Origin of the sequence: Agrobacterium tumefaciens (assembly GCF_005221385.1) — a bacterium.
Lineage (GTDB): Bacteria > Pseudomonadota > Alphaproteobacteria > Rhizobiales > Rhizobiaceae > Agrobacterium > Agrobacterium tomkonis.
The window spans coordinates 1,581,623-2,027,378 of the sequence record NZ_CP039903.1 but is presented as its reverse complement, the minus strand read 5'-3'; the positions used below and the strand labels follow the sequence as shown (position 1 = coordinate 2,027,378).

Here is a 445,756-nt window from a genome sequence, read left to right as displayed (position 1 = left end):
CCGGCAGGGCAGAGGGGGGTAACGCCCCGCACGCCTCAGAGCGTTTTCGCTTTTTTCGACTCGGGAAAACGCTCTGAGGCTGTCCGGGGCAATCGGCAGCAGTCATTTTGCCCCGGTGGGTTTATTCGAACTCCAGAACCCCGCTCTGGAAGGTCATCACGGTTTGGCCCGACTGGTTCACGCCCTCATTGAAGGTGGTGTTCAGCCAGATGCCTGCTCTTGATTCCAGCGGGCGGGCATCGAGCAGGGTGACGAAATAGGTCACATCATCACCGGCAAACACCGGCTTCTTCCATTTGAGCTCTTGAAACCCCGGAGAGGGGCCGAGCCGCGGTGGCTCGATGCCCTGCTGTTTCAGCCTTTTGACCTCTTTTGCCCAATGGGAGAGAAAACATTTCATCCAGCCCGCGCCGGTGTGCCAGCCGGAAGCGCAGAGCGCGCCGAAAACGCTGTCTCTGGCGGCTTCGGCATCGAGATGAAAGGGCTGTGGATCAAAATCGCGGGCGAAGCGAATGATGTCTTCGGCGGAAAAATGCAGCGTGTCGAGGGTGACGCGCTCGCCGATCGGGGATAATTCTGCCAGTCTCATGCTGCAAGGCCTCCGTTTGCCCGCATCAGGAACATTACGGTGTTTTCGCCCTGCGCGACCAGAATGCCGCGCTGATTGTAAAGCTCATGGCGGAATTTCACGAGGCCGATGCCAGCGCGCGACGCGGAAGGGCGCTGTTCCAGAACGATGGATTTTCCCGAAAGCGTGTCTCCGGCCAGAACCGGCTTTTTCCAGTCGACGTAATCGATGCCGGGGCTGCCCTGCGAGGTTGAATTGGCAATATAGCTGTCTGCCATCATCCGCATCAGCAGGCTGCAGGTGTGCCAGCCTGATGCCGCCAGCCCGCCGAGAATGCTCTGACGGCCGGCTTCTTCGGAAAGATGCATGGGTTGCGGATCGAATTCGCTGGCGAAAGCAATGATCTGCTCTGCGGAAATCGATTGCGGTCCGAGGGGGAATTCCCGCCCGACGGAAAAATCCTCATAGGTGTAAATCGCGACCGGCGTCATGGCGTCCTCCCTTCGCACAGTCAATGTCGGCGCATCTAAGATGATTTTTCCCTTTACGTAAAGGTCAAATCGAAGCCGGAAATGTGGGAATGGGAAGGTGATATGAAGAGAGTTAGCGCGTCTTGCTTCTTCTCCCCGCCGGGGAGAAGGTCGCGGCAGCGGGATGAGGGGGCGAGGGTCGAGAGGTACGGCAACGTTGCCCCCTCATCCGACCCTTCGGGCCATCTTCTCCCCGGCGGGGAGAAGAAACAAGCGGCAATGTCCGGGGTAATTCGGTTAGCGTTACATAACGAAACGGGCCGATCATCACCCCGCCCAAACCAGATCAGGTGTTGAAGCGGAAATGGATGACGTCGCCGTCCTGAACGACATATTCCTTGCCTTCGTCGCGTCCCTTGCCGGCTTCCTTGGCGCCAACTTCGCCCTTGTAGGCGATGTAGTCGTCAAAGCCGATGGTGAAGGCGCGGATGAAGCCGCGTTCGAAATCGGTGTGGATGACGCCGGCGGCGGCGGGGGCCTTGGTGCCACGCACGATCGTCCAGGCGCGCGTTTCCTTCGGGCCGACGGTGAAATAGGTGATGAGGTCGAGCAGGTGATAGCCGGCGCGGATCAGCCGATCGAGACCGGCCTCGTTAAGACCGAGGGCCGAGAGGAATTCCTCTGCTTCATCGGCCGGAAGCTGTGCAACTTCGGCTTCGATCGCCGCCGAGATGATCACGCATTCGGCGCCCTGCTGCTTTGCCATCGCTGCGACGGCCTCGGTGTGCTCGTTGCCGGACGATGCGTCGGCTTCCGAGACGTTGCAGACATAAAGCACCGGGTGCGACGTCAGAAGATTGAGGCTTTTGAGGATTTCGATCTCCTCGGCTGCCAGCGTCTTCAAAAGCAGGCGTGCCGGCTTTCCGTCGTTCAGCAGCGCGATGACGGCTTCCATGACGGGAAGCTGGGCGAGGGATTCCTTGTCCTTGCTGCTGGCGCGCTTGCGGGTCTGCTCGACGCGGCGTTCCAGGCTTTCGAGGTCGGCGAGCATCAGTTCGGTCTCGATTGTTTCGGCATCGCCGACCGGGTTGATGCGGCCTTCCACGTGGGTGATATCGTCGTCTTCAAAGCAGCGCAGTACGTGTACGACGGCATCGACTTCGCGAATATTGGCGAGGAACTTGTTGCCGAGACCTTCACCCTTCGATGCGCCACGCACCAGGCCGGCAATGTCCACGAAGGAGATGCGGGTCGGAATGATTTCCTTCGAACCGGCGATGGCCGCAAGCTGCTGCATACGCGGATCGGGCACCGCAACCTCGCCGGTGTTCGGCTCGATGGTGCAGAAAGGATAGTTGGCGGCCTGTGCGGCGGCCGTTTTCGTCAGCGCGTTGAAGAGGGTGGACTTGCCGACATTTGGCAATCCAACGATACCGCATTTGAAGCCCATGGCTTGAAACCTGTCCGTTTGAAAGAATTCGTTGAGGAGCCTTTTGCGGAAAGGGCAGGGCAAGGTCAAGCCCGCGGGCCGATTTGGGCTGGCAAAGCCCTGCGAAAGGTGACGATTTCCGGGCAGGCTTGCCGATAGCGCGGTTGCGGCGCAATATAAGCGGGTCCAAAGCGCGATCTTTCGCCATCCAGCGGGATTTTTCCCCTGAACCACGATGATGAACCACCATGACGAGCGACAATCATGAGTGACAGTCCTGTCGATCTCAAACCGAAACCGAAAGTCAAACCGAAGCTGGAGCGGCCGAAGCTCTACAAGGTCATGCTGCTGAATGACGACTATACGCCGCGCGAATTTGTCACCGTGGTGCTGAAGGCCGTCTTTCGCATGAGCGAGGAAACCGGCCACCGGGTGATGATGACGGCGCATCGCTTCGGCAGTGCGGTGGTTGTCGTCTGTGAGCGCGACATCGCCGAGACCAAGGCCAAGGAGGCGACCGATCTTGGCAAGGAGGCCGGTTTTCCGCTGATGTTCACCACCGAGCCGGAAGAGTAAACATTAGTCCTGCCGGATCTGAAAGCCGGTCTTGTTCTGCACAAAACTGCAACTTTCGTAAAAGGCATGAACTGCGGGGTCGTCGCGGCCCGTCAGCAGCATGACCTTGTAACAGTTTACGGCAAAGGCGGCCTCGATGGCATGGCGGACGACCATGCGGCCATATCCCCGGCCGCGAAGCGCTTCCAGCGTCACCACATTCTCGATGAGAGCATAGGGGCGGGCGGCGCGTGTCAGGTTTGGAACAATCAGAAGCGTGGCGGTCGCAACCGGCTGTCCGTCATGCATTGCCAAAAACACGGTCAGGCCGGGCTGGTTGAGCATGGCGGCGAAGGGCGCACCAGCCTCATGCATCGTCAATTCGGGGTCCGATGGATTGAGCGACTGGTAAAGCTCAAGCAGGCCAGGCAGATCGCCGGGACCGGCTTCGCGCAGGGCGATGGTCTCTGAAAGCATTCGAGCTAGTCCTTCTTACCGAACATTCGCTTCAGCATTTCAGCCATCGGTCCGGTTTCCGGCAGCTTTTTCGGCTGGGCGCTGTTGCGCGCCTGATGGATGTGGGACTGCCCGGCGGGTTTGGCCGCCTTTGCCGGCTTTTCTGCCTCCGGCTTGCTGCCCGTGGCAAGTGCCAGCTTGTTCATCAGCTGCGAATCCTCACCCTTCACCAGCATGGCGGCATTGTCGGCAATGGCGTCCAAAAGCGGATCGAGCCAGACCCGGTCGGCCTTGGCGAAATCGCCGAGCACGTGGCCGTGCACCCGCTCCTTGTCGCCGGGGTGGCCAATGCCGAGGCGCAGGCGACGGTATTCCTTGCCGCAATGGGCATCGAGCGATTTCAGGCCATTATGGCCGCCATGACCGCCGCCCGTCTTGATGCGCGTGCGGCCGGCGAGAAGATCGAGTTCGTCATGGATGGCGATGATGTCGCCCGGCGCCAGCTTGAAGAAGCGCATGGCCTCGCCGACGGACTCGCCGGAAAGGTTCATATAGGTGAGCGGCTTCATCAGCAGAACCTTCTCGCCGGCGATTTCACCTTCGGAAATCTCCGCCTTGAATTTCTTGGACCAGGGCGAAAAGGAGGGCAGGCGCTGCAGCGCGTCGACGGCCATGAAACCAATATTGTGGCGGTTTCCCGCATATTGTGCGCCGGGATTACCAAGTCCTGCGATGATCTTCATGGGGCATGTCCGCGTTTTACCTGATGCTGCTGTTGTCACCATCCCGAAATCCGCCGGCTGTCAATCTTTTTATGGATTTGCGGGATGTCGCTTCAGGGGCTGACGAGATTGTAGCGGTCGAATATCCGCTGCTGCGTTCCATCAGCGATCAGCCTGTCCAGCCGCGCCTGCAATTTTGCGATAAGCGCGTCGGGAACGCTTTTGTTGCAGGCTAGGCCCAGCTGTTGCCGTGTCAGGGTAATCACTTCCCTGAACGTGCCAACCGGCAGGCTTTTGAAGGTACTTTCCGACATGGGCATGAGGTCGATGCGCCCCGCTTTCAGCTTGTGAAGCGTGATCTGGAAATCGGCACCGACATCCACCTGCGGGAAGCCGAGCGTTTCCAGAAGGGTTTCGGTATAGTCGCCACGCTGGGTGCCGACGCGGTATTTCTTCGCGTCCTCAAGGCTGGAGACATTGATATCCGCTTTACGGCGCGCCACGAGAATGTTGCGATCGCTGTGAATAGGCGAGACCCATTTGAAGAGTTTTTCCCGCTCCGGCGTTCGCGCCGTGGCGAAGACGCAATACATGGTCTGTGTCGTGGCCAGGGCAATTGCCCGCGCCCAGGGCATGACAGCGACTTCATAACTGGTGCCGGTTTCCTCCAGCACGATCTTCAGCTGATCGAAATAAACGCCGTGCACGCTGCCGTCGGCGGCCTGCTGATTATACGGGGGATAGACTTCGGTTGTCAGGAAAAGCTTGGCCGCGCTGGCCGGCCATGGGGCGAACGGGAGTGCGAGAGCAAGAAAGATCAGACAAATGCGGATCAATCCCATGGCTCTTCCCACCGCCTCACGCTTGCCGTGCCGCGACGCGGCCAATATCGGATATTGTGTCCAATGTCTTGATCAGCCGTTCGACGGGCTGTGGCCTTGCGAAAAAATAACCCTGTCCGTAGTCAGCGCCTATTTCCGTCAGAAGTTCCTTCTGCTCTTCCGTCTCGACGCCCTCGGCGATGACGGTGCAGTTCATCTTGTGCGAGATGGCCGCTATGCCTTCGACCAGCATGCGGTTGCGCTGCCTGATTTCCACTGCGTCGTCGCAGATGGAGCGGGTGAAGGACTGGTCGATCTTGACGATATCGACCGGAAAACGGCTGAGATAGCTGAGCGAGGAATAACCCGTGCCGAAATCATCCAGCGCGATGCGGCAGCCCAGCTGGTGAATGGCGTTGAGGATCGCCCGGATTTGCGGGTCGTCCTTCATGATGACGGCCTCGGTTATCTCGATGACCAGTCGCCTGGGAAGAATGCCGTGCCGATGCAGAACGCCGGCGATCCGCGTCGGCAAGCCCGGTTCGAATTGCAGCGGTGAAAAATTCACTGCCACATAGGTCTGTTCCAGGCCCGGCAGACGCGACAGCCTGGCAAGATTGGCGATCGACTGATCGAGAATGACATTGCCGATGCGATGGATGGTGCCGTTTTCTTCCGCAAGGCTGATGATGGCGGCGGGGGAGAGCAGACCCTTTTCCGGGTGGTTGAGACGCAGCAAGGCCTCGAAGCCCGCCGTTCCGCCGGTTGCGAGGTCTTGAATTGGCTGGAAATGCGCCTCGAACCAGTCTTCGGAAAGCGCCTGTGCGATATCCCGCTCCAGTTCCGCATGTTCGCGCGCCCGGTCCATGATCGAACTGTCGAAGATCTGCGAGCCGTTCTTGCCCGTTCTTTTGCGGCTATACATGGCCATGTCGGCATTTTGCAGAAGCTCGGCGGCGCTGGTGGCGTGCAGAGGATAAACCGCCATGCCGATGCTGGCGCTGAGGCGGATGCTGTTGCTGCCGATCTCAAAAGGCGTATCCAGTATGGCGCAAATCCGCTCGCAGAACTGCAAGGCGCGCTCTTCTACCGTGTCGCCGGCAAGCAGGATGGCGAATTCATCGCCGCCCAGACGCGACGCGCTGTCCAGCGGTGTCAGCAGGGGTTCGAGTTTCAGCGTGAATTCACGCAGAACCGCGTCGCCCACCGCATGGCCGAGATTGTCGTTAATGGCCTTGAACCGGTCCAGATCGATGAACAGGCAGGCCAGCTCGCTAGCGTTCCTGTCCGCTTCACGGATTTGCAGGTCGAGGATCGACTCAAAACCCTGACGGTTGAAGAGGCCGGTCAAATGGTCGGAAATGGCCTGCTGGCGGTTGCGTTTTTCCGACTGGCGCAATTCGGTCACGTCAGTCATGACGCAGAGGCATGTGCTCTGCTGTGCCGCGTCGCCGGAATCGAGGGCTTTTTCGAGGATGAGCGCATCCATGACGCTGCCACCCATGCAATGAAAGCGGATGGTGATGCCGACATGCGAAGCCTCGGGCGACTGTTGCGTCGCCTTGCGTTCCTGGAACAGGGAACGGTCATCCGGGTGGATAAGATCGGCGAAGTTGAGGCCGAGTATCCTGGCGCGGTCATAACCCGTCGCCTGCACCCAATAATCGCTGACTGCGGCAATCCGATCGTGCCTGTCGAGCGAGAACAGCATGGCGGGCGTCCGGTTGTAGATTTCCGTCTTGCGCTCATGGGCGTTCTTGATCTCCAGCTCTTCCTTTTCAAGCTGGGTCTGCATTTCGTTGAAGCTTTTCGCCAGCCGGCCGATCTCATCCTTTGAGCGCCAGTCGACATGGTGGCGGGAGCCGAGACGCCGTGTCGCCTCTATCGCTGCCGCAAGCCGCATCAGCGGGCGGATGACCATGAAGCGGTTGCCGGCAATGGCCGCCAGAACGATGGTCAAGATGGCCAGAACGAAAATCGTGATGAACGCCATCTCGGTGCGGCTGAGAGAGGTGAGAAGGCTGACATTGTCGTAATAGACCGTCAGTTCACCGACAGTGACCGTGCCCTTCGTCGTCTTGTAGGTTACCTCGCGCGTCGTCGAGGCGGCATCCTGAATAATGTCGCTACCAGCCGTCTGCACGATATCGAGCTGGCCGGACGTATCCTTGACCTCGACCATCTTGATCATCGGGTCGGAAACAAGGGTTCCGGTAATCTGATTTATGGTGTCGTCGTCCATATCCCAAAGGGGACGGGCGAGCGCCTGCGAATTTGTCGACAGCAGAATCTCAAGGTGATTGCGCTGGCTACGGATGGCCTCGTTGTAGGAGAGCGTCAGCAAAAGCGTAAAGAGCGGAGCGACCACTGTAAGAAGTGCGCCGGAAACAATCGCGATAAAGCGGCTTTCGACGGAATGAGCCATGTTAGATTGCAGCTACCCTTTGCCCCAGAATTTTTGCGCGCCGTTTTCGTCCGTCCGGAGTTTCCACAACGGCGCAAGGGTATCGTTTCATGGAAGTGTTAATCGACGCTAAAACAGGGTGGGCATCCCGCATGGTCCGCAGGTTTTCTGTCTTTAAAGTTCATAAAAACTAAAAGGCCCGTTCCGAAAACGGAACGGGCCTCAATGCGCAAAGCTATTCGGCCTTGCGGCCACCGATTATTCTTCGGAAGCTTCTTCGGTCGTTTCTTCTGCAACGCCTGCGGCCGGAGCGACGATCGTTGCGATCGTGAAGTCACGGTCGGCGATCACAGGCGAGATGTTCTTCGGCAGCTTCACATTCGAAATGTGGACGCTGTCGCCGATCTTCAGACCAGACAGATCAACCGTGATGAATTCCGGTATGTCGTTGGCCGGGCAGTGGAATTCCACCGTGTGGCGAACGATGTTCAGAACGCCGCCGATCTTGATGTCCGACTTTTCTTCGTTTTCGAAGTGAACCGGAACTTCAACGTTGACGAGCGTGTTGCCCGAAACGCGCAGGAAGTCGACGTGCATGGTGAAGTCGCGGACCGGATCAAGCTGGTAATCCTTCGGGAGAACCTTGATCTTCTTGCCGTCGACGTCGATGATCGCAACCGTCGTCATGAAACCGCCGGCGTGGATACGCTTGGTGACTTCGTTTGTCGACAGGGCGATGGAAATGGGGGCCTGCTTGTCACCATAGATGACAGCGGGAATCAAACCGTTGCGGCGAAGTTCACGAGAGGACCCCTTACCAACTCGTTCGCGCGCCTCGGCCTTGAGCTCATACGATTCTTTGCTCATGGCAATTCCTTTCGAGGTTATATGGAGAGTTCACGCCGACAGTGCGGCCTGAACTGGAGAGGCCATAAAGCCATCCCGCCCGCGTTGCCTCCAAGGGTGTCTACACGGGTGCGGGCGCTATAATACAAAAGGGCCATAAAGACAAGAGCAGCCGGTTTTTCACGGGCATCTAGTCAGGATTTTATTAGTTACAACTAATTCACTCGTTTGTTGCAACTTTTAATATGTGCTTATCCATGCATATAAACTCGCTGAAAACCTGGCAAATGATAAAGCTGCACAAAATTCCAATTGTGTAGATAACAATGCTGACAGTTCTCCAGTGCCTCGCCATCGATCATGACTTCCGATACACCGCCGCAGCGGTCTTCGTCTGCATGCTGGGAAGCTTCGTGACGATACGTCTTTTTTCGAGGGCGCGTCTGGCGACCGGGCTCCAGAAGGTCAATTGGCTGTTTCTGGCGGGCGTGAATGGCGGTGCTGCAATATGGACCACCCATTTTGTGGCGATGCTGGGTTATTCTGCGGCAGGCGAGGTGGGTTACGATCCCTATCTGACGGGACTTTCGCTTCTTATCGCCATTACCACGACGACCGCCGGCTTCGGCATTTCCGCCTATGCCGGACGCAGCGTGCTGGTGGAAGCCGGTGGCGTCATCCTGGGTCTTGGTATTGCGGCGATGCACTACACCGGCATGGCTGCTTATAATGTACAGGGCATGATTTTCTGGAACCAGGCTTATGTCATCGCCTCGCTGGTGCTGGGGGCGGTGCTGGGGGCGATTGCGGTCAACAGAGTGGCGCGGCCGCTTAACCGGTTCTGCCAATATAGTGCGGTGACGTTTCTGATCCTGGCCATCGCCTCGATGCATTATACCGGCATGGCCTCGATGTCCTTCGCGTTTGATCCTCGCGTCGTCATTCCCGAGAATCTGCTGCCGCCGGCCATCATGGGCGGAGGAGCCATCGCGGTCACGCTTCTGCTGCTGGCGCTCGGTCTTTCCACTTATGTCATCGATGCCCAGTCCACCCAGCAGGCGGTTGCCCGCTATCGTCATCTTTCGCTGCACGATCCGCTGACGGGCATTCCCAATCGCGCGGCCTTCATCGAACATCTCAACCGCCGCACACGCCATCTCTCCCTGGGCGCGCATACCGCACTTCTGTCCATCGATCTCGATCGCTTCAAGGAAATCAACGACGTGCACGGTCACGCCGCGGGCGACGCGGTGCTGCGCGCCATTGCCGACCGGGCGAGTTCCGTGCTGAAGGCCGGGGAGTTTCTGGCGCGCATGGGTGGCGATGAATTCGTGGCGATGACCCATTCCTATTATACCCGCGCCGATGGTGCGGAATTCGCCCAGAGACTGATCGAGCAGATCAGCAAGCCGGTCGAGTGGAATGGGCAGACATTTTCCGTGGGCGCAAGTGTGGGTATATCCGTCCGCAACAGCGGCGCCATTGACGCCGATACGCTGATGGCGCAGGCCGATGTCGCCATGTATCGGGCAAAAAGCGGTAGTTCGGATACGATCTGCTTCTACGACAAATCCATGGACGAGGCCGCCCGCGAGCGCAACGCGCTTGCCATTGCCATGCGCAGTGGTCTCGCCAATAAGGAGTTCGAGCTTTACTACCAGCAGCAGAACGATACCAAAAGCGGCAGCATTGTCGGTTTCGAGGCGCTCTTACGCTGGAAACATCCCGAGCGGGGCATGATCTCTCCCGCCGAGTTCATTCCGATTGCCGAACAGACCGGCTTTATCGTCGAACTCGGCGAATGGGTCCTGCGGGAAGCCTGCGTGCAGGCGGCGCTGTGGAAGAAATCGCTTGCCATCGCCGTGAACGTCGCGCCGCAGCAGCTCGCGGACAATGATTTCCCTGAAAAGGTGGAGAGGATCATCCTGGAGACGGGACTTGCGCCGGAAAGGCTCGAGCTGGAAATCACCGAAGGCAGCATCATCGCCGACCATCGCCACGCGCTTGTCACGATCCGCAAACTCAAGGCGCTCGGCGTCAAGATCGCCATGGACGATTACGGCACGGGCTATTCTTCGCTATCGACCCTGCAGAGTTTCCCTTTCGACAAGATCAAGATCGACCGTGCTTTCATCGACGGCCTGGCGACCAATGTGCAGTCGGAGGCGATTGTCCGCTCGACGCTCATTCTGGCGCATAGTCTCAATATTCCGGTGCTGGCGGAAGGGGTGGAGACCAAGGCCCATATCGAATTCCTGCGCCGTGAAGGCTGCCTGCAGGTGCAGGGCTTCTTTTTCGGCAAGCCCGGTCCGCTGAACTCCATCGCCAATCTCGTCGATGACACGTTTCTTTCGGTTGAGGAGGAAACCGACGTGAGTGACGGCCGGCGTTACTTCAAGACGGCTCGATAGGCTGGCCGCAGCCCGCGGTTGCGCCCGGCCTTGCCGGTCGCAAAGTTTTTAGTTGAAACATGAACGCTTCCAGCGCACCATCGCCGAAAAGCTTTGGGAGGAGCGTATGCCGACCGACATCGCCCATGCAGAACGCGTGTATGAAACAGCGCGCCACCGTTCCGCAGCCGCAAGTTCTCCGATTGTCGCTTCATGGCGCCGCTGCATGGTCAAGCATCGTCTTGCGCCGGAGGAAAACCGCAAACCGATCTTTCTCAGCGAGTTCGAATTTCGCCGCGCCCGCGAAAGTGCTGCCGGCCTGATCGCCGAAAGCACCGACGAACTCGATCGCATCTTTCACAGCGTCGGCAAATCCGGCTGCTGCCTGCTTTTGACCGATGCGCAGGGCGTTGCGCTGGAACGGCGGGGTGCTGCCAGCGACGACCGGGATTTCCGCGCGCTCGGTCTCTGGTCCGGCGCCGTCTGGAGCGAAGCGAGCGTCGGTACGAACGGCATCGGCACGGCGCTTGTCGACGAGCGCTCGGTGGTGGTCTATCGCGACCAGCATTTCTTTACGTCGAACACCGAACTCTGCTGCACCACCGCGCCGATCCGCGATCACACCGGCCGGGTGACGGGTGCGCTCGATATTTCCACCTGCCGTGACGACATCAACGAAATGACCTTCTCCTTCGTCACCCAGGCGGTGAGGGATGCGGCGCAGCGCATCGAGGGCAATCTTTTCCGCCGTGCCTTTCCCGGCGCACGCATCGTCGTTGTGCCGACCGGTTTCGGTGCGGCGCTTTCGCTGCTGGCGGTGGATCAGGACGATCTCGTTCTCGGTGCGACACGTGCCGCCCGTCTTGCGCTGAAGCTCGACGACCATGCCATCGCGCAGGGTTTGCCCGCTGCCGATATTCTGCAGGAAGAGCGTCATGACAGCGGTTCCGACCTTGCGGAAGCGGAGCGTTCGGCACTGCGGCGGGTTCTGTCACGCACTAATGGCAATGTCACGCAGGCCGCATCCCTGCTCGGCATCAGCCGCGCCACACTGCATCGCAAGATGAAGAAGCTTGCCGTGCATTGAGGCTGTTTAAGCTGTCCTGCGGCGGGTCTGTCGCAGATGTGAGACAATGTGCGCTGCGGAACCGCGCTGCCCCTCTACCCGACCGTACTATCTAGGCCCACCTTCCTCTCATGCGGTCCGTCGCGGATCGTTTTCATCAGGGAGGATGAAATCATGAATATTCAGGTTCAGCAGAAAGCCGGCGAAGCGCCCTTCAAGCTGAAATACGGCAATTACATCGGCGGCAAATGGGTGGAGCCGAAATCCGGCCGCTACATGGACAATCTTTCCCCCGTCACTGGTCACAAGATCTGCGAAGTTCCGCGTTCAGATGCATCAGATATCGAATTTGCGCTGGATGCCGCCCACAAGGCCCGCGACAAATGGGGCAAGACGAGCATAACCGAGCGTTCCAATATCCTGCTCAAGATCGCCCAGCGCATCGAGGAAAATCTCGACCTCATCGCCCGGGCCGAAACCTGGGATAACGGCAAGCCGCTGCGCGAGACCACCAATGCGGATATTCCGCTGGCCATCGACCATTTCCGTTATTTTGCGGGCTGCATCCGTGCGCAGGAAGGCACGATCGGCCAAATCGACAACGACACCGTCGCCTATCATTTCCATGAGCCGCTTGGTGTTGTCGGCCAGATCATTCCGTGGAACTTCCCGATCCTCATGGCCGCCTGGAAGCTTGCACCCGCGCTTGCCGCCGGCAATTGCGTGGTGCTGAAACCGGCGGAACAGACACCTGCTTCCATTCTGGTGGTGATGGAACTGATCGAAGATCTGCTGCCGCCCGGCGTCCTCAACATCGTCAACGGCACGGGCCTCGAAGCCGGCAAGCCACTGGCGCAGAGCAACCGCATCGCCAAGATCGCCTTTACCGGTTCCACCTCGGTCGGCAAGGAAATCATGCGTTATGCGGCCGACAACGTCACCAACATCACGCTGGAACTGGGCGGCAAGTCGCCGAACATCTTCTTTGCCGATGTGATGAACGAGGACGATGCCTTCCTTGACAAGGCGCTCGAAGGTTTTGCCTTCTTCGCGCTCAACCAGGGGGAGGTCTGCACCTGCCCGTCGCGTGCGCTGGTGCATGAATCGATCTATGACCGCTTCATGGAAAAGGCCATCAAGCGCGTTCAGGCCATCAGCCAGGACGATCCGCTCAATCCGTCGACCATGCTGGGCGCACAGGCCTCGCAGGAACAGTTCGACAAGATCATGAGCTATCTTGAAATCGGCAAGAAGGAAGGCGCCAAGGTGCTGACCGGCGGCGACCGCAAGACGCTGACCGGCGACCTCAAGGACGGCTATTATATCCAGCCGACAGTCTTTGAGGGCAATAACAAGATGCGCGTCTTCCAGGAGGAAATCTTCGGCCCTGTCGTTTCCGTCACCACCTTCAAGACAGTGGAAGAGGCGCTCGAAATCGCCAATGACACGGTTTACGGACTGGGTGCCGGCGTCTGGAGCCGTGACACCAATATCGCCTATCGGGCTGGTCGCGGCATCGAGGCGGGTCGTGTGTGGACCAATTGCTACCACGTCTATCCGGCGGGTGCGGCATTCGGCGGCTACAAGCAGTCGGGCATCGGTCGCGAGACCCACAAGATGATGCTCGATCACTACCAGCAGACCAAGAACCTGCTCGTTTCCTATAGCCCGAACAAGGTCGGTTTCTTCTGAGCTCCTCCCCGGAAGCCGGCAAGGGTCATCGTGATCTCCCGTCGCCGGCGCGTTCCCAGGGGCTTTGGCCCCTGGGAGCCCGGTACAAATAAAAAGGCCGGAGGTTTTGCCTCCGGCCTTTTTCGTTGCGGCTTATGCCGCGTAACGCTGGTCCCGCTGTTGGCTATGGCCGACGGAGAATTGCCCTACCTGTTCGGTCAGGCCATCCGCCTCGTTTGCCAGCGAGAAGGCCGCTGCCGTGGTTTCCTCCACCATGGCCGCATTCTGCTGCGTCACATGATCGAGTTCATTGACCGAGGCATTGATCTCGCCAAGGCGGCCGGATTGTTCGCGCGATGCGGTGGCAATCGCGCCGATCTGGTCGTTGACCGACTGGATGCGTTTCTGGATCTGCTCGAGGCTTTCGCCGGTCTTCAGCACCAGCGCCACACCGCTTTCCACATCGCCTGCCGAGGTGGCGATCAGTGTGGTGATGTCGCGGGCGGCGGCTGCCGATTTCTGGGCGAGCTCGCGAACTTCCTGCGCCACGACGGCAAAGCCCTTTCCGGCTTCACCGGCACGCGCCGCTTCCACGCCGGCATTCAGCGCCAAAAGGTTGGTCTGGAAGGCGATCTGGTCGATGACATCGATGATCTGGCGGATCTTGGACGAAGAGGTCTCGATACGCTCCATGGCGACGATCGCTTCTTTCACGACAGCCGTGGATTTATGGGCGTCCTGCATGGTTTCCGCCGTCGTACCGACTGCGACATCGCAGCGTGAAAGCGAAACATTGACGGCCTGCGTCATGTCGCCGAGAGCCGCTGCGGCTTCTTCAAGGGCGGCCGCCTGACGTTCCGTGCGCCGCGACAGATCTTCCGATGCGCTTTTCAGCTCGCCGGAGCCGGAGCGGATGGCATTGGCGCTTTCGCCGATATTGGAGATTGTCGTTTCCAGCCCCGCCATCGAGTTGTTGAAGTCGATGCGCAGATGATCGAGCGAAGGTACGAAGGATTTTTCAATACGCAGATCGAGCCTGCCGGCTGCAAGATGGGCAAGGCCGGAGGCAAGCGCATCGACCGCCTCTTCCAGTTCCTTGGCGCTTCTCGCCTTTTCCATTTCCCGCTGGGCGCGTTCCTCGTCCAGTTCCTCGCTCTTGCGATGGGACTCGGCTTCCATGTTCTGCTTGTCCAGAATGCCCTGACGGAAGGATTCCAGCGCGCGCGCCATGGTGCCGATCTCGTCGCCACGGGAAACCGCCTTGATTTCGATGTTGTTTTCACCGCCATTCAGGCGTTCCATCAGCCCGGCAAGGCCGGTCAGCGGCTTGGTGAGGCTGGCGGACACGAAGATACCGACAAGTGTCATGACAGCGAGCACCGCCAGTGTCGCCAGCGTCGCCCAGAAGGCCAGATCATTGGCGGCGGCGAGAACCTTGCTTTCCTGCTGGCCGATTGCCAGAAGATGCTTCTGTCCGAAGACGGAGACCGGGCGATAGGCATAGAAGATGTTGCCCGCAGGCGTATGCGCCATTACCGTTCCCGCATCGCTGGTGCCGGAGAGGGCCGCGAGGCTTTCGGAAACGGCGGCGTCTGCGCCGCCCGAAAGCACGCCTGCCCGGCGTTTGCCATCTGCAGTCAAGAGAACGGCGTCATCGATGGACTTGCCGGTTTCCTCCGGCGTGACCACCGCACCGATGCGGTCGGCTGAAATGCGCATGATGACGGCGCCCTTGCGCTGCAACTGGCCCCAGTTGGAGACCGCGAGCGGCATGCCGACCATGGCCGAATCATTCGCTCCGCCGGTAAATCCGGTCGTGCTGACTATACCGTCCTTGCCGGCTTCCACGCGGTCGAACAATTCCTTAATCGCGCTGTTCTCCGGGTCCGTGACATTGGTCAGGAAGTTCTTGCCCTTGGTGACGGAATAGATAATCAGCCCGGTCTTGTCGATCACATAGATATCGCTGACCCGGGTGTTGCGCCAGACGCTGGCGATGGTCGCGTTGATTGTCGCGTGGCGAATGGCATAGAGCAACCGCAATCCTTCGCCGTTGAAGGAGGCGCGCTCCTCCTCGGAGACACCTTCGCGGCGGAAAGCCTGGATGATCGCATCCTTTTCCGTCGGCACGACATTGGTCATGGTTTCCAGCGCCTGGGCGATCGCGGCATTTTGCGACAGTTCGGAAATGCTCTGTTCAACCCGCAGGGTATAGGCATCAAGCTGCTTGGACTGGTTTCCTGCAACCGTCTCCAGCCTTATTTTGCTGGCGTCGATCAGGCCCGACTTGCCCATCTCATAGGACAGCAGCCCCACGGACAGGCAGGAAACCAGCGTTGCGCCCGTGACGAGCGCCGCAAATTTAGCCTTGATTGACAATGATTTAGCTCTGACAGCAGTCGGATTTGCACCCGGCATCTGTTTCCTCCCCCAAAAAAACGTTGCCGCAGCGTCGCAACAATTGTTTACGGCCACGTTAAAGGGCTGAAATTTGTATGATTATTTCCCGCATACCGCGAAAAAATCGCTGACCTGCAGCGGTGTCGGGCCCGTAATAAAACTGCAACAGAACGGGCGCATACCGTGCAAAGTTCAACGGTCGTTCATGTTCATGCAAGCTTTTCGCGCTCCATCTCCTGCCACTATCGATGATGTTTGCGGAACCCGCGCAGACGGATGTGACGGAGCCACCTTGCGATCGACGCCGGATTTCGCCGTTATCGTGCCCATGCACAATGAAGAAGCGAGTGTGGAAACGCTCGTGGCGGAGATCGTGGCTGCGTGCCAGCCGGTCGGCCAGTTCGAGATCGTCGTGGTGGATGACGCCTCCTCCGACCGCACGGCGGATGCCGTTCTTGCGCTCGGCGATCGTTATCCCATGCTGCGGCTGGTGCGGCACAACCGTCAGGGCGGGCAATCGGCGGCGATCCATAGTGGTGTACAGGCGGCGCGCGCGCCTGTTATCTGCATGCTTGACGGCGATGGCCAGAACCCGCCGGACAATCTGCCTGCACTTCTCGCGCCGCTTCTTTCCGCCAATGCCGCCGGCCGTCTCGGGCTCGTCGCCGGCCAACGCGTTGGCCGACGCGATACGCTTGGAAAACGGCTTTCTTCCCGCTTCGCCAATGGGCTTCGGGCACGGATATTGAAGGACGGAACGCGCGACACCGGCTGCGGCCTCAAGGCCTTCCGCCGCGACGCCTACCTCGCCTTGCCCTATTTCGATCACCATCACCGCTATTTCCCGGCGCTGTTTAACCGCGACGGCTGGCAGGTCGCCCATGTCGATGTGACGCACCGTGCGCGGCAGCATGGCAATTCCCACTACACCAATATCGGCCGCGCGCTTGTCGGCATTCACGATCTGATCGGCGTTGCCTGGCTGTTGCGCCGGCGCAAGCGGGCAAGCTGGGCCGAAACTTTCAAAACGGAGACATCGCCGTGAATACACCGGCCTTATGGTCCATGCTGCATGTGAACAGCTGGGAGGAATTTCTCTGGGTCATGACCGGCTTCATGGGCCAGATGCTGTTCACCATGCGTTTTCTGGTTCAGTGGATTTCGTCGGAACGGGCCAACCGTTCGGTCATCCCGGTGGCCTTCTGGTATTTTTCCGTTCTCGGCGGCCTTGTGCTGTTGTCCTATGCGGTTTGGCGTCGCGACCCGGTCTTCATCATCGGACAGGCGTCCGGCCTGTTCATCTATGCCCGAAATCTCTGGTTGATCCATGCAGAACGCCGCCAGCATGCATGACGGAGCAGCGGCTTTGCCCTATGCGCAGGCGAGCCAGCAGCGCCAATGGATGACGCTGGCGCTTACGGCCATCGTGCTTGTGACGGCGCTGCGCGTCCTCGGTCTTGCCTTCAATCGAACCGATCTGTTCGTTGATGAGGCGCAATATTGGCTGTGGGGCCGGGAGATGGCTCTCGGCGCTTATTCCAAACCGCCGCTGATCGGCTGGCTCATCCGCGCCTTCAGCATTCTGGGCGGCGGCGAGGGCACTTTTCAGGTGCGGCTGGCCGCACCCGTGGTGCATGGCATCGCTGCGGCGGCCATCCTTGTTCTCGGGCGGATGATCTACGATGTCAGGCTGGCTTCGCTCGCCGCCGTCGTCTATCTGACGCTGCCCGCCGTGACGCTCGGCAGCCTGCTGATCTCGACCGATACGCCGATGATGCTGTTTATCGTGCTGTCGATGATTTCGGTGCGCAAATTGGCGCAGGCCCGCGGTGAGGGCAGGGCGGCGGTGGGCTGGAGCGTTGCGTTCGGTCTCTGTTTCGGCCTCGGCCTGATGTCGAAATATGCGATGATCTATTTCCTGCCCTGCTTCATCGCGGCTGGCTGGCTTTGCATGGGCTGGCGCATCCGGCTGCGGGACGCAGGCGTTGCCGCCCTTGTTTGCGTCGCGGTCATCGCTCCCAATCTGTGGTGGAATGCGGCGCATGATTTCATGACCGCGCGCCATACGGCTGACAATGCCAACTGGCATGGCGTTCAGCTGAAAATCGGTCCGGCGCTTGAGTTTTTCTTCTCGCAGGCGGGTGTTGTCGGGCCGTTCGTCTTTGTCGCCATGATTGTAGCGACATTGCGCGCCAAGAATGCCGAAACCCGGGCGCTGGTCGCTCTTTCGGTGCCGATCGTGCTGTTGATCACGGCGCAGGGGTTGATGTCGCGGGCGCTGGCCAACTGGGCCGTCGGGGCTTATGCGGCGGGTGTGCTTCTGGCGGTGCCGGTACTGGCATCCCGACGCTGGCTGACGGTTTCCACCCTCGTGCTTGGTGGTATTGTCGCCGTCGTGCTGCCCGTCATGACAATTACCGGGACGGAACTGCGCCTGCCGAGCGGTGAACTGGCGATGAAGCGTTATCTCGGCCGGTCGGAATTGGTGTCTACCGGTTTTACGCGGGCGAAGGAAACGGGGGCGGATGCCATTGTCGCTTCCGATCGCTCCATATTGGCCGAGCTTTTTTATCAGTTGCGGGACGAAAAACAGGTGCTGACGCGCGCATTGCCGGAAACCGGCGTGCCTTCCAGCCACTACGCGCTTCTTTATCCGCTGAAAGCCGGTGAGGCGAAAAATCCCCTGTTCCTGGCAAGCATGGATGGTCTGCCGGCCTGCCTGGCCGGCGAAGCGCCGGTTGTGCGCTGGACCGCCGGGCCGGGCTTCCTCGAAGGCAGGGAAATCGGGCTATGGCGCCTGCCGCCACAATGCATTCCGGGAGGCGCCAATGGACAATGATCTTTCGCATATGCGGATCACGATCTGGGTAATGTTCGTCACCCTGGCGCTTGTCATCCTGTTTGCGACCTTTCCCTCTATCGATCTTGGGGTTTCTTCCCTGTTTTTTTCTCCCGAGGGGCGTTTGTGGTCTGGCCGCGAACCGCTTCCCGAGTGGTTTCGCGATACATTGCGCGAGCTGACGGAACTCGCCACCATTTTGGCCTTCATCGTCTTTATCGGCAACATCCGGCTTGGTTCCGTGCAGCGTACCGGTTGGCGCGTATGGGCGTTCCTCTGCGGGCCGGTTGTTTTGTGTGCCGGGCTTCTGGTCAACGGCGTGCTGAAAGCCAATGTTGGTCGTGCCCGGCCATTCAGCGTCAGCGATTTCGGCGGGCAGCAGCTTTTCACACCGCCCTTTCAGTTCAGCACGCAGTGTTTTTCGAACTGTTCGTTTTCGTCGGGGGAAACGGCACTGATCGCCAGCTTTTTCCTGCCGCTCTGCGCGCTTGTCTGGCCCCGCCTGAAATGGCGCGGTCGTGTTGTGATGGGCAGCTTCGCCGCCGGTGCAGTCATCTTCATGTCCGGTCTTCGTATCGCGGCCGGCGGGCATTTCCTCAGCGATGTGGTGATGTCAGTCCTGTTTTCAGCACTGACGACGCTGTTTCTCTACCGGGCGCTGGCAATCGGTCGCCATCGACATCTGTTTACGAGTGATGCCGTTACGGCCGATACCGTCAGCCTGTGGCGCAATGGCAGCCATGCCGTGCGTGTGCGGGCCAGGCGCTGGTGGCCGAAAATCAAGGCCGCCGCCACACGCCTGCAGCGTCCGCCGGATGCGGGCGCTGCATCGTCTTGAGGTATGCAGAATGATTCTTGCGATTGCGCTTTAACGCGTCAATGGTTTCCGTGAGGCGAAAGGCAGCGACCTTTGGTCGAGAACACGTGCTGCAGGGCGGCTTGTGTTCCCAACAATATAAATAGTGCGATTTTTTTGCTTGAAACGCGCATGCGTTCAGCGGACGCTCGGATGCGAGGTTTTCAAACCGTCGGTCATCCTCGGGCTTGACCCGAGGATCCATAACTCTTTGAAATCAAAGGATCCTCGGGTCAAGCCCGAGGATGACTGAGCGCGAGGAGATGACGGCAGCGTCAGTCGAACAGGCCGGACACCGACTGTTCCTGCGCGGTGCGGTTGATTGCTTCACCGAGCAGGCCCGCCGTGCTGATGACGCGGATATTATGCGCGGATTGCACACCGGTGGTCGGCTGGATGCTGTCGGTGATGACGAGTTCGCGCAGCTTCGAGGAGGCCACGCGGGCAACTGCGCCGCCGGAAAGTACGCCGTGGGTAATATAGGCGGTGACGCTGGTGGCGCCTTTCTTCAGCAGCGCTTCGGCTGCATTGCAAAGTGTGCCGCCGGAATCGATGATGTCATCGATCAGGATGCAGTCCTTGCCGGAAACATCACCGATAACGTTCATGACTTCGGATTCACCTGGACGGTCGCGGCGCTTGTCGACGATGGCCAGCAGACAGTCCAGACGCTTCGACAGGGCGCGGGCGCGCACCACGCCGCCGACGTCAGGTGAAACGACCATGACGTTGTTGGTGTCGTAATGTTCCTTGATGTCGCGGGCCAGAATGGGGGCTGCGAACAGATTGTCGGTCGGGATATCGAAAAAGCCCTGGATCTGGCCGGCGTGAAGATCGAGCGTCAAGACGCGGTCGGCGCCGGCTTCGGTGATCAGATTGGCGACGAGTTTGGCGGAAATCGGGGTGCGGGGGCCGGCTTTGCGATCCTGGCGGGCATAACCAAAATAGGGAAGCACCGCGGTGATGCGCTTTGCCGAAGAGCGGCGCATGGCATCGATCATGATGAGCAGTTCCATCAGATGATCATTTGCCGGAAACGATGTGGACTGAACGACGAAAACGTCCTCACCACGTACGTTTTCACTGATTTCTACGAATATTTCCTGATCAGCAAACCGCTTTACGGTGGCATTTCCGAGAGGAACGTTGAGATACTTGCAGATCGCTTCGGCAAGGTGCCGGTTCGAATTGCCTGCGAAAACCTTCATTGCGGCCGCCTGTTTCCATGCCATCGCCTTGCGCTACGGAAGTCTGTCTGCCGTAACCAAGCGTCGTTCAAGGGGAGGAACATCCGGCCGAAAAGCCTTTGCCGGACACGCCTTGTTGCCATGCGCGCCTTAATAGCGCTGTTGCTTCCGATTGCAAGAGGACTCAGCGCTTTCGCAATGATTTTCATGAAATCTCTGTGACTTCTCCCGCCGTTTCACCTCATCCCCTTTGAGACTGCTTCCATGATGAATAGTCGTTGAGCGTTTTTGCGGCGATATCCTGCATGACCCTGTCGGTCACGGCGGCCCATGGATCGCTGCCTTTGGCGGCCACTGTCTCTTGTCCCTGAAGACGGTGGAGCCGCACACCATTGGCATCCAGAACGTCCCAGACGTAAATGACATTGACCTTGCCGCCATCGGCGAAGGCGGAAAAATATCCCTTCAGGATGTTTTCGGCCGAATTGTCGTTGGAGGCGCGGATGGTCAGTCCCTTCGCCCGTGCTTCGGCACCCAGTTGCCGCGAGAGTGGCGTGACGGCCTGAACGGGCGCGCCGATGATCGGCAGGAAGCGGATGGTATTGCCGGAACCGGCAGGAGCAAGCGAGGCCGTTTGTTGCAGGGGCGGTTGCTGGCCACCCGCAGGGGATGGTGCGGATGAAGGGGCCTGGCCAAGCGGCTCACCATACTGGCTGCCGCTGGAAAGCGCCTGTGCCTGCGCCTGCAAGGAATTCTGCGGCGCATAGGCCGGCACGGAAGATGCGGTTGCTGAAGCGCCTGCCGGCGCGCGGTCGGCAGCGGCGGCCATCTGGTCGAGATCGCCCTGGGTTACCGGCGTCGATTGTGAGGTGTTGTGGCCAACATCCACCTGCGGGGTCAGCGCCTCCGTGGTGTTGCAGCCCGAAAGGGCCAGCACCAGTGCCGGAACGGCAAGAGCTGGAAAGACAAGGGCTGGGAAAGGGGAGACACACCCCGTCCGGCTCATGTGACGTTTTCTCTCATGTTCCGCTCCTTCTTGCCCAAGGTGGCGGCAATGTAAGGGCGGTTTTCCCGCTCTGTCAAACCCGGTAGTGATTTAAGCTGTGAGAAGATCGAGGCTATGGCGTGAGAGCGGCTCCGGAGCGCCGTCCGTGGTCAGATAGGTCTGGCCGAGCGTCATGGCGGTACCGGCATCGGAGTCCATCACGATCATGTGCACGAATAGCGTCATGTCGCTGGTAATCTCCTGCGGATTGCCGGCATGGAACATCTGATGCTCCATCCAGGAAGGGGAGAAACGCGCGCCCAGCGAATAACCGCAGGAGTTCAGCCGGTGACGGGTCAATCCGCGCTCGTCCATCACGCGGGCATGCACGTCGAAGACATCGCCGAAGGTCTTGCCCGGCCGCAATACGTCCTCAATGGCGGTGAGGTTTTGCAGGCACGCGCTGTAAAGCTCCTTCTGGCGGAAATCCTGTTCGCCGATTACCACCGTGCGCATCATCGCGGCGTGGTAATGGGCGCTGACGCCGGCCCATTCCAGCGTCAGCTGGTCCTTGGTATCGAGCCTGCGGCGGCCGGCCTTGTAACGGCATAGCAACGCGTCGGCACCGGAGCCGATGATGAATTCATTGGCGGGATAATCGCCGCCGCCCGCCAGCACCGCGCCCTGCATCGCTGCGAGAATTGCGGCTTCGTCCGCGCCGGGCTTGATGAGTGGCAGCGCCGCGTCGAGGGCGTCGTCAGCCAGCTGGCCGGCCTTGCGGGCATAAGCAATCTCGGCCGGGCTTTTGACGAGCCTGAGCGTGCTGACGAGGTAGGAGGCGTCAACCATCTGGCCGAAGCTGGCAAGCTGGTTGTCCAGCAGGCGGGCGACACGGCCGGTCATGCCGTGGGTATCGTATTCCACGCCGATCTTTGCGCCGAGCAGGTCGAGATCGCTCAGGAGATTTTTAAGATCGAGCGTCGGGTCGGCATTGGGCCGGTCGACCCAGATGAGGATATTTTCGATGATCGAGGTGTTGCGCGCCTGACGCAGATCGGCCGAGCGGGTCAGCAATGTCATGGAGCCGTCCGACTTGACCACCAGCGTCTGGAAGAAGCAGTAGCCGAAGGTGTCGTAACCCGTCAGCCAATACATGCTTTCTTGCGCGAAAAGCAGCAGGGCATCCAGCTTCTCTTCCGCCATTTTCGCCATCAGCCGCTCGCGGCGGGCATCGAATTCCGAAAGCTCGAAGTGCAGGGCCATGTCAGTCCTCCAGAATTGCGATTGCGGAAATCTGCCGGCCATAATCGGGTTCGGCGCGGTGGGTCGTGCGGCGGTAGGAATAGAAACGTTCTTCGTCAGGATAGGTGCAGAGGCCGAGATTTTCCGCCTTTACGCCGGCTTTGGTCAGGCGGTCGATGGTGAACCGCTTGAGATCGAAGAGGGCATGGCCCTGCTTATCCGCTTCGGTGAAATAAACCGCGTAAGCCGGATCGATATCGGTGAAGCGCGCCACATATTCCGGCCCGACCTCGTAATTGCTCTGGCTGATGGAGGGGCCGAGTGAGGCGGAGATGCGCTCGCGGCTGGCGCCCAGCTTTGTCATGGTCTCGATGGTGTTTTCGAGAACGCCGAACAATGCACCCTTCCAGCCGGCATGGGCAGCGCCCACGACACCGGCTTCGGCATCGGCAAACAGGATCGGGCCGCAATCGGCGCTCAGCACGCCAAGCACGAAACCCGGCGTCGCCGTCACCATTGCATCGGCCTGCGGGCGGTTGCCATCATAGTTTTCATCGACCACGAGGACATCAGGGGAATGGACCTGATGCACGGTGGCGAGGCGTTCCGCGGACAGGCCGAACCATTGCGCCACGCGCCGCCGGTTTTCCTGCACAAGTTCAGGCTCGTCATGCGAGCCGAGACCGACATTGAGACCCTGATAAAGCCCTGAGGAGACGCCGCCCTGCCGGGTGAAAAAACCGTGGCGAACACGGTTTTCACTAGAGGCGGCGAGCAGGGGGCTCTGGATGGGGAGCGGCAGCGTTGCGTTCTGCATGGTGCGGGAGTTCCTTGGAGAATATCGCTGTTGGCCAGTGGGGTGCGTTAAGCGAGATGTTTCCTGTTGCTGCGGCGTTGCGCGGCGTGTGTGATGCAGTGTGCCTGCTTCGTGTGTCGCGGCGATGTTGGCCCAGAGGTTATTGCGCTGTCAATCCACCGCGCGAAACGGCATGAGATGAAGCGCGGGACTTGAAACGGCGACGACCTTGAAAAGTTCCCCCATCTTGCCGGCCCCTTCGCCGGCGAGACGGTTGACCGCTTCGGCTATGTCCAGGGTCTGGTCAGGTGTTGCTTTTGCGGCAAGTGCGCTCGCCCTTTCCTTAAGGCCGAGGCCATAGAGAAAGTCACCCTGCCTCAGTGTGCCATTGATATGGACGCCGGTTGCCTGCGCTGTTTTTACGAGGCTTTCGAAATCGACGTGGCTCGTCAGGTCGGCCTCGCCCGGATGTGCCAATGGCGGGTCGAAGGCATGGTTTCGCATGGCCTGCAGGGTGTCGCCAAACCCGGCGACCAGATGGCCGTAATCGATGGCGAGCGCCGTACCGCCATGGGCCGACAGGCGCTGGCAGATGGCCGTCATCACGGCTTCGCGGGCGGGTGAAACTTCGAATATGGTGCCAAGCGGCTGTCGTTCAGGCTGCGGCGGCAAAAGGGCCGGGTCGATGCTGGCAAGGCCGGTCGAGAAGACAAGCTCGTCATTCGCATCGAGACTGACGACCCGTTCGCGAAAACCCTGCGGTGTTCTCACGAATTGCCGGATCGGAATGGCGTCGAAAAGTTCGTTCGCGACGAGGAGCAGGAAGCCTTCGGGCACCACGTCGAAACTTTCATGCCATGTCAGCCGGTCGGCATGGTCGGCAAGCGTTTCCTTCTGGATTGTGGAAAGGCGGGAACTGGTTTCCACCAGATGTACCCGCATCGTTTCGTAAAGCGGCGGGGCGATGCGGCGGATGACGCGCAGCATGTCCGACATCATGGTGCCGCGACCGGGGCCAATTTCCACCAGCTGCGTTTGAGCCGGTGCGCCGTGCCGCTGCCAGGCATGGACAACGAAAACCCCGAGCATTTCTCCGAAAAGCTGGCTGACCTCGGGTGCGGTGATGAAATCACCCGAGCGGCCGAAGGGTTCGCGGCTCTTGTAATATCCGTGTTCGGGATCAGCGAGGCAAAGCGAGAAATAATCGGTGACGCTGAGCGGACCGTTGAGCCGGATAAGGGATTTGATGCGTTGCGCAAGCGGTGTGGTCATGGCAGGCCATACCGCTCAGGCGCTTTTTGCCGCGCCGCGCGCGCGAAGGACCGCCCACAGCCCCAGAAGGAACATGGGTGTGGAGAGCACCATGCCCATGGTCAGCCAGTTGCCGGCCAGATAACCGATCTGGGCGTCCGGCTCGCGGAAGAATTCCACGAAGATGCGCGACAGCGCGTAACCGCAGACGAAGATGCCGGTGACGACGCCGGGCGTCTTCAGCGCCTTGAAGGCATAGATGGCAATGGCCAGAATGATGACGAGCACAAGGCCTTCGAGGCCAGCTTCATAAAGCTGGCTCGGGTGCCGCGCAAACGGACCGCCGGTTGGGAACACGACTGCCCATGGAACGTCGGCGATGCGCCCCCACAATTCGCCATTGATGAAATTGGCGATGCGGCCGAACAGCAGACCGATGGGTGCCACGGCCGCAATGACATCGAACATGCTCCAGACCGGGATGCCGTTCTTGCGGGCAAAGAGGATCATGGCAATGGTAGTGCCGATAAGCCCGCCATGGAACGACATGCCGCCGTTCCATATTTCCAGCGCCCGTATCGGGTTGGCGGCAACGGCGCCGAGATCGTAAAACAGGATGTAGCCGATGCGGCCGCCGAGCACGATGCCGCCCGCTGCCCACAGGATAAAATCGTCAAGATGCTGTGCCGAGATCGGCGACGTATCGTTTGGCCACAGGCGATCCGTGCGGGCGAGGCGACGGGCATAAAACCAGCCGAGCATGATGCCGGCGACGTAGGCAATGCCATACCAGTGGATCGCCAGAGGCCCGATGGAGAGCGCAACCGGATCGATATTGGGAAATGGCATGATGGCAAGTTGAGTGGGAGCGGCTAACAATCCGTATATTCCGTCATCGTTGCTGGGCGGACAACAGAATGATCCATTGCCTCAAGGGGCCGGGCGATGATGCTCACCGGTCTCCCTGACGCCAAGGAAAATGGCGATTGCCGAGGCGGCGGTCAAGGTGATTTTTCGTGAGCGGATTGCGATGTCGGGCGCTGCAGCGAAAGGCCGCATTTTTCGATTTCGCTTGCAAGGCGGCTGCCGAGCACCTACCTGAAAGGCATCAACAGCAGGGAATGGAACGCTCCCTGAACCGACGAAGGACCAGCGCCATGAGCACGACAGGCACCAACCGTATTCTGGATGAATTCGCCAAGCTGATGACCGATGCGGCCGGCGCGGCGCAGGGCGTGCGCAAGGAAGCGGAAGCCGCCCTTCATGCACAGGCCGATCGCTGGCTGAACAGTCTTGATGTCGTCAAGCGTGAGGAATTCGACGCGGTGCGTGAAATGGCCATCAAGGCGCGTGATGAAAACGACGCGCTGCGCGCCCGCATCGAGGCTCTGGAAGCAAAGCTTTCGGCCACTAACGACTGATTCTTTAGCGCTTTTTCCTGATGGGTCCCGGATCGCCTGCGATTCCGGGACTTTTTGTTTACGGGCCATGCAACCCGAACTAATCTCTGGTTGCCGTAACCAGCCTCCAGCGCGATTTTTTTGGGGCCTGTGGACACTTCCAAAAAACGCAATCGCCAGAGTCGCTTATGTATCTCGCCTGAGGTGATGGGGGAGAAGATATCCACTGTTCAAAAAGCAAAAATGGCGCCTGAGGGGTGGCAGCAGGACTCGGCCATTATACACTGATTTTAAATGATGATTCGAAACGACCTGGTAAGCTCCGGACAGGGTGAATGCGTAATTCTGTTGGTGTCGGGCAATCGTCTCAAATGTTGAATCCGGTTTGTGTGTGCGTTTTGTGCCCGGCGTTCAAAACAGAACATTCCATACCGGCTGAGAAGGTGCCGCATGAGCCTGATAGAATTTGAAATTGAGCGTCAGTCCAATCCCGTGGACATGATCGAGATTGTCGCCGCCTCGAACGACTGGTCTTTCGAGCGTTCCGGTGAAGACGAGATCGCCATGACGGTGGCGGGCCACTGGGCCGACTATCACGTTTCCTTTGCGTGGATGGAGGATTTCGAAGCGCTGCATCTGGCTTGCGCCTTCGACATCAAGGTACCTGACCAGCGTGTCAACGAAGTCATTCGCCTGCTCTCGCAGATCAATGGCCAGGTGCTGATGGGTCATTTCGATCTGTGGCGGCAGGAAGACGTGGTGATCTTCCGGCAGTCATTGCTTCTGGCTGGTGGTGCCGAACCGAACAACCAGCAGGTGGAAGTGCTGCTTTCCAGCGCGCTGGAAGCCTGCGAACAATATTATCAGGCATTCCAGTTCGTCGTCTGGTCGGGGCTGGATGCGAAAAGTGCAATCGAAGCGGTCATGTTCGAGACCGTCGGAGAAGCGTGACGATGGTGTACAAGGCTTCTGGTCCGCTCGTCCTCGTCGGCGCCGGCAATATGGGCGGCGCCATGCTTTCGGGCTGGCTGAAAAAGGGCGTGCCGGGATCTCAGGTCATCGTCGTCGATCCGGGCCCTTCCGATGCCATGCGCACGACGATTGCCGAAGCGGGCGCGGCGCATAGTCCAAGCGTTCCGCAGGGCGTCAAGGCAGGCATTCTTTTCGTGGCGGTGAAACCGCAGATGATGGAAGCCGTGCTGCCGTCTCTCAAGCCCTTGCTGGGGCCGGATACCGTCGTTGTATCGATTGCGGCCGGCACGACCATCGACACCTTCGTGTCGCAGTTCGGCGCGGTTGCCGCCGTGCGGGCAATGCCCAACACGCCGGCCATGGTGGGGCGCGGTGTGACGGGCGCCTATGCCAATGAACTGGTAACGCCGGAGCTTAAGGCTGTGGTGGACGGATTGCTGAAGGTCAGCGGTCCGGTCGAATGGGTGGAAACCGAAAGCGATATAGACGCGGTGACCGCTGTCTCGGGCAGCGGCCCGGCCTATGTCTTTTATCTGGTGGAATGCATGGCGGAAGCCGGCCGTAAGGCCGGTCTGCCGGCGGATGTGGCCATGCGCCTGGCGCGAGAAACCGTCGCCGGCGCAGGCGAGTTGCTGCACCAGTCCCCCGACGAGGCGGCGCGGCTGCGCCAGAATGTGACCTCACCGGGCGGCACGACGGCTGCGGCACTTTCCGTGCTGATGGCTGACGATGGTATGCAGCCGCTGTTCGACAAGGCGGTTGCGGCGGCAAAAAAACGCGCCGAAGAACTTGCTGGTTGAAGCATTGCAGGCAGGTGGGAGCAGGGCATGAGCGGTGAAATTTCCTACGCCGATTTCGAGAAGGTCGACATTCGTGTCGGTACGATCGTTGAGGCTGAACCCTTTCCCGAAGCCCGCAAGCCGGCAATCAAGGTAAAAATCGATTTCGGACCTGAGATCGGCATCAAGAAATCTTCAGCACAGATTACGGTGCATTATACGCCGGAAAGTCTGGTTGGCCGGCAGGTGCTGGCTGTGGTGAATTTTCCGCCGCGCCAGATCGGTCCGTTCCGCTCCGAGGTCCTGACGCTCGGCTTTGCCGACGGTAACGGTGATATCGTGCTTGCCGCCGTTGAACGGCCGGTGCCGAACGGCGAGAAAATGTGCTGAGATAACAGCACGGGCGCTCGATCTTTCAGGTTGAGCACGGGACTCCCGAACGCCTCATGACAGTTTTCTGTTCGGCGTCCTACGCCGGGATTTTGACGATCACCCGCAGTCCGCCCAAGGGGCTGTCATCCAGCGATACGTCGCCGCCATGGCTGCGGGCGATGTCGCGGACGATGGAGAGGCCAAGTCCCGTACCGGAGGCGTTGAGGTTGCGCGCTTCATCCAGCCGGAAGAACGGCTTGAAGACATCCTCTCTAGAAGCTTCCGGAATACCCGCGCCGTCATCATCGAAGGTCATGATGATGGAGCGCGGCGCCTTGCGGATATCGATGTGCAGATTGGTCGCATAACGCCGGGCATTCTCCGCCAGATTGGCGACGAGGCGGGAAAGAGCATTCGGGCGCGCGATGATGCGGTCGATATTATAAAGCTCGTAGCTGAATTTCTTGCCGTGAAGCTCGAAATCATGGCCGATCTTCTCCAGAAGTGCGGGAAGTTCGAGCGTGCCGACGTCCTCTTCGACATCGGTGCGGGCAAAGGTCAGATAGGCCTCCAGCATTGACTGCATGTCCTCGACATCCTTGTCCAACCCTTCAAGGTCCGGATTATCGCCTGCCAGAGCCAGTTGCAGCTTGAAACGGGTGAGGATGGTGCGCAGGTCGTGGCTGACGCCGTTCAGCATGGCCGTGCGCTGTTCCATCTGCCGCTCGATGCGTTCGCGCATCAGTATGAAGGCGAGACCCGCCCGCCGGACTTCATCTGCGCCGCGGGGAGAATAGGCGCTGATCTTCTGGCCGCGGCCGAAATTCTCTGCCGCTTTGGCAAGCGCTTCGATGGGCTTGATCTGCCCCCGCAGGAAGAGGATCGAGATAGCAATCAACACCAGCGATGCGCCGACCATCCAGACGAGGAAGATATGGGTATTTGAGGCATAGGCTGCGCTGCGGCTGGTGAAGACGCGCAGGGTCTTGTCGTCCAGCTGGACGCGGATTTCGACCAGCGAGCCGTTGCCATAGGTGTCGATCCAGAACGGCCTGCCGATCTGCTGCGTCAACTGATCGGCCAGAATTCTGTCGAGGATCGAAAACAGCGGCTCCGGCCTCGGCGCGGGCAGGTCTGCCTTGGGTTCGATATAGACGCTGAGATCCAGCTTCTCGCGGGCAATGCGGATGACGCGCTGGTAGTCATCTTCCTCGGGGTCGGTTTGCAGGAGCTCGATGATTGCGGCAATATCGCGCGTCACGGCGGCGGAAAGACGTTCCGTCACCAGCTGCCAGTGGCGTTCCATGAAGACGGCGGCGACCACGCCCTGAAGCAGGATCATCGGCAAAATGATGATCAGCAGCGAACGTGTATAAAGCCCGGTGGGCAGCCAATGGCGCAGCCCTCTGGCAAACGAGCGCCAAGCCTTTGCTATACCACTTTTTTTGACCGTACTGAGAAAATCGAGGCTTGCCATGGCCGTGCGCCCGCCTTTCGTTTGTCCTTGTCAGTCCACCCTCAGCCGGTAGCCGATGCCGCGTACCGTTTGCAGATAGACCGGATTGGCGGGGTCGTCCTCGATCTTGCGGCGAAGACGGTTGATCTGCACGTCGATGGTTCTTTCGCCCACTTCCGATTCCGCCTCGACCAGTTCGTGCCGTGGGATGGTGTCACCGGCGCGAAGTGCAAAAAGCAGCATGATCTCCTGCTCGCGGTCCGTCAGGCGGATGGTTTCGGGGCCGCGGCGCAATTCCTTCTTGGGAATGGAGAAGCTGTAGGGCCCGAACATGATCTGCTCGATCTTCGGTGTATCTGGCGAGGTGTTGCGCCGCAGGATGTTGTTGATGCGCAGCACGAGTTCGCGCGGATCGAAGGGTTTGGCGAGATAGTCATCCGCCCCGGCCTCCAGCCCCTCGATGCGGGAATCCGCTTCCGAGCGGGCGGTCAGCAGAATGACCGGCACGGACTTGTCCTCGTTCAGCGAGCGGGTGAGCGAAAGTCCGTTTTCTCCCGGCATCATCACGTCGAGGATGAGCAGGTCGAAACGGATGCCGATCATCTTGCGCCGGGCTTCGGCCGCATCTGCAGCGACGGAAATGCGGTATCCCTTCTCACCCAGAAAGCGCTGGAGAAGGTTGCGAATGCGGGCGTCGTCGTCAACGATGAGAAGGTGGGCGGCGTCATCATCAGCCGGCGGGCGCTTTGTCGTTGCTGTCGCCATCGTCAGTCGCCTTCCGCTGTTGTCGGGCTGCGCATCTGCGCCAGGAATTTTCGCACGCAGGCGCGAGCATCGGGACCAAGTCCCTCCAGCGCACGATCGATACGCCGCGATTGCGGTTCACTCAGCGCCAGCGCCAGTTCGCGTCCGGTCAGCGTCGGATAAAGCCGGCGCTGGCGGCGGTCTTCGGGACCGGCCATCTGGCGGATATAACCGTCGTCGATCAATTGCTTCAGCACGCGGGCAAGGCTCTGTTTGGTGATCTGAAGCGTGTCGAGCAGATCCGCCACCGTCATGCCGGGCTGCCGGCTGACGAAATAGACCACCCGGTGATGCGCACGGCCATATTCCAGCTTCGACAGGATGACATCGGGATCGGAGACGAAATCGCGATAGGCAAAAAACAACGCCTCGATCGTATCGAAGTCGATCTTGCCGTCGTCAACCTTCGGGAGTGCCGGTATTTGCCTCGCGGCGGCGGTTTTGAGCGATTGCGGTGGCACTGCGGTTCCTTCATATCCTGCGGCTGACATACGTCGATGCGCCAATATTCTGTAAACATAGCCGAAAATGCGTCCGCTCGGGAGAATGTCGCCGATCATTTTCTGTTGCGGTGGATAATATGCTGCGGGTGCGGGTGCAACTGGAATCCTGAGTGACCTTTACCGGAAATAGAAAAGAGCGCGGGAAGCCCGCGCTCTTCAGTTGTTTCATACCGTTCAGTAAGTGGGTCTACTGGTAGACATAGACGATGCGGTGGGTTGATGGCTCGACCAGAACCGGCACGTCGTTCACCCGTACATAACGATACTGATAGTCGGGAACTTCAACGAGACGGGTATCTGACGGCAGAGTTGTGCCGACGACCACGTCGCCATCGAAGGTGACGGTGTCCGCAGGATGTTCGTCCATATAGGTGATAACCGCTTCGGGCGGGGTGATGTCGACATCGCCAACGCGGCCGAGATTCGGATCACCGGGATTGGGTTCAGCCTGCACGCTTGAGGTCTTCTCATACGTCACGACAGGCACGCTGAGTTCGGTGCGACGGTCTTCGAGAATGACGGGAGAACCCTCATACATGACATTCAGATAGTCCGCATGCGCCCAACCGCGCAGGCCATTGACCTCGATGCGGCACCAGCTGCTGCCATCCATGCAGCCGTCCAGAACCGCACTGCTGCCACGGGTGGCCAGACCCAGTTCGGGATAGTCTTCGCCGGGGCCTGAGCGAACGGAAATATCCGATGCGGTGGTGGCGACCATGGCGGCGTTTGCATAACCGGCCATCAGGGCGAAAGCGCCGCCAGCCATGAGCATTTTAAGCGTTTTGTCCATGTGTCTCACTCCTTTTAAGACTGGAGCTACAACGTCGGAGCCACCCGGGCGTTCCACATTTTTCGGTAGAAATTTCCGTTTTGAGCAGGAATATGCCGGTTATCTTATTGAATTTTATTGTTATTTTTAAAGGCAATCCGGCAACGGAAAAGCCGTATCTTTTCTCCGCCATTGTACTGGGGCCGGTCGCGGTCTATAGGAAGCGGGATTTTTCGGACACGGAGACACGGGATATGGGAAAGTTGCAGGCGGGCATTATTCCGGTCACGCCGTTCGAGCAGAACTGCACCATCCTCTTCGATCAGGATACCAAGGAGGGTGTTGTCGTTGATCCCGGCGGCGATGTGGACGTCATCCTTCAGGTCGTCGCTGAAAACGGCATCACCCTCAAGGAAATCTGGCTGACCCATGGACATCTCGATCATGCTGGCGGTGCCGAGGAATTGCGCGCGAAACTTTCGCTGCCGGTGATCGGTCCGCATGAGGATGACCGGCCGTTGCTGGACAGGATCGAGGTGCAGGCCGAAAAATACGGTATCGCCGGTCTTCAGAATGTTGTGCCGGACAAATGGCTGAAGGACGGGGACAGGGTATCCTTCGGGGACCATGTCTTTGAGGTCTATCACTGCCCGGGCCACGCCCCCGGCCACGTCATCTATTATAATCGTGACCAGCAATTTGCCCATGTCGGTGACGTACTGTTTGCTGGGTCGGTGGGGCGGACCGATCTGCCCGGCGGGAACCACGAGCAATTGATGGCGTCCATTCGCGACAAGCTTTTGCCGCTCGGCGACGATGTCGGGTTCATCTGCGGGCATGGTCCTGGTGGTCGGCTGGGCGATGAACGCCGCAACAATCCCTATCTTCAGGGGATCTGAGCGCGTTACGCATGGCGTATGCGCAGGCATAAAAAAACCCGGCATTCCTGCCGGGCTTCAACTAGAAAAGAAAGCCGTTTTAGGGTCAGCCAGCAATCTGCAGATTGACTGCCTTCGGGCCCTTGCCGCGACGATCCGGTTCCGTGTCGAAGCTCACTTTCTGATTTTCTGAAAGTCCGGACAGGCCAGAAGCCTGTACAGCAGAGATGTGAACAAAGATATCAGCGCCACCATTGTCTGGCTTGATGAAGCCGAAGCCTTTGTCTGTATTGAAGAATTTTACGGTGCCAGTTTCGGCCATGCATCAGGTCCTTTTCGCTCTGCCCGCGTTCAGCTACAGGCAGCATTACAGTTTTGCCCCGCGAGGGCGTTGGCAGGCAGTTCTTGACTATTGAGAAAATGGACCTTCACAGCGGGAAGTAATGGCGTTCTCATCCAACGTTTTTCGTCCCACCGCCCGAGGTTTTTAGCGTCCCCAGTGCGCAAATTTTATAGGCCTTCCCATGCTCGCAAATTGCCCGAACCGCGGTAGAGTGATGCGTTTATGGAAAATTGGCAAGCAAAAGTTTTCACGGGCTTTTTGTCAGATAAAAAACCTGCGGTAGAATAACGGCGTGCAATCGCACATTTTTTTCGCATAGGCGATATTTGATGAAATAATTGCCGGTTGGGGTGGGTGTTCCCGGCAAAATTTTGGATGCCGAAACGCGTTTTTTACGCGGGCGAGAAAAAACGGTTCTTTTTGCGTCAGGCTGTGCCAGCCACGGTTTTTTGCCGTTTTCGCGTCAGTTCCGGCACCAGTTCCACGATCAATATGGCGATGAATATGATCAGGCATCCGACATAACCGGCGCGGGAAATGGTCTCATTCAGGAAAAGCGAGGCCATCAACGCGCCGAAAAGCGCCTCCGAGGACAGGAATATCGCCGCCTGCGGCGCCGTGGTGTAACGCTGGCCGATGACCTGCAAGACGAAGGCGAGGCCGGAAGATACGAGGCCGACATAGAGGATTTCTGCTAGCGAGGCTTCGATTGCGCCCATGCTGATGGGTTCGAAGGCGATGCCGATCATGCAACTAAGAAGGGAGCAAACCGCGAACTGAGTGCAGGAGAGGGCCAGCGGCCGCCCGCTCTCGGAGACGAAGCGGCCGGCAAGCGTGATCTGGATCGCCCAGAAGAAGGCGCAGATGATGCTGAGAATATCTCCCCTTGTCAGCGCCTCGAATGCGCCGCCGGAGAGGAGGAAGATGCCACCAAGCATCATCAGGGCGCAGGGCCAGACGATCCAATGGGGATGTCGCCGGTAAAGCACGACGGCGATCACGGGAACGAAGATGACGTAAAGCCCGGTCAGGAAGCTGGAATTGGTGACGGTCGTGGTCAAAAGCCCGACCTGCTGGGTGGTGGCGCCGCCGAACAGGGCAAGGCCCACGAGAATGAAGCTGCCGATCTCCTTGCGGCGCGGCGGCGACTTTTTCGACCGGGTTTCCATCATCGCAAAGGGCAGCACGGCGATTGCGGCAATGGCGAAACGCAGGCCGACGAACCAGAAAGGGCCGATGGAGGCCATGGCGGAGGATTGCGCGACAAAGCCGCCTCCCCAGATCGCTGCGGCGAGCAGAAGCAGCATATTGGCCTGAATACGCGTCATTGTTGGCACCAGCACACAAGGGGCCGGAAGATCATTCAATCGCGGCCCTGGCAATTCGGGGATTTTTTGAAATGTCGATCAGACGGTTTCCCGGGTGCTTTAGCAGCAACCTGCCGGTGCCGCAAGCCGGCGGAAGGAGGTCACCGCCAGACGGGGCGACTGCCATGGCTTTTGGGGCATCAGCTTATTTGTAGCGGCGGGCTTCATCCTTGAGACTGCGCCGGGTAAGCGTCAGGCCGCCGATGCCGAGGCCGATGAAGGCCGCAGCCGAAAGGATGATGAGCAGGAAGTGCGGACCCGCCTGCGAGGTGGCCGCTTGCGGGATCGAGGCAGTTTGCAATGTATCGACGGCTTGGGCCGCCGCATTGGCGGATGTCGCGATACCCGCGGCCATGGTGACGATGACAAGAAAAGCAGCCGCTGCCATCCAGAGGGAAAACAGCGTTCTCTGCGCCCTTAACCTTTCAACGGAAGTCCGGTCGTTGGTAAACATGGCGATTGCCTCTTGTCCCTGTCCATGAAGGATAAAAGAGGCTTCGAAATGGACGGCTTGGAGACCGAATTCTGGCGTTCCGCGGTATTTATTGCGGCAATATTGTGGCAAACGCGATTACAGGGAACTGCCTGCCGCAGATAGGCTCAGAGGCCGCGTTTTCCGAAGGTGCGGGTCTGGCGCTGTGGATGCGGCTCCGTCTGGCGCTCTTCGCGGAAAAATGGTGGCATCGTACGGTCCGTCCGCGGAGCAGTATTGAAATAGGCGCTGCCGAGTTCGGGAAAGCGTGCGTCGAAACTCGTGGGTGCGAGTTCCGGTTTGGCGAGAGCGTAACCCTGCATCAGCACGACGCCGAGTTCCTCACACAGATCGACCTGCCAGCCGCTCTCCAGCCCTTCGAATACCGGCTCTATTCCATCGTCGCGAAACTGGCTGACGATGACGCGCAGAAGGGCTGCCCCTGCAGAATTCTGCATGAAATCGCGCACCCAACCCGCTTCGAATTTGACATAATCGGGTTTGATGAGTTTTACCCGGTCGATGTCGGAATCGCCGGCACCGTAGTCGTCCAGAGCCACGCGAAAGCCGATGTCGTGCATGTGGTAGGCGAAGTCTGCGACCATCTGCGTGTCGGAGGCTTTTTTCTCGGAAATTTCGCAGACGATACGGTCTGCCGTCATTCCGGCCTCGTGGGCGGCAAGGCGCATGCGCTCCACTTCCTGCCGCATCTTTGCCGGCGTCTGGAACAGGCCCGGATGGAAGTTGACGAAGATGCGGGCGCGGGAACGGTTGAGCCTGCCGGTATTGAGAATGTGGATGGTGCGCAGGATACTGTCGATATTCTCGATATCGTCAGGCTCCACGAGGGAGAAGAACTCGCCTGGTGTCACCGGCTCGCCGTTGCGATGCGGCCGCACCAGACCTTCGAAGGAATCGATGTCGAGCGCGCCGCTCGTCGTTCGACGGAAAATGGGTTGCAGGGCAGATTTCAGGTTGAATGTTTGGTAGGCCGTGGACCATGTGCCATCGACCTCGCGGACAAGACTGGAAAAGATGCTTTTGGGCGCCATTTTTCAACCAGCTATAGAGACACGACCCCTAGGCTCGCGAATATAGCGTATCAAGCGTTACTTCCGGGTTAAGGAAGGTTTAAATTCCCTGCTACAGCACATAAGCCGGCTTTTGACCTTGAAAGAAGGTCTGTCTTTCGACATAGAAAGTGCCGCAGAAGACAAGTTTTTCAGCGTCTACCGATGTCAACCCCAATAGGACCGATTAAAAATGGCCTTCCTTGCCGACATTCTCTCCCGCGTAAAGCCATCCGCCACCATCGCCGTTACCCAGAAAGCCCGTGAGCTGAAAGCGAAGGGCCGCGATGTGATCAGCCTTGGCGCCGGCGAGCCGGATTTCGATACGCCCGATAATATCAAGGAAGCGGCCATCGACGCCATCAAGCGCGGCGAAACGAAATACACGCCCGTTTCCGGCATTCCGGAACTGCGCAAGGCCATTGCTGACAAGTTCAAGCGCGAAAACGGCCTCGACTACAAGCCGGAGCAGACGATTGTCGGCACCGGCGGCAAGCAGATACTTTTCAACGCCTTCATGGCCACCCTCAACCCGGGTGACGAAGTCGTCATTCCCGCGCCTTACTGGGTCAGCTACCCGGAAATGGTGGCGATCTGCGGCGGCACGCCTGTATTCGTCGACACCACGCTTGAAGACAATTTCAAGCTGACGCCGGAAGCGCTGGAAAAGGCGATCACACCGAAGACAAAGTGGTTCGTCTTCAACTCGCCTTCAAACCCCTCGGGTGCCGCCTATTCGCATGACGAACTGAAGGCGCTGACGGACGTGCTGGTCAAGCATCCGCAAGTCTGGGTGCTGACGGACGACATGTACGAGCACCTCACCTATGGCGATTTCAAATTCGTCACCCCGGTTGAGGTTGAGCCTGCGCTCTATGATCGCACGCTGACGATGAACGGCGTCTCCAAGGCCTATGCCATGACCGGCTGGCGTATCGGTTACGCGGCCGGCCCGCTGCCGCTGATCAAGGCCATGGACATGATCCAGGGCCAGCAGACCTCGGGCGCCAGCTCGATCGCGCAATGGGCGGCTGTTGAAGCGCTGAACGGCACGCAGGATTTCATTCCGACCAACAAGAAAATCTTCGAAGGTCGCCGTGATCTCGTCGTCTCCATGCTCAACCAGGCCAAGGGCATCAATTGCCCGTCACCGGAAGGCGCATTCTACGTCTACCCGTCCTGCGCCGGCCTGATTGGCAAGACCGCGCCATCTGGCAAGGTCATCGAGTCGGATGTGGACTTCGTCTCCGAGCTTCTGGAAGCCGAAGGCGTCGCCGTCGTGCAGGGATCGGCTTTCGGCCTCGGCCCGAACTTCCGCATTTCCTACGCCACGTCGGAAAGCCTGCTGGAAGAAGCCTGCAAGCGCATTCAGCGTTTCTGCGCCGATTGCCGTTGATCGGTTTTTGATATTGATTGAAGAAGCCCGGCAGCGATGCCGGGCTTTTTTGTTTTTGATAGATGCCCGCTCATTCGACGTCATCCTCGGGCTTGACCCGAGGATCCACAACCCGGAGCGATGGATCCTCGGGTCAAGCCCGAGGATGACGGCGGAGGGGTTTCGACGACGCCTTTCAGATACTGGAAATCTGGGTGGGCCCCTGGTTTTTTAAAGCCCCAGAAACAGCAGCATGATGAAGGTGGCGAAGAGGATGAAATGCGTCATCCCCTCGATCGCATTGGTTTCGCCGTCATTGAGATTGATGGCGGCGGCGATGAGGGTGATGAAGACCATCACGGTCTGAACCGGTGTCATCGCCATGATGAAGGGCTGGCCGGTATAAAGCGCGATCCCCTCCATGACCGGCACCGTGAGAATGACCGTCGACAGCGATGCACCCATGGCGATGTTGACCACGGCCTGCATGCGGTTTCGCAAGGCGGAGCGGAGTGCGGTGAGGATTTCCGGCGACGCCGAGATCGTCGCGACCACCACGGCCATCAGCGCCGGTGGCGCGCTGGTGCCTTCGAGGCTCTGGCTTAAGAAGGCCGCCATGAATTCCGCGAGTACACCGATCAACACCACGCCGGCGATGATGAGCCCGATGGAGAGGGACACGCTGCCTTCTTCCTCTTCTTCCGCGTGGCTGCCGGATTGTTGGCCGGCGGGATGCGCCTTGCGGGGATAGGCATAGCTGAAGAAATAGCTGTGTGGACCGACCTGCATTTTGAGGAACAGGGCATAAAGCGCGATCATGGCGACGATGGTAAAGGCGGAGTAAACGTGCCAGCTTTCGTCGGGAATGAACTCCGGCACGATCATCGAGATGCCCATGGCGGTAAGGATCATCACCCCGTAGGTCTTGCCGGAATCGTCATTATAGGGCTGCTCGCCGTGGCGCAGCCCGCCGAGCAGGGCGGCGAGGCCGAGAATGCCGTTGATGTCGATCATTACGGCGGAATAGATCGTGTCGCGCACCAGTGTCGGTGAGCTGGATTCGCTCATGATGATGGCGAGGATCAGCACTTCCACCGCAACTGCCGAGAGTGTCAGGATCATCGTGCCATAGGGATCGCCGACCTTGGCGGCGAGGATTTCGGCGTGATGGGCAACCCGCATCGAGACCAGAACGATGAGCCCGATCAGGGCGATCGCGGCAATAAGCGAGGCCGTCTTTCCGGCCTCGAATATCGCATGTTCGGCCATATAGGCGGCGATTGCCGCCGGTATCGCGAGCAGCAATATGCGCTCCTGCTTCAGAATAGAACCCACCATTGATTTCCCTTCCCCTGATAGCCGCAGGCTGTGACGTATCGTCTCTCAGATCAAGCAGGATTTGCGCTTGAGTGCTTTTGGTAGGATAGTGATGTCGCAGGACATGCTGCTCATGCCGCGGTGTCCCCGTTGGGTGCAATGCTTGAAACGCGGTTGTGGTTGCCATGTCGCCTACTGAAACAGGAGGAACATGCATGACCAAAGTAGTGTATGAAATCGTCGAACATGACGGAGGCTTCGCTTACCGCATGAACGGCGCTTATTCTGAAACTTTTCCTTCCTGTGCGGATGCCGTCGAGGCTGCGCGTATCGTTGCCGCTGAACAGCAGGTGGGCGGCGATGACGAGGAAATCAGCTATCAGGACGAACGCGGCCAATGGCATGAAGAATATAGCCAGGGCGGCGACCGGCCGGAAGCTGAGGTCGTGGACAAGACTTTACCGTCGGCCAGACTGTTTTGATGAAAGAGCCGGCATTTCCGGTCAAATCGGCATCACCTTACATGTTCCGCAAGTTGGTTTTACATCATCGCGGACCGAGGTGTGCTCGGCCTCCGTTGCCCGTCAGCCTTAACGCCGTTGTGGTGGTGCGCCCGGGTCGGTCTCCTTGAGATGCGCCTTCAGGCCTTCGACGAGGGCGCTGAACATGGCACGACATCGTGGCGAGGTCTTCAGATTTTCATGCATCGCGACCCAGGTGTGCAGCGGGATGTCGATATCGGGAAGAACCTGCACCAGCCGCGGGTCCTTGCGCGCAAGGCCGATCTGACAGACGCCGATGCCCGCGCTGGCGCGGATCATGGCAAGCTGGGCGAGATTGCTGTCGGCGCGGATTTCGAAGCAGATGTCTTCAATGTCGGGTATTTCCGGATCAAGGGCGCGCATCCGCTGAATGGCCGCCCTGATGAAAGGCGTCTTGCGGTCGAAACCGACCATCCGGTGCTCGTTTAATTCTTCCATGACCTTCGGAATGCCGGCTTTCGCCAGATAGTCGCGCGTCGCATGAAAGCCCAGACGGAAATTGCCGATGTAGCGCATGACGATCGCATCCTGCTGCGGTTCCGTCATGCGGATGGCGATATCGGCTTCGCGCCGCAAGAGGTCTTCCAGCGTATCCGATAGCGAAAGCTCAATCTCGAGCCGGGGGTGAATTTCCTGCATGGCTGCGACGATGGGCGGCAGCATTTCCACGCCGATGATGTCAGATGCGCTGATGCGCACCGTGCCTTCGATCTTGCCGACTTCGCCGGATGCCGCACGCATGAGCGCTGCCGCTGTCGCCGCGAGATTTTCCGCATAGGGCCGGAGCGCAAGGGCAGCTTCCGTTGGCATCAGCCCGTGCGGTGAGCGGATGAACAGCGGAAAGCCGACCGCCTCTTCCAGCGCGCCGATATGGCGCCCCGCAGTTGGTTGGGTGATGCCCAGTTCACGCGCGGCCGCAGACAGCGAGCCGTCACGCAGCACGCTGAGGAAGGTGCGGTAAAAATCCCAGCTGACATCCCGGCTCTTGACCATAAATTTTTGTATATCTGCTCCACTCATTTCGACAATTTCGTATATCGCGCAACGGAACGATACTCCAGCCCACAAGAAGGAGTGACGGCGATGATATATGAAAAACACGCAAATACAGCAGAGAATCAGCCTCTGGCGCTGATCGTCGGGGCGAATGGCGGTGTTGGCAGCCATGTGGCAAAGATGCTGTTGCAACGCGGCTGGCGGGTGAGGGCGCTGACGCGCCAGCAGGCACCATCCGGTGTGGTGGACGGTATGGAGTGCGTGACCGGCGACGCCATGAACCGGCAGGACGTGGTGGAGGCCGCGAAAGGGGCAACGCTCATCGTCCATGCGGTCAACCCTCCGGGATATCGCAACTGGGACAGGCAGGTGCTGCCGATGCTCGACAACACCATCGCGGCGGCCGAGGCCTGTGGAGCGAGGATCGTCTTTCCCGGCAGCGTCTATAATTTTGGTCCGGATGCTTTTCCGCTTCTGACGGAAGACAGCCCGCAAAAGCCTTTCACCCGCAAGGGTGCGTTGCGGGTGGAGATGGAGCGGCGGCTGAAGATGGCGTCGATGCGCGGCGTGCCGGTGCTGATTGTCCGCGCCGGGGATTTTTTCGGTCCGGATGCGAAAAACAACTGGTTTTCACAGATGCTGGTGCGGCCGGGCAAGCCGGTGCGCAGCGTCCAGAACCCTGCGGCACCCTATGCCGGACATCAATGGGCCTATCTGCCTGACGTGGCGGAAACGATCGGCCGGTTGCTTGATCGCTCGGGCGAGCTTCCAGCTTTTTCCGTTTATCACATGGAAGGTTTCTGGGATTTCGATGGGTTACAACTGGTCGGGGCAATCGAGCGGGCTGCTGGTCATCCGGTCAAGATGCGTCGGCTTTTCTGGCCGGGCATAAAGCTGGCCGCACCCTTCGTTCCGCTGTTCCGTGAAGTGCTGGAAATGCAATATCTCTGGCAGATGCCGATCCGCATGAGCAACCGCAAGCTTGCGGATTTTCTTGGAGCGGAACCACGGACGCCGATTGATGCAGCCGTGTCGGCGACATTGGCGAGCCTCGGCTGTCTCGAACAGGTGCAGCAACCGGCGAGCCTCCATCATCCGGCTGATGCCGGGGGCAGGGTGTGATGGCTACGTCGGCAAATGGGATGTCAGCGCGGCGTCACGTGTTCGCGGTTATTTCGGCAGGCGTGCCGGTGCTGATTTTAGCGCAGGTGCTCTTGGCGGGGTTGTCGATCTATTATGACGGATCGCTGATTTCGATGCATAAGGGGCTTGGCATGTTTATCGCCGTCCCCGTCGCGTCGCTGGTGGTCCTTGCGCTGCGTTACGATGATTTGCGGCCGAACCTCAATCGTGCGCTGGTTTTGCTTGCCCTCTATTGCCTGCAAGTGGCGCTGATGAGCATCGGCCGGGAAACGGGCAATGGCTTTCTGCAGGCGCTGCATGTGGCCAATGCCTTTGTCATGGGTGCGTTTTCCGATTTCGCCGCCCGGCAAGCGCGCATCGCATCCTGAAACGCCAAACGCCGCACTGCTGAGAAGCAGTGCGGCGTTTGGTTTTATCAATGATCAGCCGAGCGCCGGATAGTCGGTATAGCCTTCTGCGCCGCCACCATAGAAGGTTGGCTGGTTCGGCTCATTCAGCGGCGCATCGTTCTTGAAGCGGCGCACCAGGTCCGGATTGGCGATGAAGGCCTTGCCGAAGGCGACGGCATCGACCTTGCCGCTTTCCACGGCTTCGATGGCGCTTGCACGGTCGTAGCCATTATTGGCGATCCACAGGCCCTTGCCGCCGGCATTGCGATAGGCGCCCTTAAAGGCGGCGTAATCGAAGGGCTTGTCCCCCTGCTTGAAATCACGCGGGCCGCCGGTCGCACCCTCGACGACGTGGATGAAGGCGAGATTGCGCTTTCCGAGCTGTTCCGCCACGTAATTGTAAAGCGGCTGCGGATCGGCCTCGAAAATATCGTTGGCAGGCGTAACGGGGGAGAGACGGATGCCGGTGCGGCCCGCGCCGATTTCTTCCGTAACCGCATCCACCACTTCCAGAAGGAAGCGGGCGCGGTTTTCGATCGAGCCGCCATAATCGTCGGTGCGCTGGTTGGTGCTGGATTTCAGGAACTGCTCGATCAGATAACCATTGGCGGCATGGATTTCGACACCATCGAAACCGGCTTCCAGCGCGGCACGGGCGCCGCTGCGGTAATCTTCAAGGATGAGGCCGATATCGTCGATGGTGAGCGCGCGCGGCTCGGAGGTCTCCGCAAAGGCGCCTGTGCCGTCATCATTGATGATATAGGTCTTCGATTTGGCAGGGATGGCGGAAGGAGCGACGGGCTGGCCGCCGTGTGGCTGCAGCGACGTATGCGAAATGCGGCCCACATGCCAGATCTGCGCAACGATCTTGCCACCGGCCGAATGCACGCCGTCGGTGATCTTCTTCCAGCCTTCGACCGCTTCCTGCTTGTAGAGGCCCGGAACATCGGCGTAGCCCTGTCCCTGCTGGGAAATCGGGGTGCCTTCGGTGACGATCAGCCCGGCTGTGGCGCGCTGCTCGTAATATGTGGCGTTCAGATTGTTGGGAATTGCCCCCGGCGAACGGTTGCGGGTGAGGGGAGCCATGACGATACGATTGGCGAGTGCGATATCGCCGGCCTGTGCCGGTTCGAAAAGACTGGTCATGCGACTTCACTTTCTGGTCGGTTGGCGAAATTGCGCTTAGGGCGCGCTGTCTTTCGGTCTGGGTGCCGGAAGGAGAACCGCTTGCTGGTTTCCGGTCCGGCACCCCAGGGCTCAAAGCTTGGGAGGCTCAGAGATTCGCGTGCAGATAATTGCGGAACGCGTCGATGGTTTCCTCGTTGCGTTCGAAAAACACCCATTGCCCGACCTTCTTCGACCGGATCAGGCCGGCTGCCTGCAACACCGCCAGATGCGACGAGACGGTGGATTGTGACAGGCCGCTGATCTGAAACTGGTTGGCGCACACACCCATGCTGAGCGGATGATCCTGGCAGAAGTGATTTTCCGGGCACTTCAGCCATTCCAGAAATTTCAGCCTCGCAGGGTGGGAAAGGGCTTTGAGGACTTCCTCCGGGTTCATCGGTGTTTCTCTAATATCTGGCATGAGCGATGTTTATATCGATGATTTACGATATACAAATCACGTATCCGTGAGGGCCTGTGGGGTGACGGGAGCGCTTCCCAAAAAAGAAGGCCGCTGGATGTCTCCGCGGCCTGATAAGTTTGAAGGTTAAAACCTCCAGAGGGGAACAGCTGTCGCGTGCCTTATGGGAGCGTGACAGCCAACTAAAATATGGGAGCGCTAATAATGCAAAACAAGGTTGCATCATGCGATATTTCGCCAAATTGGGGAAAATTCTTGCGGGTAAAAAAAGAGGGCCGCCGGATAGATCCAGGGCCCTTTAAGTGTGAAGGTCAAAAACCTCCAGAGGGGAACAGCTGATGCGGTGGAACTGGGAGGAAAAGCCACCGTGTGCATCAGCTGAGAGCGATATGGTGCTTTTTTGTGCACGAAACAACTCTTTTTTGTGCAGGTCAGGCATGCGCGCGATGCAGGCCTCGATATTTCCGGTATATTTTATGTGCAATGCTGGTGAGGGCCGCCCATCGGCAGCCCTCACATTCACAATTTTAAGTATTTGAATTTAAACGGATATCTTGGGTTTCCGACTATTTTAACGTCAGAAGTTCCAGTTCCGCGCCTTGGCGACGATGAAATCTCGGAAAGCTTTCAGCTTTGCAGCGTTTTTCATTTCATCGGGATAGCAGAAGTAGGTATCGAATGACGGAATATCCGCGGCCAGCGACAGCTGGATGAGACCGGGATCGCGGCCGACGATGTAGTCGGGCAGACAGGCAATGCCTATTCCCAGCAGGCAGGCACGTTTGATCGAGGTCTGGCTGTTGATCTGCAGATGCGGGATGCGCGTATTATCCGAAGACCGTCCGGCATTCTCCAGCCAGTTGACGTCCAGAAGGTAGTTGGGCGCCGGTTCACCGAAGGAGATGATGCGGTGATTGTCCAAATCCTCGATCGACTGCGGTTCGCCGTGGCGATTGATGTAGGACGGCGCGGCATAGACATGCATGTGCACCGTAAACAGCTTGCGCTGAATAAGGTCCGATTGCTGCGGCTGGCGCAGGCGGATGGCGCAATCTGCGTGGCGCATGTTCACGTCCAGTTCCTCGTTGTCGAGGATGAGCTGGATCGACATTTCCGGATAGAGCTGCAGGAATTCCTGCACCTTGTCCGTCAGCCAGCCCTGGCCGAGACCAACCGTCGTCGTCACGCGCAACTTGCCGCTTGGCTTCTCCGTCGTTTCGGTCAGTTGCATCTTGACGGTTTCGAGCTTCAGCAACACGTCATGGGCGGTGCGATACAGCAGCTCGCCCTGTTCGGTGAGGATCAGGCCGCGAGCGTGACGATGGAACAGCTTGACGCCGACATCCTGCTCCAGTGCGCTGACCTGACGGCTGATGGCCGACTGGGACAAATGCAGCTTGTCGGCAGCATGGGTGAAAGACCCTGCTTCGGCTGCGGCATGAAAAATGCGCAGTTTATCCCAGTCCAATGGCATTGCCATGCCTATCCTGCCTTTCGGTTATTCCGCTGCAACCGCAAGCGGTTGTTGCGCCGTGAGATAGCGTTCTGCTTCGAGGGCGGCCATGCAGCCCATGCCGGCGGCGGTGATCGCCTGGCGGTAAATGTCATCGGTGACGTCACCGGCCGCGAAGATACCTTCGACGTCGGTTGCCGTGGAATCGGAGGCGGTCCACATGTAGCCGTTGTCTTTCAGCTTCACCTTGCCCTTGAACAGTTCAACCGCAGGCGCATGGCCGATGGCGACGAAGACACCGTCGATGGGCTTATCGCTGATGACGCCGGTTTTGGTGTCGCGCAGGCGCACGCCCGAGACGGAGGGTGGCATGGGTGGCTTGGCCGGAGCGCCGGTGATTTCGGCAATTTCCGTGTTCCACAGGATTTTGACGTTTTCCTTGGCGAACAGCCGTTCCTGCAGGATCTTTTCCGAACGGAAGCTGTCGCGGCGATGCACGACGGTGACCGATTTGGCGATATGGGCGAGATAGAGCGCTTCTTCCACGGCGGAATTGCCGCCGCCGACCACGATCACATCCTTGTTGCGATAGAAGAAACCATCGCAGGTGGCGCAGGCGGAAACACCGAAGCCCTGAAAATGCTGCTCGCTCTCGATGCCGAGCCATTTGGCCTTGGCGCCGGTGGCGATGATCAGGGTATCGGCGGTCCAGACCTGACCGGAATCGGTCTTGACCACAAATGGCCGGGTCGTGGTATCAACTTCGGTGACGAGGTCGCTGACGATTTCCGCACCCACATGGGTTGCCTGTTTCAGCATCTGGTCCATCAGCCATGGGCCCTGGATCGGATCGGCAAAGCCCGGATAGTTCTCCACATCGGTGGTGATCATCAATTGCCCGCCCTGTTCCATGCCGGCAATCAGCACAGGTTTCAGCATTGCGCGGGCCGCGTAGATCGCCGCGGTATAGCCGGCGGGACCGGAGCCGATGATCAATACCTTCGTGTGGCGGGCAGACATGGGAACATTCCTTCTCAATAGCAGGGTCTTCGCTCAAGGCCTTCCAGCCGCAGGACGGCGGACGGGCCGCAACCCCTTCGTTGGCAGGTATTTAAGGTTGTCTAGTGTCTTTATTCAAGGGCAGCCTTGCGTTACCAACAAGGCAGTTGTGGATGCACGCGCAATTTTGTGACCGGCCGGCGGCATATTGTTGCGAATCCCGTGCCGAATAGTACAAGGAACTTCTACGGCTTAACGAGGAACTTCTCCGTGACCAGCGTCGAACTCGATGCCATCGATCTGAAAATCCTGCGCGAATTGCAGCGCGACGGGCGCATGACCAATGTGGAGCTGGCCGAAAGGGTCGGTATTTCCGCACCGCCATGCCTCCGGCGCGTCCGCAAGCTTGAGGAAGCTGATGTGATCGAGGGTTATCACGCCATGTTGAACGCGCCGAAGCTCGGTTTCAATCTCGTTGCCTTCTGCATGGTCGGCCTCAAGCGGCAGTCGGACAGCAACCTGAAGGCCTTCGCGGCGGCGACGGGCGGATGGTCGCTGGTGCGGCAGGCATGGATGGTGTCAGGCGAAAGCGATTTCCTGCTGCATTGCGTCGCCAGAAACCTCACCGAGTTTCAGGATTTCGTCATCGAGGTTCTGACGGCGGACGAAAATGTCGATACGGTGCGCACCATGCTCACCATCCGCCAGGTCAAGCGCGTCGGTCTCGTGGAAATCTGAACGGCGGGCTTTGCAGCTGCTTTGCCGAGCGTTATCCGCGCCGTAGCGCGTCATAAACCGCACCGAGACTTGTCGCCTCTTTTTCCAGCGGGAATGTGGTGCGCACATGCGCAAGCCCGGCGAGCGCATGGCTCTTGGCCAGAGCAGGGTCCGCAAGATAGGGCTTTATCGCATCCCTGAGCGATGCATAGTCCCCGGCCTCGACGACCATGCCGGTCTCGCCCTTGACGGTCATTTCTTCATAGGCGCCGGCATTGCTGGTAACGACCGCCGTCTGCGAGGCCATGGCCTCCAGTGGCGTCAAGCCGAAACCCTCATTGCGTGACGGCGCGACATAGAGCGTCAGTCGCCGATACCAGGGCTTTATGTCATCGACTTCGCCCTGAAACACGATGCGGTCGGAAAGGCCGGCCGTGGCAACATCGGCCTTCAGCGTATCGCCAAAGGCCTTGTGTTCCGCCGTCACGCGGCCGGAAACCACGGCTGTCCATTCCGGATAGTGTGGCAGAAGCTCGATCATGGCGCGCACGAAGAGGTCGGTGCCCTTCTGGTGGCGCACCCGCCCGAAACAGCCGATCAGATATTGCCCCGGCAGGCCGGTTGACGCGATGGTATCCTCGGCGCCCGTCGCCGGGTGAAACAGCTCGGTATCGACGCCGTGCATGACGACCCTGTGGGGAACTTCCAGAAACGCGCCGGAACGGCCGTTTGTCGCAACGACCGCATCCATCTTCGAAATCAGAAAGCGGGTATAGGCGGAATGCCGCCTCTGTGCGGCCGAGGTGAAGAGCAGCTTTACCTTCATGCGCAGTACATCACGCATGAAAATGCCCGGCAGCATTTCAAGATTGCGGCGGGCGTGCCAGATGCGGGGGGCGCCGAATGGCCCGTTTTGCCAGAGACGCCACAGATCGTGGAAGCGCACATGCGGCAGATGCGGTGGCAGGCCGGGGCCGATGACGGCCACTTTCTGTCCCAGCCGGTTCTGCACCGGAATGAGCTGAACGATGGTGGAGGTGACGCCGGAGAGCCTGCGCTTGAAGTTCGGCGCAAGCACCTGCACATCTTTCAGACTGACGTGGGACAAGATGGGCTTCCGTCTCTGCGGCTGGTTTGGCGGTTTGATATGTCAGAAAGCAATGCGCCCGCGAGGGGCGCATTGCGGTGAGGCTCATCAGCCCCACTGTACCGCGAGGATTTCGTAACCCTTGGCGCCGCCCGGGGCGTTGACTTCGATGCTGTCGCCGACTTCCTTGCCGATCAAGGCACGGGCGATGGGCGAAGAGATGGAAATGCGGCCTGCCTTCACATCGGCTTCCTGGTCGCCGACGATCTGGTAGGTCTTTTCCTCGTCGCTGTCCTCATCGACCAGCTTGACGGTGGCGCCGAACTTGATCTTGGAACCGGACATCTTGGAAAGGTCGATGACCTCCGCGCGCGCGGTCAGGTCTTCCAGTTCGGTGATGCGGCCTTCATTATGGCTCTGGGCTTCCTTGGCAGCGTGGTATTCGGCATTTTCCGAAAGGTCGCCATGGGCGCGCGCTTCCGCAATTGCCTCGATGATACGGGGACGTTCCTCCTGCTGGCGAAAGCGCAGCTCCTCCTGCAGCTTGACGAATCCACCCTGAGTCATCGGCACTTTTTCTACCATTTTTTTATCCTTCGCAGTCCTGTCGCTTTTACTTGCAGACACAAAAAGAAACAGGTTCCGGAGAGGAACTCCGGAACCATGCCAAAATCATAACTAAGCCGACTATATCAGAAGACGACAGCGAAATGCCAGCAAATTTGAGGCGGTCAATTTTATACGTCCATTCATGGAGTTAAGCGGCATGATTGACATTTTTCAATAGAACATATAGTGAACACAATTATGAAGAAGTCAATCAGGCAACGTCTGGCCATTCTCTCCGATGCGGCGAAATATGACGCATCCTGCGCCTCCAGCGGCACGACGAAACGCAGCTCCGCTGCGTCTGGCGGGCTGGGTTCAACGGAGGGGTCGGGTATCTGCCATGCTTATGCGCCGGACGGGCGCTGCATTTCGCTCCTGAAAATCCTGCTCACCAATTTTTGCATCTATGACTGCGCCTATTGCATCAACCGCTCCTCCAGCAATGTGGAGCGCGCGCGATTTACTGCCGAGGAGGTGGTGTGGCTGACGCTGGAGTTCTATCGACGCAACTATATTGAGGGGCTGTTTCTGTCTTCCGGCATTATCCGCTCCTCGGATCATACGATGGAAGAGATGGTGCGCGTGGCGCGGGAGCTGCGCGTTACCCATGGATTTCGTGGTTATATCCATTTGAAATCGATCCCTGAAGCGTCGCCGAAGCTCATAGAGGAGGCGGGGCTTTATGCGGACCGCCTGTCGATCAATATCGAGTTGCCGACCGATAGCGGTATTGGTCGTTTCGCGCCGGAAAAGCAGCCCGCCAATATTCGCCGCTCCATGGCCGATATCCGTCTGAAGATCGAGGAGGCGGGCGAGCCAACGGCGCGGACGCGTCGGACCAAGCGCTTCGCGCCCGCCGGACAGAGCACACAGATGATCGTGGGTGCTGACGGTGCCGATGACAGCACCATCCTCTCCACCAGCGCCAGGCTTTATGGCAGTTATGGTCTGCGGCGCGTCTATTATTCGGCCTTCAGCCCCATTCCGGATTCTTCGAAAAACCTGCCGCTGATCAAGCCGCCTTTGATGCGTGAGCACAGGCTTTATCAGGCGGACTGGCTTTATCGGTTTTACGGTTTTGACATCGGCGAGATAACCGCGATTGGTGGCGATGGCATGCTGGATCTCGATATCGATCCGAAGCTGGCATGGGCGCTCAAAAATCGCGACCGTTTTCCGGTGGATGTGAATGTCGCGGATCGGGAAATGCTGCTGCGAGTGCCGGGTTTCGGCACCAAGACGGTCGCTTCCATTCTCTCGTCGCGACGGTTTCGGCGGGTACGGCTGGAGGATATTGCCCGCTTTGGGGTGTCTCTGAAAAAAGTGAAGGCCTTTATCGTTGCGGACGGCTGGACGCCGGGCAAACTGACTGAACGGCCGGATCTGCGGGCAATGTTTGCGCCGCAGCCCGAACAATTGTCGCTGTTGTGATGTACGGCCCGGTTCTGGAAGGGCGGGGCGATTTCGGCGAGTGGCGTGACGCGGCTCGGATGGCGCTTGCCGCCAATATACCACCGGAAGCGATTGACTGGCAGCTGCGGGATGACGAAGCGGGGCTGCTGGATTTTGCCGGTGAGCCGTTGCCGACACCCAGGGTTGGGGAAGCACAGGTTTCCGTTCCGTCCGCCTTCGTGGCGCTGGCGCAGGCGGTGATCTGTCACAGCGATAATGGCCGTTTTGCGTTACTATACCGGCTGTTGTGGCGGCTTAGGCAGGATCGCGCCCTGTTGCAGTTCAAGTCCGATCCGGATGTTTCACAAGCGCGACTGCTCGAAAAATCCGTCCGCCGTGACTGTCACAAGATGACGGCCTTCGTTCGTTTCAAGGAGTTACCATTACCGCAGGGGCAGGGTGGGCGACGGCGCTTCGTCGCCTGGTTTGAGCCGGATCATTTCATTGTCGAGCGCGAGGCGCCGTTTTTCCAGCGGCGGTTCACTGACATGGACTGGCTGATCGCGACGCCGAAAGGGTCTGCGCGATGGGATGGAAGCGTGTTGCAGACGTCGCGGGAGGCCGCCGCTCAACCCGACCTGAAAGATGAAACGGACGATCTCTGGCGGACCTATTATGCCAATATTTTCAATCCGGCCCGCTTGAAGATCAAGGCGATGACGGCGGAGATGCCAAAAAAATACTGGAAGAACCTGCCGGAAGCGGATCTCATTCCCGGCCTCATTCTGGGCGCGGAGGCGCGGGTGCTTGATATGGCGGCCAAGGCGGCAAGCCAGCCGCAGCCGTTTCATCACCGCCTGCAGGCCGTTGCCGCCGCGGCGCGGAAGGAGGCCCCGCAGGAACTGGAAGATTCGCTTGGGTCCCTGAGGCGGCAGGCAGGCGAATGCACCCGATGTCCGCTGCATTGCAAGGCGACACAAACTGTTTTTGGCGAGGGGCCGGAAAATGCGGATGTCATGATCGTCGGTGAACAGCCGGGCGATCACGAAGATCTTGCCGGAAAACCTTTCCTCGGTCCTGCTGGTCAGCTGTTTGATCGAACGCTGGGCGAGATTGGCGTGGACCGCAGGCGGCTTTACGTCACCAATGCCGTCAAGCATTTCAAATATGAAACACGCGGCAAGCGGCGTATTCACCAGCGGCCGAATGCGGGTGAGATCCAGCAATGCCGCTGGTGGCTGAACCAGGAAATTGCACTGGTGCAGCCGAAGCTCATCGTCGCCATGGGCGCTACGGCGCTTTATGCCCTGACCGGTGGCAAGGAGAAAGTCACCGAAGTTAGGAGCCGCCCTCTTCCCATGCAGGAAGGGCGGACGCTTTTTGTCACGGTGCATCCATCCTATCTGCTGCGTCTGCCGGATGTGCGGGCGAGAGAGGCGGAAACTCTGCTCTTCAAAAAGGACATGGAGTTTCTAAGATTATTCGAATAAATTGTTTTATTGATCTATTTATATATAAAAATGTATTTTAGGTTTTATGAATATAACTTACGATTTTTTGATTCGGTATTTTTATTAAAATTTTATACTTATCGATGATAATTGAATCGGTTTTATTTATTTATTGCGTGGACATATTATGTTGGGTGAACTCGACCTCACGACAGTCATATTGATGCAGAAGTGCTCTTATATTGTAGGATTGTTGAGTTTCATCTATCTAAAGTTGTCGAATCGAGGGTTGCGTGGCCCGGTGGCTCTTGCTGCCGGCTTTGCAGCCATGACAATTGGCTCCACACTCGCCGGTTACGGCGAATGGGGGATAATGTCACCGGCTTTATGGCGGCTCGGCAGTGTCGTTTTCGGCATTATCGGTTATGCGCTGATCTGGCTCGGTCTGAAAGTTCTGAGCGACGGACGCCCTGTGGGCCGCCGGACGGTGGTCGCCCTCTGTCTTGTCGCGCTGCTGGCGATTGTCGTCGCGCTGCAAGTGGCTGAAAACAATGCGTATCGCGCGGCTTTGTTCAATGGCTGCGCGGCTCTCGCCTATCTTGCGGGCGCGGTTGGGCTTTTCGCAAGGTGGCGCAAGGAGCGGCTTCTCTCCCGTCTGGCGCTTGGCGCAATCGCCGGGATTTCCGGTCTGATTTCGCTCTCTGTGGTGAAGAGCATATTTTTCCCGGACTATGCCACCATCAACCTGGTCAATGCGTTTTTCTTCATCATCATGTTGAATTTCGCCATCGCGCTGTTCGTGATGATGCTGGTGGCCGAGCGGTCCGAACGGAAATTGCTGGTTCTTGCCAATACCGACCCGCTGACCGGCGTCAAGAACCGCCGGTTCTTTTTCCAGGCGATGCCTGCGGCGCCCGATCCTGCCGATGCGGCCATGCTGCTGGATATCGATCACTTCAAATCGATCAACGACCGTTTTGGCCATGCCGTCGGTGACAGCGTCCTTCAGGAAGTGGCAAAACGCATCGGCGGCAGCATACGCGGCGGCGATGTATTGGCGCGGTACGGTGGTGAGGAATTCATCATCTTCCTGCCGGGTGCGGGTGGTCAGAAAGCCTCTGTTATCGGCGAGCGTATTCGCAATGCGGTTGCGGTCAACGACGTTGATTGCGGTGGGTTGCGCGTTGGTGTCACGATCAGCATCGGCGTTGCGACCGCGGGCGAGATGCGCTGCGACCTGCAGACGCTGGCGGAAATGGCGGATCGCGCCCTTTACCGGGCCAAGAGCGAAGGGCGTAACTGTGTGCGCGAGGCGCTGGCGGCCTAGCCCTGCGGCTCGCTCACTTCATCCGCCGCGGCGCGATGGTGCAGGGCTTCCTTGAGCAAGATCTCGATCTGGGCATTGATGCTGCGCAATTCGCCGCTGGCAGTGTTCCTGATCACGTTCAATATTGCGGGTTCGATCCGCAGCGGAAAAGCCACCCGTTCCGGTCCCGGCGGACGTCCTGCCATCGCTTCAGCCCCGCAAGGTTGCGGTGTCGATCACCGGGGTTGCGTCAACAGGCGCGGAAATGCCGGCGATCATGCGGGCAAGCATAAGCGGACTATTTCCGCCCGCGGTCGAGGGCGGTATGTCGGTCTTGGATAAGGGCATCATGAACCTCACGTGGGAATGATGCGTTTTTGATACCGGAAACGGATTGCAGGGGGATTACGCAATGCGAAACGCCGCGGATCTTGTGACCCGCGGCGTTTCGTTTTCATTCAGCACGTAACGGCGTGGATTTCCCGCAGGCCGCTTACTGGAAATAGCTCTGCAGCGGCTTCACTTCCAGATTGCCGGCCTTCAGCGCCTTGATGGCAAGGGCGGCGGCTTCCGCGCCGGCCATGGTTGTGTAGTAGGGTACCTTCTGCATCAGTGTTGCACGACGCAGCGACTTGCTATCGGAAATCGCCTTGTTGCTATCAGTGGTATTGATGACGAGCTGGACCTGGCGGTTTCGGATGGCATCTTCGATATGCGGACGGCCTTCCTGCACCTTGTTGATCTTTTCAGCGTTGACGCCCCGTTCTGCGAGGAAACGCTGGGTGCCGCCGGTCGCCACGACTTTGAAGCCGCTTTCCACCAGAATGCGGATGGCGGGGAGAACGCCTTCCTTATCGTCGTCACGCACCGAGACAAAGACGGTGCCGGAGCGCGGCAGGTCGACGCCGGCGCCGAGCTGGCTCTTGGCGAAGGCCAGCGCGAAATCCGTGTCGAGGCCGATGACTTCACCGGTCGAGCGCATTTCCGGTCCGAGCAGAATGTCGACGCCGGGGAAGCGGGCGAAGGGGAAGACGGCTTCCTTGACGGCGATGTGCTTCAGGTTGCGCGGATCAGGCTTTTCGCCGTAAGCCGCAATCGCCGCGCCGAGCTTTTCACCGGCCATGACGCGGGCGGCAATCTTGGCAATCGGCGCGCCGATGGTCTTCGCCACGAAAGGCACGGTGCGCGAGGCGCGCGGGTTGACTTCGAGAACGTAGATCGTGCCGTCCTTGATGGCGTATTGCACGTTCATCAGGCCGCCGACATTAAGCGCTTTTGCAAGTGCCGTCGTCTGGCGTTCCAGCTCGTCAAGGGTTTCCTTGCTCAGTGAACGGGACGGCAGCGAGCAGGCGCTATCGCCCGAGTGGATGCCGGCTTCTTCGATGTGTTCCATGATGCCGGAAACGAAGACGCTTTCGCCGTCGCAAAGCGCATCGACGTCCACTTCGACGGCGTTGGTCAGGTAGCTGTCGAACAGAAGCGGGTTCTTGCCGAGCAGGGTGTTGATCTGGCCGGTCTTGTCGTTCGGGTAACGCTGCTTGATGTCCTCAGGCACCAGGCCCGGAACCGTGTCGAGCAGATAGGTCTGGAGCTGGCCTTCCGAATGGATGATCTGCATGGCGCGGCCACCCAGAACGTAGGACGGGCGAACCACCAGCGGGAAGCCGATTTCAGACGCGACGAGGCGGGCCTGCTCGACCGAATAGGCGATGCCGTTGTTCGGCTGGGCGAGGTCCAGCTTCATCAGCAGTTTCTGGAAGCGGTCGCGGTCTTCGGCAAGGTCGATCATGTCAGGCGCTGTGCCGAGGATCGGGATACCGTTCTTTTCCAGCGCTTCGGCAAGCTTCAGCGGGGTCTGGCCGCCGAACTGCACGATGACGCCGACGAGTTCACCCTTTTCCTGTTCGGCACGCATGATCTCGATCACGTCTTCGGCCGTCAGCGGTTCGAAATAGAGGCGGTCGGAGGTGTCGTAGTCGGTGGAAACCGTTTCCGGGTTACAGTTGATCATGATCGCTTCGAAGCCGGCATCCTTCAGCGCGAAGGCGGCATGGCAGCAGCAATAATCGAACTCGATGCCCTGGCCGATGCGGTTCGGACCACCACCGAGGATGACGACTTTCTTGCGGTCGGAAACCTGCGCTTCCGAACGGGCGGCGCCGACGAAGGGGATTTCATAGGTCGAATACATGTAAGCGGTCGGCGAAGCGAATTCGGCCGCGCAGGTGTCGATGCGCTTGAAGACCGGGCGAACATTGAGGCTGTTGCGCAGCTCGGCCACTTCCTTCGGGCGCTTGGACGTCAGGCTGGCGAGGCGGGCGTCGGAAAAGCCCATGGCTTTGAGCATGCGCAGGTTTTCGGCATCCTGCGGCAGGCCGTGCTCGCGGATGCGGGCTTCCATGTCGACGATGGCCTTGAACTGGGCGATGAACCACGGATCGATCTTCGAGTTTTCGTGGACTTCCTCTTCGGTCATGCCCATGCGCAGCGCCTGGGCGACCATGCGCAGACGGTCCGGCGTCGGCGTGCCGATGGCGGCGCGGATGGCGTTCTTGGAGCCTTCGCCTTCCTCAAAGCCGGGGATTTCGATTTCATCGAGACCGGTGAGGCCGGTTTCCATGCCGCGCAGAGCCTTCTGCAGCGATTCGGCGAAGGTGCGGCCGATTGCCATGACTTCGCCGACCGACTTCATGGCGGTGGTGAGGATCGGCGAAGCGCCCGGGAATTTCTCGAAGGCGAAACGCGGGATCTTGGTGACGACGTAGTCGATCGAAGGCTCGAAGGATGCCGGCGTCGCACCGCCGGTAATGTCGTTTTCCAGCTCGTCCAGCGTGTAGCCGATGGCGAGCTTGGCGGCGATCTTGGCAATCGGGAAGCCGGTGGCCTTCGATGCCAGTGCGGACGAGCGCGAGACGCGCGGGTTCATTTCGATGACGACGAGGCGGCCATCTTTCGGATTGACGGCGAACTGCACGTTCGAGCCGCCGGTTTCCACGCCGATCTCGCGCAGCACCGCAATCGAGGCGTTGCGCATGATCTGGTATTCTTTGTCGGTCAGGGTCAGCGCCGGCGCAACCGTGATCGAGTCACCCGTGTGGACGCCCATCGGATCGATGTTTTCGATGGAGCAGATGATGATGCAATTGTCCGCCGTGTCGCGGACCACTTCCATCTCATATTCCTTCCAGCCGAGAACCGATTCTTCGACCAGCACTTCGGTGGTCGGCGAGGCATCGAGGCCGCCCGAGACGATGTCGAAGAATTCCGAGCGGTTATAGGCAATGCCGCCGCCGGTGCCGCCGAGCGTGAAGGACGGGCGGATGATGGCGGGCAGGCCGACATGGTCGATTGCCTGCGCGGCAATCGCAATCGCATGGGCCATGTAGCGCTGCTTGCGGTCAGTCTCGCCGAGGTTCCACTGGTTTTCGAGATCATCCAGCGCCTTGTCCAGTTCAGCGCCGGAAAGCTTTGCCTTCAGCTCAGCGCGCGCCGCCTCATGGGTCTTGCGGTCGGCATCCTTGATTTCGGTCGCGTTGGCCAGCATAGATTTCGGCGTTTCAAGGCCGATGCGCGCCATGGCTTCGCGGAAGAGAGCGCGGTCTTCGGCCATGTCGATGGCTTCCGGCTTTGCGCCGATCATTTCGACATTGTAACGGTCGAGAACGCCCATGCGCTTGAGAGAAAGCGCAGTGTTGAGCGCGGTCTGGCCGCCCATGGTCGGAAGCAGCGCGTCCGGGCGTTCCTTGGCGATGATCTTCGCCACGACTTCGGGCGTGATCGGCTCGACATAAGTGGCGTCGGCAAGGCCCGGATCGGTCATGATGGTCGCGGGGTTGGAGTTGACCAGAATGACCCGGTAACCCTCTTCCTTCAGCGCCTTGCAGGCCTGCGTGCCGGAATAGTCGAATTCACATGCCTGACCGATGACGATCGGTCCCGCGCCGATGATGAGGATGGACTTGATATCTTGGCGCTTCGGCATGGCTCTCTCGTTCCGCTTTTTGGTTGCGCAAAGCACCGGCTACGGTGGAAGATCACCGGCCGGGGAGCGCAATTCAAATGTTTTCAGGCTAGAAGCGGCTTATAGGCAAATGTTTTTGAGAACGGAACCCCATAAATTCCGGAATCGACAGAAACTCTTAACCGGCAGGGGCGTGCGCGGCGAAACGGGCCTGCACCGCCGCATTATGGGAGCGGCTGACGGGAATTTCCGTGCCGTCTCTGGTCATGAGGTGCAGGCGGCCCGCCTGTTTGCGCAGCGAGACGACGTCGGCATCGGCAATCCAGTGCGAGCGGTGTACCTGCAAGCCTTTCGTATCGCCAATTTCCTTCATCGCATCGGCAAAACGCAGCAGAACCAGCTGACATCCCCGCGTCGTCACCACCTCGGTATAGTGATCCTGCACGGAAAGACGCAGCAGCGGTCCGCGCCGCTCCGGCTCCAGGCGGTCAAGAATTGCGGGACGCTCCTTGACCGAAGGTGGTGGCGTGGTTTCCGCTCCTGTCTCTTCGGTTGGATCGGTTGTGTTTGCGGGGCCGGCTGTCAGGTAACCGAGGAAACAGAATATCAGGCAAAGCGGCAGAGCAGCCTGAGCATCCTCGCCAATCGAGGCGATATCGACGGGCTGCGCGAAAAACGCATGGTTAGCGAGGGTTATGGTCGCACCGATCGGCAGGGCGGCGGCGATCGCTCCGGCCATCATCCGGGCAAGCGGGCTTGTCAGCGTCCGTACCAGCGCGGCATTGGCGAAGGCCGAAAAACCGGTGGTGATGATCCAGCCCGAGCCTAAGAGCAGGGTCCAATAGGCAGCCCTTGGCCAAAAGGCCATTTTCTGGCCCGTACCATAGGGACCTGTCACGATGAAGAGAACGGCTATGGCGACGAAGGTGCTCCACAACGAGCGGGAACGACCCTTCGCTTGCAATTGGCGAAGCGTGGATTGCACGACATTGCCGTTCACGAAGTTCTCCCGCTGTTTGCGCTATTCCGGTTGAGCCAAGCCATGTTTCGCTGAAATTGCCGCCGAGTTCAACCGGGTGAGACAAATGTCCCTTCAACCTCTTCTCGACGCGCCTTTCGCCGTTCAGCTGCATGTGGCGACGGTCATTCCCGCCGCCATTCTCGGCGCGGTGGTTTTGTTTTCTCCCAAAGGCACGCCTCTTCACCGGCTGCTCGGCAAGATCTGGGTCGCGCTGATGGTTCTCACGTCCTTCTCGACATTCTTCATCCATGAACTGAATGTCTTTTATGGTTTCAGCCCGATCCACCTGATGTCGATTTTCACCATATATGGCTGTCTGCAATCGGTCTATTTCGCGCGCAGGGGTGAAATAAAGCGCCATATGCGGATCATGCAGGGCGTTTATCTCGGCGGCATCGTCATTGCGGGCGGTTTCACCTTCCTTCCCACGCGTATCATGAACGAGGTTGTTTTCGGCAATGGCGGGGAGGATTTTCTGACGCTGTCGGTCGGTGGCCTGTTGTTTGTTTTCCTGTTCGTTGCGGTCTTCAGGCAAAAGCGGCGTGCCGCCTGAGAGAGGCCAAGCTTTCTTCCGGAACAAGATGTATTATAGTGCCGTTATAAGGCAGCTTGTTGAGGCGATATTCGCCGGGAGAAGAGCATGGAATGGAGAGGGCGTCGCCAATCGGACAATATCGAGGACCGGCGCGGCATGTCAGCGGGTTCGGGGCCTTCGGGCAACGATCCTTTTTCCCGAGGGGGAATGCGTGTGCCGATTGGGCGCCGCGGCGGCGGCATCGGCATCGGCGGCATTCTGGTCATCCTGCTGATCAGCTGGGTGCTTGGCATCAATCCGCTGACGCTGCTTTCGGGCGGCGATATTTCACTGGATGGTGGTGGCACAACGCAGCAATCCGGAACCCAGCAGTCCGGCACGCGTCCGCAGGGGCAATCATCTGACGAGACGACGGCTTTCGTGCGCACCGTGCTGGCCGAGACCGAAGATACGTGGAGTGGCATTTTCCAGTCCGCTGGCGAGACCTATCAGAAACCGACGCTGGTTCTGTTCTCCGGCCAGGTGTCTTCCGCCTGCGGTTATGCTTCGGCTGCCAGCGGCCCGTTTTATTGCCCGGGTGACCGCAAGGTCTATCTCGACACCAGCTTCTTCAAGGAATTGGACCAGCGTTTCGGCGCGGCCGGCGATTTCGCGCAGGCTTACGTGATTGCGCATGAGATTGGCCACCACATCCAGAACCTGACCGGCGTCCTGCCGGAATTCAACCGCCGCCGCCAGTCGATGAGCCAGGTGGATGCCAACAAGATGTCGGTGCGCGTGGAGCTTCAGGCGGATTGTTATGCCGGCATCTGGGGCAAGTTCACCGAGCAGAAGGGCATTCTCGAAACCGGCGACCTTGAGGAAGCGTTGAACGCCGCCCATCAGATCGGTGACGACACGTTGCAGAAGCAGACCCAAGGTTATGTGGTGCCTGATAGTTTCAACCACGGCACCTCGGCACAGCGGGCGGAATGGTTCAAGCGCGGTTTCCAGAGCGGCCGTGTCGAGGATTGCGATACGTTCTCGGCCAATCTTTGAGAATGAAGAGATGAGGGGGCTTTTTAGCCCCCTTTTTTGTTTAGCGCATCAAAAGCGCCACGGCATACATGCCGAGTGCGAAGACCGTATGGGCAACGAGGTTGAGAACACGAACCTTGGTGGGATTGGGCGTTTTTGAGGCCGCCCAGCCGATGCCGAGACCCGGCTGCAACAGGAACCAGCCCGCGCCGACCGTGACGATGCCGACGATCCACGGCTGGATGAAGGACGGGTTTGCAAACCAGGCAGCCGGCACCACCAGCGCCAGAATGATGCCGTAGAGGATGCCGACGGCGTAGTGCGAAATCCAGCCGAGCGCCAGTTCATGTTCATAAGGCGCGGCCGTGGCGATGCTATCGTGAAATATCGTACCTTTCGGTACGTGCCAGAACCAGCGGCCGACCGGCGCCCAGTTCGGCGCTGACTGGCCAAAAAACCGATGCAGCACAATCGCCCATATATCCATAAACACCGTGCCGCCAATGCCCATGGCAATGCCGCGCCAAATCAGTTCCAGCATGAGTTCCTCCGCATATCATGATCGATCAAGCTCTAGCGGATCGGGCGGGTGGAGAGAACGGGGTATCTTTCGCACAGCAAATAAAAATGGCCGGATCGATCCGGCCATGAAAGAGGTTGAAACCTATCCTCCGTCATGCCGGACTTGATCCGGCATCCAGCTACGGCGCGTCTGCGCCGTGAGGAATGAGTCTTTCGCGATCAAGGACCTGATCGCGCTGGACCCCGGATCTAGTCCGGGGTGACGGCGTTTGTATGCGTTGCCTCCACTAAACGAGCAGGCGGTTCCCCTAAGCAGCCCGCCCATATTCCGCCTGCCGCCGCGTGGCCGTGGCAAGCTGGAATTGCGCCAGCAGATCGTTGAGCGCCGCCGCTTCCGAAGCAAGGCCATGGCTTGCGGCCGTCTGTTCCTCGACCATGGCGGCATTCTGCTGCGTGCCCTGATCGATGGTGTTGATGGCGGTGTTGATTTCCTGAAGCCCGGTCGACTGTTCGCGCGACGACGTCACGATGGCGTCGATGTGACGGTTGATCTCCTGCACTTCGCGGACGATGGTTTCCAGCGCCTTGCCGGCATTGCCGACGAGATCGACGCCGGACTGCACCTGCGATGTCGAGGCATTGATCAGCGTCTTGATTTCCTTGGCGGCATTGGCGGAGCGCTGGGCAAGTTCGCGCACTTCCTGTGCGACGACGGCAAAACCCTTGCCGGCTTCACCGGCACGCGCCGCTTCCACGCCGGCATTCAGCGCCAGAAGGTTTGTCTGGAAGGCGATTTCGTCGATCACGCCGATGATATTGCTGATCTCCGACGATGATTTTTCAATGCCTTCCATGGCGCGAACCGCATCTTCGACGATGATGCCGGATTGTTCGGCATTGCCGCGGGCGCGATCAACCAGACGTCCGACTTCCTCGGCGCGGCGGGCGGAGTCCTTCACGGTGGTGGTGATTTCCTCGAGCGCCGCGGCGGTTTCCTCCACCGAGGCTGCCTGCTGCTCCGTGCGCCGTGCCAGATCGTCGGCGGATTGGCGAATCTCACCAGCACCGGCGTCGATTGCGCGGGCATTCTGGCCAACGGTGCTGAGCGCCACATTCAGCTTGGCGACGGAATTGTTGAAATCGTCGCGCAGGCGGTCGATGCGGCTCACGAAAGGCGTGTCGATGCGGTAATTGAGATCGCCGTCCGAAAGATGCGCCAGACCTTTGGCGAGCGAATCGACCGCGAACTGGATGTCCGCCGCGTCTTTCGCCGAACTTCTCTCCCGCTCGTTGCGCTCCTGTTCGGAAAGCGTGCGGTTTTCTTCGGCGTCACCTTCGAGACGCAGGCGCTCCATGGCGTTCGACCTGAAAACGGCAACTGCCGCGGCCATCGAGCCGATCTGGTCGGTGCGCTCCTGGCCGGGAATGGCGACATCGAGATTGCCGGCCGCAAGGCCTTCCATGGCCGAGGTCATCTGTGTGACAGGGCGGACGATGAAACGGGAGAGCACAGTTGCAAGCAGCGCGATCATGATTGCAGCGGCAAGAACCGTGGCAATGGTCGCTGCCAGCCGGAACTGGCCGATTGCGCTGTAGGCTATATCGGAATCGACGACAAAGCCGAGATACCAGTCGACCGAGGGCAGGCCGGCAACCGGGATGAAGCTGGTGATCTTGCCCTTGCCGTCAATTTCGGTCTGGGAAATCGCCGAGGAAATTGCCGGTGTGTTGACCTTGAAAAGATCGCTCAGCGGCTTATCGACGAGTTTCGGATCGGGATGAATAAGGATCTTGCCGTCCTTACTGACAAGGAAGGCGTAACCGTCCGTGCCGGCATCTACGGACTTGATCATCTTTACCAACGAATCCAGCGAGAAGTCGCTTCCCGTCACGCCAGCCAACTTGCCATCAACGGAAACGGGCATCGCTGCAGTGATGACGAGGCCGCCGGTCGAGGCGTCGGTGTAAGGTTCGGTCAGCACCGGCTTGCCGGCCTTGACCGCATCCAGATACCAGGGGCGCTTGCGCGGGTCATAACCTTCCGGAAGCGGTGTTTTCGGGAACGTCGTGAAGACGCCGTTTTCGGCATTGCCGAAATAGGTGGACATGAACTGCGCTGTCAGCACGTCGTTCTGAAGGAACTGCAGCTTGGCATCGTCCTCCGGAAGCTTCGCAAGCGTTTTCGCCACCGTGTCGGTGAGCATGATGCGGCCGTTCAGCCAGTTTGCGATGCTCTGTGCGGCCTGCTTGCCGGACGAATCGATGTTTTCCGCCACCGCTTCCGTCGTGACCCGGTGCTGAAGGCTATCGATATAGAAAGAAAATCCCGCAAAGGCGGCGACAACAAGTGATGATGCCGCAAACAGAATGCGCGTCATGAGGTTGGATTTTTTTGGCAAGCTACACGTCCTTGAAACCAGATATGCCCGGTCGGGTCATCTTGGAGAATGGGGGGAAAGACATGCCTCTAGGGCGGGAATATTCTGCGTCATGCAGCTTATGATTTAAAAGAACTACGCGATGTTCTAATACGTAAAGTGAAATGGTAAAATTCGACTAAATTTGTTTTGGTTCATGCCGTTTCAGACTGTGCCGGCAGGTTTTGCCATTTTGCGTAAATTTTGATCATCGGGCTGCAAAGGTTGCGTGCAGGAAGGGAATATTTTATTCATCACCCTGCTGCCGTTGCGCAATTCGCGGGCAATGGCCAAAATTCAGGTGAATTACAATGTCTTCGTCGGTTGTTGCAGAAACCGTTCCCTCCGGATCGGGGTCGTGGCTTTCGCATTTCAAGGCTACGCTTGCGCTTGGAATTCCGCTTATCGGTGCGCAGCTCGCGCAGCTTGGCATCCATACCACTGACATGGTCATCGTCGGGCAGCTGGGGGCTGAAAAGCTGGCGGCCATGGTGCTGGCCGGGCAGTTCTTCTTCGTCGTCTTCATTTTTGGCTCGGGATTTTCCGTGGCCGTGGTGCCAATGGTGGCGCAGGCTTATGGGCAGGGCGATGCGACGGCGGCCCGCCGCTCGCTGCGCATGGGCATGTGGGTGGCTATCGCCTACTGGATCCTCGCTTTGCCGATCTTCTTCAATGCCGAGCGGATTCTGGTCTATCTCGGGCAGAATCCCAACGTGGCGGCGTTGACCGGCCATTATCTCGCCATCGCCAAATTCGGCCTGTTGCCAGCTTTGCTTTTCTACGTGCTGCGCGGACTTGTCAGCGCCATCGGCCGGGCGGGCATCATTCTTTATGTCACCATCATCATGTTGGTGATGAACGGTTTGATGGCTTATGCGCTCGTGTTCGGCCATTTCGGCTTGCCGGCAATGGGCATGAATGGTGCTGCCGTCGTTGCCGTCATCGTCAATGCCTTCAGCTTCGTCTTCATCGTTTTCTATGTACAGACGCGTGAAGAGACGAAGAAATACGAGCTGTTCGTGCGTTTCTGGCGGCCGGACTGGCATGCGCTTTTCGAAGTGCTGCGTCTCGGCCTGCCGATCAGCATCACCATCCTTGCCGAAGTGACGTTGTTTGCCGCCGCCTCGATCCTGATGGGGCAGATTGGCACCGTGCAGCTTGCGGCGCATGGCATTGCCCTGCAGCTTGCCTCGATCGCCTTCATGATCCCGCTTGGCCTGTCGCAGGCGGCAACCGTGCGCGTGGGCATTGCCCGCGGTCAGGGAGATTTCAAAAATCTCATTCGCGCCTCCATCATGATCTACGCCATTGCCTGTGGCATTGCACTTTGCGGCGGCATCCTGTTTGCGGTCGTTCCGGACTTTCTGGCGAAATGGTTCCTCGATCCAAAATTGCCGGAAGCCGCGGAAGTGCTCGCCTATGCCAGCAGCCTCGTGGTGATCGCCGGCGTCTTCCAGCTGGTGGATGGCATTCAGGCCGTGACGGCGGGGCTGCTGCGCGGGCTGAAGGATGCCCGCATTCCAGCGATGCTGGCGCTGATCTCCTATTGGCCGATCGGCCTGGCGCTTGCCTGGACCATGGCCTTTCCGCTCGGTTTTGGCGGGCGTGGCGTCTGGTTCGGTTTCGTGATCGGTCTTTCGACGGCAGCTGTTTTGCTCACCGTCCGCTTCGTCATTCTGGTGAAGCGCGAAATGCAAACGGCCCGCTGATAGCGGGCCGTGCGAATGTTGGAAAGCTTTCCATACCCGCCGAAGTCAATGGATCCTCGCCTCAAGGGCGAGGATGACGGAGGAGAGGTTTCGAAGGCCTGTCTCAGCGCTCGGCGAGCGCTGCCTCGCCTTGTCTCTCGCGCAGCAGGTTGACGAAGCGGCGGAAGAGATAATGGCTGTCCTGCGGGCCGGGTGAAGCTTCCGGGTGATGCTGGACGGAGAAGACCGGCTTGCCGACGATGCGCAGGCCGCAATTGGTGCCATCGAACAGCGACGTGTGGGTTTCTTCGACGCCATCAGGCAGCGATTTGGCATCAACCGCAAAACCGTGGTTCATCGAGACGATTTCAACCTTGCCTGTCGTGAAGTCCTTGACCGGATGGTTGGCGCCGTGGTGACCCTGATGCATCTTTTCGGTCTTTGCGCCGACGGCGAGGCCGAGCATCTGGTGGCCGAGGCAGATGCCGAAGATCGGCAGCTCGCTCTTGATGAGGTTCTGGATGACCGGCACGGCATATTCGCCTGTAGCCGCCGGGTCTCCCGGGCCGTTGGACAGGAACACGCCGTCCGGCTTCAGCGCCAGAATGTCTTCGGCCGAAGTCTGGGCGGGAACTACGGTCACCTTGCAATCGAGACCGGCGAAAAGGCGCAGAATGTTACGCTTGACGCCGAAATCCACGCAGACGACGTGATATTTGGCATCGGCTTCGCCGAGCGTGCCATAACCCTTGTTCCAGACCCACGGCGTTTCAGCCCAGCTGGAGGATTGGCCGGAGGTCGCTTCGATGGCGAGGTCGAGGCCGACAAGGCCGCTCCAGGCCTTTGCTTCGGCCTTTAGCGCCTCGATGTCGAAGACGCCGTTCGGATCATGGGCGATGACCGCGTTCGGTGCGCCGTTTTCGCGGATCCATGCGGTCAGCGCGCGCGTATCGATGCCGCAAAGGCCGATGACGCCGCGGGCCTTCAGCCAGGCATCCAGATGCTTGACGGCGCGGAAGTTCGAGGGATCGGTGATGTCGGCCTTGAAGATGACGCCAACGGCGCCGCGGCGGGCGGCGGGAGTCAGGTCTTCAATGTCTTCCTCGTTGGTGCCGACATTGCCGATATGCGGGAAGGTGAAGGTGACGATCTGGCCGAGATAGGAAGGGTCAGTGAGGATTTCCTCGTAGCCCGTCAGCGCCGTGTTGAAGCAGACTTCGGCCTGAACCTTGCCGGTTGCGCCGATACCTGTGCCCTCGATCACCGTGCCATCGGCAAGAACAAGCATTGCGGTCGGTTTGCGGGTAGTCCAGGGCGCTGTCTCGGTCATCTCGTTCCGTTTCTGCCGCTTCGCACCCCGCCTCTTGAAAGGCAGGGGGTAAGGGGCCATTTTTGTCGCAGGCTTCGTGACATAAAGGGGCGCGCGATAAAGCTCGCGTTCCGACCCTTCGTTAAAATCTCGTGCAGGTGCCGGAAAATAACGAAAGCAGCCCAAGCGGTCAACCATAGGCTCAAGATTTACGCGGATTTAAGATGCCGTGGATTCAAGGGCTTATGCAATTGATTTGCTTGAGCGTAGTTGCTCGTTTATGTCGTTGCGAAAAATAAGGTGGAAAGTTTGCCTATCGCGAAGCTGCGGAATGGGCTTTCCCAAGGAGAAGAAAAATGATGCGCGACACGTTCGCAAATACTTTGAAAGATGCGCTGAAGGCTCGTGACGCCCGACGTACATCGACCGTGCGTCTCATTCAGGCGGCCATCAAGGATCGCGATATCGCCAATCGTGGCGTGGGCAAGGATCCCGTCAGCGACGAAGATATCATGCAGATCCTGACCAAGATGGTAAAGCAGCGCGAAGAGTCCGCCACCATCTATGACGGTGCCGGCCGACCCGAGCTCGCCGCGCAGGAGCGCGAGGAAATCGTCATCATCAAGGAATTCATGCCGGAAGAAATCCCGGCCGAGAAGGTGCGCGAACTGTGCCAGGCGGTCATCAGCGAAACCGGTGCCTCCGGTCTGCGTGACATGGGCAAGTGCATGAACGCGCTGAAGGAACGTTATCCCGGTCAGATCGACTTTGCGAAGGCCTCCGGCGTTGTCAAGGACTTGCTGAAGTAGGCTTTCAGCGTGTTGGAAAAAGTAAAGGCAGGGTAGCCGAGGCTACCCTGCCTTTTTTCTGTCGACGAAAGCGCATTCCGGCGGATCAAAATGCGGTCCTCACAGGCTTTTTTAGGGGGACGTGCCTGTGGGCGTCGGCAGATTTATGGAAATGTTCACGCACTGCCTTTGACTGTGTTTTGTTTTTACACCGTCGCGACGGGGTGCTCAAATTACAAAAACATAATTTTTGGTGATGTTGCACTGCCATAAATTCGCCGGAAGCAGGCGCAATGGCGGCTTTGCATTGTCAACCCGGCCGTTTTTTCTGCTCATGCACATAGTGGCGCAGAACCGCATTCATCCGGGTTTGATAGCCTTTGCCGGTGGATTTGAAAAAATCGACGACATCCTGGTCCACGCGAATGGAAATCGATTGCTTGGGGGTGGGGAAAACCACTTCGGCCTTCGCCCAGTCGATGTCTTCAAAGCCGGCCCAGTCCGGATCGTCGCGCATGGCGCGGTCGATATCCTCGTCGGTCATGGCGTCGACACGCGCCCAATCGGTGCGATCTTCACCCCTGGCGATCTTTTCCCGGATCTCATCCAGAGAATATCTGACGATACGTTCTTCGCTCATTTTTCCTTGTCGCCCTTGCCGATATGATCCGGCAGACCTCGCCCCGCATCGTATAAACGATTGCGATGAGATCGTCTGTTTCCGGGCATATCGCCAGAATACGACACTCCCCATTTTGATCGGAGCGACTTTCCAGATGGGGTTGTGAAAGCGCTCGTGCCGCCCTTGGAAAGTCGATGCCGTGCTTCTCGATATTGCTCAGCCGCTTGTTTTCATCCCAATCAAAGGAAATGAAATCTTTCATCACGATATCCATGAGTTGCCTACCGCTGCTTTCAGCTCATAGGCACTCATGCACTGAGTATGTATATACACTCGTATATTCTTCTGTATATACACTGATGTCAATGCCGCCTGTGAATAGTGGGTATTATTCACCTACCCATTTTGTATTGCGGCCTTTATGCGCTTATATGAAAGACTGGCCTCGAACAGGTAACCCATGCGCTTTTCCAATTCTTTTCTCGATGAGATACGCGACCGCGTGAACATCTCCGATGTGATCGGCCGACGTGTGTCCTGGGACAAGAAGAAGACCAATACGCCGCGGGGCGATTATTGGGCCTGCTGCCCGTTCCACGGTGAAAAAAGCCCCAGTTTCCATTGTGAGGACCGCAAGGGGCGGTATCATTGTTTCGGCTGCGGTGTTTCCGGCGATCATTTCCGGTTCTTGACCGACCTTGAGGGCTTGAGTTTTCCCGAGGCCGTGCAGCAGATTGCCGATATGGCCGGCATTTCCATGCCGCAGCCCGATCCGCAGGCGGAAAAGCGCGAGCGTGAGCGCACCTCGCTGCAGGACGTTATGGAAATGGCGACGCTGTTCTTTCAGGATCAGTTACAGACGGCGCTTGGCGCGCGGGCGCGGGCTTATTTGCGCGATCGCGGGCTGACCGGGCGCACCATCGAGACCTTCAGGCTTGGTTTTGCGCCGGATAGCCGCAATGCTCTCAAAGAGCATCTGGCGAGCAAGGGTGTGGCGCGCGAGCAGATGGAGGCCTGCGGGCTGGTGGTGCATGAAAACGTACCGGTTTCTTATGACCGGTTCCGGGATCGCATCATGTTCCCGATCCTGTCGTCGCGGGAAAAGGTGATCGCTTTCGGCGGCCGCGCCATGGCGGCGGATGCGGTGGCGAAATATCTGAACTCCAACGAGACCGAGCTTTTTCACAAGGGCAATGTTCTTTACAATTTTGCCCGCGCCCGTCGCGCCTCGCAGGCTGCCGGCGGCACGGTCATCGCCGTTGAAGGCTATATGGATGTCATCGCGCTTTATCAGGCCGGTGTCGAAAACGCCGTCGCGCCGCTTGGTACGGCGCTGACGGAAAGCCAGCTCGATCTCCTGTGGAAAATGTCGCCGCAGCCGATCCTCTGCTTCGATGGCGATGGCGCCGGTATTCGCGCCGCCAACCGTGCGGCAGATCTGGCCCTGCCGCATATCAAGCCGGACCGCTCCGTCAGCTTTGCGTTGTTGCCTGACGGAAAGGACCCTGATGATCTCGTGCGGCTGGAGGGGCGCGCGCCGTTCGACCGGGTGCTTTCGGAAGCAAAGCCGCTTGCGGCGATGGTCTGGAGCCGTGAGACATCCGCCGTTACCTTCGATACGCCCGAAAAGCGAGCCCAGCTTGAAAGCCGCCTGCGACAGATCGTTTCCGTGATCGGCGACGAGACGGTGCGCCGTTTTTATCAGCAGGATATGCGCGACAGGCTGAATGGCTTCTTCCAGCCGCGCTTTCAGCAAGGCGGGCAACAGGGCGGTAACTTCCGTCGCGATGGCGGGCAGGGAGCCGGGCGTGGCTTCCAGCGCAATGCGCCGGGGCGGGGCGGGGCGATGTCGACGCCTGCCAGCAGTATTTCGGACCGGTTGGCGCAATCGGGCCTGGTGAGGGGGTATCAGACCAAGCCCTCGCTCCGGGAAAGCGTTCTTGCCATCACCATCGTCAACCATCCCGAATTGCTGCTCGAGGAATATGACGAGATCGCTGCCATAGACTATGAGAACCGTGATCTGCAACGTCTGTGGTCGACGGTGCTGACCTATGCGGCGGAAAGTGCGGCGGAGATATCGCGGGCCGGGCTGATCGAGCGCCTGTCGCAGCAGGATTTCGAGGCGCTTTTGAAGACGATGGACCAGCAGGTGCGTAATGCCCGCCTGTGGACGGCGACTGAACAGGCGGCGATGGAAGATGCGCGTGAAGGTTATGTGCAGGCGCTGTCATTGCACAAGCGAACCAAATCCCTGCTCTGGCAGAAGCGGGAGCTGGAACGGGAAATTGCCGAGGCGACGGATGACGAGCGCGGCACGCTTCTGGTGCGGGCATTGGCCGAGGTGCAGCTTGAAATCGGCCGAATGGAAAATCAGGAGGCGATCATCGATGGTTTCGGGGTTATGTCCGGGCGGGTGAAGGGGCCGGCCTTCGGTCATGGCTGAGAGGGCTGGCCAAGAATTGAAAGACGTGTGGGGTTGCCTTTTGCGGCAAGCGTCCTAAATAGGGGATAGTCTGGTGATAACCGCGAAATGCGGCCTTTTTTGAGAATTTCCGTGGCTGTCTCGCCCTCAAAGGCTTGACGGGGCGGGAAATAGCGGGAATCACCATTTCAGGAAAAGTAAGGTGGAATGAGCCTTGGCGGATAGAAATTGCATGAGCAAGCATTTCCGGGTGCACTGTCTTTGCATTCTGCCTGAGGCTGCCGTGGTTAATCGGCAATTAAAGATCACTCCGTTAGGTGTCTGACAGTGATTCGCGGCAAACCGCTGGATGCTCATGGGGCGGACGGCGATGCGGCGGAACAGGTGTTAGCGTCAGGGAAAGCGACGAGATAGATGGCAACCAAAGTCAAAGAAAACGAAGAAGCAGAAAACGAACGCGACGGTGCGACGGACGGTCCGCTTCTCGATCTTTCGGATGACGCGGTCAAGAAAATGATCAAGGCCGCCAAGAAGCGCGGCTATGTGACGATGGACGAGCTGAATTCCGTCCTGCCGTCCGAAGAGGTGACGTCCGAGCAGATCGAAGACACGATGGCTATGCTGTCCGATATGGGCATCAACGTCATCGAGGACGAGGATGCGGAAGAAGCGTCTGGCGAGGCTGAAAGCGACGATTCGGAATCGGAAGATTCCGAAGGCGGCGAACTGGCGCCCTCCGGCGGCACAGCACTTGCGACCGCCAAGAAGAAAGAACCGACCGACCGTACCGATGACCCGGTGCGCATGTATCTGCGCGAAATGGGTTCCGTCGAGCTTCTGTCGCGCGAAGGCGAAATCGCCATTGCCAAGCGCATCGAGGCCGGCCGCGAAACGATGATTTCGGGCCTGTGCGAAAGCCCGCTGACGTTCCAGGCGCTGATCATCTGGCGCGACGAGCTGAATGAAGGCACGACGCTGCTGCGCGAGATCATCGATCTCGAGACCACCTATTCGGGTCCGGAAGCCAAGGCTGCGCCGCAGTTCCAGAGCCCGGAAAAGATCGAAGCGGACCGCAAGGCTGCCGAAGAAAAGGAAAAGACCCGCAAGCTGCGTGCGCCGACCGGCGACGATGACGTGACCGATGTGGGTGGCGATGGCCTTCCGCCGGAAGAGGAAGAAGAGGACGACGACGAGTCCAATCTTTCTCTTGCCGCCATGGAAGCCGAACTGCGCCCGCAGGTCATGGAAACGCTCGACACCATCGCTGATACCTACAAGAAGCTGCGCAAGCTTCAGGACCAGCAGGTTGAGGCGCGTCTGGCCTGCACGGGCACGCTTTCTTCCGGCCAGGAGCGTCGTTACAAGGAACTGAAGGATCAGCTGATCACGGCCGTCAAGTCGCTGTCGCTGAACCAGAACCGTATCGACAGCCTCGTCGAGCAGCTCTACGACATTTCCAAGCGTCTGATGCAGAATGAAGGCCGGCTGCTGCGCCTTGCCGAATCCTACGGCGTCAAGCGCGACAGCTTCCTCGAGCAGTATCACGGTGCGGAACTCGATCCGAACTGGATGAAGTCGATCGCCAATCTGGCCGCCCGCGGCTGGAAGGAATTCGCCCGCGAGGAAAGCAACACGATCCGCGAAATCCGTCAGGAAATCCAGAACCTCTCCACGGAAACCGGCATTTCCATCGCCGAATTCCGCCGCATCGTTTCCATGGTGCAGAAGGGCGAGCGCGAAGCGCGCATCGCCAAGAAGGAGATGGTCGAGGCCAACCTGCGTCTGGTTATCTCGATTGCGAAGAAATACACCAACCGTGGTCTGCAGTTCCTCGATCTCATTCAGGAAGGCAATATCGGCCTGATGAAGGCGGTCGACAAGTTCGAATATCGCCGTGGTTACAAGTTCTCGACCTATGCGACCTGGTGGATCAGGCAGGCGATCACCCGCTCGATCGCCGATCAGGCGCGCACGATCCGTATTCCGGTTCACATGATCGAGACGATCAACAAGATCGTTCGCACCTCGCGCCAGATGCTGCACGAGATCGGCCGCGAGCCGACCCCGGAAGAGCTGGCCGAGAAGCTGGCCATGCCGCTTGAAAAGGTGCGCAAGGTTCTGAAGATCGCCAAGGAGCCGATCTCGCTCGAAACCCCCGTGGGTGACGAAGAAGATTCGCATCTCGGTGACTTCATCGAGGACAAGAATGCGCTCTTGCCGATCGACGCCGCCATTCAGGCGAACCTGCGCGAGACGACAACTCGCGTTCTGGCTTCGCTGACGCCGCGCGAGGAACGTGTTCTGCGCATGCGCTTTGGCATCGGCATGAACACCGACCATACGCTGGAAGAAGTCGGCCAGCAGTTTTCGGTCACGCGCGAACGTATTCGTCAGATTGAGGCGAAGGCGCTGCGCAAGCTGAAGCATCCGAGCCGCTCGAGAAAGCTGCGCAGCTTCCTCGACAGCTAAGCGTTGCGCTTCCTTTAAAATTGAACCCGGTCAGTCACCTCTGGCCGGGTTTTTTGTTTCCCGCACTGGCGAACTCTGCGACAAGCCTTATGTGTGAGGACGAAGCATTCCGCTTCTGGTGGATATGCGCAGGTTCGATTTGGTTCGATGAGATGCAACAGGTTTCGGCAAGCAGATGGCGTCGGGGAGGATGGGCTGTGCCCGTCTCCGTGCTGCTGCATATTGCCGTTGTTGCTCTCTTCTTTTTTCAACTGCCGGAGCGGATAGCCGAGCCGCAGGAGCCGGAGAGCATCAGCGTCGATCTGGTGCCGCCACCCGAAGAAAAAAAGGCGGAAGAGGCTCCGCCACCGGGCGAAGAGAAGGCGAAAGAGGAAAAGCCGCAACCTCCACCGCCGCCGCCCACTCCTCCGGCAGAAGAGGCGAAACCTTTGCCGCAGCCGCAGGCGACGTTGCCGGCCATCGCCATGAGGCCTGAGGAAATGCAAGCGGACCGCGAAGACAAGCCGGGAAAGACTGAGGAAGCGGAAAAGACCGAGCCTTCCAAGGAGCCCGCAAGCCAGCCTGAAAAGACGGCCGAGGAAAAGCCCGCACCTGTCGCCGCCAACAGCGATCTTCAGGCTTCCGCCGAGCAGGGGGAAATCGCGGTCTCACCCATCAAGCAAGAGGTTGAGCCGGATCAAGCACCCGTGCCGCAAGCGAAGCCCACGGAGGAAAAGCCCGCTGACGTGGCGGAGGAAAAGCCCGCAAAACTTCCTGCTGCCAAAAGCCTGCTTTCCTCGTCGCTGCTTTCCCCCGCCCAGAGACGTCAGATGTTCGGTGACCTGCCGCCTCGCCGCCGTATTGTTAATCTTTGCAGCACGGAAGCTCTGGCCCAAATTCAAAGTGCGGGTTTTGCTGCCAGAGGTATGATACCGACATCGGATACCGGTCGTAAGATTTCCGGAAGTTCGATCGACGCGACTGGCGGTGCATTCAACGTGGGTGGAACCTGGTATGATGTATCGTTCCAGTGTGACGTCGATCTGGAAAACTACGCGGTCACGGAATTCCGGTTTAAAATCGGGAACGCCATCAGCCCGGAAGATGCGAAAAAGCGGGGCTTCACGCGTTTCCAGTAAGGGTGGTAGATTCTAAGTTCGCCGGTGAAACTCCCAACATCTCTTTCGTCATCCTCAGGCTTGTCCCACTACTGTCCGGTAAATTTCCGGACAAAGCGTAGACTCTCATTCGAATAGGCTTTTAGGATTCCCGCCTTAACCGGACACCAAAGAAGAGCGGCGGCGTCAGATGGGAAGAAGAGTCGAGCCAATCGCGCCGACGTCATCCTCGGGCCTGTCCCGAGGATCTGCCAACGTATTGATTTCATTCGACGTGATTAGATCCTCGGCACAGGGCCGAGGATGACGTTGAGAGAATGCGCACCCTTCACGATTCACGGCAAGGGGACTGCAGCCTGCACGGAAATTCAAACCGGACAGTAGTGGGACAAGCCCGAGGATATCTTAGAGTACGGCGTCAACGTTCTCGAATAAACGGCGTTACACCCGCTCCGCATCCCCCACCAGAAGCCCGATGCCAGCCATCAGTGCATCCTCATCATAAGGCTTCCTGATCACCGGCACGTTGCCGAATTCGTCCGGCACCATGCTGCCATCCGCATAACCGGTGGCGAACAGGAAGGGGACGCCGCGGCGGTGGAGTTCACGGGCGACGGGGATCGAAGTGTCGGAACCGAGATTGATGTCGAGGATGGCGACGTCAGGCATGTAGCTCTTCAGCTTTTCGATCGCCATCGCCGATGAGGTTGCCGTTTCGATCGTCTTGATGCCGTTGTCTTCCAGCATGTTTTCGACATCCATGGCGATCAGCATCTGGTCTTCGACGAGCAATATCTTCAACGGTTCCTCCCGATTGTAACGTCTGGCCTGCGGCGCGATTTCTTCCTCGGTTTTTGCGGTGGAAGCCGCCGTGGCCGATGAAACGTGGCGGGAGGGCAGGACAATGTCCGCCTCCAGCCCGTCCGGCAAATATCGCATCGTGCTGCGTCCGCCGAGATCGTAAGGAATGCTGCGACTGATGAGCGCCGTGCCGAAACCGGCGCGCGACGGCGTCGGCAGCTTGGTCGGCAGGGTTTCACGCCATTGAATTTCGCAATCGCGGTTCTCGTTGACATCCCAGTGTACGTGCAATTGCCCGCCGGTCTGTGAAAGCGCACCGTATTTAGCGGCATTCGTCGCCAGTTCATGCAGAACCAGGGCCATGACGGAGAAAGCGCGCGAATCGAGCGTGATCTGCGGGCCTGCAAGTTTAACCGCCGTTTCCGGCGAACGATGCGGCGACAGTTCAGCTTCCAGCAGATCGCGCAACGCGCCACCGCCTTCACCGCGAATGATCTGGTCATGGGCGAATGACAGCGCCTGAATGCGACCCTTCAAGGCGGTGACATATTCCTGCAGCGTCTTACCCTCCTGCGAGGGATTGCCGACCAGCGATTTGATGATGGCCAGAACATTCTTGACGCGGTGATTAAGCTCCTCGTTCAGCATGCGCTGGCGCACTTCCGCGCGCTCCCTTTCGCCGGCCATCAGCTCGCTGTGATGGAAGGCGACCTCAACAAGCGCAATCCTGGCCGCTTCGGCAATTTCCCGGTCTGCCTCCGACCAGGGCTGCGCCTGCAGGCGAACGGTTTCTTTCCAGATTGCAAAGCTCTTGCGGGGGGTGAGACGGTCACCTAACGGCCCGGTCTCATAGGATTTTTCGGGATTGCCTGCCCAGTTCAGATTTTGCACGATCTCCTTGCGGAAAAACAGCAGGTAGTCGTTCTTGACCTGCGACAACGGAATGGCGAGCATCCCGGCGGCGGTGCCGGCATAGATTTCCGCTTCCGGTATGGCTTGCGACATGGCATGGGTGGCCCAGACCTTACCTTCCGAAGCCGAGGCGACAAAGCGCGCCAGCCGTGGAATGGCATCCTGTGGCGGCGTTGCGCCATGGCCGTGCCAGTTGTTGCCGACCCAGAGCCCGACGCCATCGCAGGGCATCAGATCGGCAAAATCCTGGAAACTGTCGATCAGCAATTCTTCGATGTTGGTGTGATGAGCGGCAAGCCGCAGGAAGCGGTCAAGTGCTGCATGGGCGTGGTTGACGGTATCGAGCCGGCGTTTCTGCTTCAGAACCTGCAAATGCATGGAGAAAAACTCTCCGAACATTTCGGCGGCGATCCTGACCGGCATTGTCAGCACGCGCGGAGAATAATGGTGACAGGCGATGAGGCCCCAGAGAGCACCATCGACAATCACCGAAATCGACATGGAAGCGCCGACACCCATGTTGCGAAGATATTCGCAATGGATGGGCGAGACGCTGCGCAGATGCGCGAAGGACAGATCGAGCGGTTCGCCGGAGGCATCGAAAGCAGGCAGGATGGCAACGCGCGCGCCGCTGGCATTGGAAATGATGCGCAGCGTGTTCTTGAGATAAAGCGCCCGGGCTTGCTGCGGTATGTCGCTGGCCGGAAAATATTGTCCGAGAAAGCTTTCCAGTTCCGGCTGCTTTGCCTCTGACACCACCTTGCCGGCCCCGTCATCCTCGAAACGGTAGATCATCACCCGGTCATAACCCAACGTCGCCTTTATCAGCCGGGTCGTTCTTGAAATCAGGCTTTCGACGCTGTCAGCCTCACGGATGCGATCCACCATCTTGCGCGCCGTGCCAAGCGGCTGCGTTTCGCTTTGCGATGGTTCGAACTCGATGATGGTGGTGGATTTGTAGCGGTGCAGAGCAATATCGAAGCTGCGGCCATCGCTCATCTGCATGTTGGGCAGCATGGCGGGGCGCGTGGTTCTGCCGGTTACAGTCAGCGCGTTGCGAAGATCGTGGACGAGGTCTTTCCCGAGCACCTCTTCGGCAGTCCTGCCGTTCAGATCGCCCTCAATGCCCAGAATGTCGCGGCAGTTTTCCGAATGACGCAGAACCATGCGCAGGGAATTGTCGCAGGCGATCAGACAGCCATGCGGTTGAATATAACCTGGAATGTGGATGGGTTCACGATCGCAATTGGTCAGGTCGACTTGATAGTCAGTGGATGCCATGAATACGTCTTTCGCACCCTGTGCCTGGCTTGGTACTTGTCTTGCGCTGAAAATATTCTGTTCGTCGAGGGACGGGGAAGCCTGAATAGTTCATTCTGATATTGCCAACCCTTCCCCGTTTTCTTGCAACCGTGACGCCGCTTTTCCGTTAGTTGTTACGGCCCGCCGTCACGTTATTGTTTTATCTCTACCCCCATCGGGTAGAATTTGACATGGCGTAACGTTTGCAACGCCGATTTTGTTCCAGCCTGTTTGAAAGAAAAAATGTGCCGCAGAAGACAATAACCATCGCCACCCATGGGCAGGGGCTCTACGAGTTTACATCCGAGGCCAAGGGTTTCGTGAGAGAGAGCGGCGTGGACGAAGGCTTGCTGACCGTCTTTGTGCGGCATACATCGTGCTCGCTGCTTATCCAGGAAAATGCCGATCCGGATGTCCGGCGCGATCTCTCGGTGTTCTTCTCCCGCCTCGTGCCGCCTTCGGACGATGCCTCGATGCGCTGGGTCACCCACACGCTGGAAGGCCCTGATGATATGCCTGCCCATATCAAATCGGCCCTGACCGCGGTTTCGATCGGCGTGCCGATCGGGCAGGGCAGGCTTGCGCTTGGCACCTGGCAGGGGATTTATCTTTTCGAGCACCGCGACCGGCCGCACCGCCGCGAAATCGTGCTGCATATTTCCGCCTGATCTTCCGTTAGGGAATGTGTGTTTTCCCGTTAATAACCATGAACCCCTGCTGAACATGCGGTTCTGTTAATATTCAGACGGGTGGGGCTAGGGTCTCGTCAATCGCTGAGGGACGTTCCCTGCCGGCGAAGAACAAATGGAGTGAGTTCATGTTCAACACCTTCGCAAAAGCCGGCCTTGCCGCTCTCATTGCCTTCGGCGGCATCTCCGCCACCGCTCCTGCGGCTTCGGCTGGCTCGGATGTTCAGTTCAGAGTTCAGGTTCAGGATGGCTATGGCCATGACAGAGGCCGCGGCTGGGGTCGTCCCGATCGCCCGCGCTTTGGTTGCTCGCCGCGCTTTGCGGAAGAAAAGGCAAGCCGCATGGGTCTTCGCCGTGCCCGCGTTGTTGATGTGTCGCCGCGCCGCGTTGTGGTTGCAGGCTTCGACCGTCGGGGCCGTGACCGCATCGTCTTCGCCAATGAGCGTGGCTGCCCGGTAATCCGCCGCTAAAGCGGACAATATCGATCCGGTGACATCCCCGTCCGCCGGATGGATAAAAAATGCCCCTCGCTTGTCCGGAAAGGCAGGCGAGGGGCATTTCTTTTTTTAAACCGGCCGATGACCGGATTAAAATGGGGGAGGCGACACGCAGGTGCCGCCCCTCCATTGTTCTTACTGGTCGAGGGCGAAGGTGACGTTGACCACAACGCTGTAATTGTTCTCACCCGAAGCGATCGGCACGCTGTCGGCTTCCTTCATCATCGAAGCGCGCATCGCGCCGGCTGGCATCGGCATCGGGCGCTGCGAGTTTTCGCTGATCTGGATGACGCGGCCGAGCTTCACGCCTGCCGCTTCCGTCAGCGTTTTTGCCTTGGCGATAGCATCGGCCACGGCCTGCTTGCGGGCCTCGGTAACAGTGGCTTCGGGCTTGTCATTGGTGAAGGTGATATCGCCGCCCTGATTGATACCAAGCTTGACGGAGGTATCGAGGATCGCGCCGAGCTTCTTCAGGTCGCGCACCCGCACGGTCAGGCCGTTGGAAACCTGATAACCGGTGATCTCAGGCGCAACATAAACGCCGTCCTTCGGCTCATAATGCTTGTAGAGCGGCTGTACCGAGAAATTGCTGGTCTGCAGATCCCGGTCTTCGATGGCGGCTTCTTTCAGCGCTTTCAGAACATCGGCGAGCGCCTTGGAATTCTCCGTGAGCGCGGCAGCTGCCGTCTCCGCCTGCTTGACGACGCTGAAGGAAAGGATCGCCATATCAGGGGCAATGGCCGCCTGGCCTTCGCCGGAAACACTGATGGTGGCTTCGCGCGGGTTGGCGTCCTGCGCAAGCACCTGGCTGGCCAGCGGCACCATTGCTGCTGCGGTCAAAGCGGTGAGTGCGAAGAGGCGGGCCTTTTTTGTCGTCATGGTGTTTCCTCGTTGATTGTGTCCCTTTGCAGGGTATTGCCTTAGATTGTGTAGCTAATACGGCGGCGCTGCCTTGCGGAAGCATCAATGGCTTGTCGGGCTATAAAAATTACGTTAGAGCGTGACCCACCGGATTCGAACCATTGCGAAACCGGTATTTCGGATCACCTTGTTCCGATAAGGGCCTGTAGCTCAATGGTTAGAGCCGGCGGCTCATAACCGCTTGGTTGGGAGTTCGAGTCTCTCCAGGCCCACCATTTTCTTTCATATTTCCAATGAACTGGCGATATTCCGCAGGGGCGAATCGATATTTCGTTGATCATCGCCATCTTCGGCACTTTTGGCTCCTTACAACAAAAAATCCGACCAGCCATTCAGACTGATCGGATCATCCGTTGTGAATTTTTGGCCATGCGGTCAGTTACAGACCCGCATGCTTTCGGTGTGCCAGCCGCCGTCATAGGAATTGGGAACGCGGCGGTCTTCGAACCAGCAGCGCGGGCGGGGCGGCGGCGGGGGTTCGTAGTAGCGGGGGGCGTTGTTGTTGCCGTTGGCGATGGCGCCACCGATCAGGCCGCCGATGACGCCTGCGGCAAGGCCACCGGCGATTGCTGCGCCGTCATTGTGGCGGCGATGTTCGCGGTAGGGCGGCGGGGGTGGGCCGCCACGGTCATAACCACGGTCGTAGCGCGGACGATAGGGATAATCCTGCGCGGCAGCGGTGCCGTAGGATGCGAAGACGCTGCCGGTGGCGACCAGCGCGGCAAGGGTGGAAAGAATGATCTTTTTCATCGGGGGCTACTCCATAAGCCTGCCTTGGGAGATAGAGGCTCATTATGCCCGCATGATGGCACGGGTCTGCTGAACGGTTTGTGAATGTTTCGTTGTTGAGGGGTTCATGTTTTTGGCATCGCTAAAGTCGGCAGGTTGAGGCGGACATTGTTCTTTTGGCCAAGAAAAAGCCCGGCGAAGGGCCGGGCTTATTCATGCTGAAGCTGGTTGGGCAGGATCAGAATTTCACGCCGAGACCCACCTTGACGGTGTGCTGGTCGAAATCGGTATTGACGCCGAAAATGTCCTTGTCGCCATAATCGTTGTAGCGATATTCCAGCCGGCCGAACACATTGTCGGTGAAGGCGTAGTCGAGACCCGCGCCAATGGTGTAGCCGTTGAACGTGGTGCTGTCCTTGCCGGCGCCGGGGGTTTCGATGAAACCACGTGTGGCTGTCCAGCCGGCAGTGCCGTAGAGCAGGGCGCGGTCGAAGGCATAACCGACGCGGCCGCGGACGGAGCCCTGCCAGTCGGTGCCGATCTGCACGCCGGCATAGTCATTGTCATTCCAGTTATAATCGACATCACCTTCGATGCCGACGACGAAATTATTATCGAACTGGTAATTGTAACCGGCAAAGGCACCCAGAATGCCGCCATCGAAATTATCCGAAGCGACGGGACCGCCAGCCGAAAAATCGCCATTTGCCCAGCCCGCGCCGCCTTGAATACCAAGATAGGGGCCAGACCAGGTGAAGACCGGCAGGGTTTCCTGCGCGACCGGAGGTGCCGGCGTTTCGTAGACGGCATCCGCGGCCATTGCGGTGCTGGCCGAAAGGGCCAGAAGTGACGTTACGATCAACGTTTTCATCGTTATTCTCCCTGAGCTACTGTCGTCTATAGCATATATTAGTCGCATTTAATATGGTCTCGGGCCTGGCAGTTCCAAGAGGCGCTGTGTCCTCCGGTGTTCTTGACTGTCGTGCCCGGATCGCGGCGTTTTTTCTCGCCCCGCCATGCTGTTGTGATGCGGCGAACGTCTTCAGCGGTGTTTGGTTCCCTTTGTCTTTCCGTCAGCGGGCCGGCGAACTGGCTGTCCGGTGTCACGCTTGGTTGTCTTGACAGCGGGGGGCACGACCATAGAGTTGTGCCTGTCCGTGGCAGGACCGCCGCTTCGGCGCTCCAGCCGCTTCACATCGGAAAGGATGTGGTGAGCGGTTGAACCGTTGTTGTCACGCCGGGTCGCCATGGACGGAAATGGGTAAGGGAGGGCAGGATCGCATGCGGGTTTGTTTTTATGAGGGAGGGGCGACGTGATCGTCGGAGCCGTTCTCAGTGCCGTTCTTCTTCTGACCCTCATCGCATTTCCGCGGCATCTCAAACCCGTCGTCATCTGCCTGCTGCTGATCTGGGGGGCGACCGCTGCCTTTGTCATTTATGACTGGTGGCGCGGCAGCCAGCGGCTCGGCCATGTCATTGCGACAGCCAGTTTCGATGCCGCCTGCCCGGATCCGGCTTTGCCCATTCGCGTCAGTTTCCGCAACGACAACAATGTCGCGGTACAGCGCCTGACCTATACGCTCGAAGGGTTCGAGCCCGCCTTTCGCGCTTCCGTCGCCTTTGATCCCTATCAGGTCAGCGAAAGGCGCATCGAGGCGGGGGAGACTTTCGCCGCATGCCGCGCTTTCCGGTTGCGCAACAACGAAAGAGTGGAACCCCAACGGCTGGAATGGCGCGTTACCGTTATTTCGGCTGAGTTTGATTGAACCGCCGGTCGCGGGTGCGGCCATCACGGCATTTTGAAAACTCCACCTCTGCCGCGCAGCGGCGTGAAAACCCTTGCGGTGCAGCGGATCTGTGCGGGCCATCAGCCGATTGCCTGCCAAGCGGCTGCCTGTTTGGCCGGTGGCGGACTTGTTTTTGCCGGTTTGCAATGCCATCTCGCCACCGTCCGATGAATGTCGCGGGTTGATGTTTTGCGTATTATTTTGAAGTTTCTGAAAATCACGGCCATCGGCCTTGTCGGCCTGCCGGTTCTGGCGGGCGCACATATGGGTATCGGCCAGCTGACCGGAAATTTTCACGAGGTCATCCCCGGCGAACTTTATCGTTCAGCCCAGCCGAGCGGGAAGGATATCGCAACCTATGCAAAGGCTTACGGCATAAAGACCATCATCAACCTGCGCGATGAAAAGCGCGAGGGCTGGTATGACGCCGAAAGCCAGGCGGCGAAGAAAAACGGTATCCGGCTGGTCGATTTTCCGATGAGTTCAAGCGAAAAGCTTTCGCCGCAAGATGCGGAAACGCTGGTGGCCGTGCTGCAGAATGCGGAAAAACCCATCCTCATCCATTGCGAACATGGCGCCAACCGCACGGGGCTTGCCTCGGCAATCTATGTGGGAGCCGTGGCCGGCAAGGGCGAGGCGGCGGCCGAATTCCAGCTCTCGCCCTATTACGGGCATGTGCCGATCCCGGGGATCGGCCGATATGAGATGTATCAGTCCTGGGATGATTTCGAGGAAACCATCGGGTTTTGAGGGTTGCTTTATACGCGACGTCATCCTCGGCCCTGTGCCGAGGATCTAACCACGTTGCGTCCGGCAGATAGGTTGCAGATGCTCGGGACAAGCCCGAGCATGACGGCAGAAGGGCTATTGGCCGCAACGCGCCTCAATAATCACCGCCGGTTTCCGCAATCACCTTCGTCAGGCTTCCCGTGGCCGGGAAAAGCGGGATGAGGCAGGCCTGAAGCGCGTGGTAGATATCGCCCTTGCCGGGGAACAATGTATGCGCCGGAACCAGATTTTCCGTCAGTTCCTCGTGCCAGCCGCCATTGTCATGGTCGATGAAGTTGTTGGAGATGGTGCTCCAGATGCGGCGATAGCTGTCTTCGTAAAAGGGGTCCGCCGGCAGGTTTTCGTTCAGGAAGTGGGCAGCACCCGCCGCCTCGCACATCGGCCACCAGAGCTTTGCCGTCTTGTCCGGATTGTCGTCCCAGTCGAGCGTGTAAAAGAAGCCGCCCTTTTCCCGGTCCCAGCCGAGCGCCATGGATTGCACGAATAGCGATTTTGCGGCCACCGGCATCCAGTCGTGGCGGCGCTCGCCCAGCACCCATAATTGCAGGATGAGACGTGCCCATTCCAGCCAGTGGCCGGGGGTGGAGCCGGAGGGGCGGAACATTTCGTTGCCGCGATACTCCTTGTCCAGCGTCCAGCTCTCGTCGAAATGCTCCGGCACGCGGAAGTCCAGTTCGCCGGCGCGGCGGCGGATGACGAGATCGGCGATGCGTTCGGCCTTGCTGAGATAGTTGCTGTCGCCTGTCGCCTCATAAGCGGCCATCAGCGCTTCGGTCAGGTGCATGTTGGAATTCTGGCCGCGATAATTATCGATGGGCGACCAGTCGCGGTTGAATTCCTCGGCGATGGCGCCGTGTTTTTCTTCCCAGAAGCGGGTTTCCAGCACCTCGGTAATATCGGCCAGCATCCGGTCGGCCAGCGGATGCCCGACGGTCTTGGCGGAAGAGGCGGCCAGAAGCACGAAGGCATGGCCGTAACCCTGCTTGGTGGCGTCCACCGGGCCGGCATCGTTCACCTGCCAGAAATAACCGCCATGCTCACTGTCACGGTGTTTGTTCCAGAGATAGGTCATGCCGTGGTCGACGATATCGCCGCAGCCCGGCCGGCCGAGCAGATGGCCGATGGAGAAGCAATGCACCATGCGGGCCGAGGCGTGGATGCCGCGCACGGGGTCATTTTTCTGCAGCGGCGCGCCCTTGGGATCGAGGTCGAAAAAGCCGCCGGCGGAATTCACGGCGCGATACTGGAAGAAATCGAAAAGTCCTTCGGCCTGTTTCACCAGCCATTGGCGGTGCCAGGGAAGGGTGTTCCAGTTGCGGCTGTTGTGATCTTCCTCGGGCATTTCGTCCTCCATGCGGTTTGCTGCCTTGGCTTATATCCTTGCCGTATAAACCTGTCATCTGTCAGTGAAATTTCGTAGTCTGCCGCAACGACGCAAAGCTATGCCTGTCCCTTGAAGATATATTGACATAAACATATCTTTATGTGACTTGACGGCTTGCGATCTTGCAAATCGAAATGAGGAGTGTGCCCGTGTTTGACGACCTGTTTGGCCCTGAAGGGGCAAAGCGCGACGGCGCGGAAATTTTCAAGGCGCTGCGCGAGGCCGCAAGCGAACGCATCCTCATTCTCGATGGCGCCATGGGCACGCAGATCCAGGGGCTGGGTTTTGACGAAGACCATTTCCGTGGCGACCGTTTTATCGGCTGTGCCTGTCACCAGAAGGGCAATAACGACCTTCTGATCCTGACCCAGCCGGATGCCATCGAGGAAATCCATTACCGTTACGCCATGGCGGGTGCGGATATTCTCGAAACCAACACGTTTTCGTCGACGCGCATTGCGCAGGCCGATTACGAGATGGAAAATGCCGTCTACGACCTCAACCGCGAGGGTGCAGCGATTGTCCGCCGTGCCGCCCAGCGCGCCGAGCGCGAAGATGGCCGCCGTCGTTTCGTGGCGGGCGCCATCGGCCCCACCAACCGCACGGCCTCCATTTCGCCTGACGTCAACAATCCCGGTTATCGTGCCGTCAGTTTCGACGACCTGCGTATCGCTTATGGCGAGCAGATCGACGGTCTGATCGACGGCGGGGCCGATATCATCCTGATCGAGACGATCTTCGATACGCTGAACGCCAAGGCGGCGATCTTTGCCTGCGAGGAGCGTTTCGAGGCCAAGGGCATCCGCCTGCCGGTCATGATCTCGGGCACGATCACCGACCTTTCCGGCCGCACGCTTTCCGGCCAGACGCCGTCCGCGTTCTGGAACTCGGTGCGCCACTCAAACCCCTTCACCATCGGCCTGAACTGCGCACTGGGTGCGGATGCCATGCGTCCGCATCTGCAGGAACTGTCCGACGTGGCCGATACCTTCGTCTGCGCCTATCCCAATGCCGGCCTGCCGAATGAATTCGGCCAGTACGACGAAACGCCTGAGATGATGGCGCGTCAGGTGGAAGGCTTTGTCCGCGATGGTCTCGTCAACATCGTCGGCGGCTGCTGCGGTTCCACGCCGGAGCATATCCGAGCGATTGCGGAGGCTGTCAAAGGTTACAAGCCGCGCGAAATTCCCGAGCACAAGCCCTTCATGTCGCTTTCGGGCCTCGAGCCTTTCGTGCTGACCAAGGATATTCCCTTCGTCAATGTCGGCGAGCGCACCAACGTTACCGGCTCGGCCCGCTTCCGCAAGCTCATCACCGCCGGTGATTATACGGCGGCGCTGGCTGTTGCCCGCGATCAGGTTGAAAACGGCGCGCAGATCATCGACATCAACATGGATGAGGGCCTGATCGATTCTGAAAAGGCGATGGTGGAATTCCTGAACCTCATCGCCGCCGAGCCTGATATCGCCCGTGTGCCTGTGATGATCGACAGCTCCAAGTTCGAGATCATCGAGGCTGGCCTGAAATGCGTGCAGGGCAAATCGATCGTCAATTCCATTTCGCTGAAGGAAGGCGAGGAGAAGTTTCTCCAGCAGGCGCGGCTCGTCCATAATTACGGTGCGGCGGTCGTGGTCATGGCCTTTGACGAGGTCGGGCAGGCGGATACCTATCAGCGCAAGGTGGAAATCTGCTCACGCGCCTACAAGCTGCTGACCGAAAAGGCCGGCCTGTCACCGGAAGACATCATTTTCGACCCGAATGTGTTCGCCGTGGCGACGGGTATCGAAGAGCATAATAATTACGGCGTGGACTTCATCGAGGCCACCAAGACCATCCGCGAAACCATGCCGCTGACGCATATTTCCGGCGGTGTTTCCAACCTGTCCTTCTCCTTCCGCGGCAACGAGCCGGTGCGTGAGGCGATGCATGCCGTGTTCCTCTACCATGCTATTCAGGTCGGCATGGATATGGGCATCGTCAATGCCGGGCAGCTTGCTGTCTATGACAATATCGATGCCGAACTGCGCGAGGCCTGTGAGGATGTGGTGCTGAACCGCCGCGATGATGCGACGGAGCGCCTGCTTGAAGTGGCGGAGCGTTTCCGTGGCACGGGCGCCAAGGACACCAAGGTACAGGATCTTTCCTGGCGCGAGCTTGCCGTCGAGAAGCGGCTGGAACATGCGCTGGTCAACGGCATCACCGAATACATCGAGGCCGATACGGAAGAGGCACGCCAGAAGGCTGCCCGTCCGCTGCACGTCATTGAAGGGCCGCTGATGGCCGGCATGAACGTGGTCGGCGACCTGTTCGGCTCGGGCAAGATGTTCCTGCCGCAGGTGGTGAAATCCGCCCGCGTGATGAAGCAGGCGGTTGCCGTTCTACTTCCCTACATGGAAGAGGAAAAGCGCCTGAATGGCGGCTCCGAGCGCAGTGCCGCCGGCAAGGTGCTGATGGCGACCGTGAAGGGCGACGTACACGATATCGGCAAGAACATCGTCGGTGTCGTGCTGGCCTGCAACAATTACGAGATCATCGATCTCGGCGTCATGGTGCCGACGACGAAAATTCTTGAAACGGCGATTGCCGAAAAGGTGGATGTGATTGGCCTTTCCGGTCTTATCACGCCCTCTTTGGACGAAATGGTGCATGTGGCCGCCGAAATGGAGCGGCAGGGTTTTGACATTCCGCTCTTGATCGGCGGCGCGACGACCAGCCGGGTGCATACGGCGGTGAAAATCCATCCGCGTTACGAGGCGGGGCAGGCGATCTATGTGACCGACGCCTCGCGTGCGGTGGGTGTTGTCTCGGCGCTTCTCTCCGCCGAGCAGAAGCCTGCTTATATCGATGGTATTCGCAGCGAATATGCCAAGGTGGCGGAAGCCCATGCCCGCAACGAGCGCGAAAAGCAGCGTCTGCCGCTTTCCCGCGCCCGTGAGAATGCGCACAAGATCGACTGGTCGAGCTACAGCGCCGTCAAGCCGCAATTCTTCGGCACCAAGGTGTTTGAGACCTATGATCTGGAGGAGCTTTCCCGTTACATCGACTGGACGCCGTTCTTCCAGACCTGGGAATTGAAGGGCCGTTTCCCGGCGATCCTTGAAGACGAAAAGCAGGGCGAAGCGGCGCGGCAGCTTTATGCCGATGCACAGGCGATGCTTGCGAAGATCATTGAGGAAAAGTGGTTCCGGCCGCGGGCGGTGATCGGCTTCTGGCCAGCCAATACGGTGGGCGACGATATCCGGCTGTTCACGGATGAAAGCCGCGGCGAAGAACTCGCCACATTCTTCACGCTGCGCCAACAGCTTTCCAAGCGCGATGGACGCCCGAATGTGGCGCTGTCGGATTTCGTGGCACCTGTCGATAGCGGCGTTGCCGATTATGTCGGTGGCTTCGTGGTGACGGCAGGTATCGAGGAAGTGGCGATTGCCGAGCGCTTCGAGCGGGCGAATGACGATTATTCGTCAATCCTCGTCAAGGCGCTGGCCGACCGTTTCGCCGAAGCCTTTGCCGAGCGCATGCATGAGCGGGTGCGCAAGGAATTCTGGGGTTATGCACCGGAAGAGGCTTTTGCCGGCGATGAACTGATTGGTGAAGCCTATGCCGGTATCCGCCCTGCACCCGGCTATCCGGCGCAGCCTGACCATACCGAAAAGAAGACGCTGTTTGCCCTGCTCGACGCCACCAATGCGGCGGGTGTGGAACTGACGGAAAGCTATGCCATGTGGCCGGGGTCCTCCGTCTCCGGCATCTATATCGGCCATCCCGAGAGCTATTATTTCGGTGTCGCCAAGGTGGAGCGGGATCAGGTTCTCGACTATTCGCGCCGCAAGGATATGCCGGTCACAGAGGTGGAGCGCTGGCTCGGGCCGGTACTCAACTACGTGCCGACAAATGGCGCGGAGGAAATAGACAGCGCGGCGTGATGTTTCGGGCGTTGCTGCAATAAAAAAGCGCGGGTTCTGCCCGCGCTTTTTTTGTTGGCCGTTAAGCTTACGACCTCAACGCCGCCAGTTCTTCTATGCCGACATGGCTCTCGACCTCGCTGCCGCGCAGATAAAGGTAAAGGCCGATGCAGAAGGCGAGGACGGCTATGAACACCAGATACCAGGCATGCGCCATGGGATTGACGGCAAGTGCCGTGGTCACGCCAATCGGTGTCAATCCACCGAAGACGGCATAGGAGACGTTATAGGCGAAGGAGAGGCCGGAGAAGCGGACCGATGCCGGGAAGGCACGCACCATGACATAGGGCACGGCTCCCGCCATGCCGACCGAAAGGCCCATGACGCCGTAGAGAATGAACATGGTTTCAAGCGACGCGCCAGCGTAGCTGTAGAAGGTGAAGGTGGCGATGCCGAAGAAGATGCTTGCCGCCATGAAGAAGATGCCGGAGCCGACGCGGTCGATGAGCGCGCCGGCAATGATGACGCCGAAGATCAGGAACAGCGTGCCGAAGCTGGTGCCCGCGAGCGCCTGCGTCGGGGTGTAGCCATAAAGCTTTTGCAGGAATGTGGCTGTCATCAGCGTCGTCACGACGATGGCGGCCGACAGAACCCAGGTCAGCAGGGCGGAAATGATGACACCACGCATATGATGTTTCAGCACCAGCCCAAGCGGCAGCTTGTCCGTCAGTGATTTCGATTTTTTCATCTCGTTGAAGATCGGCGTCTCTTCCAGCCAGCGGCGCAAATAGACGGCGATCAGGCCGAAGATGCCGCCGAGCAGGAAGGGAATGCGCCAGGCATAAGCCGCCACATCTTCTGCCGAGAACAGGGAATTGATGGCAAAGGCGATCAACGAGCCCAGCATGATGCCAAAGGAAAGACCCGATGTGAGGAAACCGCAGGCAAGCCCGACGCGGCGGAAGGGCACGTGTTCGGCAACGAAGGTCCAGGCGCCCGGCACTTCACCGCCGATGGCCGCGCCCTGCAGCATGCGCAGGATGATGAGCAGGATGGGAGCGGCGACGCCGATGGTGGCATAGGTCGGCATCAGCGCCATGCCGAGGGTGGAGAGCGCCATCAGGAGGATGGAGAAGGCAAAGACGCGCTTGCGGCCATAACGGTCGCCATAATGCGCCAGAACGATGCCGCCGAGCGGTCGCACCAGATAACCGGCGGCAAAGATGCCGAAGGTCTGGATCATCACCAGCCAGTCCGGCATTTCCGGCGGGAAGAACAGATGGCCAATGACGGTGGCGAAAAACACGAAAATGATGAAATCGTAAAATTCGAGCGCGCCGCCGAGGGCCGAAAGGCCAAGAGTTCTGTAATCCTGGCTGTTCAGGGGCCGGGCAGCTGCCGGTGTGTTGGTGGGAGACATAGGCCTGCTTCTTTTTCTAATTCACATGTTGCTAATGGGCATGCTGCAAGAGAAGTGGGATTTCAAGCTTTATCGGCTCTCAATCGCTTATGAATTTTGATGGACGATCGAGAAAGCGCCGCAGGAAAGTGATGTTCTCCAGCTCGTCATAGAGGCGTTCGGTGATGCCGTTCTCATCGAAATAATAGATCGTCGCTTCGGGAATGGCCAAAAGCACGGGTGAATGGGTGGCGATGATCAGCTGCCCGCCACTGTCGGCGGCGTGGCGGATGATGGCCGCAAGATCCAGCTGTTTTTGCGGTGAAAGCGGGCTTTCCGGTTCGTCGAGGAAATAGAGGCCGGCGCCATGCACCCGCTGTTGCATGATATCGAGAAATCCTTCGCCATGCGACCGCCGGTCGATGGTGTTGTTCCTCACGATCCTGCGAAAGGTCTCCGGGGTTTCTTCCGGAAAGTCCTCGCCTTTTTTCAGGGCTTTTTCCCGCTCCCAGCGAAAATCGTCCAGCGTCTCTTCATTCAGCCGGCGGATATAGCCAAGCACATCTTCGGCGCGCATGAACATGCGGATTTTCGGATATTTCTTGCGGGCGAAATAAAAGGCCTTAGAGACTGTCTCGGCATGCTGAAGGTACAGATCGCCCGAAACCTGGCCGTGGTTGCCGATGGCATAGGCCGTCATTCCGGCCGCCAATCCTTCCAGAAGCGTTGATTTACCGGAGCCGTTATTGCCGGCAAAAAAAGTGATCGGCGTCTTGAATTCCAGGCGTTCCAGCTGGCGTAGCGCCGGAACCGAGAAAGGATAGTCGTCCCGTCCGCCCGGCGTTTCTTTCATGGTTACGCTATCGAGAAACAGCATGTCACGGTCCTTGCATCTAATCCGTCATGTTTGCCGACGTTGCGCTCTGTCGCATCATCGCGGCCCTGGTCTCAAAGCAATTGCGTGTGATTGCGGCTTAACGTGGGGCCCTATGTGCGCAATGGTTTGCAGTGTTGGCGGAATACGCCATGCCGCCTCTTTAGAAAACAATACTATTATAACTTAGATAATATATATAAAGTAATAATTTTGTATAATTTAGGAACTTATAATAAATGTCTTAACCTTAGGATGTTACTTTAAGTATAAATCTTAAATTAATTCAGTAATGCCAGTTATCGTCATTCTCGTTGTTATTGGAGAGAGTGAATGAAGCATGTTGCGCTTTTTTCGGTTGCGGTTCTATTTTCTGCGTTATTCGTGAGCGAAGCTGAGGCGCGAAGGTCTCGGTTTTTTGTCATCCCCGGATTTGGCGGCGGCGAGACGGTCGATCTCGTTTACGATCTGCCGGACAACGAGCCTTTTCTTCGCGACGGGGAAGCATTCGACGTTGGCTATCTCAACAGCGGGGATAGGAGCGGTTATGTGCTGTATCGTGGAGAGCGGTACAGCAAGCTCAGCGATGCGGACATCGCCAGGCTGAAGGCGACGCTTGGTTTTGATCCGACGACAAAAGACCGCATGGAGCGGGCGGCGAGGGGCAGCGACGCGCCCTGGAACCTCGTGATTATCATAGCGGTCGGAATTGTTGGTATCTTTGTGCTTGTTCACAAGGGCATGCAGGTCGTGCGGTGGATTTCGCGATTGGCGACGACCTCCGCAGTTGCGGGAAGTAAGCAACAGCAGGAGGAGGATGCCCCCGACCCGCTGGAGGTCCGCAAGAAACAGCTGATAAACCGTCAATGGACCGATAGCCAGACCGATCACGCGGCGCATATCCCGGCAGCATCGCCGGCCCATGCGTCTGCCCCGGGAGCGGCTCCGGTCCGGGCATTCGGGCGCAGGGGTGCCTGAACCGGACGCAATTTGCGAATCTCAGGTGGTTGCGGGAGCCTGCACTATTCGAACCGGTCGATGATGCTGATGCCGCTTTCTTGGAAACTGTCCATGGCGGGCAGGGCCGTGATGGCGTCGGAGAGGGTGATGTGGCGGCCGATCAGTTTTTCCGGTGCAAGCTTGCCGCTTTCGATCATGGCCAGCATGTCTTCATAACGCCATGCCTGCATGCCGTGGCTGCCGTAAATCTCCAGCTCGTGGGCGATGACCCGAGCCATGGGAATGGCGGGCATGGCGTGATCGGCCAACATGAGGCCAACCTGAACATGGCGTCCGCGCCGGCGCAGATTGCTGATGGAATTGCAGCAGGTCTGCGGATGACCGAGGGCGTCGATTGACACATGCGCGCCGCCGCCCGTCACCTCGCGCACCGCTTCCGAAACATCGGCGACCGATCGGCTGTTGATGGTGGCCGTCGCGCCGAGCTGGCGGGCGAGTTCGAGCTTGTCTTCGGCAATGTCGATGGCGACAACCTGCGCGCCAAGGCCCGCGCCGATCATGATGGCGGAGAGGCCGACGCCACCACAACCATGCACCGCCAGCCATTCGCCACCCTTCAGGCGCCCCTGATCGGTCACGGCGCGGAAGGAGGTGGCGAAACGGCAGCCGAGGCCGGCAGCGGTGGCGTAGCTCATCGTATCAGGCAGATGCACGAGGTTCTGGTCGGCATAATCGATGGCGACATATTCGGCAAACGAACCCCAATGGGTGAAGCCCGGCTGGAACTGCGCCTCGCAGACCTGCTGGTTGCCGGAGCGGCATTCATGGCAGTGGCCGCAGCCGGAAACGAAAGGCACCGTAACACGGTCGCCTGTCTTGAAACGGGTGACGTTCTTGCCGACCGCGGCGATGACACCGGCGAATTCGTGGCCTGGAACATGCGGCAGGCGAATATCCGTGTCATGCCCCATCCAGCCATGCCAGTCGCTGCGGCAGAGGCCTGTCGCTTTTACCTCGATGACCACGCCACCATCGGTTGGCTCCGGATCGGGCAGGGATGCGACGACAGGGGTTTCGCCAAATCGTTCGTAAAAAAGCGCGCGCATCATGGCCTCATATCGCTGGCATGCAGGTTCGTATTCAATACCTGCTCTATATCTTTATTTCTTCGCATTTTCCGGACGCAAAACCGCTACGCACTTTTACTGGAAATGCTCTAGCCTCTTCTACCGATGGAGAAAAGCGGTTTAGTCCCTGATCACCATCAGATCGCCGGCTGCGAATTTGAGCGTCACCTGTTCGCCAATGGCGGGCGGCGCGGTGCCGGGATCATTGAACATGTCGAAAGACAGGGTCGAGCCGCCGAGATCGAGACGGGTGCGGATGACGGAGCCGAGGAACTGGCTGGAGGTGACGACGCCGGAAATGGCGACATCGCCTTTCGCGTCGCTGCCGAGCGAGCCCGCTTCCGGGCGGAGCGCGAGGGTGATTTTTTCGCCGTTTGCGGCTTCGACCGGCTTGTGGAGCGTGATCTGCTGCTCTCCGACGCGGATGATGTTGGACGCGGAATCGACGATGGTGGCGTCGATGAGGTTCAGCGTGCCGACGAAGGAGGCGACGAAGCGGGTGGCGGGCTTGTTGTAGATATCGAAGGGCGTGCCGATCTGGTCGGCACGGCCGCCATTCATCACCACGATGCGGTCGGAGATCGACAGCGCCTCTTCCTGATCATGGGTCACGAAAATGGTGGTGATGCCGAGCTTTTGCTGGATCTGGCGGATTTCCTCACGCAGCGACACGCGGATTTTGGCGTCGAGCGCGGAGAGCGGTTCATCCAGCAGAAGCACTTCCGGCTTCGGCGCGAGCGCGCGGGCAAGCGCCACGCGCTGCTGCTGCCCGCCCGACATCTGGTAGGGATAGCGGTCTGCCAGATGTTCCAGATGGATGAGCTGGAGCATTTCCTTCACGCGCGCATCGATCTCGGCTTTCGGCTTGCCGGCGACTTTCAGGCCAAAGGCGACGTTCTCATAGACATTCATGTTCGGGAACAGCGCATAGGCCTGGAACACCATGCCGATATTGCGCTGGTTGGGGCGCAGCGTCGTCTGGTCCTTGCCGTTGATGACGATGGAGCCGCCTGTCGGGATTTCGAAGCCGGCTATCATGCGCAGCACGGTGGTCTTGCCGCAGCCCGATGGCCCGAGGAAGGAGACGAATTCGCCCTTTTCGATGGCCATGTTGAAATCATGCACGACCTGTACGGAGCCGAAGGATTTCTTGATGTTGCTAAGTGTCAAAAAGCTCATGAAAATCTTGTCCTCAGGCCTTGGGAGGCGCGCCCTTCTGGTAGCGTGAAACGAGTTGGATCAGACCAAGGCAACCCCAGGTGATGCCGAAGGAAATCACGGCAAGTGCTGCCGGCTCATAGGCGCGGTTGGCGCCAAGCAGCTGCATGTAGGGGCCGAAGGCCGGGCGGTTCAAAAGGGCCGCCATGGTGAATTCACCGATGACGATGGCGAAAGTCAAAAACGCACCGGACAGCACGGCGACCAGAACATTGGGCAGGATGATGCGCGACAGGATGGTCGTCCAGCCTGCGCCGAGGCTTTGGGCGGCTTCCGTCAGCGTCGAAACATCGATGGTCCTGAGGCCCGTATCGACGGCGCGGTACATATAGGGCAAGGCCAGTGTGGCATAACCGAACATCAGAAGCAGGTTGGTGCCGAAGGTCGTGCCGGTCAGCGGCAGCCAGCTTGAGGTGTTGTAAAGCCTGATATAACCGAAAACGATGACGATGGCCGGGATGACCAGCGGCAGGAGTGTGATGAATTCAATATAGGGACGCAGGTGCGGCAGTTTCAGGCGCACCCAATAGGCCGTCGGCACCACCAGCAGAACCCCGAAAACGATGGTGAACAGCGCCATTACCACCGAATAGCTGAAGGTTTCCTGGAAACGTGGGTCGGTGAGCACCTTGCCATAGGCGTCGAAGGAATATTCGCCGCGCCGCATCTTCAGCGAGAAGTTGGTCATGCCGATCAGCGGCAGGGCGAAATAAAGCAGGCCGAAGATCAGCGCGCCCCAGGCGAAGAACCGCTTCATTTCAGCCACCTTTCGCTGCGGGCGCGCAGCCAGATATATAGTGCATTGGCAATGCCGGTGACGACAATCATGCCGAAGGCGAGTGCGTAACCAAGATGCGGATTGCCGAGGACATCGCCGCGGATCTGCGCGAAAAGCAGGATCGGCACGATGTTGAGCGAGGAACCGGTGAGCGCGATTGCTGTGGCCACCGCGCCGAAGGCATTGGCAAACAGCAGCGACATGGTGCCGAGCAGCGACGGCAAAAGGATGGGGAAGGCCACCATGCGCCAATATTGCAGGCCGGTCGCGCCGAGGATTTCCGCAGCCTCGCGCCATTCGCGCTTCAGCCCGTCCAGCGCCGGCGTGATGATGAGGATCATCAGCGGTATCTGGAAGAACAGATAGGTGACCGTGAGGCCCCAGAAGGACAGGATGTTGAAGCCGAGGAGCCGAAGATCAATGCCGATCTGCGTCTTCAGGAAGACGGTCAGCAGGCCAACCGGACCAAGCGTGGCGATGAAGGCGAAGGCAAGCGGAACGCCGGCAAATTGCGAGGCGACGCCCGAAAAGGTGAGAAGCGGCCCGCGGATGCGCTGCGGCAGGCCGCCGAGCACCACGGCGGCGGCGACGCCAAAACCGATCAGGCAGCCGAGAGCCGCCGAGGCGAGGCTGATCTTGATCGAAATCCAGTAGGCCGAAAGAATGGACGGGGTGAAAAGCCCGGCGATGTTTTCCAGCGTCAAGCTGCCATCGGCATGCTGAAACGCGCCAATGACGATCTTCATCGTCGGCATGATCAGAAACAGCAGAACAAAAACGGCAAAAGGTACGACGCCTATCCAGTGCAGCGGCAACTTTCTGCCCGCGTCGGATGGTCCGCCGGTGTTGGTTGATGGCATGCCTTGTCCCCAAACGCCGTTTTCGAACGGTCTGTCTATTAAGGTCTTCATTATAAGAAGAAACACCCCGGCTTTTTGATCAGCCGGGGTGCTTTTTCAACAGTTTACTTCACGTTTGCGCCGACGACGCTGTCCCAGCCGGCCGTAACGGCGGCCTTGTTGGCGTCAACTTCCTCGAGCGTCGGGAAGATCGCCTTTTCATAGGCGGCTGCCGGCGGCAGGCTATCGATCAGTTCCTGCGGAACCTTGCCAGCCTTGACCATGGCGTTGAAGCGGATCGGGTGGCAATAGCCCTTCAGCCAGCCGAGCTGACCGTCGTCGGAATAAAGATGTTCCATCCACAGCTTGGCGGCATTCGGATGCGGCGCGTAAGCGGAGATACCCTGAACGTAAACGCCAGCCAGAACGCCCTTCTCAGGGACGACGACTTCCGTCGGCGGGTTGTCGTTCAGCGTCTTCTTCCAGGAAAGGGCGTTATAGTCCCAGGCGATGATGATTGGGGTCGCGCCCTGCGCCAGCGTGCCGGCCTTGCCGATAACCGGCAGGAAGTTTCCGGCCTTGTTGAGGTCGGCGAAGTACTTCAGGCCAGCTTCACCGGCTTCCTTGCCGGATTTCGCACCGGAGGCAAGACCAGCGGCGAGAACGCCGAGGATCGCCTGGTTGGAAGCGCGCGGATCACCTGCGAGTGCTACCTGACCGGAATATTCCGGCTTCAGCAGGTCGGCCCAGTCCTTCGGCGTGTTCTTGACGAGGTCCTTGTTCACGAACATCGACATCACGCCGTAATAGTCGCCGTACCATTAACCGTCGGCATCCTTGACGTTGTCGGGAATTTCGTCCCAGGTGGAGACCTTGTAGGGCTGCAGCAGGCCTTCAGCCTTCATCTGCGGGCCGAAAGCGAGGCCGACGTCGACGACGTCAGGCGCCTGCGGGCCCTTGTTGTCCTTGTTTGCCTTGACTGCTTCCACTTCGTCGGCGGAGCCGGCGTCGGGGTTCAGCTCGTTGACGGTGATTTCCGGGTACTTCGCCTTGAAGGCGGCGATGACGTCGCCGTAACCGCACCAGTCGTGCGGCAGCGCAACGGTGGTCAGCATGCCTTCTTTCTTGGCGGCAGCGATCAGTTCGGCGCTCGGTTCAGCAGCGGCGATCGCGGTGGAGGCGATGACCAGTGCAGTGGTCGTAGCAAGCAGTCGGCGGCAGTGAGAGATCACTTTTTTCTCCTCTTCGTGTTCTCATATTGCGGACGCTGATACGGATTCTAGATGAAGCTAATGTGACGGCTGGATTGCAATTTATTTATCCGGATTCCGTCACTTTACGCCCATTTTCCGCCATCGTCAGGCTTTTATGCCTGCAATTGCGGGATAATCCCCTCATCATCCTATTGGCCAGATCTGTTCCCCAGCTTGGTTATGTACCCTGTTTTTCGTGCTGGTAGCGATCACAGGTATCCAATCAGCGTGCGGCATCCGCGTCAAGCAAGTTGCCGGCTATATAATTTCTCATGTTCTGTCCGGCCGGCGGAACAACCGCGTCTGCTCGAACAGGCCCTCCAGCGCGTTCATGCGCTGCTTCGTTTCATCCCAGGTGCCGCTTTGCACCGCCTCGATCAACGCTTCGACCACGAATAATGTGACGACTGAGGAATCCCAGGCCGAGGGTGCCTCAATCTTCACGCGGAAAGTGTGCAGCGCGTGGCGCGCCACCGGTGATGTCCATTGGTCGGTGAAGAGAATAATCTGCACGCCGTTTGCTTTCGCGACTTCGGCGAGTGTCGTCATATCGTGTTCGTAGCGACGGATATCGAAGATTACCAGCACGTCGCCGGCGCTCATATTCAGCATATATTGCGGCCAGGCGCTGGAATTTGATGACATCAGCGTCGTTTTCGGCCGGATCACCTGCATATGGGTGAAGAAATATTCGGCGATCGCGCCGGTGATGCGTCCGCCGACGAAATAGATGCTGCGTTTGCGGTCGGAAAGCAGTGCTGCCGCATTGTCGAAGACGGCGGTATCGAGGTCGCTCAACGTGTCGCGCAGATTGCCGGTGATGGCGTCGGCAAAGCGGTTGAGAATATGCAGCCCCGGCGCATTGGTGGCCCAGCGGTCGTGTTTGGCGACCGGCCCGGAGATTGTCGCTTCAAGCTCCTGGTGCAGATGCGCCTGAAATTCCGGGTAGCCCTTATAGCCGAGCTTCTGCACCATGCGCGCCACGGTCGGTGTTGAAACGCCTGCATTTTCGGCAATGGTGGTGATGCTGCCGAGGCCCGAGACGGGGTAGTTGCCGAGCAGGCTCTCCGCCAGCCGTTTTTCCGAACGGGTCAGCGCATCATAATGGGCATGGATGACATCCGACACGGTCGCCGTCGTGCTGCGCAAATCTTTCCCCTTCCGGTCTTTCTGCCGGTGCTTCCACTAAAATAAACATCTGTGTCGGCGATCGAGTCAATGGGAAAAATGAAGAGAAAATTTCAAAATTCCATTTGACACTGGCAATAATGTGAAGAATTCTTTTCGTCGTTGACGGAACGGCGGGTTTCCGGATGGGGTTCGTGCATGACGGTGCGTTCACGGTTTTTCAAGCAGGTGGAAGGACAGGCGGTTGGCGTCGAGAACGCTGCGGGAAAGGGCGATGTCCTTCTCGTCTGCGAACATGCTTCCGCCACCATCCCTGAAAAATTCGGTACGCTCGGTCTGTCGCCGGAGGTGCTCTCGAGCCATGCGGCCTGGGATCCAGGTGCCCTTGCCGTGGCGCGACTGCTTTCGCAAAGCCTTGACGCCACGCTCGTCCATCAACGGTTTTCGCGTCTGGTCTATGATTGCAACCGCCCGCCCGAATCGCCTTCCGCCATGCCGGTGAAAAGCGAGATTTACGATATTCCCGGCAATTTCGATCTTTCCGAAGCGGAGCGGTTCGCCCGCACTTCTGCGCTCTATGTTCCGTTTCACGACCGCGTCAGCGAGATCATCGCCGAGCGGCAGGTCTCCGGGCGCAAGGTGGTCGTGGTGACGATCCACAGTTTCACACCGGTCTATCACGGCCAGTTTCGCGCCGTTCAGATCGGCATTTTGCATGATAGCGACAGCCGTCTGGCCGATGCGATGCTGGCTGGCGCCGAAGGGTCGGCGCTCACGGTCAAACGCAACGATCCCTATGGTCCGGAAGATGGCGTGACGCATACGCTGAGGCTACATGCGCTGCCGGACGGGCTTTTGAACGTCATGATCGAGATTCGCAACGATCTCATCACCAATGAAGGGGAGCAGGCCGCAATTGCCGGGTTCCTCCACGAGCTTATGGGGAAGGCGCTCTCATCAATCGATGAGTGAGGGAGCAAGGGCTGGCCGATGGTGAAAACACCGGGGCCGGCCACCAGACGAGACTGCCGACATTCAAGGAAAGCCGGAAAGGCATGAAGCGGCAAGGGAACAGCAAATGCGTGCGGCACAGCGCGGAAACCTTCCGCAAGTGCTGAAAACTGGGGCACAATCGGCCAATAACGGCTGACTGGCTTGTTTTTTTCTTATTCAGGAGAGAAGGGCATGGACAGTTCATCGTCAGGCGTCAGCTACAAGAAGGCTGATGCATCCTATTTCGAAAAACGCGGACTATCCCGTTATGCGGGCGTCTGGTCGCTCTGGGCGCTCGGCGTCGGGGCGGTCATATCAGGGCATTTTTCCGGATGGAATTTCGGCTTTTCCACCGGCGGCTGGGGCGGCATGCTGGTGGCGGGCATCATCATCGCCATCATGTATCTGGGACTGACATTTTCGATCGCGGAAATGAGCCCGGCCTTGCCGCATACGGGGGCGGCCTATTCCTTCGCCCGTACCGCGATGGGTCCCTGGGGCGGCTTCGTCACCGGACTTTGCGAGAATGTCGAATATGTGCTGACGCCGGCGGTCATCGTCACCTTCATCACGGCCTATATGAATTCCATTCTGGGGCTCGATCCGGCCTATTCACCCTTTGTGTGGATAGGTTTCTATCTGATCTTCCTTGCCCTCAACGTCTTCGGGCTGGAGCTTTCCTTCAAGGTGACGCTGGTCATCACGCTGATTTCGCTCGGTGTTCTGGTGTTTTTCTGGATCAGCGCCATTCCGAACATGGATTTCTCGCGTTTCGCGCTGAATATCGGCGTTGGTCCTGACGGCAAGGCTGTGGAGCTGCCAGAGGGCGGCGGTTCGTTCTTCCCCTTCGGTTTTTCGGGCGTTCTCGCCACGCTGCCTTTTGCGGTCTGGCTGTTCCTCGCCATTGAACAGCTGCCGCTGGCGGCGGAAGAATCGGTCGATCCGAAACGTGATATGCCGAAGGGCATCATTCTCGGCGTCATCACACTGATGGTTTCGGCCTTCATGATCGTGCTGCTCAACCCGTCGCTGCCGGGTGTCGGCGCCTTCCATCTCGGTTCTTCGCTGGAACCGCTGCTTGATGGTTTCAAGGCGATTTACGGCGATGGTGGCGTGGTGCTGCTTGGTCTCGTGGCGCTCACCGGCCTGATCGCCAGCTTCCATACGATCCTGTATGCGCAGGGCCGGCAGATCTATTCGCTGTCACGTGCGGGCTATTTCCCGACCGTGCTGTCGATCACCCACTCGAAATATCGCACACCCTTCGTCGCCAACATTGCCGGCGCAATTGTTGGTCTTGCGGTCATGCTGGTCATCTGGTTCTCGCTGGGTGCGGAACAGGGCGGCAGCATCATCGGCAGCGTGCTTTTGAACATGGCCGTGTTCGGCGCGATGTTCTCCTACATCCTGCAGGCGATTTCCTTCATTCTGCTCCGAAAGAACCTGCCGCATATCGAGCGGCCGTTCCGTTCGCCCTTCGGTATTCCGGGTGCGGTGCTGACGATCATCATCGCCATCGTCACGCTGCTTTACCAGATCCAGGATCCGAACTTCAGCAAAGGCGTGCTGTGGGTAGCGGTCTGGTTTGCCGTGGCGATCGCTTATTTCGCCTTTGTCGGACGCCATCGCCTCATCCTGTCGCCGGAAGAGGAATTTGCGCTGGAGCACAAGCAGGCTGCCATGGCAGCGGCGGCTGCAAAGGCCTGATGCTCAAACAAACGGGCGGCCGTATGCGGCCGCCCGGCCAAGACAATAAAGGGAACGGACAAAATGACGAGCTATACATTCGACGCGCTTAAGATGGATGTCGCCGAGGGGCGCATCGACACGGTTCTGGCCTGCCTTGTCGACATGCAGGGGCGTCTGATGGGCAAGAGATTTCAGGCCGAATTTTTCGTTGAAAGCGCCTATGAGGAAACCCATAGCTGCAATTACGTGCTTGCCACCGATATGGAGATGGAAACCGTTCCCGGCTATAAATCCTCCAGCTGGGAAAAGGGTTATGGCGACTATGTGCTGAAACCCGATCTTTCGACGCTGCGGCGTGTGCCGTGGCTGGAAGGCACGGCGCTGGTTCTGTGCGATGTGCTCGATCATCACACCCATGAAGAAGTGCCGCATTCGCCGCGTGCGCTCCTGAAAAAGCAGGTGGCGCGGCTGGAGGCCATGGGTCTGAAGGCCTATATGGCGACCGAGCTGGAATTCTTCCTGTTCGACCAGACCTTCGATGCGGCGCGCGCCAGCGGCTACAAGGGCCTGAACCTCGCCAGCGGTTATAATGAGGATTACCATATCTTCCAGACGACCAAGGAAGAGGATGTCATGCGGGCGCTGCGCAAGGGTCTGCAGGGGGCGGGAATTCCGGTCGAGAACTCCAAGGGCGAGGCGTCTCCCGGCCAGGCCGAAATCAATGTGCGTTATGCCGAGGCGCTGACCATGGCCGACCGGCACGCCATCATCAAGAACGCCACCAAGGAGATCGCCTGGTCGAAGGGCAAGGCGGTAACTTTCCTTGCCAAATGGAATTACAACGCCGCCGGCAGTTCCTCGCATATTCATCAGTCGCTTTGGAGCGCTGACGGCAAGACACCTGCTTTCCTCGACAAGGACGCCAAGCACGGTATGTCTGAGTTGATGCGGCACTATGTTGCCGGGCTTCTCGCCCATGCCAGCGAGATCACCTATTTTCTGGCGCCCTACATCAATTCCTACAAGCGGTTCATGGCTGGCACGTTTGCGCCCACCAAGGCGATCTGGAGCCTCGACAACCGCACGGCGGGATATCGCCTGTGCGGCGAAGGCACCAAGGGCATCCGCATCGAATGCCGCGTCGGCGGCTCCGATCTCAATCCCTATCTCGCCATGGCGGCTTTGCTTGCGGCGGGCATTGACGGCATCGAAAATAAACTCGAACTTGAACCCGCTTTTGTCGGCGATGCCTATGGCGGCAAGGATGTGCGCGAGATACCCAAGACACTGCGTGACGCCACCGCCTTTCTGGATGGATCGAAAATGCTGCGCAACGCCTTCGGTGACGATGTGATCGATCATTACGTCCATGCCGGACGGTGGGAACAGGAAGAATACGACCGCCGCGTGACCGACTGGGAAGTGGCGCGCGGTTTCGAACGAGCCTAATCATTACGGGAAAACATCATGACCATGATCCAGAATATCTCGCCCATCGACGGCTCGGTTTATGCCGAGCGGGAGGCGATGTCGCTGGAGGCGGCGCGCGCCGCCGTTTCGAAGGCACGCAAGGCGCAAAAGGACTGGGCTCGCCGCCCGCTTGAGGACCGCGTTCAGCTGGTTCTGAAGGGTGTCGCGCGCCTCAACGAAATGGTGGCGGAGGTGGTGCCGGAACTGGCGCATATGATGGGCCGTCCGGTGCGTTATGGCGGCGAGTTCAAGGGCTTCAACGAGCGCTCCAACTATGTCGCTTCCATTGCGGCCGATGCGCTGGCGCCGCTCGTCATCGAGGAAAGCGGCAATTTCGAGCGTCGCATCGAGCGCGAGGCGCATGGCGTGGTCTTCGTCATCGCGCCGTGGAACTATCCCTATATGACGGCGATCAACACCGTCGCACCCGCCTTGATGGCCGGTAATACGGTCGTCATCAAACATGCGGCGCAGACGCTGCTGGTCGGCGAACGCATGGTGCGGGCTTTCGTCGAGGCCGGTGTGCCTGACGATGTCTTCATCAATGTTTTCCTCGACCATGGCACGACTTCGGCGCTGATTTCCGAGGGCCTGTTCAATTTCGTCAATTTCACCGGTTCGGTGGAAGGCGGTCGTGCCATCGAGCGCGCCGCTGCCGGCACCTTCACCGGCCTTGGGCTTGAACTCGGCGGCAAGGACCCCGGCTATGTGATGGAGGATGCCGATCTCGACGCTGCCGTCGATACGCTGATGGATGGCGGCACCTATAATTCCGGGCAATGCTGCTGTGGTATCGAGCGCATCTACGTCAACGAAAACCTTTACGACGAATTCGTCGAGAAGTCCGTCGCCTGGGTGTCCAACTACAAGCTCGGTAATCCGCTGGAACAGGAAACCACGCTCGGGCCGATGGCCAACAAGCGTTTCGCCAAGGTGGTGCGGGCGCAGATCACGGACGCCGTTGCCAAGGGCGCCAAGGCGCTGGTCGATTCGAAACTGTTCCCGGCCGATGACGGCGAGAGCGCTTATGTTGCACCGCAAATCCTCGTCAATGTCGATCATTCCATGGAATTCATGACCGAAGAGACTTTCGGTCCCGCCATCGGCATCATGAAGGTCAAAAACGACGATGAAGCCATCGCGCTGATGAATGACAGCAAATACGGCCTCACCGCTTCGCTGTGGACGCAGGATGCGGCGCGTGCCGGGCGCATTGGTCGCGAAATCGAAACCGGCACCGTGTTCATGAACCGCGCCGATTATCTCGACCCCGCCCTTTGCTGGACCGGCGTGAAGGAAACCGGCCGTGGCGGGTCGCTCTCCGTCCTCGGTTTCCAGAACCTGACCCGTCCGAAATCCTACCATCTGAAGAAAGTCACGAAATGAATATCGTCGCCAACTGGAGCTACCCCACCGCCGTCAAGCTTGGCCGTGGCCGGATCAAGGAACTGGCGGAAGCCTGCAAGACGCTCGGCATCAAGAAGCCGCTTCTCGTCACGGATCGCGGCCTTGCCAATATGGCGATCACCGCGCACGCGCTCGACGTGCTGGAAGAGGCGGGACTTGGCCGGGCGATCTTCGCCGAAGTCGATCCAAACCCCAACGAGATCAACATGGAAGCCGGCGTGAAGGCTTACCGCGATGGCGGCCATGACGGTGTCGTCGCCTTCGGCGGCGGCTCTGGCCTCGATCTCGGCAAGACCATCGCCTTCATGGCCGGGCAGACGCGCCCGGTCTGGGATTTCGAGGATATCGGCGACTGGTGGACACGGGCGGATGCCGCCAAGATCGCCCCTATCGTCGCGGTTCCGACGACGGCAGGCACCGGTTCGGAAGTCGGCCGCGCCAGCGTCATCACCAATTCGCAGACCCATGTGAAGAAGATCATCTTCCATCCGAAGCTGTTGCCCGGCGTCGTCATCTGCGATCCGGAACTGACGGTCGGCATGCCGAAGGTCATCACGGCGGGCACGGGCATGGATGCCTTTGCCCATTGCCTCGAGGCCTATTCCTCGCCCTTCTATCATCCGATGAGCGCCGGTGTGGCGCTGGAGGGCCTGCGGCTCGTCAAGGAATTCCTGCCGCGCGCTTATAAGGACGGAACTGACATCGAGGCGCGCACCAATATGATGGCGGCGGCGGCGATGGGGGCGGTGGCCTTCCAGAAAGGTCTCGGCGCCATTCATTCGCTCTCGCATCCGATCGGCGCGGTCTACAACACACATCATGGCATGACCAATGCCGTCGTCATGCCGGCGGTGCTGCGTTTCAACCGGTCGGCCATCGAGGACAAGATTGCCCGCGCTGCCGCCTATCTCGGTATCTCCGGCGGCTTCGACGGCTTTTATGACTACGTGCTGGAACTTCGCAGGGAACTCGGCGTGCCTGAAAACCTGACCGCCATGGGCATCAAGCCGGACCGTATCGACGAACTGGCGGCGGAGGCGATCAAGGATCCGAGCTGCGGCGGCAATCCGGTGCCGATGACGCTGGAAAATACCAGGAAATTGTTCGAGGACTGCTTTTAAGGAGCTACCTTTATTTGTCAGGTTTGTGAGAGGTTGAGAGGGTGCCGCATGTTTCTTCTCCCCGTGGGGGAGAAGGTCGCGGCAGCGGGATGAGGGGGGCAAGCTCTCCGAAATCCGGCAACGTTGCCCCCTCATCCGACCCTTCGGGCCACCTTCTCCCCGGCGGGGAGAAGAAAATAGCGGCAACGTCGTGCCCTGCATCAGAACCGAGCTACGTACGATTTCTAATCCATGAAGCCCGCGATGACCCGATCGTGGGCTTTTCGCTGTGCGGCATAAGCGTCTTAGCCTTTTATTAACCCTGTTCGTTAAGATTACGGAAAGCACCATGAATTGCTTCGGTGCGTGAATGAGCATGAAACGGCTCTGACCAACAGGGGGTGTCATGTCAGTCATCACTTTCGCCAATACCAAGGGCGGCGCCGGAAAAACGACCGCCGTGCTGCTTCTGGCGACCGAACTGGCCCGCAGCGGCCACCGCGTGACGGTTCTGGACGCCGACCCGCAATTGTGGATTTCCCGCTGGTACGAATTATCAGGCGAGATCGAAAATCTCTCGGTGATTTCGCATGTGACGATGGCCTCGCTCGAGGGCCATATTCGCGAAAACAAAACCAATACCGACTGTTTCATCATCGATCTGCCAGGTGCGAAAAGCCCGCTTCTAACCATGGCGCTCGGCATTTCCGATCATGTGCTGATCCCGGTTCAGGGCTGCGCCATGGATGCGCGCGGCGCTGCCGAGGTTCTGGACCATATCGAATTCCTGAAGCGCAAGATGGGCAAGGCGATTGCCCATTCCATCGTGCTGACGCGGGTGAACGCCATGGTGGCGACGCGCTCGCTGCTGCTCGTCAAGATGTTGCTGGCGGAAAAGAATGTTTCGGTTCTCAATACGCCGATTGTCGAGAGAGCGGCCTATCGCGATATTTTCGATCTTGGCGGCACGCTTCTCTGTCTCGATAAGAACAAGGTGAGCAATATCGACAAGGCGGTCGAGAATGCCAGAGCATTCACCGGCGAAGTGCTTGGCCTGCTGCCAAAACGCCTGTTGCGGCTCGGCACGCCACCCGCGCGCCTCTTCACCCGCAAAGCCGCCTGAGACACTGTTTTCAACGTTCGCCCCGTCTGCGGTGTTCATCGCCGCAGAGGCGGGATGATGTTTCAGATGCTCGACTGCCGTTTGGCTCGCCCGAGTGCGGTCACGGCCTTTTCCTGTCAGCTTCATTATTTGCTTGATTTGGAAATGATCGTTTCCTATATTCCGACCATGAGCAATATCAGCCACAACCAGTCCGAGGAACAGCGCCATCGCGGCAGGCCGCGCGAGTTCGATATCGACCGAGCGCTCGATGGTGCGATCCGGATTTTTTCCAGGCGCGGTTATCACGCCACCTCCGTCGGTGACCTTACCGATGCGATGGAGCTGGCACAGGGCAGTCTCTACAAGGCCTTCAAGGACAAAAAGGCCGTCTTTATTGCCACGATGGAACGCTACAGGATTGTGCAGACCGAGCGTTTCGAGGCGGCGGTGGCCGGTTACAATACCGGTAACGAGCGCCTGAGGGCAGGGCTGATGTTCTATGCGGAGCGGTCGCATGGCGGTGCCGGCTCTGATGGATGCCTTGTTGTCGGTGCTGCTGCCGATCTGGCGGCGCTGGATGATGATATTGCCGTCGTGGTCGAGCGGGCCGTGAAGGCGAGGGAGCGGATTGTCGCCCGTCTCGTTGCCGAAGGGCAGAAGGATGGTTCGGTGCATTCGAGGGCCGATCCCGATGATCTCGCCCGGGCGATGCTGTGCATGATGTACGGCATGCGTGTGGTGGGAAAGACAGGGCGCAGCCTCAAAGACATGGTGGCCGTGGTGGATATCGCCATGAAACTTGCCGAGTGATTTTGTGACTATTTAGGAAACGATTGTTTCCATATTGGAGAAGATGATGACGACGCGTGTAATTGAAGGGGAGGATGTTGAGGCAACATCCATGTCCCCGGCTCTGACCTTTCTGTTGGCGACAGCCTGCGGATTGATTGCCGCCAATCTTTATTATGCCCAGCCGCTTGCCGGCATCATCGGGGCGGAGCTTGGTCTTTCCGCCGGCGCCACCGGGCTGATCGTGACCCTGACGCAGATCGGTTACGGTGTCGGCCTGCTGTTCGTCGTACCGCTCGGCGATCTCATCGAAAATCGCAGGCTGGTGGTGAGTTCTGTCGCGATGGCGGTGCTTTCCCTTGTGGCTGCGGCATTCGCGCCGCATGCGGCTCCGTTTCTCATCGCGGCCTTCCTGGTGGGTGTCAGTTCAGTGGCGGTGCAGGTTATCGTCCCCTATGCCGCCCATATGGCGCCGCACGCCATTCGCGGGCGGGTGGTCGGCAATGTCATGAGCGGGCTGATGGCCGGCATCATGCTGGCGCGGCCGGTATCCAGCCTGCTGTCGGAAGTGGTTTCGTGGCGCGGAGTGTTTCTCACGTCGGCGGCAGTCATGGCGCTTCTTGCAGTGGTGCTTTTCCGGCTTCTGCCCGCCCGCATGCCGGAGGCACGGCTGGGTTATGGCTCGCTGATGGCCTCGATGGGAAGGCTTGCCCTCCACACGCCGATCCTGCGGCGGCGGGCGATCTACCATGCCTTCCTGTTTGCAGCGTTCAGCCTGTTCTGGACCACGACGCCGCTTTATCTGAGCGGACCGCATTTCAACCTGAGCCAGGGTGAGATTGCGCTCTTTGCGCTTGCCGGTGCTGCGGGCACCGTGGCTGCGCCAATTGCAGGGCGGATGGCTGATCGCGGCTGGACCCGTGCGGCAACTTTCCTTGCATTGGTGGCGGTGGCGCTTTCTTTCGCCGTCACGCATCTTGCGCCCGAAGGGTCGCATCTGGCGCTCGCCATTCTGGTGGTTGCGGCAATCGTTCTGGATTTCGGCGTCACCACCAATCTGGTGCTTGGCCAGCGCGCCATCTTCACGCTCGGTGCGGAATTCCGCAGCCGCCTGAACGGCATCTATATGGCGACGTTTTTCATGGGCGGCGCCATCGGTTCCGCCGTGGGTGGCTGGGCTTATGCGGTCGGAGAATGGGGCGCTGCCTCGTGGATCGGCTTCGCCTTGCCGGTCGCGGCCCTTCTATATTTCCTCACGGAAAAACGCGACTGAAACGCGATTAAATGAAAAAAAGCCCGGCGGACCACAATCCGCCGGGCTTTTCTTTTCTTCCGGTCGATTATTCCGCGAATTCGACCACCACGCCGGCGCGGACCATTTTCGCCAGTTCGGTCGCGTCCCAGTTGGTCAGGCGGATACAGCCGTGACTGTTCGTCTTGCCGATCTTCGAGGGTTCCGGTGTGCCGTGAATGCCGTAGGTCGGCTTTGACAGCGCAATCCAGACCGTGCCGACCGGGCCGTTCGGACCCGGCGGGATCTGCAGGATCTTGTCGTTCTGGCCCTGCTTGAAGTTGATCTTCGGATTATAGGTGTAGCCCGGATTGAGCGCGATGCGCTCGACCGTATGCGTGCCGCTCGGGGAAGGCGTGTCCGTGGAGCCGATGGTGGCCGGGTAGGCGGCGATCAGATTGCCGTCCTCGCCATAGGCGAAGACCTGCTTGATGCCCTTATGCGCGACGATGCGGGCTACCTGTCCCTTTTTCGCGTCACCCGGATTGACGACCTTGATGATCGTGCCGGGCACGGAGAAATCGATGCCGGGGTTCAGTTCCTTCAGATAGTTCTCATCCATGTGGAAACGTTCGGCGAGCGCTTCCGAAGTCTTTGTGAAGGACAAGGCGGGCAGCTGCGATTTTTCGGCATAGTCATCCGGAATCGAAGCCACATAGGGACCGGCCGCATCGGCGGCGGTGATGGTGTAATCGACGATGGGCATGCCGCCGGAGGACCGCAGGCGCTCCAGAATGTCGTCGGAATTGTTCGGGTCGAGCTTTTCGCCCGTCATGTCCTGCCAGGCGGCAATCGCCTTGTTGACGTTGTCACCCATCTTGCCGTCGATAACGCCGGGCGAGATGCCTTCGCGGTCGAGGAAGGTCTGGAGCGCGACGATCTCCTGCCGCGAACGGTTGACCGGTGTAGTCACCGGGGTGTGGCGTTCGATCAGGTGATCGGGTTGTGGGACGGCGGCCGTGGTGCTTTCGCCGGGCATGGGCTGGCCGAGCGGGCCGCTTTCCACCGCGCCGGGGCCGGGAACTGAGCCGGTATAGACATTGTCACCGGAGCCATCACCGCGATATTCGCGATAATCACGCACGCTGCCATTGTCCTGATAACCGTAATCGCGCGGTGGCTCACGGTACTGGCCGCCGGGGGCGGGCGGATAATAGGTGGTGTCGCGCTGCTGGCGCGCCTGCTGCCGTTGTTGATAGCCGGAAGGCATTTCAGTGGCCAGCAGATTGCCGTACTGGTCGTAAAACACCGTGCGACCCATCGCATCGCGGCTGATGACGATATCGCCGCGCTCTGGCATGAAGTCGAGCACGCGACCGTCAGGTGTTACCAGCATCGTCTGCTGGTCGCCATAACGCTGCTGCGCGCCAGCCTGTAGCGGGGCGAAAGCCGCCACTACCGCGACTGTCAGACCCAGAGCTGCGTTAAGAAACTGTTTCACGATTCTGCTATCCTTGCTTCGTTCGCCCATAAACACACCGCAATCTTGACCCTATTGTGAAAAAGGTGAATTCGCGGTTAATGCAATCTTAATTTCCGTCACGGCTAGTAGCGTTTCCGTGATTCATGCGTTTTTACTGCCACAGGAGAGGTTGTCTTGCGTTCGTTTCAGGCTGGCAGATCGCCCCATATTTTCCTCGATGAAACCTCTGTTTTCGATATTGGTTCCTGTATCGTCGATGGCACTGACATCGCGCCCGGCCGCGCCATTCCCGATGATGGCGATGCACGCATCGACCATTCGCTGGAGGGCTTTCTCTTCACCTGCGGTCCGGATCATATCCGTCATCCCGAACTGATCGACGGTGACGGCGAGGGGCGTCGATATCCGTTGCATGGGTCCTTTTCCTCGCATCCCGCGACGATCATCGCTTTCGACGTTCATGAGTCCAATGCGCTGGCGCGTGTGGAGGTTCCCGTGAAGCTTGCCGATGGCGGCACCGCAGTTCTTGAACGGACATGGCGCATCGATGGTGAAAGCGGCGAAGTCAGCCTTGACGACCGGATCGTCAATACGAGTTCGCGGCCGATCCCGGTCTTTCTGATGTATCACATGAATGTCGGCGCGCGCCTGTTTGACGATGCCGTGCGGCTTGAAGGCGCCATGCTTGAAGGCGGCGGCCATGGCTGGCGTTTCGGCGAGGAGCCGGGAACTGTTTTCTGCGTCTCTGCCGGCAAGGACGAATGGGCGGAATTGAAGCTTGGCCCGATTGCGGCCATCGGCGGGAAGACGCTGACCGTGCGTTTTCGCACGGAGACGCTGCCCTATCTCCAGATGTGGCGCAACCAGCAGGACCCCGCCAATGTGCTCGGCATCGAGCCGGTTTCGCATCGCTGGGTTGGGCGGAGCGAGCTTGAGACCGCCGGCGAGTTCAATATTCTCCAGCCGGGTGAAAGCCGCAGGTTCGGTCTGCGCTTTTCAATCCTCTGAATGCCGTAGCGAATGCCATGCCGAATGACGGTGCGCCGTCATTGACGCAGGGGTTTTGACCGCTTACATCGGATGCGGATTTTGAAGGGCGACAGCCAGCGGCGCGGACGCCGGTTTCAGCGGAGGCAGACATGGATATCAGGCGCATAGACGACGAATATTCGGTAACGGGACAGATCAGCGTCGCCGATCTGGATGAGGTCAAGGCACTCGGCTTCAAGTCGATCGTCTGCCACCGCCCTGACGGCGAAGAAGACGGCCAGCCGCTTTTCGCCGATATTGCCGAGCGCGCAGAGCAACTTGGCCTCACCATCATGCATGTACCGGTTGGTCGCTATGGCGTCGACGCCGATGCCGTTGCCGGCATGGTGGATGCGCTCGATGAATTGCAGCGCCCGATGCTCGGCTATTGCCGTTCCGGCGCGCGCTCCACGGCGATCTACGAAAAGACCCATCACCTGCGCGGCTGATTTTCCGCGCATCGTTCTATTTTAATGCCAATCAACAGGAGTTTTCCATGACCATCAAGCGTATCGAGCCGGGCAAGCGCATGAGCGGCGCCGTCGTACACGGCAACACCGTCTATCTGGCCGGCCAGGTCGGCGAGGGTACGAGCGTGACGGAACAGAGCAAGTCGGCGCTGGCGGAAGTCGATCGCCTGCTGGCCGCTGCCGGTTCCGACAAGTCGAAGGTCCTGCAGACGATCATCTATCTCTCCGACATGTCCACCTTCGGCGAAATGAATGCCGTCTGGGAAGGCTGGATCGACCCGGTAAACCCGCCGGCCCGGGCCACCAGCGAAGCAGCGCTTGCTACCCCGGACTACAAGGTTGAGTTCATCGTGACTGCTGCTCTCTGAGCATCCGTCTGAGTTTTCTGAGAAAGGCCGGGTCGCGGAATGCAGCCCGGCCTTTTTTTATGGGAAATTCGAAACGCTCGTTTCGTCATGCTCGGGCTTGTCCCGAGGATCCACTCACGTATCACAACTTGATAGGTGGCAGATGCTCGGGACAGGCCCGAGCATGACGGAAGAGAGACGATTGTCCCAGGTTTGTGAGTCGTTTGCGCCCTTCATTTCACAAGCAAAGCAAGCGCCTTCTCAAACTGCTTCAACGTCGTCACCCGCTCCGCAAACCACAGCCGGGCGAGATCGCTGGCCGAAGCGAGATCGATGCCATCAGGGTCAATGGAGGTGATCGTCCAGCGACCGGCCTTCGCGCCGGCCAGAACGGCGAGCCGGGCCGCTTCGCCTTTGATGGCATTGAGGCGGGTCGCTTCGCTTTGCGCCACCGCCATCAGTTCCGCCGCGCCGGAAAGCTCCGTGCGCAGATCGGCGGAGGTGATGTTGCTGGCATTGCGGGCCGGGCCGCCGTTGATCTGTACGCCTTCCGTTCGCAGCCGGTAGAGCCTCGTGTCGGGAAGGGAGAGGTAAAGTTTCGCCTTGGGATAGCGGGCGATGTAGCGCTGTCTCGCAAGCGGCACCTCAGCCGGGTCGATCAGTTCCGCTTTCCCCACCAGCGTCAGCCGCGGCAGCGTAAGCGCATCGCCCTTGCCGAAGGGGGCGAGCGTCAGCGAGATGCGCGGGTCTGCCTCCATGTTGCGGGCGTGCAGCGTCAGGCCCGCCGCGAAGAAGAACGGCGTACCATCAGGCTCGATGCCGATATTGGTTGCGGTCGTATAAGGATAACCGCTGACCGGATCGAGGGTAGCGAGCGCTGCCGTGCGGGATGTGTGCAGCACATCGCGGGCCACGCGCACCGCCTCGAAAGGTGCGCCGGCCGAGGGCTCGATCTTCGCGCCGCGTGGGGTGATGACGGGAGGGGCTGCATCCGGCATGTCGTTTCCTGATCCGAAGGGCTGCTGAAAGAAGTGTTAAACCTCTCTTTCGTCATGCTCGGGCCTGTCCCGAGCATCTGCAACCGATGAATTTTACGATACGTGATTGGATCCTCGGGACAGGCCCGAGGATGACGTCGTGCGAGTGTCAGGATTTACACCATGCCGGAGCCGTGTCCATCACCAATATCGAAGGGCGATATCAGGCCCGGGTTTTGATCTGCGTCAGCGTGCGCGTTGGCGTGATGGCCTCGGCGTCCAGCTTCACCTCGATGATGGCCGGCTTGCCGCTTGCCCGCGCGCGTTCGAAGGCGGCGGCGAAGTCCTCGGTTTTTTCCACCGTTTCGCCGTGGCCGCCATAGGCCTTCGCAAAAGCGTTGAAATCCGGATTGACGAGATCGGTGCCGCTGACACGGCCTGGATATTCCCGTTCCTGATGCATGCGGATGGTGCCGTAGGTGCCATTATTGACCAGGACGGTGATGATCGGCAGTCCATAACGGACGGCGGTGATGAATTCCTGCCCATGCATCATGAAACAACCGTCACCGGCAAAGCAGATCACCTCACGCTCCGGGAACAGATGCTTGGCGGCGACTGCCGCCGGCAGGCCATAACCCATCGAGCCTGATGTTGGCGCCGATTGCGTGTTGAAGCGGCGGAAACGGTGGAAACGGTGCACCCAGGTGGCGTAGTTGCCCGCGCCATTGGTGAAGATCGCATCCTCGGGCACATTGGCTTCGATCCAGTCCATGATCGGACCCATCTGCACCGGGCCGGGGCCGCTCTGCGGCGGCGTGGACCAGTTGAGGTAAGCCGCATGTATGGCGGCCGTGCGTTCGGCCCATGCGGCGTTTGCCGGAAGCGAGATGGAGGAGAGGGCGGCGACGAAATCATCCGGCGCGGCGCAGATTGCGAGATCGGGACGGTAAACGCGGCCAAGCTCTTCGGCTTCCGGATAGATGTGGATGAGTTTCTGCGACGGGTAGGGGATGTCTAGCAGCGTATAACCGGAAGACGGCATTTCGGAGAGGCGGCCGCCGACCAGAACCACGAGATCGGACTCCTTGATCTCCTTTGCCAGCGCCGGGTTGATGCCGATGCCGACATCGCCGGCATAGGAAGGGCTCAGATGATCGAACAGCATCTGGCGGCGGAAGGAACAGCCGATGGGCAGCTTGTGATTTTCGGCAAATGCCCTGAAGGTCGCCACGCTTTCCTCGGACCAGCGGGTGCCACCGATGATGAAGATCGGACGTTTTGCCTCGCCCAGCATTTTTGCGAAGGCGGCCATCTGTGACGGGCCGGGATGTGCCTCGACGGGTGTATAGGGCTTTGCCTCGGGCGCTTCGACCTCTTCCACCAGCATGTCTTCAGGCAGCGTCAGCACCACCGGGCCGGGGCGACCGGAGGTGGCAACAGTGAAGGCGCGGGTGACGAATTCCGGGATACGGCGCGCATCGTCGATCTCGCCCACCCATTTGGCGAATTCGGTGAAGGCGCGGCGGTATTCCACTTCCTGAAAAGCCTCGCGCTCGCGGGCGTCGCGCTGCACCTGGCCGATGAACAGGATCATCGGAATGGAATCCTGCCTTGCGATGTGCAGGCCGGCCGAGGCGTTGGTGGCACCCGGGCCGCGGGTCACCATGCAGATGCCGGGTTCGCCCGTCAGCCGGCCCCAGGTATCGGCCATCATGGCGGCGCCACCTTCCTGGCGGCAGACCACGGTTTCGATGCCGCTTTCATAAAGCGCGTCCAGCACGGCCAGATAGCTTTCGCCCGGAACGCAGGACACGCGGGAGACGCCGTTGGCCTTCAGCGCTTCGACGATCAATTGCCCACCTGTTCTGGTATTGCCTGTTGTTTTCATGGCGTGGTGGTCCTTTCGATGTTTTCCAGTTCGGCCAGTACCTGTGCCTGATGCTCACCGAGCTTCGGGCTGGGGCGTTCATAGCGCAAGGGGGTTTGCGAGAGCACAATGGGGGTGCGCACGCCGGGAATGACGGTGCCGTCTTCCGTTTCGAGATCGACACGCAAGCCCCGCGCCTTGATCTGCGGATCGGCGAACATTTCCTCGATGGAGTTGATAGGCCCGGCCGGCACGGCATTCTGCTCGCAAGCGGTCAGAAGATCGCGCTTCTGCCATTTCAGCGTTTCGGTGGAAACGATCTGCCGCACGTCCACCTTGTGCGCCACGCGGGCCTTGTTGGTTGCAAAGCGCTCGTCATCGGCGATCGCGCCAATGCCGAGGATGTTGCAGAGGCGGCGGAACTGACCGTCATTGCCGACCGCGAGGATCAGGAAACCATCGGCCGTCGGCACCACCTCATAGGGGGAAATATTCGGGTGGGCGTTGCCGAGCCGGACGGGTGGCTTGCCGGAAATCAGGTAGTTCATGTTCTGGTTGGCGAGCACGGCCGACTGCACATCCAGAAGCGCCATGTCGATATGCTGGCCTTCGCCTGATCGAATGGCGTGGATCAGCGCCGCCTGAATGGCTGTCACGGAATAGATGCCGGTGAAGATATCGGCGACGGCGACGCCCGCCTTCATCGGCTGGCCGTCCGGTTCGCCAGTGATCGACATGAAACCCGACATGCCCTGCACGATATAATCATAACCGGCGAAATCGGCATAGGGCCCGGTCTGGCCGAAGCCGGTGATGGAGCAATAGATCAGCTTCGGATTGAGCACCTTCAGGCTCTCGTAATCGAGGCCGTATTTGGCAAGCCCGCCGCGCTTGAAGTTCTCGATGACGACATCGGCGGTGCGCACCAGCCTGCGCACCAGCTCGCAGCCATCCGGCGTTTTCAGATCGGCGACGATGGAGCGCTTGCCGCGGTTGGTGGCGTGATAATAGGCGGCGGAGAGGTTTTCTCCATCCGCGCCTTCAACGAAGGGCGGCCCCCATGTGCGGGTATCGTCGCCGCCCTCGGGGTTTTCCACCTTGATGACGTCAGCGCCCATGTCGGCCAGCATCTGCCCCGCCCAGGGACCGGCCAGAACACGCGCTAGCTCGATGACGCGAATGCCGGATAGCGGCTGTTTCCTGTTCGGCATGTCGGTCATCTGTCCCCCGGTATTGTCGGCCTGCCGGTTTATAGACCGCTGCTTGCCCTGCCGCATGTGATTTTATCTCATGGACTTATTCCGTTTCGGCAAAGGCTCCTCAGTCGCCGACGACGCGGCCGCACCAGGCGGCGAAATCCGCCGCGACGGCCTGCCAACCGATTTCGTTCAGGGTCTCGTGCCGCATGCCCCGGTAGATCGTATGCTCGACATGGCTGAAGCCCGCCTGGCGAAACCGCTCCGCAAGCCAGACGATTTCCTTGCCGTTGTTGGTGGCGGCATCCTGATCACCGCTGATCAGGAGAAGCGGCAGGGTTTTCGGCAGGCGCTCCATGAGTTTCGGGCCGCGATAGGAGAGTTCGAAAACATCCTGCCAGAGGGAGACGCTGGCCTCGAACTGGCACAGCGGATCCTCCGCATAGGCGTCCACCGCCGCCTTGTCGTGGCTCAGCCAGTCCGCATGGGTGCGTTTTTCCGGCATTCTGGCGTTCCAGACGCGGAAAGTCGCTTTCGGCAGAATGGCGCTTGGCACGTCCGAGCCTTTCAGCATCTTTTCCAGCCGCAGCAGAACCTGCGCGACGCGGCCCATGAGGCCGGGATTGAGGTTGGAATTCCAGATGGAGAGGCCATCAAAGGCATCCGGGTGGCTGACGGCGGTGTTGAGCGCCACCAGACCGCCCATGGAATGGCCGAACAGGACCACCGGCAGGCCGGGGTGCCTTTCGCCGACCATCCGACGTATCGCCATGACATCGGCGACGACCTTGCCTGCTCCGTCCTTCCAAGCGAAGCGACCGAGAGGCGCGTCCGCAGCCTTCGTGCGGCCATGGCCGCGATGGTCGTGGGCGTAGACCTCGAAGCCCTGCTTCGACATCACATCCGCAAGCCGACGATAACGGCCCGCATGGTCCACCAGCCCGTGGCAAACCATCAATACGCCGCGCGCCGGAGAAAGAGCGGAGGGCTGGTGGCGAAAGGCAATGGATGCGCCGGAGGGGGCGTCCAGCCTTTCAATCCGGCTGAAGGCGGAGTCGTCCGTCGTCTCATTCATCATCGTACCCATCGTATCATCACGCAGCTTGTCATAATCATGGGGTCATAATCGTGCCAGAGGTTGCCCCACGGTCCTATTTACCCTACATAGCGGCAAATTTCCCGATACGTACTCTTAAAATTCCGATGTGGAGCATTCGCTACAATGGCACGTCAATTCATCTATCACATGGCTGGGCTGAACAAGTCCTATGGCGCGAAGAAGGTTCTGGAGAACGTCCATCTCTCCTTCTACCCCGATGCCAAGATCGGTATCCTCGGCCCGAACGGCGCCGGTAAGTCAACCGTTTTGAAGATCATGGCCGGTCTCGACAAGGAATATACCGGTGAAGCCTGGCTCGCCGAAGGTGCGACGCTCGGTTATCTCGAGCAGGAGCCGAAGCTCGACGAAAACAAGACCGTGATGGAAAACGTCATGGAAGGCGTTGCGAGCAAGACGGCAATCGTTGACCGCTACAACGAACTGATGATGAACTATTCCGACGAAACGGCGGATGAGGGCGCGAAACTTCAGGACATGATCGACAGCCAGAACCTGTGGGATCTGGAAAATCAGGTCGAAATGGCCATGGACGCCCTGCGTTGCCCGCCCGGCGATTCACCCGTGACCGGCCTTTCGGGTGGTGAGCGCCGCCGCGTTGCGCTTTGCAAGCTGCTGCTTTCGCAGCCCGACCTGCTGCTGCTCGACGAACCGACCAACCATCTTGACGCCGAAACCATCGCGTGGCTGGAAAAGCACCTGCGCGACTATCCCGGCGCCGTGATGATGATCACCCACGATCGCTACTTCCTCGACAACGTGACCGGCTGGATTCTCGAGCTGGACCGTGGCCGCGGCATTCCTTACGAAGGCAACTATTCCGCTTACCTGCAGGCGAAAGCCAAGCGCATGCAGCAGGAAGCCCGCGAAGACGCCTCGCGTCAGAAGGCTATCAGCCGCGAACAGGAGTGGATCGCTTCCAGCCCCAAGGCTCGCCAGACGAAGTCCAAGGCGCGTATCCGCGCTTATGACGAGTTGGTGGAAGCCGCTGAAAACCGTCGTCCCGGCGACGCGCAGATCGTCATTCCGGTCGCCGAGCGTCTGGGCCGTGTCGTTATCGAAGCGGAGAACCTCACCAAGTCCTATGGTGACCGGGTGCTGATCGAAAACCTCACCTTCAAGCTGCCTCCGGGCGGTATTGTCGGCGTCATCGGTCCGAACGGTGCGGGCAAGACCACCCTGTTTCGCATGATCACCGGTCAGGAACAGCCCGATAGCGGTTCGGTAACTGTCGGTGAAACGGTGCAGCTGGGCTATGTCGACCAGAGCCGCGATACGCTGGCGGGTGACAAGACCGTCTGGGAGGAAATCTCCGGCGGCAACGACATCATCAAGCTCGGCAAGTTCGAAGTGAATTCTCGCGCCTATTGCGGCGCCTTCAACTTCAAGGGCGGCGATCAGCAGCAGAAGGTCGGCAATCTCTCGGGTGGTCAGCGCAACCGCGTTCACCTTGCCAAGATGCTGAAGGCCGGCGGCAACGTGCTGTTGCTCGACGAACCGACCAACGACCTTGATACGGAAACGCTGGCAGCGCTTGAAGAAGCGTTGGAAGCCTTTGCCGGTTGCGCCGTTATCATCAGCCACGACCGCATGTTCCTCGACCGCCTGGCCACCCACATCCTCGCTTTCGAGGGTGACAGCCATGTGGAATGGTTCGAAGGCAACTTCGAAGACTACGAAAAGGACAAGGTCCGCCGTCTCGGCCCGGAAAGCATCAAGCCCGGCCGGGTGAGCTACAAGCGCCTGACGCGCTGATCCCTTTCCATATCTCTTCAAAAAGGCCCGCCGCAAAGCGGGCCTTTTCTCGTGTAATAAGTGGACTTGATGGAGGTGCAGCACAGTTTGCGCTTGCATCGATTGCCACATCGACATAAAGATATCTTTATATGTTGATTAGCTTGCGAGGTGCAGCAGACGTGGCGTTCGGTTTGGACAAATTGGTGGATCTCCTGAAGGCGGCGGGTGAACCGACGCGCTTTCGGCTGCTGGCGCTTCTGGCTGCCGGCGATCTGACGGTTACCGATCTTACCGAAATTCTCGGCCAGTCGCAGCCGCGCATCTCCCGTCATCTCAAGCTTTTGACGGAAGAGGGGTTGATCGAGCGTTATCAGGAAGGCGCCTGGGCCTATTTTCGTCTGCGGCAGGATGGTGAGCCCGCCGTTGTCATCAGGCAGCTGCTTGGCGCTGCATCGCCCTCCGACGCCGTTCTCCAGCGTGACAGCGAGCGGCTTGCCACCGTCAAGCGGGTGCGGGCGGAACGTGCACAGGATTATTTCAGCCGCAATGCTTCCGCCTGGGACGAGCTGCGCCGCCTGCATGTGAGCGACGAGGCCGTGGAAGGCGCGCTGCTGACGCTGGTTGGCACCACGCCCGTCGATTCGCTGCTTGATCTCGGCACGGGCACTGGCCGCATCCTCCAGCTTCTGAGCGGCGTCTATCGCCGTGCGATAGGGGTGGATGCCAGCCGCGACATGCTTTCGGTGGCGCGCGCCAATCTCGACAAGGCGGGTGTGGTCAATGCGTCCGTCCGCCATGGCGATATTCTCAACCTGCCGCTGGAAGGACAGGATTTCGATCTGATCGTCATCCATCAGGTTCTGCATTTTCTCGACCAGCCGGAAATCGCGCTTTCCGAGGCAGCACGCATGCTGCGACCGGGTGGGCGACTGATCGTCATCGATCTGGCGCCGCATTCCTTCGAATATCTGCGCGACGAGCACGCGCATGTGCGGCTCGGTTTTTCGCATCCGCTTATGGAAGAATGGCTGAAAAAGGCCGGGCTTGAGCCCGACCGCGCCGTTGATCTTCATTCTGAAAAAGCGTCCGACGAAGCTCTGGACGTGACGATATGGGTTGCCCGCGACCAACGGCTGCTGATGGCAGACGATGTGGTGCAAGAGGCGGTTTTACTTGGCTCCCGGAGGGCATGATATGTTGAGGTCGGAAACCGCGCGCCACGATGGCGATATCCGGTTATCTTTCGAGTTTTTCCCGCCCAAGAATGCCGAGATGGAGACCCATCTCTGGGAAACGGTTGCCGAGCTGAAAAAATGGAACCCGGATTTCGTGTCCGTCACCTATGGCGCGGGCGGATCCACCAAGGCGCCGACGCTGGATGCTGTGCGCCGTATGATCGGCGACAGCCATCTGCCGACCGCCGCGCATCTGACCTGCGTGGATGCCAGCCGTGACGATGTGCATCAGGTTGTCGAAGAGTTTCGCAATGCCGGCGTTCGCCACTTCGTGGCGCTGCGCGGCGATCCCTCGACCGGCATCGGCACGGCCTACAGGCCGCATCCGGAAGGTTACGAAAACGCCGCCGCCCTGGTGAAGGGCCTTCGCGAGATCGGCGATTTCGAGGTTTCCGTTTCGGCCTATCCGGAAAAACATCCGGAAAGCGCAAGCGAGGCGGTCGACATCGACATGCTGAAGCGCAAGGCGGACAATGGCGCCACCCGTGCGCTGACGCAGTTCTTCTTCGATAATGATGTGTTCGAGCGTTATATGGAGCGGGTGACGGCGGCGGGCATCACCATTCCGGTGGTGCCGGGCATCATGCCGATCCAGAACCTGACCCAGCTGAAGCGTTTCGCCGGCCGCTGCGGCACCAGCGTTCCCGGTTTTCTGGATGAGCGTTTCGAAGGTTATGATGATGACCTCGAAGGGCGCGCCCGCGTGGCCGCCGAGGTTGCCGCAGAGCAGATCGCCGATCTGCAGCGGCGCGGCGTGAACGAGTTCCACCTCTACACCATGAACCGCGCGCCGCTAGTCAATGCGGTGCTTGAAAATCTCGGGCTGGAACGCCTGCGCCGCAGCGCGGCCTGATTTAAAAACTCTATTTTCGACATGAAAAAAGCGCAGACCCGAAAGGATCTGCGCTTTTTAAATTCGTGTCATCTACGGTTCTTATCTGCGTTTGGTCTTCACGTCTCGTCAGATGAAAAGCATCATCGCTACGAACAAAAACGCCAAACCGACTGCCAAGGCATTGAGAGATTTTGTAAGTCCCATGGGTGCCTCCTGTTGTTGACAGGTTCGATAATATGACCGTTTTGTGGCAGTTGAAAAGCGGTTTCTGTGATGCAGTGCAGCACGCTTTGAGGCGGCATAAAAAAGAAGATTCTGTAATTATCTGAAAATAAAAGATTATTTCTCTTTCACGCAGTGCTTCATATGTTTAAAAAAAGTAAATGACCGGGGTGTTATCCCCAGTCATCTGGTCGAGATTAACGATTTCGCCTTGATTCCGGCGGACAGATTAAAGGCCTGATGGCGCCGTTAAGATTGCTTAAAGCGCCTGCAGAAGAGCCGCCGACGGCCAGCCATCCGCGGGCATGCCGAGGCGCTGCTGTTCCTTCTGGATGGCGACACGGGTGCCGGAACCCAGGATGCCATCGACCTTGCCGACATTGTGTCCGCGCGCCTCAAGCTTGGTCTGAAGTTGCTTCATCGTCGCGTCATCAAAGCCCGGCTCGGGATTGCCCTTATTGTAGACGGGCGAACCCATCAGGCGGGTGGCGAAATAGGCGGCCGAAGTCGTGTAGATGAACGACTGGTTCCATTCCAGATAGATGTTGAAATTCGGATAGGTGATGAAGGTCGGACCCTTGCGGCCCTGCGGCATGATGAGGGCTGCGGGCAGGGAAGCGAAGTTTTTGTTGCCGTCACGCGGCGTCACGCCAAGCGCGAACCATTCACCGGCGGTGAGCGGACCGCCGAGGCCGGATTTTTCCCATGGCAGGTTTTCCGGCAGGGAGACTTCCTGAATCCACGGCTCGCCCTTCTTGAAGCCGAGATGCTGGATGAATTTTGCAGCGGTCAGGATGGCATCCGGGGCGCTATCCTTGACGTTGATGTGGCCGTTGCCGTCACCATCAACACCGAAAGCGATGATGTCCTTGGGCAGCATCTGCACCTGGCCGATTTCACCGGCCCATGCGCCGGTATTGGCGGCGGGGTCGAGATCGCCATGCTGGACCATTTCAATGAGCGCCAGCAGCTGCGGACGGAAAAGCTCCGGGCGGCGGCAATCATGCGAGAGGGTCACCAGTGCATTGCGGGTGTTGAAATCACCCTGAACGGCACCGAAGTCGGTTTCCATGGCCCAGAACGCGGCGATGACGCCAGCCGGTACGCCGTATTCACTTTCGGCGCGAGCGAAGGTGGAGGAGAGTTCCTGCAGCTTCCTGCGGCCGATATCGAGACGGGCCTGGCTGACGGTGCGCTGGGAGAATTCCAGGAAGGTCTGGCGGAAGACGCCCTGTGCACGGTCACGCGAAAGCACTTTCGGGTCGATCTGCGCGCCGGCAAGCGCCTTCTGGATCGCGTCGGCCGGAATGCCCTTGGCCAGCGCATCGGCTTTCACGCCCTCGAGAAATGCGCCGAGATCACCGCCGCAGGCGACCTGTTTGGGATCGTCAGGCGAGGCAACGGGCGGCGTGGCAAGGGCGGAGCCAGTGGAAAGAAGCGACAAAGCGGCGGCAAAAATGATGCTGCGCGACCGGAAGGTAGACATGGGAATTTCCTCAATGGGTTGTAGGCCCGCTTTACCCATATGTTTGCGACAAAAAAACGGGTCTCGCAGCCAGACGACAGGTGAGAACGCGGTTTTTTCGAATGTGTTGCTTCTTGGCCGTGTTTATTTGGCGGAGGCGACCCATTTCCGCCAGTTTTTCTCACTGCCGGCAAAAACATTGATATCGGTCGGGCCGTTTACGCCGGGCACAACGCCGGTTGCCGTATATTGCCAGAAGGCCCATTGGCGTTCTTCGTAGATTTTGGCCGGATGGGCTGCGACGGAGCGCACCCAGAAATGGTAATTCTTGAACTGGCCAACGAGATTGTCGCGGTGGAAATCAACAGAGGTGTAGATGATCGGGCGCTTGCCGTAATGGGCTTCGAGGCGATCCATGAAACGCTGCATCTCGGCGCGGACGATGCCGGGGGCGGGCCTTGTCTTGCAGGTGGGGGAGGCGGGGTTCCATTCGACGTCGAGAACGGGCGGCAGGGTGACGGCTTCCTTCGGCACGTTGCGAATGAACCAGTCGGCCTGAGCATCGGCCGTCGAGCAGAAATAATAGAAGTGATAGGGCGCGTGGAGGATATCCGCCGCTGCGGCGCTGCGCCAATGGTCGCCGAATTTCGGATCGATGCGGTCCGATCCTTCCGTCGCCTTGATGAAGACGAAGGACACACCTGACTTGCGCACGGTCTGCCAGTCGACATCACCATTCCATTTGGACACGTCGATACCGTGCACCTCGTGGCGATGCGGGTTGTTCATGCCGAAATCCTGTGGGTCGGTATCGGCGAATTTCGGCTTGGAAACGGATGCGGTTTCAAGCAGGTCGTAACTCGTGGACGTGCAGCCGCCGATCAAGAGCAAAGCCGACAATAGTGCCGAAAAACGCAGCCGCATTGGAACCCTGATGAAAGTGTTGTTGCCCATCCCGCAGCCGCAACATGGCGCGGCGCATCTCCCGATTTACCCATAACATGGTAAACAAATTGATATGGCAAGGGACAATGGCCCTTTTCGACATCGCAAGTCGCTGGATTTGAAGCGATTTGTGGCGTGGCGGCGGGAATAACGGCAAGGATTCGCAAGTGGTACGCCGCGCGTTGGCAGCGCACCCCTGTTCCTGCGGAGGCGCCGGAATATTTTTCGAGAATCAGGCGTCCGCCAGCATCCGGCTGATTTTTGGCTGCACTTCGGCGACCGGTAGCGTGATGACGGCCCGCCACGCGTAACCGCGGGCGATCTCTTCGAATTCTAGATTACCGTCAAAGCGGCCAGCCATATTGGCCAGAACATAACGAAGATTGGCGCGCGGCGTCACGTGGAAACGGGTAAGCCACGCCTGCAGAAGGGTGCGGAACCACTTCGGTAATTGTTCCTGCTGGCCAAAATCGACAATATGCAGGGAGCCGCCCGGTTTGAGCGCCGTGAGCGCCTGTTCGATCGCCTTTTCCCATTCCGGTATCATCGACAGCGCGTAGGGGATCATGACGCGGTCGAAACCGTCGGGTTGGCCGAATTCAGCGGCGCGAAAGGCAGTGGCATCGGCCACGCGCAGAATGGGGCGCTCCGCCTTACCGGCGAAATTTTCCGACGCGGTCAGCAGCATTTCAGATGAGATATCGAGGCCGAAGAGTTTTGCCTGCGGAAACTTCCGGCTGGCCAAAAGCAGGTTACGGCCCGTGCCACAGCCAACTTCCAGCAGCGTGCCGCCATCGGGCACATCGAGGCCGGAAATGGTCCTGTCGCGGCCCAGAAGGTAATATTTGCGGGTGATATCGTAGATATGCCGCTGGTGGCGATACATGCGGTCCATCAGGCCCGCATGCGCGCTGTCTGCAAGACCCACATTCTCGCCAATGGTTTTCATGCCATAGCCCTCTGGTAGATATGGAAACCGCCATAAATGGCCGATCGATCCATGGCGTTCAGCTCTTGCGAACGCTCTTCGAGATAGACCCACTGGTTGCGAATGTCGGTGGAGAGCCTGCCTTCGATAACGCTTTTTTCGGCGGCGGTGCGGAAGATGACGCGTGCGCCGGGAGCGGCTGTGCGACTGATCTGCGACCACAATTCGTTGAGTTGCCCGTCCGTCATCCAATCCTGCGCGTCGAGGAGAATGTAGCGATCAACGCCGCTTGCCGGCTTTTTGGAAAGAAGCTCGGTATAGGTGGCGTGGTGCACGGCGACGCGGGCCGTATTATTACGGATCGTCTCGTAATATTCCGGCTTCAAATAGGCGGGCAGGGCGCCTTCATGTGGCTCGGGATAACGGCGCGCAAAGGCCTGCCAGGCGAAATAATTGTCGCTGAGCGGGAAGTTGCAGGCAAGCTTTTCCAGCCGTTCCTTGAGCACGGCGGCAACCGTGCCGTTAGAGGAAAGGCTCGCCAGCTCGTCATATTGACGGGGCGGAATACCGAGGCCGAACAGAGAGCTTTTGCGCTTCGTCAGCCAGCGCACCACCGGCTTGTCGAACAGGGGGGCGACCTTGCTGTCGAAAAACTGGCGTTGTTCGTCCAGCGTGCGGGTCTTGGCCATTTCGGTGAGTTTCACGCCGTGCAGGCGCGCCATCAAATGGCCGGCGCCGATGAAACGGCCAAGCAGGCCGGTGCGATAGATGTTCCGGTCGAACACCGAAATGCGGCGGCGGCCGGAGAGGGTACGCTTCGACCAGTAGGCCTTGGTCGTATCGTCGAGATGGTCGGCGATGAAACGGTCATAACCATGACTGTTGCTGCGCGTATTGGCGCGGCCGAAGTGACGCACGACGTCCTGATGGGCGGGCAGGTGGCGGAAGGCGGCGAGCTTCAGCTTGTTGAGGGCAATGTGATGCGGGTTCAAATCCACCACATCGATGCTGGCAGGGTTGCGGGAGAGATAGGCCAGCATGTTGCAGCCGCCCGAACCGATGGTGACGACCCGGTGGCCTTCGCCAAGCTCCATCGCTTCCATGTCGATTTCCGGGTCTTCCCAGATTTGCGGATAAACGAGACCGGAAAAAAGAACTCCGAAGAACCTTTCTGAAAGGCCGCTTTTCGAGAGTGCCTTGTGCTGTAGCAATGCGGACTTCAGTTTCGTGTTTTTGCTGAAGCCGGTCTTGGGTGCCGCACTCGTCATATGTTCACCTCTCAGTCGATTGAGAGGCGTCTACAGCCGTGACGCTACAGTTTGATGACAGGGGCTGTGGGTGAAAGCAACGAATCAGAAAGACGGTGGGAAACCTGCCTACGCCTGAGATTATCGATAAGGCAGTCATCACGGGCGGCGTCATCCTCGGGCTTGTCCCGAGGATCCAATCACCATGACAAAATCAGACGGTTGCAGATGCTCGGGACAGGCCCGAGCATGACGGAGGATAGGTTTGCGTCATATCTTCAGAGAAGCCGTAGGGTTACACGGCGTTTCCAACCGAGCCGGAGGCTATTACTTCCGCAGAACGTGCAGCATGCCCTTGCGCTTGGCATCGTAATAATAACCGCGGGCATAAAGACGGACCGCGTTGTCGCGGTTGTTGTCGGCCACCACCCATGCGCCGCTCAGATATTTGACGGCGTATTTGAGGTTGGTTTCGGCATCGAACAGACCGGAGGCAGGGCCATCGAAGCCCATGGAGCGGGCCGTGGCGTGCCTGATCTGCATCAGGCCGAAGTTGCCGCTGTTATAGGCGCCGGGATTGTACATGCTTTCACGCTGCACAACGCGGTGAACCAGATCTTCCGGCACATTATACATGACGGCATATTTGGAAATCAGTCCGCTCAGCTTCTCGCGTCCGGCTGGCGCTGCCTTGAGCGGCGTCGTCATCGCTTCGTTCTGTCGGATGGCGGCAAGGGCGGCGTTGGTGGGGCCAGAGGCGTAGGCAAGAACCGTGCTGTCCGGCTTCGGCAACGGAATGACCTTTCGTTCCGCCGTTAGTTCAGTGCCAATGGAAGGCGAACCGGGCGGCGGCGGTGCGGGCGGGAAGCTGCCCTTTACGGCAACGACCTGCGGCAGATCGGCTGCGGCGTTGTGAATGGCCGGCTGTGCCGCTGAGCCAGCGGTAGCAATCGCGGCTGCTGCCGGAGTGACGCCTGTCGGAGCGAGGGCCGCGACCGTGGTCGGCGCTGATGTCATCACCGTCGCCTGAGCGACTTCATTCTGCTGCGGTTGCATCTGCGCGCTAATGGCGGCTGCCGCTGCGATTTCAGAGGCCGGCGGCAGGGCCACGCGTCCGCCCTTGACGGCGACTGCGGTGGGAAGTGCTGCAGGCTGGGAAGAGGTTGCCGCATCAGCAGTCTGGGTCGCCGGTGCGGCGGAAGTTATGCCGGGTACCGTTTCGGCTGCTGCCGTCTGTGTCGATGCTTGGGCGGCGGGTGCCGTTGCGGGGTTGACTGTTGCGATTTTCGGGCCGTTCGGACCTTCCTTCGCGGTATATTCGACGCTGGTACAGCCGCTTAATGCCAATGCCAGACCCACGGTGGAAGACAGAAGAAGTGCACTTCTTCCGCGGAATTTGCCCGAATTTCGCATGTTGCCGCCTTCGTTATGCCTGTCTCTCGATACCCCCGCGTCAAGCGAAGCAGGCAGTGTCCCGTCGAGCCTTCATTAACCTATTGTAAGGATAGCGGCAAGCCGGGACGTGGCATCCCGGTTTTTCAGGCTGCGATGCGCCTGTAACCGGCGCTGACGGCGCGGCCGGAAATGAAGTGGGTGCGGTATTTTGGCCGGATTTTCTTCTCGCCCGACATGCGGCGCACCAGCGCCAGCGTTGAGCCGGCAAACAGCGCCTGTGCGGTGAGAACGGCAAGCGCTAAAAGCAGGATTGCGGCCTGCGCCGCCGCCAGCGTTTCCACGGCGTTGCCGGAGGTGGAAATGAATTGCGGCAACAGCGCCAGAAAGAATGTGAAGTAACGCGGGCGCAACGCGGCAATGGCGTAAGAATCGCGGAAAATGCCGCTCCACGATTTGCCCGGCAGATTGTCGTTATCGGCATTGGCCGCCTGGGCGGCGGGTGTCGCAAAAGTCCACAACAGGAACAGCATCAGCCAGCCGATGCCGGCCCATTGCACTATACCCAGAAAGGATTGCGGCAGATAGGCCAGACCGGCCACCGGAATGGCCGAAATCGTCATGGCCGTGACGACGCCGAGCGCCCCGCCGCTGACGGAGGCGAAGATGGTCTTTTTGCCGCGGATGGCGGCATAGGAGGCGACAGAGAATACAAGGGGAGAGGGAAGTGCGAACACAACGGCACATGCTGCACAAAAAATCAGCCAGGCCTGTCCAGACATTCTTTTCCTCCTTGCCCTCCCTGTCACCGCATTAATTAGCCTATCGTAAAATTAGGCCGCTGTGAACGGTTGACCGACGTGTTCCATCACTTCGGTAAACCATTTTGCAGAAAGGTCGAAATGCTTTCCGCCCTTGATACGCGGAAACTCGATCGTCCGCAATTTGCCGTTCTGATCTTCATCATGGCCGGTGACGCCGGAGACCTTGTTGAGCGCGCTTTCGACGGCGAGATCGACCATGCCCTGGATGAGCCGCAGATCATCGCCATTGGCGGGCGCGGACCGGGCGAAATAGCCCGACTTCTGCACCATGGAGCGTTCGGCGCCGATGAGGCCGGCGAATTGCTTCTGGAACCAGCCACCGACATTGATGGTGTCGATCTTCACGTGGCCGAAGGCGTCGCGCTTGACGGCTTCGCCAGACGATTCCCGTTCGGCAACGATGGAATCAAGGCCGGCACCTTCGGAAACGAACAGTGTGACGTAGCCGTGTCTGTCCATGATCGCCTTCAGGCGTTCGGCTTCCGCCTCGATGTCGAAGGCCATTTCCGGCAGGTAGATGCCGTCGATATTCTTCATCTGCGTGTTCATCATCAGGCCTTCGACATATTCATTGCCGCTGGTCTTCTGGATATAGGCGCGCGCGGTTGCCGCCGTCAGCCAGCCGCAATGGCGGCCCATCACTTCATGGATCACGAAGGTCTTCGGCGCAGCGCTCTGTTCGTTGCTGACATTGTCGAAGAAGGACGCGCCAACTTCAGCGGCTGTCCATGCGCCGAGAGACTGCTTGATCGGCACCACGTCATTGTCCACAGTCTTCGGCAGGCCAACGACGGTGAGGTTATAGCCGTTGGCGCCGAGATAGGCGGCGAGGTCGGCGGCCGTCGTATTGGTATCGTCGCCGCCGATGGTGTGGAGAATGGTGATGCCGTCAGCGGCCAGCCGTTCGGCGGCGACGCGAAGCGGATTGTCGCCCTCTTTCACCAGTCCGCGCTTGGCGCAGTCGGCGGCGTTGGTGAGCTTGACGCGGCTGTTGCCGATCGGCGAGCCGCCGTATCGGTGCAGCAACGGGGCCTTTTCACGCATGTCGCTGGTGATCTCGATGCGATCGCCCAGAAGAACGCCCTGATAACCGGAGCGATAGGCCACGATGTCGATCTCAGGCGCAATGTCGCTATAGCGCTCGATCAGGCCGCCGACGGCGGAAGAGAGACAGGGCGCAAGGCCACCCGCGGTCAGCATTGCGACTTTCTGTTTGGCCATCATGGCTCTCCTTTTTGCATAAACTCAAAGACATGTCTGGCAAATGGATGCGACAGCCGCGTGTAGGTGTAAAGTGAATTTATCAAGAAAAACGCCGATTTCTCGCGGCTTTTCAGCGGCTTGAGGAAACTGACGGAATATAATCGTTTCAATCCGCGTCGAGGCCACCAACTGCCTGTGTCCGCTTGCGTCACCTGTGGAAAACCCCGGCCGTGCCGTTTGCCCCCTTCTTGTTCCTGAAGCAAAACTGTCGCAAAGATGAATAAAAGTTAATGCCGCAGCACTGCCGGACATATTGCATTCACGGCAATATCCCGTCATGCTTGACGGCATGATGTTCGATTTTGCCTGTCTGCAAATTTCATCCCTGTGGGAGCGGCTGCTCGGCGCAATCGGCGACGCGGCAGGCGGTGCGCTTGGACGCGTGGTTGAAGCCATCCGCACCCTCTTTGAAGGAGACCCGGAGACGCGGCGCAAGGTTTCCTTTTCCGTCGCGATTATCGCACTCTCCGCCAAGATGGCGAAGGCTGACGGCGTCGTCAACGACGCCGAGGTGCGCGCCTTCCGTCAAATCTTCGATTTTCCCGAAGAAGAAGCGCGAAACGTTGCCCGTCTTTACAATCTCGCGCGTCAGGACGTTGCCGGATACGAGGCCTATGCCGAGCGCCTTGCCGGTCTCTGCGGTTCCGGGCACGATAATTGCGAGATGCTGGAAAGCGTCATCGACGGACTGTTTCACATCGCCAAGGCCGATGGGCTGATCCACGAGCGGGAACTGGCCTTCCTTGGCCGTATCGCTGAGATATTCCATATCACCGAAGACCACTTCGAAACGATCATGGCGCGGCATGTCCATATGGACGGGCGCGATCCTTATCGTGTGCTTGGCGTTTCGCCCTCGGACGACTTTCTGGATATTCGCAAGCGTTACCGTTCGCTGGTTGCCGAACACCATCCCGACAAGCTCATTGCACGCGGCGTGCCTATGGAATTGCATGCTGCCGCCAATGAGCGTATGGCGGCTCTCAATGCCGCCTATGCGGCCATCGAGAAAGAACGCCGCGTCGCATGAGTGAATGTCTGCCGGATTTTACCCCGGATTTTCCGGGCGCAGCCGTTGCGCCGTCGCCTAATCATGGCGAAAGACTTGATGTGGTCGGCCCCGATATCATTCTTCTGCATTATACCGGCATGACGACGGCGGACGGCGCGCTGTCGTGGCTCTGCAATCCCGAAAGCCAGGTCTCCAGCCATTATTTCGTTTTCGAGGACGGCCGCGTCATCCAGATGGTGCCGGAAACCCGCCGCGCCTGGCATGCGGGCAAAAGCACCTGGGCAGGGGATCAGGACATCAATTCCCGCTCCATCGGCATCGAAATCGCCAATCAGGGCCACCCCGGCGGTTTGCCGGAATTCCCGAAGAAACAGGTCGACGCCGTCATCGAATTGTGTCGCGATTGCGGCCAGCGCTGGAATATCGCGCCTGAACGGGTGCTTGCCCACTCGGACGTAGCGCCTATCCGCAAGGTCGATCCGGGCGAAAAATTCCCGTGGGACATCCTGTCGCAGAACGGTGTCGGTCACTGGGTGGAGCCTGCGCCGATCCGCGGCGGGCGCTTTTTCCAGCGCGGCGACCATGGGCAGCCGGTGGAAGCACTTCAGTCGATGCTGTCCATTTATGGATATGGCGTTGAAATAACAGGCGCTTATTGCGAAAAGACCGAAGGCGCCGTTGCTGCCTTCCAGCGGCATTTCCGTCCGGCTCTGGTGGATGGCATCGCGGATTTTTCCACCATCGACACGCTTCACCGGTTGATTGCCAGCCTGCCGAAATTTTCGGCCGCTTAAACGCGAATTCTGGAAAATAGTTCCCTGTTTTCCGGGCGTTCAAGTCGCTTTTTTTGATGTGCCACAGTTAATCCGCATTGAGGAAGTTTAAGAACAGCACTGCATGCGGTGTCGTTCTTCAGGGGAACCAACCGTCAATATCAATCAAGGAGACTGGACTGCGGAAGGTCGCGATCGACTTTCCGGGCGCTGAATATTTGTGTCGCTTCATTGGTTCAGTCATCCGATCTGGAGACTTTTTCTACATATGAACAGGGTTGTTGTTGCTGTTGCGGCGGGTGTTGTTATGCTCGCTTCACAGGCGGGGATTGCTTTTGCCAAAGACGAGGACGTCAAGACCAAAACGGTGACGCTGGAGACCTTCTTCCGCAAGCCCGGTTATCCCATTCCGGAAAAGAGTCTGCCTGCGTCGCTGAAGAACGACTATTCCGATCTGATCGTCAAATATGCCAAGCGTTATGGCGTTCCCACCAATCTGGCGCATGCCGTGGTTTCGGTGGAAAGCAGGTTCAACCCCAAGGCTCGCGGCAGCGCAGGCGAGGTCGGGCTGATGCAGATCAAGCCGGCCACGGCGCGCATGATGGGTTTTCGCGGCACGACAAAGGCGCTCTACGATCCCGAGACCAATATTCGCTGGGGCATGCAATATCTGGCGACCGCCCACCAGCTTGGCGGCGGGCAGGTTTGCAGCACGATCCTGCGTTATAATGCCGGCCATGGCGCCACACGGATGAACCCGGTGTCCAAGCGTTATTGCGGCAAGGTGCAGGCGCTGCTGGCCAGCTGAGGTTTTGCGTATCTTTTCAGGAAGCATTTCCTGGAAAAGCGGAACCGGTTTTTCCGCCCGGAAATCCGACAACGCCCCAAGCTTTTGCGAAAAGCGATTCCGGTTCGCGCGGGCATGCTGTAGTCAGGGATAAATCTGATACGGAGCATGTCATGCCGGATTTCAAATATATCGTGGTCGGGGCCGGGATGATGGGTGCGGCCGCGGCGCGGCACCTTTCGGCGCAAACGGATGGTGTGGCATTGATCGGGCCGGCCGAGCCCGCCGATCGCAAGACCCACAAAGGCGTATTTTCGAGCCACTACGACGAAGCGCGCATTACCCGTGGGTTTGACGGCGATCCGGTCTGGGCGGAACTGGCGCAACGTTCCATCCGCCGTTATGCGGAGATTGAAGCCAAAAGCGGCATCCGTTTCTTCACCGAAGCGGGCTGCCTGTTTACCGGAAACGGCAAGGGGCTTGCCGGAGATTATATGTCGCGGGCGCTTTCCTCTGCCGACCGTCTCGGTCTTGGCGTGGAAACGCTCGGCGCTGACGCGCTGGCTGGCCGGTTTCCAATGTTCTCGCTCCCTGCCGATCACGGTGGTTGCTTCGAGGCCGGTAATGCCGGCCACATCAATCCGCGCGCCTTGGTGAAGGCGCAATGCGCAATTGCCGAGGCACAGGGCGCGCATTTGGTGCGTGAGACCGCGGCGCATATTCGCGATACCTCGCATGGCGTCGAGGTGGTAACGCGGGAAGGTGCTGTTCACACCGCTGAAAAGGTCATCGTGGCCGCGGGTGGTTTTACCAATATGGCTGAGCTGTTGCCTTCGCCGGTCGATATGGCGGCCACCGGTCGCACCATCGTATTTTTCGAGCTCGATGAGACAAGGCAAGCGCTGTTCGGCGCCATGCCGTCAACCATCGTGCTGGCGGAGACGGAGGACGACATCGTCTACATCCTGCCGCCGGTACGCTATCCCGATGGCAAGGTCTATCTGAAGATCGGCGGCGAAAGCGAGAAGGGCAGGCTCGAGACACTGGCCGAGGCGGTGGACTGGTTCCATTCCGACGGCACGCCGGGCGAGGTGGAATTCCTGACGAGGAAAGCCCTGTCGCTGATGCCCGAACTTGCCGGCTGCCCCGTGACCTCCGGCTCCTGTGTCGCATCGATTACCCGCAGTGGTTATCCCTATATCGGCTATACGCAATCCTCCAATATCGCAGTTCTGACCGGCGGCAATTTCGTCTCCGCCAAGTCTTCGGACGAGATCGGACGGCTGGGCGCTGTGTTGCTTTTGAACGGTCAACTGACCGAGGATGAGTTCGCGGCTGAAATGTCGCCGGTTTTCGTCTGACATGCCTCTGCGAAGCGGCTACAAGGTTGCTATCGAACTGGGTGAATGAAGAGGGCGGCATGTCGGGACATTTCAATTATATCGTCGTGGGTCGCGGCATGATGGGTGCCGCCGCTGCCCGACATCTGGCCGAAACGGTGGATGGCGTGGCGCTGATCGGCCCCGGTGAACCCGCCGATATCAAATCACATCATGGCGTTTTCGCCAGTCACTATGATGAAGCGCGGATTACCCGCACCATCGATGGTGATGCCGACTGGGCGCTGCTCGCCAACCGCTCGATTGCGCGTTATGCCGATATTGCCGCGAGAAGCGGCGTGGAATTTTACGCGCCGGTCGGTTGCCTGATGGTGGGGCCTCAGCGGGGCGGGGATAATCCCTTTATCGATGATGTTCGCAAAGCGGCGACGCGGCTCGGTGTTGCAACGGAATTGCTGGACGGCGAAAGCCTGAAAAGCCGGTTTCCCTATTTTTCCTTCGAACCGGGCTGTGAAGGCGTGTTCGAAAGGGACAATGCCGGTTACGTCAACCCGCGTGGGCTGGTGAAGGCGCAGGCCATTCTGGCGGAAAAGGCCGGTGTCACGCTGATCGACGATATCGTCGTCTCGACGCGGGAAGAGGATGGCCGCGCTTCGGTGCAGACGGCTTCGGGGGCGGTTTATACCGCAGATCGGGTGCTGGTGGCGGCCGGTGGTTTCTCGATTACGAAAGATTTGCTGCCGAAGCCTGTCGAACTCAATGTCTATGCGCGGACCATCGCTTTCTTCGAGATTGATGAAGCAGATCTTGGGCAATATGCGGCTATGCCGTCGCTGATCTACGAGCCGCACGACACCACGAAACATATCTATCTTCTGCCGCCGGTGCGGTATCCCGATGGCAAATTCTATCTCAAAATCGGTGGTGATCCCGACGACAAGGCGGTTGGCAGCGATCCGGAAATCCGGGAATGGTTCCGGTCCGGCGGACGTGAAAGCGTGCGTGATCACCTGTCGGCCATCGTCGGAACGCTGGTACCTGCCGTCGATCTTTCGCGTGTTTCGATGGCCGCCTGCGTCGTCTCCAAAACGCGGAGCGGTTATCCCGCCATCGGCTTTACCGCCTCGCCGCGTATCGCGGTTCTGACCGGCGGCAATGGAACCGCGGCCAAGAGTTCCGATGAGATCGGGCGGCTGGGTGCCGCACTGCTGCGGGATGGAGAAATCGCCGACGGTGCTTTCACGACGGATTTCACGCCCGCATTTCTTTGATCCTTGATTGCGCTTTTCGGTGGCTTTCGCTCCAGAACATGGTTATGCAGCCCATGCCAGTTGGCCGGGCAGCCGCGCTTTACCAATGTCGAAAGACGGTAAGGTGAGGAAAGTCCGGGCTCCACGGAAATACGGTGCCGGATAACGTCCGGCGGGGGTGACCCCAGGGAAAGTGCCACAGAGAGCAAACCGCCATGCCTTGCATGGTAAGGGTGAAAGGGTGGGGTAAGAGCCCACCGCGCCGCTGGTGACAGTGGTGGCAAGGTAAACCCCACCGGGAGCAAGACCGAATAGGGATGACACGGGACGGGCGAAAGCCCGTTTACAGCCGGTTTCCGGGTCCGTCATCCGGGTGGGTTGCGCGAGGCGGCATGCAAATGCCGTCCCAGATGAATGGCTGCCACGTTCCGGGTCAAACCGGAGCCATACAGAACCCGGCTTACAGGCCAACTGGCGAATTTTCCTGCCTGTGTGCGATGCTCCGCTGCTAATCCGGAGCATTTGCGGTGAAGGTGATCACTCTCTGCGACGCGTGCTCATTCGGGTTTCTCGATACGGATGGGACGGGTTCCGACCGGGGCGCCGGTCACGCGGTCTATGGTGACGGGATCGATTTCCGTTCCGGTCTCAGCGTCGAAAAAACGGGTTACCTCACCGCCGCCGCGATGCTTGTTTCCCCATGCGCCAATTGCAAACAGCACCGGCAGAAAATCGCGACCGGCTTCCGTCAACATATATTCGTAGCGTGGCGGACGATCGGAATAACGGCGTTTCACCAGCAATCCCTCTTCGGTCAGCGATGAAAGCCGCGCCGTCAGCATCGTCGGCGCGATGCCGAGGCTCTTGCGAAAATCATCAAAGCGGGTGAGGCCCGCATGGGCATCGCGCATGATCAGCATGCTCCAGGCATCGCCGACAAGGGCGAGGCTGCGGGCGATGAGGCAGGGCTGGTCCGAGAGATTTTTCATGTCGATATCTTTTTAGTAGTGACTTTGTATCGATTTGATAGTAACTCAATGCTCATTGTTGTTCCATAACAAAATGAAAGTGGACGCAGATGAGCAAGACAGAACGCGGCATTGCCCTGGTGACGGGCGCATCCTCCGGCATCGGGCTGGTGACGGCGCAGGCGCTCCGGCGCGACGGTTACCGTGTGTTCGGCACCAGCCGAAAGCCGATGCCCGATATCGAGGATGGAATTTCGATGCTGGTCTGCGACGTTACCGACGATGCGTCCGTGCGGCGCGCGGTGGATGAGGTGCTGAGCCGCGCGGGAAGGATCGATCTTCTCGTCAACAATGCCGGGATCGGATTGCTGGGCGGTGCGGAGGAATCGACGACGGAGCAGGCGAAGGCCGTATTCGACGTCAACGTATTCGGCGTCATGAGAATGACGAACGCCGTCCTGCCCGTCATGAGGCGGCAGCGTCGCGGCCGTATCGTCAACCTCAGTTCCATCCTTGGGCTGATTCCCGCCCCCTATAATGCGCTCTACGCCTCGACCAAACACGCCGTCGAAGGTTATTCGGAATCCCTTGATCACGAAGTGCGGACGCAGGGCATCCGCATCGTGCTTGTCGAGCCTGGCGTTACCCGCACCCCCTTTGAAGAGAACATCACGCGGCCTGACCGGCCGCTTGCGATTTACGATACCGTTCGCGCGGACGCCGAGAAACTGATGCGTGACGTCATTGGAAAGGGCGATGCCCCGGAGGTGGTCGCAAAAGTCGTTCTAGAGGCTGCCAATGCGACATCGCCGAAACGGCGCTATACTGCCGGAAAAGCTGCGGGGCAGGCGCGCTTCATCCGCCGTTTCCTGCCTGAGTCCTTCGTCGACAGGAGCTTTCGGAAATTCAGCAGACTTGCCGATTGAGCTTTTATTGCCGGTGCCGGCCGCAGAAACGAGAGTTAGTCCGATGAAATCATTTCTGATCGATCGCTACAAGAAAGGCGGCGCATTGCGGCTCGGCGAAATCCCCGAGCCGGAATTGCGCCCAAACGACGTTCTGGTCGAAATCCGCGCCGCCAGCGTCAACCTTCTGGACAACAAGATCAGGGACGGAGATTTCAAGCTCATCCTGCCGTACCGCCTTCCGCTGGTGCTGGGCAACGATGTGGCGGGTGTTGTGGTCCGCGCTGGCGCCAATGTCCGCAAATTCAAGCCCGGTGACGAGGTCTATGCCCGTCCGGACCAGGCGCGTATCGGGACATTTGCCGAGTATATTGCCATCGATGAGGCCGATGTGGCGATGAAGCCGAATAATCTGACCATGGAAGAGGCGGCATCCTTGCCGCTTGTCGCCTTGACCGCGTGGCAGGTGCTTGTCGAGCGGGCCAATGTGCAGAAGGGACAGAAGGTGCTGATCCATGCCGGCTCCGGCGGCGTGGGCACTATCGCGATCCAGCTTGCCAAACATCTCGGGGCTCATGTGGCCACAACCACGAGTACAGCCAACGTGGATCTGGTAAAAAGTCTCGGTGCAGACGTCGTGGTCGACTACAAGAAGGAAGACTTCGAAAAAGTGCTGCACGGTTATGATGTCGTGATGAACAGCCTCGGAAAGGACACGCTGGAAAAATCCATTGCGGTGCTGAAGCCGGGCGGCAAGCTGATTTCGATTTCCGGCCCACCCGATCCGGATTTCGCACGGCAGAATGGCTCCGGCTGGCCGCTTCGGCAGGTCATGTGCCTGTTGAGCCTTGGCATCAGGAGGAAATCGAAACGCCGGGGGATCGGCTATTCTTTTCTCTTCATGACTGCGAATGGCAGGCAGCTTGAAAAGATTACCGCTCTGATCGAGGCGGGCCACATACGTCCGGTGATGGATCGGATATTCCCGTTCGAAAAGACCAATGAGGCATTGGACTATATCCAGACCGGTCGTGCGAAGGGCAAGGTTGTCATTGCGGTGAAGTGACGTTTGCGGTCCGTGGGGCCAGCAATTCCTTTTGCGGTTCAATTGCCGGGCAAATTTGGGGCCGATTCCCGGCTTATCGGGCGGCGCTTGAAGCCATCAGGCCTTTTGCCGAAGTGTTTCCGATGAAGTCTGACGCTGCACTTCCGTCGCCGGTGGCGCAGAGCGCAATCGTGACGTGGCTTTCTGTCCATTCCGGCTGAGGCCGTGAGCCGGGCGAAGAGGCGCCTTCGTCCGGCCGGCGATCAAAAGTGGCGCCGCCGAAATCATTTCCTTGTTTCAAAACGGAAAAATGTCGATCTCACCGCGCTTTGGCGTGCCGTGAAAAAGCGTCTTTGCGGCCGAAGTAAACCATTCGTTAAACTTAACGGCTTATGAATTTCCGATGCGAAGTCGGTATCGTGCCGGCTTCTCCCATTGACGCCCATAGTGTCCCATGATATCCCAAATACACACCACACTGGGTCGTGTTTTTGACCCGCAATCGCTGAAACGAGTGAGGAGCCTGCAAGGGGCTGCTGCAGGGCATGTTGCCCTGGCGCTTGGCGATGTGTCGTGCGTACCGGTGTTGTCTGTGGGGCGGATGGTTCGTCTGGCGGATTGCGGTTTGGGCGAGTTGAGTAATGGACCGCTTTTTATCGAACGTAACGAACAGGATCGACGCCAAGGGGCGCGTTTCGGTTCCGTCTCCGTTTCGTTCGGTGCTGGTGAGGCGCGGTATCCAGGAGCTTTATTGCCTTCAGGATTTCGCTTTCCCGGCAATCAGTGTCGGCGGTCCGGATTTGCTGGAGCGCTACGAGCGGCAGATCGCATCCATGGATGCCTTCTCGCCGGAAGCGAACGCGATGTCGCTGCTGGTTCACGGCGGCGGTGTCTTCATGAAGCTCGACCAGGAAGGTCGGTTGATGGTGACGGATTTCGTGCGGGAATTTACCGGCATATCCACCGAGGTCACCTTCGTCGGACGGGCGGATCATTTTCAGCTTTGGCAACCGAATGCGTTTTTGGGCGCGCAGGCGGAAGCAAGAGCGGGGCGCGGTTTTTCGGCTGCTCGCCCCGCATAGGACGGGGACACGGAATGGCGGCGAATTCTGGCGGACGATCTTCTGATGCCGATAGCGGACCTCAGCGTCACATCCCTGTCCTGCTTCGCGAAGTCATTGCCGCGCTTGAACCCGCATCCGGAACGATCATCCTTGATGGCACTTTCGGTGCCGGCGGTTACACCCAGGCCATTCTCGATCAGGGCGCCAACGTCATCGCGCTTGACCGCGATCCAACCGCGATAGCCGGCGGTCAGGCGATGGTTGCCGCCAATGGCGGCAGGTTAAGCCTCATTCAATCGCAATTTTCCGATCTGGCGAGGCACGCGCCGGAAGGCGGCCTTGACGGCGTCGTTCTCGATATCGGCGTTTCCTCCATGCAGATCGACGAGGCCGAGCGCGGTTTTTCCTTCCAGAAGAATGGCCCGCTCGACATGCGCATGTCCGCTTCCGGCGTTTCGGCGGCGGATGTCGTCAATCGTGCGAAAGTCGGTGATCTCATCCGCATCTTCGGTTTTCTCGGTGAAGAAAAGCAGCCGGGCCGCATCGCTCGCGCCATCGAGAAGAGGAGGGCAGACGAGCCCTTCCGCACCACGCGCGATCTTGCGGGTCTCATCGAGATCGTCACGCCGCGCAAGGCGAAAGACAAGATCCATCCTGCGACGCGGGTGTTTCAGGCGCTTCGGGTTTTCGTCAATGACGAACTCGGCGAGTTGGCACAGGCGCTTTTCGCTGCAGAGCGGTCCCTGAAGCCGGGTGGTCGCCTGGTCGTCGTCACGTTCCATTCGCTGGAAGACCGCATCGTCAAGAAATTCTTCTCCGACCGTTCGGGCAAGGCCGCCGGTTCCCGGCACCTGCCGATGGTTGAAGACAAGCCCGCCATTTTTGACAATATCGGCAAGCCGATGATCGCTGCCAGCGATGCGGAGGCGGAACTCAATCCGCGTGCCCGCTCAGCCAAGCTGCGGGCCGGTCTGCGCACGACCGCGCCAGCGCGCGCGGCGGATTTCTCGATCTTCGAGCTTCCCGATCTCGCCAGCCTTGAAAAGATGGGAGGCTGATATGCTGCGTACTTTCGATGTCATCTTGATGGGGGTCATGGTCGCGGCGGCCGTCGTCACCTATTCGATCAAGCACAAGGCCGATCTGAAGCTCGAAGAGGTCCGCAAGCTCGAGGCCGAAATCAAGCTTGAAAAGGATACGATCGATTTGCTGCGGGCCGACTGGGCGCTCTTGACGCAGCCGAACCGTCTGCATCGTCTGGTCAATGCCTATCAGGACGAGCTTGGTCTTTCGCCGACGCTGCCAACACAATTGGCGCAGCCGCGCGAGCTGCCCATGCTGCGCTCGCAATTGCCGCAACCGCCTGAGCCGGAAGGCATGAGCGTCGAGGATGTGATTGCCGCCGCCGTCAACGGTTCCAAGCCGGGCGCGACGCTTGGCGCGGCCACCAAAAAGAAATCGCCGCCGGCGGGCCAGATCGCCGCCAATGGCGCCCCGGTTCCGACGCCGCGGGCACGCGTTTCCCGTCCCCCAGCGGCTCCGGCCGTCTCCGCCGTTGCCGGTGATGAAACCGATGACATGGATGACACGATAACAGGATCGGTGAACCGCTGATGTCTTTTCTCTCCCGCGTCATGGTTTTGAAGAGCAAGGCTCATTTTTCCGCCAGCACGACCGGCGTTTATACCGACCATGCGGCTTTCGAGGGCGCCCGCAAGAAAAGGGCGGCGCAGGCGAAGAGCCGCGTCGGCCTGATCATTTTCGGATTCGTCGCTTTTTACGGCGTCGTGGGCGGTCGTCTGGTGCAATATGGCATGGCGGAACAGGAAACCGTTTCGAGCATCGCGCCCGCAGACCGGCTGATGGCGTCGCGCCCGGACCTTCTCGATCGCAACGGCGAGGTTCTCGCCACCGATATCCGCACTGTCTCTCTATTTGCCGAGCCGCATCGCATTGTCGATATCGACGAGGCGATCGAGAAGCTGCGCACCGTTCTGCCTGATCTCGATCAGCGCGGCACCTATCAGAAGCTCACCTCAAATTCCCGTTTCCAATGGCTGCGTCGTCAGTTGACGCCCAAACAGCAGAGCCAGATTCTGGCGCTCGGTATTCCCGGTGTGGGGTTCCGCCCGGAAAAACGCCGGTTCTATCCGGGTGGGCCAACGGCTGCCCATGTCGTCGGTCATGTGAACATCGACAATCGCGGCGTGGCGGGTATGGAGCGTTATGTCGACAATCAGGGACTTGCCGATCTGACGGCGCTTGGCATGACCAGCGATCAACCGCTGGAACCGGTAAAGCTTTCGATCGATCTGCGCGTGCAGTCCATCGTGCGTGAAGTCGTAACGTCGGCGATCGCCAAGTTCCAGGCAATCGGTGCCGGCGCCGTGGTGCTGGACGTGCATACGGGTGAAGTCCTCGCCATGGCCTCGGTGCCGGATTACGATCCGAATAACCCGGCCGAAGGGGCGAAAGAGGGCTGGCTCAACCGCATGTCGAACGGTACGTTCGAAATGGGGTCGACCTTCAAGTCCTTCACCATCGCCATGGGCCTCGATTCGGGTCGTGTGCGTCTGGGTGACAGTTTCGACGCCCGTTATCCGATCCGGATCGGCGGTTTCACCATCAAGGACTTCCACGGCAAGAACCGCGTTTTGTCGGTCCCGGAAATCTTCCAGTTTTCGTCCAATATCGGTACGGCCAAGATCGCCGACACCGTGGGCACCGAAGGCCACAAGGAGTTTCTGACGAAGCTTGGACTTTTGACCCGCATGCAGACGGAATTGCCGGAGGTAGCGCTGCCATCGCAGCCGCGTGAATGGAAGAAGATCAACTCCATCACCATTTCCTTCGGTCACGGCGTTTCGACGACGCCGCTGCAGACGGCGGTTGCCGGGGCTGCACTCGTCAACGGCGGCAAGCTGATCGAGCCGACCTTCCTGCCGCGCACCCGCGAACAGGCCGATATGGTGGCAAAGCAGGTTCTGAAGCCCACCACCAGCAAGGACATGCGCTTCCTGTTTGAATGGAACGGCGTGAACGGGTCCGGCCGCAATGCGCGCGTCGACGGTTTTAACGTCGGCGGCAAGACCGGCACGGCGGACAAGGTCGTCAATGGCCGTTATGTGCGCGACAAGAACTTCAACGCCTTCCTGTCGGCTTTCCCGATCGACGACCCGCAATATGTGGTGTTGACCTTCATTGATGAACCGAAGACGGACAAGGGCAATGGCGCAGCACTCGCCGGCACGTCCGCAGCGCCGATGGTGCGCGATATCATCGCCCGCACGGCGGCAGTGCTGGGTGTGAAGCCGAAGTTCGGCAAGGATGGCTCGGCCTTGCTCGTGTCTTATTGATTGTTAGAGCTTATGATGTTCCGGCGATTCGCGCCGGGGGGACAAGACGGACACAGTCGATGAATTTGCGAGATATATCCGGAAACGCGTTTCCGGAATTGAAAGAATTGCTCCTGTCTGAGATCGGGGCGATCGAAATCGGGGGAATAACGGCAGACAGCCGCAAGGTTCAGCCCGGCAGCCTGTTCGTGGCGGTTGCGGGCACGAAGGCGGATGGTGCGGCCTATGTGAAGGACGCGGTTGCCAAGGGTGCGGTTGCCGTCGTTTCTGCACATGCGGCGCAAGCTGACGTGCCGGTGCTGGCCGTTACGGACCCGCGCCTCTATCTCTCCCTTGCCGCAGCCCGGTTCTACGGAAAACAGCCTGAAACCATGGTTGCCGTCACCGGCACGGCTGGAAAGACCTCGGTCGCCTCTTTCGTGCGGCAGATCTGGGCCTTTGCCGGCCATGCCGCCGCACAGATTGGCACGACGGGTGTCATTGCGCCCGGCCGCGAGGATTATGGCGCGCTGACGACGCCCGACCCTGTGACATTGCATGCACTTCTGGCCGAGCTTGCCTCCGAAGGCGTAACGCACGCGGCGATGGAGGCTTCGAGCCACGGCCTCGACCAGCGCCGCATCGATGGCGTGAAGCTTGCAGCGGCCGGTTTCACAAATCTCGGCCGCGATCACATGGATTATCATCCGACCGTTGAGGACTATATGGCCGCGAAGATGCGGCTGTTCGACACGTTGATGGAAAAAGGTGCGCCGGCGGTGATCTTTGCCGACGATCCCTGGTCGCAGCAGGCGATCCGCGCCGCGGGTGATGCGGGCCTTGATATTCGCACTGTCGGCCGCAAGGGCGATTACCTGGCGCTGAAACGGGTGGAGCATTTCCGTCATAAACAGATGATCGAAGTGCATCATGACGGCGTGATTTACGAAGTCGATATTCCGCTCGCTGGCGATTTTCAGGTGGCCAACGCTCTCGTGGCGGCCGGCCTTGCCATGTCCACCGGCGTTTCCGCCACTGTAGCGATGAAGGCGCTTGAAAAGCTGATCGGCGCTGCCGGTCGTCTGGAACTCGTGGGCCAGACGAAGAACGGCGCGCTTGCCTATGTGGATTATGCCCATAAGCCGGATGCGCTGGAGAATGTACTGACCTCGGTCAGACCTTTCACTTCAGGCCGTATTATCACCGTCTTTGGCTGTGGCGGCGACCGCGACAAGGGCAAACGCCCGATCATGGGTGAAGTAGCGACGCGGCTTTCCGACATCGTCATCGTCACCGATGACAATCCGCGCTCGGAGGATGCCGCAACGATCCGGTCCGAAGTCATGGCGGCGGCGCCGGGTGCAGTGGAAATCGGCGACAGGTCGCAGGCGATCCACCATGCGGTGTCGCTGCTTTCAAACGGCGATACGCTGATCGTCGCGGGCAAGGGGCATGAAGAGGGGCAGATCGTCGGTTCCGTGACACTGCCGTTTTCCGATCATGAACAGGTGCGCGCTGCGCTGGAAGGATTGAAGATTTGAGCTGGTTATGGACAGTCGCCGATATGATCGCCATCACGGCAGGACGCCCGGTGGGCAACCTGCCGACCGGAATCACCGGCATTTCCATCGACAGCCGGACCGTTAAACCCGGAGAGGCCTTCTTCGCCATCAAGGGTGATCGGGTCGATGGCCATGATTATACCAGCTTTGCCGTTGCAAATGGTGCCGGCCTTCTGGTCGTGGCCGAAGGCAAGCTGCCAGCGCTCGGCCGGCTGACCGTGCCGATGATCGTGGTGGAGGATGTTCTCGCCGCACTCGGCAAGCTCGCAATTGCAGCACGTGAAAGAACGTCGGCGCGCATCATCGCGGTGACCGGTTCGGTCGGCAAGACGACGACGAAGGAGATGCTACGGCAGGCTCTGGAGCCGTCGGGCCGGGTTCACGCGGCGGTCGCTTCCTTCAACAACCATTGGGGTGTGCCGCTGACGCTGGCGCGCATGCCCGCCGATACCGAATTCGGTGTGTTCGAAATCGGCATGAACCATTCCGGCGAAATCCGCCCGCTGGTGAAGATGGTGCGCCCGCATGTGGCGATCATCACCACCATCGCTGCTGCCCATCTCGGCAATTTCAAGAACATAGAAGAAATCGCAGCCGCCAAGGCGGAGATATTCGAAGGTCTGGAGGAGGGCGGCTCCGTCATCCTCAACCGCGACAATGCCCAGTTCGAGCAGCTTGAAGAGGTCGCGCAGGAACAGGGCATCGAGCATGTTCTGACCTTCGGGCAGCATGCAAAAGCAGATTTCCGGCTTGCCGATTTCGAAAGCACGCCTTCGGGTTCAACCATCTGGGCGATCGTGAACGGTGAGACCAGCGAATTGCACCTGAACGTTCCCGGTCGTCACATCGCCGACAATGCCATGGCCGTGCTTGGTGCTGTTGCCGTGACCGGCGCCAATCTCGACCGGGCTTTTGAGGCGCTTGGAACACTCGAGGCGGTGAAAGGGCGTGGCCAGCGCCACCGCCTGACAATCGACGGCGGCTCCTTCCTGTTGATCGACGAGAGCTACAATGCCAATCCGGCCTCCATGCGGGCAGCGATTGCCGTGCTGGCGGAAACCGAAACGCAGGGCCACGGCCGACGCGTTGCAGTTCTCGGCGACATGCTGGAAATGGGTGAATTTTCCGCGCAGCTGCATGAGGAGCTGGCCGGGCCGCTGCTTGCGGCGGGTATCGAACATGTCTGGCTGGCGGGAGAGGCGATGGCCGCTCTTCGCGATGCGTTGCCGGATAGCGTCACCGTCATCTGGTTCCCGACAACAGTGGAACTCACCGATTTCGCCCTGCAATGGGTGCAACCGGGAGACGCGCTCATGGTAAAATCGTCACTGGGGCTTGGTTTCGGCAAGATTGTCGCCGCCCTGCTTGACAAGTATCCGGCATTCCCCGAGACGGAACGCCAAGTCTGAAATAGCCTTTTGAAAGGGCAAATATGCTGATCTGGCTCGTCGAACTGTCGGATAAAGTTCAAGTCTTCAACCTCTTCCGGTACATCACCTTCCGGGCGGGTGCCGCAATGTTCACCTCTGCGTTGATCGTCTTCCTGTTCGGGCCGGCAATCATCAACTCGCTGCGCGTTCGCCAGGGCAAAGGCCAGCCGATCCGCGCTGACGGGCCGCAGACCCATTTCAAGAAGGCCGGTACCCCGACCATGGGCGGGCTGATGATCCTTGCAGGTATTCTCGGCGGTTCGCTGCTCTGGGGTGACCTGTCGAATGTCTATGTCGTCGCTGTTTTGATGGTGACGCTCGGTTTCGGCGCAATCGGCTTTTACGACGATTATCTCAAGGTGACGAAGCAGAGCGACAAGGGTTTTTCCGGCAAGGCTCGTCTCGGCATCGAATTCGTGATCGCGGCGATTGCCGTGTTCTTCATGATGAAGATGGCGCTTGCTTCCGCGCCGCATGGCGGCACGCTCGGCAGCTCCATCGCTTTTCCTTTCTTCAAGGAATTCGTGATCAATCTGAGTTATTTCTTTGTGCTGTTCGGTGCTTTTGTCATCGTCGGTGCCGGCAATGCGGTGAACCTGACGGATGGCCTCGATGGTCTCGCCATCGTGCCGGTGATGATCGCTGCTGCCACTTTCGGCGTGATTGCCTATCTCGCCGGCAACGCGGTTTTCGCCAATTACCTGCAGATCAATTTCGTTCCCGGCACCGGTGAACTTGCCGTCATCGTCGGTGCGGTCATCGGCGCGGGCCTCGGTTTCCTGTGGTTCAACGCGCCGCCCGCCGCCATCTTCATGGGCGATACGGGTTCGCTGGCGCTTGGCGGCCTCATCGGCTCCATCGCTGTCGCGACCAAGCATGAGATCGTCATGGTCATCGTCGGTGGCCTGTTCGTCATGGAGACGCTGTCGGTCATCATTCAGGTGTTCTGGTTCAAGCGCACCGGCCGGCGCGTTTTCCTGATGGCGCCGATCCACCACCATTTCGAGAAAAAGGGCTGGACCGAAAGCCAGGTGGTTATCCGCTTCTGGATCATCTCCGTGGGTCTCGCGCTGCTTGGCCTCGCCACCCTGAAGCTGAGGTGAGCGATGATCCCGGTCACGTCGTTCAAAGGTAGGAAAGTCGCCCTCTTCGGGCTTGGCGGTTCAGGTCTCGTCACGGCCCGGGCGCTGGTTGCCGGTGGTGCGGAAGTCATCGCTTTCGACGACAATCCCGACAGCGTTGCGAAGGCGCAGGCCGAAGGCATCACGACGGCGGACCTTCGAACGATAGACTGGCCCTCGTTTTCTTCCTTCGTTCTGGCGCCCGGCGTGCCGTTGACGCACCCAAAGCCGCACTGGTCGGTGGACCTTGCGAAAGCAGCGGGCGTTGAGATCATCGGCGATATCGAGCTTTTCATTCGCGAGCGCCGCGCCCATGCGCCGGATTGCCCCTTCATCGCGATTACCGGCACCAACGGCAAGTCCACGACGACGGCGCTGATCGCCCATATTCTCAAGGCATCCGGCCGCGATACGCAGCTCGGCGGCAATATCGGCACGGCGGTGCTGAGCCTCGATCCGCCGAAAGCGCAGCGTTTCTACGTTGTCGAATGCTCGTCCTACCAAATCGATCTCGCACCGACGATTAATCCGACCGCCGGCATTCTTCTCAATCTCACACCGGATCATCTCGACCGGCACGGCACAATGCAGCATTATGCCGACGTCAAGGAACGGCTGGTGGCGGGGAGCAACACTGCGATCGTCGGTGTGGATGACAGCCATTCGACGCTGATCGCCGACCGCATCGAGCGCGCTGGCGTCAAGGTGGAGCGCATTTCCAAGCGCAACGTCGTTTCCGAAGGTCTTTATGCCGAAGGCAGCCGCATCCTGCGGGCACATGGCGGCACGTCGTCGCTGCTGGTCGATCTCGACGGTATCCAGACGCTTCGTGGCAGCCACAATGCGCAGAACGCGGCGGCGGCAATCGCTGCCTGCCTTGCGGTCGGCGTTTCCGAAGACGAAGTGCGCGCCGGTCTCAAATCTTTCCCGGGCCTCAAGCATCGCATGCAGCCGGTCGGACGGCGTGGCAACGTCACCTTCGTCAATGACAGCAAGGCGACCAATGCGGATGCTGCTGCACCGGCGCTTTCGAGTTTCGACCGCATCTACTGGATCGCCGGCGGTCTGCCCAAAGCGGGTGGTATAACCAGCCTGTCGCCGCTGTTTTCGCGCATCGCCAAAGCCTATCTGATCGGTGAAGCGGCGGCGGAGTTTGCCGCGACACTCGGCGAGGCGGTGCCATATGAAATATCCGGCACGCTGGACAAGGCTGTGCAGCATGCGGCAGCAGATGCGGAGAAAGATGCAACGGCCGGCAATGTCGTTATGTTATCCCCGGCTTGCGCAAGCTTCGATCAATATAAGAACTTTGAGATCAGAGGTGATTCGTTCGTCGCACAGGTTGCGGCGCTCGACGGCATGACGATGCTCGTTCACTCTGGAAAAGGGGGCTGAAGGCCATGGTAAGCCGAGTTGATCGCGGTCCGGTTGCGGAATGGTTCTGGACTATCGACCGTTTCTTTCTGGCGGCGTTTGTCGCGCTGATGGGCATCGGCCTGATGCTGTCCTTTGCGGCGTCGCCTGCGGTTGCCGAGCGTATCGGCCTCAACAGCTTCTTCTTCGTCGAACGTCAGGCGATGTTCATGGTGCCGTCTCTGGCGATCATGGTCGGCCTTTCTTTCCTGTCACCCCGTCAGGTGCGGCGTGTGGCGGTCATCATGCTGATCGCTTCGCTGTTGATGATGATCTTCGCGCTGTTCTTCGGCATCGAGGTCAAGGGCGCGCGGCGCTGGATTTCCATCGGCACCTTCTCAATCCAGCCTTCGGAATTCATGAAGCCTGCCTTCGTGATTGTCTGCGCCTGGCTGTTCGCCGAACGGGCGCGTCACCCGGAAATTCCCGGCAATCTCTTCGCCATCATCACTTTCGGCATCGTGGCGGCACTTCTGATCGCCCAACCGGACTTCGGCCAGACGATCCTGACCTCGGTGGTCTGGGGCGGCATGTTCTTCATGGCGGGCGTGCCGTGGTTCTGGATCATCATGCTCGGCGGTGTCGGCGTCGGCGGCATCATCTCCGCCTATCTGATGCTGCCGCACGTGGCCGGCCGTATCGACCGTTTCTGGACCGGCGAAGGCGATACGTTCCAGGTGGATACGGCGCGTGAGGCGATCATTCGCGGCGACTGGTTCGGGCGCGGACCGGGCGAGGGCATCGTCAAGCGCATCATTCCCGACAGCCATACCGACTTCATCTTCTCGGTGGCGGCGGAAGAATTCGGCATCATCTTCTGCATGTTCCTGGTGGCCATTTTCGCCTTCATCGTGCTGCGCGGCCTGTCGCACGCCTTCAAGGAAAAGGACGATTTCTGCCGTTTTGCCGTGGCCGGTCTCGTGCTGCAGATCGGCATGCAGTCGATGATCAATATCGGCGTCAATCTGGAGCTGATGCCCGCCAAGGGCATGACGCTGCCTTTGATTTCCTATGGCGGTTCGTCGATGATGGCGATCTGCGTGACCGCCGGCTTCCTTCTGGCGCTGACACGCCACAGACCTGAAAAGCGGGCGCAAGAGCGCAGCTTCTTCCGCGTCGGTTCCGGCGTTCCAGCGGAGTAAACGATCATGAGCAAGGGTATTGTTCTTCTTGCCGCCGGTGGAACCGGCGGCCATGTGTTTCCGGCAGAGGCCCTGGCGCACACGCTGAAAGCGCGTGGTTATCAGGTGCATCTCGTCACCGACAGCCGCGCCGAGCGTTATGCCGGCAAGTTTCCGGCGGATGAAATTCATGTGGTGCCGTCGGCCACCATCGGCTCGAAAAACCCGATTTCCGTGGTGCGTTCGCTCTGGAAGCTGTGGGTAGGTCTTCGTGCGGCGCGTCGGCTGGTTACGAAACTGAAGCCGGTCGCGGTTGTCGGCTTCGGCGGGTATCCCACCGTGCCGCCGCTTCTGGCATCGACCGGACTTGGCGTTCCCTCAATCATTCATGAGCAGAATGCGGTGATGGGCCGCGCCAACAAGGCGCTGGCAGCGCGGGTGAAGGCAATCGCCGGCGGTTTCCTGCCGCCTGCCAATGGCCAATATTCCGACAAGACGGTGGCGACCGGCAATCCAGTGCGCCCGGCGGTGCTGGCGGCCTCTGAAATTCCCTATACGCCATCGCAGACGGGGGAGCCTTTCCAGCTTGTGGTTTTCGGCGGTAGCCAGGGCGCGCAGTTCTTTTCGAGCGCCGTTCCGGCAGCGATCTGCCTGATGAAGGACGAGCAGCGCAAGCGCGTCGTCGTCACCCAGCAGGCCCGGCCCGAAGACAAGGACAGCGTGATAGCCTCCTACCAGAAGCTTGGTGTGAAGGCTGACGTTTCACCCTTCTTCGGTGACATGGCTTCGCGCATCGCCGAGGCCGATCTCGTCATCAGCCGCTCTGGCGCTTCGACGGTGTCGGAGCTTTCCGTGATCGGTCGTCCGTCGATCCTCGTGCCCTATCCGCATGCGCTCGATCACGATCAGGCGGCCAATGCGGCCGCACTTTCGGCTGCCGGCGGTGCAAGCGTCATCAAACAGGCGGAACTGTCGCCACAGAAACTCTCCGGCCTGCTGTCGTCGGCGCTTTCGGAACCGGATCGTCTTTCCTCAACGGCAGCGGCGGCCAAGGCAACCGGAAAACCGCATGCGGCGGAAGTGCTGGCCGATCTGGTGGAGGCGATTGCCGAAGGCCGGTCCGTACAGGAATTTAAAAAGAATAATGAAGGAGTTGGGGCATGAAGATGCCGAAAGCCATAGGCCTTGTCCATTTCATCGGCATAGGCGGGATCGGCATGAGCGGCATTGCCGAAGTGCTTCACAATCTCGGCCATCGCGTTCAGGGATCCGACCAGTCCGATAGCGCCAATGTCCAGCGCCTGCGCGACAAGGGCATCGAGGTTTTTGTCGGCCATACCGCAGATAATCTCGGTGATGCAGAAGTTGTGGTTGTTTCCACCGCCATCAAGAAGAACAATCCGGAACTGATCTCGGCGCGGGAGAAGCACCTGCCGATCGTTCGCCGCGCCGAGATGCTGGCCGAGCTGATGCGTTTCCGCAATGCCATCGCCATCGGCGGCACCCATGGCAAAACCACGACCACCTCCATGGTCGCGACCCTGCTGGAAGCCGGCAATCTCGATCCGACCGTCATCAATGGCGGCATCATCAATGCCTATGGCACCAATGCCCGCATGGGTGAGGGCGAGTGGATGGTGGTGGAGGCCGACGAATCCGACGGTACTTTCCTGAAGCTTCCGGCCGATGTGGCCGTCATTACAAATATCGATCCCGAACATCTTGACCATTACGGCAATTTCGATGCCGTGCGCGCCGCATTCCGGCAGTTCGTTGAAAACGTGCCGTTCTACGGCTTCGGCGTCATGTGTCTCGACCATCCCGAGGTTCAGGCGCTCGTTGGCCGGATCGAGGACCGCAAGGTCATCACCTATGGCGAAAACCCGCAGGCGGATGTGCGGTTTTCGAATGTGCGCATCGACGGCACGCGGTCCATCTTCGATGTGGAAATCCGTCGTCGCCGCACCGGCAAGATATTTTCCTTCACGGATCTCGTTCTGCCGATGCCCGGCCGCCACAATGTTTCGAATGCGACTGCGGCGATTGCCGTCGCCAATCGTCTCGGTATTTCGGAAGCCGACATCAAGAAGGGGCTTGCCTCCTTTGCCGGCGTCAAACGCCGCTTCACGTTGACAGGCGAAGCCAATGGCGTGCAGGTCTTCGACGATTACGGTCATCATCCGGTTGAAATCAAGGCTGTGCTGGCCGCGGCGCGGGAGGCCTGCAAGGGGCGCATCATCGCCGTGCACCAGCCGCACCGCTATAGCCGTCTTTCCAGCCTGTTTGACGATTTCGCGCATTGCTTTAACGATGCTGACACGATTATTCTTGCTCCGGTCTATGCCGCGGGCGAAGATCCGATCGAAGGCGCAAGTTCGGAAGCGCTGGTGTCGGCCATCAAGGCTGCCGGCCACCGCGACGCCCGTTTTCTCGAAAAGCGGGAGGACCTTGCGTCGCAGCTTGCAGCCATTGCGAAACCGGGTGATTTCGTGGTTCTCTTGGGGGCTGGGAATATCACGCAATGGGCAGCGGTGCTGCCTTCGGAATTGAAGAGCATATCAGGAAAGTCTGAATGAGACAGGTCGATGGGGTAAAATTGCTGGGGAGGCTCGGCGACGGGGTAAAGGAATTGCGGGGACGTCTGACACCGGATGCGCCCATGGACCGCGTGACGTGGTTCAGAGCCGGCGGTTTGGCGGAAGTCATGTTCCAGCCGCACGACACTGATGATCTTATTGCCTTCCTGAAAATTCTGCCGGAAGACGTGCCGTTGACCGTGGTCGGCGTCGGCTCGAACCTTCTGGTGCGCGATGGCGGCATTCCGGGCGTCGTCGTCCGTCTGTCCGCCAAGGGTTTCGGCCAGGTGGAGCTTGCCGGCGAGAACCGTATCAAGGCTGGCGCGATCTGCCCCGACAAGCATATTGCCGCCATGGCCATGGATAACGGTATCGGTGGGTTCCATTTCTTTTACGGCATTCCCGGTTCCATCGGTGGCGCGCTGCGCATGAATGCCGGCGCCAATGGCGGCGAGACACGCGATCGCGTCGTGGAAGTCTATGCGGTCGACCGGCAGGGTAACCAGCATGTGCTTTCCAATGCCGATATGGGCTATAGCTACCGCCATTCCGGCGCCGATGCCGGCCTGATCTTCACCGGTGCGCTGTTTGAAGGTTATCCGGAAGACAAGGCGAAAATCCGCGCCGATATGGACGCCGTGCGCCATCACCGCGAAACCGTGCAGCCGATCCGCGAGCAGACGGGTGGTTCGACCTTCAAGAATCCCGAAGGTCATTCGGCCTGGGAGTTGATCGACGAGGCGGGTGGCCGCGGCCTGGTCATCGGCGGCGCGCAGATGTCATCGCTGCATTGCAATTTCATGATAAATACCGGCCATGCGACCGGCTACGATCTGGAATATCTCGGCGAGACCATCCGCAGGCGGGTATTCGAAAAGTCGGGCATTCGGCTGGAATGGGAAATCAAGCGCCTTGGCCTGTTCATGCCGGGTCGGGAAGTGGAGCCTTTCCTGGGGGCTTGAGAATGGATGGCCGGTGAAGGCGCAACGGTTGAAGATGAGCGGGAGCGGCGCCGGCTGGACATTGTTTCCAACGAGCGCCGCAAGCTCATGGCCAATGCGCTGGATCGGTTGTCTACGGCCTTTATTGCCCTCGGCGTTGTCGGTCAGGCATTGTCGTTGACGCCGGCCTCGACGAGTATTTTCAGTATCGTTGTCATGACAGGTTGGATTTTAGGGGCTGTTATACTACATTTGATAGCAAGACGTGTGCTTGGAGGCCTAAGACTATGACCTCGCAGATATTCATCTGGTACGTGTTTCCCTGGCTAGTCTCGGCGATAGGCTTGTGCTGGTTGGCTTACGACCACTTCAAACATCCGGGGCGCTGATAGACACCCAAATAAAAGCCCGCGAAACGACAGTTTCGCGGGCTTTTTTGCTGTCAGCATTTATGCGGCTCAGACTTCGTCCTTGCGGGACAGAAGAATGCAGGCAAGCGTGATGATGGCGGAGACGCAGAGGTAATAACCGACGTAGCCCATGCCGTAATTCACCTGCAGCCATGTGGCGATATAGGGCGCCAGCGATGCGCCGAAGATGCCGGCCATGTTGAAGGTGATGGACGAGCCGGTGTAGCGCACGCGGGTCGGGAAGGGGGCGGCGAGCGCCGTTCCGATCAGGCCATAGGTCATGCCCATCAGCGTCATGGCCAGAGCCGCGAAGACGAAGATCGAACCTTCGCTGCCGGTCATCAGGCTGGGTAGCAGGAAGGAGAACAGGCCGATCAGCACTGTCGTCAGGATCAGGATTTCGCGACGGCCGAATTTCTCCGCGAGCTTGCCGGCGGCCGGGATGAAGATGCCGAAGACGATGGAGCCGAGGATCTGCACTTCCAGCGCGTCAAGGAACGGGATTTTCAGAACCTTGACGTTGTAGGACAGAAGATAGGCGGTGCCGATGTAGAAGAGCACGAAGGTGGCCAGAGCCACGAAGGTGCCCAGCACGAGGCTGCGCTTGTGGTTGCGGAACAGTTCCGCGACCGGCACGGCCACACGTTCTTCCTTTTCAATGGCTTTCTGGAAGTCGGGCGTTTCGGTGATCGAAAGGCGAACCCACATGCCGACTGCGATCAGGATGATCGAGGCGACGAAGGGAATGCGCCAGCCCCAGCTTAAGAGCGCTTCCTGCGACATGAAGTGCAGGAGGATCCAGAACACGCCGGAGGAGAGGAACAGGCCGACGGGTGCGCCAAGCTGCGGGAACATGCCGTACCAGCTGCGCTTGCCCGGAGGTGCGTTTTCCGTGGCGAGCAGGACCGCGCCGCCCCATTCGCCGCCAAGGCCGAAGCCCTGACCGAAACGGCAAAGCGCGAGCAGCAGCGGCGCAAGAACGCCGGCGGTTTCATAGGAGGGCAGGAGGCCGATCACGACCGTTGAAACACCCATGGTCAGAAGGGCGGCAACGAGAGTTGTCTTGCGGCCGACGCGGTCACCATAGTGGCCGAAGACGACAGCGCCGAGCGGGCGGGCAAAAAAGGCGATGGAGAAGGTGGCGAAGGACGCCAGAAGTGCCGTCATCGGATCGTTGTTCGGGAAGAACAATGCCGGGAACACGAGCACTGCGGCCGTGGCGTAAACGTAAAAATCGAAAAACTCGATGGTCGTGCCGACCAGGCTGGCAGTGAGAACTCGTGCAGGCGAATTTGTCTTTACAACGTTCGAATTGCCAGCTGTCGACGATACCGGAGATATCGCGTCAGTCATGGTTTGGGTTCCATTTCAGATGATTGGAATGTCATGCCTTGGGAGGCAGGGACTGCGTTAACGCAATTTTTGTTCTTATGGAATGTTAAAAAAGAAATAATGCAAATAATGTGATCTTTGAAAGCAACGGGTCTGATGGGCGGCCTCCGGATGCGATTCCGTGATTGAGAGACTGATTCAGGCCGCGGATTTAAAACGCTGAAACGTCAGATAATTTTCACTGGGGAAAAGCGCCGTTCGTTAACGTTTCGGTCTTGCTTTCAGCGGGGAGCGGCAGGCGCGCTGGCGGGGCTTTATTTCCGATCATTGAAAACCTGCATGTTGCAATCCATGCAACTCTCTGATTCCAAGGAGGGAATCCGGATCGATGCTGATTCTTTAATGGAACTCGGCATGTTGGGCGCGGTGGTTAACGAAAGTAAACGATTCATTAACCTTAATGGCGTTTAACTGATCTCAAGGGTCATGTGCCAGAATCACCGTCCGTCAAATTCGGTCGGTTCGGGCGTGGTTCGTAACGGAGAGTTGGTGTCAGAGGGTTCGATGGGCGGCAAGCACGTAGCTGTTCTTTTGGGTGGGTTTTCGTCGGAGCGGCCGGTCAGCCTCTCGTCGGGCAACGCTTGCGCGCTTGCGCTGGAAGGCGAGGGCTACAAGGTCACCCGGGTCGATGTAGGGCGCGATGTCGCTGCCGTTCTCGCGGAACTGCGCCCGGACGTTGCCTTCAATGCGCTGCATGGCCCCTTCGGTGAAGATGGCACCATTCAGGGCATTCTCGAATATCTGGCCATTCCCTATACCCATTCCGGCGTGCTGGCTTCCGCGCTCGCCATGGACAAGGCGCAGGCCAAGAAAGTTGCTGCCGCCGCCGGCATTCCGGTTGCTGCCGAGCGCGTCATGAACCGCTTCGATTTCACCAGCGAACACCCGCTCGCGCCGCCCTATGTGGTGAAGCCGGTGCGTGAAGGTTCGAGCTTCGGCGTCGTGATCGTCAAGGAAGACCAGTCGCATCCGCCGCAAATCCTCACCTCGTCAGAATGGCGCTACGGCGATCAGGTCATGGTCGAACGTTATATTCATGGCCGCGAACTGACCTGCGGCGTGCTTGATGGCGAGGCGCTTGGCGTCACGGAAGTGGTGCCGCTCGGTCACAATTTTTATGATTATGATGCGAAATATGCGGCTGGTGGCTCGAAACATGTCATTCCCGCAGAAATTTCACCGAAAATTTACCAAAAAATTCAAACACTGGCGGTTATGGCGCATCGGGCGATCGGGTGCCGTGGCGTAAGCCGTTCAGACTTTCGTTACGACGACCGCTTCTCAGAAGATGGCGAAGTTATCTGGCTTGAAGTGAATACACAGCCGGGCATGACGCCGACCTCCCTGGTGCCGGAAATGGCGGCCCATGCTGGCCGCTCCTTTGGTAACCTTGTCAGCTGGATGGTGGAGGACGCTTCGTGTTTGCGGTGACCGGCAAAAAGTCGACGGCAAAAAAGCGCGAGCAATATGCGGCGGCGGCCAGTGCCGACGATCGCAGGGTGCTGCCGCGTCCGCTGCGTCGCTTCGTGCGTTTCGGTGTCAGCCTTGCGACCGGACGCATTCACATTCCCGCCCATACGGGTACGATTTCGGCCATCGCTTTTTACGCGGTGACCGGGCTTTACGGCATGTCGCTCGGCGGCCACACCAACATCGTCACCCAGACCACGACATCGGCTGCGGGCTTTGCGGTTGAAGACGTGAAGGTCTCCGGCAATCGCCAGACGTCGGAAATCGAAGTCTTCCAGCTTCTCGGCCTCGATGGCAGCACCTCGCTCATCGCGCTCGATATCGATGCGGCGCGCCGCAAGCTCGTGCAGCTTCCCTGGGTGGAAGATGTCGATATCCGCAAGGTCTATCCCAAGACCGTCGAGGTTCGCCTGAAGGAGCGTGAAGCCTTCGGCATCTGGCAGCACGGAACGGAACTGTCGCTGATCGAAAAAAGCGGCAGCGTGATTGCTCCGCTGCGTGACAATAAATTCGCCGAGTTGCCACTGTTTGTCGGACGTGATGCGGAAACCGGTGCTGCCGGTTTTGTCGGGCAGCTGGCCGACTGGCCGGAAATCCGCAACCGTGTCCGTGCCTATGTCCGCATTGCCGGCCGTCGCTGGGATCTGCATCTCGATAACGGCATCGTGGTCAAGCTGCCGGAAGAAAACTTGCCGCAGGCGCTGCAATTGCTGGCGCGGCTCGACCTCGAGGAAAAGGTTCTGTCGCGCGATGTCGCCGCGGTCGATCTCAGGCTCGCGGACCGCACCACGATCCAGCTGACCGAAGGGGCGACAGAGCGCCGTCAGGCCGCCGTCGATGCGCGCACCAAGGCTCTCAAGAAGGCGGAGAAGAACACATGAGCTTATTCGGTTCTTCCCATTTCGGCCTGCCTCGTCTGAAGCCGCTTTCCTCCAAGCGTAGCCACATCGTCTCGGTGCTGGATATCGGCTCGACCAAGGTCGTGTGCATGATCGGCCGGCTGACGCCGCGCCAGGAGAGCGAAATCCTGCCCGGTCGCACCCACAAGGTCGAAATCATCGGCATCGGCCATCAGCGTTCGCGCGGCGTGAAGTCAGGCGTGATCGCCGATCTCGACGCGCTGGAAGGCGTCATCCGTCTTTCGGTCGATGCGGCCGAACGCATGGCGGGGCTTACCGTCGACAGCCTGATCGTCAATGTTTCGGCAGGACGGCTGGCGAGCGATATCTATACCGCGAGCATCGATCTCGGCGGACAGGAAGTGGAAGCAAGCGACCTGCGCAAGGTTCTGGTGGCGGCAAGCCAGCAGTCCATGCGCCAGGACCGGGCGATCCTGCATTCGCTGCCGACGGGCTATTCGCTGGATGGCGAGCGCGGCATTCGCGATCCGCTCTCCATGTATGGCGACCTTCTTGGCGTCGACATGCATGTGGTGACAGTTGAACGCACGGCGCTGAAGAACCTCGAGCTTTGCGTCAATCGCGCGCATCTTTCGGTCGAAGGCATGGTGGCGACGCCCTATGCCAGCGGTCTTGCGGCGCTGGTGGATGACGAAGTCGAACTCGGCTGTGCGGCCATCGACATGGGCGGCGGCACCACGACAATCTCGGTTTTCGCCGAAGGCCGGCTCATTCACACCGATGCGATCGGCCTTGGCGGCCATCACGTCACCACAGATCTTGCACGTGGCCTCTCGACACGAATCGAAGATGCGGAGAGACTGAAGGTGGTGCATGGTTCGGCTTTGCTGAATGGCGCGGATGAGCGCGACATGATTTCGATCCCGCCGATTGGCGAAGATGATCGCGATCAACCATCGCAAGTTTCAAGAGCACTTGTAACCCGCATCGTGCGGGCGCGTATCGAAGAGACGCTGGAATTGATCCGTGATCGCATCCAGAAGTCCGGCTTCAGCCCCATCGTCGGCAAGCGCGTTGTCCTGACCGGCGGCGCGAGCCAGCTGACGGGGCTGCCGGAAACGGCACGGCGCATTCTCGCCCGCAACGTTCGCATCGGTCGCCCCATGGGCGTGGCCGGTCTTCCGGTAGCGGCAAAGGGACCGGCATTTTCAACCGCCTGCGGACTGATGATCTATCCGCAGGTGGCGGACATCGAAATTCATGCGGCGCAAGGCGGAATGTTCTCGCCGTTTGGTACGGGTAGCGGCCGGATAGCCCGGGTGGGGCAATGGCTGAAAGAGAGTTTTTGAGTGGCCTCGTGGCGTAAGCCGGAGGTTTCAGAGTTGAGTTTTCAAGAATCGGCCAGCGGGGCGATGCGGCCAGAGAAAGAAGGAATGGTAAAATGACGATACAGCTGCAAAAGCCTGATATCACCGAGCTGAAGCCACGCATCACCGTTTTCGGTGTTGGTGGCGGTGGCGGTAACGCTGTCAACAACATGATCACGGCCGGCCTCCAGGGTGTCGACTTCGTCGTCGCCAACACGGACGCGCAGGCACTGACCATGACGAAGGCAGATCGGGTCATCCAGCTCGGCGTCAACGTCACCGAGGGTCTCGGCGCCGGTTCCCAGCCGGAAGTCGGCCGTGCCGCCGCTGAAGAATGCATCGATGAGATCATCGACCACCTGAACGGCACCCACATGTGCTTCGTCACCGCCGGCATGGGCGGCGGCACCGGCACCGGTGCTGCACCTGTCGTCGCACAGGCGGCCCGCAACAAGGGCATCCTGACGGTCGGCGTCGTCACCAAGCCTTTCCATTTCGAAGGCGGCCGCCGCATGCGTCTTGCCGAACAGGGCATCGAGGAACTGCAGAAGTCCGTCGATACGCTGATCGTCATTCCGAACCAGAACCTCTTCCGCATCGCCAACGACAAGACGACCTTTGCCGACGCCTTCGCCATGGCCGACCAGGTTCTCTATTCGGGCGTTGCCTGCATCACCGATCTGATGGTGAAGGAAGGTCTCATCAACCTCGACTTCGCCGACGTCCGCTCGGTCATGCGTGAAATGGGCCGCGCAATGATGGGCACCGGCGAAGCTTCCGGTCCGGGCCGTGCAATGCAGGCTGCGGAAGCGGCAATCGCCAACCCGCTGCTCGACGAAACCTCGATGAAGGGTGCTCAGGGCCTGTTGATCTCCATCACCGGCGGTCGCGACCTTACCCTGTTCGAAGTCGACGAGGCTGCAACCCGTATCCGCGAAGAAGTCGATCCGGATGCCAACATCATCCTCGGCGCAACCTTCGATGAAGCTCTGGAAGGTCTCATCCGCGTGTCGGTCGTCGCCACCGGCATCGACCGCGTTGCGGGCATTGGCGAACAGAATGTTGCCGAAATGCGCGCTGCTGCCGCCAAGCCGCTTATCCGTCCTTCCGCGGCCGTTGCTTCTGCTCCGGCCGCAGTTCAGCCTGCCCAGTCAGTATCGCAGGCACCCAAGACCGTAGACCCGATCGCCCAGACCATCCGTTCGGCGGAAGCTGAAATGGAACGCGAACTCGGTTTCGCCGCTCACCAGCAGCCGTCTCAGGATTTCCGTCCGCAGAGCAAGCTGTTCGCATCGTCCCCGGCTGAAGCGCCGGCTCTGCGTCCGGCCCAGCCGGTTCAGCAGGCCGCTCCGGCCCCGATTGCTCCGGCACCGGTCTACCACGCTCCGGAACAGGTTGCCGCCCCGGCACCGCGCATGCAGCAGCCGCAGGCTCCTGTCTATCAGGAACAGGCGCCGGTTGCCCGCCAGCCCGAGCCGGTACGTATGCCGAAGGTTGAGGACTTCCCGCCGGTCGTGAAGGCCGAGATGGATCATCGTGATCGCGCTACTCCGGTTGCACAGGAAGAGCGTGGCCCGATGGGTCTTCTGAAGCGCATCACCAACTCGCTTGGCCGCCGCGAAGAGGAAGAAGTTCCCTCCGACATGATGGATGCGCCGAGCATGGCGCCGCAGCGCCGCGCGCCGCTTTCGCCGGAAGCCAGCCTCTACGCACCGCGTCGTGGCCAGCTTGACGACCACGGTCGCGCAACGCCCGCATCGTCCAGCCATCATGATGACGACCAGCTGGAAATTCCGGCCTTCCTGCGCCGCCAGTCTAACTAAAGGCGATTCCATCCGCCTCTCCAAACGCCCGGGTTTCACGACCCGGGCGTTTCGTTTATTTTGCGTGATTAACACTAAATTAATTTTCGTTTTCAATGGTTTAGGCGTGTAACAATCCGAAACGAACAGTGATTTGTCGTGGCACCTACATGTGCGTATGTATGAGGCTGGGTAAAGGAAAATACGGACTTGGCCGGTCGCCAAAACCGGCTTTAAAACTTGAACGGCGCTTCACCAAACGGCGCGGTTTGCAAAACAAGGCATATACGCATGACTATCGGACTGCTCGGATTTCAGACAACTATCGCAAATGCTGTTCAGCTTAAAGGCATTGGCGTGCATTCCGGCAATCCGGTCTCTATGACGTTCCAGCCCGCAGAAGCTGGGACGGGCATCGTATTCCATCGCCTTCATGACAATGGCAATGTCACCGAGTTGAAGGCGGTTTCGGCCAATGTCGGCAATACCGACCTGTGCACCGTGCTCGGCCGTTCGCTGTCCCAGTCAGTGGCGACGATCGAGCACGTCATGGCCGCCATCTACGCCATGGGCCTCGACAATCTCGTCGTTGAGGTTGACGGTCCGGAAGCGCCGATCATGGATGGCAGCTCTGCTCCTTTCATCGAAGCCATCGAATCGGTCGGCATCAAGACCCTCGGTGCGAAGCGCCGTTATATTCGCGTCACCAAGCCGGTGCGCATCGACTCGGGCGCGTCCTGGGCGGAATTCCGTCCCTATGACGGCACACGCTTTGAGGTCGACATCGATTTCGACACGCCGCTGATCGGCAAGCAGTCCTGGAAGGGCGACCTGACGGCTGAAACCTTCAAGAATGAATTGTCGCGCGCCCGTACCTTCGGTTTCATGCGTGACGTGGAGCGCCTGTGGGCTGCCGGTTACGCGCTCGGCTCCTCGCTTGAGAATTCGGTCGTCATCTCCGACGACAACAGCGTCATCAACATGGAAGGCCTGCGTTACGCCAAGGACGAATTCGTCCGTCACAAGACGCTGGACGCCGTGGGCGACCTGGCGCTTGCCGGCGCGCAGTTCATCGGCTGTTATCGCTCCTATCGCGGTGGCCACAAGGTCAATGCCAATGCGCTGAAGGCGCTGCTGAGCGACCGCACGGCTTACGAGATCGTCGAGGCACCGGCTGCCCGCAACCAGATGGTGCGCGCCCGCGAATTCGTACCGGTCAACATGCCGGAATTTGCGCCCTGGTCTGCTTAAGTTTGTTCGCAAGCTATCGATTGACAGAAAAGGCCGCTCCCTTGGGGGCGGCTTTTTTATGATGCAGGGCAAGATGTTTCGTCATATCGCCTGATATTCATGCGATTGCGTGCGCGGATGCCATAAAAATGCGTTAATGCGTCATCATTGCGTTGCCCTGCGGATGCTTTTATGGCTAGAAACGCCAGTGCAAAGCCGATGCTTATGTATTTGCGCGGGAAGTGGGAACTGTCGAATGAAGCATGTAGGGTCTGGTGCGATGAAGGGTACGATGCGGGGGATCGCCGTTTCGTTGTTGTTGGTCGGTGCAAGTGTCGCCGTCACGGCCTGCCAGTCCGATCCGGATATCGACATTACCAAGCTCGGTTTTGAATCCGATCCGCCTGATGTTCTGTACAAGCAGGGGCTTGCCAACATGAACGCCGGCAACATGACGGAAGCCTCACGCAAGTTCGAGGCGATCGACAAGCAATATCCATTCACCGAATGGGGCCAGAAGGCGCTTGTGATGCAGACCTTCATTGCGACGCGCACAAACAAGAATGATGTGGCCATCACCAACGGCAGCCGCTTCCTGCGGCAATATCCGCGTTCCAAGGATGCCGCTTACGTTCAGTACATGATCGGCCTTGCCTATTCGAAGCAGATTTCCGACGTGACGCAGGACCAGCGCGCAGCCCAGCGCACTGTCGAGGCGATGAACAAGGTGGTCAACGACTATCCCGATTCGGAATATGTCGCCGATGCGCAGGCCAAGATCCGTTTCGCCCGCGACCAACTCGCCGGCCGCGAAATGCAGGTCGGTCGTTATTACCTTGAGCGCAAGGAATATCTCGCTGCCGTTTCGCGTTTCCGAATCGTCGTCGAGCAGTACCAGAACACCAACCAGATCGAGGAAGCGCTGGCGCGTCTGACGGAGGCCTATTATGCGATGGGTCTTGCCGACGAGGCGCAGACTGCGGCCGCCGTTCTCGGCAACAACTATCCCGACAGCCAATGGTATGCGGACTCCTACAAGCTGCTGAAGGGTCAGGGGCTGGAGCCGCGTGAAAACAAGGGGTCCTGGATTTCGCGCGCCGGCAAGAAGCTTATCGGCGCCTGAGACGGGGCATAGGCCATGCTGGTCCAGCTCTCGATTCGCGATATCGTCCTGATTGAAAGGCTCGACCTCGGTTTTGAGGCGGGCCTTTCGGTGTTGACGGGTGAGACGGGCGCGGGCAAGTCCATTCTGCTCGACAGTCTCTCCCTTGCGCTGGGTGGCCGGGGTGATGGTGGCCTGGTGCGCCACGGCGAAGAGAAGGGGCAGGTTACCGCCGCTTTCGAAGTGCCGAACAATCATCCGACAAGGCTGCTGCTGCGCGAAAACGGTCTCGATGACGATGGCGATCTGATTTTCCGCCGGGTGCAATCCGCCGATGGCAGGACCAAGGCCTATATCAACGATCAGGCCATCAGCGTGCAGATGATGCGCCAGCTCGGGCAATTGCTGGTGGAAATTCACGGCCAGCATGATGACCGCGCCCTTGTTGATACCGATGCCCACCGCACGCTGCTGGACGCCTTTGCCGGGCTTACCGATGAGGCCCGCGCCGTTCAGGGTTTCTACCGCACCTGGAAAGACGCCGAGCGTGCCCTGAAGACCCACCGCGCCAAGGTGGAGGCAGCAGCCCGCGAGGCGGATTATCTGCGCTCTTCCGTCGAGGAGCTGGAGACACTTTCGCCGCGTGACGGCGAAGAGGACGAACTGGCCGAGCGCCGTGCTGTGATGCAGAAATCCGAACGCATCGCCGGCGATATCGCTGAAGCCAGCGAGTTTCTGAACGGCAATGCTTCGCCCGTGCCTGTCATAGCATCCATGATGCGTCGGCTCGAGCGCAAGAGCCATGAAGCGCCGGGATTGCTGGAAGACACCGTGCAATTGCTGGATGCCGCGCTTGACAACCTTTCCAATGCGCAGATGGAAGTGGAGGCGGCGTTGCGCCGCACCGAGTTTGATCCGCGTGAGCTGGAGCGGGTGGAGGAGCGACTGTTCGCGCTGCGCGCCGCCGGCCGTAAATATAATGTCGCGGTGCCTGACCTGCCGGCTCTTGCCGAAAAAATGGTGGCTGATCTCGCTGATCTCGATGCCGGTGAAGAAAAGCTTGGCAAGCTGGAGGCCAATCTCGGCGTCGTCAAAGCTGATTTTGACCGTGCTGCCCAGTCACTTTCCGACAAACGCCGCCATGCGGCGGATGCACTTTCCGGTGCTGTCATGGCCGAGCTTCCGGCGCTGAAGCTGGAGCGGGCGCGGTTCACCGTTGAGGTAACCTCCGATACCGAGCAGGCGACGGCCGACGGCATCGACACGGTGGAATTCCACGTTCAGACCAATCCGGGCACACGGCCGGGGCCGATCATGAAAGTCGCCTCGGGCGGCGAATTGTCCCGCTTCCTGTTGGCGCTGAAAGTGGCGCTGGCGGATCGCGGTTCGGCACCGACTCTGGTGTTCGATGAAATCGATACGGGTGTTGGTGGTGCTGTGGCGGACGCTATCGGCCAGCGGTTACGTCGCTTGTCGAAGACCGTGCAGGTCCTGTCCGTTACCCATGCGCCGCAGGTGGCGGCGCGGGCGGCGACCCATCTTCTCATTTCCAAGGGCCCATCCGGCGATGGCAGCGAGCGCATCGCCACCCGCGTCGCTACCATGGAGCCGAAACACCGCACCGAAGAGATTGCCCGCATGCTTGCCGGCGCGTCGGTAACGGATGAGGCGAGGGCTGCGGCGGCCCGTCTGCTGGCAGCCAAGGACTGACTGCTGCCGATAGAGTTGCGCGAGCGGATTCGGCTTGTGAGTCCAACGGCAAAACTGTTTTTAATGTTTGTTATTTCGGCTAAAAGCGTTCGGTAATTCCGAAAAGAGGCCGTCATGTCGAAAGACCAGAAATCCGTCGAAAACCTCACCGAGCTTGAAGCCTCTTCGGAGCTGGCATTTCTGGCCGCTGAGCTTGCGCGCCACGATGCGCTTTACCACGGCAAGGATGCGCCGGAGATTTCGGATGCCGACTATGATGCGCTGAAGCGGCGCAACGACGCCATCGAGGCGGCTTTTCCAGCGCTGGTGCGGGCTGACAGCCCGTCGAAAAAAGTTGGTTTCGCACCGCTTCCGACCTTTGCGCCCATCGTGCATGCCCGCCCGATGCTGTCGCTCGACAACACGTTTTCGGAAGGGGATCTGCGGGATTTCGTCAGTTCCGTCTATCGTTTCCTCGGGCATCTGCCTGACGATTCCATCGCCTTTACCGCCGAGCCGAAGATCGACGGGCTTTCCATGTCGATCCGCTATGAGAAGGGCAAGCTGAAGACGGCGGCGACGCGCGGCGATGGCACGACCGGCGAGAACGTCACCGCCAATATCAGGACCATCAAGGAAATCCCGAACGAGTTGCCTGCCGATGCACCCGATGTGGTGGAAGTGCGTGGTGAGGTCTATATGGCCAAGAGCGACTTCATGGCGCTCAACGCCCAGATGGAGGCCGAAGGCAGGCAGACCTATGTGAACCCGCGCAATACGGCATCCGGTTCGCTGCGCCAACTCGACGCCAATGTGACGGCGAAACGCAAGCTGCGGTTCTTTGCCTACGCGTTAGGTGAAGTCTCTGACGGCGGCCAGCCTACGCGGATTGCCGATACGCAATATGGCATCGTCGAGAAATTCCGGGAGTGGGGATTTCCTGTCAATCCGCTGATGAAGCGATTCACCTCCGCCCAGCAATTGCTTGAGCATTATAATGAAATCGGTGTCGCGCGCCCTGATCTCGATTATGATATCGATGGTGTCGTCTACAAGGTCGACCGGCTTGATCTGCAGGAGCGGCTGGGCTTTCGCTCGCGCAGCCCGCGCTGGGCTACGGCGCACAAGTTCCCGGCCGAACAGGCTTTCACCACGGTCGAGAATATTGAAATCCAGGTGGGGCGCACCGGGGCGCTGACGCCGGTGGCGCGCCTGACCCCGATCACGGTCGGCGGCGTCGTCGTCACCAATGCGACGCTGCACAATGCCGATTACATCGAAGGCATTGGTAACAGCGGCGAGCGCATTCGCCCTGAGGATCATGACATTCGCATCGGCGACACTGTTATCGTGCAGCGTGCTGGCGATGTCATTCCGCAGGTGCTGGATGTTTTGCTGGAAAAACGCCCTGCCGAAGCGGTGAAATATGCGTTTCCGGAGAAATGTCCTGTTTGCGGCAGCCATGCGGTGCGGGAACGCAATGAAAAGACCGGCAAGCTCGATTCGGTCACGCGCTGCACCGGCGGTTTCGTCTGCCGGGCGCAGGCGGTGGAGCATCTGAAACATTTCGTTTCGCGTAATGCCTTCGATATTGAAGGGCTGGGCACCAAGCAGATCGATTTCTTTTTCGAAAGCGACGATCCAGCGCTTTCGATCAAAACCGCTCCGGATATTTTCACGCTGAAGGTGCGGCAGGAAGCCTCCCACCTGACCAAGCTCGAAAATATTGACGGTTTCGGCAAGGTCAGCGTCAAGAAGCTGTTCGATGCCATCGACGTCCGCCGCGAGATCGATCTGCATCGGCTGATCTTTGCGCTCGGCATCCGTCATGTCGGCGAGACCACGGCGAAACTTCTGGCGCGTTCCTATGGCACCTATCAACATTTCGAAGAGGCCATGAAGGCGGCGGCCGATCCGGCAAGCGATGCCTGGGCCGAACTCAACAGTATTGATGGCATCGGCGAGGTGGTGGCCCGCGCCATCATCGAGTTCTACAAGGAACCACGCAATCTCGATGTTATAGACCGGCTGATACGGGAGTTGCAGCCGAAGGAGGCCGAAAAGCCGTCCACTGAAGGCAGCCCTGTGGCGGGCAAAACGGTGGTCTTCACCGGCTCGCTGGAGAAATTTACCCGGGACGAGGCCAAGGCCCGGGCGGAAAGCCTAGGCGCGAAAGTGGCCGGTTCCGTCTCGAAAAAGACGGATATTCTGGTGGCGGGGCCGGGGGCCGGCTCCAAACTGACCAAGGCGGCGGAGCTTGGCGTGCAGACCATGGACGAGGATGAGTGGCTGGCGCTGATTGGTGGCTGATATGCCGTCATTGCCGTGTTGTCCTGCACCGCTAGAGGTTTGCGCCTGAAACGGGGAACGCATCATGGATGACCGCATTGTCGTCACCACCCAGCAGGTTCGCACGCTGATTGCCCGCCAGTTTCCCCAATGGGCGGCGCTCGATGTTCGGCCGGTGGAACCAAGCGGCTGGGACAATCGCAGCTTCCGCCTTGGCGACGACATGCTGATCCGCATGCCAAGTGCTGAGCGCTATGTGGCGCAGGTGGAGAAGGAACATCGGTGGTTGCCGGCCCTTGCGCCCCTTCTGCCTGTTCCGATTCCAGCACCGTTAGCGCTTGGACAGCCGGGCGAGGATTATCCGTTCTGCTGGTCCATTTATCGCTGGCTAAAGGGTGAACCTCTCGCCCTCCAGCTCGACAGTATCGATCTTTCGGCCATCGCCAGTGATGTTGCGGCGTTTTTGAAAGCCCTGCATTCCATCAATGCTTCGGATGGCCCACCTGCGGGCGCACATAATTTCCATCGCGGCGGATCGCTTGCGGTCTATGACGGGGAGGCAAGGGCTTCGGCGGAGCGGCTTGCCGATGAGGTGGATCAGGCAATGGCCATGGAGATATGGCGGCTTGCCCTTTCCAGCCGCTGGCAAGGGCAGGGCGTGTGGGTGCATGGCGACATTGCCGAGGGCAATCTGCTGGTGCAGGACGGGCGCCTGTCGGCCGTCATTGATTTCGGCAGTTCCGGCATCGGCGATCCGTCGTCCGATCTCATTCTCGCGTGGAATGTGCTTGATGCGGAAAGTCGGGCTGTTTTTCGCCGGGCGCTGAATCTGGATGGGGCTACATGGCGGCGAGGGCGCGGCTGGGCACTGTGGAAGGCGCTGATCGTGCTGGATGCCGAGCGCGGGCGGAACGAAAAAATGGCCGAATGGTCACGGCGGACCATTCGGGAAATATTTGAAGATCATTCCTTGGCCGTCTGAACCACTACCGCAGACGCGCCATGCAATAGGCATCGATATATTCGCCGTCGCGGAAGGCGAAAGATTTCAGGTGGCCCTCGACCTCGAAGCCGAATTTGCGATAAAGCGCCAGCGCCGCTTCATTGTCGGTAAAAACGGTCAGTTCGATCCGTTTCAGGTCCAGCCAGCGATCTGCAATGGCGAGGATTTCGCCGATCATGGCGCTGCCAATTCCCCGTCCCTTATAGGCATCATGAACACCCATGCCGATGCTGCCCGCATGTGCCCGGCGGTTGGTGTGGCGCGTCAAGCCGATATCACCGACGATCTTGCCGTCGAGAATGGCGATCAGCGCAAAGCTGTTGGTTGACTGGGTTTCGATGCCCTTGCGAATATCTTCCGGATTTTGATGCGGCCAGCGCAGCGTTCCGTGGCGAAATCCGGCCATGTTGTGCAGTGCTGTTATCCCCGGCGCATCTGCCGGGGCGCGGGCGCGAATGCACAGGCCTTCGGGCCAGCGCGCATCAGGGTCAAGGGGTGAGGGTATCTCGCATTCCGGCATGTCTGCTCTCCTTGGATATTTCGGCCGAGGCAGAGCGGGAACACCAAACCCTGCCAATATGCGGCAGGGTGGTGGACGGATGACCAGCTGACTAACGCACTGACACCGCCACGCGCCCTGCGGGGCGAATGGTCACGGTGAGATGCATGTGGGTAGCAAAGCCGGTCATGGTTGCATAAGGCCAGAGGAGCCACTGGGCGTCAAGGCGGCACGGCAGGGTTCACTCCCGAAAAATACCGGGGTGAGAGGAAAGGATGAGGCAGCTCTCTTGCAGGCCGGCCCGATCTTCCCGCCCTCATTGCAGCCGTTGGCGAGGCTGGCGCAATCTGGAAAGCAATCTGCCATCGATCGCGGCCAGCCCGGCAGCGATCATCGCCATGCCGGCGAAATGCTTCATTTCCAGTTGCTCGCCGAGAAGCAGTGAGCCGAGCAGGATGGCGCTGACGGGAATGAGGAAAGTAACGAGGGCGAGATTGGTGGCGCCGGCGCTGGCAAGAATGCGGAAGAAGATGAGATAGGCGAGCGCTGTCGACAGCAGGGCGATGCCGATAAGCGCGCCCCAGGTGCCGAGGCTTGGCATGGCGAGCGTCCACGGCTTGTCGACGAGAAGAGCGACTGGGATCAGCATCAGCGTCGAAGAGGATATCTGGCCGGTGGCGGTCATCAGCGGCGGCACGCCCATGGCCTTGAAACGGCGGCCGAATATGCCCGCGAAGGAATAGGAGATGGCCGCGCCGAGAATGGCGATCTGGCCCCAGAGGCCGGATGATCCGCCGAAGGCTGCCGGGCCGATCATGGTCGCCACCCCGGCAAAGCCGATCAGCACGCCGGCGAGCTTGTTGCCGGTCATCTTCTCGTCGGCGGTGAGGAAGTGGGCGACGATGACGGTGAAGAGCGGCGTGGTGGCATTGAGGATCGAAGCAAGCCCGCTGGCAATCTGGGTCTGGCCCCAGACGATCAGGCAAAAGGGAATGATGTTGTTGAGCAGGCCCATGCCGAAAAAGGCGCGCCACACCGCCCATTCTCGCGGCAGGCGAAGGCCCATGATGCGGCAGACGATGAGAAGCGCGATTGCCGCGAGGCTGACGCGCAGCGTGACGATGGTGACGGGCGGCAGTTCCTTGACCGCGACGCCGATGAAAAAGAAGGATCCGCCCCACAGGAGCGAAAGCGCGACGAGCATCGCCCATTCGCGGGCATCCATCTGTTTCTGTATCGCCATTTTCGTCTCCCAAAAGCATGAGCATTGACATGATCGCAGACGGGATCACCGCCATCCACCCGATATCGGTTGAGTTCAGCTCAAGCCGACAATGTGTGTTTTCACGGCGTCTCATGTCTTGTTATGCCTATTTACTCCCTGTTTTATGGTATCTTCAAACGATTGTTTCTCGCACGATAATTGAGATGAGCTAAATCATGGCAGCCGAACTACCTTCTCTGAAAGGTTTGCAGGCCTTTGAAGCCGCGGCGCGGTATCGCAGTGTCACGCTCGCCTCCAACGAGCTGAATGTCACACCCGGCGCGGTCAGCCTGCAAATCCGGGAGCTGGAAACGCGTCTTGGCGTGCAGCTGTTTTTCCGCAAGCCGCGCAGCATCCAGCTGACGCGTGAAGGGGAACGTTATTACGGCGCGCTTCGTACCGCCTTCCGGATGATGCGCGAGGCGACGGCGGAACTGACGGCTCGCTCCGAGATCACCGTTCTGACGCTGAGCTGCACGCCGACTTTCGCCGTGCAATGGCTGATGCCGAGATTGCCCGGCTTCCAGCAGCAGCACCCGCATGTGGATGTCCGCATCAGCGTGACGAACCGGCTGGTGGATTTTTCAAGGGACGATGTCGATCTGGCGGTGCGGCACGGTTTTGGCCGTTATGAAGGGCTGGAGAGTATCCGTTTCATCGATGACGGCACCCTGCCGGTCTGCTCCCCACAGTTCCTGGAAAAATATGGGTCACTTCAAGAGGCGAGCGACCTGAAATCCGTGCCGCTTCTGCACGATGAGAACCGCAATGAATGGCGGCGCTGGCTGGAGGCGGCGGGGGCGTCAGACGTGGATGCCTCCGGCGGCACGGTCTTCATCGACAGCAATGGCGCGCTGGATGCGGCGAAAGCCGGGCACGGCATTGCGTTGACCCGCCGTTCGCTGGTTTCCCGCGAACTTGCGGAAGGTGCATTGATCGCCCCCTTCGGGAAAGACATGGCTAGCACGCTTGCCTATTTTCTGGTTTATCCGCGACGCATGCTTGATAATCCCGATCTGGTGACGCTCATCGAATGGATGCTTTCGCAAGCGCGTTCAGCCGAGGCCGGTTCTCTTTGATGCCAATCCGGTCTATGCCGGAATGAAACAACGGGAATCACTCTTGAAAACCATCGCCATCGATTTCGAGACCGCCAATGAGGAGCGGGGCAGTGCCTGCTCCGTCGGGCTTGCATGGATAGAAGACGGTAATATCGTTCGTGTCGAGGAACGTCTTATTCGCCCGAAGGACATGCGGTTTTCGTCCTTCAACATTGCCGTGCACGGAATTCGCCCTGATGATGTCGAGGACGCGCCGGAATTTCCTGAAGTGATGGAAGAGTTCATCGACGACTTCCATGGCGCCACCATGATCGCCCACAATGCCGCGTTCGATTTCAGCGTCATGCGGGCCTCCTTTGACAAATATCGGCAGTCCTATCCGGACCTTTCCTACCTGTGCAGCGTCAAGATTGCGCGGCATGTCTGGCCACATCTGGAATCGCACAAGCTGAATGTGATTGCCCATCATCTCCAGCTGCGTTTCGTGCACCACAATGCCGCCGAAGACGCGGTTGTCTGTGCTGCCGCATCGATTGCGGCGGCGAAGGCCTTGCGTGTCGCCCATATCCGCGATCTGCCGGAAAAGATCGGCATGGTCGCCGGCCGCCTCACATCCACCGGCTACCAGCCTTGCAGCATGAAAAAACGCGCTGTCGCCCGGGTTGCTTAATGGTGTCGCCCACCTATGTTTGAAGCAGCGTAACGGAGAAAATGCGATGACGATGAAAACTCTGTCGGGGTTGTTTGCGGGCTTTCTGGCATTGCTTCCGGTGACAGCGGCGCATTCGCAGGTCGTGGGTGAGGTCGGGGTCGACTGGATCGGCAACGATATCGTCATCGAGGCGATCGCCGATCCGAAGATCAAGGGCGTGACCTGCCATGTGACCTATTTCGAGCGTGGTGTCATTGATCGGTTGAAGAACGGCAACTGGTTCGAAGACCCTTCCAACAATGCCATTTCCTGCAGCCAGACGGGGCCGGTGGAGATCGGCGATATCGATCTCTCCAAGGGCGGGGAAGAGGTGTTCCGGCAGGGCATGTCGCTGGTCTGGAAGAAGCTCGTCGTCAGCCGCGTCTATGACAAGGCCAATGACACGCTGATCTATCTGATACATGCGCGGGAACTGACCGACGGTTCGGCCAAGATGGCGATTTCCACGGTGCCGCTCTATAATCAGCAGGTGACGTGGGAAAAAGGCAAGCCGTGAGGTTGCCGACCCTCAACTGTCATGCCGGACTTGATCCGGCATCCAGTCACGGCGCGTCTGCGCCGTGCGAGAGTCTTACGCGATCAAGGACTTGATCGCACTGGACCCCGGATCAAGTCCGGGGTGACGGAGCTTTACTGAAACGGGACTGCCAAATTGAACATCCCGCCGCTTATACGGCGCTGACGTAAACGGTAGCCCGGCCCGATTAGGCCGCCTCGCGCGCCAACTCGTCCGCAATGACGGTGTCGAGGTTGAGGAAGCAGACCATGCTCTTTTCCAGCGCCACGATGCCGCGGCAGAAGCTGCGCTGTTCTTCCGGAATGATATCCGGCGCGGGCTGCAGGTCTTCGGAACGGATGGTCATCATGTCGGAGACCTGTTCCACCAGGAGGCCGACCAGCTTGCCGCCGATATCGGTGACGATGATGGCGGAGCGTTCGGAGGGTTCGGTCATCTTCATGCCGAGGCGGCCGGCCATGTCGATGACGGGAATGACGGCGCCGCGCAGGTTGATGAGACCGAGAACATAGGGCGGCGTGTGCGGCATCGGGGTAACCGGCGCCCAGCCGCGGATTTCGCGGATCGCCATGATGTCGATGCAGAATTCCTGATCGCCCAGATGGAAGGAAACGATTTCGAGATATGCGCCGGATTGCTTGATGGCGTTGGACATGACGGCAGGTTTCCTCTGATGGCTCTCTAACAGGCCCACGCAGGATTGAGCTTTATGCGGTGGCCGGGGAATGGACCGGGAGACATCATGTCGAGGCTTTAAAAACCGCTATGGTCATAATGCACAGCAAGATTTTAAACTTTCCCTAACAATTGCCGCTCTCTCCCCCGCAAAACCCAGTATTTTGGCGGTTTTCGCGTCGGTGTAAAAAGGTTATGATGGCTCTATGAACGCACTCGTTTCCAACCCGCTGAAGTTTATTCTGGCAAGTCTTGCGGTCGTCGCTTCGCTGGCCATCGTGCTTCTTGCCTTCGACGGCTGGGTGCGACACAGCACGGATATCTTCCTTTCCACCGTGCAGAGCGGTATCGCCTGGTGTCTGTAAGCCGCCCGGCAGTTGCGGCTTTGTGACAAATCAGCGCGGTTCCCGCAAATACGTCCAGTTGATTTGCGGTCGCAGTCGCCGTTCGTTATCAGTCTGCCAGGGCTTGCTATATGCTGCAGGCTTTCGGGGTAGGATTGGACAATGAGAAATATTCGCATCGTATTGTGGGCCGTGGTGGTCGTTCTCGCCGGTGTCGTCAGCTGGCTGACGATCGAAATGACGAAGACCCGTGAGGAGATGGTTGAAACGGCCTATGGCGTGCCTTTCGCGCTCACCGCGCAGGACGGTCAGCCGATCACCGAAAAGGCGTTTCAGGGCAAGCCGACGGCCTTGTTCTTCGGTTTCACCCATTGCCCGGAAGTCTGCCCGACGACACTGTTCGAGCTAAACGGCTGGATGGAAAAGGTGGATCCTGCCGGCGACAAGATGCAGGCCTATTTCGTCTCCGTCGATCCCGAACGTGATACGCCCGAGATCATGCAGCAATATGTTTCCAACGTTTCGAAGCGGATTACCGGCATTACCGGTCCGGCCGACAAGATTGCCGAGACGCTGAAAGGCTATCGCATCTATGCCAAGAAGGTGCCGGTGGACGAGAAGGATCCGAATGGCGATTACACCATGGATCATACCGCGTCCGTCATCCTGCTCGATGCCAAGGGCCGTTTTTCAGGCACCATTGCTTATGGCGAAAACCCTGAAGTTGCCGAGCAGAAGCTCCAGAATCTTCTGAAGGGCTGATAGAGCCGGCATAATTGCGCCAGGCTTATTGGACTGGCGCAGCTTTTGTGGCAAAGGCAAGACAACAACCTCAGCCAGAGAAAGCAGCCTGCCGTGAGCGAAATCCGACTTTACGTCACCACGACCGAAATCAAGGCCGGCGAAATCCTCGATCTCATGTCGGATTATTTCGGCGAGGAGGATGTTGCGATCGCCACGACCGAGGTGGATGAGAAGCGCGACATCTGGGAAGCCTCCGTCTATTTGATGGCCGAGCAGGAGGATGAGTTCCGCGAGCGCGTCAGCGCTTTGCTTGCGCCAGCATTTCCCGGTCTCGTCATTGAAAAAGAGATCGTTCCCGATGTCGACTGGATCGCCAAGTCGCTAGAGGGGCTGAAGCCGGTCAGGGCAGGGCGCTTCATCGTGCATGGCGCGCATGATCGCGACAAGGTGCAGCCGCACGATCTGGCTATCGAGATCGAGGCGGGGCAGGCTTTCGGCACAGGCCATCACGGCACGACGGCGGGTTGCCTTGAAATGATCGAGGATGTTCTGCGCGCCCGGACGGTGCGAAACGCGCTCGATCTCGGCACCGGTAGCGGTGTTCTGGCGATTGCCGTACGCAAGATGCGCCATATTCCCGTGCTTGCGACGGATATCGACCCCATTGCCGTCAAGGTGGCCAAGGAAAATGTGCGGCTGAATGGCATCGTTTCCGGGCTGGCGCTGGAAACCGCACCGGGCTTTCACTCCGATGCCTTCCGCAAGCATGGCCCTTTCGATCTCATCATCGCCAATATTCTGGCGCGGCCGCTGATCAAGATGGCGCCGCAGCTTGTCACGCATCTGGCGCCCGGCGGCACCGTCATCCTGTCGGGTATTCTCGCTTCACAGCGCTGGAAGGTTCTCGCCGCTTATAATGGCGCGCGGCTTTCCCATATCCGCACCATCTGGCGCAACGGCTGGGTGACGCTGCATCTGCGCAAAGACTGACGCTCTTTCGACATCGCTTTCGGGCAAAAGAAAAGGCGGCGCTTTCGCGCCGCCTGGAACCCGCGAGCATATGGGAGGAGCTTGCTCAAGCGGGTCGACGTATTCCTGGTGAGACGCGGTGGAGGGAGGATCGCCGCGCCTGACGTTATCAGAATACGTAGCTGGACTTTGCCTTGCGACGCAGGTCGGCGCGGTTCATGCCCAGCGCTTCGAGCGACTTGTCGTCAAGGTTCAAAAGTGCTGCGTTGACATGGCGGCTGACCTGACGCTCGCGTGCTTCAACGACGCGATCGAAGGCGGTGCGGAGGAAAGATTTTGCCATTGCTTCAAATCCTTGGTTGCCAGGAGAGTGTCTCTCTCGCTGTGTTGATCCAGATATAAGCGATGTGATTTTGTTTGGTTAGATGGGATGTATCAATGTTGATATGCGCAGAATGCATATCACTTGTTTTCTAATATTACTTATTTCGCAAAATATGCATAATTTATCACCGCAATCGGTTCTGTCATATATGGCTTGAAACCGGGTTTGCCCACGTGGCATTGTCGTTGTGCGCCAATGATTTGACGGCGTGAATGAACAGCTTTCCTCATGACAGTTCCCGAAAGACGCCCATGTTCCAGACCTTCGAAAACAAATCCGCGCCGCAATTCGGCAAGGCCCGCGTCGAGGCGCTGCGCGCCGGTTTCGACGCCCTCGGTATCGACGGTTTCCTGGTGCCGCGCGCCGATGAATATCAGGGGGAATATGTGCCTGAATGCGCCGAGCGCCTGTCCTGGCTGACGGGGTTCACCGGTTCGGCCGGCATCGCGCTGGTGACACGCGGCGAGGCCGTGGTTTTCGTCGATGGCCGGTATACGACACAGCTCAAGTCGCAGGTCGACCAATCCGTATTCACGGGCGGTGATCTGGTCGGGGCGCCGCCTTCCGTCTGGCTATCCGAACATGCGGCGCAGGGCTTTCGACTGGGGATCGATCCGTGGCTGCATACCGGCGCTGAATTGAAGCGGCTCGAAAAGGTGCTTGCGGCCAAGGGCGGTTCCGTCGTGCTGCTGGAGCGCAATCCGCTTGACGCCCTGTGGCAGGACCGCCCGTCCGAGCCGCTGGAGCCCGTTGTTATCCAGCCGGAAGCCTTTACGGGCAAGTTGGCGAAAGAAAAGATCGCGCTGCTGGCGGAGACGGTTTCGGCCAGGCAGGCTGATGCCCTGCTGGTTACCGATCCGTCCTCCATCGCATGGATTTTCAATATTCGCGGCAATGACGTGCCGCATACCCCGCATCCGCTCGCCCGTGCCATCATCTATGCCGATGGCAGGACGGATATTTTTCTCGACAAGCGCAAGACCGGCATCGAGGCCGAGGCCTATCTGGCGCAAATGGCGACGCAGTTGCCGCCATCGAAGATTGCCGACCGCCTGCATGCGATTGCCAGTGCCAAGGGCCGGGTTATGGTCGATGCCGATCTGGCGCCGGTGGCCCTGACGGGAGCAATCACGGCGGCGGGCGGCACATTGGTCGAAGCGGCCGATCCCGTCCGCCTCCCGCGCGCCTGCAAGAACAAGGCGGAGCTTGCCGGTTCAGCCGCAGCACACGTGCAGGATGGCGCGGCCATGGTCGAATATCTGAGCTGGCTGGATCGCCAGCAGCCGGGCAGCGTCACCGAAATCGCGGCGGTCAAGGCGCTGGAGGCAACGCGGGCCAGGGTGGGGCAGGCGATGCAGAACCCGTTGAAGGATGTGTCTTTCGATACGATTTCCGGCGCTGGCGAGCATGCTGCCATCATCCACTACCGCGTCACCACCGACACGGACCGCCCACTTGCCGATGGCGAGATGTTCCTCGTCGATTCCGGTGCGCAATATGTCAACGGCACCACTGATATCACCCGCACCGTCGCAATCGGCACGGTGCCGGAAGAGCAGAGGCGTTTCTTCACGCTGGTGCTGAAGGGGGTGATCGGTATCAGCACCGCACGGTTTCCGAAGGGAACGCGCGGTTGCGACCTTGATCCGCTGGCACGCATCGCGCTGTGGAAGGCCGGGGCGGATTATGCCCATGGCACCGGCCACGGTGTCGGCTCCTATCTCTCGGTGCATGAGGGGCCGCAGCGTATCGCAAGGCTTTCGACGCAGGAGTTGCTGCCGGGCATGATCCTGTCAAATGAGCCGGGTTATTACCGCCCCGGCGCTTTCGGCATCCGTATCGAGAACCTGATCTATGTGCGTGATGCGGAGGAAGTGGCCGGCGGCGACCAGCCAATGTTCTTCTTCGAGACGTTGACCTGGTGCCCCATCGACCACCGGCTTGTCGTTGTGTCACTCCTCACCGACGAGGAACTCAACTGGCTGAACGCCTATCACGCGAATGTTCTGGAGAAGCTCTCTCCGCTGATCACCGATGAAGAGGTGAAAGCCTGGCTTGTTGCCGCGACCAAGCCACTGGAAAGGGTCGCTTAAAGCAGCCCGAAATGCCTGATGGCGATGACGACGGCCCAGCCGATTGCCAGCATCGTCAGGCCGGGAAACCGCAGGCAGACCAGAAGGGCTGCCACCATGCCGATCTTCACTTCGTATCCGCCTTCAAAGAAGGCGGGTGCGACAAGCGTGGTCAGAACCGCAACGGGCACGGCGTTCAGGCCGGCTTCCATGCGCGGCGGAATGGATTTCATTCGCGTCATCAGCACATAGCCGCCGATGCGGGTGAGATAGGTGGCGATGGCGGCGAGCGCGATCAGGATCATCGTGTCGGTGTGGAGCATGTCGCTCATGGCGTTTCCACCCCGTTTTCAGGATTGGCCTCGCCGTTGGGTTTGGGCGGATAAAGAACGGCGACGAGAATGCCGGCGACCGCGCCGAGGCTGACATGCCAGGGCGAGCCGACGAAGTGATAGGCGACTGTTGCGCCGACCGCGCTTGCCAGCATCACCGGGTAAAAATTCTCCCGCTGGCGGAAGCTCAAGACCATGCCCATGAAATAGATCGGCAAAAGCACATCAAGGCCGATGGCCTTCGGATCGCCGATGAGGTTGCCGAGCGAGGCGCCGAGAATGGTCATGGCCAGCCACAGCACATAGACCGGCGCAGCAAAGCCCATATACCAGGAAAAACCGACCGTGCCGGTGTTTTCATATTTTCGGACCGATTCGGCGAATTGCGGATCGACCAGAACGAAGAAGCCGGCCGCTTTCTGCATAAGCGACCAGCCGGAGATCATTCGGGCAATGGCCGCCGAATAAAGGATGTGACGGAAATTGACGGCGAAGACGGAAAGAACGATCAGCCAAGGGGCGACCTTCTGGCCAAACAGTTCGATGCCGACAAGCTGGCTCGCGCCGGCATAGACGGTGCCGCTCATGATCGTGGCTTCGGTGACGCTCAGGCCGTTATCGACTGCAACCGCGCCGAACAGCGCGCCGAAGGGGGCGGCGGAAAGGGCGATCGGAAAACCCGTGCTCAGTCCCTCGCGAAAATCTTTATTGAACATTCTCTGGAAACTCCTTGCCGCCGCTCTATCGCCGTCCCGGCCAGCTGGCAAACGAATTGCATGAATGGATCGATTGATTCCCTTGAAGCTTCCGTTACGGTAACGCCGACAGGCAACGCCGGATGAAAGATCGCATCGGGTTTCGTCGGCGCACTCACACCGTGACATCATGGAAGATCAATGCTCGAAAAGCAGGAAAAGGCGGTCTTGGCCGCGCGTATCAAGGACTACCTTGCCCGGGAGACCGAAACCGAGATGGGCCTTCTTGAGGCGGAAATCTTCGTGGAGTTTCTGGCCGAGGAGGTCGGATATGTTTTCTATAATCAGGGGCTAAAGGATGCACATGCTGCAATTCTGCGGCGTCTTGAGGACGCGGCCGGTGATATCGACGTGCTGGAAAAACCGAGGCTGCGTTAAAGTGGCGGTCAGTCGCGCAATATGTCGCGGCTGTTGACGATTGCTGCGCCCTTTTCCCGCATGGCGGCAATCGCGGCCTTTATGCCCTGCGGATCGATGCCGCGGCTTGCATCCTCGATGAAACGGACCTTGATGCCGGGCAACATGTCGATGGCATCGAGCACCGAAAAACTGACGCAATAATCGGTGGCGAGGCCGCATATGTCGAGCTGCGTCACGCCCTGACGGGCCAGATAATCAGCAAGTCCCGTCGTCGCCAACTGGTCGTTGTCGCGAAAGGCGGAATAGCTGTCGACGGCGGGGTTTTCACCCTTCTGCTGAATATAGTCGAACGCTTCCGTCTTCAGATCGGGGTGGAATTCCGCATCCTGCGTGCCCTGCACGCAATGGTCCGGCCACATCATCTGTGGTTTGCCGGAAAGCTCGCCCATGTCGAAAGGTTTCCTGCCCGGATGCTGGGACGCGAAACTACCATGGTTTTCCGGGTGCCAGTCCTGTGAGGCGACGATGAGATCATAACCGCCATTGTCAATCAGGGCATTGGCGGCGGGCACGATCCTGTCCCCTTCGGCAACGGCCAGATTGCCACCCGGGCAGAAGCCGTTCTGGATGTCGATGAGCAGCAGCGCCTTCATGATATGCCTCCCTTTTGCCAGCAGGATGCCAAGCTGGCTTTGGCGGATCAAGTACTCATTCAACCTTTGTGCACACGTGGCTGGTTGATGACGGCGGCCTGTCCCGTCGCAGTCCTGCCGCATTTACAGCAAATTTCCGGCCAAGTCGGAATTTACCTGACGATGCGGCGACGGAAACTTTAAAGGCCGATGACGCCCCGCGGGGCATTTTTCAGGACGAGCGATGCAATGCACGCCGTTCCCGTACAGGTCATCGTTTCGCCTTCGCCTGACATGCGCAGACCTTAACGAAGTATTTTTGCAGGGACTCGTAAACACTTTGGTTACCATAATTCGTCATGCTTCGAACCAGTCAGTTCCGAAAGCGGCTTGGTGTTCAACCGCTCTTTGGATGCCCCAAAATCCCACCGGCATTGGCCGGGTGTGCGTGAACGGTTCGAGTAACGAGTATCATGGCGTTTTCTGCTGCGGCCTATAATGGCGCCGGTCTTGCCGGGTCGTCCTGCCTCAAGAAAGGCAAATCCTTTTCGCTTGGCCGAATGTCCGCGCTGCTCGGCGGCGGTGCCTTTGCCGGTCTTTTCGCCTTTGCTGCCTTCGCATCGCTGCACAGCATGGCGGCCGCCTCACATGGCGTCGGGCAATTTGAAAAGACGCTGGTGGCCCGGCTCGATTCCGCCGAGACGGCGATCGGCCACGCGGCGGGGCGGGATATTCACGTCCGCAAGTTTTCCCGTCTGAGCGATCACAGCCATGGCCCACAGAAGGCCGTTCGCCTTGCCGGCATCATGCCGGAGATCGGCGCTAAGGAATTCGGTGAGCGTTTTGGCGCGGCGGCGAATGCCAAGGGGCAGGCGACGGTGAAGGAACTTGCCGCGCTCAGGCCTTCGGCAATCGTCGATTCGGCGCTTGGGCGCACCACTGATGTGGCCTATCAGAGCGCTGCCTCGCAACATCCAGCATTCGAAGTGGCGCTGGCACGCCCGCAGATCGAGGAAGAGGCGAGCAGCCTGCTTCCTGATGATGTGCCGCTTCCGAGCTTCCGGCCCGAAGTGGCGGCGGCCGAGACGGTTGAGCCGTCGCCGCGCCCCGCCCTTTCCAAGGCCGCCGTTGCTTCAGCCCCCGATTTTGATGCGCCGGTTCCGCTGCGCGCGCCGCAGCAGCCGAAGCAGAGCACCGGTGCCATGCTCGCCTTTGCAAAGCCTGATAATCCGATGCGCGAGCCGAGCAAGATGGATGCGGTTCCGTGGCCGGATCGCGGCAATGGCACGGCCATTTACGATATTTCCTCCGGAACGGTTCACATGCCGAATGGCGAGAAGCTGGAAGCGCATTCCGGCATCGGCAAGATGCGCGACAATCCTGACTTTGTTCACGTCAGAATGCGCGGCTCTACGCCGCCCTCCAGCTATCGTCTGACGATGCGCGAAGCGCGGTTTCATGGCGTCGAAGCCATTCGCCTGACACCGGAAAACGGCGTCAACCCGCATGGCCGCGATGGTCTTCTTGCCCATACCTACATGCTGGCGAAACGCGGCGAATCGAATGGCTGTGTCGTGTTCCGGGATTATTCGCGCTTCCTTGCGGCCTTCAAACGCGGCGAAGTCAAGCGCATGGTCGTGGTGCCCAAGCTCAACGGCAACCGTCCGACGCTTGCCAGCAGCGGCGGGAAAAGTGGTGGCAAGACGCTGCTCAGCATGTTCTCGCGCGGCAACGATTCCTGAGCTTATTTGAATTTCATCAACGGCTGCGTCGCTGTGTCAGCACCATGCCGGCGAGGATGAGAAGAATGCCAAGCGCGCTTGCCCAGATTTTCGGCGGATGATCGCTGAAAAGATCGAGCACAACGCCTGACACCATCTGGCCGCTGATGACCAGAAGTGCGGTATTGACCGCGCCGATGCGCGGGATGAGCCAGCTTCCCGAGGCGATGAAGACAACGCCGATCGGCCCACCGATAAAGGCAAGCCAGGGGGCATCAGCCGCGCCCGGCGGAATGAGGCCGCCGACGATGAGGCCGATGACGGTCAGCACGGCAAAGCCAACGATATGGTTCCAGAAGGAAGCGATAAGCGGTGAGTTCGACAGGCTCAAGCGGCCGTTGATCTGGCGGCTCAGCGCCACGAAGACGCCGCCGGCAAAGGCCATGGCGATCCAGACGATCATGCCGTTCTCCCGACAAGAATGATAAGTGCGCTGCCGCAGAGGATCAGCGCCACCGCTGCCATGTCCCGCATATCCGGCCGCCGTTTCGGCAGGCCGAAAAGGCCGAAAAGATCGGCCAACAGGCTGAAGATCACCTGTCCGCCGAGACCCAGCGCGATGGTGCCGGAAAGCGCCAGCGGCGAATTGACGGCGGTGGAGGTGAGGATGACGATGGCCGCACCCACGACCCCGCCGCAATAGGCCCAGAGTGGCGCTTTCGGTTTTTCCGGTGTGCCCGCGTCTTTCTTCGGTCGCATGATGGCCAGATAGATCAGCGCTGCCACCGTACCTGTGCCATGCGCCGTCCATGAGGAAAACAGCGCGCTGCCGTAGTGGGCAAGCTGACCGTTGAAATGCACCATCAGGGTCAGAAGGCAACCGCTGGCGAAAGCGGCGGCAAGATGCAGCGGGTTAAGGCGAGGATGCGTCGTGTCTGTCATGGCGTGTCTGTGATGGCGGGCCGGGAAAGCTGAAGAGGTACCCGAGCTTTAGCCGATATGTGCCTGAAGCGGAATCGAATTGCACCGTTTGGCGGCTTCAGGCGGCATTATCCTGTGCGCTACGGAACCAGTGACCCTGCCGCGCATTATTCCACCATGAAGAAAACAACGCGCAAGCCATTGAACCGGATGACGATTTTCGTCATTTCGATTTTCATTCTCGCAGCCGTGATCGCCGCGGTTTATCTCATCGGCTTTACGCCCGGCGAGGCATGATCCAGCTTGTCTAATTGCCGGCGGGAGCAGTCTTGCCCTTGCCGCCTTGCAGCGCGACACTCAGCTTGGCGATGGCGAAGCGGAGGCCGCGGAGAAGAAAACGGCTGGTTTCCAGATAGGCGCGATAGGGCAACACGGTGAAATAACGCCAGCGCGGCAGGCGGTAAATGCGCAGATTGTTCTGGATCTGGCTCTCACCATCCGCATCCTGCGTGGCGCAGAGCGGGTAGATGAAAGCCCCCTTCAGCCCCGCGAGATATTCCAGATCGAATGCGATATCATAAGCCAGCCGCATGGGGATCAGTTTCGATATCCATTTTCCGGCGCGGCGGTTGACGAGATAAGCGCCGGAGCCCTTTTCCCGTGTCAGGGCAATGGCCAGTGAGCGGCCATTGGAAAGCGGACGAAACGGGAATTTGCGCCCGTTGCTGACCGTCGTCAGTCGCAACAGATCCCAGTCGCCGCCGTTCAGCACCGCCTCATCGATTGCATTCAGAAAATCATTGTCGAAGACCACGTCGTCCTCAAGGATGAGCGCGATATCGGCGTCGCCATCCATGAATTTATTGGCGCAGGCGACGTGGCTGAGATAACAGCCGATTTCCGGCGGCGAGGTGCGCCGGCCATGCATGAGCATGTAGGAAATCTCGCTGAATTCCGGGATCGGATAATTCAGTTCGCGGCCATTGACGCCGGCGATACGCTCCGCCTGCAGCCCGATGGCGTCGAGCCTGGCAGTCATATCCTCAAGGCGCTTCGTGGCGCTGTCCATGTTGATCAGGAAAACGGCAAGCTTGCGCTGGCTTTTCGGTAAAATATGCAAAGCGGTCCTCGCCCGGTTTTCGCTGTCGTGTAGCAATTTCTTTATTGCAACGGCATGACGCGGGCTATGGAAAAAGCTGTCTCGAACCTGTCTTAACCGTTCGAATCAAACCTTTTCCACAAATCCATCCAGCACGCGCTTTTGTCCGGCGCGGTCGAAATCGATGGTCAGCTTGTTGCCCTCGATGGCGGAGATATTGCCATTACCGAATTTGAGGTGGAAGACGCGGTCACCGACAAAAAATTTCGATGGTGTGTCGGCAACGGATTTGGCCACCAGCTCGCCATCAATCGTGCGGGTGCGCGGGCCGCTTTCGCCATAACCAATCCGCTCGACCGCATGGCCGGAGCGTGTGCCCCAATTATCGCGGGTGGCATCTGATTTGTTGGCCTGCGCACGTTTCCAGCCGGGGGTGGAGTAATTATTGGCGAAGGGTTCCGCCTTGTCGAAGCGGGACTGACCATAGCCCCCGCGTCCGCCATAACCGCCATAATTGCTGTCGGATGCCGCCACATCCACATGGGCGGGCGGCAGTTCTTCCAGAAAACGTGAGGGCAGGGTGGATTGCCATAGACCATGGATACGCCGGTTCGACACGAACCAGATATGGCATAGCTTCTTGGCGCGGGTAATGCCGACATAGGCGAGGCGGCGTTCTTCCTCGAGACCGGAGCGGCCGCCTTCGTCCAGCGCCCGCTGGTGCGGGAACAGGCCTTCTTCCCAGCCGGGCAGGAAGACGGTGTCAAATTCCAGACCCTTGGCGGAATGCAACGTCATGATGGACACGGCATCCAGTTCCGCATTCTGTTCCGCGTCCATGACGAGTGCGACGTGTTCCAGAAATCCACGCATGCTTTCGAAGGATTCCATCGAACGGATGAGCTCCTTCAGGTTCTCCAGCCGTCCGGGGGCTTCCGCCGTCTTGTCGGCCTGCCACATGGCGGTATAGCCGCTTTCGTCGAGGATCTGCTCGGCAAGCGTGGTGTGTTCGGTGTTTTCCAGCAGGCCCTGCCAGCGGCGGAAATCCTGTACCACGTCGAACAGCGCCTTGCGCGCCTTCGGTTTCAGCTCATCGGTCTCGATGATGTCGACGGCTGCCGCCAGCATCGGAATATCGCGGGCACGGGCATAGTCATGCAGGTTGCGGATCGTCGTATCACCAAGGCCGCGCTTGGGTGTATTGACGATACGCTCGAAGGCGAGATCGTCGGCAGGCTGGCAGACCAGCCGGAAATACGCCATGGCGTCGCGGATTTCGAGGCGCTCATAAAAGCGCGGGCCGCCGATGACGCGGTAATTGAGACCAAGCGTGACGAACCGGTCTTCGAACTCGCGCATCTGGAAGGAGGCGCGAACGAGGATGGCCATGTCGTTCAGCTTGTGGTTCTTGCGTTGGAGCTGCTCGATCTCCTCGCCGACGGCGCGGGCTTCCTCTTCGGAATCCCAGGCGGCATGGACCACGACCTTTTCATCGTCAGGGCTGCTGCGTTCGGTGAACAGCGTCTTGCCGAGACGGCCCTCATTATGGGCGATCAGATGGCCGGCCGCGCGGAGAATATGTTCGGTGGAGCGGTAGTTACGCTCGAGCTTGATGACCTTGGCGCCGGGGAAATCCTTGTCGAAACGCAGGATATTGTCCACTTCGGCGCCGCGCCAGCCATAGATCGACTGGTCGTCGTCGCCAACGCAGCAGACGTTCTGCGGTTCGCCCTTGGCGCGCTGGGCGAGAAGCCGCAGCCACATATATTGCGCCGTATTGGTGTCCTGATATTCGTCCACCAGAATATAACGGAACTTCTGGTGATACTCTTTCAGGATATCGCTGTGGCGGCGGAAGATGCTGATCGGGTGCATCAGAAGATCGCCGAAATCGCAGGCGTTCAGCGTCTTCAGCCGGTTCTGATAGGCGGTATAGAGGTCGCGGCCCTTGCCGTTGGCAAAAGCGCGGCTGTCGCCTTCCGGAATATCCGGCGGCGTCAGGCCCTTGTTCTTCCAGCCGTCGATCATTCCGGCGAATTGTTTGGCGGGCCAGCGCTTGTCATCAAGACCTTCGGCCTGGATGAGCTGCTTGATCAGCCGCACCACGTCGTCGGTATCGAGAATGGTGAAATCCGACTTCAGACCGACGAGTTCGGCATGGCGGCGCAGGAGTTTGACGCCGATGGAGTGGAAGGTGCCGAGCCAGGGCATGCCCTCGACAGCACCGCCGACGAGAACACCGATACGCTCCTTCATCTCGCGGGCGGCCTTGTTGGTGAAGGTCACGGCGAGAATCTGGCTCGGCCACGCGCGGCCGGTCTCCAGAATATGGGCGATGCGGGTCGTCAGAACGCGGGTCTTGCCGGTGCCGGCGCCCGCGAGAACCAGAACGGGTCCGTCAAGCGTTTCCACGGCATCGCGCTGTTCCGGGTTGAGACCGGACAGATAGTCAGGTGCTGGCCGCGCCTGATCGCGCGCCGCCATGGCGCGGGCGGCAATGCCAAGCCCGCCGCCGTTTTCCGAAGGGGCATTGTTCGTTGCCCTGCGCGGTGCGGCGGGTTCTTCATCGAAGAACGGCATATCGTCGAAACTGTTGCTCATGCGGCCCAATGTAGTGATTCGGGATATAAAGGCCAGAACCGCGTTCTGCTTTTATTCCGGTATCGTCAGTCAAAACGCCTATTCCAAGGCATTTTCTTCGTCTCAAGCCCCTCTGTCGGCATCGAAAGCAGCGTCAACGGGCACTTGCAGCGCGACCGCAAGCTGGTTGGTCTTGGCTGCAAGCGCGATAATGCGCATCAGGTCGGCATGTTGTTCGGTGGTCATGCCCTTGGCTTTTGCGGCCGCCGTGTGGGAATGAGCGCAATAGGAGCAGCCATTGGTTACGGAAACGGCGATATAGAGCATTTCCTTGACCAAGGGATCGAGCGCCGAGGGCGTCGCCATCACCGCCTTGACCTCGGCCCAGGTGTTTTCCAGTAGATCGGGATCGAAGGCGAGGTATAGCCACATATTGTTGATGAAATCCGATTTGCGGGTGGTGCGGATATCATCGAACACTGCTTTGACGCGTGGGTCGGCTTCGGGATTTTCGGCTTTCGTCACCGTGCTCATGGCTTCCTCCGGGAATGGTTTTCGGCTTTTAGAGTAACCGATCAGCGGAGATTCGCGACAGAAACGGCTGCGCGATGCGTCCCGACGAAAATTCATCACAAATTACAATTATGTAAGGAACGGTTTTGTGCGTTGCCTTCGTCAAGGCAAGCGGGAATACTTTGCACGTTCCAACGGTGTTCGGTTTGGAACTCCATTTTACTGCGCGGATCAACCGGAGAAATATATGCGGGTCTGGAAACAGGTGGGTGTCAGTGTTGCCGTGGTGGGAGCGGGGCTCTGTCTCTGGGGTTTTTATTCGCCCGAAGCCCGCAATGTTCTCGCTGCCATCGGGCTTGGCAAAATGCCGGCCGGTGCGATCGAGGTTGCCGCATCCGGTGCCGGAACCTCCGGCACGCCAGCGGGCCAGAATGCCGGCGGCGCGCGTCGCAACGGCAATACCACTCTGGTGGTCATGGCTCCCGTCAAAAAAGGTACGGTCAATGACCGGCTGAATGCCATTGGCAATGGCGAGGCGATCCAGTCGGTCGTTGTCATGCCGCAGGCCTCCGGCACGCTTTCGGAAATCCGCACCTCCTCCGGTGCCCGCGTCGTGAAGGGGCAGGTGCTCGCGCGGCTCGACGATGAGGAGCAGGTGATCGAGCGCGACAAGGCGCAGGTCACGCTGCGCAGCGCGGTTGAAAAATCCAATTCCTACAAGAACCTGAAATCCGTTTCCCGCCTTGACGTGCTGGATGCGCAGATTGCCGAGGAGGCTGCCAAGCTTGCGCTGAGCACGGCCGAACTCAATCTCAAGCGTCGCGACATCGTCGCGCCGATCGAAGGTGTGGCGGGCATCGTTGCCGCCAATATCGGCGACAACGTCACCACGCAATCGACCATCGTCAGCATTGACGACCGTTCCGAAATTCTTGTCAATTTCTGGGCTCCCGAGCGCTTCGCAACCGCGATAAAGGTCGGCATGCCGGTGGAGGCGACGTCGATTTCCCGACCCGGCGAGGCTTTCAAGGGTGAGATCGAGGCCGTCGACAACCGTGTTGACGAGGCAAGCCGCACGATCCGCATCCGGGCGAAGTTCGGCAATGAGAAAGACGAGCTGAGGGCCGGCATGTCCTTCGGCGTCACCATGCGTTTTGCCGGGGAAACCTATGCTTCGGTCGACCCGCTTGCCGTGCAGTGGGATGCGGAAGGCTCCTATGTCTGGCGCGTTACCGACAACAAGTCGAACAAGGTGCGGGTGCAGATCGTGCAGCGCAACCCCGATGCCGTTCTCGTCAAGGCGGAACTGGCGGAGGGTGAGCCCGTCGTGATCGAGGGTCTGCAGCGTGTGAGAGAAGGCGGCGCGGTCCGCGTCGGCAATCAGCCGAAGCCTGAGGAGGTTGCCAGCCAATGACGACACCGCCGCCTTCGGTTAAGGATTCCAAGCTCGCCTTTACGGCATTGTTCGTCCGCAGGCCCATTCTGGCGGCGGTCCTCAACACGCTGCTGGTCGTCGCCGGCCTTGCCGCGCTGGTTGGTGTCGAAGTGCGCGAATTGCCGGATGTCGACCGGCCGATCATCAGCGTCAGGACCACCTATGACGGGGCGGCGCCCGAAACCATCGATCAGGAAGTGACGCAGACCATCGAAGGTGCGGTGGCACGTGTCAGCGGCGTCAAGTCCATCTCTTCCAATTCGCAATTCGGCACAAGCCGCGTGACGCTGGAATTCGGCGACAATGTCGATCTGGCTGTCGCCGCCAACGACGTGCGCGACGCCATCGGCCGCGTCACCAATCAGCTGCCTGACGATGCCGACGAACCGCAGATCATCAAGGCGGATTCCGACAGCCAGCCGATCATGCGTCTTGCCGTCACCTCGACCACGCTCAGCATGGAAGACCTGACCAAGCTGGTGGATGACGAAATCATCGACCGTCTGGCCGCCGTTGACGGCGTTGCCGATGTGGAGCTTTACGGCGATCAGGAAAAGGTTTTTCGCGTCGATCTCAATCAGGCGGCGCTGGCAAGCCGTGGTTTGACCGTCACCGATGTTTCCAACGCGCTGGCGAGCGCGGCCCTCGACGTGCCGGCGGGATCGCTGAAAAGCACGACGCAGGATATCGTCGTGCGCGCCACGGCCAGCCTGACGAAGCCCGAAGATTTTTCCAATCTTTTGATCAAGAACAATATTCGCCTCAGGGACGTCGCGACCGTCATGCTGGGGGCGGATGATGAATCCACCTCGCTGCGTTCCAATGGCGTGCAGGGCGTCGGTCTCGGCGTCATCCGCCAGGCGCAATCGAACACGCTCAGTATTTCCACGGGCGTGAAGGCCGCTGTCGATGCCATGTCGGCCAACCTGCCTGATGGTACGCGTGTCGTCATCACCAGCGATGACGCCGTCTTCATCGAAGGCGCGCTGCACGAGGTTGAACTGGCGCTCGGACTTTCCGCGCTTATCGTCGTCGTGGTGCTTTACCTGTTCCTGCGCGACTGGCGGGCCACCCTCATTCCGGCAATCACCATGCCGGTGGCGCTGATCGGCACCATTGTCGCGATCTATATGGTCGGCTTTTCGGTCAATATTCTGACGTTGCTCGCCATCGTTCTGGCGACCGGCCTGGTGGTTGATGACGCCATCGTGGTGCTTGAAAACATCGTGCGCCGCCGCACGGAAGGCATGGGGCCGCGGGCCGCTGCCGTTCTCGGCACGCAGGAAGTGTTCTTCGCGGTTATCGCAACGACGGCGACGCTTGCCGCCGTGTTCATTCCGCTTTCCTTCCTGCCGGGCCAGCTTGGCGGCCTGTTCCGCGAATTCGGCTTCGTGCTGGCCTTCGCGGTGGGCTTGTCCTCGATCGTGGCCTTGACGCTTTGCCCGATGCTGGCTTCGCGCATGCTGAAGGAGGGGCTGAAGGAACCGACGGGACCGCTTGCCTGGTTCGGTAATGTCTTTGCCTCCACCTATAAGTCGACGCTTTCCGCCTGCCTCAACAATCCGCTGATCGTCATCGTCGTGGCGTTGATCTTCTCCGGCCTGTCGTGGATCGCCTTCGGCATGATCCAGAATGAGCTGACGCCGCGCGAGGACCGCGCCTCGATCATGATGCGGGTGACAGCGCCGCAGGGTGTCAGCCTTGAATATACGCGCGACCAGTTGCAGCGGATCGAGGAAAACCTGCAGCCGCTGCGCGACAGTGGCGAAATCCGCAATATCTACTCCATCACCGGCATGAACGGTTCGTCCAATACCGGCTTCATGGTGCTGACGCTCGCCCCCTGGGCAGACCGCGAGCGTACGCAGAACCAGATCGCCGCAGATGTCACTTCCGCCGCCAACAGGGTGCCCGCGCTGCGCGGCAATGCGATGCAGCCGAACAGCCTCAGAATTCGCGGCGCCGGCAACGGGTTGCAGATGGCGATGGTCGGCAGCAATTATGCGGCGCTGACGGCGGCGACGCAGAAATTGCTGCTTTCGATGGAGGAAAGCGGCCTGTTCGACACGCCGCGCTTCGACAATGAACCCAATCAGGCGCAGATCTCCGTCTCCATCGACCGCGAGCGTGCGTCGGATCTCGGGATCGACATTACCGGCCTGTCGCGCGCCATGCAGTCGTTGCTGGAAGGGCGCTCGATCGTCGACGTCTTCGTGGATGGCGATGCGATCCCCGTACGGCTGCTATCGTCTACCCGGCCGATCAACGATCCGACCGATCTTGAAAACGTCTTCCTGAAAACGGGCGACGGCAAGATCGTGCCGATGTCGGTCATTGCCACACTCAAGGAAAATGCGGTTGCCCCGCAGCTGAACCGCGAGCAGCAGCTTGCCTCCGTCGGCTTCACCGCCAACCTCAAGGATGGCGTTTCGCTTGGTGAGGCCCTTCAAAAGGTGAATGAGCTGTCGCAATCGGTAATGCCGCCCGGCGCCCGCCTGCTGCCGCTCGGTGAAGCGGCGACGCTTGAGGAAAATTCGAGCGGCATGTTGCTGACCTTCGGTTTTGCCATCGCCATCATCTTCCTCGTGCTGGCTGCGCAGTTCGAAAGTGTGCTGAGTTCGGTCATCATCATGTCGACGGTGCCGCTCGGCCTTGCCTGCGCGGTCATCGCGCTGCTGGTCACCGGGTCCAGCCTCAACGTCTATAGCCAGATCGGCCTCGTGCTGCTTGTCGGCGTCATGGCCAAGAACGGTATCCTGATCGTCGAATTCGCCAATCACCTGCGGGATCAGGGCGCTACCGTGCGCGAAGCCATCGAGAAGGCCACCAGCATCCGTCTGCGTCCCGTCATGATGACTATGATCGCCACCATTCTCGGCGGTGTGCCATTGGTGCTGGCGCAAGGGGCGGGTGCGGAAGCCCGCATCGCGCTCGGTTGGGTCATCGTCGGCGGTCTCGGTTTTGCGACTCTGGTGACGCTTTACATCACCCCGGTCTCCTATCTGCTGATCGCCCGCTTCGCCAAACCGCAGGCGGATGAGGAAATCCGCCTCCACCGCGAACTGGAACTTGCCGCCCGCCGCAAGGCGCTGGAGGAAGACAAACCGCTTCTGGCGGCGGAATAAAAAACGGTTGCCGCCAATTACCGTCCGGGCAATTGCGATGCTGGACAAAGCGTTAACCTTATCCCATACCACCTGACGGAATTTCGTAACGGATCGAATCCGTTACGGGCGGATGTTGCGGTGGAGATGGATGATGGCGCTGAAAGATGTGGTGGCGGGAAAGCGGAACGAAGAGGGTATCGCATCTGCGCTCGCGGTGCTGAAGCAGCAGCTTGGCGACAGGCTCCAGACCGGCCAGGCGTTTCGCGAGCAGCACGGCCACACCACCACCTATCTGACCCTGCAGGCGCCTGACGGCGTTGTCTTTGCCGAGAGCGCCGATGATGTGAAGGCCGTGGTGAAGGTCTGCGCGCAATATAAGGTGCCGGTCATTCCGTTCGGAACGGGGTCTTCGCTGGAAGGTCAGGTCAATGCGCCCAACGGTGGAATCTGCATCGATTTCAGCCGGATGAATCGCATCATTGAGGTGAATGCCGAAGATCTTGACGTGACGGTGGAGCCGGGCGTGACGCGCGAGGACCTGAATGTCTACCTGCGCGATACCGGCCTGTTTTTCCCGATCGATCCCGGCGCCAATGCCTCGATCGGCGGCATGGCCTCGACGCGTGCATCAGGCACCAATGCCGTGCGCTACGGCACGATGAAGGATAATGTTCTGGCCGTCACCGCCGTCGTCGCCAATGGCGATGAAATCCGCACGGCACGCCGTGCGCGCAAATCGTCCGCCGGTTATGATCTGACGCGGCTTTTCGTGGGGGCGGAGGGGACGCTCGGCGTCATCACCTCGGTCACGCTGCGGCTGCAGGGCATTCCGGAAAAGATCGCCGGCGGGGTCTGCACCTTCGATAGCATCAAGGCAGCCTGCGATGCCGTCATCATGACGATCCAGATGGGCGTTCCGGTTGCCCGCATCGAATTGCTTGATGAGGTGCAGGTGCGCGCCTGCAACGCCTATTCCGGCCTGAACTACGCGGAGAAACCGACGCTGTTCGTGGAGTTCCACGGCACGGAGGAAACGGCGGCGCTGCAATCGCAGCAATTTGCCGAAATCGCGGCCGAATGCGGCAGCGTCGATTTCCGCTGGACGGGCGATGCTGCCGAGCGCAACAAGTTGTGGAAGGCAAGGCATGATGCCTATTGGGCGTCGCGGGCGCTTGCGCCGCATCTTGACGGGCTTTCCACCGATGTCTGCGTGCCGATTTCGCGCCTTGCAGATTGCGTGGTGGAAACGCAGCAGGATATTGCTGAAAACGGGTTTCTGGCGCCAATCGTCGGCCATGCGGGCGACGGGAATTTTCACGTCCTTATTCTGTTCGATGGCAAGGATGCCGAAAGCGTCGCGAAAACCGAGGCTTTTGTCGCCCGCCTCAACCGCCGGGCGATTGCCATGGACGGCACCTGCACCGGCGAACATGGCATCGGTCAAGGCAAGATGAGTTTTCTGGCCGAAGAAGCAGGAAATGCGCTGGATGTGATGCGTGCCATCAAAACGTCGCTCGATCCGGATAACATTTTCAATCCGGGCAAGTTGTTCCGGCTTGTCTGATCATTCTCACATTTGATTGGTACAAAAGGCTGCTTGCCGTTAAGGCAGAAAAGAATAGGTTTGCAGCGTTCGCGAAGGGAGATGCAGGTCAGTGCTCGGGCGTATTCTGGTTTTTCTGGGCGGACTGCTGGCCTTGGTGCTGTTTTCGGCGCTGCTCATTCCCTATTTCGTCGACTGGACGGATTTCCGCCGCGATTTTGAAGATCAGGCAAGCCGCATTCTGGGCAAGAAGGTGGTGGTGCACGGCCGGGTCGAGGCGCGTATCCTGCCTTTCCCTTCGGTAACGCTGCATGATGTGCGCGCCGGAACGGATGCGGATGGTTCGCCGCTCATCCAGGTTGCGCGTTTTTCCATGGATGCCGAGTTAGCACCTTTCCTTTCCGGTGAGGCGCGCATCTTCGACATGCGCATAGAGGAGCCCAAGGCCAAGATCAGGCTTTTGAAGGACGGCACGCTGGATTGGATGCGTGGCAGCCGGGCGGAAATTCCCGCCCGCACCGTGGTTCTGGAAAGCGTGCAGATCGAGGGCGGGCAGATCGAATTCATCGATGAGCAATCCGGCCGCAACCGTGTGGTGACCGGCCTTAACGCCGACATGTCCGCCAATTCGCTGGCCGGGCCGTGGAAGGCGGAAGGGCGTGCTGCCGTTGACGGGCATCCGGGCTCTTTCTCCCTCTCCAGCAGCGAACCCGATTATGCCGCTGGCCGCATGGGCCTCAGGGTGCGGGTTGTGCCGGATGAACATCCGGTCGAGGTCGATCTGGACGGCGCGATTGCTGCAACGGCGGGAAAGCCTGCCTATAGCGGTTCCTTCGCTTTCAGCTTCCGGGAAGATGAAAAGCAGAAACAGGCCGGACAGTCGCTGTTTTCCTCGCCGCGTACACGCGGCAGTTTCGAACTGACCAATGAAAGCGTGCGCATATCGAGCTACCGCATGGAACTCGGCGGCAGCGAAAACCCTTACGTCGTGACCGGCGAGGCGACGCTGGATACCGGTGCGAAGCCGGAATTTCTGCTGACGGCGGATGGCCAGCAGATCGATGTCGCCCGCTTTGCGCCACCCGTCGTACAAACGGGCAAGACCTCGCGCCAGCCCACCGTCTCTGTGCGCCAGCGCATCGAGGCTTTTGCGGCCATGGTGGCGCGCATTCCGGTGCCGCAGGTGCCGGGCAAGGCCAGCATCAGCCTTCCCGCGCTGGTTTCCGACGATACGACCATCCGTGACATCAGGCTGGATGTGCGCCCTGATGGCAGCGGCTGGCAGGTGGTGAATGCGGTTGCGACATTGCCGGGCAGGACGCAGCTGGAAGCCAAGGGATCGCTGACATTGCTTGGCGGCCCGGCCTTCAACGGCAATCTGCTTCTCGCCTCCAACCAGCCGTCGGGGCTGGCGAACTGGCTTTCCGGCTCGGTCGATCCGGCGATACGGCAGCTGAATGCGGCCGGTTTTTCCGCCGATGTCTCGCTGACGACGCTCAACCAGCGTTTCAACAATCTCGAGCTTGCCATCGGCGACGCTTCGCTGAAGGGCGAGCTGGAGCGGCGCTCGGATGGCAAGACTTCCAATCTCTCCATCGATCTTGCCGGCAATGAAATCGACCTCGATGCGCTGAAGGCGCTCGGTAGTCTGGCGCTGGGCGATCAGGTTGGAAGCTCGGTTCTCGATCATCGCATCGACGCCAAGTTCAAGGCCGACCGGTTCAACATGGCCGGCGTGACCGCAAATCATGTCGAGACCGCCTTCACCATGGCCGGTGGTGTTCTGACGCTTGAAAACATGACGGCCGGCGATATTGCCGGCGCTGAGGTCAAGGCCAGAGGGCAGTTGCAGGGTTCGTTGCTGAAATATGCGGGCAAGGGCACGGTAAACCTGCATGCTCCGGATATGCAGCCGTTCTTTACCATGCTGCAGCAGAAATTGCCCAATCACCCCTTCCTCAGCCGTCTGGCCGCCAGCGCGCCCTGGTACGCCAATTCCGATCTTGCCGTAGATGTTTCGGTGAACAGTGAAAATGGCGGGGCCAATGTGGCCGTATCAGGCACCGTCAACGGCAGCCGCCTGTCGGCCGTTGCCAAGATGCCGGATTTCCTGTCGATCACCGATGATACGGCGATGTCGCTGGAAGCGGTGTTGAAAAACCAGTCGACGGCCATCCTGTTCGGGCAGGCGGGGCTTGATCCGCTGCCCTTCGATGCGGATGGCGAGGGGCTTCTTTCCGTCAAGCTCAATGGCACGCTCGGTTCGCCGGCCCAGACCGATATCCGCTTCTCAACGGAGCGTACGCATTTTTCGATGAGCGGCTCCTTTGCCGTTGCTGCCGCCAATTTCGGTGAGGGCAGCGCGGATGTGGCGCTCGAAAGTGCTGATATCGAGCCATATCTCATCATGAATGCGGTGGGGTTGCCGCAACTCGGCGGCGGCATGGCTGTGAAGGCCAATGCGAAAGTGGCGGTCGATGCGCAGAAGATCGCTTTTTCCTCGGTTGGCGGGCAGGTGGGTGGCAATCCCTTCTCCGGCAATCTCGCGGTTCAGCGCGCCGCGCCTTATCCCGTCAGCGGTGATCTGTCGGTCAGGACCGCCGATCTCGCCTGGCTGGGTGATGCGATCTACGGCCCGGTGATTGACCCGGAAAATGGCGCGCTCAACGCCAAGCCTTTGGCCATGGCGGCTTTCCCACAGCTCAAGGCCTCACTGTCGCTGAAGGCGGAAAACTTCGAAGCGGGTCCCTTCGGCACGATCACGGGTCTGGCGGCCAAGGTGACGCATGATTCGGGCAGTCTTTCGCTCGATGATGTCACGGGCGGCTTCATGGGCGGCAAATTGACGGGCCGGCTTGCCATGTCCACGGGTGAAGGGGCGGGGATTTTCCGCACCAAGATCGCGGTGGCCGACGCCAATCCGGAGCCTATCCTGTGGGCGAACGCCAATGGGCCTGTGGCGACCGGCCGAATTGCCATCGACCTGACGGCTGAATCGACCGGCAAGAGTGTCGGCGAAATTCTGAAGTCGGCGGGTGGTTCAGGTGAAATCCGTGCCGGCGGGCTGGCGCTGAAGGGGCTCAATCCCGCCGCGCTGCCGCCGATCCTGCAGGCGGCGGATGGTTTGCAGCAGCCTATCGATGCGCCCAAAGTTCGGCCGCTGGTGGACCAGAACCTGTGGCAGGGTGAAATCGGGCTTGGCGATGTGGCCCTGCCGTTCTCGCTGAATGGTGGTGCGCTTCATTTCCAGAATCTGCGCGCCGGGATCGATCCGGTGACGCTTGCCGGTGATGCGACGGTGGATATTGCCGCATCGACCGTGAATGGTGATCTCGATCTTCTCTTCAATCCCGGCACCGAAGCGGTTGCCGGAGCCGAGCCGTCTCTACGCCTCAACTATAATGGCCCGCTGGCGGCACCGGCTTTGACGATCGATGTTTCGACGCTCAGCAATTACCTGTCGCTCAGGGCTTTCGAAAAGGAGCGCCGTCGGGTGGAGGCCATGCAGGCCAGCGTTCTTGAAAAGCAGCGCCTGCGCCGCGAAGTGGCGCTTTACCGCTCCCAGGCGGCTGAGCGGCAGGCTGAAAAGGAACGGGCAGAAGCGGAAGCCAAAGCGAAGGCGGAAGAGGAGGCCCGGCTGAAGGCTGCCGCCGAGGAGCGTCTTCGCCAGGAGAAAGAACAGCAGGAGCGGTTGCTGCAGCAACAGCAGCAACCCGTGCCCGAGCGGCAATCGGCGCCGATTCTGGTCGTGCCACCGACGGAAAATGCGATCCGCGACCTGGCGCCGGAAAACGCGCCGGCCAATCCATAGCTTGTTTGAAAAGTGGAGGTGGATCGCCTTCAGATTTGCAGGATGTGGAGACTGGCACCCTAAAACGGGTTCATTCCCTTTCCCGGGATCTATGGCCATCGTCGCGCCCGGTTGCGAAACTTCGGGTCAAGTCAGGGGAGGGGTGTCTGGTAACGGCTGGTGACATCGTCTCAGGACAAATGTTGGTGCGGTCTGGATACCCGTGTTTTTGGCGGTCTTTCCAGAGTTGTCCGGCAGCCGATTAAATCCAGCTCTCTCGTTCGCCGAAGGGCGTGTCGGCATCGAAGTTTTTCGTGCCAATCCTGCTGCTCTCTCCCGACAGGCTGGGCTTATCCGCGCTGTCGCCTGAAGCTGCCGATTTGTCGGCGCTGTTTTCGAGAGCCTCAAGCTGAGCCTTGAGCGAGGCGATGGCGCTCTTCAGTTCCTCCTGGGCTTTCGCTTCGGTGGTCTGGGCCAGCTCCGACTGTTTTTCGGCAATCTGCGATTTCAGCTCGGAAACGCTTGAAGAGGAGGTGGATGAAGAAGAAAGGACGGAAACAGCAATGCTTGTTCCCGAAACGGCAGAAACCATGGGTCGCCTCGTGGCGGATGTGTGGATTGGAAAGTTATGAAACAAAGACTGAAAACAAGGCTACGCAATACGGGAATGCCTTGCAGCGCAGATTAGGCTGCTAATGTTTAATGAATGCTTTCGCGACGTTACGAGTTTTTCGGCCCGAATGTTTGTAGTCTGTGGGCCGGCAGATCAGGGGCTGCGCCCATGTCGTTGGCTGGACGGAAAGATTACCTTGTCTTCAGCCAGTTCAGCACATAAACGCGCAAAGACGAGGACAGATTGCTGTCGACGGGCCGGTTGTCATCAATTTCCGCCAGCAGGGCAGCGAAGCTGATCTTGCGCTTTTCGGCAATCGTCTTCAGTTCTTCCCAGAAGGCATCTTCAAGTGAAATGCTGGTGCGGTGGCCGTGTAATGTTGCTGAGTGCTTGCGGATCATCAGATCGGCCTCCGGCTGGAAATCTGAATCATGTTTCGCCGGCAAGCCTCTGTTTTGCGATTGATTTCCGATTTTGCGGGGAGTTCGCTGCGGCAGGTCCGATCGTCAGTCCCTGTCGGCCCCGCCATCACCCTTTTCGAGCCGCCCTTGATCGAGCGCCTTTTCAGCTTTCTCATTGAGGGCTGATGTCAGATTTTTTTCGGTCTTGCTGCGGCCGAAGGACAGGCGGTTCTGTTCCGCCTGTTTTTCCTTTTCGTTGCGGGCTTTCTGCTTCCGAAACTGACGCAGATTGACGATATCGGCGGCCATGCGGATATGTCTCCTTGGGTTTCGGGTGGCGAAAGAAAGGCCGTTATTGCTTCTTGCGGAAGGCATCCAGCGAAACGACGGAGCCTTCCTTCTTTTCCTCGCCTGCCTTGGGGGCCTCGGAGGTGGAAGCGGGCTTTGCCTCGTTGGAAACGGGGTAGGCAGTGATTTCGGCCTCTTCCATCTCTTCTTCATCGGCCAGAGGCACGTCGAACTCAAGCTCGAAGTTGACGGAAGGATCGTAGAAACCGCGAATGGCGTTATAAGGGATAACCAGCTTTTCAGGCGTATCGGAGAAGGACAGACCGATTTCGAAGCCGGTTTCGGTTACCTTCATATCCCAGAACTGGTGCTGGATAACGATGGTCATCTGCTCGGCATATTTCGACTTGAGGTGCTGGGAAATCCGCACGCCCGGCGCGCCGGTCAGGAATGTGATGAAGAAATGATGGTCGCCGGGCAGGCGGCCGGTTGCGGCCACTTCACCCAAAACCTTACGAATAACGCCGCGAAGGGCATCCTGTGCGAGAATGTCGTAACGGATATGATCCTGCCCCATGCGGTCCTGTCTTTCCCTTATTCGAACGTCTTTTAATGCGCTGCGCGCCTTGCGCGCCAAGGACGCTGTAACACTTTGAATCCTTGCGCAATCCTGAACCGGAGATCGAACTCGATCCAGACGGCTGCGCGTTACCCAAGTATACGCAATGTCCCGAACGGCAGCAACGGAAAAGCCGATGCCGTTCGCAAGTCAGCTATCATATAACCAATTCAGGCAAAATGGAGAAGGTGGAGGTTTCTGTTGCCAGGTACCTCCGAACCCCGCCTTACGGGGCTAACCGTAAGGACTTAGAGCGGAATTCCCGCACCGCCATTAGGCAGCGAGAGCGTATTCCTTAGCGTTGTTGTCGTTTGCAACTACACTTGTGACCCGATAACGGCGGTATCATGCCGAGCAAAAGTTCGATCTTTACGCCCTTGTCGATCCTATTTCGCCCCCATCAAAAGCCGGCCTTCCCTTGAAAGAAGTCCGCCGGTTTTTGGTGGAGGCGCCGGGTACCGCCCCCGGGTCCAATAGGTTTATTACACCGACCGTTTATCGCCATAGCCGGGTTGCCCCGGCAAAGCTCATATAGGCGTTTCGCCCGGCGGAGAAAAGGGGGGCTATGACAATTCCATGAAAAGGTTTCGTGTTTGACGTTGACAATTTAGACAATTCTTGACGACGAGAGATTGCTGTCACATTCTCCGTGCAACCGGTCACCAGAAGCAACGTGGCGCCGGGGACACACGAAGGAGTTGATATGACCGACTATCTCGCAGATGTGAAGAAATACGATGCGGCAGCCGACGAAGCCATCGTTGGCAAAATCGTCAAGCATCTCGGCATTGCGTTGCGCAACCGGGATTCATCGCTGGTGTCCGCTTCCGATCCGGAAGAGCTTGCGCGCGTCAAGGCAAGCTGGTGCGGCAAGAAGCTCGGCGTGACCGACGATAGCGCCGACAAGGCGATCGACGCCACTGCGAAAGCCATGGCTGCGGACCGCTCCAAGTCGCGCGTGACCTTCTATTATCTGGTGGCCAAGGAACTGGGCAAACTCCAGTCGCTTTGATTTGAGGCGGGGATAAGCCCGCATTAGGTGATTGGTTCTGCCGCCCTGTGCTATTATATTCTCCTGATATCAGGGAATCGGCGGCAGAACGCATGAAACAATATCTCGATCTTCTCCGGCATGTGATGGACACCGGCTCCGACCGTGGAGACCGCACCGGCACCGGCACGCGCTCGGTCTTCGGTTACCAGATGCGTTTCGATCTTTCGCAAGGCTTTCCGGTCCTCACCACCAAGAAGCTGCATCTGCGCTCCATCATCCACGAACTGCTGTGGTTCCTGAAGGGCGACACCAATATCGCCTATCTCAAGGAGAATGGCGTTTCCATCTGGGATGAGTGGGCCGATGAAAATGGTGATCTCGGCCCCGTTTATGGTGCGCAATGGCGCTCGTGGCCGGCACCGGATGGCCGTCATATCGACCAGATCGCGCTTTTGATCGAGGCGCTGAAAACCAATCCCAATTCCCGCCGCCACATCGTTTCAGCCTGGAACCCGGCGCTGGTGGACGAAATGGCGCTGCCGCCCTGCCATTGCCTGTTCCAGTTCTATGTTTCGGATGGCAAATTGTCCTGCCAGCTTTACCAGCGCTCGGCCGATATCTTCCTCGGCGTGCCGTTCAACATTGCATCCTATGCGCTGCTGACGCTGATGGTGGCGCAGGTCGTAGGTCTGAAGCCGGGAGATTTTGTCCACACGCTCGGCGACGCGCATATCTACGCCAACCATTTCGATCAGGCGCGGCTGCAGATGACCCGCACCCCGAAAGCCCTGCCGACAATGCGTCTCAACCCTGATGTGAAGGACCTTTTCGACTTTAAGTTCGAAGACTTTACGCTTGAGAATTACGAGGCCGATTCAAGCATCAAGGCACCGATCGCGGTATGAGCGAGGCGCGTGTCACCATCATCGTTGCAGTGTCGGAAAACGGCGTCATCGGCCGTGACCTCGACATGCCGTGGAAGCTCTCCACCGATCTCAAGCGCTTCAAGGCGATGACGATGGGCAAGCCGCTCATCATGGGCCGCAAGACGTTTTTGTCTGTCGGCGAGCGCCCCTTGCCGGGGCGGCCGCATATCATCGTCAGCCGCAATGCCGATTACAGGCCGGATGGGGTGGATGTCGTCTCGTCGCTGGAAGAGGCTTTGAAGCTTGCCAAAGACAAGGCCGCGGAACTGGGCGTGGATGAGGTTTTCGTGGCCGGCGGCGGGGAAATTTACCGTCAGGCGATGCCGTTTGCCGATCAACTTTCCGTCACCCATGTGGCGGTAAAGCTCGATGGCGACACTTTTTTTCCGGATATCGATCCTGACGTCTTTGAAAAAATCGACGAGAATGCCGTTCCCGCAGGGGAAAGGGACAATTATCCGGTTCTGTTCACCACTTATTTGCGAAGAGCCGCGTCAAAGTGAACTATTTACCGCGATTGGGTATTTAGTTACCACCTCTGCGTTGAAACGGACGCTTCTCCTTCTTATAACGGGTCGATATTCCCGCCGCACGCGAGCAATCGCTTTCGAACGGAACCGGGAGAGGCTTTTATAAAGAGGTATTGATGCCCTGGAGCAATCAGAATGGCGGCGGCGGCCCTTGGGGCGGCGGCGGTGGAGGAAACAACCAGGGTGGCGGTGGCGGCCCGTGGGGACAGGGGCCTAACCGGCCTCGCGGCGGCGGTGGCGGCAACAATGGCGGCCCACCTGATCTGGAAGAGATCATCCGGCGCAGTCAGGACCGTTTCAAGAATGTCCTGCCGGGTGGCTTCAACGGTGGCGCGGTTGCGATTCTCGTTCTTGTCGTCCTCGTTTTCCTCGGCATCCAGTCCATCTATACCGTCCAGCCGGATGAGCGTGGCGTTGAGCTGCGTTTCGGACGTCCCAAGGACGAGATCTCGATGCCCGGCCTGCATTTCCATCTGTGGCCAATCGAGACGGTTGAGATCGTCAAGGTTACGGAACAGCAGCAGAATATCGGCTCGCGCGCCTCGTCGTCCTCATCGAGCGGCGTGATGCTGACCGGCGACCAGAACATCGTCAACGTGCAGTTCTCGGTGCTCTATACGGTCTCTGATCCGAAATCCTATCTCTTCAACGTCGACAGCCCGGCCGAGACGCTGCAGCAGGTTTCCGAAAGCGCCATGCGCGAAGTGGTCGGCCGTCGTCCGGCGCAGGATATTTTCCGCGATAACCGTCAGGCCATTGCGGGCGATGTACGCAGCATCATCCAGTCCACCATGGACGGTTATGGCGCCGGCATTTCCATCAATGCGGTCGCCATCGAAGATGCGGCGCCGCCGCGCGAAGTGGCCGATGCCTTTGATGAGGTGCAGCGCGCCGAGCAGGATGAAGATCGCTTCGTTCAGGAAGCCAACCAGTATGCCAACCAGAAATTGGGTGCGGCACGCGGTCAGGCGGCACAGATCGTTGAAGAGGCGAACGCTTACAAGTCGCGTGTCGTCAACGAGGCCGAGGGTGAGGCGCAGCGCTTCATCTCCATCTACGACCAGTATCGCACGGCACCTGATGTGACCCGTCAGCGCATGTTCCTTGAAACCATGGAACAGGTCCTGAAGGGCTCCAACAAGGTCATCATCGACGAAAAGCAGGGCGTGGTGCCTTATCTGCCTCTGAATGAGATCATGCGCGGCAATACGGGCGCAGCACAGCAGGGAGGCAACTGATATGGGTAACCGTCTTACTGCCATTCTCGTCGGCCTCGCCGCCGTGCTTTTCCTCGGCTATTCATCGATCTTCGTCGTCAACGAGCGCCAGCAGGCAATCGTCGTGCGCTTCGGTCAGATCCAGGATGTAAAAACCGCGCCGGGCCTCTACTTCAAGCTGCCCTTCGCGTTCATGGATGCCGACCGGGTGCAATATGTCGAGAACCGGGCGCTGCGCTTCGATCACGACAATATCCGTGTTCAGGTTTCGGGCGGCAAGTTCTATGAAGTAGACGCCTTCGTCGTTTATCGCATCACGGATGCACGCCGTTTCCGCCAGACCGTTTCGGGTGACCAGATGTCGGCCGAATCGCGTCTTCGCACCCGTCTCGACGCATCTTTGCGCCGGGTCTACGGTCTTCGCGGCTTTGAATCGGCGCTTTCTGATGCACGCGCATCGATGATGCAGGAAGTGCGTGACGATCTGCGCCCTGATGCGGAATCGCTCGGCATCAGCATCGTGGATGTCCGCATCCGCCGTACCGATCTGACGCAGGAAGTGTCGCAGCAGACCTTCGAGCGCATGAAGTCGGAACGTCTGGCTGAAGCTGAACTCATCCGCGCCCGCGGTAATGAAGAAGCCCAGCGCCGCCGCGCTATCGCCGACCGTCAGGTCGTCGAGTTCGAGTCCGATGCGCGTCGTCAGTCTGAAGTGCTGCGCGGTGAAGGTGATGCCAACCGTAACCGCATATTCGGCGAAGCTTTCCAGCGCGATCCGAACTTCTTCGAGTTCTATCGCTCCATGGCGGCCTATTCCAATTCGCTGAACGGCACCGGTACGACGCTGGTCCTGTCCCCGGACTCGACCTTCTTCCGTTACTTCAACGACATCAACGGTGCTCCGTCTGCGGCTCCTGCCGCACCTGCAGCGCCTGCGCCGGCGAACTGATATCGGATCAAAAGAGTTTGAAAGGGCCGGTTTTACCGGCCCTTTCTTTTTGACAGGCCCCGCACGACATCATCCTCAGGCACGAGCCGAGGATGACGGAGGAGAGGGCTGAGCAGCCGTTGTTGCTAATTTGAGGACTGGTTTTGGCCGGCCCTTTCTTTTCACTCCCGTTTCGTGCCAATGCTGTGGGCAGGGGCAAGGCATCAACTGCCTGTTCACGAAAAGGTATTTTTACACTTCATCATTCCGCCTTATGCTTTGTCGATATATGCAAGGCGAGACTATCTGAAACGCGAGGACGCTTATGGCCGTGACCCTTCTTTCGCCTTTTCGCAACAGCATTGCCGCAGTCGCGGGCATCGCGCTTGTGGCGGGTAGCCTTTCGGCACCGGTTGCAGCGAGAGCGCAGAGCCATGGGCCGGAATCGGTGGCCGATCTTGCCGAGCCGCTTCTGGATGCGGTGGTGAATATTTCGACGTCGCAGAACGTCAAGACCGAGGGCAAGGGACCTGTTCCGCCAAAGCTGCCGGAGGGGTCGCCCTTCCAGGAATTCTTCAAGGATTATTTCGACAGCCAGAAGCCGGAGGGCGGTGAAAAGGTCAATTCACTGGGTTCCGGTTTCGTCATTGATCCCGCCGGTTATGTCGTCACCAACAACCACGTCATCGAGGGTGCTGATGCCATCGAGGTGATTTTCCCGAATGGCTCGAAGCTGAAGGCAACGCTTGTTGGCACCGATACCAAGACCGACCTTTCGGTCTTGAAGGTAGAGCCGAAAACGCCGCTCAAGGCCGTCAAGTTCGGCGATTCGCGCAGCATGCGTATCGGCGACTGGGTAATGGCCATCGGCAACCCCTTCGGCCTTGGCGGTTCGCTGACTGTCGGCGTCATTTCCGCGCGTGGCCGCAATATCAATGCCGGCCCCTATGACAATTTCATCCAGACGGATGCGGCGATCAACAAGGGCAATTCGGGTGGTCCGCTCTTCAACATGAAGGGCGAGGTGATCGGCATCAACACCGCGATCATTTCCCCGAGTGGTGGTTCGATCGGTATCGGTTTCGCCGTTCCGACGGAACTTGCGCAGAATATCGTGCAGCAGCTGATCGAATTCGGCGAGACCCGTCGCGGCTGGCTCGGCGTTCGCGTTCAGCCCGTCACGGATGATGTGGCGGCAAGCCTTGGCATGGAAAGCGCCAAGGGTGCGCTTATCTCCGGCGTCGCCAAGGGCGGCCCGGTGGAGAACGGCCCTATCCAGGCCGGCGATGTCGTGCTGAAATTCGATGGCAAGGACATTCATGAAATGCGTGATCTCTTGCGGATCGTGGCGGAAAGCCCGGTTGGCAAGGAAGTCGATGTGGTGATCCTGCGCGACGGCAAGGAGGAGACGGTCAAGGTCAAGCTCGGGCAATTGCAGGATACGACCGACGAAAAGGCCGCGACCGAAGACCCGCAGGCCGAAGATGGCGATGGCGGCGTGGTTGCGCCTGATGATGATGGCGGCACCGACGATCAGGCGCAGGACCAGACGCCGGAAGTGCGTGAAGCGCCGCAGAGCGTGCTTGGCATGAACCTCGTCGTCCTCAGCAATGAGCTGCGCACGGAAAAGGGCATTGCCGAAAGCGTCGAAGGTGTACTGGTCGCAAGCGTCGATCCGGGTTCGCCGGCCGAACAGAAGGGCATGAAACCGGGCGATATCATCGTCGAAGTCGGGCAGGACTTCATGGAAGTTCCCGGTGACGTGCTGGTGCGGATCAACGGCCTGAAATCCGAAGGCCGCAAGAATGCGCATATGATGGTTGCCGATGCGCAGGGCAATCTGCGCGTGGTGGCGCTGCCGCTGGAGTAAAGCGCTTTCCACCCGGTTCGGCAGGAATCGGGTGGTTGTGGTCCCGGCCTCTCTCTAATCCTTGGTCTCCATCAACGGAGGTCAAGGATATGAAATCACTCGAAAACAAGGTTGCCATCATCACTGGCGCGTCATCCGGCATCGGCCGGGCGACGGCGAGGCTGTTTGCCTCGCATGGGGCAGCCGTCGTCATCAATGCGCGGGGTGCTGCTGCGCTGGAAGAGGTTGCCGCCGGGATTCGCGAGACCGGCGGCCGTGTCCATGCCGTTGTCGGCGATGTCAATCTTGAGGAGACCCATTCCCGGCTGGCGGATGCGGCCCTGAGCATTTTCGGCGGTCTCGATATCGCCGTCAACAATGCAGGCGCGGTCGGAGCCATGAAGCCGCTGGCGGAGATTTCCGCCGAGGAATGGGATTCCGTGCTCACAGCCAATCTCACTTCCGCATATCTTGGGGCGCGTCACCAGATTCCGTTGATGCTGAAGCGGGGCGGTGGCTCGATCGTCTTTATCTCCAGCTTCGTCGGCACCAGTGCCGGCATACCGGGCATGACGGCCTATGGTGCGTCGAAGGCGGCGCTGATGGGGCTGGTGAAAGGCATTACCGCAGATTATGCCGTGCAGGGCATTCGCGCCAATGGGCTGCTTCCCGGCGGGGTCGACACACCCATGGCCGGAGATGCGGCACAGAAGGAATGGGCTGCAGGCCTTCATGCGATGAAACGCATCGCCGAGCCGGAAGAACTGGCGCAGGCCGCGCTTTTCCTCGCAAGCCCGATGTCTAGTTTCGTCGCCGGGGCGGCGCTGTTTGCCGATGGCGGCAATGCCGCGGTGAAGTAAAGTTCGAGGCTGGCGGGGAGGGCGTTATTGCGACTGCCGTTCCCGCCATTCCGCCAGCGTCAGCGCATAGGTCACATGCGGACGCAGATGCGGATGGGTGTCATCAGGCACGCGTGGATGATCGAAATCGCGTGACGGGTCACGCTTCAGGCCGATGCGCTCCATCACGCGGGTCGAGCGGTGGTTGTCGTGGACGGCGAAGGAGACGATTTCCGGCGTTTCCTTTTCATCAAAGGCCATGACGAGCAGCGATTGTGCGGCTTCGGTGACATAGCCGTGGCCCCAATAACGGGTGGCCAGCCGCCAGCCGATCTCCATGGTACCAATCGGGAAGGGCGGATCGAGGTTCATGACGGGCGATATGCCGCAGAAACCCATGACTTCGCCGGTTTCGCGCAGCTCCATGGCGTAGAAGCCATAACCGCTGCCACGGATCATGCCGTTGATTGTTTCCAGAACCGCATCCGCTTCCGCATGGCTGCGGCGGAAGGGGAAGAACTCCATGACCTTTTCGTCGGCATTGATTTCCCGGAACAGGTCGCGGTCGCTCTCCTTCCACTCGCGCAGAATGAGCCTTGGTGTTTCGCGGATGATCATGGAGTGACAAAATCCGTCTTGCGGTAGCCCTGAATGTAAAGCAGCGCGGTGAGATCGCCGTGGTCGATGCGCATCTGCGCTTCAGCCGCGACGGCAGGCTTGGCGTGCAGGGCAACACCTGCGCCGGCCAGATGCAGCATGCCGAGATCGTTGGCGCCATCGCCGACCGCCATCGCCTCTTCCGGCGAGATGCCGAGCTTTGCGGCAATGTCATTCAGTGCGTCCACCTTGGCCTGTTTGCCGAGGATGGGTTCGGCAACGGTGCCGTCAAGCTCGCCATTGGCTTCGCCGAGCAGATTGGCGCGGTTTTCATCGAAACCCAGCATGGCCGCGACCCGGCCGGTGAAGACCGTGAAGCCACCGGAAACGAGTGCGGTGTAGTAGCCCTTCGCCTTCATGGTGGCGATCAGTTCCTTGCCGCCTGATGTCAGCGTGATGCGCTTTTCGATGACGTCGTCGATCACTGAGACCGGCAAGCCCTTCAGCAGCGCCACGCGTTCCCGGAGTGCCGGCTCAAAAGCGATCTCGCCATTCATGGCGCGGGCGGTGATGGTGGAAACCTTGTCCTTCAGGCCGACTTCGGCCGCCAGCTCGTCGATGCATTCCTGGCCGATCATGGTCGAATCCATATCGGCGATCAGAAGTTTCTTGCGGCGCTGGTCCTGCTCCTGGATGACGATATCGATCGGCTGGCCAGTGAGCGCGCCGGCAATCGCGTTGCGGGCCTCTTCGGCATTGGTGCCGGAAGGCAAAGCGATATCGCAGGCGACACCATCCGCCAGCCAGTAAAGACCTGACGCATTGACGGCCTTAGCGGCGGTTTCGCCGAGGGCCGGTGTCAGAACAGGATTTGACGGATTGGCGATAAGCGTGGCAACGAGAGCCATGATGAAAAACCTTGATGAGAATTTTGATGCGATCCTGATAACCGGCCCGACGGCAAGCGGCAAGTCCGCGCTTGCGCTTCGTCTGGCGCGGGAGCGGAATGGCGTCGTCATCAATGCCGACAGCATGCAGGTTTATGACACGCTGCGGGTGCTGACCGCCCGGCCTTCAAAAGAAGAAATGCAGGGCGTGCCGCATCTGCTTTACGGCCATGTGCCGGCAAGCAGCCTCTATTCCACGGGTGAATGGCTGCGGGATCTTTCCGTCCTGCTTTCGGATCTGCGTGGGCAGGCGCGTTTTCCCGTCATCGTCGGCGGCACGGGGCTTTATTTCAAGGCGCTGACCGGGGGATTGTCGGACATGCCTGCCATCCCGGAGGAAATCCGCGACAGGCTGCGCGGTCGGCTGATTGAAGAGGGGCCGGCGGTTCTCCACACGGAATTGTCGCGACGCGATCCCGTGATGGCAGAGGCTCTGCAGCCGGGCGACGGCCAGCGTATCGTCCGGGCGCTGGAAGTGATCGAGGCGACCGGAAAATCGATCCGGGATTACCAGAAGGCCAACGGCCCGGTGATCGTCGATCCTGACCGGGCGCAGAAATTCGTCGTCTTGCCCGACAGGCCGGTGCTGCATGACCGCATTAACCGGCGTTTCGACGCCATGATGGAAAGCGGCGCGGTGGAGGAGGTGGAGGCGCTTCTGGCTCTCAAGCTTGCGCCCGACGCGACGGCGATGAAGGCGATCGGCGTTTCTCAGATCGCCGATATGCTGGCCGGGCGCATGAGCGAAGCGGAGGTGATCGAAAAATCGGCCGCTGCGACCCGCCAATATGCCAAACGGCAGATGACCTGGTTCCGCAACCAGATGGGGGAGGACTGGACGCGCATCCAGCCCTGAAGGCTGGCGTCAATCCTTGCGATAAAGACTGCCGAGTGGCTTTTTCAGGAGGCTCTCGCGCAGCGACGGGCGCGTATCGGCCGGCGGGGGACCACTTTGCGTCTGCATCTGGAAACCGGCTCGGCGCAAGTCGTTGACGGCACCAGAGGCGCTGTCCATCCTCTCCGGGTTTTGTGGCGGTGGCGATGTGCGTCCGGGCAACATGTCCGGGCGGTAAGGCTCATAGCTCTCCGTTGCGGGTGTTCCCAATTCTCGCTTCCAGCGATCGATGTCGTCTGCTTCTCCGGGCGCCACCGGCGATTCCGGCAGATCGGAAAAGGCCGCTTCGACGCTTTGCTGGAAGCCGGTGATGACTGGCCTCGCTGTGGCCCGCATGCGGGTGACGATGCTGTTGAGGTCGACGGTGTCCGGTGTTTCGTGGGGGGCGTGGCTGACCGTGCCGCTTGCCTTCGGCAATTTGATTGCCGGCACACGGTCGAAACGCATGCGCATCGGCACACCCACCGCCTCGCCGAAGGCGATGGCTTCACCATTGCCGATGGAAGAAAGAAAGCTGGTGGTGGAGGCCGAGGCGTTGGGTACGGCCGACAGAATGATCTTCTGGTCAATCTCGTTTGACAGCCGCATGGCGAAAACGGTCGAGCATTGCGACAGGATGGTCTGATCCAGCTCGCTTGGCCGCTGGCTGATGACGCCGAGCGAAATGCCGTATTTGCGGCCTTCCTTGGCGATCTGGGCGATGGACTGTCGGGTCGGGAAAAAGCCGCGCTCGGGGTCAGCCGGAACATAACGGTGGGCTTCTTCACAAACCACAAGCATATGCAGCGACCCGCGCGCCAGCACCGCCAGCTCGAACGACATGCGGCAGAGAACGGAGACCACCGAGTTCACCACCTCGGAGGGAATGCCCGAGAGCTGGAACACTGAAATCGGCTTGCCTTCCCCGGGAATACGGAAAATATGCGCCACCGTCTCCAGGATGGTGTCGCTGATCGTATTGCTGGAGAACATGAAGTTGTAGCGCGGATCGTTGATGGCCGAGAGGATGCGGCCTTTCAGGGAGCGGAGCGCCGGCTTTTCGCCGCGCCCTTCCAGCCGTCCGATACGCTCATCGATAGAAGCCAGAAGATCGGCCATGCGATAGGGCACCGGCGAATCCGGTGTGATCGCGCTCTTGTCGGAGGTGCGGCGGACGGCGGAACCATCCGTACCGCGAAATGCCTTTTTTGCCTCGGGTATGACGTCACGCAGAACGTCCATCTCTTCCGGCACAGGCTTGCGGCCACGGAAAACCACTTCCGCGAATTCCTCAAGGCGCATCAGCCAGAAGGGAAGGTCGAGCGTATCGGTATCGATGACAACCGAATGATCGGGAAAAGCGGCTGCAAATTCGTTGTGCGGATCGAGAATGAGGACGCGCAGTTTCGGGTCCGTCGCGATCGCCTTGTTCAAGAGCAGTGAAACCGCAGTCGTCTTGCCGACCCCGGTAGAACCGACGACGGCGAAATGCTTCGAAAGCATCTGCGGAATATTGATGGCCGCGCCGATCGTATCATCCTGCGTCAGTTTGCCGATGATGCAGCTGTCACGCTTGCTGCTATCGTAGATCTTGGCAAGGTCGCCGGTGCGGATGCGATGGGCCACGGCGCCGAGATAGGGATAACGGGAAATGCCGCTGGAAAACCGTTCGCTGCCGTCGTCGGTGCGATAAACCTCTCCCATCAGTTCCACGTCGATCAGCAACCTGTTCGACCTGTCCGAGGACCATTGTCTTTCATCGGTGCGCATGGCGAAGACCAGTGCCGCGACACGGCTCGTTCCCATTTCGATGGAGATCAGGCGTCCGACGGACCAGAGTTGCGCAACATCAGTGGAGCCCGGCTCCGTTTCCGCGGCGATGGTGGCATGGGCGCCGTCGCAGGCGATGACGCGGCCAAGCGTGCGGTCTGCCGGTTGCAGAGCGGATCGCCGTTCGGTTTCGTCCACGCCGGACGCTCTATGAAACTCGTTATTATTCACATCTTATCCCGGGACATGCGGATGATCGCGGTGGTTCGGGCAGTACCTGCGCCCTCGATAATAAAAGATTATATTTAACAACAGGTGTATCAATTGCGTTCGAAAATTTCGTCGATTGGCGCTTTTACGTAATAAAAGAAGCGGTCGCCGATTTTTTCCGCAATATGCGTTGACGGCTGGGGCTTTTGTGGCTAACACTCCGGCCCATGAAAAATCTTAACGTACTTATCGTGGTGGGACGGCGCATGGGCAGGATGGTGTAACCATCCGGCGAAAGCACCCATGCGCTGAACGAGGCTCCTTAAGGGGCCTTTTTTTATGTCTTCAAACAGGCCCTCGGGCTCCTCGATATCCAAAGCCAAAGCGGGATGGAAACAGGCAATGACGGATAAGGACAATACGGAAAACAGCAATCGCATGACAGGTGCGGAGATTGTTCTCAAGGCGCTGAAGGACAATGGCGTCGAGCACATCTTCGGTTATCCCGGCGGCGCCGTTCTTCCGATTTATGACGAGATTTTCCAGCAGGAAGACATTCAGCACATTCTCGTGCGCCATGAGCAGGGCGCCGGCCACGCTGCCGAAGGTTATGCCCGCTCTACCGGCAAGGTCGGCGTCATGCTCGTCACGTCCGGTCCCGGCGCCACCAATGCGGTGACGCCGCTGCAGGATGCGCTGATGGATTCCATTCCGCTCGTCTGCCTGTCCGGCCAGGTTCCGACATCGCTGATCGGCTCGGATGCATTTCAGGAATGCGACACCGTCGGCATCACGCGCCCCTGCACCAAGCACAATTGGCTGGTCAAGGACGTTAACGAGCTGGCGGGCATCATCCATGAAGCCTTCCGCATCGCGCAGACGGGTCGTCCCGGTCCCGTTGTTGTCGATATTCCGAAGGATATCCAGTTCGCCACCGGCACCTACACGCCGCCTTCCGCTGCGGTTCAGCAAAAAAGCTACAAGCCGAAGGTCCAGGGTGACCTCAATGCCATTAACGCTGCCATCGAACTGATGTCCAAGGCGAAAAAGCCGGTTTTCTACACCGGCGGCGGCGTCATCAACTCCGGCCCGGAAGCGACCCGGCTGCTGCGCGAACTGGTCGAGCTGACCGGTTTCCCGATCACCTCGACCCTGATGGGTCTCGGCGCTTATCCGGCTTCCGGCAAGAACTGGCTCGGCATGCTGGGCATGCACGGTTCTTACGAAGCCAACATGACGATGCATGATTGCGACGTCATGGTCTGCGTCGGCGCGCGTTTTGACGACCGGATTACCGGACGCATCAACGCGTTTTCGCCGAATTCGAAAAAAATCCATATCGACATCGATCCGTCCTCGATCAACAAGACCGTGCGCGTCGATGTGCCTGTTATCGGTGATGTCGGCCATGTTCTGGAAGATATGGTTCGCCTGTGGCGCGCTTTGCCGAAGAAGCCGGAGAAAGCCCAGACGGCGGACTGGTGGTCGCAGATCGAGCGCTGGCGTGCGCGCAATTCCTTCGCCTATAAGAACTCCAAAGATGTCATCATGCCGCAATATGCCTTGCAGCGGCTTTATGAGGCATCGAAGGGACGCGACACTTACATCACCACCGAAGTCGGCCAGCACCAGATGTGGGCGGCGCAGTTCTTCGGCTTCGAGGAGCCCAATCACTGGATGACCTCGGGCGGTCTCGGCACCATGGGTTACGGCCTGCCGGCGGCCATCGGCGTGCAGGTCGCGCATCCGGAAGCGCTGGTCATCGATATCGCCGGTGACGCCTCGATCCAGATGTGTATCCAAGAAATGTCCTGCGCCATCCAGTACGGTCTGCCGGTGAAGATTTTCATCCTCAACAACCAGTATATGGGCATGGTGCGGCAGTGGCAGCAATTGCTGCACGGCAATCGTCTGTCGAACTCCTATACCGAAGCCATGCCTGATTTCGTCAAGTTGGCGGAAGCCTATGGCGCGGTCGGTATGTATTGCGACGACCCGAAGGAGCTGGACGACAAGATCGCCGAGATGATCGCGGTCAACAAGCCTGTCATCTTCGATTGCCGCGTCGCCAATCTTGCCAATTGCTTCCCGATGATCCCGTCTGGTAAAGCCCATAACGAGATGTTGTTGCCGGATGAGGCGACGGATGAAGCGGTTGCCAACGCCATTGATGCCAAGGGCCGTCAGCTAGTCTGAGCCGGGAGAGGAAAAGGACATGAACGCACACCTACAACCCACCGGCTCCGCCTATTTCATCCAGAAGGAAACGGCTGCCGTCGAAAATCATACGCTGTCGGTTCTCGTCAGCAACGAGCCGGGCGTCCTTGCCCGGGTCATTGGCCTGTTTTCTGGCCGGGGCTACAACATCGAAAGCCTGACGGTTTCGGAAACGGAGCATGAAGCGCATCTGTCGCGCATCACCATCGTGACGCGCGGCACCCCCATCGTGCTGGAGCAGATCAAGGCGCAGCTGGAACGCATCGTGCCGGTTCATCGGGTTCTCGACCTCACCGTCCGCGCCCGCGAACTGGGGCAGGAGAGGCCGATCGAGCGCGAAGTGGCGCTTATCAAGGTCGCCGGCACGGGTGAAGTGCGCGCAGAAGCACTGCGCCTTGCCGATGCGTTTCAGGCCAAGGTGGTGGATGCGACTGTCGAGCATTTCATCTTCGAAATCACCGGCAAGTCGTCTAAGATCGACCAGTTCGTCGCCATCATCAAGCCGCTCGGCCTGATCGAGATCTGCCGCACGGGTATTGCCGCGATGAACCGTGGTTCGCAGGGGATGTAATCTCTGCATTCACAATATGTATTCTGACCATCGAAGCCCGCGGTTCGCCGCGGGTTTTTTTATGGGTTTTCGCGCAGGGAATCTATATTCAACCATATGGTTGACATTTCGGATTGGCGCGCTATATTCAACAACATGGTTGAATTATCTGTTCCACAACTCGACACTGTCTTTCATGCTCTTGGCGACGCGACGCGGCGCACGATGCTGCGGGATCTTTCTTTTGGCGAACGAACGGTAAGCCAGTTGGCCGAGCCATTCGATATTTCGCTTGCCGCAGCCTCCAAGCACATCAAGGCACTGGAGAATGCCGGGCTTATCCGCCGTGAGGTGAAAGGGCGTACCCACGTGTGCCGTCTTGCGCCGGAGCCTCTGGCGCAGGCGCATGAATGGCTGGGCTTCTACCGGCAGTTCTGGAACAGCCGTCTCGATATTCTTGAGCAGATGCTCCGGGAGGATGATCAGGGGAAAACCCCTGCAAATGGAGGAAATGACAATGGCTGATATCGCAGTACCTGACACCTATGGCCGGCTCGTGGAGCCTGCGACCCTGAAGATCGAACGGCTGTTGCCGGGACCGATTGAGCGGGTGTGGGCCTATCTGACACAAAGCGATCTTCGCCGCCGCTGGCTGGCATCAGGCGAAATGCGGCTGGCGCCCGATGCACCCTTCGAACTGGTCTGGCGCAATGACGAGCTTTCCAATCCACCCGGCCGCCGTCCGGAAGGCTTTTCCGAAGAGGAAAAGATGGCGTCCCGCATCATCACTGTTGTTGTGCCGCATCGCCTCGTCTTCAGTTGGGGTGAGGGTGCAGAAGTGTCGATCGAACTCCAGTCCCTCGGCAGGGAGGTGCTTCTGACGCTCATTCATAGCCGGCTTTCGGATCGGAAGAGCAAGCTCGATGTCAGCTCCGGCTGGCACGCACATCTCGATATTCTCGCTGACCGCCTTCAGGAAAAGGAACCTGGACCCTTCTGGGATGCATGGCTGAAACTGAGAAAAGAGTATGAGCAGCGCATAGGCTCATAAACTACATCAGGCCTGAACGGCGCGGCTGGTCCGCGCCGTTAAAGGGGGAGCTGTAGCGCGGTGGCCCCGGTTCTCACGTTCTGATTCAACCGCCTCAGCGCCCGATTCCGAAAAGTCTCTTAACCCATTGCTGCGTCAAAGCATTTCCAGTGCCGTCTTGCGCGTTGGCGGCGGGAAGGCGGCGTCGAGGGCGGTCCAGTCTTCGTCACTTATTTCAAGATCGGTCGCGCCGCGATTTTCTTCCACACGGGAGGCGCTGGCGGATTTCGGGATGGCGATGACGCCGTCTCTTTCCAGCAGGAAGGCCAGCGCCAGTTGCGCCGGCGTCGCCTGATAGGCCTTGGCGATGCGGATGAGTTCGTGGTTTTTCAGGATGCGGCCCTGCTCTATGGGGGAATAGGCCATCAGCGGTACACCGCGCTCCTGGCACCATGGCAACAGCGAAAACTCGGGGCCGCGCCGCGACAGGTTGTAAAGGACCTGATTGGCGGCGCAGTTTTTGCCATCGGGCACGGCGAAAAGCTCTTCCATGTCGTCGGTATCGAAATTGGAGACGCCCCAGTCATCTATCTTGCCGTCGCTCTTCAGTCTTTCGAAAGCCGCCACGGTTTCGCTCAGCGGGTGCTCGCCGCGCCAGTGCAGCAGATAGAGATTGATATGATCGGTGCCGAGCCTTGCAAGGCTGCGCTCGCAGGCCTCCGCCGTGCCTTTAGCGCTGGCGTTCCACGGGTATACCTTGCTGACCAGAAACACGTCGTCACGGCGGCCGGCAATTGCCGTGCCGACCACCTCTTCGGATCGGCCATCGGCATACATTTCGGCAGTATCGACCAGCGTCATGCCGAGATCGATCGCCTTGCGGATGCTCTCGACCTCCTGAGGCGCGGACGATCTGTTTTCTCCCATGTTCCAGGTGCCAAGGCCAAGGGCTGGAACCTCTTTTCCGGATGGCAGGGTAACGGAAGGAATGTCGTCATACATTGTTTCGCTCCAGCGGTTGTCGGGGGAGAATAACCCCTTGTGCCGACTTCTCAAACCCGGCACGGGAGGGATCGATCCATCAAAAAAATTGACCCCGGCCATCGGTCTGCCGGGCTGGTTTGATAGTGGTCGGGTGGCTAGGGTCTCTTTCACAGGAGAGATCATGACTGTTGAAACCTTCGCTGCACTGGTGCTGTTTGCCTTCACCACCTCCATCACGCCCGGCCCGAACAATATGATGTTGTTTACGTCAGGCGTGAATTTCGGGTTCCGCCGCACCATCCCGCATATGCTGGGTATCGGCGTGGGGTTCCTGTCGCTTTTGATCGGGGTCGGTTTCGGCCTTGGTGCGGTGCTGCATTCGGTGCCGTTGCTCTACACCGGGCTGAAATTCGCCGGCGGGCTTTATCTCGTCTGGATCGCGTGGAAGATCGGCACTTCCCGCAGCCTGAATGAAGGGGCCGCCGCATCGCAGCCGATGGGCTTCCTTGCCGCCGCAGCCTTTCAGTGGGTCAATCCGAAGGCCTGGGTGATGGCGGTGACGGCGATGGCGACCTATACCAACGAGGCGCAATATTTCGTCACCGTTCTGGTGGTTGGCGTGGCCTTCGCCGCCGTCAATCTTCCCAGCGTGTCCACCTGGGCGGGTTTCGGCTCCGCGCTGCGCGACTGGCTGTCCGTGCCGATCCGGCTCAAATGGTTCAACATCACCATGGCCGTGCTGCTCGTCATCAGCCTCTGGCCGATGCTGAAATAACAGTCTTTACGTCGGGAATTGCCGATAACATTCCTCGGCGATCGCCTGCACCTCGTCGCGTGTGAGTTCGGCCGACACGGCGTAACCCAGTTCGTTGTCGATCCAGTAGAAAGTCTCGATGCCGTCGGCGCTGGCCATGCGGAAACTGGTTGTGCGGTTTTCCTCGTTGTGGCCGATCAGTACCGTGACCCGGCGGCCGGTCTTGTCCTGATACATCAGCATCGCGCCCGGCTTGCCGCTGACGGGAATGAGGCGCCCGCCGACGAGGTCGTATCCGATCTTGGAAAGATCAGGGATCGCAAAGGGATAGCCGAGCCGCTTACCGAGCCATGTCGCGAGATGCTGCTGCTCTCCCGCGCCAACCTCGACGGGGTGGCGCACTTCGCTCGCATAGATGAGATAGGCGGATTTTGCCTGTGCCGGAATATCCGTCGTCAGCGACGCCAGCGTCACATCCTGCGGTGTGGAGACTGATGGCGGCAGAAGCCTGCCGGCCGCGGCGCCCGCCGCGAAGATCATGAGGGCTGCTGCCGTTTTGAGGAGCGCCGGTCTCAGTCGCCAGGCGCGGTCCGGTTTCGGTGGGCTGAGCATCGATGCGTCGTGCGGATGGGCGGCGGCATAGGAAGCGAAGGCATTGCGAAGAATGTCGGCCTGCTGTTTCCAATCCTGCACGCGGGCCTGCTCTTCAGGTCTTTCTGCGAGCCACGCCTCGACAGCCGCGCGGTCGTCGTCGGAAAGAAGCCCGTCGACATAGGCGTGCAGGTCGTCTTCGGTTATGGCATCGGGCCGTTTCATCGTGGTCTCCGCAGGGGAATGATATTGTCCGCCGCCAGCTGCTGGCGAAGGGTTTCGCGGGCGCGGGACAGTCTGGACATGACGGTGCCGAGCGGGATCGATAGCGTTTCGGCCGCCTCCTGATAGCTGTAGCCTTCCACCGTCACCAGCATCAAAACCGCCCGCATGTCGGGTGAAAGAAGGGCGAGCGCGCCGTGCAGCCGATCGTTCTCCAGCGTATCGGACAGCTGATCGGTGACGGCGATGGTCTCATGGCCGTCAAGGCTCTCGGACGGATGGCGTTTCTCGGCGCGGTGGCGGTTGCGATAAAGATTCGTCATTATCGTGTAAGCCCATGATTTCAAACCCGTTCCGCGCCATTGCCTTTTATTGATAAGCGCTTTTTCCACGCAGTCCTGCAAAAGGTCTTCGCCATCTGCATCCGAGCGGGAAAGGCTGCGGGAATAACGGCGCAGCATGGGTATCAGCGCCAGAACCTCCGCTTCGAAGGTGCCGGCTGCGGGGGAGACGCTCCCCCGCGTTTTGCCATTCATGCCATCAGGGTTTTGCGGCATCCCATACACCGTTCATACCGTCACCGGTGGCGTCGCCTTTTTTCATGTCCTTGGCCCAGTAATAGAGCGGCATGCCGTCCTTGGCCCATTGCATCTTGCCGTCCTTGCGCGTCACGGTCGTATAGGCCCCCTCGGCCTTGTCGCCCATGGCTGCGAAAAACGGCGGCCAGTTCACCGCGCATTTGTCATAACAATTGGATACGCCCTTCTTGTCGTTCTTGAAAGTGTAGAGCGTCATGCCTTTTTCGCCGGCAAGTACATTGCCTTTGTCGGTCTTGACCGTTTCGACCGCCGGGGCCGCATAGGCCGTTCCGGCAAAAGCCAGAATGAGGGCGGGAACGATAAAGCGGATCTTCATGGACATATCCTCCTTGGTTCGGGCGGGCTTTGCCGCCAACAGATCAAGAGACACCGCAGCCGGCGGGTTTATTCCCTGTCGCGACACGATTTTTGCGATTTTAAAACTTATCCATTGAGCTAAGTATTTTATCGTGATAGTTAGCCTTATGGAAAACTATTCAGACGCGCTCGACGATATCTTCCAGTCTCTTGCCGATCCGACCCGCAGGGCGGTGATCCTGAGGCTGGGCGGTGGGGAGGCGAGCATCGGAACGCTGGCCGAACCTTTCGACATGGCTTTGCCGTCGTTCATGAAACACATTCGCCAGCTGGAAGAGGCCGGGCTGATCGTGACCCGCAAGCAGGGCCGAGTGCGGTTCTGCGCGTTGGAGAAACAGCGGTTTTCCATGCTTGATGGCTGGCTGTCGCAACAGCGCGCCATCTGGGAAGGCCGCACGGACCGGCTCGAACAATTCGTCATGGCGCAACAGGATAGAGCGTCAAGCAAAGGGGAGAATGACCAATGACCGAGACTTTCAATCCCGATCTCGACCTGAAGATTTCACGCATCATAAGGGCGCCGCGCCGGCTTGTCTGGAATGCGTGGGTGGACAAGACCAGCCTTGAACAATGGTGGGTGCCGCATCCCGGCCAGTGCCGGGTGGAAAAAATGGAGCTTTATCCCGGCGGCGCGTTCGAGACGCGCTACAGCGAGGATGGCACGATATTCGGCGACCATATCAGCGGCTGTTTTCTGGCGGTGGATGATGGGGAGCGTCTGGTTTTCACTGATGCCCTGACGGCGGGCTTTCGCCCCTCCGCCCAACCGTTTCTCACTGCCGTCATGCAATTCCGCGATCATCCCGAGGGCATGGAATATGTGGCCTATGCCATGCACAGAAACCCCGGGGATCGCGATAAGCACGCGGAGATGGGGTTCTTCGATGGCTGGAACACGGTTGCGGAGCAGCTGGCGCAGCTTGTCGAAAAGCAGGCGGCCCATTGAACGGTATCAGCCGAATAGAGGAATATCCGGCTTGTTGAGCATCAGCCAGATAATGCCGAGGACCGCGAAGAAAGCGGGGAAACCGCAGACGAACCAGATGCGGTAAAGACGGAACCATTGCGCCGGCAGGGCGTGTCCCGTAGCGGCGCAGTCTCGGGCGATATTGCGCAGCTGAATCTGTATCCACACCACCGGCAGCCAGAAAATGCCGGTGAAGACATAAAGACCAAGCGAAAGGGCGATCCAGCCTTCGGTCAGCGGCCAGCCGATGATGCGCGCCAGAAAATAGCCGGTAACCGGCTGGATGATCGCCGCCGTGGCGGTGAAGATCGTATCGGCGATAACGACGGTGCCCGCCACATGGGCGATCAGCGCCGGGTTTGCCGTTCGCCGCGCCATCACCATGAAAAATGCGATGCCTGCGCCGGTGCCGAACAGCACCGTTGCGCCGATGACGTGGGCGAGCCGCAGCAGTTCCTCAAGCGTCATCAGCGTTCATCCAGCGTGGCGAGGGCAACAAGCGTCAGGGCGATGGAAGGCAGGACCTTGACGAAGGGGCCCAGCGGATCGATCCACAGGCCCGGTTCCAGCAGGCTGCCACCGGCGAGGTAAGCCGCGCTGACCAGCAGCATGCCGATGAGCACCTTTCTGGCGAGCGGGCGAAACAGGACGGTAACGCCGAGGGCGATATCGATGAGGCAGGTGGCGAGTGTGAGGGTCACGGCCAGTGACTGCGGCATGAAAGGCAGAAAATGCGCTGCTGCTCCATTGATGTTCAGCAGCGGCACGAGGCCGGACAGCAGCCAGAATAAAGACAGGCAGAGGATGACCAGCGGTTTGAGCAAATATGATCTGGCAAACCATAGGTCCTGCACGCCGGAGGGGTGGGCGGCCAGCGTCTGCGTCAGGGTCTTGAGCGACAACGTCCTCGGTCGCGCCTCACCCTCCGTCACGATGCCTTCCGACATGACCGTCATGGCGGTCGAACGCAGCGGCGAGCGCCAGCCGAGCGCGCCCGCGGCATCCGCCACAAGGCTGACGGGACGCATGAAGGCCGCGGGAAGGTTTATGACAGGGGCAGGGGACAGGCCGAGCCACTGCCGGTGGGTGACGACCACGTCCCGCAATGTCAGTGCTTCCCCGGCAGCAAGTTCGAGATCGCTGCCCGCCGGAATTTCACCATCGATCGCCGCGTTGACGGCTGCCGCCACATCCTCGACCGCGACCGTGCGAACCGGCATCGTGCCGCTCACGAGTGGCAGCATGAGCGGAAAGCTGGCAAGCGCGCGCACCAGTGCCGTGCCGCCATGGGCATTGCGCCCGACAACCAGGGCAGGGCGAAGAATGACGTAAGACAGGCCGCTTGCGGCCAGTGCCGCGTCCGCGTGGCGTTTGGTCGCGAGAAAGGGCAGGTCGGCTGCGGCTCCCGCCGTGCGGGCCGATATCTGGATGAGCAGCTTGCCGCCCGCCTGCGCCGCAGCCTCGTAAAGCGCCAGCATGGCTTTTTCCTGTGTCGCGGCAAGGTCGTCCGAAAGACCGTCCTGAAGCGCGCCGGCGCAATTGACGATGGCGTCATGATCCCTGACCAGCGCATCCCAATTTCCTGGGTGCGTCATGCGGGCGAGATCGGCGGCAATCCAGTTCGCGAAAGGCCACTTGTCTTTGGCGCGTCCCACGGAGCGTGCCAGCCCGGTGACGGCGCGACCTCTGCCGTGGAGGCTACGCACTACCTCCGAACCGATGAAACCTGTCGCGCCGAGAATCAATATCTTCATACGCGGTATGATAGCCGTCGTGGTTTAAAAACCAGCCGTGTTTTATTGCCGCATTCTGGCGGCGCGATTCATCTTTCGTTCTTTTTCTGTTGCGCATGAGGCTCGAATCCTGCGATGAGGGCGCATGTTATTTTCACCGCAACAGGACGAAGCGCTCAAGGCTGTTTCCCGCTGGCTGAAGGAAGGCCGGACGCCGGTTTTCCGGCTGTTCGGTTATGCCGGAACGGGCAAGACGACGCTTGCCAAACATTTCGCGGAAAATGTCGATGGCGAAGTGCTGTTTGCGGCCTTCACCGGCAAGGCGGCGCAGGTGTTGCGCTCGCGCGGGGCAACCAATGCCCGTACCATCCATTCGCTGATCTACCGCCCGCGCGGTGAAGAAACGGTGGAAGACGAGGAGACCGGCAAGACCTCGGTGGCGCCGATGTTTTCCATCAACCGCCAGAGCCCGCTTGCCAAGGCGGCGCTGATCATCATCGACGAATGTTCGATGGTTGATGAACAGCTTGGCAAGGATCTGATGAGCTTCGGCACGCCGATCCTCGTGCTTGGCGATCCAGGGCAGTTGCCGCCGGTATCGGGCGGCGGTTTCTTCACCGAGCAGGAGCCGGATTATCTTCTGTCGGAAATCCATCGGCAGGCCAAGGACAATCCCATCATCCATCTTGCCATGGATGTGCGCGAAGGCCGCGAGATCATGCGCGGCGATTATGGTTCCGCGCAGGTGATCTCGAAGTCAGAAGTGACGCAATCGCTGGTGCTGGAAGCCGATCAGGTGCTGGTCGGCACCAATCGCACGCGCCGCCGTTACAATCAGCGACTTCGCGAACTGAAGGGTTTTTCGGCCGATTATCCGCAATCGGGTGACAAGCTGGTATGCCTCAGGAACGATCCGGCCAAAGGCTTGCTGAACGGCTCGCTCTGGCAGGTGATGAGTTCGTCGCGCGAGACGGTGAAACCCGGCATCAATCTGATGATCCGGCCGGAAGACGACGATATGGATCGCGGTGCAGCCAAGATCAAACTGCTGAAGGCGGCGTTCGAGGATGTCGAGACCGAAATACCGTGGTCGACCCGCAAGCGTTACGACGAGTTCGATTTCGGTTATGCGCTGACCGTGCACAAGGCGCAGGGTTCGCAGTGGAACAATGTAGTTCTTTTCGACGAGAGCTATGCATTCCGGGATTCACGTGAGCGTTGGCTTTACACAGCCATTACCCGCGCGGCCGAGACGCTTACGATCGTTCGTTGAGATTGGGCATTGGCTCGATCTCCTTGTCTGCGCATTGTCCGGGCGGAAAATCGCTATGCACTTTTCCTCGACAGGCTTTTATGCGCGGATAACACCCAGCAGGACTGCCTTGGCGACCGCCTGAAAGCGGTTGCTGGCACTGAATTTGCCAATGATCTTCGCCTCAAGCGCATTGAGATCGCTGCCCGAAAGGCCAAGAGCCCGGGCGAGCCGCACCGGGGCATAACCTTCTGCCATCAGTTCCAGACATTTCCGTTCGGTATCGGTGAGGGCGATGTCCTTTGCCGGACCGCGTTCAGCACCGTCGAAGCCGTCCGCATCGCTATCGATGACGAGCAATTCCTCGATCTGCTGTGCCTGACGCTGAAGGGTTGAAAGCTCGGCCGTCAACTCTCTCTTCCGCTGTCTCAGCGCGACGTGGAATATGTCGTCTGCCTCTTCCTGCGACAGGGAGCGGACGAGTTTTTCCATGATCTCGGTAATGGCGGCAACCGAAATGCCGACTTCGCGGCAGACATTGATGACGGCCATGCGCTGGACGTTGCGGTGGGTGTAGACCCGCATCTGGCCGATGCGCTTCGAGGTGAGCAGCGCCTTTTCTTCGTAGAAATGAAGCGTTCGGTGGGTCACTCCGAAGATATTGGCCATATCGGCAATGGGTACCGGTTCGGCGGGCAGGGAAGAGGGCAGGCTTATCTCAGGTAAAAAGCTGCTGAGCCTTAGATTGGGTTTGTCCTCGTCGCCGTGTTCAAACGGCATACGGCCATCCTGCATTGTTTCCCCCTTTGCGCTCTTTGGCGGCGTGCCTGCTTTTAAAAGACCTCCGTTGCTTGTTCCCCCGCAACGGTCTGTCTTCTGATCAAGACATCATGCCAAATGCTACATAAGAACCGTAACGTGTATTGTGTGTTTTCGTTCCCGTGTTCCAAAAAATTTTATCGGCCTCCTTGCGGTCGGCGTCAACCTGCGTGAAACAGGATGCAGATTCCGAACCGGAGCCCGACGCCATGCCCGCAAAACTTTCCGTCAATCTCAATGCAATCGCCATGCTGCGGAACCGCCGCGATCTTCCGTGGCCGGATGTCGCGCATTTCGGGCAACTGGCACTCGCTGCGGGTGCAAGCGGCCTGACTGTACACCCTCGTCCCGATCAGCGCCATATCCGCTTTTCAGACCTGCCGGTGCTACGCGCTCTGATCGATGACAGCTTCCCCAAGGCTGAATTTAACATCGAAGGCTATCCGAGCGAAGATTTTCTCGTTCTTTGCGAAAAGACGCAGCCGGAGCAGGTAACGCTTGTGCCTGACGATCCCTCGCAGGCGACATCAGACCATGGCTGGGATTTCCGGAAGCACGGCGTTTTCCTGAAGGAAGTGGTTGAACGCCTGAAGGCCGGTGGCATGCGGGTTTCGCTGTTCGCCGATGGTGACGGGGAACGCGAGCCGGTGGAACTGGCGGCTGCGACAGGTGCGGCGCGTATCGAACTTTACACCGGCCCCTATGGCGGCTGCTTTGACGATCCGCAAAAGGGCGACGCGCTTCTCGAAAAGCTCGGACAGACGGCGGATCATGCGAGAGCGCTCGGACTTGCCGTCAATGCCGGCCATGACCTCACCGTCGCAAACCTACCCAGTCTGATGAAACGCATTCCTTATCTGGCCGAGGTTTCCATCGGTCACGGGCTGACGGCGGATGCGCTGGAATATGGCATGGCTGAAACAGTCCGGCGTTTTTGTCAGGCCTGCGGTCAGCCTATTTCATAACCAAAGTCAATTTTTTCGCCTATGCTTTGCCTGCGCATGCTCCGTGCGCGAGCTTTTGAAGGCAGAGACATATGCAAGAACATCATGTTGTCGTCGTGGGTGGAGGCTTCGGCGGTTTGCAACTGGTACATGGGCTGGAGGGGGCCCCTGTCCGCATTACACTGATCGATCGCCGCAACCATCACCTGTTCCAGCCATTGCTTTATCAGGTTGCAACGACAGCTCTCGCGACATCTGAAATCGCCTGGCCGATCCGCCATCTCTACCGCGACCGCAAGGAGGTGACGACCCTGCTTGCGGAGGTGACCGGCATAGACCGGGCGGCGCGGACCGTGCATTTAAGTTCGGGTCAGGTGATCGGTTTCGATACGCTGGTGCTGGCAACCGGCGCCCGCCACGCCTATTTCGGCCGCGACGAGTGGGAGCGTTCCGCCCCCGGCCTCAAGACGCTTGAAGATGCGACGACAATCCGTCGCCGCCTGCTTCTGGCTTTTGAGCGGGCCGAACTCGCCACCAGCGAAGAGGAACGGCAGGCGCTGCTGACCTTCGTCATTATCGGCGCAGGGCCGACGGGCGTGGAAATGGCAGGCATGATTGCTGAACTGGCCCACAAGGCGCTGCCGCCGGAATTCCGCAATGTCGACACCCGGCAGACCCGCGTACTGCTTGTCGAGGCCGGACCCCGCGTCCTGCCGGTTTTCACTGAGGATCTTTCCGCCTATGCCAAGGAAGCGCTTGAAAAGCTCGGCGTCGAGGTTCTGCTTGGTACGCCGGTGACGGCCTGCACCGATGAGGGCGTGACGGTGGGCGAGACCTATTATGCCTGCCGCACCGTTGTCTGGGCCGCCGGCGTGCAAGCGTCTCCCGCCGCGAAGTGGCTGGATGCCGCTGCCGACCGGGCGGGACGCGCGATTGTCGGGCCGCATCTCAACCTGGAAGACGATGCTGACATCTTCGTCATCGGCGATACGGCCGCCGTCAATCAGGAAAACGGCAAGCCGGTGCCGGGCATTGCGCCCGCGGCGAAGCAGCAGGGCGCTTATGTTGCAAAGGTCATCAGGGCGCGGCTGGACGGCAAACCCTTGCCGGCACCGTTCCGCTACAGCCATCAGGGCAATCTCGCCACCATCGGTAAACGTGCGGCGGTGATCGATTTCGGCAGGTTCAAGCTGAAGGGCGTGCTGGCGTGGTGGATTTGGGGCCTTGCCCACATCTACTTCCTGATCGGAACACGTTCGCGGCTTGCCGTGGCATGGAGCTGGCTGTGGATTTATCTGAGCGGGCAGCATAGCGCGCGGCTGATTACCCAGAAAGAGACGCTGAAGGACGAGGCCTGAGCGTCGGGCGGGCAACAAGAAAGGGCGGGAAGCATGTGCTTCCCGCCCTTATGTCATGACAGCTGCCCCAAACTACTCCTCCGTCATGCCGGACTTGATCCGGCATCCAGCCGACGCGCGTCTGCGCGGCGAGAAGAGTTTTCAGCCCAAGGACTTGGGCTGGCTGGACCGCGGGTCTGGTCCGGGGTGACGGCGTGTGGATGTGGCGTGTTTGCCCGATCCAACGCTTAAGCGTCGAGCGACGCCATATCGATGACGAAGCGGTAACGCACGTCGCTCTTCAGCACGCGCTCATAGGCTTCGTTGACGTCCTGGATGTTGATCGTCTCGATCTCCGAGACGATGTTGTGCTCGCCGCAGAAATCCAGCATTTCCTGGGTTTCCTTGATCGAACCGATCATCGAGCCGGAGAGGTTCTTCGCACCGAAGATGAGCGCGAAGGCGTGGACCGGGATCGGATGTTCCGGTGCGCCGACGACGACCATGCTGCCCTTGGGCTTCAGGAGGCCGAGATAGGCATTCCAGTCGATGGCGACGCCGGCCGTGCAGATGATCAGGTCGAAAGTGCCGGCCAGCTTCTCGAAGGTTGAGGCGTCGCTGGTGGCGTAATATTCCTTCGCGCCGAGCTTCAGGCCGTCTTCCTTCTTCGACAGCGTCTGGGAGAGAACGGTGATATCCGCGCCCATGGCTGCACCGAGCTTGACGCCCATATGGCCGAGGCCGCCCATGCCGACAATCGCGACCTTCTGGCCGGGACCCGCATTCCAGCGGCGCAGCGGCGAATAGAGCGTGATGCCGGCGCACAGAAGCGGCGCGGAAGCGTCGAGCGGCAGGTTGTCCGGGATCGACAGGACATAACCTTCCTTGACGACGATGGAGTCGGAATAACCGCCATGGGTTGCGGTCTTCGTGAACGGATCGACGTCATTATAGGTCTGGACCAGACCGGGCATATAATGCTCGTTGTCGAGATCGCGGGTGGCGCAACCGACGCAGGAATCGACGAAGCAGCCGACGCCGACATGGTCGCCGACCTTGAACTTCGTGACCTTGGAGCCGACGGCTTTCACGACGCCGGCGATTTCATGGCCGGGAACGATGGGGTAGACGGCGTTCTTCCATTCGTTGCGGACGGTGTGGATGTCCGAGTGGCAGATGCCGGCATATTTGATATCGATGACGACGTCGTCATCGTTCGGCTCGCGGCGTTCGAAGGTGAACGGGGTAAGCGGCTTCGACGCATCGGTCGCAGCGTAACCTCTAGCAATGGCCATCTGAATATCCTTTCGGGGGTTGGGGACGACGGAATATGCGATGGAAGCGCGACAGGGCGTTAGAGCGATCCTCCAGCCTTTTTGCACGATCCTGCAAAAATATGCGGGCGCGCTCTTTGCGCAGACGCAGAGGCTTTCTAGATAAAAGGCATCAGACGCATCTCTTCCTTCAGTTAAGGGATTTCCCCTATGTCCTTGCCGTTCAATGTCTATCAGGAGATCGCCTCCATTGCCGCGCGGCACGCCACCAGCGAGGGCGAGGTGCAGACGGCGATCGGATCTCTCGGCATCAGCCGGCGCACGACGCCGAGCGCGCCGTGCCACGGCAGCTATCGCCCGTGTCTCGCGATGGTGATCCAGGGCTCGAAAAGCGTTCAGCTGGGAACGGACACCATCAATTATGGCGCGGGTGACTATCTCCTGACCTCGCTTGACCTGCCGGTTGCATGGCGGGTGGTGGAGGCGAGCAGGGAGGTTCCGCATTTCTGCATCGCGCTTGCCATCGACAGTGAAAAGCTGCTCGATCTCATGCGCCGCGTCCCCATCGATCCGCCCGCTGAGCCGGCGAATGCGCAGCGCGGCATCGTCGTCAATACGGCAACGCCGGAACTTCTCGATGCGGCTATCCGCCTGTTGCGTCTGCTCGATCGTCCAGCCGACATTGACGCCATGGCGCCGCTCATCGAACAGGAAATCCTCTACCGCATCCTGACCGGGCCGGCGGGCGGGCAATTGATGAACATCATCGCGGCCGGCAGCCATGGCAACCGCATCGCCCGCGCCATTGCCTGGCTGCGCGAGAATTTCGCACGCCAGCTGCGTATCGAGGATCTGGCCGATCATATCGGCATGAGCGTCTCGTCCTTCCACCATCACTTCAAGACGATCACGGCCATGACGCCGGTTCAGTACCAGAAACAGCTGCGGCTGCATGAGGCGCGGCGGCTGATGCTGCTGGAGCGGCTGGATGCGGGCACCGCCGGCCATCGCGTCGGATATCAGAGCCCATCGCAGTTCAGCCGTGAATATAGCCGTTTCTACGGGTTATCGCCGTCGCGGGATATCGATGCATCGCGGGAGATCAGCGCGGCTGGGTAGATTGGTTCTTTGGGACAGTGGTTCATTAACAGCGGACTGAGGTGCGTGGGGCTTACCCCCCTCTGCCCTGCCGGGCATCTCCCCCTCAAGGGGGGAGATCGGCAGGAGGCCCTACCGTCGCTCCATTTGCAAACGTTGAAATGGGCGAGACCAAACCACGAGTCGATCTCCCCCCTTGAGGGGGAGATGCCCGGCAGGGCAGAGGGGGGGTAAACCCCACCCACCTCGGTCCGCTACCCACGCAAAATTCCCTGGAGGCTCACCTCAAGCTTGCAGTCATACTCCGGGGCAGCACGTCAATTCTCATCCTCCCCTGAAGAATCCGCTTGACCCCAACGCAGCCTCCGCTTAAATGGCGCTCGAACCGTACCGTACGGTACATTAATCGAGCCTCTGGAGTGGAAAAGACTTGGCTTCCGACCCGATCACAGCGCAGGAATTTTCGCCGCGCCAGAACGCCGTTCTGGACCAGGCATTGCGTCTTCTGGTCGAGGGCGGAGAGAAAGCGCTGACGACATCCGGTCTGGCGCGCGCGGCCAACTGTTCCAAGGAAAGCCTCTATAAATGGTTTGGCGACCGGGACGGTCTGCTGGCGGCGATGATCACCTTTCAGCAGAGCAAGGTGCGCACCTTCGAGAAGGCGGGCGACCGCGTCTCCGCGCCGCAGCTGGCCGATCATCTCGAAGTTTTTGCGCATGATCTGCTGGACGTTCTGGCGGGCGATGTGTCGCTGGCGCTCAACCGTCTGGCGATAGGGCAGGCGAGCCGCGACGGTTCCAAGCTCGGCGATCTGCTGCTCGAACGCGGCCGTCGTCAGATCGACCGCCGCGCCCGCGGGCTGATCGAGGCGGGCCGCCGTTCCGGCTACCTGCGTTTCGATGATGCCGAAGAGGCATATCGCAGTTTTTACGGCCTCATCGTTTCGGATCTGCATGTGCGCATGCTGCTGGGCGAGGCGCCGGACAAGGATTTTTCCGGCCGGGCGAAGAAGGCGGTCGTCGCCTTTCTGACCCTCTACGGCACGGAAAAGGTACATTCGGAACTCAGCGGCAAACCCGCCTGACATTCCGGTTCAGACAACTGAGAGACAAGCATTAGGGAAGGACCATAAAATGCGCGTTTATTATGATCGTGATGCCGATCTCAATCTCATCAAGTCCAAGAATGTCGTCATCGTCGGTTACGGCTCCCAGGGCCGCGCCCATGCGCTGAACCTCAAGGATTCCGGCGCCAAGAACGTCGTCATCGCTCTGAAGGCCGGTTCGCCGACCGTCAAGAAGGCCGAAGCCGACGGCTTCAAGGTCATGACCGTTGCCGAAGCTGCCAAGTGGGGCGACCTCCTGATGATGGCGACGCCGGACGAACTCCAGGCCGACATCTACAAGGCCGACATCGCCGGCAACATCCGCGACGGCGCAGCGATTGCTTTCGCACACGGCCTCAACGTTCACTTCGGCCTCATCGAGCCGAAGGCGTCGCTCGACGTCGTCATGATCGCACCGAAGGGCCCTGGCCACACGGTTCGCGGCGAATACCAGAAGGGCGGCGGCGTTCCTTGCCTCGTTGCCGTTCACCAGAACGCTTCCGGCAATGCGCTTGAACTCGCTCTCTCCTACGCCTGTGGCGTTGGTGGCGGTCGTTCGGGCATCATCGAAACCAACTTCAAGGAAGAGTGCGAAACTGACCTCTTCGGCGAACAGGTCGTTCTGTGCGGCGGTCTCGTCGAGCTCATCCGCGCCGGTTTCGAAACGCTGGTCGAAGCCGGTTACGCACCGGAAATGGCCTATTTCGAATGCCTGCACGAAGTGAAGCTGATCGTCGACCTGATCTATGAAGGCGGCATCGCCAACATGAACTACTCGATCTCCAACACGGCCGAGTGGGGCGAATACGTCACCGGCCCGCGCATCATCACTGCCGACACCAAGGCTGAAATGAAGCGCGTCCTGCACGACATCCAGACCGGCAAGTTCACCTCCGAGTGGATGCAGGAATGGAAGGCCGGCGGCGCCCGCTTCAAGGGCATTCGTCGCAATAACGACGCCCACCAGATCGAAGAAGTCGGCGCCAAGCTGCGCGGCATGATGCCCTGGATCGGCAAGAACAAGCTGGTCGACAAGGCTGTCAACTAAGCTTCATTGTTTGGTGGAAGATATGGAGGCCGGAGCGAAAGCTCCGGCCTTTTTCGTTCTGGGGCAAACTACGTAACCTTGACTTTCGTCGTCGAATGCGTACATAAATCTGTACATATTTCCGAAAGGCGGCTTCTATGGCAAATGTGCGATTTACGGAATTCCGTCAGAACTTCGCGACCCATTTCGACCGGGTTCTCGAGACGCGGGCGCCCCTGCTGGTTACCCGGCAGGGTAAGGAAGCCGTGGTGGTTCTCGCTGAAGGTGAATATGAGAGCATGCAGGAAACGTTGCATCTGCTTTCCAACCCTGCAAACGCCTCACGGCTTCGCAATTCCATGCAGGAGCTTGAACGTGGAAATACAGTCGAGCGGGATCCGACCGAAGAATGAAGCTCGTCTGGAGCTTGAGTTCGTGGGACGATTATGAGTTCTGGCAGAGAACCGATGCCCGCATGGTCGAGAAAATCACCGACCTTATTCGAAATGCCAAACGCACACCCTTTTCAGGGCTTGGAAAGCCGGAGCCCTTGAAGGGCGACATGGCCGGTTACTGGTCGCGGAGAATTACCGGCGAGCATCGCTTTGTCTATCGGGTGTCCGGGTCTGGAAGCGAGCAAAAGCTGGAGATTGTTCAGTGCCGCTTCCATTACCAGTAGCCGCTTACTTCGGCTGGATAACGCCCTTCGTCAGCAGAAAGCAGCCGTAAAACCGCGTCTCGCCAGTGGTGATGACGCAATAGGCCTGCTTGGCTTTTTCGTAAAAAGCGAAACGCTCGATACCGTACATCGGCGCGGATTTTCCTTCCGCCGCGTCGATTTCCTGCTGCACCTCGGCCTGCACCGGCTCCAGCTGATCGGGCGCGCCCATCACTTCCATGCGCCCGACCGAGGGCTGCAACGGCGTGTCGAGCGGCAGCACTGACAGGATTGCCTTCATGGCGCGGGCGGCCGAGACATTGTCGATATGCAGCACCTTGCCGACCGTCGTGTGGCGGGCAACCGAATCGGACGGGAAATTGGTGTCCGATATCACCAGCGTATCGCCGTGACCCATGGCGCGCAGCGCGTGCAGAACATCGGCATTCAGCGCCGGGTCGATATTTTTCAACATGTGTTCGAACTCCCATCATGGTCACGCCATTTGCGGCACTGCCGCGCAATCCAGCCGGAAATGCGTGTGGCGTCAATCTCAAACGGAAGATTGTTAAGCTTTACCGGAGGGTGTATCTGGCTTTGTCCGGAAAAACGGCCGCGAATGCGAGGCTGTGGCGGACACCGTGCAGGGAGGCAGAAATAATTCGAAAAACTGATAAGTCAGTATTGCTGACATATCGACATTTCTGTAAAGATGCACGCATAAAAACGACACAAGAGGAAACGTACCCATGCTTGATTGGGAACAAATTTTCGCCACGCGCTCTTCGCGCATGAAAGCGTCTGAAATCCGCGAGCTGCTGAAGCTGCTCGAGCAGCCCGATATCATTTCCTTTGCCGGTGGCATTCCGGACCCGGCTCTTTTTCCCGCAGAGGAATTCCAGCAGGCTTATGCGGAAATTTTTTCCGGTGCGCAGGTCAATGCAGCGCTGCAATATTCGGTGAGCGAGGGTTACAAGCCGCTGCGCGAATGGCTGGCGGGCGAGATGGCCGACATCGGCATCGACTGCACCGCCGACAACGTCTTCATCGTTTCCGGCTCGCAGCAAGGTCTCGATTATCTCGGCAAGCTGTTCCTGTCGCCGAAGGATACGGCGCTCGTCACCTGGCCGACCTATCTCGGCGCGCTCTCCGCCTTCAACGCCTACGAGCCGAATTACGATCAGCTCAATCCCGGCGGCAACCGTACGCCCGAGGCTTATCGCGAAACCGCCGCCAAGCATGGCGGTGCGGTCAAGTTCGCCTATCTCTCGGCCGATTTCTCCAACCCCACCGGCGAAACAGTTGATCTGGCCGGCCGCGAGAAGGTTCTGGCGCTGGCAGACGAGCTGGATATCGCCGTCATCGAAGACGCCGCCTACCAGTCGCTGCGTTACGATGGCGAGGCTGTTCCGCCGATCATGGCGCTCGACATCTCCCGTTCGGGCGGCATCGAGAATACCCGCACCATCTATTGCGGCAGCTTTTCGAAGACGCTCGCGCCGGGCCTTCGTGTCGGTTACATCGTCGCTTCCGCGCCAGTGATCCGCAAGTTGGTGCTGATGAAGCAGGCCGCCGACCTGCATTCCTCGACCATCAACCAGATCGCCATCGAACGCGTTGCCTCGCGTGGCTTCGACAGCCAAGTCGCCAAGATCAAGGCCGCCTATAGCGCCCGCCGTAATGCGATGCTGGCCGCGCTCGACAAGTACATGCCGAAGGGTACACACTGGACGAAGCCGGAAGGCGGCATGTTCATCTGGGTGACGCTGCCTGAGGGTATGGATGGGGCCGCGCTGCTGGCGAAATCCATCGCCACGGAAAAGGTGGCCTTCGTTCCCGGCCGTGCTTTCTTTGCGGATGGCTCGGGTACGAACACGCTGCGCATCAGCTTCTCCTGCGCCAACGAGGCGATGATCGAAGAGGGTATGAAGCGGCTTGGCCGGTTGATTACGACGGCACAGGCGGAAACGGGCGAAGTGCTTCCGGCGATTTGATAGCGTCTCTAGGAAATGGCGGCGGGTGTGGCTTCACCCCCCTCTGTCCTGCCGGACATCTCCCCCACAAGGGGGGAGATCGACTCGTGGTTGGGTTTCGCCCATCTCAACGTTTTGCGAATGGAGCGGTGGTAGCGCCTCCTGCCGATCTCCCTCCTTGTGGGGGAGATGCCCGGCAGGGCAGAGGGGGGTAAGCCGCAATCTCCAATAAGAGTTGCACTCTCCTGCCTGACGCTCCCATGTATTAAGGAGATCATCCCCCAAAAATCCTGCCTGTCACATACATGTTATGCAATCATGTTTTAGCGGTCCCACCAACAACAGGGACTGGACCCATGAAAACGCTGCTCTCCGCTTTCACCGCCATCGTATCGTTCGGCTTCATCGCCACCGCTGCCAATGCTGCCGATCTGGTGCTCTATACCAGCCAGCCGAACGAGGACGCGCAGGCGACCGTTGATGGTTTCAAGGCCGCCAATCCCGGTCTCGAAGTCGAATGGGTGCGTGACGGAACGCCGAAGATCATGGCGAAGCTGATGGCCGAGATCAGCGCCGGCAATCCGGTTGCCGACGTGCTCTTGATCGCCGATACCGTGACGCTCGAGCGCATGAAGCAGGCTGGCCAGTTGCTGGCCCACAAGTCTGCCGAAGCCAAGAACATCGACGCTTCGCTTTATGATGCGGACGGCTTTTATTATTCCACCAAGCTCATCACAACAGGCATCATGTACAACACCGCTGCCGCAATGAAGCCGACGAGCTGGAAGGATCTGGCCAAGGCTGAAGCCAAGGGTCTCGTGACGATGCCAAGCCCGCTGACCTCGGGTGCGGCGCTGATCCATGCGCAGACGCTTGCTGCTGCCGATGGTCTCGGCTGGGACTATTACAAGCAGCTGAAGGCCAATGAAGCCATTGCCGGCGGCGGCAACGGTGCGGTTCTGAAGTCGGTCGCTTCGGGCGAAAAGGCCTATGGCGTGGTCGTCGATTACATGCCGATCCGCGAGAAGGCCAAGGGCGCACCGGTCGAGTTCGTCTTCCCGGAAGAGGGCGTTTCCGCCGTCACCGAACCGGTCGCGATCATCAAGGGCACCAAGCACGAGGAAGCGGCCAAGAAGTTCGTCGATTACGTGCTTTCTGAAAAGGGCCAGCAGGGCTTCGTCAAGCTCGGTTACATCCCTGTTCGTGCCGATGCCGGCATGCCGGAAGGGTTCCCGGCGCGCGACAAGATCAAGGTTCTGCCGCTCAGCGCCGCTGATGCGCTGAAGAACTCCGAACAGGACCTGAAGACCTTCTCCGATATTTTCGGCTCCAAGGGCTGATAGTGCGGCATGTCCCGTTCAAGTGCCTATGGAAACAGCCAGCCGCGCTGGCTGTTTCCTTTTGTGGTCAGCGTTGTTTTTGCGCTCAGCGCCCTGCCGCTCGGGCGGCTGGCCTATACCGGTATCATCTCATCACTCAATGGTGACATATGGCGGCTTCTCGCTGATCCAGCCCTTTGGGATGCGGCGCTGAACACGCTTTCCACCTCGTTTTTCGGCATGCTGATCTCGCTGGCGATTGGCGGCGCCTTCGCGCTTTCGCTGACGCTCTGCGACATTCGCGGCAAGTCGATTTTAAGCTTCCTGTTCATGCTGCCGATGATGATCCCGCCGCAGGTGACGGCGCTGTCGTGGATCGGCATGACCGGCCCGTCGAGTACGTTGTTGAAGGCTATCGGCCTTGCGCCGGCGATGGGATCGCCGCAACCGCTTTATTCGATTGCGGGCATCGCGCTTTTGCTCGGCGTGCAGCACGCACCGCTGGTTTATCTGTCGCTGCGCGCCGGTCTGCTTGCGCTGCCGCAGGATGGCATCGAGGCCGCCAGGCTTTCCGGTGCTTCACCGCGCCGCGTGCTGTTCGATATCATCCTGCCGCTCTCCACGCCGGGCTTGATCGCGGGTGCCGCGATCTCCTTCGTGTCCAATGTCGGCAATTTCGGCATTCCGGCGATCCTCGGCATTCCCGCGTCAATCTTCACCCTGCCGACGCTGATCTACAGCCGTTTTGCCAGTTTCGGCGCGAGCACATTCGGCGATATCGCCATTCTCTCCACCATGATCGCCATCATCTCGGTCGCCGGGCTTGCTCTTCAGGAACGGGCGATGAAGGGCAGGGATTATCGGATCATCGGTCTTTCCGGCAAGGCCGCGACCTTTGGGCTGTCGCGCTGGCGGATGGTGGCCGAGCTTGCTTTGTGGCTCGTGCTGTTCTTCATGCTGGTCGCACCGCTTGCCGCGCTGGTGGCAAGTTCGCTCGCCCCCGCCTATGGCGTGCCGCTCAGCCTCAAGACCGCGACGCTGCATGCCTATGAGGAACTGCTTTATCGCCAGAGCGTAACCCGTACCGCCTTCCGCAATTCGCTGTTTCTGGCATCCGCCACATCGCTTTGCCTATTGGCGGTGACGGTGCTGACCGCCTATTTTCTGGTGCGGGGCAAAAGCCGCTTCATGTTCCTGCTGTCGGCGCTGGTGGATATTCCCTATGCATTGCCGGGCGTGGTGATTTCCGTATCCTTTGTCCTGCTTTTCGCAGCCCCCATTCCGCTGCTCGGCTTCACGCTTTACGGCACGATCTGGATCATATTGCTCGCCTATTTCTCCTCCTTCTTCGCCGTCAGCCTTAAGCCGATGGTCAGCGCCTTTCTGCAATTCGACCCGTCGCTGGAAGAGGCGGCGCGGTTGTCCGGCGCCGGTTTCTGGCGGCGGTTGAAGGATATCATCCTGCCGCTGGTCGGGCCTGCGGCGGGGGCTTCGGTCATTCTCGTTTTCCTGATCGCCTGCAACGAGTTGACGGTGTCGGCACTGCTGTGGTCGGCCGGCACGCAGACGCTCGGTGTGCTCATCTACAATCTCGATGACAGCGGCAGCTTCGATCTTGCTTCGGCACTTTCGGTGCTTGTCGTCATCATGGTGATTTTCCTCATGGCTCTGCTCGAAATTTTGGGGCGCTATCTGCCGAAAGGAGTGGTTCCTTGGCGAAACTGATTCTCAACCGCCTGTCGAAAAATTTTGGAGCCGGATCGAAGCCTGCCGTCGATGATGTGTCGCTCACCGTACGTGACGGCGGCTTCCTAGCCTTGCTCGGCCCTTCCGGCTGCGGCAAGACCACGGTGCTGCGCATGATCGCCGGTTTCGAACAGCCGACCGACGGTTCCATCCTGCTTGGCGAGCGCGTGCTGGCCGATGGGGGCAGCATGGTGCCGCCGGAGCGGCGCAACATGGCGATGGTGTTCCAGTCCTATGCCCTGTGGCCGCATATGTCGGTTGCCGACAATGTCGGTTATCCCCTCAAGGTGCGCGGCATTTCCGGTGAGAAATATCGCGAGAAGGTGCGCCAGGCGCTGGCGGCCGTGCGTCTCGAAAGTTTCGCGGATCGCCGCCCCGCTGAATTGTCCGGTGGCCAGCGGCAACGCGTGGCGCTGGCCCGTTGCCTCGTTACCGAGCCTGATGTGGTGCTGCTCGACGAACCGCTCGCCAATCTCGACCGGCATCTGCGTCAGGAGATGGAGGAAACGTTTCGCGAGTTCCACATCCGCTCCGGCGCGACGATGATCTATGTCACCCATGATCAGGCCGAGGCCATGGCGCTCGCGACGGATGTGGCCGTCATGTCGCAAGGCAGGTTGCTGCAGGTGGCGCCACCGGCAGAGCTTTATGCGCGGCCGGAGGGACGGCTGGTCGGTTCGCTGGTGGGGCAGGGCGCGATCCTGACCCTGCCGGTAGCGGAAGGGGTTTCGCGCGATCTTGACTGGACGGCGCTTCGGGCGGCGATGGAGAGCGGCAGGCACTTGCCGCAGGCGGATTTTCTTGTGCGGCCACAGGATGTGGTGCGGGACGCTGAGGGTGTCAGTTGCACCGTCACTTCGGTCCTTTACGAGGGGGAGCGTTATGCTCTTCGTCTTGACCTGCCGGATGGGCAGGCGCTCAGGGCCTATTCGCGGGAAGCGGTTGCCATCGGAGACCGTTTGCCGGTTGCCATTCGTGCGGCCTGGCGTCTTTAAACTATTGGCGAGGCGGGGCAGGAGCGGCTAAGCTCCTATTCCAGCAACAGGAATGAAACATGTCGCTTCGGCTTGCCACCTTCAATATCGAAAATCTTCTTACCCGTTTTGATTTCACCGGGTTTCGCAACCAGACACGGCGCGACAGGGCGATCCAGCTGTTCGATATCAGGGACGAGGCGACCTATCAGGCGCTTGAAAGCGCGCGGACAGTCTCCTCTACCGACGATACGCGCCAGCTTTCGGCGCTCGCCATAGCGGACGCGGATGCGGATATTCTCTGCCTGCAGGAGGTCGATAACATGGCCGCGTTGCAGGCCTTTGAATATGGCTATCTTTACCGCATGGTCGGCAATGGCTACCTGCAGAAATATCTGGTCGAGGGCAATGACAGCCGCGGCATCGATGTCGCCGTCGTCATGCGCGAGCAGACCCGTGATGGTGACAAAATCGAGGTGGTCGACATCAAGAGCCATGCGGCTCTGACCTATCGCAATCTCGATCTCTTCAATCCGGCGCTGGCTGCGACTAACCAGATCGACGACAAGATTTTCAAACGGGATTGCCTGGAAATAGACCTCCGGATCGGCGGCAAGCCGCTGACGCTTTACGTCACGCATTTCAAATCCATGACCAATTCCCGCGACCCGGTCGATGCGCGGCTCGCCACCATGCCGATCCGCGAGGCGGAAGCCATGGCCGTGCGCCGTATCATCGAAAACCGCTGGGGTGTCGGCAATACACGTAACAAGAATTTCGCCATTTGTGGCGATATGAACGATTATCAGGAGCGTGTGGCGATTTCCGGTGACCGGCGCAACGGCTACGGCTTCACGCCCATTGAGGAAGCGCGGAGCGCGCTCGATGTCTTCACCGCCGATGATTTCGTTACCAATCCGATGCTGCGCCGTGATGTCATGGATCGCTGGACGCTCTATCATTCCCGCGGGCCGCAGGAGCAGCATCTGTGCCAGCTGGATTATATCTGGCTTTCACCGCGCCTGGCTGAAATCAACGCGACAAGGGCTCCTGAAATCATCCGGGCGGGCCAGCCGTATCGCACCATCTTTCCGCCGGGGCAGGAAGTGGAGCGTTATCCGCGCACCGGCTGGGATCGCCCCAAGGCTTCCGATCACTGCCCGGTGGTGATGACGCTGGATTTGATCTAGAACCGCCGGCAGTTTGCTGATCCATGCCAGCATCTATCCGTTGGCGACCTTTGGGAAATAAGTGGCCCAGACGCGGTTGCGGCCGGCGCGTTTGGCTTCATAAAGCCGGTCGTCGGCGATTGCGATCAACTCGTCCCAGCTGCTTATCGCCCGCGCTTCCTGCCACACAACGCCAAAGCTTGCGGTCAGCGACAAGCCGCTTTGCTCATCAATGATCTGGGCTTCGATCAGGCGGCGAAGGCGGTCGGCGGTTGCCGTCGCGGTGGCATGGCTGACATCCTGGAGCACGACGACGAATTCCTCACCGCCGTAACGGGCCAGAATATCGTTCTTGCGCAATGCGCTGCGCAAAAGCCCCGCCGTCTTTTGCAGCGCGAGGTCGCCCATGGCATGGCCATAACGATCGTTGATCGATTTGAAGTGGTCAATATCGACAATCATCACGCCGAGCGACTGATACTGTTCCTCGCCGCTCAATATGGCACGAACGGCCTTTTCCAGCGCACGGCGATTGAAGACGCCCGTCAAGGAATCGGTTTCAGAGAGCGTGCGTAGCTGCTCGGCCAGCGCGCGCTGCTGGTTCTCCATTTCGCCTTTCTGGCGAAGCTGCTCGCGCAGGAAATCAAGTTCCTCGAACATCTTCTTCACTTCCGGGGCAACCCTGTCTTCACAACGGGTTTCGGAAAGGTCACCGGCGGCGATCGCGGCGATCTGCGCTCGGACGGATTGCATGGGCTGGAACAACGCCGTTCTATAGACGGAAGTGAGACGCAGCAGAACCAGAACCGCGATGGCGGCGAGAAGAAGGGATGCTCCACCAAAGACCAGAGCCTCGTTCTTTCTTTTTTCGAGTCTTGCCCGCGTTTCGGAGAGAATGAGGTCGCGCAGCGTATCGGACGAGCGCATGCCGGCAATGTAGTTCCTGGAGAATTCAAGAATGCTCGGCTGGGCGGAGGGCATGGCTATCACGATCGTATTCTGCGCGTAACGCAGTGCCTGACCGAAATAATAGGTCTCCATATCCTGAAACGCCTTGTCCAGTCCCGGCGTCGACAGGTAGGCGGCGGTGTAGTTGATCAGCGAGGCTTTCAGCGACAGCAGGCCCTGCATTTCATTATCGAACTTGGCGCGATACCCCAGCTTATCCTGCCGGTTTGCGCGCAGACTCATCACTACATAGGAGCCGAGTCTGCCAATCCTGTCGCGCATTACGCCGGCAGTGCCGGTCATCGCGATGTCGATCGCCACGTCGGGCGTGACCTTGATGACGGCGCGCGCCGCCTTGCCGCGCAGCAGGTTGACGCTATCGGCTGCCTTGAACATCGATAAAATCGCGTTGGACATGGCGCTCTGGCTGCGCGTGGAAGAAGGGAGCGCGGCAACCCGATCCACCGCTTCGCGGGATTGGGCGAGCTTCTGGCGGGTTTCAGCCAGTGATTTCGCCAGTTCGGGTTGCGTCTTGATTTCCTCGGTGAAGGAAACTTCAAGCTCCGACAGCTTGTCATCCGTCGCCTTGCGTGCAGCTGCAAGCCCCTCGACCAGTTTCGGATCGGGGGCGGGTGCGCCCATCAGATTGTTTGCAGGGCCGCGCTCGGCCGAGATCAGCCATGCGGACTGAAGTGCTGTTTCGAAACGGGTGAGCTGGGCGGCATTGGCGCGGTAACGCAGATAATTGGAGACACTTGGCACCGCGGCGAGAGTGGCCAGCAGAATTGAACTCGCGGCGATGACGATCGTGCCTGTCAGCTGTATTTTCTGTATGCTCGCGCGCATCTGAGGCGTATTTCTCGCTGCAATGGTTATGTTTCATCGCCATCTTACCGGCGCTGCGTAAATACTTCGCTTATTTTCCGGGCCTTTGCCGCGATGATGGTCTTCGAGACGTTAAGCGCATGTGATGTGGAAAAGATATTCGCTGATGCCGTGTCATCAGTTTTTGCTTTACACCAGATCAGAATCTGATAGTTGGCAAGGCACTGGATTGCCCTTGTAGCTCAGTTGGTAGAGCACCTGATTTGTAATCAGGGGGTCACGAGTTCGAACCTTGTCGGGGGCACCAGTATTTTCAACCACTTAGGTGCTTTCCCCCTGAAATTCCTGTCGCATCATGTCGCAACTGATTATCGTTGAATTTCAACGGGTGTAACTCACTATCGGCAATTCGACGCGACACGGATTGCAACATGCAAAATGGTCTGGCAGGTTTGCCCGAGCTAGGGGGATTGCATGGATAAATTTCTGGAAGTTGTTGGCGCGCTGGGCGCCTCTATCGTCTTGCTCGTGATGATTTTGATCACGGCCAACAGCGGCGGCGGATCGGCAACCGCGCTGACCATCTTGGCGATGCTGCCTTGGGCGGCTCCTGCCATCGTGGGCTTCGTCATCATTGCAGCGTTCGGCAACATGCTGAGCCAGCTCAAGGCGATTCGGTCGGCTTCGGAGAGACAGGCCGATATGTTCGCAGAGATCATGGCCGGCCGTAAGAAGGCGGACTAAGCCGCTCTCCTGAACCATCCGTCAAATACCTCGGCCGTCAGCATGTGCATGGGCACGAAGGGGATAACCGCGGGCGTCTGCCGGCGCTTGCGCTTGTCCATCACCAAAATGCATTTGCGAGAGCAGTACTTCGCCCGGGCCATTTTCGCGAGGAAGGGTTCACCACAGCAACCGCAAACTCTCTCGAATTTCGGAACCCGCAGACTGGCATAGGTGCATTCTTTGCTGCAGAAATTTCCCCTCCCGCCCCATTCGTTTTTAGGCCGGAACACATCCCCGCAATGGCTGCACGTTCTCTCTTGGATAGTCTTCATGCTCTCGCCCATGCAGGCTTTTGAACAGAAGTACTGAGAGGGGCGCTTCGGAAAGAATGGCTCCTGGCACACCGCGCACGGCTTGGCGTGGTACTTCCGGTTCGCCTTGTCGCGGCAAATGGTCGTGCAGTATTTCTGCGACACTCTTGAGAACGCGAACGGCTTGAAGGATATCCCGCACTCCTCGCAAGTTCTCTCTGCCGATAACTCACGCCTGACGGCCCGATACGCCGTTTCGATGATCGATCTGTCGCGGCAATCTGACGCCCTTATCCGGTAAGTGAGCGCGGCCTTTGCGCAAACGCCAGAGCAATACTGCCCGTTGCGCTGGCCCAACTGCTCTTCCTCTGGAAGCGGGATGGCGCACCAGCGGCAATAAACGCTGGCCGCATAATAGTCACGCTGCCCTTGCTCCCATGAAGGCCGAGCGGCACCAACGGCTTTAACTGCCTCTCCGACCAGCAGCGCCGCCTCGTGGTCCGAAACCTCCCAGCGGTATCCCTGAAGGCACAATGCCGAGCGTATCCCCGCGCGCGTCGATCCTTCGTTTTCGAACGGCGAGTGCCGCCAGTCAGACATGATGTCAATCACGTCATGAATAACGTGCCGCCTCTCATCCTGCTTGAAGACCCTTGGGAGCGTCACAGGTTTCGGTTTGCCATGCCGATACTCGGTATACGATCTGTACATGCTCTTGGTGAGCGTCATTTCGCACCCCCGAATTGAGCATCAAAGAGACCGGCCGTCAGCGGAGCTTTCGATACCGGCGGGAGAACCTTCACGCCCTCAGGCGCCTGCGGTTGCTTCTTGTAGACGGTTTCGAGGTAGGCCTGATCCATGGCTACGAGGATTTTTACGTGCCGTGGCTCGATCGGCAGGGAGTAAATATGGCTGTAGGCCATAATTTCCGCGTAAGTGATCGGCTGAGGGCCAGCCATACCAGTCTGCCGGGTCTTGTGCAGGGCCATGAACCATTTCCACAGCAGTTCGCCGCCAGAAGGTATTCGTGTGTCACGAACACCCTTGGCTTCAAGCTGGCGCTTCAGTTCGGCGCAGAGGAGCTTTTCGAGGTTCATGAGACGAAAACCTCCGTTGCAGAAAAGCTGCCCTCACGGCTGTTCCATGACTTCGGCGCCTGCACGCTGCCGGGGTCGATCATCATCAGGCACGAGGGCTTTTCGAGGTGACCGGTGCACGTCGCGTTAAAGTTCTGCGTGTCCAGCGGATACATGATCTGCACGGTCGCAAAGCCATTGGCATCCGACACTGCTGGCTCGGTGACCCTGTGCAGGGATCGCTTCAAAACGCTGGCTCTCACCTCGACGTAATCGCCTGCCGTGAAGATGAACCCCGCCGGCAGTCCACCGAGATACAGCGTGTTTGCGGACACGGCCTGAAAGAATACATCGCCGTTAAATGCCCCGCCGCCTGCCTTGGTGCCGGATAAGGGCGAACCGGTATCCATCGCGATCGGGCGCGGGCGGAACACGTCATACCCAAGGAACGGCTTGCCCCGAACATCGGCCTTCATGGTGAAGGCATCGAACAGGCCGAACAGATGGGTTTCCAGCCAGTGCGTGGCGAGCTTCAGTGTCCAGTAAGGAGTACCGAACGATTGAGATTCCGTCCGGCGGCCTTCCATGCGCGACGAGCTGGCCGGGCTTATCGGGTCAAAGCTGCACGATGCCCACGGCAGCACCTCGGGTATGATTTCATAATCGGCCATCAGTATTCCCTCCCGCCGTTTGACTTGAAGTTTTGCGTGTCTTTGTTGTTCTGGGAAACGATCTTCACCGTCTGCCCCTGAGCCTGCTTCAGGATTTCCCCCACCAGTTCAGGCGATAGCTTCACCAGCACCTCAGAGGAGCCGCCAGACGCGCTTCCAGCACCGGAGGCGGCAGAACCATTCACCGCCACGCCAAGGCGCCCAGAGCCGTCCCTAGAGAGCGGCATAATTGCTTCCGGCCCAGCTTCACCCATGAGGCCAGCGCCATCGGCAAAGGCGAACATCGTGGGTGTGCTGACGATCTGGTTTGAAAACCCGTTGATGCCATTGGGGAACGCTCCGCCATTGGCGAATAGTCCGCCCGTGATCGAGCCGGATTTGATACCTGCCCATTGCGAGCCGCCGCCGCCAAACAGACCTCCAAGCAAGCTGGACAGGAAGCCACCGCCACCACCGCCGCCGGATGCCGCCTTGTTGACCTGAAAAATGCTGTCGAGCACGTCGTCAAGCATCGTGTCCGCGATGCGCTTGAGGCTGTTGACGGCAACGTCGCCCATCGCCTCCCAGAAGCTTTTGCCCTCTTCGATCGCGCCGAACAGGTCATCAAGGCCAGCCTTGGTTAGGTCGCGGTAGTAGAGCATCTGCTCGTCGGCTTTCCGGCGCGCCTCCTCTTCCTGAAATATTGCTTCATTCAGCTGGATTATCTTTTTCCGCTCGTCGTCGGTCGCAGCTGCTCCAGCCTGCCTGGAAGCCACTGAGGCGCGCTTGGCTGCGTCGGATAGGTTGACGATACGAAGCTCTTCCTCAAGCTCCTTGATGAGGTCTTCAACTGCCTTACGCTCGCGGTCAGCCTGCGTCGTGGAGGCCGAGCGGGAAGACTTACTTTTGCTGGGCGGCTTGTAGTCAGGAGGCGTCCACGTGTCGTTGCCGCTTCGCTGCATGGGCTGCAGCTTGTCACCGATCGCCTTGGTGATCTTGGCGTCTTCCTGGTTCAGCTTTTCAAGCTCGATGCGATACTGGCCAACGGCCTTATTTTGCTGAGCATCCGTCGCCCAGCTCTTGTTCTGGGCCTCAAGGATCTTGTTCTCGATGTCCAGCCGCTTCATGCCGATTTCGCGCTGGGTGTTCTGGAGCGTGCTGCTCATCTGGTTCTGATAATCGCGGAACCCATCGATGAACTCGGCCAGGCTGTCGGCAGCCGAGACGATGGCGCTTTTCAGTGTTGATCCGACTGTATTGGCGATCTGGTTGAACCGGCGATCGACTTCCGCGGCGCGGTCGATGAGCTGCTGATCCATCACGATACCAAGATCATTCGCGGCTTTGATCGTGTCGCGGATGCCGGCTTCGCCCTGGTCGATAAGCTGGACGAACTTCTCGCCGCCAGTGCCGCCGAAAATCTCATCAGCGATTCTGATCTGCGCCGCCTTGCTGAGTTTCCCCAACTTACCGATAATCTCGGTGAAGAGGGCAGAGGGGTCTTCGAGCTTCTTTTTCAGGTCTTCCGCCGAGAAACCGAGCCGCTGGAACGCTTCGGCCGCCGAGCCTTGGCCGGTCAGGATAAATTCATCAGCCCGGAGATTGAGTTCTTTCAGGCCATCCGTCAGCGCGTCAACGCCGATGCGGTTCTGCTCGGCAACGTATTTCAGCTCTTGAAACGCCTTGACGTTGACGCCGGCAATCTTTGCCTGATCGCCTACTTCTGAAATGCCTTTTGCGAGACTGGCAAGCGTGCCCACGACACCAGCCACGCCAAGACCAGCGATACCGCCCCACACGCCAGCGCTGAACGCCTTGCCGACGGCGCCGATCTTGGTGCCGACCGTAGCCATCGCCTGATTAATGCGCGTGGTTGACCTGATGGCATCCTTCTCCATCTGGTCGGTCGCACGCTTGGAAGACTGCGACATCTTGCGGAACTCGCGCTCCGTCGTGCCGCTGGCCTTCGCCATGTTGCGCTCGAGATCCTTAATTCGGGCCTCAAGCATAATCACAAGGCGTTCTTCGTCGGTCTGGCTCATGCGTAGCTCCATTCTCCGATGTCACCATCGAAATCGTCGTAAGAGGATCGGCCGCTATCGCCGGCAGCGCAGCGGGCAACGGCCATGGCTGTGGCGACGGCGCCATCGATGTGGTCTTTGCTTTTGGCTTTGTGGAAGGAACGGTTGCCGGAACTGTCTTCGCGGAGAGCGATGTTATCGAAGTGCCACCGTAGGATCGGGTGGCCGCCGTGCTGGAACTGCCGGGCCAGGATGGCACGCTCAAGCTCATTGATGGCAGGGGACATCGTGAGCCAGCCCTGCCGAAACTCGACCACGGGCAAACCTTCATCCAGAAGATTGTTGATGCTGTTGCGGGCGAGCGCCGGATCGAAAGCTATCTCGCGAACGTTGAACCGGGCGCATAGCTCTTTGATGTGAGCCTCTACCGCGTGGTAATCGACCACGTTGCCCTCTGTGAGCGTGATGTGGCCTTGCTCTTCCCAGACAGCGTAATTTACACCCTCACGCGCGCCACGCTTCAGCAGGTTGTCTTTCGGCAGGTAGAACCAAGGGTGGACGGCATACCCGTTCTCACGGTCTCCCCAGCAGGCAACAACGGCGGTCAAGTCGGTGGTCTTGGAAAGGTCCACGCCGAGATAGCAAGGCGTCTGGTTCGCTTCCAATTCGTCCAAATCTGGACGAAAGTTCCCCTCGTCATAGATCGGCATGGAGACGAACGGAGACGCGCTGTAATCGAGCCAGCAGTTGAGGTGGAACTGGCGGAAGTTATCGCGGTCAGATGGCCGTTCCTTGGCTTCCCGCGCCATGGTGCGCAGGCCGTCGATATCCGGATAGCCTTCAGCCAGGCCGGGATTGACCATGTGCCAGAGTTCTTCATCCTGCCAATCGTCGTCGGGGTGGCTCTCGAACAGGACCGGCAGGAAGTTCGGATCATGGATCACACTGGACTGGACCTTGCGGGCATAGGTCAGAAGCTCATAGGCAAGGTTTTCCTGTCCTCGGCCGGCCTGCGTAATGATCACCAGCAGCGTGTTCGGAACCTTGTTCAAGCCCGTGCGGATGGCCTGCCAATTGCGGCGGCTGTTCTCGCCCTCCCAATTGATCAGCTCGTCGGCCAGCACGAAGTTTGGAGTCTTGCCGAGCTTGCCCTTGCCACCGGATGCCAGAGCGCGGAACGTGGCCTTGCTCTTGCGATGCTCCAGATAGAACACGCTCTCGGTAGGCTTCATGGCTGATTGCAGCCACTCGGTTTCGCCTACGATGCCCACGGCCTCGTCGTAAGCGATACGGGCGTCTTCCTCGGCAGAGGCGGCAACCATTGCCTGACCACCGGGAACGCGCTCCCAGCCCACCGTATGGAGCAATGCGAGGCCTGCGCCCATCGTGGTCTTGCGGGCGCCACGCGGCAGGAGGATGAATACCGTCTTCACCTGTCGGCGCTTGTTCGGATAGCACGGGCCATAGATGCGGCGGACGATACGTTCCCAGAACAACGGCAGTTCGAAATCACCGCTCTCGCTCTTCGGATGCTTCAGGCGGCGCAGGAAGTCCACGGCGCGCTCGCCATAGCCGAACGTGTCCTCGATCTCGCTGCCGTCGAAGATCCACTCCGGGCGCGTGGCTTTGAATTGTGGAATATTTTCCACCTTAGACGTCGAGGCCATCGGGTGCGCCTCCTTTCTTCGAGTTTCCCTCCGATGGAGTAAAACCCTGCTTCGATCTCGCTGCCGGCGTCAGGCCAAGCTCTGCCGACATGCGGGCAACGGTCTCCTGCGCCTTGGACATCAGGCCAGAGGCTGGGTTCGGCTTGAGATTGCCGTGGGCTGTTTTCGTGAGAATGCCGTGCTCCTCGATCGCCTTCTGGCATTCGCGCACGGTCCAGATTGCAATGAGGTACGCTTCCAGCAGTCCCGTCATGGATGCGGTCAGGATTTGACGCTGCACCATTTCGGCGGCAATCGTGTTCCATTCCTCTTCCATCTGGGTCGGCAAATTTGCAGAGGCTTTGGGAACGCCCTTCAAACCGCCGTCGATGGCCTTCAGCGTGGCCTTCGCTCCGCGTGTCCCTTTGCTGCTCATGCGGACACCTTTCGTTCACAGCGCAGGTCCAGGCCCTTGCGACGGCCGATCTCTTTGACCTCGCGGACGTTGAAGGTATTGCCCTCGTAGATGACTTGGCTAGAGGTTGTTACGCCACCGAAATAACGGGTGCGGAAAATGATGACGGTCTCGTCGGTTGCGCCGCTGGTCAGGAACTCCTCTGTGCTGCTCTGGATGATCTGGGCGCGCACGGTGGCAACGTCGGTCCACGTCTCGATAGGCGTGCCGAAGTCGTTCACGGTGCTGGTGAAGCTCTGGACGGTGATAGAGCGATCAAGGTTCCCGGCTCTCATGCGACCTCCTGCACAAGGGCGTCGATGGTGACGATGGCGTGACTGGTCTTGCCGTCTGGATCGCGCATGAAACGGGTGCCGCGCACTCGGCAATCGGCGCAATTGTATCCATCCCCCACTGGGGGCCGGACCTTCATGGCAAGCCGGATCGCCCCGGCAATGCGCTTGCTGATCTCCGTTGATGGCTCTTCCACCCACACATGCAGGTCCATGTAAACCCGCGTCAGGGTGCGGGCGATGCTGTCGCCTTCGTCCACGCTCTGGCCTTCACCGATGACGATGGAGGGGCGCGGGTTCGGACGCTCGTTGCGGTCGAGGATGTTGGCAGCGGGTAGCAGTCCCAGAATTTCTGGGGATGCCACGAGGCGCGCACGGATGGCTTTCTGCAGGGCAAGTTCAGCGCTCATCGGCCACCCCAGTTCTTCTTCACGGCAGTGGATGCAGCGCGCTTGATGCGGCCTGTAATCTTCTTGCGGAGGAGACGGAAGGCAGGCCAGAAATACGGCTGCGCTGCAGCCTCCTGTGTGCCGTACTCTACGAGGTGCGCATACCTGACATCCTTGTTTCCAGCGGTCACAGCGACGGCCAGTTCAGGGACCGTGACGCGGCCACCGGGTGTGGAGTAGGGCGGGGTGTTCGATCCACCCGGCGTTACCGTGATGCTCTCCTGCAGGGCGCCTGTGTCCCGTGGCGCGAGGATGCGGGCTGTCACTGCGAGGTCGTTGCCCGACTTCACCAGCTCCGGCACCATCGCCTCCCGCACGTTCTTCGGGATCATCGCCAGCCGCTGCTTGATGCGACCGATTCCACCATCGTCAGCCAAAGGAATACTCCCTGAATTCGTTGACGATCTGCCAGACGCCGAAGGGCAGTTCCTGAGCGCTCACACCGACAAGGGTTGCTTCCCGGTTTTCGTACCAATGCGCCGCCAGTTGACAGACAGCCTCAACCAGCGCCGACGGAATTTCGTCTTGATCCGTGCCGCCATAGGTCTCCTCAATCCTGAAGCCGAGCAGGCGTTCGATATGGTTCTGGGCGGCCTCGATCTTGCGCTCGATCAGCGCGTCATCGTCCGTTCCGGGGATGCCGGTGGCGTTCAATTGCTGCATCAAAATCGCTACGTCTACAATCATTGAACAACCTCCTTTCTGTCGTTCACAAAATCAGGGCCAATTGAGAAATTTTTCGCACGATGGACCCGCCGCCGGTCCCCTTGAGGGGTGGAAAGTCTGAGACCACCCCCCGGTAGGGTCAGGTACGCTCAAGCACGATGTCCTCGCCTTTGAGATAGACGTTGAAGCCTGGGCCACTGAAGTCACCGCCCTTGAACAAGCGCATAGCCTGATAGAGCGTGTCCTTCTGGTCGTGCGTCAGTTCCTGCTCAACGATCATGAGCAGGTCGCCGTCTTCGTCCTTACTGACATCGACCTTGATACGGGCGGGTATGATCATCATGGCTTAGGCCTCCGCATCGACGCGCACCACGTTGCTGTTGACGCCAAGGGAGGCGTTCAGCTTCATGACGCTGTTGGCTGCATCGTACTGTTCGGCCTGGCTCATGACCTTGGCGATGAACAGACGCTCCGAAGGGGTGCCGCCTGCGGGTGCATCGTTCAGCACGATCCTGAATTCGTAATCGTGGATGGTCTTCTCGGCAGCGATGAGAGCCTGCTGACCGGGGTCGGAATAGTCGATGCCCATGACCAGCTCCATCGTGCCGGCAGAGCGTGGGCCTTTGAGTGTACGGGTGCGGCTGTCACCGATCGATGTGAAGTTGATGGCCTCGCTGGTATCACCCACAGAACCGAGACCTTCGACTTCTCCGATCTCCTTCCATGTGACTGCATTGGCAGCGGAGAAGTCAGCCAGCACAAAGTCGGCCTTCTTCTGTTCCTTAGTGGTGCCGATGTAGATTTTCGCACCGGCCGTCGCGTTGATAGTCATGGCTTGTTCCTTTCAAGGGTGCGCCGTTCATTCGCGGCGTCGATGGCGTTGCACCTCTGGCAACCCGGCTTCCAGTTGGATCGGGCCATGCGCAGGTCTGGGCGCTGCCGGATGGACTTGATGTGCATCACGACGGTCGCCTTTGCCCCACACTGGCAGAACTCGTTTTGAGGGAGGGAGAGGAAAGCCTTGGCCTCCCTTTCCCATGTGCTGTCATAGCCACGCTGGCGGGCGCTGGGGCGCTTCTGGTCGTGGCGGGCTTTGCGCTCCTTCTGGATTGCTCTAACAGCAACGCAGGTCTCACCACGGGGATGAGCCTTGTTGCAGTGTCCACAGACTGAGGGGGCGCGTGTCGGCATGGTCAGGCCCACCCGTAGAATGTGCCGGTCGTGCCTGTTGCCAGAACACGAACCGGACGAAGGGGGAGGATCTGGCCAGCCGTCATGGCATAGGGCAGATCGACACCCAGCTCGTCACGGCAGACGATTGTGCCATCAGCCTGGCAATAGATCGCCTTAGGCGCGTCGGCAGATCAGCCGAGTTGCTGGGGGCGATCTGGAAATGACGCCTTGCGGGTGCAAAGACCACATCAGCCTGAGTGTCGAACTTATCAGCCATCATGCCACCGGACGGTTCGCGGCGTTGCCCTTGATGGCAATCACGCTGACGAAGATGGAGGTGCCGCTGCCCTTCGTGAGGACAGGCCGCACGTAGCGCTTGAAGCCGCGATAACCGACCTTGGCCGTGATATTGGCTGCCAGGTTGCCAGAGACCGGCGCCTGATAGTGATCAGCATCCACGGCGGTGAAGGTGGCGTTGTCGTCGCTCTCCTCTAGCGTGAGCGTGAATGCGCCGGACGCGGTGCGGACGCCCGTCGTGGCGATGAAGGCCACACTGTCGAAGCCGAGCAGGTCAACAGACGTGCCCTGTGTGGTGGCGGCGATGTCGGCAGGCGCAATGCTCTGCACGACACCAATATTGTGAACGATGTCACGCATGGTCATTCCTCCTTAGGCGGTCGCCATCTTGAGTTTGCGGAGTGCTTCGGTGAGGGTCGGGCCACCACCGACGCGGCGGCGGGCGTGGAAGCGAACCATGCCCTTTGTCGCCTGCGTGTACGGGTCGCGCAGCACCGACATGCCCACGCGGTCATAGACGCGGTATGCCTTGCTGAAATCGCCGTAGTAGATCGGGAACGTGCCGTTTGCGATGTCCGGCATGGTCGGGTCTTCAATAACCGGACGGCCGAGCAGGGTGGACGGCTGGCCCGCCTGATAGGACGGCTGCCAGAGGTAATTGCCCTGACCATCCTTGATGGTGCGGACCTTGCCGAGCGTGGTGCCGTTCATCAGCCAGGAGCCGTTGTTCCGATAGGCGGCCGGCATGGCGTACATCAGGCCGATAAGCTGGTCAGCGCTGATGTTCGTGGCGTGGCCGTTGATGACTTCCGCGATGTTCGGAACCTGCTGGATGCCGAGCGGCTTCTTGGCGCCGTTGCCATTCGAGAAGGCCGCGTTTTCCTTGAGGGCGAACTCCTGCGACAGTTCCGTGGCAATCTCGGATTCGACGTTGATGGCCGAGTCTTCGAGAAGACGGAGCGACACGTCGATAAAGCATGCAATCTCGTGGATCGGGATTTCAAGCTGACCATAGGTCATGGTCGTTTCATCGCGTTCCTCGTCTTCACCCACCCACGAGGCAGTCGGGCGGCCGGTGAGCTTCGGCAGGATGACGGAACCGGCAGAGGTGGAGCCGACGCGGACAGCCTGACGGATCGGGGAGATTTCCACGATGCCGCGGATGACTTCGGTCTGGAACTCGGCAGGAGCCAGATAGCCGCCCTTGGTGTCATCACCCACGATCAGAGCGCGGGTTTCTTCCGGGTCCATGCGGTTGTCGCCCAGGCGCAGGAAGTTGGAGAACGCACGGCGCTCCAGCGAGATTTCGTCGTCGCCGGGATTGCCTGCGCCGCCGGGACGGTTCATGCGGGTTTCGAGGTCGGCAAGCTGCGTGCGCAGTTCGTTGATCTCGGTTTCGGAGCCGGTGCGATATTCGGTAAACCCGGCGCGCAGCTCTTCCACGGCCTGCGTTGCTGCGGCCAGCGGATCATCTTCCGGTTCGGCTCGGGTTTCGAGGGTGAAGTGCTTCATGGTCATTTCCCTTTGCTGACGAGAGCGCATTTCGCCTTCCGGCATGCGTTGATGAAGGCCGCTGCGCTCTCGGTAGAGCGGCCAGAACTGCGAACTGAGGTGATCCGGGCATTGGGTGCAGATGGCATGCCCACGAGGGAGATTTCGCGCACGTCGATGCCGGTCAGGATGCGAGTGCCGGCCTGTCGTGTCTCGCCGCCCTTGTTGAGGCGGAAGCCGATCGAGAGACCATTCAGCGCGTCGGCCTTCAGAAGCTCGTAAGCCTCCCGGCCGCGCGTCGTGCCGGTGACGATTTTCCCGCGAACGAACAGGCCTTTCTCGTCCTCACGGATTTCGGTCCATACGCCGATGATGTCAGTTGGATCGTGCGACCAGAGCATGACGGGCCGGGTGCCTGCCTGCCTGTGCAATTCCAGAGAAGCCCGAAATGCCCCACGCTTGACGATTTCGTTATGGGCGTTGCGCTGATCCCAGATGACGGCATAGCCGGAGAACTCGCCGGTATCGCTGGGCGCCTCAAATCTGAGGGAAAGGTCGAGGTGATCCATCACGCCGCCTCGCTTCGGAAGTTGGCACGGTCAGCGGCAAAGGCGTCAACCTGCTGCTGTATCCATGCGACGTTCAGGAAGACGAGGAGAGCCTTTTGCGAGAAGGGCAACGGCTTGCCATCTTCCTCGATCTCCCAGCCAAGGACACACCGGCCAAGGCAGTTGACGCGGGCTTTCTCGCGGAGTTCGAACGATACCTTGCCTTCGCCGTCAGCAGCGGCGGCCAATTCGTCCATCATCTGGATACGGGCGCGGTGCTGCACGTCGCTATCAGGGCCGGCGATACGAAGGCGAAGGACAAGCTGTCCCTCCCATGGGCCGAGGATATCGAGCCAGCGGCCACGATCCTGATCTGCGAGGTTGGCGCGGATATCATCGAGCGTCATCGGGCTTAGGCTCCTTGTCGGTTTTCAAAGTGTCGGCGCCGTCCTCTTGATCAGCGGGCAAATTTGCCTTCTGGTCGTTCGGATTGATGTGCGGGTTGCCGTACTCGTTGCCGCCCTCGTATGGCCCCAGATCGAGCCACCCACGGGCTTCGTTCGGATTGAGCACCTTGGCGCTGATGAGGGTTGAAATCGCTGTAGCGCGCGACGTGAGGTCAGCACGGGTCAGGTCGTCTCGGTCGAAGCTGATGCGGTAGCGCTTGCGATCCTCGCGGGTCAGCAGCGCACGGCCAAGGGCAGTCTCCAGAGCGCGAAGCCATGGCTCCAGCGTGTAGGTCAGGAACTCCCGGCCCATCTGCTCGGAATTGCTCCATGTGGCGCGGTCGAGTTCGAACAGCATGGAGGGCGGGACGCGGAAGGCGCGGGCAATCTCGATGATCTGGAACTTGCGCAGTTCGATGAACTGGCTGTCCACCGAGTTGAGCATGAGCTGCTTGATATCGGCGTCATCCCAGAGAACGGCAGCCTTGCCGCTATCCGACGGCTGGCGGAAAGCCTTGCGCCATCCGGCGATCATCTTCTTGGCGCCTTCGTCTCCAAGGCTCTTCTTGTTGAGGATCACGACACCAGGCGTTGCGCCATTCTTGAAGAAATTGGAGGCGTGGGTTTCCATTACCTTTGCGGCACCGATTGCTTCGGCGGCAAGGGTGAGCGGCGATTTGTCGAAAGGACCGCGGACGTGCACCACGCTATCGGGCTTCACGATTTGGCCGTTGATGCGATAGGTCGGTTCGCCGGTCCAAGGATCGAAGGTCACGCTGATGCCTTGCGGCTGGTACCGGATGATTTCGCGGATCTCGCCGCGCACGCGGTTCACATAGGCGAGGCCACCCCAGTCACGGGTGAGGGCGTCGGCGGCCAGATCGCGGATAAGGTCGAAGCCTGCAGACCATGGGTTGACGTCACCACGCAACAAGACACCGATCGGGTGATTGCGGTCCTCTTCCTCGGTGCCGTCCTCGCGGCGTTCCATGATCCTGATATCGAGGGTGGCGGCGGCTTCAGATATGACCCTGACCGCATTGGCCACGGCCGGGACGCGCAGCGCTTGAGCGCCGGAGATTGCCACCGTGCCGGAGGAGACACCGGACCACAAGGCAGCGAGAAAGCCGTCCTCATCCTTGAGGTTCTCGTCTCGCGTCTCGATCTTTTCGGTGCGTTTGAAAGGGTTCCAGCTCATGGGCTGGAAGATGGCGTATGGCTCTGATTTGAGCCATTACGCAAATGCGGCGTTTTGCAGCAAATTCAAGCAGATTGCTGCACTTCATCATGTCGCGGCTGAAGCCAGACGACAATCTCCGTTCGGGTCACAAAGAGCCTACCGAATCTTATCCGCGCTGGAAAGGTCGGATCGGTCTTCGCCATGCGGCGTACCGTGTCAGGGGAAAGGCCCATGAAAGCGCCGATTTGCTTCGGACCCCATAGGCTTTCCTTGGCGAGTGCAGACCGACTTTCCCCCAAATTTGGGGATAAGATGGCATCGAGGCGGGCGGCCGTCAGCTTCGGTTGGTTCAAGCTTTGCTCCACCCTTTTGTTGCTTCGGAAATCAGCCGTATTCTATCGTCTTCCGTTGCCGCATTCCATGCCTTCACCAGACGTTCCCACGAAGTTTGCTTCGGTCTCTCGTCAATCTGTGCCATGGCCGCGTTGAGGGTGAGTGCACCTGCCTCGATAGCTGGAACAAGGTCAGGACGGAGCCGCGCTATCTTCCGGCTCATGTAAACGGTCCGCTCGGAAACGTTCATGATCCGAGCGGACCGTTTACAGTGATCTGCAAATTTGCAGTCATGCAGCACCTTTCGGATTACTGGAAGCATCCATCTGCAACTGAGAGAAAACAGCATTGGCAAAGCATCTTACCTCAGCCTTGATATCCTCATCTTTCATGCCTCGAACCTGGAGGCGAGCATAAAGCCTGCGCGTTGTCATCTGCCAAAACCTGTCAGCGGCCGCCCCTTGCTTGATGGTCAGAATGCGAGCGGTTTCACGGATGAAGCCGATCTCTCGGTCAACCGGAAACAAAATTACCTCGGCCATCGGTTTCTTCTCCGGCTGATCAAAGAGATTAAGCTGTTCACCTTTCATGCTGCTCTCCCTTGCAGCTTGTCGCCATTCCCATGAGGCCCTGCCTCTTGGAGCTCCGCTGGGGGATGATCCCCCAGACCCACCATCAACCCCGCTACGCGTGCTTGATGCATATCGTTCTGGGCATCGTGCGGTGCCTGATCTGGCTTTGACGCAAGTGTGTCGCCATTTGTTGATATATCTATTCGCGATAGACTTGCGACACGTCGACGTTCCCATGTTCGGCGTGAAATTCCCTCTTGCTCCCACGGCTTGAGGCTGGTCAAAGATGTAGCCTCATAGGACTTGCGATCAACACGACCGACTTCCCTCCGCTTTTGTTCCTGTCTGTTCCGGTCACGTTCACGCTTGCGTTCTTTAGCGCTAATTTGACGTTCGGCTTTCGAAACGTCGCAAGCACCGATCGTCTTCAGGCCAAGCATCGTCCTTTCCTCCAGCCGAACAAATAGCATTTTGGCCACAGCATCTGCCGGCGGCATTTTTTTCCGCCCTGCCGCTGTCTGGTCGAGGAGATCAACGGTGACCGGGTCTACCCATGGCGCCCACACAAGCGCCCATGACGCGGCACTTTGGCTGTCTGGCGTCAGTGCTACCGCACGCAAATAATTGAGGCAAAGTTCAACATCGTCGGTGCCTGCTGGATCGGGAATACCTCTTCCATGCCGGTGGCGGATGATCTTCTCAATCTCCCGCAACCGATGGTTTTCGATAGAATACGGGAGGTCATGAATTTTTGCCCGCTTCCGGGAAGGCCGTTCTTTCATGATAACAGCCCCGAGCAATACCTGCTCGGAGCCGTCCTTGTTCGTTTTGGTTACTGCCTTCAACCGTGCGCCCTCCGGAAGGTGCGAAACTTGTTCGCGAGTGTACACGCTTGCGCCGCCTCACTGGCGGTGATTCCGAACTTATCCCGAAGAATTCGGATGATGTCGCTCGGGGTTTCCTTTTGCTCTGACAGCCACATGGCGGCTTTCTCGATGGGTGTGGTCATTTCCGAGCCTCCTGGAAGCGAGCGGCTTCCGCTTTGACAAAGGCAATCTTCTCGTCGCGCTCCTCCATCGTGACTTCCCTGCGGAACCGCTGCTGCCTCGGCTGGTCCCACATGAGACCGTTTGAGAATACGTCCACGATAAAGGCGATGAAGACGACCGGCATTGAATGCACGATCAGGAAGGTGGCGACATCGGGATCATCGTCGTTGGTGTGGACCTGAAAGAAACCGCCAGTATGACGGTCGAGGCGCCACCACATCATCGTGTCTGGGGTAGGTTCTCCTTCCCAAACGGCCATTATGGCCTTGCCATCCGAAGGCATAATTTCCTGCGCCTCATCTATCTCTCTAAGAGCCTCGGTGACGCCGATCAGACCAATGTACTCGGAGCCTAAGCCGGACTGGACGAGTCGCATATATCGCTGCGCTGTTCGCGGCGGCAGGCCTGTCTCCTTCAGGAAGCCGGTCCAATCGCCGTGTCCGCAGAGTTCTTTCGCTTCAATGAGCGATTTCCCCATAACGAACGCGGCCGATGCTGTCGTCTTTTGCGCCTGGGCAAAAACGACATTGGCGGTTTTGATTTCAGCGAGCAGATGCGGGAGACGGTTGCTACCTTCTGTCATTGCTCCCAGTCCCCCATGCTCCAGCCCTTAGGCAAAGTGTGATCGCCAAAGCGAGGATTGGACCAACCCATGCTGTGCTCGCTGTCGGCCGTGTCCTCTTCCAGATCGTCCTCTACACCGTCACGGCCAAGCCTTCCGTGAGCGCCAATGGACGGTTCATCGTCGCCGTTGTCTTCAAGGTCGCAGTCGCCGTCGACCAGATCGAGAAGAGCGACCAGTTCCTCGATCTTCGCTTCGAGGCAGGCGCGGGTGATTTCGACGGGAGCCTGTTTCATGCTGAGGCTCCTTCCAGATATCCAAGAGCAGCGCGAAGCATGGGGCCGATGCTGTCCGAACAATAAATATCCTCGCTCTCAGCCAACGCATGCCGAAGGGCCGCGATTGCTCCGTCTCGGGATGCGCAAGGCCGGTCCCAGTTCTCCAGCGCCTTCATAGGCCCGCCATAGGTCTTTTCGATTACGGCATCCTCTCCGCCATGGAGCGGCCAATCAGCGCTATTGATCGCATTGAACCGTGCGCAGCCGTCTCGGTAGTCTTGAACGGCTTTCACTACCGGATCAGTCTTCTCGCCGTTCTCGTCACGGAAGAGACTGCGGAACCAGTAGCCGCGGACATCGCCGGCAGGATAGACCATCGCCATGAACTGGCCATTGAACCACTGCGGCAGGGCTTCGGAAAGCTCTCGGGCCAGACGGTCAACCTTGTCGCAGATCAATTCTTGTTCGACGGCGGGAGCCGTGGTATTCGTTGCAACGTTCATTTCGTCTTTCCTCATGCAGGGGTGAGTGATTGAGCCATGGCTCGGAACCGTTGGCGCGGTTGCCGGGCCTTTTGCTTTCATGCCTTGTTCGATCAAGTGGACGATCAGCGCGTTCATCGACACGTCAACGTCAGCAGACATAGCTGCTATTGTGGCTCGCATTCCCGGAGGAAGGCGAAGCTGGAATTGGTCAAAATCTTTGACCTTGGTCCTCTTGTTGAAACGGCTCATGCCGCTGCTCCCTTCGTCTCACCCTCTTCCATGAAGAAGGATACGAGCTTCTGGCGGCTGGCGACGTAACGCTCACCCACCTGTTTCACCATCGGAAGATGACCGGATTTCACCATGTGGTAGGTCTGCTGATAGTTGCGGCCAATCAGCTTGCCGATTTCGTCCAAGCCCCAGATCAAATCCATCTGCTGCGCTTCTGCCATTTTCGATCCTCGCTAGTGTTTAATTAAACATACCCATTGGGTATATTCGTAACCATACCCACTGGATATGATTGACGCAAGAGAAAAAAATACCCACTGGATATGATGCAAGGACAGAGGGGATCACCATGACGACAACCCGAAGCAAGCCAGATCAGTATCAGCTGAGGTTCCCGCCCGGTCTGAGGGATCGTTTGAAGAATGAAGCCGATCGGCGCGGGCGCTCGATGAACGCGGAGATTATTGAGCGTCTTGAGCAGTCTCTAAGAGGCTGGCCGAAGGTCACGGTTCCAGAACAATTGTTCGAGAGAGTGAAGCGGGCTCGGAGCTATCAACGTGATGAGATTGAGCAAGAAATCAATAAGTCAGCAATAGCCCTGATCGAGAAATCACTTCCCTCATCAGGAGCTATGCACCGTGATCTCTTGGGTCTTTTCTATCAGGTGCTGAACATGGTTCCCGATGAAGAGCGGGAAAGTCTTCGAGAGCGGTTTAAGGACATATTCGATGATCTGGTAAGTGCTTCAGATGACAGGAGGAAAAGGTGAGCGTCCGTAAGCGCGAATGGACAACTCCGAAAGGCGAGGCGAAGAGCGCCTGGGTGGTCGACTATGTGGACGGCAACGGAACGCGCCGGCTGAAGACGTTCAAGCTCAAGAAGCAGGCTGACCAGTTCGCCGCCACGGCGACGGTCGAGGTTAGAGAAGGCACGCACGTTGCCGACAGCGCCACGGTTACGGTCGAAGAGGCGGGCAAGTTGTGGATAGCGTCCACGCGGGCAGCCGGTCTTGAGCGGTCATCCATCGAGGACTACGAGCGTTCCCTTCGTCTCCATATAGTGCCGTTCATAGGTTCGCTGCGATTGAACGTCCTCAACACCGCTCGCCTGCGATCCTACGAGGATCAGTTGCGGGAGGAGGGCCGATCCCCTTCGATGATCAAGCGGGTAATGACGACGCTCGGCACGCTCCTTGCGGATGCTCAAGAGCGCGGCCTTGTCGTGCGCAACGCTGCCCGTGAGATGCAGGCGAGAAGAGGCAAGAGCGCCAACCGGCAGGAGAAGCGCCAGAAGGGCCGTTTGAAGGTCGGAGTAGACATTCCCACCCGCGAAGACGTTAAAGCGCTCCTTGGTGTGTCTGAGGGCCGCTGGCGGGCTTTCGTGCTGGTGGCAGCGTTCTGCGGTCTGAGAGCTTCAGAACTTCGTGGGCTTCGGTGGCAGGATATCGATTTCAAGAAGAACGAAATCAGAGTGCACCAGCGGGCGGATCGCTTCAATGACATTGGCCGGCCGAAGTCGATATCGGGGGAGCGCGTTATCCCGGCACCGCCGATCGTCATCAATGCCTTGAAGGAATGGAAGCTGTCTTGCCCGCGCCGAGATACCGGCAAACTCGATGATAACGGGAATGCGGTACTCGTTCTGGATCTCGTTTTCCCGAACGGGCTTGGCAAGGTGGAGAGCCTGAAGAACATCCTTCGACGGCATATCCATCCTGCCTGGGTCAAGGCCGGGGTCATCTCTGACAAGGAAGAACTGGATGAGGACGGCAAGACAGTGCTGGCGCCGAAGTATTCCGGCCTTCACTGCCTGCGCCACTGGTTCGCTTCATGGTGCATAAACCGCCGCGAGGATGGCGGGTTAGGATTGCCGCCGAAGGTGGTTCAGGAACGCATGGGCCATTCCACCATAGCGATGACGATGGACACTTATGGACATTTGTTTCCCCGTGATGATGACGGGTCAGAATTGGCGTCGGCGGCCGATTACTTCGTGTCTTGACGCGACATGGACGCGACAAGTAGGGCTAAACCCCATATTTTCTGGGCTTCCGATTATGATTTGTAATCAGGGGGTCACGAGTTCGAACCTTGTCGGGGGCACCAGTATTTTCAATAGCTTGAACCTGTCCCCACCCGCACTTCTGTTGCTCTTCCGGTCCGCATCTACCGCTTGATGTGGTAAAGCTTGTGCACGATCGACCAGTTGCCTTCGTGTTCCAGCAGGGACAGGTATTCGTAAAAATCCATCCCATCGAAACTTGTCGTCAGCTTCACCGAGGCGCTGTCGCCCTCCTTGTCGATGCCGATGATTTCGAACGTGGGGTCGTGATCGGGAAGGCCGCGTTCGGTTTTTCGCATCTGGTCAACGAAGTCCTCCAGAGACAGCCATTCGGTCTCGCCCTCGAAGGTACCGACGATGCTGGCGCGGGGATCGAAAACGTCACGCATCAGGCCCTCATCGGCATAGGCCATGGCGTGCACATAGTCCGTGACGGTCTGGGTAATGGTTTGCGGCATCGGATCATTCCTCCCTTCAGATCCAAAAGCCGAGCTTACACCCGTTGGTGATTTTCCACCATAACCTCCTGAAAACGTGCCCGTTACGCCTTCGCAAAAGTGTTTTACGGCGGCTGCCATAAAGACGGTGCGCAGAGTGGCGGCATGTTTTGCTGCCGCTTTCCACAATTTTGTCCCGCCTGTCATTATAGTCGCCTTGGGTCCGACAAATTTCAGCATCAAGGGCTTTTCCGCCGGTCGTCCTGCGGCGCGTCATGAGGCTTTTATGTGGGCTTTGCCGGTTTAACCGCCGGTGCGGGGTGCCGCGCGGGGTGGATTTGGCCTATGATCCGCCCGCAGGTCTTGTGACGGTGGTATCAGGCATGCGGGTAACAGTTTGCGTTTGAAGGTGTTTTTGTGATCGATCCCTATGTTTTGCTTGGCGTGGAGCGCGATGCCGACGAGGCGGCGGTCAAGTCGGCTTATCGCAAGGTTGCCAAGGCAGCCCATCCCGACAGCGGTGGCGACGCGGATCAATTCGCCCGCCTGCAAACGGCCTACGAGCTTTTGAAGGATCCGGTGCGCCGCAAGGTGTTCGATGACACAGGTTACGACCCGCAGCTTGCCGATGCCAAGGACTTGAAGGGCCTGCTGATGCTTGAAACGCTGGTCAACGAGTTCATTCTGGATGAGCGCGAGCCCGGAAGCTTTGATCCCGTGGCCGCCATGCGCCGCAAGCTGACCGACGATATTCTCAAAAGCCGCTTCCATATTCTGGAACTTGAACGGCACCGCACGCGGGTTCGCAAACATATGGATCGTCTCGGCCGCAAGCCGGAGACCGATGTGCTGAGTTCCATGCTGCGCGCCCGCAGCCAGTCGATCGCCGAAGCCATCCGCAATGCGGAAGCCCAGATCGAGGCAATCGAACAGGCCTATACGATGCTTGAGGGCTATTCCTATGAGCTGGAGACCATGGTGCTTTCCGAGCCGCTGCTGAAAGGCGAGGCGGCGGAATAATCGCTCTTCAGGGACCGTTGACCAGTGCGAGAATGAGCTTGTGCACCCGCCCGCCGGGGGAAAGCTCGTCGCGGTCGAAGTCACGGCCGCGCTGGCGCTGCTCGTTGGAAAGCTCGCCCAGCCGTTGCTGCAGAACGACGCGCACCTTCTGGCATTTCGGATCGTTTTCTGCCCGGAGGCCAGTGCTGAAGGCCTCGATTTTTTGCACCATGTCGAGGATATGTTCGCCATGGACGCGTTCATGGGTTTCGACGCCGGAAATGAAGGTTCTCCAGCTGGCGGCAACGGCGGATGGTAATTGCGCCGGTGCTTTCGGCCAGGTGTAGATAATGGTGAGATTGGGCCTTGCTGTGGCCAGAACACAGGCGCCATCTGGCTGCGGACGATAATCCCGCCGCCAGGTTAGCTTGAAGGTCGTGTGGGCGATCGCCTGCACCCCGGCGGTCGGGCCGCGTTCGCCGATCGACTGGTATAGTGCACCGCCGGTATTACCGCTGATGGCATATGTTTTTATCTGCTCCGCGGGTTTCCAGCCGGTGGATTGCGCAGACAACGGAACGGCGCTTAGCAACATCATGACGGTGCTGGTGGCGAGGGCGGAGATGGTCTTGGCGGGCACGCATGGATCCTTGGTGATTTGCGAGCCGAAGATAGGCGAGAGGCGGGCTGTCAGGCAAGGGTCTGTGCGATGGGATTGCCAGATGCCTGGCCGGAATTTACCGCATGAAAAACCCCCGCGATGACGGATCGCGGGGGCAAGCTTGCGACTGCAGGGGTAATCAGTCGTCCAGCTTGTCGTAGTCGAGCTTCGGCGCATTTTGCAGCGCTTCCTTGGTTGTGTCGACATAGGCCTTCCAGGTGCCGTTGTCGTTGTGAACCGCGACGGAGGCCGGGTCGAGCACCACGTAGCTCTTGTCTATGCCGAGGAAACCGCCGACGCTGGCCACAAGGCCGATCACCGACTTGCCGTCGCCGATGACGACATCTTCGATTTCGCCGATGTTTTCGTTCTGGGCATTGTAGATGTCGAGACCGTCGAGCTGGGAGGCGGTGAGGTCGGTCTTCTGGACATTAACGAACTTCAGCGGGCCGTTGGCCTTGGTGCCCATGGTGATGCCCGGGCCGGACAAAGCGGCATCCGCGCCGGCAGCGGGGGCGGTGGTGGCCGTCTGGGCAAAAGCCACAGAAGAAGAGAGCACTGCCGCGGCAGCGAGCGCGATGACCTTGATTTTCATGATGTTTCTTCCCTTTGTATGCTGAACGTTGCGTTCGGGGAGGAAACGGTGAAGCGGGAATTTGGTTCCGCGTGGGAGGACATGAAAATTTGGTCTATGCTGAAAGACGAAACAGTCGCGAGGCGGGCCGGCAGCCGCGGCGCAGTGAAATCGGGAGAGTGTCATGGCCAAAACGACAGCGGAGAAAGATACGGGGGATATAGCACCATCGGCCTTCATCGATCGGAAAATTGCGGAACTAGGCGACTGGCGCGGCGATACGCTCGCGCATGTCCGAGCGCTGATCAAAAAGGCCGATCCGGAGGTGATCGAGGAGGTGAAATGGCGCGGTGTACCAGTCTGGTCGCATGCGGGCATTCTGTGCACCGGTGAAACCTACAGGAACGCCGTGAAGATGACCTTCGCCAAGGGTGCTTCACTCGCTGACCCGACGGGTCTGTTCAATTCGAGCCTTGAGGGCAATATGCGGCGGGCAATCGATTTTCACGAAGGGGATGTGGTGGATGAGGAAGCGCTGATAACGTTGATCCGGGCTGCCGTGGCGTTGAACGCGTCGGTGAAAACCGGAAAAAAGCGGGCTGGGAAATGATCAGGCTGATCCGGCAGTAAGAAGACAGGCGGGTTCCTCAATCTTGCGCGACATCCGCTGCCTTGTCCCATTCGCTATCGATAAATTTCAGCGCGTCGATGATCGAAACCTTCCACACAGACCAGACGTGATCGCCATCGGTCACCCGCAGTTCGGATTTGCGCTTGTCGGCCTGTAGCGTCTCATGCAGGGCGATGGCGCCGCGCCAGAGGAAGAAGCCGTCATCGTCGCCGACGGTCAGATAGGTGGCGGGAAGACCCTCGCTTTCGGCGACATGCTGCGCGACGAGGGTGAAGACGTTCTTTTCATTAAAGAGCCTTGCATCGAAAGGCGTGCCGAAGGCGCCGGAAAAATGATCGCCGGTGGAAGGCAACACGATGCCGCTGGTGACGGTGGTGGGGTCGATGCGGTGGAAGAAGGCGCTGTCCTGAATGAGCTTCAGTTCGGCGGGCGTCTTGTCGAGATCGGAGGCGGGCACGTTCTGCCAGATTGCGCCAGACAGGCTGGCGACGGCGCCATAGAGGTCTTCGTGACCATAGGCGAGATGCAACGCGCCGAAACCGCCCATGGAGAGGCCGGCAATGGCGCGGCCTTCACGATCCTTGCGCACCGGCAGGTTTTTTTCGATCTGGTGGCGCAGATCGCCGGTCAGGGCCGTTTCATAGTCGCCGGGACCACCGATGGCGGCGGAATCGACGTACCAGCTGTTTTCGACACCGGGCATGACGACCACCAGCGGGCGGATGGCGCCTGCTTCGATGAGCGTGTCGAGCGTCTTTTCGATATTGCCGAGATCACGCCAACTGTTCTGATCGCCATCATGGCCATGCAGGAGATAAAGCACCGGCCAGCCGTTTTCGGGCGGCGTGCCGTCCGGGCGGTAGATGTTGACGGGAAGCGGCGCGTTGAGGGCGGCGCTGTGGAAGGTGGCATCCTCGATCTGGCCGGAGAAGGCTGGTCCCCAGGAAAGCAAAAGGCAGAAGGCCGCCAGATTTTTTTGATGCATGCCGTTCTCCCTGCCGCCATTTCCAGAAGATAATCAACATTCGCGGGAACCGCGTGGTCTGGGCATAATGTTGCGGTAATGCTCTCCTTGCAAGTTTGCGGGCGGTCTAATGGCTTCAGCTTCGGAAACCTGGATGCGGCAGCCGTTCATATCGCGCCACAGTCTCCAGGGTTTCATGATGACATTGACATTATCGCGTTTCAAACCATTGCTTATTTTGCTCGTTTTCCTCTCCGGCTGCATGACCACGCCGATTTCCAGTATTCCCAAGCTGATGCGGCTCGATTTTCTGACGATGAATTTCGAGCATGTCCGGGTGGGCTTGCAGCTTCCCACCTTCCTTTCATTACGCGCCGGCGATGCGGTTATGATCATCCGTAGCACCACCGATGGGGTGAAGGACAAGACTGTCGAAACATTTGGGCTGATCGAAGAAAACATGGCTGAGGCTGACCGCGCACGGTTCAACGTAAAACACCGGGCCGGATGGGGCACCAGCGTGTGGAGAATAAAGCCTGAGGATATTGCAAGGCTCACCGCATTACAGGAGAAAGTGCGCCGCTCGCGCATTGAGGGGCCGCGCATCCGCGGCAGCACGGAGATAGAGATATTGCGGGTCTGCGTCGCCGGCACTCTGCCAAGTGGGCCGATCTATTTCTCGACTTATATCAGGCCTGCGGAAAATGAGGACTACATCCCGATGTCCCTCGATGCGGATCTGGTGAAGGTGTTTGGGGCGGCACAGATTGCGACGCGGGTCAGCCGTTGTGAAGGTTAGAACGTATCCGGTTAAACGGATTCGCCGGACGTGCTTTGTCTTTTTTACGCATTTCCGGACGTAAAGCGGCCGCGAACCTATATTGGAAGCGCTCCGGACATGATCGGAAGCTGTTCTGCCAGGCACAACGCTGAAGCGGGGGCAAATTTATCGCCCCCGCCTGATTGGTCGTTGCGCATCAGCGGCCGGGACGGCCGGTCTTTCCCTTCGTCCGGCTTTTGCGCTTCTGCTCACCGGCATCCTCGTAGGAACCAGCGCCGATCTTGCCCCGTACAAGCGGTCTTGGATCGTCCGTCGTACGCTCCGGCTGGCCTTCCAGCAGCGGTGAGAAACGTTTGCCGGGCTCGGTTTCCGGTTTGTCGGGAACGGTGCCGCGCACCGGTTTTTCGGTTCTGCCGACTGTCATTTCGTCCAGCGAGTTTCTGCGGAACAGCGGCTTTCCAGCGTCCGAGCCCGGACCCATCTCGTCCAGTGCGGGTTTGGCGAAGAGGGAGGTTGCGGCGTGTGGCTCGCCCCCCTCTGGGGATGAGATCGGCAAGCGGCTGCGTCTGTTGTTTTTTCCGCCGCCTTCAACAGCGCGGGCTTCTTCCTTGGCCATGGGGTCGTCCATGGTGGCCAATTCGGCGGCCTTGAGGCGCTTGATTTCGTCGCGCAGGCGGGCGGCCTTTTCGAAATCGAGGTCGGCGGCGGCATCGCGCATGGATTTTTCCAGCGCGTTGAGATGGGCCTGCAGATTGTTGCCGACCAGATGGCCGCCATCGGCGAAGCCCTTGCCGGAAGTGCCAGAAATATCGGCCCTTACGTGATCGCGCTCATAAACTGAATCAAGAATATCGGAGATCTTCGCCTTGACCGATTCCGGCGTGATACCGTGTTCGGCGTTATAGGCCATCTGCTTTTCGCGGCGGCGGGAGGTTTCTTCCATCGCCCGCTTCATCGAGCCGGTGATATTGTCGGCATAAAGGATGACCTTGCCGTCGACGTTACGCGCGGCGCGGCCGATGGTCTGGATCAGTGATGTTTCCGAGCGCAGGAAGCCTTCCTTGTCGGCGTCGAGGATGGCCACGAAACCGCATTCGGGAATGTCGAGGCCTTCGCGCAGCAGGTTGATACCGACAAGCACGTCGAAAGCGCCAAGGCGCAGGTCGCGGATGATTTCGATACGCTCCAGCGTGTCGATGTCAGAGTGCATGTAACGGACGCGAACACCCTGTTCGTGCAGATATTCGGTCAGGTCCTCGGCCATGCGTTTGGTCAGCACGGTGCAGAGCGTGCGATAGCCCTTGGCGGCGGTCTCACGGATTTCGCCGAGAACGTCGTCGACCTGGCTGCGGGCCGAGCGCACTTCCACCGGCGGATCGATGAGGCCGGTCGGGCGGATGACCTGCTCGGCAAAGACGCCGCCGGCCTGTTCCATCTCCCATGAGCCGGGGGTGGCGGACACCGCCACGGTGAGCGGGCGCATCGCATCCCATTCCTCGAAGCGCAGCGGCCGGTTGTCCATGCAGGAGGGCAGGCGGAAGCCATATTCGGCCAGCGTCGCCTTGCGCCTGAAGTCGCCGCGATACATGCCGCCGATCTGGCTGACGGAAACGTGGCTTTCGTCGATGAAGAGGAGGGCGTTATCAGGGATATATTCGAACAGGGTCGGCGGCGGTTCACCGGGATTACGGCCGGTAAGGTAACGCGAATAGTTCTCGATGCCGGCGCAGGAGCCGGTCGCTTCCAGCATCTCGATGTCGTAGCGGGTGCGCTGCTCCAGCCGCTGGGCTTCGAGAAGGCGGCCGGCCTTTTCCAGCTCGGCGAGGCGGCCCTTCAGCTCTTCCTTGATCGACTTGATCGCGCCGTTCAGCGTCGGACGCGGCGTGACATAGTGCGAATTGGCGTAAATCTTGACGGATTGCAGGTCGCCGGTCTTCTGGCCGGTCAGCGGGTCGAATTCGGTGATGGAATCAATCTCGTCGCCGAACATCGAGATGCGCCAGGCGGCGTCCTCAAGGTGGGCCGGGAAGATTTCGATGGTATCGCCGCGCACACGGAAAGAACCGCGCTGGAAATCCATGTCGCGGCGTTTGTATTGCTGGGCCACGAGGTCGGCCAGAAGCTGGCGCTGGTCCAGCCGGTCGCCCACCTGCATCTGGAAGGTCATCGCCGTATAGGTCTCGACCGAACCGATACCGTAGATGCAGGAGACCGAGGCGACGATGATGCAGTCATCGCGTTCCAGCAGCGAGCGGGTAGCGGAGTGGCGCATCCGGTCGATCTGTTCGTTGATCGAAGATTCCTTCTCGATGAAGGTGTCGGAGCGCGGCACATAGGCTTCCGGCTGGTAATAATCGTAGTAGGAGACGAAATATTCCACCGCATTGTCGGGGAAGAAGTTCTTGAACTCCGAATAGAGCTGCGCGGCCAGCGTCTTGTTGGGGGCAAGGATGACGGCCGGGCGCTGCGTCGCTTCAATGACCTTGGCCATGGTGAAAGTCTTGCCCGATCCCGTGACGCCGAGCAGCACCTGGCTGCGCTCACCGGAATCGATGCCTTCAACAAGGTCGGCAATGGCGGTCGGCTGGTCACCGGCGGGCAGGTAGTCCGAAGCCATGCGGATCGCGACGCCGCCTTCTGATTTCGGCGGCCGGGCCGGGCGGTGCGGCGTCCATAGCTTGCCGTCCTTGAACAGCGGATTGCCGCTCTCGATTAGCTTCGACAGCGCATCCACCGTGGCGGTGACGGCGCCCGGGGCGAGATTGGCGGCTTCTTCCAGCGACACATCCATGCCTGCCACCGGGTTGAGGCCGGCGGCGGCGCGGGTTTTCGGATCGCTCGACGCGCCGATGGATACGCCGCGCGCAGTTTTGGACGCGGTGGTGTTCTTCGCCGTCCTGGAGGCTGCCTTTTCCGCTTCCTTGCGGGCCTCGATCTCGATCTTCTTGCGGTGCTTGCCCGCTTTCGAGGCGATTTCGCGCTGGGTTTCCACCGAACCCGCCTCGGCTTCCGCCTCAAGCTGCTTCACCCAATCGGCGACGCTGCCGCTGAGCGGCGCACCTTCGAATGACGATTGCGGAGCTTCCTCGAAGCCTGAGGGCGAGGAGGTGGACTTTTTCGGTGATCTGGCCATGCGCGAAATATGGAGGGAGTCACGCATAAAGGGAAGGGGATGCGGTGAAAAAATGAGTACAAAAAGGAAACGAAGCGTGTGGAACAAAATTCGGCCGGATGCGTTGCGTAGCGGCTGAAAACAGCTTTGCTCAAATCCGTAGAAAATCGATTCCGGTTTTCAGGCGGATGCGCTAGAGCAAATCCATACGGGCAGAATGAGGGTTCCCTTCTGACTGCCTCCTCCTGCCGCATTTCCTGACATCCTTCCCTTTTTTCCAGGACCCATCATGCCGTTTTCAATCAGCCCTGCCCATATCTGGCCTGTCCTGATGCTTATCGCCTCCAATGTTTTCATGACCTTCGCCTGGTACGGCCACCTGAAGCACAAGGGCAGCGCGCTCTTCCTGGCGATTGTCGCCAGCTGGGGCATCGCCTTCTTCGAATATGTGCTTGCCGTTCCCGCGAACCGCATCGGTTCGGAGGTCTATTCCACCGCGCAGCTCAAGACCATTCAAGAGGTCATCACGCTTGCGGTCTTCGCGCTGTTTTCGATCTTCTGGCTGAAGGAAAGCATCACCATCAATCATGTGATCGGTTTTGCGCTGATCGCTTTCGGTGCATCCTTCATTTTCCGGTCCTGAAGACCGACGGGAGAGGCTGGCGCTCTGCCGGTCCGGAACCAGTCGCAGCGGATATGAGGTGATGTACCGATGAAAATACGGCCTGCACAAGTTGACGATGCAATGGGAATGGCGGCGGTGCAGAACGAGATATTCTCGGCCGGCCTCAGAAAAGCACCGACGGATATCACGGCGGTGCTGGAGAATTACATCCAGCACGCCGACCGTATCGAATGCTCGGTTGCCGAGGACGATGACGGACGTATTCTGGGCTTCCAGTCACTGCGTTATGCGCGGGAGGACAATCCCTATGGCGTGGCGGAAGGCTGGGGCATCATCGGCACCCATGTCAGCCCGCAGGCGGCGCGAAGAGGCGTGGGATCCGCCCTCTTTGCGGCAACGCGCAAGGCGGCGGAGGCGCGGGGCCTTCAGAATATCGATGCCAGCATCGGCGCGGACAACATGCTCGGGCAGCATTATTATGAGGCCATGGGCTTCACGACCTATCGTCAGCCGGAAGGGCTGGTCTGCAAGGTTTATCGGCTGGGATAGACGCGGCCTGCTTACGGTCAGCCGCGATTGTCGTTTTCGGAATATTGCAGGCGGGCCTTGCAGATGCGGACATGGTTCTCGTCCGCCCATTGCACCAGCAATTGCATCGGCACCAGAAACGAACGGCCGAGATTGGTCAGTTCATATTCCACGCGCGGCGGCACCTCGGCATAAAGCGTGCGGCGGATGAAGCCATCCTCTTCCAGCCGCTTCAGCGTGCGCGACAGCATCTGCTTGGAAATATCGTCGATCCTGCGGTTCAGTTCGTTGAAGCGAAGCACGCCGCCCTGTAGCGCTTCCAGAACCAAAAGGCTCCATTGATCGCCGATGCGATCCAGTACGTCCCGGATCGGGCAGGGTTGCTCGAAGGTGAAGATTTCCTTTGTTTGCGTATCCGTCACTGTTCTTACCCCTTGCCCTTTTTCACCCATCAAGGTCATCGCCATGTGACCAGATCAGCCGCCGCTGACTTCTTGCGGCTATGGTTGCGATATCATAGCTCTCTTTCGCGGTCTATTATTTAGACCTATAACGATAGTGACGAAAGGACAGAAGCCATGGCTAAAATCGCGCTCGTCGGCGCTTCCGGCAATGCCGGCTCCCGCATTTTGAAGGAACTTTCCGACCGGGGGCATCAGGTAACGGCGATTGCCCGCGCTCCTGAAAAGATCGCCAGCCTGCCGAATGTGGTGGCCAAGAAGGGCGATGTTTTCGATCAGGCAGCGCTTTCGGAGCTGCTGAAGGGTCACGATGCCGTGATAAGCTCGGTGCACTTCACTGCCAGCGATCCCTTGAAGCTCATCGAGGCCGTGCGCGCTTCCGGCGTTCAGCGTTATCTCGTGGTCGGCGGTGCCGGCAGCCTTGAAATCGCGCCCGGCCAGCGCGTGGTCGACCTGCCGGATTTCCCGGCCGCCTACAAGGCTGAGGCTACCAAGGGCGCGGAGTTTCTTGATCTGCTGAAACAGGAAAAACAGCTCGACTGGACCTTCCTGTCGCCTTCAGCCGAATTCGTGCCGGGGGAAAGAACCGGAAAATTCCGCATCGGCAAGGACAGCCTGCTCAGCAATGATGAGGGCAGCCGTATTTCCTTCGAAGACTATGCGATCGCGCTTGTCGATGAAATCGAGAAGCCGCAGCATTCCCGCCAGCGTTTCACCGTCGGTTATTGAGAGGTATCATCCATGAATTTCGTAACACGCCGTCTTGCCATCGCCGCTTTCGCCCTCGTGCCCGCTTTGGCGGCCGCGCCTGTACTTGCGCAAACCGCAACACGGGATTTCGCGCAGGAAGAAGCCAACCGCAAACTGGTGATCGAGTTTTATGACACGGTCTTCAACAAGCATGAGGTAGACAAAGGCGCCGCCGTCCTCGTCGACAGCTACAAGCAGCATAACCCGATGGTGCCGGACGGCAAGGCGCCGTTCGTCAACTACTTCACCGGCTTCTTCAAGGAGAATCCGCAGTCGAAAGCGCGTATCGTTCGCAGCGCCACGGATGGCGATCTGGTCTATCTGCACATCCATTCGACGGAAAATGAAAGCGATCGCGGCAGGGCTATCGTCGATATCTTCCGTGTCACCGATGGCAAGATCACCGAACATTGGGACGTGATCCAGCCGGTGCCGGAAACGGCGGCGAACAACAATACGATGTTCTAAGTCGGGCTTTCCTTGATATCGAGGGTGACAGCCGGGATTTTCGCCCGGCTGTTTCCATTTTAGAGCACGCCGTTTTAAACGGCACGCCTTCTCTGGCGAGACTGTACTATCAGATCCAGCGCCAGCATCACCAGCAGGCTTGCGCCCACCAGCGGGAACATGAGGCCGCCAATGGCGAGCAGGGCGATGAGGCCGCGCAGCGCACGTTTTTCCTGCGGCAAAGGTGGTACACCGAGCGAGCCTTTCGGGCGGCGTTTCCACCACATGATGCCGGCTGACATGGCAAGCAGCACGATGCCGATGCAGGCCATCACGAGGACGATCTGATTGGCGAGGCCATATTGCTGGCCCAGATGCACGTTGATGCCCCATTCCAGCGCCTTGCCGAGCGGGCCGTAATCGGCGTAGCTCATATCGATCAGCGGCTCACCGCTATATTGGTCGAGGTGGACGACGCGTTGCTTCGTCAGATCGTCAGGATAGGCGGAGCCGCTATAGACACCGGACGATTTGATGGGAAGGGAGACGGCGTAACCGGCAGCGAGGCCCAAGCCGTCGAAACGCGCAATGGCTGCATCGATCCCGATCGGTTGGCCGATGGTGGACGCAATGGATTCGGGGATTTTTGCCTGCTCCAGCGACCAGCTTGTTTTGGCCACGTGATCGAGATGGTCACCGGACATCGGAACATCGGTGCGCACGCCGGCCGGATATCCGAAATTGCTGCCATTCGCCCATTCATTGACCTTTGCGCCCCACACGCCCGACCATGGCATGCCGGTGACGGCGAGGAAGACGATGAAAAAGCCGACGAAGATGCCGGTGACGGCATGGGTATCGCGCCAGAAGACCCGCTTTTTCGGCGTGCCGCGCACCGTGACGACACCGCCCGTCTGTTTTCGCGGCCACCAGAGATAGATGCCGGTGGCGACGAGAAGGATCGACCAGCCGGCGGCGATCTCGATCAGATAGCGGGCATAGGTGCCGAAATATTTCAGGCTGTGGAGATAGCGGATCGTCCACATGACGGTGCCGCGATCCGGCAGGGAGCCGGCAACCTCAGCCGTATGGGGATTGACGTAGACGGCGCGCTTGCCATCCGTCGTATTGACGGTGATTTCCGTCGAGGCACCCGGATCGGCCGGGGTCGTATATTTGACGGCGGTGCCGGGAACCGCAGCAAGTGCAGCGGCAACAATTTCGGAAGGAAGCGCTTTCGGTGCGTCTTGCACCATCTCTATCCGCTTCAAATCCGAATGGATGAGGTTATCGAATTCGTCCCGGAAGAGATAAAGGGCGCCGGTGACGGCGAGCGATATCATGAAGGGCAGGACGAAGAGACCGGCATAGAAATGCCAGCGCCACACGGCGCGGTAAAGATTGATGGACGAGGAATGCGCAGGCGCGCGCTCGCCCTCAAAAGAGGTCGTAACGGACATGGATGTCTCCGCAAGAAGAGTGATTTCCGGCAGGCCGGGATTGTTTCAGTTTTGCGGAGGGGTGGGCGGTGCGCGTGGGCGTGATTCCAGGTTCGGCGGCGAGGGCGGCAATGCCGCGTCGAAGTTCAAAAAGGCAACTTCGTCCGTCGTAACGACCCTGTCTGCGCGTTCGACAGGCGTAACCGGAAGGGTGGCTATGGTGGCCGATGCCAGCCGGCACAGCGTTCCGCAGCAGTCGGCGGCAATTTTGCCTGCCGGGTCCTGCTTTGCGGGCCCTTCCGGCATGTGGCTGGAACAGATGACCTCATCCGTCGCAAGCGCGGCCATGGCCATGTTGCCGCTGGTCAGGCCATTGGCGAGACCCTGCAGGAGGAAAAGCAGGACGGCCAGCGTGGCGATGGCGCCCGCCGAGCTTCTGTCCTGCATGATCCTGCGAATATGTCCCATACGGCCGGAATGCCATAGTCGCGGCTAAATGTCACCGCGACACAATGACGGCATCAGGGCGTTGCGGTCTTCAGGCCAACAGGTCGTAGGTGCGGAAAATCCAGGCGATCTGATAGATCAGCGCGAAGACCACCAGGAACCGGTGGAAGCGGCGGTTGCCGATGAAGGCGGCGGACGTGAAAAGAACGACGTAAATGGTTGTACGGATGAGATATTCCGGGCCGAGCGTGGCGAGGTAGTCCTGTCCCTTCAGCAGCGTGTCACCGACATCGGTGACGAAAAGCGCTGCCAGAAAACCGAAGAACCAGCTTTTGCGGGAAAAGAAGTAATCCTCATATCCTTTATATTCCTTCATGTCGGTGGGAAACAGCAGCACGCAGAGGAAATAAAACAGCGAGCAGAACAGGATAAGGAACAGGAAGGCGCCGAAGCCCAGCACGTGGCCGGTGGCGGAAAGCCGGTGCTCCCACCACCAGAAATGCACCAGCATCAGAAACAGGAACGCCACCCAGCCGAGATGCAGCGGATAGATGCGTTCCTTCTTTGGATGTTGCACGAAACCGGCAAGGCCGGTCAGCAGGCGGGCGAGGCTGAGGCCGACCACCATGCCCATGACGGCACGGATGTGCGAATAGGCTTCCGCGGCGTTGACGGCGGCCTCCATCGTGCCTACTCCGCCGGGGGAATGGGCGTCGGCTGCCCGTTTTCGTCCATCGCCACCATGATGAAGGTGCCAGCGGTGACCTTTTCCAGCTTGTCGAAACGCGAGCGCTGTGCCCAGGCCTCAACCGTCAATGTGATGGAGGTGCGGCCGACGCGGGCAATATCGGTATAGATGGACAAAGTATCGCCGATCTTCACCGGCAGTTCGAAAGCCATTTCCTTGACCGCCGCCGTGACCACGCGACAGCGCGAGCGTTCCGCTGCGCGGATGCCGCTCGCCAAGTCCATCTGCGACATGACCCAGCCGCCGAAAATATCACCGGCGGGATTGGCGTCGGCCGGCATGGCAAGTGTCCTGAGCGTCAGCTCGCCGGTCGGTTTGATGGTCTGCTCGGTCATGTTGAAATTTGCTCCTTGCGAAAAAGCGCAGCATGCGTTGCGCTTTGGGATTTCGCAAGGAAGGGAAAGCGTCAGGACGACGCTTTGCCCAGAAATTGCTGCGTTGCGTAAAGGGCGATGGCCGCCGCATTCGACACGTTAAGCGATTTGATCTCGCCGGGCATATCGAGACGGGCGAGCGCCGAGACCGTTTCGCGAGTCTTCTGGCGCAGGCCCTTGCCTTCGGCTCCCAGCACCAGCGCGACTTTTGCGCCGCTGAAGGTCTGTTCGATGGGGGCGGGACCTTCCGAATCCAGCCCAACCGAAAAGAAGCCGAGCTTGTGCAGCTCGCCCAGAGCATCGGCCAGATTGGTGACCTGGATATAGGGAATGAGTTCCAGCGCGCCGGAGGCGGATTTTGCCAATACGCCTGACTCGGTCGGACTATGGCGCATTGTGGTGATGACGGCACCGGCGTTGAAGGCAACCGCCGAGCGCATGATGGCGCCGACATTGTGTGGATCGGTGACCTGATCGAGCACGAGGACGAGCGGGCTGTCCTTCAGCGCGCCTAGCCTCTTGACCGGCAGTGGCTTCGTTTCCAGCATCACGCCCTGATGGATCGCCTCGGGGCCGAGCACCTTGTCGATATCCTGCGGGGAAACCATCTCGACCGGGAAGGGCTGGGCGTCCGCCTCACCGATATCCAGACGCGCAAGGGCATTCTGGGTGACGGAGAGCTTGACGATCTGCCGTTCGGGATTGGCGAGAGCGGCGCGCACGGTATGCAGGCCGTAAAGATGCACCTGATCCGGTGCAAGCTGCGGCGGCTTCCAGTCGTCCGCATCGCGGTTCCTGCGCCTCTGCTGCGGCGGAGTGGGGATTTCGCCCCTTTCGCGCTTGGCGTCGCGTACGGCGCGGCGCAGGGTGGCGTAGTGCGTATCGCGGGTGGATTTGTTGTTGGGATCGTCTTTGCTCATGGCGCCTTATATCTCCGCAAAGAGGCGCGCACCAGCCCCCGCGATAATCCACAGGGCTGTAAAGATGTTTGAATTTTTTCCCGAAAATTCGTGAAAGGGCGTGTTGACAGAAACGAACGAGGCCGTCATATACGCGCCACAGACGACGCAACGGCGCTTCGCCGCAGCGAAATCTTAAAGAGCTTGGTAGCTCGATCCTAGCAGAACGCTGGAGGGATGCCCGAGTGGTTAAAGGGGACGGACTGTAAATCCGTTGGCTACGCCTACGTTGGTTCAAATCCAACTCCCTCCACCATTCTGCACGGATCGAAATCACCACCGCGGGTATAGCTCAATGGTAGAGCAGCAGCCTTCCAAGCTGAATACGCGGGTTCGATTCCCGCTACCCGCTCCAGCTATTCTCCCCATAAAATCAATGACGTCGATTAAGCGCGGATTTCACAGCGTTTTGCCTCGCCTGTGCAGAAGCGAAACGGTGTTCGCCCGCAATCATCTTGCCTGTCGAGCCTGCCGATAATCTGCATCGGAATCTCGGCCACCAGGCCGTCATGGCGTCATCTGTAGATTCGACACCATGTTTGAGCGCTTTGCCGCGAAGGCGGCGTCCGCCATTCTTTGCAATTGAGGTCAAAGGCCGGTCATGGTTCCATGCCGGGCGCGTAACTGATTCCTCCCCGTCGATACCAAGCTGTGATCCGAGAGGCCCATGTCGATTTCAGATACGATTTTTCGCCCTTTCGAGACATTGATACGGCCACTCGAGATTCCCTTCCGCCCGTTGCCGTCGAAAGGCCCCGTGGCGGTGCTGCTGCATTTCATTTCGATGTTTCGTGGCGTCCTCATTGCTCTCGCCTTGTCGTCCATGGCGGTGGAAGCCATCAATCTCTCCATCATCTGGGGATTGTCCGTCATCGTCGATGGCGTGACGGCGCATGGCGCGGAGGTTTTCCTGCGTCATGAATGGCGGCTGCTCGCGGTCCTCGGACTGTTGATCTTCCCTGCCATGCCGATAGCGTCGTTTCTTCTCAATACCCTCAATTCGCACACACTGGGCATTGCGATGCCGGCGGCCATCCAGTGGCAGGGCCACAAGGCCGTGGAGCGGCAGGATCTCGCATTTTTCCATGAGCTTTATGCCGGGCAGGTCGCCTCGCGTCTTTCGCAGGTCTCGTCGGCGGTTCAGCAGCAGATCATCAATGCCTTCCAGACTGGACCGCGCTTCCTGCTGCAGATGGTCGGCTCTCTTGCGCTCCTTGCCGCCTTGTCCTGGCAGCTGGCGCTGCCGGTGTTCATCTGGATCGTGCTGAATGTGGGGCTCGCCGTTAAACTGGCTCCCGTCTTCACGGAGCGGTCGCGTCGTTCGGCCAAACAGAAGAGCCTTGTCTCGGGTGCGATCACCGATCTCTACAGCAATATGCAGATGATCAAGCAATTTGCCGCTGAAGACAGCGAGGCGGGCGCAATCCGCCGTATCCTGAACAAGGCGGTGCAGACGCAGCACAGGGAGCAGCGTGTCTACCGCGCGTCCGAACTGGTTGTCGTGGCGCTCAACATGGCGTTATGGCTGGCAATCCTGTCGGTGGGTTTTTCCGGTCTGGTGAAGGGCTTCATCACGGTCGGAGAATTTGTCGGCGCCGTCTATATATTGCAGCGGCTGTCGGGTCACACATTCACCTTCCTGCAAATGGGCCAGCAGATATTCCAGGCGATCGGCACGATCAAGGATGCCATGCCTGTCATGACGACGCCGCCGACCATTATTGACAGGGCAGGCGCGGCGGAACTGAGTGTTTCGAGCGGGGATATAAATTTCGACCATATCCGCTTTGCCTACAAGGCTGGAAAGCCGGTGATTGACGACCTGTCGCTGACGGTGCGCGGGGGAGAGAAGGTCGGGCTCGTGGGCCTTTCCGGCGCGGGAAAAACGACGCTGGTCAATCTGCTCCTGCGGTTTTACGACATTCAGGATGGTGCCATTCGCATCGACGGTCAGGATCTCCGCGATGTCTCACAGACGAGCCTGCGCCGCAATATCGGGGTGATTGCGCAGGACGTTGCGTTGCTGCATCGTTCCGTCGGCGACAATATCCGCTACGGCCGACCGGAGGCGACGCTCGAGGATATCGAGCAGGTGGCGAAAGTTGCGAAGGCGGATGGTTTTATCGCCGACCTCGCTGATAGCGAGGGGCGCAAGGGATATCAGGCGTTTGTCGGGGACCGCGGCATCAAGCTTTCCGGCGGACAGCGCCAGCGGGTCGCCATTGCCCGCGTGCTTTTGAAAGATGCACCCATTCTGATCCTCGACGAAGCGACATCTGCGCTGGATAGCGAATCCGAAGCCGCCATTCAGGAAAAGCTCAACCTGGTGATGGAAGGCAAAACGGTGATCGCGATCGCGCACCGCCTGTCGACCATCGCGAGAATGGATCGGATCATCGTGCTGGATCACGGCCGAATCGTCGAAGAGGGGCGGCCGGAGGAACTGGTCGAGCGGGACGGGCTGTTTGCGCGGCTCTGGAAGCGCCAGATCGGCGGCTTCATACCGGAAGACGAGTGATCAGACAGATATGCGTTTGCCGCAAACGTGTTGGGTGCCACCCACCATTTAAAATCGCTGTTCTCTAAGTCGGATCAATAGGGGGAAAGACACTGCGTGCGTGTCCCTGCAGGGGCCATATAGCTGTTGTCGGTCGGATGGTAGGACGTGTATCGCGCCGCACACCATTTGACATGGTTTATCTCCGCCTGCGACAGGGCGTAACCATTGGAGGTGGCTTCCTCACCCTTTCCCGCGGCGAAGGCGGATGCGGGGTAGCTGTGCTGGTTCGAATTCTGCGCCTGTTCCGGCGGTTCATACGCCGGCTGTATGAGGCTCAGCGCATGGGCTGGTATGACGGAAGCGCCAGATAATGCGACGCCAAGAGCGAGTGCGGAGATAGTCTTCGGCATCCTCAACATCGATAAATCCTCGTTATTCGTTCGGGATGCTAACGAAAATTTAGGAAATTCGTTCCGTGAGAGGGTTGACGTCACACGAATACGTGATTCTTCGAGATTGGCGGAAAGGTGGAGCGGCGGGATTGGACCGGCTGCTTCCTGGGCTGTTGGTCATTACGCGTCCACGCGCAAAATGTGAGGCGGCATGACGCCGTCTTCACCAGGACGATGCCGTGTCGCGTGAGCAGGTTTCATTTCCCGTCAATTCGACTTTGCGTCCTTCCCGCACTGCTCGTTGACAAGCGGAAAATCCGGTCGGATAGTCGGCCGGCAATCATGCAAACGGGAGTCTTCAATGTTTAACAGGGTTGTCATTCTCTCATCCTTTGCGCTGCTGGCATCGGCAGCGTTCGTCTCCCCCGCAGCCGCACTCACCATGAAGGAGTGCAGCGTGAAATATCAGGCGGCGAAAGCCGACGGGTCGGCCAAGGACGTCAAGTGGAACGACTATCGCGCCAAGTTCTGCGGCAGTGAGGCGGCGGCCGAGGATGCGGCTGACGATAAGCAGGTCGCGGCCACCACAGACAAGGAACCCGCAAAAGCGACGACAAAGGCCCCGAAGGGCGTCGCTTTCCCGAGTGCTGTCGATAAGAAATATTCAAGCGAGACGCCCGGCAAGGCTCGCCTGAAGACCTGTGTCGACTCCTATCACAAGAACAAGGATGACGGCACGCTCGGCGATCTGAAGTGGATCCAGAAGGGCGGCGGCTACTGGAGCCTGTGTAACACGGCGCTGAAGAGCTGATATGGGGCAGGGCGGCGGCGGACTGCCGTCGCCCGACCATCAGACTGATTCCAAAATCATATCGGCAGGCGGGATACCGTTTCAGCCGGGGAGGGCGTGTTTGAACTTCCTCCGGAGTTGTGCGCCTTTATCTCTTTTGCAAACCCTGCCGGCAATGGCGGGGTTGTGTTCACGCGCCGTCCATCGCCAGACGGGACAGAGGTGGGGCAATGCCCCCAATGGTCAGGCGTGGCGGGGAGGGACATCCGGGCCCTTGGGCAACCCCGTTTTCGGGCGGGTAAAATCTGTGAATAGTCCGTGATTCAGTATCTTGGTAGAAAGAGTTGATCCTGCGGTTCGACCCGCATCCAGCAATTCAACGGTGAGAGCTGTCCCGTGACGGCCGACCGGCAATGTGGGCGGATGACCAGACGATTTCGAAACTATCTCGCGGTGCTGGCCATATCATTGATGATGTGGGCGGTGATTCTTGGTGTCGCTTATTGGATGTATCGATAAGGGCACCGGGGGTGTCTTCCGGCACGAACTGACGGGCGTCGTCGATAAGCTGCGGTATGTCTCCCGTCATTCATGTTGCCGCAAATTCCAAAAGGCCAGGAATGGTCCGCCCAATTTTGGCTTTGCTGTCGTGACCTTATGTTTCGACCGGATCAGGAAAGGGTCATCATGAAAAAATCCATCGCCGTCACGTGTCTTGCAATCTTGTCGTCGCCGGTCGCTTCCGCCGCCCTAGCGGATGATCTGATGATTCCGCTTCCGAAGGACACGACGATCGAGAAGGTCGAGACTGTCTATCAATGCGCCGCCGACACGGTGGAGGCAGTCTATTTCAATGCCGGCGACATCAGCCTCGTGCGGCTGGGACTGAAGGATGGCGTCATCGTTGCCGCAAATGTCATTTCAGGCTCAGGGGCTAGATATCAGGGCGGCGTCCATGTCTGGTGGTCGAAGGGTGATGAGGCCGATCTATACGATCTGATGGCCGATCCCGAGATGAAGAAGCCGGTTCATTGCGTGGAAAAGAAGAAGTCCTGATCGCCGACGGCTGCCCTTAAAGGAGCGGCGGCAGGGCGGTTATGAAACCTTGCCATGCCGCCGGTCAGTGTTGGTCTGCGCTTGCGGCGCGTTCAGACGAGAACGAGCGACGCCAGCAGCGCGAGAAGGATGAGGGAGCTTGCGACAACGCCGAGTTTCATCCTTCGAAGGCGGCGGGTACGACCGCCGCTCCAGTCATAAGCCATTGGCAGCTTTACCTTTCTTTTTATTATTATGACTTATTACTAGCTCCCTAGGCTTGCTTGTGGCTGACCTCAATTGCCAGAATCCATAGGCGAGAAATTACGATTTCCCTGCCTTGCCCGGATGTTGCAGCGGTTGAACCTGATGATTCTTGAGGTGTGCCTGCCGGTTGGTCGAAATGGTTTTTTGAAGAAGTTCGCCGTGCTCGTCAGCTCGTAAAAAAGGCCCGGAAACTTTTACGTTTCCGGGCCTTTCAAATGGCGTTGCTGCGGGGCGGCTCAGCCCAGATAGGCCTTGATATAGGGCAAGACTTCGATCACGCCGTGATAGAGCATGTTGAGTGCCACATAGATGATGACAATCAGGCCGAGATAGGAAATCCAGCGATAGCGGTGCAGCAGCTTGGCGACGAAGTTGGCGGCAAGCCCCATGAGAGCGATCGAGACGATGAGGCCGATCACCAGTACCGTCACATGTTCCTGTGCGGCGCCGGCAACAGCCAGAACGTTGTCCAGCGACATGGAGACATCGGCGATGACGATCTGGGTTGCGGCCTGAAAGAAGGTCTTGTGGCCTTTGGTCAGGTCGGCTTCTTCGTCGGTCACCTCGTCTTCGATGGAGCCGGCGGCTTCGCGCAGTTCGGACCACATCTTCCAGCATACCCAGGCGAGCAGCAGGCCGCCGAACAATTGCAGGCCGACAATGGCGAGAAGCTGCACGGTGACGGCGGCAAAGGCGATGCGCAGAACGGTGGCGGCGATGATGCCCACCAGGATTGCCTTGCGGCGAAGATGGGCGGGAAGCCCCGCAGCGGCAAGGCCGATGACGATGGCATTGTCGCCCGCCAGAACGAGATCGATCGCAATGACCTGTAAGAATGCCGTGAAACCGGCGGCTGTAAAGATTTCCATGGGATGGTCCTGAAACGGATAGAAAGGCCGCGGGGGAAAGCGACGGAACGAGATAAGGCATGGGATGGCGCGCCCGGCGCCGCATTGCGATCGCCCGTCTCCCCCGGCGATGGACTGTCCTTAAGCCATCATGGCGGTGCAGGTAAAGAAGTTGTGATGGAAATATCTTAATTAGTGATCGAGAATAACAGAAAGGCGCTCCGCGCGGCTTGCGTCGACGTCATCCTTCCAAGGGTTTAAATGTCGCAAACAACACACCATATGCGGGCCTCGGGGCACGCTTGAAGCGCGTGCGCAGGCGCTTTCACAATTAAGTCTTGCGCATTCGCTTACAAAGCCTTAAACGGCGACACCAAACCGGTTCGCCGGGGAAACTACTTCACGTTCACAGGAAGCAATTCACATGGCAAAGAGCAAGTTTGAGCGCAATAAGCCGCACGTCAACATTGGCACGATCGGTCACGTTGACCATGGCAAGACGTCGCTGACGGCCGCGATCACGAAGTTCTTCGGCGAATTCAAGGCGTATGACCAGATCGACGCCGCGCCTGAAGAAAAGGCCCGTGGTATCACGATTTCGACGGCACACGTTGAGTATGAGACGCCTGCCCGTCACTACGCGCACGTCGACTGCCCCGGCCACGCCGACTACGTGAAGAACATGATCACCGGTGCTGCCCAGATGGACGGCGCGATCCTGGTTTGCTCGGCTGCCGACGGCCCGATGCCGCAGACCCGCGAGCACATCCTGCTTGCCCGTCAGGTTGGCGTTCCGGCAATCGTCGTGTTCCTCAACAAGGTCGACCAGGTTGACGACGCCGAGCTTCTCGAGCTCGTCGAGCTTGAAGTTCGCGAACTTCTGTCGTCCTACGACTTCCCGGGCGACGATATCCCGATCATCAAGGGTTCGGCACTTGCTGCTCTTGAAGATTCTGACAAGAAGATCGGTGAAGACGCGATCCGCGAGCTGATGGCCGCTGTTGACGCCTACATCCCGACGCCTGAGCGTCCGATCGACCAGCCGTTCCTGATGCCGATCGAAGACGTGTTCTCGATCTCCGGCCGTGGTACGGTTGTGACGGGTCGCGTTGAGCGCGGTATCGTCAAGGTTGGTGAAGAAGTCGAGATCGTCGGCATCCGTCCGACCTCGAAGACGACGGTGACCGGCGTTGAAATGTTCCGCAAGCTGCTCGACCAGGGCCAGGCTGGCGACAACATCGGTGCTCTCGTTCGCGGCGTTACCCGTGACGGCGTTGAGCGTGGCCAGATCCTGTGCAAGCCGGGTTCGGTCAAGCCGCACAAGAAGTTCATGGCAGAAGCCTACATCCTGACGAAGGAAGAAGGCGGCCGTCATACGCCGTTCTTCACGAACTACCGCCCGCAGTTCTACTTCCGCACGACGGACGTGACCGGCATCGTTTCTCTGCCGGAAGGCACGGAAATGGTTATGCCTGGCGACAACGTCACGGTTGAAGTCGAGCTGATCGTTCCGATCGCGATGGAAGAAAAGCTGCGCTTCGCTATCCGCGAAGGCGGCCGTACCGTCGGCGCCGGCATCGTGGCTTCGATCGTCGAGTAATAATTGCCGGTAGAAATACCGGTGATGCATGTATGATTTCAGAAAGCGGCGGCACCTTTGGTGTCGCCGCTTTTTTTGTTGAAAAATTCGAATTTGGCCGACGTGAACTTGAAAATATAAGTAATTTTTTTTAGGCGTATCTGCCGGGGGCGTTATGGTTACTTGATCTCATAACTATAATGCCTGCGCATCTGGGTGGAGGCGTAATAGATGACATTTTTATTGCATGTTTGTTGCAGCTCATTTTCGGCTCGGTGTTCCGAGCCCAGGCATCATTATTTTCTATTCGGGCGGGAGATTCCATCCCGCGTAAATGCTGTCTAAATTCAAGATTATAAGATGTCTGATCTTACTGTAGTGCTGACGAGTTGCCGACGCCCGGATCTGCTTGTTGCGACGGTTGACGCATTTTTCGCGACGAACGATTACCCGCTGCGCGAGTTTATCATCATCGAGGATTCCGGTGACGAGTCGGTCCTTGATCTTCCGGCAAGATATCCCGACCAGCCGGTGCGGGTAATTTTAAACGGCGTCAATCTCGGTCAGCATCGCTCGATAGACAAGGCCTATGCTGAGGTCAGCACGTCCTATATTTTGCATCTTGAAGATGATTGGACCTTTCCCGTGCCGGGGACCGTGGCGCGGGGGCTGGAGATACTCAGGCGAGACCCGCAGGTTGCCCTCGTCCAGCTAAGGACGCACGAGGACATGCCGGAAGATGTTCGCCGGCTTTCCAAAATGTCGAATGACATCGGCTACTGGAAGATACCGCCCGCTGCGCATCGGGTCTGGCATAGCTTCACGTTCAATCCGACCCTGAAGCGTTTCGCCGATTACCAGAAACTGCCCCATGGCTATGCCGGATTTGCCACCGAAGCGGAAATCAGTCTCTATTATAAAGACCTTGGTGCAATCATGGCATGGCTGGCGGATACGCACGTCAATCACTCCGGTTTCGGCCGCAGCAATTATGGCAGCAAGTCTGCTGGCGGTCTGGCAGGGGTATTAAAGGGTGCGAATCGATTTTTCTCGGTGGCGACGCTCAGAAAATGGCGCCGTTCCGTCGATCGGCGCGTGGCTCATCAAAGGCGCAAACATCGTGAAAAACAAAGCGTGGCGGCGACGGATAAGATGCCTGAGTCCTAGCCCTCTTGTGCGGGCAGGGCTTCATTTGTGGGCGTAACACCTGTTCGATCGCGGATGTGTGGGGTGTGGGCTGCCGAAGGCTCAGGGGTTATGACCCGACGACAGCGCGAGGGGCGGTATAAACTTCTGAAAGCCGGCAAAAAGCGCTTGCCATTCTTTTTTCAGGGCCTTAAAGGAACGCATATCGAACTGGCCAAGCGATTTTCGCGGCCGGTTACGGTGATGAAGGGGTATAGCTCAGTTGGTAGAGCGGCGGTCTCCAAAACCGCAGGTCGTAAGTTCGAGCCTTACTGCCCCTGCCACTTTCCATTCGCAAGCGCGATCTTCGCTGCATGGCAGATGGGTGCCGGATTTCCGGCGAATTTCGCGGAATGTCGATTTCCTCTTGTTAAAAGTGGAATCGGTGTTTATGTAGGTCAAAACAGACACGCGGTGCGTGGGGCTGATTAGTTCGGCTTTACGCGCCGTAATTGCGTGGGCAGTCAATGGCATCCAAAACCAATCCGTTTACGTTTCTGCAGCAGGTTCGCGCCGAAGCGTCAAAAATTACTTGGCCGTCGCGCCGCGAGACCATGATTTCGACGGCTATGGTGCTGGTGATGGTCATTTTTGCGGCTCTGTTCTTCTTTGCTGCGGACCAGCTCATCGGCTGGCTGCTCAGCCTCGTGCTGAACGTAGGCCGGTAACGGCACGGTCAAAGGATTGAACGGAGAATAAAAATGGCAGCACGCTGGTATATCGTTCACGCATATTCGAATTTCGAAAAGAAGGTCGCCGAGTCGATCGAGGAAAAGGCTCGTCAGAAGGGTCTTGATCATCTTTTCGAGAAAATCCTCGTGCCGACCGAAAAGGTTGTCGAGGTGCGTCGCGGCCGTAAGGTTGATAGCGAGCGCAAGTTCTTTCCAGGTTACGTGCTGGTGCGCGCCAACCTGACGGATGAGGCCTATCACCTCATCAAGAACACGCCGAAGGTTACCGGTTTCCTCGGTTCGGACAATAAGCCTGTTCCGATTCCCGATTATGAAGCCGATCGTATTCTCGGTCAGGTTCAGGAAGGTGTCGAGCGTCCGAAGTCTTCGGTTTCGTTCGAGATCGGCGAGCAGGTTCGCGTTTCCGACGGTCCGTTCGCGTCGTTCAACGGCGTGGTTCAGGATGTCGACGAAGAGCGTTCGCGCCTGAAGGTGGAAGTTTCGATTTTCGGCCGCGCTACGCCGGTCGAGCTGGAATACAATCAGGTCGAGAAGGTCTGATTGGAGGGGTGAAGCCCCAGGCGCGTGGAAGGCAATCTGGCTCTTAAGCCGGGGCAGGGCGCCGCACCACGCAACCGCAGCCGCCGGAGCGATCCGGCTAGAGAGAAGCCGGGTAACCGGTTTGAATTGAAAGGCAGAGAGATATGGCTAAGAAAGTTGCAGGCCAGCTCAAGTTGCAGGTAAAGGCTGGGTCGGCCAATCCGTCCCCGCCGATCGGTCCGGCACTTGGTCAGCGTGGCATTAACATCATGGAATTCTGCAAGGCGTTCAATGCCGCCACGCAGGAAATGGAAAAGGGTATGCCGATCCCGGTCGTCATCACCTATTACCAGGACAAGTCCTTCACCTTCGTCATGAAGCAGCCGCCGATGACCTATTGGTTGAAGAAGGAAGCTAAGATCACCTCCGGTTCCAAGACGCCTGGCAAGGGCGCCAAGGTCGGCTCCATCACCAAGGCTCAGGTCAAGACGATCGCTGAAGCCAAGATGAAGGATCTGAACGCAGCCGATATCGAAGGCGCAATGGCAATGGTTGAGGGCTCCGCCCGCGCCATGGGCCTGGAAGTGGTAGGTTGATCATGGCCAAGGTAGCAAAGCGCATTCAGAAGATCCGCGAAGGCGTGGATCCCAACAAGCTCTACGTTCTCACCGACGCCATTTCGATGGTCAAGGAACGTGCGGTTGCCAAGTTTGACGAAACCGTTGAAGTTTCGATGAACCTCGGCGTTGACCCGCGCCATGCGGACCAGATGGTTCGCGGCGTTGTCAACCTGCCGAACGGCACCGGTCGTGACGTTCGCGTCGCCGTTTTCGCCCGTGGCGTCAAGGCTGATGAAGCCACGGCTGCCGGCGCTGACGTTGTCGGCGCGGAAGAACTGGTTGAAATCGTTCAGGGCGGCAAGATCGACTTCGATCGTTGCATCGCGACCCCGGACATGATGCCGCTCGTCGGCCGTCTCGGCAAGGTACTCGGCCCGCGTGGCATGATGCCGAACCCGAAGGTCGGTACGGTGACGATGGATGTTGCCGGCGCCGTCAAGGCGTCCAAGGGCGGCGCTGTCGAGTTCCGCGTTGAAAAGGCTGGTATCGTGCATGCCGGCATCGGCAAGGCTTCGTTCGACGCCAAGGCTCTTGAAGAAAACATCAAGGCTTTCGCCGACGCGGTCGTCAAGGCAAAGCCGACGGGTGCCAAGGGCAACTACGTCAAGCGCGTTGCCATCTCCTCGACCATGGGTCCGGGCGTCAAGATCGACCCTTCGTCGGTTACGGCTTAATCAATTCTCGCGCGTCCTTCGGGCGTGTGACTAAAAGAATTTCCGGCTCTCAGGGAGCCGGAGATTTCCGGGGAAACCCGGAACTCCTGTCCGAGATTGCGGGTGGCCATGTCTTTCGGGATCTGGCCTTAATCATTCAACCTGCATGAGACGGGTGAGGCTGGATTTGAGACATCTGAGGATGTCTGACTGTCCGGTTCGAACCTGGTGTGCCTGTGCCTGAAGCCGTTTGCGGCGACAGAGCGGGGGACAGGATCCTCGAGCGTCGCTCGGGATCTTTGTAAAAAGGTCCCCTGGGGCAAAGGCAAACCCGACGGGTTCACAATCATGTGGTCCCGTCTACTGGAGACAGACAGTGGAAAGAGCGGAAAAACGCGAATTCGTCACGGAGCTGAACGAAGTCTTCAAGGCTTCCGGTTCGGTTGTCGTGGCCCACTATGCTGGTGTCACCGTTGCGCAGATGAACGACTTCCGTTCGAAAATGCGCGCTGCCGGAGGCACCGTCAAGGTCGCGAAGAACCGCCTGGCCAAGATCGCTCTTCAGGGCACGGAGTCGGAAGGGATGACAAATCTCTTCAAGGGCCAGACGCTGATTGCATACAGCGTCGACCCGATGATCGCTCCGAAAGTCGTCATGGACTTCGCAAAGGCCAACGATAAAGTCGTTGTTCTCGGCGGTTCCATGGGCGCAACCACGCTCAACGCCGAAGCAGTCAAGTCGCTTGCGACCCTGCCTTCGCTGGACGAGCTGCGCGCAAAGCTGCTGGGCCTTCTCAATGCCCCGGCAACTCGCGTCGCTACGGTTGTTGCCGCACCTGCAAGCCAGCTTGCACGCGTGTTTTCGGCTTACGCCAAGAAGGACGAAGCCGCTTAAGGCGGTTTTTCGCTGTAATTATTCAAACTGGTTCGAACTGAACAAAAGGAACTATCAAAATGGCTGATCTCGCAAAGATCGTTGAAGACCTCTCCACCCTGACCGTTCTGGAAGCTGCAGAACTGTCGAAGCTTCTTGAAGAAAAGTGGGGCGTTTCCGCTGCTGCTCCGGTAGCTGTTGCTGCTGCTGGCGGTGCTGGCGTTGCTGCTGCTGCTGAAGAAGAAAAGACTGAATTCGACGTGATCCTGGTTGACGCTGGCGCCAACAAGATCAACGTCATCAAGGAAGTTCGCGCTATCACGGGCCTCGGCCTGAAGGAAGCCAAGGACCTCGTTGAAGGCGCTCCGAAGGCTGTCAAGGAAGCCGTTTCCAAGGCTGAAGCTGCTGATCTCAAGAAGAAGCTTGAGGACGCAGGCGCCAAGGTTGACGTTAAGTAATCTTGCGATTGCTTGCGGGGGAGGCTGTCTCAGCCTTCCCCGTCTGTCATCGTTTTAAACCTTATTACCCAAAAGCCGCGTGAAAATGGCTTTTGGGTAATGGGTTCTTCAAGAGAATGGTTCCGAACCGGCTCATCTAGGCAATCCGGCCTGATCGATCCGGGATGTGGAACGAGATTGATGATACCCATTGCTTGACGGGGTCGACTGGCCATCGGTTCCCGTCCGTTGCAGGCCCGGATGCAATTTTAAAGGAGCGACGATGGCTCAGACCCTTTCGTTTAATGGTCGCAGGCGCGTACGCAAGTTTTTCGGCAAAATTCCAGAAGTAGCGGAAATGCCGAACCTCATCGAGGTTCAGAAGGCTTCGTATGACCAGTTTCTCATGGTTGACGAGCCCAAGGGTGGCCGTCCCGACGAGGGATTGAATGCCGTATTCAAATCCGTATTCCCGATCACCGATTTTTCGGGCGCATCCATGCTCGAATTCGTATCCTACGAATTCGAAGCGCCGAAGTTCGACGTCGAGGAATGCCGTCAGCGCGATCTGACCTATGCAGCGCCGCTGAAAGTGACGCTGCGCCTCATCGTGTTCGATATCGACGAGGATACTGGCGCGAAGTCCATCAAGGACATCAAGGAACAGTCCGTTTACATGGGCGACATGCCGCTCATGACCAATAACGGTACGTTCATCGTCAACGGCACCGAGCGCGTCATCGTTTCGCAGATGCATCGTTCGCCGGGCGTGTTCTTCGACCACGACAAGGGCAAGAGCCATTCTTCCGGCAAGCTTTTGTTCGCTGCCCGCGTCATCCCGTATCGCGGTTCCTGGCTCGACATCGAGTTCGACGCCAAGGACATCGTTTATGCGCGTATCGACCGTCGCCGCAAGCTGCCTGTGACCTCGCTCCTGATGGCGCTCGGCATGGATGGCGAAGAAATCCTGTCGACCTTCTACACCAAGGCTTCCTACGAGCGCTCCGGCGATGGCTGGCGCATTCCGTTCCAGCCTGAAGCGCTGAAGAACGCCAAGGTCATCACCGACATGATCGACGCCGATACCGGCGAAGTCGTTGTCGAAGGTGGCAAGAAGCTGACCCCGCGCCTTATCCGCCAGCTCGTCGACAAGGGCCTGAAGGCGCTGAAGGCGACTGACGAAGACCTCTACGGCAACTTCCTTGCCGAAGACATCGTCAACTATTCGACGGGTGAGATCTATCTCGAAGCCGGCGACGAAATCGACGAGAAGACGCTCGGCCTCATCCTGCAGTCCGGCTTTGACGAGATTCCGGTTCTCAACATCGACCACGTCAATGTTGGCGCCTATATCCGCAACACGCTGTCTGCGGACAAGAACCAGAACCGCCAGGAAGCGCTGTTCGACATCTACCGCGTCATGCGTCCGGGTGAGCCGCCGACCATGGATTCGGCCGAAGCGATGTTCAACTCGCTGTTCTTCGATGCTGAACGTTACGATCTCTCGGCTGTTGGCCGCGTGAAGATGAACATGCGTCTCGACCTCGACGCGGAAGACACCGTGCGCACGCTGCGCAAGGAAGACATCCTCGCCGTCGTCAAGATGCTGGTCGAACTGCGCGACGGCAAGGGCGAAATCGACGACATCGACAACCTCGGCAACCGCCGTGTTCGTTCTGTCGGCGAGCTGATGGAAAACCAGTATCGTCTGGGCCTTCTGCGCATGGAACGTGCGATCAAGGAACGTATGTCCTCGATCGAAATCGACACCGTGATGCCGCAGGACCTGATCAATGCGAAGCCGGCAGCCGCCGCCGTTCGCGAATTCTTCGGTTCCTCGCAGCTGTCGCAGTTCATGGACCAGGTGAACCCGCTTTCGGAAATCACCCACAAGCGCCGTCTTTCGGCTCTTGGACCGGGCGGTCTGACCCGTGAGCGCGCCGGCTTTGAAGTCCGCGATGTTCATCCGACCCACTACGGTCGTATTTGCCCGATCGAAACGCCTGAGGGACCGAATATCGGTCTGATCAACTCGCTTGCAACCTTTGCCCGTGTGAACAAGTACGGCTTCATCGAAAGCCCGTACCGCAAGATCACCGACGGCAAGGTGACGACCGACGTGATCTATCTCTCCGCGATGGAAGAGGCCAAGTATTACGTCGCACAGGCCAATGCCGAACTCGATGGCGAAGGCGCCTTCGTTGAAGAGTTCGTTGTTTGCCGTCACTCGGGCGAAGTTATGCTCGCACCGCGCGACAACATCAACCTGATGGACGTTTCGCCGAAACAGCTCGTTTCGGTCGCTGCGGCTCTCATTCCGTTCCTGGAAAACGACGACGCCAACCGCGCTCTCATGGGCTCGAACATGCAGCGTCAGGCCGTTCCGCTTCTGCGGGCGGAAGCGCCGTTCGTCGGCACGGGCATGGAACCGGTCGTTGCTCGCGACTCCGGCGCTGCCATCGCGGCTCGCCGTGGCGGTATCGTCGATCAGGTGGATGCGACACGTATCGTTATCCGCGCTACGGAAGACCTCGATGCCGGCAAGTCGGGCGTCGATATCTACCGTCTGCAGAAGTTCCAGCGTTCGAACCAGAACACCTGCGTCAACCAGCGTCCGCTGGTCTCCGTCGGTGACGCCATCTCCAAGGGTGACATCATCGCGGACGGTCCGTCGACCGACCTCGGCGATCTGGCGCTTGGCCGTAACGCGCTCGTCGCGTTCATGCCGTGGAACGGCTACAACTACGAAGACTCGATCCTGATGTCGGAACGTATCGTTTCCGACGACGTGTTCACCTCCATCCACATCGAAGAATTCGAAGTGATGGCGCGTGACACGAAGCTTGGTCCGGAAGAAATCACGCGCGACATTCCGAACGTTTCGGAAGAAGCGCTGAAGAACCTCGACGAAGCCGGTATCGTTTACATCGGTGCGGAAGTTCAGCCGGGCGATATCCTCGTCGGCAAGATCACGCCGAAGGGCGAAAGCCCGATGACGCCGGAAGAAAAGCTTCTGCGCGCCATCTTCGGTGAAAAGGCCTCCGACGTTCGCGACACCTCCATGCGCATGCCTCCGGGCACGTTTGGTACCGTCGTGGAAGTCCGCGTCTTCAACCGTCACGGTGTGGAGAAGGACGAGCGCGCGATGGCTATCGAGCGCGAAGAGATCGAGCGCTTGGCGAAGGACCGCGACGACGAGCAGGCAATTCTTGACCGTAACGTCTACGGTCGCCTGATCGACATGCTGCGTGGCCACGTTTCCATCGCCGGTCCGAAGGGCTTCAAGAAGGGCGTCGAACTTTCCAACGCCGTCGTCTCCGAATATCCCCGCTCGCAGTGGTGGATGTTCGCGGTCGAGGACGAGAAGGCTCAGTCCGAACTGGAAGCGCTTCGCGGCCAGTACGACGAGTCCAAGTCGCGCCTTGAACAGCGCTTCATGGACAAGGTCGAAAAGGTCCAGCGCGGCGACGAAATGCCTCCGGGCGTCATGAAGATGGTCAAGGTCTTCGTTGCTGTTAAGCGCAAGATCCAGCCGGGTGACAAGATGGCCGGCCGTCACGGTAACAAGGGCGTCGTCTCGCGTATCGTTCCGGTCGAGGACATGCCGTTCCTTGAAGACGGCACGCATGTCGACATCTGCTTGAACCCGCTCGGCGTGCCTTCGCGCATGAACGTCGGCCAGATCCTCGAAACCCACCTCGCATGGGCATGCGCAGGTATGGGCAAGAAGATCGGCGAGATGCTCGAAGAGTATCGCAAGACGATGGACATCAGCGAGCTTCGCAGCGAACTGACGGAAATCTACGCGTCTGAAGCCAATGACGAGGTTCAGCGCTTCGATGACGACTCGCTGGTGAAGCTTGCCGAAGAAGCCAAGCGCGGTGTTTCCATCGCGACCCCGGTCTTCGACGGTGCGCATGAGCCTGACGTCGCCGCGATGCTGAAGAAGGCAGGTCTGCATGAATCCGGTCAGTCCGTCCTTTACGACGGTCGTACCGGTGAGCCGTTCGACCGCAAGGTCACCGTCGGCTACATGTACATGATCAAGCTGAACCACCTTGTCGACGACAAGATCCACGCTCGCTCGATCGGTCCTTACTCGCTCGTTACCCAGCAGCCGCTGGGCGGCAAGGCGCAGTTCGGCGGACAGCGCTTCGGGGAAATGGAAGTCTGGGCTCTGGAAGCATACGGCGCGGCCTACACGCTGCAGGAAATGTTGACCGTCAAGTCGGACGACGTGGCCGGCCGCACCAAGGTCTACGAAGCGATCGTCCGTGGCGACGATACCTTCGAGGCCGGTATTCCGGAGAGCTTCAACGTTCTCGTCAAGGAAATGCGGTCGCTCGGTCTTTCGGTTGAGCTGGAAAACTCGAAGATCGAGAACCAGCCCGACGACCAGCTGCCCGACGCGGCGGAATAAAAATGAGAGAGGCGGGCGCCTTCCGGGCGCCTGCCGGTTTCCCGTCAGCCCGGCTGGCGTGGGACACTTTCGCCGCATTGTGCGGTTAATCCGTATTTAAAGCTCTGGACGGTGACCCGGGAAGAAGCCGGTCCGGATGCAAACAGGGGCAGCAGCTAGCCTCTCAAGGAGACAAGGCATGAACCAAGAGGTCATGAATCTTTTCAATCCTCAGGTGCCTGCGCAGCATTTCGATTCCATCCGGATTTCGATTGCTTCGCCGGAAAAAATCCTGTCGTGGTCCTACGGCGAGATCAAGAAGCCGGAAACCATCAACTACCGTACGTTCAAGCCGGAACGCGACGGCCTTTTCTGCGCGCGTATCTTCGGACCGATCAAGGACTACGAGTGCCTGTGCGGCAAGTACAAGCGCATGAAGTACAAGGGCATCATCTGCGAAAAGTGCGGCGTCGAAGTGACGCTGTCGCGCGTTCGCCGTGAGCGCATGGGCCATATCGAGCTCGCAGCGCCGGTTGCCCACATCTGGTTCCTGAAGTCGCTTCCCTCGCGTATCTCGACCCTGCTCGACATGACGCTGAAGGATGTCGAACGCGTTCTCTATTTCGAGAACTACATCGTCACCGAGCCTGGCCTCACTTCGCTGAAGCAGAACCAGCTTCTGTCTGAAGAAGAGTACATGATCGCCGTCGACGAGTTCGGCGAAGACCAGTTCACCGCCATGATCGGCGCTGAAGCCATCTACGAGATGCTGGCTTCGATGAACCTCGAAAAGATCGCCGGCGACCTGCGTGCCGAACTTGCTGAGACCACGTCTGATCTCAAGCAGAAGAAGCTGATGAAGCGCCTGAAGATCGTCGAGAACTTCATGGAAAGCGGCAACCGTCCGGAATGGATGATCATGAAGGTCGTTCCGGTCATTCCGCCGGACCTGCGCCCGCTGGTTCCGCTGGATGGCGGCCGTTTTGCGACGTCCGACCTCAACGATCTCTATCGCCGCGTCATCAACCGTAACAACCGTCTGAAGCGCCTGATCGAGCTTCGTGCGCCTGGCATCATCATCCGCAACGAAAAGCGTATGTTGCAGGAATCCGTCGATGCGCTGTTCGACAACGGCCGTCGCGGCCGCGTCATCACGGGTGCCAACAAGCGCCCGCTGAAGTCGCTGTCCGACATGCTCAAGGGCAAGCAGGGCCGCTTCCGCCAGAACCTTCTCGGCAAGCGCGTCGACTATTCCGGTCGTTCGGTCATCGTGACCGGTCCGGAACTGAAGTTGCACCAGTGCGGCCTGCCGAAGAAGATGGCGCTCGAACTGTTCAAGCCGTTCATCTACGCCCGTCTCGACGCCAAGGGTTACTCCTCGACCGTCAAGCAGGCCAAGAAGCTGGTTGAAAAGGAAAAGCCGGAAGTCTGGGATATCCTCGACGAGGTTATCCGCGAGCATCCGGTTCTTCTGAACCGCGCACCGACGCTGCACCGTCTGGGTATCCAGGCTTTCGAACCGATGCTGGTCGAAGGCAAGGCCATCCAGCTGCACCCGCTCGTCTGCACGGCCTTCAACGCCGACTTCGACGGTGACCAGATGGCTGTTCACGTGCCGCTTTCGCTGGAAGCCCAGCTGGAAGCCCGCGTGCTGATGATGTCGACCAACAACATCCTGCATCCGGCGAACGGTCACCCGATCATCGTTCCGTCGCAGGACATGGTTCTCGGCCTCTATTACCTGTCGATCATGAACCAGAACGAGCCGGGCGAAGGCATGGCTTTCTCCGACATCGGTGAGCTGCATCACGCGCTTGAAAACAAGGTCGTGACGCTGCATGCCAAGATTCGCGGCCGCTTCAAGACCGTGGACGCCGACGGCAAGCCGGTTTCCAAGATTCATGAAACGACCCCTGGCCGTATGCTGATTGGCGAACTTCTGCCGAAGAACGTCAACGTGCCTTTCGACGTCTGCAACCAGGAAATGACCAAGAAGAACATCTCCAAGATGATCGACACGGTCTACCGTCATTGCGGTCAGAAAGACACGGTCATCTTCTGCGACCGCATCATGCAGCTCGGCTTCAGCCACGCCTGCCGCGCCGGCATTTCGTTCGGCAAGGACGACATGGTCATTCCGGACAGCAAGGTGAAGATCGTTGGCGACACCGAAGCCTTGGTGAAGGAATACGAACAGCAGTATAATGATGGTCTCATCACCCAGGGCGAAAAGTACAACAAGGTTGTCGACGCCTGGGGCAAGGCAACCGAGAAGGTCGCCGAAGAAATGATGGCGCGCATCAAGGCTGTCGAGTTTGATCCGGAAACGGGCCGCCAGAAGCCGATGAACTCCATCTACATGATGTCCCACTCGGGCGCGCGTGGTTCTCCGAACCAGATGCGTCAGCTGGGCGGCATGCGCGGCCTGATGGCCAAGCCCTCGGGTGAAATCATCGAGACGCCGATCATCTCGAACTTCAAGGAAGGCCTGACCGTTAACGAGTACTTCAACTCGACCCACGGTGCCCGTAAGGGTCTGGCAGACACCGCCTTGAAGACGGCGAACTCGGGTTACCTTACCCGTCGTCTGGTTGACGTCGCGCAGGATTGCATCGTCGTTTCCACCGATTGCGGCACCGACAAGGGCCTCACCATGACCGCCATCGTCGATGCCGGTCAGGTCGTTGCCTCGCTCGGCGCACGTATCCTCGGCCGTACGGCTCTTGATGATATCGATCATCCGGTTTCCGGCGAGAACCTCGTCAAGGCTGGCACGCTCATCGATGAGGCCGATGTGGCCGTCATCGAAAAGGCGGGCATCCAGTCCGTGCGCATCCGCTCGGCTCTGACCTGCGAAGTGCAGGTTGGCGTTTGCGGCGTCTGCTACGGTCGTGACCTTGCACGCGGTACGCCTGTCAACATGGGCGAAGCCGTTGGCGTCATCGCCGCACAGTCGATCGGTGAACCAGGCACGCAGCTCACCATGCGTACCTTCCACCTTGGCGGTACGGCGAACGTGGTCGACCAGTCGTTCCTTGAAGCCTCTTACGAGGGCACGATTGCGATCAAGAACCGTAACATCCTGCGCAACTCCGAAGGCACTCTCATCGCGATGGGCCGTAACATGGCCGTCACCATTCTCGATGAGCGCGGTGCGGAGCGTTCGTCGCAGCGCGTCGCTTACGGCTCGAAGATCTTCGTGGATGATGGCGACAAGGTAAAGCGTGGCCAGCGTCTGGCAGAATGGGACCCCTACACCCGTCCGATGATGACGGAAGTGGAAGGCACCGTTCACTTCGAGGACCTCGTCGACGGTCTTTCCGTTCTGGAAGCCACCGACGAATCCACCGGCATCACCAAGCGTCAGGTCATTGACTGGCGTTCGACGCCGCGCGGTTCGGACCTCAAGCCTGCGATCGTCATCAAGGACGCTTCCGGCGCTGTTGCGAAGCTTGCCCGTGGTGGCGAAGCCCGCTTCCAGCTGTCCGTGGACGCCATCCTGTCGGTCGAGCCGGGTTCGAAGGTCTCCCAGGGTGACGTGCTTGCACGTTCGCCGCTGGAAAGCGCCAAGACGAAGGACATCACCGGTGGTCTGCCGCGTGTTGCCGAACTGTTCGAAGCACGTCGTCCGAAGGATCACGCCGTCATCGCCGAGATCGACGGTACGATCCGCCTCGGTCGCGACTACAAGAACAAGCGTCGCGTGATGATCGAGCCTGCGGAAGACGGCGTCGAGCCGGTCGAATACCTGATCCCGAAGGGCAAGCCCTTCCATCTTCAGGAAGGCGACTACATCGAGAAGGGCGAATACATTCTCGACGGCAACCCGGCACCGCACGACATTCTGGCGATCAAGGGCGTGGAGGCTCTGGCTTCCTACCTCGTGAACGAAATCCAGGAAGTCTACCGACTGCAGGGCGTTGTGATCAACGACAAGCACATCGAGGTGATCGTTCGCCAGATGCTGCAGAAGGTTGAGATCACCGATGCCGGCGACAGCCAGTACATCGTCGGCGACAACGTCGACCGTATCGAGCTGGATGACATGAACGACCGCCTGATCGAGGAGGGCAAGAAGCCGGCTTACGGCGATCCTGTTCTGCTCGGCATCACCAAGGCTTCGCTGCAGACGCCGTCCTTCATCTCGGCCGCATCCTTCCAGGAAACCACCAAGGTTCTCACGGAAGCTGCGATTGCCGGCAAGACGGATACGCTGCAGGGCCTCAAGGAAAACGTCATCGTCGGCCGTCTCATCCCGGCCGGTACTGGCGGCACCATGACGCAGATCCGCCGCATCGCTACCTCGCGCGACGACCTCATTCTCGAGGAACGCCGCAAGGGTACGGGTGCAGGTTCTGCAAACCAGATGCTGCAGGACATGACGGATCAGGTTCCGGCCGCCGAATAAGGCGAACGAAGCCGAAAGGGCAGGGGCTTTACGAAGCCCCGCCACGGTTCATAAAAACGCCCGGAGCAATCCGGGCGTTTTTTCGTTTCGGCGGGTCACTGCTGCGGATGCGGGGGCTGGTTGATATTCAGATCGGTGTGGCCGAGGGCTTCAAGCCGTGCGGCAGGTTCAGCCCTGCTCGCCGATGTTGTAGCGCGTCAGAACGGAAAGCCGGCGGACGAGATCGGTCTGGCCGGTGCTGCCGGTCTTCGCATAGATCGACTTGGCGTTGCTGCGGACCGTCTCGTGGGAAATCTGCAATTGCTTCGCCACCGAGGGAAGCGAAAGCCCCTTCATGATTTCCAGAGCAACGCGGGCTTCGGCCCTGGTGAGGTCATAAAGCCCTTTCAGGAGCAAGGTCGCGTCCGCGACGGCGCCTACGGGTTGCGATATCAGAACGATGGCGCTGCCGTTCGGGGAGAGGTCCAGCGCATCCTTGCGCAGCGGGATGACGTGAAGGATGCAGGCCCGCTCCTCGCTGGTCGGCATGGGGAAAGAGCTGACGCCACGCCCGGCCAGCGCCTTGTAGAGCAGCCGGTTTACTCTTTCGTCGGAAATGGAGATCCTGTCGCGGGCGCGGGTGGATATGCACTTCTGGAGCGTCTGAAACAGGCCGTTGGCGGAAAGGACACGCCCGCTTGCCTGCAGCACCGCCGCCGGCGCGCCAATGGCATTGAGACCGAGTGTCATCGCATCGGCCCTCTGGCGCTGCAGCCGGGTTGCAAGTGTGAGGCTGCGGGCTATATGCGGCCTCAGCCTGCCGAGCGCGGCCATCGTCTCCGGGCCGATGACGCCGCTGTCGAGCTTGCGTTCGAAAAGCACCGTCATTTCCGGATGGTCAGGTGGAGCGACCTGGGTTGCCGCCCCATATCCCAATCCACGTGGCATCAGGAAGTCGCGCACGATCGGTAGCCCGGCCCATTCATCGTGGGTGAAGACATCGAAATCATGCACGAAGGAAAATTGTCCCTCGCGGACCGCGCGGGTGAGGCGGTCATTGCGGTGGTTCCAGCCGCCCTCCATGAAGGCCTGCATCAATTCCTGGAAATTGGGCGTGAAAAGCCAGGCTTCTTCCTCACCCTTGCCCCAGGTGAGGGCGCCGCCCCAGAAATCCAGCCGTTGACCGATTGTGGCGATGACCTTCGCCCAGCGGTCGGGAAAAAGCGCCGCCTCGTAAATGTCATCAATAATGTCTGCCGAAGATATATTGTCCAACCCGCCACCGGAATTTCATGCCGGGGTTATTTAAGCTAATATCTTCATGATGTTCAATGGGAAACGAAGTAATACTAACGAGTTTGAAGTATATAATCTATAAGTGACTTAATATATTGATCAGTCTGCCAAAGGGATCGCGCAGGAACAGGCGGCGCACGCCCCATGTTTCGATGGCCGGCCCGTATTCGACCGGCAGCCCGGCTTTAACTATGCGGGCGTGAACCTCGTCGAAATTGTCGACCTCGATGGAGATGTCGGGGACCGCCGTTCCGGAGCCGCCTTCGCGGGCAAAGCTGATCTGGGCAGGTGTTTCAACCGGGCTTGCATAGGTCACGATCCAGCCGTGATCCATGGCGATGGTCATGCCGAGAATATCGCCATAAAAGACACCCGCCCGTTCAAGGTCGGGTGTCGCGATATTGGTGACGATGCGTCTCACCGTCATGGCTGTGCCTCAGGCGAAGCGGATGATCGCCACTTCGCCTTCCAGTGCGCCCTGATAGGCGGAAGCGTGCGGCTCTTCATCCGGGATTTCGGTCAGCATGCCGATCTGGTCGAGGTCGGCCTCGATGAAGCCTTCCTCGGAAAGCGCGTTCAGTGTTTCACGCACGGCGGTATCGTCGTCCGGCGCCCGAAGGATGACGTGGATGTCGATGCCCTCGGAGTTATCGGTCTCGTAAGCCTTGCCGATGACGATGAAGACCATCGGCTCGTCGCGTCCGTTGTCGTTGTCGGGGAGGGTGCTCATGACGCGGTTCCTTGATCTGTCGTTGCTATGTACGCGGGTCGACCGGAGCGGGTCTTGCGCGTGGCGGGCCAAGTCTGGCCGCTTGAGGGAATCAATAGACGGATTTTATGAAAAGCCAAAGGCCGGAGCGCAAAATCGCTGTTGCCGACTGTGACTTCTGTTAGAAGGAGGGGGAAATGGCCCGCCTGCGGGCTTTGTGGCCGCGGGCACGGGCGCAAAATGCGGATTCGGCCTTGACGAAAGCTGGCTAAAACAGTAGTACGCCCGCCATCGGAGCCTCTGTGGGTGCTGGCCGTTCGGAAACCTTTTTTCCGAACATCATCTCAAACAAGACTCCATTGCACGTAGAAGACACGAATGTTGCATGCAAGACGCCTCGTTGAGGTGTCCTCTGCTCTTGGTGGTCCATCCGTGAAAACGGATCGGGCCACGTTTTGCGCATGAGGATATATACGTGCGTCGTCGCCGGCAACGGCATAGCCGCCACCCGTTCGGGTGGCTAAAGTAGTTTTTGCAAGGGATGGTTATATGCCTACCGTAAACCAGCTGATCCGCAAGCCTCGCCAGGCACAGGTAAAGCGCAACAAGGTTCCTGCTCTTCAGGAAAACCCGCAGAAGCGTGGTGTTTGCACCCGCGTTTACACGACGACCCCGAAGAAGCCGAACTCGGCTCTGCGTAAGGTTGCCAAGATCCGCCTCACCAACGGCTTCGAAGTCATCGGTTACATTCCGGGCGAAGGTCACAACCTTCAGGAACACTCCGTGGTCATGATCCGCGGCGGCCGCGTAAAGGACTTGCCGGGCGTGCGTTACCACATCATCCGCGGTGTTCTCGATACCCAGGGCGTCAAGAACCGCAAGCAGCGCCGCTCCAAGTACGGTGCGAAGCGTCCGAAGTAATTCGGGTTTAAACAAATTCCGGCGCTGCGCGAGGTTCTCCGCGTGGTAAAGCGTCAATAACATTGAGAGACAAAGAATATGTCCCGTCGCCATAGTGCAGAAAAGCGTGAGATCAACCCGGATCCGAAGTTCGGCGATCTGATCGTTACCAAGTTCATGAACGCCATCATGCTTCACGGCAAGAAGTCGGTCGCAGAAAGCATCGTTTACGGCGCGTTCGACGTCGTTCAGGGCAAGACGAAGCAGGAGCCGCTCGGCGTGTTCCACTCCGCCCTCGACAATGTTGCTCCGCATGTTGAAGTGCGTTCGCGCCGCGTTGGTGGTGCTACCTACCAGGTTCCGGTCGATGTTCGCCCCGAGCGCCGTCAGGCTCTGGCCATCCGCTGGCTGATCACCGCTGCGCGCAAGCGCAACGAAACGACCATGGTCGATCGCCTTTCCGGCGAACTCATGGACGCTGCGAACAACCGTGGTTCGGCTGTCAAGAAGCGCGAAGACACGCACAAGATGGCTGACGCCAACCGCGCATTCTCGCATTACCGCTGGTAATCTTAACCGGTCGCATATCGAAAGGCAGTCCATTATGGCTCGCGAATATAAAATCGAAGACTACCGCAATTTCGGTATCATGGCGCATATCGACGCCGGCAAGACGACGACCACCGAGCGTATCCTTTATTACACCGGTAAGTCGCACAAGATCGGTGAAGTTCACGATGGCGCAGCCACGATGGACTGGATGGAGCAGGAGCAGGAGCGTGGTATCACCATCACGTCTGCTGCCACCACGACCTTCTGGAAGGGCCGTGACGGCAAGATGCGCCGTTTCAACATCATCGACACCCCCGGCCACGTCGACTTCACCATTGAAGTCGAGCGTTCGCTGCGCGTTCTCGACGGTGCCATCGCGCTGCTCGACGCCAACGCCGGTGTGGAGCCGCAGACGGAAACCGTCTGGCGCCAGGCCGAGAAGTATCATGTTCCGCGCATGATCTTCTGCAACAAGATGGACAAGACCGGCGCTGACTTCTACCGCTCGGTAGAAATGATCAAGACCCGTCTCGGCGCCATTGCCGTCGTCATGCAGCTGCCGATCGGCGCTGAGACCGAGTTCAAGGGCGTTATCGATCTGATCGAGATGAACGCACTCATCTGGCGCGACGAATCGCTCGGCGCTCAGTGGGACGTCGTCGAAATCCCTGAAGACATGAAGGCCAAGGCTGACGAATATCGCGAAAAGCTGATCGAGACAGTTGTCGAGATCGACGAAGAAGCGATGGAAAACTACCTGAACGGCATCATGCCGGACAACGAACAGATCCGTGCACTGGTTCGCCGCGGCACCATCGACGTGAAGTTCCACCCGATGTTCTGCGGTACCGCGTTCAAGAACAAGGGCGTTCAGCCGCTTCTCGACGCCGTCGTCGACTACCTGCCTTCTCCGCTTGACATTCCGGCGATCAAGGGCATCGACTTCAAGACCGAAGCCGAAATCGAACGTCATGCCGACGACAGCGAGCCGCTTTCCATGCTCGCGTTCAAGATCATGAACGACCCCTTCGTCGGTTCGCTGACCTTCGCACGTATCTACTCGGGCAAGCTCGAAAAGGGTACGTCTGTCATCAACACGGTCAAGGACAAGCGCGAGCGCGTCGGCCGTATGCTGCAGATGCACTCCAACTCGCGCGAAGACATCGAAGAAGCCTTTGCCGGCGACATCGTTGCTCTGGCTGGCCTCAAGGAAACCACCACTGGCGATACGCTCTGCGATCCGCTGAAGCCGGTTATCCTCGAGCGCATGGAATTCCCCGAGCCGGTCATCCAGATCGCGATCGAGCCGAAGACCAAGGGCGACCAGGAAAAGATGGGCCTCGCGCTCAACCGCCTGGCTGCTGAAGATCCTTCGTTCCGCGTCAAGACCGACGAAGAGTCCGGTCAGACGATCATCGCGGGCATGGGCGAACTTCACCTCGACATTCTCGTTGACCGTATGCGTCGCGAGTTCAAGGTTGAAGCCACCGTCGGCGCGCCGCAGGTTGCCTATCGCGAAACGATCACGCGTCAGCACGAAGAAGACTACACGCACAAGAAGCAGTCCGGTGGTACCGGTCAGTTCGCTCGCGTCAAGATCATCTTCGAACCGAACCCTGAAGGCGAAGACTTCAAGTTCGAATCCAAGATCGTCGGTGGTGCTGTTCCGAAGGAATACATCCCGGGCGTTCAGAAGGGTATCGAAAGCGTTCTGTCTTCCGGTCCGCTGGCTGGCTTCCCGATGCTCGGCGTCAAGGCGACGCTGATCGACGGTGCATTCCACGACGTCGACTCGTCGGTTCTCGCCTTCGAAATCGCATCGCGTGCCTGCTTCCGTGAAGCAGCCAAGAAGGCTGGTGCACAGCTTCTCGAGCCGATGATGAAGGTCGAAGTCGTAACGCCGGAAGACTATGTCGGCGACGTTATCGGCGACCTGAACTCCCGTCGTGGTCAGATCCAGGGCCAGGAAAGCCGTGGTATCACCATCGTCATCAACGCGCATGTTCCGCTCGCGAACATGTTCAAGTACGTCGACAACCTGCGCTCCATGAGCCAAGGCCGCGCTCAGTACTCGATGACGTTCGACCACTACTCGCCGGTTCCGTCGAACGTGGCGCAGGAAATCCAGGCAAAGTACTCCGGTCAGAAGTGATCGGGGTACGCCCCACCAGATTTGAAGATTATTCCCGTCAAGGGACAAGAATGGAGAGCCACTAATGGCAAAGAGCAAGTTTGAGCGCAATAAGCCGCACGTCAACATTGGCACGATCGGTCACGTTGACCATGGCAAGACGTCGCTGACGGCCGCGATCACGAAGTTCTTCGGCGAATTCAAGGCGTATGACCAGATCGACGCCGCGCCTGAAGAAAAGGCCCGTGGTATCACGATTTCGACGGCACACGTTGAGTATGAGACGCCTGCCCGTCACTACGCGCACGTCGACTGCCCCGGCCACGCCGACTACGTGAAGAACATGATCACCGGTGCTGCCCAGATGGACGGCGCGATCCTGGTTTGCTCGGCTGCCGACGGCCCGATGCCGCAGACCCGCGAGCACATCCTGCTTGCCCGTCAGGTTGGCGTTCCGGCAATCGTCGTGTTCCTCAACAAGGTCGACCAGGTTGACGACGCCGAGCTTCTCGAGCTCGTCGAGCTTGAAGTTCGCGAACTTCTGTCGTCCTACGACTTCCCGGGCGACGATATCCCGATCATCAAGGGTTCGGCACTTGCTGCTCTTGAAGATTCTGACAAGAAGATCGGTGAAGACGCGATCCGCGAGCTGATGGCCGCTGTTGACGCCTACATCCCGACGCCTGAGCGTCCGATCGACCAGCCGTTCCTGATGCCGATCGAAGACGTGTTCTCGATCTCCGGCCGTGGTACGGTTGTGACGGGTCGCGTTGAGCGCGGTATCGTCAAGGTTGGTGAAGAAGTCGAGATCGTCGGCATCCGTCCGACCTCGAAGACGACGGTGACCGGCGTTGAAATGTTCCGCAAGCTGCTCGACCAGGGCCAGGCTGGCGACAACATCGGTGCTCTCGTTCGCGGCGTTACCCGTGACGGCGTTGAGCGTGGCCAGATCCTGTGCAAGCCGGGTTCGGTCAAGCCGCACAAGAAGTTCATGGCAGAAGCCTACATCCTGACGAAGGAAGAAGGCGGCCGTCATACGCCGTTCTTCACGAACTACCGCCCGCAGTTCTACTTCCGCACGACGGACGTGACCGGCATCGTTTCTCTGCCGGAAGGCACGGAAATGGTTATGCCTGGCGACAACGTCACGGTTGAAGTCGAGCTGATCGTTCCGATCGCGATGGAAGAAAAGCTGCGCTTCGCTATCCGCGAAGGCGGCCGTACCGTCGGCGCCGGCATCGTGGCTTCGATCGTCGAGTAATTTCGACTTTTAAAATTCGCTCCGACGGCGGTGTCACAAACACCGCCGTCGGGCTTTTAATAAAAAGCCTGGCGGCGTTGCATTTTTAGTGCTTGAAAAATTCGGTGAAAGCGCGTAAACGCGCACTCACACTCACCGCTGGATTCGCAAGCATTTGCGAAACGCGGTGTTTTAGCAATACAGACTACTGAAATGATTGGGGTGCGAGGCGCATCCCTCTCGATTTTTGAAAATCTGCGGCGCCACGATCAATAGAAGTTCATGTGTTTCCGCGTGCGGAAACGAATAACAAAGAACAAGGACAAGACGAATGACCGGCCAGAATATCCGTATCCGCCTCAAGGCGTTCGATCACCGGATCCTCGATGCCTCTACCCGTGAAATCGTGTCGACCGCAAAGCGCACCGGCGCCAGCGTTCGCGGCCCGGTTCCACTCCCCACCCGCATCGAAAAGTTTACCGTCAACCGCTCTCCTCACGTTGACAAGAAAAGCCGTGAACAGTTCGAAATGCGGACGCACAAGCGTCTTCTCGATATCGTTGACCCCACCCCGCAGACTGTCGATGCTCTTATGAAGCTCGACCTCGCTGCTGGCGTTGACGTGGAAATCAAGCTCTAAGACCCGGCCCGATCCATCCAAGGTGAGGGCTGAAATAACAAGGAAGGTACGTGGAGCAATCCAACGACTTCCAAACCGGAGACCGGAAACATCGTGAGATGTCGAAGGGCACTCCTTAACAAAGGCCAGAGAGGGTTTTCCCTTCAAGGCTCGCAAGAGGATGAACCAATGCGTTCAGGTGTGATTGCACAGAAAGTGGGTATGACACGCGTCTATAACGACGCAGGTGAACATATCCCCGTAACAGTATTGCGACTGGATAACGTACAAGTCGTTGCCCAGCGCACGGAAGACAAGAATGGCTACACCGCAGTTCAGCTCGGTGCCGGCCAGTCCAAGGTCAAGAACACGACGAAGGCGCTTCGCGGTCATTTTGCCGCTGCCAATGTCGAACCGAAAGCCAAGCTCGTCGAGTTCCGGGTTTCTCCCGAGAACCTGATCGACATCGGTGCAACACTGACCGCAACTCATTTTCAGAACGGCCAGCTGGTGGACGTCACTGGAACCACAATCGGTAAAGGTTTTGCCGGTGCTATGAAGCGTCACAACTTCGGTGGTGGCCGCGCTTCGCACGGTAACTCCGTATCGCACCGTGCACACGGTTCGACCGGTAACAACCAGGATCCGGGCCGCGTCTGGAAGGGCAAGCGCATGGCTGGTCATATGGGCCAGACACGCGTTACGACCCAGAACCTCGAAGTCGTTTCGACTGACGAAGACCGTGGCCTCATCCTCGTGAAGGGTGCAGTTCCCGGTTCGAAGGGTTCCTGGATCATCGTCCGCGACGCCGTCAAGTCGGCTGCGAAGTAAGGGAGCCTTATCATGGAATTGAACGTCAAGACCCTCGAGGGAAAAGACGCCGGCAAGGTTTCTCTGTCGGATGAGATCTTCGGCCTCGACCCCCGCCAGGACATTCTGGCCCGCATGGTTCGCTGGCAGCTTGCTAAGAAGCAGCAGGGAACCCACAAGACCAAGAACCGGTCGGAAGTTTCCCGTACCGGTGCCAAGATGTACAAGCAGAAGGGTACGGGCCGCGCTCGTCACCATTCGGCTCGCGCACCGCAGTTCCGCGGCGGCGGCAAGGCCCACGGCCCGGTCGTTCGCAGCCACGCCCATGACCTTCCCAAGAAGGTTCGTGCGCTCGCTCTGCGTCACGCCCTGTCTGCAAAGCTGAAGGCTGAAGAACTGATCATCGTTGATCAGCTCGTTGCATCTGAAGCAAAGACCAAGGCTCTGCTGGGCAGCTTCGCTTCGCTTGGCCTGACCAACGCTCTCGTTATCGGTGGCGCTGAACTTGATGGCAACTTCAAGCTCGCAGCCCAGAACATCCCGAATGTGGACGTTCTGCCGGTACAGGGCATCAATGTTTACGACATCCTGCGCCGTGGCAAGCTGGTGCTTTCCAAGGCTGCTGTAGAGGCTCTGGAGGAGCGGTTCAAATGACGGATCTTCGCCACTACGATGTGATCGTATCTCCTTCGATCACGGAAAAGTCGACGCTGGTCTCCGAACAGAACCAGGTCGTATTCAACGTCGCCAAAAGCGCTTCCAAGCCTGAAATCAAGGCTGCCGTGGAAGCTCTCTTCGGCGTCAAAGTCACGGCTGTGAACACGCTTATCCGCAAGGGTAAGACCCGTCGTTTCCGTGGGTTCGCCGGTAAGCTGAAAGACGTCAAGAAAGCCGTCGTTACGCTCGCCGAAGGTCAATCCATCGACGTGTCCACCGGACTCTAAAGGTTAGGCCCAAGCGGGCAAAGACCCAAAAGGGAACAATAAAATGGCATTGAAAAGTTTCAATCCGACCACGCCAAGCCAGCGCCAGCTGGTTATCGTGGACCGCGCTTCGCTCTACAAGGGCAAGCCGGTAAAGGCTCTGACCCAGGGCCTCAGCTCCAAGGGTGGCCGCAACAACCAGGGCCGGATCACCGTCCGGTTCCAGGGTGGCGGTCACAAGCGGACCTACCGTCTGGTGGATTTCAAGCGTCGTAAATTCGACGTTGAAGGCACCGTTGAACGTTTGGAATACGACCCCAACCGCACCGCGTTCATCGCGCTGGTTACGTATACCGACGGCGAACAGGCTTACATTCTCGCGCCACAGCGTCTCGCTGCTGGTGACAAGGTGATCGCCTCCGACAAGGCAGTGGACGTGAAGCCCGGCAACACCATGCCGCTTCAGTACATTCCGGTCGGTTCGATCATCCACAACGTCGAGATGAAGCCGGGTAAAGGCGGTCAGATCGCCCGCTCCGCCGGTACGTATGTCCAGCTCGTCGGCCGCGATGCCGGTATGGCCATCCTGCGTCTCAACTCGGGCGAACAGCGTCTGGTGCATGGCTCGTGCCTCGCATCGATCGGCGCTGTTTCGAACTCGGATCACGGCAACATCAACGACGGCAAGGCTGGTCGTTCGCGTTGGCGTGGCAAGCGTCCGCACGTTCGCGGCGTCGTCATGAACCCGGTCGACCACCCGCACGGTGGTGGTGAAGGTCGCACATCGGGTGGCCGTCACCCGGTTACTCCGTGGGGCAAGCCCACGAAGGGCAAGCGCACCCGTTCGAACAAGTCGACCGACAAGTTCATCATGCGCTCGCGCCATCAGCGTAAGAAGTAAGAGAGGTAGTCACTAATGGCTCGTTCAGTATGGAAAGGTCCGTTTGTTGACGGCTATCTTCTCACCAAGGCTGAGAAGGTGCGCGAGAGCGGACGTAATGAAGTAATCAAGATCTGGAGCCGTCGCTCCACGATCCTGCCGCAGTTCGTCGGTCTGACCTTCGGCGTTTATAACGGCAGCAAGCATGTGCCCGTCTCGGTCAACGAAGACATGGTCGGACACAAGTTCGGTGAATTCTCTCCGACCCGTACCTATTACGGTCACGGCGCGGACAAGAAGGCAAAGAGGAAGTAATCATGGCGAAGGCTAAGACCGAACGCCGGCTGAAGGACAATGAGGCTCAGGCCATTGCCCGTACGCTCCGCGTCAGCCCCCAGAAACTGAACCTGGTTGCCGCTCTTATCCGTGGCAAGAAGGTTGATCGCGCTCTCGCCGAGCTCGAATTCTCCCGCAAGCGCATTGCAGGCACCGTCAAGAAGACGCTGGAATCTGCAATTGCCAATGCGGAAAACAACCATGACCTCGACGTCGACGCTCTCGTCGTCGCCGAGGCCTATGTTGGCAAGTCCATCACCATGAAGCGTTTCCACGCTCGTGGCCGTGGTCGTGCGTCCCGCATTGAAAAGCCGTTCGCTCACCTCACGATCGTTGTTCGTGAAGTTGAGGAAAAAGGGGAGGCCGCATAATGGGTCAGAAAATCAATCCAATCGGCTTCCGCCTCGGCATCAACCGTACCTGGGATAGCCGCTGGTACGCTGACACCGCGGAATACGGCAAGCTGCTGCATGAAGACCTGAAGATCCGGGCATACCTGATCAAGGAACTCAAGCAGGCCGGTATCGCCAAGGTGGTCATCGAGCGTCCGCACAAGAAGTGCCGCGTTACGATCCACTCGGCTCGTCCGGGTCTCATCATCGGCAAGAAGGGCGCGGACATCGAGAAGCTTCGCAAGAAGCTTTCCGAGATGACCAACTCCGAAACGCACCTCAACATCGTTGAAGTGCGCAAGCCGGAAATCGACGCAACTCTCGTTGCCCAGTCGATCGCCCAGCAGCTCGAGCGTCGCGTGGCTTTCCGCCGTGCAATGAAGCGCTCGGTTCAGTCTGCCATGCGTCTTGGCGCCGAAGGCATCAAGATCACCTGCGGCGGCCGTCTCGGCGGTGCTGAAATCGCTCGTACCGAATGGTACCGCGAAGGTCGCGTTCCGCTGCACACGCTGCGTGCGGACATCGACTACGGCACAGCTGAAGCTGAAACCGCATTCGGCATTTGCGGCATCAAGGTCTGGATCTTCAAGGGCGAAATCCTTGAGCACGATCCGATGGCTTCTGAGCGTCGCGGTCTCGAAGGCGATGCGCAGGGCCCTGCAAGCCGTGAGCGTGGCGATCGTCCCGATCGTCGTCGCGAAAACGCTTGATTGACGCTGGCGAAAGATAAGCTCGGAGAAGTAAGAAAATGTTGCAGCCAAAGCGTACTAAGTACCGTAAGCAGTTCAAGGGACGCATCAAGGGCGTCGCCAAGGGCGGCTTTGACCTGGCATTCGGTGAATTCGGCTTGAAGTCGCAGGAACCGAACCGCGTGAATGCACGCGAGATCGAAGCGGCCCGCCGCGCGATCACGCGTTACATGAAGCGCGCAGGTCGTGTGTGGATCCGCGTATTCCCCGACGTTCCGGTAACGGCAAAGCCGACCGAAGTTCGTATGGGTAAGGGCAAGGGTTCGGTCGAATACTGGGCATGCAAGGTCAAGCCCGGTCGTATGATGTTCGAGATCGACGGTGTTACCGAGGAGATCGCCCGTGAGGCGCTTCGTCTCGGCGCTGCCAAGCTCTCGGTCAAGACGCGCTTCGTACAGCGCATCGCAGAGTAAGGAGCAAGGCACATGAAAGCCGATGAAGTTCGCGGCCTCAGCGCCGACCAGCTCAAGGACAAGCTCGCCGATCTGAAGAAGGAGCAGTTCAACCTGCGCTTCCAGAAGGCGACCGGCCAGCTGGAGAAGTCCTCGCGCATCAACGAAGTCCGCAAGGACATCGCCCGCGTTAAAACCATTGCCCGCCAGAAGGCGGCAGAAGCCAAGGCCTAAGGAAAAATAATATGCCGAAACGCATTCTGCAGGGCGTCGTAGTGTCCGACAAGAACGAGAAGACTGTCGTGGTCCGGGTTGAGCGTCGATTCGCTCACCCGCTCATGCAAAAGACCGTTCGTCGTTCGAAGAAGTACAAGGCGCACGACGAAAACAATCAATACAAGGTCGGCGATGTCGTTTCCATCGAGGAATGCGCACCGATCTCCAAGGACAAGCGCTGGACGGTCGTCGCCGCCCAGGCTTAATTTCATCAGAATCGCGCCAGGCATCTTGTACTTGGCGCGAATTCCTGTATGAAGCAGCGCAAGGACGCTCGTGAATCGAGCGTCTTTTGCTTTGATGCGCACGGAAGGTCCCTCGGGAAACCACCCTGTCACGACATTTCCGCGCAAAAAAAGAGATATTCATAAGCTGGAGCAGGGGGCTTGCTCGGGAGAGTTTGCCCAACCGTTCCGGTAACAACAAGAAGGCGACCTGACATGATTCAGATGCAAACAAACCTCGACGTGGCGGATAATTCCGGCGCACGTCGTGTCATGTGCATCAAGGTGCTGGGCGGCTCGAAGCGCAAATATGCTTCTGTTGGCGACATTATTGTCGTTTCCATCAAGGAAGCTATTCCGCGCGGCCGCGTCAAGAAGGGCGATGTGATGAAGGCGGTTGTCGTGCGCACCGCCAAGGACATCCGTCGCGCTGACGGCAGCGTCATCCGTTTCGATAACAACGCAGCCGTTCTTATCGACAACAAGAAAGAGCCCATCGGCACCCGTATCTTCGGACCGGTTCCGCGCGAACTTCGCGCCAAGAACCATATGAAGATCATCTCGCTGGCTCCGGAAGTACTGTAAGGAGCAATTGCGATGCAGAAAATTCGTAAAGGCGACAAGGTTGTCGTATTGACCGGTAAGGACAAGGGCCGTACCGGCGAAGTAATCCAGGTTTTGCCGAAGGAAGACCGGGCTGTTGTGCGTGGCGTAAACATGGTGAAGCGTCACCAGCGCCAGACCCAGGGCCAGGAAGCCGGCATCATCAACAAGGAAGCATCCTTGCACATCTCCAACATTGCCATCGCCGATAAGGATGGCAAGCCGACCCGCGTTGGCTTTTCTGTTGTAGAAGGCAAGAAGGTCCGCGTGGCCAAGCGTTCGGGAGAAGTGATCGATGGCTGACAAGTACGAGCCGCGTCTCAAGACGGAATACGTGTCGCGCATCCGCGACGCCATGCAGGAGAAGTTCTCCTACGCCAACGTAATGATGATCCCGAAGCTTGAAAAGATCGTGATCAACATGGGTGTTGGTGAAGCGACTGCCGATTCCAAGAAGCCTACCATTGCTGCCGGTGACCTGGCTGCAATCGCCGGCCAGAAGCCGGTCGTTACCCGCGCTCGTAATTCGATCGCTGGTTTCAAGCTTCGCGAAGGCATGCCGATCGGTGCGAAGGTTACCCTTCGTGGCGCACGAATGTATGAATTCCTTGATCGTCTGATCAACATCGCGCTGCCGCGCGTTCGCGACTTCCGGGGTCTGAACCCCAAGAGCTTTGACGGCCGTGGCAACTTCGCCATGGGCATCAAGGAACACATTGTGTTCCCTGAGATCAACTACGATAAGGTTGATCAGATGTGGGGCATGGACATCATCGTTTGCACGACGGCGACGTCGGACGACGAAGCTCGGGCTCTGCTTACAGAGTTCAACTTCCCGTTCCGTCACTAACCGTAACGACGAGCGTAGAAAAGGAACTCCGATATGGCGAAAACAAGCGCAGTTGAAAAGAACAAGCGCCGCCGCAAGTCGGTCGCCCAGCAGGCCACCAAGCGTGCTGCACTCAAGGCGATCGTAATGAACCAGTCCCTTCCGATCGAAGACCGGTTCAAGGCCACTCTGAAGCTCGCTTCGCTGCCGCGTGACGGCTCGAAGACGCGTATCCGCAACCGCTGCGAAGTAACGGGCCGTCCGCGCGCGTTCTATCGCAAGCTCAAGATGTCGCGTATCGCGCTTCGTGAGCTGGGCAATTCCGGCAAGGTGCCGGGCATTGTCAAGTCGAGCTGGTAAGGAGACGGGCACATGACCATGACTGATCCTTTGGGTGATATGCTCACCCGCATCCGCAATGGTGCCGCTCGCCGCAAGTCTGCGGTCAGCACGCCTGCTTCCAGCCTCCGCGCACGCGTTCTCGACGTGCTGCAGGCTGAAGGCTACATTCGCGGTTATTCCAAGGTCGATTTCGAAAACGGCAAGTCCGAATTCACCATCGAACTGAAGTACTACGAAGGCGCGTCCGTGATCCGTGAGATCGGCCGCGTTTCCAAGCCGGGCCGCCGGGTTTATGTCTCGGTAAAGTCCATTCCGCAGGTCGCGAACGGCCTCGGCATCACCATCCTTTCGACCCCGAAGGGTGTGATGGCCGATCACCAGGCTCGCGAACAGAACGTTGGTGGCGAGGTTCTTTGCTCGGTCTTCTAAGATCGAGCACGGATCTCCATAACGAACAGACAGGATTGAACAATGTCTCGTATCGGTAAAAAGCCCGTTCCGGTTCCCGCAGGTGTGACGGCCAATGTCGACGGCCAGAAGGTCACTGCGAAGGGCCCGAAGGGTGAACTGTTTTTCGTCGCAAACGACGATATTCAGCTGAAACTCGAAGATAACGGCGTTTCCGTAACGCCCGCCAATGGCACCAAGGAAGCTCGTTCGAAGTGGGGCATGTCCCGCACGATGATCGAGAACATCTTCAAGGGTGTTAAGGACGGTTACGAACGCAAGCTCGAAATCAACGGCGTTGGTTATCGTGCCGCCCTGCAGGGCAAGAACCTGCAGCTGGCGCTCGGTTTCTCCCACGACGTGGTTTATGAGCCGCCGGTCGGCATCACCATTGCCGTGCCGAAGCCGACGGAAATCATCGTTTCCGGTATCAACAAGCAGCAGGTCGGTCAGGTAGCCGCGGAAATCCGCGAATACCGTGGTCCCGAGCCCTACAAGGGCAAGGGCGTGAAGTACGCTGAAGAGCGTATCGTCCGCAAAGAAGGCAAGAAGAAGTAAGGATCACGCGAAATGGCTAGCAGGAAAGAAGCACTTGCACGTCGCGCGAGCCGTGTGCGCCGCCAGATCAAGGCGGTTGCCAACGGCCGCCCGCGCCTGTCGGTTCATCGCTCGTCGAAGAACATCTACGCCCAGATCATCGATGATGTTGCTGGCAAGACGCTTGCGTCTGCCTCCACGCTCGAAGCTGATCTGCGCGGCTCGCTCAAGACCGGCGCCGACGTTGCTGCGGCATCTGTCGTGGGCAAGCTGGTTGCCGAGCGCGGCGTCAAGGCTGGCGTCAAGGATGTCGTATTCGACCGAGGCGCGTTCATCTATCACGGCCGTGTCAAGGCCCTGGCAGATGCTGCCCGCGAAGGCGGTCTGAACTTCTGATTTTTTTCCGCCCGGACAACGATCCGGGCGGAATTTCACCGGGCCATGCGGATCTCCTCATCGAGGCCGCTGGTCTTTTCGTTTGCCGTTCCACCCGTAAAAGAAAAAGGACAAGGACAATGGCACAGGATAAAAGAGGTTCTCGCGAAGATCGCCAGAACCGCGAAGAGCGCGATAGCGAATTCGTCGACAAGCTGGTCGCGATCAACCGCGTTGCAAAGGTTGTTAAGGGTGGCCGTCGCTTCGGCTTCGCCGCTCTCGTCGTCGTCGGCGACCAGAAGGGCCGCGTCGGCTTCGGCCACGGCAAGGCTCGTGAAGTTCCGGAAGCGATCCGCAAGGCAACTGAAAGCGCAAAGCGCGATCTGATCTTCGTTCCGCTGCGCGATGGTCGCACGCTGCATCACGACGTCAATGGCCGTCATGGCGCCGGCAAGGTTCTGCTGCGTTCGGCCAAGGCCGGTACCGGTATCATCGCCGGTGGTCCGATGCGCGCTGTTTTCGAAACGCTGGGCGTTCATGACGTCGTTGCGAAGTCGACCGGTTCGTCGAACCCATACAACATGGTTCGCGCAACGTTCGACGCTCTGAAGCATCAGGTTCATCCGAAGGACATCGCTGCACAGCGCGGTCTTAAGTTTGCGACCCTTCAGGCTCGCCGCGCCGCGTCCGGCAACGCTTCTGAAGAATAAGGAGCTGGATCATGGCCAAGAAAACTACTGAAGCCAAGAAGACTGTCACGGTCGAACAGATCGGCAGCCCTATTCGCCGCCCGGCAATCCAGCGTCAGACGCTGGTCGGTCTGGGTCTCAACAAGATGCATCGTCAGCGCACCCTGGAAGATACTCCGGCGGTTCGTGGCATGATCCGTGCGGTCCAGCATCTCGTTCGCGTCGTTGACGAGAAGTGAGACGGAGTAACCTATCATGAAACTCAATGAAATCAGAGACAACGAAGGCTCCTCCAAGGATCGCATCCGCGTAGGTCGCGGTATCGGTTCTGGCAAGGGCAAGACCGGTGGTCGCGGTGTGAAGGGTCAGAAGGCTCGTTCGGGCGTCGCCATCAACGGCTTCGAAGGCGGTCAGATGCCTATCTACCGTCGTCTGCCGAAGCGCGGCTTTAACAACATCTTCGGTTCCGAATATGCTGTTGTGTCGCTCGGCCGCATCCAGACCGCCATCGACGCCAAGAAGCTCGACGCTTCCGCAACGATCGATGCTGCTGCTCTCAAGGCAGCCGGCGTTATCCGCCGCGTCAAGGACGGTGTACGCATCCTCGCCGACGGCGAGCTGAAGGCCAAGGTTGCCTTCGAAGTTGCCGGCGCTTCCAAGCCTGCACTCGAAAAGATTGAGAAGGCCGGCGGCTCGATCAAGCTTCTCGTGGTTGCAGCCGAAGCTTCCGAGTAATATATAGACTTCAGGCGCCCGGGGCTTCGTGCTCCGGGCGTCTGCGCTCCCTGGCCAATGTTGCTTTCGATCTAAATCGATTTAGAGATGCATCATGGCAAACTCTTCGCGGTGCAGCTGTTATGCGCGCCGCTTGCGGCATAAAGTGCTGCAGGGAGAGCCTCACAGTTCTTGAACTTCCGTAGGGGAGGGGATAGGACATAAAAAAACAGGGTGAGGCATGATGGCGGCGCAAAGCCGTGTTCGTCCGAAGCCCGGTTTTTGAACCGGTATCTTTTAGACCTTTCCGCATCGGCCGGTTTCGTCGGCTGGCAAGGGTCATTCGGAGAAATTTATGGCTTCCGCAGCGGAACAACTGGCTTCGAACCTGAATTTTTCGACCTTCGCTAAGGCGGAGGATCTGAAAAAGCGTCTCTGGTTTACTCTTGCCGCACTTCTCGTCTACCGTCTTGGCACCCATATTCCGCTTCCGGGCCTGAACCCAGAAGCCTATGCGCAGGCCTTCCAGGGCCAGGCCAACGGCATTCTCGGTCTTTTCAACATGTTTGCGGGTGGTGCTGTCGAGCGTATGGCGATCTTCGCCCTCGGCATCATGCCTTACATCTCCGCTTCGATTATCGTGCAGCTCATGACCTCGGTCGTGCCCTCGCTCGAAGCGTTGAAGAAGGAAGGCGAAGCCGGCCGCAAGATCATCAACCAGTACACCCGCTACGGTACGGTGCTGCTCGGCACGCTGCAGGCCTATGGCATTGCGGTCGGCCTTGAAAGCGGCAACGGCCTCGTGGTCGATCCGGGCTGGTTCTTCCGCGTTTCCACTGTCATCACGCTGCTTGGCGGCACGATGTTCCTGATGTGGCTCGGTGAACAGATTACCTCGCGTGGTATCGGCAACGGTATTTCGCTGATCATCTTTGCAGGTATTGCTGCGGGTCTGCCCAAGGCGCTTGCCGGCACGCTGGAACTCGGCCGCACCGGTGCGCTTTCGACCCCGCTTATCCTTATGGTCGTCCTCGTCGCCATCGGCGTCATCGCGCTTATCGTCTTTGTGGAGCGCGCCCAGCGTCGCCTGCTGATACAATATCCGAAGCGACAGGTTGGCAACCGGATGTTCCAGGGCGATACCTCGCATCTGCCGCTGAAGCTCAATACGGCCGGCGTCATTCCCGCGATCTTCGCATCGTCGCTGCTGCTTCTGCCGGCGACGGCTGCCGGTTTTGCCGGAAACACCAATCTGCCGTCCTGGGCGACCGCGATCATCGCGTCGCTGCAGCATGGGCAGCCGTTGTTCATGGCGCTCTACGGCCTGCTGATCGCGTTTTTCGCGTTTTTCTACACGGCTATCGTCTTCAATCCGAAGGACACGGCCGATAACCTCAAGAAGCACGGTGGCTTCATTCCGGGCATTCGTCCGGGTGACCGCACCGCGGAGTACATCGATTACGTCCTGACCCGCATCACGGTGGTCGGCGCGATTTATCTGGTCTTCGTGTGTATCCTTCCTGAGACACTTATCGCACGCACGGGCATTCCATTAGCCCTTGGTGGTACTTCGCTTTTGATCGTTGTCAGTGTAACTCTGGACACGGTTGCGCAAATTCAGGGTCACCTGATCGCGCAGCAATATGAAGGGCTGATCAAGAAGTCGAAGTTGCGTGGAGGAAAGAGGGGACGATGAGACTGATATTTTTGGGTCCGCCGGGTGCGGGCAAGGGAACCCAGGCCAAGCGGCTGACTGACAAGTACGGGATCCCGCAGCTTTCCACCGGTGACATGCTTCGCGCTGCGGTTAGCGCGGGCACCGAAATCGGCAAGCGCGCCAAGGCCGTCATGGACGCCGGCGGGCTGGTGTCCGACGATATCGTCAATCAGATCGTTTCCGAACGCATCGAGGCGCCTGACTGTGCCAAGGGCTTTATTCTCGACGGCTATCCGCGCACCGTTCCGCAGGCCAAGGCGCTTGCCGAGAACATGCGCAAGAAGAATCTTGCCCTAGATGCCGTCATTGAACTGAAGGTGGACGAAGAGGCGTTGATTCGCCGAATCGAAAACCGCGTCGCAGAAACCATCGCCGCCGGCGGTACGGTTCGTTCGGATGACAATCCGGAAGCCTTCCGCAAGCGGCTGACGGAATATCGCGAGAAGACCGCGCCCCTGTCGAACTATTACAGCGAACAGGGTGAGCTTGTGACGCTGGATGGCATGGCGGATGTCGATGCCGTGACCGAGGCTATTGAAAACGTCCTCGAGAAAGCTTCAGTCTGACGGCTGGGGCGGGGTGGCAAAATCTGCCGGCGATTTTCGCCCGATTTGCCGCTCTCATGATTTAGCTCGTCCTTTGGATAGCAAAAGAATCTTGGCGGAGCCGGTTGCTTTTTTGCGCTGATTCCGTTAAACACCGCGCCAACTCGCGACATCCCAAGCGACTGGCGCGGATTTCCCTCAGGGAAGGGAGATCCGGGTTCGGTCGTTTTGACCTGTCACGGACATCAATTTTGAACTGGCGGCCCTGTTGGTCGCTCGACTGGAATCACCACTTGCCGGATGGCAACTGGAACCAAGGAGAAAAGACGTGGCACGTATCGCTGGCGTCAACATCCCGACTGCGAAGCGCGTTGTTATTGCGCTGACCTACATTCACGGGATTGGTCCGAAATTCGCGCAGGAAATCATGGACAAGGTCGGTCTTCCGGCTGACAAGCGCGTTCATCAGCTGACGGATGCTGAAGTTCTTCAGATCCGCGAAGCCATCGACCGCGACTATCAGGTCGAGGGTGATCTTCGTCGCGACACGTCGATGAACATCAAGCGTTTGATGGATCTCGGCTGCTACCGCGGCCTGCGTCACCGTCGTGGCCTTCCGGTCCGCGGTCAGCGCACGCACACCAACGCCCGCACCCGCAAGGGTCCGGCGAAGGCTATCGCTGGTAAGAAGAAGTAATTTTCCGGTTCTCCGGAAAGGGGAGGCTGGTGCAGTCCGCGCCAGCCTTTCTGAGTTTGGCGAAAAGCTCGAATACGGGCTGATTGCCGGTGTAGCCGCTGGTGTTACGGCGGTGAAGAGATCAATGAAAGGTATAACATGGCCAAGGAAGCCGCACGCGTCCGTCGTCGCGAACGCAAAAATATCACGTCGGGCGTTGCGCACGTCAACTCGACCTTCAACAACACGATGATCACCATCACCGACGCACAGGGCAATGCTATTGCCTGGTCGTCCGCTGGTGCCAAGGGCTTCAAGGGTTCGCGCAAGTCGACCCCGTTCGCTGCCCAGATCGCTGCTGAAGATTGCGCGAAGAAGGCTCAGGAACACGGCATGAAGTCGCTTGAAGTTGAAGTTTGCGGTCCGGGTTCCGGTCGTGAATCGGCACTTCGCGCTCTGCAGGCTGCCGGTTTCATGATCACTTCCATTCGCGACGTGACGCCGATCCCGCACAATGGTTGCCGTCCGCGCAAGAAGCGCCGCGTCTGACGCGACCGTGGTTCGGAAATTCCGCCTTGTCCTCAGGTCAGGCGGAATTTTCGTGTATCTGGCGTGTGCGCGTCGATTTCGATCGACGGACTTGCGCTCAAGAACCCACTGATGAACCACTGAATTAGGTTCCTCTCGGTGTTTTCATGCTCGGTCCGTCACGATTGGATGGTGGCGGCGAACGGAAGGTTTAAAGATGATTCAGAAGAACTGGCAGGAACTTATCAAGCCGAACAAGGTCGAGTTCACCTCGTCCAGCCGCACCAAGGCAACACTGGTTGCCGAGCCGCTGGAACGTGGTTTCGGTCTTACCCTCGGCAACGCGCTGCGTCGCGTTCTGTTGTCTTCTCTGCGTGGCGCCGCTGTGACGGCCGTGCAGATCGACGGTGTCCTGCATGAATTCTCCTCCATCCCCGGCGTTCGGGAAGATGTGACGGATATCGTGCTCAACATCAAGGAAATCGCCATCAAGATGGATGGCGACGATTCCAAGCGCATGGTCGTGCGCAAGCAGGGCCCGGGTGCCGTTACCGCTGGTGATATCCAGACGGTTGGCGACATCGAGATCCTGAACCCAGACCACGTGATCTGCACGCTTGATGATGGCGCTGAAATCCGCATGGAATTCACCGTCAACAACGGCAAGGGTTACGTACCGGCTGAGCGCAACCGCGCGGAAGATGCCCCGATCGGCCTCATTCCGGTGGACAGCCTCTATTCTCCGGTCAAGAAAGTGTCCTACAAGGTGGAAAACACCCGTGAAGGCCAGGTTCTCGACTATGACAAGCTGATTATGACGATCGAGACCAACGGTTCGGTTTCCGGCGAAGACGCCGTTGCCTTCGCCGCTCGCATTCTTCAGGACCAGCTGGGCGTCTTCGTCAACTTCGACGAGCCGCAGAAGGAAGCAGAAGAAGAATCGGTTACCGAACTCGCGTTCAACCCGGCGCTTCTCAAGAAGGTCGATGAGCTCGAGCTGTCGGTTCGTTCGGCAAACTGCCTGAAGAACGACAACATCGTTTATATCGGCGACCTGATCCAGAAGACCGAGGCCGAAATGCTTCGCACGCCGAACTTCGGTCGCAAGTCGCTGAACGAAATCAAGGAAGTTCTCGCTTCCATGGGTCTGCACCTCGGCATGGAAGTGCCGGCATGGCCGCCAGAGAACATCGAAGATCTCGCAAAGCGTTACGAAGACCAGTACTAACAATCAAAAAGGCAGACCCTTTAAAGACTGCCTTTCCCCGTCAAACAGCAGATAAGTCATCTGCATGTGCCAGGAAACGGCAGGTCCGCACAGGAAACCTGCACTAAAGGAGAATAGCAATGCGCCACGGAAATTCAGGCCGCAAGCTCAATAGAACCGCCAGCCACCGCAAGGCAATGTTTGCCAACATGGCTGCTTCGCTCATCACCCATGAGCAGATCGTCACCACCCTTCCGAAGGCGAAGGAAATCCGTCCGATCGTCGAGCGTCTCGTGACCCTCGGCAAGCGCGGCGACCTGCACGCTCGTCGTCAGGCGATCTCGCAGATCAAGGATCAGGACGCCGTTCGCAAGCTGTTCGACGCGATCGCTTCGCGTTACGCAACCCGCAACGGCGGCTACCTGCGTATCATGAAGGCCGGCTACCGCCAGGGCGACAACGCGGCTCTCGCCGTCGTTGAATTCGTCGAGCGCGACGTTGATGCCAAGGGCGCAGCCGACAAGGCTCGCGTTGCTGCTGAGGCTGCTGCTGCCGAAGCCGCATAAGGTTTGACGCCGTTCAGGCGTTGTGAATTAAAAAGCCGGGTGAGAGATCACCCGGCTTTTTTTGCGTTTTGGTACTAGGAAGCTGGGCAAGCGAAATTGCTACTATTCAAGCGCCCTGGGCGCTGTCAGAATGTCGCGCAGTGCCTAATGCCCTGCTGACGATAAATCTCTCTCACTCCGGAACGTGAATACGGGACTTGATGTGCTTGAGATGCGCGACGATGGTGAAGGTCATGATGACCAGCAGGGACCACGAGCTCCATTTCCCGATATGAACGACGGACCAGGCGCCGAGCTGGTCGGGATATTTCCATATGCCGAAGAAGGTGGAGATATTTTCCGCCAGCCAGACGAAAAATCCTATGAGGACGAATGAGAGAAGCAATGGCATCTTTCGGTCGCGGTCATAGGGGCGGTAAATCACCGTTGCGCGGGAGTAGAGCCCGATGGCGCAGGCGGCGATGTACCAGCGGTAGTCGCCGATGAAGTGGTGGGTGAAGAAGTTGGCGTAGATGGCGATGCCGATCAGGGTCGCCATCCAGTAGGTGGGATAGTGGCGAATGCGCACATCCAGCAGCCGCCACGCCTGAATGATGTAGCTGCCGACCGCGGCATACATGAAGCCGGAAAACAGCGGCACGCCGAAGACTTTGCTATAGGCGAAATCCGGATAGGACCATGACTGGATGGCGCTCGATGTCTTGAACACCTCCAGTGCGAAGCCGACGATATGGAACAGCAGGATGGCCTTGGCCTCGTCAAGCGTTTCGAGCCTGCTCCAGATCATGAAGAACTGGATGCCGAGTGCAATGATCAGCAGCACGTCATAACGGGGAATGCCGAGCACTCCGCCATGCGGCACCACAAAGATGGAGAGGAAGAACAAGCCGGCGAACATGCAGGCGCGGGCTTCCTTGATGCCGAAATACAGAAACTCGACGATAAAACGCCTGATGCCCTTGAGTTCGCCCCAGGGATAGGTATCGCAGAGCAGATTGTCCAAGACGGAGAGGCGGCTTGCGGCCTGGCTTGTTCCTGTGCTCATTTCCGTCCCCGATCTCAGTTCGTCACCTTTCATACGAAAACCCGAAGGAACCCGTATGGGCCTGCCACACGTATCCCCATCTTATTTCGCCCGCAGCGGGTTTCTGGCGGGGGCGATGACGGTGGTCGTCTGCGGCCTTTGCCTGCGGGCTTTCGGTTATGACGTGGGACTGCCGTTCGTGGCGGTAAAATATGGCGGATCCGTGCTTTGGGGGGCGATGGTCTATCTGCTGCTGGCAGCCTTCTTTCCATCCCGCTGGCATGGCTATGAGGTCCACATCGCCATTCTTGCCGTTGTTCTCGTGGAACTCATCCGGCTTGTTCATTTCCCGGCGCTGGATGCGTTTCGTGCGACGACGGCCGGCGCCTTGCTGCTCGGCCGTGTTTTTTCGCTGTGGAATATAGTCTGTTATATCGCTGGAATTGGTGCTGCCGCCATTATGGCCGGACGGGTCTCGCGCGTTTGGCTCTCTTCATCGACATGATCGAGGGCCGCACCAGCCGATAGCCGAGCAGGATCACCATAGTGCTGATATAAAACACCGGTTCCAGCGTGATCGACTTTCGCGCCAGCACGAAATGCAGCACGCCGACGATGAGTACGAGATACACGAGCTTGTGTAACGTGTTCCAGCGGCTGCCGAGCTTGCGGATCGACCAGCGGTTGGAGGTGAGCGCAAGGGGCAAGAGCATGACAAGCCCGGCCATGCCGAGCATGATATAGGGGCGTTTGAGAATATCTCCGGCGATGGAGCTGACGATCAGGCCGCGATCCAACACCAGGTAGACGGTGAAATGCGCCAGCACGTAATAAAAGGCGATCAAGCCCAGCGCCCGGCGATAGGCGATGAGGTTGATGTTGAAGAGGTCGCGCAGCGGCGTCACCAGCAGGCCAAGGCAGAGAAAGCGCAGCGCCCAGATGCCGAGCAGGTGCTCGAAATCCTTGACCGGATTAAAGCCGAGGCCGCCGGTTGCGGCGAGATAGAAATACCAGAGGCCCGGACAGAGGCCGATCACGTAAAGCGACCAGATGGCCGCCGGCTGGTAACGCTTTGGCAGCGATGGAAGCGGAAGGGCGAAGGCCATGGTCAATAATTCGCTTTCAGGTCCATTCCGGTATAAAGGCTTGCTACCTCGTCATAACCGTTGAACATCAGGGTAGGGCGGTTCTGGGTGCCGAAAAAGCCGCCTTCGCCGATCCGTTGTTCCGTCGCCTGGCTCCATCGTGGGTGGTCAACCTTCGGGTTCACATTGGAATAAAAGCCATATTCGCGGGCATTGGAGTTCTTCCACGTCGTTTCCGGCTGTTTCTCAACGAGCGAAATGCGCACGATGGATTTGATACCCTTGAAACCGTATTTCCACGGGACAACGAGGCGGATCGGCGCGCCGTTCTGGTTCGGCAGCGTTTCGCCGTAAAGGCCGACAGCGAGAATGGTCAGCGGATGGCGTGCTTCATCGAGGCGAAGCCCCTCGACATAGGGCCAGGAAAGAGGCTGGAACAGACCACGTTGTCCCGGCATTTCGTCCGGCCGCACCACGGTTTCGAAAGCGACATATTTCGCGCTGCCAAGCGGCTCCACCTTGTCGAGCAGGGCGGCGAGCGGGAAGCCGATCCAAGGAATGACCATCGACCAGCCTTCGACGCAGCGCATGCGATAGGTGCGCTCCTCCAGCGGATATTTCATCAGCTCTTCAATGCCGAATTCCTGCGGTTTGGAGACGAGGCCGTCTACCTTTACCGTCCATGGGGTAGGCTTGAACTTGCCGGAATTTTCCTTCGGGTCGGATTTTCCGACGCCGAATTCGTAGAAATTATTGTAGCTGGTGACGGCGTCGAGCGGGGTGAGCTTTTCATCCAGCTTGTAGGCACCGGGTTTTGCGGAAAGAGGTGCGGCGATCGCTTCGCGACCCGTAAGCCCAATTGCCGCAAGTCCAGCCGCCGTGCCGAGAAAGCCGCGTCGGGACAGGTAAATATTCTTCGGCGTGATTTCACTAGCCGAGATGAGGGGCGGGCGATAGGCGGGCATTTCAACCTCCACAAAAGCCGGGTGCATCGGCGATAAATCGATTATGATAGCCAATACGACCACTGCACAGATATGTTTCAGCGCGGTGCGGAAAAACAACGGCCGCACAGTGAAAATCGCGCATTTGTGATGAGCCAGTGCCAGAATGGCGGCTGTAGATGAAGCGTACCGTACCGAACCGTACTGTTTTGCCCGAAGGTGACAGTGACAGGGCTTGCGGTTTGCGCTAGAAAAACCGCAAAATAGGGCAGGGGCCGTTTTGACCGCACTGCGGAAGACGGCTCTTCTGTCCAAGAGATCGAGGAAAACACCATGCCAGCCTATCGCTCCAGAACGACAACCCACGGCCGCAACATGGCGGGCGCGCGCGGCCTTTGGCGCGCCACCGGCATGAAGGACAGCGATTTCGGCAAGCCGATCATCGCCGTGGTCAACTCTTTCACGCAGTTCGTGCCGGGCCATGTGCATCTGAAAGATCTCGGCCAGCTTGTCGCCCGCGAAATCGAGGCGGCGGGCGGTGTTGCCAAGGAATTCAACACCATCGCGGTGGATGACGGCATCGCCATGGGCCATGACGGCATGCTGTATTCGCTGCCGTCGCGCGAGATCATCGCGGATTCGGTGGAATATATGGTCAATGCCCATTGCGCCGATGCGATGGTGTGCATTTCCAACTGCGACAAGATCACGCCCGGCATGCTGAATGCGGCGATGCGCCTCAACATTCCCGCCGTTTTCGTGTCCGGCGGCCCGATGGAAGCGGGCAAGGTCGTTCTGCATGGCAAGACGGTCGCGCTCGATCTGGTCGACGCCATGGTGGCTGCTGCCGACGACAAGATTTCCGATGAGGACGTTAAGATCATCGAACGTTCCGCTTGCCCGACCTGCGGTTCCTGTTCCGGTATGTTTACCGCCAATTCGATGAACTGTCTGACCGAGGCGCTGGGTCTGTCGCTGCCCGGCAACGGTTCGACGCTTGCCACCCACTCGGATCGCAAGCGCCTTTTCGTCGAGGCCGGCCATCTGATCGTCGATCTGGCCCGCCGTTATTACGAGCAGGACGATGCAACCGTTCTGCCGCGCACCATTGCCAACAAGGCGGCATTCGAAAACGCCATGTCGCTGGATATCGCCATGGGCGGCTCCACGAACACGGTTCTGCATATTCTGGCTGCCGCGCATGAGGGCGGTGTCGATTTCGGCATGGAGGACATCGACCGTCTTTCCCGCAAGGTTCCGTGCCTTTCCAAGGTTGCGCCTGCCAAGCAGGACGTGCACATGGAAGACGTTCACCGCGCCGGCGGCATCATGCGCATTCTCGGCGAGCTGGAGCGTGGCGGTCTCATCAACCGCGATACCTATACCGTACACGAGGCGACGCTTGGCGATGCCATCGATCGTTGGGATATTACCCGCACCAACAGCGAGACGGTTCGTGAATTCTTCAAGGCGGCCCCCGGCGGCGTGCCGACACAGGTTGCCTTCAGCCAGTCCTCGCGCTGGGACGATCTGGATACCGACAGCGACAACGGCGTCATCCGCTCGGTCGAAAAGCCATTCTCCAAGGATGGTGGTCTCGCCGTGCTTTACGGCAATATCGCGCTTGACGGCTGCATCGTGAAGACGGCGGGTGTTGATGAATCCATCCTGAAATTCAACGGTTCGGCAGTCGTTTACGAAAGCCAGGACGCGGCGGTGAAGGGCATTCTGGGCAATGAGGTCAAGGCGGGCGACGTCGTCGTCATCCGTTACGAAGGGCCGAAGGGCGGACCGGGCATGCAGGAAATGCTTTATCCGACCAGCTACCTGAAATCCAAGGGTCTTGGCAAAGCCTGCGCGCTGATCACCGATGGTCGTTTTTCCGGCGGCACGTCAGGCCTCTCCATCGGCCACGCCTCGCCGGAAGCGGCGCAGGGCGGCGCCATCGGCCTCGTTCGCCAGGGAGACCTGATCGAGATCGATATTCCGAACCGCACCATCAACCTCAAGGTCACGGATGCCGAACTGGCAGCGCGCCGCGCCGAGCAGGAAGAGCTGGGCTGGAAACCGGCGGCACCGCGCAAGCGCAATGTCACGACGGCGTTGAAGGCCTATGCGGCCTTTGCGTCGAGCGCGGACAAGGGCGCGGTGCGGATTTTGCCGGAGTAAGCCTGTAGGGTTTTGATACGCGAATATCTCTCGGCCGTCATGCTCGGGCTTGTCCCGAGCATCTGCAACCCTTCGATTTTGTGCGACGTGGATGGATCCTCGGGACAAGCCCGAGGATGACGTGGCATGTGAGGCAAGATTGCTATCCTCAAGTTTGCCGCCTTCCGGGGCGGTTTTTTAATGCCCTTCCGGCGAATGCCACGTCGAGGTTCGCAAACTGATTCAACTGCCTCAGAGGATGATTCTCCAAGTCTACGCAACGTGCTGTTTTCATAATAAAATTCGAAACTATCCAACCGGGTGCCAGCCTTCGTCTTAGTCACATTGGAGTGATGTTCGTCCATCGGCTCTTTTCCGTAGCGTAGCGATGCCTAACTTCATCAGCATGAAAAGACGAACCGCACTCGCTCTCATTGCCTCGCTGCCTTTCGCCCCGCGTGCCCGCGCGCAAAGCTCCGGCAATACCGCCCGTTTTGATCCATTGCTGAGGGACGCGGATGCGCTTTCGAGTCTCAAGGCCGTCATCGTCAGTATCGACGGGGCGGAGGTCGCCAGCCGCGCCTATCATGGCGCGAGCCTTAACGGCTCCACCAACATCAAGTCGGCATCGAAATCGGTCATTTCGGCGCTGGTCGGCATGGCGATTGACCGGAAGATACTGTCGGGTGCCGATCAGCCGATTGCGACCATCCTGCGCAGTGATTTTCCGCAAAACCCCGATCCACGGCTGGAGAGGGTCACCATCGGCAACCTGCTTTCGATGCAATCCGGTCTGGAGCGCATGTCCGGCCCGAATTATGGGCGCTGGGTTGCCAGCCGCAACTGGGTGCGCATGGCGCTGGGGTCCGGTTTTGCCGGAGAACCTGACGGTGGCATGCTTTATTCCACCGGTTCCACGCATCTGCTTTCGGCTATATTGACCAAGGCCTCCGGCCGCTCGACGCTCTCTCTGGCGCGGGATTGGTTCCGGCCGCTCAATGGATTTGCCATTGGCGGCTGGGAGCGTGATCCGCAGGGCATCTATCTCGGCGGTAACCAGATGGCGATGACGGCGCGCTCGCTGCTGGCTTTTGGCGAGCTTTACCGACGGGGCGGGGTGACGCCTGATGGTGAGCGGCTGATATCGCAGGGGTGGATCGACCAATCCTGGCAACAGCGCACCACTTCCGTCTTCAATGGCGATGGTTATGGCTATTGCTGGTTCATCAAGGAGATGGCGGGGGAAACGGTCTATTACGCCTGGGGTTATGGCGGGCAGATGCTCTACATCGTTCCCGCCAAGCGCCTGTCCGTGGTCATGACCTCGCGTGAGGATGCGCCTTCGGCCAGAACCGGTTATCGCGATCAGCTGCACGGTCTCGTGGAGAACATTATCCGTGCAGCGTAATTGTCGCTGCATTGCTCAAAGAGGTCTGTTGATGCTCTGGAAAGCGTCGCCGAGCTTCTTCATCCGCTCGTCATAAGCGCCCGTCAGGCAGGCGACGTCCGCCGCGCATTCCTGGCGTTTCTTCAGCCATTGGCTCTGCTCGTCGCGCAGCGTGTCGCGGGCGCCCATGGCCATCAGCTGGGTAAGGATGTCGAAGGTGGTGGCCATCTTCACGTCCTGGTCGTTCAGGGCGCGGTTGTCGCAGATCGCCTTTTCATCCGCCGCCAGATCGGTCTTGGTGCAATCGAAGCTGGCTGCCGAAACCGGCGAGCCGAGAGTGGAGGCGCAAAGGAGGAAGCAGGCGAAAAAAGTCTTTTTCAGATGCATGGATCGTTTCTTTCAAGGACAATCGATGCGGATGAAACCAAAAAGGGGCGTCGGTGGTTCCAATTGCCGGAACCGGCCTGCACAGGGAAAAGGCTGGCCATCATCTTGCCGCTCTTTGCTTTACAGGCTTTGGCGTTATAACTCCATCATACTGATGACGATGAGGAATCACATGCGAAGCGTGTTGAAGTATCTGTCCACCGGCTTTCTCGCCGCGCTCATTCTCCTGCCTGCGGGCGCTCAGGCGCAAGACAACAAGACCGTGCCGGCAAGCCACACGGAAATGCAGCTTTCCTTCGCGCCGCTGGTCAAGCGCACCGCGGGTGCTGTGGTGAACGTCTATGCCGAGCGCGTCGTGCAGCGACGTCTGTCGCCTTTTGCCGGCGACCCGTTCTTCGAACAGTTCTTCGGCCAGCAGATGCCGAACCGCACGGAAAAGCAGTCGTCGCTCGGATCGGGCGTGATCGTTACCGCCGGCGGTCTTGTCGTGACCAACAACCACGTCATCGATGGTGCCGACGACATCAAGGTGGCGCTGGCCGATGGACGCGAGTTTTCCTCCAAGGTGCTGATGAAGGACGACCGCATCGATCTTGCCATTCTGCAGATCGATGCCAAGGAGCAGTTTCCGGTGCTGTCGCTCGGCAATTCGGATGCCATCGAGGTCGGTGATCTGGTGCTGGCCATCGGCAACCCCTTCGGGGTGGGCCAGACGGTGACGAGCGGCATCGTTTCGGGTCTGGCGCGCAACCAGGTGACGCAGGGCGATTTCGGCTTCTTCATCCAGACAGATGCTTCCATCAACCCCGGCAATTCCGGCGGTGCGCTGATGAACATGGCGGGTGAGCTGATCGGCATCAATACCGCGATCTTCTCCAAGGGCGGCGGGTCTAACGGCATCGGCTTTGCCATTCCGGCCAACCTCGTCCGCGTATTCGTCGCTGCGGCTGAGCGTGGGGATGCAAACTTTCAGCGTCCCTATATTGGTGCGACTTTCGATCCCGTTACGTCTGATGTCGCGGAGGCGCTCGGCCTGCATCGCGCCCGTGGTGCGCTCGTCGTCAGTGTCGTCAAGGATGGCCCGGCGGAGAAGGCGGGTATCGAGCCGGGACAGGTCATCACTGCCGTTGATGGTTTCGAGGTCGAGCATCCCGACGCTCTTGGTTATCGCCTGACGACGGCGGGCATCGGTAAATCCGCCGAGCTTACCGTGATGGACAAGGGTAAAGAAAAGAAGCTGACCATCGCACTCGACACGGCGCCGGAAACCGCGCCGCCTGATGAGCGCCTGATCGAGGGCCGCAACCCCTTTGCCGGCGCCACCGTCGCCAATCTTTCGCCGAAGCTTGCCGATGAGTTGCGCATGTCTTCGCAGGTGACAGGCGTGGTCATTACCGACGTGAAGCGCGGTTCGCCAGCCTATCGCGTCGGTTTCCAGCCGAAGGACGTCATCCTGTCGCTGAACGGCGCGGATATCGGCTCGACGGCTGCGGTCGAGAAGGCGCTGGATGACAATCCCGGTTTCTGGCGGGTGGAGATCCTGCGCGACGGGCAGCGCATCCGGCAGTTCCTGCGATGAGTGACGACCTCTTCGCCCCGCAAGTGCCTGTCGAGGTCGCCAATCGGCGGCCTCTTGCCGATCGCCTGCGTCCAAAGACACTGGCCGAGGTGAGCGGGCAGCCGCATCTGACGGGTGAGGAGGGCGTTCTGCGCCGCATGATCGACAGCGGCTCCCTGGGGTCGATGATCTTCTGGGGGCCGCCCGGAACCGGCAAGACCACGGTTGCCCGCCTGCTCTCCGGCGAGGCGGGGCTGGCTTTCGAGCAGATTTCGGCGATCTTTTCCGGTGTCGCTGATCTCAAGAAGGTATTCGAGGCGGCGCGCACCCGCCGGATGAACGGCCGGCAGACGCTGTTGTTCGTTGACGAGATACACCGTTTCAATCGCGCCCAGCAGGATAGCTTTCTGCCGGTCATGGAGGATGGCACCATCATTCTGGTGGGTGCCACCACCGAAAACCCGTCCTTCGAACTCAATGCCGCTCTTTTGTCGCGGGCGCGGGTGCTGACATTTGGTTCGCATGATGAGGATAGTCTCAGTGAACTTCTGAAGCGGGCCGAGGAGGCGGAGAGCAAACCCCTGCCATTGACGGAGGAGGCGCGGGCGAGCCTGATCCGCATGGCGGATGGCGACGGTCGTGCCGTGCTGACGCTTGCCGAAGAGGTCTGGCGGGCGGCGCGCAAGGATGAGACTTTCGATACCGAAGGGCTGACACGCATCGTGCAGCGACGCGCCCCGGTTTACGACAAGAGCCAGGACGGTCACTACAACCTCATTTCGGCGCTGCATAAGTCGGTTCGCGGCTCGGACCCGGATGCGGCGCTTTATTATCTCGCCCGCATGTTCGATGCCGGCGAGGACCCGCTTTATCTCGGGCGTCGGCTGGTGCGCATGGCGGTGGAAGATATCGGCCTTGCCGATCCGCAGGCGCTGGCGGTCTGTAATGCCGCCAAGGATGCCTATGATTATCTCGGTTCACCGGAGGGCGAGCTGGCGCTGGCGCAGGCCTGCGTCTATCTCGCCACCGCACCGAAATCCAACGCCGTTTACACCGCCTTCAAATCGGCAATGCGGGCGGCCAAGGAAAACGGCTCGCTGGTGCCGCCGAAACACATTCTCAATGCGCCGACCAAGCTGATGAAGGGCGAGGGTTACGGCGACGGCTACCGTTATGACCATGACGAGCCGGACGCTTTTTCGGGACAGGATTATTTCCCGGAAAAAATGGGTCGCACGACCTTTTACGATCCGCCCGACAGGGGTTTCGAGCGGGAAATTCGCAAACGTCTCGCCTGGTGGGCGAAGCTGCGCCGTGAGCGTGGCGCGGGGTAGGCGGCGTTCTTCACAAACAGAATCATGTGCTTGGCAAAAAGAGTCGTAAATCCGCGCTATCTATTTGTTTATTACCGAATTTCCGTCAAAATGCGTGGCGCTTTTACGCCCGTAAAATGCGTAAAAATGCTAGAGCGTTTCGCATTTCGGAGAAAAGCGGAAATGCTTTAAAGAAATCAGGACGCTTTGCGCTGCGGCGCGACCTGCGGCTGCGCCGGCAGCATCTTTACCGAGGACTCCGCCAGGCCACTATGCCCCTCGGCGTCGATCACCAGGTGCCAGTGCATCGTTTCCGGAATGGCGATGCGGATCGGTGATTTTTTCGCGACGCCGCCGAGATATTTGAAGTCGAGCAGTTCGGTGAAACGCTGAAAATTCGCGCCTGTCATCAGCCGCACATTGTTGACGGCCGACAGGGATATTTCAATGGTCGTCCCAGCCCGCAATTCCTTCAGGTCGTAGTGCGTAAAGCGGAAATTCGGCCGTGCCATCGCGTGCTTCCCATACCGTATATTTGGCAAAGGAGGATAGGACGCCAGAGTTAACGAGCCCTTTAAAGCCATGGGCACGCTTGTCGAATTTCGGACAGCCAGCCGCTTTTGAGTGGCTGCGAAGAGTATTGGCGGGGTTCGATGAGACGGTCGGGAATAATACTAACGTATAAGATGCGTATTTAATGATAATAAATTTTTCAACTTTAACATCGGCTGATGGGAATGCCATCGTCGGCGTTGGGGGGAATATGAAAAACGTTACGATATCTATGCGTCTTTATGCGCTTGTCGCATTGTTTCTGGCAATATTGACTGCGGCGCTGACATTCAGCCTTTTTGAAACCTTCCATGAGATGGAGCGCGAGCGCAAAGCCGGGCTTGCGGCGATGAACGAAACCGCCGTTGCCATTCTCGAGCAATATTATCGTCTGGAGCAGAGCGGCAGCCTGACACGGGAAGCCGCGCAGCAGCAGGCCAAAACGACAATTGCGGCGATGCGTTATGGCAATGGCAGCGGTTATTTCTGGATCAACGACATGCATCCCAAAATGGTGATGCATCCGATCAAGCCTGAAATGAACGGCACCGATCTTACCGCCAACAAGGATCCGAACGGCAAGGCGCTGTTCGTCGAATTCGTGAACACGGTGAAGGCGGGAGGTCAGGGCTTTGTTGATTATTATTGGCCGAAGCCCGGCGCGCCGGATCCGGTGGAGAAGTTCTCCCATGTCGCCGGTTTCGCGCCCTGGGGATGGATTGTCGGCACTGGTGTTTATGTGGACGATCTTGAGGCGGTGTTCTGGAGCGATGCCTATTTCAACATCGGTCTGTGCGTTCTCTCCGGTCTTCTGGTCATCGGCGTCGCGGCAGCCGTCGTACGCAGCGTGACGCGACCGATCGACCTTATCCGCCAAAGCATGAAGCGGATCGCCGACGGTGACGGCACGGCCGAAATCCAGTTCGCTGACCGCCGCAACGAAATCGGTGCGATTGCGAAAACGCTTTTGGTCTTGCGTGACAGCGTCAATGAGCGCAGCGCCCTGCAGGCCCGGGAGGCTGACCAGCAGCGGGCACTGGAAGAGGCGCGGCGAGGCAATGAGACGGTTCTGCGCTCCGCATCCGAACGTCAGGCCTTTGCCATGAGCCAGCTCGGCAATTCGCTGGAAGCGCTTGCGAATGGCGATCTGACCGTCGAGCTTGCCGATATCGGCGCGGATTACGAAAAACTGCGCATGGATTTCAACCGTGCCGTCAGCGCTTTGCACGGCGCCATTGAAGCCATTGCCAGAACCGGCCATGTCGTCAATGACAGCGCCTCTGACATCAGCGGCGCGACGGGTAATCTTTCGCGCCGGACCGAACAGCAGGCGGCGGCGCTGGAGGAGACGGCAGCGGCTCTTGATGAGATCACCGCCACCGTGCGCACCGCCTCCGAGCGCGCGAATGAGGCGCGGCAGATGGTACAGGACACGAAAACCAGCGCCGGCCGCTCAGGCGAGATCGTTCGCAACGCCGTCGATGCCATGGGCCGTATCGAGGATTCCTCGAAACGCATCGGGCAGATCATCTCGGTCATCGACGAAATCGCCTTCCAGACCAACCTTCTGGCGCTGAATGCCGGGGTTGAGGCCGCACGGGCGGGCGAGGCTGGACGTGGTTTTGCCGTGGTGGCGCAGGAGGTGCGCGAACTTGCGCAACGCTCCGCCAATGCGGCCAAGGAGATCAAGACCCTTATCAACCGTTCGGCGGAAGAGGTCGGCGGCGGTGTCGCGCTCGTGCGTTCCACGGGCGATGCGCTGGAGGAGATCGTGGCGCTGGTCAACCGCGTCGAAGGCCATGTGAATTCCATCGCCACGGCGGCGCGGGAGCAGGCGACCGGCCTGCAGGAGATCAATACCTCCGTCAACCACATGGACCAGATGACGCAGCAGAATGCCGCCATGGTGGAGGAGACGACGGCGGCCAGCCAGACGCTCGCCGAGGAAAGCCAGCAGCTGCGCTCGCTGCTTTCCCGTTTCGAACTTGGACAGGGGGCAGGGCGCGAGGTTTCTCGGGCGGCGTGAGTTGATCCGCTTGGGATTAATCGGAGGGCGCGGCTTTGGCTGCGCCCTTTTTGTTGCGGCTTAATTCTAGATGTCTTTCTGACGTTTTGGCACAGCACTTTGCGCATTTCAGCGGCTACTGTTTCACCAAGTTTTCTCCTCCCGTCATGCCGGCCTTGAGCCGGTATCCAGCCAGCCCAAGTCTTTGGGCTGAAAAGACTCTTCTCGCCGCGCTGACGCGCGTCGGCTGGATTCCGGCTCAAGGCCGGAATGACGGAAGCAATTTGTTTGCGCTGGGTTTTCGAACACCCCAAAACTGGCCGGTTCGTTATTTCCCGCAACCAATAAGGTTTCGTTTACCTCATTTCTTTAAAATTTGACCTGTATTGCCGCGTTTGCGGCCGCTGAAGGTACAGGTTCTCGTATGGCGTATGTTTCCCTTCCGCGTCGTCTTGTGACGTTGCTGATGATTTCCACGGTCATGGTGTCGTGTTCGGCGGAAGGCCTCGTGCCGCCGGCGGAGGTGGATGGCACCACGCGTGTCAGCGCCATAAGGTCGTCGCGGCAGCAGGGTTACAGCGCGCCGCCGGGCGCGGTCTATCAGGCCGAGCGGGCCGGGCAGGCCACCGATTATCCCGCAGCCGTGTCGCAGCCGATGCCGGAGCCTTACGCTTCGCAGGATCCCCTTCTGCAATCGCCGCAGGGTGGACAGGGTTATTCCACACTCGATACCCAGCATCAGGCGCGTATGGCCGCGAGCGGTCACAGCGCCACGACGCAGCCCATGCCAACTCAGGCGATGCCAACTCAGACGATGCAAAACCAGGCCATGTCCTCGCAGCCGATGGCTGACAGCCAGATTGCCGAAGGCGAGGGTGGGGTGAACATGGATTCCATGCTAGGCGTGGAACCGGTTCGCGGGCTTGCGGAAGAGCAGGATGCCGATATTGCCGAGGGCGTCTCGCAACAGCCGGTGGTGGATGGTATCGGCACCGACAATCCGGTGGCCGTCTCTCCTCCTCGCCGGCAGCAGAGCGCCGGTCAATCACGGTTGATACCGCCGCCACCCCTTGGCTCGTCTTCTCGCCGCCAACCGGTGGAGGAGGTTGCCATGTTGATGCCGAACGATCCGATGGCGCGCGGCGGGCAAAGCAACCGGTCGACCATGCCGCCCGGCGTCATGCCTTCCTCCGAGGTTGCCTGTCGCTCCGAGCTGCGTCGGCTCGGCGTCGCTTTCCGCGATGTTGCGCGTATCGCCGACGGTCCGACCTGCGGCATCGATTATCCGATCGAACTCAGCGGACTTGCCAGCGGCGTTGCCATCCGCCCGGCGGTGAAGCTCAATTGCCAGGTCACGCTCGCCTTCGCCAAATGGGTGAAGTTCGAACTCGTGCCATCCTCGCGCTTCCGTTATCTCTCGGGCGTCGGCCGCATCACGCCGATGGGTGGTTACTCCTGCCGCAAGATGAATTCGCGCTCCAGCAACCCGTGGTCGGAACATGCGCGCGGCAACGCCATCGATATCGGTACGATCACGCTCAAGAACGGCAAGGAAATCGACGTTCGCAGCAAAAACTTCTTCGCCTTCCGTGAAAAGGCTCTGCTGAAGGCGGTGAGGTCCGACAGCTGCAAATATTTCTCGACCGTTCTCGGGCCAGGCAGCGATCCCAACCACTGGAACCATTTTCACTTCGATCTGCGCACCCGCAAGTCGGGTTACAGGCATTGCGATTAGAGCGGCGAGAGATAAATCGAAATCGGTCCCGCCGCTCTCAGTTTTTGTTTGAGCATCGGATTTTGTAAAAACCACAATACAGTTTTCGTTTCGATGCTCTAGGTGTGAGTTTTCAGGAGGTTGTCCATTGGCAACGGACTGGAGGTGCGTGGGGCTTACCCCCTCTGCCCTGCCGGGCATCTCCCCCTCAAGGGGGGAGATCGATCTGCGGCAAGGTCTCGCCCATCTCAGCGCCGGCGAATGAAGCGGTGGTAGCGCCGCTTGCCGATCTCCCCCCTTGAGGGGGAGATGCCCGGCAGGGCAGAGGGGGGTAAGCCCCACGCACCTCCAGTCCGTTGCCAATGGACACCCCCCTGAAAGCTAACATCCAGGACGCTCGGTAAGACCTGCCTGGTGGTGCGGGACGATATTCGCTGGGCAGATCGGCGTTTGTTGTGACGCCGTGTATTTTCCGTCATTCCCGTCCCCGAAGCCCGAGGATGAGCCGGAATGACGGAGGGAGGGCGTTGGCATCCATCTCCCAACACATACGCCCCTGTCACATGCGCAAAAAAAACCGGCCCGAAGGCCGGTGAAAAAGACTGCCTTATCGGGGGGATATCGGCGTCTTTGCAAGGGCATAAAATGGGAAGCGATCCCATAGAGTGGTCGATCCGGTGCGGATGCGCGGCAAAAGACATCGCGCCGTACTGACCTGCGGCGAACATGGCTTGCCGCGTCTTTCTGATACGCTATGAGGGTCACATGTTTGTGACAACGGCGCCCGGGAGCCTGTTTTGATGCCCCCTGTTTCAGAGATAATGGTGTTTGCCGCCGCACTTGCGGCGGCGGGTGTTGTCGCCGGCCTTCTCGCAGGGCTGTTCGGCATCGGCGGTGGCGCGGTTCTGGTGCCGGTCTTTTACCACGTCTTCGGGCTTCTGGATGTGCCGGAGGCGGTGCGCATGCATCTTTCGCTTGGTACGTCGCTTGCCATCATCGTGCCGACCTCCATCCGCTCGTTTCTGACCCATCGCCAGAAAGGCGCCGTCGATATCGATCTCCTGAAGGGCTGGATCGTCGCCGTGCCGCTTGGCACCATCCTCGCATCCGTCGTGGCCGCCTATGCCTCCAGCGTCGCGCTCCGCCTGATCTTCGCCTTCATCGCGCTGGCGCTCGCCTTCCGGATGGTTTTCAACCGGGCGAGCTGGCAACTCGGCTCCGACCTGCCGAAAAATCCGGGCCGTTTTCTGGTGGGAACCGGTATCGGGCTTTTTTCCGGCCTGATGGGTGTGGGCGGCGGGGTGATGAACAATACCTTCATGACGCTTTACGGGCGATCCATTCACCAGGCGGTTGCCACGTCCTCCGGCGTTGGTGTGCTGATTTCGCTGCCGGGGCTGCTGGGTTACATCTGGGCCGGTTGGGGGGATGCGGGCCTGCCGCCGTTTTCAACCGGCTTCATCAACTGGATCGCCGTGGTGCTCCTGATCCCCATTACTCTCGTGGTTGCGCCCTATGGTGCGCGGCTGGCGCATGCGCTCAGCAAAAAGCAGCTGGAGCGAGCTTTCGGGGTGTTTCTGGTCTTCGTCGCGGCGCAGTTTTTCTACAGCGTTTACGGCTGATTTTCCTCGATTGCCGAACGCAGTGTTCAGGCCTCCGGGCTGGCATTTGCGCGTTCCACGGCCTATATGGCGTGCATCTTACTCGGTTTTTCGAAAGATTCGCGATGAATGCCATTGTTTCGATACGGAATCTGACCAAATCCTACGCAAATGGCTTTCAGGCGCTCAAAGGCGTCAGCCTTGATATCAGAGAGGGAGAAATTCTCGCTCTTTTGGGTCCGAACGGTGCCGGCAAGACGACGTTGATCTCCATCGTTTGTGGTCTCGTCAATCCGGGCGAAGGTTCCGTTTTTGTCGGCGGGCATGATGTGGTGAAGGATTTTCGCCAGACCCGCGCCCTGATCGGCCTCGTGCCGCAGGAGCTGACGACGGATATGTTCGAGACCGTATGGAACACGGTAAGCTTCTCGCGTGGCCTGCACGGGCAAAAGAAGAACCCGCAACTGATCGAAAGCGTTCTGAGGTCCCTGTCCTTGTGGGACAAGAAAGACAACATGCTGCGGGAGCTATCCGGCGGCATGAAACGGCGCGTGCTGATCGCCAAGGCGCTTGCACACGAGCCGAAGGTACTGTTCCTCGACGAGCCGACCGCCGGCGTCGACGTGACCCTGCGCCGCGACATGTGGAATGTCGTTTCCGAGCTGCGCACCAAGGGCGTCACCATCATTTTGACCACGCATTACATCGAGGAGGCGGAAGAGATCGCCGACCGTGTTGGCGTCATCAATGGCGGCGAGCTGTTGCTGGTGGAAGAAAAGACGGCGCTGATGAAGAAACTCGGACGCAAGCAGCTTTTCCTTGAACTCGCGCAGCCGGTGGAAACCTTGCCCGACAGTCTCGCGCCCTTCGGCCTGACGCTTTCGGATGATCGTTGTACGCTCACCTATGAAATCGAGGACAACGGCGAGCAGGGCCGCATCGCCGATCTTCTGGGCGCTCTTTCCGCCGCCAACATCCATTTCAAGGATATTTCCACGCGGCAGAGTTCGCTTGAGGATATCTTCGTTTCGCTGGTGGGAGGCCAGAAATGAATTTCGAAGCCATCAAGTCCATCTATCTGTTCGAAATGGCGCGCACGCGGCGCACACTGTTGCAGAGCGTGATTTCGCCGGTCATCTCAACATCGCTTTATTTCATCGTGTTCGGAACCGCGATCGGTTCGCGGATTCAGGAAGTTGGCGGCGTTTCCTACGGCGCTTTCATAACGCCCGGCCTGATCATGCTGACGCTTCTGACCCAGTGCATCAGCAACGGCTCCTTCGGCATCTATTTCCCGAAATTCACCGGCACGGTCTATGAGATATTGTCCGCACCCGTATCGATGACGGAAATTGTCGCCGGTTATGTCGGGGCGGCGGCGACCAAGGGGCTGATGATCGGCACGATTATTCTGATCACGGCCACCTTCTTCGTGGATATCCACATTGCCCATCCGTTCATGATGGTGCTGTTTTTCGTGCTGACGGCTATCAGTTTCAGCCTGTTCGGCTTCATCATCGGCATCTGGGCGACGAATTTCGAGCAGCTGAACCTCATCCCCATGCTGGTGGTGCCGCCGCTGACGTTCCTCGGCGGCAGCTTCTATTCCATCGACATGCTGCCACCCTTCTGGCAGACGGTCAGCCACTTCAACCCGGTGCTTTATCTCATCAGCGGTTTCCGCTGGAGTTTTTACGAGATCGCCGACGTCAATCCCGTCATCAGCCTTGCGATGATCACGCTGTTTCTGGCGCTGTGCCTCGGTGTTGTCGGCTGGATGTTCAAGACGGGTTACCGGCTGCGCAACTGACATTGCGGATTACTGCCTGTCACTGAAGACTTCTCTACAGTGCCGTCATCCTCGGGCTTGACCCGAGGATCCATGGTTGCGCGGGGATGGATCCTCGGGTCAAGCCCGAGGATGACGGAAGAGAGAGGTCGCAAGGCCCCTCAAGACATGATCAACCCACCATCGACATTGATCGTCTGGCCGGTGATGTATGCCGCATCGTCGGAAGCCAGAAACGCCACCAGTGCGGCCACTTCGGCGGGCGTTCCCGCGCGGCGCATGGGGATGTTGCGCACCCATTCGGCCATCAGTTCGCCGGGCTTGTAATCGCCGAGCATCTGGCCCCAGACGCGGTCGTTATAATCCCACATTTCGGTATGGATGATGCCGGGGCAAATGGCGTTGACGGTGATGCCTTCCGGAGCGAGTTCCTTGGCAAGGCTTTGGGTCAGGCCGATAACGCCGAACTTCGAGGCGGCGTAATGCGGGGTGTAGATGAAGCCCTGACGCGCCTGGCCGGAAGCGGTGTTGACGAGGCGGCCCTTGGTGCCGCTGGCGCGGAAGCGGCGGATCGCCTCCTGGCAGCACAGGAACGCGCCCTTGGTGTTGACGTCGAGATTGAAATCCCACTGTTCCTGCGTCAGCTCTTCAATCTTTGAAATGGTGATGACGCCGGCATTCTGGACGGAGATGGAAAGCGGGCCGATCGCCTCTTCGGCTGCGCCATAGGCGTCGCGCACCGCTGCCGCATCGCGCACATCGAGGATGATGCCATGGGTAATGGTGCCGGTTTCGTCCGCCAGTTTTCTGGCGGCGTCATGGGTGTCCTTGTCGACAGAGGCGATGGCGACTTTAGCGCCTTCCTCGGCAAAACGGCGGGCTATGCCGTAACCGATGCCCTTGTTGCCTCCGGTCACGAATACGGATTGACCTTCAAAGCGCCTCATGTCTCCTCCTTTATGGGATTTTGGCTATGTTTCTTTGCCGACCAGTCGTTCGGCGGTGAATTTATCGGTGACGAGCACGTCGATCACACCGGTTCTGAGCGCGCCTGCAATTGCCTCGGTCTTTTTCGAGCCGCCTGCGAGTGCAATGACGCGATCGACATTAGAGAGGTTTTCCAGCGGCAGGCCGATGACCCGGTCGTCGAGCGGCGTCTTCACCGGCTTGCCGTCCTTGTCGAAGAAGCGCAGCGAGATGTCGCCCACCGCACCCGCCTGGGCTAGATCGGCCAGTTCCTTGGCGGAAAAGATGTTGCCGGACCGGGCAAGAAGCTCCGATGGTTCGACGGCACCGACGCCGACAATGGCGAGCGTGATGGACCCGAAGAGATCGATGGTTTCGCGCACGAAGGGATCGGCGAGCATCAAAAGCTTGGCTTCGCGCGAGGTGGCGACGCCCGGCACCGGCAGCAGTTTCGGTTCGGCTTCCGTCAACCGGGCCAGCCGGGTGGTGATCTGGGTCGCATGCGTTTGCACGGAAGGATCGCCCATGCCGCCCAGCGTCTGGACGATATAACGCGCCTTGGCACCTTTAAGCGGATGGATGTTTTCCACCATCTTGAAGATCGTCTGGCTCCAGCTGGAAACACCGATGATCTCGTTCTGCGACAGCGTCACCTCGAGGAAATGCGCCGCTGCCTCGCCAATGCGGGCCATGATCGCGCCATCGCGATCCTCGCTGCAATCGACGACGATGGCTTCCGGCAGGTCGAAACGTTCGCGCAGCTGCGCTTCCAGATCGCTATAGGTGCCGGGCGGTGGAATTATGCTGGTGCGGACGATGCCTTCCGCCTCGGCGCGCTTCAACATGCGCGAGACGGTTGCCTGCGAGAGATTGAGATGCTGCGCAATTTCCGCCTGACGCTTGTGCTCGCTGAAATACATCTGCGCCACGCGGGAAATCATTCGAAGTTCGTTTAGCCTGCCCATAAGCCCTCCAGGGTGAATTTTTATTCACCATTACCCGAGGTTACAGGCAAGGTCGAGCGGGCAATCGCGTCGCGCCAGACGCTGAGCCGCTGGCTGTTTTCGCTCGCGGACGGCGCGATGATGTTGCCGTTGCTGTTCAACGCCGCGATTGCATCGAGATCGCTCCAGACACCGAGGGCGAGGCCGGCGAGATAGGCTGCACCCAGTGCTGAGGCTTCCGGCGCGTCGCGTTGGGTGACTGGGTGTTCCAGCATATCGGCGACGCATTGCATCAGGAAACGGTTCTGGCTCGGCCCACCATCCACGAATAGTCGCCCGAAGCCGGAAGGCGACTGCGCGCGCATGGCGGCAAAGACGTCATGGACCTGAAAGGCGATGGAATCGGTGACGGCGCGGGCCATCTGGGCACGGGTGGTGCTGAAATTTATCTGGGAGAACAAGGCCCGGGCATGCGTGTCCCAATAGGGCGCGCCGAGGCCAACGAAGGCCGGTACGAAACCTGGACCTTCGGGTTCTGCCGTGGCGGCAAGCTCTACGAGGGCAGCGACATCCGGCAGGCCGAGAATGTCGGTCATCCAGGGCAGGGAGGCTGCCGAAACGAGAATATTGCCTTCAAAGGCGAAGGTCGGTTTGCCGCCGAGCCGCCATGCAACGGTGGTCGTGATGCCGCGTTCGGGCGCGATGAAATGCGGCAGGGTCGTCATGACTGACGAGCCGGTGCCGAACGTCACCTTGCCGTCACCGGGATTGAAGGCGCCGTGGCCGAAGAGGGCTGCGTGGCTGTCGCCGATGGCGGCGAGGATCGGTGTGCCGTCCTTGATACCGGGAACGCCCGATGTGACGCCAAAATCGCCGCTGCTGTCGCGCAGGTCCGGCAGAGTGTTGATATCGATGCCGAAGAGCTCGCAAAGCTCATCGCTCCAGACCTGCCGGTTGAGATCGAGCACCTGGCTGCGGGCGGCGTTGGAAGCATCGCAGGCATGGACCTTGCCGCCGGTGAAGCAATGGATCAACCAGCTATCGATGGTGCCGAGGCGGAGCTTGCGGCCCTTCGGCGCGCGCTCCAGAAGCCAGCGCATTTTTGCGCCCGGAAACATCGGGTCGATCGGCAGGCCGGTCAGCGCCATGACGCGCTCGGAATGGCCCTTTTTGATCAGTTCGGCGCAGTCCTGCGCCGTGCGGCGGCATTGCCAGCTGAGCACCGGGCCGAGCGGCTCGCCGGTTTCGCCATCCCAGATGGTCACGGATTCGCGCTGGTTGGAGATGGCGATGGCCGCGACATCAACGTCAGAAGGCGAGGCGGCAAGGCAAGCGGAGATTGCCTCGCGGACCGAGGCCCAGATGCGCTGCGGCTCCTGTTCCACCCAGCCGGGCTGCGGATAGGCGATGCCGACCGGTGATGAGCCGCGCGCCAGCAGCTCTCCGCTTTCCGAGACGAGAATGGCCTTGGAATTGGTGGTGCCCTGATCGATGGACAGAATGGCGCGCATCACGTGAGTCTTTCGTCGGCAGTTTTTCGTTTCGCCGTGCGGCGATTAAACGAGGATATTGCAGAAAGGGTTCGCCGCGCATCCGAAGACACGCGACGACTCTGGGAGGAGACTTTATTTTCTCTTGATCAGCGCTTCGGCCGCATCCGCAATGGCCGCCGGCGCCATGCCGAATTCATCGAGCAACCATTCGGCGGAACCGGTGTGAGCAAAGACGCCGGGAACGCCGAGGCGCTTCATCGGCACGGGGGCCTGATCGACCACAACTTCGGCAACGGCAGACCCAAGGCCGCCGAAGATCGAATGTTCCTCTGCCGTCAGGATCGCGCCGGTTTCGGTCGCTGCGGCGACGATGGCCGCCTCATCGATGGGGCGCACGGTCGCCATGTTCAGTACGCGGGCCTTGATGCCGCGGCTTGCCAGAATATCGGCGGCCTTGACGATGCGGTGGGTCAGCGTGCCGTTGGCGATCAGCGTCAGATCGGAACCCTCGCGCAAAAGATTGGCGCGGCCGAGTTCGAAGACATGGCCTTCCGGCAGCAGATCCGGCACGCCGACGCGTGACAGGCGCAGGAAGCAGGGGCCGGCATAGTCCGCCGCCCATTTGACGGCGGCGGCCGTTTCGATGCGGTCGCAGGGGGCGATGACCGGCAGGTTTGGCAGAACGCGGGTCCAGGCAAAGTCCTCGATGGAGTGGTGCGTCGGGCCGAGTTCGCCATAGGCCATGCCCGACGAAATGCCGATCAGCTTCACATTGGCGTTGGAGTAAGCAAGGTCGGCCTTGATCTGCTCCAGCGCGCGGCCGGTGAGGAAGCAGGATGCGCCGCAGACGAAGGGCAGCTGGCCGCCATTGGCAAGACCGGCGCCGACGCCGACCATGTTCTGTTCGGCAATGCCGACATTGACGAGGCGCTCGGGGAATTTCGACTTGAAGCCGCCGAGCTTCGAGGAGCCGACCGAATCGTTGCAGACGGCGACGACCTTGTCATTGCCGGCGGCCAGCGCCTCCAGCGTTTCGGCGAAGGCGTCGCGGCAGTCATACAGTTTGGCGGCGGTTACGGGCGCGTTCATCACAATGTCTCCGAAAGTTCTTTGACGGCGATTTCATATTGTTCCCTGCTCGGAACCTTATGGTGCCAGTCGACGCGGTCCTGCATGAAGGAAATGCCGTGACCCTTGTTTGTGTGGGCGACGATGCAATGCGGGCGATTGCCGCGATACTCCAGCGCCGGAACCACTTCCGCCATGGCGTTGCCGTTGATTTCGCTGACTTCCCAGCCGAAAGCCTCGAGCTTCGGGCGAAGCGGCGCGACATCATTGGTTTCCGAAAGCGCCGCACCCTGCTGGAAGCGGTTGTGGTCGACGATCAGCGTCAGATTGTTCAGGCCGAACTGTGCGGCGGACATGATGGCTTCCCAGTTGGAGCCTTCCTGCATCTCGCCGTCACCGGTCATCACATAGGTGTGGTAGTCCGCGCCGGAAAGCTTGGCCGCCTTCGCCATGCCGACAGCGACGGGCAATCCATGGCCGAGCGGGCCGGTATTTGTTTCGACACCCGGCACCTTGTTACAGTTCGGGTGGCCGTTGAGGCGCGAATTCGGCTGCAGGAAGGTCGAGATTTCCTCTTCCGGGATGAAGCCGCGCTTGGCGAGCGTCACATAAAGCGCGCAGGCCGTGTGGCCCTTCGAAAGCACGAAACGATCGCGCGCAGGGTTCTTCGGATCATCTGGCCAGATGCGCAATACGCGGAAATAAAGGGCCGTCATGATGTCGATAGCGGACATTTCGCCGCCGACATGGCCCGCACCCGCTTCGAAAACAGCCTGTACGTCGCGAAGGCGAATCTGGCGCGCAATGCGCTCTAGCTCCTGGGACTGCATGGAATCCTCTTCAAAACATGCGTGTGAATATTTATACAGCTATTTATATAATTGCAGAGATGGCGTTTCTGTCAAGCCGGAATTGCGGATTCTCTTGTTTCAATTCGTGCTGGTTATTTCTGCCGCTACATTCGCATTCATGGTGAAGAGCATCTCCACCGCCCTCATTCCTGTGCTTGTCACAGGAATCCAGTCAGCCCAAGTCCTTGGGCTGAAAGGGCTCTTCCCGCCGTGCAGGCGCGCGTCGGCTGGATTCCTGTGACGAGCGCAGGAATGAGGTGGGGAGGCGCAAGTCTCCAGCTCTCCCATCTTGCGCAAGGCCTGCCTCGCCATCCAAGCCTATTGACAAGCTTCTCAGAACTGGCTTATGCATGTTTCACCGATGATGAATAATTATTCTAATCGGTTTAAAAAATGCAAGACAGTCACCGGGAGGAGCCATGTCCGCGATTGAACGCAATGAGGGGGTCACACACACCAGGAGCCCGCTTGCCTGGCTGAGTGGTGCGACCGGACCTCTTTTGGGCCTGCTGCTGCTCTGCGTGTTTCTGACTTTCGCCAGCGAGAACTTCCTGTCGCTCAGAAACGGTCTGAACATTCTCGACCAGATCACCGTTCTCGGCATCATGGCCGTTGGCATGACCTTCGTGATCCTGCTCGGCGGCATCGATCTGTCTGTTGGTTCGGTTCTGGCGCTGTCGATGATGATCATGGGCTGGACGGCTAATGTCGCGGGAATGCCGATGGGCATGGCCATCGTGCTGGCGCTTGTCGCCTCTGCCGCCTGCGGCCTTGTGGTCGGTATTCTCGTCACCGCTTTCCGGGTGCCTGCCTTTATTGCCACGCTGGCAATGATGTCGGTGGCGCGCGGACTTGCCAATATGATCACCGACGGCCAGCAGATCGTCGGTTTTCCTGACTGGTTCATGATGCTGGCGATTGAGCGCCATTTCGGCGTGCTGACCGCAACCGTGCTTTTGATGCTGGTCGTGGTGCTGATTTCCTGGGCGTTCCTGCGTTTCCGTTCGGAAGGCCGCACCGTTTATGCGGTGGGTGGCAACCCGGAAGTGGCGCGTCTTGCCGGCATCAACGTGCCGTTGGTGACGATCTGCGTTTATGTCGCCTGCGCGGTTCTCGCCGGTCTTGCCGGTATCGTTCTCGCCGCACGTCTCGACTCGGTACAGCCCTCCAGCGGCTTCGGTTACGAGCTGGATACGATTGCGGCCGTCGTCATCGGTGGAACCTCGCTTTCGGGCGGTGCGGGCGGCATTGGCGGAACGCTGATCGGCGTGCTGATCATCGGCGTGCTGCGCAACGGCCTCAACCTGCTCAACGTTTCTCCCTTTCTCCAGCAGGTCATCATCGGTGTCGTCATCGTGCTGGCCGTGGGTGCTGAAACTTTGCGCCGCCGCAGAAGCTGAATTTGCCTGCGGATGGTGCTGAGCCGTCCGCGCAATAAACGACCCTCCCGGCATGGGAGGCGTGAAAAACGGCCGGAGGGGAGGAGGTTCGATCTGCCCGAAGGTCAACAATCAACAAATGGAGGAATAATCATGAAATTTTCACGCATTCTGCTGACATCCGCTGCCCTTCTCGCCCTGTCGCTCGGCCAGGCCAATGCCGCCGAAGTCAAGAAGATCGGCCTTGCCGTCGCCAATCTGCAGGCGAACTTCTTCAACCAGATCAAGCAGGCCGTCGAAGCCGAAGCCAAGACGCGCGGCATTGCCGTCGTCACCGTTGACGCCAAGGGTGACGGCCCGACGCAGGTGAACCAGATTCAGGATCTGCTGACCCAGAATATCGATGCGCTGATCTATATTCCGGCCGGTGCCGCTGCCGCGACCGTTCCGGTGAAGCTTGCGAAAGCCGCCGGCGTTCCGGTCATCAACATCGACCGCAATGCCGATGGCGCGCCGGGCGATACCTTCCTCGCCACCGATTCCGTCGCTTCCGCCAAGTCGGTTTGCGATTACATCATCAAGCAGGCCGGCGGTTCGGGCAAGATGGTCATCATCCATGGCCAGAAGGGCACGACACCGGAAGTGGACCGCACCAAGGGCTGCATGGAATCGGTAAACGCCAATTCCGGCGTGAAGATCGTTGCCGAACAGTGGTCCAACATGTGGAGCCAGGACGAAGGCTTCCAGATCATGCAGAACATTCTGCAGGCGAACCCCGACGTTTCCATCGTCTTTGCGCAGGCCGACGGGCTGGCACTCGGCGCGGCACAGGCGATCAAGGTTGCCAACCCTTCGCAGAAGATCGTCGTTGGCGGTTTCGATGGCGACACGGCAGCCCTTGAGGCGCTGAAGAACGGCGTGTTCGACGTGACCGCGACACAGCAGACCCAGAAGATGGGCCGCATGGCTGTCGAGATGGCCGTCAAGATCGTCGGCGGCGAGAAGGTTCCGGCCGTGCAGCTCTCCGATGCGACGCTGACGACCAAGGAAAATGTCGAAGGCTTCATCGCCAACCACCCCTGATCCCGTTGCCCCGCGCGTCCAATCTGATGCGCGGGGCATTCATTGGTTTGTCTTTAGGTTATTTCGGACGCAAGGTTTCGGGCATTCCCGCTGCTTACGTGTCCTGGGAGGTCCCGTCATGCGCGAGCCGGTTCTTTCGCTCCGTGGCATCAGCAAACGTTACGGTCCGCTTGAGGTTCTGAAAGCCGTCGATCTCGACGTCTATCCGGGCGAAGTGGTGGCCTTGCTGGGTGAAAACGGTGCGGGCAAATCCACGCTGTCAGGCATCATCGCCGGTTCGCGTGAGCCGTCCGAAGGCAAGATGACATGGCTTGGGCAGCCCTATGCGCCGTCGTCCCCGCGTGAAGCGATCGACAAGGGTGTCGTTCTGATCCATCAGGAACTGAAGCTTCTGCCGGAACTTTCCATTGCCGAAAATGTCTTCATTGGCCGCTGGCCGATGAAGAATGGCGTTGTCGACCGCGCCGAGATGGTGCGCAGAGCACAGCAGCAGCTGGCGCGCCTCAACCTGCACATTCCCGCGACCCGCAAGGTGGCCGGTCTCTCGACTGCGAACCAGCAGTTGATCGAAATCGCCAAGGCGCTGGCGCTCGACGCCAAGCTCCTGATCCTCGACGAGCCGACGGCGGCACTTGGCGGTGCGGAAACGCAGGCGCTGTTCGAGCAGGTGCGCAAGCTGCGCGCCGAGGGCGTGGGCATCATCTATATTTCCCACCGCATGGAAGAGATCAAACAGATCACCGACCGCATCGTCGTGTTGCGCGACGGCGAACGGGTGCATGAATTTGCCGATAGCGCGACTCCGGTGCGCACCATCGTCGAAAGCATGGTCGGCCGCTCGCTGGAGCGCCTGTTCCCGGCGTTGCCGGAACCGCAGGACAAGATGGTGCTGGAGGTCAAGGGGCTGACCGGCGCGGACAATGCTTTCCGCGACATCAGCTTCGGCGTTCGTGCCGGTGAAATCCTCGGCATTGCCGGGCTGATCGGCGCGGGACGCACCGAACTGGTGCGGGCTATTTCCGGTGCCGATCCGACGAGTGCGGGTGAGGTGTTGCTGGACGGCAAGGTGCTGACGTTGAAAAGCCCGGCGGATGCCATCGCCAGGGGCATCGTCATGGTGCCGGAAGACCGCAAATTGCAGGGGCTGGTGGTGGAGCACGAGATCGGTGAAAACCTGATCTATGCCAATCTCGACCGCGTCGGCACCGGCTGGATCACGCCACGCATCAAGCGCGCCTTTACCAGGGAAGCAATCGCCAAATTCGGCGTCAAAGGCCGCAGCGAACAGCCGGCATCCGATCTTTCCGGCGGCAACCAGCAGAAGGTGGTCATTGCCAAGTGGCTTGCCCGCAATCCGCGCGTGGTGGTGCTGGACGAGCCGACCCGCGGCATCGATGTCGGCGCACGGGCGGGCATCTACGATATTATCGTCGGTCTGGCGAAAGACGGCGTCGCCGTCATCGTCGTCAGCTCCGATCTGGAAGAGGTGCTGGGCGTTTCGAACCGCATCCTCGTGCTTGCGCAGGGAAAACAGGCCGGCATCCTCAACCGCGACGAAGCAAACGACGTCTCGGTCATGGAACTGGCGACCATCTGAAGAAGGAAATAGCGATGTCCACCATCACCCTCAACGCGCCGAAACTGTTCGATCTTTCCGGCCAGGTGGCGCTTGTCACCGGCGCCGGCTCCGGCATCGGCCAGCGCATCGCCATGGGGCTTGCCCAGTCCGGCGCCAATGTCGCGCTGCTCGATCGCCGCACCGATGACGGTCTGGCGCAGACGGCGGATTTCATCGCCAAGGCCGGGCGCAAGTCGATCCAGATTGCGGCTGATGTGACCAGCAAAGAAGCGCTGATCGATGCGGTTGCCCGCACTGAGGCAGAACTTGGTGCGCTGTCGCTCGCGGTCAATGCCGCCGGCATCGCCAACGCCAATCCGGCCGAGGAGATGGAGGAAAGCCAGTTCCAGACGATGATGGACATCAACCTGAAGGGCGTTTTCCTCTCCTGCCAGGCGGAAGCCAATGCCATGCTGAAGAACGGTCGTGGTTCGATCGTCAATATCGCCTCCATGTCTGGCGTCATCGTCAATCGCGGGCTGATGCAATGCCATTACAACGCTTCGAAGGCCGGCGTCATCCACATGTCGAAATCCATGGCGATGGAGTGGGTGGGGCGCGGCATCCGCGTCAACACCATCTCGCCGGGTTACACGGCGACGCCAATGAACACGCGGCCGGAAATGGTGCACCAGACCAAGCTCTTCGAAGAGCAGACGCCGATGCAGCGCATGGCAGGCGTCGATGAAATGGTCGGCCCGGCGATCTTCCTGCTGTCTGACGCCGCGAGCTTCGTGACGGGCGTGGACCTGCTGGTGGATGGTGGTTTCTGCTGCTGGTAAGGTTTGGTGTGGAAGTGCTGAGGTTCTTTGTCCAATAGACATAAACGACCGCTTCAATCGGCGGTTCACCACACTCCACGTCATCCTCGGGCTTGACCCGAGGATCCATGGGCGGCTGGGTTGTGGATCCTCGGGTCAAGCCCGAGGATGACGCAGGAGAGAGGTTTTAGCGCCTCAATCAAGAATTTCACGCCCGGCTCTTGCCGGGCGTTTTCGTATTCAAAGTACAAGCAAGCGCAGATCAAGCAACCTGCTTCTGCACCACATCGTCGACAACCTCGCCCTTGAGGTAAGCAACGAGGTCCTTGATCGTCACGACGAGCAGGCCGTGACGTTCGGCGAAGACTTCGAGCTGGGGCAGGCGGGCCATGGTGCCGTCGTCATTGGCGACTTCGCAGATGGTGCCGGAGGGGTATTTGCCGGCAAGGCGGCAGAGGTCCACGGCTGCTTCCGTATGGCCAGTGCGGCCAAGGACGCCTTGCGGATTGGCGCGCAGCGGAAAGATATGGCCGGGACGGGCGAAGTCTTCCGGGCGCGAACCCTCTGAAACCAGCGCACGCACGGTCTCTGCCCGGTCGGCGGCGGAAATGCCTGTCGTGGTGCCGGGAATATAGTCCACCGAGACGGTGAATGCCGTCTTGAGGGATTCGGTATTGCGCGACACCATCAGCGGAATGTCGAGCGCATCCAGACGTTCGCCCGGCATGGCGACGCACACCAGCCCGCGCGCATGGTTCATCATGAAAGCGATCTGCTGCGGAGTGATGCTGTCGGAAGCGGCGATGATATCGCCTTCGTTTTCGCGGTCTTCATCGTCAACCACAATCACCATCTCGCCACGGGAAATGGCTTCGATCGCGTCTTCAATTTTAGCAATGGTCATTCTATTTCAAGCCTTTCAAGGGGTTATGCCGTTTTGCGGCATTTTCGCGCTTCAAGAAGCGCCAAATATCCCTTGGGCGAACAATGCAATGCGAAGCCCACTCACGCGCGGGCGTCCTATGCCTTGTCCTCTTCCATCCGGACTATACCGTCGGCTCCGGCCTCTCACCGGATCTGCTGACCTTCCGGCTTTGGAGACCGGAAGCGCTCGCGGGCTCCGGGACAAATCCCGATACCGCCGGTGGGGAATTGCACCCCGCCCTGAGAACAGAGCCAACATAAATTATCAAATGGGAAGGAATCAAGGGGCAATGCCCTGCGACGACCGGTCGGTGCGAAAAGAACATCCCGATTGGCCCTAAAACGGGGTATTTCCTTTCCGCGGCCGATGACGAAAGCGGAGTGCCTCGGCGGCGCTCACTGATGCCTGGGGTTTATCGATCCCGCAACCGTAACTCGTCCGTCTGCATCTGTAGCGAACCGAGCGTCGACAGGAAGCTCATGCCGAGCAGGCTTTGGCCCAACTGGCCATCCTGCGCGACGAGGGCGGGGATGTTGCGGCGCACGATCGGGCCGATGCCGATTTCCGACAGGGTGACGGGGGCTGCTGCCGTGCGGCCATTTGCGGTCATGACCGGTACGGTATAGCGCAGGCTGCCCGTGTCGATACCGATTTCGGCGGCGTCGGCATTGGCCAGCACCACGGAGCTTGCGCCGGTATCGACGAGCATGTGGATGGTCTTGCCATCAACGCCGACATTCGCCTCGAAATGGCCGCTCATCGATTTGTGCAGCACGATCTCCTGTTCGCCACCTGATGTCGTTACCACCACGGCGCGGCCCGGCATCAGGCCGCCCAAAAGGCGATCGCCGAAGGATTGCAGGTCGTAGCGATAGAGATAAAGCGAGACGAGGCCGAGGATGATGACGAGCCAGACGGCAAGCTGGCGGATGACGGTGCCGAAGCCGCCCCGTCTTCCGGCCAGGATGCCGACCGACAGGAGGCCGGCAATGGGCACGAGATAGAGAGCCTGTGCGAATTGATCATTGTCGATGCCGAGTGTGCGGCCACCATCGTGATTGATGAGAAGCAGGCCGAGGCCCACGGCGAGGAGAAGGAGAACGATGGTCAGCCTGTTCATGCGGTATGCGTCTCCCTGGTGGTCTCGCTCAAATTTTCCAGTCTTTGCGGCAGCGCCTGCATGATCGTTCGACGCTTCTCGTCGCTATAGCCTGCCCAGCCGCCGATTTCATCCAGCGTGCGGCCGCAGCCAATGCAGAGGCTGCTGGTCGCGTTGAGGCGGCAGATGTGGATGCAGGGTGTTTCCATGATGGTCTATATCAGGCCGTTACGCCGCAAGGGCAAGGGCGACGAGAGTAACGATCTCCGTGATCTGCTGGCAGGCGCCGATCGTATCGCCGGTGTGGCCGCCGATCTTCCTGTCGCACAGTCGGCCGAACAGCACCGTCGCCAGAATGGTTGCGGCGAGCACAAGTGCAATCGACAGAATGGGCAAAGCGTGCAGCGTGAAGAGAATGAAGACCAGCAGCCCGATCGCCAGGGCGATATTGCGCTCGCTGTCTCCGGGCTGGCCGGCGCCGGCGGCGATGCCGGAGGTTTTGGCGGCGGGCAGGGCCTGCCAGTGCCACACCATCAGGGCGCGGCTCATGACAAGTGCGGCGATCAGGCCGGCGGCGGCAGTTTTTGCGGGAAGTGTCTCGATCAGCGATGCGAGCGCCGTGGCACGCAGCGCGAAGGACAGCACCATGGCGATGGTGCCATAGCTGCCGATGCGGCTGTCCTTCATGATCTCAAGCGTGCGCGCCTTGTCCTTGCCTGCGCCGAAACCATCGGCCATGTCGGCCAGCCCGTCTTCGTGCAGTGCTCCTGTCAGAAGCGCCGTGAGGGCGATGGCGAGCCAGCCCGTGAGCTGCGGCGAGGCATCGAAGGCGGCGAAAATCACCACCAGAAAAGCCGCGGGCAGGGCGATCAGCAGGCCGGCGGCGGGAAAGGCGCGGGCGGTGCGGCGCATCGACACACCATCGGCATTTTCGAAAAACCGCGAAGGAACCGGCAGGCGGCTGAGAAAGGCAACGGAATGCATGACATCTGTTATAAAATCCCGGGCCTTCATGCTCTCTCCGTTGCTGCACTTGCATTTCCGGTTGTTCCGCGGCGCATCCGCGATTATGAGAGGCGCAACAAAGACCGATTTGCCGGAAAACACAAGTTCCGGACGCATGAGCCGATGCGACAGCCAACCCGGCTACGAAAGAGACCGACACCATGAGCATGAGCGGATTGCCCTTCGATGATTTTCGCGCGCTGTTGCGTGAGCTTCCCGGCCCGGATACGCACGCGCTCGTGGCGGCAAAGGAGCGCAATGCGCAGCTGACCAAGCCCGCCGGTTCACTCGGCCGTCTGGAAGAAATCGCCATGTGGCTGGCCGCCTGGTCCGGCCGCCCGCCCGCCGTCACCCGTCCGCTGGTGGCGATTTTCGCCGGCAATCATGGTGTCACCCGCCACGGCGTCACGCCCTATCCGACATCCGTAACCCAGCAGATGGTGGAGAATTTTGCAGCCGGTGGCGCGGCGATCAACCAGATCTGCGTCGCCAACGATCTCGGCCTGAAGATTTTCGATCTGGCGCTTGATTATCCGACCGGCGACATCACCTGCGAGCCGGCCCTTTCGGAGCGCGACTGCGCCGCCACCATGGCCTTCGGCATGGAGGCGATTGCCGGCGGCACCGATCTTCTCTGCGTCGGTGAAATGGGCATCGGCAACACCACGATTGCAGCGGCGATCAATCTGGCGCTCTATGGCGGCACCGCGGAAGAATGGACCGGCCCGGGCACCGGTTCGGAAGGCGAGGTCATGGCCCGCAAGATCGCGGCGGTGAAGGCCGCTGTCGAGTTCCACAAGGACCATCTGTCCGATCCGCTGGAAATCATGCGCCGTCTCGGCGGACGCGAGATTGCGGCAATTGCCGGTGCCATTCTCGCCGCGCGCGTGCAGCGTATTCCGGTGCTTATCGATGGTTATGTGGCAACAGCGGCTGCCGCTCTCCTAAAGGCGGCCAATTCTTCGGCGCTCGATCACTGCCTGATCGGCCATGTCTCGGGTGAACCCGGCCATCTGGCCGCCGTCGAAAAGCTTGGCAAGACGCCGCTTCTGGCGCTTGGCATGCGGCTGGGCGAAGGCACGGGTGCGGCACTTGCCGCCGGCATCGTCAAGGCTGCCGCCGCCTGCCATTCCGGCATGGCGACTTTCGAAGCGGCGGGTGTGGACACCCGCACCAGCCCCCGTACCGATCATTGAGGTCAAAGATGGACGCGACGCCGCAAAAGAAGCAAGCTGAACCGGCATTCCGCAAGGAAAAGGGCTGGCGGCATCTTTTTGCCGCTGCCCGCTATTCCGTGCAGGGGCTGGGTCGGCTGTGGCAGGAGGCGGCCTTCCGGCATGAGGTTCTGGCCTTCGGCGTCGGGCTTGGCCTGCTTCTCATCGTCGGTGCGCCATTTGCGCATCTTCTCGTCTTTACTGTGCTGATGTTGCTGCTGTTTGCGGTCGAGGCGCTCAATACTGCGATCGAGGAACTGGTGGACCGCATCTCGCCGGAAATTTCCTCGGTCGGGCGACATGCCAAGGATCTCGGCTCCTTCGCGGTCTTCTGCCTTTTGATGGCGAACGGATTTTTCGTGCTTTATTCGCTGGTGACGACGTTGTTCTTCTAAGCGGCTGGGAAACCGGGATCAGGCGAAGGACCGTCGGCGCGGCTGGATGGCGTGGGTTTCCTCCACGGCCGGCAGGCTCTGCAGCACGCGTTTTGCCGGCAGGATGGCGATGCCCTCTGTGCCTTCGCGCAACTTCGATTTCAGGATGAACTGGCCGTCATGTTTGGCAAGAATGGCCTGAACGATGGGCAGGCCAAGCCCGGTTCCCTGTTCGGCGCTCTTGATGGCGATCGATCCCTGACCGAAGGCCGACAGCACCACGGGGATTTCATCTTCGGGAATACCCGGCCCATTGTCCTTGATAGACACATATTGTCCGCCGCCCGCCGTCCAGCCGGCCTTCACGAGAATTTCGCCGCCCTGCGGCGTGAATTTCACGGCATTGGAGAGAAGGTTGAGAATAACCTGGCGGATGGATTTTTCATCGGCCCAGACCTGCGGCAGGCTGCTTTCGAACTGCTGTGAAATCCTGATCGTCTTGGCGCGGGCCCGCAACTGGATCATGCCGATGCAATCCTCGGCGATTTCCAGCATCGAGATGGATTCCTCATTGAGATCATAGCGACCGGCCTCGATGCGTGACAGGTCGAGGATTTCGTTGATGAGATCGAGCAGGTGCTGTCCGGAGCGATGGATATCGCCGGAATATTCCTTGTAGAGCGGGTTGTTGAGCGGGCCGAGCACCTCTGACGCCATGACCTCGGAAAAGCCGAGAATGGCGTTAAGCGGGGTGCGCAGTTCGTGCGACATGGAGGCCAGAAAGCGCGATTTGGCCAGATTGGCCTCTTCGGCGCGGCGTCGCGCCTCATCCGAAACCGAGTTGGCGACTTCGAGTTCGGCGATCAGGTCGTCCTTTTCCGTCTGGGAGGAGAGGAGCTTGACGCTGGTCTGGTAGAGCCGGCTGGTGATGCGATGACAGAAGAGGATCGCCATGCCAAACATCAGCGCAAGGCCGACATCGAATGGATCACGCGAGATGGCCGAGGTGACGCACAGCGCCGCCATCACCGGCAGGAAGGTCATGAAAGTCGCCCGCCGCAGCATGAAATTGGCCATGGCGGTCAGCGAAAGCGCGATCAGCAGCGTTGCGCCCTTGAAGAAGAGAACAAGCGTCGGGTCGTTGCGCGCCGGTTCGGCCAGTGCGAACATGGCCCATGCGCAGCCGATGAGGATCTGCATGCCGAGGAACAGATTTTTCCAGTGCTGGAGATTTTCGGGCGTGATCTCCTGCTTCGCCGCCCTCTTGGCCAGCACCAAGGCCATGGCGTGGAAGCTGAGCGCAATCAGCGACCAGATGATCAGCCCGATGTCGCGGGTGATATAAAGACCGATGACGGAGGCGAGCACGATGAAAAGCGGCATGAACATCGCGCCCTGAAGGGTCTCGGCGATGTGCATGGTCAGCATTTCGCGTTCATAGGCTTCGGTTCCGCCGGCACCCTGCTGCAGGCGTTCACGCGTCGTCTTCACCGTGTCGAAAACCGCTTTGTTGCGGTGTTTTTTCGAGCGGTCGACGATGATCTTGTCGGTGGACGTGCTGACGCTTTTACTCATTGTTACAACGCAGGTGACATGAACCCTTGCAGACTACGTGCAAAATCTTAAGAAGATGCTGCCGTGAAAGGATTTGTTTGCCATTTCTGACAAGGGTTTGTTGTTACATGGGACGAAACGGAGGCAGGCGCAGGGGTTTTTCGGCGTTCCGCGACGGCGGGCTGTTTCTTGCCGCGGTTTTTCTCGGCATCCTCATCGCCGCCAAGCTCGACCAGATCAACAGCGAGACTTATAGCGGCCGTTTCTTCGTGATCGACGGCGATACGCTTTCAAAGGGTGAAGAACGGTTTCGCCTGCTCGGTATCGATGCGCCAGAACTGTCGCAGACATGCCGGCGCGGCGCCGAAACCTGGCCCTGCGGGGAGGAGGCGCGCCGTGTGCTGCAACGGCTGGTCGTGGCGCAGAATTTTTCCTGTTCCGGCAGTTCGAGGGACCGCTACGGGCGGCTGCTTGTCTATTGCGCCGCCGGCGGCAGGGATGTCTCGGCGGAAATGGTGTCGGCGGGTTTTGCCGTTGCCTCCGGTTATTTCCAGTTTTCAGGCGAACAGGCGGCGGCGCGCCGGGATGCGCGGGGCATCTGGGCGGGCGAATTCGAAAAGCCCTCCGAATGGCGGCGTGAGCACCGCGCAGCGGATATCGAGACACCGGCGGCGGGGTTCCTGACCGTCATCCGCCATCTTCTGGGATGGTCGCATGGCTGAGATGGATCAATCCATGCCGGGGTTTGATGATGGGCTGGATGAGTTGCGCGGTGAGATTGGCCGCTGCCGCATCTGTCGTGACGCGCCTGTCAGGGGCATGGCCGATCGCCTGCCGCATGAACCGCGGCCGGTGGTTGTCATGTCGAAGAAGGCCCGTATCCTGATTGCGGGGCAGGCGCCGGGGCTGCGTGTGCATGAGACGGGACTGCCCTTTAACGACGCTTCCGGTGACAGGCTTCGGCAATGGCTGAATGTCGACCGCGAGACCTTTTATGATCCCGACCGATTCACCATCGTGCCCATGGGCTTCTGTTTTCCGGGCTACGATGACAAGGGCAGCGACCTGCCGCCACGGCGTGAATGTGCGCCTGCATGGCGTGAGCGGGTGATGGCGGCGATGCCGCAGGTGGAGCTGATCCTTGCCGTCGGCCAATATGCGCAGGCTTTTCACCTGGGTGAGAGGCGGCGCAAAACCATGACCGAGACCGTCAGGGACTGGCGCGGCTACCTGCATGCCAATTCCGGCCCCGGCACTTTACCTCTGCCGCACCCCAGCTGGCGCAATACCGGCTGGCTGAAAAAGAACCCGTGGTTCACGCAAGAGCTGCTTCCGGTTCTGCGGCAACATGTGGAAATGCGGCTTTAGTGAAACAATTTTCTGTTTTTCTGCGAAAATTAGTGTATTGAAAGGAAATTAATTCAGGAGGATAGACGCATTGGATCGCCTTGACCGTAAGATTTTGCGCATTCTGCAAGAGGATTCCACGCTGGCCGTCGCTGATCTGGCGAAAAAGGTCGGACTTTCCACGACGCCCTGTTGGCGGCGTATCCAGAAGATGGAGGAGGACGGCGTTATCCGCCGGCGCGTGGCGCTGCTTGATCCGGTCAAGGTCAACACCAAGGTCACGGTTTTCGTCTCCATCCGCACCGCCTCCCATTCCATCGAATGGCTGAAGCGTTTCTCGGAGGTGGTTTCCGAATTTCCGGAGGTCGTCGAATTTTACCGCATGAGCGGCGATGTCGATTATCTCCTGCGCGTCGTTGTGCCTGACATTGCTGCCTATGACGCCTTCTACAAGCGGATGATCGCGAAGATCGAAATTCGCGACGTGTCGTCTGCTTTTGCGATGGAGCAGATCAAATATACGACGGAACTGCCGCTCGATTACATGCTGCTGGATAATCCGAAATCCGGCGAGGAGTGACGCGCCGCTCATCCGGTTTTTGAGCAATGCCCTTTCCGGTTGCCGGGGAGGGCTTTTTTATTTGCCGGTTGTTGCGACGGAAAGTCGAATCTCTTCAACGGTCTGGGTGATCTTGATGAGATATTGATTCAGCAAAGCAGAGTTCATCGCATTGGAGCGAGCGGACGCCACTTGTTTCTTCTCCCCGCCGGGGAGAAGGTCGCGGCAGCGGGATGAGGGGGCAAGCTCTCCGAAATCCGGCAACGTTACCCCCTCATCCAACCCTTCGGGCCACCTTCTCCCCGGCGGGGAGAAGAAACGGGCCGCAATGGCGAGCACAAGCCGTCGAAGTCGCCTCAGCCCTTGAGCTTGGCAATCACCAGATGGCCCGGTGTCGGGTTGCCGTCCTGCATGCGGACGTTGATATCGGTGACTTCGAGGATATCGAAACCGGTCGCCACAAGCCTTTCGCGGACATAGTTTTCCGCATGGGCGAAACGGTGGTGCGGGCCAACCATATAGGGACGTCCGGCCAGGGTCTCTTCGTCCAGGGTTTCCGAGGAGAAGATCAGCAGGCCGCCGGCATTGAGGTTTTCGGCGGCGCCGAAAAACAGCGGTTCCAGCGCGCCGAGATAGGGCAGCACGTCGGTTGCGGTGATGATATCGAAGGGTTCATCGTCATTATCCTCAAGGAAATCCTCGGCTTCGGCGACGTAAAGCGTCTCGTAGAGGTCCTTCTCATGGGCGATTTCGACCATGTTTTCGGAAATGTCGATGCCGGTAATGTCATCAGCCATGTCACGCAGCGCTTCGCCGGTGAGGCCGGTGCCGCAGCCGAGATCGAGCAGCCGCTTGAATGGGCCGAGGTTCAGCGTCTGCAGCCGCTGGCGCACCATCATCGGCACGGCGTATCCCAGCTGTTCGACCAGAATATCCTCGAAGGCCTCGGCGTGCTGATCGAACAGGGTTTCGACGTAGGCGTCGGGCGCTTTCGGCGGCGTTTCGCCCCGGCCCATGGCGGCGATACGCACGGCGGCACCGCCGTGATCTTCCGGGTCGATCGCCAGAACGTCCTGATAGGCTTTTACCGCCGCGTCCACATCGCCGGCTTTTTCAAGCGTCAGTGCGCGGTTATAGGCCTCGGCAAGCGCCTCTTCGTCGATTTTCTGGTTTTTCGTCATCGTGCGGTATCCATAACGTCTTCGGTTGACGTTTGCTGTAAGCCGCAACGGTGGTTGGCGCAACGTTTATGTGGGAACAGTTTTCAGTGGAGGATGAACTCCCCTTTAAGCGCACGCCATTCCTGCGCCGAGATTACCTGCCGGTGCACGTAGCGGACGGAGTGTAACGGTCCGTCGAGCTTTTCCTGCCAGAATTTGAGGAAACCGTGCATTTCGGGGAAATCCGGGGCGAGATCGTAGTCCTGCCAGACATAGGTCTGCAGAACCAGCGGATGGTCCGGCATGCGGTAGAATATCTGGGCGGTGGTGAGGCCGTAGCCTCTCAGCATCATTTCCATGTCCTTGTTCATGACGGCGGTTCCCGTTTCCATGATTGCCGATCACAGCGTTGCCGCTGTATCTGACATGGGAACACGACAGGGTTAATCCAACCTTGCCAAAGCCATAAGTTGTCACAAAATAGTTATATTTTTCAAAATGTTGGCAGCCTCATTTGATGAGTGCTGCCAAGCTTCGGCCTAACGCTTGAGGTGGCGCGTCAGGCGGGCTTCCAGCCAGGCCCAGACATGTCTCAGCGTCTCGACGATTGTCAGGTAGAAGATCGCCGCCCAAAGATAAGCCTGATAATCGAAGGTGCGGGAAAAGGCGTAGCGGGTCTGTCCCATCAGGTCGAAAACCGTGACGATGGAGACGACTGCCGAGCCTTTAATCATCAGGATGATCTCGTTTCCGTAAGGACGCAGCGCGACGATGAGTGCCTGCGGCAGGATGATCTTGCGGAAGGTGATGAATTTCGAAATGCCGAGCGAGGCGGCGCCCTCATGCTGGCCGAGCGGCACGCTGCGGATTGCGCCGCGCAGGATTTCGGCCTGATAGGCGGCGGTATTGAGGGTCAGCGACAGGAGGCCGCAATACCAGGCTTCCCGGAAGAACCACCACAGCCCGACCGTCTCCAATTGCGGGCGGAAGCTGCCGAGGCCGTAATAGATCAGGAAAAGCTGGGCCAGAAGCGGCGTGCTGCGGAAGACGTAGACATAGGCATAGGCCAGCGAGCCGAGGACGCGGTTTTTCGACATACGCGCAAAGGCGATCGGCACCGAGAGGATTGCGCCGAGAATGATCGAACTGCCGACCAGCGTGATGGTGGTGATGAGGCCGTCAATGTAACGCGGCCCGTAACGTTCGAATTTCGCCCAGTCCCACCCTTCGATCATCGCGAAGATCAAGCCGGCGGCGAGCAGCAGCCAGAGCGTGATGACGCCGATGCCGACGATGCGCGATATGTTGAGCGGCTTGTCGGCTATGGCTGGCGCCGGGCGCGGCGGAATGAGTTCCTGGATATGGCTCATCGGCGTGCCTCCGACTTGCGTGACCAGCGATCGATGAAGCCGATCCCGATGGAGGAGAGAAGTGCGAGAATGAGGTAGAGCAGGCAGGCGATGCCGTAGAAGAAGAATGCTTCCTTGCTGACACGTGCGGCGATGCCGGTCTGACGGATGATATCGGCAAGTCCGATGATCGAGACGTAGGACGTGTCTTTGAGCAGGATGACCCAGAGGTTGGTCATGCCGGGCAGGGCGATCCTGACCAGTTGCGGAATGATGATGAGCACCATGGTGCGGCCGCGTGACAGGCCAAGCGCATGGCCCGCCTCATATTGGCCCCTGGGAATGGCCTTGAAGGCGGAGAGCAGCACTTCGGAGGCATAGGATGAGAACACGACTGATAGCGCGACCATGCCGGCCACGAAGGCGTTGATCTCGACGGGGCCGGTGATGCCGACATAACCCGCTGCTGATTGCAGCAGCATCTGAATGCCGTAATAGACGATGAAGAGCGTCAGCAGTTCCGGCAGGCCACGGAAGATGGTTGTGTAGATGCCGGTCGCCAGCCGTAGCGACTTCTCCTCCGATTGCGCCGCAAGCGCAATGAGGAAGCCGATCAGCAGGCCGACGGGCAATGTCGCAAGCGCCAGCGAGATGGTGACCTTGACGCCGAAGGCGATTTCATCGCCCCAGCCTGCATCACCACACGCAACAAGGGTGCCGTTTCCGAAAAGCGAGAAGAGACCGACCGGACCGCAGAAGGGGTCGAGAAGTGTCGAGACATAGGTCCAGAACGCACCTATGGCGGAAAATGCTCCGCTCATGCCAGTTTTCCCCCGCGGTCTTAAGCCGCCGTGATTGTTATGGTGACGTTTTCAAACAAAAATGGCGGAAGGGCAAGCCTTCCGCCACCAGATTTCAACAGATCGAGCAGGCTTACTCGCCGTAAACGTCGAAATCGAAGTATTTTTTATTGATCTCCTGGTACTTGCCGCTGGCGCGGATACCGGCGATGGCAGCCGTGAATTTATCGGCGAGCGCCGTGTCACCCTTGCGCACCGCAACGCCTGCGCCATTGCCGTTGATCTCGACATCGACCTTGAGCGGCGTCAGGATCTTGCAGCAGGCGCCGGCATCCGTCTTCAGCCATTCCGAAAGCACGACGATATCGTCGATGACGGCGTCGATACGGCCATTGGCGATATCGAGCTTATATTCATCGGCGGTCGGATACATCTTCACGTCGGCATCCGGAAAGTGCTTTTCGGCGTAGTTGGAGTGGGTGGTGGAACCCTGTGCGCCGAGCGACTTGCCCTTCAGGTCGTCGAGGGACTTGATCGGCGAATCCTTCGGCACGGCGATGGCCGGCGGGGTGTTGTAATATTTCTTGGAGAAGTCGACCTTCTCGAGACGCTCGGGCGTGATCGACATGGACGCGATGATGGCGTCGAACTTCTTGGCCTGAAGGGCGGGAATGATGCCGTCCCAGTCATTGGTGACGAAGGTGCACTCAGCCTTCATTTGTTCGCACATCGCCTTGGCGATGTCGATGTCGAAGCCGGTCAGCGTGCCGTCGGCTTCAAGATTGTTGAAGGGCGGATAGGCGCCTTCGGTGCCGATGACGATCTTGTCCTGCGCAAGGGCTGCGCCTGAAAACAGCGAGATGGCGGCAATCGATGCGGCTGCGAGCAGACGGGTGGAAATAGGCATTTCGATCCTCTCTTTTGGTCGTTCATCCGCAGTCTGTTGTTGTTTTCAGTGCGGACGCCATAAGCGCAAGGCGCGACGGAATGTTTTTTGTTTTCCGTGGCCTTCAGCGCCGGGGCAATTATTCATCCGGTTGGTCAAAAAATGCAACTGCAATATTAGTCACCTCGATTGCGCCGCAGAGCTTTCACGAAAACGCCTTGATCTGTTCATTTCCGGTACACAAGGCTTTGTCCATCATGGGAACCGAAGCGTGTGCAAGGCGTTGACCAGCGCCTGCATGCGCAGCCGGTTCAAGATGTCGCGACACAAGCGACCAATAATGGCAGATGAGGAAGCACCGATGCTGAAGAAGAACAGATTGCTGACGGGGGTGGTTTTCCCCCTCATGTCGCTGGCGATTGCGGTGGAGCCCGCTGCTGCCGGTTTTGCCGGAGCCGCGCGGACGCAGACGCAGATGCCCAAGTTGCAGAGCCCGCTTATTCTGGCGCAGGCGCAACCGGAAGGCCAGGTCGCCGAAGAGCAGAACCCGGAAGAGATTCTGCGCAAACAGCGCCAGCAGGCCGAAGAAGCGCAGCCGCAGGCCGAGCCGCCGAAGCAGGCCCCTGAGCCGAAGCCCGAAGCCGCACCCGCCGAACCGCGCCCCGAGCCGCAACGTGAAGCGCAGCCGGAACCCAAGCCCGAACCCAAGCGTGAAGCACAGCCGGAACCTCAGCGTGAGCCGCAGCAGCGCGAAGCCCGCCCTGAGCCGGCGCCTGCCGAACAGCCGCAGGAACGCCCACGCAAACCGGAGCGGGCACAGGAGCCTCAAGGGGAAGGCGAGCAGCGCCCCGCACGCCAGCGCCCGGAGGCCGCTCCTGAAGCTGCACCCGAGGCAGCGCCGGCCGAACAGCAGCCGAAGGAGCGCCCACGTAAACCTGAGCGCGCGGAACAGCCTGCGGGTGAGGGTGAGGCGCGTCCGCGCAAGGAGCGCGCGAAAGAGCCTGCCGCTGAGCAGCCTGCCGCACGTCCTGATAATGCCGAGCAGCCAGCCAAACCGCGTGAGAAAAAGCCGCAGGTAGAAGAAAAGGCTCCGGAACAGAAATCCGAACCGGCCGAAAAGGCTGTTCCGGAGAAAAAACCTGACGCTCCAGAACCCGCCGCGAAGGAAGCGCCTGTTCCGACGGAAGCGCCGACACCTGCACGTCCGCCGGCGCCGGAGGCGCAGCCCAACCCCGCACCCGGCCAGCAGCCTTCCGAAAAACCGGCCGAAGGTCAGGGCAAAGCCGAGCCTGCAGCGCCGGTGCCGGGCACCCCGACGCCCCCGCCGCCAAGCGGCGCCACGACCGGACAGGCGCCTGCCGGTGAGCCCGTTCCCAACCAGGTTGCTGTTCCGCAGACGGAAGCACCGCCCATGACGAAGGAAGAATTGGACAAGGCCAAGGCGGTTGCCAAGGACCCGTCCAAGACCGCCGACACCGTCATCCTGCCGGTCGACAAGGGTGCGGCCGTTCTCGACAGTGATAAGGAAGTGGAGCGCTCCGGCAACAATCAGGCCCGAGAGCAACGCCGCCGCGAGCGTGAACAGGCCGGTGAGGTGAAGGTGCCTACCTCGGACGCCGAGGCGCAGCGCGCCGGTGCCGCTGAAGGCAAGACCCCGCCGCCGCCCGTGAAAATGGAGGCGATCACCTCCCAGCAGGGTGAGCGCATCGACCGCCGTCCGCAATATGAGCGGCCGGAAGGCGTGCGCGAGTGGCAGCCACGTGAGGGCCGCCCGCGTGACCGGGATCGCGATGCGCCGATCATCCTGCAATTCGGCGATCGTGTCGTCGTGCGTGGCGATGACAACCAGCGCTTCATCCGTGATGGCGGCGAGCCCTATTACGAGCGTCTGCAGGGCGGTCGTGTGCGCGAAACCGTCGAGCGTCGTGATGGTACGCAGGTGGTGACGATCCGCAATCGTTATGGCGACGTGATCCAGCGCTCGCGCATCGATGATCGCGGCCGGGAATATGTGCTGTTCTATGCGCCCGAGCTGATGGACGATCCAGACCGCGATTATGTCTATCGTGATCCGGGCCTCGACCTGCCGCCGATGCGCCTGCGTATTCCCGTTCGTGACTACATCATCGACACGTCGAGCGATCCGGACCGCGATTATTACCGCTTCCTCGAGCAGCCGCCGGTCGAACCCGTGGAGCGTGTCTATTCGCTGGATGAAGTACGCTATTCGGCCCGTATCCGCGACAAGGTGCGCCGTATCGACCTCGATACGATCACCTTTGCCACCGGCAGCGCCGACATTCCGATGGCGCAGGCTCGCTCACTGCGCAAGGTGGCCGATGCGATCAACAAGGCGCTGGAAAAGAACCCGGCGGAAACCTTCCTGATCGAAGGCCATACCGATGCCGTCGGCTCCGATGAAAGCAACCTCGTTCTTTCCGACGAGCGCGCCGCTTCCGTTGCCAATGTGCTGACCGATGTCTACGGCATTCCGCCGGAAAACCTCGCGACGCAGGGTTATGGCGAGCGTTACCTGAAGGTCCAGACACTCGGTCCGGAACAGCAGAACCGCCGCGTCACCATCCGCCGCGTGACGCCGCTGGTGAAGCCGGTCGCCCAGAACTGATCGGGTCCTGCAGAAAAACGAAGGCCCGGAGAGCGCAAGCTTTCCGGGCCTTTTTTGTTGGTTTCGAGCTTGCTACTTTCGCACCGTCATCCTCGCCCTTGAGGCGAGGATCCATTCCTGTTGTCGCAACGTGGATCCTCGGGTCAAGCCCGAGGATGACTGAGAAAACTGAATGCTCTTCAGTTCAGCGCCACCGCGATCTCCGCGGCCAGCTGGGCATTATTACGCACCAGCGCGATATTGGTTTCCAGGCTGCGGCCATCCGTCAGTCGGAAGATGTCGCCGAGCAGGTAGGGGGTAACTTCCTTGCCGGTGACCTCGTCGCGCTCCGCATGGGAGATGGCGCGGTTGATGTAGATTTCCATTTCTTCGCGGGGGATTTCGTCTTCTTCCGGCACGGGGTTGGCGATCAGCATGCCGCCATCGATGCCGAGCTGTTCGCGGGTCACCTGGAAATTGGCGATTGCCGCCGGGCTGTTCAGCGAAAGCGGGCTTGCCAGGCCGGAGGAGCGCGACCAGAAGGCCGGGAATTCTTCCGAGCCGAAGGTGACGACAGGTACGCCGTTGGTTTCGAGAACCTCGAGCGTCTTTGGGATGTCGAGGATCGCCTTGGCGCCGGCGCAGACGACGATGACGCCGGTCTTGGCAAGTTCGGTCAGATCGGCGGAGATGTCGAACGTCTCCTCCGCGCCCTTGTGCACACCGCCGATGCCGCCGGTGGCGAAAACGCGGATGCCGGCGCGGGCAGCGGCAATCATGGTGGCGGCAACCGTGGTGGCGCCGGTGCGGCGCTCGGCAATTGCGAAGGCGATATCGGCGCGCGAGACCTTCATGGCGTCAGTGGTCTGGGCGAGCGCCTCCAGCTGGTCCTTTTCGAGGCCGATGTGCAGGGTGCCGTGAATGACGGCGATGGTCGCCGGAACGGCGCCCTGGTCGCGAATGATCTGTTCGACGCTTTCGGCCATCTCGATATTGCCGGGATAGGGCATGCCATGGGTGATGATGGTCGATTCAAGTGCCACGATCGGCGCACCGCGCTGCTTGGCGGCGGCGACTTCCCGTGAATAAACGATGGGCAGGAGCGGGGAGATGGGGCGGGTCATTTATTCTGTTCCAATTCTTGAAAGCGGGTTCATGCCAGTATTTCAGCTGCGGGAACAAGTCCCAACATGGCATCGACACTGTCTTTTGATAAATCCTGCGAGGTGGCGAAGGGCGATTGCACGGTGATGGCCGCTGCGGCCGCGCCCTGTCTCAGCGCTTCCGCGATGGTCTTTCCCTCGGCGATCGCGGCAAGATAACCGGAGGCCATGGCGTCGCCGGCGCCGGTCACGTCCTTTACCTCGCGGATAAGGGGCGGGTTGAGCGTTACGGTTTGCGTCGCATCGAAAGCCACGACCTCGCTTGCGCCGCGGGTGACGACGCCGCCGGCAAGCCCGGCCTTGCGCAGAATGCCGGGCCAGTCGCGGACATTCGCCGCCGTCTCTCCGGTTAGTGCTCGTGCCTCCGCCTCGTTCATGAAGAGAATGTCGATATCGGCAAGCGCGCCTTTCAGTTTCACCGCCTTGGCGGGGGAAATGGCGATGGCAGCCAGCGGCTTTTCGCAGGCGCGGGCGACGAGGCCGAGGGCCGTCAGCGTGTCATCAGGCAGATTGGCGTCGCAGAGCAGAAAGTCGCTTGCCGTGATCGCCTCGCGCACGGCACGCACTTTCAGGCGGCGCGGGGTAAAGAGCTTGTAGAGGTCCATATCGGCAAGGGCGATGACCAGATTGCCGTCACGCTCCAGAATGGCGGTGTAGCTTGGCGTGCGGCGGTCGAGGAAAATGAAGGGTGTATCTTCGACGCCGGCATATTTTGCGGCCTCCGCCACCGCTTCGCCCGTCACGTCGCCGCCGCGTGGCGCGATGATGCGGACAGCAAAACCGAGCCGGGCAAGATTGCGCGCCGCGTTGAAACCGCCGCCGCCTGCCTCCTCCATCCAGGAGCCGGGATTGCTGGCGCCGGGCGCCGTCTCAGTCTCGATCATGCCGCGTCTGTCGATATGCGCGCCGCCCAGAACGAGTATTTTCTTCACGCTTGCTTTTCCCTCTTTGGCGGATGGAAAGGCCGGACGATTCGGCCGACCCCCGTGTTCGTTTGCCTGTCACTTCTCGTTTGCGGCGATAGGCCGAACCCGAAAAACAAAGATAGAACAAACCACTTATCGCTATTTGTTTTCAATATGCTGGCTGCGCCTTGCGAAATGAGAACAAATGGAGTACATACCATTTCCATACTGCTTCATTGCCTGTGCGGCTTCAATAACCTAAAGGTGGTTCAGATGGCACAAAATTCTTTGCGTCTCGTAGAGGATAAATCCGTGGATAAAAGCAAGGCACTGGAAGCGGCGCTCTCCCAGATCGAACGTTCGTTCGGCAAGGGATCGATCATGAAGCTCGGTTCCAATGAAAATGTGGTTGAAGTGGAAACCGTTTCGACGGGTTCGCTCAGCCTGGATATCGCGCTCGGCATCGGCGGTCTGCCGAAGGGGCGCATCGTTGAAATTTATGGTCCGGAAAGCTCGGGTAAAACGACGCTGGCGTTGCAGACCATTGCGGAAGCCCAGAAGAAGGGCGGCATCTGCGCCTTCGTGGATGCCGAACATGCGCTCGATCCGGTCTATGCCCGCAAGCTGGGTGTGGATTTGCAGAGCCTGCTGATTTCTCAGCCGGATACGGGCGAGCAGGCGCTGGAGATCACCGATACGCTGGTTCGTTCCGGCGCGGTCGACGTTCTGGTCGTCGATTCGGTCGCGGCACTGACGCCGCGGGCGGAAATCGAAGGCGAGATGGGCGATAGCCTGCCGGGTCTTCAGGCGCGTCTGATGAGCCAGGCGCTGCGCAAGCTTACCGCTTCGATCTCCAAGTCGAAGTGTATGGTGATCTTCATCAACCAGATCCGCATGAAGATCGGCGTCATGTTCGGTTCGCCGGAAACGACGACGGGCGGTAATGCGCTGAAGTTCTACGCCTCCGTACGCCTTGACATTCGCCGCATCGGCGCCGTCAAGGAGCGCGAAGAGGTGGTCGGCAACCAGACGCGTGTGAAGGTCGTCAAGAACAAGATGGCGCCGCCCTTCAAGCAGGTGGAATTCGACATCATGTATGGCGAAGGTGTTTCCAAGACCGGCGAGCTTGTCGATCTCGGCGTGAAGGCCGGTATCGTCGAGAAATCCGGCGCATGGTTCTCTTATAACAGCCAGCGTCTGGGGCAGGGGCGTGAGAACGCCAAGACCTTCCTGCGCGACAATCCGGAAACGGCCAATGAGATCGAGCTGGCGCTGCGCCAGAATGCCGGTCTGATCGCTGACCGCTTCCTGCAGAATGGCGGCCCGGATGCCGGCGATAGCGACGGTGACGGCGACGAGGGCTGACACCTCAAAAAAGGGGCCGGGCATAGAGTGTCTGGCCACTTTGCTGAAAATGAGCTGATCGAAACGAAATGGGCCGTGCGATTTTCCCTCGCCTGGCCCTTTTTGTTTGCCGATGCGCCTTGGTTTGCCTGCATGGCTGGACAGGGCAGGATACGGACGATAAAAGCCATTGATTTTGCAATATAGCCATCATTTGTGATGGCAATGATGGACTCCAGCTGTGAGCGGTGTGTGGGCATGAGCGGTGTAAATGAAATTCGGTCGACCTTTCTCGACTACTTCAAAAAGAATGGACACGAGATCGTGCCCTCCAGCCCGCTGGTGCCGCGCAACGATCCGACATTGATGTTCACCAATGCCGGCATGGTGCAGTTCAAGAACGTCTTCACTGGCCTTGAGAGCCGTCCTTATTCCACCGCCGCTTCGGCGCAGAAATGCGTGCGTGCCGGCGGCAAGCATAACGACCTCGACAATGTCGGCTATACCGCCCGTCACCATACCTTCTTCGAAATGCTCGGCAATTTTTCCTTCGGCGATTATTTCAAGGAAGAGGCGATCACCCATGCCTGGAACCTGATCACCAAGGAATTCGGCATCGACCGCAATCGCCTGCTGGTCACGGTCTATCACACCGATGACGAGGCCTTTAATCTCTGGAAGAAGATCGCCGGCTTTTCCGACGACCGCATCATCCGCATCCCGACCAGCGACAATTTCTGGGCGATGGGCGATACCGGTCCCTGCGGTCCCTGTTCGGAAATCTTCTACGATCATGGCGATCATATCTGGGGCGGCCCGCCCGGCTCGCCGGAAGAGGATGGCGACCGGTTCATCGAAATCTGGAACCTCGTCTTCATGCAATATGAGCAGCTGACGAAGGAAGAGCGCATCGATCTGCCGCGCCCGTCGATCGACACCGGCATGGGCCTTGAGCGTATTTCGGCGCTGCTGCAGGGCAAACACGACAATTACGATACGGACCTGTTCCGCGCATTGATCGCCGCTTCCGTCGAAGCGACCGGTGTTCCGGCCGAAGGCGAAAAGCGCGCCAGCCATCGCGTCATTGCCGATCATCTGCGCTCGTCTGCTTTCCTCATCGCCGATGGCGTTTTGCCGTCCAATGAAGGCCGTGGTTATGTCCTGCGCCGCATCATGCGCCGCGCCATGCGCCATGCCGAGCTTCTGGGCTCGCGCGAGCCGCTGATCTACAAGCTTTTGCCGGCGCTGGTGCAACAGATGGGCCGTGCCTATCCGGAACTGGTCCGCGCCGAGGCGCTGATTTCCGAAACGCTCAAGCTTGAGGAAACCCGTTTCCGCAAGACGCTGGAGCGCGGCCTGTCGCTGCTCTCCGACGCCACGTCGACGCTGCACAAGGGTGACATGCTTGATGGTGAAACGGCCTTCAAGCTTTATGACACCTATGGTTTCCCGCTCGACCTGACGCAGGATGCACTGCGCGCTCGCGAAATCGGCGTCGATATTTCCGGCTTCACCGATGCCATGCAACGCCAGAAGGCGGAAGCCCGTTCGCACTGGGCCGGTTCCGGCGACAAGGCGACAGAGACCGTCTGGTTCGAGCTGAAGGAAAAATTCGGCGCGACCGAATTCCTCGGTTATGACACGGAAACCGCCGAAGGCGTCATTCAGGCGATCGTCAAGGACGGCAAGGCGGTGGACAATGCCGCCGATGGAGAAACGGTCCAGATCGTCGTTAACCAGACGCCGTTTTATGGTGAGTCCGGCGGCCAGATGGGCGATACGGGCGTGATTACCGGCGAAAATGGCGCCTTCACGGTTTCCGAAACCCAGAAGAAGGGCGAAGGCCTGTTCGTGCATTCCGGTACCGTCTCCAAGGGCGGCCTGAAGCTCGGCGATGCCGTGCAGCTGACCGTCGATCATGATCGCCGTTCGCGTCTGCGCGCCAACCATTCCGCCACACACCTGCTGCATGAGGCGCTGCGCGAAGTGCTCGGCACCCATGTTGCCCAGAAGGGTTCGCTGGTCGCGCCCGAGCGCCTGCGCTTTGACGTTTCGCATCCCAAACCGATGTCGGCGGAGGAGTTGAAGGTCGTTGAGGATATGGCGAACGAGATCGTGCTGCAGAACTCGCCTGTTGTCACCCGCCTGATGAGCGTCGATGACGCCATTGCCGAGGGCGCCATGGCGCTGTTCGGTGAAAAATACGGCGACGAAGTTCGCGTGGTGTCGATGGGCACCGGCGTTCATGGCGCGAAGGCCAACCGTCCCTATTCGGTCGAGCTTTGCGGCGGCACCCATGTGGCAGCCACCGGCCAGATCGGTCTCATCCGCATTCTCGGCGAAAGCGCCGTTGGTGCGGGTGTGCGCCGTCTTGAAGCCGTAACGGGTCAGGGCGCGCTTGCCTATCTCGCCGAGCAGGATGAGCGGGTGAAGGCATTGGCTTCATCGCTGAAGGTTCAGCCGGGCGACGTGCTGTCGCGCGTTGAAGGGCTGCTTGACGAGCGCAAAAAGCTGGAGCGTGAGCTTGCCGATGCCCGCAAGAAGCTCGCCATGGGCGGTGGTTCGTCGGATTCGGGCGCAAACGATGTCCAGCAGGTCGCGGGCGTCAATTTCCTTGCGAAATCCCTGTCCGGCATCGATGCCAAGGATCTCAAGGGTCTTGCCGATGAGGCCAAGGCCAATCTCGGTTCAGGCGTTGTGCTGCTGATTGCGGTTTCTGACGATGGCAAGGCAAGCGCCGTTGCTGCCGTTACCGAAGATCTGACGGCCCGTTTCAGTGCCGTCGATATCGTCCGCACCGCTTCGGCCGCGCTTGGCGGCAAGGGCGGCGGCGGACGCCCGGATATGGCACAGGCCGGCGGCCCGGATGGCGCCAAGGCGCAGGAGGCCATCGAAGCGGTGGCCGCGGCACTGGCGGCCTGATCCGGAAAAGATTGAGGAAGGGGCGGGGTTTTACCCCGCCTTTTTTAATTCTACGCTGAGGCTTGCGAGAGATGGCATGGACCATCGAGCGCTGAAGACGGGGAGGAGGGCATGCGATGCGCTTTGTAAATCCCATCCCTTTCGTGCGCGATATAGACCGCTCGAAGGCGTTTTATCGTGATCGGCTGAGCCTCCAAATATTGCGGGACTTCGGGAATTTCGTTCTCTTTGAGGGCGGCTTTGCCATCCATGAGGGGCGGTCGCTTGAGGAGACTGTCTGGCAAGCACCATCAGGCATGGAAGAGCCCTATGGCAGGCGAAACCTGCTGCTGTATTTCGAGCACGCAGATGTGGATGCGGCTTTTCAAAATATCGCACCGTATGTCGAGCTTATCCATCCGGTTCAGAGGCAGGCCTGGGGACAGAGAGTATTCCGCTTTTATGATCCGGACGGGCATGCAATCGAGGTCGGAGAACCGCTCGGCCAATCCGATGAATAGACCCGCCGCAAAGATCGACCCTGTGGGCGATTTTCGGACGGCCGTGGTTCGTTCTTTGCAATATCGCGGCCGATTATCCCGTCGCCTGCAAATCTTTCGCCGCGTCTTCATCAAGCTGGGCAGCGCGCTTGAAGGCCGGGCGTTCGGTGAGATGCGCCATGTAGTCGATAAAGGCCGGGCGTTTTTCGATCGTACCGAAATGCAGCCCCCAGCCGATATGGGCGCCGACATAAACATCGGCTGCGGTGAAGAGATCGCCGGCAATGAAACGGTTTTCGCTGACCGCCCGTTCAAGCGTGTTCATCACATCCGCATAGCTGCCACAGCCCGCCATGCGCAGTTTTTCCTTCGGCACTTCAAAACCCATCGCCTTCATGCTGGCCGCCATTTCCAGCGGACCAGCGGCGAAAAACATCCACCGGTAATAAAGGCCGCGTGCCTTCGGTGTCGGTGCGAGGTTGGCGCCGGGAAAGGCGTCGGCCAGATAAGCGCAGATCGCCGCCGCCTCGGTGACGATGGTATCGCCATGTTTGATGGCCGGCACCTTGGCCATCGGGTTTATCAGCCGATAGGCGGGTGATTTCATCGAGGTTTCGAAACTCAATATTTCCGTTTTATAAGGAACACCCACTTCTTCAAGCATCCAGCGCGCGATGCGTCCGCGCGACATGGGATTGGTGTAGAAGATCAACTCACTCATAGTCCTGCCTCCCCAAGCAAAATCGCCGCAGCCTCATGGGGAAACCTGGCGGGTCCCTCACTGGCGCGGTGTGTTTTTATAATCCGCAGCATCATTCTCACGCTCCTTGAAGATCGTACTGACGCTGCGGTAAGTTTTGACTGCGCCGGGCAAGTTATCTGTAAGTAGATGCTGTTTCAGCTTTGTCTTATTGTTGTGCTGGCCACGGCACGGCGCAGAATCGAAGTCTGCGCCTAGTGCAACGTCTAATCAAGATACTGTGAACAAAAAAAGAAAACCGGGCGTTTCGACCCGGTTTTCCAGTTTTTCCACCTTTTTTCTGCCCGTGCCGCGGCGCTGACGTTTCAGCTTTATGGCGCAAAAAAAACCGGCGCTGAGGCCGGGTTTTAATGTCACTGAGTGAAGAGGCTTAAGCCGCCATCGCCTTCTTGAGGTTCTCGTCGATCTTGTCGAGGAAAGCGGTGGTGGAGAGCCAGGGCTGGTCCGGACCGATGAGCAGGGCCAGATCCTTGGTCATGAAGCCGCTTTCGACGGTGTCGACGCAGACGGTTTCGAGCGTTGTCGCGAACTTTGCCAGTTCCGCATTGTCGTCCAGCTTGGCGCGGTGGGCGAGGCCACGGGTCCAGGCGAAGATCGAAGCGATCGAGTTGGTCGAGGTTTCCTGACCCTTCTGGTGCTGGCGGTAGTGGCGCGTCACCGTGCCATGTGCCGCTTCGGCTTCGACCGTGCGGCCATCCGGCGACAGGAGAACCGAGGTCATCAGGCCGAGCGAGCCGAAGCCCTGCGCAACCGTGTCGGACTGAACGTCGCCATCGTAGTTCTTGCAGGCCCAGACGTAACCGCCGGACCACTTGAGCGCGGAAGCGACCATGTCGTCGATCAGGCGGTGCTCATAGATGATGCCGACTTCGTCGAACTTCGCCTTGAACTCGGTCTGGTAAACTTCTTCGAAGATATCCTTGAAGCGACCGTCATAGGCCTTGAGGATGGTGTTCTTGGTGGACAGGTAAACCGGCCACTTGCGCATCAGGCCGTACATCATGGATGCGCGGGCGAATTCGCGGATGGATTCGTCAAGGTTGTACATGGCCAGTGCAACACCGGCGCTCGGGGCGTCGAAGACGTCCTTCTCGATGACCTGACCGTCTTCACCAACGAACTTGATCGTCAGCTTGCCCTTGCCGGGGAACTTGAAATCGGTTGCCTTGTACTGGTCGCCGAAAGCGTGGCGGCCGACGACGATCGGCTTGGTCCAGCCGGGAACGAGGCGCGGAACGTTCTTGCAGATGATCGGCTCGCGGAAGATGACGCCGCCCAGAATGTTGCGGATCGTGCCGTTCGGGCTCTTCCACATCTGCTTCAGGCCGAATTCCTCGACGCGGGCTTCATCCGGGGTGATGGTGGCGCACTTGATGCCGACGCCGTGCTTCTTGATGGCGTGTGCCGCATCGACGGTGACCTGGTCGTTGGTGGCATCGCGGTTTTCAACCGAGAGGTCGTAATATTCGATATCGAGATCGAGGTAAGGCAGGATCAGCTTGTCCTTGATCAGCTGCCAGATGATACGGGTCATTTCGTCGCCGTCGAGATCAACGACTGGATTGGCTACCTTGATCTTTGCCATGAATTCCTCACCTTCGAAGCTGTGGCGCCTGATGACGCCGGTATCCGGAAAAATATCCGGTGCGGCTATAGCATCGCGAGCGTCTGAGGCAAAGCCATGGGGGGCGCTTTTTTGGCGCAGCGCAACAGTGGATTGCGCATTGCCAAACCACAATGCCTGAATACAGTCAGGCGAATCGCTTCGCCCGCCTGTCGGGCCTATCCCGGGATCACATCATGCGGAATATTCTGCTTCTGACTGCCGCCGTCCTCTTTTCGCACAGCGCGCTCGCCGCCGGGCCTGCCGACCCCGTCCAGAAGGTGATGGATATTACCGTCAAGAACTGGTCCGGCGACGCCGAAAACTGGAAATATATTTTCGACGAGGACATGCTGACCAGCCTGTTCAGCAAGGACTTCGTCACCCAATATCGCGAAGCATCCAAGAAGCCGGCTTATGAGGCGGAAAGCGGTGAGACCGGCGATCCCTTCGGTTACGATGTGGTGACGAACTCGCAGGACGGCTGCCCGCTGGCGGATGTTTCGGTGACGCCGGGCGCGGTGACGGACGGCGTGACTGATGTGACGGCGAAATTCAAGCTCTGGGCCTGCATGGACGAGGCGGAAATGAAGGCGACCGTCGATGAAGTTCATTTCGATGTCATCGAGGAAGACGGCCGGCCGGTCATCAGCGACATTCACCGGGTCGGCGATGAGGGCAGGGACTCGTTGCGCGAAGAGATGGCGAATATCATCAAGGGGGAGTGAAGGCGGTTGCCGCCGGTCGAATTTGACGATGACGCTTCTTCACACTCGGCGTCATCCTCGGGCTTGACCCGAGGATCCATGATTTCAACGGGTTATGGATCCTCGGGTCAAGCCCGAGGATGACGCCGTTCAGGTTTTGGGTCTTTGTCTCTGCAGCCCGATGTCCTGCTTGCATACGCTACGGCTTTGATTTTGCCGCCGATCTGTGTCAGTGAGGCGCCGTTTAACGCCCTGACCTCATACACGGGCGACGATCCTAGACTGGAAAATGACGATGGCAGGCACTAACAGCGAGCTTGAACTTCTGGCGGAAGGCCCGGCGATCATTCTGGTCGAACCGCAGCTCGGCGAAAATATCGGCATGGTGGCGCGGGCAATGGCCAATTTCGGCCTTTCCGAATTGCGTCTGGTCAATCCGCGTGATGGCTGGCCGAGCGAGAAGGCGCGTGCTGCCGCTTCCAAGGCCGATCACGTCATCGACGGCACCAGGGTGTTCGCGACGCTGGAAGAGGCGGTCAAGGATCTCAATTTCGTTTATGCCACGACGGCGCGCGAGCGTTACGGTTTCAAGCCGGTGCGCGCGCCGGTGACCGCCGCCCATACGCTCAGGGCAAAATTCAAGGCCGGCGAAAAGACCGGCATCCTGTTCGGGCGGGAGCGCTGGGGGCTGACCAATGAGGAGGTGGCGCTGGCCGACGAGATCGTGACCTTCCCGGTAAACCCCGCCTTTGCCTCGCTCAACATTGCGCAGGCCGTGCTGCTGATGTCCTATGAATGGATGAAATCAGGCATGGACGACCTGGATGAAACGCTTTTCCAGTCCGTCGAGCAGCGACCTTCGACCAAGGAACAGGTTTTCGGCCTGTTCGAACATATCGAGGAAGCGCTGGATGCGCGTGGTTATTTCCATCCTGCTGAAAAAAAGCCGAAAATGGTCGACAATCTGCGTGCCGTGCTGTCGAGACGGGGTTTCTCCGAGCAGGAAATCAGCGTTTTTCGCGGCGTGATCAATTCGCTCGACCGTTTCCCCCGGCAGTGGCCAAAGCAGTCAGGCCGGGCGGCGCCGTCGGCCGAAGGCGCCAATTCGGAGAGGGCCGGGGAGAATGCTGAAGACGAGTGAGGCCACGGCCGATGTGCTGAAACCGGTGCTGGTGTTTGATTCCGGCATTGGCGGGCTGACGGTGCTGCGCGAAGCGCGCGTGCTGATGCCCGAGCGCGGTTTCATCTATGTGGCCGACGATGCGGGTTTTCCCTATGGCGGCTGGGAAGAGGAAGCGCTGAAGACGCGTATTCTCTCGCTCTTCGAAACGCTGCTGCAGGATTATAGTCCGGAAGTCTGCATCATCGCTTGCAATACTGCCTTCACGCTCGCCGGGGCCGATCTTCGGGCGCGGTTTCCGGACATGACTTTCGTCGGCACTGTTCCCGCCATCAAGCCGGCTGCGGAACGCACCCGCTCCGGCCTCGTCTCCGTGCTGGCGACGCCGGGCACCGTCAAGCGTGCCTATACGCGCGATCTCATCCAATCCTTCGCCACACAGTGCCATGTCCGTCTCGTGGGCTCTGAAAATCTGGCGCGCATGGCGGAAAGCTGGATCAGGGGTGAGCCGGTTTCGGACGAGGCGGTCCTGGCCGAAATCGAACCCTGCTTCATTGATAGTGACGGCAAGCGCACCGATATCGTCGTTCTCGCCTGCACCCATTACCCCTTCATGGCCAACGTGTTTCGCCGGCTCGCTCCATGGCCGGTGGACTGGCTTGATCCGGCAGAAGCGATTGCGAGGCGGGCGCGCCATCTGGTGCCGCTGCCGCAGGATGCGGAACACCCCGATGGTTTCGACTTTGCCGTCTTCACATCCGGCAAGCCGGATTTTGCCACACGGCGGTTGATGCAAGGGTTCGGCCTCAGCGTTTCGGCGGTCTGAGTTTGCTGCCTTAGCGCCTGTTGCATTTTTGCATCTATCCTGTGTGACTTTTGCAATTCGAGATTGCGGCCACTTGTCGCGCCTGGCGTCTCGTGTAAGATGCTCCTCGTCTGTAACCGCTATTAAAGGAGGCGTGGAATGACTGACAATTTTAATATGCGCCTTAACGGCATGTCTGGCATTTCCGGCATGGTCATCGGTGGTTACATGTTCCGAGGCATCAACCTCCGATAAGGCTTATTGCCTGATTTCCTTGCCGTTTGGCATTTTCACTTCGTTCGACATCTGAAATTGTGCGTTCGCGTGGCCTGAGTGTTGCGCCCGTCGTTCCGGCATGTCGCTTATCCATCGATAAAGGACCTGGCCGCTTCGCCGCGCCAGGATGGATTTCCCATGCAGAAAAATCAACCATTGGTAGCATATGCGCTGCCGGATGCGGTCGACCGTTTGTTCGTCACCTTCGGCGTATGGAAAACCTTAAAGGCGGTTCTTGTCGCGGCCATGGTGCCGCGTGCGCCGCCGACAGATATCGCCGATCTACCCGAACGTATGCTGGACGATATCGGCCTCGAGCCCTCTAAGCGGAAGATGCGTCGGGACTGGGCGCCGCCTTACTGGGCGCCGCGGTTTTGATGGTGGTGAGGTTCTCTGGCGACGGAAGAAATGTTGGAGAGGCTTGATGCGTCCTTTAATATTGTTTGTGTCGATGCGATGGGAGCCAGTGTTTGCCCAGACTATGGACAAAGCTCGAAACACTCGCCTCCGTCATGCCGGACCTGATCCGGCATCCAGCCACGGCGCGTCTGCGCCGTGGAAAGAGTCTTACGCGATCAAAGACTTGATCGTGCTGGACCCCGGATCCAGTCCGGGGTGACGGAGTGTGAGGCTACGATGTCGGCAAAATTATCTGTCTTGCACGTCCGACCTTGCCCGTGCGGCTGGAGCGGGCAGGTGTCAGCACAGCCCGCGCATGGCTTGCCATGCAGTCGAATTACGATCTTGCGCAGGCGATGAAACGCGAGCAGCCGCCCGTTCGTCCGCTGGATGACAGGGCGGCATAATCTTCGAAGTTTAAGCTTGATACCTCTCGGTTTCCATGGCTTGCTCACCGCATTGAGTGAAGGGAGATTTCATCATGCCGCTGGAGAACTGGCTGGCCTTCGTGGCCGCATCCGCCATCATGCTCGCCATTCCGGGACCGACGATCCTGCTGGTGATTTCTTACGCGCTCGGCCATGGCCGCAGGGCCAGCACCGCGACGGTGACGGGTGTCGCGCTTGGTGATTTCACCGCCATGACGGCCTCGATGCTGGGGCTCGGGGCGCTGCTTGCCACATCGGCGGCACTTTTCACCGGCCTGAAATGGATCGGTGCGGCTTACCTTATCTATCTGGGCATCAAGCTGTGGCGTTCGCCGGTTGCCGGCGAGGGTGCGGAAGGAACTGGTGTGACGGGCCGCGAAAGGCCGCTTAAAATCTTCTTGCATGCCTATATCGTGACGGCGCTGAACCCGAAAAGCATCGTGTTTTTCGTGGCGTTCCTGCCGCAGTTTCTGGTGCCGACATTGCCCTTCTGGCCACAGGTGCTGATTTTCGAAGCGACATTTCTGGTGCTTGCCACCGTCAACGCCGCCCTTTATGGACTTCTGGCAAGTGCCGCCCGCAACACGATCCGCAAGCCTAAGGTTCAGCGCATTGTCAATCGCACGGGCGGTGGTCTCCTGATCGGCGCCGGTCTCATTGCCTTTGGCTGGAAGAGGGCGGTCGCGCCGTAAGGCACCTCTCGATCGCCTGAAATTCGGACATAACAAAATGGCATTGCCGCATATACTTCTCGCCCTGATCACCGTGTTTTTGTGGGGCTTCAACTTCGTCGCCATCAAGGTCGGCGTTGCCGACATGCCGCCTCTGTTTCTGACGGGTGTGCGTTATTTCTTTGCCGCCGTGCCCCTGGTGTTCTTCCTGCCGAAGCCCAATGTGCCCTGGCGGCATATGATCGTTTACGGCATGGCGATGGGCTTCGTGCAATTCGGCCTGCTTTACCCGGCCATCAAGCTCGGCCTGCCGGCGGGGCTTGCTTCGCTGGTCATGCAGTCGCAGGCCTTCTTCACGCTTGCGCTTGCCGTGGTGTTTCTCGGCGAGCGGCCGTTGCCTTCACAGATCCTCGGCGCAATCATTGCGTTTGGCGGGCTGGCGGTCATCGGTTTGGAGCGCATGACGGCGGCAGCGCTGGTGCCGCTGCTGATGGGGGTCGGTTCGGCCATTGCCTGGGCCTGCGGCAACATCGTCAACCGTCGCATCGGCCAGGTGAATGCGGTTTCCTTTGTGGCATGGACGAGCCTTGTGCCAGTTCTGCCGTTGGTCCTGCTTTCGCTGGTGGTGGAGGGACCGGATGCGATTGCGGAAGGCCTGATCAATGCGACGCCGACGATGGCTTTCGTGGTGATCTACATGGCCTATGGTGCGACGATCGTCGGTGCGGGCATCTGGAGTTACCTGCTTCTGCGGTATCCGGCCGGGACGGTGGCGCCGTTTTCGCTGCTGGTGCCGATTGTCGGTTTCATCAGCGCCTATCTCGCTTTTGCCGAGCATATCACGGTCTTCGAAGTGGTCGGTGCCGCATTGGTCATCATCGGGCTGATGCTGAATGTGTTCGGCAGGCGGCTTTCATTTTTGCGGGTATCATCCGGGGCTGCCTAGAGGCAGTGCAATTGCCTGTGCATTATCGGCATGGGGCAGACGCAACCGGCGATTTTTTGGTAAAGAGTATGTTCGGCCGCCGCCAGGGGAATCGGCCGGATCAGATGCAGCACGAGGAACGGAACATTGCAGGTCGGCATCGACATGGGAACCCTATCGGGCGGGCAGCAGGCCAAGCTCGATATCGAGGAATTGCTTGCGACGCGTTTGCTGGTGCAGGGCAATTCCGGTTCCGGCAAGTCGCATCTCCTGCGCCGGCTGCTGGAGCAATCGGCGCAATGGGTGCAGCAGGTCATCATCGATCCCGAGGGTGATTTCGTCACGCTTTCCGACAGGTTCGGCCATGTGGTGGTGGATGGCGAGCGCACCGAAGCGGAACTTGCAGGTATCGCCAACCGCATTCGCCAGCACCGCGTTTCCTGCGTGCTGACGCTGGAAGGCCTTGATGTCGAACAGCAGATGCGGGCCGCAGCCGCATTCCTCAACGGCCTGTTCGATGCGGACCGCGAATTCTGGTATCCCGTGCTTGTGGTGGTGGATGAGGCGCAGATGTTTGCGCCCTCCGTTGCCGGCGAAGTGACGGAGGATGCCCGCAAGGCGTCGCTGGGCGCCATGACCAATCTGATGTGCCGTGGCCGTAAACGCGGGCTTGCCGGCGTCATCGCCACCCAGCGTCTGGCGAAGCTCGCCAAGAACGTGGCGGCGGAAGCCTCGAACTTCCTGATGGGCCGCACCTTCCTCGATATCGATATGGCGCGTGCGGCCGATCTGCTCGGCATGGATCGGCGGCAGGCGGAAATGTTCCGCGATCTGCAGCGCGGCAACTTCGTGGCGCTCGGGCCTGCGCTGTCGCGCCGTCCGCTGCCCATCGTCATCGGTGCGGTGGAAACCTCGGCGCGCTCGTCCTCGCCGAAGCTGATGCCGCTGCCGGATGCGCCGCAGGATGTGGAAGACCTGATCTTCACGCCGGATCCGGAAGAATTCACGCGCGCTGTCGTGCGCCGGACGCCACCAGCGCCGCGTCCGACCACGGATATTCTGGCCGAACTCTCCCGTTCCACGCCCGCTGCCGTTGGCCCTTCACCGGAGCAGTCTCCGCGTGCCGGTCAGCCGGAACTGACGCCGGAGGAGCGCGAGGAAAAGATCGGGGCCGTGCTCGTTGAAATTCTCGACGATCCGCAATCGGCCTATCGCACGGATGCCGTGCTTTATCAGGATTTTCTGGTGCGCGCCCGTATGCGCCGTATTCCCGGCACGCCGATGACGCTGCCGGAATTCCGCCGGCAGGTGGCGATTGCCCGCTCAGGCGTTGATGCGGCGATGGCGGCAAGCGAAGGCTGGGAGAAGGCCCTGGAATTGTCGATGTCGGTTTCCGATGATCTGCAGGGCGTCTTCCTGCTGCTCGTCAAGGCGGCGCTGGGTGAAGAGCCTTGCCCGTCGGATGCCCGCATTGCCCGTGCGTACGGCACGCATTCCGCTCGCCGCGCTCGCCGTCTGCTCGGTTATTTCGAGGAGAAGGAGCTTGTGGTGGTGCATGCCGATTTCTCCGGCAAGCGCATCGTGGCTTTCCCTGATCTCGACGCAAAAACCGCACCCGGCGATGCGGATGCGGCTGAGGATGATGCCAGACTGGCAGCGGAGTGAGGTAGGCAGGCTGCTTGTTTGACATACCTTCCGTCATGCCGGACTTGATCCGGCATCCAGCCACGGCGCGTCTGCGCCGTGAGACGAGTCTGTTGCGATCAAGGACTTGATCGCGCTGGACCCCGGATCAAGTCCGGGGTGACGGCGTGTGAGGAGGCGTTACCGCCTCCTCATCTTGCTCATCCTTACTCGATGGCCTTTGCTTCCTTTCGCGTCGCGATCAGCGAACCGACGATGCCGGTTGCGAGGATGGCGACCGTGACACCCAGCGAGACGGCGGGCGGGATCTTGGCGATGCCGAGCATATCCGCCACGAAAATCTTCGAACCGACGAAAACCAGAACCGCAGCCAGCGCATATTTCAGATAAGCGAAGCGGTGGATCAGGGCGGCGAGCGCAAAATAGAGGGCGCGCAGGCCAAGGATCGCGAAGATATTCGAGGTGTAGACGATAAACGGATCGGTGGTGATCGCGAAGATCGCCGGGATCGAGTCGACCGCGAAGATCAGGTCGGCGATTTCGACCATGATCAGCGCCAGAAACAGGGGCGTCACGAAGGTCTTCAGCTTGCCAGTGGCTGCATCCGTTTCCTTGACGAAGAACTTCTCGCCATGCAGCTTCTCCGTCACCGGCAGGCGGCTGCGCAGGAATTTCAGGATGCGGTTATTGCCGATATCGGCCTCGTCATGGTCGGACGAGAACAGCATCTTGAGGCCCGTGAAGACGAGGAAGGCCGCAAAGAGATAAAGCACCCAGTGGAAGTTTTCGACGATGGCAGCACCACCGGCAATCATGATGCCGCGCAGGATGATGACGCCGAGGATACCCCAAAGCAGCACGCGGTGCTGATATTGGCGGGGAATGGCGAAATAGGAGAAGATCATGGCGATGATGAAGATATTGTCCATCGCCAGGCTTTTTTCGACCACGAAGCCGGTGACATATTCCATCGCCGACTGCTGGCCGGACTGATACCAGATCCAGCCGCCGAAGGCCAAGCCGATGGCGATGTAGAAGCCTGACATCAGCAGGCTTTCGCGAATGCCGATTTCCTTGGAATTCTTGTGCAGCACGCCCAGATCGAGCGCCAAGAGGCCAAGGACAAGAGAAATGAAGACCGCCCACATCCATGTGGGGGTGCCGAGAAAATCGTTGAGGAGAAACTCCATCAGTCAACCTTTAGCCGGACGAGGTTGGCTTTGCGGATGGGGAACGTGTGTCAAGAATATACGTGGGCCCCAACCTAAAGAAACTCGACATCACGTGTTGTCCGGTAACACGTCAGAGGGGCCCGAGTTCTGATCACGATGGGTAAATGGGTGGCCCCTCGATGTTTTCAAGGGCAAGCTCGTAAAAAAAATCGGCAGGCGCTGTTTGACAAATTTGTAAAACGACTATAGAAGCCGCCCCAACGCCGGGCAGTGATGTCCGGTGTGTTTTGTTGACTGCCTTGCAGTTTAAAGGCTGACGTTCGGCGGTCAATATCACCGACATGTCCCGTGGTTTCTCCATTTGCATGTGAGAAGCCTGTCAGAGGCCCTGAAACGGGCTTCAGAGGAGGGCGTGTTTCCTTAAACCGGTTTGGTAACAGACCGGCATAACCTTTTGAGAAGGAAATACGATGAGCAAGCGCGAATCGGCCAAGTACAAAATCGACCGCCGCATGGGCGAAAACATCTGGGGTCGTCCGAAGTCCCCGGTAAACCGCCGCGAATACGGCCCGGGCCAGCACGGCCAGCGCCGCAAGGGCAAGATGAGCGACTTCGGCACGCAGCTGCGCGCCAAGCAGAAGCTCAAGGGCTACTACGGCGAACTGCGCGAAAAGCAGTTCCGCGCCACCTTTGACGAAGCAAACCGTCGCAAGGGTGATACTTCTGAAAACCTGATCGGCCTGCTCGAGTCGCGTCTGGACGCCATCGTCTACCGCGCCAAGTTCGTTCCGACCGTTTTCGCATCGCGCCAGTTCATCAACCATGGCCACGTCACGGTTAACGGCGTTCGCGTCAACATCGGTTCTTACCGTTGCAAGGCTGGCGACGTTATCGAAGTTCGTCAGAAGTCCAAGCAGCTGGTTACGGTTCTCGAAGCCGTTCAGCTCGCTGAGCGTGACGTTCCTGATTACATCGAAGTCGACCACAACAAGATGGTTGCGACCTACGCACGCGTTCCGTCGCTTTCCGACGTTCCGTACCCGGTCGTCATGGAACCGCATCTGGTCGTCGAATTCTACTCGCGTTAATCGACGCGTTTCAGTATTGAGAAAGCCGCCCCTCGGGGCGGCTTTTTTGTTTGCTGGGGAAGGCTTTGCATGCAGGATATTCAGGCGATCGTCGATTCCATTTACGACAGCATGCTGCCGCGGCTGGGTGAGGGGAAGGTTGCGGATTACATTCCCGAACTCGCCAAGGTCGATCCCAACCAGTTCGGCATTGCCATCACCACCGTCGATGGAACCACCTATACGGCCGGCAATGCGCTCACGCCGTTTTCGATCCAGAGCATCTCCAAGGTCTTCATGCTGACGCTGGCGCTCGGCAAGGCCGGTGAGACGGTGTGGAACCGGGTGGGGCGCGAACCTTCAGGCTCTTCCTTCAACTCCATCGTCCAGCTGGAACATGAGCACGGTATTCCGCGCAATCCCTTCGTGAATGCCGGCGCGATCGTGGTGACCGATATCGTTCTTTCCGGCCACCAGCCGCGTGAGGCAATCGGTGAGCTTCTGCGCTTCGTGCGCTATCTCGCGGATGATGATACGATCAGCATCGACGACACGGTGGCGAAATCCGAGCAGGCGACGGGTTTCCGCAATTTCGCACTCGCCAATTTCATGCGCTCCTTCGGCAATCTGCACCACCCGGTGGAACATACGCTCGGCGTTTATTTCCATCAGTGCGCGCTGTCGATGACCTGTGCGCAGCTTTCGCGCGCCGGGCTGTTCCTTGCCAATCGCGGCCGCAACCCGCTGACGGGTCACACCGTGGTCTCCGACCGCCGCGCACGGCGCATCAATGCGCTGATGCTGACCTGTGGCCACTATGACGGATCGGGCGATTTCGCCTATCATGTCGGCCTGCCGGGCAAGAGCGGCGTCGGCGGCGGTATCATGGCGGTGGCGCCGGGCAATGCCTCGATTGCGGTCTGGTCGCCGGGTCTCAACAAGGTCGGCAATTCGGCGCTCGGGTCACAGGCGCTGGAATTGCTGGCGACGAAAACCGGCTGGTCGGTATTCGGGGCTTGATATTGCCGGCAGATGGGGGCATTGCCTGCACTAAGAACGGCAGTCGTGCCGGAGCGAGCTGATGATGAACATTCTCACCAAGATCGATGACTTTGTAGATCAGGTTGGCGCCGACCAGATTGGGGCGGATCAGGACGCGTCCGAGGAAAACGGCAGCTCGCATCCGCTGTTCGACAATGCGCCGCGGTCTGTCTCGTTCAACAAGCTGCGCAAGCGGCTGCTGCGCAATGTGCGCCAGGCGTTTGAAGATTTCGGCATGCTGAACGGTCAGAAGCGCTGGCTGGTCGGCCTTTCCGGCGGCAAGGACAGCTATGGGCTGCTCGCGCTGCTGCTTGATCTCAAATGGCGCGGGCTTTTACCGGTGGAACTGGTGGCCTGCAATCTCGATCAGGGTCAGCCGAATTTTCCGAAGCATGTGCTGCCGGAGTATCTGGCGAAGATCGGTGTCGCCCATCGCATCGAATATCGCGATACCTATTCGGTGGTGAAGGAAAAGGTGCCTTCCGGCGGCACCTACTGTTCGCTCTGTTCGCGGCTCAGGCGCGGCAATCTCTACCGCATCGCGCGGGAGGAAGGCTGCGACGCACTGCTGCTCGGTCATCACCGCGAGGATATTCTCGAAACCTTTTTCATGAACTTCTTCCATGGCGGTCGTCTTGCCGGCATGCCGGCGAAGCTGATGAATGACGAGGGCGACCTGATGGTCATGCGCCCGCTTGCCTATTGCGCCGAGGATGATATGGCGAAATTTGCGGCGGCGATGGAATTCCCGATCATTCCCTGCGACCTCTGCGGCTCTCAGGACGGGCTTCAGCGCAATGCCATGAAGGAGATGCTGGCCGACATCGAAAGGCGCATGCCGGGCCGCAAGGACGTGATGCTGCGGGCGCTTGCCCATGTTAATCCGTCGCATCTGCTTGATCCCAAGCTTTTTGATTTTTCGGCGCTTGCTGTCACCGGGGCGTCACCTGAAGAGCGTAGGGAGGCCAGCCCTCCCTGATGAAGAAGTGCCCCGCGCCATGAGCCTTTCCGATAAAGATATCGACTTCCTCGTTTCCACCGTCGCCGCTGCCGGCGCCCAGGAAATTCTGCCCCGCTTCCGCAATTTGAACGCAGGCGCGATCTCCGAAAAGACATCCGCCGTCGACCTTGTCACCGAGGCCGATATTCTTGCGGAAAAGGCGATTACTGCTGCTTTATTACAGCGGTTTCCGAAGGCCCATATCGTCGGCGAAGAAACGTATGAGGCGGACCCATCAGTCATTCCCGCCCTTGCCGATGCGCCGCTTGCCTTCGTGATCGATCCCATCGATGGCACGTTCAATTATGCTTCCGGCTTTCCGGCTTTCGGCACGCTGCTTGCAGTCACCGTCAAGGGCGAGACGGTGGCGGGCTTCATCCATGATCCCGTCATGGGCGATACCATTGTTGCGCTGAAAGGCGAGGGCGCTTATCTCCACCGCAAAAACGGCTCGCAGGCCAAGCTCAGGGTCGCGGATCCCGCGCCGCTATCCGAGATGGTTGGCATTTTTTCCTGGGGTCACAGCCACGAGGATCGCCGTCCTGTCATCGCCGCCAATATGGCGAAGATCAAGATGGCATTTTCGCTGAATTGTTCTGCCCATGAATATTGGCTTGCTTCGGCCGGCAAGCTGCATTTCATCGGCCATGAAAAGCTGATGCCGTGGGATCATCTTGCCGGTGTGCTCGTTCATCAGGAAGCGGGTGGTTACACAGCCCGTTTCGACAATACGCCCTACCGGCCGGGACAGACGGCGGGCGGCATCCTGTCGGCTCCCGACAAGGAAAGCTGGAAGATGCTGCGACGGGAAATCGTCGCCTTATAGCAGGTACATCACAAGGAAGGATATCGCCCATGGCTCTCGAACTCGACATCGCCTCTCTTGCCAACGCGCTTCAGGAGGCGGCGGCGGTGGAAATCCTGCCGCGGTTCCGCAATCTGGGCGATGGCGACGTCAGGATAAAGTCCGAGGCGATCGATCTCGTCACTGAGGCTGACGAGGCCGCCGAGCGGCTGCTCCGCGCCCGCGTGCAGGATATCATGCCTGATGCGCTGTTCATCGGCGAAGAGGCTGTGGCGGCTGATGCTTCGCTGCTCGGCAAGCTTGCCGATGCCGACCTTGCCGTGGTGGTCGATCCGATCGACGGCACCTATAATTTTGCGTCCGGCCTGCCGCTGTTCGGCGTGATGATGAGCGTCATCTCCAAGGGCGAGACCGTGGCCGGCCTGATCTTCGATCCAATGGGCAATGATTGGGCGATTGCCGAAAAGGGTTCCGGCGCGTGGCTTTGTGGGGCAGATGGTTCGCAGACGCAGATGTCGGTCGTGACGGCGCCCCACCTGTCGCAGATGGTCGGCATCGCCAATACCGGATATTTCGACGTGGAGACCCGGCGCAAGATTCTCATGAACCTTGCGGATGTGCGGCTGTTCACCAGCTATCGCTGCGCCGCGCACGAATACCGCCTGTTCTGCGGCGGCCACATGCATTTCCTGATGTATAACAAGCTTATGCCCTGGGACCATCTGGCTGGGACGTTGATCTCGCAGGAATCGGGCGCCTATGCCGCGCGTCTCGATGGTTCGCCCTATCTGCCGCGCCATGTGGATGGCGGGCTGCTGCTGGCTCCGGATCAGGAGACCTGGGAATTGCTGCGCGAGAAGATCTTTACGGTGTGAGTTGCGCGACCACGTTGCGGTTCGATGGAGTTTACCGGTCTGACATCCGTCATCCTCGGGCTTGACCCAAGGATGACGCCGAGAGCGGAGAGCGGACGACGTTGAAAGCGAAGCGCAATTGGCAGACAAATAAAAAAGGGCGCGGAACAAAATTCCGCGCCCTTTTATTTTTCTAACCGCCTTTACCGTGTCGGCTTGTTGTGCGCCTGAAACAGCATGCCCTTTTCGCCGATCAGCACGAAGATCAGACCGATGATGGAGACGACGAAGAAGCCGGCCACCATCGGCAGCGCCGTGCCGTCGAAAGCTTGGCCGATGCCGGCGCCGATCAGCGAACCGCCGACGGTTCCCATGAAACCGATGACGGAGGAGGCGGTGCCGGCGACATGGCCGAGCGGTTCCATGGCGAGCGAGTTGAAGTTCGAGCCGATCCAGCCGAACTGGAACATGGCAAGCGCAAAGAACACGATGAAGATGGCAAAGGGCATCGGCTCCGGTCCAAGCACTTGCACCACCAGCCAGATGAAGGTGATGGCGATGAAGCCGAGCAGCGATCCGTGCGACAGCTTGCGCATGCCGAACCTGCCGACCAGCCTTGCATTGATGAAGGACGAGAAGGCCATGAACAGGGCAACGCCGGCAAAGGCCGCCGCAAACCATGCGCCAAGGCCATAAATGCCCTTATAGACCTGTTCAGCCGAGTTGATGAAGCCAAACAGCGCGCCGAAGATGAAGGTGCTCGAAAGCGTATAACAGAGCGCGATACGGTTGGTGAGCACGATCTTGAAGCCGCCAAGCACCGAGCGGGCGGTGAAAGGCCTGACATCATCCGGATGCAGGGTTTCCGGCAGGCGGAAATACATCCAGGCGGTTACAACCGCGGCAATTCCCGCCATGAAGGCGAAGATCAGGTGCCAGTTGCCGAAAAACAGCACGATCTGGCCGGTGCCGGGCGCGATGACCGGAACGACCATGAAGACCATCATGATCAGCGACATGACTTCCGCCATCTGACGGCCGCCATAGATGTCACGCACGATCGAGATGGTGATGACGCGTGTCGCCGCCGAACCGATGCCCTGAATGAAGCGCAGCAGCAAAAGGCCGGAGAATGACGGCACGAAGACCACGGCAAGGGCTGAAACGATGTAGATCGCCAGCCCGACCAGCATCGGCTTGCGGCGTCCGAAACGGTCCGAAATCGGCCCATACAGAAGCTGGGCGATACCGAAGCCGAGAAGATAGGTGGAAATCACGTATTGGCGGTGGTTTTCATTGACGACGCCCAGCGATGCGCCGATTTCCTGAAGACCGGGCAGCATGATGTCGATGGCGAGCGCGTTCAGCGCCATCAGCATGGCGGCAAGCGCAATGAATTCCGTGCGCCCCATCGAGCCTGCGCGCGAAGCGGTGGATTGTGAAAGTTCTGTCACAGGATTGCCCCAAAAAGAACGGCAAAGGCGTTGCATGAAGCAACGCCTGGCATAAATTTCTGACAATCAGGGTGGGCCGGATGAACCGGCCGAAATCAGGCCGCGCCGCGGACGCTGATACCCTGTTCTTGGAAGTGGTTCTGCAGTTCGCCGGACTGGAACATCTCTCTTACGATGTCACAGCCGCCGACGAATTCGCCCTTGACGTAAAGCTGCGGGATGGTCGGCCAGTTGGAATAGTCCTTGATGCCCTGACGGATATCGGCATCGGCAAGCACATTGATGCCCTTGTAGTCGACGCCGAGATAATCGAGGATCTGTACCACCTGGCCGGAAAAACCGCACTGCGGAAATTGCGGGGTGCCCTTCATGAAAAGAACGATGTCGTTGCTCTTCACTTCGCTGTCGATCATGTCGTTAATGCCGCTCATAGGCCTATTCCTTTCACATGCGGTTCAAGGCCGCTGCTTTCTGTTTGTTCCTAGATAACATGTCACGGCGCGATTTCCACCCGGAAAGCGTAAAAAACTGCGGGTGTGGCATCATTGGAAAGGGATCGAAATTTCACATCCACGTCGCAGCGGTTCACGTGTCGGGATAGATCAGAAGTATTTTACCGATTGTCTTTCGCGGTCTGGAGACGAGCGGGACTAATATGCCTGTCTCGTCGGCGAAAAGATCGAGTTCTTTCTGGTTCTGGAGTGTCATGACTGAGCGACCGGTCGCTAGCGAACAATCTCGTTCGCAATCCACCTGCATTTCACCCACCAGTCTGTCGTTTTGGTGGTCGATTTTGAGATCGACAATTAATTTAGGCTCTTCCTGTTTAAGCAGACGGCAGGTTCGACCGATTTTGCAAAACGCAGTGCCAGCTATCGGATCAGCATCATGAAGCAGCACGGCGATGCCAATTTTGATCTCTTTGTCACTTGTGTCGTCGGTGAAGCCCATGCGTGGTGCGGAAAGAAACAGGATGGCGCAGGCGAAAAACAGGCAAAGTCGCTCGTGGCGGATCATCGATATTTCTGCCGGCTGCGGGCGGCGGCGGTTCGTCTTTTGCTCACCTGCTTCTTGGCCGGCCTGGGTTTGACGGCGGCGTTGAGCGCTGCTTCCAGAACGGAGCCGACAATGCCGCCGGCGAGTGAGCCGGTGCTTTTCGTCCGGCGCGTGCGCCGGGTTTTGCGGATACCGGTCTTGGTGAGGATTTCAGACAGCGCGCCCTTGACGACGCCGTTGAGCACTTGATCGACGATGCCAGACAAATTTCCCTCACCGCTAAATAAATCATATTTCCGTCGCGATTTTTACTATACGTGCATCGCCCACTGTATCAAGCGATCCTTTCGGGTGCCTCTAGCGCGGTTTTGCTTTTCTCAGGGACGCAAAAGCGCGCTATCTCTTTGTTTTTGCGCATTGTCCTGACGTAAAAGCGATTCCGCTTTTACTGGAAATGCTCCGGCCGAAGGTTCATGCATGCCAGCCGTCAAGTCACGACTTGTTCTTTATTTTCCCGGTTTCGATCCGCTCGATGCGGCGGCCCATCATCTGCGTTACCAGCGGGCGGCGGCGCTTGCCGGCAAGACCTGGGATGTCGATTATGCGGTGGGGCCGCTGGAGAATGCGCCGGGAGGCGAAACATTCACGGTCGAGGCCTCGGCGGGCGACTGGCGGACGCGTTCGGCCATCTTTGTCTACGATCATAATGGTGTCATCTCCGAGCTGCGGGATGAACCGGTCTGGCGGCAGATCTGGCTCGGATTCAAGGCCGGGGCGGGCATCGTCGGTGAAGGGGGGGCGGCGCGTTATTTTCGCCATGCCTGGCGTTTTGGCCTGTTCTTCATCTTTCCGTTCCTGCTGATGCTTGCCGGCGGTGCGCTTGCTGCCGCTATTGCCCTTTCGCCATGGCTTTTCGCCTTGCCGCTCTGGCTGTTCGCCATCAGCCTTCCCGCCGCCGCCCTGTTTTTCGTGAAGGCGTTCCTGCCGTTTGCCGAGCGGTTTCACACCCTGCATCTTTATGCGGACTGGCGGTTCGCGCTGGCGGTGGGCCGCGATGAGCCGATTGCCCGCGACTGGATCGAGGAGAGGGCGGCGCTTGCCCTGACGGCGCTGGAACAGCCTTCAGACGAGGTTCTGGTGGTTTCGCACAGCATGGGCGCCAGTCTCGCACTCGCCACTATCGGCCGGGTGCTGGAGCTGAAACCGGATGCGCTGGATGGCCGGACACTGTCTTTTGCGACCTTGGGCGGGGCGGCGCTGCAATGTGCGTTCCTGTCGAGTGCGGACAGGCTTCGCCAGAGCGTCGGAATAATCGCTCGCCACCAGAAGGTGACATGGTTCGACATCCAGTGTCTGACCGATCCTATCCATCTTTACCGGTGCAACACCGTGGCCCTGACCGGTCACGCGGATGCGCCGCAGCCGAAAATCGTGCCGATCCGTTTCAAGCACTCGCTTTCGCCGGAGCGCTACAAGAAGAACAAGCGCAACTTCCTGCGCATGCACCGGCAATATGTGCTGGGGCCTGACCGCAAGTCCGGTTACGATTTTACGCTGCTGACGGCGGGGCCTTTGCCGGCCGCCTCTTTTGCTGATCTGGATTCGCAGACGCCGCCTGCCTTGTAAGCGGCGACCGCCCTTTGCCAGAATGAAAAAAGGCCCGCGTGAGAGTATCATGCGGGCCTTTGATTTATTCCGAAGCTTTCACGCTATCCCGCAGATGGGACAGAGCCTGCCGCTTGCAGGAACCGTTTTCACGGGCGCAATCATTCGGGAGCCGAGGTCTGCAGGGCAAGGGCATGCAGAACGCCGCCCATATTGCCCTTCAGCGCGTCATAGACCATCTGGTGCTGCTGCACGCGGGTCTTGCCCTTGAATGCTTCCGCAACGACTTCCGCAGCGTAATGGTCGCCGTCACCGGCCAGATCGCGGATCGTGACCTTTGCCCCGGGAATTCCCGCCTTAATCATGTCTTCAATGTCGCCGGGTTTCATGGGCATGGTGTTTCTCCTTAATTCATTCTGCGGCGAGCAAAGTTTCGCCGTCCATGAATTGAGGGAACCACGATTCATAGGCCAAGTGCAATTCTTTAATCTCGACAGCGCGCGCCGTGCCCAGCTTTACGGTGGAGCCGCCGGTAACGCCGATGACCGGGCAGGAAACGCCTGCCGCCTTGGCAGCCGCCTGCACCTTGTCGAGATCGCTTTTCTTGACGGTGAGGACGTAACGGCCCTGATCTTCACCGTAGAAGGTGAGGACCGGATTGTGGCCTTCGACCGCATCGATCGTCGCGCCGATACCGGAGGAAATCGCCATTTCGCCGACCGCAAGAGCAAGGCCGCCCGAGGAGCAATCGTGAACGGCGGTGGCCAGACCATCGGTGATGACGCCGCGGACGAAATCGCCATTTTTCTTCTCGGCAGCCAGATCGACATGCGGTGCCGGGCCATCGATACGGTTATGGATGTCGCGCATGTAAACCGACTGGGCGATATGCGTGCCGAGACCGGCAGGTGCGCCGACCAGAAGCACCACGTCGCCCTCGGCAGCGAAACGGATGCGCGCCATGCGGCCCCAGTCTTTCAGCAGGCCGACGCCGCCGATGGTGGGGGTGGGCAGGATCGCCTGACCATTGGTCTCGTTATAAAGCGAGACGTTGCCCGAAACGATCGGGAATTCCAGCACGCGGCAGGCTTCGCCGATGCCCTTGATGGCATGGACCAGCTGGCTCATGATCTCGGGCTTTTCCGGATTGCCGAAATTGAGGTTGTCGGTGGCCGCCAGCGGCAGAGCGCCTGTGGCAGTGATGTTGCGCCAGCATTCGGCAACCGCCTGCTTGCCACCTTCGAAGGGATCGGCCTCGACATAACGCGGGGTTACGTCGGAGGAGAAGGCGAGCGCCTTCTTGTCATGGCCTTCGACACGCACCACGCCGGCATCGCCGCCCGGAAGCTGCAGGGAATTGCCCTGGATCAACGTGTCATATTGCTCATAAACCCAGCGGCGCGAGGAGTTGTTGGCTGAACCGAGAAGCGACACCAGCGCGTCGGCAATATCGGCTGCCGGAATGTCGGTTTCCGAAAGTGCTGCCGGCACCTTGGCCGGTGTCCACGGGCGGTCATATTCGGGGGCTTCGTCGCCCAGTTCCTTGATTGGCAGGTTGGCGACTTCTTCGCCATTATGCAGCACGCGGAAGCGCAGGTCGTCCGTCGTCTTGCCGACGATGGCGAAATCCAGACCCCATTTGACGAAGATCGCCTTGGCGACTTCTTCCTTGGAGGGTTCGAGAACCATGAGCATGCGCTCCTGGCTTTCCGACAGCATCATTTCATAAGCCGTCATGCGTTCTTCGCGCACCGGCACGGCGTTCAAGTCGAGTTCGATGCCGAGATCGCCCTTGGCGCCCATTTCAACGGCGGAGCAGGTGAGGCCAGCGGCACCCATGTCCTGAATGGCGATGACCGCACCGGTTTTCATCAGCTCAAGGCAGGCTTCCAGCAGGCACTTTTCAGTGAAGGGGTCACCGACCTGAACGGTCGGGCGCTTTTCTTCGATGGATTCGTCGAATTCCGCGGATGCCATGGTCGCGCCGCCGACGCCGTCGCGGCCGGTCTTTGCGCCGAGATAAACGACCGGCAGGCCGACGCCCTTGGCTTCCGAAAGGAAGATCGCATTGGACTTGGCAAGGCCGGCTGCGAAGGCGTTGACGAGGATATTGCCGTTATAACGCGGGTCGAATTCCACTTCGCCGCCAACCGTCGGCACACCAAAGGAATTGCCGTAACCGCCGACACCGGCGACGACGCCGGCCACGAGGTGGCGGGTCTTCGGATGATCGGGCGCGCCGAAGCGGAGCGCATTCATGGCCGCGATCGGTCGTGCGCCCATGGTGAAGACGTCGCGCAGGATGCCGCCGACGCCCGTTGCCGCACCCTGATAGGGTTCGATATAGGACGGGTGGTTGTGGCTCTCCATCTTGAAAACGACGCAGTCGCCATCGTCGATATCCACCACGCCGGCATTTTCACCGGGGCCTTGGATAACGCGCGGTCCTGTTGTCGGCAGGGTCTTCAGCCACTTCTTGGAGGACTTGTAGGAGCAGTGCTCGTTCCACATGGCCGAGAAGATGCCAAGCTCGGTAAAGCTCGGCTCCCGTCCGATCAGGTCGAGGATACGCTGGTATTCGTCGGGCTTCAGCCCGTGGGATGCAACGAGTTCCGGGGTGATCTTGATGGAGTTTGGAATCGACATAGGTCTCACGCGGTTCGAGCCGAGGAAAGTTTCCGGTTCTTTAGCGCAAGAGGCTCAATGGTGCGACAGGAAAATGCGCCGCTTTGCCTGCTAATTGGCGGTTTGTGCCGATATTGGCGGCCTGCGGGCGGTACCCGCAGGGCCAGCGCAGGGATCAGGCCACGCTTTCATAGCCGGCTGAACCATTGTCGAGCAGGTGACGAAGAATGCTGAAGCCGTGTGTCAGTTCCTCACGGCTGGAAGGCCCGGAAAAGCTGATGCGGACACGGTGGAAGACCTTTTCCGCCCGCCCGGCCTTGAATTCGTCCTCGTCGTCGATCAGCACGCCTTCCTTCATCGCCGCATTGCGGAAGGTGCCGGAAAGCCAGGGTTCAGGCAGCCGCAGCCACATGAAGGCGATATCGGGCAGGGAATTGAAGTCCAGCCCGGCAAAGACGCGCCGGGCGATCGCTTCGCGCCCATTCAATTCGGCAATGCAGTCTTTGCGGATATCATGCGCGTCGCCGCTGTTGACGAGGCGAGCATTCAACTCTGCCAGTATGAAGGGCAGGCCACCCGTCATCATCGAATGGGAAATCCGGATACGCGAGGAATATTGCGCCGGGCAGGCCACCCAACCGCCCCGGACACCGGCGGCGACGGATTTCGACAGGCCGCCGACCACGAAGGTGATGTCGGGTGCGAATTCGGCAATCAGCGGGATCGCCTCGCGGGTCATCGCCCCATAAAGATTGTCCTCGACGATCCATACGCCGTATCGGCGGGCAATATCGGCAATGGCGCGGCGGCGTTCTTCCGGCAGGGTGGCGCAGGTCGGGTTCTGGCCGGCGGACATCAGGAAGATCATTTTCGGGTGCTGCTGGGCGCAGACGCGTTCGAAATCGTCAGGGACAATTCCCTTTTCGTCCGCTTCCACCAGTGTCACCCGCCGTCCGGCAAGGGCGGCGCTGCGGCTGATATGGGAATAGGTCAGCGGTTCGAAGACGATGCGGTCGCCCGGCGCCGTCATTGCCGTGATCACGCTCATCACCGCCGCATGGGCGCCGAGGGTCGAGACGATGTTTTCCGGCTTCGGCGACCAGCCGTTCTGGGAAAGCCAGCGGACACCCGCCATACACCAGTTATCGGGGAACGAACGGGCGTAATTGGTGATGTCGCTGGTGTGCTCTCGGGTGACGGCCTCGATGTGCCTGGCGATCAGCGCGCTCTGGCCGACATCCGGCGCGGCGGTCGTGTTCAGCCGGAATTCGGCGCTGGTGTCGATGGCGTGACGCGTGCTGCCGAAGGCCGCCGCTGCCGGTTCCATGGGTAAAGACGGGGCGGGGGTCTTGCGTTCATTGACATAGGTGCCGCGGCCCACTTCGCCGCTGACGAGGCCGCGCTCGTGGATGAGCGCATAGGCCCGGCCGATTGTGCCGATTGTAACACCCAGATCATAGGCAAGATTGCGCTGCGGCGGCAATTTCGAGCCGGCCTGCAGGGTGCCGTCGGAAATCGCGCCTTCGATACTGTCGGCGAGGCGAAGATAAATCGGGCCGTCGCCCTCGGTGATATTGGGAAGCCAATTTGTCATGGTGACAATTTATGCATTGTATCTATCGTCAAGTCAATTGTATTTATTGATTGCAGTCAATCAAGACAAACGCACGGAGACAATAGGTGCAATATGCGCAAGATGGATCAATACCTTTCGACAGCGGATACGCTTTATCCTGATGGTTACGAACGGGAACGCGTGTTCCGCGATGCCGGCGACATGGTCGCACCGGCGCCCTTTCCGGCCAAGATCGCCCGCACGCTTATTGGTCGCCTGATTGTGGGCATGGCTCTTTGGTTTCAGAAACGACGGGGACGGCTCGCTTTGCGGGAATTGCCCGACGATCTTCTGGAGGATATCGGCGTTACGCGGGACGAGGCCTTGAAGGAGGCCGCGAAATCGCAGCTTTTCTCCTGGCCGTCGCGGTCTTTATAATTTTGTCGAAGAGCGGTGCCTTCTTTCCCCGGCGCCATCAAGCCATTCGGCAGCCCGCCACGCCAATCCCAACCGGCGTTGGCGGGTTTTTTATTGGATTTGCGCGGGAATGCAGGCAAACGGCCTCCGTCATCCTCGGGCTTGTCCCGAGGATCTGCGACGAATTGATTTTATTCGAGGTGATCAGATCCTCGGCACAGGGCCGAGACTGACGTCTTTGAAGTAGACGTCTCTAGATCAGCAGCCTTTGCCGCCATTCGCCCAGCGCTTGACGTCGGTTGCGATGCGGCCGGAGATGGCTTCGTTCATTACGGGTCCGAACGCGTCGAGCTTTGCCGGATTGCCTTCTGCCTGGACGACCAGCATGGGGCGGGATTCCGGGCTGTTGCGCGGCACGAGCAGGATGCGTGGACGGCCGGAGAAAGAATTGAGTTCCGGGGCCAGACGATAGGCCTTGAATGCCGCATCACCCGATTTGAACCAGCAGGCATTTGCGCCAAGAGCAATCCGTTCCATCGTCGGCAGGGCAGCACGGGAGACGGAGGCAGCCGGTTGCGATTTCGGCTGGCAGGCGGCGAGCGCGGCTGCCGCGAGCAGCAATGCGGTGGCTTTATAGGCATTGTGGCGAAGAAGACGAGGCATCAGGTCATCCAGAAGAGAAGCCGAAACTTAGCCGGAAGCCGGCATTAAAAAAGGCGGGCTCGAAGCCCGCCTGGTCTATCAGGCTGCGATGACGCCGAGCGCCGACGCAAAGAGGCCACGCCCGTCATTGCCGCCATGGGCGGCTTCGATGAGGTTTTCCGGATGCGGCATCATGCCGAGAACATTGCCCTTGGCGTTGATGACGCCGGCGATGTCGTTCAGCGAGCCGTTGGGGTTGGTGCCATCAGCATAACGGAACACGACCTGACCGTTGTCTTCCACGGACTTCAGCTCATCCGTATCGAGGAAATAGTTGCCGTCATGGTGGGCAACGGGGCAGCGCAGAATCTGGCCCTTGTCATAAGCACGGGTGAATTCGGTGTCGTTGTTGGTGACTTCGAGCTTCACTTCGCGGCAGACGAATTTCAGCGAGGCGTTGCGCATCAGTGCGCCCGGCAGCATGCCCGCTTCGACCAATATCTGGAAACCGTTGCAGACGCCGAGAACCTTGACGCCCTTTTCCGCCTTTTCGCGAATGGCCTGCATGACCGGCATGCGGGCGGCAATCGCGCCGCAACGCAGATAGTCACCATAGGAAAAACCGCCCGGGATGACGATCAGGTCGACGTCCGGAATATCTGTTTCCGTCTGCCAGATGGTGACGGGCGCGCTTCCGGAGATTTTCGTCAGCGCGGCGATCATGTCGCGGTCGCGGTTGAGGCCGGGAAGTTGGACGACAGCGGATTTCATCGGGACGGCTCCTGCGGCTTAGAGCGTTTCCAGTAAAAGCGGAAACGCTTTTACGTCCGGAAAACGCGCAAAATCAAAGAGATAGATCGGTTTGACGATTCGAAGAAAAGCCAAAACGATCTAGAGGATGGCGATAGCGTAGTTTTCGATGACCGTATTGGCCAGAAGCTTTTCACACATTGCCTTCAGGTCGGTCTCGGCCTTGGCCTTGTCGGCGCCTTCCAGTTCCAGATCGAAGACCTTGCCCTGACGGACATGGCCGACGCCGCCGAAACCGAGGCTGCCGAGCGCGCCTTCGATTGCCTTGCCCTGCGGATCGAGAACGCCGTTCTTCAGCGTAACAGTCACCCGTGCCTTGATCACCTGATCTTCTCCTGATTTTACCTTAAGAGGCCAATATTACGTCACGAGGCCGATATTACTTTACCAGGACTGGGCCGGTGCCGCGGATCGGTTCGTTTTCATTGATGATGCCGAGACGGCGCGCCACTTCGGAATAGGCTTCCACCAGCCCGCCCATGTCACGGCGAAACAGATCCTTGTCCATCTTTTTCTGGGTCTCGATATCCCACAGGCGGCAGCTGTCTGGCGAAATCTCGTCGGCGAGAATGATGCGCATCATGTCGCCTTCGAACAGCCGGCCGCATTCGATCTTGAAATCGACGAGCTGGATGCCGACGCCGAGGAAGAGGCCGGACAGGAAGTCGTTGACGCGGATGGCAAGCGCCATGATGTCGTCAAGCTCGGCGGGGTTGGCCCAGCCGAAGGCCGTGATGTGCTCTTCGGAGACCATCGGGTCTTCCAGCTCATCCGACTTGTAATAAAACTCGATGATGGAGCGCGGCAGGACCACGCCTTCGTCAATGCCGAGGCGCTTGGAGAGCGAGCCGGCGGCGACGTTGCGCACGACGATCTCAAGCGGGATCATCTCCACTTCCTTGATCAACTGCTCGCGCATGTTGAGGCGGCGGATGAAGTGGGTGGGAATGCCGATCTTGTTCAGATGCGTGAAGACATATTCGCAGATACGGTTGTTCAGCACACCCTTGCCGTCGATGACTTCGTGCTTCTTCTTGTTGAAGGCGGTCGCATCGTCCTTGAAGAACTGGATAAGCGTGCCTGGCTCCGGACCTTCGTAGAGGATCTTGGCCTTGCCTTCGTAAATACGGCGGCGACGGTTCATAATGGCAGGTCTCTTGGTTGACGCCGATTCTGGTGGCGTTACGTTTCTGTCTTTGAGCGGTCCCATAAAGGAAAAGAGTGCATTCTACAATGCAGCTCGCATATCTTCCCTTCAATTCTTGTGTCGGGCCGGAAGGTTGTCCGGCCGGAAACCGGCCGGTGCGACTGGCAAGTGGCGGGACGGGTCTTGCCAGAACCTCCTGTCAGGGTTCGTTCGCCTTCAGTCGGCTCAGGAACTGAGCGAAGACCATGCCGCCCTCCGGCCACGGGCCATGGCCGGACTCGGCGTTGATATGGCCGGACATGCCGGCATCGATCAGCAGCGAACCCCAGGCGGCGGCAATGTCATCGGCATGTTCGTAGGTGCCGAAGGGATCGTTGCGGCTGGCGATGGTGATTGTCGGAAATGGCAGCGGATCGCGCGGATAAGGCCCGAAGGTCATCAGATGTTTCGGCCTGATATCCGGATTGGCGACATCCGGCGGCGCAACCAGAAGCGCGCCGGCAACCTTCTTGCCGATTTCCGGCAACGCATGGATGACGGTCGGCACACCCAGCGAATGGGCAACGATGACCACGGGCTTGGTCGAGGTGTTGACCTCTTCCACCAGCCGCGCCACCCAATCGTGCCTCACCGGTTTTGTCCATTCCGCCTGCTCGACACGGCGCGCGGTGGAAAGCTTGCGCTCCCAGCGGGTCTGCCAGTGGTCGGGGCCGGAATTGGTGTAGCCCGGTACCATGAGGATATCTGCTTCTGAAACTTTCATGCGCCCATATCTGTGTTGTGATGCCGCCGCGATCAAGGCCGCGGCGGCATTAACTTTGGAGACCCTGCCTTACGCCTTGCCGAAGACGCGCGCGAAGATCGTGTCGACATGCTTGGTGTGGTAACCGAGGTCGAATTTCTCGCGGATTGTCTCTTCGGGAAGGGCGGCGCGCACTTCCTCGTCACCCAGCAGTTCTTCAAGGAAATCTGCACCCTGTTCCCAGACCTTCATGGCGTTGCGCTGTACCAGACGGTAGGCGTCCTCGCGGGAAACACCGGCCTGCGTCAGCGCCAGCAGCACGCGCTGCGAATGCACGAGGCCACGGAACTTGTTCATGTTCTTCAGCATGTTGTCCGGGTAGATCACCAGCTTTTCGATGACGCCGGCCAGGCGGTTCAGCGCGAAATCCAGCGTGACGGTCGTGTCGGGACCGATGGCGCGCTCCACGGAGGAGTGGCTGATATCGCGCTCATGCCAGAGCGCCACGTTTTCCATGGCCGGGACGACCGACATGCGCACCAGACGGGCAAGGCCGGTCAGGTTTTCGGTCAGAACCGGGTTGCGCTTGTGCGGCATGGCCGAGGAACCCTTCTGGCCGGGAGAGAAGAACTCTTCGGCTTCCAGAACCTCGGTGCGCTGCATGTGGCGGATTTCGATGGCGACGTTTTCTATCGACGAGGCGATGACGCCGAGAACGGCAAAGAACATGGCGTGGCGGTCACGCGGGATGACCTGCGTGGAGACCGGCTCGGGGATGAGGCCGAGCTTTTCGCAGACATGCTCCTCGACACGCGGGTCGATGTTGGCGAAGGTGCCGACGGCGCCGGAGATCGCGCCCGTGGCGATTTCCGCACGGGCATTGACGAGGCGCTCGCGGTTGCGATGCATCTCGGCATAAAAGCGGGCAAAGGTCAGGCCCATGGTGGTCGGCTCGGCATGAATGCCGTGGCTGCGGCCGATGCGCACCGTATTCTTGTGCTCGAAGGCGCGGGTCTTCAGTGCTGCGAGTACCCGGTCCATATCGGCGAGCAGCAGGTCGGCGGCGCGCACGAGCTGGATGTTGAGCGTGGTGTCGAGCACGTCGGAGGAGGTCATGCCCTGATGCACGAAACGGCTGTCGGGACCGACGAACTCGGCAAGGTGGGTCAGGAAGGCGATGACGTCATGCTTGGTGACGGCTTCGATCTCGTCGATGCGGGCGACGTCGAAGGTGGCGCTGCCGCCCTTTTCCCAGATCGTCTGGGCCGCCGATTTCGGAATGACGCCGAGGTCTGCCAGTGCGTCACAGGCATATGCCTCGATCTCGAACCAGATGCGGAACTTTGTTTCCGGCGACCAGATGGCGACCATTTCCGGCCGGGAGTAACGAGGGATCATGGCAATGACTTTCTTCGTAGAGAGGCTTGGCTTGGTGGAGGAACTTGGCTTTGTGGGAGTTTTGCTGCCCGTTTAGCAAAGTGTTCCGGTAATCTCAATCTAAAGCTACATGGCTATGTCGCTCGATACGCCCGTCGGCAAAGGATTGCGCCCGCCAGCGCCAGCGGAACGGCTGCAAACGGAAAATAGAGGCCGAGGCCGAGAATGCAAAATTGGTAGATCGCGCCGAGCGAGGTGAAAATCTGCTGAAAAAACCAGATGCGGGAAAAGAATGGCGCGTGCCACTGCGCATAAAAGATGCGGTACTGGAAAGCGAAAAATATCGCCGCGACCGCCAGAGTGAAGAATGCGATGGCGAGACAGCTTAGCGCAAAGCGCAGCGTCAGGCTGGCAGAAGCGGGCAGGAAGCGCAGCGCCACCATGGCCAGCGGCCAGCCGAGAAGACCGCCGCAGAAGAACAATATCCCGATATCAGCGGCGTGATCGGTTTCCAGCCGGTTTCTGAGATAGAGACCGAGGGCGGCGGTGGCCGCCGAACAGGCGGCCCAGACGAGCGGAGCGAGGAGCGGAAACAGCGATGCCGATACTGTATTGCGGAAATCCTGCCTGTCGCTGTCCATCAAGCCCTCATCCAAACGCCCCGTAGTCCTTCCTCCGGCGTGTTCGCTCCGTGGGTCAGGACCTTCCGGCCTCCGCAGCCGTGCGCAACAATGACACCGTCTTGCGGTAGTCTTCAACGCCATCGCCCTTGAAGACCGCTGAACCTGCCACCAATGCATTGGCGCCGGCGGCAATGATTGCACCGGCTGTCTCCGCCGTTACGCCGCCATCCACTTCAAGCTCGATCGGCCGGTCGCCGATCATCGCCTTTGCCGCGCGGATCTTGTCGAGCATGGCGGGAATGAATTTCTGGCCGCCGAAACCGGGATTGACGCTCATGATCAGGATGAGATCAACATCATCAAGCACGTTTTCGATGACGGAAAGCGGCGTGGCGGGATTGAGGGTCACGCCGGTCTTCCGGCCGAGTGTGCGGATGGTCTGCAGCGAGCGATGCAGATGCGGTCCGGCCTCCGCATGCACGGTGATGCTGTCGCAACCAGCCTTGGCGAAGGCTTCGAGATAGGGATCGACGGGGGCGATCATCAGGTGGCAATCGAAAAAGGCGTTGCTGTGCGGGCGAAGTGCCTTGATGACGTCAGGCCCGAACGAGATGTTGGGCACGAAATGACCGTCCATGACGTCGAGATGGATCCAGTCGGCACCCGCTTCCGTGACATCGGCGACCTCCTGTCCGAGCTTGGCGAAATTGGCAGCCAGGATCGACGGGGCTATCCGGATAGGCAGGGACATGGGGCAAACTCCTCTCGACGCGTTGCGTAAGCTGCCTTTAGCATCAAGTATCCGGGTTTGAAACGGCCTGCCGCGCTGTTGCCGGCGGTTTTCAGGCCCGCTTCCTCAAATTTCCCGCCGCACCGGCTCTGCTATTGTTTTTCGGCCTTGTCCGCCGGTTCGAAGCGCTGGCCGTTCCAGCGCTGCAGGCGGTAGGGATTGTCGGCAAGTTCGTGCGAGGGATTAAAGCTCAGATCGCCGATCACGGTTTTGAAGACGGTGCCGGTCGTCAATATTTCCGGCGCGGGTTTCGACTGTGCCTGCGCCGCTTCCGAAAGCGCTGCCGTCAGTTCCGCGGCCGCATAGGCGGGCAGGACATAACCTTCCGGTTCAATGCCGGCGGCGCGCAATTCACCGGTGACGGCCTGAGCCGATGGCAATGTGTCGTAGGCCGGGCGGGTGATGGCGAGCACATTTGCCGTAAGTGCTACCGGCGCGTTGGCCGCATTCATGGCGTCGCCGCCCATGATGGTGAGGGGGGAGTTCTCCGAGGCGGCGTCGCGGGCGACAATGGCGACGTCGTTGCGTTCCGCGCCGATGAAGACATGGGTGATGCCGGTTCGCGCCAGCCGGCGCACCAGCGCCACCTGCTGTTCCTGGTTGGGGCGCATCGTGTCGGTGAAGGTGGGTTTCAGCCCGTTTTCCTCCAGCTTCGAGCGAATCCTGTCGACCAGTTCGCGGCTGTAGATCGTGCCGTCATCCACAAGTCCGATGGAATGTCCTTTCCAGTCGCGCAGGATGATTTCCGCTGCCCTTTCCGATTCGGCCCTGTCCGATGGGGCGAGGCGGAAAAGCGGCCAGCCGTATTTCAACGCATCTTCCATCAGGATAGGTGCGCGGCTGGAGAGCGTGATGACCGGGATGGCGGCCGCTTTCAGTGGCGGCAGAACATCCTGGAGCGTTTCCGTGCACAGGAAGCCGATCGCAGCGCTGACTTTGGCGGCCACGAGGCCATCGGCGATGGCGCCGCCGCTGCCATCCTCGCAGCTTTCATGGATTTCGACGACATCAAGCCCAAGTTTGGCGGCAGCGGCCTTCGCGCCCTGCCGCACCTGCTGCCCCAGAAGCTCATATGGCCCGTTTTGCGGAGCAACAATGCCGATCGACGCCGCGCTTGCTGAGCCCGCAAAGGCAAAACCGGCGATGATCGTTAGCAGGCGAAGTGAAAGCATGACGTGAGCGAAATCCTGTTGTCCCGCTTGATGTTTATCGGCAACAAACGGTTTTCCAAAGGAAAAATCGCCTGAACCCCAGCATAATCGCATATCGCGGTGCGCGAGACGGCGGATTTGATCGCCAATTGTTCGATTCAAGGAAACAGGGCCTCAAGACACGTTGTAGTTGCTGCCATTCAATATAATTGTGCGCTACTGTCTTCATTGCGGATTCATTTTTGCGGATCGGCAAGTCGCTCTTGAAATGCGTGAAAGGAGAAGTAACTCCATCGCCTGTTCAGAGGATTTTTACTTTATAAAACTGTAACATGCGATGCGTATAAGCACAGTTTAGCAACGGTCTGTGCGCTGCTTTGCCCTTTAAAGTGCAGCCGCGAAAAGTGCACATTTTATTTTCATATATTTAAATTATTGATATTTAAAGAGAAAATCCATGCTTTTCGCCCTCCGTCGATTTTTCTTAGTGTCTTTTTTCGCATTTGCGAGAAGATTTGCTTGACGGAAAGTAAATGTTTAGCTTAGATATACGTGTTTCAGGGGACGACTGAAATTGGCTGTAACCAGCCTCGGAAAGTGTTCCGATTATAAGCACTGCCAGACTATATTACATTCTATATTCTATTATTTTCATTACGTATAAACCGCTTCGGGAAACTGGGGCGGTTTTTTACATGAAGCTAATTTAAGCAATTTAAAATTGAATCTGAAAAGCTTCACGCAAAGCTATTCTCTTATTATTATATTTACGGAAAAGAAATCGCTTTGCCAGGTTGCCTTCATTGTAGGCAGGCGAGGCTTCGCCCCCTTTTTTGACGCCCCCGTTTCAGATTGGAAGACGCCCGGTCTGCGGCAATGTCGCACTTGCCGGTCCGTTTTTCGGCTTTATTTCAGGGCGGCCAGCGCGTCCTTCGCGAAGGCGGAAATGGGTGCGGGAAGATTGTCGGGATAAAACCAGCCTATATCGGAAAGCTTGTCCGGTTCGGTCAGTGCCGGCTCGCCACACGTATCGCGGGCGACGAAGATCAGCGACACCCAATGGTGCCGCTCTTCGGTATCGATATATTCACTGTGACAGAGAAATTCGACATCGCCGATTGTCAGCCCGGTCTCTTCTTCGGCCTCTCGCCTTGCGGCGGCGAGGGAGGATTCGAGGTGATCAACCTTGCCGCCCGGAATACTCCAGTATCCGGCTTCCGGCGCTTTCAAGCGCCGGCAGAGAAGCAGCTGGCCATCGCGCAATATGGCAAGGCCCACGCCGACACCCGGAAAATCAAGCCCTGGTTTGATTGTCGGCGTCATATTTGTACTGGCCTCAGCCCTTGGCGTTGGCCACGATCAGCATGAAGGCGGGAATGTCGTCGCCGAAGCCGACCGGGGTCGGGCCGTCATCATGGTCGCGATAGTGGCGGCGGCGCTCGCGGTTGTCGTCATTGGCGTGCAGCGGATTACGGCTGTTGCGGTCGGAATTGCGCGGGGTCTTTTCCGGTCTGCGTTCTGCTTTCACCTTGTCGTCTCCGTGAGCCACGATCTCGGTAACCGCAGCGGATTGTGCATCCTGATTGATGTTTTCGACCGGAGCCGCATCGCGACGGTTCCTGTCGCGACCCCTGCCGCCCCGTTCCTTGTTACCCCGGCGGCCGGAATTGCTTTCAAAGCTTTCCATGGGCGCGGGCAGCGTGGAGAGGTCGCCATTCAGCCACTCGATCTTTTCGCCGATCAGCTTTTCGATCGCGTCGAGATATTTTGCGTCGTTTCTGGTGACGATGGTGAAGGCCTTGCCCGAACGGCCCGCACGGCCGGTACGGCCGATGCGGTGGACATAGTCTTCGGCATGAATGGGAACGTCGAAGTTGAAGACGTGGCTGACATCGGGGATATCAAGCCCGCGCGCCGCAACGTCAGAGGCGACGAGCAGCGTCAGATTGCCGTCCCTGAAGTTCTGCAGCATCGTGGTGCGCGAACGCTGGTCCATGTCGCCATGCAGCGCGCCGACGGAAAAGCCGTGACGGTCGAGCGAACGGAACAGGTCGGCGACATCCTTCTTGCGATTGCAGAAAATGATCGCGTTTTTGAGTTCGGCCTCTTCGGCGCGGACGAGATCGCGCAGGACAGCGCGTTTCTCATAGTCCTTGTTATGCGCAGCGACGATGTTCTGCGTAACGGTTTTCGCCGTGGAGGAGGGCTTGGCGACCTCGATGCGTTCGGGGTTCTGAAGGAAGCGGTCGGCCAGCTTCTGGATTTCCGGCGGCATGGTGGCCGAAAAGAACAGCGTTTGCCGGGTAAAGGGAATCATTTTCACGATACGTTCGATATCGGGAATGAAGCCCATGTCCAGCATGCGGTCGGCTTCGTCGATGACGAGGATTTCAACGCCGGTCATCAACAGCTTGCCGCGCTCGCAATGGTCAAGAAGACGGCCGGGGGTGCAGATGAGAACATCGGCGCCACGCTCGAGCTTGCGATCCTGATCTTCGAACGAAACGCCGCCGATAAGCAGGGCGACGTTCAGCTTGTGATTCTTGCCGTATTTCTCGAAATTCTCAGCCACCTGCGCCGCAAGCTCACGGGTGGGTTCAAGGATCAGCGTGCGCGGCATTCTGGCGCGTGCGCGACCCTTTTCAAGCAGGGTCAGCATCGGCAGCACGAAGGACGCGGTTTTGCCCGTGCCGGTCTGTGCGATACCGCAGATATCACGCTTTTCCAGCGCAGGCGGAATGGCGCCGGCCTGAATGGGTGTCGGCGTCGTGTAGCCGGCATCTGCAATAGCGGAAAGAACTTTTTGGCTCAGGCCAAGATCAGAGAATGTTGTCAAAGGAAGAACTTTTTCCGTTCTGGTTCGGTAAGAACACCTGCGTGCCGCTGCGACACTTGCAAAGACTTGGCGCGGGGATATGCCCAAATTGCCGGAAAGTCAAGGAAACAACGGGAAAAGCACGCGAAACGTCGCGGTTCTGACGAGGCTTTTCAGCCTGTGGCGCAGTTTCATGCGATTTATCGTAAAAAGCGCAAAAAAAGCGTTAAATTTGGCCTGTCATTTCAAATAGGTTTTAAGCTCGGCGCCGGCGATCAGGAACCGCATCGGATCGACCGGCGTATCGTTGCGGCGCACCTCGTAATGCACATGGGGGCCGGTTGAACGACCGGTGCTGCCGGCGCGGCCGATGATGTCGCCGGCCTCCACCTTGTCACCGGCCCTGACGAGGATCGCGGAGAGATGGCCGAATCGCGTCGAGACGCCCTGACCGTGATCGATCTCGACCATATTGCCGTAACCGCCGGAATTTTCCGCCACTGTCACCTTGCCCGCGCCGGTGGCTTTGACGTCGGCGCCGGTTTCGGCGCGAAAATCGATGCCGGTGTGCAAAGCCGGCCGTCCGAGAAACGGATCCATGCGATTGCCGAACCGGCTGGTGATCGTTCTCCCGGGAGCCGGGTTGCCGAAGGGCAGGGCAGTTGCACTTTCCTTGACGATATCCAGCCGGTTCAGCGCATTGTCGAGATTGGTCAGCGACAGGTTGAACGGATCGGTTTCGCTGCGCTGGGGAGCCGCATAGGGGCCGCCGATATCGTCCGCGCCGCTTTCTTCGATCTTCAATCCGGCCTGCCGGATGATGTCCTGCATCGCGCTTGCCTTGTCTTCGGCATCGTTGGTCAATCTGGCGATGCGCGATATCTGCTGGCGCTCGATATCCTTCAGCGAAATGGTCACTTTGGAAAACACCCGATCGGCCCGGTCCGAGGGTGTTTCGCCGGATTGAGGCACGTAAGCGGCGCGTCTGTCAGTTGCGGCTGGCTTTTCCGGCTGCGGCACGCGCGGCGCCATCAGCTTTTCAATTGCTGACAGGCCGCCCGTCAGCTCCGCGCGCTTTTCCGGCGCCATGGCGTTCGAAAGGGAAGAGGGCGCGGCGGGCGTTGCTGCGACGCCGGAATTTTCGGCGCGCTCCAGCAACTCGCTCATGCGCCCGTGCCTGGAGGTCAGCGCCGCCTGCTGTTCCAACAGCTTTTCCACTTTCTTTTCAACGACCTGCTGGTCAAGCAATTGTCGGGAGGTGACCCGGTCCACCTGAGCCCTCAGTGCTGCGATACGGTCTTCATAATCGTTCTGCATGCGGGTCTGGCGCGCCATGGTCGCACCGATCAGGTCGTCACGCAAAATGAGGTAGCCGGTAGCGCCGAGATAGCCGAGCGAAAACAGGCCAATGGTGCAGCCGGCAAGAGCGGCCATCCACGGCCGAATGGTCATATGCCGAACTTTCTCGCCGCTCGCCAGAATGAGGACGTGCTGCGGCCGCTTTTTGCCGAATACCCGGTTTTCCGCTGTATCAGTCAAAATCTCTCTCCGGACTGGCCGATTTCTCACAGGAAATCATAATTCGTTAAGGTTAACGAAGTTTTGCCGGAAGCATCTATCTGCGCTTATGCAGAGTTGCCTGGTGCGGTTTTAGCTGTGGCTGACGGATGTCAGCGAGCGGTAGAAGGACGGCGTCAGGCCGGCCTCGGCGCGGGCGAGGTCGTTGAAGGGCGGTTTCAGGGGGCCGCGGAAATTGGCACGCACCAGTTGTTTGAAGGTTGCGGCCGGATCCTTCTTTTCACGGGCGCAGAGGAACCGGAACCATTTGGCGCCGATGGCGACATGGCCCTTTTCGTCGTTATAGATAACATCGAGAACGGCGGCGCTTTCGAGATCGCCGGTCTCCCGCATTCTGGCCTGCAGGGAAGGTGTGACGTCCAGTCCGCGCGCTTCCAGAATGAGCGGCACGACCGCCAGCCGGGCGGTCAGGTCGTTGCGGGTGGAATGCGCCGCCTGCCAGAGCCCGTCATGGGCGGGCAGATCGCCATAATCCGCTCCGAGGCTTCTGAGCCGGTCGCGCACCAGCCGGAAATGTTTCGCCTCCTCGAAGGCGACCTGCATCCAGCCGTCGAAAAAGGAATGCGGCACCGGTTCGCTCGCATAACGCGCGACGATGTCGAGCGCGAGATCGACGGCGTTGAGTTCGATATGGGCGATGGCGTGCAGCAGGGCAATGCGGCCCTTCACCGTGTGAAGCGAACGGCGCTCGACGGCGGTCGGCGGCACGAGTTCCGGCTTTTCCGGTCTGCCCGGACGTTCGGGCAAGGGCGGATCGAGCGGCGAGCGCAACGACAGGCGACGCTCGAACCATCGTGTCGCCGTTTCCTGTGCCAGCGCGGTTTTACGGTCGAGATCGGCGCTCGCAACAGCATCCGTCGCCCCGCCGCGCAGAGAGATGATTTTGAACGGGGGCGTCACATCGGGTCCGTTTTTTCAGAGCTTCTTTGCAGCCTCAAGAACAGCCTGCGCGTGGCCCGCAACCTTCACCTTGTTCCAGATTTCCGCGATTGTGCCATCCGGTGCGACGAGGACAGTGGTGCGTTCGACACCCATGTATTTCTTGCCATACATGCTTTTTTCCTTCCAAACCCCATAGGCTTCGAGAGCCTTGCGGTCTTCGTCGGAGGCCAGCATGACGGAAAGCGCGTGTTTTGCGGCAAATTTGTCGTGGCTTTTGACGCTATCGGGCGAAATGCCGATGACGACGGCGTTGGCGGCCTCGAATTCTGCGCCCAGCGCGCTGAAGTCGATCGCTTCTGCGGTGCAGCCTGAAGTATCGTCCTTAGGGTAGAAATAGAGAATGACGGCCTTGCCTTGAAGTTTGGACAATGTCACCGTTCCTTCACCGTTGCGGGGCAAAGTAAAGTCGGGAGCCGGGCTGCCAATCGTCAAGTCTGTCATAATCTACCTTTCTTTCGCCGGGATGTTGAGTGAAAGTCGCCACATTCGATATATAGCGAAACCGCGCGTCGTCCAGATCACGATTGAGATTTCAGGTCGAATTCACCTGTAATCTGAATCGTCATCTGGGTTAAAGAATTTGGAGCGGGGTTCCGGACGAAAACCGCTTACACTTTTCGCCATCCCGCTCCGGTGTTGCGGCGAAACAAAAGCTATTCAGGGGCAAGCACGGGCGTATGGCTGAAGTCAGGGGTGAAAAGGTCAAGTTCGGCAGGCGCGATATCATCGCCCTGCATGATCTCCCTTCGGCACAGGCCGAAGATCCCATCATCGTGCATTGCCCTGCGCCGCGTTCCATGGCGCGCGCTCTTATCAAGATTTTCGCGGCTCTCTTTGTGCTGGCGTTCCTGTCCATCGGCGGCATTATTCTTTCCGTCGAGACGGGATCGATCGACAAGACGCTCTCCAGCCAGGCGCAACAGGCGCTGGAGAGGGCGCTTGGGCCGCATTACAGCGCCCGGATCGGCTCTTCGGCCATAAGGTTCTCCACCGGGCTGCGGCTGGCGCTGGTGGCCGAGGATGTGGACATCGTCGAAAAGGACTCCGGCCAGCATCTGAGCAGGGCCCGGGCGATCGGCATGGCGCTTGATCCGCTTGCGCTGCTGACCGGCCGCATCTCGGTACAAAGCCTCGAAGCCGATGGTATGGAGCTCGACACGGCGCTTTTGCCCAAGGGTAACGGTTTTGATCTTTCCAGCATCAAGCTTGACGCCGTACCGCAGCAATTGCAGGCCGCCTTCGGACAGCTCGACAAGCTCGCCCAGGCTTTCCTGAGCAGCGGCACAGAGGAAATCGATATTTCCAGCGTTTCGGTGCATCTGCCGCCCGGTGAGCTTGGAAAACCACGTACCATCGAGATACGCGAACTGTCGCTCACACCCGACCAGCAGGGTGGATATTCGCTTGATGGCGAGACGCTGTTTAACGGTGAGATCGCCAGCCTATCGCTGACGACATCCGGATCCGGCGGCGTGATCGACGGTTTTCAGGCGCGGATCGACGGTTTCGATATCGGGCCGTTTCTGGAAAAATTCGATCCGCAGGGCAATCTGCATGAGGGGCTGAACGTCAAGACCGGTGTCAGCATTGTCGCCCGGCGTGCTGCGGAAGGGCAGGATCCCCAGCTGGAAGCTTCGGTCGGTATGGGCAACGGAACGCTTCTGATTGGTGGCGAGGCCCAGCCTTTCACGGCCGGCAGCGTCAATGCGCGTTATGATTTCGAAAAAAGTACCCTGGTAATCGCCAATTCGCGGCTGGAGCTGGGACGTACGATCATACCGGTTACCGGTGAAATTCGCGATACGGAGGAAGGTTTCGGTCTTTCGCTCCGGGTCGACAACGGGATTGCTTCGGCCGAAGCCTCTGGCGAGGAGCCGGTTCCCTTCAGCCTGAAGGCGGATGGGCAATATACGGCGGCGACAAAGCAACTCGACGTTCCCTCGCTTTACGTTACTGGCCCGCTTGGAGACATGGCAGGCTCGCTGAAAGTCCGCTTCGGTGAGGGCTCGCCGGAAATCAGCTTTGGCGGCCAGATTCCGAAGATGGAGGCCACGGCGGTCAAGCAGCTCTGGCCGTTCTGGATGGCGCACAAGCCGCGTGACTGGGTGGTAACCAACCTTTATGGCGGCACGGTCACCAATGGCTCGATTGCGATATTCATTCCGCAGGGGCGGATGTGCGGTCCCGGCTGCCCGCTGGTGCTCGGCGAGAGCGAAATGCAGATCCGCTTCGATATTGACGATACGCGGCTGAACACCACGGGCGATATTCCGCCGCTTCGGGATGTCGATGCACATTTCAACCTGGTCGGCGGCGGCATGACCGTCGACATCGAGCGGGCGACATCCTATTTCCCCTCCAACCGGTCGCTTGCGCTGGAGAACAGCCGGTTTCTGATCTCCAACGTTTATGACAAGCCGCTGCTTGGAAATGTCGAGTTGAATGTGGCCGGCTCTGCGGATGCCGTTGCCGAGCTTGCGACACTGAAGCCGATCAATGCGTTGAAGGATACGCAGTTCAAACCGGAGGATTTCACCGGTGACGTGAAGGCCAGTGCAAAACTGACCGTCGGACTGCTGTCCAGCCAGAACCCGCCTCCGCCGGTGTGGACGGCTGATCTGGACCTGAAGAACCTGTCGCTGACGAAGCCCTTTGCCGGCCACAAGGTGACGGCGCTTGACGGTTTCATGGCTTTGAACGACCGGCAGCTCAAGCTTCAGGGCAAGGGCCGTGTGGACGACGTGCCGATGGATATCGAGATGACGGAGCCGGTGCGCAAGAATGGCGATGTCCCCTCGACGCTGTCGTTGAAGGCGACCCTGAACGAGACACAGGTTGCCAAGCTTGCGCCGGAACTGTCCTCGGTTCTTGGCGGCACGACGGTGATGGAAGTCGATGGCGCAGATCCGAAACGGCAGGACATCCGGCTCGATCTGACCAGGGCGTCGATCATTCTGCCGGGGCTTGGCTGGAGCAAGGGCATCGGCATTCCGGCAAAAGCCGCCTTCACCACCGAGACGGTGGATGGCCGCACGACGATCAGTGATTTTTCCCTCGACGGGGACGGTTTCGGCGCCGCCGGCGATATCGCCTTCAGCAAGAACGGGCTGATTTCAGCCGATCTCAGCCGAGTGCAGCTGTCGCCCGCCGACAATTACGCCGTTTCCGTCGCGGCCTCCAAAAACGGCTATATCATCAATGCCTCGGGAAAATCCGCGGATGTCCGGCCGTTCCTTTCGAAACTGCGCAGTTCTTCCGGCGGCGGTGACGGCACATCGCGTTCGCAACCATCGCTTGCCATCAAGACACAGTTCGACAAGGTCTATGGTTTCAACGACGAGATCCTCGCCAATGTCAGTTCCGATATCAGCGTGCGTGACGGCAAGGTGCGTTCGATCGATTTTCGTGGTGTCACCGGCAACGGCCAGGCGGTGGTGGCGCAGACCACCAATCGCGGCGCGACGGGAACCGTGACGCTGACCAGCAGCGATGCCGGTTCGCTTGCCCGTTTCGCCAATATCTATAGCCGTATCCGCGGCGGCCTTCTCAATCTGGCGCTGACGACCGCCAATGGCAGCGACTGGAGCGGTTCGCTGGACCTGCGCAATTTCGCCGTGGTGAACGAAGCGAAATTGCAGGACATCGTCGCCACCCCCGCTGGTGAAGACGGCAGAAGCCTCAACAACGCAGTTCGCCGCAATATCGATGTCAGTTCTGAGAAGTTCCAGCGCGGTTTTGCCCGGGTGGTCTACGTTAATGGCTCGGTTGCGGTGGAAAACGGCGTGGTGCGCGGTGAACAGATCGGTGCGACCTTCCAGGGATTGCTCAAGGACCAGAGCGGCCGCATGGACATGACGGGCACCTTCATGCCCGCTTATGGCCTGAACCGGCTGTTTGGCGAGTTGCCTTTCATCGGCATCTTCCTCGGTAACGGCCGCGACCGGGGTCTGCTCGGCATTACTTTCAAACTGTCCGGCCAGACGGACCAGCCGAAGCTGACGATCAATCCGCTGTCGCTGATCGCGCCGGGTGTTTTCCGACAGATTTTCGAGTTCCAATAAAAAGGGCCGCTTTCGCGGCCCTCGATAACAGGTTTTGCGTGGGTTTTTCAGGCCGGGCGCACCAGAACGTGCTTCTTCTTGCCGACCGAAAGCTTGATGACGCCGTCGCCGGTTACTTCACCGGTGCCGATCATCTGGCGCTCATCGGAAACGCCCTGATCGTTGATCTTAACCGCGCCGCCCTGAACGTGGCGGCGGGCTTCGCCGTTCGAGCCGGCAAGGCCGGCGCGGACGATGAGGGAGAGGACGCCAAGGCCGGCTTCGAGTTCGGATGCCGGCACCTCGATGGAGGGCAGGTTTTCAGCCAGTGCGCCTTCCTCGAAAGTCTTGCGGGCGGTTTCGGCAGCTTCTTCGGCCGCAGCACGGCCATGCAGGATCGCCGTCACTTCGGTTGCGAGGATTTTCTTCGCTTCGTTGATTTCCGAGCCGCCAAGCGCCGCAATGCGGGCGATCTCATTCATCGGCAGGGTGGTGAAGAGCTTGGCGAAGCGGACGACATCGGCATCTTCGGTGTTGCGCCAGTACTGCCAGAAATCATAGACCGGAAGCAGGTCCTTGTTCAGCCACACGGCGCCCGATGCCGACTTGCCCATCTTCGCACCCGAGGAAGTGGTCAGAAGCGGCGAGGTCAGCGCATAGAGCTGCGGTGTCCCCATACGGTGACCGAGGTCGATGCCGTTGATGATGTTGCCCCACTGGTCCGAGCCGCCCATCTGCAGCCGGCAACCGGTGCGCTGGTTCAGCTCCACGTAGTCGTAGGCCTGCAGGATCATGTAGTTGAATTCGAGGAAGGACAGCGACTGTTCGCGGTCGAGGCGCGTCTTCACGCTGTCGAAGGACAGCATGCGGTTGACCGAGAAATGGCGGCCGACATCGCGCAGGAATTCGAGGTAGTTCAGACCGCGCAGCCAGTCGGCATTGTTGATCATCAGTGCCGGGTGATTGGCGCGGTCGTAATCGAGGTAATTGGCGAAGACGTGCTTGAGCGAGGTAATGTTGTCCTCGATCATGTCGATCGTCATCAGCTTGCGGGCCTCTTCCTTGAAGGAGGGATCGCCGACCATGCCGGTGCCGCCGCCCATCAGCGAGATCGGCTGGTGGCCGGTCTTCTGCATCCAATGCAGCATCATGATCTGGGTGAGGTGGCCGACATGCAAACTCGAAGCCGTCGGGTCATAGCCGATATAGGCGGTCACGGTTTCCTTGGCGAACAGTTCGTCGAGACCTGCCTCATCGGAGATCTGGTGAATGAAGCCGCGCTCGTCGAGCGTGCGGAGGAAATCGGACTTGAACCTGGACATAACCTTTTACTTTCTGGTTTGATCTTTGCCGTCGCTGGAGCGCCGCACGTCCTTTCGGACGCGCAAAGGACGCTCCACAATGCTGTAAGCAGCCAATGAACGTCGCGGCTTTATCATTGTTTTTTGAAATGTGCACCCGTTTCGGCCATGAATATCGGGATTCACATCATCATGATTCGATATTGCAGGGGAGCGGCAGGTGGGCGAGATCAAAACGGCGATCGGGCTGATGAGCGGCACATCGATGGACGGCATCGATATCGCCCTGTTGCACACGGATGGCGAAAGCGTGGTGCGGCATGGGCCGAGCGGTTATTTTCCCTACGATCCGGGCCTGCGCGCCATCTGGCAGAAGGCGCTCACGACAGCCAAGGCCATCCGCGAACGGCGTGAGCGTCCGGGCGATTTGGGCGAGGCCGAGCGCAAGCTGACGCTTGCCCATGCGGCGGCGGTGAAGTCCTTCCTGCACCGTCACCGGCTTGAAGCCGGCGATATCGACGTCATTGGTTTTCATGGCCAGACGGTGCTGCACCGGCCGGATGAGGCACTGACCGTGCAGATCGGTGACGGACCACTGCTGGCCTCCGAAACCGGCATCGATGTGGTCTATGACATGCGCGCCAACGACATGGTACATGGCGGGCAGGGCGCGCCGCTGATCCCGGCCTATCACATGGCGCTTTCCGCCAATCTGCCTGACGGGTTCGAAACGCCCGCCGTTTTCGTCAATATCGGCGGTATCTCCAATCTGACTTATATTGGCGAGGCGGGGCGACTTGCCGCCTTCGACAGCGGCCCCGGCAATATGCTGATCGACCAGTGGATCGAGGCCCATACCGGCAAAGCCTTCGACAAGGGCGGCAGGACGGCGGCGGGCGGCAGCGTCGTTGCCTCGCTGGTGGCGCGTTATATGGAAAGCCCGTTTTTTTCAGCCAATATCCGCCGCTCGCTCGATCGCGGCGATTTCGTGCCGCCGACAAAGGGTGAGGTTTCCCTGGCGGATGGGGCACGGACGCTGGCGCATCTGACGGGGGCTGCCATTCTGAAGTCGGCGAGCTATTTGCCGGAGGCGGCAAAGACCTATGTCGTTTGTGGTGGTGGTCGGTTGAACCCGGTGATCATGGAGGAATTTTCGGACCTTACCGCAAAGGTTGGGGCGCGCGTTATTGCGGCGGAAGAGGCGGGCTTTGATGGCGGGGCGATGGAGGCGGAGGCCTGGGCCTATCTGGCAGTGCGATCGCTTAAAGGTTTGCCGCTGACCTATCCCGGTACGACGGGGGTGAAGGAGCCGGTGACGGGTGGGGTTTTGATGCGGCATAAGGGATGACGGTGGGTGTGGCTCACCCGCCTCTGCCCTGCCGGGCATCTCCCCCTCAAGGGGGGAGATCGGCAAGACGCTTTATTGGCACTTCATTTTCAACCGTCGAGATGGCCAAGACCTTGCCTCGGGTCGATCTCCCCCCTTGAGGGGGAGATGCCCGGCAGGGCAGAGGGGGGTTGAGCCAAGCCCGCTGTCGATCATTGCGGCTACATCAAGACCTGCCCTGAAAATGCGCGGCCAATCACCGAATGCGTTTCGCCGCCGGTTCCGGAACCAGTTCGCCGTTCAGGCGGCGGTCGAGGTAGTCCTCGCATTCGCCCATCAGCTCATCCACCTTGCCATTAAAGAAGTGGTTGGCGCCGGGAAGCGTGCGGTGGGTGATGAGAATGCCCTTCTGGGTCTTCAGCTTTTCGACCAGACCGTTGACGTCCTTCTCAGGTGCGACCTTGTCGGAATCACCATTGATGATGAGGCCGGAGGACGGGCAGGGAGCGAGGAAGGAGAAATCGTAGGTATTGGGCTGCGGCGCAATCGACATGAAACCTTCGATTTCCGGACGGCGCATCAGCAGCTGCATGCCGATCCAGGCGCCGAAGGAATATCCGGCAACCCAGCAGCTTTTCGAATCGGGATGCAGGCTCTGCACCCAGTCGAGGGCGGAAGCGGCATCGGAAAGTTCGCCGGCGCCATGGTCGAACTCGCCCTGGCTGCGGCCGATGGAGCGGAAATTGAACCGGAGCGTCGTGAAACCGCGCTTCTGGAAAAGATAGAAGAGCTGATAAACGATCTGGTTGTTCATCGTGCCGCCAAACTGCGGGTGCGGATGAAGGATGATCGCTATCGGCGCGCTCTTTTCCTTGGAGGGTTGATAACGGCCTTCGAGGCGACCCGCAGGGCCGTTAAAGATGACTTCGGGCATTGGTACTCCGGTCGTGTTTTTTCATTCTCCAACCGCATTCTGCCTATGAGAAGACTTGACGAACTCTGTCATCTTTTCTAGAACGCAGTTTAGAATAATTCGAAACTTTGCGTGTGCTTAAGCACTCGGGTCGTGTCATAAGGCAAGCGCAACTGTAATTTCAAGAAAAATGCGTTTTTACGCATTGAAGATTGGATAAAGCCTCACCGCCATGACGGTTTTGACGCGCACATATATGGACTGGAACGCCACGGCGCCGCTTTTGCCCGCCGTGCGTGATGTTCTTGTGTCGGCGCTCGACCTTTCGGGCAACCCGTCTTCCGTTCATCGGGAAGGGCGTGCGGCCCGCGCCGCCATCGAGACCGCCCGCCGCGAGGTTGCAGCGCTTGCCGGTGCGCAGGCCGCCCACGTTACCTTCACCAGCGGTGCGACGGAAGCCGCCAATCTGGTGCTGACGCCTGAATTCAAGATGGGGCGTGCTCCCGTGCGTTATGGCCGTCTTTACATCTCCGCTATCGAGCACCCTGCTTTTCGCGAAGGCGGCCGGTTTGACAAGGCTGACGTTACGGAAATTCCCGTTACGTCAGCGGGTGTCATCGATCTTGCCGCACTTGAGGTGCTTCTGTCTTCGCATGATGCTTCCACCGGCCTGCCGATGGTTGCCTGCATGTTGGTGAACAATGAGACCGGCATCCTCCAGCCGGTGGCGGAAGCGGCGCGGCTGGTGCATGCGGCGGGTGGATTGATGGTGGTCGACGCCGTGCAGGCGGCAGGTCGTGTCCCGCTCGATATCAATGCTCTCGATGCCGATTTCCTTGTTATCTCGTCCCACAAGCTCGGTGGCCCCAAGGGTGCGGGCGCGCTGGTGTCACGCGGCGAGGTGATGATGCCGAAGCCGCTGATCCATGGCGGCGGGCAGGAAAAGGGACATCGCTCGGGTACGGAAAATACCCTGTCGGTCATTGGTTTCGGTGCCGCTGCTGCTGTGGCAGCCCGAAATCTCGAGATTGAAGCGGCGCGTCTTGCCGCTCTGCGGGCGCGGCTGGAAGACGGCATGCGGGCGAGCGCGCCTGACGTGATCATTCACGGCGAGGATGTCGCACGCGTTGGCAATACCACGTTTTTCACCCTGCCGGGCCTGAAGGCGGAAACGGGGCAGATCGCATTCGATATTGAGGGCATTGCGCTGTCGGCCGGTTCGGCCTGCTCATCCGGCAAGGTGGGGGAAAGCCATGTGCTGAGCGCGATGGGGCGTGACCCCAAGCTCGGCGCGCTCAGGATTTCTCTTGGCCATGCGACCGACGAGGCGGACATAGAACGGACGCTTACGGCGTTCACGAAAATTGCCGGGCGGCGCAAGCTTTCCGGTCAGGCCGCGTAAAATGCGGCAAAGAATTGCGGAATCGCAAATTTCCGCTTGCCGGGATGTGTGAAAAGCGCCATCCCGCACCTACATGGGTATAAGCTCCGCCCCGGCTGACGGCTCGGAACGATTTGCCCGAAGATGAATAAGGCGGCTTTCCGCCTTGATACGTTGACAAGCCACCGGACCTTGGCTCCGGCGAGATTGGAGAACGACATGGCAGCGGTTCAGGAAACGATCGATCAGGTACGCCAGATCGATGTGGACCAGTATAAATACGGCTTCGAAACCAATATCGAAGTCGACAAGGCCCCGAAGGGCCTTTCGGAAGAGGTGATCCGTTTCATCTCGGCCAAAAAGCAGGAGCCGGAATGGATGCTGGAATGGCGTCTTGAGGCTTACAAGCGCTGGCTGACGATGGAAGAGCCGACCTGGGCGCGCGTCAGCTATCCCAAGATCGACTTCAACGATCTCTATTATTATGCTGCGCCGAAGAGCACGCCCGGCCCCAAGTCTCTGGACGAGGTCGATCCGGAGCTTCTGAAGGTCTATGAAAAGCTCGGCATTCCGCTGAAGGAACAGGAAATCCTCGCCGGTGTTGAAAAGCGCCAGGTGGCGGTGGATGCCGTGTTCGACAGCGTTTCGGTCGTCACCACCTTCAAGGCGGAACTGGCCAAGGCCGGCGTCATCTTCATGTCGATTTCGGAAGCCGTGCGCGAGCATCCGGAGCTGGTGAAGAAATATCTCGGCTCGGTCGTTCCGACGACGGATAATTTCTACGCGACGCTGAATTCGGCTGTCTTTACCGACGGCTCCTTCGTCTTCGTGCCGAAGGGCGTGCGTTGCCCGATGGAGCTTTCCACCTATTTCCGCATCAACGAAAAGAACACCGGCCAGTTTGAGCGCACGCTGATCATCGCCGAAGAGGGTGCTTACGTCTCCTATCTGGAAGGCTGCACGGCACCTCAGCGCGACGAGAACCAGCTTCACGCCGCCGTGGTCGAGCTTGTGGCGCTCGATGATGCCGAAATCAAATATTCCACCGTCCAGAACTGGTATCCGGGCGACAAGGAAGGCAAGGGCGGCATCTACAACTTCGTGACCAAGCGCGGCGATTGCCGTGGCGACCGTTCGAAGATTTCGTGGACACAGGTGGAAACCGGCTCGGCCATCACCTGGAAATACCCGTCCTGCATTCTGCGCGGTGACGACAGCCGTGGCGAGTTCTATTCGATCGCTGTTTCCAACGGCCACCAGCAGATCGACAGCGGCACCAAGATGATCCATCTCGGCAAGAACACGTCGAGCCGCATCATCGCCAAGGGCATCGCCGCCGGTTTCTCGGAAAACGTCTATCGCGGCCAGGTTTCGGCTCACCGCAAGGCGACCAACACGCGTAACTTCACGCAGTGTGACTCGCTGCTGATCGGCGACAAGTGCGGCGCGCATACCGTGCCCTATATCGAGGCGAAGAACTCCTCCGCTCACTTCGAGCACGAGGCGACGACGTCGAAGATTTCCGAAGACCAGCTGTTCTATTGCCTGCAGCGCGGCATCCCGGAAGAAGCAGCCATCGCGCTGATCGTCAACGGCTTCGTCAAGGAAGTCATTCAGGAACTGCCGATGGAATTTGCCGTGGAAGCGCAGAAGCTGATCGGCATTTCGCTGGAAGGAAGCGTGGGGTGAGACCTTCGATCGCAGTGAGAATGGCTGCGGCATCTCTGCTGTTTTTCGTCTCCATGGAGTCGGCGATGGCCATGCAGCGGTGCCCCAGTCAGGACGAGCGTCTGAAGTCGGCGGAAATCGTCGTGGATGCGCGTGTCAGATCACTAACGATCGGGGACTCGGGACTGACCTTTTCTGAGGGAATGAATGCCCGGATGATTCGCGCAGAACTCGAAGTTGTGAAGGCAATCAAGGGTGATCTTAAAAAGAAAGATATCGTGGCCTACGCATCTCCGCTGGGGTTGGACATGTTTCAGCCCCTCGTAACCATGGCTTCCGCATACGGTTTTGCGCCCAACGATTCGCTTCATGTTGAATTGTCGGTGCAGAAATTTGCCGAGCCGGATGTCAGCCTTCATGTACTCATGGGTTGTGGGTACTGGAAGCTGCCTGAGGAGTTTGCTTCAGTCGCTACGGGCAACGAAAATTGACGGATTAGATCCTCGGGACGAGCCCGAGGTTGACGGATGTGAGAATTGAGAGCGACCCACAAACAGGGTCTTCGAGGCGGTCCTTGAAACCGCACCATGAACAGGAACAAAACCATGCTTGAAATCATCGACCTGCACGCAAAGATCGCCGATACCGAAACCGAAATCATCAAGGGTCTCAACCTGAAGGTTGCCGCTGGTGAAGTCGCCGCCATCATGGGCCCGAACGGTTCCGGCAAGTCGACGCTGTCCTACATCCTGTCGGGCCGCGAAGATTATGAAGTCACCTCCGGTGACATTCTTTATAACGGCGAAAGCATTCTGGAGCTGGACGCGGCTGAGCGCGCGGCCAAGGGCATCTTCCTGGCCTTCCAGTATCCGGTCGAAATTCCCGGTGTCGCCACCATGCAGTTCCTCAAGGTTGCGATGAACGAGCAGCGCAAGGCGCGCGGCGAGTCTGAACTGACGACGCCGGATTTCATCCGTCGCGTCAAGGAAGCCGCTGGCGACCTGAAGATCGACATGGAAATGCTGAAGCGTCCGCTCAATGTCGGCTTCTCCGGCGGCGAGAAGAAGCGCGCCGAAATCCTGCAGATGGCGCTCCTGGAGCCGAAGCTCTGTGTTCTCGATGAAACCGATAGCGGTCTCGATATCGACGCGCTGAAGATCGTGGCTGACGGCGTCAACGCGCTGAAGTCGCCGGATCGCGCCACCGTCGTCATCACCCACTATCAGCGCCTGCTTGATTACATCGTGCCTGACAGCGTTCACGTTCTCTACAAGGGCAAGATCATCCGCTCGGGTGACAAGGCTCTGGCGCTTGAGCTGGAAAACAACGGTTACGCCGACATCATCGGTGAAGCGGCCTAAGTCGGGCCAGGAGGTGATGTCCATGAACATTCAAGCTACCAACCGGCTGACGCCAGCGGAAACCGCGCTGGTCGACGCTTACACCGCCAAGTTCAGCGAATTGCCGGGCAATGGCGCTGTTGTTGCCGCCCGTGACGTGCTGTTCGACGATCTGAAGACCGGTGGTCTTCCGACCCGCCGCATCGAGGCGTGGCACTATACCGATCTGAAAAGCCTGCTGCGCGCCGTTCCGGAAGACCGGCCCGCGCCTGTGATTGAAAAGCAGGCGCCGACAGTTGCCGGTTCGCTGGTTGCCTATGTGCAGCACGGCACGGCCGATATCGGCAAGATCGATGATGTCCGTATTTCGCGTTTTGCCGAAAGCCTGCTCGACGGCTCCGCGGCCGCCGGTCTTGCGGAAGCCAGCAAGGATGACGCGATTGGCCGCATCAATGGCAGCTTCGTGCGCGATGGTCTGGTGCTCGAGATTCCTGATGATGCCGAAATCGAGAAGCCGATCGAATTGCAGGCGGTCCATGGCGCAGGTCAGGTTCACAGCCGCTTCCCGGTCCGTTTCGGCAAGGGTTCCAAGGCGACCGTCATCGAGCGTCACCTTTCGGTGACTTCGGATGCGGCCTTTGTTTCCTCCGTCAGCGACATCGTCGTTGAAGACGGTGCGGAAGTGACCTGGATCATCCTGCAGCAACAGGGTGCGGCCGATATCCATCTTGGCCAGCTGCGCATGAAAATCGGCGCGGACGCCAAGATTCGCCTGTTCATTGTCAATGCCGGCGGCAAGCTGGTGCGTCAGGAACTGCGCATCGATGTGGAAGGCGAGGGCACGGACCTCATCGTTCGCGGCGTCAACCTTCTGGGTGGCGAAACCCATACCGATGTGACGATGGTTCTCGGCCACAACGTGCCGAACACGACCTCGACGGAGGTGTTCCGCAACGTGGTGTTCGATCGTGCCAAGGGGATTTTCCAGGGCATGATCCGGGTGGCGCCCGATGCCCAGAAGACCGATGCGAAGATGGCGTGCAATACGCTGCTGATGTCCGATGACGGCGAGTTCTCGGCAAAGCCGGAACTGGAAATCTTCGCCGACGACGTTCAGTGCGGCCATGGCGCGACAGTTGCCGATATCAGCGACAACCATCTCTATTACCTGATGGCGCGCGGCGTGCCGCGGGCAAAGGCGCGGGCGATGCTCGTTAACGCCTTCGTCGCCGAGATCGTCGAGGAACTGGAAGAAGAAAATCTGGTAGAGGCGCTGGAGACGATCATCTCCGGCTGGCTGGAACATCATGCCTGAGAGCGAACGCGCCGCATTGGCGGCCCCTTATGACATCGAAGCCGTGCGCAAGGATTTCCCGATCCTGTCGCGCGAGGTCTATGGCAAGCCGCTGGTCTATCTCGACAACGGCGCGTCCGCTCAAAAACCGCAGGTGGTGATCGACGCCGTTTCGCATGCTTATGCCAATGAGTATGCGAATGTACATCGCGGCCTGCATTTCCTCTCCAATGCCGCAACCGACGCCTATGAGGCGGCGCGCGAAAAGGTGCGTCGTTTCCTGAATGCCGGTTCGGTGGACGAAATCGTCTTCACCAAATCCTCCACGGAAGCGATCAACACGGTCGCTTACGGTTACGGCATGCCTGTTATCGGCGAGGGCGACGAGATCGTTATTTCGATCATGGAGCATCATTCCAACATCGTGCCTTGGCATTTCATTCGCGAGCGTCAGGGTGCGAAGCTCGTCTGGGTGCCTGTGGATGATGACGGTGCCTTCCATATCGAGGCTTTCGAGAAGAGCCTGACGGAGCGTACCAAGCTCGTTGCCATCACCCATATGTCGAATGCGCTCGGGACCATCGTGCCGGTCAAGGAAATCTGCCGCATTGCGCATGAGCGCGGCATTCCGGTGTTGATCGATGGTTCGCAGGGCGCGGTTCACATGCCGGTCGATGTGCGTGATATCGATTGCGACTGGTACGTGATGACCGGCCACAAGCTTTACGGCCCCTCCGGCATCGGTGTGCTCTATGGCAAGGCTGACCGCCTGCGGGAGATGCGACCGTTCCAGGGCGGCGGCGAGATGATCCTCGATGTTTCCGAGGACAACGTCACCTATAACGAGCCGCCGCACCGTTTCGAAGCCGGCACGCCACCCATCGTGCAGGCCATCGGCCTCGGTTATGCGCTTGATTACATGGACAATCTCGGCCGTGCCGCGATTGCAGCACACGAGGCCGATCTTGCGGCTTACGCTGCCGAGCGGTTGCGCGACATCAATTCGCTGCGCATCATCGGCAACGCGCCTGACAAGGGCGGCATCTTCTCCTTCGAGCTTGCGGGCATCCATGCCCATGATGTCTCGATGGTGATCGACCGGCGCGGCGTTGCGGTGCGGGCCGGCACCCATTGCGCCATGCCGCTCTTGAAACGGTTCGGCGTCACCTCCACATGCCGGGCATCGTTCGGCCTTTACAATACCCGCGCCGAAGTAGACTCTCTTGTTGAGGCGCTGGACTATGCGCGCAAATTTTTCGCCTGATATCGGCATAAAGAGATCAGGATTGAGGATCAGACCATGACTGCGGAAGCCACTGCAAAGACACCCGATGCGACCGAAGAAACGGCGAAGCCGTCTTCCATTCCGCCTGACGAACTGGCGCGTCTCAGCGACGACGTGATCTCGGCGCTGAAGACCGTCTACGACCCGGAAATTCCGGCCGATATTTTCGAACTCGGTCTGATTTACAAGATCGACATAGAGGATGACCGGATGGTCAAGATCGTCATGACGCTGACAGCACCCGGTTGCCCGGTGGCCGGTGAAATGCCGGGCTGGGTGGAAAACGCGGTTGGCGCTGTCGAGGGTGTTTCCGGCGTTACCGTCGAAATGACCTTCGATCCGCCTTGGACACCGGACCGTATGTCCGAAGAAGCGCAGGTTGCTGTCGGCTGGTATTAAGTCTGACGCGATTTTGACAGGTGTCATCTCTTGATGACATTGTCGGGTGCACTTAAATTGAATTCCATAAGCATCGAGCCTTGAACTCGATTGTCGAAGGAGAATTAAGCCCATGGGCTTTGCGATCATGACCATGACCGGGGCTGCCGCCTCGCGTGTTAAAGCAATCGTCGAAAATTCCGGCCCGGACGCCAGGGGCGTGCGCGTCGGCATCAAAAAGGGCGGCTGCGCGGGCATGGAATATACCATCGACCTCGTGACCGAGCCGGATGCGAAGGACGATCTGGTTGAATTCGAAGGCGCCAGGGTCTGGGTTCAGCCGTCCGCCGTGCTTTATCTGCTTGGCACCCAGATGGATTTCGAAGTGACCAAGATGCGCTCCGGCTTTACCTTCAACAATCCGAACCAGACATCCGCCTGCGGCTGCGGTGAATCGGTCGAGCTGAAGCCCGCCGATCTGGCGGCGCTGGCGAAGCAGCGTGAGGCTGAAGCTAGCGTTTGATTTGATGCGGCCGCGTGTCGTTTTCCGGCGTGGTTTGAAGACTTGTTGATCTCAGCGCCCTGTCAAACTCTGTCTGCGCTATGAAGGATCGTACGTATCAAGCGGGCGGTCGCCGCTTGTTTCTTCTCCCCGCCGGGGAGAAGGTCGCGGCAGCGGGATGAGGGGGCAAGCTCTCCGAAATCCGGCAACGTTACCCCCTCATCCGACCCTTCGGGCCACCTTCTCCCCGGTGGGGAGAAGAAATATGCCGCCACTCCGTGCCCTAAGCCGATTGTGATCTCACTCGTGCCTTAGCGCCTCGATCGGGCTCAGGCTCGCCGCCCGTCTTGCCGGGAAATAGCCGAAAATCACCCCGATGGCCGCCGAAAAGGCGAAGGCGAGGAAGATGATCGACGGACTGGTGACGAAGGGCACGGTGAGATAGCTGACGACGGCGTAAGCGAGGCCGAGGCCGGTGAGGATGCCGACGAGGCCGCCGAAGGCCGACAGCATGACGGCTTCCACCAGAAACTGCGTCAGCACCTGTTTTTCCAGCGCGCCGATGGCGAGACGAATGCCGATCTCGCGGGTGCGTTCGGTCACAGACACCAGCATGATGTTCATGATGCCGATGCCGCCGACCAGCAGGCTGACGGCCGCGACCGCGCCTAAGAGACCGGTCAGCAGCGTCGTTGTGCCGGTCATGGCCGAGGCGATCTGTGTCATGTCGTTGACGGTGAAATCATCCTCGCGGCCGATGCCGATGCGGCGGCGTTCGCGCAGCAGGTTCTGCAGGTCACTCTGCACCTTGGCAGTCGAAACGCCGTCCTGCGCCGAAACCATGATCGAGGAAATGGTGGTGGTGCCGCCGATGCGCCGCTGATGGATTTTCAGCGGCATGATGATCGTGTCGTCCTGATCGTCACCGAGGCCGGACTGGCCTTTTCTGCCCAGCACACCGATAACGGGGCAGGAGATGTTGCTGACGCGGATCGTCTGTCCCACCGGGTTCTCTGCACCGAAGAGTTCCTGCCGCACCGTTTCGCCGATGATGCAGCCGATCTGACCGCCGCGATCTTCTGCAGGCTGGAAATCGCGGCCGAGCGCGATGGTCCAGTCCTGCGCGATCAGATAATCGTTGGTAGTGCCGATGACGCTTGTCTGATGGTTCTTGCCGCCGAAAATGACCGTCGCGGCCGAGCTGCGGTTTTGCGGCGCAACGGCGCGAATGCCTGATATCTGGTTGCGGATGGCTTCGACATCGCGGTCGTCGAAACGTTTCGCTTCGGTGCTGGCGCGGCCGGGGCCGAACTGGCCGGGGCGCACGAACAGCATGTTGGTGCCGAGCCGCGACAATTCCGATTTTACCTGTTCTGTCGTGCCGTTACCGATGGTGACCATGGCGATGACGGCGGCCACGCCGATGACGACGCCGAGCACGGTGAGGAAGGAGCGCAAAAGGTTGCGGCTGATGGCGCGCAGCGCCAGACGCGACGTTTCAAAGAACATAGGAGCTCTCCTTCTTTTCCGCCGCGCTGTCTGAGGCGAGATGCCCGTCAACGAAGCGCAGCAGGCGCCCCGCATGGGCGGCAATATCCTCTTCATGCGTGACCATGACGACCGTGATGCCCCTGTCCCGATTGAGCGCGGTTATCAGTTCCATGATCTCGTTGCTGGTTTTCGTATCGAGATTGCCGGTCGGCTCGTCGGCCAGAAGCAGGGCAGGGCGGGTGACGATGGCCCGTGCGATGGCCACACGCTGCTGCTGGCCGCCGGAAAGCTCCTGGGTGGTGTGATCCTCGCGGCCCGTCAAACCGACTTGTGCCAGCGCCTCCATGGCGCGGGCGCGCCGTTCAGACGCTTTCATGCCGCGATAGACCAGCGGCAGCTCGACATTTTCCACCGCCGAGGTGCGTGACAGAAGGTTGAAGCCCTGAAACACGAAACCCAGCATGTGGCGGCGCAGCAGCGTCAGGTGCTCATTGTCGAAGCCGCTGGTCGGCACGCCCTGAAACAGATATTCGCCAGCCGTTGGCACATCCAGGCAGCCGATGATGTTCATCGATGTGGATTTGCCCGAGCCTGATGGACCCATGATGGCGACGAATTCGCTCTCGTGGATCGACAGGCTAACGCCATCGAGCGCGCGGATGGTCGCTTCGCCGCGGCCATATTGCTTGACGACGTTGCGGAATTCGATGAGCGGCGGCTGTTGCATCAGGTTTTCCTCCGTCAGCCGGCGTTGCGCGCCGTTGCGTCGGTAATCACAAGATCATCGGCTTTCAGCTCGCCCGATTTTACCACGGTGTGCTGGCCGTCGGTGGAACCGGTTTCGATGGAGACGGAGACCGGATTATTGTTGCGCAGCACCCAGACCGTTCTTTTGCCGGACGCGGCCTGACCGGCGTCGCGGTTCTGTGACCGACCCATGCGGGGCGGGCGGAACAGGCTCATCAACCCGCCGCCACGGGAGGCGGATTCGCGCGGCGGCGTATAACGAAGCGCTGAATTTGGCACCAACAGCGTATCCTTGATTTCCTCGACGATGATATTGGCCGTCGCCGTCATGCCGGGACGCAGCAACAGCTCCTGATTGTCGACAGTCAATATGCCCTTGTAAGTCACCACATTGGACACGGTTTCCGACGCGAAGCGCACGGTTTCGATCTCGGCCGGGAAGCTGCGGTCGGGATAGGCATCGACATTGAACGTCGCTTTCTGTCCGGTTTCGACCTTGCCGACATCGGCCTCATCCACCGACACCTGCAACTCCATATGCCGCAGATCGCCGGCGATGGTGAAGAGAACAGGAGCATTCAGCGAGGAGGCGACGGTGGCGCCGGGATCGACGCTGCGGGTGAGGATGACGCCATCTATGGGCGAGACGATCTTGGCCTTGCCGAGATTGACTTCGGCGAGCCTGAGGTCTGCCTCAGCTGAAAGCACGGTCGCCTCGTTCACCTCAAGCGTGGCGGCGGCGGCATCGTGGGTGAACTGCGCAGCGTCCAGATCCTGCTGGCTGGACACCCGGTTCTGCACAAGCGATCTCAGCCGCTCCATGGAGGTTTTTGCCGAGCCGAGATCGGCGCGCGCCTTTAGCACATTGGCCTTGGCAGAGGCAAGCTTGGCGCGGGCGCTCTGCACGTCGGCTTCCAGCTTGTTGGTGTCGAGTTCGGCAAGGATGTCGCCGGATTTTACCGGGGTATTGTAGGTGACGTTGACCTTGCGCACGGTGCCGGACAATTCGCTCGATATATCGACCTGATCCGTCGGCTGAACCGAACCGGTGGAGGTGACGATGACGGAAAGATCGCCCTGACGTGCCGCTTCCGTGGTGTAGTTATAGGCAACGCCCGCTGCACGGGACTGGTAATAATAGCCAAGTCCGCCGCCGATCAACACGATAGCCGCTGCGGCATAGAGATACCGGCGCGACTTCTTCTTGCGGCCGGATCTGTTCGTACCCAGAATCTCCCGCAGATCGGGCTGGTTGTTTTCCGTGTCACGGCCTTGGCTGTTGGCGTCATTCATTCTCGTTACCCGCAAAATTCAAAACACGACAGGGGATTGTCGCCACCCCGTGTTTTCCGCTCGGTTCATTGCTATTTATATTCCTCTGATTGTGGGAAGTGACATAGCTTGCCCTAAGGGTGAAGTGAAAACTTGGTAATATTTATGATAGTTCTGGTCTGTTAGAGATAATTCCGGAAAGGCCGATGCCAGCTATAAAGCGGAGGCTTCGCAGCGAAATTCAGGACGATGATAGAATGAACGACAATGTGGTGAAGTTCCGCAAACCGGTTCCGCCGAAAAAACCGCGCGAACCGCTTGGGCCGAAAGCAAAAAAGGCGCTGACGATTGTGGCTGTCATCGTATTTTTCGCAGCTGTCTGGGGTTACTTCACGCTGTTCGGGCAGGGGTAGCTGGATGCGCTGCGTTCATCGCATCCCCTGTGCAGGTTTTGCGCGGAACAGGGAAGCAGCTCTGCGTTTCGCTTATCTAAAACACGACCTTCCAGGCTGATTTGACCCACACGGTAGGATCGTCGCCCTTGGTAGTGGCGTTGAGGGTGAGGGATGCGGTGCCCCCGGCGATGTCGACTTCTGCGCCAAATCCGCCACGCAGCCAGAACTGATCGATATCCTGTCCTTCGAAGCGGAAGCCGGACAGGCCGATCATATCGCCGGTGATGGGCGCCGACTTGTCCTCGAAACGGTAAGCTACTTCCGCGCGTGTCAGCAATCTTGATTGCCCGCTCAGCGGTACAACCCCATCGAGACCGACGCGCATCACCGTTGCTTGGTCTGAGATGGCGTCGAAACTTGCCGGGAAGCTGCCGCCGCTTTCAAAATAGGCATCCATGCGCGCCTTGACCCAGGTGAGGCTGGCATAGGGCGTGAAGACCGCATCGCTGAGGGTGAAGGCATCCTTCCAGTCGAGCCTGAATTTTGCGCCCCAGTTTTCCACATCCGTCTTGCCGCGCGAATAGTCCATTACGTCGCCGTTCCTATAACCGCGCTGAATGGAAAGATGTTGCGGAGCGTAGAACGCCCCGAATGTCGCGTGGATCGGCCCGGCAACGGAGGCGGTTACTTCCGGCGCGATATAAAAACCCGTCTGGTTGAAGTGGCCGCCGGCTTCGAGATCCTGTCTGTTGTAAAGCCCGCCTGCCGCGAAACGTGCGGTGATATCGCCTTCGAAGCCTTGGGCATAGGTGATGTCGGATGCAAAAATCCCGCCCCTGGAGGACGAGCCATTGTCATAACCGGTGTCGGAGGTGACCATAAGGGAGTGCTGGCCGGGTGTGAGCAGGTTACGCATCGGATCGCCATGCGCGCCATTGAGGATCGTGCCGGTAATGTCGAGGCCGTGCTGGACCAGCGGAAGGCCGGCAAGGCTATGCGCATATTGCGTGAGGTCGATGATGCCGGATTCGGCCACGGCGGGAGGAGGGGACGTGGCGACGGTTTCATCGGCCCCTGAGGCTGTCGACTGGTTCGTTGTGCTTGTGGCTGGTGTCGGGGGCGAAATCCCGGCGCCGGTTGTGTTCATGCCGCCTGTTGCGCTGCTATCGGTTCCGGTATCGGTTTGCGTCGGCGCGACGCCATTGTCCGTTGTTGTCGACGGGTTAGCCACAGGTTCCGAATTCTCGTCCGTGGCTGGCGCAGGGCGGGTTTGCTCCGGAGGCACGATGCGCGCCAGGAAGATGCCGCCGCTTACCGTGTTTCCTACGATGACGTTACCGTCGCCGCTCACGCCTTTTGCGTCGCGGACAAAATCATCCGCGATGGTCACGCCGCTGTTTCTCAGCCATTCCTCTATGGATATCATGCCGGTCGCCTCTGACCAGCGAAACCCATGATCGCCACTAACGCGACTTGAAAAGCCGACTATAACCGAGCCATCGGCGTTGACGCCGTTGGCATTGGAATTGGTGCCACCCGGGAGCACGCCGATATCCGCCATGCCCGCCGTTTCCGTCCAGCGAAATGCGCGGCGATATCCGTCTGCGGTTGTCGCTGTGCCAACGACGACATCGCCGTTGGCGCTCACGGCGCTGGCGCTGGAGTGAATGCCGCCAGGGAGCGTGCCGAGGCTTTGCATCCCGGTTGCTTCTCTCCACCGAAACGCGCCTACCGCAACGGCTGATCTCGTCCAGCCGACAATAGACCCGCCATCGGCACTGATTGCCCCTGCTTGTGCTTCCCCAGCCAAAAGCGGGTCCAGCAGTGTCATCCCCGTCGTTTCGCTCCAGCGGAAGGGGCGATAACCATCGATGGTTTCAGTGGAGCCGGCGACAACAGTACCGTCTGCGCTGACCCCGGAAGCATAGCTGTACCCGGCGGTTCCAACATCGATGATATGCATCGTCTGCGATGCTTCCTTCCAAAGAAAAGGACGCATCGAAGTCCCGGCTTCGGCAATCCCGACAATGATTTGGCCATCCATGTTTGTCGCGAGGGCAGCAGCCGACAGGTCGCCCAGTGGCCGGATGTTCGGCGAGCCTGCTGTCCAGGCGAAAGCCCTTTCGCCATCTGGCGTAGTCGACCAACCGATGACAACCCTGCCATCCGCACTGACGCCGCGGACGTCCAGCGCCTGATAACTCGCATCCGGTTCCATCGTTTTATAGCCGGTGGCTTCCGCAGCCAACGCTGTCGTGTCTCCAAAATCGACGGCAAGCGTCAGAACAGCCAACGCGATCACGAGAATATTGGTGCGCGCAACGGTTGATTCTTGAATGAAACGATAATAACCACGGATTTTCATGCATATATCCAAATATAATAAATAAAACAATAAGAGAATCGGCGTTTTTATTTGGATATATTGTCATGAATTATGGTTAATAAATCTCTATTTTTTGTATATTGTATATTTATAGAATATTATAGTTCTGGTGTTTGCCATGAGGAAATGGTTGGTTTTGCCGTGTTTGGGCCGAATCTCCACGCCTGACGATCGCTTTGAGAAGGCGTTCAGGGGAGCAAGGACTGATGAAGGGCAACGGCCGTACAGTCGTGATTACGCGGTCTTGGTTTGTCCATTTTGCAAAAAGACCCATTGAATTCACATGGGAATTTTTTGACCTTCCAAACCGATGCGGGCATTCCGCTGCGTTTGATTTGGGCACATTTCCAGATAGGGCGCAAAAAAGCCCGCCGGAGCGGGCCTCAAAGCGTCAAAATGTAAGACTTCGCTAGAGACGAATGCCAGCCTGGATCAGGTCCGACCTTCTGTAGAAACGGGCGATGAAGCCCTCGGGTTCGAAGATCGGCGAGATTCCAGCTTGGTCAAGTTCTGCCTTGATCGAGGCCCTGTAACCTTGGCGAGACTTCGCGATCTCCGTCAGGGAAGCATGCGCCGCTTGGAACTCCGCCAGGGACTGCCGCTCAATGAACTTCACAACATGTCCTGTCTCCCGACGGGCGGTCCGCTGACGGAGATAGCCGCGCCTGATCAAATCCGCGATCGTGATGGTGGTCGTTCCGAGGGCGAGTTCGGCCTCCTTGAGCCGCATCAGTTCGTCGTCGCCTCCGGCCAGGGGCGTGCCTTTTTTCTGTTCCTTTCGGGCCTCTGCAGACGCGGGGGTTGGTGAAGCAATATGGACCCGTTCGAAGACTGGTCCGTCGCCGGAAACGATGAACGCCTCGACGCCCCCGTCCAAGACCATTTCCACAATTCGGTTGAACGGCTGACGAAATGCAGGAGGCGCTGAGGCGAGCGACAACAAACCCTCCGTGAAGGCTACAACGGTCGATTTGTTCTCGAGAGATTGAACCAGAGCTTCCAACGCACGAATTTCGATTCTTACGAAGGCTCGCTCGCCGTCGGCCCGCTTCTCGACTTGCGTCAGGACACCGACGCTCAAAAGACCGTGTACCATTTCTTCGCTTACGCCCAACACGTCTCCTGCCTCCCTGCTATTCAGCGTGTCGCGCGCCGCTTCCAGGATCGGCCGCAAGGCGGCAGCATCGAAGTATGTGGAGGCGTCAGAGAGGCCGTCACGAAAGTCAGGGTCGTTTGCCTTCATCAAGGCCCTGATCCGATCGTGGGTAAGACCATACTCGGCGTGCGCGGAACTCACACTATGGAAGTGCCGGGTTTTGACGGGCTTGAAGATGGTCTGCCCCTCTCCGAACGGCATGTTTCGCTCGAGGATATCCTGCATGAGATCGATCACAGGCCCATACGCTTCCTTGACGAGATTGCGACGCAGCCACCTCACCATCGGCCCGAGAACCAACTCGACATACTGCGTTTTCGGGCGCTTATCATCGATGACGTTCCCGATGACGCGACGGATTTCACTTTCGCCTGCTACTGCGAGATTGAATCCCCATTCGCGAAGGTCGGTCTCGTCGTGCATCCACACCTTGATGTCGTGAAGGACCAGGAAGTCACCGAGATATCGAGAGAGCTCGACAGCGACGTGCGCGTCGAGCCTGTTGAGGAAGCCGTCCCCGCGATCCAGGAACACTTGGTCTCGCAGATACGAATCCAGCCGAGGCTGGCGGCTCGGCACAGAACCCGCCGCGGCGTCCTCGATCAATCCGACATTGGCATTCACGAATTGCGGGAAGTCGTGGACGTCCTCGGCGGCGTCAACTGCCACTTCCGTCAGTCGGCAGCCGTGAACTGGACATCCTTCGATCCCGCGAATAGTCCACCACGCACGGCGATAGGCGCGTGACACCAAACGTCCAGCCTCCCTTTCTCGGTCATCCAGCACGCATTGGGCGCAGAAGCGATGCATTCGGCCCGGACGCATGTCCTTGCTGAGGGTCGCACAGCCCATCTTCCAGGTGCCGCCAGGGCCAGACGCCTTCACCGCCAGTTTCCCCAGCGTAGCGACTGGCACCGCAGCCCACTCGCTCACCAGCGACAGGGCATCCGTCTCGCCATGAACGATGGCGTTGGCCGTGGTATCCGTATGCGCGAGAAACTCCCGCAGAGACGGGTATCCGTTGGCGGTAGCAAGACGAGCGACCAGATCGATCGCCGCCTCGTCGTCATGATGGAGAAGCGTTACGGGCAGAACCATTACTTGCGTCCCTTGCCAGCGGTAGCCAAGTCGGCCAGCGCGTTGCCGGGATCGATTTCGCTCCAGCGCGCGGCGGTGAACACGTTATCGCTCGGAAGGCAACCACTGTCACGCTGGTAGTTGTGGGCGAAGGCGCGGCGATCCACCGTACCCTTTCCCTTATGCATGACGAGGAAGCACGCCGCCTGGACTGCCTCGATGATCTTCCCGTAGCACCCGCTGTTGGCGGCGCACAGGCGGCCGAGGAAGTCGTCGGTGCGGAGCTCATCGGTTAGGTTAAGTCCGCACTTGCCTTCCACGATGTCGGCCAACACCTGCGTGATGCTGGCCTTGTCGCCGGGCAGGCTCAGAGGAATGAAGCGCATGACCATCGAACGGTTGGCCAACTGCTGATCCCCCGTAAGCAGTTCCGCGAGCTCCGGCATACCGGAATAGATCGTGTGCAACGGCCAGTCCTCGATCTGCATCAGGCTCTTGAGGCGATCCTGGAGGTCGAGGATCGCGCGGCTGCTGCTGTGGCGCAGCAAGTGCTGGGCTTCGTCCACGTGAAGATAGATGATCCCGCGCTCGCGCAATTGAGCCTTCACGGTCGCGAAGAGCTGGCCCTCCGTCATCTTGGCCTTCGACGGCACTCCGATCGCATCCAGAATCGCCATGGCGAAGTCTTTCGTCGTGCACGGCTTCGGTGCCTCGATGCTCAGCAGCGGCCGGACAGTCTCGCCGAACTCGTTCTTCCACGGCTGGAATTCCGGGATGCGGCTGAAGTGATGGCGCAATGCGAAGGACTTACCGCTGCCCGAGGCCCCGATGAGGAACAACGCACGCCGGCGCGATCCCACGCCACGGCGGCAAGCCTCCACGTTCTCGACCAGGTCGCGCAGCATCGTTCCCAACCGCGTGTCGCGTGCGTGTTCGATGTAGCCGCTGTAGACTTCAGCCTTCTTGTCGGTGATCGCGTCGAAAGCGATGACGTTCGTAGCGTTTTCCATACTCAGTACTCCTCGTAGTAGTTGTCAGTGGTTTCGGTGGGCGTGGGCGTCTCGGTCGGCGTCTGGTCGACGGCGGCGGCACGCTTCTTCTTCCGCGCATCGCGTTCGCGTTCGGCGTGGAATTCGGGGATCAGGCGGGAATCGGATACCGATCCCTCGCGGAGAGGGTCCGCGGGAAGCGCGAAGGCCTGCGTAAGGGTCGGCGTGTCCGCCGCCTTCACGGCGACCCACGCGCCGAACAGTTCGGCCTCGAGGGCCTCATAGTGTTCGGCCGTCATGTTGCGCGGGGTCAGGTTCGCACGCAGCGCCGCTGCCCTGCCGCTCTCGGCGAGACGATTGATGGTACGGTACATCGCCGCCAGACCTGCCTCCGCCTCCGCGGCGTGTTGCGTCCGCAGGTCAGCGCGGGCGACAATCCACTCGGCCAGCGTCAGGTTGCGCGCGATACCGACCTTGTTCTCGACGACGAACCAGCCCTTGTCGCCGCGGACCGCGATGTGTTCGAGGTTTTCGGGATCAACCTTGATCTCGAATTCCATCTGTCCGTACTTCTTGCGCTGGCGGTCCAGTTCCTCGTTGGCGTACGGGATGCCCATGAATGGGATGCCGTATTGCCCGATGCGGCGTTTGAACTTCGTGCCGAAGACATGCAGCATGAATTCGGGGTCTTGGCTCGGGAACTCGATGTCGTGTTCTTGGGTCGCCCGGACCCAGGCGTTATGCGGAGACGCCCCACCAAGGCCACTGTGCGGCTTGTTGTGGTAGATGTCGCAGATCGCCAAGGTGAAGAGCTGGATCATCTCGTCGACCTGCAGGCTGATCTGATGTTCCGGGTTGTAATCACCCTTCTCGGCGATCGACCCGAACGTTCTGCCGTCGAAGAACGACGCGATCAGCGGGCCGATGGAGTGGAACAGGCTCTCGATGAAGGGGCGAGCTTTAGGATTGCCCGCCTGCGGCCGGTTAAACGTGATCTTCGCCGCGCGCATGATGCCTTCGACAAGCGCGTTGGCGAATTCCGTGCCATTGTCGCTGAAGATGTTACGTGGCTGAACCATCCCGATCCACGGCGTCTCCGCCCCGACGAAGTCGGAAATGTGCCGCTTGTCGGACATGATCATACGGATGGCGGCCGCTGCCGAAACGGCGTTCGGGTTGACGCTCGCCCTGAACGCAAGAATGTAGCGCGTGGCAACATCAATCGCCGCCACGAACCAGATGCGCTTACCGACCACCGCCTCTTTGTACGATGGCGGAAGGATGTCCCACATCCCGGTTTCAACGAACAGGGTCATGAGATCGACGTTCCAGAAGTCGATCTCAATGCGCTCGCCGACGAACAACGCGGGGATGCCACCTCTCTTCGACATCCCGAAGCGCTTGAGCGCCGAGGCACGACCGTGGCGACCGTCCCATTTGTCGAACTCGTCGAACTTGGAGATCATCGTCTCGAACTTGTGACGGGTGACCTTCAGGAGTGGCGTGGAGCGCTCTGCATTCACCTTCTCCAGAGCTGCCAGATAATCACGGTAAACCTTAGCCATCGTGGGCTTGCGGTCCGTCATGTAGTTGAGGGCTTGCTTGTGGGCAAACGCCGTTGAATCCGCGTCAACCTTGCGAAGGTGCAGGCCAGGACCATGATGGCGGTGGACGATCCCGAGGACTTCGCCGCCGCAGGCGTGATAACGCTTGTAGTCGCGCCGGAACGTCTTCACCGACGGCGTCGGAAAGGTCTTTACTTCGACCATCGCGTCGGCGCGGGCGTCGGCGTCGGCGTCCTCGTCATCGAGACCGAGCATCTCGGCGATGATTTCCCTGCGCCAGGCTCTGAGCTTGGCCTCGAACTTCTCCTTCGACCATCGCGGTTTTTTGCCGAGCGTCAGCCATTCTGCATCGAAGCGCTTAATGAGCTTCTCGCGAAACAGCGCGAGATCACGGCGCTTGCCGACAATGTCCGAGAACGTGTCGTCGCCGAAAATCGCGCGCAGGCGCTGGTTTTCGGGATCATTGTAGCCATAGCGGATTTTGGCAGCTCCGCCGACGAGTTTCGAATAGACCTCACCATGCACCAGGAAGCGTTCGTCGCTGGCGTTCGCTTCGTTGCTAAAGGTCCACCCCTCGGCGTCTCGTTTCTTGGGTTTCCAGTTAACGTCGTCATCGGTGAAGCGATCGGCGTGACGCATTCTGACGATGGCGTGGCGGAAGAGGCTCGGTCTCTGGAAGTCGGTCAGCATCGCAGGCTCCTTGTAGGGCGATCAGAAGTCGGGTGATGGGGTGGGGTTATCGGCGGACCATCAGCATGGTCAGATCGTCGATCCGTCCGGTTGTCTCGGTCAGAAGGACACACTCATCGATCAGCAACAGGAGTGCCGTGCGACGAGCCGCCCGGTTCTCGCACCCACGGAGAAGTTCACCGAAGCGAAAGGGGCCATGAAACTTCTGGACGGCTTCAAAAGCTCGGTCGTATTCGGCGTCGACACGCATTCGACGGGCGCGCAGGATGCGTTCGGCGTTTTCATAAGCACCGTATGTCGCCTCCCGTTCGGTCATGAGACGGATGTCGTGGACCGCGCCAGGCGTCGTCGATCCGTTCCGGTTCTTCCGGAGGAAGCCTTCCGCCTTGATACGCTTCAGCAGGTCCGCCATCGCATCCGACTTGCGGGCGTGTTTCACCGCGACGGCTACAATCTCGCCGTCGTCGAAAACTACGCAGAAGTCACAGATATGCTCTCGCCACACTCCGTCGGCATCGCGATACAGCAGCACCGGGAATTGCGAGTAGATAGCCTTCACGTCCTTGCGGAGCTGGATGACCTTAGAAACCCGGCGCTCGAGGTCGCTCTCGTGATAGACGACCGTTTCCTTGAAGATCGAGAAACCGCGCAAAGTCTTGGCGTGCGTAGCCGGAGGCTTGCGCACGGCACGTTCGGCTACCGGCTCGTTCCAGAACTTGGTTTCAGTCGTCGTTCCGACGATGATGCCGCATTATGCCAGAGTCCCCCGAATCGGACGTGCCGTTTTCAGCCTTGCGGTTGGCATAACCGAAGGTGCGAGGCTGGATCGGAGGCATGCTCAGGAAGCCGAGACCTGCCTTATGAAGCGCGATATGTTTGGAAACCTGACGTGCAAAATGCATGAAGCCCTCCTTAGGCTCGAACACGATGACGACATACGGTGCTTCCAGACGGGACGATCCGTCCGAATGGTCACTTTGCTCGTATGCCTATCTCGTTCATGCCTGGCTCCTTGGGTCAGCGATTTCCCAATACCGATTTTTTCGGCGTTGCATAGAGTATCAGAGCCGGATTGGGGCATTTTGTGCCCCGGATTGGTGCACATCGTTGATCTTGGTTAATGGGAGCCTGCAAAGAAATCTTCATTTTTAATCTCTTAGAGGGACTTGTCGGCAACTTTCACAGATTCCTCCGACAAGGCACAAGCGCGTCCAGCTCTTATTTGACCTTGTTTCACCTCGATAACGATGTGCAAACCATTCCCTGACAACCTATGGTCACAGTTATGGGTGACGATTCGGGGTCTTGGATTATGGAGGTAGATAGGGGCGGATATTGGGAATTCCTGCTCGGCGCAAAGCTTAGGATGAGCCACGGCGACGGATTTCAAGCGCTGTTCAATGACTTCATGCTACGAGTGCACGGGGATGGTTTCACCCCTGTCAAACCCCACGGCTCACAGGGCGACGGGGGCATGGATGGTGCACTTGGGAACGACGTTTTCCAGTGTTATGGTGCTGAAAACGGTCATGTTATCAATGCCGCCCGGGTCTGCAAAAAAATGACCGCAGACTTCAATCGCGCGTGTGATACCACTCCCTCGATGGAGAGGTGGTTTTTCGCCCACAATCTGGTTGATGGCGTTTCTCGGCCTCTAGTAGACACTCTCGAACAGATCAAGACGCGTGCGACAAAGATCAACGTTGAAGCCGGGTTCTTCGGCTTGCATAGCTTTCGACAACTGCTGAAAAAAATGACCGAGGAGGATCGCGCTGCGGTTCTCGGCGTGCGTGCTCAAGATGATTTGATGCTGGCCCGCCTTCCTGCCGCGGTTAACAACCTCATTTCGGCGTTGATGGAGGAAATCAAGCCGATTATGGAGACCTACACAAGTCGTTCCCGGGTGCCACGAGATAAGCTCACGCTGAATAACATCTCCAGACATTGGACGTATCAATTTGAATATTTTCTGATGTTCTCCCCAATTTCGAGAGCGGTTATGCGTCGCCTCGGTGGAGAAAAGCAAAGTTTGTTGCTCCCTTCTTTTTTTCGTCTCCGGTACGAAGAATTGAAGCATGAGGGGATGACATCGAGTCAAATTCTAAACACCATGAAAGCATTGTTGGCCGGAAACGTCAGAAATCTCGACGACGATCTAAGGGAATTTGCAGCTATGACAATTCTCGCGGACCTCTTTGAATCGTGCGTCATTTTTGAGGAAACTCGGCAGGAAGCCAATCAGGACGAAATTTATGATCTTGCCGACTAAATATCTTACCGCGGATCGTTCATTGATCGTTGTCGGAGCTGAGATCATCAAGGTCCTTACCGAAACGCCACGATCGGTTAGTGAAGTTTGGGAACGTGTCACCGCGTCGAGAACACCTCATGCCGCGCCCCTGACGTATGATTGGTTTTTGCTCGCCATAACCCTCCTGTATGCTATCGGCACGCTCGATATGCGCAACGGACTTCTGGCGATTGTGTCTGGGGCAAAGCAATGATTATCGCTCTTGGCAGTTCGATCGCGGGGTTCAAAACCCTCAATTTTCACAAGGGCCTGAATATCCTGCTCGCCGAGCAGGAGACAAATTCGGAAGAGACTAAGACCCGCAACAGTTCAGGGAAATCTAGCGTCCTGGAACTGATCCATTTTCTCCTCGGCGGCTCAATCCGCAATTCCGTGGTCAAGGCCCAAGCACTGCACGAACACTCGTTCTGGGGTGAGTTTGACATCAATGGGATCACGTTTCGCGTCGAACGGCGAGTTTCCGATCCCAAGAGCGTTCAGGTAGTTGCAAGTGACATGCGCGGTCTGGTCTACGAGGGCGATCTGCTGGGTAATGCGACGGCAACAAACCAAGCATGGTGTGACTGGTTGGGTCATATCGTTTTCGGTCTCCCCGCGAACACTGTCGGGACTCCTTTCAACCTGCCGCACGCGCCCACCTTCCGATCGATGTTTCCATACTTCGCCAGGCGTCGCGACGACATCGGCTTTCAATATCCAGAGAAATTTGCTGCTAAAAACCAGACAGATGGTAGCGCACAGATCGCTCTCTCCTATCTACTTGGGCTGGATTGGCTTCTCGCTCGGGATTTTGAACTGGAGCGCGGAGAAAAGCGCGATCTGGCCGCTCAGAGGAAGAGGATAAAGGCGCGACGTTCTGAAAATCTGGACACGTCATCGGCAATCCAGTCAGCGATGACACTTGCAGCACACGAAGCCGAAGTCCAACGAGCGCGGATTGCCTCCTTCCAGGTTGCGGAACACTACGAGGAAATGATCACGGAGGCATCGCAAGCCAAAAACTTGCTCGAAAAACTCAGCGTCGAAGCCGCCTCGCTCAAGAGTTCTCTGGATTTTATCGAGGAAAGTCTTGAAGCGGAAAAACCCGGGGACGGCGAGGCAGTCGCGGCGTTGTATCGAGCGGCAGGCACGGAGCTGCCGGGTAGTGTGGTGAAATCCTTCGAGGACATCGCCGATTTCCATCAGTCGGTGGCGGACAATCGGCGCTTCCACCTGTCCTCTCAGTTGGATGCGATCCGTCGGCGTATCTCCACGGTAACCGTCGAGATGAATACTGCCCGTGCGCGTAGGGATGAAATCCTTCGTGACCTCAAGGGAAAGGGAGCGTTCAGCGATCTGGCCGCCATGCAGAAGGTAGCTGCCGAGAAGTCCGAAAAACATGCTCGACTCCAGACTCAGTATGAAGAAGCTCTTGAGGTTGAGGCCGGCCGCGCAGCGAGGAAAATCCAGGAGAGTAACCTTTTGGCCCGCCTGCAGAATGATCTGCGAACCCGTGAAGCAACCGTGAGCGCCATGGTGCTGGCCGTAATGGAGGCAAAGAAGGCCCTATACGCCGACAGAGGGGCGTCGTTCGAGGTTCAGGCTACTGTGAATGGACCTCATTTCAGGGTAAATATCGATGGCTCCCGGAGCGGCGGTATCGCCAACATGGAAATCTTCTGTTTCGACTACGCGCTCTATAAACTCACAACGGCACGCCTCGGCGGTCCAGGTTTCCTCATCCACGATAGCCACCTCTTCGATCCTGTAGATAGCAGACAGATCGCCACTGCCATCCAACTTGGGTCTGGTCTCGTTGACGAGGTCGGTGGCCAGTACATAGTCATGCTCAACACCGACATGTTTGATCGCCTGCCTTTCGACGACGACTTCGACGTAAAGTCAAAGATTATGGACGTCAGGTTGGACGACACCGATCGCGGCGGATTGTTCGGATTCAGGTTCGCATAAAAACGGTCTGCCTCGCGCTTGGGAGTAAGCGCGCTGGCGAATGCGGAGCCTATTCGCCGACACCAGTGACATTGCCAGTCTCCGATGGCACCCTCATTGTGAACAGCATTGGGTAACGGTTGCGGTGCCACAGCAGACGGTTGTTCTCGCGGTCCCCTCGGCCACCCAGCGGTCACGCGGTTTGCAACTCGCAGGCCTCGGGACTAGCGAGATAGTGAGGACGCCGTCGGCCTCCACAGGTTCGTCGGCGCAGAATAGTTGCATAGGTTGGATGCCGTCGCTCACCTCGAAGGTCAGCTTGACGGAGCCGTCGAGACGGACGTGTTCGGAAACCTTGCTGATGATGGCCGAGAACTTCCCGGCCGTCATGTGGGTCCGCTCGCCGTCCTCGACGTCCCATAGCTGTACGAAGATTTCTGCCCAGGCTTCCGGATTGGCCCCGCAGTCGAGCGCGGAGAACTGGCCAGCTTTGACCTCGGTCACGTGATAGCCAAGTTTCACGGTTTTGCCATCGTACAGGAAGACCAATGGCAGGTCCGGTGTCTCTGCCGCTCTGCCGAGTAATTCCCCGAGCGAGATGTCGGTTTTGTCGAAATGGCTATTGTCGATCGTGCTCATTTGTGGATATCCTCGATTTCAACTATTCAAGGATTATTGAAATATGGATGATCGTCAAGCCCTCTCTTCGTTCGCCGCACTCGCACAGGAAACCCGTCTCTCCATCGTGAGGACCCTGGTCGTCGCCGGCCCTGAAGGTCTAGCCGCCGGCGCTATTGCCGAACGAATGGGAGTCTCGCCATCGAATGTCTCGTTCCACCTCAAAGAACTCGAGCGCTCCGGTCTCATCATCCAGCGCCGGGAGTCGCGTTCGATCCTCTACAGCGCAAGCTACGACACACTGGCCGACCTGGTGACGTTCCTGATGGAAGACTGCTGCGCGGGACATCCCGGCATTCGTGGGTCCGTCGAGCGATCCGCCAGTTGCTGTTCAAACGAAGCATAGGCTGTCAAGGAATACGTCATTGCATTCGACCAAGGTTCCAGCGGGCATCGTCTCCGCTCTCGGTGTCACGCAGATCATCGGCTACGGCACTCTCTACTATTCCTTCAGCATCCTCGCCCCCGGAATGGCCAAGGATTTCGGCATCAGCTTGGAGCGGGTCTTCGCCATCTTCTCGGTCTCGCTGCTCATCGGTGGCCTGTCTGCTCCGTTCATCGGCAGGCACATGGACGGGATCGGCGCTGCGACCGTGATGACGCTGGGATCGGCCCTTGCGGCGTTCACTCTGGCGCTGTGTGCATGGTCGCCGTCCGTATCGCTCTTCGCTCTTGCGATCGTCCTACTGGAGGTGTCCTCCGGGATGGTCCAGTATCAGGCAGCCTTTGCGACGCTCGTCGAAAGCGAACCCCGGACGGCGTCACGCAGCATCACCTATCTGACACTCATCGGCGGCTTTGCCTCCACCATTTTCTGGCCGATCTCGGCGACACTGTCCGGATACTTGTCCTGGCGGGAAATCTATCTGGTGTTCGCCGCTCTGAACCTTCTCGTCTGCATGCCACTGCACTACTGGATCAGGCGTGACGGAAGGCGTGGTTCCAAACTCGACGGGACAAGAACCCGCGAGGTCGTCGTCGGCGCTCTCGAACCCCAGGCGCGCCGCCGTGGCATGCTGCTGGTCTCTCTTGCCTTCTCGCTCTCGGGTTTCTCCCTGGCCGCGATCCTCGCCCATATGGTGCCTATGCTCGGCGCGATCGGACTCGGCAGTGCGGCGGTCGTGATCGGCTCCTTGTTCGGTCCGGCACAGGTCATGAGCCGTCTGATCAACATGGTCTTCGGCAAGAGCCTGTCGCCGCCTGCGTTGGCGATTGTCTCCGCGGCGCTCATGGTCGCGGGCGCGGTGATACTCGGGATGTCGGGTGACTGGTTGCCCGGCGCGGTGGCTTTCGCCATCTGTCTTGGCCTTGGATCAGGGATCAACAGCATCGCTCAGGGAAGCCTGCCGCTCTATCTCTTCGGGTCTGCCGGCTACGGCGCGATCACGGGCAAGATGGCGGCGGCAAGGTTGGCGACTGGCGCGGCCGCCCCGTTTGCGTTCGCAGCCGCCATGAACCACTTCGGGACAACCATTTCCCTTTTCGTCATCGCGGCGCTGGGTACGTTCGGAATCCTGGCGTTCGGCGCTGTCGCCACATCGGTGCGTCGCGAACGCGTTGCTGGATGACGGAGGAATGTTCGTAGGTCACCGGATCGCAGCTATTCCCGGCTCGCAATGATCTTGTTGCCGTCGATCGTTCATCTCTGGCGTCACAGCCGACGACGTTTCTCGTCAGATCAACTTGAGGTGGACCCGCTTTTCAAGTTTGGCCACATGCTCTTCCACCCGTTGTAGCGGTCAGTTAGGCATGCGGAAGAATCCCTCATCAGCAGGATGAACTTCACGAGTTCTTCGCGTAACGCGCCGATGGTTTCGTCAAATGCGCCGCGCTATGCCGGGAGTTGCCGCAGTGGCCACTTTTCGCCATTCCTAACCAGTTAGCTGTTTGGAAACTGGGGGATGCTATCGCCTCCTTGATTGTAAGGAGAAGAATAACATGCCCCGAATTATCTACCTCAACCAACGCGGATCGGGCTGCTTTGCACTGGAAGCAGACGATGGGGTAATTTGGCCCTATCCCTTTTTCTCTCAAAACCAGGTACTTGAGTTCCTGGAGCTTGACGAAACCGACCAAGTTCCCGTGGAATCGTTCAGCTGGATTCCTGCGCCTGGAGGGCCTCCAGGCTATAGGTTATTCGCCCGTCGATATTCCAGCGGCCATATGAGTGTTGTCGTCCTTGGGCCGTTCGGCATGCTGCCTGGCATTTACCCGTCCCCAGAAGCAGCCATCGGAGCTGCCGACGAAGACTATAGGATCAATAGCGAGGCAAAGCCCATAATTCAGAAAACCGCGTCGGCTTCGCTCACGTAGCCAGATTCAGCGCGGGGACGTCGGAATCCATAGTCTGGCGTACGTCAAGGAGGCCACTCATGATTAGTTGCCTGATGTGGGGATGTGAGAGTTTTAATTGACTACCGGAGCCATATATCCTCTCAGCCTCGGAGGCTGCTTCTGCTCGACTGAGTAGTGTACGATAGGTTTCTAATTGGTCTTGAGTCGCGGTAGTTATGATGGTCGCATGGTTACGATTTATCTGGGTGACCAGCGTCCGAACGTTGCCACATTCCTCGCTGAGGGCCATCGCCCTCAGCATAAAATCCACTGGATTACCCTGCGTATCGGTGAAATCGTGCATATCGCCCCCATATCCTCCTCTACAGGGTGACGTGCACGTTCCGTCGGCGCAACGGGTACATTCGCTTTGGTCCACGGAGTTGAGAAGCCGATAAACTTGGTCGTTCACCTGCTTACCAAGCTGGCAGGATCACCACATTCGCACGTTGCGCTCCTACGATAGAAGGGCTTCAGATGGACTTCAGGGCAACCCGCTTTTCAAGTTCGACCGCTTGCTCCTTCCGCTCGCTGTAGCGGTCCGTCAGATAGGCCGAGCCATCCCGCGTTAGCAGCGTGAACTTCACCAGCTCCTCGCAGACGTCGACAACGCGGTCGTAGTAGGACGACGGTTTCATCCGGCCGTCGGCGTCGAACTCCTGGTATGCCTTGGCGACCGACGACTGGTTCGGGATCGTGATCATCCGCATCCAGCGGCCGAGCACGCGCATCTGGTTCAGGGCGTTGAAGGACTGGCTGCCACCGGAGACCTCCATGATCGCCAGCGTCTTGCCTTGCGTCGGCCGGATCGATCCGAGCGACAGGGGAATCCAGTCGATCTGGGCCTTCATGATGCCCGTCATCGCCCCGTGGCGCTCGGGACTAACCCAGACCTGGCCTTCCGACCATTGCGACAGTTCGCGCAACTCCTGCACTTTCGGATGGCTGACCGGAGCCTCGTCGGGAAGCGGCAGTCCCCTCGGATCAAACATCCGCACCTCGCACCCCAACCGCTCGAGCAGACGTCTGGCTTCATGCGCGAGCAGCCGACTGTAGGACACCTCCCGGAGCGAGCCGTAGAGGATTAGGATACGCGGCTTGTGAGTCGAGAACGCTGGACGCAACGCGTCGAGGTCAGTTTGGCGAAGATGCCGCTCCTGCAAAGCGGGAAGGGTCTCAGACAATGCGCTTTCCCTCCTGGTCGAGGACCTGCTCGCCGTCTTCCTTGAAGAACGCTCCCTTGAAGGCATTCGGCAGGATGTCGAGTACGACCTCGGAGGGTCGTGCAAGTCTGGTGCCGAGCGGTGTCACGACGAACGGACGATTGATGAGGATAGGGTTCTTCAGCATGGCGTCGAGCAGCTCATTGTCCGTCAGTTCCAGATCGTCGAGACCCAATTCAGCGTAAGGCGTGTCCTTCTCACGGATCGCCTGCCGGACTGTCAGTCCAGCGTCGGAGATCATCCTTGCCAACTCGTCGCGGGACGGCGGCGTCTTGAGATACTCGATGACGGCCGGTTCGATCCCGGCTGCGCGGATCATCTCCAACGTGTTGCGGGACGTGCCGCAGGCGGGGTTGTGATAGATGGTGGCGTCCATTGTCATGTCCTTTCAGTGATGGTGTTCCGGGAGACAGCGGGAGCTGCCTCGTACCAGCCCTTGGTGCGGTTCACGGCCCAAACGACCGTGAGCATCACGGGGACCTCGATGAGTACGCCGACGACTGTCGCCAGCGCCGCGCCGGACTGGAAGCCGAACAGGCTGATGGCAGCCGCGACCGCGAGTTCGAAGAAGTTGCTAGCCCCGATCAATGCCGAAGGCCCGGCGACGCAATGGCGCTCCCCCGAAATCCGGTTCAGGAGATAGGCCAGCCCGGAGTTAAAGTAGACTTGGATCAGGATCGGGACGGCCAAGAGGGCAATAATTGTCGGCTGCGCAATGATCTGCTCACCCTGGAAGCCGAAGAGGAGAACGAGCGTCGCGAGCAGGGCGACAAGCGAAAGCGGCTGCAGCTTTGCCAGCATGGCGTCCAGAGCCTTCGTCGTGCCGTCGGCGGTCAACCGCCCTCTCAGGACCTGGGCGATGATGACCGGGACCACGATATAGAGGACGACCGACAGAACCAGCGTGCCCCACGGTACGGTGATCGCCGATAGCCCAAGCAGCAACCCGACGATCGGCGCGAAGGCGACGACCATGATCGCATCGTTGAGCGCGACCTGGGAGAGCGTGAACAGTGGCTCGCCGCGCGTCAGATTGCTCCAGACGAACACCATCGCGGTACAGGGGGCGGCCGCGAGGATGATCAGGCCAGCGATATAGGAGTCGATCTGGTCGGCCGGTAGATACGGACGGAAGAGCCATCCGATGAACAGCCATCCCAGCAGCGCCATGGAGAACGGTTTGATGGCCCAGTTGATGAACAGGGTTACACCGATGCCGCGCCAATACGTGCCCACCTGCACCAGCGAGCGGAAATCGATCTTGATGAGCATCGGGATGATCATCAGCCAGATCAGGATGGCGACGGGCAGGTTCACCTTCGCGACCTCAGCCGCACCAATGATCTGGAATACATCGGGCATCAGATGGCCGAGGGCGACGCCAACGACGATGCAGAGGAACACCCAGATGGTCAGATAGCGTTCGAAGGTGGACATCTCATTCGGCCTTTGCGGACTTGGCGGAAGCGCCTTCGAGCGAACCGATCCGGCGGACGTGCTGCTCGAGCGCCAGGCGATCGATGGAAGCCAGAGGCAGATTGATGAAGGCCATGATGCGGTTCTTGAGGAAGCGCGCGGCCTGTGCAAACGCCCGCTGGATTTCGACTTCGGAACCCTCGACGGCTGCGGGGTCTTCGACACCCCAATGTGCAGTCATCGGATGTCCGATCCAGACGGGGCAAGCCTCGCCGTGCGCGTTGTCACAGACGGTAAAGATGAAGTCCATTTCGGGCGCGCCCGGCTGTGCGAAAACGTCCCAGCTCTTCGACGAGAAGCCAGTCGCCGGATAGCCGAGGACGTCCAGTTCCTTCAGGGCATGTGGATTGACTTCGCCCTTGGGCTGGCTGCCTGCGGAAAACGCCTGGAAGCGTCCGCCGCCCTCCTTGTTGAGGATGGATTCGGCGAGAATAGAACGTGCGGAGTTGCCCGTGCACAAGAAGAGCACGTTGTAAGCCTTGTCGGTCATGGTCGTTTTCCGTGGTTAGGTCGAAGGTCTGTCGAGTTTCATAATCGTGGCCGATGCCGGGCAAATGCCCGAGAGCTGACGGGTTGCTAGAACGGCGGCTGGCACGTCGGAGCGCTGTACCACTACGAAGCCAAGGTTTTCGAAGAACTGAGCAGCCGTCGTCGTAGCGAGGAAGACTGCCGAGCTTACATTGGCGGACCTCAGCGTCTCCTTGGTCAGCGCTTTTCCAAGTGCCTTGCCGCGATGCTCAGGCAAGATGACTATCGATCTGAGAAGCACGTCGCCGCCGCACGCCTCTATGCCGGCATAACCAACCGTGCCGCCATCGGAAGTAACCGCCCTGAAAAACGAGCACTCAGCGTCTTCGAGGTCTTCCGTTGGAAGACCGGAAGCTGACAACGCTAGCGTCAGTCCAGCATCGCCTCCCAGGACTGGTTCGAGTCTAATATCATTCATGATACTTGCACCCCGGGAGTGCAACAGGGCGTGAGTTCGGCGATCAGCGGCGCGCAGAGTTCGGCAGAGCCGCCGCAGCAATCTTTCAAAAGGAAGAGAGTCAGATTACGTAGCCCCTCCAGATCGGCTCGATAGATGATCGAGCGGCTTTGCCTCTCATTTGTCACGAGGCCCGCTCGCGTCAGTGTGGCGAGATGAGCGGACATGGTATTCTGCGGAATGTCGAGAAGTCGTGCGAGTTCGCCAGCCGGTACGCCATCTGGCTCATGCCTGACAAGGAGCCGGAATGTATCCATCCTGGTGGATTGTGCGAGGGCAGCGAGCGCCATAATTGCTGAATCTTTTTCCATATATCGACAATGCTGGATATATGGATTTTTGTCAACGCCTTTAAACTGCGACCTTCTGAAGTGCTTTCGTCTTATATTTTCGCCTAAGTCATTGCTGGAAGTTGACATTATCAAATCTGTTCTCTAATTGTTCACGCATGAAAAATCTTACCCGCCTCATACGAATAGGTTGATCTCCGCCCGCCGTGACATTCGCGGCGACGAGCAACTGTGTTTTGTTGAGGTTTTAGAAAATGGGTATCGCACAGCGCGCGAAGTCGCTCCGCGCAAGCCGTCATTCCGCTTCCATCCGTACGCTCTATCCAATGGCCACCGTTAAATGCGATGGCCCCCCAGTCTTCCGATCACAGGCGGCGCGTGATGCTGCCTGCCTGTTTGACGTCAACCCATCAATCACGTCATGGCACTGCATGCCACTCTCGCTCGATTACGGTGGTGGCGTCCACGTCCCTGATTTTGGTATTCTCGACGATGATGGCGGGCGCTTGTTAGTCGATGCGTCCGACAGGGTGATGCTGGTCGACGTAGGCAGGATTGAGGCCGCAGCCCAAAACTATGGCGTCAGATATCGACGTCTGATCACCGATGAAGTCTACGATGGCCCGCGTCTTCAGAATGCCAAAGACCTGCTTCGGTATGGCGGTACGGTTCTAGCGCTCGGTGACCGTTTGCGGTTACTCGCCGTCTTGGAAGAGCACGGCAATCTGACGATCGCCGAATGCCTGACAGTTTTTACCGAAACCAAGCCGGTTGCCGGACTGTCCCAGATGATCTTGCGCGGTTTCATCGAAGTCGATCTCGATACGGAATTACTCGGACCCGAGACAATGGTGCGGCGGATACGGACCTGACCGCCCGTAATCGTCATCATCATTCCCAGTGTTCCGAGGCATACATGCAGTCTTATAGCGATAACCTGATCGCCAATCGCGATCCGTTCCATAGCTCGAAGTACGAGCTTACCCTGCCGACCCATCTAGCCATCATCGCAATGTCGAGATCGATCCGCCAGTTCCTGAAAAGGCGATCGTCGTTCGTCGTGGCTTTCGTCATGCCGCCGAAGGCAGACATCCATGCCCACAAGATGGCCGCCAAATGGTTGCTTGAGGGGACTGTGCCGGTTGGTGGCGAACAAGGCAACAACTACGTTCTCTTCATCGGCGAAGAGACTGAACTTGCCGACGATTTCCAGGCGTTCAGAAAACTTCGAGAACTCAAGCGGGCGATCATTCTTCTTCAAGACGAGGAGCTTCTGTCTGACGAGGTTCGCATCGTTGCTGATATCGTGGTCTCTTTGCCCCTGCCGGCTCCGAACGATTATCGGATCGCGGCGCAGCGGATGAGGCTCGGGACTATCACGAATGCCGATGCCGATTTTTTGGCGAAGCAATCTCCCAGACGGGTCGAACTCGGTTGGCGGCGCGGACGATCCGTGGCCGTGAGCATCGGGCGTCTCCGTCGGTATCCTCATATCGAGAAAGGAAAGGGGCCCTCTGAACCCTTGTCGACTGGGCCGGGCCTGCAAGACCTATCCGGATACGGCGAGGCTAAAACATGGGGCCTCGAACTCACCGAGGACTTGGCGGCATGGAAGGCGGGAGTTCTCACCTGGGATGATGTCGATTGCGGCGTCCTGCTTTCCGGCCCTCCGGGGTCGGGTAAGACATCTTACGCGGCTGCGTTGGCGAGGACCTGCGACGTACCGCTCGTATTAGGTTCCGCAGCCCGTTGGCAGGCGACGGGCCACCTCGGCGATATGCTGAAGGCAATGCGCAAGGCGTTTGCCGAGGCTGCGCGGCAGGCACCGTCGATCCTCCTGATTGATGAATTCGACAGTTTCACTAGCCGCGACGACAGAACCGGCAGTAGCAACGACAACTACCATCGTCAGGTCATCAACGCCCTTCTGGAACTTTTGGACGGTGCACAGTCACACGAAGGCGTCATCGTGATCGGTGCGACGAACCACGCGGAGATTATCGATCCAGCACTTCTTCGGGCAGGACGCCTGGAGCGCCATTTCTCCATTCCTCTCCCGGATGACACAGCGCGCCATGACATCTACCGTTTCTATCTCCGGGGAGACCTTGCCGACGAAGCTCTGGACGACGTGGTGTCGGCAAGTGACGGCTGGTCTGGTGCCGACATCGAACGGTGTGTTCGTGATGCCCGACGCCATGCGAGAAGAGCAAAACGCTCGATGTTGCTCAGTGATCTCGCCACTGCCATGCCACCAGTCATCCCAGTTCCAATGGCCTTACAGCGCTGTGTCGCTGCCCACGAACTCGGACACGCCATTCTCGGGGTTTTGCTCGAGGCCGATCCGTTGGTGTCGGTTTCGATTCACAGAAGCATTCAAGTCGGCCGGTCCTCGCAATCTCTGGGCCACACGGAATTCGAAGAGCGGCTGTTCAGTCGGAAGACTTTGACGCACCTCCGAAACAAGATTGCTACATTGCTTGGCGGTATCGCCGCAGAAGAGCTGCTATTCGGCGAATTTGGGAATGGAGCCGGTGGCGATCCCTCCGCAGACCTCAATCGCGCGACAGACTTGGCAACAATGTTAGAAATTAAGTGGGGTCTTGGAACAACGCTGTCCGTCGAACCTGGCGACAGTCCACGTGAATTGTCGGCATTTCGTCACCGCCGCAAGGCTCTCAGCAAATCAGTCGAGGCGACATTGCAGGCGGAGTTTCGGCGGGCGAAATCCCTACTCGAAGAACATAGGGATGCCCTTCTCGATCTTCATGCCGGTCTTTTGCGGGAGGGCAGTTTGGCCGCCGCGGTGGTCAGAGCCGCCGTAGAAAGGAGCGAGAGCTTCGGTCTACCTCATAAAGCCAAAACCGCTGGATACGAACTCGGGCAATGAAGGCGGCGTCATTCCATAATCGTCGTCGGGTATCACAGCGTGGCATGGAACGTACCATTGAACGTCAACGGGGTGAAAAACACCCGGTAACGGGAAGTACCTGTCGATCAGGATGAAATCTTTCACGTTGAACGACGCGATCGGCATCTGATGGGTGATAGACAGAGCCGCGAAGAGTAGATCGTGTCCGATCTTATCCTTCTTCTGCTCTGGACTTGGCACATATAGATGTCGGAGGGGGCCGACGGTGGTCATTTCTGCATAGAGATTGGCGGCTTTGGCTGTGAGTTCGGCGAACTGGAAGTCCACGGAGAGGATGTCATCAATCCAGTTGTGGAGTCGTTGCGCTTTTTGTGGATCGTGTTTCAAGGCCAGATGGGCACCCCGCCTCAACTCTGCTATAGCGGGAAACGAGATGGCGAGTGAATCTGCTCCCATTGCTTTCATCCAGGCACGCAACCCTGGCGGAGGTCGTTGCAAACCGGCATTGCTCAGGATGTTCGTATCCAGCAAAAAAATGGGGCCTGCCATTTCGAAACCCTCGGACATAAACGGAATCACCAAAGGTCGTAACCGGCATGTGCCGGTTTTCCGTAAACGTCGAAGTATAGAAGTCGTAATTCGAAAATTGGAGAGACGGTGACGATGTCACGAACCTGGACGATCGATGAAGCATCTGCCGACCTGCCGAGCCTTCTGGAAGCGGCACGCACGTCGTCGCAATACATCATTGTCCCCGATGGCAAGTTCGAGGTGTTGTTCAGGCAAACAGGGCGAAAATCCCTAGACGATATCTTGGAAAAGGAAGGGCCTCTGAAGCCGGGAGACATCGATGGACTATAGAGAACGCTGCTGCGAAAGACATCAGTTAAACCTCATTCTCTGAAATTGTACCCGCCGAACTTGGTTGCATGCAAACATACGGTGAATAACCTCTACGTTGCACCTAAAAAGAGAATGGTGTGATTGACGGCCCGCGTTCATAGCCACAATCTCTCAGGATCAGGGTGAGGGAATCATGTGGGCAGACAGTGAAAGCAAAGTAGACTACCTGAATTACTCCGAAGTCTCCGAGATGATCTGCGACTTGGTGTCCGATGATAGCATGTTGCCTATTTCACTCGGCGTCTACGGCACTTGGGGCGTTGGCAAGTCAAGTATCCTCCAACTGATCGGGGCACAGCTCAAAGCAGACCACTGCAATCTTGTCGTTCCGTTCGATGCTTGGCTGTACCAAGACTTCGAAGAGGCAAAGTCCGCCCTCATGACCGTCATCGCGAAGTCCATCTACGAAGCAGCCCCGGAGTCGTTGAAGGAGAAGGCAGCAGGCTTTTACCGCCGCGTGAACAAGCTCAAGGTCCTCGGGATGGCAGCCGACGTTGGTGCGTTGTTTGCTGGTGTCCCGACATTAGGACTGTTCACAAAAGCCGCGGGTTCTGCGGAGGAGATGTGGGAAGGAACCGCCGATGAGGACGATGTCGCAACGGTAAAGGATGCTGCCAAAGAGGTCGAGAAGAAGGCCTCAGGTCTTTTGAAGCCCAGAGAGAAGCGCAATGCTCCCGAGGAGATCGTCGCCTTCCGAAACGAATTTAGCGAACTGCTAGGAAAGCTTGAGCGACGTCTTGTCGTCTTCGTGGACAACTTAGATCGATGCCTTCCGCCGAACGCGATCGCGACGCTTGAGGCGATGCGCCTTTTCCTGTTCATGCCAAACACTGCGTTTATCGTTGCGGCCGACGAGGACATGATCCGCTTGGCGGTCGAAAAGCATTTTAAAGACCCCGGCAGCCAGCATATCACTGACTATCTCGATAAGCTGATTCAAATCCCGTTGCGCGTTCCGAAGTTGGGTTTGCAGGAAGTTCGTGCCTATCTGTTCATGCTGGCGGCAGCGCGATCGGAGGTAGCTCCCGAAAAGGTCGAAGCTCTGAGGGCGTTTTTAATAAACAAGCTTCGTCGCAGTTGGTCCGATGAGCCGCCTTTTGACGTCAATCAGGCCGCCGAGGAGCTTGGTATCGCGACGAGCCATGGACTTCGAGGCACGCTGGAGACCATGGATAGGTTGGCGGGTCTCCTTGCCCACTCGAAACAGGTGAACGGCAATCCCCGTATCGTGAAGCGACTGCTTAACGTTGTTCGCATGAGAGTCTTGGTTGCACACCGCCGCGACATACCGTTGGATGAATCCATCATCGCTAAGCTCGCCCTCTTCGAAAGATGCACGGACGAGAGCGCCATTCGCGGGCTGAACGCCCTGATCAGCGCCGCTCCAGATGGAAAAGCTCCGACATTCATCGAACTTGAAGCCTTGGGAGATGCGCTGCCCCCGGAGAAGCTACCGAAAGAGTGGCAGAAGTATCCAGAGTTCGTATCGGATTGGCTCAAACTCCATCCTCCCCTTGGTGGCATAGACCTTCGGCCGGCAGTCTATCTTTCAAAGGAAACTATGCCTGTCAAAATGTCCTCGCAACGGATCAGCGCGAAGACTTTGAGAGGGATCGAGGTACTCCTGAAGACCGCGACGGTGAGTTCTGCGGCATCCAAAGCGGCACTCGAAGAGATCGACCGAGCAGAGATCGGTGACGCAATGGACGAAATGATCGCAACGATGAAAAGGAACCCGGACTGGACCAAGGTCCGCAACGACTTCCGCGGTGCTTCGTTGCTCGCCAAGTGTGACTCTATAGCTCATCAGAAGCTGGTCAGTTTCACAGCAACGCTGCCCAGGCAACCAGTGTGGATGAAGACCATGATGAAAGACGGCGCTAACGCGGGCTTGGGGAGTGATGAATAGTGGGGACGTCAGCATCTTCGAAAGGGTCCGGCTCGAACCAGCCGATGGTGCCAGCGTGGGCTGACGACCAGCCCGGCGCACCCATTCCTCCTGCACCTCCTAAACGCTTCCAGGCGTTCAGGACATCGTTCGGAAAGTACCTGAAGGGTGGTGAATCCGGCGATCTCCGTAGATCGCTTGGACATTACGCTAGGACATCGACCGGCGGCAGCGGCGTGGGGCCAAGGCGCTTCGGCTCCGTATATACGACAGGCGGCCAGCTTTACGACGTCCTGAATTCTTTGGGCGGCGATGGTGTAGCGGCGGCAGAAAAAGGCCTGTCGCGAGCGTCGCTCGAAGGACAGGCTCTTGACGTCGTATGCCAGCGGCTTGCGGAAGCTCTTGCGCCTGAAAACGGTGATAACGATCGGATTCGCGCGGCGATCGACGAGGCCATGTTGGAAGTTCTTGGCGAGGGCGAGTTCGACCCGGGCCAGTTGGACGCCGAGGCCATAAACCGCATCCTCGGCGAGTATCTCTCTCAATCGGTCTTCCAGGAGATCGTGGAGGAGGTCGGTGGATCATGGGCAAACGCTCCCGATGAACAGCGGACACCTGAAGCGGAGGCCGAATTGCTCGAAGTAATCCGCGTGGTGGTTGACAAAAACTTAGGACCCCGACTGGAAGGGGCGAAAGACATGACGCAAGCGGACGTCCATCGCTTTATGCGCGAGGCCGTCACCGAGGTCTGGCGGGAATGGGAGAGCTACGATGAATAAACTCGTTTTCCACGTCGACGATACCCAGATTCCCGCTATGGATAAGGATGGCACGAAGCAAGTCTTTCTCTATGGCAAGCGCCCTGTGCGGCTGGGAACTGGTTCGATCGGCGGGAGTCTGGAGGTGGCCGTCGCACGGCTCGCTGTTCCTGTCGACATCAAGGCGTTCGACTTCCTGTCCATCGCGCTCGCCGTAGTTGCGGCGGATACCTTCGTCAGCCGTGAAATCTTCTCAGCGAACGGTTGGACGCGCGAGTTCCTCTTGGAAATACCCCTCGCGCGTCCCGATGCGTGGCAGGCCGTGGTGACTGACCTTGAGCATGCCCTGAATTTTCTCAGCGGGGATCGCTGGACGCTGTCGTTTAGGGACGGTGGGATAGAGCCCCCATCCAAGAGGGAGATTTTTAGGCTAAGAAAGCACGTAGCAATCGGATCGGCAGATTGCACCTGCCTGTTCTCGGGCGGGCTTGACAGCCTCCTCGGTGCTCGCCGTCTCGCCGACGAAGGGCGGACGCCGTTGCTAGTAAGCCACTCCTACAGAGGCGATCAAAGTTACCAGGACTACCTTGCGCCGCGTCTTGGAAAGATGCTTCCCCGGTTCGCCGCGAACGCAAATCCCGTGTTCAGCGGCCAGAACACAAACGACACCAGCATGCGGACGCGAAGTCTTGGGTTCCTAGCCTACGGCATCGTGGCTGCCAACGCAGTCTTGGCGAAAAAACCATCTGCCGGAGTAGTCGATTTGTTCGTGCCCGAGAATGGCTTCATCGCCTTAAATGCACCGCTCACGCGTCGTCGTGTCGGCTCGCATAGCACACGGACGACACATCCGAACTTCCTTTCGCAAATCCAGACTGTTCTCGACAAAGTCGGCATTCCAGTCCGCCTGCAAAACCGATATCGGCACATGACTAAGGGAGAAATGCTTTGCGAGATGCTGCCTAATGACGAGGTCGCCCGCGCCTCCGTATCCACGGTCTCTTGCGGAAAGTGGAAGCGTAAGAGCAAACAATGCGGGCACTGCGTTCCTTGCCTGATTAGGCGTGCGGCCTTTGCCAAAGCCGGCGTCACAGATACCACGCCCTATCAGTTCCCTGATTTGGGAAAACTATGGGATCGGCCTGACATCCGCGATGATGTAATGGCCATGCTCGTGGCGACAGCCCGCGACGAGCGCAGCCTCAAACAGCGTGCTATCGCGAGTGGACCCTTGCCGTTCGATCCGATAGAACGCGAAAATTGGTTCGGCGTCCACAAACGAGGTCTTGAGGAGGTCGCAGCCTATCTCAAGACTCAAGGGTTCGGGACGTGATCGACTTCCATTGCCATGTAGACCTGTTTCCGATGCCTGAGCGTGTCGCCGATGAGATTGAACGTTCAGGAACTTACGTGCTGTCCGTGACGAACACTCCCAAGGCGTTTCCAAGGACGGCGCAACTCGCGAAGGGACGGAAGCGGATCAGAACGGCTCTAGGTCTTCATCCGCAGCTGGTGTCCGAACGCCACGGGGAACTCGGTTTATTCCGACGGCTGCTCGGCGAGACACGTTATGTCGGTGAGATTGGGATTGACGGCGGTGACGAACATGCGCAGCACCTCAAGCTGCAAAAGGAAGTTTTCGACGAAATTCTCCATGCATGCGCGAATATCGGAGGTCGTGTGATGTCGATCCACAGCAGACATGCAAGTGGGGAAGTAATTGAAGCCTTGGGAAAACGGCGTGATGCTGGTGTTGCCATCCTTCACTGGTTCTCAGGGCCTTTGACGCACGCCGACAGAGCCGTCGATATTGGGGCTTGGTTCTCGGTGGGCCTGCCAATGTTAAAGAGTAGGAGGGCGGCTGCTTTCATTAATAGGATTCCAAGGGACAGGATTCTGACCGAAACAGACGCTCCGTTTGTTTCGACCCCAGGAGATCATTATCCCACGGGCGCAGTAACCGAGACGCTGATAGCATTATCGAGGCTGTGGGATTGCGACGAAACTGAGACATGTCGCCAACTGCAGGCTAATCTCAGGAGACTTGGCGGTAACGCTGAATCGTTAAAACTTGGGACGGCTTGAGCTAGATCGCCTGCGGCAAAGACTCTTTGTAAATCCTGTGAGCCCGTTACCCAGAGCTGATTGTCGGCTACAGCCAGCATGGAGAAGGCGTCACTAGCGAGAAAGGGTCCGAACGCATCAACTGTCAAGATCACGTGTTTGCGACGGCGCTCCAGCTCCCATCAACGGCTGGCCATCTACGCGAGCAGCCCGCGCGCAATAACAGGCTCCAGCTCCGTTTATAAGGAAGACGAACCAAGACGCACCAGCCGCGAGGACCATCCTGCTTCGGCCAGCATCAAAATGCGGTCCGTATCTGCACACTTTCCTCACCCTGAAAGTCAACGTGCAAACGAAAAGATGAAGGCATATCCGAGCGTGTGGCCGCGTGGCTTGACGGCCACGTTCGGAACTGTTGATTTCTGACGAACAGATTCGGCAGGGTGGCATGTCCAACCAGGTAATAGAAACCAGCCACGGGTCTATCGCTTTTATCGATACGGCAGGGACAGGTATCCCTGTGGTGATGATCCACGCAAACTCCGTTTGCAAGGAGTCGTTCGAACCACAGATTTCGGCGTTGGTAGGCCTACGACGTGTCATAGCATTCGATCTTCCCGGACATGGTGCCTCTGGAAATGCAGTCGACCCTAGACGTACCTACAGCATTCCCGGTTACGCGGACGCACTGCTTGAAGCTTTGAAAGACTTGAGCGTCGATAGGTTTGTCGCCGTCGGACACTCGTTAGGTGGCCATGTCGTCCTCGAAATGCTTGCAAGAGAGGCCTCTGTCGACGGCGCTTTGATTTTCGGTACCCCGCCAATCGCGAACAACCTTGATGGGCTGCAAGCCGGATTTAAGCCGACCCCGGAGATGGCATATACGGGGAGCGCAATCTTGACCGAGCAGCAAATCGGCATGGTTGTCGAGCTCGCTTTGGGGCGCGGCGCATCTGATGATCAATTCTTTCTTGGTGCCGTTCGCCGAACAGATGGCCTAGCTCGCCAATATATGATCGAAGCTGCCGTTGCCGGGGAGGGCAGCAATCAGCGGCACACGGCTGAGACGTCGACGATCCCTCTTGCGATCATAAACGGTGAGGACGATGCAGTCGTCAATTTAGACTACATCGACAGCCTCCATTTTGCGAACGTTTGGGGCGGAAAGCCGATCCGTATCCAGAATGCCGGTCATGCCCCACATTGGGAGCAGACCCAGAAATTCAATGAGGTGCTACTGCACTTTGACAGCTTTCTGAAAGGGCGAGGTCAAGGTCTTTAGCCTTGCCTCGCCACCTGTCCATAACTGACCGCGCGATCCTGATCCGGTGCGGAAATGGTAAAAACAGGCCACGCAAGAGGAAAATGCGCGCGTCGCGGGGAACCCGCCGCCGCCGATGCGCCAACCGAAATTAGGTGCTAAAGGTGGGGAAAACCGGAAATGCCCAAATCAAACGCCGCGAGTTGCCCCAACCAGTCAGCACAGGGACAAACCAAACCCGCGAAATCAAGTCGGAAAAATATGGATAGGGAAATATCTAATTTATTGGTTTTTGGCGACCCCTGCAGGACTCGAACCTGCGACCTACTGCTTAGAAGGCAGTTGCTCTATCCAGTTGAGCTAAGGGGCCGTCACACCGGGCAATCGATGCTCCGGCAAAAACTTTGGTCGTCGTGTTTCAGTGCGTCCAGGGCTGGGTGCGGTTGAAACGGAAATTGTCGGTGTAGGAAACCACCTTGCGGGTCGCTTCCTTCGGCAGAATGACGCGGTATTCGATGCCCTTGCGCTGTGCATAGGCTTCGGCCTGTTCCTGCGTCTCGAATGTCAGCTTGACCTGCTGCTTCATGTCGGAACTGGAGGTGTAGCCCATGATCGGGTCGATCTTGCGCGGAACTTCGGCGTCGAATTCCAGAACCCAGACATTGGTCTTCGCCGTGCCGGATTGCATGGCGGTTTTTGCAGGGCGGTAAATCTTCGCAGACATGTCGAAACTGCTCCGGTTGGGCGGCGGGGCATGGCACCCCGGATTATTCTTCACGTACCTGAATAGAATAACCAAATCGTGTCAGGAACGTTGAATTTGGAATGGACTGACTTCCCGTGAGAGTCAAGATGATTATCCCCTCGCTTTCCCCTGGCGATCTTCCCACGTCAGCACCGCGCTCTGTTGATCGAGACAATGGCTGAACAAAGATGAATTTCCCTGTTGCGGACTTCAGGTGAACCGTGTAT

General features: G+C 59.2%; 437 protein-coding genes, 6 tRNA genes, 2 other RNA genes, 2 pseudogenes and 1 riboswitch. Of the genes and pseudogenes, 242 read left to right on the top strand and 205 right to left on the bottom strand.

Features of this window, described 5'->3' with window-relative positions; genetic code table 11:
• Nucleotides 1-121: 121 nt before the first annotated feature.
• The 3 genes from CFBP6623_RS10170 to ychF form a co-directional block, all read right to left on the bottom strand.
• Nucleotides 122-589 carry a MaoC family dehydratase gene (locus CFBP6623_RS10170; RefSeq protein ID WP_046797953.1) on the bottom strand — a complete coding sequence of 156 codons (468 nt, stop codon included), beginning with the start codon at nt 587-589 and terminating at the stop codon, nt 122-124.
• Nucleotides 586-1,059, bottom strand: coding sequence for a MaoC family dehydratase (locus CFBP6623_RS10165; protein ID WP_046797954.1), 474 nt, complete (start codon nt 1,057-1,059; stop codon nt 586-588). The genes CFBP6623_RS10170 and CFBP6623_RS10165 overlap by 4 nt, the downstream gene beginning before the upstream one ends.
• A 325-nt stretch (nt 1,060-1,384) precedes the next feature.
• Nucleotides 1,385-2,488 carry a redox-regulated ATPase YchF gene (gene ychF, locus CFBP6623_RS10160; protein WP_046797955.1) on the bottom strand — a complete coding sequence of 368 codons (1,104 nt, stop codon included), beginning with the start codon at nt 2,486-2,488 and terminating at the stop codon, nt 1,385-1,387.
• Nucleotides 2,489-2,731: 243 nt separating this feature from the next.
• On the opposite strand from ychF, the gene clpS reads away from it, so the two are divergent.
• Nucleotides 2,732-3,043: an ATP-dependent Clp protease adapter ClpS gene (clpS, locus tag CFBP6623_RS10155; RefSeq protein ID WP_046797956.1), complete on the top strand. Its 312-nt coding sequence runs from the start codon at nt 2,732-2,734 to the stop codon at nt 3,041-3,043.
• A 3-nt stretch (nt 3,044-3,046) separates the two neighbouring features.
• Here clpS and CFBP6623_RS10150 read toward each other — a convergent pair whose 3' ends face one another.
• From CFBP6623_RS10150 to CFBP6623_RS10130, 5 genes are all read right to left on the bottom strand, one after another.
• A complete protein-coding gene (locus CFBP6623_RS10150) occupies nt 3,047-3,499 on the bottom strand; it encodes a GNAT family N-acetyltransferase (protein WP_046797957.1) in 453 nt (150 codons plus the stop codon).
• A 5-nt stretch (nt 3,500-3,504) separates the two neighbouring features.
• The gene (gene pth, locus CFBP6623_RS10145) at nt 3,505-4,221 is read right to left on the bottom strand and encodes an aminoacyl-tRNA hydrolase (protein WP_046797958.1); all 717 of its coding nucleotides are present in this window, start codon (nt 4,219-4,221) and stop codon (nt 3,505-3,507) included.
• Nucleotides 4,222-4,313: 92 nt separating this feature from the next.
• On the bottom strand, nt 4,314-5,042 hold the full coding sequence (locus tag CFBP6623_RS10140; RefSeq protein ID WP_046797959.1) for a substrate-binding periplasmic protein: 729 nt from the start codon (nt 5,040-5,042) through the stop codon (nt 4,314-4,316).
• Between the two features lie 16 nt (nt 5,043-5,058).
• Nucleotides 5,059-7,446: an EAL domain-containing protein gene (locus tag CFBP6623_RS10135; RefSeq protein WP_046797960.1), complete on the bottom strand. Its 2,388-nt coding sequence runs from the start codon at nt 7,444-7,446 to the stop codon at nt 5,059-5,061.
• Between the two features lie 237 nt (nt 7,447-7,683).
• Nucleotides 7,684-8,292: a 50S ribosomal protein L25/general stress protein Ctc gene (locus tag CFBP6623_RS10130; protein WP_046797961.1), complete on the bottom strand. Its 609-nt coding sequence runs from the start codon at nt 8,290-8,292 to the stop codon at nt 7,684-7,686.
• A gap of 305 nt (nt 8,293-8,597) precedes the next feature.
• Between CFBP6623_RS10130 and CFBP6623_RS10125 the strand changes: the two genes are divergently transcribed.
• The 3 genes from CFBP6623_RS10125 to adh all read left to right on the top strand — a co-directional run bounded on the left by CFBP6623_RS10125 (nt 8,598) and on the right by adh (nt 13,419).
• Nucleotides 8,598-10,682, top strand: coding sequence for a putative bifunctional diguanylate cyclase/phosphodiesterase (locus CFBP6623_RS10125; RefSeq protein ID WP_046797962.1), 2,085 nt, complete (start codon nt 8,598-8,600; stop codon nt 10,680-10,682).
• Between the two features lie 106 nt (nt 10,683-10,788).
• On the top strand, nt 10,789-11,748 hold the full coding sequence (locus CFBP6623_RS10120) for a helix-turn-helix domain-containing protein (protein ID WP_046798415.1): 960 nt from the start codon (nt 10,789-10,791) through the stop codon (nt 11,746-11,748).
• Between the two features lie 153 nt (nt 11,749-11,901).
• Nucleotides 11,902-13,419, top strand: a complete 1,518-nt coding sequence (gene adh / locus CFBP6623_RS10115; protein ID WP_046797963.1) for an aldehyde dehydrogenase — start codon at nt 11,902-11,904, stop codon at nt 13,417-13,419.
• Between the two features lie 132 nt (nt 13,420-13,551).
• Here the strand turns inward: adh and CFBP6623_RS10110 are convergent, their stop codons facing one another.
• A complete protein-coding gene (locus CFBP6623_RS10110) occupies nt 13,552-15,816 on the bottom strand; it encodes a methyl-accepting chemotaxis protein (protein WP_046797964.1) in 2,265 nt (754 codons plus the stop codon).
• Between the two features lie 187 nt (nt 15,817-16,003).
• Between CFBP6623_RS10110 and CFBP6623_RS10105 the strand changes: the two genes are divergently transcribed.
• From CFBP6623_RS10105 to CFBP6623_RS10090, 4 genes are read left to right on the top strand one after another with little or no spacing between them, the layout of a single operon-like run.
• Nucleotides 16,004-16,843: a glycosyltransferase family 2 protein gene (locus CFBP6623_RS10105; RefSeq protein ID WP_046797965.1), complete on the top strand. Its 840-nt coding sequence runs from the start codon at nt 16,004-16,006 to the stop codon at nt 16,841-16,843.
• A gap of 20 nt (nt 16,844-16,863) precedes the next feature.
• Nucleotides 16,864-17,151 (top strand): lipid-A-disaccharide synthase N-terminal domain-containing protein, encoded by a 288-nt coding sequence (locus CFBP6623_RS10100; RefSeq protein ID WP_046797966.1) that lies wholly within the window; start codon nt 16,864-16,866, stop codon nt 17,149-17,151.
• Nucleotides 17,144-18,637, top strand: a complete 1,494-nt coding sequence (locus CFBP6623_RS10095; RefSeq protein WP_080842536.1) for an ArnT family glycosyltransferase — start codon at nt 17,144-17,146, stop codon at nt 18,635-18,637. Before CFBP6623_RS10100 ends, CFBP6623_RS10095 begins: the two co-directional genes overlap by 8 nt.
• Entirely contained in the window at nt 18,627-19,475 is an 849-nt protein-coding gene (locus CFBP6623_RS10090; RefSeq protein ID WP_046797968.1) for a phosphatase PAP2 family protein, read from the top strand. Before CFBP6623_RS10095 ends, CFBP6623_RS10090 begins: the two co-directional genes overlap by 11 nt.
• Before the next feature lie 293 nt (nt 19,476-19,768).
• Here the strand turns inward: CFBP6623_RS10090 and CFBP6623_RS10085 are convergent, their stop codons facing one another.
• The 6 genes from CFBP6623_RS10085 to lgt form a co-directional block, all read right to left on the bottom strand.
• Entirely contained in the window at nt 19,769-20,701 is a 933-nt protein-coding gene (locus CFBP6623_RS10085; RefSeq protein ID WP_046798416.1) for a ribose-phosphate pyrophosphokinase, read from the bottom strand.
• A 220-nt stretch (nt 20,702-20,921) separates the two neighbouring features.
• The gene (locus CFBP6623_RS10080) at nt 20,922-21,686 is read right to left on the bottom strand and encodes a hypothetical protein (RefSeq protein WP_046797969.1); all 765 of its coding nucleotides are present in this window, start codon (nt 21,684-21,686) and stop codon (nt 20,922-20,924) included.
• Nucleotides 21,687-21,776: 90 nt separating this feature from the next.
• Complete coding sequence (locus tag CFBP6623_RS10075; protein WP_046797970.1) at nt 21,777-22,928, bottom strand: M24 family metallopeptidase; 1,152 nt, start codon at nt 22,926-22,928, stop codon at nt 21,777-21,779.
• Between the two features lies 1 nt (nt 22,929).
• Entirely contained in the window at nt 22,930-23,724 is a 795-nt protein-coding gene (gene pgeF, locus CFBP6623_RS10070) for a peptidoglycan editing factor PgeF (RefSeq protein WP_046797971.1), read from the bottom strand.
• A gap of 150 nt (nt 23,725-23,874) precedes the next feature.
• Nucleotides 23,875-24,975 (bottom strand): class I SAM-dependent methyltransferase, encoded by a 1,101-nt coding sequence (locus tag CFBP6623_RS10065; RefSeq protein WP_080841937.1) that lies wholly within the window; start codon nt 24,973-24,975, stop codon nt 23,875-23,877.
• A gap of 15 nt (nt 24,976-24,990) precedes the next feature.
• A complete protein-coding gene (lgt, locus tag CFBP6623_RS10060) occupies nt 24,991-25,803 on the bottom strand; it encodes a prolipoprotein diacylglyceryl transferase (protein WP_046797973.1) in 813 nt (270 codons plus the stop codon).
• 308 nt (nt 25,804-26,111) lie between these two features.
• Between lgt and CFBP6623_RS10055 the strand changes: the two genes are divergently transcribed.
• From CFBP6623_RS10055 to CFBP6623_RS10040, 4 genes are all read left to right on the top strand, one after another.
• Nucleotides 26,112-26,375: an accessory factor UbiK family protein gene (locus CFBP6623_RS10055; protein WP_046797974.1), complete on the top strand. Its 264-nt coding sequence runs from the start codon at nt 26,112-26,114 to the stop codon at nt 26,373-26,375.
• Between the two features lie 429 nt (nt 26,376-26,804).
• Nucleotides 26,805-27,305 (top strand): YbjN domain-containing protein, encoded by a 501-nt coding sequence (locus CFBP6623_RS10050; RefSeq protein WP_046797975.1) that lies wholly within the window; start codon nt 26,805-26,807, stop codon nt 27,303-27,305.
• Nucleotides 27,306-27,307: 2 nt separating this feature from the next.
• Entirely contained in the window at nt 27,308-28,126 is an 819-nt protein-coding gene (gene proC, locus CFBP6623_RS10045; protein WP_046797976.1) for a pyrroline-5-carboxylate reductase, read from the top strand.
• Nucleotides 28,127-28,153: 27 nt separating this feature from the next.
• Nucleotides 28,154-28,495: a tRNA-binding protein gene (locus CFBP6623_RS10040; RefSeq protein ID WP_046797977.1), complete on the top strand. Its 342-nt coding sequence runs from the start codon at nt 28,154-28,156 to the stop codon at nt 28,493-28,495.
• Nucleotides 28,496-28,574: 79 nt separating this feature from the next.
• Here CFBP6623_RS10040 and CFBP6623_RS10035 read toward each other — a convergent pair whose 3' ends face one another.
• The 4 genes from CFBP6623_RS10035 to CFBP6623_RS10015 form a co-directional block, all read right to left on the bottom strand.
• Nucleotides 28,575-29,954 carry an ATP-binding protein gene (locus CFBP6623_RS10035; RefSeq protein ID WP_046797978.1) on the bottom strand — a complete coding sequence of 460 codons (1,380 nt, stop codon included), beginning with the start codon at nt 29,952-29,954 and terminating at the stop codon, nt 28,575-28,577.
• Between the two features lie 30 nt (nt 29,955-29,984).
• The gene (locus CFBP6623_RS10030) at nt 29,985-30,698 is read right to left on the bottom strand and encodes a response regulator (protein WP_080841939.1); all 714 of its coding nucleotides are present in this window, start codon (nt 30,696-30,698) and stop codon (nt 29,985-29,987) included.
• 2 nt (nt 30,699-30,700) lie between these two features.
• A complete protein-coding gene (locus CFBP6623_RS10025) occupies nt 30,701-31,228 on the bottom strand; it encodes a MarR family winged helix-turn-helix transcriptional regulator (RefSeq protein WP_046798417.1) in 528 nt (175 codons plus the stop codon).
• Between the two features lie 199 nt (nt 31,229-31,427).
• A complete protein-coding gene (locus CFBP6623_RS10015) occupies nt 31,428-32,033 on the bottom strand; it encodes a DUF1236 domain-containing protein (RefSeq protein ID WP_046797980.1) in 606 nt (201 codons plus the stop codon).
• A 233-nt stretch (nt 32,034-32,266) separates the two neighbouring features.
• Here CFBP6623_RS10015 and CFBP6623_RS10010 point away from each other — a divergent pair, with 233 nt between their 5' ends.
• On the top strand, nt 32,267-32,911 hold the full coding sequence (locus CFBP6623_RS10010) for an MBL fold metallo-hydrolase (protein ID WP_046798418.1): 645 nt from the start codon (nt 32,267-32,269) through the stop codon (nt 32,909-32,911).
• A gap of 85 nt (nt 32,912-32,996) precedes the next feature.
• On the opposite strand, the gene CFBP6623_RS10005 is transcribed toward CFBP6623_RS10010, so the two are convergent.
• The 4 genes from CFBP6623_RS10005 to CFBP6623_RS09990 all read right to left on the bottom strand — a co-directional run bounded on the left by CFBP6623_RS10005 (nt 32,997) and on the right by CFBP6623_RS09990 (nt 36,124).
• Nucleotides 32,997-33,212 carry a cold-shock protein gene (locus CFBP6623_RS10005; RefSeq protein WP_003494703.1) on the bottom strand — a complete coding sequence of 72 codons (216 nt, stop codon included), beginning with the start codon at nt 33,210-33,212 and terminating at the stop codon, nt 32,997-32,999.
• 446 nt (nt 33,213-33,658) lie between these two features.
• Nucleotides 33,659-34,561: a DMT family transporter gene (locus tag CFBP6623_RS10000; protein WP_046797981.1), complete on the bottom strand. Its 903-nt coding sequence runs from the start codon at nt 34,559-34,561 to the stop codon at nt 33,659-33,661.
• A gap of 184 nt (nt 34,562-34,745) precedes the next feature.
• Nucleotides 34,746-35,054 carry a hypothetical protein gene (locus CFBP6623_RS09995; RefSeq protein WP_080841942.1) on the bottom strand — a complete coding sequence of 103 codons (309 nt, stop codon included), beginning with the start codon at nt 35,052-35,054 and terminating at the stop codon, nt 34,746-34,748.
• Nucleotides 35,055-35,200: 146 nt separating this feature from the next.
• Nucleotides 35,201-36,124 carry an EAL domain-containing protein gene (locus CFBP6623_RS09990; protein WP_080841943.1) on the bottom strand — a complete coding sequence of 308 codons (924 nt, stop codon included), beginning with the start codon at nt 36,122-36,124 and terminating at the stop codon, nt 35,201-35,203.
• 211 nt (nt 36,125-36,335) lie between these two features.
• Here CFBP6623_RS09990 and CFBP6623_RS09985 point away from each other — a divergent pair, with 211 nt between their 5' ends.
• On the top strand, nt 36,336-37,538 hold the full coding sequence (locus tag CFBP6623_RS09985) for a pyridoxal phosphate-dependent aminotransferase (RefSeq protein WP_046797984.1): 1,203 nt from the start codon (nt 36,336-36,338) through the stop codon (nt 37,536-37,538).
• 210 nt (nt 37,539-37,748) lie between these two features.
• Here CFBP6623_RS09985 and CFBP6623_RS09980 read toward each other — a convergent pair whose 3' ends face one another.
• Complete coding sequence (locus CFBP6623_RS09980; protein ID WP_046797985.1) at nt 37,749-38,855, bottom strand: calcium:proton antiporter; 1,107 nt, start codon at nt 38,853-38,855, stop codon at nt 37,749-37,751.
• 194 nt (nt 38,856-39,049) lie between these two features.
• Between CFBP6623_RS09980 and CFBP6623_RS09970 the strand changes: the two genes are divergently transcribed.
• Nucleotides 39,050-39,316 (top strand): DUF2188 domain-containing protein, encoded by a 267-nt coding sequence (locus CFBP6623_RS09970; RefSeq protein ID WP_080841944.1) that lies wholly within the window; start codon nt 39,050-39,052, stop codon nt 39,314-39,316.
• A 108-nt stretch (nt 39,317-39,424) separates the two neighbouring features.
• Here CFBP6623_RS09970 and CFBP6623_RS09965 read toward each other — a convergent pair whose 3' ends face one another.
• Entirely contained in the window at nt 39,425-40,369 is a 945-nt protein-coding gene (locus CFBP6623_RS09965; protein WP_046797987.1) for a LysR family transcriptional regulator, read from the bottom strand.
• A 90-nt stretch (nt 40,370-40,459) separates the two neighbouring features.
• Between CFBP6623_RS09965 and CFBP6623_RS09960 the strand changes: the two genes are divergently transcribed.
• Both CFBP6623_RS09960 and CFBP6623_RS09955 read left to right on the top strand, forming a co-directional pair.
• Nucleotides 40,460-41,494, top strand: coding sequence for an NAD-dependent epimerase/dehydratase family protein (locus tag CFBP6623_RS09960; RefSeq protein ID WP_080841945.1), 1,035 nt, complete (start codon nt 40,460-40,462; stop codon nt 41,492-41,494).
• On the top strand, nt 41,494-41,883 hold the full coding sequence (locus tag CFBP6623_RS09955; protein ID WP_046797989.1) for a DUF6220 domain-containing protein: 390 nt from the start codon (nt 41,494-41,496) through the stop codon (nt 41,881-41,883). The genes CFBP6623_RS09960 and CFBP6623_RS09955 overlap by 1 nt, the downstream gene beginning before the upstream one ends.
• Nucleotides 41,884-41,937: 54 nt before the next feature.
• Here CFBP6623_RS09955 and CFBP6623_RS09950 read toward each other — a convergent pair whose 3' ends face one another.
• The 4 genes from CFBP6623_RS09950 to trxB all read right to left on the bottom strand — a co-directional run bounded on the left by CFBP6623_RS09950 (nt 41,938) and on the right by trxB (nt 45,965).
• Nucleotides 41,938-43,050, bottom strand: a complete 1,113-nt coding sequence (locus tag CFBP6623_RS09950) for an alkene reductase (protein WP_046797990.1) — start codon at nt 43,048-43,050, stop codon at nt 41,938-41,940.
• Nucleotides 43,051-43,177: 127 nt separating this feature from the next.
• A complete protein-coding gene (locus CFBP6623_RS09945) occupies nt 43,178-43,468 on the bottom strand; it encodes an ArsR/SmtB family transcription factor (protein WP_046797991.1) in 291 nt (96 codons plus the stop codon).
• A 601-nt stretch (nt 43,469-44,069) separates the two neighbouring features.
• A complete protein-coding gene (locus CFBP6623_RS09940; RefSeq protein WP_046798419.1) occupies nt 44,070-44,966 on the bottom strand; it encodes a LysR family transcriptional regulator VtlR in 897 nt (298 codons plus the stop codon).
• 24 nt (nt 44,967-44,990) lie between these two features.
• Nucleotides 44,991-45,965, bottom strand: coding sequence for a thioredoxin-disulfide reductase (trxB, locus tag CFBP6623_RS09935; protein WP_080841946.1), 975 nt, complete (start codon nt 45,963-45,965; stop codon nt 44,991-44,993).
• 249 nt (nt 45,966-46,214) lie between these two features.
• Between trxB and CFBP6623_RS09930 the strand changes: the two genes are divergently transcribed.
• On the top strand, nt 46,215-46,682 hold the full coding sequence (locus CFBP6623_RS09930; RefSeq protein ID WP_046797993.1) for an Lrp/AsnC family transcriptional regulator: 468 nt from the start codon (nt 46,215-46,217) through the stop codon (nt 46,680-46,682).
• A 31-nt stretch (nt 46,683-46,713) separates the two neighbouring features.
• Here the strand turns inward: CFBP6623_RS09930 and CFBP6623_RS09925 are convergent, their stop codons facing one another.
• The gene (locus CFBP6623_RS09925) at nt 46,714-47,769 is read right to left on the bottom strand and encodes a glycosyltransferase family 4 protein (RefSeq protein ID WP_046797994.1); all 1,056 of its coding nucleotides are present in this window, start codon (nt 47,767-47,769) and stop codon (nt 46,714-46,716) included.
• An 87-nt stretch (nt 47,770-47,856) separates the two neighbouring features.
• On the bottom strand, nt 47,857-48,333 hold the full coding sequence (greA, locus tag CFBP6623_RS09920) for a transcription elongation factor GreA (RefSeq protein ID WP_026363859.1): 477 nt from the start codon (nt 48,331-48,333) through the stop codon (nt 47,857-47,859).
• A gap of 222 nt (nt 48,334-48,555) precedes the next feature.
• Between greA and CFBP6623_RS09915 the strand changes: the two genes are divergently transcribed.
• From CFBP6623_RS09915 to CFBP6623_RS09905, 3 genes are all read left to right on the top strand, one after another.
• On the top strand, nt 48,556-49,788 hold the full coding sequence (locus tag CFBP6623_RS09915; RefSeq protein ID WP_046797995.1) for a putative DNA modification/repair radical SAM protein: 1,233 nt from the start codon (nt 48,556-48,558) through the stop codon (nt 49,786-49,788).
• On the top strand, nt 49,788-51,239 hold the full coding sequence (locus CFBP6623_RS09910) for a UdgX family uracil-DNA binding protein (RefSeq protein ID WP_046797996.1): 1,452 nt from the start codon (nt 49,788-49,790) through the stop codon (nt 51,237-51,239). The genes CFBP6623_RS09915 and CFBP6623_RS09910 overlap by 1 nt, the downstream gene beginning before the upstream one ends.
• A 148-nt stretch (nt 51,240-51,387) precedes the next feature.
• On the top strand, nt 51,388-52,527 hold the full coding sequence (locus tag CFBP6623_RS09905) for a GGDEF domain-containing protein (RefSeq protein WP_046797997.1): 1,140 nt from the start codon (nt 51,388-51,390) through the stop codon (nt 52,525-52,527).
• On the opposite strand, the gene CFBP6623_RS09900 is transcribed toward CFBP6623_RS09905, so the two are convergent.
• The 3 genes from CFBP6623_RS09900 to CFBP6623_RS09890 all read right to left on the bottom strand — a co-directional run bounded on the left by CFBP6623_RS09900 (nt 52,524) and on the right by CFBP6623_RS09890 (nt 57,467).
• Nucleotides 52,524-52,712 carry a hypothetical protein gene (locus CFBP6623_RS09900; protein ID WP_046797998.1) on the bottom strand — a complete coding sequence of 63 codons (189 nt, stop codon included), beginning with the start codon at nt 52,710-52,712 and terminating at the stop codon, nt 52,524-52,526. The genes CFBP6623_RS09905 and CFBP6623_RS09900 overlap by 4 nt on opposite strands.
• A gap of 287 nt (nt 52,713-52,999) precedes the next feature.
• Nucleotides 53,000-56,488, bottom strand: coding sequence for a carbamoyl-phosphate synthase large subunit (gene carB, locus CFBP6623_RS09895; RefSeq protein ID WP_046797999.1), 3,489 nt, complete (start codon nt 56,486-56,488; stop codon nt 53,000-53,002).
• Nucleotides 56,489-56,645: 157 nt separating this feature from the next.
• Nucleotides 56,646-57,467, bottom strand: coding sequence for a LytTR family DNA-binding domain-containing protein (locus CFBP6623_RS09890; RefSeq protein WP_046798000.1), 822 nt, complete (start codon nt 57,465-57,467; stop codon nt 56,646-56,648).
• A gap of 85 nt (nt 57,468-57,552) precedes the next feature.
• Here CFBP6623_RS09890 and CFBP6623_RS09885 point away from each other — a divergent pair, with 85 nt between their 5' ends.
• Nucleotides 57,553-58,041 carry a DUF2306 domain-containing protein gene (locus CFBP6623_RS09885; RefSeq protein ID WP_046798001.1) on the top strand — a complete coding sequence of 163 codons (489 nt, stop codon included), beginning with the start codon at nt 57,553-57,555 and terminating at the stop codon, nt 58,039-58,041.
• 87 nt (nt 58,042-58,128) lie between these two features.
• On the top strand, nt 58,129-59,061 hold the full coding sequence (gene ypfJ, locus CFBP6623_RS09880; RefSeq protein WP_046798002.1) for a KPN_02809 family neutral zinc metallopeptidase: 933 nt from the start codon (nt 58,129-58,131) through the stop codon (nt 59,059-59,061).
• A gap of 40 nt (nt 59,062-59,101) precedes the next feature.
• Here the strand turns inward: ypfJ and CFBP6623_RS09875 are convergent, their stop codons facing one another.
• Together CFBP6623_RS09875 and CFBP6623_RS09870 are read right to left on the bottom strand one after the other, a co-directional pair.
• Nucleotides 59,102-59,581 (bottom strand): DUF2938 domain-containing protein, encoded by a 480-nt coding sequence (locus tag CFBP6623_RS09875; protein WP_046798003.1) that lies wholly within the window; start codon nt 59,579-59,581, stop codon nt 59,102-59,104.
• Between the two features lie 289 nt (nt 59,582-59,870).
• Complete coding sequence (locus CFBP6623_RS09870) at nt 59,871-61,961, bottom strand: methyl-accepting chemotaxis protein (protein ID WP_062654269.1); 2,091 nt, start codon at nt 61,959-61,961, stop codon at nt 59,871-59,873.
• A gap of 329 nt (nt 61,962-62,290) precedes the next feature.
• Between CFBP6623_RS09870 and CFBP6623_RS09865 the strand changes: the two genes are divergently transcribed.
• Nucleotides 62,291-63,688 carry an MATE family efflux transporter gene (locus CFBP6623_RS09865; protein WP_046798005.1) on the top strand — a complete coding sequence of 466 codons (1,398 nt, stop codon included), beginning with the start codon at nt 62,291-62,293 and terminating at the stop codon, nt 63,686-63,688.
• Nucleotides 63,689-63,791: 103 nt separating this feature from the next.
• On the opposite strand, the gene carA is transcribed toward CFBP6623_RS09865, so the two are convergent.
• Nucleotides 63,792-64,997 (bottom strand): glutamine-hydrolyzing carbamoyl-phosphate synthase small subunit, encoded by a 1,206-nt coding sequence (gene carA, locus CFBP6623_RS09860; protein ID WP_046798420.1) that lies wholly within the window; start codon nt 64,995-64,997, stop codon nt 63,792-63,794.
• A 338-nt stretch (nt 64,998-65,335) separates the two neighbouring features.
• Between carA and CFBP6623_RS09855 the strand changes: the two genes are divergently transcribed.
• Nucleotides 65,336-65,785: a GatB/YqeY domain-containing protein gene (locus CFBP6623_RS09855; RefSeq protein WP_170979832.1), complete on the top strand. Its 450-nt coding sequence runs from the start codon at nt 65,336-65,338 to the stop codon at nt 65,783-65,785.
• 289 nt (nt 65,786-66,074) lie between these two features.
• Here the strand turns inward: CFBP6623_RS09855 and CFBP6623_RS09850 are convergent, their stop codons facing one another.
• Nucleotides 66,075-66,404: a BrnA antitoxin family protein gene (locus CFBP6623_RS09850; protein WP_046798007.1), complete on the bottom strand. Its 330-nt coding sequence runs from the start codon at nt 66,402-66,404 to the stop codon at nt 66,075-66,077.
• Nucleotides 66,367-66,648 (bottom strand): BrnT family toxin, encoded by a 282-nt coding sequence (locus CFBP6623_RS09845; RefSeq protein WP_080842538.1) that lies wholly within the window; start codon nt 66,646-66,648, stop codon nt 66,367-66,369. Before CFBP6623_RS09845 ends, CFBP6623_RS09850 begins: the two co-directional genes overlap by 38 nt.
• Nucleotides 66,649-66,846: 198 nt before the next feature.
• Here CFBP6623_RS09845 and dnaG point away from each other — a divergent pair, with 198 nt between their 5' ends.
• The 3 genes from dnaG to CFBP6623_RS09830 all read left to right on the top strand — a co-directional run bounded on the left by dnaG (nt 66,847) and on the right by CFBP6623_RS09830 (nt 72,398).
• Nucleotides 66,847-68,832 (top strand): DNA primase, encoded by a 1,986-nt coding sequence (gene dnaG, locus CFBP6623_RS09840; protein WP_046798008.1) that lies wholly within the window; start codon nt 66,847-66,849, stop codon nt 68,830-68,832.
• Nucleotides 68,833-69,225: 393 nt separating this feature from the next.
• A complete protein-coding gene (gene rpoD, locus CFBP6623_RS09835; RefSeq protein ID WP_046798009.1) occupies nt 69,226-71,280 on the top strand; it encodes an RNA polymerase sigma factor RpoD in 2,055 nt (684 codons plus the stop codon).
• Nucleotides 71,281-71,477: 197 nt separating this feature from the next.
• Nucleotides 71,478-72,398, top strand: coding sequence for a DUF930 domain-containing protein (locus tag CFBP6623_RS09830; RefSeq protein WP_046798010.1), 921 nt, complete (start codon nt 71,478-71,480; stop codon nt 72,396-72,398).
• 420 nt (nt 72,399-72,818) lie between these two features.
• Here CFBP6623_RS09830 and CFBP6623_RS09820 read toward each other — a convergent pair whose 3' ends face one another.
• Nucleotides 72,819-75,371, bottom strand: a complete 2,553-nt coding sequence (locus CFBP6623_RS09820; RefSeq protein WP_046798011.1) for an HWE histidine kinase domain-containing protein — start codon at nt 75,369-75,371, stop codon at nt 72,819-72,821.
• Nucleotides 75,372-75,637: 266 nt separating this feature from the next.
• On the opposite strand from CFBP6623_RS09820, the gene CFBP6623_RS09815 reads away from it, so the two are divergent.
• Nucleotides 75,638-76,060 carry a secondary thiamine-phosphate synthase enzyme YjbQ gene (locus tag CFBP6623_RS09815; RefSeq protein WP_046798012.1) on the top strand — a complete coding sequence of 141 codons (423 nt, stop codon included), beginning with the start codon at nt 75,638-75,640 and terminating at the stop codon, nt 76,058-76,060.
• A gap of 149 nt (nt 76,061-76,209) precedes the next feature.
• Nucleotides 76,210-76,551 carry a hypothetical protein gene (locus tag CFBP6623_RS09810; RefSeq protein WP_046798013.1) on the top strand — a complete coding sequence of 114 codons (342 nt, stop codon included), beginning with the start codon at nt 76,210-76,212 and terminating at the stop codon, nt 76,549-76,551.
• 162 nt (nt 76,552-76,713) lie between these two features.
• Here CFBP6623_RS09810 and CFBP6623_RS09805 read toward each other — a convergent pair whose 3' ends face one another.
• Nucleotides 76,714-77,457 carry an SIMPL domain-containing protein gene (locus tag CFBP6623_RS09805; RefSeq protein WP_046798014.1) on the bottom strand — a complete coding sequence of 248 codons (744 nt, stop codon included), beginning with the start codon at nt 77,455-77,457 and terminating at the stop codon, nt 76,714-76,716.
• Nucleotides 77,458-77,638: 181 nt separating this feature from the next.
• Between CFBP6623_RS09805 and CFBP6623_RS09800 the strand changes: the two genes are divergently transcribed.
• Nucleotides 77,639-77,714, top strand: a tRNA-Ile gene (locus CFBP6623_RS09800).
• 160 nt (nt 77,715-77,874) lie between these two features.
• Here the strand turns inward: CFBP6623_RS09800 and CFBP6623_RS09795 are convergent.
• Entirely contained in the window at nt 77,875-78,249 is a 375-nt protein-coding gene (locus CFBP6623_RS09795; RefSeq protein ID WP_046798015.1) for a hypothetical protein, read from the bottom strand.
• A gap of 217 nt (nt 78,250-78,466) precedes the next feature.
• On the bottom strand, nt 78,467-79,099 hold the full coding sequence (locus CFBP6623_RS09790) for an outer membrane protein (protein ID WP_046798016.1): 633 nt from the start codon (nt 79,097-79,099) through the stop codon (nt 78,467-78,469).
• Between the two features lie 442 nt (nt 79,100-79,541).
• On the opposite strand from CFBP6623_RS09790, the gene CFBP6623_RS09785 reads away from it, so the two are divergent.
• Together CFBP6623_RS09785 and CFBP6623_RS09780 are read left to right on the top strand one after the other, a co-directional pair.
• Nucleotides 79,542-79,994 carry a hypothetical protein gene (locus CFBP6623_RS09785; protein WP_046798017.1) on the top strand — a complete coding sequence of 151 codons (453 nt, stop codon included), beginning with the start codon at nt 79,542-79,544 and terminating at the stop codon, nt 79,992-79,994.
• 210 nt (nt 79,995-80,204) lie between these two features.
• Nucleotides 80,205-80,765, top strand: coding sequence for a dual specificity protein phosphatase family protein (locus CFBP6623_RS09780; RefSeq protein WP_046798421.1), 561 nt, complete (start codon nt 80,205-80,207; stop codon nt 80,763-80,765).
• Between the two features lie 133 nt (nt 80,766-80,898).
• Here the strand turns inward: CFBP6623_RS09780 and CFBP6623_RS09775 are convergent, their stop codons facing one another.
• On the bottom strand, nt 80,899-82,158 hold the full coding sequence (locus tag CFBP6623_RS09775) for an AGE family epimerase/isomerase (RefSeq protein WP_167379139.1): 1,260 nt from the start codon (nt 82,156-82,158) through the stop codon (nt 80,899-80,901).
• A gap of 179 nt (nt 82,159-82,337) precedes the next feature.
• Between CFBP6623_RS09775 and metH the strand changes: the two genes are divergently transcribed.
• Complete coding sequence (gene metH / locus CFBP6623_RS09770) at nt 82,338-86,111, top strand: methionine synthase (protein WP_062654270.1); 3,774 nt, start codon at nt 82,338-82,340, stop codon at nt 86,109-86,111.
• A gap of 67 nt (nt 86,112-86,178) precedes the next feature.
• On the opposite strand, the gene CFBP6623_RS09765 is transcribed toward metH, so the two are convergent.
• Entirely contained in the window at nt 86,179-87,510 is a 1,332-nt protein-coding gene (locus tag CFBP6623_RS09765) for an MFS transporter (RefSeq protein WP_046798020.1), read from the bottom strand.
• Between the two features lie 79 nt (nt 87,511-87,589).
• Nucleotides 87,590-88,366 carry an AAA family ATPase gene (locus CFBP6623_RS09760; RefSeq protein WP_046798021.1) on the bottom strand — a complete coding sequence of 259 codons (777 nt, stop codon included), beginning with the start codon at nt 88,364-88,366 and terminating at the stop codon, nt 87,590-87,592.
• Nucleotides 88,367-88,696: 330 nt separating this feature from the next.
• Between CFBP6623_RS09760 and CFBP6623_RS09755 the strand changes: the two genes are divergently transcribed.
• Nucleotides 88,697-89,341 (top strand): hypothetical protein, encoded by a 645-nt coding sequence (locus CFBP6623_RS09755; RefSeq protein WP_046798022.1) that lies wholly within the window; start codon nt 88,697-88,699, stop codon nt 89,339-89,341.
• Between the two features lie 44 nt (nt 89,342-89,385).
• Here CFBP6623_RS09755 and CFBP6623_RS09750 read toward each other — a convergent pair whose 3' ends face one another.
• From CFBP6623_RS09750 to CFBP6623_RS09720, 6 genes and pseudogenes are all read right to left on the bottom strand, one after another.
• Nucleotides 89,386-90,429, bottom strand: a complete 1,044-nt coding sequence (locus tag CFBP6623_RS09750; protein WP_046798422.1) for a zinc-dependent alcohol dehydrogenase family protein — start codon at nt 90,427-90,429, stop codon at nt 89,386-89,388.
• Nucleotides 90,430-90,570: 141 nt separating this feature from the next.
• A complete protein-coding gene (locus CFBP6623_RS09745; protein ID WP_046798023.1) occupies nt 90,571-91,629 on the bottom strand; it encodes an ABC transporter ATP-binding protein in 1,059 nt (352 codons plus the stop codon).
• Nucleotides 91,630-91,642: 13 nt separating this feature from the next.
• Nucleotides 91,643-92,425 carry an ABC transporter permease gene (locus CFBP6623_RS09740; RefSeq protein WP_046798024.1) on the bottom strand — a complete coding sequence of 261 codons (783 nt, stop codon included), beginning with the start codon at nt 92,423-92,425 and terminating at the stop codon, nt 91,643-91,645.
• Nucleotides 92,422-93,306, bottom strand: a complete 885-nt coding sequence (locus tag CFBP6623_RS09735) for an ABC transporter permease (protein ID WP_046798025.1) — start codon at nt 93,304-93,306, stop codon at nt 92,422-92,424. The genes CFBP6623_RS09740 and CFBP6623_RS09735 overlap by 4 nt, the downstream gene beginning before the upstream one ends.
• Nucleotides 93,307-93,410: 104 nt before the next feature.
• A pseudogene (locus CFBP6623_RS09730) lies at nt 93,411-94,517 on the bottom strand (ABC transporter substrate-binding protein).
• A gap of 291 nt (nt 94,518-94,808) precedes the next feature.
• A complete protein-coding gene (locus CFBP6623_RS09720) occupies nt 94,809-95,687 on the bottom strand; it encodes a MurR/RpiR family transcriptional regulator (RefSeq protein WP_046798027.1) in 879 nt (292 codons plus the stop codon).
• A 177-nt stretch (nt 95,688-95,864) separates the two neighbouring features.
• On the opposite strand from CFBP6623_RS09720, the gene CFBP6623_RS09715 reads away from it, so the two are divergent.
• From CFBP6623_RS09715 to CFBP6623_RS09680, 8 genes are all read left to right on the top strand, one after another.
• Nucleotides 95,865-96,638 carry an N-formylglutamate amidohydrolase gene (locus CFBP6623_RS09715; protein ID WP_046798028.1) on the top strand — a complete coding sequence of 258 codons (774 nt, stop codon included), beginning with the start codon at nt 95,865-95,867 and terminating at the stop codon, nt 96,636-96,638.
• Between the two features lie 213 nt (nt 96,639-96,851).
• Complete coding sequence (locus tag CFBP6623_RS09710; protein ID WP_046798029.1) at nt 96,852-98,366, top strand: amino acid permease; 1,515 nt, start codon at nt 96,852-96,854, stop codon at nt 98,364-98,366.
• A 63-nt stretch (nt 98,367-98,429) separates the two neighbouring features.
• Complete coding sequence (locus CFBP6623_RS09705) at nt 98,430-99,797, top strand: glutamine synthetase family protein (RefSeq protein ID WP_046798030.1); 1,368 nt, start codon at nt 98,430-98,432, stop codon at nt 99,795-99,797.
• 18 nt (nt 99,798-99,815) lie between these two features.
• The gene (locus CFBP6623_RS09700; RefSeq protein WP_046798031.1) at nt 99,816-101,204 is read left to right on the top strand and encodes an aldehyde dehydrogenase family protein; all 1,389 of its coding nucleotides are present in this window, start codon (nt 99,816-99,818) and stop codon (nt 101,202-101,204) included.
• The gene (locus CFBP6623_RS09695) at nt 101,201-102,346 is read left to right on the top strand and encodes an iron-containing alcohol dehydrogenase (protein WP_046798032.1); all 1,146 of its coding nucleotides are present in this window, start codon (nt 101,201-101,203) and stop codon (nt 102,344-102,346) included. Before CFBP6623_RS09700 ends, CFBP6623_RS09695 begins: the two co-directional genes overlap by 4 nt.
• A 385-nt stretch (nt 102,347-102,731) precedes the next feature.
• Entirely contained in the window at nt 102,732-103,448 is a 717-nt protein-coding gene (locus CFBP6623_RS09690; RefSeq protein ID WP_080841950.1) for a ParA family protein, read from the top strand.
• Nucleotides 103,449-103,592: 144 nt separating this feature from the next.
• The gene (locus tag CFBP6623_RS09685; protein WP_080842541.1) at nt 103,593-104,240 is read left to right on the top strand and encodes a TetR/AcrR family transcriptional regulator; all 648 of its coding nucleotides are present in this window, start codon (nt 103,593-103,595) and stop codon (nt 104,238-104,240) included.
• Nucleotides 104,241-104,286: 46 nt separating this feature from the next.
• Nucleotides 104,287-105,492 (top strand): MFS transporter, encoded by a 1,206-nt coding sequence (locus tag CFBP6623_RS09680; RefSeq protein WP_046798424.1) that lies wholly within the window; start codon nt 104,287-104,289, stop codon nt 105,490-105,492.
• 67 nt (nt 105,493-105,559) lie between these two features.
• Here CFBP6623_RS09680 and CFBP6623_RS09675 read toward each other — a convergent pair whose 3' ends face one another.
• Nucleotides 105,560-106,951, bottom strand: coding sequence for a L,D-transpeptidase family protein (locus CFBP6623_RS09675; RefSeq protein WP_080842543.1), 1,392 nt, complete (start codon nt 106,949-106,951; stop codon nt 105,560-105,562).
• Nucleotides 106,952-107,107: 156 nt separating this feature from the next.
• Here CFBP6623_RS09675 and CFBP6623_RS09670 point away from each other — a divergent pair, with 156 nt between their 5' ends.
• From CFBP6623_RS09670 to CFBP6623_RS09660, 3 genes are all read left to right on the top strand, one after another.
• A complete protein-coding gene (locus CFBP6623_RS09670; protein WP_080841952.1) occupies nt 107,108-107,941 on the top strand; it encodes an aldose 1-epimerase family protein in 834 nt (277 codons plus the stop codon).
• A 131-nt stretch (nt 107,942-108,072) separates the two neighbouring features.
• Nucleotides 108,073-108,411, top strand: coding sequence for a TIGR01244 family sulfur transferase (locus CFBP6623_RS09665; RefSeq protein ID WP_046798035.1), 339 nt, complete (start codon nt 108,073-108,075; stop codon nt 108,409-108,411).
• A 47-nt stretch (nt 108,412-108,458) separates the two neighbouring features.
• Nucleotides 108,459-108,800 carry a RidA family protein gene (locus tag CFBP6623_RS09660; protein WP_046798036.1) on the top strand — a complete coding sequence of 114 codons (342 nt, stop codon included), beginning with the start codon at nt 108,459-108,461 and terminating at the stop codon, nt 108,798-108,800.
• Nucleotides 108,801-109,012: 212 nt separating this feature from the next.
• On the opposite strand, the gene CFBP6623_RS09655 is transcribed toward CFBP6623_RS09660, so the two are convergent.
• From CFBP6623_RS09655 to CFBP6623_RS09640, 4 genes are all read right to left on the bottom strand, one after another.
• Nucleotides 109,013-109,777, bottom strand: coding sequence for a HugZ family protein (locus CFBP6623_RS09655; RefSeq protein ID WP_046798037.1), 765 nt, complete (start codon nt 109,775-109,777; stop codon nt 109,013-109,015).
• A 202-nt stretch (nt 109,778-109,979) separates the two neighbouring features.
• Nucleotides 109,980-111,647, bottom strand: coding sequence for a thiamine pyrophosphate-binding protein (locus tag CFBP6623_RS09650; protein ID WP_046798038.1), 1,668 nt, complete (start codon nt 111,645-111,647; stop codon nt 109,980-109,982).
• The gene (locus CFBP6623_RS09645) at nt 111,644-112,846 is read right to left on the bottom strand and encodes a CaiB/BaiF CoA transferase family protein (protein WP_046798426.1); all 1,203 of its coding nucleotides are present in this window, start codon (nt 112,844-112,846) and stop codon (nt 111,644-111,646) included. Before CFBP6623_RS09645 ends, CFBP6623_RS09650 begins: the two co-directional genes overlap by 4 nt.
• A gap of 100 nt (nt 112,847-112,946) precedes the next feature.
• Nucleotides 112,947-113,897, bottom strand: a complete 951-nt coding sequence (locus CFBP6623_RS09640) for an alpha/beta fold hydrolase (protein ID WP_046798427.1) — start codon at nt 113,895-113,897, stop codon at nt 112,947-112,949.
• Nucleotides 113,898-114,044: 147 nt separating this feature from the next.
• Here CFBP6623_RS09640 and ettA point away from each other — a divergent pair, with 147 nt between their 5' ends.
• The 3 genes from ettA to metF all read left to right on the top strand — a co-directional run bounded on the left by ettA (nt 114,045) and on the right by metF (nt 117,764).
• The gene (gene ettA, locus CFBP6623_RS09635) at nt 114,045-115,694 is read left to right on the top strand and encodes an energy-dependent translational throttle protein EttA (RefSeq protein WP_046798039.1); all 1,650 of its coding nucleotides are present in this window, start codon (nt 114,045-114,047) and stop codon (nt 115,692-115,694) included.
• Nucleotides 115,695-115,855: 161 nt separating this feature from the next.
• Complete coding sequence (locus tag CFBP6623_RS09630) at nt 115,856-116,869, top strand: ArsR/SmtB family transcription factor (protein WP_046798040.1); 1,014 nt, start codon at nt 115,856-115,858, stop codon at nt 116,867-116,869.
• A gap of 1 nt (nt 116,870) precedes the next feature.
• Nucleotides 116,871-117,764: a methylenetetrahydrofolate reductase [NAD(P)H] gene (gene metF / locus CFBP6623_RS09625; protein ID WP_046798041.1), complete on the top strand. Its 894-nt coding sequence runs from the start codon at nt 116,871-116,873 to the stop codon at nt 117,762-117,764.
• A 463-nt stretch (nt 117,765-118,227) separates the two neighbouring features.
• Here the strand turns inward: metF and CFBP6623_RS09620 are convergent, their stop codons facing one another.
• The 7 genes from CFBP6623_RS09620 to CFBP6623_RS09590 form a co-directional block, all read right to left on the bottom strand.
• Nucleotides 118,228-119,454, bottom strand: coding sequence for a lytic murein transglycosylase (locus CFBP6623_RS09620; protein ID WP_046798042.1), 1,227 nt, complete (start codon nt 119,452-119,454; stop codon nt 118,228-118,230).
• A 123-nt stretch (nt 119,455-119,577) separates the two neighbouring features.
• Nucleotides 119,578-120,357, bottom strand: coding sequence for a glycoside hydrolase family 25 protein (locus CFBP6623_RS09615; RefSeq protein ID WP_046798428.1), 780 nt, complete (start codon nt 120,355-120,357; stop codon nt 119,578-119,580).
• Nucleotides 120,358-120,610: 253 nt separating this feature from the next.
• On the bottom strand, nt 120,611-121,327 hold the full coding sequence (locus CFBP6623_RS09610; protein WP_046798043.1) for a class I SAM-dependent methyltransferase: 717 nt from the start codon (nt 121,325-121,327) through the stop codon (nt 120,611-120,613).
• The gene (locus CFBP6623_RS09605; protein WP_046798044.1) at nt 121,324-122,574 is read right to left on the bottom strand and encodes a DUF3419 family protein; all 1,251 of its coding nucleotides are present in this window, start codon (nt 122,572-122,574) and stop codon (nt 121,324-121,326) included. The genes CFBP6623_RS09610 and CFBP6623_RS09605 overlap by 4 nt, the downstream gene beginning before the upstream one ends.
• Nucleotides 122,575-122,880: 306 nt before the next feature.
• Nucleotides 122,881-123,966 (bottom strand): transglycosylase SLT domain-containing protein, encoded by a 1,086-nt coding sequence (locus CFBP6623_RS09600; protein ID WP_046798045.1) that lies wholly within the window; start codon nt 123,964-123,966, stop codon nt 122,881-122,883.
• Nucleotides 123,967-124,091: 125 nt separating this feature from the next.
• Complete coding sequence (locus CFBP6623_RS09595) at nt 124,092-124,727, bottom strand: LysE family translocator (RefSeq protein ID WP_046798046.1); 636 nt, start codon at nt 124,725-124,727, stop codon at nt 124,092-124,094.
• 51 nt (nt 124,728-124,778) lie between these two features.
• Nucleotides 124,779-125,990, bottom strand: coding sequence for a pyrophosphate--fructose-6-phosphate 1-phosphotransferase (locus tag CFBP6623_RS09590; protein ID WP_046798429.1), 1,212 nt, complete (start codon nt 125,988-125,990; stop codon nt 124,779-124,781).
• Between the two features lie 331 nt (nt 125,991-126,321).
• Between CFBP6623_RS09590 and CFBP6623_RS09585 the strand changes: the two genes are divergently transcribed.
• From CFBP6623_RS09585 to rnpB, 6 genes are all read left to right on the top strand, one after another.
• On the top strand, nt 126,322-127,062 hold the full coding sequence (locus tag CFBP6623_RS09585; RefSeq protein WP_035220735.1) for a J domain-containing protein: 741 nt from the start codon (nt 126,322-126,324) through the stop codon (nt 127,060-127,062).
• On the top strand, nt 127,059-127,838 hold the full coding sequence (locus CFBP6623_RS09580; protein ID WP_046798047.1) for an N-acetylmuramoyl-L-alanine amidase: 780 nt from the start codon (nt 127,059-127,061) through the stop codon (nt 127,836-127,838). Before CFBP6623_RS09585 ends, CFBP6623_RS09580 begins: the two co-directional genes overlap by 4 nt.
• 247 nt (nt 127,839-128,085) lie before the next feature.
• On the top strand, nt 128,086-128,625 hold the full coding sequence (locus CFBP6623_RS09575; RefSeq protein ID WP_046798048.1) for a lytic transglycosylase domain-containing protein: 540 nt from the start codon (nt 128,086-128,088) through the stop codon (nt 128,623-128,625).
• A gap of 152 nt (nt 128,626-128,777) precedes the next feature.
• On the top strand, nt 128,778-129,965 hold the full coding sequence (locus tag CFBP6623_RS09570) for an NAD(P)/FAD-dependent oxidoreductase (RefSeq protein WP_046798049.1): 1,188 nt from the start codon (nt 128,778-128,780) through the stop codon (nt 129,963-129,965).
• A gap of 59 nt (nt 129,966-130,024) precedes the next feature.
• Nucleotides 130,025-131,215, top strand: a complete 1,191-nt coding sequence (locus CFBP6623_RS09565) for an NAD(P)/FAD-dependent oxidoreductase (RefSeq protein ID WP_046798050.1) — start codon at nt 130,025-130,027, stop codon at nt 131,213-131,215.
• 56 nt (nt 131,216-131,271) lie between these two features.
• Nucleotides 131,272-131,673: RNase P RNA component class A (gene rnpB / locus CFBP6623_RS09560), an RNA gene on the top strand.
• A 78-nt stretch (nt 131,674-131,751) separates the two neighbouring features.
• Here rnpB and CFBP6623_RS09555 read toward each other — a convergent pair.
• Nucleotides 131,752-132,183, bottom strand: a complete 432-nt coding sequence (locus tag CFBP6623_RS09555) for a winged helix-turn-helix transcriptional regulator (RefSeq protein WP_046798051.1) — start codon at nt 132,181-132,183, stop codon at nt 131,752-131,754.
• A gap of 89 nt (nt 132,184-132,272) precedes the next feature.
• Here CFBP6623_RS09555 and CFBP6623_RS09550 point away from each other — a divergent pair, with 89 nt between their 5' ends.
• The 15 genes from CFBP6623_RS09550 to CFBP6623_RS09480 all read left to right on the top strand — a co-directional run bounded on the left by CFBP6623_RS09550 (nt 132,273) and on the right by CFBP6623_RS09480 (nt 148,966).
• A complete protein-coding gene (locus CFBP6623_RS09550; RefSeq protein WP_046798052.1) occupies nt 132,273-133,088 on the top strand; it encodes an oxidoreductase in 816 nt (271 codons plus the stop codon).
• A 43-nt stretch (nt 133,089-133,131) separates the two neighbouring features.
• Entirely contained in the window at nt 133,132-134,133 is a 1,002-nt protein-coding gene (locus CFBP6623_RS09545) for an NADP-dependent oxidoreductase (RefSeq protein ID WP_046798053.1), read from the top strand.
• Nucleotides 134,134-134,753: 620 nt separating this feature from the next.
• A complete protein-coding gene (gene mraZ / locus CFBP6623_RS09540) occupies nt 134,754-135,194 on the top strand; it encodes a division/cell wall cluster transcriptional repressor MraZ (protein WP_046798055.1) in 441 nt (146 codons plus the stop codon).
• A gap of 14 nt (nt 135,195-135,208) precedes the next feature.
• Nucleotides 135,209-136,234, top strand: coding sequence for a 16S rRNA (cytosine(1402)-N(4))-methyltransferase RsmH (gene rsmH, locus CFBP6623_RS09535; RefSeq protein ID WP_046798056.1), 1,026 nt, complete (start codon nt 135,209-135,211; stop codon nt 136,232-136,234).
• 1 nt (nt 136,235) lies between these two features.
• Nucleotides 136,236-136,790, top strand: a complete 555-nt coding sequence (ftsL, locus tag CFBP6623_RS09530; protein WP_046798057.1) for a cell division protein FtsL — start codon at nt 136,236-136,238, stop codon at nt 136,788-136,790.
• Entirely contained in the window at nt 136,790-138,532 is a 1,743-nt protein-coding gene (locus tag CFBP6623_RS09525; protein ID WP_046798058.1) for a peptidoglycan D,D-transpeptidase FtsI family protein, read from the top strand. Before ftsL ends, CFBP6623_RS09525 begins: the two co-directional genes overlap by 1 nt.
• 59 nt (nt 138,533-138,591) lie before the next feature.
• A complete protein-coding gene (locus CFBP6623_RS09520; protein ID WP_046798059.1) occupies nt 138,592-140,052 on the top strand; it encodes a UDP-N-acetylmuramoyl-L-alanyl-D-glutamate--2,6-diaminopimelate ligase in 1,461 nt (486 codons plus the stop codon).
• Nucleotides 140,049-141,482, top strand: coding sequence for a UDP-N-acetylmuramoylalanyl-D-glutamyl-2,6-diaminopimelate--D-alanyl-D-alanine ligase (locus CFBP6623_RS09515; protein WP_046798060.1), 1,434 nt, complete (start codon nt 140,049-140,051; stop codon nt 141,480-141,482). The genes CFBP6623_RS09520 and CFBP6623_RS09515 overlap by 4 nt, the downstream gene beginning before the upstream one ends.
• A 23-nt stretch (nt 141,483-141,505) precedes the next feature.
• Nucleotides 141,506-142,606: a phospho-N-acetylmuramoyl-pentapeptide-transferase gene (gene mraY / locus CFBP6623_RS09510; protein WP_046798061.1), complete on the top strand. Its 1,101-nt coding sequence runs from the start codon at nt 141,506-141,508 to the stop codon at nt 142,604-142,606.
• A 3-nt stretch (nt 142,607-142,609) separates the two neighbouring features.
• Nucleotides 142,610-144,019 carry a UDP-N-acetylmuramoyl-L-alanine--D-glutamate ligase gene (gene murD / locus CFBP6623_RS09505; protein WP_046798062.1) on the top strand — a complete coding sequence of 470 codons (1,410 nt, stop codon included), beginning with the start codon at nt 142,610-142,612 and terminating at the stop codon, nt 144,017-144,019.
• A gap of 5 nt (nt 144,020-144,024) precedes the next feature.
• Nucleotides 144,025-145,179, top strand: coding sequence for a putative lipid II flippase FtsW (ftsW, locus tag CFBP6623_RS09500; protein WP_046798063.1), 1,155 nt, complete (start codon nt 144,025-144,027; stop codon nt 145,177-145,179).
• Between the two features lie 6 nt (nt 145,180-145,185).
• Nucleotides 145,186-146,322: an undecaprenyldiphospho-muramoylpentapeptide beta-N-acetylglucosaminyltransferase gene (gene murG, locus CFBP6623_RS09495; protein WP_046798064.1), complete on the top strand. Its 1,137-nt coding sequence runs from the start codon at nt 145,186-145,188 to the stop codon at nt 146,320-146,322.
• Nucleotides 146,319-147,734, top strand: a complete 1,416-nt coding sequence (gene murC, locus CFBP6623_RS09490) for a UDP-N-acetylmuramate--L-alanine ligase (protein ID WP_046798065.1) — start codon at nt 146,319-146,321, stop codon at nt 147,732-147,734. The genes murG and murC overlap by 4 nt, the downstream gene beginning before the upstream one ends.
• Nucleotides 147,731-148,696, top strand: a complete 966-nt coding sequence (gene murB, locus CFBP6623_RS09485; protein WP_046798066.1) for a UDP-N-acetylmuramate dehydrogenase — start codon at nt 147,731-147,733, stop codon at nt 148,694-148,696. Before murC ends, murB begins: the two co-directional genes overlap by 4 nt.
• A gap of 6 nt (nt 148,697-148,702) precedes the next feature.
• Nucleotides 148,703-148,966 carry a hypothetical protein gene (locus CFBP6623_RS09480; RefSeq protein WP_046798067.1) on the top strand — a complete coding sequence of 88 codons (264 nt, stop codon included), beginning with the start codon at nt 148,703-148,705 and terminating at the stop codon, nt 148,964-148,966.
• A 167-nt stretch (nt 148,967-149,133) separates the two neighbouring features.
• Here CFBP6623_RS09480 and CFBP6623_RS09475 read toward each other — a convergent pair whose 3' ends face one another.
• Nucleotides 149,134-150,438 carry an MFS transporter gene (locus CFBP6623_RS09475; protein WP_080841953.1) on the bottom strand — a complete coding sequence of 435 codons (1,305 nt, stop codon included), beginning with the start codon at nt 150,436-150,438 and terminating at the stop codon, nt 149,134-149,136.
• A 543-nt stretch (nt 150,439-150,981) separates the two neighbouring features.
• Here CFBP6623_RS09475 and CFBP6623_RS09470 point away from each other — a divergent pair.
• The 9 genes from CFBP6623_RS09470 to CFBP6623_RS09430 all read left to right on the top strand — a co-directional run bounded on the left by CFBP6623_RS09470 (nt 150,982) and on the right by CFBP6623_RS09430 (nt 163,268).
• On the top strand, nt 150,982-151,908 hold the full coding sequence (locus CFBP6623_RS09470) for a D-alanine--D-alanine ligase (RefSeq protein ID WP_046798069.1): 927 nt from the start codon (nt 150,982-150,984) through the stop codon (nt 151,906-151,908).
• Nucleotides 151,896-152,828 carry a cell division protein FtsQ/DivIB gene (locus CFBP6623_RS09465; RefSeq protein WP_052760216.1) on the top strand — a complete coding sequence of 311 codons (933 nt, stop codon included), beginning with the start codon at nt 151,896-151,898 and terminating at the stop codon, nt 152,826-152,828. The genes CFBP6623_RS09470 and CFBP6623_RS09465 overlap by 13 nt, the downstream gene beginning before the upstream one ends.
• Nucleotides 152,825-154,156, top strand: coding sequence for a cell division protein FtsA (gene ftsA, locus CFBP6623_RS09460; RefSeq protein WP_003522206.1), 1,332 nt, complete (start codon nt 152,825-152,827; stop codon nt 154,154-154,156). The genes CFBP6623_RS09465 and ftsA overlap by 4 nt, the downstream gene beginning before the upstream one ends.
• Before the next feature lie 92 nt (nt 154,157-154,248).
• A complete protein-coding gene (gene ftsZ, locus CFBP6623_RS09455; RefSeq protein ID WP_046798070.1) occupies nt 154,249-155,997 on the top strand; it encodes a cell division protein FtsZ in 1,749 nt (582 codons plus the stop codon).
• Nucleotides 155,998-156,267: 270 nt separating this feature from the next.
• Nucleotides 156,268-157,227, top strand: a complete 960-nt coding sequence (lpxC, locus tag CFBP6623_RS09450; protein WP_046798071.1) for a UDP-3-O-acyl-N-acetylglucosamine deacetylase — start codon at nt 156,268-156,270, stop codon at nt 157,225-157,227.
• A gap of 235 nt (nt 157,228-157,462) precedes the next feature.
• Nucleotides 157,463-158,329: an outer membrane protein assembly factor BamD gene (locus CFBP6623_RS09445; RefSeq protein ID WP_046798072.1), complete on the top strand. Its 867-nt coding sequence runs from the start codon at nt 157,463-157,465 to the stop codon at nt 158,327-158,329.
• Between the two features lie 15 nt (nt 158,330-158,344).
• On the top strand, nt 158,345-160,018 hold the full coding sequence (recN, locus tag CFBP6623_RS09440; protein ID WP_046798073.1) for a DNA repair protein RecN: 1,674 nt from the start codon (nt 158,345-158,347) through the stop codon (nt 160,016-160,018).
• Between the two features lie 114 nt (nt 160,019-160,132).
• Nucleotides 160,133-162,307, top strand: coding sequence for an NAD-dependent DNA ligase LigA (gene ligA, locus CFBP6623_RS09435; RefSeq protein ID WP_046798074.1), 2,175 nt, complete (start codon nt 160,133-160,135; stop codon nt 162,305-162,307).
• A 64-nt stretch (nt 162,308-162,371) separates the two neighbouring features.
• A complete protein-coding gene (locus tag CFBP6623_RS09430; RefSeq protein WP_046798075.1) occupies nt 162,372-163,268 on the top strand; it encodes an aminoglycoside phosphotransferase family protein in 897 nt (298 codons plus the stop codon).
• A gap of 4 nt (nt 163,269-163,272) precedes the next feature.
• Here the strand turns inward: CFBP6623_RS09430 and CFBP6623_RS09425 are convergent, their stop codons facing one another.
• Entirely contained in the window at nt 163,273-163,809 is a 537-nt protein-coding gene (locus CFBP6623_RS09425) for a GNAT family N-acetyltransferase (RefSeq protein WP_046798076.1), read from the bottom strand.
• A 295-nt stretch (nt 163,810-164,104) separates the two neighbouring features.
• Nucleotides 164,105-165,031, bottom strand: coding sequence for a DMT family transporter (locus tag CFBP6623_RS09420; RefSeq protein WP_046798077.1), 927 nt, complete (start codon nt 165,029-165,031; stop codon nt 164,105-164,107).
• 197 nt (nt 165,032-165,228) lie between these two features.
• On the opposite strand from CFBP6623_RS09420, the gene gcvA reads away from it, so the two are divergent.
• The 3 genes from gcvA to CFBP6623_RS09405 are packed head-to-tail and all read left to right on the top strand — an operon-like array spanning nt 165,229 to nt 167,321.
• A complete protein-coding gene (gene gcvA / locus CFBP6623_RS09415) occupies nt 165,229-166,131 on the top strand; it encodes a transcriptional regulator GcvA (protein ID WP_062654271.1) in 903 nt (300 codons plus the stop codon).
• 43 nt (nt 166,132-166,174) lie between these two features.
• Nucleotides 166,175-166,783, top strand: coding sequence for a 3'-5' exonuclease (locus tag CFBP6623_RS09410; RefSeq protein ID WP_046798079.1), 609 nt, complete (start codon nt 166,175-166,177; stop codon nt 166,781-166,783).
• A 46-nt stretch (nt 166,784-166,829) separates the two neighbouring features.
• Nucleotides 166,830-167,321 carry a CreA family protein gene (locus tag CFBP6623_RS09405; RefSeq protein ID WP_046798080.1) on the top strand — a complete coding sequence of 164 codons (492 nt, stop codon included), beginning with the start codon at nt 166,830-166,832 and terminating at the stop codon, nt 167,319-167,321.
• Between the two features lie 208 nt (nt 167,322-167,529).
• Here the strand turns inward: CFBP6623_RS09405 and CFBP6623_RS09400 are convergent, their stop codons facing one another.
• A complete protein-coding gene (locus CFBP6623_RS09400) occupies nt 167,530-167,997 on the bottom strand; it encodes a chemotaxis protein CheW (protein WP_003522339.1) in 468 nt (155 codons plus the stop codon).
• Between the two features lie 226 nt (nt 167,998-168,223).
• Here CFBP6623_RS09400 and CFBP6623_RS26780 point away from each other — a divergent pair, with 226 nt between their 5' ends.
• The 3 genes from CFBP6623_RS26780 to CFBP6623_RS09390 all read left to right on the top strand — a co-directional run bounded on the left by CFBP6623_RS26780 (nt 168,224) and on the right by CFBP6623_RS09390 (nt 170,095).
• On the top strand, nt 168,224-168,382 hold the full coding sequence (locus CFBP6623_RS26780; RefSeq protein ID WP_167379140.1) for a hypothetical protein: 159 nt from the start codon (nt 168,224-168,226) through the stop codon (nt 168,380-168,382).
• A gap of 141 nt (nt 168,383-168,523) precedes the next feature.
• Nucleotides 168,524-169,123, top strand: a complete 600-nt coding sequence (gene sco, locus CFBP6623_RS09395; protein WP_046798081.1) for a cytochrome oxidase assembly protein Sco — start codon at nt 168,524-168,526, stop codon at nt 169,121-169,123.
• A gap of 93 nt (nt 169,124-169,216) precedes the next feature.
• Nucleotides 169,217-170,095: a 50S ribosomal protein L11 methyltransferase gene (locus CFBP6623_RS09390; protein WP_046798082.1), complete on the top strand. Its 879-nt coding sequence runs from the start codon at nt 169,217-169,219 to the stop codon at nt 170,093-170,095.
• Between the two features lie 148 nt (nt 170,096-170,243).
• Here the strand turns inward: CFBP6623_RS09390 and CFBP6623_RS26775 are convergent, their stop codons facing one another.
• Nucleotides 170,244-170,417, bottom strand: a complete 174-nt coding sequence (locus CFBP6623_RS26775) for a hypothetical protein (protein ID WP_003522343.1) — start codon at nt 170,415-170,417, stop codon at nt 170,244-170,246.
• A 293-nt stretch (nt 170,418-170,710) separates the two neighbouring features.
• Between CFBP6623_RS26775 and CFBP6623_RS09380 the strand changes: the two genes are divergently transcribed.
• Entirely contained in the window at nt 170,711-172,552 is a 1,842-nt protein-coding gene (locus CFBP6623_RS09380; protein ID WP_046798083.1) for an aminopeptidase P family protein, read from the top strand.
• Here the strand turns inward: CFBP6623_RS09380 and CFBP6623_RS09375 are convergent.
• On the bottom strand, nt 172,549-172,863 hold the full coding sequence (locus tag CFBP6623_RS09375; protein ID WP_046798084.1) for an AzlD family protein: 315 nt from the start codon (nt 172,861-172,863) through the stop codon (nt 172,549-172,551). The two genes, CFBP6623_RS09380 and CFBP6623_RS09375, sit on opposite strands and share 4 nt — an antisense overlap.
• The gene (locus CFBP6623_RS09370; RefSeq protein ID WP_046798085.1) at nt 172,860-173,579 is read right to left on the bottom strand and encodes an AzlC family ABC transporter permease; all 720 of its coding nucleotides are present in this window, start codon (nt 173,577-173,579) and stop codon (nt 172,860-172,862) included. The genes CFBP6623_RS09375 and CFBP6623_RS09370 overlap by 4 nt, the downstream gene beginning before the upstream one ends.
• A 180-nt stretch (nt 173,580-173,759) precedes the next feature.
• On the opposite strand from CFBP6623_RS09370, the gene CFBP6623_RS09365 reads away from it, so the two are divergent.
• Nucleotides 173,760-173,996: a DUF2164 domain-containing protein gene (locus CFBP6623_RS09365; RefSeq protein WP_046798086.1), complete on the top strand. Its 237-nt coding sequence runs from the start codon at nt 173,760-173,762 to the stop codon at nt 173,994-173,996.
• An 8-nt stretch (nt 173,997-174,004) separates the two neighbouring features.
• Here CFBP6623_RS09365 and pncA read toward each other — a convergent pair whose 3' ends face one another.
• A complete protein-coding gene (gene pncA, locus CFBP6623_RS09360; RefSeq protein WP_046798431.1) occupies nt 174,005-174,631 on the bottom strand; it encodes a bifunctional nicotinamidase/pyrazinamidase in 627 nt (208 codons plus the stop codon).
• Nucleotides 174,632-175,083: 452 nt separating this feature from the next.
• On the opposite strand from pncA, the gene CFBP6623_RS09355 reads away from it, so the two are divergent.
• The gene (locus CFBP6623_RS09355) at nt 175,084-176,352 is read left to right on the top strand and encodes a DUF2778 domain-containing protein (protein ID WP_080841955.1); all 1,269 of its coding nucleotides are present in this window, start codon (nt 175,084-175,086) and stop codon (nt 176,350-176,352) included.
• A gap of 16 nt (nt 176,353-176,368) precedes the next feature.
• Here the strand turns inward: CFBP6623_RS09355 and CFBP6623_RS09350 are convergent, their stop codons facing one another.
• From CFBP6623_RS09350 to CFBP6623_RS09330, 5 genes are all read right to left on the bottom strand, one after another.
• Nucleotides 176,369-176,794: a DMT family transporter gene (locus tag CFBP6623_RS09350; protein WP_046798088.1), complete on the bottom strand. Its 426-nt coding sequence runs from the start codon at nt 176,792-176,794 to the stop codon at nt 176,369-176,371.
• The gene (locus tag CFBP6623_RS09345; RefSeq protein ID WP_046798089.1) at nt 176,791-177,273 is read right to left on the bottom strand and encodes a DMT family transporter; all 483 of its coding nucleotides are present in this window, start codon (nt 177,271-177,273) and stop codon (nt 176,791-176,793) included. Before CFBP6623_RS09345 ends, CFBP6623_RS09350 begins: the two co-directional genes overlap by 4 nt.
• Before the next feature lie 286 nt (nt 177,274-177,559).
• Nucleotides 177,560-178,372 (bottom strand): glycosyltransferase family 25 protein, encoded by an 813-nt coding sequence (locus CFBP6623_RS09340; protein WP_046798091.1) that lies wholly within the window; start codon nt 178,370-178,372, stop codon nt 177,560-177,562.
• A gap of 105 nt (nt 178,373-178,477) precedes the next feature.
• The gene (locus tag CFBP6623_RS09335) at nt 178,478-180,952 is read right to left on the bottom strand and encodes an ATP-dependent helicase (protein ID WP_080842553.1); all 2,475 of its coding nucleotides are present in this window, start codon (nt 180,950-180,952) and stop codon (nt 178,478-178,480) included.
• Nucleotides 180,953-181,054: 102 nt separating this feature from the next.
• Nucleotides 181,055-181,465, bottom strand: coding sequence for a carboxymuconolactone decarboxylase family protein (locus tag CFBP6623_RS09330; RefSeq protein ID WP_046798092.1), 411 nt, complete (start codon nt 181,463-181,465; stop codon nt 181,055-181,057).
• Between the two features lie 226 nt (nt 181,466-181,691).
• Here CFBP6623_RS09330 and CFBP6623_RS09325 point away from each other — a divergent pair, with 226 nt between their 5' ends.
• The 4 genes from CFBP6623_RS09325 (at nt 181,692) to CFBP6623_RS09310 (ending at nt 191,340) form a co-directional block, all read left to right on the top strand.
• The gene (locus CFBP6623_RS09325) at nt 181,692-182,858 is read left to right on the top strand and encodes an efflux RND transporter periplasmic adaptor subunit (protein WP_046798093.1); all 1,167 of its coding nucleotides are present in this window, start codon (nt 181,692-181,694) and stop codon (nt 182,856-182,858) included.
• Nucleotides 182,855-186,004 carry an efflux RND transporter permease subunit gene (locus CFBP6623_RS09320; RefSeq protein ID WP_080841956.1) on the top strand — a complete coding sequence of 1,050 codons (3,150 nt, stop codon included), beginning with the start codon at nt 182,855-182,857 and terminating at the stop codon, nt 186,002-186,004. The genes CFBP6623_RS09325 and CFBP6623_RS09320 overlap by 4 nt, the downstream gene beginning before the upstream one ends.
• A 133-nt stretch (nt 186,005-186,137) precedes the next feature.
• Nucleotides 186,138-187,550, top strand: a complete 1,413-nt coding sequence (locus CFBP6623_RS09315; RefSeq protein WP_046798095.1) for an FAD-binding oxidoreductase — start codon at nt 186,138-186,140, stop codon at nt 187,548-187,550.
• 91 nt (nt 187,551-187,641) lie between these two features.
• Complete coding sequence (locus CFBP6623_RS09310) at nt 187,642-191,340, top strand: AsmA-like C-terminal region-containing protein (RefSeq protein ID WP_080841957.1); 3,699 nt, start codon at nt 187,642-187,644, stop codon at nt 191,338-191,340.
• A gap of 241 nt (nt 191,341-191,581) precedes the next feature.
• Here CFBP6623_RS09310 and CFBP6623_RS09305 read toward each other — a convergent pair whose 3' ends face one another.
• From CFBP6623_RS09305 to ssrA, 5 genes are all read right to left on the bottom strand, one after another.
• A complete protein-coding gene (locus CFBP6623_RS09305) occupies nt 191,582-191,911 on the bottom strand; it encodes a hypothetical protein (protein WP_046798097.1) in 330 nt (109 codons plus the stop codon).
• A 212-nt stretch (nt 191,912-192,123) separates the two neighbouring features.
• Complete coding sequence (locus CFBP6623_RS09300; protein WP_046798433.1) at nt 192,124-192,333, bottom strand: ribbon-helix-helix domain-containing protein; 210 nt, start codon at nt 192,331-192,333, stop codon at nt 192,124-192,126.
• A 105-nt stretch (nt 192,334-192,438) separates the two neighbouring features.
• Nucleotides 192,439-192,642 carry a DUF4169 family protein gene (locus CFBP6623_RS09295; RefSeq protein WP_046798098.1) on the bottom strand — a complete coding sequence of 68 codons (204 nt, stop codon included), beginning with the start codon at nt 192,640-192,642 and terminating at the stop codon, nt 192,439-192,441.
• Nucleotides 192,643-192,685: 43 nt separating this feature from the next.
• A complete protein-coding gene (locus CFBP6623_RS09290; protein WP_046798099.1) occupies nt 192,686-193,198 on the bottom strand; it encodes an SspB family protein in 513 nt (170 codons plus the stop codon).
• A gap of 229 nt (nt 193,199-193,427) precedes the next feature.
• Nucleotides 193,428-193,801, bottom strand: a transfer-messenger RNA (tmRNA) gene (gene ssrA / locus CFBP6623_RS09285).
• 142 nt (nt 193,802-193,943) lie between these two features.
• On the opposite strand from ssrA, the gene CFBP6623_RS09280 reads away from it, so the two are divergent.
• The 7 genes from CFBP6623_RS09280 (at nt 193,944) to CFBP6623_RS09250 (ending at nt 200,544) form a co-directional block, all read left to right on the top strand.
• Nucleotides 193,944-194,252, top strand: a complete 309-nt coding sequence (locus CFBP6623_RS09280) for a DUF2853 family protein (RefSeq protein WP_035242256.1) — start codon at nt 193,944-193,946, stop codon at nt 194,250-194,252.
• Nucleotides 194,253-194,344: 92 nt separating this feature from the next.
• The gene (locus CFBP6623_RS09275; protein WP_046798100.1) at nt 194,345-195,139 is read left to right on the top strand and encodes a thymidylate synthase; all 795 of its coding nucleotides are present in this window, start codon (nt 194,345-194,347) and stop codon (nt 195,137-195,139) included.
• Nucleotides 195,136-195,663 (top strand): dihydrofolate reductase, encoded by a 528-nt coding sequence (locus CFBP6623_RS09270; RefSeq protein WP_046798101.1) that lies wholly within the window; start codon nt 195,136-195,138, stop codon nt 195,661-195,663. Before CFBP6623_RS09275 ends, CFBP6623_RS09270 begins: the two co-directional genes overlap by 4 nt.
• A 143-nt stretch (nt 195,664-195,806) precedes the next feature.
• Entirely contained in the window at nt 195,807-196,928 is a 1,122-nt protein-coding gene (gene hflK / locus CFBP6623_RS09265) for an FtsH protease activity modulator HflK (protein WP_046798102.1), read from the top strand.
• Between the two features lies 1 nt (nt 196,929).
• Nucleotides 196,930-197,856, top strand: a complete 927-nt coding sequence (gene hflC / locus CFBP6623_RS09260) for a protease modulator HflC (RefSeq protein WP_046798103.1) — start codon at nt 196,930-196,932, stop codon at nt 197,854-197,856.
• 304 nt (nt 197,857-198,160) lie between these two features.
• Complete coding sequence (locus tag CFBP6623_RS09255; RefSeq protein WP_062654274.1) at nt 198,161-199,705, top strand: Do family serine endopeptidase; 1,545 nt, start codon at nt 198,161-198,163, stop codon at nt 199,703-199,705.
• Between the two features lie 89 nt (nt 199,706-199,794).
• On the top strand, nt 199,795-200,544 hold the full coding sequence (locus CFBP6623_RS09250) for an SDR family oxidoreductase (RefSeq protein ID WP_046798105.1): 750 nt from the start codon (nt 199,795-199,797) through the stop codon (nt 200,542-200,544).
• A gap of 24 nt (nt 200,545-200,568) precedes the next feature.
• Here the strand turns inward: CFBP6623_RS09250 and CFBP6623_RS09245 are convergent, their stop codons facing one another.
• A complete protein-coding gene (locus CFBP6623_RS09245; RefSeq protein ID WP_046798106.1) occupies nt 200,569-201,141 on the bottom strand; it encodes a GNAT family N-acetyltransferase in 573 nt (190 codons plus the stop codon).
• Nucleotides 201,138-202,028, bottom strand: coding sequence for a phosphoserine phosphatase SerB (gene serB, locus CFBP6623_RS09240; protein ID WP_046798107.1), 891 nt, complete (start codon nt 202,026-202,028; stop codon nt 201,138-201,140). The genes CFBP6623_RS09245 and serB overlap by 4 nt, the downstream gene beginning before the upstream one ends.
• Here serB and miaA point away from each other — a divergent pair.
• Nucleotides 202,027-202,923, top strand: coding sequence for a tRNA (adenosine(37)-N6)-dimethylallyltransferase MiaA (gene miaA / locus CFBP6623_RS09235; RefSeq protein ID WP_046798108.1), 897 nt, complete (start codon nt 202,027-202,029; stop codon nt 202,921-202,923). The two genes, serB and miaA, sit on opposite strands and share 2 nt — an antisense overlap.
• 9 nt (nt 202,924-202,932) lie before the next feature.
• Here miaA and CFBP6623_RS09230 read toward each other — a convergent pair whose 3' ends face one another.
• Nucleotides 202,933-204,942, bottom strand: a complete 2,010-nt coding sequence (locus CFBP6623_RS09230; RefSeq protein WP_062654275.1) for an ATP-binding protein — start codon at nt 204,940-204,942, stop codon at nt 202,933-202,935.
• 381 nt (nt 204,943-205,323) lie between these two features.
• Here CFBP6623_RS09230 and CFBP6623_RS09225 point away from each other — a divergent pair, with 381 nt between their 5' ends.
• From CFBP6623_RS09225 to CFBP6623_RS09210, 4 genes are all read left to right on the top strand, one after another.
• Nucleotides 205,324-207,117 carry an acetolactate synthase 3 large subunit gene (locus tag CFBP6623_RS09225; RefSeq protein ID WP_046798110.1) on the top strand — a complete coding sequence of 598 codons (1,794 nt, stop codon included), beginning with the start codon at nt 205,324-205,326 and terminating at the stop codon, nt 207,115-207,117.
• A 19-nt stretch (nt 207,118-207,136) separates the two neighbouring features.
• A complete protein-coding gene (gene ilvN / locus CFBP6623_RS09220) occupies nt 207,137-207,709 on the top strand; it encodes an acetolactate synthase small subunit (RefSeq protein WP_003507555.1) in 573 nt (190 codons plus the stop codon).
• 135 nt (nt 207,710-207,844) lie between these two features.
• Nucleotides 207,845-208,213, top strand: coding sequence for an ArsR/SmtB family transcription factor (locus CFBP6623_RS09215; RefSeq protein ID WP_046798434.1), 369 nt, complete (start codon nt 207,845-207,847; stop codon nt 208,211-208,213).
• Complete coding sequence (locus CFBP6623_RS09210) at nt 208,206-208,739, top strand: SRPBCC family protein (protein WP_046798111.1); 534 nt, start codon at nt 208,206-208,208, stop codon at nt 208,737-208,739. Before CFBP6623_RS09215 ends, CFBP6623_RS09210 begins: the two co-directional genes overlap by 8 nt.
• Before the next feature lie 135 nt (nt 208,740-208,874).
• Here the strand turns inward: CFBP6623_RS09210 and CFBP6623_RS09205 are convergent, their stop codons facing one another.
• Nucleotides 208,875-209,720 (bottom strand): aldo/keto reductase, encoded by an 846-nt coding sequence (locus tag CFBP6623_RS09205; protein WP_046798112.1) that lies wholly within the window; start codon nt 209,718-209,720, stop codon nt 208,875-208,877.
• A gap of 163 nt (nt 209,721-209,883) precedes the next feature.
• Here CFBP6623_RS09205 and CFBP6623_RS09200 point away from each other — a divergent pair, with 163 nt between their 5' ends.
• A complete protein-coding gene (locus CFBP6623_RS09200) occupies nt 209,884-210,477 on the top strand; it encodes a LysE family translocator (protein WP_046798113.1) in 594 nt (197 codons plus the stop codon).
• 6 nt (nt 210,478-210,483) lie between these two features.
• On the opposite strand, the gene CFBP6623_RS09195 is transcribed toward CFBP6623_RS09200, so the two are convergent.
• From CFBP6623_RS09195 to CFBP6623_RS09185, 3 genes are read right to left on the bottom strand one after another with little or no spacing between them, the layout of a single operon-like run.
• On the bottom strand, nt 210,484-211,272 hold the full coding sequence (locus tag CFBP6623_RS09195) for an anti-sigma factor family protein (RefSeq protein WP_046798114.1): 789 nt from the start codon (nt 211,270-211,272) through the stop codon (nt 210,484-210,486).
• Entirely contained in the window at nt 211,269-211,826 is a 558-nt protein-coding gene (locus CFBP6623_RS09190; RefSeq protein ID WP_046798115.1) for an RNA polymerase sigma factor, read from the bottom strand. Before CFBP6623_RS09190 ends, CFBP6623_RS09195 begins: the two co-directional genes overlap by 4 nt.
• Complete coding sequence (locus tag CFBP6623_RS09185; protein ID WP_080841959.1) at nt 211,810-212,190, bottom strand: COG4315 family predicted lipoprotein; 381 nt, start codon at nt 212,188-212,190, stop codon at nt 211,810-211,812. Before CFBP6623_RS09185 ends, CFBP6623_RS09190 begins: the two co-directional genes overlap by 17 nt.
• Before the next feature lie 142 nt (nt 212,191-212,332).
• Here CFBP6623_RS09185 and CFBP6623_RS09180 point away from each other — a divergent pair, with 142 nt between their 5' ends.
• On the top strand, nt 212,333-212,692 hold the full coding sequence (locus CFBP6623_RS09180) for an ArsR/SmtB family transcription factor (RefSeq protein ID WP_046798117.1): 360 nt from the start codon (nt 212,333-212,335) through the stop codon (nt 212,690-212,692).
• Nucleotides 212,689-213,171, top strand: coding sequence for an SRPBCC family protein (locus tag CFBP6623_RS09175; protein ID WP_080841961.1), 483 nt, complete (start codon nt 212,689-212,691; stop codon nt 213,169-213,171). Before CFBP6623_RS09180 ends, CFBP6623_RS09175 begins: the two co-directional genes overlap by 4 nt.
• A 6-nt stretch (nt 213,172-213,177) precedes the next feature.
• On the opposite strand, the gene CFBP6623_RS09170 is transcribed toward CFBP6623_RS09175, so the two are convergent.
• Both CFBP6623_RS09170 and CFBP6623_RS09165 read right to left on the bottom strand, forming a co-directional pair.
• Nucleotides 213,178-213,660 carry a DUF2269 family protein gene (locus CFBP6623_RS09170; protein ID WP_046798118.1) on the bottom strand — a complete coding sequence of 161 codons (483 nt, stop codon included), beginning with the start codon at nt 213,658-213,660 and terminating at the stop codon, nt 213,178-213,180.
• Nucleotides 213,660-214,946 carry an SDR family oxidoreductase gene (locus tag CFBP6623_RS09165; RefSeq protein WP_080841962.1) on the bottom strand — a complete coding sequence of 429 codons (1,287 nt, stop codon included), beginning with the start codon at nt 214,944-214,946 and terminating at the stop codon, nt 213,660-213,662. The genes CFBP6623_RS09170 and CFBP6623_RS09165 overlap by 1 nt, the downstream gene beginning before the upstream one ends.
• 124 nt (nt 214,947-215,070) lie before the next feature.
• Here CFBP6623_RS09165 and CFBP6623_RS09160 point away from each other — a divergent pair, with 124 nt between their 5' ends.
• On the top strand, nt 215,071-216,198 hold the full coding sequence (locus CFBP6623_RS09160) for an ATP-dependent DNA helicase (RefSeq protein WP_046798120.1): 1,128 nt from the start codon (nt 215,071-215,073) through the stop codon (nt 216,196-216,198).
• A 78-nt stretch (nt 216,199-216,276) separates the two neighbouring features.
• Here the strand turns inward: CFBP6623_RS09160 and CFBP6623_RS09155 are convergent, their stop codons facing one another.
• Entirely contained in the window at nt 216,277-216,972 is a 696-nt protein-coding gene (locus CFBP6623_RS09155; protein ID WP_046798121.1) for a MerR family transcriptional regulator, read from the bottom strand.
• 233 nt (nt 216,973-217,205) lie between these two features.
• Here CFBP6623_RS09155 and CFBP6623_RS09150 point away from each other — a divergent pair, with 233 nt between their 5' ends.
• Nucleotides 217,206-217,961: a pyridoxine 5'-phosphate synthase gene (locus CFBP6623_RS09150; RefSeq protein ID WP_046798122.1), complete on the top strand. Its 756-nt coding sequence runs from the start codon at nt 217,206-217,208 to the stop codon at nt 217,959-217,961.
• A gap of 71 nt (nt 217,962-218,032) precedes the next feature.
• On the top strand, nt 218,033-219,298 hold the full coding sequence (locus CFBP6623_RS09145) for an NAD(P)/FAD-dependent oxidoreductase (RefSeq protein WP_046798123.1): 1,266 nt from the start codon (nt 218,033-218,035) through the stop codon (nt 219,296-219,298).
• 227 nt (nt 219,299-219,525) lie between these two features.
• On the opposite strand, the gene CFBP6623_RS09140 is transcribed toward CFBP6623_RS09145, so the two are convergent.
• On the bottom strand, nt 219,526-220,572 hold the full coding sequence (locus tag CFBP6623_RS09140; protein WP_052817970.1) for an NAD(P)-dependent alcohol dehydrogenase: 1,047 nt from the start codon (nt 220,570-220,572) through the stop codon (nt 219,526-219,528).
• Nucleotides 220,573-220,761: 189 nt separating this feature from the next.
• Here CFBP6623_RS09140 and CFBP6623_RS09135 point away from each other — a divergent pair, with 189 nt between their 5' ends.
• From CFBP6623_RS09135 to CFBP6623_RS09110, 5 genes are all read left to right on the top strand, one after another.
• On the top strand, nt 220,762-221,670 hold the full coding sequence (locus CFBP6623_RS09135) for an AraC family transcriptional regulator (RefSeq protein WP_080841963.1): 909 nt from the start codon (nt 220,762-220,764) through the stop codon (nt 221,668-221,670).
• Nucleotides 221,671-222,079: 409 nt separating this feature from the next.
• Nucleotides 222,080-222,733: a TetR/AcrR family transcriptional regulator gene (locus CFBP6623_RS09125; protein ID WP_046798126.1), complete on the top strand. Its 654-nt coding sequence runs from the start codon at nt 222,080-222,082 to the stop codon at nt 222,731-222,733.
• A gap of 49 nt (nt 222,734-222,782) precedes the next feature.
• Nucleotides 222,783-223,802, top strand: coding sequence for a ketol-acid reductoisomerase (ilvC, locus tag CFBP6623_RS09120; protein ID WP_046798127.1), 1,020 nt, complete (start codon nt 222,783-222,785; stop codon nt 223,800-223,802).
• Between the two features lie 137 nt (nt 223,803-223,939).
• A complete protein-coding gene (locus CFBP6623_RS09115) occupies nt 223,940-224,194 on the top strand; it encodes a type II toxin-antitoxin system Phd/YefM family antitoxin (protein ID WP_046798128.1) in 255 nt (84 codons plus the stop codon).
• Nucleotides 224,191-224,460 (top strand): Txe/YoeB family addiction module toxin, encoded by a 270-nt coding sequence (locus CFBP6623_RS09110; RefSeq protein WP_080841964.1) that lies wholly within the window; start codon nt 224,191-224,193, stop codon nt 224,458-224,460. The genes CFBP6623_RS09115 and CFBP6623_RS09110 overlap by 4 nt, the downstream gene beginning before the upstream one ends.
• 4 nt (nt 224,461-224,464) lie before the next feature.
• Here the strand turns inward: CFBP6623_RS09110 and CFBP6623_RS09105 are convergent, their stop codons facing one another.
• Nucleotides 224,465-224,914, bottom strand: a complete 450-nt coding sequence (locus tag CFBP6623_RS09105; protein WP_080841965.1) for an RbsD/FucU family protein — start codon at nt 224,912-224,914, stop codon at nt 224,465-224,467.
• 274 nt (nt 224,915-225,188) lie between these two features.
• Here CFBP6623_RS09105 and CFBP6623_RS09100 point away from each other — a divergent pair, with 274 nt between their 5' ends.
• The 5 genes from CFBP6623_RS09100 to CFBP6623_RS09080 all read left to right on the top strand — a co-directional run bounded on the left by CFBP6623_RS09100 (nt 225,189) and on the right by CFBP6623_RS09080 (nt 231,641).
• On the top strand, nt 225,189-226,433 hold the full coding sequence (locus CFBP6623_RS09100; protein ID WP_046798131.1) for a PLP-dependent aminotransferase family protein: 1,245 nt from the start codon (nt 225,189-225,191) through the stop codon (nt 226,431-226,433).
• 335 nt (nt 226,434-226,768) lie between these two features.
• The gene (locus tag CFBP6623_RS09095; RefSeq protein WP_046798132.1) at nt 226,769-227,752 is read left to right on the top strand and encodes an ABC transporter substrate-binding protein; all 984 of its coding nucleotides are present in this window, start codon (nt 226,769-226,771) and stop codon (nt 227,750-227,752) included.
• A gap of 9 nt (nt 227,753-227,761) precedes the next feature.
• The gene (locus CFBP6623_RS09090) at nt 227,762-229,456 is read left to right on the top strand and encodes an ABC transporter permease (protein ID WP_046798133.1); all 1,695 of its coding nucleotides are present in this window, start codon (nt 227,762-227,764) and stop codon (nt 229,454-229,456) included.
• Complete coding sequence (locus tag CFBP6623_RS09085; protein ID WP_046798134.1) at nt 229,444-230,472, top strand: ABC transporter ATP-binding protein; 1,029 nt, start codon at nt 229,444-229,446, stop codon at nt 230,470-230,472. The genes CFBP6623_RS09090 and CFBP6623_RS09085 overlap by 13 nt, the downstream gene beginning before the upstream one ends.
• Nucleotides 230,473-230,531: 59 nt before the next feature.
• Complete coding sequence (locus CFBP6623_RS09080; protein WP_046798135.1) at nt 230,532-231,641, top strand: endonuclease/exonuclease/phosphatase family protein; 1,110 nt, start codon at nt 230,532-230,534, stop codon at nt 231,639-231,641.
• A 33-nt stretch (nt 231,642-231,674) separates the two neighbouring features.
• Here the strand turns inward: CFBP6623_RS09080 and CFBP6623_RS09075 are convergent, their stop codons facing one another.
• Nucleotides 231,675-233,414: a GGDEF domain-containing protein gene (locus tag CFBP6623_RS09075; RefSeq protein ID WP_080841966.1), complete on the bottom strand. Its 1,740-nt coding sequence runs from the start codon at nt 233,412-233,414 to the stop codon at nt 231,675-231,677.
• Nucleotides 233,415-233,624: 210 nt separating this feature from the next.
• On the opposite strand from CFBP6623_RS09075, the gene CFBP6623_RS09070 reads away from it, so the two are divergent.
• Nucleotides 233,625-233,700 (top strand) — tRNA-Thr (locus CFBP6623_RS09070).
• A 167-nt stretch (nt 233,701-233,867) separates the two neighbouring features.
• Nucleotides 233,868-234,137, top strand: a complete 270-nt coding sequence (locus CFBP6623_RS09065; RefSeq protein ID WP_080841967.1) for a hypothetical protein — start codon at nt 233,868-233,870, stop codon at nt 234,135-234,137.
• On the opposite strand, the gene CFBP6623_RS09060 is transcribed toward CFBP6623_RS09065, so the two are convergent.
• The 25 genes from CFBP6623_RS09060 to CFBP6623_RS08940 form a co-directional block, all read right to left on the bottom strand.
• Nucleotides 234,134-235,159 carry a hypothetical protein gene (locus CFBP6623_RS09060; RefSeq protein WP_080841968.1) on the bottom strand — a complete coding sequence of 342 codons (1,026 nt, stop codon included), beginning with the start codon at nt 235,157-235,159 and terminating at the stop codon, nt 234,134-234,136. The genes CFBP6623_RS09065 and CFBP6623_RS09060 overlap by 4 nt on opposite strands.
• On the bottom strand, nt 235,156-235,527 hold the full coding sequence (locus tag CFBP6623_RS09055; RefSeq protein ID WP_080841969.1) for a phage tail assembly chaperone: 372 nt from the start codon (nt 235,525-235,527) through the stop codon (nt 235,156-235,158). Before CFBP6623_RS09055 ends, CFBP6623_RS09060 begins: the two co-directional genes overlap by 4 nt.
• Nucleotides 235,524-236,177, bottom strand: coding sequence for a hypothetical protein (locus tag CFBP6623_RS09050; RefSeq protein ID WP_080841970.1), 654 nt, complete (start codon nt 236,175-236,177; stop codon nt 235,524-235,526). Before CFBP6623_RS09050 ends, CFBP6623_RS09055 begins: the two co-directional genes overlap by 4 nt.
• Entirely contained in the window at nt 236,177-238,198 is a 2,022-nt protein-coding gene (locus tag CFBP6623_RS09045) for a hypothetical protein (RefSeq protein ID WP_080841971.1), read from the bottom strand. Before CFBP6623_RS09045 ends, CFBP6623_RS09050 begins: the two co-directional genes overlap by 1 nt.
• Nucleotides 238,195-239,844: a terminase large subunit gene (locus CFBP6623_RS09040; RefSeq protein WP_080841972.1), complete on the bottom strand. Its 1,650-nt coding sequence runs from the start codon at nt 239,842-239,844 to the stop codon at nt 238,195-238,197. Before CFBP6623_RS09040 ends, CFBP6623_RS09045 begins: the two co-directional genes overlap by 4 nt.
• Entirely contained in the window at nt 239,828-240,259 is a 432-nt protein-coding gene (locus CFBP6623_RS09035) for a phage terminase small subunit P27 family (RefSeq protein ID WP_080841973.1), read from the bottom strand. Before CFBP6623_RS09035 ends, CFBP6623_RS09040 begins: the two co-directional genes overlap by 17 nt.
• Nucleotides 240,256-240,573 carry a phage head closure protein gene (locus tag CFBP6623_RS09030; RefSeq protein WP_080841974.1) on the bottom strand — a complete coding sequence of 106 codons (318 nt, stop codon included), beginning with the start codon at nt 240,571-240,573 and terminating at the stop codon, nt 240,256-240,258. The genes CFBP6623_RS09035 and CFBP6623_RS09030 overlap by 4 nt, the downstream gene beginning before the upstream one ends.
• Entirely contained in the window at nt 240,570-240,980 is a 411-nt protein-coding gene (locus tag CFBP6623_RS09025; protein WP_080841975.1) for a DUF3168 domain-containing protein, read from the bottom strand. The genes CFBP6623_RS09030 and CFBP6623_RS09025 overlap by 4 nt, the downstream gene beginning before the upstream one ends.
• Nucleotides 240,977-241,396, bottom strand: a complete 420-nt coding sequence (locus tag CFBP6623_RS09020; RefSeq protein ID WP_080841976.1) for an HK97-gp10 family putative phage morphogenesis protein — start codon at nt 241,394-241,396, stop codon at nt 240,977-240,979. Before CFBP6623_RS09020 ends, CFBP6623_RS09025 begins: the two co-directional genes overlap by 4 nt.
• The gene (locus CFBP6623_RS09015; RefSeq protein ID WP_080841977.1) at nt 241,389-241,706 is read right to left on the bottom strand and encodes a head-tail connector protein; all 318 of its coding nucleotides are present in this window, start codon (nt 241,704-241,706) and stop codon (nt 241,389-241,391) included. Before CFBP6623_RS09015 ends, CFBP6623_RS09020 begins: the two co-directional genes overlap by 8 nt.
• A gap of 118 nt (nt 241,707-241,824) precedes the next feature.
• Entirely contained in the window at nt 241,825-242,028 is a 204-nt protein-coding gene (locus tag CFBP6623_RS09010) for a hypothetical protein (protein WP_080841978.1), read from the bottom strand.
• A gap of 3 nt (nt 242,029-242,031) precedes the next feature.
• Entirely contained in the window at nt 242,032-242,517 is a 486-nt protein-coding gene (locus tag CFBP6623_RS09005; protein ID WP_080841979.1) for a hypothetical protein, read from the bottom strand.
• Nucleotides 242,518-242,878: 361 nt separating this feature from the next.
• Nucleotides 242,879-242,986, bottom strand: a complete 108-nt coding sequence (locus CFBP6623_RS27255) for a spike base protein, RCAP_Rcc01079 family (RefSeq protein WP_425090162.1) — start codon at nt 242,984-242,986, stop codon at nt 242,879-242,881.
• Between the two features lie 148 nt (nt 242,987-243,134).
• A complete protein-coding gene (locus CFBP6623_RS08990) occupies nt 243,135-243,515 on the bottom strand; it encodes a hypothetical protein (protein ID WP_080841981.1) in 381 nt (126 codons plus the stop codon).
• A gap of 12 nt (nt 243,516-243,527) precedes the next feature.
• On the bottom strand, nt 243,528-244,667 hold the full coding sequence (locus CFBP6623_RS08985) for a phage major capsid protein (protein ID WP_232370400.1): 1,140 nt from the start codon (nt 244,665-244,667) through the stop codon (nt 243,528-243,530).
• Nucleotides 244,668-244,669: 2 nt separating this feature from the next.
• The gene (locus tag CFBP6623_RS08980) at nt 244,670-245,215 is read right to left on the bottom strand and encodes an HK97 family phage prohead protease (protein WP_080841983.1); all 546 of its coding nucleotides are present in this window, start codon (nt 245,213-245,215) and stop codon (nt 244,670-244,672) included.
• On the bottom strand, nt 245,215-245,601 hold the full coding sequence (locus CFBP6623_RS08975) for a hypothetical protein (protein WP_080841984.1): 387 nt from the start codon (nt 245,599-245,601) through the stop codon (nt 245,215-245,217). The genes CFBP6623_RS08980 and CFBP6623_RS08975 overlap by 1 nt, the downstream gene beginning before the upstream one ends.
• Nucleotides 245,588-246,838: a phage portal protein gene (locus CFBP6623_RS08970; protein ID WP_080841985.1), complete on the bottom strand. Its 1,251-nt coding sequence runs from the start codon at nt 246,836-246,838 to the stop codon at nt 245,588-245,590. Before CFBP6623_RS08970 ends, CFBP6623_RS08975 begins: the two co-directional genes overlap by 14 nt.
• Nucleotides 246,839-247,443: 605 nt before the next feature.
• A complete protein-coding gene (locus CFBP6623_RS08965) occupies nt 247,444-247,743 on the bottom strand; it encodes a DUF6074 family protein (RefSeq protein ID WP_080841988.1) in 300 nt (99 codons plus the stop codon).
• Complete coding sequence (locus CFBP6623_RS08960; RefSeq protein WP_080841989.1) at nt 247,740-248,570, bottom strand: hypothetical protein; 831 nt, start codon at nt 248,568-248,570, stop codon at nt 247,740-247,742. The genes CFBP6623_RS08965 and CFBP6623_RS08960 overlap by 4 nt, the downstream gene beginning before the upstream one ends.
• Nucleotides 248,567-248,734, bottom strand: coding sequence for a hypothetical protein (locus CFBP6623_RS26765; RefSeq protein WP_167379141.1), 168 nt, complete (start codon nt 248,732-248,734; stop codon nt 248,567-248,569). Before CFBP6623_RS26765 ends, CFBP6623_RS08960 begins: the two co-directional genes overlap by 4 nt.
• Nucleotides 248,731-249,357, bottom strand: coding sequence for a DUF3102 domain-containing protein (locus tag CFBP6623_RS08955; protein ID WP_080841990.1), 627 nt, complete (start codon nt 249,355-249,357; stop codon nt 248,731-248,733). The genes CFBP6623_RS26765 and CFBP6623_RS08955 overlap by 4 nt, the downstream gene beginning before the upstream one ends.
• Nucleotides 249,354-249,632: a hypothetical protein gene (locus CFBP6623_RS08950; RefSeq protein ID WP_080841991.1), complete on the bottom strand. Its 279-nt coding sequence runs from the start codon at nt 249,630-249,632 to the stop codon at nt 249,354-249,356. The genes CFBP6623_RS08955 and CFBP6623_RS08950 overlap by 4 nt, the downstream gene beginning before the upstream one ends.
• On the bottom strand, nt 249,629-250,348 hold the full coding sequence (locus CFBP6623_RS08945; RefSeq protein WP_080841992.1) for an Arc family DNA-binding protein: 720 nt from the start codon (nt 250,346-250,348) through the stop codon (nt 249,629-249,631). The genes CFBP6623_RS08950 and CFBP6623_RS08945 overlap by 4 nt, the downstream gene beginning before the upstream one ends.
• Nucleotides 250,345-250,551 (bottom strand): hypothetical protein, encoded by a 207-nt coding sequence (locus tag CFBP6623_RS08940; RefSeq protein ID WP_080841993.1) that lies wholly within the window; start codon nt 250,549-250,551, stop codon nt 250,345-250,347. Before CFBP6623_RS08940 ends, CFBP6623_RS08945 begins: the two co-directional genes overlap by 4 nt.
• A 128-nt stretch (nt 250,552-250,679) precedes the next feature.
• Between CFBP6623_RS08940 and CFBP6623_RS08935 the strand changes: the two genes are divergently transcribed.
• Nucleotides 250,680-251,099 (top strand): Arc family DNA-binding protein, encoded by a 420-nt coding sequence (locus CFBP6623_RS08935; RefSeq protein ID WP_137002522.1) that lies wholly within the window; start codon nt 250,680-250,682, stop codon nt 251,097-251,099.
• A complete protein-coding gene (locus tag CFBP6623_RS08930; RefSeq protein WP_080841995.1) occupies nt 251,096-252,331 on the top strand; it encodes a tyrosine-type recombinase/integrase in 1,236 nt (411 codons plus the stop codon). Before CFBP6623_RS08935 ends, CFBP6623_RS08930 begins: the two co-directional genes overlap by 4 nt.
• A gap of 164 nt (nt 252,332-252,495) precedes the next feature.
• Here the strand turns inward: CFBP6623_RS08930 and CFBP6623_RS08925 are convergent, their stop codons facing one another.
• On the bottom strand, nt 252,496-252,849 hold the full coding sequence (locus tag CFBP6623_RS08925) for a nuclear transport factor 2 family protein (RefSeq protein ID WP_046798136.1): 354 nt from the start codon (nt 252,847-252,849) through the stop codon (nt 252,496-252,498).
• A gap of 396 nt (nt 252,850-253,245) precedes the next feature.
• On the opposite strand from CFBP6623_RS08925, the gene CFBP6623_RS08920 reads away from it, so the two are divergent.
• The gene (locus CFBP6623_RS08920) at nt 253,246-253,848 is read left to right on the top strand and encodes a J domain-containing protein (protein WP_046798137.1); all 603 of its coding nucleotides are present in this window, start codon (nt 253,246-253,248) and stop codon (nt 253,846-253,848) included.
• Nucleotides 253,849-253,855: 7 nt separating this feature from the next.
• Here the strand turns inward: CFBP6623_RS08920 and CFBP6623_RS08915 are convergent, their stop codons facing one another.
• Nucleotides 253,856-254,425 (bottom strand): DUF922 domain-containing Zn-dependent protease, encoded by a 570-nt coding sequence (locus CFBP6623_RS08915; RefSeq protein ID WP_405048850.1) that lies wholly within the window; start codon nt 254,423-254,425, stop codon nt 253,856-253,858.
• A 202-nt stretch (nt 254,426-254,627) separates the two neighbouring features.
• A complete protein-coding gene (locus tag CFBP6623_RS08910) occupies nt 254,628-255,083 on the bottom strand; it encodes a PRC-barrel domain-containing protein (protein ID WP_046798139.1) in 456 nt (151 codons plus the stop codon).
• A 163-nt stretch (nt 255,084-255,246) separates the two neighbouring features.
• Here CFBP6623_RS08910 and CFBP6623_RS08905 point away from each other — a divergent pair, with 163 nt between their 5' ends.
• Nucleotides 255,247-255,672: a DUF1801 domain-containing protein gene (locus CFBP6623_RS08905; RefSeq protein WP_046798140.1), complete on the top strand. Its 426-nt coding sequence runs from the start codon at nt 255,247-255,249 to the stop codon at nt 255,670-255,672.
• Nucleotides 255,673-255,709: 37 nt separating this feature from the next.
• Here the strand turns inward: CFBP6623_RS08905 and CFBP6623_RS08900 are convergent, their stop codons facing one another.
• Nucleotides 255,710-256,678 carry an alpha/beta hydrolase gene (locus CFBP6623_RS08900; RefSeq protein WP_046798141.1) on the bottom strand — a complete coding sequence of 323 codons (969 nt, stop codon included), beginning with the start codon at nt 256,676-256,678 and terminating at the stop codon, nt 255,710-255,712.
• A gap of 133 nt (nt 256,679-256,811) precedes the next feature.
• Between CFBP6623_RS08900 and CFBP6623_RS08895 the strand changes: the two genes are divergently transcribed.
• Nucleotides 256,812-257,456, top strand: coding sequence for a hypothetical protein (locus CFBP6623_RS08895; protein ID WP_233282610.1), 645 nt, complete (start codon nt 256,812-256,814; stop codon nt 257,454-257,456).
• Nucleotides 257,457-257,634: 178 nt separating this feature from the next.
• Here CFBP6623_RS08895 and uvrB read toward each other — a convergent pair whose 3' ends face one another.
• Nucleotides 257,635-260,571, bottom strand: coding sequence for an excinuclease ABC subunit UvrB (uvrB, locus tag CFBP6623_RS08890; protein ID WP_080842557.1), 2,937 nt, complete (start codon nt 260,569-260,571; stop codon nt 257,635-257,637).
• 268 nt (nt 260,572-260,839) lie between these two features.
• Here uvrB and CFBP6623_RS08885 point away from each other — a divergent pair, with 268 nt between their 5' ends.
• A complete protein-coding gene (locus CFBP6623_RS08885) occupies nt 260,840-261,193 on the top strand; it encodes a DMT family protein (protein ID WP_003507620.1) in 354 nt (117 codons plus the stop codon).
• Between the two features lie 108 nt (nt 261,194-261,301).
• On the top strand, nt 261,302-261,724 hold the full coding sequence (locus tag CFBP6623_RS08880; protein ID WP_080841996.1) for a GNAT family N-acetyltransferase: 423 nt from the start codon (nt 261,302-261,304) through the stop codon (nt 261,722-261,724).
• A 17-nt stretch (nt 261,725-261,741) separates the two neighbouring features.
• On the opposite strand, the gene CFBP6623_RS08875 is transcribed toward CFBP6623_RS08880, so the two are convergent.
• Nucleotides 261,742-262,125, bottom strand: a complete 384-nt coding sequence (locus CFBP6623_RS08875; protein WP_046798143.1) for a winged helix-turn-helix transcriptional regulator — start codon at nt 262,123-262,125, stop codon at nt 261,742-261,744.
• Nucleotides 262,126-262,281: 156 nt separating this feature from the next.
• On the opposite strand from CFBP6623_RS08875, the gene CFBP6623_RS08870 reads away from it, so the two are divergent.
• Nucleotides 262,282-262,893, top strand: coding sequence for an NAD(P)-dependent oxidoreductase (locus tag CFBP6623_RS08870; protein ID WP_046798144.1), 612 nt, complete (start codon nt 262,282-262,284; stop codon nt 262,891-262,893).
• A 12-nt stretch (nt 262,894-262,905) separates the two neighbouring features.
• Complete coding sequence (locus CFBP6623_RS08865) at nt 262,906-263,382, top strand: nuclear transport factor 2 family protein (RefSeq protein ID WP_046798145.1); 477 nt, start codon at nt 262,906-262,908, stop codon at nt 263,380-263,382.
• A 74-nt stretch (nt 263,383-263,456) separates the two neighbouring features.
• Here CFBP6623_RS08865 and CFBP6623_RS08860 read toward each other — a convergent pair whose 3' ends face one another.
• The 5 genes from CFBP6623_RS08860 to rlmB all read right to left on the bottom strand — a co-directional run bounded on the left by CFBP6623_RS08860 (nt 263,457) and on the right by rlmB (nt 267,289).
• Nucleotides 263,457-264,821 (bottom strand): PepSY-associated TM helix domain-containing protein, encoded by a 1,365-nt coding sequence (locus tag CFBP6623_RS08860; protein WP_046798146.1) that lies wholly within the window; start codon nt 264,819-264,821, stop codon nt 263,457-263,459.
• Nucleotides 264,822-264,866: 45 nt separating this feature from the next.
• Nucleotides 264,867-265,268 carry a DUF2946 family protein gene (locus CFBP6623_RS08855; protein ID WP_046798147.1) on the bottom strand — a complete coding sequence of 134 codons (402 nt, stop codon included), beginning with the start codon at nt 265,266-265,268 and terminating at the stop codon, nt 264,867-264,869.
• A gap of 70 nt (nt 265,269-265,338) precedes the next feature.
• Nucleotides 265,339-265,932, bottom strand: a complete 594-nt coding sequence (locus tag CFBP6623_RS08850; protein ID WP_046798148.1) for a hypothetical protein — start codon at nt 265,930-265,932, stop codon at nt 265,339-265,341.
• 5 nt (nt 265,933-265,937) lie between these two features.
• Complete coding sequence (locus CFBP6623_RS08845; protein WP_046798149.1) at nt 265,938-266,330, bottom strand: acyl-CoA thioesterase; 393 nt, start codon at nt 266,328-266,330, stop codon at nt 265,938-265,940.
• A 71-nt stretch (nt 266,331-266,401) separates the two neighbouring features.
• Complete coding sequence (gene rlmB, locus CFBP6623_RS08840; protein WP_046798150.1) at nt 266,402-267,289, bottom strand: 23S rRNA (guanosine(2251)-2'-O)-methyltransferase RlmB; 888 nt, start codon at nt 267,287-267,289, stop codon at nt 266,402-266,404.
• 210 nt (nt 267,290-267,499) lie between these two features.
• On the opposite strand from rlmB, the gene CFBP6623_RS08835 reads away from it, so the two are divergent.
• The 3 genes from CFBP6623_RS08835 (at nt 267,500) to CFBP6623_RS08825 (ending at nt 269,846) form a co-directional block, all read left to right on the top strand.
• Nucleotides 267,500-267,584, top strand: a tRNA-Tyr gene (locus CFBP6623_RS08835).
• Nucleotides 267,585-267,609: 25 nt separating this feature from the next.
• Nucleotides 267,610-267,683 (top strand) — tRNA-Gly (locus tag CFBP6623_RS08830).
• Nucleotides 267,684-267,995: 312 nt separating this feature from the next.
• Nucleotides 267,996-269,846, top strand: a complete 1,851-nt coding sequence (locus CFBP6623_RS08825; protein WP_046798151.1) for an ABC transporter ATP-binding protein — start codon at nt 267,996-267,998, stop codon at nt 269,844-269,846.
• Between the two features lie 74 nt (nt 269,847-269,920).
• Here the strand turns inward: CFBP6623_RS08825 and CFBP6623_RS08820 are convergent, their stop codons facing one another.
• The gene (locus CFBP6623_RS08820) at nt 269,921-270,247 is read right to left on the bottom strand and encodes a BA14K family protein (RefSeq protein WP_046798152.1); all 327 of its coding nucleotides are present in this window, start codon (nt 270,245-270,247) and stop codon (nt 269,921-269,923) included.
• Nucleotides 270,248-270,581: 334 nt separating this feature from the next.
• On the opposite strand from CFBP6623_RS08820, the gene CFBP6623_RS08815 reads away from it, so the two are divergent.
• Nucleotides 270,582-271,031, top strand: coding sequence for a hypothetical protein (locus CFBP6623_RS08815; RefSeq protein WP_046798153.1), 450 nt, complete (start codon nt 270,582-270,584; stop codon nt 271,029-271,031).
• Nucleotides 271,032-271,697: 666 nt separating this feature from the next.
• Entirely contained in the window at nt 271,698-272,066 is a 369-nt protein-coding gene (locus CFBP6623_RS08805; RefSeq protein WP_046798437.1) for an MliC family protein, read from the top strand.
• Nucleotides 272,067-272,548: 482 nt separating this feature from the next.
• Here CFBP6623_RS08805 and CFBP6623_RS08795 read toward each other — a convergent pair whose 3' ends face one another.
• The gene (locus CFBP6623_RS08795; RefSeq protein WP_046798154.1) at nt 272,549-273,181 is read right to left on the bottom strand and encodes a TerC family protein; all 633 of its coding nucleotides are present in this window, start codon (nt 273,179-273,181) and stop codon (nt 272,549-272,551) included.
• Between the two features lie 403 nt (nt 273,182-273,584).
• Here CFBP6623_RS08795 and tuf (CFBP6623_RS08790) point away from each other — a divergent pair, with 403 nt between their 5' ends.
• From tuf (CFBP6623_RS08790) to rpoC, 11 genes are all read left to right on the top strand, one after another.
• Nucleotides 273,585-274,760: an elongation factor Tu gene (gene tuf / locus CFBP6623_RS08790; protein WP_003507684.1), complete on the top strand. Its 1,176-nt coding sequence runs from the start codon at nt 273,585-273,587 to the stop codon at nt 274,758-274,760.
• 339 nt (nt 274,761-275,099) lie between these two features.
• Nucleotides 275,100-275,906, top strand: coding sequence for a glycosyltransferase family 2 protein (locus tag CFBP6623_RS08785; protein WP_046798155.1), 807 nt, complete (start codon nt 275,100-275,102; stop codon nt 275,904-275,906).
• 226 nt (nt 275,907-276,132) lie between these two features.
• A tRNA-Trp gene (locus tag CFBP6623_RS08780) sits at nt 276,133-276,208 on the top strand.
• A 183-nt stretch (nt 276,209-276,391) separates the two neighbouring features.
• Nucleotides 276,392-276,592, top strand: a complete 201-nt coding sequence (gene secE / locus CFBP6623_RS08775) for a preprotein translocase subunit SecE (protein ID WP_003523719.1) — start codon at nt 276,392-276,394, stop codon at nt 276,590-276,592.
• Nucleotides 276,593-276,625: 33 nt separating this feature from the next.
• A complete protein-coding gene (gene nusG, locus CFBP6623_RS08770; RefSeq protein WP_046798156.1) occupies nt 276,626-277,156 on the top strand; it encodes a transcription termination/antitermination protein NusG in 531 nt (176 codons plus the stop codon).
• Between the two features lie 143 nt (nt 277,157-277,299).
• Complete coding sequence (gene rplK, locus CFBP6623_RS08765; RefSeq protein WP_027677153.1) at nt 277,300-277,731, top strand: 50S ribosomal protein L11; 432 nt, start codon at nt 277,300-277,302, stop codon at nt 277,729-277,731.
• Between the two features lie 2 nt (nt 277,732-277,733).
• Entirely contained in the window at nt 277,734-278,429 is a 696-nt protein-coding gene (gene rplA / locus CFBP6623_RS08760; protein ID WP_046798157.1) for a 50S ribosomal protein L1, read from the top strand.
• Nucleotides 278,430-278,784: 355 nt separating this feature from the next.
• Nucleotides 278,785-279,303, top strand: a complete 519-nt coding sequence (gene rplJ, locus CFBP6623_RS08755) for a 50S ribosomal protein L10 (protein ID WP_046798158.1) — start codon at nt 278,785-278,787, stop codon at nt 279,301-279,303.
• Nucleotides 279,304-279,362: 59 nt separating this feature from the next.
• Nucleotides 279,363-279,740 carry a 50S ribosomal protein L7/L12 gene (rplL, locus tag CFBP6623_RS08750; RefSeq protein WP_046798159.1) on the top strand — a complete coding sequence of 126 codons (378 nt, stop codon included), beginning with the start codon at nt 279,363-279,365 and terminating at the stop codon, nt 279,738-279,740.
• Nucleotides 279,741-280,002: 262 nt separating this feature from the next.
• On the top strand, nt 280,003-284,139 hold the full coding sequence (gene rpoB, locus CFBP6623_RS08745; protein ID WP_046798160.1) for a DNA-directed RNA polymerase subunit beta: 4,137 nt from the start codon (nt 280,003-280,005) through the stop codon (nt 284,137-284,139).
• A gap of 178 nt (nt 284,140-284,317) precedes the next feature.
• Nucleotides 284,318-288,526 carry a DNA-directed RNA polymerase subunit beta' gene (gene rpoC / locus CFBP6623_RS08740; protein WP_046798161.1) on the top strand — a complete coding sequence of 1,403 codons (4,209 nt, stop codon included), beginning with the start codon at nt 284,318-284,320 and terminating at the stop codon, nt 288,524-288,526.
• Nucleotides 288,527-288,694: 168 nt separating this feature from the next.
• Here the strand turns inward: rpoC and CFBP6623_RS08735 are convergent, their stop codons facing one another.
• From CFBP6623_RS08735 to CFBP6623_RS08725, 3 genes are all read right to left on the bottom strand, one after another.
• Nucleotides 288,695-289,780: a helix-turn-helix transcriptional regulator gene (locus CFBP6623_RS08735; protein WP_046798162.1), complete on the bottom strand. Its 1,086-nt coding sequence runs from the start codon at nt 289,778-289,780 to the stop codon at nt 288,695-288,697.
• 97 nt (nt 289,781-289,877) lie between these two features.
• Complete coding sequence (locus CFBP6623_RS08730; protein WP_046798163.1) at nt 289,878-290,228, bottom strand: VOC family protein; 351 nt, start codon at nt 290,226-290,228, stop codon at nt 289,878-289,880.
• Between the two features lie 9 nt (nt 290,229-290,237).
• Nucleotides 290,238-290,531: a hypothetical protein gene (locus tag CFBP6623_RS08725; RefSeq protein WP_003523731.1), complete on the bottom strand. Its 294-nt coding sequence runs from the start codon at nt 290,529-290,531 to the stop codon at nt 290,238-290,240.
• A 528-nt stretch (nt 290,532-291,059) separates the two neighbouring features.
• Between CFBP6623_RS08725 and rpsL the strand changes: the two genes are divergently transcribed.
• From rpsL to rplQ, 31 genes are all read left to right on the top strand, one after another.
• Nucleotides 291,060-291,431: a 30S ribosomal protein S12 gene (gene rpsL / locus CFBP6623_RS08720; protein ID WP_003507760.1), complete on the top strand. Its 372-nt coding sequence runs from the start codon at nt 291,060-291,062 to the stop codon at nt 291,429-291,431.
• Nucleotides 291,432-291,509: 78 nt separating this feature from the next.
• Nucleotides 291,510-291,980 (top strand): 30S ribosomal protein S7, encoded by a 471-nt coding sequence (rpsG, locus tag CFBP6623_RS08715; protein WP_046798164.1) that lies wholly within the window; start codon nt 291,510-291,512, stop codon nt 291,978-291,980.
• A 34-nt stretch (nt 291,981-292,014) separates the two neighbouring features.
• Complete coding sequence (gene fusA / locus CFBP6623_RS08710; RefSeq protein ID WP_046798165.1) at nt 292,015-294,114, top strand: elongation factor G; 2,100 nt, start codon at nt 292,015-292,017, stop codon at nt 294,112-294,114.
• A gap of 64 nt (nt 294,115-294,178) precedes the next feature.
• The gene (gene tuf / locus CFBP6623_RS08705) at nt 294,179-295,354 is read left to right on the top strand and encodes an elongation factor Tu (protein ID WP_003507684.1); all 1,176 of its coding nucleotides are present in this window, start codon (nt 294,179-294,181) and stop codon (nt 295,352-295,354) included.
• Between the two features lie 310 nt (nt 295,355-295,664).
• Nucleotides 295,665-295,973: a 30S ribosomal protein S10 gene (gene rpsJ, locus CFBP6623_RS08700; RefSeq protein ID WP_003495158.1), complete on the top strand. Its 309-nt coding sequence runs from the start codon at nt 295,665-295,667 to the stop codon at nt 295,971-295,973.
• A 168-nt stretch (nt 295,974-296,141) separates the two neighbouring features.
• Nucleotides 296,142-296,783 (top strand): 50S ribosomal protein L3, encoded by a 642-nt coding sequence (gene rplC, locus CFBP6623_RS08695; RefSeq protein ID WP_046798167.1) that lies wholly within the window; start codon nt 296,142-296,144, stop codon nt 296,781-296,783.
• 12 nt (nt 296,784-296,795) lie between these two features.
• Entirely contained in the window at nt 296,796-297,416 is a 621-nt protein-coding gene (gene rplD / locus CFBP6623_RS08690) for a 50S ribosomal protein L4 (protein ID WP_010971963.1), read from the top strand.
• Nucleotides 297,413-297,706 carry a 50S ribosomal protein L23 gene (locus tag CFBP6623_RS08685; protein WP_003495178.1) on the top strand — a complete coding sequence of 98 codons (294 nt, stop codon included), beginning with the start codon at nt 297,413-297,415 and terminating at the stop codon, nt 297,704-297,706. Before rplD ends, CFBP6623_RS08685 begins: the two co-directional genes overlap by 4 nt.
• Before the next feature lie 43 nt (nt 297,707-297,749).
• Entirely contained in the window at nt 297,750-298,586 is an 837-nt protein-coding gene (gene rplB / locus CFBP6623_RS08680; protein WP_003507771.1) for a 50S ribosomal protein L2, read from the top strand.
• Nucleotides 298,587-298,601: 15 nt separating this feature from the next.
• Nucleotides 298,602-298,880, top strand: coding sequence for a 30S ribosomal protein S19 (gene rpsS, locus CFBP6623_RS08675; protein WP_003507772.1), 279 nt, complete (start codon nt 298,602-298,604; stop codon nt 298,878-298,880).
• Nucleotides 298,881-298,882: 2 nt separating this feature from the next.
• On the top strand, nt 298,883-299,272 hold the full coding sequence (rplV, locus tag CFBP6623_RS08670) for a 50S ribosomal protein L22 (RefSeq protein WP_006313972.1): 390 nt from the start codon (nt 298,883-298,885) through the stop codon (nt 299,270-299,272).
• The gene (rpsC, locus tag CFBP6623_RS08665) at nt 299,272-300,003 is read left to right on the top strand and encodes a 30S ribosomal protein S3 (protein WP_003516138.1); all 732 of its coding nucleotides are present in this window, start codon (nt 299,272-299,274) and stop codon (nt 300,001-300,003) included. Before rplV ends, rpsC begins: the two co-directional genes overlap by 1 nt.
• 38 nt (nt 300,004-300,041) lie before the next feature.
• On the top strand, nt 300,042-300,455 hold the full coding sequence (gene rplP, locus CFBP6623_RS08660; protein ID WP_006313973.1) for a 50S ribosomal protein L16: 414 nt from the start codon (nt 300,042-300,044) through the stop codon (nt 300,453-300,455).
• Nucleotides 300,456-300,467: 12 nt separating this feature from the next.
• Nucleotides 300,468-300,668: a 50S ribosomal protein L29 gene (gene rpmC, locus CFBP6623_RS08655; protein ID WP_003495193.1), complete on the top strand. Its 201-nt coding sequence runs from the start codon at nt 300,468-300,470 to the stop codon at nt 300,666-300,668.
• An 11-nt stretch (nt 300,669-300,679) separates the two neighbouring features.
• On the top strand, nt 300,680-300,916 hold the full coding sequence (gene rpsQ / locus CFBP6623_RS08650; RefSeq protein ID WP_006313974.1) for a 30S ribosomal protein S17: 237 nt from the start codon (nt 300,680-300,682) through the stop codon (nt 300,914-300,916).
• A gap of 234 nt (nt 300,917-301,150) precedes the next feature.
• Nucleotides 301,151-301,519, top strand: a complete 369-nt coding sequence (rplN, locus tag CFBP6623_RS08645) for a 50S ribosomal protein L14 (RefSeq protein WP_003495199.1) — start codon at nt 301,151-301,153, stop codon at nt 301,517-301,519.
• 12 nt (nt 301,520-301,531) lie between these two features.
• The gene (rplX, locus tag CFBP6623_RS08640) at nt 301,532-301,840 is read left to right on the top strand and encodes a 50S ribosomal protein L24 (protein WP_046798168.1); all 309 of its coding nucleotides are present in this window, start codon (nt 301,532-301,534) and stop codon (nt 301,838-301,840) included.
• A complete protein-coding gene (gene rplE / locus CFBP6623_RS08635; RefSeq protein ID WP_046798169.1) occupies nt 301,833-302,387 on the top strand; it encodes a 50S ribosomal protein L5 in 555 nt (184 codons plus the stop codon). The genes rplX and rplE overlap by 8 nt, the downstream gene beginning before the upstream one ends.
• A gap of 33 nt (nt 302,388-302,420) precedes the next feature.
• A complete protein-coding gene (gene rpsN, locus CFBP6623_RS08630; RefSeq protein ID WP_003495202.1) occupies nt 302,421-302,726 on the top strand; it encodes a 30S ribosomal protein S14 in 306 nt (101 codons plus the stop codon).
• A gap of 12 nt (nt 302,727-302,738) precedes the next feature.
• Nucleotides 302,739-303,137, top strand: a complete 399-nt coding sequence (rpsH, locus tag CFBP6623_RS08625; RefSeq protein ID WP_003507786.1) for a 30S ribosomal protein S8 — start codon at nt 302,739-302,741, stop codon at nt 303,135-303,137.
• Between the two features lie 42 nt (nt 303,138-303,179).
• Nucleotides 303,180-303,713 (top strand): 50S ribosomal protein L6, encoded by a 534-nt coding sequence (gene rplF / locus CFBP6623_RS08620; protein WP_006313979.1) that lies wholly within the window; start codon nt 303,180-303,182, stop codon nt 303,711-303,713.
• Nucleotides 303,714-303,725: 12 nt separating this feature from the next.
• On the top strand, nt 303,726-304,088 hold the full coding sequence (gene rplR / locus CFBP6623_RS08615; protein ID WP_046798170.1) for a 50S ribosomal protein L18: 363 nt from the start codon (nt 303,726-303,728) through the stop codon (nt 304,086-304,088).
• A 119-nt stretch (nt 304,089-304,207) separates the two neighbouring features.
• The gene (gene rpsE / locus CFBP6623_RS08610) at nt 304,208-304,777 is read left to right on the top strand and encodes a 30S ribosomal protein S5 (RefSeq protein WP_046798171.1); all 570 of its coding nucleotides are present in this window, start codon (nt 304,208-304,210) and stop codon (nt 304,775-304,777) included.
• Between the two features lie 11 nt (nt 304,778-304,788).
• Nucleotides 304,789-304,995: a 50S ribosomal protein L30 gene (gene rpmD / locus CFBP6623_RS08605; protein WP_003495212.1), complete on the top strand. Its 207-nt coding sequence runs from the start codon at nt 304,789-304,791 to the stop codon at nt 304,993-304,995.
• A 16-nt stretch (nt 304,996-305,011) separates the two neighbouring features.
• Nucleotides 305,012-305,491, top strand: a complete 480-nt coding sequence (rplO, locus tag CFBP6623_RS08600; protein WP_046798172.1) for a 50S ribosomal protein L15 — start codon at nt 305,012-305,014, stop codon at nt 305,489-305,491.
• Nucleotides 305,492-305,825: 334 nt separating this feature from the next.
• Entirely contained in the window at nt 305,826-307,166 is a 1,341-nt protein-coding gene (gene secY / locus CFBP6623_RS08595) for a preprotein translocase subunit SecY (protein ID WP_046798173.1), read from the top strand.
• On the top strand, nt 307,163-307,753 hold the full coding sequence (locus CFBP6623_RS08590) for an adenylate kinase (protein ID WP_046798174.1): 591 nt from the start codon (nt 307,163-307,165) through the stop codon (nt 307,751-307,753). Before secY ends, CFBP6623_RS08590 begins: the two co-directional genes overlap by 4 nt.
• A gap of 307 nt (nt 307,754-308,060) precedes the next feature.
• Nucleotides 308,061-308,429, top strand: coding sequence for a 30S ribosomal protein S13 (rpsM, locus tag CFBP6623_RS08585; RefSeq protein WP_003507791.1), 369 nt, complete (start codon nt 308,061-308,063; stop codon nt 308,427-308,429).
• Nucleotides 308,430-308,567: 138 nt separating this feature from the next.
• The gene (gene rpsK, locus CFBP6623_RS08580) at nt 308,568-308,957 is read left to right on the top strand and encodes a 30S ribosomal protein S11 (protein ID WP_003495225.1); all 390 of its coding nucleotides are present in this window, start codon (nt 308,568-308,570) and stop codon (nt 308,955-308,957) included.
• A 196-nt stretch (nt 308,958-309,153) separates the two neighbouring features.
• Entirely contained in the window at nt 309,154-310,164 is a 1,011-nt protein-coding gene (locus CFBP6623_RS08575) for a DNA-directed RNA polymerase subunit alpha (RefSeq protein ID WP_003495228.1), read from the top strand.
• A gap of 119 nt (nt 310,165-310,283) precedes the next feature.
• Nucleotides 310,284-310,709: a 50S ribosomal protein L17 gene (gene rplQ / locus CFBP6623_RS08570; RefSeq protein ID WP_006313985.1), complete on the top strand. Its 426-nt coding sequence runs from the start codon at nt 310,284-310,286 to the stop codon at nt 310,707-310,709.
• 172 nt (nt 310,710-310,881) lie between these two features.
• On the opposite strand, the gene CFBP6623_RS08565 is transcribed toward rplQ, so the two are convergent.
• A complete protein-coding gene (locus CFBP6623_RS08565; RefSeq protein WP_046798175.1) occupies nt 310,882-311,754 on the bottom strand; it encodes a DUF817 domain-containing protein in 873 nt (290 codons plus the stop codon).
• Between the two features lie 55 nt (nt 311,755-311,809).
• On the opposite strand from CFBP6623_RS08565, the gene CFBP6623_RS08560 reads away from it, so the two are divergent.
• Nucleotides 311,810-312,238, top strand: coding sequence for a DUF2809 domain-containing protein (locus tag CFBP6623_RS08560; RefSeq protein WP_046798176.1), 429 nt, complete (start codon nt 311,810-311,812; stop codon nt 312,236-312,238).
• On the opposite strand, the gene msrQ is transcribed toward CFBP6623_RS08560, so the two are convergent.
• The gene (gene msrQ / locus CFBP6623_RS08555) at nt 312,192-312,839 is read right to left on the bottom strand and encodes a protein-methionine-sulfoxide reductase heme-binding subunit MsrQ (RefSeq protein WP_046798177.1); all 648 of its coding nucleotides are present in this window, start codon (nt 312,837-312,839) and stop codon (nt 312,192-312,194) included. The two genes, CFBP6623_RS08560 and msrQ, sit on opposite strands and share 47 nt — an antisense overlap.
• Before the next feature lie 2 nt (nt 312,840-312,841).
• Nucleotides 312,842-313,783 (bottom strand): protein-methionine-sulfoxide reductase catalytic subunit MsrP, encoded by a 942-nt coding sequence (gene msrP, locus CFBP6623_RS08550; protein ID WP_046798178.1) that lies wholly within the window; start codon nt 313,781-313,783, stop codon nt 312,842-312,844.
• A 312-nt stretch (nt 313,784-314,095) separates the two neighbouring features.
• On the opposite strand from msrP, the gene ilvD reads away from it, so the two are divergent.
• Both ilvD and CFBP6623_RS08540 read left to right on the top strand, forming a co-directional pair.
• Complete coding sequence (gene ilvD / locus CFBP6623_RS08545) at nt 314,096-315,931, top strand: dihydroxy-acid dehydratase (RefSeq protein ID WP_046798179.1); 1,836 nt, start codon at nt 314,096-314,098, stop codon at nt 315,929-315,931.
• A 385-nt stretch (nt 315,932-316,316) separates the two neighbouring features.
• Nucleotides 316,317-317,318 (top strand): serine hydrolase domain-containing protein, encoded by a 1,002-nt coding sequence (locus CFBP6623_RS08540; RefSeq protein ID WP_062653923.1) that lies wholly within the window; start codon nt 316,317-316,319, stop codon nt 317,316-317,318.
• A 15-nt stretch (nt 317,319-317,333) separates the two neighbouring features.
• Here CFBP6623_RS08540 and CFBP6623_RS08535 read toward each other — a convergent pair whose 3' ends face one another.
• Nucleotides 317,334-317,684 (bottom strand): lysozyme inhibitor LprI family protein, encoded by a 351-nt coding sequence (locus CFBP6623_RS08535; protein ID WP_046798180.1) that lies wholly within the window; start codon nt 317,682-317,684, stop codon nt 317,334-317,336.
• A 172-nt stretch (nt 317,685-317,856) separates the two neighbouring features.
• On the opposite strand from CFBP6623_RS08535, the gene CFBP6623_RS08530 reads away from it, so the two are divergent.
• The gene (locus CFBP6623_RS08530; RefSeq protein ID WP_046798181.1) at nt 317,857-319,263 is read left to right on the top strand and encodes a DegQ family serine endoprotease; all 1,407 of its coding nucleotides are present in this window, start codon (nt 317,857-317,859) and stop codon (nt 319,261-319,263) included.
• The gene (locus CFBP6623_RS08525; RefSeq protein ID WP_046798182.1) at nt 319,260-320,576 is read left to right on the top strand and encodes a replication-associated recombination protein A; all 1,317 of its coding nucleotides are present in this window, start codon (nt 319,260-319,262) and stop codon (nt 320,574-320,576) included. Before CFBP6623_RS08530 ends, CFBP6623_RS08525 begins: the two co-directional genes overlap by 4 nt.
• Before the next feature lie 176 nt (nt 320,577-320,752).
• Here the strand turns inward: CFBP6623_RS08525 and CFBP6623_RS08520 are convergent, their stop codons facing one another.
• Nucleotides 320,753-321,067, bottom strand: coding sequence for a DUF1883 domain-containing protein (locus CFBP6623_RS08520; RefSeq protein ID WP_046798183.1), 315 nt, complete (start codon nt 321,065-321,067; stop codon nt 320,753-320,755).
• A 251-nt stretch (nt 321,068-321,318) separates the two neighbouring features.
• Here CFBP6623_RS08520 and CFBP6623_RS08515 point away from each other — a divergent pair, with 251 nt between their 5' ends.
• From CFBP6623_RS08515 to CFBP6623_RS08490, 6 genes are all read left to right on the top strand, one after another.
• A complete protein-coding gene (locus CFBP6623_RS08515) occupies nt 321,319-323,133 on the top strand; it encodes a methyl-accepting chemotaxis protein (RefSeq protein WP_046798184.1) in 1,815 nt (604 codons plus the stop codon).
• A gap of 35 nt (nt 323,134-323,168) precedes the next feature.
• Nucleotides 323,169-323,492 carry a hypothetical protein gene (locus CFBP6623_RS26760; protein ID WP_162249007.1) on the top strand — a complete coding sequence of 108 codons (324 nt, stop codon included), beginning with the start codon at nt 323,169-323,171 and terminating at the stop codon, nt 323,490-323,492.
• 44 nt (nt 323,493-323,536) lie between these two features.
• Nucleotides 323,537-324,847 (top strand): extensin family protein, encoded by a 1,311-nt coding sequence (locus tag CFBP6623_RS08510; protein WP_046798185.1) that lies wholly within the window; start codon nt 323,537-323,539, stop codon nt 324,845-324,847.
• Between the two features lie 779 nt (nt 324,848-325,626).
• A complete protein-coding gene (locus CFBP6623_RS08500) occupies nt 325,627-326,448 on the top strand; it encodes a sulfite exporter TauE/SafE family protein (RefSeq protein ID WP_046798186.1) in 822 nt (273 codons plus the stop codon).
• A gap of 104 nt (nt 326,449-326,552) precedes the next feature.
• Complete coding sequence (locus CFBP6623_RS08495; protein WP_046798187.1) at nt 326,553-327,479, top strand: ABC transporter ATP-binding protein; 927 nt, start codon at nt 326,553-326,555, stop codon at nt 327,477-327,479.
• Entirely contained in the window at nt 327,476-328,237 is a 762-nt protein-coding gene (locus CFBP6623_RS08490; RefSeq protein WP_046798188.1) for an ABC transporter permease, read from the top strand. Before CFBP6623_RS08495 ends, CFBP6623_RS08490 begins: the two co-directional genes overlap by 4 nt.
• A gap of 140 nt (nt 328,238-328,377) precedes the next feature.
• Here CFBP6623_RS08490 and CFBP6623_RS08485 read toward each other — a convergent pair whose 3' ends face one another.
• The 5 genes from CFBP6623_RS08485 to CFBP6623_RS08465 all read right to left on the bottom strand — a co-directional run bounded on the left by CFBP6623_RS08485 (nt 328,378) and on the right by CFBP6623_RS08465 (nt 333,517).
• Nucleotides 328,378-329,163 (bottom strand): SDR family oxidoreductase, encoded by a 786-nt coding sequence (locus tag CFBP6623_RS08485; protein WP_046798189.1) that lies wholly within the window; start codon nt 329,161-329,163, stop codon nt 328,378-328,380.
• Nucleotides 329,164-329,187: 24 nt separating this feature from the next.
• Nucleotides 329,188-330,147 (bottom strand): sugar-binding transcriptional regulator, encoded by a 960-nt coding sequence (locus CFBP6623_RS08480; RefSeq protein WP_046798190.1) that lies wholly within the window; start codon nt 330,145-330,147, stop codon nt 329,188-329,190.
• Between the two features lie 20 nt (nt 330,148-330,167).
• Nucleotides 330,168-331,637, bottom strand: a complete 1,470-nt coding sequence (locus CFBP6623_RS08475) for an FGGY family carbohydrate kinase (RefSeq protein ID WP_046798191.1) — start codon at nt 331,635-331,637, stop codon at nt 330,168-330,170.
• A gap of 114 nt (nt 331,638-331,751) precedes the next feature.
• On the bottom strand, nt 331,752-332,708 hold the full coding sequence (locus tag CFBP6623_RS08470; RefSeq protein ID WP_046798192.1) for a transketolase family protein: 957 nt from the start codon (nt 332,706-332,708) through the stop codon (nt 331,752-331,754).
• The gene (locus tag CFBP6623_RS08465) at nt 332,708-333,517 is read right to left on the bottom strand and encodes a transketolase (protein WP_046798193.1); all 810 of its coding nucleotides are present in this window, start codon (nt 333,515-333,517) and stop codon (nt 332,708-332,710) included. Before CFBP6623_RS08465 ends, CFBP6623_RS08470 begins: the two co-directional genes overlap by 1 nt.
• A 440-nt stretch (nt 333,518-333,957) precedes the next feature.
• Between CFBP6623_RS08465 and CFBP6623_RS08460 the strand changes: the two genes are divergently transcribed.
• The 4 genes from CFBP6623_RS08460 (at nt 333,958) to CFBP6623_RS08445 (ending at nt 338,400) form a co-directional block, all read left to right on the top strand.
• Nucleotides 333,958-334,938: an ABC transporter permease gene (locus CFBP6623_RS08460; RefSeq protein WP_046798195.1), complete on the top strand. Its 981-nt coding sequence runs from the start codon at nt 333,958-333,960 to the stop codon at nt 334,936-334,938.
• 132 nt (nt 334,939-335,070) lie between these two features.
• Nucleotides 335,071-336,000, top strand: coding sequence for a sugar ABC transporter substrate-binding protein (locus tag CFBP6623_RS08455; RefSeq protein ID WP_046798196.1), 930 nt, complete (start codon nt 335,071-335,073; stop codon nt 335,998-336,000).
• A gap of 118 nt (nt 336,001-336,118) precedes the next feature.
• Nucleotides 336,119-337,597, top strand: a complete 1,479-nt coding sequence (locus tag CFBP6623_RS08450) for a sugar ABC transporter ATP-binding protein (RefSeq protein ID WP_046798197.1) — start codon at nt 336,119-336,121, stop codon at nt 337,595-337,597.
• A 14-nt stretch (nt 337,598-337,611) separates the two neighbouring features.
• Nucleotides 337,612-338,400: an SDR family oxidoreductase gene (locus CFBP6623_RS08445; RefSeq protein ID WP_046798198.1), complete on the top strand. Its 789-nt coding sequence runs from the start codon at nt 337,612-337,614 to the stop codon at nt 338,398-338,400.
• A gap of 241 nt (nt 338,401-338,641) precedes the next feature.
• On the opposite strand, the gene ribB is transcribed toward CFBP6623_RS08445, so the two are convergent.
• From ribB to CFBP6623_RS08425, 4 genes are all read right to left on the bottom strand, one after another.
• Nucleotides 338,642-339,283, bottom strand: coding sequence for a 3,4-dihydroxy-2-butanone-4-phosphate synthase (gene ribB / locus CFBP6623_RS08440; protein ID WP_046798199.1), 642 nt, complete (start codon nt 339,281-339,283; stop codon nt 338,642-338,644).
• Nucleotides 339,284-339,404: 121 nt separating this feature from the next.
• Nucleotides 339,405-339,555: riboswitch (FMN riboswitch) on the bottom strand.
• A 161-nt stretch (nt 339,556-339,716) separates the two neighbouring features.
• Nucleotides 339,717-340,424: a TIGR02281 family clan AA aspartic protease gene (locus CFBP6623_RS08435; RefSeq protein WP_046798200.1), complete on the bottom strand. Its 708-nt coding sequence runs from the start codon at nt 340,422-340,424 to the stop codon at nt 339,717-339,719.
• Entirely contained in the window at nt 340,421-340,612 is a 192-nt protein-coding gene (locus CFBP6623_RS08430; protein WP_046798201.1) for a DUF1289 domain-containing protein, read from the bottom strand. Before CFBP6623_RS08430 ends, CFBP6623_RS08435 begins: the two co-directional genes overlap by 4 nt.
• A gap of 19 nt (nt 340,613-340,631) precedes the next feature.
• Entirely contained in the window at nt 340,632-341,417 is a 786-nt protein-coding gene (locus CFBP6623_RS08425; RefSeq protein WP_046798439.1) for an adenosylcobinamide-GDP ribazoletransferase, read from the bottom strand.
• 152 nt (nt 341,418-341,569) lie between these two features.
• Here CFBP6623_RS08425 and cobT point away from each other — a divergent pair, with 152 nt between their 5' ends.
• Complete coding sequence (cobT, locus tag CFBP6623_RS08420) at nt 341,570-342,604, top strand: nicotinate-nucleotide--dimethylbenzimidazole phosphoribosyltransferase (RefSeq protein ID WP_046798202.1); 1,035 nt, start codon at nt 341,570-341,572, stop codon at nt 342,602-342,604.
• Nucleotides 342,605-342,612: 8 nt separating this feature from the next.
• Nucleotides 342,613-343,017, top strand: a complete 405-nt coding sequence (locus tag CFBP6623_RS08415; RefSeq protein ID WP_046798203.1) for a diacylglycerol kinase — start codon at nt 342,613-342,615, stop codon at nt 343,015-343,017.
• Nucleotides 343,018-343,035: 18 nt separating this feature from the next.
• On the opposite strand, the gene pdhS2 is transcribed toward CFBP6623_RS08415, so the two are convergent.
• A complete protein-coding gene (gene pdhS2 / locus CFBP6623_RS08410) occupies nt 343,036-344,571 on the bottom strand; it encodes a two-component system sensor histidine kinase PdhS2 (RefSeq protein ID WP_046798204.1) in 1,536 nt (511 codons plus the stop codon).
• 107 nt (nt 344,572-344,678) lie between these two features.
• On the opposite strand from pdhS2, the gene CFBP6623_RS08405 reads away from it, so the two are divergent.
• From CFBP6623_RS08405 to CFBP6623_RS08395, 3 genes are all read left to right on the top strand, one after another.
• Nucleotides 344,679-345,272: a thermonuclease family protein gene (locus CFBP6623_RS08405; protein ID WP_046798205.1), complete on the top strand. Its 594-nt coding sequence runs from the start codon at nt 344,679-344,681 to the stop codon at nt 345,270-345,272.
• The gene (locus CFBP6623_RS08400) at nt 345,265-345,918 is read left to right on the top strand and encodes a uracil-DNA glycosylase family protein (protein WP_167379142.1); all 654 of its coding nucleotides are present in this window, start codon (nt 345,265-345,267) and stop codon (nt 345,916-345,918) included. Before CFBP6623_RS08405 ends, CFBP6623_RS08400 begins: the two co-directional genes overlap by 8 nt.
• 70 nt (nt 345,919-345,988) lie before the next feature.
• The gene (locus CFBP6623_RS08395) at nt 345,989-346,477 is read left to right on the top strand and encodes an Lrp/AsnC family transcriptional regulator (protein ID WP_003507846.1); all 489 of its coding nucleotides are present in this window, start codon (nt 345,989-345,991) and stop codon (nt 346,475-346,477) included.
• A gap of 57 nt (nt 346,478-346,534) precedes the next feature.
• Here the strand turns inward: CFBP6623_RS08395 and CFBP6623_RS08390 are convergent, their stop codons facing one another.
• The 6 genes from CFBP6623_RS08390 to CFBP6623_RS08365 all read right to left on the bottom strand — a co-directional run bounded on the left by CFBP6623_RS08390 (nt 346,535) and on the right by CFBP6623_RS08365 (nt 350,672).
• Nucleotides 346,535-346,720, bottom strand: coding sequence for a hypothetical protein (locus tag CFBP6623_RS08390; protein WP_137002521.1), 186 nt, complete (start codon nt 346,718-346,720; stop codon nt 346,535-346,537).
• 92 nt (nt 346,721-346,812) lie between these two features.
• The gene (locus CFBP6623_RS08385; protein ID WP_046798206.1) at nt 346,813-347,637 is read right to left on the bottom strand and encodes a class I SAM-dependent DNA methyltransferase; all 825 of its coding nucleotides are present in this window, start codon (nt 347,635-347,637) and stop codon (nt 346,813-346,815) included.
• Between the two features lie 83 nt (nt 347,638-347,720).
• Nucleotides 347,721-347,987: an usg protein gene (locus CFBP6623_RS08380; protein WP_035224318.1), complete on the bottom strand. Its 267-nt coding sequence runs from the start codon at nt 347,985-347,987 to the stop codon at nt 347,721-347,723.
• 168 nt (nt 347,988-348,155) lie between these two features.
• Entirely contained in the window at nt 348,156-348,986 is an 831-nt protein-coding gene (locus CFBP6623_RS08375) for an ABC transporter permease (RefSeq protein WP_046798207.1), read from the bottom strand.
• Nucleotides 348,983-349,786, bottom strand: a complete 804-nt coding sequence (locus CFBP6623_RS08370; RefSeq protein ID WP_046798208.1) for an ABC transporter permease — start codon at nt 349,784-349,786, stop codon at nt 348,983-348,985. Before CFBP6623_RS08370 ends, CFBP6623_RS08375 begins: the two co-directional genes overlap by 4 nt.
• A 112-nt stretch (nt 349,787-349,898) precedes the next feature.
• Nucleotides 349,899-350,672, bottom strand: a complete 774-nt coding sequence (locus CFBP6623_RS08365) for an ABC transporter substrate-binding protein (protein ID WP_046798209.1) — start codon at nt 350,670-350,672, stop codon at nt 349,899-349,901.
• A 340-nt stretch (nt 350,673-351,012) separates the two neighbouring features.
• Between CFBP6623_RS08365 and CFBP6623_RS08355 the strand changes: the two genes are divergently transcribed.
• A complete protein-coding gene (locus tag CFBP6623_RS08355) occupies nt 351,013-353,277 on the top strand; it encodes an OmpA family protein (protein WP_046798441.1) in 2,265 nt (754 codons plus the stop codon).
• Between the two features lie 179 nt (nt 353,278-353,456).
• Here the strand turns inward: CFBP6623_RS08355 and CFBP6623_RS08350 are convergent, their stop codons facing one another.
• Nucleotides 353,457-354,380 carry a pseudouridine-5'-phosphate glycosidase gene (locus CFBP6623_RS08350; protein WP_046798210.1) on the bottom strand — a complete coding sequence of 308 codons (924 nt, stop codon included), beginning with the start codon at nt 354,378-354,380 and terminating at the stop codon, nt 353,457-353,459.
• 29 nt (nt 354,381-354,409) lie between these two features.
• Entirely contained in the window at nt 354,410-355,351 is a 942-nt protein-coding gene (locus CFBP6623_RS08345) for a carbohydrate kinase family protein (RefSeq protein ID WP_080841998.1), read from the bottom strand.
• 246 nt (nt 355,352-355,597) lie between these two features.
• On the opposite strand from CFBP6623_RS08345, the gene recA reads away from it, so the two are divergent.
• The 3 genes from recA (at nt 355,598) to CFBP6623_RS08330 (ending at nt 360,090) form a co-directional block, all read left to right on the top strand.
• Entirely contained in the window at nt 355,598-356,689 is a 1,092-nt protein-coding gene (gene recA / locus CFBP6623_RS08340) for a recombinase RecA (RefSeq protein WP_046798211.1), read from the top strand.
• A 237-nt stretch (nt 356,690-356,926) separates the two neighbouring features.
• Nucleotides 356,927-359,590, top strand: coding sequence for an alanine--tRNA ligase (gene alaS, locus CFBP6623_RS08335; protein WP_046798212.1), 2,664 nt, complete (start codon nt 356,927-356,929; stop codon nt 359,588-359,590).
• A gap of 116 nt (nt 359,591-359,706) precedes the next feature.
• Complete coding sequence (locus CFBP6623_RS08330; RefSeq protein WP_046798213.1) at nt 359,707-360,090, top strand: VOC family protein; 384 nt, start codon at nt 359,707-359,709, stop codon at nt 360,088-360,090.
• A gap of 73 nt (nt 360,091-360,163) precedes the next feature.
• Here CFBP6623_RS08330 and CFBP6623_RS08325 read toward each other — a convergent pair whose 3' ends face one another.
• On the bottom strand, nt 360,164-360,790 hold the full coding sequence (locus tag CFBP6623_RS08325) for a glutathione S-transferase family protein (protein WP_046798214.1): 627 nt from the start codon (nt 360,788-360,790) through the stop codon (nt 360,164-360,166).
• A 409-nt stretch (nt 360,791-361,199) separates the two neighbouring features.
• On the bottom strand, nt 361,200-362,414 hold the full coding sequence (locus CFBP6623_RS08320; RefSeq protein ID WP_046798443.1) for an NADP-dependent isocitrate dehydrogenase: 1,215 nt from the start codon (nt 362,412-362,414) through the stop codon (nt 361,200-361,202).
• Nucleotides 362,415-362,629: 215 nt separating this feature from the next.
• Here CFBP6623_RS08320 and CFBP6623_RS08315 point away from each other — a divergent pair, with 215 nt between their 5' ends.
• The 8 genes from CFBP6623_RS08315 (at nt 362,630) to CFBP6623_RS08280 (ending at nt 369,428) form a co-directional block, all read left to right on the top strand.
• The gene (locus tag CFBP6623_RS08315) at nt 362,630-363,160 is read left to right on the top strand and encodes a hypothetical protein (protein WP_046798444.1); all 531 of its coding nucleotides are present in this window, start codon (nt 362,630-362,632) and stop codon (nt 363,158-363,160) included.
• 274 nt (nt 363,161-363,434) lie between these two features.
• On the top strand, nt 363,435-364,280 hold the full coding sequence (locus CFBP6623_RS08310) for an RNA methyltransferase (protein WP_080841999.1): 846 nt from the start codon (nt 363,435-363,437) through the stop codon (nt 364,278-364,280).
• Nucleotides 364,264-365,085 (top strand): glutamate racemase, encoded by an 822-nt coding sequence (murI, locus tag CFBP6623_RS08305; RefSeq protein WP_046798216.1) that lies wholly within the window; start codon nt 364,264-364,266, stop codon nt 365,083-365,085. The genes CFBP6623_RS08310 and murI overlap by 17 nt, the downstream gene beginning before the upstream one ends.
• A gap of 393 nt (nt 365,086-365,478) precedes the next feature.
• On the top strand, nt 365,479-365,718 hold the full coding sequence (locus CFBP6623_RS08300; protein ID WP_052821279.1) for a hypothetical protein: 240 nt from the start codon (nt 365,479-365,481) through the stop codon (nt 365,716-365,718).
• Nucleotides 365,719-366,011: 293 nt separating this feature from the next.
• A complete protein-coding gene (locus CFBP6623_RS27200; protein WP_269747823.1) occupies nt 366,012-366,146 on the top strand; it encodes a hypothetical protein in 135 nt (44 codons plus the stop codon).
• 74 nt (nt 366,147-366,220) lie between these two features.
• Nucleotides 366,221-366,859: a LysE family translocator gene (locus CFBP6623_RS08290; RefSeq protein WP_046798217.1), complete on the top strand. Its 639-nt coding sequence runs from the start codon at nt 366,221-366,223 to the stop codon at nt 366,857-366,859.
• Nucleotides 366,860-366,896: 37 nt separating this feature from the next.
• Nucleotides 366,897-367,784, top strand: a complete 888-nt coding sequence (locus tag CFBP6623_RS08285) for an EamA family transporter (protein WP_046798218.1) — start codon at nt 366,897-366,899, stop codon at nt 367,782-367,784.
• A 126-nt stretch (nt 367,785-367,910) separates the two neighbouring features.
• Complete coding sequence (locus tag CFBP6623_RS08280) at nt 367,911-369,428, top strand: ATP-binding protein (protein ID WP_167379143.1); 1,518 nt, start codon at nt 367,911-367,913, stop codon at nt 369,426-369,428.
• A gap of 185 nt (nt 369,429-369,613) precedes the next feature.
• Here CFBP6623_RS08280 and CFBP6623_RS08275 read toward each other — a convergent pair whose 3' ends face one another.
• Nucleotides 369,614-370,597 carry a TerC family protein gene (locus tag CFBP6623_RS08275; protein WP_046798220.1) on the bottom strand — a complete coding sequence of 328 codons (984 nt, stop codon included), beginning with the start codon at nt 370,595-370,597 and terminating at the stop codon, nt 369,614-369,616.
• Nucleotides 370,598-371,049: 452 nt separating this feature from the next.
• Here CFBP6623_RS08275 and rpsD point away from each other — a divergent pair, with 452 nt between their 5' ends.
• From rpsD to CFBP6623_RS08250, 5 genes are all read left to right on the top strand, one after another.
• Nucleotides 371,050-371,667, top strand: a complete 618-nt coding sequence (rpsD, locus tag CFBP6623_RS08270) for a 30S ribosomal protein S4 (protein ID WP_046798221.1) — start codon at nt 371,050-371,052, stop codon at nt 371,665-371,667.
• A gap of 69 nt (nt 371,668-371,736) precedes the next feature.
• Nucleotides 371,737-372,666, top strand: coding sequence for a glutaminase (locus tag CFBP6623_RS08265; protein WP_046798222.1), 930 nt, complete (start codon nt 371,737-371,739; stop codon nt 372,664-372,666).
• Between the two features lie 61 nt (nt 372,667-372,727).
• On the top strand, nt 372,728-373,666 hold the full coding sequence (ttcA, locus tag CFBP6623_RS08260) for a tRNA 2-thiocytidine(32) synthetase TtcA (RefSeq protein WP_046798223.1): 939 nt from the start codon (nt 372,728-372,730) through the stop codon (nt 373,664-373,666).
• Nucleotides 373,667-373,685: 19 nt separating this feature from the next.
• A complete protein-coding gene (locus CFBP6623_RS08255) occupies nt 373,686-374,513 on the top strand; it encodes an inositol monophosphatase family protein (protein ID WP_046798224.1) in 828 nt (275 codons plus the stop codon).
• Nucleotides 374,514-374,542: 29 nt separating this feature from the next.
• Nucleotides 374,543-375,367 carry an inositol monophosphatase family protein gene (locus tag CFBP6623_RS08250; RefSeq protein WP_046798225.1) on the top strand — a complete coding sequence of 275 codons (825 nt, stop codon included), beginning with the start codon at nt 374,543-374,545 and terminating at the stop codon, nt 375,365-375,367.
• A 182-nt stretch (nt 375,368-375,549) separates the two neighbouring features.
• Here the strand turns inward: CFBP6623_RS08250 and CFBP6623_RS08245 are convergent, their stop codons facing one another.
• The 4 genes from CFBP6623_RS08245 to CFBP6623_RS08230 form a co-directional block, all read right to left on the bottom strand.
• Entirely contained in the window at nt 375,550-376,758 is a 1,209-nt protein-coding gene (locus CFBP6623_RS08245) for a multidrug effflux MFS transporter (protein ID WP_046798226.1), read from the bottom strand.
• Nucleotides 376,759-376,895: 137 nt separating this feature from the next.
• A complete protein-coding gene (gene grxD / locus CFBP6623_RS08240; RefSeq protein WP_046798227.1) occupies nt 376,896-377,231 on the bottom strand; it encodes a Grx4 family monothiol glutaredoxin in 336 nt (111 codons plus the stop codon).
• 154 nt (nt 377,232-377,385) lie between these two features.
• A complete protein-coding gene (locus tag CFBP6623_RS08235; protein ID WP_046798228.1) occupies nt 377,386-377,817 on the bottom strand; it encodes a hypothetical protein in 432 nt (143 codons plus the stop codon).
• A complete protein-coding gene (locus CFBP6623_RS08230; RefSeq protein ID WP_046798229.1) occupies nt 377,814-378,062 on the bottom strand; it encodes a hypothetical protein in 249 nt (82 codons plus the stop codon). The genes CFBP6623_RS08235 and CFBP6623_RS08230 overlap by 4 nt, the downstream gene beginning before the upstream one ends.
• Nucleotides 378,063-378,273: 211 nt before the next feature.
• On the opposite strand from CFBP6623_RS08230, the gene CFBP6623_RS08225 reads away from it, so the two are divergent.
• A complete protein-coding gene (locus tag CFBP6623_RS08225; RefSeq protein WP_080842001.1) occupies nt 378,274-379,422 on the top strand; it encodes a hypothetical protein in 1,149 nt (382 codons plus the stop codon).
• Nucleotides 379,423-379,562: 140 nt separating this feature from the next.
• Here the strand turns inward: CFBP6623_RS08225 and CFBP6623_RS08220 are convergent, their stop codons facing one another.
• From CFBP6623_RS08220 to CFBP6623_RS08210, 3 genes are all read right to left on the bottom strand, one after another.
• A complete protein-coding gene (locus CFBP6623_RS08220; RefSeq protein WP_003507909.1) occupies nt 379,563-379,796 on the bottom strand; it encodes a BolA/IbaG family iron-sulfur metabolism protein in 234 nt (77 codons plus the stop codon).
• Nucleotides 379,797-379,812: 16 nt separating this feature from the next.
• A complete protein-coding gene (purL, locus tag CFBP6623_RS08215) occupies nt 379,813-382,047 on the bottom strand; it encodes a phosphoribosylformylglycinamidine synthase subunit PurL (protein WP_046798231.1) in 2,235 nt (744 codons plus the stop codon).
• A gap of 154 nt (nt 382,048-382,201) precedes the next feature.
• On the bottom strand, nt 382,202-383,620 hold the full coding sequence (locus CFBP6623_RS08210; protein ID WP_046798232.1) for a PLP-dependent aminotransferase family protein: 1,419 nt from the start codon (nt 383,618-383,620) through the stop codon (nt 382,202-382,204).
• A gap of 93 nt (nt 383,621-383,713) precedes the next feature.
• On the opposite strand from CFBP6623_RS08210, the gene CFBP6623_RS08205 reads away from it, so the two are divergent.
• Nucleotides 383,714-384,019: a DUF1127 domain-containing protein gene (locus CFBP6623_RS08205; RefSeq protein ID WP_046798233.1), complete on the top strand. Its 306-nt coding sequence runs from the start codon at nt 383,714-383,716 to the stop codon at nt 384,017-384,019.
• 237 nt (nt 384,020-384,256) lie between these two features.
• Here CFBP6623_RS08205 and CFBP6623_RS08200 read toward each other — a convergent pair whose 3' ends face one another.
• The 14 genes and pseudogenes from CFBP6623_RS08200 to CFBP6623_RS08135 all read right to left on the bottom strand — a co-directional run bounded on the left by CFBP6623_RS08200 (nt 384,257) and on the right by CFBP6623_RS08135 (nt 397,056).
• Nucleotides 384,257-384,661, bottom strand: a complete 405-nt coding sequence (locus tag CFBP6623_RS08200) for a hypothetical protein (RefSeq protein ID WP_046798234.1) — start codon at nt 384,659-384,661, stop codon at nt 384,257-384,259.
• 78 nt (nt 384,662-384,739) lie between these two features.
• On the bottom strand, nt 384,740-385,411 hold the full coding sequence (gene purQ, locus CFBP6623_RS08195; protein ID WP_046798235.1) for a phosphoribosylformylglycinamidine synthase subunit PurQ: 672 nt from the start codon (nt 385,409-385,411) through the stop codon (nt 384,740-384,742).
• Nucleotides 385,412-385,531: 120 nt separating this feature from the next.
• Entirely contained in the window at nt 385,532-385,774 is a 243-nt protein-coding gene (gene purS, locus CFBP6623_RS08190; RefSeq protein ID WP_003507918.1) for a phosphoribosylformylglycinamidine synthase subunit PurS, read from the bottom strand.
• 55 nt (nt 385,775-385,829) lie between these two features.
• Nucleotides 385,830-386,594: a phosphoribosylaminoimidazolesuccinocarboxamide synthase gene (purC, locus tag CFBP6623_RS08185; RefSeq protein WP_003516002.1), complete on the bottom strand. Its 765-nt coding sequence runs from the start codon at nt 386,592-386,594 to the stop codon at nt 385,830-385,832.
• A 202-nt stretch (nt 386,595-386,796) separates the two neighbouring features.
• Nucleotides 386,797-387,360, bottom strand: a complete 564-nt coding sequence (locus tag CFBP6623_RS08180) for an alpha/beta hydrolase (RefSeq protein ID WP_046798236.1) — start codon at nt 387,358-387,360, stop codon at nt 386,797-386,799.
• A gap of 69 nt (nt 387,361-387,429) precedes the next feature.
• Nucleotides 387,430-388,737 (bottom strand): adenylosuccinate lyase, encoded by a 1,308-nt coding sequence (gene purB / locus CFBP6623_RS08175; RefSeq protein WP_046798237.1) that lies wholly within the window; start codon nt 388,735-388,737, stop codon nt 387,430-387,432.
• A gap of 113 nt (nt 388,738-388,850) precedes the next feature.
• On the bottom strand, nt 388,851-389,357 hold the full coding sequence (locus CFBP6623_RS08170; protein ID WP_046798238.1) for a hypothetical protein: 507 nt from the start codon (nt 389,355-389,357) through the stop codon (nt 388,851-388,853).
• 55 nt (nt 389,358-389,412) lie between these two features.
• Nucleotides 389,413-390,090: a ribulose-phosphate 3-epimerase gene (gene rpe, locus CFBP6623_RS08165; protein WP_046798239.1), complete on the bottom strand. Its 678-nt coding sequence runs from the start codon at nt 390,088-390,090 to the stop codon at nt 389,413-389,415.
• 131 nt (nt 390,091-390,221) lie between these two features.
• A pseudogene (locus tag CFBP6623_RS08160) lies at nt 390,222-391,348 on the bottom strand (ABC transporter substrate-binding protein).
• Nucleotides 391,349-392,186: 838 nt separating this feature from the next.
• Entirely contained in the window at nt 392,187-392,603 is a 417-nt protein-coding gene (locus CFBP6623_RS08155) for an NUDIX domain-containing protein (protein ID WP_046798241.1), read from the bottom strand.
• Nucleotides 392,604-392,616: 13 nt separating this feature from the next.
• Complete coding sequence (locus CFBP6623_RS08150) at nt 392,617-394,116, bottom strand: DEAD/DEAH box helicase (protein ID WP_046798242.1); 1,500 nt, start codon at nt 394,114-394,116, stop codon at nt 392,617-392,619.
• A gap of 219 nt (nt 394,117-394,335) precedes the next feature.
• Nucleotides 394,336-395,634, bottom strand: coding sequence for a M23 family metallopeptidase (locus CFBP6623_RS08145; RefSeq protein ID WP_046798243.1), 1,299 nt, complete (start codon nt 395,632-395,634; stop codon nt 394,336-394,338).
• A gap of 111 nt (nt 395,635-395,745) precedes the next feature.
• Nucleotides 395,746-396,573, bottom strand: coding sequence for a ferritin-like domain-containing protein (locus CFBP6623_RS08140; protein ID WP_046798244.1), 828 nt, complete (start codon nt 396,571-396,573; stop codon nt 395,746-395,748).
• Nucleotides 396,574-396,588: 15 nt separating this feature from the next.
• Complete coding sequence (locus tag CFBP6623_RS08135) at nt 396,589-397,056, bottom strand: peroxiredoxin (RefSeq protein WP_046798245.1); 468 nt, start codon at nt 397,054-397,056, stop codon at nt 396,589-396,591.
• Nucleotides 397,057-397,292: 236 nt separating this feature from the next.
• Between CFBP6623_RS08135 and CFBP6623_RS08130 the strand changes: the two genes are divergently transcribed.
• Nucleotides 397,293-400,676: a DUF3971 domain-containing protein gene (locus CFBP6623_RS08130; protein WP_046798246.1), complete on the top strand. Its 3,384-nt coding sequence runs from the start codon at nt 397,293-397,295 to the stop codon at nt 400,674-400,676.
• A 47-nt stretch (nt 400,677-400,723) separates the two neighbouring features.
• Here the strand turns inward: CFBP6623_RS08130 and tyrS are convergent, their stop codons facing one another.
• A complete protein-coding gene (gene tyrS / locus CFBP6623_RS08125; protein ID WP_046798247.1) occupies nt 400,724-401,977 on the bottom strand; it encodes a tyrosine--tRNA ligase in 1,254 nt (417 codons plus the stop codon).
• A 199-nt stretch (nt 401,978-402,176) separates the two neighbouring features.
• On the opposite strand from tyrS, the gene CFBP6623_RS08120 reads away from it, so the two are divergent.
• A complete protein-coding gene (locus CFBP6623_RS08120; RefSeq protein WP_062653906.1) occupies nt 402,177-403,304 on the top strand; it encodes an anhydro-N-acetylmuramic acid kinase in 1,128 nt (375 codons plus the stop codon).
• A gap of 235 nt (nt 403,305-403,539) precedes the next feature.
• On the opposite strand, the gene CFBP6623_RS08115 is transcribed toward CFBP6623_RS08120, so the two are convergent.
• Entirely contained in the window at nt 403,540-404,217 is a 678-nt protein-coding gene (locus CFBP6623_RS08115; protein ID WP_020012833.1) for an alpha/beta hydrolase, read from the bottom strand.
• 211 nt (nt 404,218-404,428) lie between these two features.
• Here CFBP6623_RS08115 and CFBP6623_RS08110 point away from each other — a divergent pair, with 211 nt between their 5' ends.
• The 8 genes from CFBP6623_RS08110 to sufA all read left to right on the top strand — a co-directional run bounded on the left by CFBP6623_RS08110 (nt 404,429) and on the right by sufA (nt 412,065).
• Nucleotides 404,429-405,598, top strand: a complete 1,170-nt coding sequence (locus CFBP6623_RS08110) for a cysteine desulfurase family protein (protein ID WP_046798249.1) — start codon at nt 404,429-404,431, stop codon at nt 405,596-405,598.
• Between the two features lie 198 nt (nt 405,599-405,796).
• Entirely contained in the window at nt 405,797-407,266 is a 1,470-nt protein-coding gene (gene sufB / locus CFBP6623_RS08105; RefSeq protein WP_046798251.1) for a Fe-S cluster assembly protein SufB, read from the top strand.
• A 20-nt stretch (nt 407,267-407,286) separates the two neighbouring features.
• The gene (locus CFBP6623_RS08100; RefSeq protein WP_052760217.1) at nt 407,287-407,736 is read left to right on the top strand and encodes a hypothetical protein; all 450 of its coding nucleotides are present in this window, start codon (nt 407,287-407,289) and stop codon (nt 407,734-407,736) included.
• A gap of 114 nt (nt 407,737-407,850) precedes the next feature.
• The gene (gene sufC / locus CFBP6623_RS08095) at nt 407,851-408,606 is read left to right on the top strand and encodes a Fe-S cluster assembly ATPase SufC (RefSeq protein WP_003522658.1); all 756 of its coding nucleotides are present in this window, start codon (nt 407,851-407,853) and stop codon (nt 408,604-408,606) included.
• A 22-nt stretch (nt 408,607-408,628) separates the two neighbouring features.
• The gene (gene sufD, locus CFBP6623_RS08090; RefSeq protein ID WP_046798448.1) at nt 408,629-409,900 is read left to right on the top strand and encodes a Fe-S cluster assembly protein SufD; all 1,272 of its coding nucleotides are present in this window, start codon (nt 408,629-408,631) and stop codon (nt 409,898-409,900) included.
• Entirely contained in the window at nt 409,893-411,143 is a 1,251-nt protein-coding gene (locus tag CFBP6623_RS08085) for a cysteine desulfurase (RefSeq protein WP_046798252.1), read from the top strand. Before sufD ends, CFBP6623_RS08085 begins: the two co-directional genes overlap by 8 nt.
• Nucleotides 411,144-411,179: 36 nt before the next feature.
• On the top strand, nt 411,180-411,563 hold the full coding sequence (locus tag CFBP6623_RS08080) for an SUF system Fe-S cluster assembly protein (protein WP_046798253.1): 384 nt from the start codon (nt 411,180-411,182) through the stop codon (nt 411,561-411,563).
• Nucleotides 411,564-411,675: 112 nt separating this feature from the next.
• Nucleotides 411,676-412,065, top strand: coding sequence for a Fe-S cluster assembly scaffold SufA (gene sufA, locus CFBP6623_RS08075; RefSeq protein WP_035224262.1), 390 nt, complete (start codon nt 411,676-411,678; stop codon nt 412,063-412,065).
• Nucleotides 412,066-412,344: 279 nt separating this feature from the next.
• Here the strand turns inward: sufA and CFBP6623_RS08070 are convergent, their stop codons facing one another.
• From CFBP6623_RS08070 to CFBP6623_RS08060, 3 genes are read right to left on the bottom strand one after another with little or no spacing between them, the layout of a single operon-like run.
• Complete coding sequence (locus tag CFBP6623_RS08070) at nt 412,345-413,553, bottom strand: ABC transporter permease (RefSeq protein ID WP_046798254.1); 1,209 nt, start codon at nt 413,551-413,553, stop codon at nt 412,345-412,347.
• Nucleotides 413,543-414,262, bottom strand: coding sequence for an ABC transporter ATP-binding protein (locus tag CFBP6623_RS08065; RefSeq protein WP_046798255.1), 720 nt, complete (start codon nt 414,260-414,262; stop codon nt 413,543-413,545). The genes CFBP6623_RS08070 and CFBP6623_RS08065 overlap by 11 nt, the downstream gene beginning before the upstream one ends.
• Before the next feature lie 14 nt (nt 414,263-414,276).
• The gene (locus tag CFBP6623_RS08060) at nt 414,277-415,575 is read right to left on the bottom strand and encodes an efflux RND transporter periplasmic adaptor subunit (RefSeq protein ID WP_046798256.1); all 1,299 of its coding nucleotides are present in this window, start codon (nt 415,573-415,575) and stop codon (nt 414,277-414,279) included.
• A 236-nt stretch (nt 415,576-415,811) separates the two neighbouring features.
• Between CFBP6623_RS08060 and CFBP6623_RS08055 the strand changes: the two genes are divergently transcribed.
• Entirely contained in the window at nt 415,812-415,967 is a 156-nt protein-coding gene (locus CFBP6623_RS08055; RefSeq protein ID WP_052819842.1) for a hypothetical protein, read from the top strand.
• A gap of 76 nt (nt 415,968-416,043) precedes the next feature.
• Here the strand turns inward: CFBP6623_RS08055 and CFBP6623_RS08050 are convergent, their stop codons facing one another.
• From CFBP6623_RS08050 to CFBP6623_RS08025, 6 genes are all read right to left on the bottom strand, one after another.
• Nucleotides 416,044-418,314, bottom strand: a complete 2,271-nt coding sequence (locus CFBP6623_RS08050) for an autotransporter domain-containing protein (RefSeq protein ID WP_052760218.1) — start codon at nt 418,312-418,314, stop codon at nt 416,044-416,046.
• Between the two features lie 430 nt (nt 418,315-418,744).
• Nucleotides 418,745-420,589, bottom strand: coding sequence for a TniQ family protein (locus CFBP6623_RS08045; RefSeq protein WP_080842002.1), 1,845 nt, complete (start codon nt 420,587-420,589; stop codon nt 418,745-418,747).
• Nucleotides 420,589-421,578, bottom strand: a complete 990-nt coding sequence (locus tag CFBP6623_RS08040) for an ATP-binding protein (RefSeq protein WP_080842003.1) — start codon at nt 421,576-421,578, stop codon at nt 420,589-420,591. Before CFBP6623_RS08040 ends, CFBP6623_RS08045 begins: the two co-directional genes overlap by 1 nt.
• A gap of 2 nt (nt 421,579-421,580) precedes the next feature.
• Nucleotides 421,581-423,812, bottom strand: a complete 2,232-nt coding sequence (locus CFBP6623_RS08035; protein WP_080842004.1) for a Mu transposase C-terminal domain-containing protein — start codon at nt 423,810-423,812, stop codon at nt 421,581-421,583.
• Between the two features lie 46 nt (nt 423,813-423,858).
• Nucleotides 423,859-424,497, bottom strand: coding sequence for a hypothetical protein (locus CFBP6623_RS08030; RefSeq protein WP_080842005.1), 639 nt, complete (start codon nt 424,495-424,497; stop codon nt 423,859-423,861).
• Nucleotides 424,498-424,534: 37 nt separating this feature from the next.
• On the bottom strand, nt 424,535-424,714 hold the full coding sequence (locus CFBP6623_RS08025) for a hypothetical protein (protein WP_080842006.1): 180 nt from the start codon (nt 424,712-424,714) through the stop codon (nt 424,535-424,537).
• A 383-nt stretch (nt 424,715-425,097) separates the two neighbouring features.
• Here CFBP6623_RS08025 and CFBP6623_RS08020 point away from each other — a divergent pair, with 383 nt between their 5' ends.
• The 3 genes from CFBP6623_RS08020 to CFBP6623_RS08010 are packed head-to-tail and all read left to right on the top strand — an operon-like array spanning nt 425,098 to nt 428,073.
• Nucleotides 425,098-426,081, top strand: coding sequence for an ABC-three component system protein (locus CFBP6623_RS08020; protein WP_137002520.1), 984 nt, complete (start codon nt 425,098-425,100; stop codon nt 426,079-426,081).
• Nucleotides 426,065-426,316: an ABC-three component system middle component 6 gene (locus CFBP6623_RS08015; protein ID WP_035242392.1), complete on the top strand. Its 252-nt coding sequence runs from the start codon at nt 426,065-426,067 to the stop codon at nt 426,314-426,316. The genes CFBP6623_RS08020 and CFBP6623_RS08015 overlap by 17 nt, the downstream gene beginning before the upstream one ends.
• Entirely contained in the window at nt 426,313-428,073 is a 1,761-nt protein-coding gene (locus tag CFBP6623_RS08010; RefSeq protein WP_232370402.1) for a DUF2326 domain-containing protein, read from the top strand. The genes CFBP6623_RS08015 and CFBP6623_RS08010 overlap by 4 nt, the downstream gene beginning before the upstream one ends.
• A 93-nt stretch (nt 428,074-428,166) precedes the next feature.
• Here the strand turns inward: CFBP6623_RS08010 and CFBP6623_RS08005 are convergent, their stop codons facing one another.
• The gene (locus CFBP6623_RS08005; protein WP_080842008.1) at nt 428,167-428,691 is read right to left on the bottom strand and encodes a DUF6428 family protein; all 525 of its coding nucleotides are present in this window, start codon (nt 428,689-428,691) and stop codon (nt 428,167-428,169) included.
• Between the two features lie 43 nt (nt 428,692-428,734).
• On the opposite strand from CFBP6623_RS08005, the gene CFBP6623_RS08000 reads away from it, so the two are divergent.
• The 3 genes from CFBP6623_RS08000 to CFBP6623_RS27015 all read left to right on the top strand — a co-directional run bounded on the left by CFBP6623_RS08000 (nt 428,735) and on the right by CFBP6623_RS27015 (nt 431,043).
• Nucleotides 428,735-429,076, top strand: coding sequence for an ArsR/SmtB family transcription factor (locus CFBP6623_RS08000; RefSeq protein ID WP_080842009.1), 342 nt, complete (start codon nt 428,735-428,737; stop codon nt 429,074-429,076).
• A 19-nt stretch (nt 429,077-429,095) separates the two neighbouring features.
• Nucleotides 429,096-430,298 (top strand): arsenite efflux MFS transporter ArsK, encoded by a 1,203-nt coding sequence (gene arsK, locus CFBP6623_RS07995; protein WP_080842010.1) that lies wholly within the window; start codon nt 429,096-429,098, stop codon nt 430,296-430,298.
• Nucleotides 430,299-430,668: 370 nt separating this feature from the next.
• The gene (locus CFBP6623_RS27015; protein WP_080842011.1) at nt 430,669-431,043 is read left to right on the top strand and encodes a hypothetical protein; all 375 of its coding nucleotides are present in this window, start codon (nt 430,669-430,671) and stop codon (nt 431,041-431,043) included.
• A 494-nt stretch (nt 431,044-431,537) separates the two neighbouring features.
• On the opposite strand, the gene arsH is transcribed toward CFBP6623_RS27015, so the two are convergent.
• Genes arsH through CFBP6623_RS07960 form a run of 6 tightly spaced genes read right to left on the bottom strand, consistent with a single transcriptional unit; the run spans nt 431,538 to nt 435,059 of the window.
• Complete coding sequence (arsH, locus tag CFBP6623_RS07985; RefSeq protein ID WP_232370403.1) at nt 431,538-432,314, bottom strand: arsenical resistance protein ArsH; 777 nt, start codon at nt 432,312-432,314, stop codon at nt 431,538-431,540.
• The gene (arsC, locus tag CFBP6623_RS07980; RefSeq protein ID WP_080842012.1) at nt 432,241-432,663 is read right to left on the bottom strand and encodes an arsenate reductase (glutaredoxin); all 423 of its coding nucleotides are present in this window, start codon (nt 432,661-432,663) and stop codon (nt 432,241-432,243) included. The genes arsH and arsC overlap by 74 nt, the downstream gene beginning before the upstream one ends.
• A 2-nt stretch (nt 432,664-432,665) precedes the next feature.
• Nucleotides 432,666-433,724, bottom strand: a complete 1,059-nt coding sequence (gene arsB, locus CFBP6623_RS07975) for an ACR3 family arsenite efflux transporter (protein ID WP_080842013.1) — start codon at nt 433,722-433,724, stop codon at nt 432,666-432,668.
• 1 nt (nt 433,725) lies between these two features.
• Nucleotides 433,726-434,253 carry an arsenate reductase ArsC gene (locus tag CFBP6623_RS07970; RefSeq protein ID WP_080842014.1) on the bottom strand — a complete coding sequence of 176 codons (528 nt, stop codon included), beginning with the start codon at nt 434,251-434,253 and terminating at the stop codon, nt 433,726-433,728.
• 15 nt (nt 434,254-434,268) lie between these two features.
• On the bottom strand, nt 434,269-434,709 hold the full coding sequence (gene arsN2 / locus CFBP6623_RS07965; protein WP_080842015.1) for an arsenic resistance N-acetyltransferase ArsN2: 441 nt from the start codon (nt 434,707-434,709) through the stop codon (nt 434,269-434,271).
• Entirely contained in the window at nt 434,706-435,059 is a 354-nt protein-coding gene (locus CFBP6623_RS07960) for an ArsR/SmtB family transcription factor (protein ID WP_080834784.1), read from the bottom strand. The genes arsN2 and CFBP6623_RS07960 overlap by 4 nt, the downstream gene beginning before the upstream one ends.
• A gap of 233 nt (nt 435,060-435,292) precedes the next feature.
• Here CFBP6623_RS07960 and CFBP6623_RS07955 point away from each other — a divergent pair, with 233 nt between their 5' ends.
• Together CFBP6623_RS07955 and CFBP6623_RS07950 are read left to right on the top strand one after the other, a co-directional pair.
• Entirely contained in the window at nt 435,293-435,910 is a 618-nt protein-coding gene (locus CFBP6623_RS07955; protein WP_080842016.1) for a hypothetical protein, read from the top strand.
• Nucleotides 435,911-435,954: 44 nt separating this feature from the next.
• Nucleotides 435,955-437,928, top strand: coding sequence for an AAA family ATPase (locus CFBP6623_RS07950; protein WP_080842017.1), 1,974 nt, complete (start codon nt 435,955-435,957; stop codon nt 437,926-437,928).
• Here the strand turns inward: CFBP6623_RS07950 and CFBP6623_RS07945 are convergent.
• Nucleotides 437,884-438,459, bottom strand: coding sequence for a type II toxin-antitoxin system VapC family toxin (locus tag CFBP6623_RS07945; protein ID WP_137002519.1), 576 nt, complete (start codon nt 438,457-438,459; stop codon nt 437,884-437,886). The two genes, CFBP6623_RS07950 and CFBP6623_RS07945, sit on opposite strands and share 45 nt — an antisense overlap.
• A 108-nt stretch (nt 438,460-438,567) precedes the next feature.
• On the opposite strand from CFBP6623_RS07945, the gene CFBP6623_RS07940 reads away from it, so the two are divergent.
• From CFBP6623_RS07940 to CFBP6623_RS07915, 6 genes are all read left to right on the top strand, one after another.
• Entirely contained in the window at nt 438,568-438,771 is a 204-nt protein-coding gene (locus CFBP6623_RS07940) for a hypothetical protein (protein WP_137002518.1), read from the top strand.
• A gap of 175 nt (nt 438,772-438,946) precedes the next feature.
• Nucleotides 438,947-440,722: a KAP family P-loop NTPase fold protein gene (locus CFBP6623_RS07935; protein ID WP_080842020.1), complete on the top strand. Its 1,776-nt coding sequence runs from the start codon at nt 438,947-438,949 to the stop codon at nt 440,720-440,722.
• Nucleotides 440,723-440,766: 44 nt separating this feature from the next.
• Complete coding sequence (locus tag CFBP6623_RS07930; protein WP_232370404.1) at nt 440,767-441,480, top strand: hypothetical protein; 714 nt, start codon at nt 440,767-440,769, stop codon at nt 441,478-441,480.
• Nucleotides 441,473-442,792: a Qat anti-phage system QueC-like protein QatC gene (qatC, locus tag CFBP6623_RS07925; protein WP_080842022.1), complete on the top strand. Its 1,320-nt coding sequence runs from the start codon at nt 441,473-441,475 to the stop codon at nt 442,790-442,792. The genes CFBP6623_RS07930 and qatC overlap by 8 nt, the downstream gene beginning before the upstream one ends.
• Nucleotides 442,789-443,544, top strand: a complete 756-nt coding sequence (gene qatD, locus CFBP6623_RS07920; protein ID WP_080842023.1) for a Qat anti-phage system TatD family nuclease QatD — start codon at nt 442,789-442,791, stop codon at nt 443,542-443,544. Before qatC ends, qatD begins: the two co-directional genes overlap by 4 nt.
• A 427-nt stretch (nt 443,545-443,971) precedes the next feature.
• Nucleotides 443,972-444,805, top strand: a complete 834-nt coding sequence (locus CFBP6623_RS07915) for an alpha/beta fold hydrolase (RefSeq protein WP_080842024.1) — start codon at nt 443,972-443,974, stop codon at nt 444,803-444,805.
• Nucleotides 444,806-445,077: 272 nt separating this feature from the next.
• Here CFBP6623_RS07915 and CFBP6623_RS07910 read toward each other — a convergent pair.
• A tRNA-Arg gene (locus CFBP6623_RS07910) sits at nt 445,078-445,154 on the bottom strand.
• 48 nt (nt 445,155-445,202) lie between these two features.
• On the bottom strand, nt 445,203-445,508 hold the full coding sequence (locus CFBP6623_RS07905; protein ID WP_010971882.1) for an ETC complex I subunit: 306 nt from the start codon (nt 445,506-445,508) through the stop codon (nt 445,203-445,205).
• Nucleotides 445,509-445,756 lie beyond the last annotated feature (248 nt).

Bases quoted from the DNA above. Each gene is read 5' to 3' on its own strand.
- CFBP6623_RS09135 (WP_080841963.1), top strand. From the start codon at position 220,762: ATGTCCTTGCCGTTCAATGTCTATCAGGAGATCGCCTCCATTGCCGCG.
- greA (WP_026363859.1), bottom strand. From the start codon at position 48,333: ATGGTAGAAAAAGTGCCGATGACTCAGGGTGGATTCGTCAAGCTGCAG.
- metF (WP_046798041.1), top strand. From the start codon at position 116,871: ATGTTGAGGTCGGAAACCGCGCGCCACGATGGCGATATCCGGTTATCT.
- CFBP6623_RS10015 (WP_046797980.1), bottom strand. From the start codon at position 32,033: ATGGACAAAACGCTTAAAATGCTCATGGCTGGCGGCGCTTTCGCCCTG.
- CFBP6623_RS09710 (WP_046798029.1), top strand. From the start codon at position 96,852: ATGGACAGTTCATCGTCAGGCGTCAGCTACAAGAAGGCTGATGCATCC.
- pth (WP_046797958.1), bottom strand. From the start codon at position 4,221: ATGAAGATCATCGCAGGACTTGGTAATCCCGGCGCACAATATGCGGGA.
- CFBP6623_RS08010 (WP_232370402.1), top strand. From the start codon at position 426,313: ATGATTATCGCTCTTGGCAGTTCGATCGCGGGGTTCAAAACCCTCAAT.
- CFBP6623_RS08480 (WP_046798190.1), bottom strand. From the start codon at position 330,147: ATGGGCAGGCTAAACGAACTTCGAATGATTTCCCGCGTGGCGCAGATG.
- CFBP6623_RS08970 (WP_080841985.1), bottom strand. From the start codon at position 246,838: ATGAGCTGGAACCCTTTCAAACGCACCGAAAAGATCGAGACGCGAGAC.
- CFBP6623_RS10050 (WP_046797975.1), top strand. From the start codon at position 26,805: ATGAGCCTGATAGAATTTGAAATTGAGCGTCAGTCCAATCCCGTGGAC.
- hflK (WP_046798102.1), top strand. From the start codon at position 195,807: ATGCCCTGGAGCAATCAGAATGGCGGCGGCGGCCCTTGGGGCGGCGGC.
- CFBP6623_RS08415 (WP_046798203.1), top strand. From the start codon at position 342,613: ATGGACGCGACGCCGCAAAAGAAGCAAGCTGAACCGGCATTCCGCAAG.
- ttcA (WP_046798223.1), top strand. From the start codon at position 372,728: ATGATGAACATTCTCACCAAGATCGATGACTTTGTAGATCAGGTTGGC.
- CFBP6623_RS09180 (WP_046798117.1), top strand. From the start codon at position 212,333: ATGGAAAACTATTCAGACGCGCTCGACGATATCTTCCAGTCTCTTGCC.
- rpsL (WP_003507760.1), top strand. From the start codon at position 291,060: ATGCCTACCGTAAACCAGCTGATCCGCAAGCCTCGCCAGGCACAGGTA.
- arsC (WP_080842012.1), bottom strand. From the start codon at position 432,663: ATGGACGCCACCATCTATCACAACCCCGCCTGCGGCACGTCCCGCAAC.
- CFBP6623_RS09015 (WP_080841977.1), bottom strand. From the start codon at position 241,706: ATGATTGTAGACGTAGCGATTTTGATGCAGCAATTGAACGCCACCGGC.
- CFBP6623_RS08300 (WP_052821279.1), top strand. From the start codon at position 365,479: ATGCAGAAAAATCAACCATTGGTAGCATATGCGCTGCCGGATGCGGTC.
- ilvD (WP_046798179.1), top strand. From the start codon at position 314,096: ATGCCAGCCTATCGCTCCAGAACGACAACCCACGGCCGCAACATGGCG.
- CFBP6623_RS08520 (WP_046798183.1), bottom strand. From the start codon at position 321,067: ATGGCACGGCCGAATTTCCGCTTTACGCACTACGACCTGAAGGAATTG.
- CFBP6623_RS10135 (WP_046797960.1), bottom strand. From the start codon at position 7,446: ATGGCTCATTCCGTCGAAAGCCGCTTTATCGCGATTGTTTCCGGCGCA.
- rpsG (WP_046798164.1), top strand. From the start codon at position 291,510: ATGTCCCGTCGCCATAGTGCAGAAAAGCGTGAGATCAACCCGGATCCG.
- CFBP6623_RS09950 (WP_046797990.1), bottom strand. From the start codon at position 43,050: ATGACCAGTCTTTTCGAACCGGCACAGGCCGGCGATATCGCACTCGCC.
- CFBP6623_RS09795 (WP_046798015.1), bottom strand. From the start codon at position 78,249: ATGAAAAAGATCATTCTTTCCACCCTTGCCGCGCTGGTCGCCACCGGC.
- arsN2 (WP_080842015.1), bottom strand. From the start codon at position 434,709: ATGAATGATATTAGACTCGAACCAGTCCTGGGAGGCGATGCTGGACTG.
- CFBP6623_RS08990 (WP_080841981.1), bottom strand. From the start codon at position 243,515: ATGCGTGACATCGTTCACAATATTGGTGTCGTGCAGAGCATTGCGCCT.
- CFBP6623_RS08425 (WP_046798439.1), bottom strand. From the start codon at position 341,417: ATGAAGGCCCGGGATTTTATAACAGATGTCATGCATTCCGTTGCCTTT.
- sufC (WP_003522658.1), top strand. From the start codon at position 407,851: ATGCTTGAAATCATCGACCTGCACGCAAAGATCGCCGATACCGAAACC.
- rplN (WP_003495199.1), top strand. From the start codon at position 301,151: ATGATTCAGATGCAAACAAACCTCGACGTGGCGGATAATTCCGGCGCA.
- CFBP6623_RS09370 (WP_046798085.1), bottom strand. From the start codon at position 173,579: ATGTTCAATAAAGATTTTCGCGAGGGACTGAGCACGGGTTTTCCGATC.
- ychF (WP_046797955.1), bottom strand. From the start codon at position 2,488: ATGGGCTTCAAATGCGGTATCGTTGGATTGCCAAATGTCGGCAAGTCC.
- CFBP6623_RS09965 (WP_046797987.1), bottom strand. From the start codon at position 40,369: ATGGTCAAGAGCCGGGATGTCAGCTGGGATTTTTACCGCACCTTCCTC.
- CFBP6623_RS09400 (WP_003522339.1), bottom strand. From the start codon at position 167,997: ATGTCCAACGCCATCAAGCAATCCGGCGCATATCTCGAAATCGTTTCC.
- CFBP6623_RS10130 (WP_046797961.1), bottom strand. From the start codon at position 8,292: ATGAGCAAAGAATCGTATGAGCTCAAGGCCGAGGCGCGCGAACGAGTT.
- CFBP6623_RS09905 (WP_046797997.1), top strand. From the start codon at position 51,388: ATGTTGGGTGAACTCGACCTCACGACAGTCATATTGATGCAGAAGTGC.
- CFBP6623_RS09610 (WP_046798043.1), bottom strand. From the start codon at position 121,327: ATGAAAACCATTGGCGAGAATGTGGGTCTTGCAGACAGCGCGCATGCG.
- CFBP6623_RS09985 (WP_046797984.1), top strand. From the start codon at position 36,336: ATGGCCTTCCTTGCCGACATTCTCTCCCGCGTAAAGCCATCCGCCACC.
- CFBP6623_RS08265 (WP_046798222.1), top strand. From the start codon at position 371,737: ATGCAGGATATTCAGGCGATCGTCGATTCCATTTACGACAGCATGCTG.
- CFBP6623_RS09480 (WP_046798067.1), top strand. From the start codon at position 148,703: ATGGCCGGTGAAGGCGCAACGGTTGAAGATGAGCGGGAGCGGCGCCGG.
- CFBP6623_RS08200 (WP_046798234.1), bottom strand. From the start codon at position 384,661: ATGCCTCGTCTTCTTCGCCACAATGCCTATAAAGCCACCGCATTGCTG.
- CFBP6623_RS08225 (WP_080842001.1), top strand. From the start codon at position 378,274: ATGCCAGCCGTCAAGTCACGACTTGTTCTTTATTTTCCCGGTTTCGAT.
- CFBP6623_RS08020 (WP_137002520.1), top strand. From the start codon at position 425,098: ATGGGTGACGATTCGGGGTCTTGGATTATGGAGGTAGATAGGGGCGGA.
- rplR (WP_046798170.1), top strand. From the start codon at position 303,726: ATGGCTAGCAGGAAAGAAGCACTTGCACGTCGCGCGAGCCGTGTGCGC.
- CFBP6623_RS10100 (WP_046797966.1), top strand. From the start codon at position 16,864: ATGCTGCATGTGAACAGCTGGGAGGAATTTCTCTGGGTCATGACCGGC.
- CFBP6623_RS09445 (WP_046798072.1), top strand. From the start codon at position 157,463: ATGAAGCATGTAGGGTCTGGTGCGATGAAGGGTACGATGCGGGGGATC.
- CFBP6623_RS08855 (WP_046798147.1), bottom strand. From the start codon at position 265,268: ATGGGACATATTCGCAGGATCATGCAGGACAGAAGCTCGGCGGGCGCC.
- CFBP6623_RS10010 (WP_046798418.1), top strand. From the start codon at position 32,267: ATGGGAAAGTTGCAGGCGGGCATTATTCCGGTCACGCCGTTCGAGCAG.
- CFBP6623_RS07960 (WP_080834784.1), bottom strand. From the start codon at position 435,059: ATGGAAAAAGATTCAGCAATTATGGCGCTCGCTGCCCTCGCACAATCC.
- rplX (WP_046798168.1), top strand. From the start codon at position 301,532: ATGCAGAAAATTCGTAAAGGCGACAAGGTTGTCGTATTGACCGGTAAG.
- hflC (WP_046798103.1), top strand. From the start codon at position 196,930: ATGGGTAACCGTCTTACTGCCATTCTCGTCGGCCTCGCCGCCGTGCTT.
- rpsJ (WP_003495158.1), top strand. From the start codon at position 295,665: ATGACCGGCCAGAATATCCGTATCCGCCTCAAGGCGTTCGATCACCGG.
- CFBP6623_RS08515 (WP_046798184.1), top strand. From the start codon at position 321,319: ATGAAAAACGTTACGATATCTATGCGTCTTTATGCGCTTGTCGCATTG.
- arsB (WP_080842013.1), bottom strand. From the start codon at position 433,724: ATGTCCACCTTCGAACGCTATCTGACCATCTGGGTGTTCCTCTGCATC.
- CFBP6623_RS09760 (WP_046798021.1), bottom strand. From the start codon at position 88,366: ATGCTGTTTCTCGATAGCGTAACCATGAAAGAAACGCCGGGCGGACGG.
- CFBP6623_RS09575 (WP_046798048.1), top strand. From the start codon at position 128,086: ATGAACAGGGTTGTTGTTGCTGTTGCGGCGGGTGTTGTTATGCTCGCT.
- CFBP6623_RS09680 (WP_046798424.1), top strand. From the start codon at position 104,287: ATGACGACGCGTGTAATTGAAGGGGAGGATGTTGAGGCAACATCCATG.
- CFBP6623_RS10030 (WP_080841939.1), bottom strand. From the start codon at position 30,698: ATGGCGACAGCAACGACAAAGCGCCCGCCGGCTGATGATGACGCCGCC.
- CFBP6623_RS08885 (WP_003507620.1), top strand. From the start codon at position 260,840: ATGCCGTTTTCAATCAGCCCTGCCCATATCTGGCCTGTCCTGATGCTT.
- CFBP6623_RS08860 (WP_046798146.1), bottom strand. From the start codon at position 264,821: ATGTCCGTTACGACCTCTTTTGAGGGCGAGCGCGCGCCTGCGCATTCC.
- CFBP6623_RS08100 (WP_052760217.1), top strand. From the start codon at position 407,287: ATGGCTGCGGCATCTCTGCTGTTTTTCGTCTCCATGGAGTCGGCGATG.
- CFBP6623_RS09145 (WP_046798123.1), top strand. From the start codon at position 218,033: ATGCAAGAACATCATGTTGTCGTCGTGGGTGGAGGCTTCGGCGGTTTG.
- CFBP6623_RS08785 (WP_046798155.1), top strand. From the start codon at position 275,100: ATGTCTGATCTTACTGTAGTGCTGACGAGTTGCCGACGCCCGGATCTG.
- purC (WP_003516002.1), bottom strand. From the start codon at position 386,594: ATGAACCGTCGCCGCCGTATTTACGAAGGCAAGGCCAAGATCCTCTAC.
- rplA (WP_046798157.1), top strand. From the start codon at position 277,734: ATGGCCAAGGTAGCAAAGCGCATTCAGAAGATCCGCGAAGGCGTGGAT.
- tuf (WP_003507684.1), top strand. From the start codon at position 273,585: ATGGCAAAGAGCAAGTTTGAGCGCAATAAGCCGCACGTCAACATTGGC.
- CFBP6623_RS09745 (WP_046798023.1), bottom strand. From the start codon at position 91,629: ATGAGCTTTTTGACACTTAGCAACATCAAGAAATCCTTCGGCTCCGTA.
- CFBP6623_RS09305 (WP_046798097.1), bottom strand. From the start codon at position 191,911: ATGGTTTCTGCCGTTTCGGGAACAAGCATTGCTGTTTCCGTCCTTTCT.
- CFBP6623_RS09585 (WP_035220735.1), top strand. From the start codon at position 126,322: ATGATGTTCGATTTTGCCTGTCTGCAAATTTCATCCCTGTGGGAGCGG.
- CFBP6623_RS08435 (WP_046798200.1), bottom strand. From the start codon at position 340,424: ATGAACAGGCTGACCATCGTTCTCCTTCTCCTCGCCGTGGGCCTCGGC.
- CFBP6623_RS09160 (WP_046798120.1), top strand. From the start codon at position 215,071: ATGTTATTTTCACCGCAACAGGACGAAGCGCTCAAGGCTGTTTCCCGC.
- rpe (WP_046798239.1), bottom strand. From the start codon at position 390,090: ATGTCCCTGCCTATCCGGATAGCCCCGTCGATCCTGGCTGCCAATTTC.
- fusA (WP_046798165.1), top strand. From the start codon at position 292,015: ATGGCTCGCGAATATAAAATCGAAGACTACCGCAATTTCGGTATCATG.
- rplL (WP_046798159.1), top strand. From the start codon at position 279,363: ATGGCTGATCTCGCAAAGATCGTTGAAGACCTCTCCACCCTGACCGTT.
- CFBP6623_RS10025 (WP_046798417.1), bottom strand. From the start codon at position 31,228: ATGTCAGCCGCAGGATATGAAGGAACCGCAGTGCCACCGCAATCGCTC.
- CFBP6623_RS10165 (WP_046797954.1), bottom strand. From the start codon at position 1,059: ATGACGCCGGTCGCGATTTACACCTATGAGGATTTTTCCGTCGGGCGG.
- CFBP6623_RS09255 (WP_062654274.1), top strand. From the start codon at position 198,161: ATGGCCGTGACCCTTCTTTCGCCTTTTCGCAACAGCATTGCCGCAGTC.
- CFBP6623_RS10140 (WP_046797959.1), bottom strand. From the start codon at position 5,042: ATGGGATTGATCCGCATTTGTCTGATCTTTCTTGCTCTCGCACTCCCG.
- CFBP6623_RS09700 (WP_046798031.1), top strand. From the start codon at position 99,816: ATGACCATGATCCAGAATATCTCGCCCATCGACGGCTCGGTTTATGCC.
- CFBP6623_RS09035 (WP_080841973.1), bottom strand. From the start codon at position 240,259: ATGAGCAGCAAAGGGACACGCGGAGCGAAGGCCACGCTGAAGGCCATC.
- rpsN (WP_003495202.1), top strand. From the start codon at position 302,421: ATGGCGAAAACAAGCGCAGTTGAAAAGAACAAGCGCCGCCGCAAGTCG.
- CFBP6623_RS09155 (WP_046798121.1), bottom strand. From the start codon at position 216,972: ATGCAGGATGGCCGTATGCCGTTTGAACACGGCGACGAGGACAAACCC.
- CFBP6623_RS08255 (WP_046798224.1), top strand. From the start codon at position 373,686: ATGAGCCTTTCCGATAAAGATATCGACTTCCTCGTTTCCACCGTCGCC.
- purL (WP_046798231.1), bottom strand. From the start codon at position 382,047: ATGTCGATTCCAAACTCCATCAAGATCACCCCGGAACTCGTTGCATCC.
- nusG (WP_046798156.1), top strand. From the start codon at position 276,626: ATGGCAGCACGCTGGTATATCGTTCACGCATATTCGAATTTCGAAAAG.
- CFBP6623_RS08525 (WP_046798182.1), top strand. From the start codon at position 319,260: ATGAGTGACGACCTCTTCGCCCCGCAAGTGCCTGTCGAGGTCGCCAAT.
- CFBP6623_RS08060 (WP_046798256.1), bottom strand. From the start codon at position 415,575: ATGAATGACGCCAACAGCCAAGGCCGTGACACGGAAAACAACCAGCCC.
- ftsA (WP_003522206.1), top strand. From the start codon at position 152,825: ATGAGCTTATTCGGTTCTTCCCATTTCGGCCTGCCTCGTCTGAAGCCG.
- CFBP6623_RS08220 (WP_003507909.1), bottom strand. From the start codon at position 379,796: ATGCCCATGAAACCCGGCGACATTGAAGACATGATTAAGGCGGGAATT.
- CFBP6623_RS08180 (WP_046798236.1), bottom strand. From the start codon at position 387,360: ATGAAAGTTTCAGAAGCAGATATCCTCATGGTACCGGGCTACACCAAT.
- murI (WP_046798216.1), top strand. From the start codon at position 364,264: ATGCTGAAGACGAGTGAGGCCACGGCCGATGTGCTGAAACCGGTGCTG.
- CFBP6623_RS09765 (WP_046798020.1), bottom strand. From the start codon at position 87,510: ATGTCTCCCACCAACACACCGGCAGCTGCCCGGCCCCTGAACAGCCAG.
- CFBP6623_RS09040 (WP_080841972.1), bottom strand. From the start codon at position 239,844: ATGGCCTCGACGTCTAAGGTGGAAAATATTCCACAATTCAAAGCCACG.
- recN (WP_046798073.1), top strand. From the start codon at position 158,345: ATGCTGGTCCAGCTCTCGATTCGCGATATCGTCCTGATTGAAAGGCTC.
- tyrS (WP_046798247.1), bottom strand. From the start codon at position 401,977: ATGTCCAGGTTCAAGTCCGATTTCCTCCGCACGCTCGACGAGCGCGGC.
- CFBP6623_RS09270 (WP_046798101.1), top strand. From the start codon at position 195,136: ATGAGCGAGGCGCGTGTCACCATCATCGTTGCAGTGTCGGAAAACGGC.
- rsmH (WP_046798056.1), top strand. From the start codon at position 135,209: ATGGCGGCGAATTCTGGCGGACGATCTTCTGATGCCGATAGCGGACCT.
- rplK (WP_027677153.1), top strand. From the start codon at position 277,300: ATGGCTAAGAAAGTTGCAGGCCAGCTCAAGTTGCAGGTAAAGGCTGGG.
- ftsL (WP_046798057.1), top strand. From the start codon at position 136,236: ATGCTGCGTACTTTCGATGTCATCTTGATGGGGGTCATGGTCGCGGCG.
- CFBP6623_RS08170 (WP_046798238.1), bottom strand. From the start codon at position 389,357: ATGGACAGCGACAGGCAGGATTTCCGCAATACAGTATCGGCATCGCTG.
- CFBP6623_RS09605 (WP_046798044.1), bottom strand. From the start codon at position 122,574: ATGACGAGTGCGGCACCCAAGACCGGCTTCAGCAAAAACACGAAACTG.
- CFBP6623_RS07945 (WP_137002519.1), bottom strand. From the start codon at position 438,459: ATGGCAGGCCCCATTTTTTTGCTGGATACGAACATCCTGAGCAATGCC.
- CFBP6623_RS09350 (WP_046798088.1), bottom strand. From the start codon at position 176,794: ATGATCGTCTGGATCGCCATGGCCTTTGCCGGCGGCGTCTTCGTGGCG.
- alaS (WP_046798212.1), top strand. From the start codon at position 356,927: ATGAGCGGTGTAAATGAAATTCGGTCGACCTTTCTCGACTACTTCAAA.
- CFBP6623_RS08815 (WP_046798153.1), top strand. From the start codon at position 270,582: ATGTTTAACAGGGTTGTCATTCTCTCATCCTTTGCGCTGCTGGCATCG.
- CFBP6623_RS08975 (WP_080841984.1), bottom strand. From the start codon at position 245,601: ATGACGCTCGATGATATCCGCGCCAACCTCGCAGATCAGGATCGTGGC.
- CFBP6623_RS08845 (WP_046798149.1), bottom strand. From the start codon at position 266,330: ATGACCGAGCAGACCATCAAACCGACCGGCGAGCTGACGCTCAGGACA.
- CFBP6623_RS09320 (WP_080841956.1), top strand. From the start codon at position 182,855: ATGACGACACCGCCGCCTTCGGTTAAGGATTCCAAGCTCGCCTTTACG.
- CFBP6623_RS09205 (WP_046798112.1), bottom strand. From the start codon at position 209,720: ATGTATGACGACATTCCTTCCGTTACCCTGCCATCCGGAAAAGAGGTT.
- CFBP6623_RS09775 (WP_167379139.1), bottom strand. From the start codon at position 82,158: ATGGAGGACGAAATGCCCGAGGAAGATCACAACAGCCGCAACTGGAAC.
- CFBP6623_RS09470 (WP_046798069.1), top strand. From the start codon at position 150,982: ATGGGCGGCAAGCACGTAGCTGTTCTTTTGGGTGGGTTTTCGTCGGAG.
- CFBP6623_RS09810 (WP_046798013.1), top strand. From the start codon at position 76,210: ATGTTCAACACCTTCGCAAAAGCCGGCCTTGCCGCTCTCATTGCCTTC.
- CFBP6623_RS08380 (WP_035224318.1), bottom strand. From the start codon at position 347,987: ATGAACAAGGACATGGAAATGATGCTGAGAGGCTACGGCCTCACCACC.
- CFBP6623_RS10110 (WP_046797964.1), bottom strand. From the start codon at position 15,816: ATGCCGGGTGCAAATCCGACTGCTGTCAGAGCTAAATCATTGTCAATC.
- CFBP6623_RS08285 (WP_046798218.1), top strand. From the start codon at position 366,897: ATGGCATTGCCGCATATACTTCTCGCCCTGATCACCGTGTTTTTGTGG.
- CFBP6623_RS08795 (WP_046798154.1), bottom strand. From the start codon at position 273,181: ATGGAAATCTTTACAGCCGCCGGTTTCACGGCATTCTTACAGGTCATT.
- CFBP6623_RS08375 (WP_046798207.1), bottom strand. From the start codon at position 348,986: ATGAGCCATATCCAGGAACTCATTCCGCCGCGCCCGGCGCCAGCCATA.
- CFBP6623_RS08850 (WP_046798148.1), bottom strand. From the start codon at position 265,932: ATGGAGGCCGCCGTCAACGCCGCGGAAGCCTATTCGCACATCCGTGCC.
- CFBP6623_RS08805 (WP_046798437.1), top strand. From the start codon at position 271,698: ATGAAAAAATCCATCGCCGTCACGTGTCTTGCAATCTTGTCGTCGCCG.
- CFBP6623_RS09755 (WP_046798022.1), top strand. From the start codon at position 88,697: ATGAAGCATGTTGCGCTTTTTTCGGTTGCGGTTCTATTTTCTGCGTTA.
- CFBP6623_RS08475 (WP_046798191.1), bottom strand. From the start codon at position 331,637: ATGCGCGCCATTCTGTCCATCGATCAGGGCACCACCAATTCCAAGGCC.
- CFBP6623_RS10075 (WP_046797970.1), bottom strand. From the start codon at position 22,928: ATGGCCCTGCACTTCGAGCTTTCGGAATTCGATGCCCGCCGCGAGCGG.
- CFBP6623_RS08325 (WP_046798214.1), bottom strand. From the start codon at position 360,790: ATGAGTGAGTTGATCTTCTACACCAATCCCATGTCGCGCGGACGCATC.
- ypfJ (WP_046798002.1), top strand. From the start codon at position 58,129: ATGGAATGGAGAGGGCGTCGCCAATCGGACAATATCGAGGACCGGCGC.
- rpsQ (WP_006313974.1), top strand. From the start codon at position 300,680: ATGCCGAAACGCATTCTGCAGGGCGTCGTAGTGTCCGACAAGAACGAG.
- pgeF (WP_046797971.1), bottom strand. From the start codon at position 23,724: ATGCAGAACGCAACGCTGCCGCTCCCCATCCAGAGCCCCCTGCTCGCC.
- CFBP6623_RS27015 (WP_080842011.1), top strand. From the start codon at position 430,669: ATGCCCCGAATTATCTACCTCAACCAACGCGGATCGGGCTGCTTTGCA.
- CFBP6623_RS09055 (WP_080841969.1), bottom strand. From the start codon at position 235,527: ATGAACCTCGAAAAGCTCCTCTGCGCCGAACTGAAGCGCCAGCTTGAA.
- CFBP6623_RS08245 (WP_046798226.1), bottom strand. From the start codon at position 376,758: ATGGGGCGCACGGAATTCATTGCGCTTGCCGCCATGCTGATGGCGCTG.
- CFBP6623_RS09960 (WP_080841945.1), top strand. From the start codon at position 40,460: ATGATATATGAAAAACACGCAAATACAGCAGAGAATCAGCCTCTGGCG.
- mraY (WP_046798061.1), top strand. From the start codon at position 141,506: ATGCTGATCTGGCTCGTCGAACTGTCGGATAAAGTTCAAGTCTTCAAC.
- CFBP6623_RS08820 (WP_046798152.1), bottom strand. From the start codon at position 270,247: ATGTTGAGGATGCCGAAGACTATCTCCGCACTCGCTCTTGGCGTCGCA.
- CFBP6623_RS08350 (WP_046798210.1), bottom strand. From the start codon at position 354,380: ATGACCCGCCCCATCTCCCCGCTCCTGCCCATCGTTTATTCACGGGAA.
- CFBP6623_RS08485 (WP_046798189.1), bottom strand. From the start codon at position 329,163: ATGAGGCGCTTTGAAGGTCAATCCGTATTCGTGACCGGAGGCAACAAG.
- CFBP6623_RS10005 (WP_003494703.1), bottom strand. From the start codon at position 33,212: ATGGCCGAAACTGGCACCGTAAAATTCTTCAATACAGACAAAGGCTTC.
- CFBP6623_RS08055 (WP_052819842.1), top strand. From the start codon at position 415,812: ATGAACGACAATGTGGTGAAGTTCCGCAAACCGGTTCCGCCGAAAAAA.
- sufB (WP_046798251.1), top strand. From the start codon at position 405,797: ATGGCAGCGGTTCAGGAAACGATCGATCAGGTACGCCAGATCGATGTG.
- CFBP6623_RS08370 (WP_046798208.1), bottom strand. From the start codon at position 349,786: ATGAGCGGAGCATTTTCCGCCATAGGTGCGTTCTGGACCTATGTCTCG.
- CFBP6623_RS08355 (WP_046798441.1), top strand. From the start codon at position 351,013: ATGCTGAAGAAGAACAGATTGCTGACGGGGGTGGTTTTCCCCCTCATG.
- CFBP6623_RS09865 (WP_046798005.1), top strand. From the start codon at position 62,291: ATGTCTTCGTCGGTTGTTGCAGAAACCGTTCCCTCCGGATCGGGGTCG.
- CFBP6623_RS08490 (WP_046798188.1), top strand. From the start codon at position 327,476: ATGAATTTCGAAGCCATCAAGTCCATCTATCTGTTCGAAATGGCGCGC.
- CFBP6623_RS09915 (WP_046797995.1), top strand. From the start codon at position 48,556: ATGAAGAAGTCAATCAGGCAACGTCTGGCCATTCTCTCCGATGCGGCG.
- CFBP6623_RS09425 (WP_046798076.1), bottom strand. From the start codon at position 163,809: ATGCCGGAATGCGAGATACCCTCACCCCTTGACCCTGATGCGCGCTGG.
- CFBP6623_RS08205 (WP_046798233.1), top strand. From the start codon at position 383,714: ATGCGCAAGATGGATCAATACCTTTCGACAGCGGATACGCTTTATCCT.
- tuf (WP_003507684.1), top strand. From the start codon at position 294,179: ATGGCAAAGAGCAAGTTTGAGCGCAATAAGCCGCACGTCAACATTGGC.
- gcvA (WP_062654271.1), top strand. From the start codon at position 165,229: ATGGCAGCCGAACTACCTTCTCTGAAAGGTTTGCAGGCCTTTGAAGCC.
- CFBP6623_RS08915 (WP_405048850.1), bottom strand. From the start codon at position 254,425: ATGATGTTGCTAAGCGCCGTTCCGTTGTCTGCGCAATCCACCGGCTGG.
- rplV (WP_006313972.1), top strand. From the start codon at position 298,883: ATGGCGAAGGCTAAGACCGAACGCCGGCTGAAGGACAATGAGGCTCAG.
- CFBP6623_RS09365 (WP_046798086.1), top strand. From the start codon at position 173,760: ATGCTCGAAAAGCAGGAAAAGGCGGTCTTGGCCGCGCGTATCAAGGAC.
- rpoC (WP_046798161.1), top strand. From the start codon at position 284,318: ATGAACCAAGAGGTCATGAATCTTTTCAATCCTCAGGTGCCTGCGCAG.
- CFBP6623_RS08870 (WP_046798144.1), top strand. From the start codon at position 262,282: ATGGCTAAAATCGCGCTCGTCGGCGCTTCCGGCAATGCCGGCTCCCGC.
- rplB (WP_003507771.1), top strand. From the start codon at position 297,750: ATGGCATTGAAAAGTTTCAATCCGACCACGCCAAGCCAGCGCCAGCTG.
- CFBP6623_RS08865 (WP_046798145.1), top strand. From the start codon at position 262,906: ATGAATTTCGTAACACGCCGTCTTGCCATCGCCGCTTTCGCCCTCGTG.
- CFBP6623_RS08080 (WP_046798253.1), top strand. From the start codon at position 411,180: ATGACTGCGGAAGCCACTGCAAAGACACCCGATGCGACCGAAGAAACG.
- secE (WP_003523719.1), top strand. From the start codon at position 276,392: ATGGCATCCAAAACCAATCCGTTTACGTTTCTGCAGCAGGTTCGCGCC.
- CFBP6623_RS08040 (WP_080842003.1), bottom strand. From the start codon at position 421,578: ATGGAAAACGCTACGAACGTCATCGCTTTCGACGCGATCACCGACAAG.
- CFBP6623_RS09845 (WP_080842538.1), bottom strand. From the start codon at position 66,648: ATGAAAGATTTCATTTCCTTTGATTGGGATGAAAACAAGCGGCTGAGC.
- CFBP6623_RS09750 (WP_046798422.1), bottom strand. From the start codon at position 90,429: ATGCGCGCGCTTTTTTACGAACGATTTGGCGAAACCCCTGTCGTCGCA.
- lpxC (WP_046798071.1), top strand. From the start codon at position 156,268: ATGACTATCGGACTGCTCGGATTTCAGACAACTATCGCAAATGCTGTT.
- CFBP6623_RS09970 (WP_080841944.1), top strand. From the start codon at position 39,050: ATGACCAAAGTAGTGTATGAAATCGTCGAACATGACGGAGGCTTCGCT.
- CFBP6623_RS08730 (WP_046798163.1), bottom strand. From the start codon at position 290,228: ATGACGGTGAGACGCATCGTCACCAATATCGCGACACCCGACCTTGAA.
- CFBP6623_RS09025 (WP_080841975.1), bottom strand. From the start codon at position 240,980: ATGAGCGCTGAACTTGCCCTGCAGAAAGCCATCCGTGCGCGCCTCGTG.
- CFBP6623_RS08025 (WP_080842006.1), bottom strand. From the start codon at position 424,714: ATGCATTTTGCACGTCAGGTTTCCAAACATATCGCGCTTCATAAGGCA.
- CFBP6623_RS09165 (WP_080841962.1), bottom strand. From the start codon at position 214,946: ATGAAGATATTGATTCTCGGCGCGACAGGTTTCATCGGTTCGGAGGTA.
- CFBP6623_RS09005 (WP_080841979.1), bottom strand. From the start codon at position 242,517: ATGACTATCAACGCGACGGCCGGTGCGAAAATCTACATCGGCACCACT.
- CFBP6623_RS08590 (WP_046798174.1), top strand. From the start codon at position 307,163: ATGAGACTGATATTTTTGGGTCCGCCGGGTGCGGGCAAGGGAACCCAG.
- uvrB (WP_080842557.1), bottom strand. From the start codon at position 260,571: ATGGCCAGATCACCGAAAAAGTCCACCTCCTCGCCCTCAGGCTTCGAG.
- rpoD (WP_046798009.1), top strand. From the start codon at position 69,226: ATGGCAACCAAAGTCAAAGAAAACGAAGAAGCAGAAAACGAACGCGAC.
- CFBP6623_RS09820 (WP_046798011.1), bottom strand. From the start codon at position 75,371: ATGGCATCCACTGACTATCAAGTCGACCTGACCAATTGCGATCGTGAA.
- ilvC (WP_046798127.1), top strand. From the start codon at position 222,783: ATGCGCGTTTATTATGATCGTGATGCCGATCTCAATCTCATCAAGTCC.
- CFBP6623_RS09645 (WP_046798426.1), bottom strand. From the start codon at position 112,846: ATGACCGACATGCCGAACAGGAAACAGCCGCTATCCGGCATTCGCGTC.
- CFBP6623_RS09075 (WP_080841966.1), bottom strand. From the start codon at position 233,414: ATGCGCGCGAGCATACAGAAAATACAGCTGACAGGCACGATCGTCATC.
- CFBP6623_RS07950 (WP_080842017.1), top strand. From the start codon at position 435,955: ATGCAGTCTTATAGCGATAACCTGATCGCCAATCGCGATCCGTTCCAT.
- CFBP6623_RS09175 (WP_080841961.1), top strand. From the start codon at position 212,689: ATGACCGAGACTTTCAATCCCGATCTCGACCTGAAGATTTCACGCATC.
- CFBP6623_RS09660 (WP_046798036.1), top strand. From the start codon at position 108,459: ATGACCATCAAGCGTATCGAGCCGGGCAAGCGCATGAGCGGCGCCGTC.
- CFBP6623_RS08250 (WP_046798225.1), top strand. From the start codon at position 374,543: ATGGCTCTCGAACTCGACATCGCCTCTCTTGCCAACGCGCTTCAGGAG.
- CFBP6623_RS09620 (WP_046798042.1), bottom strand. From the start codon at position 119,454: ATGTCTACCTTCCGGTCGCGCAGCATCATTTTTGCCGCCGCTTTGTCG.
- CFBP6623_RS08430 (WP_046798201.1), bottom strand. From the start codon at position 340,612: ATGGAAACACCCTGCATCCACATCTGCCGCCTCAACGCGACCAGCAGC.
- CFBP6623_RS10080 (WP_046797969.1), bottom strand. From the start codon at position 21,686: ATGAGCCGGACGGGGTGTGTCTCCCCTTTCCCAGCCCTTGTCTTTCCA.
- CFBP6623_RS08940 (WP_080841993.1), bottom strand. From the start codon at position 250,551: ATGGCAGAAGCGCAGCAGATGGATTTGATCTGGGGCTTGGACGAAATC.
- CFBP6623_RS10120 (WP_046798415.1), top strand. From the start codon at position 10,789: ATGCCGACCGACATCGCCCATGCAGAACGCGTGTATGAAACAGCGCGC.
- CFBP6623_RS08005 (WP_080842008.1), bottom strand. From the start codon at position 428,691: ATGAGCACGATCGACAATAGCCATTTCGACAAAACCGACATCTCGCTC.
- CFBP6623_RS09195 (WP_046798114.1), bottom strand. From the start codon at position 211,272: ATGAAACGGCCCGATGCCATAACCGAAGACGACCTGCACGCCTATGTC.
- CFBP6623_RS09855 (WP_170979832.1), top strand. From the start codon at position 65,336: ATGCGCGACACGTTCGCAAATACTTTGAAAGATGCGCTGAAGGCTCGT.
- CFBP6623_RS08365 (WP_046798209.1), bottom strand. From the start codon at position 350,672: ATGCCTATTTCCACCCGTCTGCTCGCAGCCGCATCGATTGCCGCCATC.
- CFBP6623_RS09185 (WP_080841959.1), bottom strand. From the start codon at position 212,190: ATGTCCATGAAGATCCGCTTTATCGTTCCCGCCCTCATTCTGGCTTTT.
- CFBP6623_RS09665 (WP_046798035.1), top strand. From the start codon at position 108,073: ATGGATATCAGGCGCATAGACGACGAATATTCGGTAACGGGACAGATC.
- CFBP6623_RS09335 (WP_080842553.1), bottom strand. From the start codon at position 180,952: ATGAGCAACAGTTTCGACGATATGCCGTTCTTCGATGAAGAACCCGCC.
- CFBP6623_RS09600 (WP_046798045.1), bottom strand. From the start codon at position 123,966: ATGCGAAATTCGGGCAAATTCCGCGGAAGAAGTGCACTTCTTCTGTCT.
- CFBP6623_RS08235 (WP_046798228.1), bottom strand. From the start codon at position 377,817: ATGATCCGCCACGAGCGACTTTGCCTGTTTTTCGCCTGCGCCATCCTG.
- CFBP6623_RS10000 (WP_046797981.1), bottom strand. From the start codon at position 34,561: ATGACGCGTATTCAGGCCAATATGCTGCTTCTGCTCGCCGCAGCGATC.
- CFBP6623_RS09300 (WP_046798433.1), bottom strand. From the start codon at position 192,333: ATGATCCGCAAGCACTCAGCAACATTACACGGCCACCGCACCAGCATT.
- CFBP6623_RS08045 (WP_080842002.1), bottom strand. From the start codon at position 420,589: ATGGTTCTGCCCGTAACGCTTCTCCATCATGACGACGAGGCGGCGATC.
- CFBP6623_RS08495 (WP_046798187.1), top strand. From the start codon at position 326,553: ATGAATGCCATTGTTTCGATACGGAATCTGACCAAATCCTACGCAAAT.
- CFBP6623_RS09095 (WP_046798132.1), top strand. From the start codon at position 226,769: ATGAAAACGCTGCTCTCCGCTTTCACCGCCATCGTATCGTTCGGCTTC.
- pdhS2 (WP_046798204.1), bottom strand. From the start codon at position 344,571: ATGAGTAAAAGCGTCAGCACGTCCACCGACAAGATCATCGTCGACCGC.
- CFBP6623_RS08535 (WP_046798180.1), bottom strand. From the start codon at position 317,684: ATGCATCTGAAAAAGACTTTTTTCGCCTGCTTCCTCCTTTGCGCCTCC.
- CFBP6623_RS08330 (WP_046798213.1), top strand. From the start codon at position 359,707: ATGCGCTTTGTAAATCCCATCCCTTTCGTGCGCGATATAGACCGCTCG.
- CFBP6623_RS09295 (WP_046798098.1), bottom strand. From the start codon at position 192,642: ATGGCCGCCGATATCGTCAATCTGCGTCAGTTTCGGAAGCAGAAAGCC.
- CFBP6623_RS07955 (WP_080842016.1), top strand. From the start codon at position 435,293: ATGGGTATCGCACAGCGCGCGAAGTCGCTCCGCGCAAGCCGTCATTCC.
- CFBP6623_RS08310 (WP_080841999.1), top strand. From the start codon at position 363,435: ATGGCAGGCACTAACAGCGAGCTTGAACTTCTGGCGGAAGGCCCGGCG.
- qatC (WP_080842022.1), top strand. From the start codon at position 441,473: ATGAATAAACTCGTTTTCCACGTCGACGATACCCAGATTCCCGCTATG.
- CFBP6623_RS09850 (WP_046798007.1), bottom strand. From the start codon at position 66,404: ATGAGCGAAGAACGTATCGTCAGATATTCTCTGGATGAGATCCGGGAA.
- rpmC (WP_003495193.1), top strand. From the start codon at position 300,468: ATGAAAGCCGATGAAGTTCGCGGCCTCAGCGCCGACCAGCTCAAGGAC.
- CFBP6623_RS09190 (WP_046798115.1), bottom strand. From the start codon at position 211,826: ATGCCGCAAAACCCTGATGGCATGAATGGCAAAACGCGGGGGAGCGTC.
- CFBP6623_RS08950 (WP_080841991.1), bottom strand. From the start codon at position 249,632: ATGAAACAGGCTCCCGTCGAAATCACCCGCGCCTGCCTCGAAGCGAAG.
- CFBP6623_RS08935 (WP_137002522.1), top strand. From the start codon at position 250,680: ATGACGACAACCCGAAGCAAGCCAGATCAGTATCAGCTGAGGTTCCCG.
- rpsE (WP_046798171.1), top strand. From the start codon at position 304,208: ATGGCACAGGATAAAAGAGGTTCTCGCGAAGATCGCCAGAACCGCGAA.
- mraZ (WP_046798055.1), top strand. From the start codon at position 134,754: ATGGACCGCTTTTTATCGAACGTAACGAACAGGATCGACGCCAAGGGG.
- CFBP6623_RS08955 (WP_080841990.1), bottom strand. From the start codon at position 249,357: ATGACAGAAGGTAGCAACCGTCTCCCGCATCTGCTCGCTGAAATCAAA.
- CFBP6623_RS09110 (WP_080841964.1), top strand. From the start codon at position 224,191: ATGAAGCTCGTCTGGAGCTTGAGTTCGTGGGACGATTATGAGTTCTGG.
- CFBP6623_RS08085 (WP_046798252.1), top strand. From the start codon at position 409,893: ATGCCTGAGAGCGAACGCGCCGCATTGGCGGCCCCTTATGACATCGAA.
- CFBP6623_RS08065 (WP_046798255.1), bottom strand. From the start codon at position 414,262: ATGCAACAGCCGCCGCTCATCGAATTCCGCAACGTCGTCAAGCAATAT.
- CFBP6623_RS09345 (WP_046798089.1), bottom strand. From the start codon at position 177,273: ATGACAGACACGACGCATCCTCGCCTTAACCCGCTGCATCTTGCCGCC.
- CFBP6623_RS08275 (WP_046798220.1), bottom strand. From the start codon at position 370,597: ATGGAGTTTCTCCTCAACGATTTTCTCGGCACCCCCACATGGATGTGG.
- CFBP6623_RS08900 (WP_046798141.1), bottom strand. From the start codon at position 256,678: ATGCATCAAAAAAATCTGGCGGCCTTCTGCCTTTTGCTTTCCTGGGGA.
- dnaG (WP_046798008.1), top strand. From the start codon at position 66,847: ATGCGCTTTTCCAATTCTTTTCTCGATGAGATACGCGACCGCGTGAAC.
- CFBP6623_RS08465 (WP_046798193.1), bottom strand. From the start codon at position 333,517: ATGCAGTCCCAGGAGCTAGAGCGCATTGCGCGCCAGATTCGCCTTCGC.
- CFBP6623_RS09615 (WP_046798428.1), bottom strand. From the start codon at position 120,357: ATGCGGCTGCGTTTTTCGGCACTATTGTCGGCTTTGCTCTTGATCGGC.
- CFBP6623_RS08070 (WP_046798254.1), bottom strand. From the start codon at position 413,553: ATGTTCTTTGAAACGTCGCGTCTGGCGCTGCGCGCCATCAGCCGCAAC.
- CFBP6623_RS09290 (WP_046798099.1), bottom strand. From the start codon at position 193,198: ATGGGGCAGGATCATATCCGTTACGACATTCTCGCACAGGATGCCCTT.
- CFBP6623_RS10040 (WP_046797977.1), top strand. From the start codon at position 28,154: ATGAGCGGTGAAATTTCCTACGCCGATTTCGAGAAGGTCGACATTCGT.
- CFBP6623_RS09685 (WP_080842541.1), top strand. From the start codon at position 103,593: ATGATCGTTTCCTATATTCCGACCATGAGCAATATCAGCCACAACCAG.
- CFBP6623_RS08470 (WP_046798192.1), bottom strand. From the start codon at position 332,708: ATGAACGCGCCCGTAACCGCCGCCAAACTGTATGACTGCCGCGACGCC.
- CFBP6623_RS09885 (WP_046798001.1), top strand. From the start codon at position 57,553: ATGTCCCTTCAACCTCTTCTCGACGCGCCTTTCGCCGTTCAGCTGCAT.
- adh (WP_046797963.1), top strand. From the start codon at position 11,902: ATGAATATTCAGGTTCAGCAGAAAGCCGGCGAAGCGCCCTTCAAGCTG.
- rpsH (WP_003507786.1), top strand. From the start codon at position 302,739: ATGACCATGACTGATCCTTTGGGTGATATGCTCACCCGCATCCGCAAT.
- carA (WP_046798420.1), bottom strand. From the start codon at position 64,997: ATGACCGAGACAGCGCCCTGGACTACCCGCAAACCGACCGCAATGCTT.
- CFBP6623_RS09170 (WP_046798118.1), bottom strand. From the start codon at position 213,660: ATGACGCTTGAGGAACTGCTGCGGCTCGCCCACGTCATCGGCGCAACG.
- arsH (WP_232370403.1), bottom strand. From the start codon at position 432,314: ATGCCTTCAAGGGAGCGTTCTTCAAGGAAGACGGCGAGCAGGTCCTCG.
- CFBP6623_RS09330 (WP_046798092.1), bottom strand. From the start codon at position 181,465: ATGAGCACGGTGACGAAAGCCGAAAATCCCGAAGCCGACCCACGCGTC.
- CFBP6623_RS08575 (WP_003495228.1), top strand. From the start codon at position 309,154: ATGATTCAGAAGAACTGGCAGGAACTTATCAAGCCGAACAAGGTCGAG.
- CFBP6623_RS09705 (WP_046798030.1), top strand. From the start codon at position 98,430: ATGACGAGCTATACATTCGACGCGCTTAAGATGGATGTCGCCGAGGGG.
- CFBP6623_RS09060 (WP_080841968.1), bottom strand. From the start codon at position 235,159: ATGACGCTCACCAAGAGCATGTACAGATCGTATACCGAGTATCGGCAT.
- CFBP6623_RS09565 (WP_046798050.1), top strand. From the start codon at position 130,025: ATGTCGGGACATTTCAATTATATCGTCGTGGGTCGCGGCATGATGGGT.
- CFBP6623_RS10090 (WP_046797968.1), top strand. From the start codon at position 18,627: ATGGACAATGATCTTTCGCATATGCGGATCACGATCTGGGTAATGTTC.
- ilvN (WP_003507555.1), top strand. From the start codon at position 207,137: ATGAACGCACACCTACAACCCACCGGCTCCGCCTATTTCATCCAGAAG.
- CFBP6623_RS08320 (WP_046798443.1), bottom strand. From the start codon at position 362,414: ATGGCAAAGATCAAGGTAGCCAATCCAGTCGTTGATCTCGACGGCGAC.
- CFBP6623_RS09250 (WP_046798105.1), top strand. From the start codon at position 199,795: ATGAAATCACTCGAAAACAAGGTTGCCATCATCACTGGCGCGTCATCC.
- CFBP6623_RS08400 (WP_167379142.1), top strand. From the start codon at position 345,265: ATGGCTGAGATGGATCAATCCATGCCGGGGTTTGATGATGGGCTGGAT.
- CFBP6623_RS08385 (WP_046798206.1), bottom strand. From the start codon at position 347,637: ATGACGAAAAACCAGAAAATCGACGAAGAGGCGCTTGCCGAGGCCTAT.
- recA (WP_046798211.1), top strand. From the start codon at position 355,598: ATGGCACAAAATTCTTTGCGTCTCGTAGAGGATAAATCCGTGGATAAA.
- CFBP6623_RS09090 (WP_046798133.1), top strand. From the start codon at position 227,762: ATGTCCCGTTCAAGTGCCTATGGAAACAGCCAGCCGCGCTGGCTGTTT.
- CFBP6623_RS08725 (WP_003523731.1), bottom strand. From the start codon at position 290,531: ATGAGCACCCTCCCCGACAACGACAACGGACGCGACGAGCCGATGGTC.
- CFBP6623_RS08985 (WP_232370400.1), bottom strand. From the start codon at position 244,667: ATGAAGCACTTCACCCTCGAAACCCGAGCCGAACCGGAAGATGATCCG.
- CFBP6623_RS26780 (WP_167379140.1), top strand. From the start codon at position 168,224: ATGAACGCACTCGTTTCCAACCCGCTGAAGTTTATTCTGGCAAGTCTT.
- rpsC (WP_003516138.1), top strand. From the start codon at position 299,272: ATGGGTCAGAAAATCAATCCAATCGGCTTCCGCCTCGGCATCAACCGT.
- rlmB (WP_046798150.1), bottom strand. From the start codon at position 267,289: ATGAGCAAAGACGATCCCAACAACAAATCCACCCGCGATACGCACTAC.
- CFBP6623_RS09100 (WP_046798131.1), top strand. From the start codon at position 225,189: ATGCTTGATTGGGAACAAATTTTCGCCACGCGCTCTTCGCGCATGAAA.
- CFBP6623_RS09375 (WP_046798084.1), bottom strand. From the start codon at position 172,863: ATGAGCGACATGCTCCACACCGACACGATGATCCTGATCGCGCTCGCC.
- CFBP6623_RS09550 (WP_046798052.1), top strand. From the start codon at position 132,273: ATGAGCAAGACAGAACGCGGCATTGCCCTGGTGACGGGCGCATCCTCC.
- rplC (WP_046798167.1), top strand. From the start codon at position 296,142: ATGCGTTCAGGTGTGATTGCACAGAAAGTGGGTATGACACGCGTCTAT.
- CFBP6623_RS10065 (WP_080841937.1), bottom strand. From the start codon at position 24,975: ATGACCACACCGCTTGCGCAACGCATCAAATCCCTTATCCGGCTCAAC.
- CFBP6623_RS09955 (WP_046797989.1), top strand. From the start codon at position 41,494: ATGGCTACGTCGGCAAATGGGATGTCAGCGCGGCGTCACGTGTTCGCG.
- CFBP6623_RS07935 (WP_080842020.1), top strand. From the start codon at position 438,947: ATGTGGGCAGACAGTGAAAGCAAAGTAGACTACCTGAATTACTCCGAA.
- miaA (WP_046798108.1), top strand. From the start codon at position 202,027: ATGATGAAAAACCTTGATGAGAATTTTGATGCGATCCTGATAACCGGC.
- CFBP6623_RS09050 (WP_080841970.1), bottom strand. From the start codon at position 236,177: ATGGCCGATTATGAAATCATACCCGAGGTGCTGCCGTGGGCATCGTGC.
- murD (WP_046798062.1), top strand. From the start codon at position 142,610: ATGATCCCGGTCACGTCGTTCAAAGGTAGGAAAGTCGCCCTCTTCGGG.
- rplD (WP_010971963.1), top strand. From the start codon at position 296,796: ATGGAATTGAACGTCAAGACCCTCGAGGGAAAAGACGCCGGCAAGGTT.
- CFBP6623_RS08965 (WP_080841988.1), bottom strand. From the start codon at position 247,743: ATGAAAGGTGAACAGCTTAATCTCTTTGATCAGCCGGAGAAGAAACCG.
- proC (WP_046797976.1), top strand. From the start codon at position 27,308: ATGGTGTACAAGGCTTCTGGTCCGCTCGTCCTCGTCGGCGCCGGCAAT.
- CFBP6623_RS08685 (WP_003495178.1), top strand. From the start codon at position 297,413: ATGACGGATCTTCGCCACTACGATGTGATCGTATCTCCTTCGATCACG.
- CFBP6623_RS10035 (WP_046797978.1), bottom strand. From the start codon at position 29,954: ATGGCAAGCCTCGATTTTCTCAGTACGGTCAAAAAAAGTGGTATAGCA.
- rplQ (WP_006313985.1), top strand. From the start codon at position 310,284: ATGCGCCACGGAAATTCAGGCCGCAAGCTCAATAGAACCGCCAGCCAC.
- CFBP6623_RS09045 (WP_080841971.1), bottom strand. From the start codon at position 238,198: ATGAGCCAGACCGACGAAGAACGCCTTGTGATTATGCTTGAGGCCCGA.
- CFBP6623_RS09245 (WP_046798106.1), bottom strand. From the start codon at position 201,141: ATGATCATCCGCGAAACACCAAGGCTCATTCTGCGCGAGTGGAAGGAG.
- CFBP6623_RS09735 (WP_046798025.1), bottom strand. From the start codon at position 93,306: ATGCCATCAACCAACACCGGCGGACCATCCGACGCGGGCAGAAAGTTG.
- CFBP6623_RS08825 (WP_046798151.1), top strand. From the start codon at position 267,996: ATGTCGATTTCAGATACGATTTTTCGCCCTTTCGAGACATTGATACGG.
- ftsW (WP_046798063.1), top strand. From the start codon at position 144,025: ATGGTAAGCCGAGTTGATCGCGGTCCGGTTGCGGAATGGTTCTGGACT.
- trxB (WP_080841946.1), bottom strand. From the start codon at position 45,965: ATGTCTGCCCGCCACACGAAGGTATTGATCATCGGCTCCGGTCCCGCC.
- CFBP6623_RS08110 (WP_046798249.1), top strand. From the start codon at position 404,429: ATGACGGTTTTGACGCGCACATATATGGACTGGAACGCCACGGCGCCG.
- rpoB (WP_046798160.1), top strand. From the start codon at position 280,003: ATGGCTCAGACCCTTTCGTTTAATGGTCGCAGGCGCGTACGCAAGTTT.
- CFBP6623_RS09210 (WP_046798111.1), top strand. From the start codon at position 208,206: ATGGCTGATATCGCAGTACCTGACACCTATGGCCGGCTCGTGGAGCCT.
- CFBP6623_RS09595 (WP_046798046.1), bottom strand. From the start codon at position 124,727: ATGTCTGGACAGGCCTGGCTGATTTTTTGTGCAGCATGTGCCGTTGTG.
- sufA (WP_035224262.1), top strand. From the start codon at position 411,676: ATGGGCTTTGCGATCATGACCATGACCGGGGCTGCCGCCTCGCGTGTT.
- CFBP6623_RS08405 (WP_046798205.1), top strand. From the start codon at position 344,679: ATGGGACGAAACGGAGGCAGGCGCAGGGGTTTTTCGGCGTTCCGCGAC.
- carB (WP_046797999.1), bottom strand. From the start codon at position 56,488: ATGCCGAAGCGCCAAGATATCAAGTCCATCCTCATCATCGGCGCGGGA.
- rpsK (WP_003495225.1), top strand. From the start codon at position 308,568: ATGGCCAAGGAAGCCGCACGCGTCCGTCGTCGCGAACGCAAAAATATC.
- CFBP6623_RS09690 (WP_080841950.1), top strand. From the start codon at position 102,732: ATGTCAGTCATCACTTTCGCCAATACCAAGGGCGGCGCCGGAAAAACG.
- CFBP6623_RS09065 (WP_080841967.1), top strand. From the start codon at position 233,868: ATGGATAAATTTCTGGAAGTTGTTGGCGCGCTGGGCGCCTCTATCGTC.
- CFBP6623_RS09875 (WP_046798003.1), bottom strand. From the start codon at position 59,581: ATGCTGGAACTGATTTGGCGCGGCATTGCCATGGGCATTGGCGGCACG.
- CFBP6623_RS07930 (WP_232370404.1), top strand. From the start codon at position 440,767: ATGGTGCCAGCGTGGGCTGACGACCAGCCCGGCGCACCCATTCCTCCT.
- serB (WP_046798107.1), bottom strand. From the start codon at position 202,028: ATGGCTCTCGTTGCCACGCTTATCGCCAATCCGTCAAATCCTGTTCTG.
- CFBP6623_RS08115 (WP_020012833.1), bottom strand. From the start codon at position 404,217: ATGCCCGAAGTCATCTTTAACGGCCCTGCGGGTCGCCTCGAAGGCCGT.
- CFBP6623_RS08460 (WP_046798195.1), top strand. From the start codon at position 333,958: ATGTCCGCGATTGAACGCAATGAGGGGGTCACACACACCAGGAGCCCG.
- CFBP6623_RS09655 (WP_046798037.1), bottom strand. From the start codon at position 109,777: ATGCCGGATGCAGCCCCTCCCGTCATCACCCCACGCGGCGCGAAGATC.
- CFBP6623_RS09995 (WP_080841942.1), bottom strand. From the start codon at position 35,054: ATGTTTACCAACGACCGGACTTCCGTTGAAAGGTTAAGGGCGCAGAGA.
- CFBP6623_RS08980 (WP_080841983.1), bottom strand. From the start codon at position 245,215: ATGGATCACCTCGACCTTTCCCTCAGATTTGAGGCGCCCAGCGATACC.
- CFBP6623_RS09520 (WP_046798059.1), top strand. From the start codon at position 138,592: ATGAATTTGCGAGATATATCCGGAAACGCGTTTCCGGAATTGAAAGAA.
- CFBP6623_RS09790 (WP_046798016.1), bottom strand. From the start codon at position 79,099: ATGAAAACGTTGATCGTAACGTCACTTCTGGCCCTTTCGGCCAGCACC.
- CFBP6623_RS09990 (WP_080841943.1), bottom strand. From the start codon at position 36,124: ATGGCGCCCAAAAGCATCTTTTCCAGTCTTGTCCGCGAGGTCGATGGC.
- CFBP6623_RS08895 (WP_233282610.1), top strand. From the start codon at position 256,812: ATGCGGCAGCCGTTCATATCGCGCCACAGTCTCCAGGGTTTCATGATG.
- lgt (WP_046797973.1), bottom strand. From the start codon at position 25,803: ATGCCATTTCCCAATATCGATCCGGTTGCGCTCTCCATCGGGCCTCTG.
- CFBP6623_RS07915 (WP_080842024.1), top strand. From the start codon at position 443,972: ATGTCCAACCAGGTAATAGAAACCAGCCACGGGTCTATCGCTTTTATC.
- CFBP6623_RS08130 (WP_046798246.1), top strand. From the start codon at position 397,293: ATGGCTGAAGTCAGGGGTGAAAAGGTCAAGTTCGGCAGGCGCGATATC.
- CFBP6623_RS10125 (WP_046797962.1), top strand. From the start codon at position 8,598: ATGCTGACAGTTCTCCAGTGCCTCGCCATCGATCATGACTTCCGATAC.
- CFBP6623_RS09225 (WP_046798110.1), top strand. From the start codon at position 205,324: ATGACGGATAAGGACAATACGGAAAACAGCAATCGCATGACAGGTGCG.
- CFBP6623_RS08540 (WP_062653923.1), top strand. From the start codon at position 316,317: ATGAAAAGACGAACCGCACTCGCTCTCATTGCCTCGCTGCCTTTCGCC.
- CFBP6623_RS09525 (WP_046798058.1), top strand. From the start codon at position 136,790: ATGTCTTTTCTCTCCCGCGTCATGGTTTTGAAGAGCAAGGCTCATTTT.
- CFBP6623_RS09580 (WP_046798047.1), top strand. From the start codon at position 127,059: ATGAGTGAATGTCTGCCGGATTTTACCCCGGATTTTCCGGGCGCAGCC.
- CFBP6623_RS10105 (WP_046797965.1), top strand. From the start codon at position 16,004: ATGTTCATGCAAGCTTTTCGCGCTCCATCTCCTGCCACTATCGATGAT.
- CFBP6623_RS09080 (WP_046798135.1), top strand. From the start codon at position 230,532: ATGTCGCTTCGGCTTGCCACCTTCAATATCGAAAATCTTCTTACCCGT.
- CFBP6623_RS08530 (WP_046798181.1), top strand. From the start codon at position 317,857: ATGCGAAGCGTGTTGAAGTATCTGTCCACCGGCTTTCTCGCCGCGCTC.
- ligA (WP_046798074.1), top strand. From the start codon at position 160,133: ATGTCGAAAGACCAGAAATCCGTCGAAAACCTCACCGAGCTTGAAGCC.
- clpS (WP_046797956.1), top strand. From the start codon at position 2,732: ATGAGTGACAGTCCTGTCGATCTCAAACCGAAACCGAAAGTCAAACCG.
- rplE (WP_046798169.1), top strand. From the start codon at position 301,833: ATGGCTGACAAGTACGAGCCGCGTCTCAAGACGGAATACGTGTCGCGC.
- CFBP6623_RS10085 (WP_046798416.1), bottom strand. From the start codon at position 20,701: ATGAAGGTTTTCGCAGGCAATTCGAACCGGCACCTTGCCGAAGCGATC.
- CFBP6623_RS09590 (WP_046798429.1), bottom strand. From the start codon at position 125,990: ATGGCCAAACAGAAAGTCGCAATGCTGACCGCGGGTGGCCTTGCGCCC.
- CFBP6623_RS08015 (WP_035242392.1), top strand. From the start codon at position 426,065: ATGATCTTGCCGACTAAATATCTTACCGCGGATCGTTCATTGATCGTT.
- rplF (WP_006313979.1), top strand. From the start codon at position 303,180: ATGTCTCGTATCGGTAAAAAGCCCGTTCCGGTTCCCGCAGGTGTGACG.
- CFBP6623_RS09215 (WP_046798434.1), top strand. From the start codon at position 207,845: ATGGTTGAATTATCTGTTCCACAACTCGACACTGTCTTTCATGCTCTT.
- CFBP6623_RS08210 (WP_046798232.1), bottom strand. From the start codon at position 383,620: ATGACAAATTGGCTTCCCAATATCACCGAGGGCGACGGCCCGATTTAT.
- CFBP6623_RS08905 (WP_046798140.1), top strand. From the start codon at position 255,247: ATGGCCAAAACGACAGCGGAGAAAGATACGGGGGATATAGCACCATCG.
- CFBP6623_RS09805 (WP_046798014.1), bottom strand. From the start codon at position 77,457: ATGACGACAAAAAAGGCCCGCCTCTTCGCACTCACCGCTTTGACCGCA.
- ettA (WP_046798039.1), top strand. From the start codon at position 114,045: ATGGCACGTCAATTCATCTATCACATGGCTGGGCTGAACAAGTCCTAT.
- CFBP6623_RS09555 (WP_046798051.1), bottom strand. From the start codon at position 132,183: ATGAAAAATCTCTCGGACCAGCCCTGCCTCATCGCCCGCAGCCTCGCC.
- CFBP6623_RS09570 (WP_046798049.1), top strand. From the start codon at position 128,778: ATGCCGGATTTCAAATATATCGTGGTCGGGGCCGGGATGATGGGTGCG.
- rpsS (WP_003507772.1), top strand. From the start codon at position 298,602: ATGGCTCGTTCAGTATGGAAAGGTCCGTTTGTTGACGGCTATCTTCTC.
- CFBP6623_RS08035 (WP_080842004.1), bottom strand. From the start codon at position 423,812: ATGCTGACCGACTTCCAGAGACCGAGCCTCTTCCGCCACGCCATCGTC.
- CFBP6623_RS09945 (WP_046797991.1), bottom strand. From the start codon at position 43,468: ATGAACCCGGAGGAAGTCCTCAAAGCCCTTTCCCACCCTGCGAGGCTG.
- secY (WP_046798173.1), top strand. From the start codon at position 305,826: ATGGCTTCCGCAGCGGAACAACTGGCTTCGAACCTGAATTTTTCGACC.
- CFBP6623_RS08910 (WP_046798139.1), bottom strand. From the start codon at position 255,083: ATGAAAATCAAGGTCATCGCGCTCGCTGCCGCGGCAGTGCTCTCTTCT.
- CFBP6623_RS09355 (WP_080841955.1), top strand. From the start codon at position 175,084: ATGGCGTTTTCTGCTGCGGCCTATAATGGCGCCGGTCTTGCCGGGTCG.
- rpmD (WP_003495212.1), top strand. From the start codon at position 304,789: ATGGCCAAGAAAACTACTGAAGCCAAGAAGACTGTCACGGTCGAACAG.
- CFBP6623_RS26765 (WP_167379141.1), bottom strand. From the start codon at position 248,734: ATGACCACACCCATCGAGAAAGCCGCCATGTGGCTGTCAGAGCAAAAG.
- CFBP6623_RS09275 (WP_046798100.1), top strand. From the start codon at position 194,345: ATGAAACAATATCTCGATCTTCTCCGGCATGTGATGGACACCGGCTCC.
- CFBP6623_RS08945 (WP_080841992.1), bottom strand. From the start codon at position 250,348: ATGAGCCGTTTCAACAAGAGGACCAAGGTCAAAGATTTTGACCAATTC.
- CFBP6623_RS08445 (WP_046798198.1), top strand. From the start codon at position 337,612: ATGTCCACCATCACCCTCAACGCGCCGAAACTGTTCGATCTTTCCGGC.
- CFBP6623_RS08135 (WP_046798245.1), bottom strand. From the start codon at position 397,056: ATGACAGACTTGACGATTGGCAGCCCGGCTCCCGACTTTACTTTGCCC.
- CFBP6623_RS09940 (WP_046798419.1), bottom strand. From the start codon at position 44,966: ATGCCATTGGACTGGGATAAACTGCGCATTTTTCATGCCGCAGCCGAA.
- CFBP6623_RS08450 (WP_046798197.1), top strand. From the start codon at position 336,119: ATGCGCGAGCCGGTTCTTTCGCTCCGTGGCATCAGCAAACGTTACGGT.
- CFBP6623_RS10170 (WP_046797953.1), bottom strand. From the start codon at position 589: ATGAGACTGGCAGAATTATCCCCGATCGGCGAGCGCGTCACCCTCGAC.
- CFBP6623_RS09430 (WP_046798075.1), top strand. From the start codon at position 162,372: ATGGATGACCGCATTGTCGTCACCACCCAGCAGGTTCGCACGCTGATT.
- CFBP6623_RS09980 (WP_046797985.1), bottom strand. From the start codon at position 38,855: ATGGTGGGTTCTATTCTGAAGCAGGAGCGCATATTGCTGCTCGCGATA.
- purB (WP_046798237.1), bottom strand. From the start codon at position 388,737: ATGATCCCTCGTTACTCCCGGCCGGAAATGGTCGCCATCTGGTCGCCG.
- murG (WP_046798064.1), top strand. From the start codon at position 145,186: ATGAGCAAGGGTATTGTTCTTCTTGCCGCCGGTGGAACCGGCGGCCAT.
- CFBP6623_RS09475 (WP_080841953.1), bottom strand. From the start codon at position 150,438: ATGACTGACGCGATATCTCCGGTATCGTCGACAGCTGGCAATTCGAAC.
- CFBP6623_RS09030 (WP_080841974.1), bottom strand. From the start codon at position 240,573: ATGAGAGCCGGGAACCTTGATCGCTCTATCACCGTCCAGAGCTTCACC.
- CFBP6623_RS09150 (WP_046798122.1), top strand. From the start codon at position 217,206: ATGCCCGCAAAACTTTCCGTCAATCTCAATGCAATCGCCATGCTGCGG.
- CFBP6623_RS09740 (WP_046798024.1), bottom strand. From the start codon at position 92,425: ATGAAGCGGTTCTTCGCCTGGGGCGCGCTGATCTTCGGCCTGCTTTAT.
- CFBP6623_RS08315 (WP_046798444.1), top strand. From the start codon at position 362,630: ATGCGGAATATTCTGCTTCTGACTGCCGCCGTCCTCTTTTCGCACAGC.
- rplO (WP_046798172.1), top strand. From the start codon at position 305,012: ATGAAACTCAATGAAATCAGAGACAACGAAGGCTCCTCCAAGGATCGC.
- sco (WP_046798081.1), top strand. From the start codon at position 168,524: ATGAGAAATATTCGCATCGTATTGTGGGCCGTGGTGGTCGTTCTCGCC.
- ftsZ (WP_046798070.1), top strand. From the start codon at position 154,249: ATGACGATACAGCTGCAAAAGCCTGATATCACCGAGCTGAAGCCACGC.
- msrP (WP_046798178.1), bottom strand. From the start codon at position 313,783: ATGCCCGCCTATCGCCCGCCCCTCATCTCGGCTAGTGAAATCACGCCG.
- CFBP6623_RS10150 (WP_046797957.1), bottom strand. From the start codon at position 3,499: ATGCTTTCAGAGACCATCGCCCTGCGCGAAGCCGGTCCCGGCGATCTG.
- CFBP6623_RS09695 (WP_046798032.1), top strand. From the start codon at position 101,201: ATGAATATCGTCGCCAACTGGAGCTACCCCACCGCCGTCAAGCTTGGC.
- CFBP6623_RS26775 (WP_003522343.1), bottom strand. From the start codon at position 170,417: ATGGCAAAATCTTTCCTCCGCACCGCCTTCGATCGCGTCGTTGAAGCA.
- CFBP6623_RS10055 (WP_046797974.1), top strand. From the start codon at position 26,112: ATGAGCACGACAGGCACCAACCGTATTCTGGATGAATTCGCCAAGCTG.
- cobT (WP_046798202.1), top strand. From the start codon at position 341,570: ATGAGCATGAGCGGATTGCCCTTCGATGATTTTCGCGCGCTGTTGCGT.
- purQ (WP_046798235.1), bottom strand. From the start codon at position 385,411: ATGAAATCCGCTGTCGTCCAACTTCCCGGCCTCAACCGCGACCGCGAC.
- pncA (WP_046798431.1), bottom strand. From the start codon at position 174,631: ATGAAGGCGCTGCTGCTCATCGACATCCAGAACGGCTTCTGCCCGGGT.
- CFBP6623_RS09380 (WP_046798083.1), top strand. From the start codon at position 170,711: ATGTTCCAGACCTTCGAAAACAAATCCGCGCCGCAATTCGGCAAGGCC.
- CFBP6623_RS09115 (WP_046798128.1), top strand. From the start codon at position 223,940: ATGGCAAATGTGCGATTTACGGAATTCCGTCAGAACTTCGCGACCCAT.
- sufD (WP_046798448.1), top strand. From the start codon at position 408,629: ATGAACATTCAAGCTACCAACCGGCTGACGCCAGCGGAAACCGCGCTG.
- CFBP6623_RS08565 (WP_046798175.1), bottom strand. From the start codon at position 311,754: ATGAGCACAGGAACAAGCCAGGCCGCAAGCCGCCTCTCCGTCTTGGAC.
- CFBP6623_RS09140 (WP_052817970.1), bottom strand. From the start codon at position 220,572: ATGGCCATTGCTAGAGGTTACGCTGCGACCGATGCGTCGAAGCCGCTT.
- CFBP6623_RS08925 (WP_046798136.1), bottom strand. From the start codon at position 252,849: ATGCCGCAAACCATTACCCAGACCGTCACGGACTATGTGCACGCCATG.
- CFBP6623_RS09105 (WP_080841965.1), bottom strand. From the start codon at position 224,914: ATGTTGAAAAATATCGACCCGGCGCTGAATGCCGATGTTCTGCACGCG.
- rplP (WP_006313973.1), top strand. From the start codon at position 300,042: ATGTTGCAGCCAAAGCGTACTAAGTACCGTAAGCAGTTCAAGGGACGC.
- CFBP6623_RS09405 (WP_046798080.1), top strand. From the start codon at position 166,830: ATGACGATGAAAACTCTGTCGGGGTTGTTTGCGGGCTTTCTGGCATTG.
- CFBP6623_RS09910 (WP_046797996.1), top strand. From the start codon at position 49,788: ATGTACGGCCCGGTTCTGGAAGGGCGGGGCGATTTCGGCGAGTGGCGT.
- CFBP6623_RS08500 (WP_046798186.1), top strand. From the start codon at position 325,627: ATGCCCCCTGTTTCAGAGATAATGGTGTTTGCCGCCGCACTTGCGGCG.
- CFBP6623_RS08880 (WP_080841996.1), top strand. From the start codon at position 261,302: ATGGCGGCGGTGCAGAACGAGATATTCTCGGCCGGCCTCAGAAAAGCA.
- ribB (WP_046798199.1), bottom strand. From the start codon at position 339,283: ATGACCATTGCTAAAATTGAAGACGCGATCGAAGCCATTTCCCGTGGC.
- CFBP6623_RS09640 (WP_046798427.1), bottom strand. From the start codon at position 113,897: ATGAATGAGACGACGGACGACTCCGCCTTCAGCCGGATTGAAAGGCTG.
- CFBP6623_RS07905 (WP_010971882.1), bottom strand. From the start codon at position 445,508: ATGTCTGCGAAGATTTACCGCCCTGCAAAAACCGCCATGCAATCCGGC.
- CFBP6623_RS10095 (WP_080842536.1), top strand. From the start codon at position 17,144: ATGCATGACGGAGCAGCGGCTTTGCCCTATGCGCAGGCGAGCCAGCAG.
- CFBP6623_RS08290 (WP_046798217.1), top strand. From the start codon at position 366,221: ATGCCGCTGGAGAACTGGCTGGCCTTCGTGGCCGCATCCGCCATCATG.
- murB (WP_046798066.1), top strand. From the start codon at position 147,731: ATGAGACAGGTCGATGGGGTAAAATTGCTGGGGAGGCTCGGCGACGGG.
- CFBP6623_RS08050 (WP_052760218.1), bottom strand. From the start codon at position 418,314: ATGAAAATCCGTGGTTATTATCGTTTCATTCAAGAATCAACCGTTGCG.
- CFBP6623_RS08000 (WP_080842009.1), top strand. From the start codon at position 428,735: ATGGATGATCGTCAAGCCCTCTCTTCGTTCGCCGCACTCGCACAGGAA.
- CFBP6623_RS08155 (WP_046798241.1), bottom strand. From the start codon at position 392,603: ATGACGCCGACAATCAAACCAGGGCTTGATTTTCCGGGTGTCGGCGTG.
- CFBP6623_RS09010 (WP_080841978.1), bottom strand. From the start codon at position 242,028: ATGATGATCATACCCGCCCGTATCAAGGTCGATGTCAGTAAGGACGAA.
- CFBP6623_RS08560 (WP_046798176.1), top strand. From the start codon at position 311,810: ATGGGCCTGCCACACGTATCCCCATCTTATTTCGCCCGCAGCGGGTTT.
- rpsD (WP_046798221.1), top strand. From the start codon at position 371,050: ATGAGCAAGCGCGAATCGGCCAAGTACAAAATCGACCGCCGCATGGGC.
- CFBP6623_RS09315 (WP_046798095.1), top strand. From the start codon at position 186,138: ATGGCGCTGAAAGATGTGGTGGCGGGAAAGCGGAACGAAGAGGGTATC.
- CFBP6623_RS09650 (WP_046798038.1), bottom strand. From the start codon at position 111,647: ATGAAAACAACAGGCAATACCAGAACAGGTGGGCAATTGATCGTCGAA.
- murC (WP_046798065.1), top strand. From the start codon at position 146,319: ATGAAGATGCCGAAAGCCATAGGCCTTGTCCATTTCATCGGCATAGGC.
- CFBP6623_RS09900 (WP_046797998.1), bottom strand. From the start codon at position 52,712: ATGGCAGGACGTCCGCCGGGACCGGAACGGGTGGCTTTTCCGCTGCGG.
- CFBP6623_RS09715 (WP_046798028.1), top strand. From the start codon at position 95,865: ATGACGGTGCGTTCACGGTTTTTCAAGCAGGTGGAAGGACAGGCGGTT.
- grxD (WP_046798227.1), bottom strand. From the start codon at position 377,231: ATGAGCGGCATTAACGACATGATCGACAGCGAAGTGAAGAGCAACGAC.
- CFBP6623_RS09200 (WP_046798113.1), top strand. From the start codon at position 209,884: ATGACTGTTGAAACCTTCGCTGCACTGGTGCTGTTTGCCTTCACCACC.
- CFBP6623_RS07970 (WP_080842014.1), bottom strand. From the start codon at position 434,253: ATGACCGACAAGGCTTACAACGTGCTCTTCTTGTGCACGGGCAACTCC.
- CFBP6623_RS09420 (WP_046798077.1), bottom strand. From the start codon at position 165,031: ATGGCGATACAGAAACAGATGGATGCCCGCGAATGGGCGATGCTCGTC.
- CFBP6623_RS09280 (WP_035242256.1), top strand. From the start codon at position 193,944: ATGACCGACTATCTCGCAGATGTGAAGAAATACGATGCGGCAGCCGAC.
- CFBP6623_RS08455 (WP_046798196.1), top strand. From the start codon at position 335,071: ATGAAATTTTCACGCATTCTGCTGACATCCGCTGCCCTTCTCGCCCTG.
- CFBP6623_RS09545 (WP_046798053.1), top strand. From the start codon at position 133,132: ATGAAATCATTTCTGATCGATCGCTACAAGAAAGGCGGCGCATTGCGG.
- CFBP6623_RS08510 (WP_046798185.1), top strand. From the start codon at position 323,537: ATGGCGTATGTTTCCCTTCCGCGTCGTCTTGTGACGTTGCTGATGATT.
- msrQ (WP_046798177.1), bottom strand. From the start codon at position 312,839: ATGGCCTTCGCCCTTCCGCTTCCATCGCTGCCAAAGCGTTACCAGCCG.
- CFBP6623_RS09325 (WP_046798093.1), top strand. From the start codon at position 181,692: ATGCGGGTCTGGAAACAGGTGGGTGTCAGTGTTGCCGTGGTGGGAGCG.